378 protein-coding genes, 8 pseudogenes and 2 riboswitches (2 of these 388 cut by a window edge) are annotated in these 461,373 nt (G+C 70.6%); of the genes and pseudogenes, 197 read left to right on the top strand and 189 right to left on the bottom strand.

All coding sequences use genetic code 11. The features are described from left to right. Window positions 1-903, top strand: partial view of an SMP-30/gluconolactonase/LRE family protein gene (locus OG718_RS45570; RefSeq protein WP_443055264.1) — the 3' portion only. Its footprint begins 105 nt before the window's first position; the window shows 903 of its 1,008 coding nt (coding positions 106-1,008); the start codon falls outside the window, past its left edge; it ends in the stop codon at window positions 901-903. Between the two features lie 69 nt (window positions 904-972). On the opposite strand, the gene OG718_RS45565 is transcribed toward OG718_RS45570, so the two are convergent. Next, window positions 973-1,335 (bottom strand): DUF6479 family protein, encoded by a 363-nt coding sequence (locus tag OG718_RS45565; RefSeq protein ID WP_143633247.1) that lies wholly within the window; start codon window positions 1,333-1,335, stop codon window positions 973-975. Between the two features lie 94 nt (window positions 1,336-1,429). On the opposite strand from OG718_RS45565, the gene OG718_RS45560 reads away from it, so the two are divergent. After that, window positions 1,430-2,488: a Ppx/GppA phosphatase family protein gene (locus OG718_RS45560; protein WP_143633246.1), complete on the top strand. Its 1,059-nt coding sequence runs from the start codon at window positions 1,430-1,432 to the stop codon at window positions 2,486-2,488. A 77-nt stretch (window positions 2,489-2,565) separates the two neighbouring features. On the opposite strand, the gene OG718_RS45555 is transcribed toward OG718_RS45560, so the two are convergent. Continuing rightward, a complete protein-coding gene (locus tag OG718_RS45555) occupies window positions 2,566-3,471 on the bottom strand; it encodes an N-acetyltransferase (protein WP_143633244.1) in 906 nt (301 codons plus the stop codon). A gap of 203 nt (window positions 3,472-3,674) precedes the next feature. On the opposite strand from OG718_RS45555, the gene OG718_RS45550 reads away from it, so the two are divergent. Beyond that, entirely contained in the window at window positions 3,675-4,439 is a 765-nt protein-coding gene (locus tag OG718_RS45550) for a VOC family protein (protein ID WP_143633242.1), read from the top strand. Window positions 4,440-4,482: 43 nt separating this feature from the next. On the opposite strand, the gene OG718_RS45545 is transcribed toward OG718_RS45550, so the two are convergent. Then, entirely contained in the window at window positions 4,483-5,046 is a 564-nt protein-coding gene (locus tag OG718_RS45545; protein WP_143633240.1) for a MarR family winged helix-turn-helix transcriptional regulator, read from the bottom strand. Continuing rightward, window positions 5,043-6,695: an FUSC family protein gene (locus OG718_RS45540; RefSeq protein ID WP_186001030.1), complete on the bottom strand. Its 1,653-nt coding sequence runs from the start codon at window positions 6,693-6,695 to the stop codon at window positions 5,043-5,045. The genes OG718_RS45545 and OG718_RS45540 overlap by 4 nt, the downstream gene beginning before the upstream one ends. 216 nt (window positions 6,696-6,911) lie before the next feature. Between OG718_RS45540 and OG718_RS45535 the strand changes: the two genes are divergently transcribed. The 5 genes from OG718_RS45535 to OG718_RS45515 all read left to right on the top strand — a co-directional run bounded on the left by OG718_RS45535 (window position 6,912) and on the right by OG718_RS45515 (window position 10,424). Next, window positions 6,912-7,517, top strand: coding sequence for a DUF5134 domain-containing protein (locus OG718_RS45535; protein ID WP_143633236.1), 606 nt, complete (start codon window positions 6,912-6,914; stop codon window positions 7,515-7,517). 194 nt (window positions 7,518-7,711) lie between these two features. Further along, entirely contained in the window at window positions 7,712-8,644 is a 933-nt protein-coding gene (locus OG718_RS45530) for a M56 family metallopeptidase (protein WP_306941303.1), read from the top strand. 66 nt (window positions 8,645-8,710) lie between these two features. Beyond that, window positions 8,711-9,397 carry a phosphatase PAP2 family protein gene (locus OG718_RS45525; RefSeq protein ID WP_143633230.1) on the top strand — a complete coding sequence of 229 codons (687 nt, stop codon included), beginning with the start codon at window positions 8,711-8,713 and terminating at the stop codon, window positions 9,395-9,397. Between the two features lie 153 nt (window positions 9,398-9,550). Beyond that, window positions 9,551-9,679, top strand: a complete 129-nt coding sequence (locus OG718_RS45520) for a hypothetical protein (protein ID WP_260694885.1) — start codon at window positions 9,551-9,553, stop codon at window positions 9,677-9,679. Between the two features lie 52 nt (window positions 9,680-9,731). Then, window positions 9,732-10,424 carry an HAD family hydrolase gene (locus OG718_RS45515; protein ID WP_328846914.1) on the top strand — a complete coding sequence of 231 codons (693 nt, stop codon included), beginning with the start codon at window positions 9,732-9,734 and terminating at the stop codon, window positions 10,422-10,424. A 26-nt stretch (window positions 10,425-10,450) separates the two neighbouring features. On the opposite strand, the gene OG718_RS45510 is transcribed toward OG718_RS45515, so the two are convergent. After that, window positions 10,451-10,696, bottom strand: a complete 246-nt coding sequence (locus tag OG718_RS45510; protein WP_143633227.1) for a DUF2630 family protein — start codon at window positions 10,694-10,696, stop codon at window positions 10,451-10,453. Between the two features lie 242 nt (window positions 10,697-10,938). Here OG718_RS45510 and OG718_RS45505 point away from each other — a divergent pair, with 242 nt between their 5' ends. Then, complete coding sequence (locus tag OG718_RS45505) at window positions 10,939-11,655, top strand: TetR/AcrR family transcriptional regulator (RefSeq protein WP_306941299.1); 717 nt, start codon at window positions 10,939-10,941, stop codon at window positions 11,653-11,655. Window positions 11,656-11,714: 59 nt separating this feature from the next. Here the strand turns inward: OG718_RS45505 and OG718_RS45500 are convergent, their stop codons facing one another. Then, the gene (locus OG718_RS45500; protein WP_143633223.1) at window positions 11,715-13,217 is read right to left on the bottom strand and encodes an LVIVD repeat-containing protein; all 1,503 of its coding nucleotides are present in this window, start codon (window positions 13,215-13,217) and stop codon (window positions 11,715-11,717) included. A gap of 193 nt (window positions 13,218-13,410) precedes the next feature. Between OG718_RS45500 and OG718_RS45495 the strand changes: the two genes are divergently transcribed. Further along, window positions 13,411-14,064, top strand: coding sequence for a DUF305 domain-containing protein (locus OG718_RS45495; protein ID WP_260694884.1), 654 nt, complete (start codon window positions 13,411-13,413; stop codon window positions 14,062-14,064). A 63-nt stretch (window positions 14,065-14,127) separates the two neighbouring features. Here the strand turns inward: OG718_RS45495 and OG718_RS45490 are convergent, their stop codons facing one another. Beyond that, the gene (locus OG718_RS45490; RefSeq protein WP_143633220.1) at window positions 14,128-14,613 is read right to left on the bottom strand and encodes a DUF6214 family protein; all 486 of its coding nucleotides are present in this window, start codon (window positions 14,611-14,613) and stop codon (window positions 14,128-14,130) included. 225 nt (window positions 14,614-14,838) lie between these two features. On the opposite strand from OG718_RS45490, the gene OG718_RS45485 reads away from it, so the two are divergent. Both OG718_RS45485 and OG718_RS45480 read left to right on the top strand, forming a co-directional pair. Beyond that, window positions 14,839-16,191 carry an FAD-dependent oxidoreductase gene (locus OG718_RS45485; protein ID WP_328846913.1) on the top strand — a complete coding sequence of 451 codons (1,353 nt, stop codon included), beginning with the start codon at window positions 14,839-14,841 and terminating at the stop codon, window positions 16,189-16,191. 161 nt (window positions 16,192-16,352) lie between these two features. Beyond that, window positions 16,353-17,756 carry a nucleobase:cation symporter-2 family protein gene (locus OG718_RS45480; protein ID WP_143633217.1) on the top strand — a complete coding sequence of 468 codons (1,404 nt, stop codon included), beginning with the start codon at window positions 16,353-16,355 and terminating at the stop codon, window positions 17,754-17,756. Here the strand turns inward: OG718_RS45480 and OG718_RS45475 are convergent. Next, window positions 17,676-18,035 (bottom strand): ArsR/SmtB family transcription factor, encoded by a 360-nt coding sequence (locus OG718_RS45475; protein ID WP_143633215.1) that lies wholly within the window; start codon window positions 18,033-18,035, stop codon window positions 17,676-17,678. The genes OG718_RS45480 and OG718_RS45475 overlap by 81 nt on opposite strands. Window positions 18,036-18,185: 150 nt before the next feature. Here OG718_RS45475 and OG718_RS45470 point away from each other — a divergent pair, with 150 nt between their 5' ends. Beyond that, complete coding sequence (locus OG718_RS45470) at window positions 18,186-19,265, top strand: NADH:flavin oxidoreductase/NADH oxidase (RefSeq protein WP_328846912.1); 1,080 nt, start codon at window positions 18,186-18,188, stop codon at window positions 19,263-19,265. Between the two features lie 54 nt (window positions 19,266-19,319). Here OG718_RS45470 and OG718_RS45465 read toward each other — a convergent pair whose 3' ends face one another. From OG718_RS45465 to OG718_RS45455, 3 genes are all read right to left on the bottom strand, one after another. Continuing rightward, entirely contained in the window at window positions 19,320-20,066 is a 747-nt protein-coding gene (locus tag OG718_RS45465) for an SDR family oxidoreductase (protein ID WP_306941293.1), read from the bottom strand. A 106-nt stretch (window positions 20,067-20,172) separates the two neighbouring features. Beyond that, entirely contained in the window at window positions 20,173-21,123 is a 951-nt protein-coding gene (locus OG718_RS45460) for an RNA polymerase sigma-70 factor (protein ID WP_328847944.1), read from the bottom strand. 116 nt (window positions 21,124-21,239) lie between these two features. Then, window positions 21,240-21,812, bottom strand: coding sequence for an Rv1733c family protein (locus OG718_RS45455; protein WP_143633211.1), 573 nt, complete (start codon window positions 21,810-21,812; stop codon window positions 21,240-21,242). 201 nt (window positions 21,813-22,013) lie between these two features. On the opposite strand from OG718_RS45455, the gene OG718_RS45450 reads away from it, so the two are divergent. The 4 genes from OG718_RS45450 to OG718_RS45435 all read left to right on the top strand — a co-directional run bounded on the left by OG718_RS45450 (window position 22,014) and on the right by OG718_RS45435 (window position 25,992). Continuing rightward, window positions 22,014-23,099, top strand: coding sequence for a WD40/YVTN/BNR-like repeat-containing protein (locus tag OG718_RS45450; protein ID WP_186001029.1), 1,086 nt, complete (start codon window positions 22,014-22,016; stop codon window positions 23,097-23,099). Between the two features lie 132 nt (window positions 23,100-23,231). Further along, window positions 23,232-23,909, top strand: coding sequence for a uracil-DNA glycosylase (locus OG718_RS45445; RefSeq protein ID WP_143633207.1), 678 nt, complete (start codon window positions 23,232-23,234; stop codon window positions 23,907-23,909). Continuing rightward, the gene (locus OG718_RS45440; protein ID WP_260694882.1) at window positions 23,906-24,949 is read left to right on the top strand and encodes an N-acetylglucosamine kinase; all 1,044 of its coding nucleotides are present in this window, start codon (window positions 23,906-23,908) and stop codon (window positions 24,947-24,949) included. Before OG718_RS45445 ends, OG718_RS45440 begins: the two co-directional genes overlap by 4 nt. Window positions 24,950-25,068: 119 nt before the next feature. Further along, window positions 25,069-25,992 (top strand): sirohydrochlorin chelatase, encoded by a 924-nt coding sequence (locus OG718_RS45435; RefSeq protein ID WP_306941288.1) that lies wholly within the window; start codon window positions 25,069-25,071, stop codon window positions 25,990-25,992. Window positions 25,993-26,112: 120 nt separating this feature from the next. Here OG718_RS45435 and OG718_RS45430 read toward each other — a convergent pair whose 3' ends face one another. After that, window positions 26,113-27,156, bottom strand: a complete 1,044-nt coding sequence (locus tag OG718_RS45430) for a lactonase family protein (RefSeq protein ID WP_328846911.1) — start codon at window positions 27,154-27,156, stop codon at window positions 26,113-26,115. A gap of 367 nt (window positions 27,157-27,523) precedes the next feature. Continuing rightward, window positions 27,524-29,032, bottom strand: coding sequence for an FUSC family protein (locus OG718_RS45425; protein WP_328847943.1), 1,509 nt, complete (start codon window positions 29,030-29,032; stop codon window positions 27,524-27,526). A 281-nt stretch (window positions 29,033-29,313) separates the two neighbouring features. Here OG718_RS45425 and OG718_RS45420 point away from each other — a divergent pair, with 281 nt between their 5' ends. Together OG718_RS45420 and OG718_RS45415 are read left to right on the top strand one after the other, a co-directional pair. Further along, window positions 29,314-29,790: an Lrp/AsnC family transcriptional regulator gene (locus OG718_RS45420; protein ID WP_306941286.1), complete on the top strand. Its 477-nt coding sequence runs from the start codon at window positions 29,314-29,316 to the stop codon at window positions 29,788-29,790. A gap of 79 nt (window positions 29,791-29,869) precedes the next feature. Then, a complete protein-coding gene (locus OG718_RS45415; RefSeq protein WP_328846910.1) occupies window positions 29,870-30,565 on the top strand; it encodes an HAD family hydrolase in 696 nt (231 codons plus the stop codon). A 225-nt stretch (window positions 30,566-30,790) separates the two neighbouring features. Here OG718_RS45415 and OG718_RS45410 read toward each other — a convergent pair whose 3' ends face one another. The 8 genes from OG718_RS45410 to paaA all read right to left on the bottom strand — a co-directional run bounded on the left by OG718_RS45410 (window position 30,791) and on the right by paaA (window position 37,745). Further along, the gene (locus tag OG718_RS45410) at window positions 30,791-31,360 is read right to left on the bottom strand and encodes a TetR/AcrR family transcriptional regulator (protein WP_328846909.1); all 570 of its coding nucleotides are present in this window, start codon (window positions 31,358-31,360) and stop codon (window positions 30,791-30,793) included. Window positions 31,361-31,430: 70 nt separating this feature from the next. Then, on the bottom strand, window positions 31,431-32,132 hold the full coding sequence (locus tag OG718_RS45405; protein ID WP_307528129.1) for an SDR family oxidoreductase: 702 nt from the start codon (window positions 32,130-32,132) through the stop codon (window positions 31,431-31,433). 196 nt (window positions 32,133-32,328) lie between these two features. Beyond that, window positions 32,329-33,693, bottom strand: coding sequence for an FAD-dependent oxidoreductase (locus OG718_RS45400; RefSeq protein ID WP_143633195.1), 1,365 nt, complete (start codon window positions 33,691-33,693; stop codon window positions 32,329-32,331). Between the two features lie 220 nt (window positions 33,694-33,913). Then, a complete protein-coding gene (gene paaE / locus OG718_RS45395; protein ID WP_328846908.1) occupies window positions 33,914-35,107 on the bottom strand; it encodes a 1,2-phenylacetyl-CoA epoxidase subunit PaaE in 1,194 nt (397 codons plus the stop codon). Beyond that, entirely contained in the window at window positions 35,107-35,622 is a 516-nt protein-coding gene (gene paaD, locus OG718_RS45390) for a 1,2-phenylacetyl-CoA epoxidase subunit PaaD (protein WP_143633190.1), read from the bottom strand. The genes paaE and paaD overlap by 1 nt, the downstream gene beginning before the upstream one ends. Beyond that, on the bottom strand, window positions 35,616-36,443 hold the full coding sequence (gene paaC / locus OG718_RS45385; RefSeq protein WP_143633188.1) for a 1,2-phenylacetyl-CoA epoxidase subunit PaaC: 828 nt from the start codon (window positions 36,441-36,443) through the stop codon (window positions 35,616-35,618). The genes paaD and paaC overlap by 7 nt, the downstream gene beginning before the upstream one ends. 10 nt (window positions 36,444-36,453) lie before the next feature. Next, window positions 36,454-36,774 carry a 1,2-phenylacetyl-CoA epoxidase subunit PaaB gene (paaB, locus tag OG718_RS45380; RefSeq protein ID WP_328846907.1) on the bottom strand — a complete coding sequence of 107 codons (321 nt, stop codon included), beginning with the start codon at window positions 36,772-36,774 and terminating at the stop codon, window positions 36,454-36,456. After that, complete coding sequence (paaA, locus tag OG718_RS45375) at window positions 36,771-37,745, bottom strand: 1,2-phenylacetyl-CoA epoxidase subunit PaaA (protein WP_328846906.1); 975 nt, start codon at window positions 37,743-37,745, stop codon at window positions 36,771-36,773. Before paaA ends, paaB begins: the two co-directional genes overlap by 4 nt. A 193-nt stretch (window positions 37,746-37,938) precedes the next feature. On the opposite strand from paaA, the gene OG718_RS45370 reads away from it, so the two are divergent. The 3 genes from OG718_RS45370 (at window position 37,939) to OG718_RS45360 (ending at window position 41,129) form a co-directional block, all read left to right on the top strand. Beyond that, window positions 37,939-38,610, top strand: a complete 672-nt coding sequence (locus OG718_RS45370; RefSeq protein WP_143633182.1) for a class I SAM-dependent methyltransferase — start codon at window positions 37,939-37,941, stop codon at window positions 38,608-38,610. A 252-nt stretch (window positions 38,611-38,862) separates the two neighbouring features. Next, window positions 38,863-40,497: a SpoIIE family protein phosphatase gene (locus tag OG718_RS45365; RefSeq protein ID WP_328847942.1), complete on the top strand. Its 1,635-nt coding sequence runs from the start codon at window positions 38,863-38,865 to the stop codon at window positions 40,495-40,497. A 71-nt stretch (window positions 40,498-40,568) separates the two neighbouring features. Next, on the top strand, window positions 40,569-41,129 hold the full coding sequence (locus OG718_RS45360; protein ID WP_143633178.1) for a CGNR zinc finger domain-containing protein: 561 nt from the start codon (window positions 40,569-40,571) through the stop codon (window positions 41,127-41,129). A 46-nt stretch (window positions 41,130-41,175) separates the two neighbouring features. Here OG718_RS45360 and OG718_RS45355 read toward each other — a convergent pair whose 3' ends face one another. The 3 genes from OG718_RS45355 to OG718_RS45345 form a co-directional block, all read right to left on the bottom strand. Further along, complete coding sequence (locus OG718_RS45355) at window positions 41,176-41,778, bottom strand: TetR/AcrR family transcriptional regulator (protein WP_328846905.1); 603 nt, start codon at window positions 41,776-41,778, stop codon at window positions 41,176-41,178. A 75-nt stretch (window positions 41,779-41,853) separates the two neighbouring features. Further along, a complete protein-coding gene (locus OG718_RS45350) occupies window positions 41,854-42,480 on the bottom strand; it encodes a GOLPH3/VPS74 family protein (protein ID WP_328846904.1) in 627 nt (208 codons plus the stop codon). Window positions 42,481-42,553: 73 nt separating this feature from the next. After that, on the bottom strand, window positions 42,554-42,730 hold the full coding sequence (locus tag OG718_RS45345) for a hypothetical protein (RefSeq protein WP_306941269.1): 177 nt from the start codon (window positions 42,728-42,730) through the stop codon (window positions 42,554-42,556). A 273-nt stretch (window positions 42,731-43,003) separates the two neighbouring features. Here OG718_RS45345 and OG718_RS45340 point away from each other — a divergent pair, with 273 nt between their 5' ends. From OG718_RS45340 to OG718_RS45330, 3 genes are all read left to right on the top strand, one after another. Then, the gene (locus OG718_RS45340; protein ID WP_143633172.1) at window positions 43,004-43,441 is read left to right on the top strand and encodes a Fur family transcriptional regulator; all 438 of its coding nucleotides are present in this window, start codon (window positions 43,004-43,006) and stop codon (window positions 43,439-43,441) included. Between the two features lie 33 nt (window positions 43,442-43,474). Next, the gene (katG, locus tag OG718_RS45335) at window positions 43,475-45,697 is read left to right on the top strand and encodes a catalase/peroxidase HPI (RefSeq protein WP_328846903.1); all 2,223 of its coding nucleotides are present in this window, start codon (window positions 43,475-43,477) and stop codon (window positions 45,695-45,697) included. A gap of 209 nt (window positions 45,698-45,906) precedes the next feature. Then, the gene (locus tag OG718_RS45330) at window positions 45,907-46,407 is read left to right on the top strand and encodes a hypothetical protein (protein WP_328846902.1); all 501 of its coding nucleotides are present in this window, start codon (window positions 45,907-45,909) and stop codon (window positions 46,405-46,407) included. Between the two features lie 23 nt (window positions 46,408-46,430). Here the strand turns inward: OG718_RS45330 and OG718_RS45325 are convergent, their stop codons facing one another. From OG718_RS45325 to OG718_RS45315, 3 genes are all read right to left on the bottom strand, one after another. Then, entirely contained in the window at window positions 46,431-47,870 is a 1,440-nt protein-coding gene (locus tag OG718_RS45325; RefSeq protein ID WP_328846901.1) for a tetratricopeptide repeat protein, read from the bottom strand. A gap of 82 nt (window positions 47,871-47,952) precedes the next feature. Beyond that, entirely contained in the window at window positions 47,953-48,717 is a 765-nt protein-coding gene (locus tag OG718_RS45320) for a hypothetical protein (protein WP_328846900.1), read from the bottom strand. 303 nt (window positions 48,718-49,020) lie between these two features. Beyond that, window positions 49,021-49,731, bottom strand: coding sequence for a GntR family transcriptional regulator (locus OG718_RS45315; RefSeq protein ID WP_328846899.1), 711 nt, complete (start codon window positions 49,729-49,731; stop codon window positions 49,021-49,023). A gap of 90 nt (window positions 49,732-49,821) precedes the next feature. Between OG718_RS45315 and manD the strand changes: the two genes are divergently transcribed. The 6 genes from manD (at window position 49,822) to OG718_RS45285 (ending at window position 56,866) form a co-directional block, all read left to right on the top strand. Further along, entirely contained in the window at window positions 49,822-51,030 is a 1,209-nt protein-coding gene (gene manD, locus OG718_RS45310; protein WP_143633162.1) for a D-mannonate dehydratase ManD, read from the top strand. Then, the gene (locus OG718_RS45305) at window positions 51,027-52,472 is read left to right on the top strand and encodes a mannitol dehydrogenase family protein (RefSeq protein WP_328846898.1); all 1,446 of its coding nucleotides are present in this window, start codon (window positions 51,027-51,029) and stop codon (window positions 52,470-52,472) included. The genes manD and OG718_RS45305 overlap by 4 nt, the downstream gene beginning before the upstream one ends. A gap of 82 nt (window positions 52,473-52,554) precedes the next feature. Then, window positions 52,555-53,949, top strand: a complete 1,395-nt coding sequence (locus tag OG718_RS45300) for an MFS transporter (RefSeq protein ID WP_143633159.1) — start codon at window positions 52,555-52,557, stop codon at window positions 53,947-53,949. Next, window positions 53,946-54,989 carry an L-idonate 5-dehydrogenase gene (locus tag OG718_RS45295; protein WP_306941263.1) on the top strand — a complete coding sequence of 348 codons (1,044 nt, stop codon included), beginning with the start codon at window positions 53,946-53,948 and terminating at the stop codon, window positions 54,987-54,989. Before OG718_RS45300 ends, OG718_RS45295 begins: the two co-directional genes overlap by 4 nt. Before the next feature lie 152 nt (window positions 54,990-55,141). Continuing rightward, window positions 55,142-56,155, top strand: a complete 1,014-nt coding sequence (locus OG718_RS45290; protein WP_260694880.1) for a sugar kinase — start codon at window positions 55,142-55,144, stop codon at window positions 56,153-56,155. An 87-nt stretch (window positions 56,156-56,242) separates the two neighbouring features. Next, on the top strand, window positions 56,243-56,866 hold the full coding sequence (locus OG718_RS45285; protein ID WP_328846897.1) for a bifunctional 4-hydroxy-2-oxoglutarate aldolase/2-dehydro-3-deoxy-phosphogluconate aldolase: 624 nt from the start codon (window positions 56,243-56,245) through the stop codon (window positions 56,864-56,866). A gap of 15 nt (window positions 56,867-56,881) precedes the next feature. Here OG718_RS45285 and OG718_RS45280 read toward each other — a convergent pair whose 3' ends face one another. Both OG718_RS45280 and OG718_RS45275 read right to left on the bottom strand, forming a co-directional pair. Further along, the gene (locus OG718_RS45280) at window positions 56,882-58,078 is read right to left on the bottom strand and encodes a cytochrome P450 (RefSeq protein WP_143633154.1); all 1,197 of its coding nucleotides are present in this window, start codon (window positions 58,076-58,078) and stop codon (window positions 56,882-56,884) included. A 244-nt stretch (window positions 58,079-58,322) separates the two neighbouring features. Next, window positions 58,323-58,790 carry a peptidoglycan-binding domain-containing protein gene (locus tag OG718_RS45275; RefSeq protein WP_143633152.1) on the bottom strand — a complete coding sequence of 156 codons (468 nt, stop codon included), beginning with the start codon at window positions 58,788-58,790 and terminating at the stop codon, window positions 58,323-58,325. Window positions 58,791-59,125: 335 nt separating this feature from the next. Here OG718_RS45275 and OG718_RS45270 point away from each other — a divergent pair, with 335 nt between their 5' ends. The 3 genes from OG718_RS45270 to OG718_RS45260 are packed head-to-tail and all read left to right on the top strand — an operon-like array spanning window position 59,126 to window position 60,985. After that, window positions 59,126-59,986, top strand: a complete 861-nt coding sequence (locus OG718_RS45270; protein WP_143633151.1) for a peptidoglycan-binding protein — start codon at window positions 59,126-59,128, stop codon at window positions 59,984-59,986. After that, the gene (locus OG718_RS45265; protein ID WP_328846896.1) at window positions 59,983-60,834 is read left to right on the top strand and encodes a helix-turn-helix domain-containing protein; all 852 of its coding nucleotides are present in this window, start codon (window positions 59,983-59,985) and stop codon (window positions 60,832-60,834) included. Before OG718_RS45270 ends, OG718_RS45265 begins: the two co-directional genes overlap by 4 nt. Beyond that, window positions 60,824-60,985: a hypothetical protein gene (locus OG718_RS45260; protein ID WP_328846895.1), complete on the top strand. Its 162-nt coding sequence runs from the start codon at window positions 60,824-60,826 to the stop codon at window positions 60,983-60,985. Before OG718_RS45265 ends, OG718_RS45260 begins: the two co-directional genes overlap by 11 nt. Before the next feature lie 54 nt (window positions 60,986-61,039). On the opposite strand, the gene OG718_RS45255 is transcribed toward OG718_RS45260, so the two are convergent. The 6 genes from OG718_RS45255 to pqqA are packed head-to-tail and all read right to left on the bottom strand — an operon-like array spanning window position 61,040 to window position 65,489. Then, window positions 61,040-62,158 carry a PQQ-dependent sugar dehydrogenase gene (locus OG718_RS45255; RefSeq protein WP_328846894.1) on the bottom strand — a complete coding sequence of 373 codons (1,119 nt, stop codon included), beginning with the start codon at window positions 62,156-62,158 and terminating at the stop codon, window positions 61,040-61,042. Between the two features lie 39 nt (window positions 62,159-62,197). Then, window positions 62,198-63,328, bottom strand: a complete 1,131-nt coding sequence (gene pqqE, locus OG718_RS45250) for a pyrroloquinoline quinone biosynthesis protein PqqE (RefSeq protein ID WP_328846893.1) — start codon at window positions 63,326-63,328, stop codon at window positions 62,198-62,200. Next, entirely contained in the window at window positions 63,325-63,729 is a 405-nt protein-coding gene (gene pqqD, locus OG718_RS54495) for a pyrroloquinoline quinone biosynthesis peptide chaperone PqqD (protein WP_443055263.1), read from the bottom strand. The genes pqqE and pqqD overlap by 4 nt, the downstream gene beginning before the upstream one ends. Next, entirely contained in the window at window positions 63,726-64,460 is a 735-nt protein-coding gene (gene pqqC / locus OG718_RS45240) for a pyrroloquinoline-quinone synthase PqqC (protein WP_143633141.1), read from the bottom strand. The genes pqqD and pqqC overlap by 4 nt, the downstream gene beginning before the upstream one ends. Further along, a complete protein-coding gene (gene pqqB, locus OG718_RS45235) occupies window positions 64,457-65,347 on the bottom strand; it encodes a pyrroloquinoline quinone biosynthesis protein PqqB (protein ID WP_328846892.1) in 891 nt (296 codons plus the stop codon). Before pqqB ends, pqqC begins: the two co-directional genes overlap by 4 nt. Before the next feature lie 10 nt (window positions 65,348-65,357). Then, entirely contained in the window at window positions 65,358-65,489 is a 132-nt protein-coding gene (gene pqqA / locus OG718_RS45230; protein ID WP_186001056.1) for a pyrroloquinoline quinone precursor peptide PqqA, read from the bottom strand. A 368-nt stretch (window positions 65,490-65,857) separates the two neighbouring features. Between pqqA and OG718_RS45225 the strand changes: the two genes are divergently transcribed. After that, window positions 65,858-66,598, top strand: coding sequence for a class I SAM-dependent DNA methyltransferase (locus tag OG718_RS45225; protein WP_328846891.1), 741 nt, complete (start codon window positions 65,858-65,860; stop codon window positions 66,596-66,598). A 330-nt stretch (window positions 66,599-66,928) separates the two neighbouring features. Beyond that, window positions 66,929-67,951: a DNA-directed RNA polymerase subunit alpha gene (locus OG718_RS45220; protein ID WP_200400102.1), complete on the top strand. Its 1,023-nt coding sequence runs from the start codon at window positions 66,929-66,931 to the stop codon at window positions 67,949-67,951. 47 nt (window positions 67,952-67,998) lie between these two features. Here the strand turns inward: OG718_RS45220 and OG718_RS45215 are convergent, their stop codons facing one another. Continuing rightward, window positions 67,999-68,262: a hypothetical protein gene (locus tag OG718_RS45215; RefSeq protein ID WP_328846890.1), complete on the bottom strand. Its 264-nt coding sequence runs from the start codon at window positions 68,260-68,262 to the stop codon at window positions 67,999-68,001. Window positions 68,263-69,147: 885 nt separating this feature from the next. Further along, window positions 69,148-70,149, bottom strand: coding sequence for a hypothetical protein (locus tag OG718_RS45210; RefSeq protein WP_328846889.1), 1,002 nt, complete (start codon window positions 70,147-70,149; stop codon window positions 69,148-69,150). A gap of 477 nt (window positions 70,150-70,626) precedes the next feature. Between OG718_RS45210 and OG718_RS45205 the strand changes: the two genes are divergently transcribed. Continuing rightward, window positions 70,627-73,359, top strand: coding sequence for an NACHT domain-containing protein (locus OG718_RS45205; protein ID WP_328846888.1), 2,733 nt, complete (start codon window positions 70,627-70,629; stop codon window positions 73,357-73,359). A gap of 771 nt (window positions 73,360-74,130) precedes the next feature. On the opposite strand, the gene OG718_RS45200 is transcribed toward OG718_RS45205, so the two are convergent. Further along, window positions 74,131-74,745: a hypothetical protein gene (locus tag OG718_RS45200; RefSeq protein WP_328846887.1), complete on the bottom strand. Its 615-nt coding sequence runs from the start codon at window positions 74,743-74,745 to the stop codon at window positions 74,131-74,133. A gap of 540 nt (window positions 74,746-75,285) precedes the next feature. After that, window positions 75,286-75,477: pseudogene (locus OG718_RS45195) on the bottom strand (hypothetical protein); the annotation flags it as partial. Window positions 75,478-75,786: 309 nt separating this feature from the next. On the opposite strand from OG718_RS45195, the pseudogene OG718_RS45190 reads away from it, so the two are divergent. Continuing rightward, a pseudogene (locus tag OG718_RS45190) lies at window positions 75,787-76,120 on the top strand (oxidoreductase); the annotation flags it as partial. A gap of 234 nt (window positions 76,121-76,354) precedes the next feature. Here the strand turns inward: OG718_RS45190 and OG718_RS45185 are convergent. Both OG718_RS45185 and OG718_RS45180 read right to left on the bottom strand, forming a co-directional pair. After that, window positions 76,355-79,159 (bottom strand): family 78 glycoside hydrolase catalytic domain, encoded by a 2,805-nt coding sequence (locus OG718_RS45185; protein WP_328846886.1) that lies wholly within the window; start codon window positions 79,157-79,159, stop codon window positions 76,355-76,357. A 153-nt stretch (window positions 79,160-79,312) separates the two neighbouring features. Then, window positions 79,313-80,353, bottom strand: a complete 1,041-nt coding sequence (locus OG718_RS45180; RefSeq protein WP_143633131.1) for a LacI family DNA-binding transcriptional regulator — start codon at window positions 80,351-80,353, stop codon at window positions 79,313-79,315. A gap of 333 nt (window positions 80,354-80,686) precedes the next feature. On the opposite strand from OG718_RS45180, the gene OG718_RS45175 reads away from it, so the two are divergent. From OG718_RS45175 to OG718_RS45155, 5 genes are all read left to right on the top strand, one after another. Then, window positions 80,687-82,012, top strand: coding sequence for an ABC transporter substrate-binding protein (locus OG718_RS45175; protein WP_328846885.1), 1,326 nt, complete (start codon window positions 80,687-80,689; stop codon window positions 82,010-82,012). A 66-nt stretch (window positions 82,013-82,078) separates the two neighbouring features. Then, the gene (locus tag OG718_RS45170; protein WP_328846884.1) at window positions 82,079-83,011 is read left to right on the top strand and encodes a carbohydrate ABC transporter permease; all 933 of its coding nucleotides are present in this window, start codon (window positions 82,079-82,081) and stop codon (window positions 83,009-83,011) included. Further along, window positions 83,008-83,835 carry a carbohydrate ABC transporter permease gene (locus tag OG718_RS45165; protein ID WP_328846883.1) on the top strand — a complete coding sequence of 276 codons (828 nt, stop codon included), beginning with the start codon at window positions 83,008-83,010 and terminating at the stop codon, window positions 83,833-83,835. Before OG718_RS45170 ends, OG718_RS45165 begins: the two co-directional genes overlap by 4 nt. A 289-nt stretch (window positions 83,836-84,124) precedes the next feature. Beyond that, window positions 84,125-85,561, top strand: coding sequence for an RICIN domain-containing protein (locus OG718_RS45160; protein WP_328846882.1), 1,437 nt, complete (start codon window positions 84,125-84,127; stop codon window positions 85,559-85,561). A gap of 106 nt (window positions 85,562-85,667) precedes the next feature. Then, on the top strand, window positions 85,668-86,372 hold the full coding sequence (locus OG718_RS45155; RefSeq protein ID WP_143633125.1) for a GntR family transcriptional regulator: 705 nt from the start codon (window positions 85,668-85,670) through the stop codon (window positions 86,370-86,372). Between the two features lie 241 nt (window positions 86,373-86,613). Here the strand turns inward: OG718_RS45155 and OG718_RS45150 are convergent, their stop codons facing one another. The 3 genes from OG718_RS45150 to OG718_RS45140 form a co-directional block, all read right to left on the bottom strand. Continuing rightward, window positions 86,614-87,273: a DsbA family oxidoreductase gene (locus tag OG718_RS45150; RefSeq protein ID WP_223064897.1), complete on the bottom strand. Its 660-nt coding sequence runs from the start codon at window positions 87,271-87,273 to the stop codon at window positions 86,614-86,616. Next, window positions 87,270-87,437 (bottom strand): hypothetical protein, encoded by a 168-nt coding sequence (locus OG718_RS45145; protein WP_328846881.1) that lies wholly within the window; start codon window positions 87,435-87,437, stop codon window positions 87,270-87,272. The genes OG718_RS45150 and OG718_RS45145 overlap by 4 nt, the downstream gene beginning before the upstream one ends. Window positions 87,438-87,635: 198 nt before the next feature. After that, complete coding sequence (locus OG718_RS45140; RefSeq protein ID WP_143633123.1) at window positions 87,636-88,289, bottom strand: FMN-dependent NADH-azoreductase; 654 nt, start codon at window positions 88,287-88,289, stop codon at window positions 87,636-87,638. A 130-nt stretch (window positions 88,290-88,419) separates the two neighbouring features. Here OG718_RS45140 and OG718_RS45135 point away from each other — a divergent pair, with 130 nt between their 5' ends. The 6 genes from OG718_RS45135 (at window position 88,420) to OG718_RS45110 (ending at window position 96,765) form a co-directional block, all read left to right on the top strand. Next, entirely contained in the window at window positions 88,420-88,806 is a 387-nt protein-coding gene (locus OG718_RS45135; protein WP_143633122.1) for a winged helix-turn-helix transcriptional regulator, read from the top strand. Window positions 88,807-88,954: 148 nt separating this feature from the next. Continuing rightward, window positions 88,955-90,490: an FAD-dependent oxidoreductase gene (locus tag OG718_RS45130; protein WP_328846880.1), complete on the top strand. Its 1,536-nt coding sequence runs from the start codon at window positions 88,955-88,957 to the stop codon at window positions 90,488-90,490. Window positions 90,491-90,716: 226 nt separating this feature from the next. Next, the gene (locus OG718_RS45125) at window positions 90,717-92,186 is read left to right on the top strand and encodes an aminotransferase class I/II-fold pyridoxal phosphate-dependent enzyme (protein WP_328846879.1); all 1,470 of its coding nucleotides are present in this window, start codon (window positions 90,717-90,719) and stop codon (window positions 92,184-92,186) included. 422 nt (window positions 92,187-92,608) lie between these two features. Beyond that, window positions 92,609-93,169, top strand: a complete 561-nt coding sequence (locus tag OG718_RS45120; protein ID WP_143633117.1) for a cysteine hydrolase family protein — start codon at window positions 92,609-92,611, stop codon at window positions 93,167-93,169. Window positions 93,170-93,425: 256 nt separating this feature from the next. Further along, window positions 93,426-94,736: an ATP-grasp domain-containing protein gene (locus OG718_RS45115; protein ID WP_328846878.1), complete on the top strand. Its 1,311-nt coding sequence runs from the start codon at window positions 93,426-93,428 to the stop codon at window positions 94,734-94,736. 7 nt (window positions 94,737-94,743) lie between these two features. Continuing rightward, entirely contained in the window at window positions 94,744-96,765 is a 2,022-nt protein-coding gene (locus OG718_RS45110; protein ID WP_143633114.1) for a CocE/NonD family hydrolase, read from the top strand. 62 nt (window positions 96,766-96,827) lie between these two features. Here OG718_RS45110 and OG718_RS45105 read toward each other — a convergent pair whose 3' ends face one another. After that, entirely contained in the window at window positions 96,828-97,247 is a 420-nt protein-coding gene (locus OG718_RS45105; RefSeq protein ID WP_328846877.1) for a CBS domain-containing protein, read from the bottom strand. 153 nt (window positions 97,248-97,400) lie between these two features. Here OG718_RS45105 and OG718_RS45100 point away from each other — a divergent pair, with 153 nt between their 5' ends. Then, window positions 97,401-97,796: a VOC family protein gene (locus OG718_RS45100; RefSeq protein WP_328846876.1), complete on the top strand. Its 396-nt coding sequence runs from the start codon at window positions 97,401-97,403 to the stop codon at window positions 97,794-97,796. Between the two features lie 1,095 nt (window positions 97,797-98,891). On the opposite strand, the pseudogene OG718_RS45095 reads toward OG718_RS45100, so the two are convergent. Further along, a pseudogene (locus OG718_RS45095) lies at window positions 98,892-99,051 on the bottom strand (plasmid stabilization protein); the annotation flags it as partial. Between the two features lie 325 nt (window positions 99,052-99,376). On the opposite strand from OG718_RS45095, the gene OG718_RS45090 reads away from it, so the two are divergent. Further along, on the top strand, window positions 99,377-100,060 hold the full coding sequence (locus OG718_RS45090; RefSeq protein WP_143633108.1) for an MOSC domain-containing protein: 684 nt from the start codon (window positions 99,377-99,379) through the stop codon (window positions 100,058-100,060). A gap of 105 nt (window positions 100,061-100,165) precedes the next feature. On the opposite strand, the gene OG718_RS45085 is transcribed toward OG718_RS45090, so the two are convergent. Then, window positions 100,166-100,588 carry a YjbQ family protein gene (locus OG718_RS45085; protein ID WP_143633106.1) on the bottom strand — a complete coding sequence of 141 codons (423 nt, stop codon included), beginning with the start codon at window positions 100,586-100,588 and terminating at the stop codon, window positions 100,166-100,168. Window positions 100,589-100,845: 257 nt separating this feature from the next. Between OG718_RS45085 and OG718_RS54490 the strand changes: the two genes are divergently transcribed. The 6 genes from OG718_RS54490 (at window position 100,846) to OG718_RS45060 (ending at window position 106,427) form a co-directional block, all read left to right on the top strand. Further along, window positions 100,846-100,929 (top strand): putative leader peptide, encoded by an 84-nt coding sequence (locus tag OG718_RS54490; RefSeq protein ID WP_353963658.1) that lies wholly within the window; start codon window positions 100,846-100,848, stop codon window positions 100,927-100,929. Between the two features lie 170 nt (window positions 100,930-101,099). Beyond that, a complete protein-coding gene (locus OG718_RS45080; protein ID WP_328846875.1) occupies window positions 101,100-102,026 on the top strand; it encodes an ABC transporter permease in 927 nt (308 codons plus the stop codon). Further along, window positions 101,999-102,766 carry an ABC transporter ATP-binding protein gene (locus OG718_RS45075; protein WP_328846874.1) on the top strand — a complete coding sequence of 256 codons (768 nt, stop codon included), beginning with the start codon at window positions 101,999-102,001 and terminating at the stop codon, window positions 102,764-102,766. The genes OG718_RS45080 and OG718_RS45075 overlap by 28 nt, the downstream gene beginning before the upstream one ends. A 195-nt stretch (window positions 102,767-102,961) precedes the next feature. Next, window positions 102,962-103,993, top strand: a complete 1,032-nt coding sequence (locus OG718_RS45070; RefSeq protein WP_143633101.1) for an ABC transporter substrate-binding protein — start codon at window positions 102,962-102,964, stop codon at window positions 103,991-103,993. 4 nt (window positions 103,994-103,997) lie between these two features. Beyond that, window positions 103,998-105,149: an LLM class flavin-dependent oxidoreductase gene (locus OG718_RS45065; RefSeq protein ID WP_143633099.1), complete on the top strand. Its 1,152-nt coding sequence runs from the start codon at window positions 103,998-104,000 to the stop codon at window positions 105,147-105,149. Window positions 105,150-105,296: 147 nt separating this feature from the next. Continuing rightward, window positions 105,297-106,427 (top strand): NAD(P)/FAD-dependent oxidoreductase, encoded by a 1,131-nt coding sequence (locus OG718_RS45060; RefSeq protein WP_260694878.1) that lies wholly within the window; start codon window positions 105,297-105,299, stop codon window positions 106,425-106,427. Window positions 106,428-106,429: 2 nt separating this feature from the next. On the opposite strand, the gene mltG is transcribed toward OG718_RS45060, so the two are convergent. Both mltG and OG718_RS45050 read right to left on the bottom strand, forming a co-directional pair. Then, complete coding sequence (gene mltG / locus OG718_RS45055) at window positions 106,430-107,275, bottom strand: endolytic transglycosylase MltG (protein WP_143633097.1); 846 nt, start codon at window positions 107,273-107,275, stop codon at window positions 106,430-106,432. Window positions 107,276-107,318: 43 nt separating this feature from the next. Further along, entirely contained in the window at window positions 107,319-109,118 is a 1,800-nt protein-coding gene (locus tag OG718_RS45050) for an ABC transporter ATP-binding protein (RefSeq protein ID WP_143633095.1), read from the bottom strand. Between the two features lie 95 nt (window positions 109,119-109,213). On the opposite strand from OG718_RS45050, the gene OG718_RS45045 reads away from it, so the two are divergent. Together OG718_RS45045 and OG718_RS45040 are read left to right on the top strand one after the other, a co-directional pair. Then, entirely contained in the window at window positions 109,214-109,678 is a 465-nt protein-coding gene (locus OG718_RS45045; protein WP_143633093.1) for a MarR family winged helix-turn-helix transcriptional regulator, read from the top strand. 193 nt (window positions 109,679-109,871) lie between these two features. After that, window positions 109,872-111,329 carry a Gfo/Idh/MocA family protein gene (locus tag OG718_RS45040; RefSeq protein ID WP_328846873.1) on the top strand — a complete coding sequence of 486 codons (1,458 nt, stop codon included), beginning with the start codon at window positions 109,872-109,874 and terminating at the stop codon, window positions 111,327-111,329. A 103-nt stretch (window positions 111,330-111,432) separates the two neighbouring features. Here the strand turns inward: OG718_RS45040 and OG718_RS45035 are convergent, their stop codons facing one another. Together OG718_RS45035 and OG718_RS45030 are read right to left on the bottom strand one after the other, a co-directional pair. Continuing rightward, window positions 111,433-112,902, bottom strand: a complete 1,470-nt coding sequence (locus OG718_RS45035) for a cation:dicarboxylate symporter family transporter (RefSeq protein ID WP_328846872.1) — start codon at window positions 112,900-112,902, stop codon at window positions 111,433-111,435. Window positions 112,903-113,044: 142 nt separating this feature from the next. Further along, window positions 113,045-114,667, bottom strand: coding sequence for a peptide-N4-asparagine amidase (locus OG718_RS45030; protein WP_328846871.1), 1,623 nt, complete (start codon window positions 114,665-114,667; stop codon window positions 113,045-113,047). A gap of 119 nt (window positions 114,668-114,786) precedes the next feature. Here OG718_RS45030 and OG718_RS45025 point away from each other — a divergent pair, with 119 nt between their 5' ends. Beyond that, complete coding sequence (locus OG718_RS45025; RefSeq protein WP_328846870.1) at window positions 114,787-116,283, top strand: glycosyltransferase family 39 protein; 1,497 nt, start codon at window positions 114,787-114,789, stop codon at window positions 116,281-116,283. Between the two features lie 66 nt (window positions 116,284-116,349). Here the strand turns inward: OG718_RS45025 and OG718_RS45020 are convergent, their stop codons facing one another. After that, window positions 116,350-117,096 carry a hypothetical protein gene (locus OG718_RS45020; protein WP_186001026.1) on the bottom strand — a complete coding sequence of 249 codons (747 nt, stop codon included), beginning with the start codon at window positions 117,094-117,096 and terminating at the stop codon, window positions 116,350-116,352. 188 nt (window positions 117,097-117,284) lie between these two features. Between OG718_RS45020 and OG718_RS45015 the strand changes: the two genes are divergently transcribed. The 4 genes from OG718_RS45015 to OG718_RS45000 all read left to right on the top strand — a co-directional run bounded on the left by OG718_RS45015 (window position 117,285) and on the right by OG718_RS45000 (window position 122,008). Beyond that, window positions 117,285-119,087, top strand: coding sequence for an ABC transporter transmembrane domain-containing protein (locus OG718_RS45015; RefSeq protein ID WP_143633083.1), 1,803 nt, complete (start codon window positions 117,285-117,287; stop codon window positions 119,085-119,087). Then, a complete protein-coding gene (locus tag OG718_RS45010; protein WP_328846869.1) occupies window positions 119,084-120,874 on the top strand; it encodes an ABC transporter ATP-binding protein in 1,791 nt (596 codons plus the stop codon). Before OG718_RS45015 ends, OG718_RS45010 begins: the two co-directional genes overlap by 4 nt. Window positions 120,875-121,191: 317 nt before the next feature. Beyond that, entirely contained in the window at window positions 121,192-121,662 is a 471-nt protein-coding gene (locus tag OG718_RS45005) for a DUF5709 domain-containing protein (RefSeq protein WP_328846868.1), read from the top strand. Window positions 121,663-121,726: 64 nt separating this feature from the next. Beyond that, window positions 121,727-122,008, top strand: coding sequence for a type B 50S ribosomal protein L31 (locus OG718_RS45000; protein WP_328846867.1), 282 nt, complete (start codon window positions 121,727-121,729; stop codon window positions 122,006-122,008). A gap of 62 nt (window positions 122,009-122,070) precedes the next feature. Here OG718_RS45000 and OG718_RS44995 read toward each other — a convergent pair whose 3' ends face one another. Beyond that, window positions 122,071-122,865: a metal-dependent hydrolase gene (locus OG718_RS44995; protein ID WP_143633076.1), complete on the bottom strand. Its 795-nt coding sequence runs from the start codon at window positions 122,863-122,865 to the stop codon at window positions 122,071-122,073. Between the two features lie 145 nt (window positions 122,866-123,010). Between OG718_RS44995 and OG718_RS44990 the strand changes: the two genes are divergently transcribed. Together OG718_RS44990 and OG718_RS44985 are read left to right on the top strand one after the other, a co-directional pair. Beyond that, the gene (locus OG718_RS44990) at window positions 123,011-125,524 is read left to right on the top strand and encodes a DEAD/DEAH box helicase (protein WP_143633074.1); all 2,514 of its coding nucleotides are present in this window, start codon (window positions 123,011-123,013) and stop codon (window positions 125,522-125,524) included. Window positions 125,525-125,543: 19 nt separating this feature from the next. Next, window positions 125,544-126,416, top strand: a complete 873-nt coding sequence (locus OG718_RS44985; protein ID WP_143633072.1) for an acyl-CoA thioesterase — start codon at window positions 125,544-125,546, stop codon at window positions 126,414-126,416. A gap of 10 nt (window positions 126,417-126,426) precedes the next feature. On the opposite strand, the gene OG718_RS44980 is transcribed toward OG718_RS44985, so the two are convergent. Both OG718_RS44980 and OG718_RS44975 read right to left on the bottom strand, forming a co-directional pair. After that, window positions 126,427-127,563 carry a DUF6397 family protein gene (locus OG718_RS44980; protein ID WP_328846866.1) on the bottom strand — a complete coding sequence of 379 codons (1,137 nt, stop codon included), beginning with the start codon at window positions 127,561-127,563 and terminating at the stop codon, window positions 126,427-126,429. Window positions 127,564-127,687: 124 nt separating this feature from the next. Further along, window positions 127,688-128,101, bottom strand: a complete 414-nt coding sequence (locus OG718_RS44975) for a roadblock/LC7 domain-containing protein (RefSeq protein ID WP_055611773.1) — start codon at window positions 128,099-128,101, stop codon at window positions 127,688-127,690. Between the two features lie 96 nt (window positions 128,102-128,197). Between OG718_RS44975 and OG718_RS44970 the strand changes: the two genes are divergently transcribed. After that, on the top strand, window positions 128,198-128,626 hold the full coding sequence (locus OG718_RS44970; protein WP_143633070.1) for a PPOX class F420-dependent oxidoreductase: 429 nt from the start codon (window positions 128,198-128,200) through the stop codon (window positions 128,624-128,626). Between the two features lie 81 nt (window positions 128,627-128,707). Here the strand turns inward: OG718_RS44970 and OG718_RS44965 are convergent, their stop codons facing one another. From OG718_RS44965 to OG718_RS44945, 5 genes are all read right to left on the bottom strand, one after another. Next, window positions 128,708-129,310: a GTP-binding protein gene (locus OG718_RS44965; protein ID WP_328846865.1), complete on the bottom strand. Its 603-nt coding sequence runs from the start codon at window positions 129,308-129,310 to the stop codon at window positions 128,708-128,710. Between the two features lie 195 nt (window positions 129,311-129,505). Next, the gene (locus OG718_RS44960) at window positions 129,506-129,919 is read right to left on the bottom strand and encodes a DUF742 domain-containing protein (RefSeq protein WP_328847941.1); all 414 of its coding nucleotides are present in this window, start codon (window positions 129,917-129,919) and stop codon (window positions 129,506-129,508) included. A gap of 18 nt (window positions 129,920-129,937) precedes the next feature. Further along, entirely contained in the window at window positions 129,938-130,375 is a 438-nt protein-coding gene (locus OG718_RS44955) for a roadblock/LC7 domain-containing protein (RefSeq protein WP_328846864.1), read from the bottom strand. Further along, window positions 130,372-132,924: a sensor histidine kinase gene (locus OG718_RS44950; RefSeq protein WP_328846863.1), complete on the bottom strand. Its 2,553-nt coding sequence runs from the start codon at window positions 132,922-132,924 to the stop codon at window positions 130,372-130,374. Before OG718_RS44950 ends, OG718_RS44955 begins: the two co-directional genes overlap by 4 nt. A gap of 63 nt (window positions 132,925-132,987) precedes the next feature. Next, a complete protein-coding gene (locus OG718_RS44945) occupies window positions 132,988-133,761 on the bottom strand; it encodes an MHYT domain-containing protein (protein WP_143633063.1) in 774 nt (257 codons plus the stop codon). A 179-nt stretch (window positions 133,762-133,940) separates the two neighbouring features. Between OG718_RS44945 and OG718_RS44940 the strand changes: the two genes are divergently transcribed. Continuing rightward, complete coding sequence (locus tag OG718_RS44940; protein ID WP_143633061.1) at window positions 133,941-134,540, top strand: class I SAM-dependent methyltransferase; 600 nt, start codon at window positions 133,941-133,943, stop codon at window positions 134,538-134,540. Between the two features lie 46 nt (window positions 134,541-134,586). On the opposite strand, the gene OG718_RS44935 is transcribed toward OG718_RS44940, so the two are convergent. Beyond that, the gene (locus OG718_RS44935; protein WP_143633059.1) at window positions 134,587-135,342 is read right to left on the bottom strand and encodes an alpha/beta fold hydrolase; all 756 of its coding nucleotides are present in this window, start codon (window positions 135,340-135,342) and stop codon (window positions 134,587-134,589) included. Between the two features lie 99 nt (window positions 135,343-135,441). Between OG718_RS44935 and OG718_RS44930 the strand changes: the two genes are divergently transcribed. The 3 genes from OG718_RS44930 (at window position 135,442) to OG718_RS44920 (ending at window position 137,462) form a co-directional block, all read left to right on the top strand. Then, window positions 135,442-135,975: a PadR family transcriptional regulator gene (locus OG718_RS44930; RefSeq protein ID WP_143633057.1), complete on the top strand. Its 534-nt coding sequence runs from the start codon at window positions 135,442-135,444 to the stop codon at window positions 135,973-135,975. A 108-nt stretch (window positions 135,976-136,083) separates the two neighbouring features. Then, window positions 136,084-136,401, top strand: a complete 318-nt coding sequence (locus tag OG718_RS44925) for a hypothetical protein (protein WP_260694877.1) — start codon at window positions 136,084-136,086, stop codon at window positions 136,399-136,401. A 194-nt stretch (window positions 136,402-136,595) separates the two neighbouring features. Beyond that, window positions 136,596-137,462, top strand: coding sequence for a hypothetical protein (locus OG718_RS44920; RefSeq protein ID WP_143633054.1), 867 nt, complete (start codon window positions 136,596-136,598; stop codon window positions 137,460-137,462). Window positions 137,463-137,648: 186 nt separating this feature from the next. On the opposite strand, the gene OG718_RS44915 is transcribed toward OG718_RS44920, so the two are convergent. After that, the gene (locus tag OG718_RS44915) at window positions 137,649-137,831 is read right to left on the bottom strand and encodes a hypothetical protein (protein WP_055611783.1); all 183 of its coding nucleotides are present in this window, start codon (window positions 137,829-137,831) and stop codon (window positions 137,649-137,651) included. Between the two features lie 105 nt (window positions 137,832-137,936). Then, window positions 137,937-138,980, bottom strand: a complete 1,044-nt coding sequence (locus tag OG718_RS44910) for an acyl-CoA desaturase (RefSeq protein WP_328846862.1) — start codon at window positions 138,978-138,980, stop codon at window positions 137,937-137,939. Window positions 138,981-139,260: 280 nt separating this feature from the next. Here OG718_RS44910 and OG718_RS44905 point away from each other — a divergent pair, with 280 nt between their 5' ends. The 3 genes from OG718_RS44905 (at window position 139,261) to OG718_RS44895 (ending at window position 144,885) form a co-directional block, all read left to right on the top strand. Beyond that, window positions 139,261-142,116: a DEAD/DEAH box helicase gene (locus OG718_RS44905; RefSeq protein ID WP_328846861.1), complete on the top strand. Its 2,856-nt coding sequence runs from the start codon at window positions 139,261-139,263 to the stop codon at window positions 142,114-142,116. Next, window positions 142,113-143,384: an SWIM zinc finger family protein gene (locus tag OG718_RS44900; RefSeq protein WP_328846860.1), complete on the top strand. Its 1,272-nt coding sequence runs from the start codon at window positions 142,113-142,115 to the stop codon at window positions 143,382-143,384. The genes OG718_RS44905 and OG718_RS44900 overlap by 4 nt, the downstream gene beginning before the upstream one ends. Window positions 143,385-143,544: 160 nt before the next feature. After that, window positions 143,545-144,885 carry an esterase-like activity of phytase family protein gene (locus OG718_RS44895; RefSeq protein ID WP_328846859.1) on the top strand — a complete coding sequence of 447 codons (1,341 nt, stop codon included), beginning with the start codon at window positions 143,545-143,547 and terminating at the stop codon, window positions 144,883-144,885. A gap of 47 nt (window positions 144,886-144,932) precedes the next feature. On the opposite strand, the gene OG718_RS44890 is transcribed toward OG718_RS44895, so the two are convergent. Further along, window positions 144,933-145,547: a hypothetical protein gene (locus OG718_RS44890; RefSeq protein WP_186001641.1), complete on the bottom strand. Its 615-nt coding sequence runs from the start codon at window positions 145,545-145,547 to the stop codon at window positions 144,933-144,935. A gap of 417 nt (window positions 145,548-145,964) precedes the next feature. After that, complete coding sequence (xylA, locus tag OG718_RS44885) at window positions 145,965-147,131, bottom strand: xylose isomerase (RefSeq protein ID WP_143644821.1); 1,167 nt, start codon at window positions 147,129-147,131, stop codon at window positions 145,965-145,967. A gap of 189 nt (window positions 147,132-147,320) precedes the next feature. Between xylA and xylB the strand changes: the two genes are divergently transcribed. From xylB to OG718_RS44850, 7 genes are all read left to right on the top strand, one after another. Continuing rightward, entirely contained in the window at window positions 147,321-148,766 is a 1,446-nt protein-coding gene (xylB, locus tag OG718_RS44880; protein WP_328846858.1) for a xylulokinase, read from the top strand. Between the two features lie 150 nt (window positions 148,767-148,916). Next, a complete protein-coding gene (locus OG718_RS44875) occupies window positions 148,917-150,149 on the top strand; it encodes an ROK family transcriptional regulator (protein ID WP_143644823.1) in 1,233 nt (410 codons plus the stop codon). 385 nt (window positions 150,150-150,534) lie between these two features. Next, window positions 150,535-151,548 carry an acetamidase/formamidase family protein gene (locus OG718_RS44870; RefSeq protein WP_328846857.1) on the top strand — a complete coding sequence of 338 codons (1,014 nt, stop codon included), beginning with the start codon at window positions 150,535-150,537 and terminating at the stop codon, window positions 151,546-151,548. Between the two features lie 138 nt (window positions 151,549-151,686). After that, the gene (locus OG718_RS44865; protein WP_143644825.1) at window positions 151,687-152,298 is read left to right on the top strand and encodes an N-acetylmuramoyl-L-alanine amidase; all 612 of its coding nucleotides are present in this window, start codon (window positions 151,687-151,689) and stop codon (window positions 152,296-152,298) included. A 151-nt stretch (window positions 152,299-152,449) separates the two neighbouring features. Continuing rightward, the gene (locus OG718_RS44860) at window positions 152,450-153,760 is read left to right on the top strand and encodes a GAF domain-containing protein (RefSeq protein WP_328846856.1); all 1,311 of its coding nucleotides are present in this window, start codon (window positions 152,450-152,452) and stop codon (window positions 153,758-153,760) included. A gap of 248 nt (window positions 153,761-154,008) precedes the next feature. Continuing rightward, a complete protein-coding gene (gene exaC, locus OG718_RS44855; protein WP_143644827.1) occupies window positions 154,009-155,532 on the top strand; it encodes an acetaldehyde dehydrogenase ExaC in 1,524 nt (507 codons plus the stop codon). 513 nt (window positions 155,533-156,045) lie between these two features. Further along, complete coding sequence (locus OG718_RS44850; protein WP_143644828.1) at window positions 156,046-156,807, top strand: thioesterase II family protein; 762 nt, start codon at window positions 156,046-156,048, stop codon at window positions 156,805-156,807. Between the two features lie 285 nt (window positions 156,808-157,092). Here the strand turns inward: OG718_RS44850 and OG718_RS44845 are convergent, their stop codons facing one another. Together OG718_RS44845 and OG718_RS44840 are read right to left on the bottom strand one after the other, a co-directional pair. Further along, on the bottom strand, window positions 157,093-157,248 hold the full coding sequence (locus OG718_RS44845; RefSeq protein ID WP_186001642.1) for a hypothetical protein: 156 nt from the start codon (window positions 157,246-157,248) through the stop codon (window positions 157,093-157,095). A 609-nt stretch (window positions 157,249-157,857) separates the two neighbouring features. Further along, window positions 157,858-158,514, bottom strand: coding sequence for a TetR/AcrR family transcriptional regulator (locus OG718_RS44840; protein ID WP_328846855.1), 657 nt, complete (start codon window positions 158,512-158,514; stop codon window positions 157,858-157,860). 101 nt (window positions 158,515-158,615) lie between these two features. Here OG718_RS44840 and OG718_RS44835 point away from each other — a divergent pair, with 101 nt between their 5' ends. Both OG718_RS44835 and OG718_RS44830 read left to right on the top strand, forming a co-directional pair. Continuing rightward, on the top strand, window positions 158,616-160,202 hold the full coding sequence (locus OG718_RS44835; RefSeq protein ID WP_143644830.1) for an MFS transporter: 1,587 nt from the start codon (window positions 158,616-158,618) through the stop codon (window positions 160,200-160,202). Between the two features lie 136 nt (window positions 160,203-160,338). After that, complete coding sequence (locus tag OG718_RS44830; protein ID WP_143644831.1) at window positions 160,339-160,665, top strand: PqqD family peptide modification chaperone; 327 nt, start codon at window positions 160,339-160,341, stop codon at window positions 160,663-160,665. A 395-nt stretch (window positions 160,666-161,060) separates the two neighbouring features. Here OG718_RS44830 and OG718_RS44825 read toward each other — a convergent pair whose 3' ends face one another. From OG718_RS44825 to OG718_RS44775, 11 genes are all read right to left on the bottom strand, one after another. Next, complete coding sequence (locus OG718_RS44825; RefSeq protein WP_328846854.1) at window positions 161,061-178,733, bottom strand: SDR family NAD(P)-dependent oxidoreductase; 17,673 nt, start codon at window positions 178,731-178,733, stop codon at window positions 161,061-161,063. Between the two features lie 121 nt (window positions 178,734-178,854). Next, a complete protein-coding gene (locus tag OG718_RS44820; RefSeq protein ID WP_328846853.1) occupies window positions 178,855-180,099 on the bottom strand; it encodes a type III PLP-dependent enzyme in 1,245 nt (414 codons plus the stop codon). Then, a complete protein-coding gene (locus tag OG718_RS44815; protein WP_328847940.1) occupies window positions 180,096-181,637 on the bottom strand; it encodes an AMP-binding protein in 1,542 nt (513 codons plus the stop codon). The genes OG718_RS44820 and OG718_RS44815 overlap by 4 nt, the downstream gene beginning before the upstream one ends. Before the next feature lie 176 nt (window positions 181,638-181,813). Continuing rightward, window positions 181,814-183,373, bottom strand: a complete 1,560-nt coding sequence (locus OG718_RS44810; RefSeq protein WP_328846852.1) for an AMP-binding protein — start codon at window positions 183,371-183,373, stop codon at window positions 181,814-181,816. Between the two features lie 98 nt (window positions 183,374-183,471). Next, window positions 183,472-183,720, bottom strand: a complete 249-nt coding sequence (locus OG718_RS44805) for a phosphopantetheine-binding protein (RefSeq protein ID WP_200399878.1) — start codon at window positions 183,718-183,720, stop codon at window positions 183,472-183,474. Between the two features lie 48 nt (window positions 183,721-183,768). After that, complete coding sequence (locus tag OG718_RS44800) at window positions 183,769-184,737, bottom strand: ACP S-malonyltransferase (RefSeq protein ID WP_328846851.1); 969 nt, start codon at window positions 184,735-184,737, stop codon at window positions 183,769-183,771. A gap of 7 nt (window positions 184,738-184,744) precedes the next feature. Further along, complete coding sequence (locus tag OG718_RS44795; RefSeq protein ID WP_328846850.1) at window positions 184,745-185,644, bottom strand: proline iminopeptidase-family hydrolase; 900 nt, start codon at window positions 185,642-185,644, stop codon at window positions 184,745-184,747. 74 nt (window positions 185,645-185,718) lie between these two features. Next, complete coding sequence (locus tag OG718_RS44790; RefSeq protein ID WP_328846849.1) at window positions 185,719-187,047, bottom strand: methylaspartate mutase; 1,329 nt, start codon at window positions 187,045-187,047, stop codon at window positions 185,719-185,721. Next, window positions 187,044-187,550, bottom strand: a complete 507-nt coding sequence (locus OG718_RS44785) for a cobalamin B12-binding domain-containing protein (protein ID WP_443055261.1) — start codon at window positions 187,548-187,550, stop codon at window positions 187,044-187,046. The genes OG718_RS44790 and OG718_RS44785 overlap by 4 nt, the downstream gene beginning before the upstream one ends. 213 nt (window positions 187,551-187,763) lie before the next feature. Continuing rightward, complete coding sequence (locus OG718_RS44780; protein WP_328846848.1) at window positions 187,764-188,750, bottom strand: aldo/keto reductase; 987 nt, start codon at window positions 188,748-188,750, stop codon at window positions 187,764-187,766. 79 nt (window positions 188,751-188,829) lie between these two features. Further along, window positions 188,830-190,299 (bottom strand): NDP-hexose 2,3-dehydratase family protein, encoded by a 1,470-nt coding sequence (locus OG718_RS44775; protein WP_328846847.1) that lies wholly within the window; start codon window positions 190,297-190,299, stop codon window positions 188,830-188,832. A 343-nt stretch (window positions 190,300-190,642) separates the two neighbouring features. Between OG718_RS44775 and OG718_RS44770 the strand changes: the two genes are divergently transcribed. Next, window positions 190,643-191,800: an aminotransferase class I/II-fold pyridoxal phosphate-dependent enzyme gene (locus tag OG718_RS44770; RefSeq protein ID WP_328846846.1), complete on the top strand. Its 1,158-nt coding sequence runs from the start codon at window positions 190,643-190,645 to the stop codon at window positions 191,798-191,800. Window positions 191,801-191,803: 3 nt separating this feature from the next. Next, complete coding sequence (locus OG718_RS44765; protein ID WP_328846845.1) at window positions 191,804-192,514, top strand: class I SAM-dependent methyltransferase; 711 nt, start codon at window positions 191,804-191,806, stop codon at window positions 192,512-192,514. Between the two features lie 263 nt (window positions 192,515-192,777). Here the strand turns inward: OG718_RS44765 and OG718_RS44760 are convergent, their stop codons facing one another. The 6 genes from OG718_RS44760 to OG718_RS44735 form a co-directional block, all read right to left on the bottom strand. Further along, the gene (locus OG718_RS44760) at window positions 192,778-204,510 is read right to left on the bottom strand and encodes a type I polyketide synthase (RefSeq protein ID WP_328846844.1); all 11,733 of its coding nucleotides are present in this window, start codon (window positions 204,508-204,510) and stop codon (window positions 192,778-192,780) included. A gap of 194 nt (window positions 204,511-204,704) precedes the next feature. Further along, window positions 204,705-214,775, bottom strand: coding sequence for a type I polyketide synthase (locus OG718_RS44755; protein WP_443055379.1), 10,071 nt, complete (start codon window positions 214,773-214,775; stop codon window positions 204,705-204,707). Between the two features lie 114 nt (window positions 214,776-214,889). Continuing rightward, window positions 214,890-221,600, bottom strand: a complete 6,711-nt coding sequence (locus OG718_RS44750; protein ID WP_328846842.1) for an SDR family NAD(P)-dependent oxidoreductase — start codon at window positions 221,598-221,600, stop codon at window positions 214,890-214,892. Window positions 221,601-221,901: 301 nt separating this feature from the next. Then, the gene (locus OG718_RS44745; RefSeq protein WP_328846841.1) at window positions 221,902-223,161 is read right to left on the bottom strand and encodes an activator-dependent family glycosyltransferase; all 1,260 of its coding nucleotides are present in this window, start codon (window positions 223,159-223,161) and stop codon (window positions 221,902-221,904) included. 63 nt (window positions 223,162-223,224) lie between these two features. Further along, window positions 223,225-224,199: a dTDP-glucose 4,6-dehydratase gene (gene rfbB / locus OG718_RS44740; protein WP_328846840.1), complete on the bottom strand. Its 975-nt coding sequence runs from the start codon at window positions 224,197-224,199 to the stop codon at window positions 223,225-223,227. Continuing rightward, window positions 224,196-225,263 (bottom strand): glucose-1-phosphate thymidylyltransferase, encoded by a 1,068-nt coding sequence (locus OG718_RS44735; protein WP_328846839.1) that lies wholly within the window; start codon window positions 225,261-225,263, stop codon window positions 224,196-224,198. The genes rfbB and OG718_RS44735 overlap by 4 nt, the downstream gene beginning before the upstream one ends. 318 nt (window positions 225,264-225,581) lie before the next feature. On the opposite strand from OG718_RS44735, the gene OG718_RS44730 reads away from it, so the two are divergent. Further along, complete coding sequence (locus tag OG718_RS44730) at window positions 225,582-228,380, top strand: AAA family ATPase (RefSeq protein WP_328846838.1); 2,799 nt, start codon at window positions 225,582-225,584, stop codon at window positions 228,378-228,380. Window positions 228,381-228,553: 173 nt separating this feature from the next. Here OG718_RS44730 and OG718_RS44725 read toward each other — a convergent pair. From OG718_RS44725 to OG718_RS44715, 3 genes and pseudogenes are all read right to left on the bottom strand, one after another. Beyond that, window positions 228,554-228,679 (bottom strand): annotated as a pseudogene (locus OG718_RS44725) (ATP-binding cassette domain-containing protein); the annotation flags it as partial. 59 nt (window positions 228,680-228,738) lie between these two features. After that, window positions 228,739-229,155: a cobalamin B12-binding domain-containing protein gene (locus OG718_RS44720; protein ID WP_143644934.1), complete on the bottom strand. Its 417-nt coding sequence runs from the start codon at window positions 229,153-229,155 to the stop codon at window positions 228,739-228,741. Window positions 229,156-229,193: 38 nt separating this feature from the next. Beyond that, complete coding sequence (locus OG718_RS44715) at window positions 229,194-230,771, bottom strand: acyl-CoA mutase large subunit family protein (protein ID WP_306941206.1); 1,578 nt, start codon at window positions 230,769-230,771, stop codon at window positions 229,194-229,196. Between the two features lie 187 nt (window positions 230,772-230,958). Between OG718_RS44715 and OG718_RS44710 the strand changes: the two genes are divergently transcribed. The 5 genes from OG718_RS44710 (at window position 230,959) to OG718_RS44690 (ending at window position 237,362) form a co-directional block, all read left to right on the top strand. Then, a complete protein-coding gene (locus OG718_RS44710; protein WP_143642919.1) occupies window positions 230,959-231,219 on the top strand; it encodes a DUF5988 family protein in 261 nt (86 codons plus the stop codon). A 690-nt stretch (window positions 231,220-231,909) separates the two neighbouring features. Next, entirely contained in the window at window positions 231,910-234,123 is a 2,214-nt protein-coding gene (locus OG718_RS44705; protein ID WP_443055260.1) for an RICIN domain-containing protein, read from the top strand. An 81-nt stretch (window positions 234,124-234,204) separates the two neighbouring features. Further along, entirely contained in the window at window positions 234,205-235,320 is a 1,116-nt protein-coding gene (locus tag OG718_RS44700; RefSeq protein ID WP_143642920.1) for a chitinase, read from the top strand. A 26-nt stretch (window positions 235,321-235,346) separates the two neighbouring features. Beyond that, window positions 235,347-236,114 carry an NPP1 family protein gene (locus OG718_RS44695; protein WP_143642921.1) on the top strand — a complete coding sequence of 256 codons (768 nt, stop codon included), beginning with the start codon at window positions 235,347-235,349 and terminating at the stop codon, window positions 236,112-236,114. A 171-nt stretch (window positions 236,115-236,285) separates the two neighbouring features. Then, the gene (locus tag OG718_RS44690) at window positions 236,286-237,362 is read left to right on the top strand and encodes an AI-2E family transporter (RefSeq protein WP_443055378.1); all 1,077 of its coding nucleotides are present in this window, start codon (window positions 236,286-236,288) and stop codon (window positions 237,360-237,362) included. Between the two features lie 107 nt (window positions 237,363-237,469). Here OG718_RS44690 and OG718_RS44685 read toward each other — a convergent pair whose 3' ends face one another. Then, the gene (locus OG718_RS44685) at window positions 237,470-238,102 is read right to left on the bottom strand and encodes a maleylpyruvate isomerase family mycothiol-dependent enzyme (RefSeq protein WP_328846836.1); all 633 of its coding nucleotides are present in this window, start codon (window positions 238,100-238,102) and stop codon (window positions 237,470-237,472) included. Window positions 238,103-238,418: 316 nt separating this feature from the next. On the opposite strand from OG718_RS44685, the gene OG718_RS44680 reads away from it, so the two are divergent. From OG718_RS44680 to OG718_RS44660, 5 genes and pseudogenes are all read left to right on the top strand, one after another. Further along, complete coding sequence (locus tag OG718_RS44680) at window positions 238,419-239,972, top strand: ABC transporter substrate-binding protein (protein WP_328846835.1); 1,554 nt, start codon at window positions 238,419-238,421, stop codon at window positions 239,970-239,972. Window positions 239,973-239,987: 15 nt separating this feature from the next. Beyond that, window positions 239,988-240,914 carry an ABC transporter permease gene (locus OG718_RS44675; protein ID WP_143642925.1) on the top strand — a complete coding sequence of 309 codons (927 nt, stop codon included), beginning with the start codon at window positions 239,988-239,990 and terminating at the stop codon, window positions 240,912-240,914. Window positions 240,915-240,928: 14 nt separating this feature from the next. After that, window positions 240,929-241,834: pseudogene (locus tag OG718_RS44670) on the top strand (ABC transporter permease); the annotation flags it as partial. Window positions 241,835-242,155: 321 nt separating this feature from the next. After that, window positions 242,156-243,121, top strand: a complete 966-nt coding sequence (locus OG718_RS44665; protein WP_328847937.1) for an ABC transporter ATP-binding protein — start codon at window positions 242,156-242,158, stop codon at window positions 243,119-243,121. Then, window positions 243,114-244,124: an ABC transporter ATP-binding protein gene (locus OG718_RS44660; protein WP_143642926.1), complete on the top strand. Its 1,011-nt coding sequence runs from the start codon at window positions 243,114-243,116 to the stop codon at window positions 244,122-244,124. The genes OG718_RS44665 and OG718_RS44660 overlap by 8 nt, the downstream gene beginning before the upstream one ends. Window positions 244,125-244,234: 110 nt before the next feature. On the opposite strand, the gene OG718_RS44655 is transcribed toward OG718_RS44660, so the two are convergent. Further along, window positions 244,235-245,008 carry a sugar isomerase domain-containing protein gene (locus OG718_RS44655; RefSeq protein ID WP_143642927.1) on the bottom strand — a complete coding sequence of 258 codons (774 nt, stop codon included), beginning with the start codon at window positions 245,006-245,008 and terminating at the stop codon, window positions 244,235-244,237. 258 nt (window positions 245,009-245,266) lie between these two features. On the opposite strand from OG718_RS44655, the gene OG718_RS44650 reads away from it, so the two are divergent. The 6 genes from OG718_RS44650 to OG718_RS44625 all read left to right on the top strand — a co-directional run bounded on the left by OG718_RS44650 (window position 245,267) and on the right by OG718_RS44625 (window position 254,700). Continuing rightward, window positions 245,267-246,151, top strand: coding sequence for a MurR/RpiR family transcriptional regulator (locus tag OG718_RS44650; RefSeq protein WP_143643045.1), 885 nt, complete (start codon window positions 245,267-245,269; stop codon window positions 246,149-246,151). 140 nt (window positions 246,152-246,291) lie between these two features. After that, window positions 246,292-250,581, top strand: coding sequence for an NEW3 domain-containing protein (locus OG718_RS44645; RefSeq protein ID WP_328846834.1), 4,290 nt, complete (start codon window positions 246,292-246,294; stop codon window positions 250,579-250,581). Continuing rightward, the gene (locus tag OG718_RS44640) at window positions 250,578-251,258 is read left to right on the top strand and encodes a peptidyl-prolyl cis-trans isomerase (protein ID WP_328846833.1); all 681 of its coding nucleotides are present in this window, start codon (window positions 250,578-250,580) and stop codon (window positions 251,256-251,258) included. The genes OG718_RS44645 and OG718_RS44640 overlap by 4 nt, the downstream gene beginning before the upstream one ends. A 150-nt stretch (window positions 251,259-251,408) precedes the next feature. Continuing rightward, complete coding sequence (locus OG718_RS44635; protein ID WP_143642929.1) at window positions 251,409-252,779, top strand: extracellular solute-binding protein; 1,371 nt, start codon at window positions 251,409-251,411, stop codon at window positions 252,777-252,779. Beyond that, the gene (locus OG718_RS44630) at window positions 252,779-253,801 is read left to right on the top strand and encodes a carbohydrate ABC transporter permease (protein ID WP_143643047.1); all 1,023 of its coding nucleotides are present in this window, start codon (window positions 252,779-252,781) and stop codon (window positions 253,799-253,801) included. The genes OG718_RS44635 and OG718_RS44630 overlap by 1 nt, the downstream gene beginning before the upstream one ends. Next, window positions 253,798-254,700: a carbohydrate ABC transporter permease gene (locus OG718_RS44625; RefSeq protein WP_306941194.1), complete on the top strand. Its 903-nt coding sequence runs from the start codon at window positions 253,798-253,800 to the stop codon at window positions 254,698-254,700. Before OG718_RS44630 ends, OG718_RS44625 begins: the two co-directional genes overlap by 4 nt. A gap of 10 nt (window positions 254,701-254,710) precedes the next feature. On the opposite strand, the gene OG718_RS44620 is transcribed toward OG718_RS44625, so the two are convergent. Continuing rightward, entirely contained in the window at window positions 254,711-257,050 is a 2,340-nt protein-coding gene (locus OG718_RS44620; RefSeq protein ID WP_443055258.1) for a glycoside hydrolase family 3 N-terminal domain-containing protein, read from the bottom strand. 51 nt (window positions 257,051-257,101) lie between these two features. Further along, window positions 257,102-258,334, bottom strand: a complete 1,233-nt coding sequence (locus tag OG718_RS44615; RefSeq protein ID WP_328846832.1) for a BadF/BadG/BcrA/BcrD ATPase family protein — start codon at window positions 258,332-258,334, stop codon at window positions 257,102-257,104. An 8-nt stretch (window positions 258,335-258,342) separates the two neighbouring features. Here OG718_RS44615 and OG718_RS44610 point away from each other — a divergent pair. Next, window positions 258,343-259,663, top strand: a pseudogene (locus OG718_RS44610) (glycoside hydrolase 5 family protein). Between the two features lie 101 nt (window positions 259,664-259,764). On the opposite strand, the gene OG718_RS44605 reads toward OG718_RS44610, so the two are convergent. Then, the gene (locus OG718_RS44605; RefSeq protein ID WP_328847935.1) at window positions 259,765-261,255 is read right to left on the bottom strand and encodes a glycoside hydrolase family 3 N-terminal domain-containing protein; all 1,491 of its coding nucleotides are present in this window, start codon (window positions 261,253-261,255) and stop codon (window positions 259,765-259,767) included. Window positions 261,256-261,498: 243 nt separating this feature from the next. Here OG718_RS44605 and OG718_RS44600 point away from each other — a divergent pair, with 243 nt between their 5' ends. Continuing rightward, the gene (locus tag OG718_RS44600) at window positions 261,499-261,855 is read left to right on the top strand and encodes a DUF779 domain-containing protein (protein WP_186001443.1); all 357 of its coding nucleotides are present in this window, start codon (window positions 261,499-261,501) and stop codon (window positions 261,853-261,855) included. Window positions 261,856-261,937: 82 nt separating this feature from the next. Continuing rightward, window positions 261,938-263,182 carry a phosphodiester glycosidase family protein gene (locus OG718_RS44595; RefSeq protein ID WP_328846831.1) on the top strand — a complete coding sequence of 415 codons (1,245 nt, stop codon included), beginning with the start codon at window positions 261,938-261,940 and terminating at the stop codon, window positions 263,180-263,182. Window positions 263,183-263,209: 27 nt separating this feature from the next. On the opposite strand, the gene OG718_RS44590 is transcribed toward OG718_RS44595, so the two are convergent. From OG718_RS44590 to OG718_RS44540, 11 genes are all read right to left on the bottom strand, one after another. Then, the gene (locus tag OG718_RS44590) at window positions 263,210-263,404 is read right to left on the bottom strand and encodes a hypothetical protein (RefSeq protein WP_055611237.1); all 195 of its coding nucleotides are present in this window, start codon (window positions 263,402-263,404) and stop codon (window positions 263,210-263,212) included. Window positions 263,405-263,555: 151 nt separating this feature from the next. After that, window positions 263,556-264,434 (bottom strand): phosphatidylinositol-specific phospholipase C/glycerophosphodiester phosphodiesterase family protein, encoded by an 879-nt coding sequence (locus OG718_RS44585; RefSeq protein ID WP_328846830.1) that lies wholly within the window; start codon window positions 264,432-264,434, stop codon window positions 263,556-263,558. A 134-nt stretch (window positions 264,435-264,568) separates the two neighbouring features. Then, window positions 264,569-265,219, bottom strand: coding sequence for an ABC transporter ATP-binding protein (locus OG718_RS44580; protein WP_143642936.1), 651 nt, complete (start codon window positions 265,217-265,219; stop codon window positions 264,569-264,571). Further along, complete coding sequence (locus OG718_RS44575) at window positions 265,212-266,123, bottom strand: ABC transporter ATP-binding protein (RefSeq protein WP_328847934.1); 912 nt, start codon at window positions 266,121-266,123, stop codon at window positions 265,212-265,214. Before OG718_RS44575 ends, OG718_RS44580 begins: the two co-directional genes overlap by 8 nt. A gap of 59 nt (window positions 266,124-266,182) precedes the next feature. Next, complete coding sequence (locus OG718_RS44570; RefSeq protein WP_328846829.1) at window positions 266,183-267,094, bottom strand: ABC transporter permease; 912 nt, start codon at window positions 267,092-267,094, stop codon at window positions 266,183-266,185. Beyond that, window positions 267,087-268,052 carry an ABC transporter permease gene (locus OG718_RS44565; RefSeq protein ID WP_143643051.1) on the bottom strand — a complete coding sequence of 322 codons (966 nt, stop codon included), beginning with the start codon at window positions 268,050-268,052 and terminating at the stop codon, window positions 267,087-267,089. Before OG718_RS44565 ends, OG718_RS44570 begins: the two co-directional genes overlap by 8 nt. Window positions 268,053-268,072: 20 nt before the next feature. Beyond that, complete coding sequence (locus tag OG718_RS44560; protein ID WP_328846828.1) at window positions 268,073-269,656, bottom strand: ABC transporter substrate-binding protein; 1,584 nt, start codon at window positions 269,654-269,656, stop codon at window positions 268,073-268,075. A 149-nt stretch (window positions 269,657-269,805) separates the two neighbouring features. Then, window positions 269,806-270,906, bottom strand: a complete 1,101-nt coding sequence (locus tag OG718_RS44555; protein ID WP_143642939.1) for an acyl-CoA dehydrogenase family protein — start codon at window positions 270,904-270,906, stop codon at window positions 269,806-269,808. Continuing rightward, the gene (locus OG718_RS44550; protein ID WP_143642940.1) at window positions 270,903-272,105 is read right to left on the bottom strand and encodes an acyl-CoA dehydrogenase family protein; all 1,203 of its coding nucleotides are present in this window, start codon (window positions 272,103-272,105) and stop codon (window positions 270,903-270,905) included. The genes OG718_RS44555 and OG718_RS44550 overlap by 4 nt, the downstream gene beginning before the upstream one ends. Next, a complete protein-coding gene (locus OG718_RS44545; RefSeq protein WP_306941185.1) occupies window positions 272,102-273,079 on the bottom strand; it encodes an NADPH:quinone oxidoreductase family protein in 978 nt (325 codons plus the stop codon). The genes OG718_RS44550 and OG718_RS44545 overlap by 4 nt, the downstream gene beginning before the upstream one ends. A gap of 93 nt (window positions 273,080-273,172) precedes the next feature. Further along, window positions 273,173-273,814 (bottom strand): helix-turn-helix domain-containing protein, encoded by a 642-nt coding sequence (locus OG718_RS44540; protein WP_143642942.1) that lies wholly within the window; start codon window positions 273,812-273,814, stop codon window positions 273,173-273,175. Window positions 273,815-273,891: 77 nt separating this feature from the next. On the opposite strand from OG718_RS44540, the gene OG718_RS44535 reads away from it, so the two are divergent. The 5 genes from OG718_RS44535 (at window position 273,892) to OG718_RS44515 (ending at window position 278,862) form a co-directional block, all read left to right on the top strand. Then, window positions 273,892-274,827 (top strand): NAD(P)/FAD-dependent oxidoreductase, encoded by a 936-nt coding sequence (locus OG718_RS44535; protein ID WP_328846827.1) that lies wholly within the window; start codon window positions 273,892-273,894, stop codon window positions 274,825-274,827. Window positions 274,828-275,007: 180 nt separating this feature from the next. Then, window positions 275,008-276,555 carry an ATP-dependent DNA ligase gene (locus OG718_RS44530; RefSeq protein ID WP_143642944.1) on the top strand — a complete coding sequence of 516 codons (1,548 nt, stop codon included), beginning with the start codon at window positions 275,008-275,010 and terminating at the stop codon, window positions 276,553-276,555. Next, window positions 276,552-277,019, top strand: coding sequence for an NUDIX domain-containing protein (locus tag OG718_RS44525; protein ID WP_328846826.1), 468 nt, complete (start codon window positions 276,552-276,554; stop codon window positions 277,017-277,019). The genes OG718_RS44530 and OG718_RS44525 overlap by 4 nt, the downstream gene beginning before the upstream one ends. Window positions 277,020-277,211: 192 nt before the next feature. Then, window positions 277,212-278,597 (top strand): NADP-dependent succinic semialdehyde dehydrogenase, encoded by a 1,386-nt coding sequence (locus OG718_RS44520; RefSeq protein ID WP_143642946.1) that lies wholly within the window; start codon window positions 277,212-277,214, stop codon window positions 278,595-278,597. A gap of 25 nt (window positions 278,598-278,622) precedes the next feature. Continuing rightward, on the top strand, window positions 278,623-278,862 hold the full coding sequence (locus tag OG718_RS44515; RefSeq protein ID WP_055617065.1) for a DUF6213 family protein: 240 nt from the start codon (window positions 278,623-278,625) through the stop codon (window positions 278,860-278,862). Between the two features lie 104 nt (window positions 278,863-278,966). Here OG718_RS44515 and OG718_RS44510 read toward each other — a convergent pair whose 3' ends face one another. Continuing rightward, on the bottom strand, window positions 278,967-279,656 hold the full coding sequence (locus OG718_RS44510; protein ID WP_328846825.1) for a transcriptional regulator: 690 nt from the start codon (window positions 279,654-279,656) through the stop codon (window positions 278,967-278,969). Window positions 279,657-279,835: 179 nt separating this feature from the next. Here OG718_RS44510 and OG718_RS44505 point away from each other — a divergent pair, with 179 nt between their 5' ends. The 3 genes from OG718_RS44505 to OG718_RS44495 are packed head-to-tail and all read left to right on the top strand — an operon-like array spanning window position 279,836 to window position 282,646. Then, complete coding sequence (locus OG718_RS44505; RefSeq protein ID WP_143642948.1) at window positions 279,836-280,900, top strand: type III polyketide synthase; 1,065 nt, start codon at window positions 279,836-279,838, stop codon at window positions 280,898-280,900. A gap of 7 nt (window positions 280,901-280,907) precedes the next feature. Further along, the gene (locus tag OG718_RS44500) at window positions 280,908-282,116 is read left to right on the top strand and encodes a cytochrome P450 (protein ID WP_306941179.1); all 1,209 of its coding nucleotides are present in this window, start codon (window positions 280,908-280,910) and stop codon (window positions 282,114-282,116) included. An 8-nt stretch (window positions 282,117-282,124) separates the two neighbouring features. Further along, window positions 282,125-282,646: a cupin domain-containing protein gene (locus tag OG718_RS44495; RefSeq protein ID WP_328846824.1), complete on the top strand. Its 522-nt coding sequence runs from the start codon at window positions 282,125-282,127 to the stop codon at window positions 282,644-282,646. 66 nt (window positions 282,647-282,712) lie between these two features. On the opposite strand, the gene OG718_RS44490 is transcribed toward OG718_RS44495, so the two are convergent. Further along, the gene (locus tag OG718_RS44490; RefSeq protein WP_143642951.1) at window positions 282,713-283,942 is read right to left on the bottom strand and encodes an acyl-CoA dehydrogenase family protein; all 1,230 of its coding nucleotides are present in this window, start codon (window positions 283,940-283,942) and stop codon (window positions 282,713-282,715) included. Window positions 283,943-284,111: 169 nt separating this feature from the next. On the opposite strand from OG718_RS44490, the gene OG718_RS44485 reads away from it, so the two are divergent. Beyond that, on the top strand, window positions 284,112-284,756 hold the full coding sequence (locus OG718_RS44485; protein WP_143642952.1) for a TetR family transcriptional regulator: 645 nt from the start codon (window positions 284,112-284,114) through the stop codon (window positions 284,754-284,756). 147 nt (window positions 284,757-284,903) lie between these two features. Here the strand turns inward: OG718_RS44485 and def are convergent, their stop codons facing one another. Beyond that, window positions 284,904-285,443 carry a peptide deformylase gene (def, locus tag OG718_RS44480; protein ID WP_143642953.1) on the bottom strand — a complete coding sequence of 180 codons (540 nt, stop codon included), beginning with the start codon at window positions 285,441-285,443 and terminating at the stop codon, window positions 284,904-284,906. 143 nt (window positions 285,444-285,586) lie between these two features. On the opposite strand from def, the gene OG718_RS44475 reads away from it, so the two are divergent. The 7 genes from OG718_RS44475 to OG718_RS44445 all read left to right on the top strand — a co-directional run bounded on the left by OG718_RS44475 (window position 285,587) and on the right by OG718_RS44445 (window position 293,555). Then, complete coding sequence (locus tag OG718_RS44475; protein WP_055617072.1) at window positions 285,587-286,825, top strand: MurT ligase domain-containing protein; 1,239 nt, start codon at window positions 285,587-285,589, stop codon at window positions 286,823-286,825. 19 nt (window positions 286,826-286,844) lie between these two features. Next, window positions 286,845-287,573: a type 1 glutamine amidotransferase gene (locus OG718_RS44470; RefSeq protein WP_143642955.1), complete on the top strand. Its 729-nt coding sequence runs from the start codon at window positions 286,845-286,847 to the stop codon at window positions 287,571-287,573. A gap of 165 nt (window positions 287,574-287,738) precedes the next feature. Then, window positions 287,739-288,764: a 6-phosphofructokinase gene (locus OG718_RS44465; RefSeq protein ID WP_143642956.1), complete on the top strand. Its 1,026-nt coding sequence runs from the start codon at window positions 287,739-287,741 to the stop codon at window positions 288,762-288,764. Window positions 288,765-288,911: 147 nt separating this feature from the next. Continuing rightward, window positions 288,912-289,862, top strand: coding sequence for a cytochrome c oxidase assembly protein (locus OG718_RS44460; RefSeq protein WP_143642957.1), 951 nt, complete (start codon window positions 288,912-288,914; stop codon window positions 289,860-289,862). A 177-nt stretch (window positions 289,863-290,039) separates the two neighbouring features. Beyond that, window positions 290,040-291,398: a DUF6777 domain-containing protein gene (locus tag OG718_RS44455; protein WP_328846823.1), complete on the top strand. Its 1,359-nt coding sequence runs from the start codon at window positions 290,040-290,042 to the stop codon at window positions 291,396-291,398. Window positions 291,399-291,430: 32 nt separating this feature from the next. Continuing rightward, window positions 291,431-293,383, top strand: coding sequence for a serine/threonine-protein kinase (locus OG718_RS44450; RefSeq protein ID WP_328846822.1), 1,953 nt, complete (start codon window positions 291,431-291,433; stop codon window positions 293,381-293,383). Window positions 293,384-293,396: 13 nt separating this feature from the next. Continuing rightward, window positions 293,397-293,555 (top strand): hypothetical protein, encoded by a 159-nt coding sequence (locus tag OG718_RS44445; protein WP_107102596.1) that lies wholly within the window; start codon window positions 293,397-293,399, stop codon window positions 293,553-293,555. A 54-nt stretch (window positions 293,556-293,609) separates the two neighbouring features. Here the strand turns inward: OG718_RS44445 and OG718_RS44440 are convergent, their stop codons facing one another. From OG718_RS44440 to OG718_RS44425, 4 genes are all read right to left on the bottom strand, one after another. Continuing rightward, complete coding sequence (locus tag OG718_RS44440) at window positions 293,610-294,824, bottom strand: sensor histidine kinase (RefSeq protein WP_143642960.1); 1,215 nt, start codon at window positions 294,822-294,824, stop codon at window positions 293,610-293,612. Then, window positions 294,821-296,548: a sodium/solute symporter gene (locus tag OG718_RS44435; protein ID WP_143642961.1), complete on the bottom strand. Its 1,728-nt coding sequence runs from the start codon at window positions 296,546-296,548 to the stop codon at window positions 294,821-294,823. Before OG718_RS44435 ends, OG718_RS44440 begins: the two co-directional genes overlap by 4 nt. Window positions 296,549-296,653: 105 nt before the next feature. After that, window positions 296,654-297,010: a hypothetical protein gene (locus OG718_RS44430; RefSeq protein WP_143642962.1), complete on the bottom strand. Its 357-nt coding sequence runs from the start codon at window positions 297,008-297,010 to the stop codon at window positions 296,654-296,656. Window positions 297,011-297,020: 10 nt separating this feature from the next. Next, window positions 297,021-297,776, bottom strand: a complete 756-nt coding sequence (locus OG718_RS44425) for a LytR/AlgR family response regulator transcription factor (RefSeq protein ID WP_143642963.1) — start codon at window positions 297,774-297,776, stop codon at window positions 297,021-297,023. A 77-nt stretch (window positions 297,777-297,853) separates the two neighbouring features. On the opposite strand from OG718_RS44425, the gene OG718_RS44420 reads away from it, so the two are divergent. From OG718_RS44420 to rocD, 3 genes are all read left to right on the top strand, one after another. Further along, window positions 297,854-298,348, top strand: a complete 495-nt coding sequence (locus OG718_RS44420; RefSeq protein ID WP_143642964.1) for an Lrp/AsnC family transcriptional regulator — start codon at window positions 297,854-297,856, stop codon at window positions 298,346-298,348. Window positions 298,349-298,538: 190 nt separating this feature from the next. Continuing rightward, window positions 298,539-299,360, top strand: coding sequence for a dimethylargininase (ddaH, locus tag OG718_RS44415; protein WP_328846821.1), 822 nt, complete (start codon window positions 298,539-298,541; stop codon window positions 299,358-299,360). Further along, window positions 299,357-300,589 carry an ornithine--oxo-acid transaminase gene (gene rocD, locus OG718_RS44410; RefSeq protein WP_143642966.1) on the top strand — a complete coding sequence of 411 codons (1,233 nt, stop codon included), beginning with the start codon at window positions 299,357-299,359 and terminating at the stop codon, window positions 300,587-300,589. Before ddaH ends, rocD begins: the two co-directional genes overlap by 4 nt. Before the next feature lie 202 nt (window positions 300,590-300,791). On the opposite strand, the gene OG718_RS44405 is transcribed toward rocD, so the two are convergent. The 4 genes from OG718_RS44405 to OG718_RS44390 are packed head-to-tail and all read right to left on the bottom strand — an operon-like array spanning window position 300,792 to window position 304,628. Further along, complete coding sequence (locus OG718_RS44405) at window positions 300,792-302,099, bottom strand: NAD(P)/FAD-dependent oxidoreductase (RefSeq protein ID WP_260695708.1); 1,308 nt, start codon at window positions 302,097-302,099, stop codon at window positions 300,792-300,794. Then, entirely contained in the window at window positions 302,096-302,947 is an 852-nt protein-coding gene (locus OG718_RS44400) for an amino acid ABC transporter ATP-binding protein (RefSeq protein WP_328846820.1), read from the bottom strand. Before OG718_RS44400 ends, OG718_RS44405 begins: the two co-directional genes overlap by 4 nt. Beyond that, window positions 302,944-303,714, bottom strand: coding sequence for an amino acid ABC transporter permease (locus OG718_RS44395; RefSeq protein WP_143642967.1), 771 nt, complete (start codon window positions 303,712-303,714; stop codon window positions 302,944-302,946). Before OG718_RS44395 ends, OG718_RS44400 begins: the two co-directional genes overlap by 4 nt. A gap of 11 nt (window positions 303,715-303,725) precedes the next feature. Then, window positions 303,726-304,628 (bottom strand): substrate-binding periplasmic protein, encoded by a 903-nt coding sequence (locus tag OG718_RS44390; RefSeq protein ID WP_328846819.1) that lies wholly within the window; start codon window positions 304,626-304,628, stop codon window positions 303,726-303,728. 285 nt (window positions 304,629-304,913) lie between these two features. Here OG718_RS44390 and OG718_RS44385 point away from each other — a divergent pair, with 285 nt between their 5' ends. From OG718_RS44385 to OG718_RS44375, 3 genes are all read left to right on the top strand, one after another. Next, the gene (locus OG718_RS44385; protein ID WP_143642969.1) at window positions 304,914-306,122 is read left to right on the top strand and encodes a CdaR family transcriptional regulator; all 1,209 of its coding nucleotides are present in this window, start codon (window positions 304,914-304,916) and stop codon (window positions 306,120-306,122) included. A 155-nt stretch (window positions 306,123-306,277) separates the two neighbouring features. Further along, window positions 306,278-307,006, top strand: coding sequence for a lysophospholipid acyltransferase family protein (locus OG718_RS44380; RefSeq protein WP_143642970.1), 729 nt, complete (start codon window positions 306,278-306,280; stop codon window positions 307,004-307,006). A 90-nt stretch (window positions 307,007-307,096) separates the two neighbouring features. Further along, a complete protein-coding gene (locus OG718_RS44375) occupies window positions 307,097-308,122 on the top strand; it encodes an NAD-dependent epimerase/dehydratase family protein (RefSeq protein ID WP_328846818.1) in 1,026 nt (341 codons plus the stop codon). A gap of 61 nt (window positions 308,123-308,183) precedes the next feature. On the opposite strand, the gene OG718_RS44370 is transcribed toward OG718_RS44375, so the two are convergent. From OG718_RS44370 to OG718_RS44335, 8 genes are all read right to left on the bottom strand, one after another. After that, a complete protein-coding gene (locus OG718_RS44370; protein WP_328846817.1) occupies window positions 308,184-309,770 on the bottom strand; it encodes an alpha/beta hydrolase in 1,587 nt (528 codons plus the stop codon). A 145-nt stretch (window positions 309,771-309,915) separates the two neighbouring features. Then, complete coding sequence (locus OG718_RS44365; RefSeq protein ID WP_260695721.1) at window positions 309,916-310,686, bottom strand: urease accessory protein UreD; 771 nt, start codon at window positions 310,684-310,686, stop codon at window positions 309,916-309,918. Between the two features lie 17 nt (window positions 310,687-310,703). Continuing rightward, a complete protein-coding gene (ureG, locus tag OG718_RS44360) occupies window positions 310,704-311,387 on the bottom strand; it encodes an urease accessory protein UreG (protein ID WP_328846816.1) in 684 nt (227 codons plus the stop codon). A gap of 181 nt (window positions 311,388-311,568) precedes the next feature. After that, window positions 311,569-312,243, bottom strand: a complete 675-nt coding sequence (locus OG718_RS44355; RefSeq protein ID WP_328846815.1) for an urease accessory protein UreF — start codon at window positions 312,241-312,243, stop codon at window positions 311,569-311,571. A gap of 53 nt (window positions 312,244-312,296) precedes the next feature. Beyond that, window positions 312,297-314,018 carry an urease subunit alpha gene (locus OG718_RS44350; RefSeq protein WP_143642975.1) on the bottom strand — a complete coding sequence of 574 codons (1,722 nt, stop codon included), beginning with the start codon at window positions 314,016-314,018 and terminating at the stop codon, window positions 312,297-312,299. Further along, entirely contained in the window at window positions 314,011-314,322 is a 312-nt protein-coding gene (locus tag OG718_RS44345) for an urease subunit beta (RefSeq protein ID WP_143642976.1), read from the bottom strand. The genes OG718_RS44350 and OG718_RS44345 overlap by 8 nt, the downstream gene beginning before the upstream one ends. 16 nt (window positions 314,323-314,338) lie before the next feature. Then, window positions 314,339-314,641: an urease subunit gamma gene (locus OG718_RS44340; RefSeq protein ID WP_055614092.1), complete on the bottom strand. Its 303-nt coding sequence runs from the start codon at window positions 314,639-314,641 to the stop codon at window positions 314,339-314,341. A gap of 293 nt (window positions 314,642-314,934) precedes the next feature. Continuing rightward, the gene (locus OG718_RS44335; protein WP_143642977.1) at window positions 314,935-315,570 is read right to left on the bottom strand and encodes a TetR/AcrR family transcriptional regulator; all 636 of its coding nucleotides are present in this window, start codon (window positions 315,568-315,570) and stop codon (window positions 314,935-314,937) included. Window positions 315,571-315,698: 128 nt separating this feature from the next. Here OG718_RS44335 and OG718_RS44330 point away from each other — a divergent pair, with 128 nt between their 5' ends. Continuing rightward, a complete protein-coding gene (locus OG718_RS44330) occupies window positions 315,699-316,766 on the top strand; it encodes an ABC transporter permease (protein ID WP_328846814.1) in 1,068 nt (355 codons plus the stop codon). A gap of 187 nt (window positions 316,767-316,953) precedes the next feature. Here OG718_RS44330 and OG718_RS44325 read toward each other — a convergent pair whose 3' ends face one another. Continuing rightward, complete coding sequence (locus OG718_RS44325; RefSeq protein ID WP_055615905.1) at window positions 316,954-317,244, bottom strand: type II toxin-antitoxin system Phd/YefM family antitoxin; 291 nt, start codon at window positions 317,242-317,244, stop codon at window positions 316,954-316,956. Between the two features lie 69 nt (window positions 317,245-317,313). Here OG718_RS44325 and OG718_RS44320 point away from each other — a divergent pair, with 69 nt between their 5' ends. The 4 genes from OG718_RS44320 to OG718_RS44305 all read left to right on the top strand — a co-directional run bounded on the left by OG718_RS44320 (window position 317,314) and on the right by OG718_RS44305 (window position 319,867). Next, complete coding sequence (locus OG718_RS44320; RefSeq protein WP_328846813.1) at window positions 317,314-317,949, top strand: ATP-dependent Clp protease proteolytic subunit; 636 nt, start codon at window positions 317,314-317,316, stop codon at window positions 317,947-317,949. A 7-nt stretch (window positions 317,950-317,956) separates the two neighbouring features. After that, window positions 317,957-318,265 (top strand): hypothetical protein, encoded by a 309-nt coding sequence (locus OG718_RS44315; protein WP_055615901.1) that lies wholly within the window; start codon window positions 317,957-317,959, stop codon window positions 318,263-318,265. Between the two features lie 415 nt (window positions 318,266-318,680). Continuing rightward, window positions 318,681-318,814: riboswitch (cyclic di-AMP (ydaO/yuaA leader) on the top strand. Between the two features lie 3 nt (window positions 318,815-318,817). After that, window positions 318,818-319,291 (top strand): C40 family peptidase, encoded by a 474-nt coding sequence (locus tag OG718_RS44310; protein WP_143643028.1) that lies wholly within the window; start codon window positions 318,818-318,820, stop codon window positions 319,289-319,291. Between the two features lie 90 nt (window positions 319,292-319,381). Continuing rightward, window positions 319,382-319,867 (top strand): DUF6328 family protein, encoded by a 486-nt coding sequence (locus tag OG718_RS44305; RefSeq protein ID WP_328846812.1) that lies wholly within the window; start codon window positions 319,382-319,384, stop codon window positions 319,865-319,867. A 34-nt stretch (window positions 319,868-319,901) separates the two neighbouring features. Here the strand turns inward: OG718_RS44305 and OG718_RS44300 are convergent, their stop codons facing one another. Continuing rightward, window positions 319,902-320,345, bottom strand: a complete 444-nt coding sequence (locus tag OG718_RS44300) for an ATP-binding protein (RefSeq protein WP_143643030.1) — start codon at window positions 320,343-320,345, stop codon at window positions 319,902-319,904. Window positions 320,346-320,608: 263 nt separating this feature from the next. Here OG718_RS44300 and OG718_RS44295 point away from each other — a divergent pair, with 263 nt between their 5' ends. Next, window positions 320,609-321,466: a helix-turn-helix domain-containing protein gene (locus tag OG718_RS44295; protein WP_328846811.1), complete on the top strand. Its 858-nt coding sequence runs from the start codon at window positions 320,609-320,611 to the stop codon at window positions 321,464-321,466. A gap of 9 nt (window positions 321,467-321,475) precedes the next feature. Further along, complete coding sequence (locus OG718_RS44290; protein WP_328846810.1) at window positions 321,476-321,703, top strand: DUF397 domain-containing protein; 228 nt, start codon at window positions 321,476-321,478, stop codon at window positions 321,701-321,703. Here the strand turns inward: OG718_RS44290 and OG718_RS44285 are convergent. After that, window positions 321,684-322,820, bottom strand: coding sequence for an 8-amino-7-oxononanoate synthase (locus OG718_RS44285; RefSeq protein WP_143643033.1), 1,137 nt, complete (start codon window positions 322,818-322,820; stop codon window positions 321,684-321,686). The genes OG718_RS44290 and OG718_RS44285 overlap by 20 nt on opposite strands. A gap of 212 nt (window positions 322,821-323,032) precedes the next feature. Here OG718_RS44285 and bioB point away from each other — a divergent pair, with 212 nt between their 5' ends. The 3 genes from bioB to bioD are packed head-to-tail and all read left to right on the top strand — an operon-like array spanning window position 323,033 to window position 326,268. Next, window positions 323,033-324,268: a biotin synthase BioB gene (gene bioB, locus OG718_RS44280; RefSeq protein WP_143643034.1), complete on the top strand. Its 1,236-nt coding sequence runs from the start codon at window positions 323,033-323,035 to the stop codon at window positions 324,266-324,268. Next, a complete protein-coding gene (locus tag OG718_RS44275) occupies window positions 324,261-325,571 on the top strand; it encodes an adenosylmethionine--8-amino-7-oxononanoate transaminase (protein ID WP_328846809.1) in 1,311 nt (436 codons plus the stop codon). The genes bioB and OG718_RS44275 overlap by 8 nt, the downstream gene beginning before the upstream one ends. Before the next feature lies 1 nt (window position 325,572). Then, complete coding sequence (bioD, locus tag OG718_RS44270; RefSeq protein WP_328846808.1) at window positions 325,573-326,268, top strand: dethiobiotin synthase; 696 nt, start codon at window positions 325,573-325,575, stop codon at window positions 326,266-326,268. 67 nt (window positions 326,269-326,335) lie between these two features. On the opposite strand, the gene OG718_RS44265 is transcribed toward bioD, so the two are convergent. Further along, window positions 326,336-328,552, bottom strand: a complete 2,217-nt coding sequence (locus OG718_RS44265) for a helix-turn-helix transcriptional regulator (protein WP_328846807.1) — start codon at window positions 328,550-328,552, stop codon at window positions 326,336-326,338. 223 nt (window positions 328,553-328,775) lie between these two features. Here OG718_RS44265 and OG718_RS44260 point away from each other — a divergent pair, with 223 nt between their 5' ends. Next, window positions 328,776-329,468, top strand: coding sequence for an esterase/lipase family protein (locus OG718_RS44260; RefSeq protein ID WP_143643038.1), 693 nt, complete (start codon window positions 328,776-328,778; stop codon window positions 329,466-329,468). 150 nt (window positions 329,469-329,618) lie between these two features. After that, complete coding sequence (locus OG718_RS44255) at window positions 329,619-330,320, top strand: class I SAM-dependent methyltransferase (protein WP_143643039.1); 702 nt, start codon at window positions 329,619-329,621, stop codon at window positions 330,318-330,320. A gap of 94 nt (window positions 330,321-330,414) precedes the next feature. Here OG718_RS44255 and OG718_RS44250 read toward each other — a convergent pair whose 3' ends face one another. Together OG718_RS44250 and OG718_RS44245 are read right to left on the bottom strand one after the other, a co-directional pair. After that, window positions 330,415-330,753, bottom strand: a complete 339-nt coding sequence (locus tag OG718_RS44250; RefSeq protein ID WP_055615904.1) for a hypothetical protein — start codon at window positions 330,751-330,753, stop codon at window positions 330,415-330,417. 49 nt (window positions 330,754-330,802) lie between these two features. After that, a complete protein-coding gene (locus OG718_RS44245) occupies window positions 330,803-331,030 on the bottom strand; it encodes a hypothetical protein (protein ID WP_055615889.1) in 228 nt (75 codons plus the stop codon). A 197-nt stretch (window positions 331,031-331,227) separates the two neighbouring features. Here OG718_RS44245 and OG718_RS44240 point away from each other — a divergent pair, with 197 nt between their 5' ends. From OG718_RS44240 to mug, 13 genes are all read left to right on the top strand, one after another. Next, window positions 331,228-332,076, top strand: coding sequence for an ABC transporter ATP-binding protein (locus OG718_RS44240; RefSeq protein ID WP_143643040.1), 849 nt, complete (start codon window positions 331,228-331,230; stop codon window positions 332,074-332,076). A gap of 11 nt (window positions 332,077-332,087) precedes the next feature. After that, window positions 332,088-334,655, top strand: a complete 2,568-nt coding sequence (locus OG718_RS44235; RefSeq protein ID WP_328846806.1) for an ABC transporter permease — start codon at window positions 332,088-332,090, stop codon at window positions 334,653-334,655. A 114-nt stretch (window positions 334,656-334,769) separates the two neighbouring features. Next, window positions 334,770-335,648, top strand: a complete 879-nt coding sequence (locus OG718_RS44230; RefSeq protein ID WP_328846805.1) for an LLM class F420-dependent oxidoreductase — start codon at window positions 334,770-334,772, stop codon at window positions 335,646-335,648. A gap of 165 nt (window positions 335,649-335,813) precedes the next feature. Further along, window positions 335,814-336,677: a DUF4132 domain-containing protein gene (locus OG718_RS44225; protein ID WP_328846804.1), complete on the top strand. Its 864-nt coding sequence runs from the start codon at window positions 335,814-335,816 to the stop codon at window positions 336,675-336,677. A gap of 91 nt (window positions 336,678-336,768) precedes the next feature. After that, the gene (locus OG718_RS44220) at window positions 336,769-341,823 is read left to right on the top strand and encodes a DNA-binding protein (RefSeq protein WP_328846803.1); all 5,055 of its coding nucleotides are present in this window, start codon (window positions 336,769-336,771) and stop codon (window positions 341,821-341,823) included. A 301-nt stretch (window positions 341,824-342,124) separates the two neighbouring features. Continuing rightward, complete coding sequence (locus tag OG718_RS44215; protein WP_328846802.1) at window positions 342,125-344,329, top strand: hypothetical protein; 2,205 nt, start codon at window positions 342,125-342,127, stop codon at window positions 344,327-344,329. 69 nt (window positions 344,330-344,398) lie between these two features. Then, window positions 344,399-344,824 (top strand): GNAT family N-acetyltransferase, encoded by a 426-nt coding sequence (locus OG718_RS44210; protein ID WP_328846801.1) that lies wholly within the window; start codon window positions 344,399-344,401, stop codon window positions 344,822-344,824. A 193-nt stretch (window positions 344,825-345,017) separates the two neighbouring features. Beyond that, window positions 345,018-346,376 carry a hemolysin family protein gene (locus OG718_RS44205; RefSeq protein WP_143644242.1) on the top strand — a complete coding sequence of 453 codons (1,359 nt, stop codon included), beginning with the start codon at window positions 345,018-345,020 and terminating at the stop codon, window positions 346,374-346,376. Then, the gene (locus tag OG718_RS44200; RefSeq protein ID WP_328846800.1) at window positions 346,373-347,395 is read left to right on the top strand and encodes a hemolysin family protein; all 1,023 of its coding nucleotides are present in this window, start codon (window positions 346,373-346,375) and stop codon (window positions 347,393-347,395) included. Before OG718_RS44205 ends, OG718_RS44200 begins: the two co-directional genes overlap by 4 nt. A 150-nt stretch (window positions 347,396-347,545) precedes the next feature. Further along, window positions 347,546-348,328 (top strand): SGNH/GDSL hydrolase family protein, encoded by a 783-nt coding sequence (locus OG718_RS44195; protein ID WP_143644240.1) that lies wholly within the window; start codon window positions 347,546-347,548, stop codon window positions 348,326-348,328. 149 nt (window positions 348,329-348,477) lie between these two features. Beyond that, window positions 348,478-348,819 (top strand): DUF4326 domain-containing protein, encoded by a 342-nt coding sequence (locus OG718_RS44190; RefSeq protein ID WP_143644239.1) that lies wholly within the window; start codon window positions 348,478-348,480, stop codon window positions 348,817-348,819. A gap of 125 nt (window positions 348,820-348,944) precedes the next feature. After that, the gene (purB, locus tag OG718_RS44185; RefSeq protein WP_328846799.1) at window positions 348,945-350,384 is read left to right on the top strand and encodes an adenylosuccinate lyase; all 1,440 of its coding nucleotides are present in this window, start codon (window positions 348,945-348,947) and stop codon (window positions 350,382-350,384) included. Then, window positions 350,381-350,926, top strand: coding sequence for a G/U mismatch-specific DNA glycosylase (gene mug, locus OG718_RS44180; protein ID WP_328847933.1), 546 nt, complete (start codon window positions 350,381-350,383; stop codon window positions 350,924-350,926). The genes purB and mug overlap by 4 nt, the downstream gene beginning before the upstream one ends. A 31-nt stretch (window positions 350,927-350,957) precedes the next feature. On the opposite strand, the gene OG718_RS44175 is transcribed toward mug, so the two are convergent. From OG718_RS44175 to OG718_RS44165, 3 genes are all read right to left on the bottom strand, one after another. Further along, window positions 350,958-351,404 carry a hypothetical protein gene (locus OG718_RS44175; protein ID WP_306941140.1) on the bottom strand — a complete coding sequence of 149 codons (447 nt, stop codon included), beginning with the start codon at window positions 351,402-351,404 and terminating at the stop codon, window positions 350,958-350,960. A 65-nt stretch (window positions 351,405-351,469) separates the two neighbouring features. Next, on the bottom strand, window positions 351,470-352,195 hold the full coding sequence (locus OG718_RS44170) for an ABC transporter permease (protein WP_143644235.1): 726 nt from the start codon (window positions 352,193-352,195) through the stop codon (window positions 351,470-351,472). Window positions 352,196-352,197: 2 nt separating this feature from the next. Then, window positions 352,198-353,136 carry an ABC transporter ATP-binding protein gene (locus OG718_RS44165; RefSeq protein WP_328846798.1) on the bottom strand — a complete coding sequence of 313 codons (939 nt, stop codon included), beginning with the start codon at window positions 353,134-353,136 and terminating at the stop codon, window positions 352,198-352,200. 108 nt (window positions 353,137-353,244) lie between these two features. Here OG718_RS44165 and OG718_RS44160 point away from each other — a divergent pair, with 108 nt between their 5' ends. The 3 genes from OG718_RS44160 (at window position 353,245) to OG718_RS44150 (ending at window position 356,335) form a co-directional block, all read left to right on the top strand. Beyond that, window positions 353,245-354,399 carry a sensor histidine kinase gene (locus tag OG718_RS44160; RefSeq protein ID WP_328846797.1) on the top strand — a complete coding sequence of 385 codons (1,155 nt, stop codon included), beginning with the start codon at window positions 353,245-353,247 and terminating at the stop codon, window positions 354,397-354,399. Window positions 354,400-354,413: 14 nt separating this feature from the next. After that, window positions 354,414-355,076: a response regulator transcription factor gene (locus OG718_RS44155; protein WP_143644232.1), complete on the top strand. Its 663-nt coding sequence runs from the start codon at window positions 354,414-354,416 to the stop codon at window positions 355,074-355,076. Between the two features lie 101 nt (window positions 355,077-355,177). After that, window positions 355,178-356,335: an ROK family transcriptional regulator gene (locus tag OG718_RS44150; protein WP_143644231.1), complete on the top strand. Its 1,158-nt coding sequence runs from the start codon at window positions 355,178-355,180 to the stop codon at window positions 356,333-356,335. A 76-nt stretch (window positions 356,336-356,411) separates the two neighbouring features. Here OG718_RS44150 and OG718_RS44145 read toward each other — a convergent pair whose 3' ends face one another. Together OG718_RS44145 and OG718_RS44140 are read right to left on the bottom strand one after the other, a co-directional pair. Continuing rightward, the gene (locus tag OG718_RS44145) at window positions 356,412-357,173 is read right to left on the bottom strand and encodes a GntR family transcriptional regulator (protein WP_143644246.1); all 762 of its coding nucleotides are present in this window, start codon (window positions 357,171-357,173) and stop codon (window positions 356,412-356,414) included. 243 nt (window positions 357,174-357,416) lie between these two features. Further along, window positions 357,417-358,301, bottom strand: coding sequence for an RNA polymerase sigma-70 factor (locus OG718_RS44140; protein WP_143644230.1), 885 nt, complete (start codon window positions 358,299-358,301; stop codon window positions 357,417-357,419). A gap of 213 nt (window positions 358,302-358,514) precedes the next feature. Between OG718_RS44140 and OG718_RS44135 the strand changes: the two genes are divergently transcribed. Next, window positions 358,515-359,345 (top strand): alpha/beta fold hydrolase, encoded by an 831-nt coding sequence (locus OG718_RS44135; RefSeq protein WP_143644229.1) that lies wholly within the window; start codon window positions 358,515-358,517, stop codon window positions 359,343-359,345. A gap of 96 nt (window positions 359,346-359,441) precedes the next feature. Here the strand turns inward: OG718_RS44135 and OG718_RS44130 are convergent. Further along, a pseudogene (locus tag OG718_RS44130) lies at window positions 359,442-360,230 on the bottom strand (EamA family transporter); the annotation flags it as partial. A 47-nt stretch (window positions 360,231-360,277) separates the two neighbouring features. Between OG718_RS44130 and pdxR the strand changes: the two are divergent. The 5 genes from pdxR to OG718_RS44105 all read left to right on the top strand — a co-directional run bounded on the left by pdxR (window position 360,278) and on the right by OG718_RS44105 (window position 369,402). After that, window positions 360,278-361,723, top strand: coding sequence for a MocR-like pyridoxine biosynthesis transcription factor PdxR (gene pdxR / locus OG718_RS44125; RefSeq protein WP_328846796.1), 1,446 nt, complete (start codon window positions 360,278-360,280; stop codon window positions 361,721-361,723). A 179-nt stretch (window positions 361,724-361,902) separates the two neighbouring features. Continuing rightward, window positions 361,903-363,483 (top strand): alkaline phosphatase D family protein, encoded by a 1,581-nt coding sequence (locus OG718_RS44120; RefSeq protein ID WP_328846795.1) that lies wholly within the window; start codon window positions 361,903-361,905, stop codon window positions 363,481-363,483. Window positions 363,484-363,704: 221 nt separating this feature from the next. Next, window positions 363,705-365,108, top strand: a complete 1,404-nt coding sequence (locus OG718_RS44115) for an SWIM zinc finger family protein (RefSeq protein ID WP_328846794.1) — start codon at window positions 363,705-363,707, stop codon at window positions 365,106-365,108. Beyond that, a complete protein-coding gene (locus OG718_RS44110; protein ID WP_328846793.1) occupies window positions 365,105-367,765 on the top strand; it encodes a DUF7824 domain-containing protein in 2,661 nt (886 codons plus the stop codon). The genes OG718_RS44115 and OG718_RS44110 overlap by 4 nt, the downstream gene beginning before the upstream one ends. Before the next feature lie 200 nt (window positions 367,766-367,965). Next, window positions 367,966-369,402, top strand: coding sequence for a GNAT family N-acetyltransferase (locus OG718_RS44105; RefSeq protein ID WP_328846792.1), 1,437 nt, complete (start codon window positions 367,966-367,968; stop codon window positions 369,400-369,402). A gap of 106 nt (window positions 369,403-369,508) precedes the next feature. Here OG718_RS44105 and OG718_RS44100 read toward each other — a convergent pair whose 3' ends face one another. Beyond that, entirely contained in the window at window positions 369,509-370,786 is a 1,278-nt protein-coding gene (locus OG718_RS44100) for a trans-sulfuration enzyme family protein (protein ID WP_443055256.1), read from the bottom strand. Window positions 370,787-370,846: 60 nt separating this feature from the next. Between OG718_RS44100 and OG718_RS44095 the strand changes: the two genes are divergently transcribed. Further along, a complete protein-coding gene (locus OG718_RS44095; RefSeq protein ID WP_143644223.1) occupies window positions 370,847-371,353 on the top strand; it encodes an Lrp/AsnC family transcriptional regulator in 507 nt (168 codons plus the stop codon). Window positions 371,354-371,426: 73 nt separating this feature from the next. Further along, window positions 371,427-373,118 (top strand): DUF885 domain-containing protein, encoded by a 1,692-nt coding sequence (locus tag OG718_RS44090; protein WP_328846790.1) that lies wholly within the window; start codon window positions 371,427-371,429, stop codon window positions 373,116-373,118. Window positions 373,119-373,246: 128 nt separating this feature from the next. On the opposite strand, the gene OG718_RS44085 is transcribed toward OG718_RS44090, so the two are convergent. From OG718_RS44085 to OG718_RS44075, 3 genes are all read right to left on the bottom strand, one after another. Beyond that, window positions 373,247-374,095: an SDR family oxidoreductase gene (locus OG718_RS44085; RefSeq protein WP_328846789.1), complete on the bottom strand. Its 849-nt coding sequence runs from the start codon at window positions 374,093-374,095 to the stop codon at window positions 373,247-373,249. A gap of 213 nt (window positions 374,096-374,308) precedes the next feature. Continuing rightward, the gene (locus OG718_RS44080) at window positions 374,309-374,824 is read right to left on the bottom strand and encodes an immunity 21 family protein (RefSeq protein WP_143644220.1); all 516 of its coding nucleotides are present in this window, start codon (window positions 374,822-374,824) and stop codon (window positions 374,309-374,311) included. Between the two features lie 110 nt (window positions 374,825-374,934). Then, on the bottom strand, window positions 374,935-375,453 hold the full coding sequence (locus tag OG718_RS44075; RefSeq protein WP_143644219.1) for a rhodanese-like domain-containing protein: 519 nt from the start codon (window positions 375,451-375,453) through the stop codon (window positions 374,935-374,937). Between the two features lie 177 nt (window positions 375,454-375,630). Between OG718_RS44075 and OG718_RS44070 the strand changes: the two genes are divergently transcribed. Further along, window positions 375,631-376,077, top strand: a complete 447-nt coding sequence (locus OG718_RS44070) for an Lrp/AsnC family transcriptional regulator (protein WP_143644218.1) — start codon at window positions 375,631-375,633, stop codon at window positions 376,075-376,077. 48 nt (window positions 376,078-376,125) lie between these two features. On the opposite strand, the gene OG718_RS44065 is transcribed toward OG718_RS44070, so the two are convergent. The 9 genes from OG718_RS44065 to OG718_RS44025 form a co-directional block, all read right to left on the bottom strand. Beyond that, window positions 376,126-379,113: an SMC family ATPase gene (locus OG718_RS44065; RefSeq protein WP_328846788.1), complete on the bottom strand. Its 2,988-nt coding sequence runs from the start codon at window positions 379,111-379,113 to the stop codon at window positions 376,126-376,128. Continuing rightward, window positions 379,110-380,273: an exonuclease SbcCD subunit D gene (locus OG718_RS44060; RefSeq protein ID WP_143644216.1), complete on the bottom strand. Its 1,164-nt coding sequence runs from the start codon at window positions 380,271-380,273 to the stop codon at window positions 379,110-379,112. Before OG718_RS44060 ends, OG718_RS44065 begins: the two co-directional genes overlap by 4 nt. 202 nt (window positions 380,274-380,475) lie before the next feature. Next, window positions 380,476-381,441 (bottom strand): GNAT family N-acetyltransferase, encoded by a 966-nt coding sequence (locus OG718_RS44055; RefSeq protein ID WP_328846787.1) that lies wholly within the window; start codon window positions 381,439-381,441, stop codon window positions 380,476-380,478. A gap of 179 nt (window positions 381,442-381,620) precedes the next feature. Continuing rightward, window positions 381,621-382,247 (bottom strand): YigZ family protein, encoded by a 627-nt coding sequence (locus OG718_RS44050; RefSeq protein WP_143644214.1) that lies wholly within the window; start codon window positions 382,245-382,247, stop codon window positions 381,621-381,623. An 84-nt stretch (window positions 382,248-382,331) separates the two neighbouring features. Continuing rightward, complete coding sequence (locus tag OG718_RS44045) at window positions 382,332-382,889, bottom strand: SixA phosphatase family protein (protein WP_328846786.1); 558 nt, start codon at window positions 382,887-382,889, stop codon at window positions 382,332-382,334. Beyond that, window positions 382,886-383,692: a hypothetical protein gene (locus tag OG718_RS44040; RefSeq protein WP_328846785.1), complete on the bottom strand. Its 807-nt coding sequence runs from the start codon at window positions 383,690-383,692 to the stop codon at window positions 382,886-382,888. The genes OG718_RS44045 and OG718_RS44040 overlap by 4 nt, the downstream gene beginning before the upstream one ends. A gap of 93 nt (window positions 383,693-383,785) precedes the next feature. Then, window positions 383,786-384,676: an ABC transporter ATP-binding protein gene (locus OG718_RS44035; protein WP_328846784.1), complete on the bottom strand. Its 891-nt coding sequence runs from the start codon at window positions 384,674-384,676 to the stop codon at window positions 383,786-383,788. Continuing rightward, the gene (locus tag OG718_RS44030) at window positions 384,676-385,689 is read right to left on the bottom strand and encodes a FecCD family ABC transporter permease (RefSeq protein ID WP_143644210.1); all 1,014 of its coding nucleotides are present in this window, start codon (window positions 385,687-385,689) and stop codon (window positions 384,676-384,678) included. Before OG718_RS44030 ends, OG718_RS44035 begins: the two co-directional genes overlap by 1 nt. Beyond that, entirely contained in the window at window positions 385,686-386,711 is a 1,026-nt protein-coding gene (locus tag OG718_RS44025; RefSeq protein ID WP_328846783.1) for an ABC transporter substrate-binding protein, read from the bottom strand. The genes OG718_RS44030 and OG718_RS44025 overlap by 4 nt, the downstream gene beginning before the upstream one ends. Window positions 386,712-386,778: 67 nt before the next feature. Continuing rightward, window positions 386,779-386,965, bottom strand: a riboswitch (cobalamin riboswitch). 173 nt (window positions 386,966-387,138) lie between these two features. Between OG718_RS44025 and OG718_RS44020 the strand changes: the two genes are divergently transcribed. The 3 genes from OG718_RS44020 to OG718_RS44010 all read left to right on the top strand — a co-directional run bounded on the left by OG718_RS44020 (window position 387,139) and on the right by OG718_RS44010 (window position 391,024). Beyond that, entirely contained in the window at window positions 387,139-389,091 is a 1,953-nt protein-coding gene (locus OG718_RS44020; protein WP_443055254.1) for a TIGR03767 family metallophosphoesterase, read from the top strand. Between the two features lie 138 nt (window positions 389,092-389,229). After that, window positions 389,230-389,637, top strand: coding sequence for a CoA-binding protein (locus tag OG718_RS44015; RefSeq protein WP_143644207.1), 408 nt, complete (start codon window positions 389,230-389,232; stop codon window positions 389,635-389,637). Between the two features lie 250 nt (window positions 389,638-389,887). Further along, window positions 389,888-391,024 (top strand): PQQ-dependent sugar dehydrogenase, encoded by a 1,137-nt coding sequence (locus tag OG718_RS44010; RefSeq protein ID WP_328846782.1) that lies wholly within the window; start codon window positions 389,888-389,890, stop codon window positions 391,022-391,024. A gap of 90 nt (window positions 391,025-391,114) precedes the next feature. On the opposite strand, the gene OG718_RS44005 is transcribed toward OG718_RS44010, so the two are convergent. The 3 genes from OG718_RS44005 to OG718_RS43995 form a co-directional block, all read right to left on the bottom strand. Further along, window positions 391,115-391,996 (bottom strand): MHYT domain-containing protein, encoded by an 882-nt coding sequence (locus tag OG718_RS44005; RefSeq protein ID WP_328846781.1) that lies wholly within the window; start codon window positions 391,994-391,996, stop codon window positions 391,115-391,117. Between the two features lie 235 nt (window positions 391,997-392,231). Beyond that, window positions 392,232-393,029 (bottom strand): VOC family protein, encoded by a 798-nt coding sequence (locus OG718_RS44000; protein WP_328846780.1) that lies wholly within the window; start codon window positions 393,027-393,029, stop codon window positions 392,232-392,234. 177 nt (window positions 393,030-393,206) lie between these two features. Continuing rightward, window positions 393,207-393,566, bottom strand: a complete 360-nt coding sequence (locus OG718_RS43995) for an ArsR/SmtB family transcription factor (protein WP_186001549.1) — start codon at window positions 393,564-393,566, stop codon at window positions 393,207-393,209. Window positions 393,567-393,635: 69 nt separating this feature from the next. Between OG718_RS43995 and OG718_RS43990 the strand changes: the two genes are divergently transcribed. Continuing rightward, window positions 393,636-394,775 (top strand): cation diffusion facilitator family transporter, encoded by a 1,140-nt coding sequence (locus tag OG718_RS43990; RefSeq protein WP_143644203.1) that lies wholly within the window; start codon window positions 393,636-393,638, stop codon window positions 394,773-394,775. 21 nt (window positions 394,776-394,796) lie between these two features. On the opposite strand, the gene OG718_RS43985 is transcribed toward OG718_RS43990, so the two are convergent. Both OG718_RS43985 and OG718_RS43980 read right to left on the bottom strand, forming a co-directional pair. Further along, window positions 394,797-395,354: a YbaK/EbsC family protein gene (locus OG718_RS43985; RefSeq protein ID WP_143644202.1), complete on the bottom strand. Its 558-nt coding sequence runs from the start codon at window positions 395,352-395,354 to the stop codon at window positions 394,797-394,799. 43 nt (window positions 395,355-395,397) lie between these two features. After that, window positions 395,398-395,970: a helix-turn-helix domain-containing protein gene (locus OG718_RS43980; RefSeq protein WP_328846779.1), complete on the bottom strand. Its 573-nt coding sequence runs from the start codon at window positions 395,968-395,970 to the stop codon at window positions 395,398-395,400. 140 nt (window positions 395,971-396,110) lie between these two features. Here OG718_RS43980 and OG718_RS43975 point away from each other — a divergent pair, with 140 nt between their 5' ends. Then, a complete protein-coding gene (locus OG718_RS43975; protein ID WP_143644200.1) occupies window positions 396,111-396,962 on the top strand; it encodes an EamA family transporter in 852 nt (283 codons plus the stop codon). A gap of 39 nt (window positions 396,963-397,001) precedes the next feature. Here the strand turns inward: OG718_RS43975 and OG718_RS43970 are convergent, their stop codons facing one another. After that, window positions 397,002-397,787 (bottom strand): acyltransferase, encoded by a 786-nt coding sequence (locus tag OG718_RS43970; RefSeq protein WP_143644199.1) that lies wholly within the window; start codon window positions 397,785-397,787, stop codon window positions 397,002-397,004. 119 nt (window positions 397,788-397,906) lie between these two features. On the opposite strand from OG718_RS43970, the gene OG718_RS43965 reads away from it, so the two are divergent. Continuing rightward, window positions 397,907-398,437: a gamma carbonic anhydrase family protein gene (locus OG718_RS43965; RefSeq protein WP_143644198.1), complete on the top strand. Its 531-nt coding sequence runs from the start codon at window positions 397,907-397,909 to the stop codon at window positions 398,435-398,437. A gap of 82 nt (window positions 398,438-398,519) precedes the next feature. Here the strand turns inward: OG718_RS43965 and OG718_RS43960 are convergent, their stop codons facing one another. The 9 genes from OG718_RS43960 to iolC all read right to left on the bottom strand — a co-directional run bounded on the left by OG718_RS43960 (window position 398,520) and on the right by iolC (window position 411,651). Continuing rightward, complete coding sequence (locus OG718_RS43960) at window positions 398,520-399,182, bottom strand: DedA family protein (protein WP_143644197.1); 663 nt, start codon at window positions 399,180-399,182, stop codon at window positions 398,520-398,522. A 113-nt stretch (window positions 399,183-399,295) separates the two neighbouring features. Next, window positions 399,296-401,764 (bottom strand): beta-glucosidase family protein, encoded by a 2,469-nt coding sequence (locus OG718_RS43955; RefSeq protein ID WP_328846778.1) that lies wholly within the window; start codon window positions 401,762-401,764, stop codon window positions 399,296-399,298. A gap of 216 nt (window positions 401,765-401,980) precedes the next feature. Further along, window positions 401,981-404,449: a SpoIIE family protein phosphatase gene (locus OG718_RS43950; protein ID WP_328846777.1), complete on the bottom strand. Its 2,469-nt coding sequence runs from the start codon at window positions 404,447-404,449 to the stop codon at window positions 401,981-401,983. Between the two features lie 117 nt (window positions 404,450-404,566). Beyond that, window positions 404,567-405,349 (bottom strand): GntR family transcriptional regulator, encoded by a 783-nt coding sequence (locus tag OG718_RS43945; protein ID WP_143644194.1) that lies wholly within the window; start codon window positions 405,347-405,349, stop codon window positions 404,567-404,569. 122 nt (window positions 405,350-405,471) lie between these two features. Next, a complete protein-coding gene (locus OG718_RS43940; RefSeq protein WP_143644193.1) occupies window positions 405,472-406,968 on the bottom strand; it encodes a CoA-acylating methylmalonate-semialdehyde dehydrogenase in 1,497 nt (498 codons plus the stop codon). Window positions 406,969-406,999: 31 nt separating this feature from the next. Next, window positions 407,000-408,874 carry a 3D-(3,5/4)-trihydroxycyclohexane-1,2-dione acylhydrolase (decyclizing) gene (gene iolD, locus OG718_RS43935; protein ID WP_143644192.1) on the bottom strand — a complete coding sequence of 625 codons (1,875 nt, stop codon included), beginning with the start codon at window positions 408,872-408,874 and terminating at the stop codon, window positions 407,000-407,002. A 7-nt stretch (window positions 408,875-408,881) separates the two neighbouring features. After that, window positions 408,882-409,772: a 5-deoxy-glucuronate isomerase gene (gene iolB, locus OG718_RS43930; protein ID WP_143644191.1), complete on the bottom strand. Its 891-nt coding sequence runs from the start codon at window positions 409,770-409,772 to the stop codon at window positions 408,882-408,884. Window positions 409,773-409,791: 19 nt separating this feature from the next. Beyond that, entirely contained in the window at window positions 409,792-410,670 is an 879-nt protein-coding gene (locus OG718_RS43925) for a Cgl0159 family (beta/alpha)8-fold protein (protein WP_055610801.1), read from the bottom strand. A gap of 30 nt (window positions 410,671-410,700) precedes the next feature. Continuing rightward, window positions 410,701-411,651 (bottom strand): 5-dehydro-2-deoxygluconokinase, encoded by a 951-nt coding sequence (gene iolC, locus OG718_RS43920; RefSeq protein WP_143644190.1) that lies wholly within the window; start codon window positions 411,649-411,651, stop codon window positions 410,701-410,703. Between the two features lie 315 nt (window positions 411,652-411,966). Between iolC and OG718_RS43915 the strand changes: the two genes are divergently transcribed. From OG718_RS43915 to OG718_RS43895, 5 genes are read left to right on the top strand one after another with little or no spacing between them, the layout of a single operon-like run. Next, on the top strand, window positions 411,967-412,983 hold the full coding sequence (locus OG718_RS43915; protein WP_143644189.1) for a sugar ABC transporter substrate-binding protein: 1,017 nt from the start codon (window positions 411,967-411,969) through the stop codon (window positions 412,981-412,983). A 5-nt stretch (window positions 412,984-412,988) separates the two neighbouring features. Beyond that, a complete protein-coding gene (locus tag OG718_RS43910) occupies window positions 412,989-414,062 on the top strand; it encodes an ABC transporter permease (RefSeq protein ID WP_328846776.1) in 1,074 nt (357 codons plus the stop codon). Between the two features lie 5 nt (window positions 414,063-414,067). Beyond that, window positions 414,068-414,985 carry an ATP-binding cassette domain-containing protein gene (locus tag OG718_RS43905; protein ID WP_306941102.1) on the top strand — a complete coding sequence of 306 codons (918 nt, stop codon included), beginning with the start codon at window positions 414,068-414,070 and terminating at the stop codon, window positions 414,983-414,985. Then, window positions 414,985-415,887, top strand: a complete 903-nt coding sequence (locus tag OG718_RS43900) for a sugar phosphate isomerase/epimerase family protein (protein WP_328846775.1) — start codon at window positions 414,985-414,987, stop codon at window positions 415,885-415,887. The genes OG718_RS43905 and OG718_RS43900 overlap by 1 nt, the downstream gene beginning before the upstream one ends. A 17-nt stretch (window positions 415,888-415,904) precedes the next feature. Beyond that, window positions 415,905-416,924, top strand: a complete 1,020-nt coding sequence (locus OG718_RS43895; RefSeq protein WP_143644312.1) for a Gfo/Idh/MocA family protein — start codon at window positions 415,905-415,907, stop codon at window positions 416,922-416,924. A 157-nt stretch (window positions 416,925-417,081) separates the two neighbouring features. On the opposite strand, the gene OG718_RS43890 is transcribed toward OG718_RS43895, so the two are convergent. Further along, window positions 417,082-417,519, bottom strand: a complete 438-nt coding sequence (locus OG718_RS43890; protein ID WP_143644371.1) for a DUF4442 domain-containing protein — start codon at window positions 417,517-417,519, stop codon at window positions 417,082-417,084. A 244-nt stretch (window positions 417,520-417,763) separates the two neighbouring features. Here OG718_RS43890 and OG718_RS43885 point away from each other — a divergent pair, with 244 nt between their 5' ends. Further along, window positions 417,764-418,810 carry a hypothetical protein gene (locus tag OG718_RS43885; RefSeq protein ID WP_143644313.1) on the top strand — a complete coding sequence of 349 codons (1,047 nt, stop codon included), beginning with the start codon at window positions 417,764-417,766 and terminating at the stop codon, window positions 418,808-418,810. 115 nt (window positions 418,811-418,925) lie between these two features. Beyond that, window positions 418,926-420,215, top strand: a complete 1,290-nt coding sequence (locus OG718_RS43880; protein WP_328846774.1) for an MFS transporter — start codon at window positions 418,926-418,928, stop codon at window positions 420,213-420,215. Window positions 420,216-420,302: 87 nt separating this feature from the next. On the opposite strand, the gene OG718_RS43875 is transcribed toward OG718_RS43880, so the two are convergent. The 4 genes from OG718_RS43875 to OG718_RS43860 all read right to left on the bottom strand — a co-directional run bounded on the left by OG718_RS43875 (window position 420,303) and on the right by OG718_RS43860 (window position 424,200). Then, complete coding sequence (locus tag OG718_RS43875) at window positions 420,303-421,148, bottom strand: spermidine synthase (RefSeq protein ID WP_328846773.1); 846 nt, start codon at window positions 421,146-421,148, stop codon at window positions 420,303-420,305. Between the two features lie 85 nt (window positions 421,149-421,233). Then, window positions 421,234-421,794 (bottom strand): DinB family protein, encoded by a 561-nt coding sequence (locus tag OG718_RS43870; RefSeq protein ID WP_328846772.1) that lies wholly within the window; start codon window positions 421,792-421,794, stop codon window positions 421,234-421,236. A 132-nt stretch (window positions 421,795-421,926) separates the two neighbouring features. After that, window positions 421,927-423,099 carry an elongation factor Tu gene (tuf, locus tag OG718_RS43865; protein ID WP_328846771.1) on the bottom strand — a complete coding sequence of 391 codons (1,173 nt, stop codon included), beginning with the start codon at window positions 423,097-423,099 and terminating at the stop codon, window positions 421,927-421,929. Between the two features lie 366 nt (window positions 423,100-423,465). Then, entirely contained in the window at window positions 423,466-424,200 is a 735-nt protein-coding gene (locus tag OG718_RS43860; RefSeq protein ID WP_143644318.1) for a DNA alkylation repair protein, read from the bottom strand. Window positions 424,201-424,249: 49 nt separating this feature from the next. Here OG718_RS43860 and OG718_RS43855 point away from each other — a divergent pair, with 49 nt between their 5' ends. Next, window positions 424,250-425,023 (top strand): TVP38/TMEM64 family protein, encoded by a 774-nt coding sequence (locus tag OG718_RS43855; RefSeq protein WP_143644319.1) that lies wholly within the window; start codon window positions 424,250-424,252, stop codon window positions 425,021-425,023. A gap of 135 nt (window positions 425,024-425,158) precedes the next feature. On the opposite strand, the gene OG718_RS43850 is transcribed toward OG718_RS43855, so the two are convergent. Further along, window positions 425,159-426,328, bottom strand: coding sequence for a thiolase family protein (locus OG718_RS43850; RefSeq protein ID WP_306941093.1), 1,170 nt, complete (start codon window positions 426,326-426,328; stop codon window positions 425,159-425,161). A gap of 106 nt (window positions 426,329-426,434) precedes the next feature. Here OG718_RS43850 and OG718_RS43845 point away from each other — a divergent pair, with 106 nt between their 5' ends. Then, window positions 426,435-426,911, top strand: a complete 477-nt coding sequence (locus OG718_RS43845) for a winged helix-turn-helix transcriptional regulator (protein WP_143644321.1) — start codon at window positions 426,435-426,437, stop codon at window positions 426,909-426,911. Between the two features lie 107 nt (window positions 426,912-427,018). On the opposite strand, the gene OG718_RS43840 is transcribed toward OG718_RS43845, so the two are convergent. The 3 genes from OG718_RS43840 to OG718_RS43830 are packed head-to-tail and all read right to left on the bottom strand — an operon-like array spanning window position 427,019 to window position 429,905. After that, window positions 427,019-427,738 carry a cupin domain-containing protein gene (locus OG718_RS43840; protein WP_143644322.1) on the bottom strand — a complete coding sequence of 240 codons (720 nt, stop codon included), beginning with the start codon at window positions 427,736-427,738 and terminating at the stop codon, window positions 427,019-427,021. Then, entirely contained in the window at window positions 427,735-428,670 is a 936-nt protein-coding gene (locus OG718_RS43835) for a PmoA family protein (protein WP_328846770.1), read from the bottom strand. The genes OG718_RS43840 and OG718_RS43835 overlap by 4 nt, the downstream gene beginning before the upstream one ends. Then, window positions 428,667-429,905, bottom strand: coding sequence for a Gfo/Idh/MocA family protein (locus OG718_RS43830; RefSeq protein ID WP_328846769.1), 1,239 nt, complete (start codon window positions 429,903-429,905; stop codon window positions 428,667-428,669). Before OG718_RS43830 ends, OG718_RS43835 begins: the two co-directional genes overlap by 4 nt. A gap of 310 nt (window positions 429,906-430,215) precedes the next feature. On the opposite strand from OG718_RS43830, the gene OG718_RS43825 reads away from it, so the two are divergent. Beyond that, complete coding sequence (locus OG718_RS43825; RefSeq protein WP_328846768.1) at window positions 430,216-431,091, top strand: undecaprenyl-diphosphate phosphatase; 876 nt, start codon at window positions 430,216-430,218, stop codon at window positions 431,089-431,091. Between the two features lie 308 nt (window positions 431,092-431,399). On the opposite strand, the gene OG718_RS43820 is transcribed toward OG718_RS43825, so the two are convergent. Further along, complete coding sequence (locus OG718_RS43820) at window positions 431,400-431,960, bottom strand: carboxymuconolactone decarboxylase family protein (RefSeq protein WP_328846767.1); 561 nt, start codon at window positions 431,958-431,960, stop codon at window positions 431,400-431,402. Window positions 431,961-432,135: 175 nt separating this feature from the next. Between OG718_RS43820 and OG718_RS43815 the strand changes: the two genes are divergently transcribed. From OG718_RS43815 to lnt, 5 genes are all read left to right on the top strand, one after another. After that, the gene (locus tag OG718_RS43815; protein ID WP_398940233.1) at window positions 432,136-432,474 is read left to right on the top strand and encodes a winged helix-turn-helix transcriptional regulator; all 339 of its coding nucleotides are present in this window, start codon (window positions 432,136-432,138) and stop codon (window positions 432,472-432,474) included. A 127-nt stretch (window positions 432,475-432,601) separates the two neighbouring features. Next, window positions 432,602-432,781 (top strand): hypothetical protein, encoded by a 180-nt coding sequence (locus OG718_RS43810; protein WP_143644327.1) that lies wholly within the window; start codon window positions 432,602-432,604, stop codon window positions 432,779-432,781. Window positions 432,782-433,180: 399 nt separating this feature from the next. Beyond that, window positions 433,181-434,023: a hypothetical protein gene (locus OG718_RS43805; protein WP_328846766.1), complete on the top strand. Its 843-nt coding sequence runs from the start codon at window positions 433,181-433,183 to the stop codon at window positions 434,021-434,023. A 101-nt stretch (window positions 434,024-434,124) separates the two neighbouring features. Beyond that, entirely contained in the window at window positions 434,125-434,610 is a 486-nt protein-coding gene (locus OG718_RS43800) for a nuclear transport factor 2 family protein (RefSeq protein ID WP_143644328.1), read from the top strand. A 196-nt stretch (window positions 434,611-434,806) separates the two neighbouring features. Further along, the gene (lnt, locus tag OG718_RS43795) at window positions 434,807-436,393 is read left to right on the top strand and encodes an apolipoprotein N-acyltransferase (RefSeq protein WP_328846765.1); all 1,587 of its coding nucleotides are present in this window, start codon (window positions 434,807-434,809) and stop codon (window positions 436,391-436,393) included. On the opposite strand, the gene OG718_RS43790 is transcribed toward lnt, so the two are convergent. Next, window positions 436,317-437,222, bottom strand: a complete 906-nt coding sequence (locus OG718_RS43790) for a Gfo/Idh/MocA family protein (protein WP_328846764.1) — start codon at window positions 437,220-437,222, stop codon at window positions 436,317-436,319. The two genes, lnt and OG718_RS43790, sit on opposite strands and share 77 nt — an antisense overlap. A 28-nt stretch (window positions 437,223-437,250) precedes the next feature. Further along, window positions 437,251-438,459 carry an FAD-dependent monooxygenase gene (locus tag OG718_RS43785; protein WP_328846763.1) on the bottom strand — a complete coding sequence of 403 codons (1,209 nt, stop codon included), beginning with the start codon at window positions 438,457-438,459 and terminating at the stop codon, window positions 437,251-437,253. Window positions 438,460-438,606: 147 nt separating this feature from the next. On the opposite strand from OG718_RS43785, the gene OG718_RS43780 reads away from it, so the two are divergent. The 3 genes from OG718_RS43780 (at window position 438,607) to OG718_RS43770 (ending at window position 440,442) form a co-directional block, all read left to right on the top strand. After that, window positions 438,607-439,197 (top strand): TetR/AcrR family transcriptional regulator, encoded by a 591-nt coding sequence (locus tag OG718_RS43780; protein WP_328846762.1) that lies wholly within the window; start codon window positions 438,607-438,609, stop codon window positions 439,195-439,197. Window positions 439,198-439,292: 95 nt separating this feature from the next. Next, a complete protein-coding gene (locus OG718_RS43775; RefSeq protein WP_328846761.1) occupies window positions 439,293-439,805 on the top strand; it encodes a DinB family protein in 513 nt (170 codons plus the stop codon). Between the two features lie 169 nt (window positions 439,806-439,974). Further along, entirely contained in the window at window positions 439,975-440,442 is a 468-nt protein-coding gene (locus tag OG718_RS43770) for a hypothetical protein (RefSeq protein WP_328846760.1), read from the top strand. A gap of 82 nt (window positions 440,443-440,524) precedes the next feature. On the opposite strand, the gene OG718_RS43765 is transcribed toward OG718_RS43770, so the two are convergent. From OG718_RS43765 to OG718_RS43735, 7 genes are all read right to left on the bottom strand, one after another. Continuing rightward, window positions 440,525-441,100, bottom strand: a complete 576-nt coding sequence (locus OG718_RS43765; protein WP_328846759.1) for a hypothetical protein — start codon at window positions 441,098-441,100, stop codon at window positions 440,525-440,527. A gap of 231 nt (window positions 441,101-441,331) precedes the next feature. Then, complete coding sequence (locus OG718_RS43760) at window positions 441,332-442,015, bottom strand: uracil-DNA glycosylase (protein WP_328846758.1); 684 nt, start codon at window positions 442,013-442,015, stop codon at window positions 441,332-441,334. Window positions 442,016-442,155: 140 nt separating this feature from the next. Beyond that, complete coding sequence (locus OG718_RS43755) at window positions 442,156-443,736, bottom strand: ABC transporter substrate-binding protein (RefSeq protein ID WP_328846757.1); 1,581 nt, start codon at window positions 443,734-443,736, stop codon at window positions 442,156-442,158. A 208-nt stretch (window positions 443,737-443,944) separates the two neighbouring features. Continuing rightward, window positions 443,945-444,700: an SDR family oxidoreductase gene (locus tag OG718_RS43750; RefSeq protein WP_328846756.1), complete on the bottom strand. Its 756-nt coding sequence runs from the start codon at window positions 444,698-444,700 to the stop codon at window positions 443,945-443,947. 17 nt (window positions 444,701-444,717) lie between these two features. Then, complete coding sequence (fabG, locus tag OG718_RS43745) at window positions 444,718-445,479, bottom strand: 3-oxoacyl-ACP reductase FabG (protein WP_055618474.1); 762 nt, start codon at window positions 445,477-445,479, stop codon at window positions 444,718-444,720. Window positions 445,480-445,636: 157 nt separating this feature from the next. After that, entirely contained in the window at window positions 445,637-446,029 is a 393-nt protein-coding gene (locus OG718_RS43740) for a DUF3037 domain-containing protein (protein WP_328846755.1), read from the bottom strand. Further along, window positions 446,026-446,793: a HipA family kinase gene (locus tag OG718_RS43735; protein WP_328846754.1), complete on the bottom strand. Its 768-nt coding sequence runs from the start codon at window positions 446,791-446,793 to the stop codon at window positions 446,026-446,028. The genes OG718_RS43740 and OG718_RS43735 overlap by 4 nt, the downstream gene beginning before the upstream one ends. Before the next feature lie 51 nt (window positions 446,794-446,844). Here OG718_RS43735 and OG718_RS43730 point away from each other — a divergent pair, with 51 nt between their 5' ends. Next, window positions 446,845-448,950: a prolyl oligopeptidase family serine peptidase gene (locus tag OG718_RS43730; RefSeq protein ID WP_328846753.1), complete on the top strand. Its 2,106-nt coding sequence runs from the start codon at window positions 446,845-446,847 to the stop codon at window positions 448,948-448,950. Window positions 448,951-449,049: 99 nt separating this feature from the next. After that, window positions 449,050-449,499: a Rieske (2Fe-2S) protein gene (locus OG718_RS43725; RefSeq protein WP_143644342.1), complete on the top strand. Its 450-nt coding sequence runs from the start codon at window positions 449,050-449,052 to the stop codon at window positions 449,497-449,499. Here the strand turns inward: OG718_RS43725 and OG718_RS43720 are convergent. After that, a complete protein-coding gene (locus tag OG718_RS43720) occupies window positions 449,486-450,136 on the bottom strand; it encodes a cysteine hydrolase (RefSeq protein WP_143644343.1) in 651 nt (216 codons plus the stop codon). The genes OG718_RS43725 and OG718_RS43720 overlap by 14 nt on opposite strands. 145 nt (window positions 450,137-450,281) lie before the next feature. Here OG718_RS43720 and OG718_RS43715 point away from each other — a divergent pair, with 145 nt between their 5' ends. Continuing rightward, window positions 450,282-450,749: a pyridoxamine 5'-phosphate oxidase family protein gene (locus tag OG718_RS43715; protein WP_143644344.1), complete on the top strand. Its 468-nt coding sequence runs from the start codon at window positions 450,282-450,284 to the stop codon at window positions 450,747-450,749. Between the two features lie 85 nt (window positions 450,750-450,834). Here OG718_RS43715 and OG718_RS43710 read toward each other — a convergent pair whose 3' ends face one another. Further along, entirely contained in the window at window positions 450,835-451,737 is a 903-nt protein-coding gene (locus OG718_RS43710; RefSeq protein ID WP_143644345.1) for a LysR family transcriptional regulator, read from the bottom strand. Between the two features lie 75 nt (window positions 451,738-451,812). Here OG718_RS43710 and OG718_RS43705 point away from each other — a divergent pair, with 75 nt between their 5' ends. Continuing rightward, window positions 451,813-452,832 (top strand): DMT family transporter, encoded by a 1,020-nt coding sequence (locus tag OG718_RS43705; RefSeq protein WP_143644346.1) that lies wholly within the window; start codon window positions 451,813-451,815, stop codon window positions 452,830-452,832. Between the two features lie 50 nt (window positions 452,833-452,882). Here the strand turns inward: OG718_RS43705 and OG718_RS43700 are convergent, their stop codons facing one another. Next, window positions 452,883-454,214, bottom strand: a complete 1,332-nt coding sequence (locus tag OG718_RS43700) for an aminotransferase class I/II-fold pyridoxal phosphate-dependent enzyme (RefSeq protein WP_328846752.1) — start codon at window positions 454,212-454,214, stop codon at window positions 452,883-452,885. Between the two features lie 90 nt (window positions 454,215-454,304). Here OG718_RS43700 and OG718_RS43695 point away from each other — a divergent pair, with 90 nt between their 5' ends. Together OG718_RS43695 and OG718_RS43690 are read left to right on the top strand one after the other, a co-directional pair. Further along, the gene (locus OG718_RS43695) at window positions 454,305-454,982 is read left to right on the top strand and encodes a pyridoxamine 5'-phosphate oxidase family protein (RefSeq protein ID WP_143644348.1); all 678 of its coding nucleotides are present in this window, start codon (window positions 454,305-454,307) and stop codon (window positions 454,980-454,982) included. After that, entirely contained in the window at window positions 454,982-455,623 is a 642-nt protein-coding gene (locus tag OG718_RS43690; RefSeq protein ID WP_328846751.1) for an FMN-binding negative transcriptional regulator, read from the top strand. The genes OG718_RS43695 and OG718_RS43690 overlap by 1 nt, the downstream gene beginning before the upstream one ends. A 128-nt stretch (window positions 455,624-455,751) precedes the next feature. Here OG718_RS43690 and OG718_RS43685 read toward each other — a convergent pair whose 3' ends face one another. From OG718_RS43685 to OG718_RS43675, 3 genes are all read right to left on the bottom strand, one after another. Beyond that, on the bottom strand, window positions 455,752-456,714 hold the full coding sequence (locus OG718_RS43685) for a DMT family transporter (RefSeq protein ID WP_328846750.1): 963 nt from the start codon (window positions 456,712-456,714) through the stop codon (window positions 455,752-455,754). Between the two features lie 240 nt (window positions 456,715-456,954). After that, complete coding sequence (locus OG718_RS43680) at window positions 456,955-457,965, bottom strand: EamA family transporter (protein WP_328846749.1); 1,011 nt, start codon at window positions 457,963-457,965, stop codon at window positions 456,955-456,957. 90 nt (window positions 457,966-458,055) lie between these two features. Next, window positions 458,056-458,589 (bottom strand): Clp protease N-terminal domain-containing protein, encoded by a 534-nt coding sequence (locus OG718_RS43675; RefSeq protein WP_306941070.1) that lies wholly within the window; start codon window positions 458,587-458,589, stop codon window positions 458,056-458,058. A 196-nt stretch (window positions 458,590-458,785) separates the two neighbouring features. On the opposite strand from OG718_RS43675, the gene OG718_RS43670 reads away from it, so the two are divergent. Both OG718_RS43670 and OG718_RS43665 read left to right on the top strand, forming a co-directional pair. Continuing rightward, on the top strand, window positions 458,786-458,974 hold the full coding sequence (locus OG718_RS43670; protein ID WP_143644353.1) for a hypothetical protein: 189 nt from the start codon (window positions 458,786-458,788) through the stop codon (window positions 458,972-458,974). A 159-nt stretch (window positions 458,975-459,133) separates the two neighbouring features. Then, the gene (locus OG718_RS43665) at window positions 459,134-459,562 is read left to right on the top strand and encodes a type II toxin-antitoxin system Rv0910 family toxin (protein WP_143644354.1); all 429 of its coding nucleotides are present in this window, start codon (window positions 459,134-459,136) and stop codon (window positions 459,560-459,562) included. A gap of 76 nt (window positions 459,563-459,638) precedes the next feature. Here the strand turns inward: OG718_RS43665 and OG718_RS43660 are convergent, their stop codons facing one another. Then, window positions 459,639-460,283: a PadR family transcriptional regulator gene (locus OG718_RS43660; RefSeq protein ID WP_143644355.1), complete on the bottom strand. Its 645-nt coding sequence runs from the start codon at window positions 460,281-460,283 to the stop codon at window positions 459,639-459,641. Window positions 460,284-460,443: 160 nt separating this feature from the next. Between OG718_RS43660 and OG718_RS54485 the strand changes: the two are divergent. Beyond that, a pseudogene (locus OG718_RS54485) lies at window positions 460,444-460,635 on the top strand (DUF4158 domain-containing protein); the annotation flags it as partial. 204 nt (window positions 460,636-460,839) lie between these two features. Here the strand turns inward: OG718_RS54485 and OG718_RS43655 are convergent. Beyond that, window positions 460,840-461,373, bottom strand: partial view of a TetR/AcrR family transcriptional regulator gene (locus tag OG718_RS43655; protein WP_328846747.1) — the 3' portion only. 54 nt of this gene lie beyond the right edge of the window; the window shows 534 of its 588 coding nt (coding positions 55-588); its start codon lies off the right edge, out of view; the stop codon is at window positions 460,840-460,842.

Genomic DNA, 461,373 nt, shown 5'->3' with positions numbered 1-461,373 from the left:
GACCATGAAGGCCGTGTGATCACGGGCGTGGCCGACGGCCGCATTCTCCGCGTCCGGCCGCGCGGCCCCGCCCGTGTGGAGCAGATCGCGCGGACGGGAGGGCGCCCGCTGGGGCTCGAAGTCCTGCCGGACGGGCGGCTGTTGGTCTGCGACGCGGAGCGCGGGCTGCTGCGGGTCACGCCGGAGGCCGGCTCCGGGTCCTCCTCTCCTTCCGCGGGGAGGATCGAGGTTCTGGTCGACCGTGTGGCGGGTGAGCCGTTGCGGTTCTGCAGCAACGCGGTCGCGGCCACGGACGGGACCGTGTACTTCACGGCCTCCAGCAGGCGTTTCGGGCTTCAGGAGTGGCTCGGCGACCTGATGGAGCGGACGGCGACGGGACGGCTCCTGCGGCTCCCGCCCGGCGGTGGCGAGCCCGAGGTCCTGCTGGACGACCTGGACTTCGCGAACGGAGTCGTGCTGGCCGAGGACGAGTCCTGGGTCGCCGTGGCCGAGACCGGTGCGTACCGTCTCACCCGGCTGTGGCTGTCCGGCCCGCGGGCCGGACAGCGCGACACGCTGGTCGAGAACCTCCCCGGTTTCCCGGACAACCTCTCCCGCGGCGCGGACGGCACGGTGTGGATCGCCCTGGCAGGCCCGCGGCAACCGCCCCTGGACTGGCTGCGTCGGGCTCCCGCGAGCGTACGACGGGCGGCGTGGCGAGCGGCCCGGCCCCTGCCGATCCGGCCTCTCCCCGTTGCCCGCGTGCTGGGCATCGGCCCGGGCGGCCGCGTCCGCCACGACCTCAGGCGCCGCAGGGCGGGCTACCGGATGGTGACCAGCGTGTACGAGCACGACGGCATGCTGATCCTGGGCAGCCTGCTGGAGAAGGGGATCGTCGTGTGCGAGCTGCCGGGGCGCGCGTGAACCGCCTGCCGGGGCGGGCCTGAGCCGACTCCATCCGCCCCGGCCAACCCATCGGTCACGCGCGCTCGTTCAGTGGTGGCCGAGCCCGCCGCTGCCGAAGCCGCCGCTGCTGTTGCGGCCCCAGATCGGCCGCTTCTGGTCCTTGGCGCGGCGCGAGGAGACGTTGCCGTGCAGTTCGTGCGGGGTGAGGACCCTGCCGTTGTGCGGCATCTCGTCGGGCTCGCGCATCTCACTGATCTCGTGGACCGCGCCGCCCTCGGGCAGATGGGGGTGGTCCTCGGGGCGTGGCGGACCGGGTTCCCGGGCGCGCACCCGCATCCCCCACCACACCGCGACGACCAGCATCGCCGTGATCAGAAGCCCCACCACGAAGGGTGCCGAACCGGCCACGACTTCGTGGGGGATGGCTATCTCCCTGCCGAAGGTGTCCATAAAGGCCAGAGTACCCCCACAGAACGGCTCAAACAGCGCCTCACCGGTGGTCCAGCGACGGTGTGCCCGGGGCCGCCAAGGGTACGGAGAGGGGATGCGAATGGGTGTACTGGACGTCGGCTCGAACACGGTAAGGCTCGTCATCGCGGAAACGGACGGAGCCGTTCCACTCCCCGTGCACACGGCCAAGCGCCGGCTGAGGCTCTCCGACCATGTCGAGCGGGGCGGTCACCTGCCGAAGGAACAGGTGAACCGGCTGGTGGAGGCGGTGGCGGACGCCCGGTCGGAAGGCAGACGGTGGGGGGTGGCCCAGCCCTTCGCCTTCGCCACGGCGATCGTGCGGGACGCCCCCAACCGCACCGAGATCCTCGGGCGGGTCACCGCGGAGGCGGGGGTGCCACTGCATGTGCTGCCCGGCGAGGTCGAGGCGGAGCTGACCTTCCTGGCGGCACGGCGCTGGATGGGCTGGCGCGCGGGGCCGCTGGCCATGCTGGACATCGGGGGCGGCACGCTGGAGGTGGCCTTCGGCCGGAGCAAGCTGCCGGACTTCGCGATCTCGCTGCCGCTGGGGGCCAGCCGGCTGACCCGCGAGTTCTTCCGTGGCCAGGACCCGCCGTCGCTCCGCCGGGCCAAGCTGCTGCGTCGGCACGTGCGCCACCAGCTGCGTGACGTTGCGGCCCGTATCCGCTGGGAGGCGCCGCGTACGACGGTCGCCACCTCGCGTACGCTCCAGCAGCTGGGCCGGCTGTGCGGCGCGGCCCCGGGCCGGTCGGGGCCCTTCACCCCGCGCGGCATCACCCGTACCGACCTCCGCGTGGCCGTCGAGCGGCTGTCGGTGCTGCCGGCCGCCGATCGCGCCCTCCTGCCCGGCATATCCCCCGCGCGTGCCGGTCAGTCCCTGGCCGGGGCGATCGTCGCGCACACCACGATGAAGCTGATGGGCATCGACGAGATGACCCTCTGCCCCTGGGCGCTGCGCGAAGGGGTCCTGCTGCGCTGTATCGAGGACGGCAACGCCGACTGGTGGGACGGTACGGCCCCCAGCCTCCGCGATCAGGACGCCCCTGCGCGATTGCTCCGCCCGGTCGGCGGTGTGGACCTGGGCGCCACGATGTCCGCCACCTCGTCCTCGGCTCAACTCCCCAACCGATAGGGACAGTTCAACCGAACTCGTCGTGCGGTCGAGCACGGCACCGGCGCCGGCCGGGCGGCGCGGTGGCGCGTGGGGCCCTACGGAAGGTGCTCCCACCCACGATCCGTGCGCGTCAGCTCGCGAAACCCGGCGCCCGTCAGCCGGCTGATCGCTTCCACGGCGCCGGCGGCCTCGTACGCGAAGAGCCGCCGTACTCCCGAGAGCCGCAGCCAGTGGGCGGCCTGGGCGAGGAGCCAGTTCTCCAGGCCGTCCACCGGGTGCTCGACGTGGAGGTTGCCGATGTCGGCGAGGCCGCCGCTGCGCGAGTGCCGTTCGGGGCGGTCCAGGGCGGTGTCGACCTCGATGAAGCCGAGTACGCGCCCGTCGGCGTGTGCCGTGAAGCGGGTGCCGCACTCGCCGAGCGTGCGGTCGACCGAGACTCCGGGCAGGGGTGTGAACGACGGCAGATCGGCCACGTCGGCGATCAGGATGACCTCCGTGTCGCCCGTGTGCCGGAAGCCGGCCCGTTCGTAGGCGGCGCGGATGTGCGGCCAGGGCCGTGGCAGTCCGTAGACGACGGGTGCGGGCAGGGATCCGTCGGCGTATCGGAGTCGGACGTTCCAGCGGGCCAGCTGGGCCAGACAGGCCGCCATCAGCAGATCGGAGGCCTGGTCGGAGTCCGGCCAGAAGGAGGCGGGCGGATGGCAGACGAACCAGTCGATCGCGCCGGCGTCCCGGAAGCTCTCACCGACCTCGGTGTCGGCGCGGTAGCGCAGGAGATGCGCGCCTGCCACCACGTACCGGCGCTGCTCGGCGACGAGCGTGATCCGCTCGGCCACCCACGGGTCGGTGATGAACTCGTCCGGCTGCCGTGTCATACCGCTGAGCACGGTGTTCACGGAGACGGAGACACCGGGGACGACAGCGGCGACATGCGCGTTGACGAGTTCGGTGAGCTGGTCGCGGTCGTCGCGATGGAAGGGACGCACCGTGAGCGCGGGCATGCGGAGACCTCCGGATCGGGTACATGAGGAGGCCGCCATGAGGTGCGGTACGCGGGCGAGAGTACGCCTCACCGGGCGGTCCCGCCATGTGGTTTTCCGTCGGCTCGACGGGGCGGATGGCCGGGACTAGCGTGCCAGGAGGAGCCCGTCGCACTCCTGACGTGCTCACGCCGGAAATTCGGAAGCCGGAAAGAAGGTCGGCCATGAAACTGGACAAGCCGGTGCCCGGCGGGCCCTGCTGGACCGAACTGGGGACCAGTGACCTGGAGGCGGCCAAGCGGTTCTACGCCGATGTCTTCGGCTGGCGCCCGGAGACGGATCCGCGCGCGGAGGCGGGCGGCTACACGCTCGCGCACCTCGGCGACGCGTCGGTGGCCGCCCTGACCCCGCTGTTCCAGGAGTCGCAGCCGGTCGCCTGGAACGTGTCGTTCGCGGTGCCCGACGCGGACGCGACCGTGCGGGCGGTACGGGACGCGGGCGGCGCGGTCGTCATGGAGCCGATGGACGTCTTCGACCTGGGCCGCTTCGCGGTGGTGGCCGACCCGGGAGGAGCGGTCCTCCAGCTCTGGCAGGCGCACTCCTTCTCCGGCGCCGGTCTGTTCAACGCCCCCGGCGCGCTCGGCTGGGTCGAGCTGATGACGCGTACCCCCGACTTGGCCACCGCCTTCTACACGACGGTGTTCGGCTGGACCGTCAACGCCTCGGAGCACTACACGCAGTGGGGCATCGACGGCGCCGACTTCGGCGGCATGGTGGAGATGGGCGACAAGTTCCCGCACGAGGTGCCCTCGCACTGGCTGCCGTACTTCGCCGTCGAGGACGTCGGAGCCACCGCCGAGGCGAGTACGCAGGCGGGCGGTGGCGTCCTCATGGAACCCACGTCGGTCCCGGAGGGGCCTCGCATCGCGGTGCTCCGGGACCCGCAGGGCGCGGTGTTCGGCATCTACAGGGCGGGCGACGAGGGTTAGGGAGCCCTCGTGGTCATGACTTGACGCTGCCGACGGTGAGGTGTCAGCCGCGCGGGGCGCGCAGCCGGCCCTCCAGCTGGACCAGCAACTCGCCCAGCAGCGAGGCGAGTTCCCGCTGCACGGTGCCGTCCACCCCGGAAAGCACCGCGGTCTCGTACGAGAGCTGCTCGGGCAGGATGGAGTCGACCAGGTCGCGTCCGGCGTCGGTGAGGCGCACATGGGCGACGCGTCGGTCGCGGGTGTCGCCCCGGCGCTCGACCAGGCCGCGCTCGGTCAGCTGCTTGAGCCGCTTGGTGACGGCGGCGCCGGAGGAGAAGGTCTCACGGGCCAGCTCACCGGGGGTCAGTTCCAGGCCGGTGCGGCGCAGGGCGCCGAGGAGGTCGAACTCCGGGCGGGTGAGTCCGGCGTGTCGCAGTGGCGCGTCCTCGGCCTGCTGAAGGAGTGCGGCACAGCGGTTGATGCGGCCGATGATCTCCATGGGGCCGGTGTCGAGGTCGGGGTGGACCGTCTGCCACTGCCGTACCACCGCGGCGAGGGTGTCCCCCGCGGCCGCCCCTCTGTGTGCCGCGCCTCCTCCACCCGCCGCCCGCCCGTTCGCTGCCGTCATGCCCGTGTGCCCTCCAGAACGTGCAGTCCCTGCCGTCGTACCGCAGTCGCGAGCGTACGGTGTCCGGTCCGCTCGGCGAGCAGCACCCGCTCCTCCGGCACGGCGCGTTGCCACCACTCGCCCGCGGCCGCGTCGACCGTGGCGCGCAGCTCGACGAGCGCCGCGGCCAGCTGACGACGGGCGGCTTCCAGGGCGCCGGCACCGGGTCGCTCGGCGGCGATCAGTCGCGCGGCGTGTTCACAGGCCCGTTCCACCGTTTCGAGGGCGTTTTCGATGCGGTCTCCGGCACGCCGGTTGGTGACCGCGACCGCCGCGACGAAGCCGACCAGCGCGCCGACGACCGTGTCCACGATCCGGTCCGTCATCAGCTCGCCGGGCCGCTGGAAGCCCGTGAACTCGGTGATCAGCAGCGCCATCGGGGTCACGCAGATGCTGCCGAGCCAGTAGTTGCGGCTGATCAGGGCCTCCGCGCCGAAGTTGAAGGCGAGGCAGCACAGGACGAGGGCGGCGGGGCCGAGGTGGGCGAGCGGGGCGACGGCCGCGAAGAGGAGTACGCCGACGAGGTTGCCGACGACGCGCTGCACTCCGCGGCTCCAGGTCAGCGTGATGTTCGCCTGGTAGAGCGAGGCGGCGGTGACCAGGGCCCAGTACGGGCGGCCGACGCCGAGCGCCAGCGACACATAGCCGGCGAGGGCACAGCCGAGCGCGGTGCGCAGGGCGAGGGGCAGGAGCGGGCCGAGCCGGTCGGCCAACGGGCGCCTGCCCGCGACCCGTTCGGCCTCCACACCGAGGAGTTCGTCGGCCGCCGAGGCCAGGTCCACGCTCGGCGCGGGGCCCGTTCCGCGCAGGTCGCGCGCCCAGGAGCGCAGCCGTCCGGGGTCCGTGTCGGCGGGTGCGGCGAGCGCGATCTCGGCCCGCACGACGAGCCGTTCGAGGGCACGCCGTGGCTCCGAGCGGCCGCCGGTGGCGAGCAGCGACTGCCAGGCGGCGTGCACGGCGGCGGCCCCGGCCGCCCTGGCGCGCTCGTGTCCGGGGGAAGCGGTGGCGGACGTCTCGGCGTACGCGGCGGCGGCATTCAGGGCTCGCGCCGTGGCCCGGCGCTCCGGCCCGTGCGGTCGTACGAGGCGGGGGGCCATGCCGACGAGCCACGCCCAGATGCCTGCCGCGGCGGCGAGGGCGAGATGGCCGGGAACCTGGCCGAGCGTCTGAGGGGTGAAAAGGGAGGCCGAGCTGATGAAGGCGAAGATCACCGGTCCGGGCGGGCCGATGCCCGTCGCGTCGCACAGCGCCTTCTGGGCGGCGGCGAGCAGCGCGCCGACCGCGACGAGGACCACGGCGGAGGACGTGAGCGACGCCGTGACCAGGGCTACCGCGACCGAGGCGAGCATGCCGAGCACGACCCAGGCGAGGGCCCGGGCGCGAGCCGCGTACGGCAGGTTGTGGGCGTAGAGCGCGCAGAGCGACCCGGCCATCGTGTACATCGCGAGGTCCAGCCGACCGAGCGTCAGCAGCGTCAGGTTCGGCACGCCCACCGCGACGACCACGCTCAGCGCGGGCTTGAACCAGATGTCGGAGGGCCGGCCGACGCGCAGGACGCCGGCGAGAGGCAGTCGGCGTGCGGGGGTGGGACTGGGTGCGGCACTGCTCATGGCCATAAGATTAGCAGGTGTTTTACTCGTGAAACATATCGCCCGTGGGTGACGCTGCTCGTGCTGCTCGTGGGAGCTGCCCGCCCACAGAGCCTTCCGCCTGCGGCGCACCCCCGCACGCTCCCCCGTGTACACCCTTGCGCTCGCTTGCGCTCCGCCCGGGCCGGGCATCTCTTCGGGCGGACTGTTCGACACCGTCGAGCGGGGAGGTGCGCGGTGCACGGTCCTGCGTCACCGGGCTGGCTGCTCGTCGCGCTGTGCGCGGCGACCGGGGCCTACTGTCTGCTGCGGATGCGCAGCAGGGTCGAGGAGCAGCGCCGTACCGCGGGCGGTGAGGCGCTGATGGGGTTCGGGATGGCCGCGATGGCCGTGCCGGCGGCCACACTCGCGCCGCCGCGATGGGCCTGGGTCGCCTACGCGGCGGTGTTCGGGGCGGCCGCGCTGCGTGCCCTGTGGGCCGCCCGGAGCAGCGCCCACCATCTGCACCACCTGGTGGGCGCGTTCGCGATGGCCTACATGGCGGCGGTGATGGCGAGCGGGGCGCACGCCGGGGTTCCCGCGCTGACGGGGGTGCTTCTCGCGTACTTCACCGCGTATGTGCTGTGGACCGGCACACGGTTGATGCCGGTCGCCGTCGCCGGACCTGGGGGTGTGCCCGGACCTGGACCTGGGCGCATGCCTGGATCTGGACGTGAGCTCGGGGCTCGGCATGGATCCGGAGGCAGTGTGCGTGCCGCCGGGTGGGGTGATCGGCTGGAGCTGGCGCGGGCGTGCCGTCTCTCGATGGGCATCGGAATGCTGGCCATGCTTCTCACACTCTGAACCGGCACTTCTCACGTTCCGAACCAGCGCTGCTCACGTTCCGGGCCGATGCTTCCCACGTTCCGGGCCGGCGCATGTCACGTTCCGAACAGGGCATCGCCCAGGCCCTGAACCCGCTTTACGAAACCGTGGTGTACGTCACTTGCCGCGACAGCCCGTATCCGTGGGCGGAGCCCCGCTCATAGGCTGCAGCCATGATGGTCCCCGCGGCACTGCTGCTGCTCGGCGCCCTGGCCGCCGTCCTCGCTCCGCGGCTGCTCGCCCGAACGGACTGGCATGACCGTGAACCGGTGGTCGCCCTGTGGGTGTGGCAGTGCGTGGTGATGGCCGTTCTGCTGTGCTGCGCGCTGTCGATGACGCTCAGCGCGGCGGCCGCCTGGCAGGCCGTCCGGGGCCATGTCTTTGCCCCCGCCCCGCATGCCGTCGTGGAGAGCTACGCGCTCGCCGGAGGGCCCTGGGCCGCGGCGACCGCGGTGACACTCGCGCTCGGCGGTGTCTGGAGCGCCACGATGCTGGCCCGCGAGATCACCCGGGCCAGGACCCGGCGCCGTCGAGAGCGGGCCGAACTCCTCGTACGCGCCCCGGTGTTGCCCGGTGAGGAGCCCGGCAGCGATCGTCTGGTCGTCCTTGAGGGCGAGCGCCCCGACGCCTGGTGGCTGCCGGGAGCGGCGCCCCAACTCGTCATCACCACGGCCGCGTTGCGCCGTCTCAAGGGACGGCAGCTGGATGCGGTGCTCGCCCACGAGCAGGGGCACGCGCAGGCCCGGCACGACTGGCTGCTGCACTCCTCGGCCGCGCTGGCCAACGGCTTTCCGCAAGTCCCGGTGTTCGCGGCGTTCCGTGACGAGATGCACAGGCTGGTCGAACTCGCCGCGGACGACATGGCGTCGCGCCGCTTCGGCCGCCTGACGACCGCCCTCGCGCTGGTCGAACTCAACGAGGACCGGGGCGTGTTCGGCCCCTGCCCCACGCCACATGCCCATGTTCCACAGCGCGTCCACCGGCTGCTCACTCCCCCGGACCGCCTTCCGCCCGCCCGTCGGCTGCGGCTCACGGCGGCCGCCGCGCTGGTGCCGGTGATCCCGGTGCTGGTGACCTTCGTGCCCGGTTTGCGGGCGCTCGGTTAGCCGACTCGCAGCGCCCCGGACACCCCGGGTTGGCTTTCGACCCCACCGGTCGGCGAGGATCGGTGTATGCACTCCCCACCCGTCGACTCGCCGCCCCACGCTCCTGGTCCCGGGATCGCCGTACGTGTCGCGGCGGCTGTCGCCCTTCCGTCCGTACTGTTGCTCGTCCTGGTCGCGATGTCCTGGGACCCGCTCATCGCCCTCGACGGCGACATCGCCCGCACCACCCACCGCTGGGCCGTCGACGACCCCGACACCACCCAGACGTTCCGCATCCTCACGGACTGGGTGTGGGACCCCTGGACGATGCGCGCGCTGTGCGCCGTCGCCGTGCTCTGGCTGGTGCTGCACCACTCGGCATGGTGGCTCGCGCTGTGGCTGACCGCCACATGTGTGCTCGGCACACTGCTCCAGCAGGGGCTCAAGGCGGCGGTCGACCGGAAGCGTCCGGTCTGGCCGGACCCCGTGGACTCCGCCCACTTCGCGGCCTATCCGTCCGGCCACGCCATGACGGCCACGGTCGTGTGCGGCCTGCTGCTGTGGCTCATGCACCTGTACGGCGCCGGACGCGTCCTGTGGCGCATCGCGCTCACCCTCTCCGTCGTGTCCGTCCTCGGTGTCGGACTCACCCGTATCTGGCTGGGCGTGCACTGGTCGTCGGACGTGCTCGGCGGCTGGCTGCTGGGCGTGCTGGCGGTGGCGCTCGCGGTGGCGTCGTACACGAGGTTCCGGGGCACCGCCGAGCTGCGCTGACCGCACCGCCGACCCTGTCCGCCGCCTCCACTCGCGGACGAATCTGTTCAGGCCCACCCGCCCCACGACCGTGCACACGATCGAACGCGGCTCCGGGAGACACCCGGCAGAGCCGCGTAAAGGGGGCAACTTGTCCAGCATTTCGTCTCGGTCATGGACACCCCGACGGAGAACGTCATCAACCCGATCGAGATCGCGAACCTCCTCAACGAGCTTGCCGAGTCCCGTGGTTGGCCGCCCGCCACCTTCTACGGCACCCCGGCTCCGGCCCCACTGACCTGAACCACCCCACGGCGGCCGGGCGTTGGACAGAAGCGCCGGTAAAGTCCAGCGCATGGCTGCCGTGTTGTTCGACTTCTCCGGAACCCTCTTCCGAATCGAATCCACCGAGTCCTGGCTGCGGGCGGTCCTGGCCGACGCCGATGCCTCGCTGTCCGAGCCGGAGTTGACCCGGACGGCGAAGGAACTGGAGGCCGTGGGCGCACTCCCGGGCGGGGCCCTCCCCTCGGTACCGGTGCCGGACGGCGTGGCCCCGCAGTGGGGCATCCGCGACCAGAGCTCCGAACTGCACCGGGCGGCGTACACCGGTGTCTCCCGTCAGGTGGCGCTCCCCGATCCGGCGCTGCACGACAGGCTGTACGACCGCCATATGTCTCCGGCCGCCTGGCGCCCGTACCCCGACACCGCCGAGGTGCTGGGCGCGCTGCGCGAGCGCGGGGTCGCCGTCGGCGTGGTCAGCAACATCGGCTGGGACCTGCGGCCGGTGTTCAGGGACCACGGCCTCGACCCGTACATCGGCGCATACGTCCTGTCGTACGAGCACGGCATCCAGAAGCCGGACCCCAGGCTGTTCGCGACCGCCTGCGACGCGCTCGGGGCCGATCCGCGGGACACCCTGATGGTGGGCGACGACCGGCGCGCGGACGGCGGAGCCGCGGCCCTGGGCTGCGGATTGCACTTCGTCGACCACCTGCCGGTCACCGAGCGGCCCGACGGGCTGCGGCCCGTACTGGACCTGGCGGGCTGACCGAAGCCCTGGGCCTGGCGGCCCGGTCAGCTCTGGTAGCCCTCGACCTGCGACGACGGACGGACGTGTGCCTCGTCCGGGTTCTCGCCGAACTCGGACTTCGCGCGCCGCTGGCGCAGCAGGTCCCAGCACTGGTCGAGCTCGCGCTCCAGCTGTCCGAGCCGTTCGTGTTCGGTCGAGCTGTCGATCTGCCCGGACGCGACGGCGTCGCGGAGCCTGCGCTCGTCGTCGACCATCGCCGTGATCCTGGCCAGGATCTGCTCTTGATCCATGTCCCACGCCTCCTCGGCACTCCAGCCCACTGTAAGGAGCGGGCGACGGCTCGGCGACAGCTGCTGGTCAGGCCCGGGCGGCTGTGCGCGTGGCACGGAAGCGGCAATACTTCCCGTCCGCCCGGGACGATCCCCCGCGTCGCCCCGAGCGGACGGCAGTCCGGAGAAGATCCCTGACAGGAGCCGCTCCGGGTGCGCTGAGTATAGTTGGCTGGCAGCCAGTCAACGCAGGAGTACATAGGATGTCCCCTCGCAGCGCCTCGGTCAATGAAGAGTTGCGGCGGCGTTCCCGCGAGAGGCTTCTGCAGGCGGCCCTGGAACTGGTCAGCGAGCGTGGGTACGAGGCCACGACCTTGGGCGACATAGCGGACCGGGCGGGTTCCGCCCGCGGCCTCGTCTCGTACTACTTCCCGGGCAAACGCCAGCTCGTGCAGTCGGCGGTGCACCGGCTGATGCACCGCACGCTGGAGGAGGCGCTGGAGCGCGAGCCGCGTACGGAGGACGGTCGGGAACGCATGGCGCGGGCCATTGACGCCGTCCTGGGCCTGGCCCGCGATCACCCCGTGCTGATGCGCCAGCACATGGCGGGCATCCTGCAGGCGGAGGGATTCGTGCAGTGCGCGGAGCAGCAGCGCCTGGCGGAACTGCTCAGCGACACCATGGCCCGCTACGGCTCACCGGACGCCGCCACCGACTACCCGATGCTGCGCGCGCTCCTGATGGGTTCGGTGTACGCGGCGCTTGTGCCCGGGGTCCCGATGCCGCTGCGGACGCTGCGGGCCGAGCTGTTCCGGCGCTACCGGCTCGACTGGGAGCGGGGTGCCCCGCCGGGCGCCGAGGCACCCGACGGGACCTGCCACGAGGACCTCTCACGGTTCTTCGCTCCCGAGAGCCGCGAGCAGGGCCGTGAGCACGACCGGGAGACGGACGAGGCCGACCGGACCGGCCGGCCGGAGTAGTCCGGCCGACCCAAGCGGTCCGGTCGGCCCAAGCCGTCCGGTCAGTCGGAACAGTCCGGTCAGTCGAAGTAGTCCGGCTGCGTCTGGACGTTCAGCTCACGCAGACGCTCCCACTTCGCCGGGTCCGTACGACGGTCGTTGATCTTCAGAACGTCGAAGCCCTTGGCCATGTCGTTCGAGTAGATGTAGCCGTTGTAGTAGTACGCGGACCAGGAGCCGCCGGTGACCATGCTCGTGGTGCTCAGCGGACCGCGCTCGAAGAAGGCGATCTCCTTGGGCTTCGAGGAGTTGGTGAAGTCCCAGACGGAGATGCCGCCCTGGTACCAGGCCTGGACCATGATGTCCTTGCCCTTGACCGGGATCAGCGAGCCGTTGTGGGCCACGCAGTTCTCGGTGTCCGCCTGGTGGCGCGGGATCTTGAAGTAGCTCTTGAAGACGAGCTTGCGCTTGTCGCCCTTGCCGACGACGTCGTAGATGCCGTCCGCGCCACGGTTCGGACCGGTGGCCGCGTTGCAGGTGGCCGCGCCGCCGCCGCCCAGCTCGTCGGTGAAGACGACCTTGTTGGCCTTCTGGTTGAAGCTCGCCGAGTGCCAGAACGCGAAGTTCACGTTGTCCTGGACCTGGTCGATGATCTTCGGGTTCTCCGGGTCCTTGATGGAGAACAGGATGCCGTCGCCCATGCAGGCGCCCGCCGCGAGGTCCTTGGAGGGCAGCACGGTGATGTCGTGGCAGCCGGTCGTCTTGGAGACACCCGGGTTGGTGGGCCCGCCCGGGTTGCCGCCGCCGTCAGGCCCCGAACCGGGGAACAGGACGGGGAAGTTGACGATCTTGGCCTTCTGCGGGGCCTTGCGCGGCACCTTGATGACCGAGATGCCGTCGTGCGGCGGCTGGCAGTCGGGGAAGGAGGCGCTGGGCGAGTACGAGGAGACGTAGACGTAGACGTTCTTGCGCTCCGGCACCAGCGTGTGGGTGTGCGAACCGCAGGCGGTCTCGACGGCCGCGACGTACTTCGGGTTCCTCTTGTCGCTGATGTCGAAGACCTTCATGCCCTCCCAGGAGGACTTCTCGGTCGCGGGCTGCGTGGTGCTGTTGCAGGAGTTGTCGCTGCGCGAGGAGTCGGTGGAGAGGAAGAGCAGGTCGCCGGAGACGGAGATGTCGTTCTGCGAGCCCGGGCAGAGCACCTGGGAGACCGTCTTCGGGGACTTCGGGTTGCTGATGTCGAAGATGCGGAAGCCGTCGTAGTTGCCGGCGAACGCGTACTTGCCCTGGAAGGCCAGGTCCGAATTGGTGCCCGCCAGCGTGTCCTTGGGGATGTTGGCGAGGTGCTGGATGTTCTCCGAGTGGACTATCTCGTCCTGCCCCGGTATCTCGCCGTTCGCTATCGCGGCCCTGGCTTCGGCCGCGTCGCTCTTGGAAACCTTCTCCGACTTGGCCGGCGAGTCCCCGGGGTCTGGGGTCGCGACCGCCGGACCGGCCGTGAGCAGCGCGGCCAGGAGGCCCGCCGCGGTGGCGGCAACTCCCAGACGTCTGCGCCGCGTTCGGTGATTGTTCAACAGGGTCACTGCGTCCTCCCTTGTAGCCGTTCGCAGTCGAACGGTTCAGGTTCACCCGAAGTATCGTCTTCATCATGCACAGATCAACAGGCGGCAACGCATTCGTAATGAATGTTTTTGATCAATCGCGTTCAGCAGCATGCTAAGACGGTCATCAACACTCACGAGGTGTCTGTTGTCCCGGGTGACTCAGGAGGTCGCTGTGCCCTTTCGCCGTACGTCCCTGTACCGCGTCGCGATCGCGACGTCCGCCGTCCTCGCGCTCGGGGGCTGCACGGGTTCGGACGACGAGACCCCGTCCAAGTCCGCGGCGGGTACGGGCCCTTCGGTCATCGCCCCCGGCAAGCCGGGCGAGGCCGCCCAGACCCTCTCCGCCGAGGACGCCGCGAAGCACCGGGCCGAGGACGACTCCCCCAACACTGCCGACCGTGACTACGCGCGCATGATGATCGAGCATCACGTGCAGGCGCTGGAGATGACGGAACTCGCCGCGAAGCACGCGGAGTCGACCCGGGTGAAGGGGCTGGCCGACCGGATCACGGCCGCGCAGCGACCCGAGATCGACACCATGAAGGCCTGGCTGAAGAAGCACGGCGGTGCCGGGAAGAGCGAGTCCCACGACCACGAGCCGATGCCGGGCATGGCGACCGAGGCTCAGCTGAAGAAGCTGCGGGCGGCACAGGGCAAGGCGTTCGACGGGCTCTTCCTGAAGCTGATGATCACCCATCACGACGGGGCCGTCACCATGGCCACCGACGTGAAGGCCCAGGGCAACAACCTTCAGATCGAGGAGATGGCCGACGACGTGATCGCCCAGCAGACGGCCGAGATCAGCCGGATGCGCGAGATGTCCTGACGGCGCCCGACCCAATCATCGCCCGACCCGCTCAGTGCCCGACCCAGTCATCGCCCGACCCGCTCAGCGGCGGACATGGCGCGGCGTCAGAAGACCCGCGTCCCGCGCTGCGGCGATCAGTCTGAGCGCGCGCCGACGGCTGTGTCCGGTCGCGGACATCACCGCGAGCACCGGGTCCCCGCCCGCTTCCTGAGCCGCCAGATACTCCGCGGCGACGAAGCGCCGGCCCTCGATGCCGCGCGGCCGGGCGGGGCGCGCGTGCCGCTTGTCCGAGGACCCGTCGGCGGGCGCGGCGCCGACCGGTTCCGCCGCGCCGCCGCACGCCTCAAGGAGCGGGCCCTCGATCCAGTCGGGAAGAACCGCCAGGTCGTCGAGCGAGAGCGCCGGCTGGGCCCGTACGTCCTCGATGGAGACACATCCGTCGCACACCACGGCGAGCATGTCGACCTGGGCGCCGTCGTCGAAGGACAGCCTGACGTTGCACCACGTCGTGGCGGTGTCGCGCTCCTGTCGGCGCTCCCGCACCTCCCAGGCGTGCCACACGGACACGACTCCGTCCGGCGCATATCGATCAAAAAGATTAAGAAAGGATGCTTCCAGCACATACTCAACGTAACCGCATGATCACATTCACTGCGAATAGGCACGCATGCGTTCCCGGCAGGGCACCCCGTCGGCGCAGCACCGTGTCCAGCCCCTCCCCGGGCGCGCCGCGCGGTGCGATGCTGGAAGCACCAGCGATCTCCTCGTTCTCCTCGGGGAAGGGGCTCAGCCGTGCTGCAGGTCGCCGTCGTCGGCTCGGGACCGAGTGGGGTGTACACCGCGCAGGGTCTCGTCCAGCAGGGCCAGGTGCCGGAAGTCAGGGTGGACGTCCTTGACCGGCTCCCGTGCCCGTACGGGCTGGTGCGCTACGGCGTGGCACCCGACCACGAGAAGATCAAGTCGCTGCAGAACAATCTGCGTACGGTCCTGGAGCACGAGCGGGTGCGATTCCTCGGCGGGGTCAGGGTCGGCCCGGACGGGCTGCCGGCCGCCCGGCTGCGGGAGCTGTACCACGCGGTCGTGTACTGCGTGGGCGCCGCCACCGACCGGCATCTCGGGGTGCCCGGCGAGGAACTGCCGGGAAGCTGGTCCGCGACCGAGTTCGTGTCCTGGTACAGCGCGCATCCGGACTCCCTGTCAGACGGTTTCGTGGTCGGCGCGCGGGCGGCGGTCGTCATCGGCGTCGGCAACGTGGCGGTGGACGTGACCCGGATACTGGCCCGCGGCGCCGCGGAGCTGAGCCCCACCGACATTCCCCAGGCGGCGCTCGCCGCGCTGGCCGACAGTCGGGTGCGGGAGATCCAGATGGTGGGCCGGCGCGGCCCGTCACAGGCCCGCTTCACCACCAAGGAACTGCGCGAACTGGGCGCCCTGCCCGACACCGAAGTGGTCGTGGATCCCGCCGAGTTGGCGCTCGACCCGGCGTACGCCGACCCCTCCGGGCTGCCCGCCGCGCAGCGCCGCAACGTCGAGGTTCTGCGCGGCTGGGCCGAACAGCCACGCCCTGCCGGCAGCCGACGGATCCGCCTCCGCTTCTTCCTCCGCCCGGTCGAACTGCTCCCGGACGCAGGGCGCGTGGGCGCCGTCCGCTTCGAACGGACGCTCCCGGACGGCCACGGCGGCGTGACGGGCACGGGTGAGTACGAGGACATCGAGGCCCAGTTGGTCCTGCGCTCGGTCGGCTACCGCGGAGTTCCCCTGGAGGGCCTCCCCTTCGACACGGGCCTCGGCACCGTGCCCCACCTCGCGGGCCGCGTGCTCCGCGACGGCTCGGTCTCCCCCGGCGAGTACGTGGCCGGCTGGATCAAACGCGGCCCCACAGGCGTCATCGGCACCAACCGCCCCTGCGCGAAGGAAACGGTGACCTCACTCCTGGAGGACGCGCCCACGCTCGCGCGTCGCGATGTGCTGCCCGACCCGCTGGCCGCGCTGAGGGCGGCGGGCCTGCACCCGGTCGAATGGGAGGGCTGGCAGGCGATAGAACGGGCGGAGGCGGCACTGGGCGCTTCGTTGGGCAGGCACGTGGTCAAACTCCCCGACTGGCAGTCCCTACTGGAAGCAGCCCGCCCAACAGGCGCCCCGTAAGGGGCGCGGGGAACCGCGCGATCAGCCACACACAACCCGCGGGATACCCACACACCTCTCCGGGCATGACACCTGGCGGCAACAGGTCAGAAATCAACAAACTGTTCAACCCGCTTACGGTCTGAGGCAGTCCCCACCTCCCCGCCGCTCCTGGAGTGCCCATGGCAACCCCAACCCCCACCCCCGCACGTCAAGTGCACCCCGTGGACGAGGTCCCACCCGTCCGCCACCTCGCCGCCTTCGGCCTGCAGCACGTCCTCGCGATGTACGCGGGCGCGGTCGCGGTCCCCCTGATCGTCGGCAGCGCGATGAAGCTGTCGCCGGCGGACATGGCGTACCTGATCACGGCCGACCTGCTGCTGTGCGGCATCGCGACGCTCATCCAGTGCGTCGGGTTCTGGCGGTTCGGCGTGCGGCTGCCGATCATGCAGGGGTGCACCTTCGCGGCCGTGTCGCCGATGGTGCTGATCGGTACGGGCGGCGGCGGACTGCCCGCGATCTACGGGTCGGTGATCGTCGCCGGGCTGGCGATCATCCTGCTGGCGCCGGTCTTCGGGAAGCTGCTGCGGTTCTTCCCGCCGCTCGTCACGGGCACGGTGATCCTGATCATCGGGCTCTCGCTGCTGCCGGTGGCCGGCAACTGGGCGGCCGGCGGGGTGGGTTCACCGGACTTCGGCGAGCCGAAGAACCTCGCGCTCGCGGCCTTCGTCCTGGCGGTCGTGCTCGCCGTGCAGCGGTTCGCGCCGGTCTTCCTGAGCAGGATCGCGGTGCTGCTCGGCATCGCGGTGGGGCTCGCGGTCGCCGTGCCGTTCGGCTTCACGGACTTCGACGGGGTCGGGAACGCGGACTGGCTCGGCATCAGTACGCCGTTCCACTTCGGCGCCCCCACGTTCGAGGCGTCGGCGATCGCGTCGATGCTGGTAGTGGCGCTGGTGACGATGACGGAGACGACCGGTGACTTCATCGCGGTCGGCGAGATGACCGACCGGAAGATCGAGCCCCGTTCGCTCGCCGACGGCCTGCGCGCGGACGGCCTGTCCACTGTCCTCGGCGGTGTCTTCAACACGTTCCCGTACACGGCGTACGCGCAGAACGTCGGTCTCGTCGGCATGACCAGGGTCCGCAGCCGCTGGGTGGTCGCCACCGCGGGCGGCATCCTCGTCCTGCTCGGCCTGCTGCCCAAGCTGGGCGCGGTGGTCGCGGCCATACCGGCTCCGGTGCTCGGCGGCGCGGGTCTGGTCATGTTCGGCACGGTCGCCGCGAGCGGGCTGCGGACGCTGGCTCAGGTCGACTTCAAGGGCAACAACAACCTGACGGTGGTGGCCGTTTCGGTCGCCGTGGGCATGCTGCCGGTCGGTGTGCCGACGGTGTACGCGAAGTTTCCCGACTGGTTCCAGACGGTGATGAACAGCGGTATCAGCGCGGGCTGTCTCACCGCGATCGTGCTGAACCTGCTCTTCAACCACCTTCCCTCGAAGGGCGGTTCAGCTGCCCCCGAGGCGGACGGCCTGACGAGCGGCGGCGGCGAGGACACTGTCGAGAAGCCCCGGGAAGAGGTCGTCTAGGTCGTCGCGCCGCAGCCCGTTCATCTTGGCGGTGCCCCGGTAGATCTGCCGGATCACGCCCGCCTCGCGGAGTACCCGGAAGTGGTGCGTGGTCGTGGACTTGGTGACGGGCAGGTCGAAGTGCGAACAGGAGAGCTCGTCGCCGTCGGCGGCGAGCTCTCGCACGACCAGCAGCCGCATCGGATCGGAGAGCGCGTGCAGCACGGCCTCCAGTCGGATCTCCGCGCGCTCGGGGTGCGGGAGGTCGCGGCTGCTGCTGGCGGGGGCGGCGGTCGTCACGGCGGCTCCAGTCCGTCGGGGCCGGAGATCTGAGGTCCGAGGTCTCCGGAGAACCTCATTGTACGAGAGGTATCGTAGTTTGACATCCGCCGTACTACGATGCCTATCGTACGAGTCGTAACCCGGCCCCGTCACGAATTGGAGTCCGCCGTGAGCGCGCTCTTCGAGCCCTACACCCTGCGCGACCTGACCGTCCCGAACCGGGTCTGGATGCCGCCGATGTGCCAGTACTCGGCCTCGCCGGAGGGCCCCGGGACGGGCGCCCCCAACGACTGGCACTTCGCGCACTACGCGGCTCGCGCCGCCGGCGGGACCGGCCTGATCATCGTCGAGGCCACCGCGGTCAGCCCCGAGGGCCGGATCTCCCCGTACGACCTGGGCATCTGGAACGAGACCCAGGTCGAGGCGTTCCGCCGGATCACGCGCTTCCTGGTGTCCCAGGGCACGGTTCCCGCGATCCAGCTCGGGCACGGCGGCCGCAAGGCCTCGACCGACCGCCCCTGGAAGGGCGGCGCGCCCGTCGGCCCCGACGCCCACGGCTGGCAGCCGCTCGGACCGAGCCCGGTCGCCTTCGACGAGAACCACCCCGTGCCGACCGAGCTGACCGTGGACGGGATCAAGGAGATCGTCGGCCAGTTCGCCGACGCCGCGCGGCGGTCGCTGGACGCCGGCTTCGAGATCGCCGAGATCCACGGCGCGCACGGCTACCTGATCGGCGAGTTCCTCTCCCCGCACTCCAACCGGCGCACGGACGCGTACGGCGGCTCGTACGAGAACCGCGTGCGCTTCGCCCTCGAGGTCGTGGACGCCGTGCGCGAGGTGTGGCCCGGCGACAAGCCGCTGTTCTTCCGGATCTCGGCCACCGACTGGCTGGAGCAGGACGGCTGGACGGCCGACGACACGGTCCCCTTCGCCGCCGAACTGTCCGCCCACGGCGTGGACCTGCTCGACGTCTCCACGGGCGGCAACGCGTCCGGCGTACGCATACCCGTCGGGCCGGGCTACCAGGTGCCCTTCGCCGCGCGCGTCAAGAACGAGACGTCGATGGCCGTCGCCGCCGTCGGTCTCATCACCGATGTCGAGCAGGCCGAGAAGATCGTCGCCAACGGTGAGGCGGACGCCGTTCTCCTCGGCCGGGAACTGCTGCGCAGCCCCTCGTGGGCCCGGCACGCGGCCCGCGAACTCGGGGGCGACGTGCACGTGCCGGACCAGTACCACCGTTCCGCCTGACGGGACCCGCCCCTGACGCGACCTGCTTTTGGCGCTACCCGCCTCTGACTCGGCCTACTTCTGGCGGTCGAGCCAGTCCGTGAAGGTGGTCCCGGCGACGTGGGCGTCGGGGCCGGGCAGCAGCTCGCGCCCCTGGGGGTGCGCGCCGAAGTAGCCGACGGACTCGTCTGTGACGACCACGCGCGGGTCCTTCTCGGCCGCCAGGCCCGTGCGGACGAACTCGTCGAGGTGGAGCTCCTCGGGGCCCGCCACCTCTGTCGTGCCGTTCAGCGGAGCCGCCTCGGCGGCGAGGGCGACCGCCGCGACCACGTCGTCGGAGGCGAGCGGCTGGAGGAGCGAGGAGGGCAGCCGGACCGTGTCGCCCTCGGTGGATCCGGCCGCGATGCCCTTCACGAACTCGAAGAACTGTGTGGCACGGACGATGGTGTACGGGATCCCTGAGCCCTTGATCAGCTCCTCCTGGGCGACCTTGGCACGCAGGTAGCCCGAGTCGGGCAGCTGTTCGCTCCCCACGACCGACAGCGCGACGTGGTGTCCCACACCCGCGGCGGCCTCGGCCGCGACGAGGTTGCCCGTGGACGTACGGAAGAACTCCAGCACCGCGCTGTCCTCGAAGGAGGGCGAGTTGGACACGTCGACGACGACCGAGGCGCCCTTCAGCGCGTCGTCCAGGCCCTCGCCCGTGATGCTGTTGACGCCGGTGTTCGGGGAGGCGGGCAGGGCCTCGTGGCCGTCCGCCCTGAGCCTTTCCACCAGCTTCGACCCGATGAGCCCAGTGCCGCCGATGACTACGATCTTCATGGTGCAACCCTTCCGGATTCGTCCGACGGAATCGGACCTGCTGACCATGTAGACCGGACAGGGTCCGGGTTTGTGACAGCCCGGCTCCTCTCCTCGCGCCCGCCTTCTACGGAGTGCCGCGAGGACCCGAAAGCGACTGGACGTACGGGTCGAGCTTGGCGGGGTTCATCACCCACATGATCCGCTCGATGCCCTGCGCGGAGGCGTCGACGGCCAGCAGGGCGACGGCTCGGCCCTCGTGGGAGACGAGCACGGCCGGGCGGCCGTTCGCCTCGACCCACTCGACCTCTGCACCGGGCCAGAACCTCGGCGCGAAGGCCGCCAGGTACTTGGCGACGCGGGCACTGCCGAGCACCGGGATCCTCGACGCGCCACGCACTCCCCCACCGTCCGAGTAGCTGACGACGTCCTCGGCGAGCAGCTCCTCGAGTGCCGCGAGGTCACCCGTCTGCGCCGCGGCCAGGAAGACCTCCAGCAGCCGCCGGTGCTCGACCGCGTCCACCGGCTCCCGCCGCTCGGCGGCCAGGCGTCTGCGCGCCCGGCTGACCAGCTGACGGGTGTTGGCCTGTCCCGTTTCGAGGATGGCCGCGATCTGCTCGTACGGGTAGTCGAACGCTTCACGGAGGACGTAGGCCGCCCGTTCCGTCGGCGTCAGCTTCTCCAGGAGGAGGAGCACCGCGAGCTCCACCGCCTCGCCCCGTTCCGCCCCCGTCTGCGGGTCGAGGCTCGTGTCCACCGGTTCGGGAAGCCACGGGCCTACGTACGTCTCGCGACGCACGCGTGCGGACTGTGCGACGTTGATCGCCAGGCGGGTCGTCACGGTGGCGAGATAGGCGGGCGGGTCCAGGACGACCGTGCGGTCCGTCGACTGCCAGCGCAGCCAGGCCTCCTGGACCACGTCCTCGGCCTCCGCCGCGCTGCCGAGCATGCGGTAGGCGATACCGAAGAGCTGCCGCCGCACTCCGACGAAGACCGTCGCGGCCTCGTCCAACGCGCCCTTCCCGGGATGCTCCGAACGCGTCGCCGCCGCCGCTCTCTCCGGATGGTCCGAGTGCATCGCCGCTGCCGCCTCCGCCTCCGTGAGCCACTCCGTGAACGTGCGGATTCTTTCACGGGGCACATGACCTGACCGCAGGAGGCCGCGGTGGGTTCACACCGCCGCGGTCCGCCCCCTCAGCCGGTCTTCCACCCCCACTGGGGACCGACCCGCTCCCACTCCGTGTCCCACTGGTCCATCCGCCGGCGCTCCAGGCGTCCGCGGACCAGCCGCCCGCCGGCGAAGGGCACGGCCGAGGCGGTCACTCCGATCAGAATGCCGATCATCGCCGCCCGCAGACCTGCCTGGGCCTCCGTCGCGGGCCTGGTGACGAGGAGGCCGTCGGGGTCGGTCCACACGGTGACCGAGGTGCCGGCCGTGCTGCCGGGGTCGACCCGGGTCTGGCCCTCGTGGGCCGAGCCGTCGGGCGCGGTCCAGCGGACCTTCGCCCACACCCGTTCCGCACCGGCCGCCCTGGTGCCGGGTGCCCGCTCGGTGAGGAGTGCGGGTACGGGCCGCCACTCGACTCGCTCCCTGTCGAGGGTGCGCTCGACCGACTGCGCGGCCGCCAGACCCGCGACCATCCCGGCGAGCAGGACGAGCAGCCAGGTGGCGAGCACGGTCCAGGCCTCCAGCCGGTCGCTGCGGCGCCGCAGCGGATTGGGCCACCAACGCCACAGCAACGCCCTCGGACCTCGTAACGCCGCCATCGCGGGCCCTCCTCATCACCAGCAGACCGACGCCCTCCCATACGAACGCCGCCGCCCTGTTGCTCAGGAGACGTATCCCACATCGACGCCACCACCGAAAAAACGTTCTGACCTGCGCATATGCCGCGCCCAGGGGTGACTGTCAGTGCCGGGGTGCAAACTGGCCGATACCTGAGACAACGACGTCCGGAGGTGGCCGGCATGGCCGAGGTACTGCTCACGGTAGGCACACGCAAGGGACTGTTCGTCGGACGGCGACGCGGTGGCGTCTGGGAGTTCGACGACAGTCCGTATTTCAACGCTCAGGCGGTCTATTCGGTCGCGATCGACACCCGTGGTGACGTGCCGCGGCTCCTCGCCGGCGGCGACAGCGCGCACTGGGGCCCGTCCGTGTTCCACTCCGACGACCTGGGCCGCACGTGGACCGAGCCGGCCAGGGCCGCCGTCAAGTTCCCCCAGGACACGGGCGCTTCGCTGGAGCGCGTGTGGCAGCTGCACCCGGCGGCGGCCGAGCCCGACGTGGTGTACGCGGGCACGGAACCGGCTGCGCTGTACCGCTCGACGGACCGCGGCGAGTCCTTCGAGCTCGTCCGTCCCCTCTGGGAGCACCCCACCCGCTCGAAGTGGGTGCCCGGCGGCGGCGGAGAGGGCCTGCACACCGTCCTCACCGACGCACGCGATCCGCTCGCGGTGACGGTCGCCGTCTCCACGGCCGGCGTCTTCCGCACGAAGGACGGCGGAGAGAGCTGGGAGCCGTCCAACTCCGGTGTCTCCGCGGTGTTCCTGCCGGATCCGAATCCGGAGTTCGGCCAGTGCGTGCACAAGATCGCACAGGACCCGGCGACACCGGACCGTCTGTATCTGCAGAACCACTGGGGTGTCTACCGCAGCGACGACGCCGGGGCGCACTGGACGGACATCGGCGAGGGTCTGCCGTCCACGTTCGGCTTCGCCGCGGCCACCCATCCGCGTCGCGGTGACACCGCCTACGTGTTTCCCATCAACGCCGACGCGGACCGCGTCCCCGCGGACCACCGATGTCGCGTCTTCCGCACGGCCGACGCGGGCAAGACCTGGGAGCCCCTTTCGGCGGGGCTGCCGCAGGAGGACCACTACGGCACGGTGCTGCGCGACGCCATGTGCACGGACGACGCGGACCCGGCGGGCGTGTACTTCGGCAATCGCAATGGCGAGGTGTTCGCGTCGGCGGACGACGGCGACAGCTGGCAGCAGCTGGCGTCCCATCTGCCGGACGTCCTCTGCGTACGGGCCGCGGTGATCGATTGAGCCCCCGGACCGAGCCGGGCCGCGCCACCGCCCTGGGCCCCAACACCCGCCGCTGTCACCGCACATACCACCCCGGGCCGTGCGGTGACCACCGGTTGATCGACCATGCGCGTACGGCAGTAGGGTGACGCCGTGGCACCACGACCGTTGCATGAAATCGTCGAACAGGGCTGGGCGAAAGCCCTCGAACCCGTGGCCGGGCGGATCACCGAGATGGGGGACTTCCTGCGCGCGGAGATCGCCGCGGGGCGCACCTATCTACCGGCGGGCCCGAACGTGCTCCGCGCCTTCCAGCAACCCTTCGACGACGTCCGGGTCCTCATCGTCGGCCAGGACCCCTATCCGACCCCGGGACACGCGGTGGGGCTGTCGTTCTCGGTCGCGCCCGAGGTGCGTCCGCTGCCCGGCAGCCTCATCAACATCTACCGGGAGCTGACCACCGACCTGGGCCTGCCCCCGCCGACGAACGGCGACCTGACCCCCTGGACCCAGCAGGGCGTGCTGTTGCTCAACAAAGCGCTGACCACGGCCCCGCGCAAGCCTGCCGCGCACCGCGGCAAGGGCTGGGAAGAGGTCACCGAGCAGGCGATACGGGCGCTGGCCGCGCGGGGACGTCCGCTGGTGTCGATCCTGTGGGGGCGCGACGCCCGCAATCTCCGGCCGCTGCTGGGCGATCTGCCGTCGGTGGAGTCCTCGCATCCGTCACCGATGTCGGCGGACCGTGGCTTCTTCGGTTCGCGTCCGTTCAGCCGGGCCAACGACCTGCTGACCCGCCAGGGCGGCGAACCCGTGGACTGGCGGCTGCCGTGATCCGTCCCGGCGAGACGTCGGGGGTGCCGAAGGCGACGGGCGTGCTGGGTGTGGATTCCGGGGGTTCGGGGCTGCGTGTCGTCCTGGCCGTCGACGGCGGCCGGGTCACGGCTCCGCTGACCTCCAGGGAGCCGGTGCGCACCGGCCCTCGCGGCATCGACGCCTGGCATCTTCTCGAACAACTGGTGCCGATGGCCCGGCGGTTGACGGCCGGGACCGGGGTCGAAGGGCTCCGGGCGATCGCGATCGGCGCCGCCGGTCTCACCACCCTGGGCGATTCGCTGCGCGCCGATCTGCCGTCGGCGCTGGAGCGCGAACTCGGCGTACGGAGGCTCGCGCTGGTCGCCGACGCCGTCACGGCGTACACGGGTGCGCTGGGCCAGCGGGTGGGCGCGGTCGTCGCCGCCGGTACGGGGATGATCGCGATCGGCACAGACCTGAAGAGCTGGCGCAGAGCGGACGGCTGGGGCCATCTCCTCGGCGACTGCGGCAGCGGCGCGTGGATCGGGCGAGCCGGACTCGAAGCGGCGCTGCGCGCCGACGACGGGCGGCCCGGCGGCTCGGCCGCGTTGCTCGCACGCGCCGAGGAGCTGTTCGGCTCGGCCTCGGCGGTGCCGGGACAGCTCTACCCGCGCTCGGACCGCCCCGCCGTGCTGGCGTCCTTCGCACCCGAGGTGGCCGCCTGCGCCGGCGACGACCCGGTGGCGGCGGACATCCTGGCCGCCGCGGCCCGGCACATCGCCGACTCGGCGGCCGCGGTGTGCCCGGACGAGGCTCCGGGAGAAGTCCACGTCGCCCTCACGGGTGGTCTCTTCAAGATGGGCGACCCCCTCCTCGTACCGTTGCGGGCCGCCCTGGCGGAGCTGCTGCCGTACGCCCGGCAGGTCCCGGCGGCGGGCGACCCGCTCGACGGTGCCGTACGCATCGCCGTCGACGTGGCCGACGACCGGCTGACGCTGCCGCGCGACGAGAGCATGCTGTACGTCGTGACGGACGCCGCGGAGCGCCCGGGCTCCCGCCCGCCGACGCACTCCCCTTGATCCGTGGACAGCCAGTGAGATCAATCCGTACGTAACTCATCAGACAAAACCGGACGGATACCGCTCACCTGCACCCTCCCCGAACAGGGGAGCCCAGGAAACCAGTAACATTCGGCGCCATGAGCTCCCCCACTGGGCCCGCGTCCGGCCTGCCAGTACGAATGCCGCGACCCCGCCAGCCCGGCCGGCACCGCCGACCGGAACCGTTGGCGGCTCCCGAGGGCGCGCCCGCGCTCGTCCTCGCGGTGCCGGGCATGCCCAGCGCCGCCACCCGCAGCCTCGCCGAGGAGGTCGTGAGCATCGCGCGCTCCGAGCTTCCCGGCCTCGACGGCCGGATCGGGTACCTCGACGGGGACGACTCGGAGTTCCCCACGCTCCAGTCCGTACTCGCGCACGCCTCCGAGGAGCGCATCGCGCGCTTCGAGCAGGCCCGCGCCGCCGGTGTGGACGCGGTGGAGCCCGACGGCCCCGTCGCCGTGGTCGTGCCGCTGCTCGCGGGCCCGGACGGCGCGCTGCTGCGCCGGGTCCGCCAGGCCGTCATGGACAGCCGCGTGGCGGCCGAGCTGACCGATGTGCTCGGCCCGCACCCGCTGCTCGCCGAGGGGCTGCACGTGCGGCTGTCCGAGGCGGGTCTGGCCCGCGCCGACCGCGCCCGGCTGTTCACCGTGGCGACGGCCGCGGACGGCATCATCCTGGCGTCCGTGGGCGGCGACGAGGCCGTGCAGGCGGCCGGGATCACCGGCATGCTGCTCGCCGCGCGGCTCGCGGTGCCCGTGATGGCCGCGGCGCTCGACGAGGACGGCGCGATCGCGGCCACCGCCGAGCAGCTGCGCTCCTCGGGCTCGCAGCAGCTGGCGCTCGCCCCGTACCTGATCGGTCCCGAGCTCGACGCGGGTCTGCTCGACGCCGCCGCGAAGGAGGCGGGCTGCTCCGCCGCCGAGGCGCTGGGCCCGTACCCGGCGATCGGCAAGCTGGCGCTCGCGAAGTACACCTCGGCGCTGGGCATCGCGCCTCCGCAGCCGCAGGGCGCGCCGGTCCGCTGACGCGGACGGCAGTCGCACACGCACAAACCCCGAAGGGCCCGCTCCGCTGTCCGGAGCCGGGCCCTTCGGGGTTTCGGCGCTCTTCCCGCAGATGTACCGGCGGCGTCCCCCGCCGGCGTCCTAGTCGAGCACCACGCAGGACGCCGCGGGTGCCTTCACCGAGCCGCCCCGCTTCGGCACGCCCGTGGCCGGGTCCACCTCGAACCACGTGACGTTTCCCGAGCGCTCGTTCGCCACGTACAGGAAGCGTCCGGTCGGATCGAGGGCGAGGGCCCGCGGCCAGGTGCCCCCACAGGGCACCGTGGTGACCAGCCGGGGCCCTTCCCCGGGCGCGCCGGGCACGAGCACGGAGAGGACGTCCTGGCCTCGCGTGGCGGTCCACAGGAAGCGCCCGTCGGGCGAGACGACGATGCCGGACGGGTAGGCGTCCCCGTCGGGGAGGTCCGGCAGCACGGACGTCTCACCGACCGGCCGGAGCGTTCCCTCGACGGCGTCCCAGTGACAGGCCGTGACGGTCGGCGCGAGCTCGTTGAGGACGTACGCGCGCTCGCCGTCCGGGTGGAACGCCAGGTGACGGGGCCCCGATCCGGGCCGCAGCGCGAACTCCCGGCGCAGTGTGAGCGCCCCGTCCCGCAGCGCGCACACGCGTACCGAGTCGGTTCCGAGGTCGACGCTCACGGCCCACCGGCGGCTCGGGTCGGGCTGCACGTGGTGGGCGTGCGGGCCCTGCTGGCGCTGCCCGTGCGGACCTGAACCCTTGTGCAGCAGCACACCGGAGGCGGTGGCGAGGCTCCCGTCGTGGCGGATCGGCACGGCGCTGACGCTGCCGGAGCCGTAGTTGGCCGTCAGGACGTGTCCGTCGAAGAGGCTCAGGTGGGTGGGGCCGCTGCCACCGACCGGCACCAGCGGGCCGGCCAGGGACGGCTCGTCGCCCTTCAGCCGGTAGGCGGCGATCGCGCCGTCGGCCGTCTCGCTCACCGCGTAGAGCATGTCCCCGCCGGGCGACAGGGCGAGATACGAGGGGTCGGCGACGCTGTTCACGGCGCCCAGCAGTGTCAGTGCGCCGCTCTCGTCGTCCACCGCCGCGGTGAGGACGCCGAGGCCCCCTGCCGCCGTGAAGGAGCCGATGTAGGCCCGTCGCCGCCGTCCGTCGCCGTCTGCCACTGCAGTCCCCTCTCGGTGCCACGCCGTTCGGGGCGACGGTAGCAGCCAATGGCCTAGACCAGATGCGATGGCTCGGCCGTCACCCCGTCCGGTCCCGTCCCGGCAGGGGACACGCCTCCTCGCACTCCCGTCGCCGGTGAGGCGTTGACTCCCGCCGGTGAGGCGTTGGCCGGTTCCATGCGGGGCATTCCGCATGGCGCGCCCTCAGGCGGCCGCGCCCGCGGACCGCTCCCGCGCGGTCCGCGGACTCTGTGCGGCTGATGGCCGCGGGATTACCCGTCCGACGGTCTGATCCACCCTCTGCATGGCCGGTGAAACCGCCTCATTCATGGGCAATGTGTCCAACTGCCGTGCGCGTGGAGGGGGTTCAGGCGCTCGCGGCCGACGAGGCGCGCAGGGGCGTGGCCAGCGCGGCGAGCGCTCGCTCCAGGCCATGGAGGTGGGCCAGTGCCTGCTCGGCGCCGGGGTGGTGGCCCCGGGCCGCGGAGTGGTGGCCCAGGGCTCCCTCGGCCGTCGTCACGGCGCGTTCCGGTACCGCGCCGACCAGGACCTCCACCGCCGCCTCGACGCGCCCGCAGGCAGCCGTCAGGCGTGCGTCGTACGAGGCGTCCGGGTCGGCGGCGACGGCCGCGAGACCACGTGTCTCCCGGGCGCAGTCGTCGAGGAGGGCGAGCACCTGACGGGCCCGGGTCTTGCGGGCCCGCATCGGGTTGAGTGGGTGCACGAGCGGTGCGAGGGCGAACCGGACCCGGCCGAGCATCGCCTCCAGTTCCGCCGCCCGCGGCGCGGGGTCGGCGTCGCGGTCACCCGCGAGGCGTCGGGCCGCCGCCGCGGTGCACTCGTGCACGGCGCGTACGGCCTGGCCCACCCAGCGGTCGGTGACCGCGTGCGTGGTGACGGGCAGGATCAGCGCGACGGCGAGCGCGGCACCGAGCGCGCCGGCTGCGGTCTCCGCGAGACGCAGCCCCAGCAGGCCGGGGTGCAGCACGCCCAGCAGCCCGTAGAGCAGGCCGGCCATGACGGTGACGAAGAACATCATCCAGCTGTACGAGAGAGCCGCGGTGTAGAAGATCCCCCAGACGCAGACCGCCACGATCGCCGCGGTGGGCGCGGGGGCGCCGTCCAGCGGCACGGCGATCAGCAGTCCGGCCACGATGCCGGTGACCGTGCCGACGACGCGCCGGAAGCCGCGTACGAGGGTCTCGCCACGCGAGGACGTGTTGACGAAGATCCACCAGGCGGTACCGACGGCCCAGTACCAGCGCTCGTGGGAGAGGACCTGGCCCGCGGCGATCGCGAACGCGCAGGCGGCCGTCGCCTGGAAGGCCTGCCGGGTGGTCGGGCGGGAGAGCCCGCGGCCGGCCGGCGCGGCGGGCGTGACCGGCGGCGGAGTGCGCCGCTCGATGCACCACACGCCGAAACGCACCACCGAGGACGCCGCCAGCGCCATCGCCATCGCGGCGTACAGCTGCGGGAGTTGGCCGGGTACGGCGTGCAGGAACTGCGTGATGAAGAAGGTCATGAACGCGAAGATGCCGAGCGCGTGGCCGCGCAGTCCCCAGCGGCGGGCGTACACACCGCAGAAGATCACGGCGAGCCAGATCGCGTCGCGCACGGTCGGCACCGAGTGCAGTGTGGCCGCGAGGGCGAGCACGGGAAAGCCGACGACGGGCAGCAGGGCGGTGGTGACCGCCTGGCCGCGCACGGTCGGGTCGCCGACCGTGAACAGCGCGAGGAGCGCGGCGAGACCGCCCGTGATCGAGGCGGGCAGCGAGAGTCCGGCCAGCTCCGACGCGGCCACCGCGAGACCGATGCCGAGCACCGCCCGCAGCGAGATCCACAGCCGTGCCAGGCCCGGATCCGGAGCCATGAACATCTTCTTCACCGTCGGCAGCCCGCCCCCACTTCGCGTCGACCCCACCGTCAGGACGTGCCTTGTTCAGGACGTGCCCTCAGAGCATGGCAATGGCGCCGCGGGTCCGGAGCCAGCTTCCTTGCCGGTCCGGCGCTTCGCGGCGCCATGAATGACGCGAGTCCGCGCCATGAATACCCCCAAGGTAAGCAGGGCGGGGGCAGTGGCTCAACCGGCTCGCGATCGACTGGGCCATTGGTACAGTCGGGAACGATCAGTCAAGACCGCAGGGAGACCAACGGACCATGGCCGTGGACGAGCTCGACACCCGCATCCTGCGGCTGCTCATGGAGCAGCCGCGCACCAGCGTGCGCGAGTACGCGCGCACCCTCGGCATCGCCCGCGGCACCCTGCAGGCACGGCTCGACCGGCTGGAGCGGGACGGCGTCATCACCGGTACGGGTCCCTCGCTCTCCCCCGCCGCGCTCGGGCACCCGGTGCTCGCGTTCGTGCACATCGAGGTCACCCAGGGGCATCTCGACGATGTGGGGGACGCGTTGGCGGCCGTGCCGGAGATCATCGAGGCGTTCTCGATCACCGGCGGCGGGGATCTGCTGACGCGGGTCGTCGCGCGGGACAACGGACACCTGGAGGACGTGATCCAGGCGTTGATCAGCCTGCCGGGCGTCGTCCGCACCCGGACCGAGGTGGCGCTGCGCGAGCGGGTGCCGCAGCGGATGCTGCCGTTGGTGGAGTCGATCGGACGTACGGCCCGGGGTTGACCGGGCGTACGGCCGGGGTTGACCAGGCGTACGGCCCGAGGTTGATCGTCGGTATTCGGGACCCGGCATCCTGGATCCCATGAGCAATCTCGGCAGCCTTTCGGTCATCTTCGATCTCGACGGAACACTCGTGGACAGCGAGCCGAACTACTACGAGGCGGGACGGCAGACGCTCGCCGGGCAGGGCGTCACGGACTTCACCTGGACGGACCACGAGCGGTACGTCGGTATCAGCACGCAGGAGACGATCGCGCTCTGGAAGGAGCGGTACGCCCTGGAGTCCCCGCTCGACGTACTGCTCGCGGACAAGAACCGGCGCTATCTGGAGCTGGCCCGCGCGTCCACCCCGGTCTACCCGGAGATGCGGAAGTTCTTGGAGCTGCTGGCCGGGGACGGTGTGCCGATGGCCGTGGCCTCGGGTTCCTCTCGCGAGGCCATCGAGGCGATCCTGGCGGGCACGGGGCTGTCCGCGTATCTGCGGACGGTCGTCTCGGCGGAGGAGGTCGCCTCCGGCAAGCCCGCTCCCGATGTCTTCCTGGAGGCGGCGCGGCGGCTCGGCGCGGTTCCTGGGGACTGCGTGGTCCTCGAAGATGCCGCACCTGGGGCCGCCGCGGCGCACGCGGCCGGGATGCGGTGCATCGCGGTCCCGTACGTCGCGGGGCAGGCCGATGATCCGGCGTTCGCCACGGTGGGGTTGCTTCTGCGGGGCGGGCAGGCCGAGTTCACGGCTCGGGCCGCGCACGAGTGGCTCCGCCGGTGGGGCGGGGAGGTGTAGGTGAGTTGTCGGCTGCGGGTCGGCTGGGGCTGGTCGCGCCGTTCCCCGCGCCCCTGAAGGGCTGGGGCCCAGGGAAGTCTTGCGGCTGCGGGTTGTTCGTGGCTGGGCGCGCCGTTCCTCGCGCCCCTGAGGGGCCTGGGGCCTGGGGCCTGGGGGAAAGCTTGCCGCTGCCGGTTGATTGTGGCTGGGCGCGCCGTTCCCAGCGTCCCTGAGGGGCGCGGGGCTCTATGCGACGCCTGCCGCGTCTAGCAGGGCCGTTGCCGTTGTTGTGGTCAGGCCGTCCAGGGTTTCTGCCTTTGCGCCGGCGCGGGCGCTTGCTCCGTCGAAGACGAGGGTGAGCTGGCGGGCGAGGAGCTGGGGGTCGCGGGCGCCGCCGCGCTCGGCCTCGACCCGGAAGGCCTCGGTCAGGGAGCCCTTGACCCGCAGTGCGACGACGCTCGCCGGATGCTCGGGGTTCTTGAGTTCGACCATGGCGGACAGGTACGGGCAGCCTCGGTAGTCGTCCTTCGTCGAGGCCTGCTCCAGCAACTCGAAGATGTGCAGGATCCGGGCACGAGGCGGCCGGCTGTCCTCGGCGCCGATGTCCAGCAGCCGCGCATACTCCGGCGCACGCCGCTCCAGGCTCGCCGCGAGCACCTCGTCCTTGCCGGCGTAGAGCTGGTACATCGAGCGCTTGGACACCCCTGCGGCCCGGCACAGCGCCTCGACTCCGATGGAGACGCCGTCGCGGTAGAAGAGCTCCATGGCCGCGTCGAGCAGCCGGTCCCTCGTGGATGTCTTGTCCGTACTGGCCATGAGCGGAGAGTACCTCCGTCCGGGAGTGCCCCAAAACCGATCGGTCTACCTGTGACGCGACCCCTGAGGACTAAGCGACGAGCTGCGGATACAGCACCGACAGATCCGCGGACAGCCCGGACTTCACCTGACGGGACAGGTCGTCGGCCAGCACCTCGAACGCCCCGCTCTCGATGCCGTCGAGCGCCTGCGAGGCCACATCCTCGGGCGAGGCCTTGGGGGCGTCGATCTTCGCCGTCATGTCCGTGTCGACGTATCCGACGTGGAGCCCGGTGACGCCGATCCCGCGCGGCTTGAGGTCGAGCCGCAGGGAGTTGGTCTGGGACCAGACCGCGGCCTTGGACGCGCTGTACGAACCGGCGAGGCCGATCCACGACAGCACGGAGTGGACGTTCAGGATGTGGCCGCCGCCGTTGCGCTCGATGACCGGGACGAACGCCCGCGCGGTGAGCAGCGGTCCGTAGAAGTTCGTCTCGAAGTCCCGGCGCACGTCCTCGACCGGCGCCTCCAGGAAGGACGCGTTGACGGAGACCCCGGCGTTGTTGATCAGGATGGTGACGTCGCCGGCCTGCTCGGCCGCCGCCGCGACGGACGCGGGGTCGGTGACCTCCAGCGCCAGCGGGACCGCCCGGGGATGCGTGACCGTCCGGGGATCGCGGGCCGTGGCGTACACCTTCTTCGCGCCCCGCTCGAAAAGCCCTTCCACCAGCGCCTTGCCGATCCCCCTGCTGCCGCCGGTCACCAGGACGACGGAACCCTCGATCGCAGTCATGTCACTCTCCGAACTCAACACACGAACACATGGAAACCGATCGGTTTCCCTTCATTGGGAACAGTAAACCGATCGGTTTCACAAAGCAAGGCGGCCGACCCCCGCGCGAACGCGAGGGGCCCCGTCGCAGTGACGGGGCCCCACATTGGCCGTTGAACCGGTGCCGGTCGGCTGAACCGGTGGCGGTCGGTCGGTGTTACGCGCCGCTCGCCCTGAGCATCTCCTCGCGCTCGACGAGCTTCACGCGCTCGCGGCCCTGGGGCTCACCCAGCGCCTTCTCCGCGGCGTCCAGGCGGTACCAGCCGTCCCACGTGGTGAAGCGGACGTCCCGCTCGGCGAGGAACGCGTCCACGGCCTCCGGACCGGGCGAAACAGGCGTGTGCAAACGGCCGTTGGCGTGGTCGTCCAGCAGGCTGGCGACCGTCTCGTTGGCGTCACCCTTGGTGTGGCCGATCAGACCGACGGGCCCGCGCCTGATCCAGCCGGTGACGTACGCCGACTGCAGGTGCTCGCCGGTCTCCTCCATCACACGGCCGGCCTTGTCCGGGACGGTGCCCGTCTCGACGTCCCAGGGCAGCTTCGGCAGCTTGTCGGAGAGGTAACCGACGGCCCGGTACACCGCGCCGAGGTCCCAGTCCTTGAACTCGCCGGTGCCCTTGACGTTGCCGGTGCCGTCGAGAGCGGTGCGCTCGGTACGCAGGCCGACGACCTTGCCGTCCTCGCCGAGGATCTCGGTCGGCGACTCGAAGAAGTGCAGGAACAGCTTGTGCGGCCGGTCGCCGACGTCGCGGATGGCCCAGTTCTCCAGGGTCTTGGCGACCATGTCGGCCTGCTTGTTGCCCCGCCGGGTGGCGATCGAGCCGTCGTCGTAGTCGATGTCCTCGGGGTCGACGATGACCTCGATGTTCGGGGAGTGGTCCAGCTCCCGCAGCTCCATCGGGCTGAACTTCGCCTGCGCCGGGCCACGGCGGCCGAAAACGTGGACCTCAAGGGCCTTGTTGGCCTTGATGCCGTCGTACACGTTCGCCGGGATCTCGGTCGGCAGCAGTTCGTCGGCGGTCTTGGCGAGGATGCGCGCCACGTCGAGCGCGACGTTGCCGACACCGAGGACGGCGACCTTCTCCGCCTCGAGCGGCCAGGTCCGCGGCACGTCCGGGTGCCCGTCGTACCAGGAGACGAAGTCCGCCGCGCCGTACGAGCCGTCGAGGTCGATGCCGGCTATGTCGAGGGCCCGGTCGGCCGTGGCGCCCGTGGAGAAGATCACCGCGTCGTAGAAGGCACGCAGGTCGTCCAGGTTGATGTCGCCCGGGTAGTCGACGTTGCCGAAAAGGCGGATCTGCGGCTTGTCGAGCACCTGGTGCAGGGCGTTGATGATGCCCTTGATGCGCGGGTGGTCGGGGGCGACGCCGTAGCGGATCAGGCCGAACGGGGCCGGCATCCGCTCGAAGAGGTCGATGGACACGCCGGGCTCGACGGCCACTGCGGACTTCAACAGCGCGTCGGCGGCGTAGATCCCGGCGGGGCCGGCTCCGACTATGGCTACCCGCAGGGGGCGAGACATGTTCAGGTTCCCTTCGAGCGATGATCGATCAGGAGTACTCACCCGGAGCCTAAACTAAGGCATGCCTAAGTCAGTAGTCGGGCCCGATCTATGACCCCATAAGGCCGCTTTATGGGGTGGGCGCGCATGAAGGGGCAGGGGTCGACTCCCGTGCCGGTTCCGGCGACTCCCGTGACTGGTCAGTCGATTCCCGTGCCTGGTCAGTCGGCTCCGTGCCGGCTCAGCTGTCGTAGTCGACGGTCAGTGTCTCCGAGACCGGATACGACTGGCACGTGAGGACGTACCCCGCGTCGACCTCGGAGGTTTCGAGGGCGAAGTTGCGACGCATGTCGGCCTTGCCGTCGGTGACCAGCGCCCGGCAGGTGCCGCAGACACCGCCCTTGCAGGCGAACGGCAGGTCGGGGCGGGTCTTCTGGGCGCCGTCGAGAATGCTCCGGTCCCGGGCGAGAGCGGCGGTGGTGGAGCGTCCGTCGAGGGTGATGGTCACCTGACTGACGGCCCCCTCGGTTGCGGCCTCCTCGTGGCGCACCTCCCGTACGGGCTCCTCGTCGGCGTAGAACAGCTCCTGATGGACGCGGTCGGCCGGCACTCCGAGACCGGTGAGTACCGCCTGGGCGTCGCGGACCATGCCGTGCGGGCCGCACAGCCACCAGTGGTCGGCCCCCTTCACGTCGACCAGGGCGCCGACGAGCGCCGAGAGCCGCTCGGCGTCGAGGCGGCCGGAGAGCACCTCGGCCTCCCGGGGCTCGCGCGACAGCACATGGGCGAGCTGGAAACGGGCCGGGTACAGGTCCTTCAGGTCCGCCAGCTCGTCGGCGAACATCACGGTGCCGGTGCGTCGGTTGCCGTAGAAGAGGGTGACCGTGGAGGGGGGGGCCGCGGCCAGGACGGACTCCGCGATGGACACCATGGGCGTGATACCGGAGCCCGCAGCGATCAGCACGTGATGGCCGTGCACGGTGAGGTCGGGCGTGAAGAAACCGGTGGGGGCCATCACCTCGACGGTGTCACCGGGGCGTACGTCCTGTACGAGCCATGCCGAGAACAGCCCGCCCGGCACCACCCGCACCCCGATGCGCGGCACCGAACCGGCCGGAGAGCAGATCGAGTACGAGCGCCGCTCGTCCCGTCCGTCGATCTCGCGCCGCAGCGTGAGCGACTGTCCGGGCGCGAAGGCGAACTCCTCGGCCAGCTCCTCCGGGATCTCGAAGCTGACGGCCGCCGCGTCCTCGCACAGCGGCTGTACGGAGGCGATGCGCAGGGCGTGGAAGACCGGACGGCGGGTGCGTACGCGCGGACGCGCCGCCGGGCCGGACGCGGGACCGGCAACGGCAGCGGCAGCAGGGCTTGAGGCGGCGGTCGGCGCCGCCGGATCCTTCAGGCCTCCCATCGGCTCTTCCGTCAGGCCTTCCATCAGATCTCCTTGACGTACTCGAACGGCTCGCGGCAGGCGAGGCAGCGCCACAGCGCCTTGCAGGACGTGGCGGCGAAACGGGAGGTCTCCTCGGTGTCCGCCGAACCGCAGCGGGGGCACTCCACCGTGCGCCGGACGGGCGACAGCACGAGCGGAACGGGGCCGGCGGCGCGGCGGGGTGCGGCGCCGGGCGGCGCGATGCCGTGCTCGGCGAGCTTGCGACGGCCCTCCGGGGTGATCCAGTCACTCGTCCACGGCGGGTCGAGGACCGTACGGATCTCGACACGCGCATAGCCCGCACGACGCAGCCGTGCCGCCACGTCCGCGCGCATCTCGGCCATCGCCGGGCAGCCGGAGTAGGTCGGCGTCAGACTCGCGACCACCGTCCCGTCGCCGGTCATCCCGACACCGCGCAGGACGCCGAGGTCGGCGAGGGTCAGCATGGGCAGTTCGGGATCCGGCACCTGCTCGGCGATGTGCCGGGCGTGCCGCACGTCCGTCAGTACGGTCACCATGTCGCCTCCGGGTGTGCACGGGCCACGCTCTGCAACTCGGCCAGCAGCGGCGCGAGATGCTCGGTGTGCTCCCCGCCGCGACCGGCGCCGGGCAGCGGCCGGTACACGGGCATGGGCAGCCCGGCCGCCTCGGTGACCTGCCGCAGCACGGCGACCACCTCGTCCCGCACGTCGTACGCCGTGAACAACTCGCCGAAATACGGGGCGACCTGCTCCATGGCCCTGCGCGTCCGGCGGCACGACTCGTCCGTGCCGTCACCGAGACGCACCGCCCACTCGGCCGCGTACTGCCGGTGGTACGTCAGCTCCTTGACGCCCTTGGCGGCGATGGCCGCGAGGACGGGGTCGGGGTGCGACGAGAGCTGCTCGAAGTGCGCGAGGCGCCAGCTGGACAGGACCAGCAGCCGCACGATCGAGAACGCGAAGTCCCCGCCCGGGAGTTCGGCCAGGCGCACGTTCCTGAAGTCCTCCGCGTCCCGGAAGTAGGCGTACGCGTCCTCGTCGCGCCCGGTGCCGTCGACCTGCCCGGCGCGTGCGTACAGCAGACGGGCCTGGCCGAGGAGGTCGAGGCCGATGTTGGCCAGCGCGACCTCTTCCTCCAGCTCCGGGGCGCGGGTGGTCCACTCGGCCAGCCGCTGCGCTGAGACCAGCGCGTCGTCGGCGAGTGCCACGCAGTCCGCGGCCAGCCGGCCGACGTCGACGCCCTCGGGCACGGTGGTGTCCACGCCGTGCAGCGGGTCCTCGAAGCCGGTGCCGTAGGCCCAGCGGGCGTCGTCCTCGTGTCCCTCGGCGAGGGTCATGTAGACGTGGTCGTCACTCATGCCCTGCTCCTCAGATGTGCGGGACGTCGTCGGGGATGTCGTAGAACGTCGGGTGGCGGTAGACCTTGTCGGCGCTCGGCGCGAAGAAGGGGTCCTTCTCGTCGCGCGTGGACGCCGCGATGTGCTCCGAGCGCACCACCCAGATCGAGACGCCCTCGTTGCGCCGGGTGTACAGGTCACGGGCGTGGGTGAGCGCCATGGCGTCGTCCGCTGCGTGCAGCGAGCCCACATGGACGTGGTTCAGCCCGCGCTTGCCGCGCACGAACACCTCGTACAGCGGCCAGTCGCCCTTGCCGGTGCCCTGGGTGGAGCCCGGGGTGCTGTCGCTCATGCCGTCGCTCCTTCACGCGCGCGTGCCGCCTGCTTGGCCGCGTGTGCCGTGGCCGCCTCCCGCACCCAGGCGCCCTCCTCATGGGCGCTGCGGCGGCGCTCAACCCGCTCGGCGTTGCACGGCCCGCCGCCGGAGATCACCCGCTTCAGCTCCTCCCAGTCGGGGGTGCCGAAGTCGTGGCTGCCGCTCTCCTCGTTCCAGCGCAGCTCCGGGTCCGGCAGCGTGACGCCGAGCTTCTCGGCCTGCGGGACGGTCATGTCGACGAACCGCTGACGCAGCACGTCGTTGCTGTGCCGCTTGATCTTCCAGGCCATCGACGCCGCCGAGTTGGGCGAGTCGCCGTCGGGCGGGCCGAACATCATCAGCGACGGCCACCACCAGCGGTTCACCGAGTCCTGGACCATGGCCCGCTGGGCCTCGGTGCCGCGCATCATCGTCATCAACAGCTCGTAGCCCTGCCGCTGATGGAAGGACTCCTCCTTGCAGATCCGCACCATCGCGCGCGCATAGGGCCCGTACGAACTCCTGCACAGCGGAACCTGGTTGCAGATCGCGGCGCCGTCCACGAACCAGCCGATGACGCCGACGTCGGCGAAGGTCGGCGTGGGGTAGTTGAAGATCGACGAGTACTTCTGGCGCCCTTCGATGAGCCGCTCGGTCAGGTCCGCGCGGTCGGCGCCCAGGGTCTCCGCCGCCGAGTACAGGTACAGCCCGTGGCCGGCCTCGTCCTGAACCTTGGCGAACAGGATGGCCTTGCGGCGCAGCGAGGGCGCACGCGTGATCCACTCGCCCTCCGGCTGCATGCCGATGATCTCCGAGTGCGCGTGCTGCGCGATCTGCCGCACCAGCGTCTTGCGGTAGCCGTCCGGCATCCAGTCGCGCGGCTCGACCCGCTGGTCCCGCGCGATCGTCGTGTCGAACTGCTGCTGCAACTCCTGGAGCGGCGCCTCGGCGGAGTGTGTCGTGGTCATCGATACCAGCTTCCCAACCGACCATTCGTTCGGTATTCAGTGTGACGTGTTTCTGCCGACCGGGCAAGACCCGGGCACAATCAGGGGCGGCGCGGCTCCGGGCCCGTGAACGACCGGGTTCACCCACGACCGCCGATCATGTGATTGTGGAATAATTCAACATGAGCTACGAAAGGTTACTTTCGTGACCAAGATGAGCAATGGTGCTGACTACGAGAGCATTCGGTTTGACCGCAGCGGTCAGGCCGAAGCCTTTGACGCCATCGGCGACCGCTATGACGAGGCCTTCCCGCACAAGGAGGGCCAGCTTTCCGCCGGAACTTGGCTGATCGACTCGCTGCCGGCGGGTTCGCGTGTGCTCGACCTCGGCTGCGGCACCGGAGTGCCGACCACGCGCCAGATGACGGACGCCGGCTTCGAGGTGGTGGGCGTCGACCTGTCGCGCAGGATGGTGCAGCTGGCCCGGGAGTACGTGCCCGCGGCGACGTTCCACCAGCTGGACATCGCCGACCTGCGCCCCGGCGGCCCGCAGGACCTCGGCCGTTTCGACGCCGTCGCGGCCTTCTTCTCCTTTCTGATGCTGCCCCGCGTGGAGATACCCCTCGCGCTGCAGACGGTCCGCCACCTGCTGGTTCCCGGTGGCCTGTTCGTCCTCTCGATGGTGGAGGCCGACGTGGACAACTACGCGATCCCGTTCCTCGGAAACACGATCCGGGTTTCCGGATACGTGCTGGAGGACCTGCACAAGGTCATCGAGACCGGCGGCTTCGAGATCGTCAAGGAGGCCGCCTACACCTATGCCCCGGCGGTCGCCGACGTCCCGCCCGAGGAGCAGGTCTTCCTCTGCTGCCGACGGCTCGACTGAACAGGCACGACCCTTCACCGCGGACCGCGGCCCACCGACGGGACGAAACGCGTGACGGAGCACCCCACCCCCGAGGGCCCACGGGTCACCCGGACCCCCCAGCCGCCCCCTCCGCACGGTCGCCGTGCCGGGGGCAGGGGCTCCGAGGCCCCGGGGCCGGACAACTCCCCCGACCCGGGCCCCGGCAGGGAAGGAGCACAGACCGACCGGCTTCAGTACCTGGACGTGGCGACCCGGCGGATCGCCCGCGGGATGGATCTCGACGAGACGCTCCGCGAACTGCGCCGGGCGGCCGTCCCCGCCTTCGCGGACGCGATCATCGTCCATCTGCACGATCCGCTCCCCGTCGGGGAGGAGAAGTCGGCCGCGCCCGTCGTCCTGCAGCTGCACAGCGTCAGCAGGAAGCCGGAAGCACCCGCCGCCTCCCGGTCGCCCCTGCTCAAGTCCCGTCCCCTGCACTCGGACGTCGCCGAGCACGTACGGCCGGCCGTCACCGGCCGGCTCTCGAAGCTGCTGCTGGCCGGACGGCCCGCCTTCGGTGACGCGCCGGGGATCGCGCCCGCGGTGGCCGAACTGCTCGGGCCCCTGGCCGGCGCGCCGGAGGCGATTCCGCCGGGACGCAGGCTGATCATCGCCCCGATGCACGGCCGCCGGCACGTCATGGGAACGGTGGTCCTCCTGCGCCGGCCCGACCGGTCCCCCTTCACCCGTGACGACCTGCTCGTCGCCTCACAGCTCGCGACGCACACCGCCATCGGCGTACAGAAAGCGGTGATGTACGGACACGAAGCCTCCGTGGCGGACACGTTGCAGCACACCATGCTCCCGTCGTCGCTGCCCGAGCCCACCGGGATCCGGCTGGCCAGTCGCTATCTGCCCGCCTCGAAGACCGCCCAGGTCGGGGGCGACTGGTACGACGCGATCCCGCTGCCCGGCAACCGCGTCGCACTGATCGTCGGTGACGTCATGGGGCATTCCATGACCTCCGCCGCGATCATGGGCCAGCTGCGCACCATCGTGCAGACCCTCGCCGGGCTCGACCTGCCTCCGGACGAGGTCCTGCACCACCTCGACGAGCAGGCCCAGCGCCTCGGCAGCGACCACATCGCGACCTGCCTCTACGCGATCTACGACCCGATCTCGCACCGGCTGCTCATGGCGAACGCCGGCCACCCGCCCGCGGTGCTCCTGCACCCGGACGGCCACGGCGAGGTGCTGCGCGTCCCACCGGCCGCCCCCATCGGCGTCGGCGGCGTCGACTTCGAGTCCGTGGAGATGCACGCGCCCACCGGAGCGACCCTTCTGCTCTACACCGACGGTCTCGTCGAATCGCGCGACACCGACGTGGGAACAGGCGTCGAGGCCCTGCGCACCAGCCTCCGGGCCATGGCGAGCGGACGCGCCGCCCCCTCACTCGAACCGCTGTGCGACCACATCCTCGGCACCATGGTCCCGGGCTCCCGGGACGACGACATCGCGCTGCTCACCGCCCGGTTCGAGGGCTTCCCTCCGGACAGCGTGGGGTACTGGCACCTGGACCCCCACCCGCTGACCGCCGGACAGGCACGTCGCCTGACCCGCAGGGCACTTCGCCGCTGGGACCTGGAATCCATGCTCGACTCGACGGAACTCATGGTCAGCGAGGTCGTGACGAACGCCGTCCGCTTCGCCTCACGGCCCATCGCGTTGCGGCTGCTGCGCACCGACGTCCTCCGCTGCGAGGTGACCGACGACTCGTCCCAGGTGCCCAGGATGCGACAGGCCCAGCCGGGCGACGAGGGCGGCCGAGGCCTCTTCCTCGTCGACCAGCTCGCGCAACGCTGGGGAGCGACGAGGCTCAGCACGGGCAAGGTCGTCTGGTTCGAGCAGCAGATCCCCAAGAAGTAGCCGCCGAGCTATCACCAGTCCGGCAGGTGACGAATCTTGCGTGCCCCCGTGTCACCCGTCAGAATGGTGACGTGAATCTGGATCATGCCTTCTTCTGCGGGAACCCCGCGCTCGACTTCGCGGCCACGCTCCGCGCCCGCCGCACGCTCCGGTTCGAGACGCTCGTGTCGCCGGACCGACTCGACGCCTGGTACGTCGAGTCCGGAGTCGTCGACGCCGTGTCGCCCAGCCGGGAGGCCGACGTCGAGCAGGCGATCGCCGTACGGGAGGCCGTCTACGGCCTGATCACCGCCCGGCGGCTCGGTGAGGCCTACGACGAAGAGGCGCTCGCCGCGGTGAACGGCGCGGCCCGCAAGCCCTCCGCGACGCCTCAGCTCACCGCGACGGGGCGATGGACGGCCGCGACGCCCGAAGAGGCACTGGCCACCGTGGCACGCCACGCCGTCGAAGTCCTCAGCGGACCCGACGTTCCGCTGCTGAAGGAATGCGGCAATCCCGAATGCACGCGCGTCTACATCGACCGGTCGCGCGGGACGCGTCGGCAGTGGTGCGGCATGGAGTCGTGCGGAAACAAGGTGAAGGCCGCGGCCTACCGCGCCCGCAAGAAGCAGGCCCGGACCGCAGTTCGGTGACGCACTGAGTTCTCGAGGTTCTCGGGCCGCGGGAAGCACCCTCGTCCTACGCCGGCAGCCTGGCTCCGAGGATGGCGAGGCAGTTCCTCCACAGGACGTCGAGGCGCTGGGGGTCGTTGTAGAGCTTGGCGAAGAGCACCTGACCTTCGAGTTGGGCGACGACGGACCGGGCGGCCTCACTGGAGTCACCGACGGCGATCTCACCCCGCTCCGCGGCCTCGGCGACGATCTCCTCGACCATGTCGACCTGCGCGTCGAAGATTCCTTGCAGGCGCGAACGGACGGCCTCGGTCTGGTTGCTCAGCTCCAGGGTCAGGTTCCCGAACAGACACCCTGAGACGGTGCCGCAGCTCTGCTGTCCGGCACGCTGGCCCGCCTCGGTCTCCTCGAACAGCTGCCGCAGCCGCTGGAGCGGTTCACCGCCGCCGCGCAGGACGCGGCTCCAGTCGCCGCGCTGGGTCTCCCAGTGCTCGTCGAGAACAGCCAGGGCGAGCGCCTCCTTCGTCTCGAAGAAGTAGTAGAAGCTGCCCTTCGGCACGCCCGCGACCTTGCAGATCTCGGCGGTGCCGAGGGCCGAGTAGCCCCGCTGCCCGATGAGCGACTGCGCGGCGGTGAGGATCTTCTCCCTGGCGTTGCTGGTCCGTCCCATACGACCAATATACGACCGATCGACTATTTACCCTGCGGACCGGTCCCCCATGGGCACTCTCGGCCCGGGCTCGCGTCACAGGCCGCGCCAGACGTTGTCGAAGGCCGCGTCCTCTATGGATCGGCGCTGCCGAACGGCTTCCAGTTCCATCACCGCGTCGTTGACGGCGGCCAGTACCGTCGCCACCGCGTCGTCGGCGATGTCCGGCGTGTCCGGGGAGCCCTCGGCGGCCTCGTCGAAGGGCTCGCCGTACAGCCCGGCTGCCGTCGCGAGAGCGACCAGGACGGGCTCGTGCGACTCCCAGCGGTCGACGGCCCCGCGGCGGGCGGGGGAATCGACGAGCGCCACGTCACCGGCCCGGAAGGACACCAGCCGACGGCGTTGCCGGGTGAGCTGGCCTTCGGTCTCGAAGGCGGTCAGATAGGCCGAGGACAGGTCACGGCCTCGGCGCCACAGCCACTCCTCCACCGACTCGTACGGCTCTTGGCGGACGAGCGACGACGCGGCCGCACGCAGCAGGGGGTCGTCGGGGGAGGGCGGGTCGCCGGGCACGACACGATCGCCGTCCAAGGCGACGGCCCGGACACCGAGGAGGTCGATGACCTCGGCCCCGGCGAGCGCGAGGGACAGGCTGCCCCGGTCCGCAGGGCGGCCGGATTCCCCATCCATGGCGACGATCAACAGGTCCCGCGGTGTGGTCATGATCCGCTTCCCCTCGGAGGTATGAGCAAGCGTACGTCGCAGACGTCGAAGCCGGCCGCGCGGTCTGCCGGACTCACAGGCACGTACGGACGAGCCACTCGTCGGAGTTGTACGCGTCCCTCGCCGGGTCGGGCACGGTCGCCGGCTTCTCTTCGACCATGTCCGCCAAGCTGATGCGCTCCGGCAACGTGCCGAATCGCGTACGGCGTGCGGCCTGGGCGACGTCCGGAGCGTTCTCCTGATGCACCATCTCGTCCTCCTGGGTTCGATCCGGGTTCGATCGCGGCGAAGAGGGCGTCACCCGGCTCGCTCGCCTCACCTGCCAAACACGTGATGATGATCGCAGCAGCTTTCGTCACCTGTCAAGGTGGTGACGGTACCGACGATCCCCACCAGAAAGCCCCACAGCGGCCGCAAGCGGCACCCCGGCCACCGACGGCAACGATCTGTTCGGCAGGTCTTACCAAACTTGGAACCTTCGCTTTCTTGAACTGTTCGTGTTTAGGGGGCTAGGTTTGGCGCCATGACCACACCCCGTACTCCGACCACCGCCGAGGAGCTGCGCGGTGTCGGCCTGCGGGTGACGGCTGCCCGCGTCGCACTCCTCGAGACCGTCCGCAGCGGCGACCACCTCGGAGTCGAGGCGATCGCCTCCGGGGTGCGCGACCGCGTGGGCCACATCTCCCTCCAAGCCGTGTACGAGGCCCTCCACGCACTCACCGCGGCGGGACTCATACGCCGCCTCGAACCGCCCGGCAGCCCGGCCCGGTTCGAGGGACGTGTCGGAGACAACCACCACCACCTCGTGTGCCGGACGTGCGGCGTCGTCGCCGACGTCGACTGCGCGGTCGGCCACGCCCCCTGCCTGACCGCGTCCGACGACCGCGGCTTCGCGATCGACGAGGCCGAGGTCATCTACTGGGGCCTGTGCCCCGCCTGTTCCACCAGCAGCAGTTCCTGAGCACCGTGATCCACCCAGTTCGGAAGGACTCTCATGACTGAGAACCATGACGCGATCGTCACTGACCCGAAGCCCGCGGAGGCGGGAGGCTGCCCGGTCGCACACGACCGTGCGCCGCACCCGACGCAGGGCGGCGGCAACCGCCAGTGGTGGCCGGAGCGGCTCAACCTGAAGATCCTTGCCAAGAACCCCGCCGTGGCCAACCCCCTCGGTGAGGACTTCGACTACGCCGAGGCGTTCAAGAACCTCGACCTTGCGGCCGTTAAACAGGACATCGCCGAGGTACTGACCACCTCGCAGGACTGGTGGCCGGCCGACTTCGGCAACTACGGCCCGTTCATGATCCGTATGGCGTGGCACAGCGCGGGCACCTACCGCATCAGCGACGGCCGCGGCGGCGCCGGTGCCGGTCAGCAGCGCTTCGCTCCCCTGAACAGCTGGCCGGACAACGGCAACCTGGACAAGGCCCGCCGTCTGCTGTGGCCGGTGAAGAAGAAGTACGGCCAGAGCCTTTCCTGGGCCGACCTGATGATCCTCACCGGCAACGTCGCCCTGGAGCAGATGGGCTTCGAGACCTTCGGCTTCGCCGGCGGCCGTGCGGACGTCTGGGAGTCCGAGGAGGACGTGTACTGGGGTCCCGAGACCACCTGGCTCGACGACCAGCGCTACACCGGCGACCGCGAGCTGGAGAGCCCGCTCGGCGCCGTCCAGATGGGCCTCATCTACGTCAACCCCGAGGGCCCCAACGGCAACCCGGACCCGATCGCCGCGGCCCGCGACATCCGTGAGACCTTCCGCCGGATGGCGATGAACGACGAGGAGACGGTCGCCCTGATCGCGGGCGGTCACACCTTCGGCAAGACCCACGGCGCGGGCCCGGCGGAGAGCGTCGGCGACGACCCCGAGGCCGCCCCGATCGAGGCGCAGGGCTTCGGCTGGAAGAACTCCTTCGGCACCGGCAAGGGCGCGGACGCCATCACGTCCGGCCTGGAGGTCACCTGGACCACCACGCCCACCCAGTGGAGCAACGGCTTCTTCGACAACCTCTTCGGCTACGAGTGGGAGCTCACCCAGAGCCCCGCCGGCGCCAACCAGTGGAAGCCGAAGGACGGCGCGGGCGAGGGCACCGTCCCGGCCGCCCACGACGCCTCGAAGAAGATCGCCCCCTCGATGCTCACGACGGACCTGTCGCTGCGCTTCGACCCGATCTACGAGCCCATCTCCCGCCGCTTCCACGAGAACCCCGCGGAGTTCGCGGACGCCTTCGCCCGCGCCTGGTACAAGCTGACCCACCGTGACATGGGCCCGAAGTCGCTCTACCTCGGCCCGGAGGTCCCGCAGGAGACCCTGCTGTGGCAGGACCCGCTGCCCGAGGCGGAGGGCGAGGCCATCGCCGCCGAGGACGTCACCGCCCTCAAGGCGAAGATCCTCGGCTCGGACCTGACCGTCTCGCAGCTGGTCTCCGCCGCCTGGGCCTCGGCCTCGACGTTCCGCGGCAGCGACAAGCGCGGCGGCGCCAACGGCGCGCGCGTCCGTCTGGAGCCGCAGCGCGACTGGGAGGCCAACGACCCCGGCCAGCTGGCCCAGGTGCTGCGTGTCCTCGAGGGCATCCAGGCGGAGTTCAACTCCGGCGCCAAGAAGGTCTCCCTGGCCGACCTGATCGTGCTCGGCGGCAGCGCGGCCGTCGAGAAGGCCGCCAAGGACGCCGGTCACGACGTCACGGTGCCCTTCACCCCGGGCCGTGTCGACGCGACGGAGGAGCACACCGACGCGGAGTCCTTCGCCGCCCTCGAGCCGACCGCCGACGGGTTCCGCAACTACCTCGGCAAGGGCAACCGCCTGCCGGCCGAGTACCTGCTGCTCGACCGTGCGAACCTGCTGACCCTCAGCGGCCCCGAGCTGACGGTCCTCGTCGGTGGCCTGCGCGTCCTGGGCGCCAACCACCAGCAGTCGTCGCTCGGTGTCCTCACCGCGACCCCCGGCAAGCTGACGAACGACTTCTACGTCAACCTGCTCGACCTGGGCACGACGTGGACGGCGACGTCCGAGGACGCGACCACCTTCGAGGCCCGCGACGACGCCACGGGCGACGTCAAGTGGACCGGCACCCGTGCCGACCTCGTCTTCGGCTCGAACTCCGAGCTGCGCGCGCTCGCCGAGGTCTACGCGGCCGACGACGCGAAGGAGAAGTTCGTGAACGACTTCGTCGCGGCGTGGACCAAGGTCATGGAGCTCGACCGGTTCGACCTCGTCTGATCAGTTCCTCGTGACGTCCGGGCCGGCCTGCACAGGCCGGCCCGGACGTTTTCGTTCCGGGACTTCTCCGCCGGCTCCGGGACCCCTCCCGAGGCGCGTCCGTATAAGTAGCAGAGGGATGCCCCCCTCGTCCGGAGCCCGGAGTACGGAGATCGCGGCTCAACGGCGGTGGTGGGCGCACGAGTTGATACGCGTTGAAAGGTGAACGGATGAACACGGGCAGCGGCCGGGTCGGCGTCGCGGTGGTGCTGACCCTGATGGTGGTTCTCGCGGGCTGCGGAGGGGGTGGAGGCGGCGGCCGGGACGACGACTCCGGGGAGGGGGCGGAGTCGTCTTCCACGCGTACGCCGTCGGAATCGGTGCGGCCGTCCTCGCCGTCGGTGTCGCCGTCCACTCCCCCGTCCCCGAGTGGACCGGCCACGTCGGACGCCCCCGGTGGCGGCACCGATGCCGACGCCTGCTTCGACGGACGGTGCGAGATCACCGTGTCGAAGCCCATGACCATCAAGGTCGACAGCCGGTTCGGCGTCAGCAACCTCCGGGTCACGAAGGTCACGGAGGATGCCGTGATGCTCCAGTCCTCCGGCTCCGGCGTGTTCCTGAGCACGTCGGTCGGCGAGGGCGGCACCGGTGGACTGAACAGCCTCGGCTTCCGCGTGAAGTCCCTGAAGGGTGGCAAAGCGGTGCTGGAGTTCTTCCCCAAGAGCTGATTCCCGGCCGGACGTGTCGCCGCTCAGCGGACGACCAGCGGCCGGAACGCGGAGCGCACGTCGGACTTGGACTCGCTGACGTACCTGGTCGACGGCGGGCCCGAGTCGGAGTCGCCGGAGGAGAAGTACGAGATGAGTGCGGGGCAACTCGACCCGCTGATCTGGATCTTGCGCTTGGTGACGAGTTTGCCGGTGCGGACCTCGTAGACCTTCACCGGAATCGCGATCTTGTGGAAGGTCACGTACGTGGTGGACCCGGAGGCCTTGCCTTGGTACGGGCAGGTCTGGACGGATGTGCCGAAGGTGTCCTCGCCCATGCAGACCACCAGGACGGCGTCGGCCGCGTCGGCGGCCTTCCAGGAGCCGGGGAGTTTGCCGGAGTAGTCGTCGCCGTACGTACTGCCGGTGTAGAACAGCGCGCGGTTGGTGCCCTTGCCCATGGGCTTGGCACCGCTGTACTTCGCGGGGTTGGAGCAGTACTCGGGCTGGGAGCCGGTGCCCGGTGCGAGCAGGCTGCGGAGGTTGGCCAACTCGATGCTCTGGGTGGCCTTCCGGGCTCCCTTCCTGGCCTTGTCCGCCAGGTCGTCGCCGGGGTAGCGGTCCAGCAGCCGCTCGTAGTGCGCCAGGGCGTCCTGCCAACTGCTGTCGGTCATCAGCTCGTCACCGCAGCCGACGAGCGCGGCGGGGGCGGTCCGCTTGGCCGTGGCGGCGGACCGGTCCAGTACGTCGTGGCTGCGCTTCCGGTCACGGAGCCATTCGGTGACGGTGACGGTGGTGCAGGGCTCCTTGGCGGGCAGGCTGCCGAGGAATCCGGTCAGGGTCGTCTCGACCGTCTTCTCGTTGCCGGGTTCGGCGAGGACGGAGGCGAGTGTCTCGAAGCCCTCGTCCAGGGCATCGGTGTTCCCGGTCAACGCCGTGTTCAGTTCGGTCCGGGCCGACCGCAGCCGGTCGCATGCCTCTACGGTCTCGTCGCCGCGGGCGGTCAGCGGGGCGTCGGCGACGCGATGCCCGAACCACACCCTGTCCTGGGCGCTCAACACCCCGGCGCAGTCGCCGCTTTCGCGGGCCTCGGTGACGCTCTCCTCGATCCTGGACGCGTCGAAGCGCAGCAGCGCCACGGCCAGCAGCACCGACAGCGTGATGCAGAGTGCGACCACTCGCTGACCGCGCAGCGCGACCCCGCTGCCGCCTCTGCGCGCCAGGAACCACCCGTGGGCGACGACCGCGACCCACCACACGAGCACGGCGATCTCGTACGCCGGCCGGGCGGTCGAGACGAGCCGGGAGACGAGCACGACGGTGACGACCACGGCTGCGACGGCGAGCATGCGGCGGCGCAGCATCAGGTAACCGACGCCGAGAAGGGAGGCGTTGCCGAGGGCGACGGCCAGCGGGTCGTGCACCCGGTCCTCGGGCGGCGTGGGCTCCGGCAGTTCGGGCAGGGCATGCGTCGGTTCGTTCATCCTGGTCTCCCCCGGTCGCAGAACGAGTCTCGATGTCGCATGGTGCGGCCCCGCCCCCGGGACCCCTCCCGGGGCTGCGCCCTCAGCGCATGAGCGCGCCGCGCAGTGTGAGGCCGTAGTTGGTGCGAAGGCGGCGCAGTTCCCAGAGGCCCACCGCGGTGACGGACAGCGGCGCGCCGAGCGTGACAACGATCCCGACGGGCCCCGGCAGGGTGTCGTAGGCCCCTGTGAACATGTCCACCAATGCCATCTCCCACACGAGCGTGATGGCCAGCAGCGGCGGCACCGTCTCATGGATGTCCGCGGTGCGGAAGACATGGACGAGGGACATACCGATGCCGTAGAAGACGAACGGCAGGACCCAGACGATCGTGAGCAGAATGCCGACCACCGTGACCACCGTCATCACGGGATTGGTGGCGAACCGCCCGCTGACGAAACCCGTGAGCACGCCCGCGGGGAACACGAACATGGCGCCCATGACGGCCAGGATCGAACCGAAGGGCTTCGCGGTGCGGCGCAGCAGCTCCTGACGGGCCGGTGGCCGGGCCACGGCGATCAGCACCCCGACGGCCACCGGGAAGGTCGCCGCGAGCACAAGGACGTTGATCCAGGCCTGGTTGCCGCGGTCGCTCGCGATGTCCCCCGCGGACGCGGCGAGTTTGTAGGAGATCGTCACCCACACGACGGCACACAGGCCGACGATGGTGCGGATCTTCTGGATGCGGGCGACCACCTCGTCGTCGACCCGGCCCGGCCGCGACGGCGTGAAGACCTTGCGCCCGACCGCGATGGGACCCGCCGTGCGCCACAGCCGCCCGAGCGGTCCCACGCGGCGCTGAGGCAACGGTCCCGGGTACGGCGGACCGGGTTGCGGAGGGTAAGGGTGCGGACCGTTGGGATACGGAGCATTGGGGTACGGGGCGTTGGGCGGGTAACCGCCGGGCGGCGGTGGGGTGTTGTACGGGTATGGACCCTGGGGCTGCGGAGGCAAGTTGCCACCGTTCGGGTCGTACGGCGGCGGCCCCTGCGGGTTCCAGGCGTTCATCTCTGCGGCTCCCCCGATTCGCGGCTGAAGTGACGGACGCGTCGCCGCAGTGTATTGGTTGCAGACGGGAAGCCTTTTCCGAGGCCGGGGCGAGCGGCGGGGTCACTCCCAGACGACGACGTTGCGTCGCACGGGCACTGTCGAGGCGTCGGTGGCGAACAGTTCGGGCGAGTGCGCGCGGATGCGTTCGATGTCGCTGAAGACGGCGCGCAGGTGCGTGCGCATGGCCGTGCGGGCGAGCGGGACGTTCCCGCCGACGATCGCCTCGAAGATCTCGTGGTGCTGGGCGGCGAAGACGGCCGGGGACACGTTCTCGTGCAGGCCGAGGCGCCTGGCCCGGTCCAGGTGCCCCTTGGCCGCGGCGACGGTCGTCCACACGTTGCCGTGACCGCTCAGGCGCATCAGGCCCTGGTGGAACGCCTCGTCCAGATCGAAGAACTCCTCCAGGTCGAGGTCCGCGCGCCGCTGGCGGTTCAGGTTGCCCCGCAGTTCCTCGACGACCACCGGGTCGAGCCGCTCGGGAAGACCGTCGAGCGATGCGAGCTCCACCGCCTCCCGGAGGAACTGCGCGTCGGCGACCTGCGCCGGGTCCACCCGTGACACGAACGACCCGATCTTCGGGAAGACCTGCACCAGGCCCTCCTGGGCCAGCAGGATCAGGCTCTCCCGCACAGGAGTGCGACTGACGCCCAGTGACGCGGCGAGTTCGTTCTCCGAGAGGGCCGCGCCCGGGGGAAGTTCGAGGGTCAGGACCAACTGACGCAATTTCAGATAGATATCGCGCCGACTCGTCCGCCCGTTCGTTTGAGCCATGTGCACATCGTACGTAGGACGGCGATACAAGTATTGCCATGCTGCGCGACAGATGCTTGTATACAAGTACTTCGCGACCAAGGAGTACCTGTGAGCAAGATCGAACGCGTCGAGGTGTTCGTCGCCTCCCCCGGCCGGACCTTCGTCACGCTGCGTATCACCACCACGGACGGGGTGACCGGGCTCGGTGACGCCACGCTCAACGGTCGTGAGCTGTCCGTGGCGAGCTATCTGCGCGATCACGTGGTTCCGCTGCTGATCGGCAAGGACCCCGCCCGTATCGAGGACATGTGGCAGTACCTCTACAAGGGTGCCTACTGGCGACGCGGGCCGGTCACGATGACCGCGATCGCCGCGGTCGACACCGCCCTGTGGGACATCAAGGGCAAGACGGCCGGGCTGCCCGTCTACCAGCTCCTCGGCGGCCGGTCGCGCGACGGCGTGCTGGTCTACTCGCACGCCAGCGGCACCGACACCCCCTCGCTGCTGGACGACGTCGAGCGCTATCTGGAGCTGGGCTACAAGGCCGTACGGGCGCAGGCCGCCGTGCCCGAGGTCGGCGGCACGTACGGGGTGCGCAAGGGCAAGGTCTACGAGCCGGCCGCGACCGAGCTGCCCGACGAGCAGCCCTGGGACACCGAGGCCTATCTCGGCTTCGCACCCACCTATCTGGAGGCGGTTCGGGAGCGCTTCGGCTTCGGCTTCCACCTGCTGCACGACGTGCACCACCGGCTGACGCCGATCGAGGCGGCCCGGTTCGGCAAGAGCGTCGAGGGCTGCCGGCTGTTCTGGATGGAGGACCCGACCCCGGCCGAGAACCAGGAGGCGTTCCGGCTCATCCGGCAGCACACCACGACGCCGATCGCGGTCGGCGAGGTGATGAACTCGATCTGGGACGTCCAGCACCTGATCACCGAGCAGCTCATCGACTACGTACGCACCACCGTCGTCCACGCGGGCGGGATCACCCATCTGCGGCGGATCTTCGACCTCGCCGCCCTCTACCAGGTGCGGACCGGATCCCACGGGGCGACCGACCTATCCCCCGTCAGCATGGCGGCCGCCGTGCACGTCGACATCACCGTGCCGAACTTCGGCATCCAGGAGCACATGGGCCACCCCGACGAGACCGCCGAGGTGTTCCGGACCGGGGTGACGTTCGCCGACGGCATGCTGTATCCCTCCGAGGAGCCGGGCCTCGGCGTCGAGTACGACGAGAAGGCCGCCGAGCGCTTCCCCTACCAGCGGCGCTACCTCCCGGTCGCCCGCCGCCTCGACGGGTCGGTGCACGACTGGTGAGCGCCGACGACCTCTTGAACCGTGAGGCCCTCCTCCGGCTCCCACCCGAACTGCGGCCCGCCGTCGATCCGGCCGAACTGCGCACCCGTGTCGTCCACTTCGGGCTCGGCGCCTTCCACCGGGCGCACCAGGCCGTGTTCACCGAGCAGGCCGCCGCCCTCTCGGGCGAGCCCTGGGGCATCACCGCGGTCGCGCCCCGGTCGGCCGCGACCGTACGTGCCCTGCGGGACCAGGACTGTCTGTACTCGCTCACCGAACGCCGTCCGGACGGTCACCGCACGCGCGTCGTGGGCTCGGTCGTCGGTGCGCTGACGATGGGTCCCGATGCCAAGACCGTCGAGGCGCTGATCACCGATCCCGAGGTGACGGTGGTGACGCTGACCGTCACGGAGAAGGGCTATCACCGTTCCCCGTCGACGGGCGGCCTCGACACCGCGGCCGGACCGGTCGCCGCCGACCTCGCGGCTGCCGCCGACGGGCCCGTCACCACGGTGGTCGGGCGGCTGGCCGCCGGGCTGGCCGCCCGGATGCGGGCGGGCGCGCCCCCGATCAATGTCGTGTCCTGCGACAACATGGCGGACAACGGCACGGCGCTGAGCCGTGTGGTCCACGACTACATCCGTGCGTCGGCCTGGCCGGACCGTGCGGAGATCCTGGACCGGATGGCCGAGGCCGTCGCCTTCCCCGCGACGGTCGTGGACCGGATCGTGCCCGCCACGAGCGAGGCCGACCGGACGGCGGCCGAGGCGGCGCTCGGGGTACGCGATGCCCTCCCCGTGACGGGCGAGCCGTACCGGCAGTGGGTGCTGGAGGACTCCTTCACCGCGCCCCGGCCGCCCTGGGAGCTCGACGGCGCCCTGTTCGTCCCGGACGTCGCGCCCTACCAGCGCACCAAGCTGCGGCTGCTCAACGGCTCCCACTCCGCCCTGGCCTACCTCGGCACCGCCGCGGGGCTCACCACGATCGCCGAGACCATGGCGGCGGACTGGGGCGAGCGCCTCGTACGGGCGCTGTGCGCGGAGGTCGCCCCCACACTCCCGGCCGACGGCCCCGATCCGGTCGCGTACGCCGACGATCTCGTCGTACGTTTCCGCAATCCCGCCATGCGTCACCTGCTGCGGCAGATCGGCTCCGACGGATCGGTGAAGATCACGGAGCGCTGGCTGCCTGCCCTGCGCGAACTGCGTACCCGCGGCGCGAGCACCCCCGTCCTCGAACTCGCCCTCGCCGGCTGGGCGGACAGCACCCGCCGGGCCGACGCACCAAGCGATCCCGCCGCCGAGGCGCTCACCGCCTGCTGGGGGCCCGCGGCCCGCCCCGCCGAGACCGTACGCGCACTGCTGCGCGTGCTCGGCGCGGCCGACCTGGCGGACGACGACGTGCTCGTCGCCGCCGTCGCGGACCGGCTCCCCGCACTGCGTGCCGGACGCGTCGAGATCTGATCCCCTCGGTCGCCCGCGTCCGAGCCACCCCTGATCCCCCGCATCTGAGCCTCACTTCAGTCCCCGAACAACGGAGTTCACGATGAAGGACAGCGTCATAGCCGCTCAGCAGACGCCATCCGCCCAGCGCAGCACACGAGATCTGACCCGGGCCGCCGTCTCGGGCTGGCTCGGCACGGCCATGGAGTTCATGGACTTCCAGCTCTACTCGCTGGCCGCCGCGATCGTCTTCAACAAGATCTTCTTCCCGGACGTCAGCCCGGCCATCGGACTGATCGCCGCGATGGCCACCTACGGCGTCGGGTACGTCGCCAGGCTCGCCGGTGCCGTCTACTTCGGGCGGATGGGCGACCGGATCGGCCGCAAGAAGGTCCTGTTCCTCACGATCCTGCTGATGGGCGCCTCAACCACCCTGATCGGCACCCTGCCCACATACGCCACGATCGGCATTCTCGCGCCGATCCTGCTCGTCGTGCTGCGCCTGGTGCAGGGCTTCGGCGCGGGTGCCGAGATCGCCGGGGCGACCGTGATGCTGGCCGAGTACGCGCCCGTGAAGAAGCGCGGGCTGATCTCCTCGCTGGTGTCGCTCGGCACGAACTCCGGGACGCTCGCCGCCTCCGGCCTGTGGGCCATACTGCTCGCCGTACTCAGCGAGGACCAACTGCTGTCCTGGGGCTGGAGGTTGCCCTTCCTGCTGAGCTTCGGGCTGATGATCTTCGCGGTCTGGATCCGCCGCAGTCTCAAGGAGAGCCCGGTCTTCGAGGAGCGTCCCGACGTGGTGGACGGCGTGGCGCTGGCCCGTGACGAGGTCGAGTCCGCGATCGCCAAGGCCGACGAGCACGAGGGCAGCGTCCTGGCGGCGGGTATCCGGCAGCGCAAGGGCAAGGCGTTCTTCCTCGCGCTGGGGCTGCGGTTCGGCCAGGCGGGCAACTCCGGTCTGATGCAGACGTTCCTGGTCGGCTACATCGCCACCAACCTGGCGGTCGGCCGGTCCGTACCGACCGACGCGATCGTGTACGGGTCGCTGGTCGGCTTCGCCACCGTGCCGGTGGTCGGCCTGCTGGGCGACCGCTTCGGGCGCCGCGTGATCTATCTGGCGCTCTCGATGCTGACCGTCGTCCTCGCCTTCCCGGTGATGCTCCTGATCACCTCGGGCTCGACCCCGGGCGTGATGCTCGGCATGGTCCTCGGTCTGAACGTCGGCGTCCTCGGTCTGTTCTCGCTGGAGAGCGTCACGATGGCCGAACTCTTCGGCTCCCGCACCCGGTTCACCCAGCTCGCGCTCGCCAAGGAGATCGGCGGCATCCTCGCCACGGCGATCGGCCCGGTCCTCGCGGCCACGCTCACCGCCGTCACCGGCAGTTGGTGGCCCATCGCGGCGATGCTCGTCGTCTACTCGCTCATCACCTTCGTCAGCGCGTTCCTCGCGCCCGAGACACGCGGACGCGATCTGGTCCGGCTGGAGGACGCCGTATGAGGGCGGTTGTGGTGCACGGTCCCGGCGACGTACGCGTCGACGAGCGGACCCGGCCGGTGCCGGGCGCGGGCGAGGTGCTGCTGGCCCTGGAGTGGGGCGGCATCTGCGGATCCGACATCGCGTACTGGAAGAAGGGCGCGTCCGGCACCGCCGCGCTCGCGCACCCGCTGGTGCTCGGGCACGAGTTCGCGGGCCGGGTCGCCGCCCTCGGCAACGGAGTCACCGGGCTCCGCGAGGGCCAGCCGGTCACCGTGCACCCGGCCCAACTGGTCGGCGACGGCGTCCTTCCCGAGCGGATCGCCGGACGGACCAACCTCTACCCGCGCGTCCGCTACTTCGGCTCGGCGGCCTTCGACCCGCACACCGACGGCGGGTTCAGCGAGTACCGGACGGTCCCCGCGACCCAGATCCGGCCGCTGCCGGACGGCGTCGGCACCGAACAGGGCGCTCTCGCCGAGCCGTTGGCCGTCGCCCTGCACGCCGTCGGGCGGGCCCCCGAACTGCGTGGCCGTACGGTCCTGGTCAACGGCTGTGGCCCGATCGGCTCCCTGGTCGTCGCCGCCGCGCGGTACCGCGGAGCGGGCCGGGTCGTCGCCGCCGATCTGGCGTCGTCCTCCCTCGCCGTCGCCCGCGCCATGGGCGCCGACGAGACGTGCGACCTCTCCGCCGGCGAAGGGCTGCCCGAGGACGTGGACGTGGTCTTCGAGGCGTCCGGCGCCCCGGCCGCGCTCGGCCCTGTGCTGCGGGCCACGGCCCGGGGAGGCACCCTCGTCCAGGTGGGCAACCTGCCCGGTACGGCCGTGGCCGCCGCGCTCGGCGATCTGGTGACCCGCGAGATCACCTGGATCGGCTCGTACCGGTTCGTCGAGGAGATCGACGAGGCGCTGATCGCGCTCCGGGACGGCCTGGACGTGACCCCCCTGATCACCCACCGTTTCCCGCTTGAACGGGCCGAGGAGGCGCTCGCCGTGGCCGCCGACCCGGGGAGCGGGAGCAGCAAGGTGATGCTGCGACTTGCCACCGAGGGCACCGTGTTGTGACGCACGGCGGGTCCTCGTGCGGCACGCCCGCATGGGCCTGGCCGTCGCACCTGGCGCCTTCAGGCCGCTCCTTCGCACGATGCCGCCCCGGTGCACCCCCGCCCGTCCCGCCTTCGAGTCCGTATTCCCGTCCCGTCCGCCAGGAGAATCCCGTGCCTCTGCCGTCCCCTCCCCACGCCGCCGACAGCCAGGAGCCGGTGGCCGACGTCGTGTGCGTCGGCGAGACGATGGCCGTGCTCAGCCCGCCGGACGCCCGCCCGCTCGCCGAACAGCCCGTGCTCAGCATGGCCATCGGCGGTGCCGAGTCCAACGTCGCCTGCGGAGTGGCCGGTCTCGGGCACCGCGCCGCCTGGCTGAGCCGGCTCGGTGACGATCCGTTCGCCCGTCGCATCCTGGCCGAACTCACCGCGCGGGGCGTGGACGTGAGCGCCGTCGAGACCGATCCGGAGCGGCCGACCGGCGTCTACTTCAAGGACCCGGGTCCGGACCGCACCCGTACGCACTACTACCGCGGCGGATCGGCCGCGTCCCGGATGGGGCCGGAGCTGGCCCGGCGGCCCGTACTCCGCCGGGCCCGCGTCGTGCACCTGTCGGGCGTGGCCGCGGCCGTCTCCGACAGCTGCGCCCGCCTGCTGGAGGCGCTGCTCCTCGGCCGGGAGGGCCGCGCCCCGCGTGGTCCGGTCGTCTCCTTCGACGTGAACCACCGTCCCGCGCTCTGGCGCGGGCGCGGTACGGACGCCGCGCGGAGTCTGCTGGCGCTCGCCCGCGCCGCGGACATCGTGTTCGTGGGACGGGACGAGGCCGAGGAGCTGTGGGGCACCGCCCGTCCGGACGACATCGCGGCCCTGCTCGCTCCCGCGCCCGTCGTGGTCGTCAAGGACGCCGAACACGGAGCGACCTCGTACGCCGACGGGGTGCGGACGTTCGTGCCCTCGCTGCCCACCAAGGTGGTCGAACCGGTCGGCGCGGGCGACGCGTTCGCGGCCGGCTACCTGGCCGGCGTCCTGGAGGACCGCGACGAACGCTCACGGCTGCGGCTCGGCCATCTGGCGGCCGCCGCGGCGCTGCGGACGAGGGACGACGTTCCCGTCATGCCGCCCCGCACGGAGACCGACCGGTGCCTCGCCCTGGACGACGACGCCTGGGCCGCCACGGCACCCCGCTGAGGGAACCGCCTGTTGAGGAAAACCGCCGCGCAACAGTCCGAGTCCGGCGGTACCGAATCGGGCCCGACCGAAGGAGAACTCCCGCCCATGACCGCAGACTTCCTCTCCCAGCTGTCGAAGGACCGCGTGATCGCCGTCGTCCGCGCACCCGAGATACCCGACGCGGCGGCGTTGTGCGCGGCCCTGCGCGCCGGCGGCATCCGCTGGATCGAGTTCACCCGCACCACGCCCGGACTCGCCGCGCACCTGCGACGTGCGGTGGCCGACGACGGGGACGGCATCGGCGCGGGCACGGTGATGACCGGCGAACAGGCCGAGGAACTGATCGACGCGGGGGCCCGGTACCTCGTCACGCCCGGCTGCCGCCCGGGGGTGGCCAAGGCGGCGTCGGCGGCCGGGGGGCCGGTCGTCCTCGGCGCCCTCTCCCCGACGGAGGTCGGCCTGGCGCTCGATCTCGGCGCCGACGCGGTGAAGATCTTCCCCGCGCGTGCCTTCGGCCCCGGCTACCTCCGGGATCTGGCCGGACCGTTCCCGGACGTACCGCTGGTGGCGTCGGGCGGTGTCAACGAGGACAACGCGGCCGCTTTCCTCGCCGCCGGGGCGCGTGCTGTGTGCGCCGGCTCGAACGTCGTACCGCCCTCCCTGGTGGCCGCCGGGGACTGGCCGGAGATCACCCGACGGGCCCGCGCCTTCACGGACTCCTGTCGATGACGGCCGGGGGCAGTGTCAGGCGGCGCTGTCCCTGTCCCACAGCACGTGCAGCGTGAGCGGCTTGCGGAAGACCAGACCGTACGGAGCGGTGGGGTGCTCCGGGTCGAGGCGCAGGGCGGGGAGGCGTTCGAGCAGATGCTGGAGCGCGATCCGGGTCTCCAGGCGGGCGAGGTGTGCGGCGAGGCAGTAGTGCGGGCCGTGGGCGAAGGCCAGTTGGAGGCGTGCGTTCTCGCGGCGGACGTCGAAGCGGTCGGGGTCGGGGAAGACGGCCGGGTCGCGGTTGGCGCCCGTCAGGGAGACGGTCACCAGGTCGCCCTTGCGTATCGCGGCCGGGCCGAGCACGGTGTCACAGGTGGCGTAGCGGTCCACGACCGCCGCCCCGGGTTCCAGGCGCAGCGATTCCTCGATCGCGCCGTCCAGGAGATCGAAGTCGGCCCGGACCAGGGCAAGTTGGTCCGGGTGGTGCAGCAGGTGCAGCAGCGCGTTGGTGATCATCCCCTCGGTGGTCTCGATGCCTCCGAACATCAGGACCGCGGCGTTGGAGGCCACTTCGGGCACCGCCAGCCGCCCGGCGGCGGAGACGAGGAGCGAGGACGTACTCCGATCCGCGACGGTGGCTTCCACGGCGGCCCGCAGCTGCGCGTACGCCGCGGCGCCGGCGGGCGCCGCGTCATGTCCGGCGGTGATGTCGGAGACCGACCGCACGATGGCGTCGTACCAGGAGAGCACCGTGTCCGCGTCGGTGCCCGCCAGCCCGAGTGCCTCGGTCACGACGGCGACCGCGAGCGGGCCTGCGAAGGCGCGCCGCAGGTCCACGGCACCGGTCGGTTCCAGGGCGGTGAGTTCCAGGGCGGTGATGAGCCGCTCGGTCTCCCGCTCGATGAACGAGGCGAAGCCGTCACGGACCTCCCGCGGGCGGAAGGGCTGGTTGAAGGGCTCGCGGTGGCGGGCGTGCTCGGCGCCGTCCAGCGACAGCATGCTCGGTCCGACGACCTGTGCGGTGGAGAACCGGGGGTCGTCGACGGTGAAGGTCGCCGCGTCCCGCATCACGCTCAGCGCGAGGTCGCGCCGGGTCACCAGCCATCCGTCCAGTTCGGGAAGCCACGAAACGGGCTCCCGCGCACGCAGCTGCGCCAGTCGCGGGTGCGGATCCCGGGCGAGTTCGGCGAGCGTGGTCGCGGCCCCGAGCGGGAAGGAGTCGACGACGCTCATCGCGGACTCCGGCCGAGTGCAGAGAAACCGATCATAGCCAAGGCTAACCGCTGAGTGTGGGGCCGGGATCGGCCACCGCACACCGTTCGGGAGGTCGGACGCGGTAGCGGTCAGACGTACTGACAACGAGAAGCGGCCTGTCCCCTCCCCCGTGAGAGGACAGACCGCGGTCTTCACCTCAAAGCGCGACGATCCGACTCTGCGTCAGCTTCGGCGTCAGCACTTCGGTGTCAGCACTTCGGTGTCAGCAGGGGAAGAAGACGCTGTTGTCGTTGGCGAGCCGCTTGAACGCGGCCTTGGTCCCCGATCCTGCGATCCCGTCGATGGCGCCCGTGTAGCCCCAGTTGAAGGCCAGCTTGCGCTGCAGCGCCTTGATCGTGTTGGGGCCGACGATGCCGTCGATGGCACCGGTGTAGCCCCAGTACTCCTTGAGCCAGCGCTGGTACGCCTTCCAGCTGTTGGTGCCGAGCAGTCCGTCGATGGCGCCGGTGTAGCTCGCCGGAGCGTTCCTCAGGAAGCACTGCATGTTCTTGGCCTGCTGGGTGCTCAGGCCGAGGTTGTTCGTCGCGAGGATGGTCACGTCCTGGGCGCTCACCGCCGGCTTCGCGGCCGGTGCGGAGTCCGCGAAGGCGGCGCCCGAGCCCGCCAGGCCCCCCGCGGCGATCCCGACGGCGGCGGTGACACTGACGATCGTCCTCGTCAGAGCTCGCATACTTTCCCCTCCGATGCTTCGGTTCCCTCTGTGCCCTCTGCGGGCGGGGCCGACCGTGTGGTCGGCTCGGCAATCAGACTGTGTGGTGGGCCGTGTGCGGCGCCACGACTGCCGGGAAAGTGACGTCATCGCGGGACGCCCCACCCGCTGACCTGCTAGGACCTCACTCGTTGGGACGATCCCGCGGGACGGTTCCGGCCGAGCCGCCGCGGCGGACGATGGCCGATTCGGTACGGAGGCGGAACCGGTGTATGGGGCACATCGTGAAAGCTGATGCAGAATGCGCGGGAAATTCGGACCGCTGACCATGGTCCGCGAACGCGAGTGGGGGGAACATGTCGCGTTGGAAAGCTCTGCCCGGTGAACTGGATCCGCGTGTACGGCAGTTGGTGGTGCGCCTACGCCGGCTCAAGGACCACAGCGGACTGAGCCTGCGGCAGCTGTCGGCGAAGACGGGGTACAGCGCGTCGTCGTGGGAGCGGTACCTGGGCGGGCGGTCGCTGCCGCCCCGGGAGGCCGTCGAGGCGATGGCCCGGATCGGCGGTGACGATCCGACCCGGCTGCTCGCGTTGCACGAGGTCGCCGCCGAGGCCTGGGGAGAGGGACGCTCGGGCACGCCGGCACCGGAAGCGCGGGAAGCATCCGAAGCAACTGGGGCGGCTCACACGGTCGAAGCCTCTGAATCACTTCAGGCAGCCGGGGCCGACGACACCGGGCCGTACAGTCTGTCGGCCCCGAACGAGGAGACGCGGCAAGGGCGTTCGCTGCGCGTCGCGCTGGTGGCGGGGTCCGTGGCGCTGGTGCTGGCCGTCTCCTCGGCGGTCCTGCTGGCCGTACGGCTCTCGGACGGCGACGGCAGAGCGTCGGCAACCCCTCTCGCCTCGGCCACCGCGTCCGCCTCACCGTCACCGTCTCCGTCGGGGCCGCGTACGTACGCCTGTGAGGTGGAGCGGATCGACGGCCGCTGGTACGCGGGCAACAGCCGTACCCGGGACGCCGTCCTGGCGGAGGGGCTCGCCGGTCCGGAGGTGGCCGAGGCGCAGTGTCTGCTGCGCAGGGCGGGCCTCGCACCGGGGGTCGTCGACGGGATCTTCGGTCCGCACACCAAGAGCGCGGTCGAGCAGTTGCAGAAGCGGGCGGGCCTCGTCGTGGACGGCATCATCGGCCGGCACACCTGGGGAGCGCTACGGCGATGACGCGCACGACGCCGTCGCCGGAACGTGCACGACTGGCGGCCGCGCTGCGGGACCTGCGGGCACGTACGGGCCTGAGCATGGTGGGCCTGGCGGAACGGACCGCGTTCAGCAAGTCGTCCTGGGAGCGCTATCTCAACGGCAAGAGTGTGCCGCCGCGCGACGCGGTGCGGGAACTGTGCCGGCTCGCCTCAGAACCGGAGGGGCGGTGTCTGGCGCTGTGGGAGATCGCGGAGTCGCAGTGGAGCGGACGCGCGGCACCGGCCCTGCGTACGGATACGCCCGCACAGGCACCGTCGGCGGCACCGGGACCGATCCCGCCCGAGGCGTCCGCTCCGGCTGCACGGGATGACACGCACGCCGGGCGCAGGGGTGCGGCCGTGGCGGTGCTCGCTTCGGTGTGTGCCGTGGTCGTCGGCGGTGTGGCGATGACTCTCTTCCTCGTCCTGGGCCAGGACGCGCCACGCTCGTCCCCTTCCGCTTCCCCGTCCGCCACCGGGCCCCGTTGCCGGGGAGCGGCGTGCGAGGGCAGGAACCCGATGGACATGAAGTGCGGGATCGGGCCGCAGACCCTCGCCTCGCACCGCACCGCCTCGGGAGCCATGCTGGAACTGCGCCACAGCGAGACGTGCGGGACCAGTTGGGCCCGGATGTGGGACACGCGGATCGGCGACCGGCTGGAGGTGACGGCGGACGGCCGCCCACGTTCCGCCGAGGTCGAGGACGAAGCCGACGCGGAAGCGTACGTCTACACCCCGATGACCACCACCGGCTCCGGCACGGTCGTACGAGCCTGCTTCCGCCGGGCGTCGGACGGCAAGGAGGAGTGCTTCGAGAGCCGTGTTCGCTGAGCAGTCGGTCCTGCGCCACGCGAGCCCACCGGAATCGCACGCGCGGGCACCCACACGTCAGGAGCGGCACCCCGAGCGGTCGGAACAGAACATCGCCGCCGCCCGAGGCCGGGCCGTCTCCTACGCCACACGGGCCGGACCGACCCGCTGAGCCGTCATCTCTCCGGACGGAACTCGGTGGTCGGCCCAGGGGCCACCCGGGCGGTCAGCCCAGGGTCACCCGCAGGACGCGGTCCGCGCCGTCCGGCTCGCCTCCGTTGGCGTCGGCGTTGGTGGTCGCCAGCCACAACTGTTCACTGCCGGGGACCTTGACCACCGTACGGAGCCGGCCGTACGTACCGACGTAGTACGCCGTCGCCGTGCCCACGTTCTCGGTGTCGCCCTCGATGGGGATGCGCCAGAGGCGCTCGCCGCGCAGAGCGGCCATGTAGACGACGTTGTCGGCGATGGCGATGGCGCTGGGCGAGGCCTCACCGGTGGTCCAGGTCTTCTTCGGGTTGGTCATCCCGGCGGTCGAGCAGGTGCCCTCGCAGGTGGGCCAGCCGTAGTTGGCGCCGGGCTTGATCAGATTCAGTTCGTCGAACCGGGAGTTGCCGAACTCGGCCTCCCACAGCCGCCCGTTGCGGTCGAAGGCGAGCCCCTGCGGATTGCGGTGGCCGAGACTGTAGACGTAGTTGCCGAAGGGATTGCCGGGGGCCGGCTGCCCGGAGGTGGTCAGGCGCAGGATCTTGCCGTTGAGGGAGTTCCGGTCCTGGGCGAGAGCCGTGTTCTGGGCGTCGCCGGTCGTGGCGTACAGATAGCCGTCCGGGCCGAAGGCAAGCCGTCCGCCGTTGTGGTACCGGGCCTTGCTGATGCCCTGGAGGATCACCGTGTAGCCGGTGAGCGAGGTGCCGTTGTACGTCATGCGGGCGATGCGGTTGCCTTCGGCGGCGGTGTGCATGAAGTACACGTAGCGGTTGGTGGCCCAGCCGGGGTCGACGGCCACGCCCATGAGGCCGCCCTCGCCGTTGGTGGTCTGGCTGTTGGGCACGGTTCCGACCTGGGTCTTCGTGCCGTCGGGGGTGACCTTCCAGACCCGGAAGTCGTCGCGCTCGGTGACCAGGGAGTGGGAGCCGTCGGGCAGCCAGCCGACGCCCCAGGGGACGGTCAGCCCGGTGGTGATGGGGGTGACGGAGGTCGGTACGCCGGCGGCAGCCGCCGGGGCGCTGGTGTCGGCCTGGGCGGTTCCGAGTCCGGTGACTCCCGTGAGCAACAGCCCGGTCAGGGAGAAGGCCACGCCCGTGGTCAGCGCTCTACGGGACGTGCGTTTGCTGGTCGTTCGCATCGGTCCTCCAAGTGGGGGTTGGAAGGGATCTGGTGTGGGTCACACCCTCCGAGGGCCCTGCGGGGCGCCTCGCGGTGGATGGGAGCGGGGGACCGTCGGCAGGTCGGTCCGCGAGACGGGAGCATCGACGAGCGTCCGTACCAGACCGTGGTCGGGGGACAGTCGGCACACGGGATCGGTGCGGGAGGCGTCACCCGTGAGCGCGTACGCCTGGCAGCGGCAGCCGCCGAGATCGGTGTCCCGCTCGGGGCAGGAGCGGCAGGGTGCGGCCATCCAGTCGGTGCCGCGGTAGCGGTGGAACGCCGGTGATTGGCGCCAACTCCACTCCAGGGAACGGTCTTTGATGTTCGGGGCGTCGAGCCCCGGCAGTGTGGCGGCGGCCGGGCAGGGCAGCACTGTGCCGTCGGGGGCCACGGTCAGTGAGACGGCACCCCAACCGCCCATGCAGGGCTTGGCGATCCCGTCGACGTAGTCGGGCACCACCCACACCACGTCAACCCGTCCGGCCAGTTGCTCTCGCCGGGCCTCGACGACGGCCCGTGCCCGGTCGATCTGCTCCCGCCCGGGCAGCAGCCGGTCCCGGTTGACCAACGCCCAGCCGTAGAACTGGGTGTTCGCCAGCTCGATCCGTTCGGCGCCCCAGTCCACTGCCAGGTCGAAGAGGGCGTCGATCGCGTCCAGGTTGTCCCGGTGGAGCACGACGTTCAGGCCCAACGGCAGTCCGGCCTCCCGGACCAGGGCCGCCGCCTTCTGCTTGGCGGCGAAGGAGCGGGTCCCGGCGATCCGGTCGGAGGCGGCGGATTCGGCGTGCTGCACGGAGAGTTGGACGCTGCGCAGCCCGCGGTCCGTGAGGGCGGCCAGCCGCTCCCGGGTCAGGCCCACGCCACTGGTGACCAACTGGGTGTAGATGCCCGCCGCGTCGGCCGCCTCGACGATCTCGGGCAGGTCGCGCCGCAGCAGCGGTTCACCGCCGGAGAGGTGCGTGTGGACGACGCCCAGCTCACCGGCCTGGCGCATGACGTCGACCCACTCGTCGGTACGGAGTTCGGCGGATCTGCGGACCAGTTCCAAGGGGTTGGAGCAGTAGGCGCAGTGCAGCGGGCAGCCGTGCGTGAGTTCCGCGAGCAGCGCCCAGGGAGGGGCGATGGGCGCGGCGGGCGTCTCGGTCATCGGATCCAGCCCTCCTCGCGCATCCGCCCCAGGAACTCCGGAACCTCCGTGGCGACGGACGCGCCGGGAAAGCGCTCGGCCAACTCGGCGACGATCGCCGCGACTTCGCGTCGGCCGTCGCAGAGCCTCAGAACGGCGCCCGCGCTGCCCCGCAGCACGACCACACGTTCCGGCATGAGCAACAGGTCGGTGCCGCGCACCCGGTCGTGCCGGAGCATGACGGACCGGCTCAGCACCGGGCTCCATCCCTCGGCGCCCGCAACGGTGACTTCGCCCACGCCGACGAGCTCGTTCTCGCCCGCACCCGCACCCGCACCCGCGTGCCCGCCCGCGCCATCGCCCTCGTCCTCGCTCTCGGCCGGGGCGCGGGCGCCGGGAGGCGCCTCCCGCACGGGTTTCATGGCCGCTCCCCCGCCCCGTCCACGGCATCGAGCAGCGACCACAGCACCTCGCACTTGAAGCCGAGCGCGGCGACGGCCCGTTCCTGCTCCTCGCGGGTGAGCGCCCACCGTTCGACCAGTGCGAGCGCCTCTGCGCTGTCCCGGCTGCCCTGTTCGACGCGGGTACGGAAGTAGGCGAGCCCCTCGGCCTCGATCCACGGGTAGTGGTGTTCGAAGGCGGCGATGCGGGTGCGCATCAGTCCGGGAGCGGACAACTCGGTGAGAGAGGCGGCGACGGCCTCCAGCGGTGACCTGAGCCGGCAGAAGTTGACGTATCCGTCGACGGCCAACCGCACCCCGGGCAGTACGTCCTCGGCCGACCACAGCCGTTCCCGGTCGAGCCCGGCCGCCTCGCCGAGCCGCAGCCAGCGCTCGATGCCGCCTTCCCCCTCCCGTACGCCGTCGTGGTCGACGATCCTGCGCAGCCACATGCGGCGCAGTGCCGGGTCCTCGAACTTGGCGAGGATCAGGGCGTCCTTGACGGGGATGTGCCGCTGGTAGTGGAAGCGGTTGGCGATCCAGCGGCGCAGCTCGACCGGGGTCAGTGCGCCTTCGTGCATCCGTACGTTGAAGGCGTGGCGGTCGTGGTACCGGGTGGTGGCGATGTCGCGCAGCCGCTCTTCGAACTCCGGGCGGCTCCAGGGGTCCTGCCGTTCCTGGGCGGTCGTGTCCCGTACAGGTGTTGTCGTCACAGCTCGATGACCATTCCGTCGGCGGCGACCTCTAGACCCCGGTCGGCCAGCTGTTTGTACCGGTCGTCGTCCGGGTCGGTCAGGGGGTTGGTGTTGTTGAGATGCGTGTACAGACAGCGGGCGCGCAGCCCGCTCATCCGGTGGGCGGTGCCGGCTGCCCCGTCGATCGGCAGATGTCCCATGCCGCTCGCGGTCCTGCTGGAGATCCCGGTGCGGACGGGCTCGTCCTCGTCCCAGAAGGTGCCGTCGACGATGACGCAGTCGGCGGCCTCGGCGGCCTCCTCCAGGGCGTGGGGCCAGGCGGCGAGCGCGGGGCCGTAGACGAGGGACTTCCCCGTGGCCGGTTCGCGGAGCACCAGGGCGACCACCCAGCGCGGGTCGTCGTCGCCCGTTCCCGCCGCGTACCGGGGGCGTTTGGCGGCGACGGGCACGGCGACGGCCTCCAGTTCCGGACCGAGTGGCAGCGCAGTCGTGCCCAACTCCCGCCAGAGCAGCTCTGTGTACGGTCCGAGCACGGCTCCGAGGCGCGGGCCGGCGAGCAGGGCCTCGCGCACCGGTGCGGTGGCGACCAGTTCCACGCCGTCCGCCTCGCGCAGCCGCGCGACGCCGAGGGTGTGGTCGAGTTCGGCGTCGGTGAGGACGACACCCGCGACCGGCGTCTGCCGGGCGCCGGGACCGGGGTGCAGGGCGGGGGTGTCCTCGATCTGGTCCCCGATGTCGGGGGTGGCGTTGACGATGTACCAGCGACCGGCGTCCGCCCGCACGGCGAGGGACGCGTGGCGGCGGCGCCGCTCCGGATGGGCGCGTGCCCCGGCGCAGCCGGGACACGCGCAGTTCCACTGGGGCAGTCCGCCGCCCGCCGCGGTGCCGAGCACCTGCAGCAGCACAGCGGCGGGATTACCGCGTGACCAGTGCGTACGCCGTCACTTCGAGCGCGGTGTCGACGACCTCGTACTCGGGCGACTGCCAGCCGGTCCCACCGGTGACGGTGGGACCCGACCGGTCCTGCGTCTCCTGTGTCCGGCGGATCTCCTGAGGCTCCCGGATCTCCTGCATGTCTGTTCCTGCCTTCCTGCGTGGGGGTTCAGGATCGAACAGATCATCACTGGTGTACCTGGACAGACTGGACACGGCGTTCATAAGAGTGCTTCGCGTTCAGTCCTCTGCTCCAGCATCACCATCTGACGGAACACGGTCAATCACTCGAACCGAATCAGATCCGATCCGACTCGATCCAATCCAACCCGGTCCAATTCGATCCGTGACGGGTGACGCGCGTCGACGCCGTCGCCGAGCGAACAGTCGGGCATCGCACCGCCCGGCCCGTCGCACGGCGGAAGGAACCGGACGGAAAATGCGTCGACATCACCTCGCCGTGCCCGGCAAGGTGACTGCTCGTGACGAGCAGTGAGCTGTGGACCCGTGCGACCGCCGACCGCTACGACGCCGAGGAGAGCGAGAATTCCTCGGCTGCCGATCTGGAGCCGACCCTCGCCTTCCTCGCCGACCTCGCCGGAGACGGCCGGGCACTGGAGTTCGCGATCGGAACGGGACGGGTGGGCGTCCCGCTCCGGGAACGCGGCGTGCCGGTAACGGGCATCGAGCTGTCCGAACACATGGCGGCGGTCCTGCGGCGCAAGATCGACGAGGAGACGCTCCCGGTCACCATCGGGGACATGGCCACGACCGTCGTCCCCGGCAGTTTCACGCTGGTCTACCTCGTCTACAACACCATCACGAACCTGCTCACGCAGGACGAGCAGGTCGAGTGCTTCCGCAACGCCGCGCGCCATCTGACGCCCGGCGGCCGATTCGTCATCGAGCTGGGCGTGCCGCCGCTGAGGTTCCTGCCGCCGGGACAGCTGGCGGTGCCGTTCGACGTGTCCGAGCGGCACATCGGCTTCGACACCTTCGACCTGGTCCAGCAGCTCCTCGTCTCGCACCACTTCACCCGCGAGGGCGACGACGGCCGCTACCGCCGCGACACTTCACGGCACCGGTACGCATGGCCTGCGGAGCTGGACCTGATGGCCCGGCTCGCGGGGCTCGAACCGGAACGGCGCGTCGCGGACTGGTCCGGGGCACCGTTCACCGAGGACTCCGCGAAGCACATCTCGGTATGGCGCAAACCGAACTGAGACGGTGGTGTGGCCGCACCGGGGCTGCCCGAGAAACAGCCGAACCTGACGGTCGGCACCTTCCCGGTTCGCCGCAGGTTCGAGTCCACGGCCCGAAAGGGTGCGTTTCCCATTCACGAAAGGGGTGCGTTTCCCACCGAAAACCGACTGCCGTACGAGACGGCCGGAGCCGAGTCCTTCCTGGTGGCGGAAGGAAGGCCCGAAGTATCCTCGTCGGGTCGGAGACGGCGGTTCGGCCTCCCCTGAGACCGGATAGCCCGGAACGCCCGTACCCTTCGAGGTGTCTACGGCGTCACATAGCGGGCGCCAAACCACTGGAGGCAACACCTCGTGCTCATTGCTCAGCGTCCGTCCCTGACCGAAGAGGTCGTCGACGAGTTCCGCTCCCGGTTCGTGATCGAGCCGCTGGAGCCGGGCTTCGGCTACACCCTCGGCAACTCGCTCCGTCGTACCCTCCTCTCGTCGATCCCCGGCGCTGCTGTCACCAGCCTCCGCATCGACGGTGTCCTGCACGAGTTCACCACCGTGCCGGGCGTCAAGGAGGACGTCACCGACCTGATCCTCAACATCAAGCAGCTCGTCGTCTCCTCGGAGCACGACGAGCCGGTCGTGATGTACCTGCGCAAGCAGGGCCCGGGTCTGGTCACCGCCGCCGACATCGCGCCCCCGGCCGGTGTCGAGGTCCACAACCCCGATCTCGTCCTCGCCACGCTCAACGGCAAGGGCAAGCTGGAGATGGAGCTGACCGTCGAGCGCGGTCGCGGCTACGTCTCCGCCGTCCAGAACAAGCAGGTCGGTCAGGAGATCGGGCGCATCCCGGTCGACTCGATCTACTCGCCGGTCCTCAAGGTCACGTACAAGGTCGAGGCGACGCGTGTCGAGCAGCGCACCGACTTCGACAAGCTGATCGTCGACGTCGAGACCAAGCAGGCCATGCTTCCGCGTGACGCCATGGCCTCCGCCGGCAAGACCCTGGTCGAGCTGTTCGGGCTCGCCCGTGAGCTCAACATCGACGCCGAGGGCATCGACATGGGTCCGTCCCCGACGGATGCCGCGCTCGCCGCCGACCTGGTTCTGCCGATCGAGGAGCTCGACCTCACGGTCCGCTCCTACAACTGCCTCAAGCGCGAGGGCGTCCACTCCGTGGGCGAGCTCGTCGCCCGCTCCGAGGCCGACCTCCTGGACATCCGAAACTTCGGTGCGAAGTCCATCGACGAGGTCAAGGCGAAGCTCGCCGGCATGGGCCTGGGCCTCAAGGACAGCCCGCCCGGATTCGACCCCACGGCCGCCGCCGACGCCTTTGGCGCCGACGACGACGCGGACGCGGGCTTCGTGGAGACCGAGCAGTACTGACACGCGAGGAGGGCGTCCGCTCAGGCGGACGCCCTCTGCCTGCTTGCTCAGGATGAGCCGACCGGCACCTCGCCCGTTTTGTCCGTGACGCCAACTTCCATCAGCGCTGCGTCGGTTGTTCCGCGGTGGACGAGGCCGGACGAGTCGAAGCCCCAGGCATAGCCCTTCGGGGCGCCCTTGAACGCAAGACCGACGTCCTCCCGCCCCGCCGCATCCCGAACGTGGCCCACGACGCGCCCGCCCGGCACCTTGCCCATGGCACGGTAGAGCCCGGCACTGAGATCGGGCAGCGGCGTGACCTCGGCGACCATGGACGGCTCCGAGGTCCTCGACGACCACTTCCGTGGGGCGGCTCGCTGCCACGCTCTCGGCGTCGCCGGAGAGCTTCTTCAGCAGCGCGTCGGGATGAGTGGCTGCCGGAAGCCCAGGCATGCAGTGCCGCTCATGGTCATCGCGTCCTTGTGGGACGAGTCGGGTTCGCCGGTCGAGGACAGCCCGAGACTTCCTGAGAGCGTCCCGCTTGCCGTCCACCGACTTTCCACTGGTCTCGCCGGATTGTGCCCTCGTACGCCACCAGGGCGGGCGTGAAGAGCCCCTTGGCGTCATTCGGAGGCGTCGCTGGCCAGCCCAACTCGTCCGACGACCCCTGCAACCTGGTGTAGATGAACTGGCCGTCACGTACCGCGACCGCCGGGCAGCCGACCGCCGCCGGGGCGATCCGGTCCAGCAACTGCGTTGCTTTCCGCCGCCAGCGACACGATGTCATCGGCCATAACCTGCCGGTCATCCACACGGCATGCCGGTGAACCACCGAAGCGTGTTCGTCAAAGAGTTGCCTAACGCATCCGGATCCCCGGCTCGCACCCGGGCCCGCAGTGAAATCTCCACACTCCTCTCTGCCCTCTACGAGGACCGCGCTTCGGTAAGCCACGTCACACCATGACCGGAGCAACCTCACACAGCACCGGACCGCCACAACCACACCGACCATTCGCGGGTGAAGAGCCTGGGGCCTTGCCGGGCAGATTTCGCCACGCCACTGAGCGGTCAACTCCGGAGGCGCCCTGACCGGTCCATTGCCGGGATCGAGTTCCGGGCGCCTGCCCGGCTTGCGGCATAGAAGCCGGGACATCCCCCGTGAGGTTGTCCGTTTCGGCCCGTCTCGCTCGCAGCCCGGCCCCTCGTCGAGGGCCCGTTCAGGATTCGTAGCCCTTGGTTACCACAAACGCCGTCCCCACGAGCGCTGCTCCCACGCGCGTATCGGCCCATTCGGCGAGCACTTTCGGCTGCTCGCCGACGAAGCGCAGCAGGCCTGTGATGTCGTCGGTGTCCGGTGAAGTGGGGAGCACACAGCGGATCACGGTGCTGCCCGTTGCACTGCTGTGTTCCCCGTATTCCTCCTCGGGATCGTCCGGCTCCCAGCGCCCGACCTCGATCTCCCAGGAACCATCCGCATCGTCGTCGCCGGGTACCGGCGCTTGCACCGTCACGAAGAAACCGTCCGAGTCGTAGGGCTCCGCGAAGATCTGGCTACAGGGGTCGTCCAGTGAAGCCCACATGCCGGCGCACCGAGAATGAGCGGTGACCAGCACCCGCAGGTTGGCGACAGCCTGCTCGCGCTCTTCCGCAGTGATCCCGGCCTCCCGGCGGTCCAGTTGCTCGCGCGTCTCGTGGTTCAGCGTGTCCATTCCATCGTCGTGCTTCACGAAGGCATGGCCGAACTCCCAGTGGCGCGAGTTGTCCGTCTCAGGCCCTGAGTTCTGCCCCGAGAACTCGGCGACTGCGGTACGCAACCCGCCTTCCTCCACCTTCAGTTCGGCACGGATCGCGATCTTGATCGTGTCGGGCACGGCAATAAGGGCATCCTCCAGATCAGCCAGCGCCTGGTGAAGTCGCAGACAGACGTACTCGTACCAGAGACTGTGCGCGCCGCTCACAAGACCGGCACGGGCAGCCGGATCCGTCAGCGCCGCCAGGTGCTCGCTCGGGTAGTAGCCCGAACGACGTTCCCGACGGTCGTGGACACTGACCGGGACTGTGGCAAGGGCAGAGATCCGGTTGAGAGCGTCGACGATCGGAGCCGCGAGTCGGGAGTCGCCGAGACTCGTCACAGTTGACGACACGACGCCGTCCAACCCCTGGTAACTCGCGAGAATCTGTGTCTTCCCGCGGTTGGCGTGCTGGGAGTAGATGGTCAAGGGAATGCCTTTCGCCCACCCGGGAGACGACTGCCGGATGGATGGATGCGGAGGAGAGCGAAAGGAGGTGGTGGCGAGGGCGCTTTCCGACGCTCCATACCTCGATGTGACCGGCGGTGGCCCAGGCGCTGTCCCGGGCTCCTTGCCTGCCCGCACTGTAGACGGACGTTTTGCGTGCCACAAGCGATGCCGCCCCTGTCCGGCCGCCAGCGGCATCAGCGTGCAACGTCGACGGCCCCCGCGCACTCTCGGCCGCGCGTGCGCGCAGCCCCCTCACGGAGGATGGGCGCTCGGGACCGGACCGCATGGCCCAACCGAGCGTGCGGCATGGCTTCGCCGGACATGGCCTGCTCGTCTCGTGTACGAAACACACCCATGGTCACGAAACTGCTGAGACTCACAACCTCGGACAGTCGTCACCGGCAAGCTCTCTTCCCGTCGCCGGAGAGGCTATCTAATGACACTCGCTGTCTCCGATTGATCGTTTCACTGTCTTTCGATGCAAGGTATTTGGTTGAACAGCCATGGTGGGCCCAGGAGTTCTATGCTGAGGTCGACATGGAACCCGTGAGCATTGGGGCCCGGCTCGCCTCGAGCGTCGTCGTCCCGTTGGTGAAGAAACTGTTTGTGACGGACGGACCGGGTGCAGGCTTCGTCGACCGACCGGTGCGCATCTCCAAGATGGTGTCTTTCCATGGCGAGAAACGGACTCTCTCGGACAACGAACTCCGCAAGATCGCAGAGGAGTTGGTCGAGCGCGCGGCCCAGTCCACTGGCATGTCGGAGCGCCTGCCGGGCTTCGAGTATCGCGCAGTGGTGAACGCGGTCACGCACTCACTGAGTTCTCTGGGCCATGTCGACATGGACGACGTCCAAGCCGTCCAACTCGGATACCTGGAACTGTCTCGGCACCTTCGATCGGGCAATCAAGCGGCCACACTTGGACTTTCGAGTGATGCAGTTCTCCTGCATGCAAACGTGGTGGATACGGCCTGCCTGCACATCCTGCACTTCTTCACCACAAGGTCCACCTTCGTGCCCCGCACGCTCGTCGAGCAGAGTCGCCGGATCAAAGAACTGTCCTCGAAGATCGATATTTTGATCCTGCGAACGCCTTCCCCGGCAGACGGTGGTTTCGAAGAACGATATGCGCGCTATATCTCAAGGAAACACGGCAAGCTGACCATCTTCGGCCTTGATCTGCCGGGATCATCGGGCTCATGGCCTCTCGATGCGGCCTATCTGAGCCTTGAGGCCACAGGGACCACGGGCGACGACATTCCGCTGGTACTGCCTGCTGAGCAGGTCTTGGCTGGGCGTGACCGGGTGTTGTTGCGAGGCGTGGCGGGTTCCGGCAAGACCACACTCGTACAGTGGTTGGCGGTGAGCGCAGCCCGGAACGACCTCGACGAACGACTCCTCCACCTCCACGGCTTGGTGCCATTCGTTCTGCCGATGCGATCCCTGACCCGGGCCGGGGCAAGGCTGCCCACCCCGGACGAATTCCTTTCGGCGGTGGGCTGCCCCATCGCCCATGCCCAGCCCACGGGCTGGTACGACCGTGTGCTGACCGCGGGGCGTGGGCTGATGCTGGTCGACGGGATTGACGAGATGCCCGAGGGCGAACGCGAGGAAGCCCGCAACTGGCTGCGGGACCTCATCGGTTCCTACCCGAAGAACCGTTGGCTCGTCACTTCCCGGCCCTCGGCTGTCCGAGAACATTGGCTAGGGAGCGAGAAGTTCACGGAATTGGACCTGGCTCCTATGAACCGTGATGACGTCGCCGCGTTCATCAGGCGCTGGCACAAAGCGGCCGGCAGCGCAGACGCCTACGGCAAAGAACTGCTCTACGCCGTACGGGCCAAGCAGGAGCTCGCTCGACTCGCCACCAATCCACTCATGTGCGCACTGATCTGCGCACTGCATCGTGACCGGAGGGGCTACCTGCCCGACGGACGCAAGGAGCTCTACGACGCGGCACTGTCCATGCTGTTGTCCCGGAGAGATCGCGAACGCGGCATCTACAAGACTGGCGACATGCGTATCGGCGAAACCCACCAGGTGCAGCTCATCCAGAAACTGGCGTACTGGCTGATCCGCAACGGCCGCTCCGAGATGGACGCAAAGGATGTCCTGGACTTGCTGTCGCAAGCGTTGACAGCGATGCCACGCGTCGCTGAACAGGGCACAGTGAAGCAGATCTACCGGCACGTCCTCGTGCGAAGCGGGTTGCTGATCGAGCCAGTCGAAGGCACCATGCAGTTCATTCACAGAACCTTTCAGGACTACCTCGGCGCCAGGGCCGCCGTAGAGAGCCTCGATTTCGACTTCCTTGGCGGAAACGCCCACCTTGACCAGTGGGAGGACGTCATCCGCATGGCCGTGGCCCACGCTCGTCCGGCAGAACGAACTCGTCTGCTCACCGGGCTGATCGAACGCGGTGACACATCGCAGGACACGCGCCACAGACTCCATCTGTTGGCTGCGGCATGCTTGGACGACGCAACCGAACTCGATCCCGCCGTGCGAGCCGAGGTCCAGCAGCGTGCGGAAAAGCTCATTCCGCCCCGCTCGGTCGCGCAGGCCCGCGCCCTCGCAGAAGTCGGCCCAGTTGTCTTAGAACTGCTTCAGGGTCCGGAAGACCTCACCCCCGACGAGGCCTACTTCACCGTCCTCACTGCCGTCCGTATCGGTACCGACGCCGCGATCCCGGTGTTGACCCGTTTCCGTACCATGGAGGACCTGCGGGTACGCACCGAACTGGCCCTCACCTGGAGCCGGTTCGACACCGACCGCTACGCAGAAGAAATCATCGCGCACTTGCATGAGGATGACCTCTATTTCGTAGTTTCAAGCAGCCGGGAATTGCGGGCCCTGCGCCTCTTCGGAGGAAGATCCTTGTTGAAAATCGCTTCTCCTCTCAGCCCTGAAGAAATCAAAGAGTTCTGCGAAGCAGACCTTCTCTCAGGGCTATGTGTCGCGGCAGATCTACGCTGCTCCTGGGAGTGGCTTGCCGCGTTCCCTCATCTGACCCACCTGACATTGGAAATCCCCCATCCCAACATCGACGTGAGTTCATTGCGGAATGTGCGCTCCCTCCGCGCGCTTAGGCTGCCCCCTACAGCAAGAGTCGTCGGGGCAGACCAGTTGTCCCCGAATCTGGAGATCACCCGCACAGACTCAAGGAACCAGATTGGCCATCCCATATGACGCACTCGGAGCGTGCGACTGTCCTCCGTTGGTCAAACAGAACGTGACCCGCAAGAGGTTGAAGCCTCCATTGGCTAACGTTGCTGTGGGCCATCGACAGGAGACCGGCCTCGTCGCTAAGTTACGCGTGCATCACACCAAAACCCTACGGGACCAACGTCCCGTCCAGGCCTGCAACCCGGTTCTGATGAAGAGATTCCGTAGCACTTGCGATCAGCTTGGTTGCGTTACGCATTAGGCTACGCCGATCAGGCGTAGTCGACTCCGGTGAGTCCGTGGGCCATCAAGTCGATCACCGCAAGGTGGATCATGGATTCCGAGTGGTGTGGATGGTCCCGTAGTCGGGAGCCGAAAATCCGCCCGATGGTTCACGTCGTTGGGATGATGGTGAATCCCTTGCTCCGCAGACTCTCGGACCACGTGGACGTCGATGCCCAGGCGGGTGCCGTGGCCGATGACGTTGGTGCGGTAGCCGGCGTCCGCCCACGCCTTGATCACCCGGGGCGTGAGCCGCTGCACTTCTCATAGTCGTCGCGGGAGCGCAGCAACTGGTTGACATACTCGGGCCACCGTCGCCGCCCACTGACCCTGGCTGGTCATTGCCGCCGACATCCCGACTCCGCATCGGCCGGGCGATCGGCATGAGGAACAGCATTTCGCAGGCCGGCACGCTGTCGAGAAACAGTGCAATCCGAGCCTCGCGCAGGCATTACGAACAGCGATGCTGTGTAAATGCCGATTATAGCGCGTACAGGAGGGCTGCCGATGGCGTTAGGCATCACCGGAGGCACGTTCAAACGATTGATGCAAGAGAAAGATGGCTAACACCCCGATGATCCACATCGCGACAAATCCAAAAATTAAGATCCACTCAGGATGTATCGTCCACCACTTGTACGCTGCGGATAGCGTTGCAGCGGCAAGCGCCAATAAAGCTACTCCCTCGAAAGCCAAACGTGTTGGTTGGAACACCGTCCAGCCCGTGACGCGGAATCGGCGGCGATCCCTGACATCAGAGAAACTTTCCTTCTTCCAGCGGTCCCATTTAAGCCCATCTAGCAAACGCGCGGAAAGCGATTCGCGAATGTATCGATGGATGAGTTTGATGTGAAAATCATGGAGGATATACCGGCTGCCGAGCATGTAGGACGACATCGGAATCAACAGGAGCAGGACGAGATTGGATGCCCTGGAGATAGCCAGACCTGAGATCGCTCCCGCGGACGTGACCTGTAGTGCGAAAACGTTCCATTGAACATTTGCTCGCCGTTCCACCTCCGCACGTAGTGCGGAGTATTCGGCCAACGCGATCTGACTCTCGACCTCTAAACCTGCACGCGATGAGTATCGCCCCTCGGGCCCGAGATTGTCGGGAGATTGCATCATCGATCGATTCTGCGCCTAGGAGTGCGAAGATCGCTACTCTGTCGACCAGTCGATCTGGCGGCAACACGTACAGACGGAGGATCACTTACAGCCAAACCTCGACTGGCTGCCGCTCCGGACGTACCGATGCGCATGTTGCTTGCAGCCCTGTCGGAGGGCACCGCCGGAACTCCATCTTCCTTGCTTCGCATCCCCAACACCGCGCTGCTTGGCGCGGCCGGACATCACACCTGCAGTCGCCCCGCCCCTCAGCCGACGAACGACAACCGAACCCGGCGGTCAGTATTGTCCCGGTTGGTGTCCGCCAAACTCCGTTAAGGCAACCCCCGTTTGACTCGCATCCCTCGTGTCTGGTGGTCCTCCCCCAAGGCTCCAAGCGCCCTGACAGGTCGCCAGCTCGTAGGGAACCTCCAAAGCGAAAGAGAGTGAGTGAGTTGTCGGGACAGACGCCCTCCGACTGAGCATTGGATCTGCTGATTGGTCTTTGATCCCGGCTCAGGTTCCGCGCCAGTTCAAGGTGGATTCACCGGTGAGGCGGCGGGCCATCCGCTCCGCGGCTGCCTCCATGGCAGCCGGGGCCTTCAGCCAGCGCTCGCCAGCGTCCAGGTGCCGGCGGTCGATCGGCTGCACCAGTCGCGCCGCATTGAGGACGTCGGCGAGCCGGTGCTGGGCGGGGTCGGAGTACCGGACCACATTGGTCAGCACCGCCTCCGCCCCCGGCTGATCAGGTAGACCCCGTCGGCTGTTGTGACGCCTACCGACGGTTGGTCATCTCGACCCGTAGTTGGCAATTGCCCCATTTCGACCTCCTGCGACAGGCCCAAGCGTCTGCCGGAGGCACGCACGACCGGGCCGACCCGCGAGGCCGACTGCCATCGGCGGATGCCGGTGCCGATCCCTTCGGCAGGACTGGGGCGCCGCCCTCGGTTTCGAGCCGTCGAGCTGTAGTCCGCGTGGGCACCCGACCCGCGTCACACGACTGTCTCCGACGGACACTTCATGGCGGAGGAGGCTCCCGACGAAGTGGTCAAGGCCGTAGGGCCACTGCCAATGTCCTGGGCCTCGGCCGGCTTCACCAACATGCAGGCGACCGCCACGATCATCGCGCGCCTGACGGGCAGCGAGGTTCCGACCACCGGGCCGAAGTACTACGGCAACCACGTCAGCCTCGGGCGGCGGGACGCGATCTTCCAGATGGTGGACAGGGACGTCCGGTCGAAAGTCCTGGTATCTGGGCGGCAAGGCCGCCGCGCGTCTCAAGGCGAACGCGTTCAAGGAAGCCGGGTGGGGCATCGCCCACACGACCTTCGGCATGCCCAAGCGCAGGCGCCGCCTGGCCACCGCGCCCGACCGGGCCTGTACAAGGGACGCCGCACAAGTTGTTCCACTTGGACAGTGCAGCCATCGATCGGTTCGAGGCCAGCCGACCGGCTGGCCTCGCTCGCATACCGTCTGCTCGGCTCGGCGCAGGCGCGCTACGGACGAACGGCCAGCGTCTGGTTGCCCCAGCCGCCCCTGGAGGGCGACCCGACCGTCGGCAGAAAGCATTCACCAAGCGCTGCAGTACCGCGACGGTATCGGGCTGTTCAGGCATCAGACATCGTGAGCGTCAGGCCTGTGCGCTACCGCCCAGCAGTGCCTCCAGATCGGCGGCCGCGCCGGCGCCACCGTCTTCGAAGAGGACCTTGTTCAGGAGCGAGGGCAGCCTGTCGGCCGGTTCGTTCAGGAACGGCTCCAGTCGCCGGGCCAGCTGCGCGGGGTCCCTGCCCAGACCGTGCCGGGCCAGGACACCGACCGTGCGGCCCCAGAGGTCGGGGTCGTCCATCAGATCCCTCACGGTGACCACCTCCGCCGACGCGGCCAGGCACGGGTCGTCGGTCGTCCAGGTGTGCCTGCCGTGGGCCACGACCAGTGGTGGACGCCCCTCCACGGGCAGGTGAACCGTGGCGCGTGTCCCCACGGGCACGGTCACTTCCAGGTGGAAACGCCCGTCGTCGCGCCGCCAGCTCACCGACGCCTCGCCATAGGGAGTCAGATGCCGGGCGGAGGCATGGGTGAGCGCCCGGTCCGGCAGCGGACGGACGGTGATCTCCCGGTAGCCGGGGGCCGCGGGAGCCAGTCCCGCCACCGTACGGTGCATCCAGTCGGCGACCGCGCCGAGCGCGTAGTGGTTGAAGGACGTCATCTGGCCGGGGTTGACCGTGCCGTCGGGCAGCATGCTGTCCCAGCGTTCCCAGACGGTGGTGGCACCCATCGTCACGGGATACAGCCAGGAGGGGCAGCCCTTCTCCAGCAGCAGCCGGTGAGCGAGGTCGGGCCGGCCCGCGGAGGTGAGGGCGTCGGTCATCAGCGGGGTGCCGACGAATCCGGTGGCGATCCGGAAGCCTCCCGTACGGACGACGTCGGCGAGCCTGCGTCCGGCGGCCTCGCGCTGCCGCGGGGTGGGCAGCAGGTTCCATTGGAGGGCCATGGCGTAGGCGGTCGGCGAATCGCCCAGAACCCGGCCTGCCTGGGTGACGAACGCGCGGACGAACGCGTCCCGGGTCCGGTCGGCGAGTGCACGGTAGTCCTCGGCCTCCTCGGAGCGGCCCAATGCATCGGCGGTACGGGCGACGACGTCAGCGCACCGGGCCAGACACGCGGTGGCGACGACGTCCGCGGGAGTGCGGGCGGCGAAGGGGTCGTCCGGCGGCGCGGCCGGGTCGAGCCAGTCACCGAACTGGAAGCCTCCCGCCCACACGCCGTCCGTGGTGAGCGAGGCGGCCTTGTCGACCCATGCCCGCGCACTGGCGAACTGCCGCCGCAGGACACCGAGGTCGCCGTACCGCTCGTACAGCACCCAGGGCACCACCGGGGCCGCATCGCCCCAGGTCGCAGCGGTGGGCGTCTCGGTGTCCAGGACATCCGGGACGACCCACGGCACCGCGCCGTCGGAATGCTGGTCGGCCGCGAGGTCGGCGAGCCACGAAGCGAGGAAGCCCGCAGTGTCGAACAGGAAGGAGGCGGTTGGCGAGAAGACCTGGATGTCGCCGGTCCAGCCGAGCCGTTCGTCGCGCTGCGGGCAGTCCGTGGGGACGTCCAGGAAGTTGCCCAGCGTGCCGCGCACGACGTTCTCGTGGAACTGCTCGAGATCCGGGTCGGAGCAGGAGAACCAGCCGGTGCGGCGCAGGTCGCTGCCGACGACGACGGCGTGCAGGTCCTCCGCGGTCAGGTCGGACAGGCCGGTGATCTCGGCGTAACGGAACCCGTGGAAGGTGAGGGAGGGTTCCAGGACGGTCTCGGTGGCGTCCGCCAGCAGGTAGGTGTCGGTGGCGTCGGCCGTGCGCAGCGGCCGTGTGCACAGCTCCTCGTCCTCCAGGACCTCCGCGTGCCGGACCATCACCTCTCGACCCGCCGCGGTGTCTCGCGCTCTCAGCCGTACCCAGCCGACGACGTTCTGCCCGAAGTCGACGAGCGTACGGCCGGACGGCGACTGCCAGACCTTCAGGGCGGGCAGCACTTCGATGACGCGCACGGGCGGGCCGTCCGGGGCGACGAGTCGTGCCAGGTCCGCCTCCTCGTCGGACAGTATCTCCACCGCGCCGGCCGCTTCGCCGGGCGTGAACCGCAGATCGGTGCGCTGGCCCTGGTAGAGGTCGTCCGCGACGATCCCGGTGTCCCGGGCCCGCCACCCTTCGTGGGTGCCGAAGACCTCCACCGACCCGTCGGCGTAGCTGACTTCGAGCTGTGCGAGCAGGGCCAGCCGGTCGCCGTACAGAGCGCGGGCGCCCCACCAGCCGAGGTGGCCGCGGTACCAGCCGTTGCCGAGCTGGACCGAGAGGGTGTTCTCGCCCTCGCGCAGCAGCGCGGTGACGTCGTGGGTCTGGTAGCGCAGCCGGTGGCGGTAGCTGGTCCAGCCGGGGGCGAGGACTTCGTCGCCGATCCGGGCGCCGTTCAGGGAGGCGGTGTAGACACCGTGGGCGGTCGCGTAGAGGCGGGCACGGACCACGCCGGGGCGCAGCGCGACCGTCCGGAGGAGCTCCGGGGCGGGCGAGTCCAGGGCGCCATGGTCGCGGGGGGTGATGAACCGCGCGATCCAGTCGTCCGGGTGAAGGAGCCCGGTCTCCACGGTGGCCGGCACGCTCCAGTCACTCCACCGCTCTCCGTTCGCCACCCGTATCCGGACGGTCGCCCGGGCCCGGGAGGGCAGCGGCTCGAACGGCCAGGGCACCAGGACCTGTTCGGCCGCCTCGACCCGAACGGCGATGGCTCCGTCCAGCTCCACCTCGTATGCCGTCTGCTGCCACGCCGGGTCCTCCGTGCGCACCTGCCACGAGAGGCGGGGTGCCGAGGTTCCGACACCGAGCGCCTCGTCCCGGTGCTCAAAGCGAATCGCGACGACGGTGGTGTCGGATTCCGGGCGCTCCAGGCTCATACCGGCTCCTCAAAGTTCCGTGCAACGTTCTACGTTCTGAAACGACTCAACAGTGAGTCGTCGACGTCGGCACGTCAAGAGGCGCGATAGCGGAAGAAGGAGCGGGTGCGCTTCCGCCCGGCCGGGGCGCGGTCTCTCCGGGGTGCGCGCCGATCAGGCGCGCGGCGGCGCGGTGCTGCCACGCACCACGAGATGTGGCGTCGAGGCCATGACCACGGCACGATCACGGCGGCTCTCGATCCGCTCCACCAGCAGCCGCGCCGCGGTCTCACCCATCAGGGCACCCGCCTGGTCGACACTGGTCAGGCTCACCGGGACAAGGGCGGCCACGGAGGTGTTGTTGTATCCGGCGAGCGACAGGTCCTCGGGGATACGCAGGCCGAGTTCGGCGGCGGCACGGAAGACTCCGGTCGCGGCGACGTCCGCGCCGGCGAAGATCGCGCTGGGCGGCCGCTGGGACGTGAGCAGTTCCATGGCACCGCGGTAGCCGCCCTCGTCCGAGTACCCGGAGTTCATCACCCGGGCCAGATCGGCCAGTCCGTGCCGGGCCATCGCCTCGCGGTAGGCGGCGCGGACGTGGTGTTCGGGCCGCTGCTGCCACTGGCTGCCACGGACCGTCGGGTGCGAGATATGGGCGATGTCCCGGTGCCCGAGGCCGACCAGGTGGTCCACGGCCAGATCGACGCCGACCCCGTCCTGGTTGACCACGCAGTCGTACACCGGCGAGGGGTCGTGATGACCGAGCACCACCGTCGGCACGTCGGCCGCGATGCGCACCACCTCGGCCCGGGGAACGGCGGGTGCGACGAGGATCAGGCCGTCCATCTGCCGATCGACCATGGCGTGGATCAGCTTCGTCTGGTCCTCCTTTTCCGAGTCACCGCCGGAGCCGATGAACAGCGCGTACTCGGTGTTCCGCAGCCTGGCGTTCACCCCGTCCAGGAGGTCGGCGTAGAAGGCGTTGCGGATACCCGCGAGCAGGACGCCGATCGTGTAGGTGCGGCCCCTCATGCCGCGGGCGGCCGCGTGCGGGCGATAGCCCAGCTCGGCCATGGCGCTCTGCACCCGCTCGCGCATCGCGGGGCTCACCCCGTACGCGTTGCGCAGCACCTTCGACACGGCGGAAGTGGACACGCCCGCGCTGTGCGCGACGTCGGTGATCGTGACTCTCTTCGAGCCGCCTGCCGATCGCATTGGGGGTCCGCACCTCCGTTGTCATGCGCCGCTTGCCCCGGCGCGTTTCCGGAACGTTACTCGCAGATGGCTTGACGGCTCCGGCCCGTTCGCTTCAATCTTTGGGACATCCCTTTGTAGAACGTTACACGAAGACGTGCACGGCTGACCCATCGGCTGGGCCGCATCACAGCGGGCCGCCAGGCCCTCACCGATCGGCCGTTCCGAAACGGATCGGACCCGACCACCCCGCCACCCCGCCCCGCTCCACCAGACACCCCTCACGTCGGCCGAAGTCGGCAGCGAAGCACCGATTGAAACGATTCACACCCTGCTCGTACGAAGGAACTTCCCATGAGCTCAAGCACTCTCGCCAAGAGAAAGGCTGCCATCGCCGCGGCCGCCGTTCTGCCGCTCGTGCTCAGCGCCTGCAGCGCGGGCTCTCTCGGCTCGTCCAGCGGGGACGGAGGTTCGACGACGATCAAGCTTCTCGTCGACAACGCGCCCGACAACCTCGAGCCCGCAAAGCAGTTGGTCAAGGACTTCGAGGCCAAGAACCCGAAGATCAACATCAGCGTCGAGACGCGTCCCGCCGGAACTGAGGGCGACAACCTCATCAAGACGCGGCTGCAGACCGGCAGCATGAACGATGTCTTCGTCTACAACTCGGGTTCGCTGTTCCAGCAGATCGACCCGGCGAAGAACCTCGCGCCGCTCACCGGGGACTCGTACGTCGAGAACCTCGACAAGTCGTTCGTGCCCCAGGTCACGGCCGGCAACGAGACCTACGGGGTCCCGTTCGGTTCGGCTCTGGGCGGTGGCGTCCTCTACAACAAGAAGGTCTACGCGAAGCTCGGCCTCACGGTGCCGAAGACGTGGGCGGACTTCGTCGACAACAGCAAGAAGATCAAGGCCGCCGGCATCGCCCCGGTCATCCAGACCTACCAGGACACCTGGACCTCTCAGCTGCTCGTCCTGGGCGACTTCCACAACGTGGCCGCGGCAGAACCGGACTTCGCGGAGAACTTCACCAGGAACAAGGCCAAGTTCGCCACCGACGCCAACGCGGTGAAGGGCTTCACGCACCTGGAACAGATCCACGACCTGAAACTGCAGAACTCCGACTTCGCGTCCTCGACCCTCGTCGAGGGCCTGAAGATGCTGGCCACCGGGAAAGGCGCCCAGTACCCGATGCTCTCCACCGTCATCGGGGCGATCAGGACGAGCAACCCGGACCAACTGAACGACATCGGTTTCTTCGCCCTGCCCGGAGACGACGCCTCCGCCAACGGACTCACCGCGTGGTTCCCGAACGCCCTGTACGTCCCCAAGAGCACCACCGGGGACAAACTGGCCGCGGTCAAGAAGTTCCTCGCGTTCGCCGCGAGCCCGGCGGGCTGCGTCTCCCAGGGGAAGGCGTCGACTCCGACCGGCCCGTACCTGGTCAAGGGCTGCGCCCTGCCGGACGACGTCCCGACGATCACCAAGGACGTCGCGGCGTACTTCACGGACAACGCCCAGAGCCCGGCCCTGGAGTTCCTGTCTCCGGTGAAGGGCCCGAGCCTCGAGCAGATCTCCGTCCAGGTCGGCTCGGGCATCACCGGCGCGAGGACCGGAGCACAGCAGTACGACAAGGACGTCAAGAAGCAGGCGCAGCAGCTCGGGCTGTCGGGCTGGTAGGACACCGAACGCAGCGCTTCCCGACCCCGGGAGGGGTCTCGGGAGAATTCCGAGAGAGGTCGATCGATGACCACCGTTGCACCACCCACGCCACCGGCGGCCAAGTCGCCGCCCCCGGTGGTCAGGCCGCGCAGGTCCCCCAAGATGCGCAGCGCCTATCCCACGTGGTTCTACCTGCCCGCCGCGGTGATCTACGGGACGCTGTTCCTCGTCCCGACCTTCGCGTCGTTCTATTTCAGCCTGACCCGGTGGACGATCTTCAAGTCGACCTTCATCGGTCCGGAGAACTACACCGAGTTCTTCCAGGAGCCCGCCCTCGTCAAGGGCTTCGTCAACACGTTCCTCTACGCGGTCGTCACCTCGGGGCTCAAGGTCGTCCTCGGGCTCCTCCTCGGGATCCTGCTGACCAGTCAGGTCCGTGCTCGCGGCTATCTGCGTTCTGTCGTGTTCTTCCCGGTGCTGGTCAGCACAGTGGGCATCGGGATCACGTTCACCGCCTTCATGGACCCATCCGACGGCGTGATCAACAAGGCCCTCTCGACAGTCGGCGTCGCCGGTCCGGGCTGGCTCACGGATCCGTCGCTCGCACTGTTCTCGGTGGCCCTCGTCGACGTCTGGAAGGGCGTCGGTCTGGCGACCGTCATCTACATCGCCGGCATCGTGTCCATCCCGCAGGAGTACTACGAGGCGGCGAGGATCGACGGTGCCGGTCCGTTCCAGCTCTTCCGCAACGTCATCCTGCCGCTGAGCTGGCCGGCGACGTCGACGGTCATCGTCCTGTCGCTCATCGGGGGTCTGCGGTCCTTCGACCTCATCTGGGCGATGACGCGCGGTGGACCGGGCTTCAGCTCCGACGTGGTCGCCTCCGTCATCTACAAGCAGTACCAGGCGGGCTTCTACGGCCTGTCGACCGCCGGAAACGTGATCCTGTTCCTGGTCGTGACGGCGGTCGTCGTCCCGTTGGCCCGGTTCCTCGCCCGCAAGGAGGTCGAGCGATGAAGAACTCCAGTCGTACCTGGCTCGGCGTCCTGTCGGTCGCCGTCAGCATCGTCGTCTTCGTGGTCCCGTTCACCTTCATCGTGCTCACGGCGGTGAAGGATCCGCAGCAGGCCTCGCAGCTCGACTTCTCCTGGCCGCGCCACTTCCGACTCGTGGACAATTTCGTCCAGGTGCTCGAGGCACGCGACTACATCCTCGTCATCGCGTTCATCAACAGCGCCGTCCTGACCGTCGCCAGCGTGACGGTCATGGTCGTCCTCGGTGCGATGGTCGCCTTCGTGCTGCAGCGGCGGGGCACCCGCTGGACGGGGCTGATCAACTTCTTGGTCCTGTCCGGGCTGATCATCCCGCCGGCGGTCGTGCCGACGATCTGGGTACTGCAGAAGGCCGGCCTGTTCGGCACGCTCTCCGGGCTGATCCTCGTGGAGATCGCCTTCGGACTCTCCTTCTCCGTCCTGCTGTTCCGCGCGTTCATCGCCACCATCCCGCGCGAACTCGACGAGGCCGCGATCATCGATGGTGCGTCACCGTTGCGGCTCTTCTTCCGAGTGATCTTCCCGATGCTCCGCTCGGTGATCGTGACGGTGATCGTCGTGCAGTCGGTGGCGGTCTTCAACGACTTCACGAATCCGCTCTACTTCCTCCCGGGCGAGCAGAACGCCACCGTCCAGCTGACGCTTTTCAACTTCCAGAGCCAGTACAACACCAGCTACAACCTGCTCTTCATGGACATCCTCCTCATCACCGTGCCGCCGCTGATCATGTACCTCTTCTTCAACCGGCAGATCGTCGCAGGCATGACCGCGGGAGCGGTCAAGGGGTGAGTCGGGGCCGTGGCCCCGAGACAAGGTGGCCCGAAGCCGAACGACGTCCAGGACATCCGCCGACCGCGCTCATCGCCGGAGCAGGGTGCGTCGAGGAGACAGCCGACGCCCCGTCCGAAAACGGCTGCCTTCCCGCTGAACCCACCGCTGAGCCCGCATGCGGACAACCCGCATGCGGACAAGGGGCCGCGCCCGGTGGCGCACCATCGCACGCCCACAGCCGAAGAGAGGCCGCCCAGGCCGCCGACACCCGCATCTCACCGACACAACCGACACAAAGGAGTTTCGCGTGACCAGCCCTCGCATCCAAGCCCCACTCGACGCGACGCAAAGACGGCAGGGTCGCAGTCGCCCCGCCCTCGGCGCGCTCCTGGTCGCGTTCCTGACCGTTCTCGGCATGGTCACCGCCGGCCCGGCGCAGGCACTCAGTGGCGACATCCGTATGCACGACCCGTCTGTCATCAAAGTGGGCAGCTGTTACTACGGGTTCTCCACCGGCTTCGAGAACGACCCACTCAATCCGAGCGGTTCCATCACCGAACGCAAGACGTGCGACAGCACCGCGGCGACGGGCTGGACCAAGCTCGGCAACGTCTGGGAGTCCACCCCGTCCTGGATCACCGACAAGCTCGGCTCGACCCCGCCGAACATCTGGGCCCCCGACATCAAGTACTTCAACGGCAAGTACCACCTGTACTACGCCGGTTCGCGCTGGGGCACCGCCTACGCCGTCATGGGCCTCGCCACCGCCACGAACATCGAGGGTCCCTGGACCGACCAGGGCATGGTCACGGACGTCAACTACCCGATCGACCCGAACATCGACTGGGGACCCGACGGCCGGCTGTACATCTCCTGGGGCTCCTGGACCGGCTCCGGCACCTACATGCACGTCGTGAACCAGTCCACGGGCAAGCTGTCCACCACCGACAACAACCTCTGGCACATCGCCATCGACATCGAGAACCCGACGATCGTCCTCAACGGCGGCTACTACTACCTCTTCGGGTCGAAGGGAACCTGCTGCAGCGGGGTCAACAGCACCTACTACACGGTGGTCGGGCGCTCCACCGGCATCACCGGCCCCTACCTCGACCAGAACGGCGTGGACATGGCCTCCGGCGGGGGGACCACCGTGCTTGCCGGCGCCTACCCGAAGGTGGCTGCCGGCGGAGCGGACGCCTACGACGACGGCACGTCCAAGTTCCTGGCCTACCACTACTACGACGGGAACAACTCCGGGCGTGAGAGCCTCGACATCCGCCAGATCGGCTTCTCCAACGGATGGCCCGTCATCGCCGCCCCTCTGGGTTCCGCGAACAACCACCTCCTGAACCGCAACAGCTCCAAGTGCGCGGACGTCTGGAACGCGAGCACCACCAACGGCGCAAGCGTGAACTCCGGCAACTGCAACTCCGGAACCAACCAGCAGTGGGAGACATCCCCCGTCGGGTCCAACTACCGGCTGGTCAACGTCAACAGCGGCAAGTGCCTGGAAATCCCCGGTGGCTCCACATCCGACGGCGCGACGGCGGATCAGTGGACCTGTGACGGTGGCACGCATCAGCTCTGGCGGAAGACGGCAGTGATCGGCGGCTATGTCACCTTCACCAACGTCAACAGCGGGCTGTGCCTTCAGGTCGCCGGAGGGTCCACCGCCAACGGAGCGTCCCTGAACCAGTCGGGCTGCAACGCCGGCACGAACCAGCAGTGGCTCGTCGTCTGACATTCCGGGGAGTGGCCGAGCACGGGCACGCCGCTGCCACCACTCATCGACCGCTGGATCACCAGGCAAACAATCGATTATTTACCAGATCGTCTATGGTGAGGGCATGACTGAGACGGCCCACGCCTCGGCCTCGCCGGGCAAGCAGATGCTCTCCGAGCGGGTCTACGCGCAGCTGCGGGATGCGATCATGCGCGGGGACTACGCCCCTGGTGATGCCCTCAAACCGCAGGACCTCGCCAGGGAGCAGGGAGTGAGCCTGGCCGTCGTGCGGGAGGCGCTCGTGCGGGTGGTCGGCGAGGGTCTCGCCGACCGGCTGCCCAACCGCGGCTTTGCCGTCCCGGCCTTCTCCGACCGGCGCTGGCAGGAGCTCACGGAGGCCCGCCGGACCATCGAACCGGTCGTGCTGCGCATGTCCGTCGAGCGCGGCGACGTCGACTGGGAATCCCGCGTACGAGCCGCCCACCACCGTCTGACCCGCACCCCCGCGTACGTTCCCGAGGAGGGCGAGTACTACAGCGCCGCATGGGCGGAAGCTCACCGGGTCTTCCACCGCACCCTGCTGGAAGGCTGCGGCAACCCCGTCCTGCTGGAGACCTTCGACCGGATGTGGACCGCGGGCGAGCTGGCACGCCGCTGGTCGGCGCAGCGCAACCCCGACCGCGACGGCGCCGGTGAACACCGTCGGCTGGAGGAGGCGGCGCTGGCCCGCGACGCCGACACCGCGGCCGAGGTCCTGACCCGACACCTCACCCGGCCCGCGACAGGCCAGGCCGGCCGCACCCACCACGAACACGCGCAGAGAGACTGACACGCCTCGCCCACCCAGCCGGACGACCGCACCTGATCACCCACACTCAAGCTGTGGGCGTCGCCCACCCAGGTGGTGACCGGTTCGGCCCTGGCCTGCAGAGGATCTCTGGCCGGTGGGCACCGCGTGAAGGTCGAAGGCGCGCCCTCGGCACTGCCGCCGAAGCGCTCCAGGACGGTTTCGCGGTTCTGGAGGGTCTGCAACACAGCGCTCGTGCGGCGCGCGTTGTGGGTGGTACGGCTCAGCGGCCTGCGGGAGCGGGGTCCGCGTGAGCGGTGCGCAGGGCGGAGAGGAAGGTGTCGACCGGCTGGGCACCGGAGAGACCGTAGGCCCGGTTGATGACGAAGAACGGCACGCCGGAGGCGCCGATGCGCCGCGCCTCGCGGATGTCCTCCTGCACCGCGTCCGCGTACGCGTCGCCGTTCAGCATCCGCCGGATCTCGTCCTCGGGAACACCCACCTCGGCGCCGAGCCGCACCAGTGTGTCGGGGTCGTCGACGATCTCGCCCTCGCCCAGGTGGGCGCGCAGCAGCCGGTCGTGCATCTGGTCGCCCAGCCCGTGGGCGGCGGCCAGGTGGCTCAGGCGGTGGGCGTCGAGCGTGTTGACCGAGACGGCCCGCTCCAGGTCGTATTTCAGGCCCTCGGCGGCGGCGAGTTCGGTGACCTGCCCGGTCATCGCGCGCACCTGGGCGAGAGGGACTCCCACCTTCTTCGCCAGCGCCTCGAAGACCGGTTGGCGGTGGCCCTCGGCGTGGGAGGGGTCGAGCTGGAAGCTGTGCCAGTGCACCTCGACCTCATCGGCGTGCTCGAACCGGCTCAGCGCCGTCTCCAGGCGTCGCTTGCCGATGTAGCACCACGGGCACACGACGTCGGACCAGATGTCGATGCGCAGCGGGCTCACAGGACACACACCCCGTCCGTGCAGACGGGCGCGCTGTCCGAGCCGAGGTCGGCGAGGAGGGGGGCGGCGTCCGCCCCCGGACGGTCCTCGACCATCATGTCCGGTCCGGTCGGGGCAGGCTCCACGGTCGGTGCCGTGCCGGCGTGGAGAGAGAAGTCAGACATGATCATTCCAATCGTTGCATCACGGTGCGTCACCGCCCACGGCCGGCACACGTGCGCGTCGTCTGCACCGCAGGCCGCCCCGGCGGGCTGCTCCGCGGCGGTGATTTCGACGTTGATCTCACGCCCCGGCCAGGGCCTTCCGCGCGCCTCGCGGGATGCGCCCGGTCCCGCGGACGGCCGGGCCGGGCGCCATGGACATCAGGCGGCGGCGTTCCGCGCGGCGGACTTGCCCTTGCTGACCGCGTCCTCGTGGGCCTTGGCCTTGGAAGCCTCGGCGAGCGGGATCAGCTCGGCCATGGCCGGGGTGGAGTGCGCCAGGGTGAGCTCGGGGACGATGAAGTCGACCTCCAGGCCGAGCATGTCTCCGAGGATCGCCTGCAGGTAGTTCTGCACGTACTCGTAGCCCTCGCGCGGGGTCCCGGGAGCGTAGGAGCCGCCGCGGCTGGCCACGACGTACGCGGGGATGCCCTTGGTCGGGGAGTTCTCGACGGCCGCGTTGCGGCCCACGAGGATCACCTGGTCGAGCCACGCCTTCAGCGTGGAGGGGACCGCGAAGTTGTACATCGGGGCGCCGATCAGAACGGCGTCCGCGTTCTCCAGTTCCTCGATCAGCTTGAGCCGCTCCGCGAAGGCCGCCGCCTGCTCCGGTGTGCGGTCGGCGGGGGCGGCGTAGCCGGCGGAGGTGGCGAGGGCGTCCAGGTGCGGCACCGGGTCGGCGTCGAGGTCCCGGTAGATCACGATGCCGTCGGGGTGCTGCTCCTCCCACGCCTTGCGGAAGTCGGCCGTGACCGAACGGGAGGAGGAAGCAGAGCCGGACCACAGGGACGAGTCCAGGTGCAGCAGCGTTGCCATGAGGGGTCTCCAAGGGACGAATGCGAAGCGAGCGACACCTAAAAGTGTGCCGCGATTCCGTACGTACCTATTGATAGCACAGGTACTTACTTTTCTTCACCCACAAGGTTGCCTGCAGTAGGCTGGCGGCATGAGGGAATCGGTCTCAGAGCCCTGCAAGACGGTCGACGGCACCATCACGCGCGTCTTCGGGCTGCTCGGCAAGCGCTGGACCGGCCCGATCGTGTCCGTGCTGATGGAGCGCCCCGTGGGGTTCGCCGACCTGCGCCGCGCCATCCCCGGCATCAGCGAGCGCATGCTCTCGGACCGCCTGACCGAGCTGGGCGCGGCGGCACTCGTCGTGCGCGAGGTGGACGAGGGGCCTCCACTGCGGGTCTCGTACCGGCTCACGGAGGCCGGTGCGGCACTCGAACCCGCGTTGAAGGAACTCGCCGCCTGGGCGGAGAAGCATCTCCCGGCAGCAGACCGCGAGCTGGAGCCGTGCACCGCTTCGGCCGCTGCCGCACGCGCGAAGTAGAGAGGCAGCCTCCCCGCGAAGGAAGCTCTCACCGCCGTCGCCACGGAGCTCGGGCCGATCCACTGCGCCTCCTGAACCGCGAGGAAGCGGTGCTGCGGTTGCCGGCGTCGCTTCGCGTATTCCACGGCCGCGGGGGAACTCGGCGGCCATGAACACCGAGGCAGGAATCAGGGGATCGTACTGGCTGGAGACGGCACCGCCCGGCGAGCCCGCTCCCCCGCCGGCCCATGACCTCGCCGTCGATGTCGCGGTGGTCGGCGGCGGCATCGCGGGACTCAGTGCGGCCTGGGAGCTGGCCGGGCAGGGACGCGAGGTGGCCGTACTGGAGGCCGGACGACTCGCTGCCGGGGTCACCGGTCACACGACGGCCAAGCTGACCGCCCTGCACACGCTGGTCTACGACCGTCTCCGCCGCACCCGTGGCCCCGAGGGCGCACGGCTGTACGCGCGCTCGCAGTCCGCCGCGATCAGCCACGCCGCTGAGATCGTCGAGGAGCTGGACATCGACTGCGAGTGGGAGGAGGCCTCGGCCTTCACCTATGCCGAGGACCCCCGGGGCGTGGCGGAGCTGCGGGCGGAGGCGGAGGCGGCATGTGAGGCGGGGCTGCCGGCCGACTTCGTCACGGAGACCGATCTGCCCTTCCCGGTGGCCGGCGCGGTGCGGGTGACGGGGCAGGCTCAGTTCCATCCCCGGAAGTACCTGCTGGCGCTCGCGGACGACCTGCGCCGGCGCGGCGGTGCCGTGTACGAGGACACACGGGTCGTGGGCCTCAGCGAGGGCGAACCCTGCGTGCTGTCGACCGAGGCCGGGGTGTCGATCCGCGCCGCCGAGGTCGTGATCGCCACGCACTACCCGGTGTTCGACCGGGCCCTGCTCTTCACCAGGCTGTCCCCGAGGCGGGAACTGGTGGTGGCCGGTACCGTCGACGCGGCTCTGGCCCCTCACGGCATGTACATCACGCCCGAGCAGGCCACGCGGTCGGTCCGCAGCGCACCGTACGGCGACGGCAAGCGCCTGCTGATCGTCACCGGGGAGCACTTCACGCCCGGTGCCCCCGGTGCCGCCGACGTCGAGGAGCGCTTCGCCCGGCTGTCCGCCTGGGCCCAGGACCACTTCCCGGGTCTCACGCTCACGCACCGCTGGGCCACGCAGGACAATGACTCCACCGACTCCGTGCCTCTCGTCGGACCGCTCCACACCGGCAGCCGTCACACCTACGTGGCGACCGGGTTCGGCGGCTGGGGGCTGAGCGGCGGCATCATGGCGGGCGGCCTGATCGGGGACCTCGTCCGCGGACGCGAGTGCGAGTGGAGCGGCCTCTACGATCCGCGCCGCCTGTCCTCCGTGATCCGCGAGGGCGGATCCTTCCTGAAGCAACAGGCGCACGCGGCCCAGCACTTCGTCGGTGACCGGTTGCCAAAGCTGTCGGGCCCGGCACCGGAGGACATCCCTCGCGGCGATGGAGCCGTGGTACGGACGGGCGGCCGGCAGTGCGCCGTCCACCGCGACGAGACCGGCCAGGTCCACGCGGTCTCGGCCCGGTGCACCCACCTGGGTTGCATCGTGGCCTTCAACCGTGCGGAGCAGGCATGGGAATGCCCGTGTCACGGCTCCCGCTTCGCCCCGGACGGCCAGATCCTCCAGGGGCCTGCCGTAAGGCCGTTGGAGAAGCGCGACATCTGAACAGCAAGTCCTGAAGGTGGCCGGGACCGGTTGGTCGAAGGCCCGTCACCGCCGTGGCAAGGGCGTACGTATCCGCGTCCGCGCCGTCAGCAGCGGTCTCCCGGTTACGGCGCACGTTGGCACGGAGTGGAACGTCGCCCGGGGCGAAGACTGACCGGCGACCGGTCGTGGCGGTGCCGGCGTCCCTGGCCTGCATGATCACCACGCTGCGGGGGACTCGGCCGCCATGGGTGTGAACCAGGCCGAGGCCCCGATTCTCGAAGCGCTCGCCCGATACGCGGACGCGGACGAACTGGGGTTCACTCCCCCGGGCCATAAACAGGCACGGGGCGCGGACCCCCGTGCCCGCGAGGTCCTGGGTGACGCCGTCTTCTACGGCGACGTCCTGGCCAACGGCGGTCTCGACGACCGGCTCACCAGGGGCGATGTCCTGGGGCGGGCCGAGAACCTCATGGCCGAGGCGGTGCACGCGGACCACACGTTCTTCTCGACGTGCGGCAGTTCCCTGTCGGTGAAGGCCGCCATGCTGGCGGTCACCTCCCCCGGCCACCGGCTCCTCGTCGGACGCGACGCCCACAAATCGGTGGTGGCCGGGCTCATCCTGTCCGGTGTCGAGCCCGTCTGGGTGGAGCCCCAGTGGGACACCTCCCGTCACCTCGCCCATCCCCCCTCGGCGGCGGCCTACGCCCAGGCGTTCGCGGAGCATCCGGACGCCGACGGTGCCCTGGTCACCAGCCCCACCCCGTACGGCGCCGCCGCCGACCTCGAAAGCATCGCCGACGTCTGTCACCGGCTCGGTAAGCCGCTCGTCGTGGACGAGGCGTGGGGAGCCCATCTCCCCTTCCACGACGACCTGCCGTCGTGGGCCATGGACGCGGGTGCCGACATCTGTGTGACCAGCATCCACAAAATGGGCAGCGGCCTGGAACAGGGCTCGGTGTTCCACCTCCAGGGCGACCTCATCGATCCCGCCGAACTCGCCTCGCGGGCCGACCTCCTCGGTACGACCAGTCCGAACGTCCTGCTCTACGCCGGCATCGACGCCTGGCGGCGGCAGATGGTCCAGCACGGTCACGAACTCCTCGGCCAGGCACTGGAGTTGGCGGCACGCACCCGCACGGCCATCGAAGCGATCGGTGGCTTCCATGTCAACGACGCGAAGGACTTCTGCGGCCCTGGGCTCGCCCACGACTTCGACCCGCTCCCCGTCGTCATGGACATCGGCGAACTGGGCACCGGCGGCTACCGCGCCGCCGACTGGCTGCGAACCCACCATCACGTCGACGCCCACCTCTTCGACCACCGCCGTATCAGTACACAGCTCACCCACGCCGACGACGAGCAGACCACCGCGCGTCTCCTCGCGGCCCTGCGAGACCTGGCCGACCACACCACCGAACTACGGGACGCCCCCCAGGTCGCCGTCCCGTCCCCCACCGGTCTACGGATGGACCAGGCCCGCCCGCCCCGGGACGCCTACTTCGCGCGACACACGAAGGTCCCCACGGCCGAAGCGGTCGGCAGGATCGCCGCCGAGATGATCACCCCCTACCCGCCGGGCATCCCCGTGGCCCTGCCCGGCGAACGCCTCACCGAGCCCGTACTGAGGTACCTGGTCACAGGAGTCGAGGCCGGAATGTTCCTGCCGGACGCGGCCGACCAGCGGCTGAAGACCGTACGGGTCGTCGAGGACTGACACGCACCCCGCACCCGGAGCCGCACAGTGCCGTACGCGTCGGCCTCCGACGATTCCCTCTGGGCAGGCAGCAGACGCCAGTCCTGAGGTTCCGCCCCGCCGTGCAGGGTCGATCGGTCCTGGTCGGGACAGACGCACGAGGACGTCCTGTCCGGGACAACGCACTCCGCACGATCCGCTTCCCAGTACCCATCCCACTCCCCAGACACCCCTCACGCCCCTCACGCCCCTCACGCCCCTGTTAGGCACCTCGGCACACGGGGTACTCGACAAGGCGCTCGGAGATCCGCGGTGGCGGAGGAACCGAGCCGGTGTACGGCGGCTTCAAGGTGTGGTGGGGCACCGACCGAACCAGATCGGCGAGGACCCTGACAGCCGCGCCTGAGAGCACTGCCGACAGCACTGAACAGGCGGTGGAAGCCGTGGACCAGCCCGCAGGCACGGCGGGAATCGCTCTCGTCGTGATCGACATGATCAACACATACGACCACGAGGACGCGGAGCTGCTCGTGCCGTCCGTCCGTCATATGGTGCCCATCCTGGCGGAGCTGATCGACCGAGCCCGCGAAGCGGACGTGCCGGTGATCTACGCGAACGACAACTTCGGACTGTGGCGCTCCCACCACGGAGAACTCGTGAACGACGCGCTGACCCGACCGCACGCGGACCTGATCGAGCCGATCAAGCCCGACGGCGAGTCGCTCTTCGTGGTGAAGGCCCGCCATTCCGCCTTCTACGAGACGCCCCTGTCCTACCTGCTGTGGCGCCTGGGCGTCGGACATGTGGTGCTGAGCGGCCAGGTCACCGAGCAGTGCGTCCTCTACTCCGCTCTCGACGCGCACATCCGCCACCTGGACGTCACGGTGCCCAGGGACGCCGTCGCCTCCATCCACCCCCACCTGGAGTCCGCCGCCCTGGAAATGATGCAGCGCAATATGGGCGCCCGGATCACCACGGCGAAGGAGATCGACTTCGCACGGTAGCCGGGCGCGGAGACGCCCCGTACGACCGAACACCGCGTCTCGGTCAACGGCGCGGGACAGCGGTCTCCTCCGCACGGGCCGCGCCCCCGGTGTCCGGCGTCACTCGGGTACTGCCTGCGCGCACCTCCGCCCCGGGACCGCTGCCCTCACGTTCTGCCTCCTGCGCGGACTGATGACGCCGTTGGGGCTGTCTCCGTATGCCGGATCGTCTCGCGGGTACCCGCCGGTTCCGTACACCCGACCCCTGGAGCCGTCAGTGAGTCCACGCCCCCGCAACGTATTCGTCGTCGGTCTCGACGAGGCCAATCTGCGGACCCTGCGGGCCGTTCCCCGCGCCGAAGAGCTGTGCTTCCACCGCCTCCTGACCATCCAGGAGCTCCAGCACGGTGAGGTGGCCGTACCGGACCTGCTCGACCGGGCCCGGAGCGTGCTGGACGGCTTCGACGGACCGGTCGACGCGATCGTCGGCTACTGGGATTTCCCGGTGAGCACGCTCGTCGCGCTGCTCGGCAAGGAATACGGGACACGCGCCACCAGTCTGGAAGCGGTGGTCAAGTGCGAACACAAGTACTGGAGCCGTCTCGTGCAGCAGGAGGTCGCCAAGGAGCATCCGCGCTTCGGCAGGGTGGATCTCGACACGGCCGACCCGCGGCCGCCGCAGGGTGTGCGGTTCCCGATGTGGCTCAAGCCGGCACTGTCGTACTCCTCCGAACTCGCCTACGGGGTGGGCGACATGGAGGAATTCCGCACGGCCGTGGAACACATCGCCCAGGGCATCCATCGCGTCGGCCGCCCCTTCGAGTACATCCTGGACCAGCTCGACCTGCCGAAGGAGATGGCCGGGGTCGGCGGCCGGGTCTGCCTCGCGGAGGAGACGCTCAACGGCGTCCAGGTCGCGGTCGAGGGGTACGAGCACGACGGCGAGATCACCGTGTACGGCGTACTCGACTCGATCAACTACCCGGATTCCACCAGCTTCCTGCGCCACCAGTACCCCTCGGCCCTGCCCGATCCGGTGCAGCAGCGCCTGCACGAGGTGTCGAAACGGGTCATGCGACGCATCGGCTGGCGGCAGGCAACCTTCAGCATCGAGTTCTTCTACGATCCGGCCACGGACGGGATCTCGATACTGGAGATCAACCCCCGCCACTCCCAGGCGCACGCGGAACTCTTCGCCTACGTCGACGGCGTGCCCAACCATCACTGCATGCTCGCCCTCGCCCTGGGCGCGGATCCGGCCATGCCGTTCCGGCAGGGTCCGTACGCCCTGGCCGCCAAGTGGTACTACCGCTGGTTCGCCGACGGGGTCGTACGCGAGGTGCCGCCGCCCGAAGAACTGGCACGCATCGAGAAGGAGATACCCGGCGTCCGCATCGACATCGTGCCCGACCAGGGGCAACGACTGTCGGACGTCGACCAGCAGGACAGCTACAGCTACGAGGTGGCGCACATCTTCACCGGCGGTGCCCACGAGCGCGAGCTGCGCGAGAAGTACGACCGCTGTGTCGCCGCACTCCAACTCGCCTTCGGCTACACGAGTGACCACAAGACCGACCGCACGACCTGAGAGACGTATGCGATACATCGAGAACCTCCCGCACACCACCAGGCAAGAGGACCACGTCAGGATCCCGATGCCGGACGGCGTCCACCTCTCGGCACGCGTCTGGCGCCCGGTGTCCTCGGACGACTCCCCCGTACCGGCGATCCTGGAGTACATCCCGTACCGCAAGGGTGATCTGAGTTCGGTCCGGGACTCGATCCACCACCCCTACATCGCCGGGCACGGCTACGCGTGTGTCCGCGTCGACCTGCGCGGTACCGGTGACTCCGAGGGCGTACTCACCGACGAGTACCTGGAAGTCGAGCAGAGCGACGCGGAGGCGGTGCTCGACTGGCTGGCCACGCAGCCCTGGTGTGACGGCACGACCGGGATGATGGGCATTTCCTGGGGCGCGTTCGCGGCGCTGCAGGTGGCCGCTCGGCGCCCAGCGAGTCTGCGGGCCATCGTCATCTCCTCGTTCACCGACGACCGCTACTCCGACGACATGCACTACATGGGCGGCGCGATGCTGTCCGACAACCTCGCCGAAGCGGGCACCATGTTCGCCTACGCGACGTGCCCGCCGGACCCGTCCGCAGTCGGCGGGCGCTGGCGCGAGATGTGGCACGAGCGTCTGGATGCCGCACAGCCGTGGGTCCTGAACTGGCTGCGGCACCAGCGCCGCGACAGCTACTGGCGGCACGCGTCGGTGTGCGAGGACTACGCCGCCGTACGCTGCCCCGTCCTCGCCTCCAGCGGCTGGGCCGACGGATACTCCAACGCGGTGACCCGTCTGCTCGCCCACCTGGACGTGCCGCGCAAGGGACTGATCGGCCCCTGGTCCCACAAGTACCCGCACCTGGGCGAGCCCGGACCCGCCATCGGCTACCTCCAGGAAGTGGTGCGCTGGTGGGACCACTGGCTGAAGGAGGCGGACAACGGGGCGATGGACGGTCCCATGCTCCGGGCGTGGATGCAGGACAGTGTTCCGCCGTCCACCTCGTACGAGGATCGCCCCGGCCGGTGGGTCGGCGAACCCACCTGGCCCTCGCGGCACGTTCACGACACCGCGTACGCGCTGCGCTCCCGCCACCTCACCGCCGAGGACGAGGCCCCCGACGACGGGGGGAGCCAGACGCTGCGGTCCCCGCTGTCCGTGGGCCAGTTCGCCGGAAAATGGGCCTCCTACAACGCCCCGCCGGACCTGCCCTACGACCAGCGCGAGGAGGACGGTGGCTCCCTGGTCTACGAGACCGAGCCTTTGACGGACAGGCTGGAGATCCTCGGGGCGCCGCGCGTCGAACTCGAGGTGAGCGCGGACCAGCCTGTGGCCATGGTGGCCGCCCGGCTGTCGGACGTGGCCCCGGACGGCAGCGCCACCCGGGTCACCTACGGCGTCCTCAACCTCACCCGCCGGGACAGCATGGACGAACCGGCCCCCCTGGAACCGGGCCGACGCCACCGGGCCACACTCCACCTGAACGGCGTGGCGCAGGCATTCCCGCCCGGCCACCGGGTACGGCTTTCCCTCTCCACGTCGTACTGGCCGTTGGCCTGGCCACCGCCACGGCCCACGCTCCTCACGGTGCACGAGCAGCCGTGTCGACTCGTCCTGCCGGTCCGCCCGGCCGACGAACCGGACACGTCGGCCCCCTTCGACGCACCCGAGGGCACGGCCCCCATCACGACGACCCGGGTGACGCCGCCCGAGCAGCGCTGGGAGGTCAGCCGCGACCTGGTCGACTACGGCGCGGCGTTGAACATCGTCAAGGACCGCGGCACGGTCCACTTCGACGCGATGGACCTGGACGTCGGCTGCCGTGTCCACGAGCGGTACACCTCGGTCGCCGACGACTTCACCTCACCGGCCGGTGACGTGACGTGGACCATGAGTTTCCGGCGCAAGGACTGGGACGTACGGGTCCGCACGAGCACGACGTTGACCTGTGACGCCGAGGCGTTCCACGTCAACGCCACGCTGGACGCCTACGAGCACGGTCAACGCATCGCATCGCGCACCTGGAACGAGTCGGTCCCCAGGGACGCGCTGTAGCCCGTGCGCGGACAGGCCGTTTCGAGGGAGAGCGGCACCGAGGCCGGTTCGCGCACGGCCGGCTACTGGTTGGACTTCGCCACACTGATGTCTCCGAGCGCCGATTCCGGATCCCTTTCCATGGCCAGGTCGCCGAGGGCGACGACCCCCACGGGCCGTCCACCGTCGACGACAGGAATCCGGCGTACGGAGTGCTCGCGCATCAGCTCCACCGCACGGTCCAGGTCCTCCTCGGAACCCACCGTGACCAAGTCGCTGCTGCACACGCCCGACACGGTCGTCTGCTCCGGGTCGCCGCCCTCCGCGATCGCTCGTACGACCAGGTCACGGTCAGTGACCAGTCCGCGCAGCTGACCACCGTCCATCACCAGAACGTCCCCGATGTTCTGGTCGCGCATCAGCCGGGCGACCGCCGTCACCGAACTCTGGGGTTCGACCGTCACCGGTGCGCTGGTCATGATGTCGCGTACTTGCTGGGCCATGAGGAGTTCTCTTCCTTGAGCCCGGCGATGCCTGCCACCGCCGGATGGCCCCGGGTACCCGAGGAGCATGGCCCTGCACGTCGCCGCACCATCGGGGGAGGCCGACATCTGGGTGGAAGGTCTCTCAGCAACGAACCAGGGCAACAGCATCACATGAAGCCCCAATCGCGTTTCACGTTGTCCGCGACCACTGTTGACGCACCGAACGCCCATGAGCTCGCGCGGTTCTACCAGGGCCTGCTCGGGTGGCCGACAAGGAAGGAGGAACCGGACTGGGTGGAGATCGCACCGCCCGACGGAAGTGCCGGGCTGTCGTTCCAGACAGAGCCGCACTTCACGCGCCCGCAGTGGCCGTCGACCCCGTCCGAGCAGCAGATGATGATGCATCTGGACATCGAAGTTGACGATCTGCCATCGGCCGTCGAAACCGCCCTTGGCCTGGGGGCGACGCTGGCGGACTTCCAGCCTCAGGACGACGTGCGCGTCCTGTACGACCCGGCCGGCCACCCCTTCTGCCTCTGGATACGCATCGACTCGTCCGGCGCCTAGCACCTTGGGACACCCGGCGAGTCGGAGCACCGGATCGACGAGCTACTGATCCGACCGGACGGCCCCGGCCCACAGCGCGAGGTGTCGAAGGGCGAGGCCCGGGATCAGTTGGCAGTACGTCTGACGGACACCGAGGCGCGTCACCGTGGCCGCCTCCTTTTCGGCGTGCACTCCCTGCGCCCCGCCCGGTTCATACGCCGTCGAAGTTCGCCCCGGTCGTCAGCGAGGAGGCCGATGACGGGACCGTCCAGGGGCCAACTGTCGCCGACCTGGAGGAGTTGGAGGAGGCGGACCTTGGGCCGGCCGCAGCCAGGGGCGCGGTGGCCTCGGGTGACGGCAGGCCAAGACCCGTGACGACCTGCTCGCGCAGCTCAGGTTGGCAGGGGCCATCCGAGGAGGAGGTCGGGCCTGCGTTTCTTCTTCGCCGCCGCGGCCGTTAGGAGACCTCTGAGGCGAGGCGCCTGAAACGGCCTACCGAATGGGCAGCCGCCGGGAACGCCGACCGGCGCGAAACAAGGATCACGTCACGGGCGACGGATGTCGTTGCCCGGGCGCTGTCCGTGTGTCGTCCCGGACCACTCGCGCAGTGCGAGCCGAACCTCGTGTGTGACCGGCGGATTCAGTCCTCACCCCGGATGATGTGGCTCTCCGGGTCGGTGGTCTCCGGAACACCGCCACTGTCGCCTTGGGGAAGCCGAGCACAGGGAAGCGTGACCGCGCCGTCCCCGGTCCCAGTGTCCTCGTGCGTCAACTCGAAGTCTGTGCTGGTGCCGGGCTCCATGGTGAGGCACCTCCTACGTCTTCCGCTCCTGTCCCCCCGAGTACCCAACCGGCCTTGGCGAAACGTGGGTTGAGGCGGCCCGCCGAGTTCCGGCTCGACGACGGTCAGGCCGGCAACTCCCGGGGGCGGGGAAGGCCACGGACCAGGGTCCCACCGGGTCCGCGGCCTTCGTCCCACGGCCGCTCAGCCACACCCCGAGTCTCCCTGCGGTCTCCGTTCAAACACTGGCGCTTGCAGCCGAGTCGGACTTCTGCGTGCGGCTCCGGAGATCGGTAGAGCTGTGGCCACGTGCGCGGATGGGCCGGCGTACCCGTTCAGCACCCCAGCTTCTGCTGCAGTTCCGCCTTCTTCATGGAGGAGCGGCACTTGATGTTGCGGCGCTTGGCCTCTCCGTACAACTGGTCTCATGTGGTGGTCGCATGTGGGGCCTTCCGCACCGGTGTGCGAACGCCGGCCGCCCCGCTTCGACGACGATTCGATCTGCGTCTCGGGCACGCGCCCCACGCCCATACGCGTCCAGCCTCCGGGCGGTAGAAACGGGCCGGCACCAAGGACGGTTCCAACATGGTCGGCGAGCTGCTGTGGTCCTGATGTTGTTCAGCGGCCCCACCATGTTGGCTTCAGTCGCCCCGAGTTCGTGAGGTACCACAGCAAGTCGCCGCGATGGGGCCGCTGGTGGACGTCACAGCCACGCGACGGTGGAAGGACGGCATGACCTTCAGTACGGTGATCGTCACTGTGCTCGCCTGGGCAGCCGTCGACCACGGTCGCCGGACCGCTGGGATGAAGGGGGCGATGGATGCGGGTCGACCAACTGTGGCGGTATCCAGTGAAGTCGGTGGGTGGTGAGCGACTGACCGCGGCCACGGTCAGTGTGCTCGGGATCGAGGGTGACCGGGGCATCGCCATCCGCGACGAGCGGGAAGAGGTCACCTGGGCCGGTGCTGTTCCGGCGCTCATGCGATTGCGGGCGGTCACCCTCGGGCCGGGTGTGGCCGAGCTGGTCCTGCCGGACGGCCGGCGGTTTCGCTCCGATGCGCCTGACGCTGCCAGTCGGCTCAGTGCGGCTGTACAGGCCAAGGTCGCGCTGGTCGAGCACCAGCCGCACCGGCCCGACGCCGCGCTCCATGTACTGACAACGACGGCGCTGCGCAGCCTCGGCTCGACGCTGCCGGACAGTGTGATGGACGCCAGCCGGTTCCGGCCCAACCTGGTGCTCGACGATGTGCCCGGCGACCACGCGACCGGGTATCCCGAGCACGATTGGATCGGCCGCCGGATGGCCATCGGCACGCTGCGGTTGCGCTTCACCGAGGGGTGCGACCGCTGCGTGATGATCACCAAGGAGACGCCGACTGTCCCGCACGACCGCGCCGTGCTGCGCTGGGTCGCCCGCGAGCTCGGCAACACCCTCGGCGTGTACGCGGCGGTCGAGAAACCCGGCCAGGTCCGTATCGGGGACAAGGCCCGCTGGCTCGACTGAATGTCATCGACTGTGAACGTCGCTGTCCAGCGCTGCCAAGTGTCTCTACTGCCTGCCCGTTTGGCGCGGCCGGACATCACACCCACCGTCCTCACGCGTCGCCCCTCAACCGAGGAACGACAGTCGGACCCGCCGATCTGGATTGTCCCGGTTCGTGTCGACCAGGCACACCGACTGCCACGTCCCCAGTTCCAGCCTGCCCCCCAGGACCGGCAGCGTGGCATGTGGGGGCACGATCGCCGGGAGGACGTGGTCGCGGCCGTGGCCGGGGCTGCCGTGGCGGTGCTGCCAGCGGTCGTCCGCGGGGAGGAGGGCGTGGAGCGCGGCGAGCAGGTCGTCGTCGCTGCCGGCACCCGTTTCGATGAGGGCGACGCCGGCTGTTGCGTGAGGCACGAAAACGTTGAGCAGGCCGTCGCGATCGCCCGCGACCTCGCGGAGAAAGGCCTCGCATTCACCGGTGAGGTCGACGACCCTCTCACTGGATCCGGAGGCGATGTTCAGTACACGGCTGGTGAAGGCATCGGACATGGACCAATCCTCGCCGATCCCCCGGATTTCGCACCAGCTGTCGGATTCACGCCCATCGCGGGTTCCGCGGGCCCGGTCGTACCCCGACAGGCCGATCGCTCCCCCTGCCTCCCAGCGGTCCAGGCAATATCCCGCCCAGCAGTCGCGGACGCTCCCCCGCCCCCACCAGGACCTCACCCGCTCGACCCGTGATACCCGAGGTCCACTCCGCGAGACGCCATTGACCGTACGCGGCCCAGCTGGCTACTTTCAGCCGCATGTTGCGTTCAGTCATGCTCACCACGCGCGGTCACATCGACCTGCTGCGGGTGGCCTCCGCCGCGTGTCGCCGCGGACACTGACGCCCTTTCACCTGCTTCACCTCTTCTGCGCCTCAGCGCACCCCTGCGTCCGCACATCCGTCTGATCTGAGCCGGATGCCGATGCCGGGACGCTGACGCGCGCCCGCCCTCCGCGCACCCCGCATCTCTCCTGCGCGCGCCCACCGTCGCTCTCCTGCCGTGGAGCCCTCATGAGCATCAGCCATGCCCCGCCGGACTCTCATGGACCAGATATTTCGGGAATATCAGAGTTCGCCGACCCCAAGTCCACCGACGCCGAGTCCGCTGACATCAAGTCCGCCGAGCACGCCCTGCCCGAACTCGAACCCATCGTCCCCGCCTCTACCCGCCGCACCCGCGTCCCCCGCTGGCTGCGCCGCACCTCCGGCCCCGTACTGCTGCTCGCCCTGTGGCAAGTCCTCAGCGGTACGGGCGTGTTGACGGCGGACGTCCTGGCCTCGCCCGGCACCATCGCCCAGGTGGCCGGCGATCTGGTCTCCGACGGATCGCTGACGAACGCGATGGGTGTCTCGCTCCAGCGCGTCGCCGTGGGGCTCCTGCTCGGCACCGTCGTCGGCACCGGACTCGCCCTGGTCTCGGGCCTGTTCAGGATCGGCGAGGACCTCGTCGACGCGAGCGTCCAGATGCTGCGGACCGTGCCGTTCGTCGGTCTGATCCCGCTGTTCATCATCTGGTTCGGGATCGGCGAGGCCCCCAAGGTCGCGATCATCACGCTGGGCGTGTCCTTCCCGCTCTACCTCAACGTGTACGCGGGTATCCGCGGCGTCGACTCCCAGCTGATCGAGGCCGGTGAGTCCCTCGGCCTGTCCCGCTGGGGACTTGTACGGCATGTCGTGCTGCCGGGCGCCCTCCCCGGCGCCATGACCGGTCTGCGCTACTCGCTGGGCATCGCCTGGCTTGCACTCGTCTTCGCCGAGCAGATCAACGCGGACTCCGGCATCGGCTTCCTGATGGTCCAGGCGCGCGACTTCCTGCGTACCGACGTGATCGTGGTCTGCCTGATCGTCTACGCCTTCCTCGGCCTGCTCGCCGACTTCATCGTCCGCTCCCTCGAAAGGCTGCTGCTGCAATGGCGACCGACGTTCACCGGCCGGTGACCACCGAGAAGGTCACGACCGCTCCCGCCCCCTCCTCGGTGGTACGCGTCGACGGCCTGACCCGCTCCTTCGACGGCCGCGCCGTCATCGACAACCTCCAACTCGACGTGAAGCCGGGCGAGTTCGTGGCCCTCCTCGGTCGCAGCGGCTGCGGCAAGTCCACCCTCCTGCGCATCCTCGCCGGGCTCGACCGCGACATCGAGGGCACCGTCCTCGTACCGCGCCGCAAGGCCGTCGCCTTCCAGGCACCCCGGCTGATGCCATGGAAGAAGGTGTGGCGCAACGTCCTGCTCGGGCTGCCCGGCAAGCCCGAACGCGCCGTCGCCGAGCAGGCGTTGACCGAGGTGGGCCTCACCGACCGCGCCGACGCCTGGCCCAAGACGCTGTCCGGCGGAGAGGCCCAACGCGCCTCGCTGGCCCGCGCGTTGGTGCGCGAACCCGATCTGCTGCTGCTCGACGAGCCGTTCGGCGCGCTGGACGCGCTGACCCGGATCAAGGCGCAGCGGCTCGTCGGCGAGCTGTGGCAACGCCGGGGCTGCGCCGTGCTCCTGGTCACGCACGACGTCGAGGAGGCGGTGCTGCTGGCCGACCGCGTCCTCGTGATGGACGACGGCGTGATCGCGTACGAGACCAAGGTCGAACTGGACCGTCCGCGGGACATCACCGACCCGCGGTTCGCCGAGCTGCGCGCCGGGCTGCTGGAACGGCTGGGTGTCGACACCGCCGCCGAGGCCGCCTGAACTCCCTCTGAAGACAGCTCGGTTACGCCACCACGCGCGTCCGAACCGCCCGGTCGAGCAACCACCCGCACCCCAACCGCCCGTCTGCCCGGCCACGCACACCCGAACCCATCGCCTTCACCCCTTCACCTTCACCTTCACCTTCACCTTCACCTTCACCTTCACCTTCACCTGAACCAACCGAACGGAATCCTCATGCGACGACACCTCGTCCCCGCCGCTCTGCTCCTCCCCCTGGCCCTGCTGGCCGCGGCCTGCGGCGGGAACTCGTCGGCCAGCACCTCGACGGGCGACGGAACCGACGGAAAGGGCTCGCTCACCCTCAACGTCGGTGACCAGAAGGGTGGTTCGGAGGCGGTGCTGCGGGCCGCCGGAGAACTCAAGAACCTCAACTACAAGATCAAGTGGTCGACGTTCACATCCGGCCCGCCCCTCCTGGAGGCGGTGAACGCCAAGGCCGTCGACATCGGCGGCGTCGGCAACACCCCACCGGTCTTCGCGGCCGGCGCCAACTCCAAGATCACCGCCGTCGCGGCCTACCGGGGCAGGTCCAAGGGGGACACGATCCTCGTGCCCAAGGACTCGAAGCTGAAGAAGACCGAGGAGCTGAAGGGCAAGTCGGTCGCGGTGGCTCAGGGTTCGTCCGCGCACTACCAACTGGTCGCCTCGCTCAAGGCGGCCGGGCTGACGCTGGGCGACGTCAAGGTGAAGTACCTCCAGCCCGCCGACGCACTGGCCGCGTTCACCTCCGGCAAGGTCGACGCTTGGGCGGTCTGGGACCCGTACACCTCCCAGGTGCTGCAGGCCAAGCAGGGCAAGGTCCTGACGGACGGCGACGACGTGGTCAACGGGCTCACCTTCCAGGTGGCGGCGCCCGGAGCGCTCAAGGACAAGAAGAAGGCCGCGGCGATCTCCGACTATCTGGAGCGGCTGCGGCGCGCGCAGGACTGGGTCTACGAGCACCCGGAGGACTGGGCCGAGGTCTGGGCGAAGGACACCGGGCTGCCCTACGAGGTGGCGCTGGCCTCGGTGAAGCGGACCAACGCGACCAGGGTCCCGGTGGCCATCGACAAGCCGCTCATCGCCTCCGAGCAGGAGATCGCGGACACGTTCACCGGCCTGAAGCTCATCCCCCGCAAGGTCGACTTCGGAGACTTCGTGGACACCCGCTTCAACGGCGACCTGCCGCCGTCCACCACCACTCCCCGCCCCTCGAAGGAGTCGTGACGTCATGACCGTACATCTGCACTGGTTCCTGCCGACGGGCGGCGACGGCCGCACCTTGGTGGACCGGCACGCCTACGCGGCCAACCCCGTCGACCGCGCCCGGCCGGTCAGTGGGGTGCGTGCGCCCGACATCGAGTATCTGGCCCAGATCGCCAAGGCGGCCGAGCAGTTGGGCTTCGAGGCGGTGCTCACGCCGACCGGTACGTGGTGCGAGGACGCCTGGCTGACGACGGTGGCGCTGGCCCAGCACACCGAGCGGCTGAAGTTCCTGGTCGCTTTCCGGCCCGGCGTCATCTCGCCGACGCTCGCCGCCCAGATGGCGGCCACGTACCAGCGCATCACCCGTGGCCGGCTTCTGCTGAACGTCGTCACCGGCGGCGACTCCACCGAGCAGCGCCGCTTCGGCGACCAACTCGGCCACGACCAGCGGTACGCGCGTACGGACGAGTTCCTGTCCGTCGTACGAGGGGTGTGGCGCGGGCAGCCGTACGACTTCGACGGGGCCCACTACCAGGTCGAGGGCGGGCTGACCGCGCTGCCGCCGGACCCGCTGCCGGAGATCTTCTTCGGCGGTTCCTCGGCGGCCGCGGGGCCGGTCGCGGCGCGGCACGCTGATGTGTATCTGACCTGGGGCGAACCCCCGGAGCAGGTCAAGGAGAAGATCGACTGGATCCGCTCGCTCGCCGAGCGCGAGGGGCGTACGGTCCGCTTCGGCATCCGGCTGCACACCATCTCGCGGGACTCGTCGGCCGAGGCGTGGAGGACGGCGGGTCGCCTGCTCGACGACCTCGATCCGGAGTCCATCGCGGCCGCGCAGGCGGCGCTCGGCCGCAGCGAGTCCGTCGGCCAGCAGCGCATGCTCGCGCTGCACGGCGGTTCCTCCGACCGGCTGGAGATCTCCCCGAATCTGTGGGCGGGCGTGGGTCTCGTGAGGGGAGGCGCCGGCACCGCGCTGGTCGGCAGCCATGCCGAGGTCGCCGACCGGATCGAGGAGTACCACGCGCTGGGCATCGAGCACTTCGTGCTGTCCGGGTATCCGCATCTGGAGGAGGCGTACTGGTTCGGGGAGGGGGTGATTCCCGAGCTGGCCGTGCGGGGGCTGCTGTCGCGTGTTCCGGCGTCGGGGGCGCCGATCCTGGTCGCCAGTGGTCGCTGAGTGCGCCGCCGAAGCGCTCCGCCGGGAGTGCCGTTCGATCTGCGGGCCGTCTTTTGTCTGCGGGCCGCAGATGGCCGGTCACGCAGTTCCCCACGCCCCTTACTGGGCTCGGGGAAGATCCGCGCCACCCGTGGAGTTAGTAGAAGCGTGAACAACACCGGAGCGCAGGCGGGGGCAGTGCGGGAAGTCGATGTCGTCGTGATCGGCGCTGGACAGGCCGGACTGTCCAGCGCCTATCACCTGCGGCGCACGGGCTTCGAGCCGGAGCGGGACTTCGTGGTCCTGGACCACGCGCCGCGGGCGGGCGGGGCGTGGCAGTTCCGGTGGCCGTCCCTCACGTACGGCAAGGTGCACGGAATGCACGCGCTGCCGGGCATGGAGCTGACGGACGCGGACCCGGCGCGGCCGTCCTCCCAGGTCGTCGCGGAGTACTTCGACACCTACGAGCGCACCTTCGATCTGCGGGTGCGGCGGCCGGTCGACGTGAAGGCCGTGCGCGAGGGTGAGGCGGGCCGGCTGCTCGTCGAGACCTCCGACGGTACGTGGTCGACGCGGGCCCTGATCAATGCGACGGGCACCTGGGACCGCCCGTTCTGGCCGCGCTACCCGGGGCAGGAGACCTTCCGGGGGCGGCAGTTGCACACGGCCCAGTACCCGGGGCCCGAGGAGTTCGCCGGACAGCGGGTCGTCGTGGTGGGCGGGGGCGCGTCCGGTACGCAGCATCTGCTGGAGATCGCGCCGTACGCGGCCGGAACCACCTGGGTGACACGGCGGCCGCCGGTGTTCCGTGAGGGTCCGTTCACCGAGGACGTGGGCCGGGAAGCGGTCGCGCTCGTGGAGGAACGCGTCCGCCAGGGGCTGCCGCCGAAGAGTGTCGTGTCGGTGACCGGGCTGCCGCTCAACGACGCGATCCGGCAGGGCATCGAGGACGGCGTCCTGGACCGGCAGCCGATGTTCGACCGGATCACTCCGGACGGCGTGGAGTGGGACGACGGGCGTCGCGTGGCCGCCGACGTCATTCTGTGGGCGACCGGTTTCCGTGCCGCGATCGACCATCTGACGCCGCTGCGGCTGCGCGAGTCCGGCGGCGGCATCCGTGTCGAGGGGACCCGCGCGGTCGCCGATCCGCGGATCCATCTGGTCGGGTACGGGCCGTCGGCCAGCACGATCGGAGCCAACCGCGCCGGGCGCTCGGCGGTACGGGACATCAGGCGGCTGCTGGCGGTCGCCCCGAACGCCGCCCCGATGAGTGCGCCGAAGGGTATGCCGGTTGGATGAGCTCAGCCGGACTTCGGCGCCGCGCGCTTGCTGGTGCGGTTGAACTCCGCGACGTTCCTCCGGTGCTCCTCGTAGTCGGCGGTGAAACGTGTGTCGCCGGGCTTGACGGTGACGAAGTAGAGCCAGTCGCCCTGTGGCGGAGCGACCGCGGCGCGCATCGCCTCCTCGCCGGGGTTGGCGATGGGCGACGGCGGCAGCCCCATCCGCACGTACGTGTTGTACGGGCTGTCGAGCCGCGTGTCGTTCTCGCTGGTGCGGAGGGTGTTGCGGTTCAGCGCGTAGTTGATGGTGGAGTCCATCTGCAGGGGCATGCCCCGGTCGAGCCGGTTGTAGACCACGCGGGCCACCTTGCCCATGTCCTTCTTGGTGGCCGCCTCGGCCTGGACGATGCTCGCGACGGTGACGGTCTGGTAGACGTTCATCGCGTTCCGCTCGGCCCCGGCCGTGACCGTACCTCCGCCGAACCTCTTGTTCGCCGTGTCGACCATGTACGACAGCAGGGACACCGGAGTCGACTTCTTGTCGATGGGATACGTGGCCGGGAACAGATACCCCTCGGGGTTGCCGCTCGCGTCGTTCGGAAGCTTGAGGTTCGCCTTCTCCAGGGACTTCTTCGTGGTGCCCCCGGGCAGGGCGAGGACCTTGTCGACGGCCTCGTAGACCTGGCCGGAGCGCCAGCCCTCCGGGACCACCAGGGCGAGGGGCTCCTTCTTCTCGTCCGTGCTCAGCAGCGGCACCGCCACGGCGGTGGCCGCCACGACGGCGCCGGTCACGATGAGGGCGGTCCGGCCCCGGCTCGTCAGTCGAATCGTTCTCCGTGGCCGACTGGGCGGCGAGTAGATCTGCATGCGGGCACGGTAACCCGCATATCGCCATAAACTCGACATATATTCATCTTGTTGGCTCCAGTTGGGCGTCTCTGCGGACCAGTGCGGCGTAGCGGCCCTCGCGCTCCAACAGCTCCTCGTGCGTGCCCCGTTCCGCCGGACGCCCACCGTCGAGAACCACGATCTGGTCGGCGCCCCGAATGGTGGACAGCCGGTGCGCGATGGTGAGGGTGGTCCGGTTGGCCGACAGGGCGTCGATGGCCTCCTGCACGGCGAGCTCGGTGCGGGTGTCCAGGGCGCTGGTCGCCTCGTCGAGGATCAGGACCGGCGGGTCCCGCAGGATGGTGCGGGCGATGGCCAGGCGCTGCTTCTCACCGCCGGAGAACCGGTGTCCGCGCTCCCCCACCACCGTGTCGTACCCGTCGGGCAGCGAGGCGATGTGGTCGTGGATCTGCGCGGCCTTCGCGGCCGCGTACAGCTGCTCGTCGGTGGCGTCCGGCTTGGCGAACCGCAGGTTCTCGGCGACCGTGGCGTGGAAGAGGTACGTCTCCTGGGAGACGACGCCGATCCCGCGGGCGAGGGTGTCGAAGTCCAGGTCGCGCACGTCCACCCCGTCGAGCGTGACGCGGCCGCCCGTGACGTCGTACAGACGCGGCACCAGATAGCTGAGCGTGGACTTGCCCGCACCGGTCGCGCCGACGACGGCGAGGCTGCCGCCGGCGGGCACGGTGATGTCGATGCCGTCGAGGATGGGGCCGCTCTTGTCGTCGTAGCGGAACTCCACGTCCTCGAAGCGCACCTCTCCCTTGACCTGGTCGAGGTGGATCGGGTCCTCGGGCTCGGTGATGTCGATGGGCAGGTCGAGGTACTCGAAGATGCGCTGGAACAGGGCGAGCGAGGTCTGGATCTGGACGCCGGTGGAGAGCAGGCTCACGGTCGGCCGGAAGAGGCCCTGCTGCAGCGAGACGAAGGCGACGAGCGTGCCGATGGAGATGGCGGGCCCGCCGAACTGGAGGGCTATCCCCGCGGTCCAGTAGATGACGGCCGGCATCGCGGCCATGACGATCCCGATGACGGCCATCCGCCAGCGGCCCGCCATGTTCGACCGGACCTCCAGGTCGACGAGGCCCTCGGACTCGTCGGCGAAGGAGCGGGTGAGCGAGTCCGAGCGGCCCATCGTGCGGCCGAGCAGGATGCCGCTGACGGAGAGCGACTCGGTGACGGTCGCGGCCATGGCGGCCATCTGCTTCTGGCGCTCGGTGGTGATCTTCTTGCGTTCGTTGCCGACTCGGCGGCTGATCCACACGAACACCGGCAGCAGGAGCAGCGAGACGACGGTCAGCCGCCAGTCCAGGGCGACCATCGCGACGATCGTGGCGATGACGCTGGTGAGGTTGGAGACGAGCGAGGTGGCGGTCGAGGTGACCGTGGCCTGCATGCCGCCGATGTCGTTCGCGATGCGCGACTGGACCTCGCCGGTGCGGGTCCTGGTGAAGAAGGCGAGCGACATGCGCTGCAGCCGGCCGTAGACGGCGGTGCGCAGGTCGTGCATGACGCGCTGGCCGACCGTCGTGGAGATGAGGGTCTGCAGGACTCCGAAGACACCGCCGAGGACGGCACTGAGGATCATGCCGAGCGCGAGCAGGCTCAGCAGGCCTGTGCGGCCCTGCGGAATCGCGGTGTCGAGGATCTCCTTGAGCAGGAAGGGCGTGGCGACCGAGACCAGGGACGCGGCGCCCACGAGGAGGCCTACGACGGCCAGTCGGCCGCGGTAGGGACGGAAGAGCTTGAGAATGCGGCGCACCTGCCGGGGCTGTCCGTCCTCGACAGGTGGCGGTGTCCAGTTGATGTCGTCGCGGGGCATGGGCTCCTACGGAGGGTGAGAGAACGATGACTGACGGAGCATAGCTCATTGTTACCTATACTCACAATGAACAAGGTCCTGATATTGTTCCCGTCATGGACACCCCCGACGCCGACGGCCTGCTCGCCGAGCAGCTGCTGCGGTTGACCCGCCGTGTGCACCGCATCCAGAAGCGTCAGTTGGAGAAGCGCGGGCTCGGTATCACCCCTGCCCAGTCCCGGCTCCTGCGCACCCTCGCGCACTACGGCTCACCGCCGCGCATGGCCGACCTGGCCGAGCGGCTGGAGGTGGTGCCCCGGGCCGTGACGACGCTGGTCGACGGTCTGGAGGCGAGCGGCAAGGTGCGTCGCGTACCGGACCCCACCAACCGCCGGGTGATCCGCATCGAGCTGACGGACGACGGCCGCGGGGCTCTGCGCGAGCTGCGCGCCGCGCGGCGGACCGCGGCGGAGGACATCCTGGCGCCGCTGTCGGACGACCAGCGCAAGGTGCTCGGGGGGCTGCTGGACACGCTGGTGGACGGAATGGGCGCGGTGGAGGCGCCGAAGCGCGACTGCTGACGGGGGCGGCGCCGATGGGGGGCGGCCGACAGGAGTGAGGGGCTCGCGCCGCCCACTCACCCACGCGCACGGAAGTCCAAAGACCGAGCCCGGAAGTCCAACTCCCTGGCCACTTCGGCCCCTTGCGACCCGGTCGGCCCCCTAGGAGGGTGACAGCGCGCCGAAACCCGCGCTCATCCACCGAGGAGGTCCGATGCACGACGAGCACGCGACACCGGAACCCGACGAGAACCCCGAGGGCCACTCCCGACGCTCGGTCCTGCGCACGGCCGGAGCCGCCGGAGCGGGTCTGGGGATCGGCGCGCTCGCGGGTGGGGGCACGGCTCACGCGGCCGAGCCCGGGACGGCGGCGGAGACCGCACCCGGGGCAGCGGCGGAAGCCGAACCCGCCGTTCCCGCCGCGAAGGGCAGAACCATGATCGGCGTGCCCTTCGACGGGCGCGGCACGGTACGGGTGGGGATCATCGGGCTCGGCAACCGCGGCAACGGCATGATCGACCTGTTCCTCGCCCTCGACGGAGTCCGCGTCGTCGCACTGTGCGACCCGGTCAAGGACAAGATCGCGAGCGCCGCTTCCAAGGTGGTGGCCGCGGGCCAGCCCGCCCCGGCGACGTACACGAAGGGCGATCACGACTTCGTCGGTCTGTGCGAGCGCGGCGACCTCGACTTCGTGTACGTGGCGACGCCCTGGGACTGGCACTTCGAGATGGCGAAGACGGCGATGCTCAGCGGCAAGCACGTCGGCGTGGAGTGTCCGGTCGCCATGCGGCTCGACCAGCTCTGGGAACTGGTCGACCTCTCCGAGCGCACCCGCAGACACTGCATGCAGCTGGAGAACTGCTGCTACGGCAGGAACGAGATGCGGGTCCTGCGCATGGCACACGCCGGGAAGTTCGGCCGGCTGCTGCACGGCGCGGGCGCCTACAACCACGATCTGCGCGGCCTGATGTTCGACCCGGACTACTACGAGGGCCCGTGGCGGCGACTCTGGCACACCCGGCTGCGCGGCGACCTCTACCCGAACCACGGTTTCGGGCCCGTCGCCAACTACATGGACGTCAACCGCGGTGACCGCGTCACCCACGTCTCCAGCTTCGGCACGCCCTCGCTCGGACTCGCCGAGTACCGCGCGGCGAACATGCCGCCGGGCGACCCGAGCTGGAAGGAGACGTACATCGAGAGCGACCGGACCATCAGCCTCGTACAGACCGCCAAGGGACGGGTGATCCGGCTCGAACACGATGTGTCGACGCCACACCCCTACTCGCGGATCAACAGTCTCGGCGGCACGAAGGGTGTCTTCGAGGACTACCCGGAGCGGATCTACATAGAGCCGGACCACACAGATGACGCCTGGGGTGACTTCGGGGAGTACGCCGACTGGGATCACTGGCTGTGGAAGGAGCACTCCAACCCGCCCGGCGGACACGGCGGGATGGACTACATCATGCTGTTCCGGCTGATGCAGTGCATGCGGCTCGGGCTCGTACCGGACTTCGACGTGTACGACGCCGCCACCTGGACCGCGCCGGTGCCGCTGAGCCATGCCTCGATCAAGGCGCACGGGGCACCGCAGGCGATCCCCGACTTCACGCGCGGGCTGTGGAAGAAGGAGCGGTCGGGGGTGGACTCGCAGAAGCCGCAGGGGTGACCGGGCGGAAGTGACCCCCGGGGGCGCGTCCTTCGGGGGTGGAGCCTTCGGATGGTGGGAGGCGTGGGGCCCGGCGTCGAGCGGATGCGCCGGGCCCCGGCTCTCAACTCGCTTCGCCCGCGGGCTCCTTGGCCAAGGAGGCCTTGACCTCGGCGGGTTCCTCCGCCGAGTCAGTGGGCGCCTCGCCCTTGTCCGGAGTGTCCGCCGGCGTGGTCCGAGCGGTCTGCGCGGGCGCTTCCGCCTTCGGGTCGCTGCCGCCGGGCGTCACGTCCTCCTCCACGAACGCGATCTCGCCGTCGAGCATCTTCTTCGCCCGGTCCGTGTCCAGGGCTCCCTCCCAGCGGGAGACAGCGAAGACGGCGACACAGTTGCCGAGCAGGTTGGTGACGACGCGCATCGAGTCCATGATGCGGTCGACGCCGAGCAGCAGGGCCACGGCCCCGGCGGGGATGGCGCCGAGCGAGGAGGCGGTCGCCGACAGGGCGAGGAAGGCCGAGCCCGGGATGCCGGCCATGCCCTTGCTGGTCAGCATGAGCACCAGGATCACGGTGACCTGCTGGCCCAGGCTGAGATCGACGCCCACGGCCTGCGCGATGAACAGGGTGCCGATGGAGAGGTAGATCGAGGCTCCGTCGAGGTTGAAGGAGTACCCCGTCGGCAGCACCAGACCCACCGCGTCGTCACGGGCTCCCGCCTGGCGCAGCTTCTGCATCATGCGGGGCATGACCGTCTCGCTGGACGCGGTGCCGAGCGCGAGCAGCAACTCCGCACGCGTGTAACGGACGAACTTCCACAGGCTCAGCCCGGTGACCAGCTTCAACGCGACGGCGAGCAGCACGAGGAAGAGCACCGCCACGGCGTAGCAGAGAACGATGAGCTTGCCGTACGTCTCCATGACCCCGAGGCCGTACTCCCCCACCAGGTGGACCATGGCGCCGAAGACGGCGAGGGGGGCGAGCTTCATGACGAAGCCGACGATCGCGAAGATGATCTCCTGGACCTGCTCGATGGCGGGCAGGATCGCGGGCACCTTGGTGTTGCCGAGGTGGAGCAGCGCGGCGCCCGTCAGGCAGGCCAGCACAAGGACCTGCAGCAGTGAGTTCTCGGCGAAGGCGCCGACCGCGCTCTGCGGCAACGCGTCCAGGATGAACTCCGTGGTCGTCGGCAACGCACCGCCGGCGGTCTTGTCGTCGACCGCCGAGGCGTCGAGCTTCGACGGGTCGACGTTCATGCCCGAGCCGGGGGCGAAGACGTTGGCGGCGATCAGGCCGATGAGCAGCGCGGCGGTGGAGGCGATCTCGAACCAGATCAGGGCCTTGAGCCCGATCCGCCCGAAGGCCTTCAGGTTGCCGGCCTTGGCGATGCCGACGACGACCACACAGAACACGAGCGGCGAGATCACCGTCTTGATGAGACGCACGAAACCGTCGCCGAGCGGCTGGAAGGTCGTGGCCGTGTCCGGCCACAACCTTCCGACGACGATTCCGAGTACGAGCGCGCAGGCTACCTGCGCGAACAGTGAGGTACGCAGTATGCGTGCGACGCGTCGCGGGGACGGTACAGACGGCGGCACGGGCACTCCTCCAGGGGGACTTCTGGGATGCGGAAAGCGGATTCCGCGGTGATCACTATCGGGGGAGTTTGCTACCGCCGGAGACCTCGATGTGACAGGCATGTAAATCATCGAGGATGTGGCACGTCCCACACCGGCCCGTTCAGCAGTCCGCGCGGTCCTCGGTGAGCGTCCCCTGCACGGTCACCAGCGTCCGGTCGTGACAACCGCCCGACCCGTACAGCCGGAAGCGCTCACGGGTCGTGCCGACCGCGTGCCGTTGATCGCGCGGCACGTTCGCCGTATACGTGGCGTCGCCCACGTAGCTGTCGTCGAGCCGGGACCACGCCGTACGCCGACCGCCGCGTGTCTCCTCGACCGCGGCATGGTCCCCCAGCGAGAGCACGGTCCGCAGCCGGTCGCCCGCGCCGAGCGTGGTGGTGCCGTCCATGGTGTAGATCCGGTGCGTCCGGGTCGACTTGGCGGCCCCGCGCCCGTCCACGGTGACCGTCTCGTCGTCGGTCCAGGTTCCCTTCAGCGCGTCGGTGTTCTCGCCGTCGGTCCAGCGGTGCACGGAGGTGTTGGCCAGTCGGCGGTCGACGGTGGTTCTCACGCGGCCGTGCGAGGTGTCGACGTACCCGGCCACGGTCAGCCGGTGCCCGGCCTCGGTGTCGAGACGGTGCTCCGAACCCGGCGTGTACGTCGAGGAGTTGTCGAGGTCTCCCGCCCTGTGCGCGGTGAGTTTTCCGGTGACGTGCTTGCTCTTCGCGTCCTGCCAGACGAGGACGTTCACCGGGGCGCTCCAGCCGCTCTGGCCTTCGGGAACGCCCACTACGGAGACGTCGATCCGGTGCGGACGGCCGTCGTTGAGCAGCCCGGCGAACGGCGTCAGGTCGTACTCGACGGGCTTGATGTCGAAGGCGCGCGGGCCGGGAATCACGTACCAGAGGAACGGGTTGGACCAGCCTCCGGTCCATACGGTCGGGAACGGCGCCGCGATGCCCGCGAGTCGGCCGTCGACCTTGATCTGCACCTCTCGGTAGGGGCCGTCGCCCGCCTTGCAGGAGTACGGCGCGGCGTCGGGCACCGTCAGATACCAGTACTCCTCGCAGCCGCCGCCCGACCCTGTGGCGTATACCTCGGCGACGATGCGTTCACTGTTGCGGGGCGTGGTGAGGGCGCCGTCCTGGAGGGTGAGTACGCGGTCGGGGGCCTTCTTCGCGGCGGGCTCGCCCTCGTGGAGAGCGGCGGCCGGCTCGCCCGCGTAGAAGGTGAGCGTGACCTTGACGTCGATGATGCCCGTGTAGGTGTCGTCCACGACGTTCCCGATGAGCATCTCGACGTTCTGGTTCTGCCGGAACGTGTCGCTGTAGCGCGTGACGTCCTTCTCCACCGACCACTCGATACCGTCGGGCGAGGGCTGCGGAGTGGACGTACGGAAGACCTCCACTCCGCCGATGTGCAGATGGCCGAGCCGGTCGAACTGCCGCCCCTTGACCTTCCCTTCGAGGCGCAGGACGACCTTGCTCCAGCGGTCGCCGCAGCCGCGCGGGGGCACGTATGCGCCCTTGTAGGGCGTGAAGTCCTTGAACTGGGCCTCGGCTACGGTGACGTCGCAGGACTTGGTGTCCGGTCGGGTGACCGGCGGCGCGGCGGTGACCGGGTCGTGCCAGTCGGTGCCGAACTCGGCAGGCGCGTCGGCCGATTGCGCGGGGACCGCCCCGAGGAGGGTGCTCGCCACGAGGGTCACCCCGGCGAGCATGGACATGATGATCCGTCTTCTCATGGGCGGTGTTCTACGGGGAGTTGGCCCGGGCCGCAATGCGTCCTCGGGCCATGACGGGCCCCCTCGACCGGATCTGCCCTCCTCAGTACGGTGGTGCGACCGGTTGGCGGGGGGACGCAATGGATCGGGAACGGGACAACGCGCCGCGCGAGTTGTCCCGTTTCGCCCTCGGCCCCGTGGCGGGTCTGGCGGCCGTCCTCGCCGCCGTACTGACCGCGCTGTCCGGCCGATACGGGTATCACCGCGACGAGTTGTACTTCCTCGCGGCGGGCGATCGTCCGGCCTGGGGGTACGTCGACCAGCCGCCGCTTACGCCGTTCCTGGCGCGGGCGGCCACCGCGCTGTTCGGGGACTCAACCGTCGCGTTGCGGGTCCCGGCGACTCTCGCCTTCGTGGCCGCCGTCTTCGTGGTCGCCCTCGTCGCACGGGAGTTGGGCGGTGACCGCAGGACACAGGTGGTCGCGGCGGGGCTCGCGGGCGTGTCCGCGCAACCGTTGGCCGTCGGGCACATGGTGTCGACCGCCGGTTTCGACCTGCTGGCCTGGCTGCTGATCTGCTGGCTGGTACTGCGCCTGCTGCGCACCGGCGACGGGCGCTGGTGGCTTGCGATCGGCCTGTGCGTCGGAGTCGGTCTGCTGAACAAGTACCTCGTGGCGCTGCTGGTCGTCGCGCTGCTCGCGGGTGTACTCGCCGTGGGGCCGCGGCGGGTGCTGCGCAGCCCGTGGCTGCTCGCCGGCGCGGCCGCGGCCCTAGCGGTGGCGGCGCCCAATCTGTGGTGGCAGGCGGATCGCAACTGGCCTCAGCTGACGGTCGCGGAGGGGATCGGCACGGACGACGGGACCGAGAACCGGATCCTGTTCGTGCCCGAGCAACTCATCTATCTGTCCCCGCTGTTCGTGCCGGTGTGGATCGCGGGCTGGCTGCGGCTCCTGCACGATCCGCCCATGCGGTGGGCTCGTCCGACGGCGGTCGCGTACCCCCTGCTGTGCGTGCTGGTCATGGCACTGGGCGGCAAGGGCTACTACGTCGTTCCCCTGCTGATCGTGCTCCTCGTGGCGGGCTGCGAACCGGCTCTGGCCTGGACGCGGCGGCATGGCCGTACGTGGCCCGTGGCGGCCGTGCTCGTGACCGTCGCGGTCAACGCGATGGTCACCCTGCCCGTGCTGCCGCCGAGTTCGCTCGCCGTGCCGATGGCACTCAACAAGGAGCAGGGGGAACAGGTGGGCTGGCCCGCACTCGCCGACGCGACCGCGAAGGGCTGGTCCGTGATTCCGGCCGGCGAGCGGGCGCGTGCCGTGCTCTTCACGCAGAACTACGGCGAGGCGGGCGCCCTGGACCGCTACGGCCCCGAGCGCGGGCTGCCCAGGTCCTACTCCGGCCATATGAGCTACGCCGACTGGGGCCCTCCGCCGGACTCGGCCGACGGACCGGTGCTCGTCGTGCGGCAGGAGGACGCGGAAGGCATCGAGCGGTACTTCACCGACTGCCGTCGAGTGGCGCGCGTGGACAACGGGCACGGGGTGGAGAACGAGGAGCAGGGCGCGGCCGTGGTGCTGTGCGCGGGGACGACTCAGCCGTGGTCGCGGCTGTGGCCGTCCCTTCGCCACTACTACTGAGGCACTCAGTTGCCACTGAGGGCACGCAGTGGCAACTGAGGGCACGCAGTGGCCGGTGACAGGCGGTCAGGCGGCCTTGAGGTTGGCCTTGTCGCCCATCACCACGACCGGTTTCCGGTCCGGGTCGAGGGTGCGCAACAGGTACTCCATGCCGGACTTGGGCAGACTCACGCAGGCCGACGTACCGCTGCCGTGGTCCATGTGGAGCCAGATGCTGCCGCCTTTGGACTGGCCCTGGGGGCGGGTCGGATCGTTCGGCGAGGTGCCCTTGACGCGGTTGTAGTCGATGGCGATGACGTAGTCGAAGTCGTTCCAGTGCGACTTGGCCCAGTAGTGCGGGGCCTGGAAACCCGCCGACTCGGTGTACGGGAGCTTGGCTCCGGGATCGGCGAGCACTCCGCCCGCGTCGCTGAGCGTGAAGACCCCGACGGGGCTGCGCTTGTCGTTCTCCCGGTGGTCGGTCGTCCAGCCCTTCTTGCCGTTGTGGCCCTTCCAGCTCCGGGTCTTGTCCCAGGTGGAGCCGGACTTGGTGTAGAGGACGATCGTGGAGTCCGCCGAGTTCTCGCCCTCTCCGTAGACGGCCACGACCTGGCGGGAGCCCTCGGGAATCTGCTTCTGCAGCTTGTCGCCGACGTCAGGGATGGTCTTGAGATCGACGGTGCGCGCCCGCTCGGACCCGGTCCCGTTGTCAGCCTGCCCGTCGCTCTTCTTTCCGCTCCCGCCGTCCGAACCGCCGCAGGCCGCCAGGGACATCAGAAGGGCACCGGACACCGCGGCCGCGGCCGTCGTGCGCATCGCACCGCCTATTCGCATCGGTCCATCGTCGCACCACGATCCGGACGATTGCGTCCGGCCCCTCGGCTTCCGGGCGATATGCGGGCGGTCCGGGCCGAATCTTTGCCTCGCGGCGGAAAACCGTTTGCCTGCGGACACTCTGTGACGCGAACCTTTCACGGTTTGTTGCCTCCCCCCACTCCGTTCTACGAGCCCCCTGGGACGTCATGCAGATTCAAGACCTTCCGTATCCCGACCCGGGTGTGCCGGACGCACGCTCGGGGCCCCGGTTCCTGGTGTGGCTCGGCCGGAATCAGCTCGGCGGACAGGCGAAGGCACTGGCCTGGGGTCTGCTGCACTTCCTGTCCGTGTCCGGACTGCCCTTCTGTGTGGGCTTCGCCGTGCAGGCCGTCGTGGACCGCTCCGGTGCGCGGCTCGGCATGGCGGGCGGGCTGATCGCGCTGTGCGGGGTCGGAATCGCGCTGGGCGACACCATGCTCCACCGGGCCGCGGTCACCAACTGGATCACCGCGGCCGCACGCGTCCAGCAGCTCCTGGCGCGCAGGACCGCCCTGCTGGGCTCCGCCTTGACGCGGCGCGTGGCGGCCGGCGAGATCGTCGCGGTCTCGACCGGTGACGTGGAGAAGATCGGCTGGTTCGTGGAGGCCGTGTCGCGGTTCACCGCGGCCGCGGTCACGATCGTGCTCGTCTGTGTCGCCCTGGTCGTCTACCAGCCGGCGCTCGGCGTCGTGGTCGCCGTGGGTGTGCCCGTCCTGGCGCTCGCGGTGCTGCCCCTGCTGCCCCGGGCGACCCGGCGTGCCGACTTCCAGCGCGAGAAGGCGGGACACGCCACCGAGCTCGCCTCGGACACCGTCGCGGGACTGCGCGTGCTGCGCGGCATCGGCGGCGAGGAGCTGTTCCTCGACCGCTACCGCCGCGCCTCGCAGGAGGTCCGGCACGCGGCCGTGCGCAGCGCCCGTATGTGGGCACTGATCTCCGCGATCCAGGTACTGCTGCCCGGGCTGCTGCTGATCGTCGTCGTCTGGCACGGCGTGAACCTGGCCCGCGACGGCCGGATCACCGTCGGCGAACTGGTCACCGTGTACAGCGCCGTCATGCTCCTCACCTATCCGCTCCGTCACTTCGAGGAGATCGCGATGGCCTACTCCTTCTCCCGGCCGTCCGCGAAACGCGCCGCCCGGGTGCTGTCGCTGGAGCGGGCGACGGACGGCGAGGGCTCGCGCGAGGCCGTCGTACCTGCCGGTGATCTGTACGACCCGGCGACCGGGCTGCTCGCACCCGCCGGACGGCTCACCGCCGTGGTGTGCGGTGACCCGGACGCCGCGGGCGTGCTGGCCGAGCGGCTCGGTGGTCACGCGGCGGACTCCTCGGAGCTGCCGTCGGCGCTGGTCGGCGGCGTACCGCTGGACGAGCTGCCGCTCGACTCCGCCCGCAGCGCCGTCCTCGTCCAGGACAAGGACCCGGTGCTGCTCTCCGGCACGCTGCGCGAACTGCTCGACGTGCCCGCCTCCGGGGACGTCAGTTCCGAGGAGGCACTGGCCGCCGCGCAGTGCGGCGACGTCCTGGACGCGCTCGCCCAGGGGTCTCTGGACGCCGCCGATCCGATGGACGCCCGGATCACCGAACGCGGCCGCTCCCTGTCGGGCGGCCAGCGCCAGCGTCTCGCGCTGGCCCGGTCGCTGATCACGGACCCGGAGGTGCTCGTCCTGGACGAACCGACGTCCGCGGTCGACTCGCACACCGAGGCGCGCATCGCCGACGGCGTCCGGTCCCTGCGCCAGGGCCGTACGACGGTGGTGTTCACCTCGTCGCCGCTGCTCCTCGACCACGCGGACCGGGTCGTGCTCGTCCACGAGGGCGAGGTCGCGGCGGTCGGCGTGCACCGCGAGTTGCTGCACAGCGAGCCCCGGTACCGGGCCGTGGTGACCCGTGAGACCGACGACGAGGCCACCGCACACGAACTGGGCAGCCGCCTGCAAGAACTGGAAGAAATCGAGGAGACCGCATGATCGGCGTGGCGCCACCGGCCTACGACCCGGCCGCCCCGACGACCGCAGAGACCCTGCCCGTCGGCGCCCCCGCGACCGTACGCGCCTACGTGACCGAACTGTTCCAACGGCACCGCCGTGCCTTCCTGCTGCTCATCACCGTCAACACGGTCGCCGTCATCGCCTCGATGGTGGGCCCCTACCTGCTGGGTTCGCTCGTCCAGCGCGTCGCCGACGGAACCGCCGCGGCACGCGAACTGCACATGGAGCGCACCGCCGCGCTGTTCGTCCTCGCCCTCGTCGTCCAGGCCGTGTTCGTACGTCAGGTGCGGCTGCGGGGCGCGATGCTCGGCGAGCGGATGCTGGCCGACCTGCGCGAGGACTTCCTCGTACGGTCGGTGAGGCTGCCGCCGGGTGTCCTGGAGCGGGCCGGAACGGGGGATCTGCTGTCCCGGATCACCACGGACATCGACCGGCTGGCCAACGCCATGCGCGAGGCCGTGCCGCAGCTGGCCATCGGTGTGGTGTGGGTGGCGCTGCTGCTCGGCGGGCTCGCCGTGACCGCGCCGCCGCTCGCGCCCGCCGTGCTGGTCGCCGTCCCGATCCTGGTGGTCGGCTGCCGCTGGTACTTCAAGCGCGCTCCGTCCGGCTACCGCTCCGAGGCCGCCGGTTACGCCGCCGTGGCCGCCGTGCTCTCGGAGACCGTGGACGCGGGCCGCACCATCGAGGCGCATCGCCTGAGCGAGCGCCGCATCGGACTGTCGGACCGGCGGGTCCAGGAGTGGACCGCCTGGGAGCGGTACACCCTGTGGCTGCGCTCGGTGCTCTTCCCGGTCATCAACCTCACCCACGTCACGGTCCTCGGCTCGGTCCTGATGATCGGCGGGTACTTCGTCCTCCAGGGCTGGATCGGGGTGGGGCAGCTGACGACGGGCGCCCTGATCGCGCAGATGCTCGTCGATCCGGTGGGCCTGATCCTGCGCTGGTACGACGAGCTCCAGGTGGCCCAGGTCTCGCTGGCCCGGCTGGTCGGCGTCCGCGACATCGAGCCGGACGCCGGTGACGCGTCCCTGGCCCCCGACGGACGGGACGTGCACGCCGACCGGGTGCACTTCGGCTACCGCGAGGGCGTCGACGTGCTGCGCAAGGTCACCCTGGAGGTCGCGCCCGGCACCCGGCTGGCCCTGGTCGGTCCGTCCGGCGCGGGCAAGTCCACGCTGGGCAGGCTGCTCGCCGGAATCTACGCACCCCGTACCGGCCGGATCACGCTGGGCGGCGCCGAGCTGTCCCGGATGTCCGCCGAACGGGTCCGCTCCCATGTGGCGCTGGTCAACCAGGAACACCACGTGTTCGTGGGCGCCCTGCGCGACAACCTGCTCCTCGCCCGCACGGAAGCCGACGACGCCGAGCTGTGGGCCGCCCTCGGCGCGGTCGACGCCGACGGCTGGGCGCGGGCGCTGGACGACGGTCTGGACACCGAGGTCGGCTCGGGCGGGCTGGCCCTCACTCCGGCCCAGGCGCAGCAGATCGCGCTCGCCCGGCTGGTGCTCGCCGATCCGCACACGCTGGTCCTGGACGAGGCCACCTCGCTCCTCGACCCGCGCGCGGCCCGGCATCTGGAGCGCTCCCTGGCCCGGGTCCTGGACGGCCGCACCGTGGTCGCCATCGCGCATCGGCTGCACACCGCCCACGACGCGGACGTCATCGCGGTCGTCGAGAACGGCCGCATCAGCGAGCTGGGCAGTCATGATCAACTGGTCGCCGCAGACGGCGCGTACGCGGCACTGTGGCGGTCCTGGCACGGGTGAGCGGGCAATGCCCCCGGTCGGCCTCTGTGCGGGCCGACCGGGGCCGGTCCGGGGTCCACTCATGAGCGGGGCGGGGTCACGCAGCGGCGTGCTCCCCGCCCCGGCCCGTTCCCACCGCTGGTGACAGCCGCCGGGCCCCGTGCCGTTGCGCGGTGTCGAAGAGGGGTGGAAGGGTGGATGTCGGCACCGGCTCGGGGAACGCCCGGGAACCGCCTGGTTCCGTGCGTTCCGTACAGGCGAGGCCTGGGCCGAGCGGCCCGCGCACCCGCCACCGAACACGGTGACAGCAGGCCGGCCCGCACCACCTGGAGGTACCCGTGGACAGCGCCGACGGTTGGGGAGACGACGTCTACCAGCCCGACGGATCCGAGGTTCAGGACGACGCGGGGCTGCTCGACGCCGAGGACACCCTGGAATCCGACGGCGTGAACGATCCTCTGGACCGGGGCTGGTCACCGCCGGAGCGACCGTGGGCGGTGGAGCGCAACGACGTGACCGCTGCCGAGCGCCATCGCGGCGAGACCCTGGACGAGCGCCTCCTGGAAGAGGTCCCGGAGCTCGCGGCACCGGACGGTGACGGCATCGGAGACTGCCCGGACTCGGACGGGGAGCCCTTGGACAACGAGGTGGGCGACCTCCGCTCCGGCCGTCTCGTGGCGCCGAACGAAGGAGCGCACGAGGATGGCGAGAGCGGTCTGATCGCCACCGACGTGGGCATCGACGGCGCCGCTGCCTCGGCGGAAGAGGCCGCCATGCACATCGTCGACGAGGACTCCCCGTACGGCTGACGGGGCTGCTCCCGTCGTCTCCGCCGACCTGTCCGCGCACCCCCTCCCCAGGCAAGGAGCAGTCATGCAGCAGGACAAGCAGCCCGACTACCACCCCGTGGTCTTCCGTGACCGCGCCGCCGGATACGCCTTCCTCACCCGGTCCACCGCGACCAGCGACCGGACGATCGACTGGGACGACGGCGAGACGTACCCCGTCGTGGACGTGGAGATCTCCTCCGAGAGCCACCCCTTCTACACGGGCAAGGCCCGGACCGTGGACACGGAGGGCCGGGTCGCCCAATTCGAGAAGCGGTACGGGAGCGGAAACCAGGGGCAGGCGCCGAGCGGGGGCGACGCGGCCTGATCGTGCCCGGGGGCTGGTGTCAGGCCGTCGGGGGACGGCGCTCGCCCAGCGGTCGCGGTCGTTCAGATGAAGTTGAGAGCGGCCGCGCAGCCCACTCCGCCGAGCAACATGAACGCCGGCATCAGGACCTTCAGCTCGACCCAGCTGCCCGCCCGGAACCGCAGCGCCTTGGGCGGTCCGATCGGGTACCAGCGCTTGCGGCCGACCGGGATCGGCCACAGGATCGGGCAGCCCGACACCGTCAACGCGTCCCCGATGTCGTGCACCAGCGCGCCGAGCAGGATCGGCAGTCCGAGCCACAGGTACTCCTGGCCCGGCGCCGTGAACAGCCAGTCGGCGCCGTTGCCGGGCTTGTCCAGTACTCCCGCGAGGATCCAGGCACTCGTCGCGGCCAGCAGCCACACGAGGATGTCGGCGCTGGAGCCGCGCGTCGCCCGCCAGAGCAGCCCCTCGATCGCGAGCACTATGTGCACGAAGAGGAGCGCCAGGACCCCCCAGCGGCCTCCCGTGATCGCGATGGCCGAGGCTCCCGCACCGATCAGCACCGCCCACAGCCAGGTGTGCGTCAGAGTGCGGTGCCCGCCGGAGCGACGCGGGTCGCCCGCCTTCTTCGTCCCCTTGTAGACGGCGTAGGAAAGCTTGTCGACGATCTCGCACAGCCCTCGCGAGACGGGTCCGAAGGCCCGCGAGATGGTCGCCGCCTTGTGGTCCAGATCCGGGGCGAGTGCCGCGCCCGCGCAGATCAGCGCGCCGACCAGGAGGACCGGCCAGGGCATCGTGTGTCCCGTGGCGGCCGCCGCGGCTCCGACGCCCAGCCAGGCCGCCGCTCCCGACAGTGAGTGTGCTGGTCCCATCATCGCCGTACCCCGCCCCATTCCACTTGTACTGACAGCCAGTTGCCCAGGCGCGCTGACGCTCCGTCGGCGCCACAGCGTAGCGTTCGTGATCTTCCGCCCCACAGCCGATTCCCCCCTCAAGGGCGTTCACAGGCAAGATGGGGGCGTGACCCTTATCGATCAGCTGCCGAAGACCGCAGATCCCGACGCCCTCTACGAAGCCTTCGAGTCGTGGGCCGGGGAACGCGGTCTCACGCTCTACCCCCACCAGGAGGAGGCGCTGATCGAGGTGGTTTCGGGCGCGAACGTGATCGTTTCGACGCCCACCGGTTCCGGCAAGAGCATGATCGCCGCGGGTGCGCATTTCGCGGCGCTCGCCCGGGACGAGGTCACCTTCTACACGGCGCCGATCAAGGCTCTCGTCTCGGAGAAGTTCTTCGAACTGTGCAAGATGTTCGGCACCGAGAACGTCGGCATGCTGACCGGCGACGCGTCCGTGAACTCCGACGCGCCGGTCATCTGCTGCACCGCCGAGGTCCTGGCATCCATCGCGCTGCGCGACGGCAAGCGGGCCGATGTCGGCCAGGTCGTGATGGACGAGTTCCACTTCTACGCCGAGGGCGACCGCGGCTGGGCCTGGCAGATCCCGATCCTCGAACTGCCGCAGGCCCAGTTCATCCTGATGTCGGCGACGCTCGGCGACGTCTCGATGTTCGAGGAGGACCTGACCCGGCGCACCGGGCGTCCCACCGCGGTCGTCCGCTCGGCGACCCGGCCCGTGCCCCTCTCCTACGAGTACAAACTGACGCCGCTCACGGAGACGCTCACCGAGCTTCTGGAGACCAAGCAGGCGCCCGTCTACATCGTGCACTTCACGCAGGCCCAGGCCGTGGAGCGGGCGCAGGCGCTGATGAGCATCAACATGTGCACGCGTGAGGAGAAGGACCAGATCGCCGAGCTGATCGGCAACTTCCGCTTCACCACCAAGTTCGGCCGCAATCTCTCCCGCTACGTACGGCACGGCATCGGTGTGCACCACGCCGGCATGCTGCCCAAGTACCGGCGTCTGGTGGAGAAGCTGGCGCAGGCCGGTCTGCTGAAGGTCATCTGCGGCACGGACACCCTCGGTGTCGGCGTCAACGTCCCCATCCGCACCGTGCTGTTCACGGCTCTGACGAAGTACGACGGCACCCGGGTGCGGACGCTGCGCGCACGGGAGTTCCACCAGATCGCGGGCCGTGCCGGACGGGCGGGCTTCGACACGGCGGGCTTCGTCGTGGCGCAGGCTCCCGAGCATGTCGTGGAGAACGAGAAGGCCCTCGCCAAGGCGGGCGACGACCCGAAGAAGCGTCGCAAGGTGGTGCGCAAGAAGGCGCCTGAAGGCTTCGTCGCCTGGACGGAGAACACGTTCGCGAAACTGATCTCGTCCGACCCGGAGCCGCTGACCTCCCGCTTCCGGGTCACGCACACGATGCTTCTCTCGGTGATCGCCCGGCCCGGCAACGCCTTCGCCGCGATGCGGCATCTGCTGGAGGACAACCACGAGCCGCGCAAGCAGCAACTGCGGCACATCCGGCGGGCGATCGCCATCTACCGCTCGCTCCTCGACGGCGGCGTCGTGGAGAAGCTCGACGAGCCGGACGCCGAGGGGCGCATCGTGCGGCTCACCGTCGACCTGCAGCAGGACTTCGCCCTCAACCAGCCGCTGTCGACCTTCGCGCTGGCCTCGTTCGAGCTCCTGGATCCCGAGTCGCCTTCGTACGCCCTGGACATGGTGTCCGTCGTGGAGTCCACGCTGGACGATCCTCGGCAGATCCTCGCCGCCCAGCAGAACAAGGCCCGCGGCGAGGCCGTCGCGGCGATGAAGGCGGACGGCGTCGAGTACGAGGACCGCATGGAGCGGCTCCAGGACGTGTCGTACCCCAAGCCGCTGGAAGAGCTGCTCTTCCACGCGTACGACACCTACCGCAAGAGCCATCCGTGGGTGGGCGACCATCCCCTCTCCCCGAAGTCCGTCATCCGTGACATGTACGAACGGGCCATGTCCTTCACGGAGTTCGTGTCCTACTACGAGCTTGCCCGCACCGAGGGCATCGTCCTCCGTTACCTGGCAAGTGCCTACAAGGCCCTCGACCACACCGTCCCCGACGACCTGAAGTCGGACGACCTGGAGGACCTGATCGCCTGGCTCGGCGAGATGGTGCGTCAGGTCGACTCCAGTCTCCTCGACGAGTGGGAGCAACTCGCCAACCCGGAGGTGATGACGGCCGAGGAGGCCCAGGAGAGGGCCGACCAGGTCAAACCGGTCACCGCCAATGCTCGCGCCTTCCGGGTGCTCGTCCGCAACGCCATGTTCCGCCGCGTCGAGCTCGCCGCCCTCGACCATGTCGGGGAACTCGGCGAGATGGACGGCGAGTCCGGCTGGGACGCCGACGCCTGGGGCGAGGCGATGGACAAGTACTGGGACGAGTACGACGACCTCGGTACCGGCCCCGACGCGCGCGGGCCCAAGTTGCTGCTCATCGAGGAGGAGCCGCAGAACGGACTGTGGCGCGTTCGCCAGGCCTTCGCCGACCCGAACGGCGATCACGACTGGGGCATCAGCGCGGAGATCGACCTCGCGGCCTCGGACGCCGAGGGCCGTGCCATCGTCAAGGTCACCGACGTCGGCCAGTTGTGAGCACAGGAGAACGCGACACATGACGAATCCAGCGGAGCGACTCGTCGACCTGCTCGACCTGGAGCAGATCGAGGTCAACATCTTCCGTGGGCGCAGCCCGCAGGAGTCCCTGCAGCGGGTCTTCGGCGGGCAGGTGGCGGGCCAGGCCCTGGTCGCCGCCGGCCGCACCACGGACGGCGAACGCCCCGTGCACTCGCTGCACGCGTACTTCCTGCGCCCGGGCCGGCCGGGCGTGCCGATCGTGTACCAGGTCGAACGGGTCCGCGACGGCCGGTCGTTCACCACGCGTCGCGTCACCGCCGTGCAGCAGGGCCGCACGATCTTCAATCTGACCGCCTCCTTTCACAAGCCTGAGGAAGGGAGCTTCGAGCACCAGCTGCCGCCGGCGCGTGAGGTCCCGGATCCCGAGTCGCTCCCGACCGTCACTCAGGAGATCAAGGAGCATCTGGGTGCGCTCCCCGAGACGTTGGAGCGCATGGCCAGGCGCCAGCCCTTCGACATCCGCTACGCGGACCGGCTGCGCTGGACGCCCGAGGAGATCGAGCACGCCGAACCGCGCAGTGCCGTGTGGATGCGTGCCGTCGGTCCTCTGGGCGACGACCCTCTGGTCCACACCTGCGCGCTCACCTACGCGAGCGACATGACGCTTCTGGACGCCGTCCGTATCCCGGTGGAACCCCTCTGGGGCCAGCGCGGTTTCGACATGGCGTCCCTGGATCACGCGATGTGGTTCCATCGGCCGTTCCGTGCCGACGAGTGGTTCCTGTACGACCAGGAGTCGCCGATCGCGACGGGTGGCCGAGGGCTGGCCCGGGGCCGGATCTACGACCTGGAGGGACGTCTGCTCGTCTCTGTCGTCCAGGAGGGACTGTTCCGCAAGCTGGAGGGCTGACGCCGACGGGTCAGGGGTTTCTGCGGCGCAGCCAGCCGAAGAGGCGTCGAGGGCATTCCGGTTCGTCGATCGTCCGTCGTGCCTCGGCCTGTTGCCGCACTCCTGTCGACTGCCGTCCGTCGGCCGACCGGAGCGCGTCGCGCGGCCGGAGCCCATCGCTCGCCCAGAGCGCCACGGACGCCTGCTGCGCGTCGCCGGAATGCCGCCTCTCCTCGATCGACTGCCGCTGCTCCTCGATCAGCTGTGTTCGTTCCCGACTCACAGCCGGAGCGGTCCGGGGGGTCGGTGTCGGTCGTGGCGCCCGACGGTGTGCCCGCGCCTCCTGCAGGGTGTTGGCCAAGTCGGACCGGAGCCAGCTGATCTCGTCCGGGTCCTCTGCCGTCATGATCCGTGCGGCGACGTGGGCGGCGGGCGAGTCGGGAGCGCCGTGTGTGGTCCGTTCCGGATCGAAGCGGCTCATGTAGGCGCGTTCGTACGGATCGGCGACGATCTCCGCGACCTGCGCGGGATCGAGCAGTGAGGCCACAGCCGCGGCACGGGCCCACGGGTCCTCGGTCTGCCGCAGCAGAAAGCCCACATGGCGCCCTCGCCAGTTCCGGGCCCTGAGGTCCAGGCCCGCGTCCAGTTGGTCGCGCAGCCCTTCGGGAGTACGCCCGTTCAACAGCGGAGCGTTCTCCTCGGCCTCGGCGAACTGCCGCAGTTCCTCCGCCAGATACAGCCAGACGACGGCCCTGTAGCGGTTCAGATAGAACTTGACGGGCACCACGAAGCCCAGGCGCGCGAACCTCGTGAACCGGGCTGCCGTCACGTCCATGAGAGCCGCGCCCTCCGACGTACCGACCGCCTTGACGCGTTCCTTCAACCCGTCCGGGAACCCGTCCTCGGACATCACCCGGTCGATCTCCGCGCGGGCGACGCGACGGCCTCCGCCGCCTTCGTCCGGGACGGTTCGGATGCGACCGAGTCGTACGGCGAGGTCGAACTCGCCTCGTTTGAGCCCCAGCTCTCGTGCCGCGCGGCTCTGTGCGAGGGTCTGCCGGGCCGACGTGGCGACGGCCGGATTCGCGCCGACGGCAGTGGCGTTCAGAAGAGCGGCAGCGGTGTTCGCGCTGGGCGTGACGGACTGCGTGATGGTGTTGCCGGACATGATGGTTCTCCCCCGTAGCAGCGGTGTGCACTTGCGTGCGGTTGCTTCGAGAAAAACCGTAGCCGGTTCGCCGCGCCTCCCGCCGAGCCTGTGGATAACTCCGGCGACAGAGAGTCTGTGCAGGTCAGAGGTCTATCGAGGACGAGTGTTCCGGCTGGCGGGCATCGACGTGGAGGTGTTCGCCGACGCGGTTGACGAGCAGCGTCATCTCGTACGCGACCTGGCCGATGTCGGCCTCCGCCGCGCTGAGCACGCACAGACAGCTGCCTGTGCCGGCCGCCGTGACGAAGAGCACGGCGTCGTCGAACTCGATCATCGTCTGGCGTACCCGGCCCGCGCCGAAGTGCCGGCCCGACCCCTTGGCCAGGCTGTGCAGGCCCGAGGAGACGGCGGCGAGATGCTCGGCGTCCTCCCGCCTGAGCCCCGTGCTCGCCCCGGTCACCAGGCCGTCGTTCGACAGCACCAGCGCGTGTCGTACGTGCTCCACACGCTGGGTCAGGTCGTCCAGCAGCCAGCCAAGTCCTTGGTTTTCCGCCATGATCCGTCTCCCCGTGGATATGTGGCTCCCCCTGGCCGGAGGATCTGATCAACCAGCCTTCCCCACCACCGCCGTCCGGGCAAGGAGGATAGGGGCATGGCACACAAGATGACCGATGAGGAATGGCGGGCCTTCGTCTCGAACGGCACCCGCACGGGCAAGTTGTCGACCGTCCGGGCCGATGGGAGCCCTCATGTGGCACCGATCTGGTTCCTGCTCGACGGGGACGACCTGGTATTCAACACGTCGAAGACCACTGTCAAGGGACGGAATCTGGCCCGCGACGGCCGCGTCGCCCTGTGTGTGGACGACGACCGGCCGCCGTACGCGTACGTCATCCTGCAGGGGCGCGCCCGGATCTCGGAGGACCTCGACGAACTCCGACTGTGGGCGGGGAGGATCGGAGGCCGTTACATGGGCGAGGAGCGGGCCGAGGAGTTCGGCGCCCGCAACGGCGTGCCCGGCGAACTCCTCGTACGCGTGAGGATCGAGAAGGTCCTCGCGGAAGGCGGCCTCGCGAACTGAGCGGGCCTGCGCGGCGGGTGAGCGAGGGACCCATGTCAGCCCACTGAAGCCCTTCGTGTCGGCCGGGCGAAGTTCCTCGCGTCAGCCGACCGAGTCGAGCAGCCGGGCGGTGTGCATCCGCCCGGCGTACTCGACGAGACGTATCAGCACCTCCTTCCCCGAGTCGCGGTCACGGGCGTCGCAGAGCACCACGGGCGTTCCCTTGTCGAGGTCGAGGGCGCGTGACACTTCGTGCGCGCCGTACGTCCGCGAGCCCGTGAAGCAGTTGACGGCGACCACGAAGGGGATGTGCCGGTGCTCGAAGTAGTCCACCGCGGGGAAGCAGTCCTCCAGCCGCCGGGTGTCGGCGAGGACGACGGCTCCGAGGGCCCCTTGCGACAGTTCGTCCCACAGGAACCAGAACCGGTCCTGGCCCGGCGTGCCGAAGAGGTAGAGCGACAGGCCCGACCTGATGGTGATGCGGCCGAAGTCCATGGCGACGGTCGTCGTGACCTTCTGGTCCACCCCGTCGGTGTCGTCCACCGACTGGCCCGCCTCGCTCAGCAGTTCCTCGGTACGCAGCGGCCTGATCTCACTGACCGCGCCCACCAGGGTGGTCTTGCCCACGCCGAATCCGCCGGCGACAAGAACCTTCAACGCCAGGGCTGTCTCACCGCTCGTGGCGTCGGAGTGTTCGGAGACCATCGATCACTTCTCTCGGGAGTGCCGACCACGGCCGACATCAGTACGTGTGTGCGGATTCGGCATCATGGCAACTACGACTCCGCTTCGCGGCGTTTGACAGCAAATTGACCGTTCTGGCGGTCTCGTGCTCCTTCGGTACCGCGATGAGCGCGGAACGAGGTGCGGGACGGTTCGACAGGGGGTGTGATCCGTCATCTACAGGGCCCTCAGTCCTTCGATGACCTCGCGCAGGATGCGCTCGTCCGGCAGTTGCGCGGGCGGCACCGGGCGGCAGACCTTGACGCAGCCGAGTTCCAGGAGGTCGCCGAGGAACACGCGCACCACGCCCACGGGGAGGTCGGCGTCCGCGGCCAGTTCGGCGACCGACTGGGTCTCGATCCGGCAGAGTTCGATGAGGGCTCTGTGTTCCGGCCCGAGTCCGGTGTCGTCGCGGAGGTCGGGTGCCCCCGAGTCGAGCGAGACGAGCGCGATCAGGTCGAAGCGCACCCCGGTCGGGCCGGACTTGGTGCGTCCGCCCGTCATCGCGTAGGGGCGGACGAGCGGCCCGGCCTCGTTGTCGTACCACTGGCTGCCCGGTTGTTCAGGAGGATCTGTCCGGTCCTCGGCCATGTGCGCCGGCATCGTCGGTCACCCGGCCGCGGGCGGCTGAGCGGCGGCGCGGGGTGCCGAGTAGAGGTGCTCCCCCACCCGTTTGACCAGGAGCGCCATCTCATAGGCGACCAGGCCGATGTCGGCCGTCACGGCACTGAGGACGGCCAGGCAGGAGCCTTCTCCGGCGGCCACCACGAACAGGAAGCCGTCGTCCATCTCCACCATGGTCTGGCGTACGCCACCGGCGCCGAAGTGACGGCCGGCCCCCTTGGCCAGGCTGTGGAAGCCGGATGCGATCGCGGCGAGATGCTCCGCGTCGTCGCGCCTGAGGTCGCTGGACGCGCCGACCGCGAGTCCGTCGTTGGACAGCACGACGGAATGCCGCACTTCGGCGACGCGCAGCGCCAAGTCGTCCAGCAGCCAGTCGAGTTCGCCGGACCGTTGGGCGGTCCCCATGCCCGGTTCCTGGATCATGCGGGGTCTCCTTCGCTGCTGTCGCTGCCCGCTACGGGGTCGGGGGTGACGCCGAGACCGGGTGCACGGCCGCCGCCGCGGGTCCACCCCGCGCGGTAGGCCGCCATGCGGTCCCGTACCGCCTCGGGGGTGCGCTCGTCGTCCTTCCGAGGCGCGGCTTCCGCCGGCTCGTCGGGTCGTCCCTTGCGCAGTTGCGGGGCGAGGCTGGCTTGTCGTACGCGCCGTGGGAGTTCGTCGGATTCCACGGTGTCGTCCTCGGGTCGGTGCAGGCGCAGGGTGGTGACGCCGGGCGGCGGATGACCTTCGCGCTTGCCTTCGGACGAGGCTTCCGCCCCGATCGGTATGGGAGGCACGAGCGCGGGCCGCTCGTTCAGTGCCTCTACGGAGAGAGCCTCTACGGAGTCGCGTTTCGGGTCGGGGCCGGGCACACGCGCGTACGCGCGCTCCGCGGCCTTCTCCGGGTCCGCCCGGCGGCCACCGGAACGTTCCTCCGCGGCGGCCTGCAGCAGTGGCGTGGGCAGCAGGACGACCGCGGTGGTGCCTCCGTAGGGCGAGGTCCGCAGGTGAACCTTGATGCCATGACGGGCCGCGAGCCTGCTGACCACGAAGAGGCCGAGCCGGTCGCTGTCGAAGAGGTCGAGTGCCTCTGACTGCTCGATGCGGCGGTTGGCCTCGGCGAGTGTCTCCTTGCCCATGCCGAGCCCTCGGTCCTCGACCTCCACGGCGTAGCCGTTGCCGACCGGCTCTCCGGTGACGCGCACCCGGGTGTGGGGTGGTGAGAACTGGGCGGCGTTCTCGACGATTTCGGCCAGCAGGTGCGTGAGGTCCGCCACCGCGGCTCCGACGACCGCGGTCTCCGGGAGTTGTCGTACCTCCACGCGCGCGTAGTCCTCGACTTCGGAGACGGCGGCACGGACCACGTTCGTCAGGGAGACCGGCATGCGCCAGGCACGGCCGGGAGCGGCGCCGGAGAGGATGATCAGGCTCTCCGCGTGGCGGCGCATGCGGGTGGTGAGGTGGTCGAGCCGGAAGAGGTCGCTCAGTTCGTTCGGGTCGTCGGAGCGACGCTCCATGGTGTCCAGCAGGCTCAGTTGGCGGTGGACGAGAACCTGGCTGCGGCGGGCGAGGTTGACGAAGACTCCGGAGATGCCGCTGGCGAGCTCGGCACGCTCGACCGCGGCATGCAGGGCGGCACGGTGCACGGTGGTCAGGGCTTCCGCGACCTGTCCCGCTTCGTCCTCCGCGGGCGGTCCCGGCGGGGCCTCGGCACGGACGTCGATCTCCTCGCCCGCGCGCAGTTTCCGCATGGCGTGCGGAAGTTTGCGCCGGGCGATCTCCAGGGCGGTGTTGCGCAGGCTCACCAACTCGATGACGAGGCCGCGTCCGATGCGTACGGAGATGACGAGGGACGCGGCCACGGCGACGAGTCCCAGCAGAACCGCGGCACCGGCCGGGGCGAGCAGACCGCGCCGGAGCGGGTCGGCCCGGTCCGCGACACCACTGCCGGCGTCCGCCTCGATCGTTCGCATGTCGTCCCGCACGCGCGCGTGCGCCGCGTTCCAGGTCTCCTCGGGTGCGGCGCCGAGCGCCCTGCCGCCCGGACCGGCCGCGAGCACGTCGTTCTCGACGGCGTGTACGTCGGCGTACGCGCTGCCCTCCACCAGTCCCTGCCAGGCGACTCGTTCGGAGCCGCGGAAATCGGGGACGGCCGACTCTGTGAGCAGCCTGCGTGTGTCGACCGCGCCGGTGAACATCCGGAGTCGCTGCCCGTCGAGGGTTCCGGCGAGCCGGGCACCCACGAGGACCGCGTCCTCTTGCGCGAGGGCCTCACCGGCCCGTGAGAATTCGAGCAGCACGCGCGCGTCGGAGCCGATTTCCGCGTCCTGGATGCCGGTGAGCGCGCCGCCCACCGAGAAGGCCGTCGCAATGGTCTTGGTGTACCGCTCGTGCGTCTCGTGCCAGCCGGCCCTCCGGTCGAGCACGGCGGTCCGCAGGGAGCGGAGCTGTTCGGCTCCGGTGACGAAGGTTTCGAGGCGTCCGGCCACTCCGGAGGGCAGTTCCTCGCTGTCGGCGACAGTGCTGTCGTCCCCGAGCCGGAGTTTCGCCACGGCCCGGTCGGTGCGTGCCGTCAGCTTCTTGAGGTCGCCCGCCCGGTCGGCGGCGGGTTTGGTCGCGTAGCCGACGGCCGCCGCGCGTTCTTCCTGGAGCGCGGCGACGGCCGCGGCGACCGGCGCACGCACCTGGGCGTCCACGCGCTGCAACTGCCGCAGCCTGGAGACGTCCTGCGCGGTCGTGACGGTGGCGTACGCCCAGAGGGCGAGCAGGGAGACGACGGGCACCATCAGCAGGCAGACGATCTTCGCCCGCACGGTCCGGGGACGCAGGCTCCAGCCTCCCTCGCGCGTGGGTGCGTCACTGGGCTCCATGTCGGCGGATTCCTCCGGGCCGGAGCCCTCGTCGGCCGGCGGTCCGGCGTGCGCGCGGCGGCCCCGCACCGGGTTCGGTGGTGTCTGGGAGCCGTCTGTCGGGGTCCTACGGGGTGTACGCATGGCCTCCTCGCTCGGAGTGGTTCGGGGGGACGCGCCCGCCGGGTCGCCGGTCCGGGCCCTCCGCTAGCGGGCGGCGCTCTCGACGGGCCGCTGGGCCGAGGCGGAGGCCTCGCGCTCCCCCGCCGTCGGGGAGAGCGCGACGAACGCCGATGTCAGGAAGAGATAGGACCCGAGGCCGACGGCGAGGGGGAAGATGAACTGCATCGCCGTGGCCCCGGGCAGGACGTCGCCGGAGGGCGAGACCCGCACGCCGACGGCGATCATCCCGGTGTAGTGCATGCTGCTCACCGCCCCGCCCATGACGAGGGAGGCGACGGCGACGGCGATCGGCGACTTGATGTTCAGCGCCGCCCACAGGGCCGCGGTCGCCGCGACGACGGCGATCAGGACCGAGATCCCGACGAGCACCGGGTCGTAGGTGACGTCGCCGTGCAGCCGCAGTGCGGCCATGCCCAGGTAGTGCATGCTCGCCACACCGAGCCCGGTGGTGAGCCCGCCGAGCACCAGCGCACGGCCGCGGTCGCGGCCGTATCCGACGGCGAACACGCCCGCGCCGACGACGACCACGGCGACGAGCAGGCTGAGCATGGTCAGTGGCACGTCGTAGCGGATGTCGGTGCCGCTGACGCTGAAGCCGAGCATCGCGACGAAGTGCATCGTCCAGATGCCCGTGCCGATGGCGGAGGCCGCGGTGAGCAGCCAGTTGCGGCGCGACCGCCCCGAGGCACCGAGCGCGCGGACCGTGCAGCGCAGTCCGAGGGCGGCGCCTATGCAGGCCATCACGTACGACAGCACGGGGGTCAGCCAGCCGAAGGTGGCGTGGTCCAGGTGTCCCATGGCTCCGGGACGCTAGTCCCGCTCGGAGCGCACGAAGGGGGCGCGTTTCGAAAGGTGGTGGAATATGGCGCAGCAGTGCACCGGAACGATCGCGTCACGCTCGAACATGCGCGCCGCGCTGTGGTCCGTGTCGGCGTTCGATCGCATCGCTCACCCGTCGGTGCGGGATCATGCGGTGCATGAGCGACGACCACACGCATGTCCAGGAGTTCTTCGGGGCCCGCGCGGCCGACTGGGACACCCGGTTCCCCGACGACGGTCCGGTGTACGCGGCGGCCGTCACCGAACTCGGGCTGCGGGAGGGCGACCGGGTGCTCGACGCGGGCTGCGGTACGGGTCGTGCCCTGCCGCCCCTGAGGGACGCCGTGGGGCCCTCAGGAACGGTCCTCGGCGCGGACGTCACCCCGGCCATGCTGGAGGCCGCGGTACGGGCGGGCCGTGACCGGGACGGGCAGTTGCTACTCGCCGACGTGGCGGGGCTGCCGCTGCGCTCGGAGTCGCTCGACGCCGTGTTCGCGGCCGGCCTCGTCGCCCACCTTCCGAACCCCTCGGAGAATCTGCGGGAGTTGGCGCGGGTCGTCAGGCCCGCCGGAACGCTGGCGCTCTTCCACCCGATCGGCCGGGCGGCCCTCGCGGCGCGCCAGGGCCGACAGATCACACAGGACGACCTGCGGGCGGAGTCCAACCTCCGCCTGCTCCTGTCCGGCTCCGGCTGGCGTCTGACCTCGTACGTGGACGAGGACTCCCGGTTCCTCGCGCTGGCCGTACGCCTCCCCTGAGGCTGCGTATGAGGACGTTACTGCAGCTTGGGGCGTCCCGTCGGCCTCAGGCCGTCCCGGCAATCTCGGCGGCGAAGGCGGCCGGTTCGTCGAACATGATGTTGTGCCCCGCGCCGGGCACCGTCACCACCCGCACCCCGGCCTCCTCCAGGGCTTCCCTGCCCTTGAGTTCGCCGCTGAGGGCGCCCTGCAGATAGACCCGCTCGATCGCCAGGCCTTCGAGCATGCTGCGCATCGTCGGGTTCGATCCGCGGAAGAGTCCGGTCGCGGTGCGGTGGAGGGCACGCGGGTCCGCGAGCCGCATGGTCGCCGCCCACTGCGGGCCGACCTTCTCCAGCACGCGCGCGTGTCCGCTGCTCACGTACTCGTCCTCTTCGTAGGAGGCGATTCCGGTGCTGCCCGCGGTGACGGGAGGGCTCGGATCGAGGTTGGCCTCGGTGAGGACCAGTCGTGAGACGAGATCGGGCCGCCGATGGGCGAGCACGATGGCGACGGAGCCGCCCATGCTGTGCGCGATCAGTTCCGCGCCGGTGGCGCCTGCCGCGTCCAGCGCCGCCGCCAGCGCGTTCGCGTGGTCGTCCAGGGTGTAGCCGAAGTGCTCGGGCCTGTCGCTGATGCCGTGTCCTGGCAGGTCGACGAACAGGGAGTGGCGACCGGCCAGTTCGGGCCGCGCCGCGATGTGCGCGTGGTAGACGGTCGATGCGGCCCCCAGGCCGTGCACGTACACCCGCGCGGGATCGTCACCCGCGACCTCCGTCCAGCGGACGCAGTTCCCCTTGCCGTCGAACTCGGCCTGCTTCATCGCCACTCCCCTGCTCTGTCGCGTGCTTCTCCGGGAGGATACATCGGACCCGATGTATCACTGATCCGATGTACCACGAGGGTGAGGCAGAATACGGGCATGCTGGAACTCGCCATCCTCGGCTTCCTGTACGACACCCCGCTGCACGGTTATGAGCTGCGCAAGCGCATCACCGCGCTCGCGGGCCATGTGCGGCCCGTGGCCGAGAGCACTCTGTATCCGGCGATCAAAAGACTGGAGACGGCCGGTCTGCTGGCTCGCGCGACGGAGCCGGGCGCGGTGGCCGCCCCGCGTCACGTCCTGACACTCACCGAGGACGGCAGACGCGAACTGCGCCGCAGACTGGCGGAACCCGTGCAGCGCGACATCACCGACGAGAACCGCTGGTTCACGGTGCTCGCCTTCCTCCGGCACCTCGACGACGCCACGGCCCAGGCCGCCGTTCTACGACGACGGCTCGCCTTCCTCGATGAACCGGCGAGCTTCTTCTACGAAGGTGATCGACCGCTGCGGGCCGAGGAGTTGGACGATCCCTTCCGGCGCGGGATCCTCACCATCGCGCGCGCCACGAGCCGGGCCGAACTGGCATGGCTGCGGTCCATGATCGACTCACTCGACCCGGGTGGACGGTGACCGCTCCACAACCCTGTCCCTCTTCTGAAGTCGAAGCTTCAACTCTACGTTGAGTAGCAGCACATGAGCGATCGGCTACGGCAACCGCACAGGGGGAAGGTGGCCCGCATGTCCGGCACACTGGCCAGACTCTGGAAGTTCGTTTCACGCCCGCGACCGATCGAGTCCTCGGAGCATCCGCCCGGGGCGAAGCGCCGGCCGGAAAAGCGCACCCACAACCTGTTCGAGGCCGCCGCGGCGTATGTGTCGGCGTGCGCCGAGGACGACCAGGACGGGATCGACGAGGCCGCGACCTGGGTGTCGCCGGAGGCGCTCTCGTTCGGGGTCAATGAGCTGGCGTGCCGGGCTGTCATCGCGCTCGCACGGGAGCGCGACGAGTCGCCCACGGCGGTGGCCCGGACGCTGCTCGGCCTTCCTGCCGCCTGACGCCGGCGAGCAGCAGGTCGATACCAAGGCGGGTCCGTGCAGGGGCGGACGCGGGACGGGCGGGGCGGCGATCAGTGGTCGTTTCGCCCCCGTCCAGGGGGACAAGCGCAGCTCCGTACGCATTCGGGACCCGTGACAAGCGCCGCGGGGGCGCATTAGGGTGCGCCGACGGACATAGCGATGGGGAGGCAGGGATGGCCGGGACGGACGATGAGGCCGTCGCCTCCGGGGACGACGACGCACTGTATGTGCTGACGGCGGTGCTCTTGACGCCTGCGCAGTTCCCCAGCGTGCTGGGCGACGACTACCCGGAAGCGTGCGCGGCGCTCGCTCTCGCACCGCTCGCCGACGGGTACGGCCTGGTGCTCGGCCAGGACGGGGACGGGTCGCGGTGGACGGTTGTCATCGACGACGTCTCATTGGTGGCTGTCGCCATCGCGTCCTGGGACTGCGGCATGGAGTACGACCTGTCGCCGGACGAACGCTCGATGGTCGCGGCGCTGCCCGGGTGGCCGCTCGCCGTTGCCGTGGCGGCGCCCGGCGTGCCCGCCCCGCACGATCCGCCGCCCGACATCGCGGAACAGGCACCCCTGTCCCCGCCGGACACATCCACGTGGGGCCCGGCGCAGCGACGCCTGGGCGCCGACGAGATCGCCCTCCAGTGGGCGGCGTGGCGTGAGCAGATCGACGACGAGGAGTTCGCCGGTCAGAACGGCGAGGCGCCGCCGGAGCAGGACCCGCAGGACGACGAGTCCGGCAAGGGCGGAGAGGCCGGCGACAGCGGGAGCACACCCCTCACCGGCGTCCAGCGCGTCCTCGCGGAGGCTCGCTCGTATGTGGACTCGGCACCTCCCCTCGGCCGAGTGCGGTCGTCCTTCGCCTCGGGTGACGCGAGGATGCTTCGGGCCGACGGGCCGGGCTGGTCGATGGTGGCGAGGACCGACGACATCGCCTTCGTGCTCCTCGACGAGAAGCCCGGAGAGGTTCTGCCGGTCGGCCGCGGGCCTGAACTGCCCGGGCTGCTGGAAGCACTGGACAAGATCGCCGTACGTCCCAGCTGAGCCCGGTGGATCGGTCCGGAGCGGCCGTGGTCGGTCCTGTCGCGCTAGCGGTCGGTGCTCGACGCGCTCACGGCGTGGGTGGAGCGGGGCGCGCGCCGCCCGCGGGCCGTACCGTCGGCAGGCCCGTGAGCGGCGACATGGTCAACTCCTGCGCTCTGGAAGGGAATCGACCGGATCGGCCCCGCCTCAGCGGCCCAGCTCCTTGCGGGACACACGGCGCAACCTGCGCCGCTGCGAGGGGTCCAGCGTCAGATACGCTGCCGTCGGAACTCCCAGGACGATCAGGAGGGCAGCCCACCAGGGCAGCCAGATGAGCAGGAGAAGCCCGACCGCCACACCCCCTACGGCGATCTTCGCGTTCTTCGACATGTGCGTAGCCTCCTTCGCGGCCACTGCCGCTCTCTGTCTTGAGAACGGGCCCGTGTTCCCTGCAGTTCCAGGCCGCGACCCTGATACAACCCTGAGTCGCGTCCCCTACTCGACCCTGAGCGGCTCGCCGACCTCGTACATGTGCCGCAGGGCCTGCCGGTAGGAGTCCACGAGTCCCGTCTCCGCGTAAGGGATACCCAACTCTCGGCAGTGTGCGCGCACCAGGGGCTGGACGAGCTTCAGATGAGGGCGGGGCATGCTGGGAAACAGGTGATGTTCGATCTGATAGTTGAGGCCGCCCAGGAACCAGTCGGTCACGGCGCCCCTTCGGATGTTGCGCGACGTGAGCACCTGACGACGCAGATGCCCCCATCCCTCGCCATCGGGGTCGGGCATCTCCATGCCCTTGTGGTTCGGCGCGAAGGCCAGGCCCAGGTGCAGCCCGAAGAGCGCCTGGTGAAGCGCGGCGAAGGCGAGAGCCGTGCCGAGGGACATCGAGCCGAGCAGCAGCATCACGTACCCGGCGACGTGCGCCACCAGCAGGAAGCCCTCGGCCAGGCGTTCCCGCGGAGGCTGTCGACGCAGGTCCTGGAAGCCGTGGATCTTCAGGGCGATGCCTTCGAGGAGGGTGAGCGGGAAGAAGAGCCAGGCCTGGTTGCGGGTGAGCCAGCGCCGGAAGCCGCTGCGGTCGGCGGCTTGTCCGCTGGTGAAGACCAGGACGTCGGCCACGACGTCTGGATCCTTGTGGATGTGGTTGGGGTTGGCGTGGTGACGGTTGTGCTTGTCGTTCCACCATCCGTAGCTCATCCCGAGCAGCAGATTGCCGTGGACGAGCCCGATGAGACGGTTCATCGAGCGGCTGGCCGCGATCTGGGAGTGCCCCGCGTCGTGGCCTATGAAGGCCGTGCGGGCGGACATCACCGCGAGCAGCGGGGCAAGGAGCAGCACCCACCAGGAGTGGCCGATCAGGACGACGCCCGCGACGACGCCGGTCAGGGCCAGCGCGTTGACGGCGATGGCCAGTGCGTACCAGCCCTGCCTGCGGTCGAGAAGGCCCTGGCCCTTGACGGTGCGCAAGAGCGGTGTGAACTCGCTTCCGGCGGGGACCCTGGGAGGGCGTTCCGCAACGGCTGTGACGTTTTCGGGCATGGCGGGACTCCGGTCTCTGGAGGCTGGAAGAAGCGGGCTGCGGCAGGCCGGCCGCGGGGAACGCCGACCTCAGGAAACCTACGGATCGGCGACCCTGGGCGACCATGGCGCCACCCCCCGTGTCCGGGCGGGGACAGCCTCGGCCGCCGGGTGGACCTGGCAACACCCCCAGGAGAGAGTGGCCCGTGTCACACCAATCGATGACCACCGAGCGTTACTCGTGCTGTATCCTCGGCGACCTTGACCACAGGTAGTCAAATTTGAGGAACGCGTCATCGCTGTGCAGAGGATTCCTGCGGCAACTCCCTCCGAGATCTCCGAACTGGCCCGCTGCTGTGCCGTGTTCATGCCTGCCGATCCGGCCCGTACCGGCACCGTCGCCTTCTGGATGCCCGACGGCGAAGACCCTCCCGCGGTCGATTCCGGCGCTGTCGAGGAGCTGACGGTCGCTCTGCCCGGCGAGGAGGGTGTCGAGCTGGTGACCGTGCCGGCCGTCGTGCTGCCGGTGCGGGCCGCTCTGCCGGTGCTCACGCGCGCGCGTGCCGTGGCGCACGCCCACAGGGCGACCACCTTCTGGGGTGCCGCGGCCGTGCTCGCGCTCCAACTCGCCGCGCGCGGGCTGCTGCTGCCCGGTCTGAGCACAGGCGACCACGACGCATGGCGTGCCGGCCCCTTGGGCGCTGCGGACCTGGGGCGGATCCGCGAACTGGCCGCCGCGATGCCGCCGCACGCACACGCGGTACCGGTCGACGAGGCGGAGCCGCTACGGCTCCCCGATCCCGAATTGCTGCTGCGTGCCTTCCTCGACGCGGTCGCCGACACGCTGCCCCGCTCCCCCGCCGCGACGCTCGCGGCGGGCGGCCCCGCCTTCGCCGCTCCCGAACCGCAGCACGTGCCCGAGCAGCGTGCGTGGGCCGCCGACGTGGCCGCGGGACACGACGCCGGCGTACGGATCTCGCTGCGCGTCGAGGTGCCGGGCCTCGCGTCGGCCGTGTCCGACGAGACCCGGCTGCCGTTCCGTGCGGTGCCGCAGTTGCACAGCGTGAGCGATCCGGCCCTGCTGGCGGACGCGTCCGAGGTCTGGGGCGGCACGAGCCCGGCCTTCGGTCCGCGCGCGCGGATGGATGCCCTGCTCGCCTTGCGTCGCGCCGCACGGGCCTGGCCCCCGCTCGCTCCTCTGCTGTCGGCGACCGTGCCGGACTCGATCGAACTCGCCGACGAGGAAGTCACGGAGCTCCTCGGTGAGGGTGCCCGATCGCTCGCGGCCGCGGGTGTGGAGGTGCACTGGCCCAGGGAACTGGCGCACAAACTGACGGCCCGCGCGGTCATCGGTCCACCGAACGAGGAACAGGGCCCCGACAGACTGTCGTCGGACACGCCGTCGTTCCTGTCGGCCGACGCGCTGCTGGCCTTCGACTGGTCGTTCGCCCTGGGCGACCAGCACCTGACACGTCAGGAGCTGGACCAACTCGCCGAGGCGAACCGCCCCATGGTGCGGCTGCGTGACCAGTGGGTGCTCGTCGACCCCCAGGAGGTCCGTCGCGCCCGCGCCCAGCAGGATCACAAGGTGACGCCCATCGACGCGCTGAGCGCCGTTCTGACGGGTTCCACGGAGGTTGGCGGCCGGAGAGTCGACGTACAGCCCACGGGGTGGCTGACGACGCTGCGGGACCGTCTGGCGGACCCGGAGGGACAGGAGTCGGTCGGGCAGCCCGCCGCACTGGCCGCGACCCTGCGCGACTACCAGCTGCGGGGGCTCAACTGGCTGGCGCGCATGACCTCGTTGGGTCTTGGCGGCTGTCTCGCGGACGACATGGGCCTGGGCAAGACGATCACGCTGATCGCCCTCCATCTGCACCGGCAGACCGACGAGTCCGCCGCGGGGCCCACGCTCGTCGTCTGTCCGACGTCCCTGATGGGCAACTGGCAGCGCGAGATCGAGCGGTTCGCCCCGGGCACTCCGGTGCGCCGCTTCCACGGTGGGCGACGGAGCCTCGAAGGGCTGGCCGCCGGCGAGTTCGTACTCACCACGTACGGCACGATGCGGCTCGACGCGCCACGGCTGGCCGAGGCTTCCTGGGGCATGGTCGTCGCCGACGAGGCGCAGCACGTGAAGAACCCGTACTCGGACACGGCCAAGCGGCTACGGACGATCGGTGCACGCGCGCGCGTGGCGCTCACCGGAACTCCCGTGGAGAACAACCTCTCCGAGCTGTGGGCGATTCTCGACTGGACGACACCGGGCCTGCTGGGCAGGCTCGGCACCTTCCGCAACCGGTACGCCAAGGCGGTCGAGGGCGGGCAGGATCCAGGAGCGGCGGACCGGCTCGCCCAGCTCGTGCGGCCGTTCCTCCTGCGCCGCCGCAAGTCCGACCCGGGCATCGCGCCCGAACTGCCGCCGAAGACCGAGACCGACCGGGCCGTGTCGCTCACCAAGGAGCAGGCGGGTCTGTACGAGGCAGTGGTCCGCGAGACCCTCGCCGAGATCTCGGGCGCCGACAGCATGGCGCGACGCGGACTGATCGTGAAGCTGCTCACCGGCCTGAAGCAGATCTGCAACCACCCGGCGCAGTTCCTCAAGGAGGACAGGCCGAAGATCCCCGGGCGCTCCGGAAAGCTGGAGCTGCTGGACGAGTTGCTCGACACGATCCTCTCCGAGGGGGCATGCGTTCTGGTCTTCACGCAGTACGTGCGGATGGCGCGCCTCATCGAGCGGCACCTGAGCGCACGCGGCGTCACCTCGCAGTTCCTGCACGGGGGTACGTCGGTGCCCGAGCGCGAGGCCATGGTGCAGCGATTCCAGGACGGTGAAGTGCCCGTCTTCCTGTTGTCGTTGAAGGCTGCGGGCACGGGCCTGAACCTGACACAGGCAGAACATGTCGTGCACTACGACCGCTGGTGGAACCCGGCCGTCGAAGCCCAGGCCACCGACCGGGCGTACCGCATCGGACAGACCCGGCCGGTGCAGGTGCACCGGCTGATCGCCGAGGGGACGATCGAGGACCGCATCGCGGACATGCTGGTGCGCAAGCGGGAGTTGGCGGACTCGGTGCTCGGGTCCGGGGAGTCGGCCCTCACCGAGCTGACCGACTCCGAACTGGCCGACCTGGTGGAACTGCGAGGAGGCACCCGATGAGTGACCCGTACGGCAGCATCCCGGAGCGCACCTTCGCCGCCCTGCCGCCCGCGGGCGGGCGGGGCTTCGCGCAGACCTGGTGGGGGCAGGCCTGGCTGAAGGCCCTGGAGGACGCGGCGCTGGACTCCGAGCAGGTGAAGACGGGCCGCCGGCTGGCCCGGGCGGGGACCGTGGGCGCCGTGTCGGTCCGCCCGGGGCGCATCACCGCGGTGGTCATGGACCGCGACCGCACCTCCCACCGCGCCGACGTCCTGTTGCAGGAACTGTCCGAGGAGCAGTGGGACCGCTTCCTGGACATGGCCGTCGAGCGGGCCGGGCACATCGCGGCACTGCTGGACCGCGAGATGCCGCCGCATCTCGTCGAGGACGCGGCGGCCGCCGGCGTCGAACTCCTTCCGGGGCTGGGCGATCTCGAGGCGCAGTGCGACTGCGGCGCGTGGGACCACTGCGGTCACACGGCGGCGCTGTGCTACCAGGTGGCGCGGCTGCTGGATCAGGACCCGTTCGTGCTGCTTCTCCTGCGCGGTCGCGGAGAGCGCGAACTGCTGGACGAGCTGCAGGTTCGCAGCGTCCCCCGGACCGAGACCGAGGCTCCCGGACAGGAGCAGGCGTACGAGGGCGTGGACGCCGCCGAGGCGTACGCGGACGGGGACATCCTGCCCCCGCTGCCCGACACGCCTCCCGTGCCCGTTGAGCCGGGGCTGCCGCCCTCCCTGGACACGGAGACCGGCCCACCGTCCGGAGTCGATCCGGCCGCGCTGGAGTTCCTGGCTGCGCAGGCCGCCCGCGAGGCGCACCGTCTGCTCGGCGAAGCCCTCATGGCCGGCCACGAACAGCGCTCCATACACGCCGGGTTGACGCTCGCGCAGGACGCCGTGCGGCTGGCCTCGGGTGTTCCCGGGACTTCGGTGACCGACCGGCTCGCGGAGGGGTCGGGCCGAAACCGCGAGGGGCTGGCCCTGGCCGTCCGCGCCTGGGAACACGGGCGCACGGCCGCGCTCGAAGTCCTGGAGGAAGACCGACCAGTGGAGGCGGAAACCCTCGCACGCGCGCGTGCCGCCCTGGAGTCGGCCTGGGAGGAGGACCAGCGGCCGCCTCTGCGCGCGTCCCGCAACCGCTGGACCGTCGTCGGCGGTCGGACACAGTTGCGTCTGGGGACGGACGGCCGCTGGTGGCCCTATCGCAAGGAACGGGGGCGCTGGGCTCCCGCCGGCCCCGCCACTCAGGATCCGGCGACCGCGCTCGCTCTGGCGGAGGGGCAGGAGTGACGCCTGTCTGAAGAGCACCCAGGGCACTTGGCGCACGCAGGCACCGGCACCGTCCACCGGATGAGTGGTGGACGCCCGGTGTTCACCCTCCAGCCGTACGGCGTTCGGGGCGGGGGCGAACTCTGGCCGCTGTCACCGAATTCGTGCCCCAGGAGGCCCCATGTCCCCGTACGCCGCAGGCCGGCGCAGCGTCCACCGTTCCGTCGCCGCGGGCGTGCCGCTCGCCCTGCTGGCCGCTCTCGCGGTGGCGGGCACCGCGGTCGGTGCGCCCTCCGGGGAGGCGCGTGTCACGGGCTCCGCGACACTCGGCGACATTCCGCTCGGCACGTTCAGCAACACGCTGTTGCCGGGCACGGTGGGCGACGACCGGGGCGTGGATCTCGGCGGCATCGGCAGCGACATCTACCCCGCGGGCCGCAAGGGCGAGTTCTGGACGGTCACCGACCGCGGCCCCAACGGCCAGATAAAGGTGGCCGGCGAGAAGCGCCGCACCTTCCCCGTGCCCGGCTTCGATCCGGCGATCGTGCGGATCCGGGTGTCCGGTGACACCGTGAAGGTGCTGGACGCGATCCCGGTCACCACCTCCTCGGGGAAGCCCGTCACGGGCCTGTCCAACCAGAAGGGACGCGACGAGGCGCCGTACTCCTACGACGCGAAGGCACCGCTCTCGTACAACCCGAACGGGCTGGACACCGAGGGGATCGTGCGGGCCGAGGACGGCAGCTTCTGGCTCGTGGACGAGTACGGGCCCTCGCTGATCCACGTCTCCGCGCGCGGGAAGGTGCTCACCCGGTACGTGCCCAAGGGGCTGGGCCTGACCGGTGCGGACTATCGGGTGGTTGAGGCGCTGCCCGCCGTCCTGCTGCACCGGAAGGTCAACCGCGGCTTCGAAGGGCTCGCCCAACTGCCGGGCGGGGACCTGGTGATGGCCGTGCAGAGTCCGCTGTCGCTGCCGGACACGGATGCGGGCGAGGCGTCGCTGACGACACGTCTGCTGCGCTTCTCGCCGAAGAAGCGGGCTGTCACCGCCGAGTACGCGTACCGGTTCGACCCGGTGAACGTGGTCGACCCGAGCGAGGACGACACCTCCGAGCTGAAGATCTCCTCCGTGGTGGCCGTCGGCCGCGACCGGTTGCTCGTCGAGGAACGCACCGACAAGGCCGCCCGGCTGCAGGTCGTGAAACTGACCCGGGGTGCGGACATCCTCGGGGACAAGTGGGACGACGGCACGACGGCACCCTCCCTGGAGCAGCTCGACGACCCCGCGGCCTCCGGCGTTCCGGTGCTGCGCAAGCGTCTTGTCGTCGACCTCGCCTCGGTGAAGGGGGTGCCCGGGAAGATCGAGGGCGTCGCGCGCGTGGATCACGACACGCTGGCACTGATCAATGACAACGACTTCGGAATGACGGACGGGCCGGAGGCTTTCGACGCCCGGGGACGGCTGGTGGACAGCGGCATCGAGACCACCGTGACGTACGTACGGCTGCCGCGCGGGATCTGAGTTCCCGCCTCAGCCGGGCGTTTTCACACCTCTCACGCGCGCGTGGCTCATGTCAGCGGTTTGGTGAGCTTGCGTTTTCCGGCGCCGACGTCCGCGGCCAGGCTGCAGGCGACCTTGTCTATGCCGAGCTTGAACCCGGTGGGGTCGGGATACTGCACCAGGGTGCCCCGCACGGTGCCGGCGGGCTGCTTGGCCGCCTTGGTGTCCAGGGGTTTCGCGCAGAGAGCCGATGCCGCCTTCTTGAGGGCGGCATCGGTCGTGTACGTGCCTTCCAGTTCGGCCACCTTCACGACCTCGGCGTCGTGCGCCGCGCTGCACGAACGCTTCGCGGCCTGGCCGGGCTTGGTGTCGTCGATGTTGAAGCAGTCACCGGTCCGCAGCATGTAGTACGGCACGTCGTCGCCCCCGAGGGACGGGAGCAGCGAGTCCAGGTCGGTCGGGACGCCGCTGGGCAGACCGGACGGCACATCGGTTGGCAGGGAGGGCAGTTCGGTGGGCAGCTCCGAAGGGATGCTCAGCGAAGGCGTCGGCAGTCCCCCGGCGGTGGAGTCGCTCTCCGAGGGTGACTTCTTGTCGGACGAACCGTCACCGCTGGTGGCCACCAGAGCGACCGCGGAGCCGGCACCGAGGACCACGATCACGGCCAGCACGAGGAACAGCACCCGGCGGCGTCGTCCAGGGCCGCCCGGTGGCCCGGGAGGCGGCGACGGCGGTGGCGGCTGCCAGCCTCCGCCGCCCCCCTCCCACGGCGGATCGTTGCCTCCGGGCGGAGGGCCGTAACCCTCTGGAGGAGGTCCGAAGCCTTCGGGCAGCGGGCCGAATCCACCGCCGCCCGGAGGAGGCGTGTTGTCCGGCGGCCGAGGAGGCTGGGGCGGTAAGGGCGGCGTGGCCATACCGTCAAGAGTCGCCTCGAACCGGTCACGACGCGACCCCTGCGCGGAACTTGATACGGACTCATGGCGTGGATCGCATGATTCCGGAGGATTCCACGCAGGAGTCCTCGGGCCGTGCCCCGGCTGGGTTCCGACCGATCGGAGCCGAACGGAAGCCGAATCGAACCGTACGGAAGCCGTACGGAATCAGCCCCGGGCGCCCAGCAGGTGGTCCATGGCCAGCTGGTCCAGGTGCTCGAACGCCATCCCGCGCGCGGCGGCCGTCTCTGCGTCGAAGTCCTCGAAGGCCGCGCGGTCCGCGAGCAGCGCCTGGAGGCCGTCGGCGGCGGTGGGCTGCGCCAGTTCGTCCAGACGCGAGGCGCGCAGGGCCTCCTGGACCTCGGGATCGGCCCGGAAGGCGGCCGTCCGCTCTTGCAGGATCAGGTAGTTGCGCATGCAGCCGGCGGCCGACGCCCACACGCCGTCGAAGTCCTCGGTCCTCGGCGGCTTGAAGTCGAAGTGCCTCGGACCCGCGTAACCGGCCGACTCCAGGAGGTCGACGAGCCAGAACGCGGACCGCAGGTCGCCCGCTCCGAAGCGCAGGTCCTGGTCGTACTTGATGCCGGACTGGCCGTTCAGGTCGATGTGGAAGAGCTTGCCCGCCCACAGGGCCTGCGCGATGCCGTGCGTGAAGTTCAGCCCGGCCATCTGCTCGTGGCCCACCTCCGGGTTGACGCCGTACATCTCGGGCCGCTCCAGGCGCTCGATGAACGCCAGGGCGTGGCCGACAGTCGGCAGGAGGATGTCGCCGCGGGGCTCGTTCGGCTTCGGCTCGATCGCGAAGCGCAGGTCGTAGCCCTGGGAGATCACGTACTCGCCGAGGAGGTCGAAGGCCTCCTTCATGCGGTCGAGCGCGACCCGCACATCCTTGGCGGCGCCGGACTCTGCGCCCTCACGGCCGCCCCAGGCGACGTAGATCTGCGCTCCCAGCTCCACTGCCAGGTCGATGTTACGGATCGTCTTGCGCAGGGCGTAGCGGCGTACGTCCCGGTCGTTGGCAGTGAAGGCGCCGTCCTTGAAGACGGGGTGCGTGAACAGGTTCGTGGTGGCCATCGGCACGGTCATACCGGTCGTGTCGAGAGCCTGCCGGAAGCGCTTGATGTGCGACTCGCGCTCAGTGTCCGAGGACCCGAAGGGAATCAGGTCGTCGTCGTGGAAGGTCACTCCGTAGGCGCCGAGCTCCGCCAGGCGCTGCACCGACTCGACCGGGTCCAGGGCGGCCCGGGTGGCGTCGCCGAACGGGTCCCTTCCCTGCCAGCCGACGGTCCACAAGCCGAAGGTGAACCTGTCCTCGGGGGTGGGCTGGTAGTTCATGCCGCGGCTCCTTGCTTGCTCCGACTATTTCGTCATGGCACTTAACAAATTAGTATGCGGAGGCATCTCTGGGAAGAGACAAGATGTCCTCGAACGGGGACGAGGAGTGGAATCCGTGCCGCGTGGGCCCGGCTACACCCCGAAAACACCAGGTCAGATCCCGCGGAGCCGCGGAAGAGGGAGAGCTCGATGTCAGCAGCCGAGGGTCCGCTCGTCGTCGGCGTGGACACGTCCACCCAGTCCACCAAGGCCCTGGTCGTGGACGCGGCCACCGGCGAGGTCGTGGCGAGCGGCCAGGCGCCGCACACCGTCTCCTCCGGAGCGGGTCGCGAGAGCGATCCACGGCAGTGGTGGGACGCGCTGTGCGAGGCACTGCACCAGTGCGGGGACGCGGCACGCGAGGCCGCCGCGGTGTCCGTGGGAGGCCAGCAGCACGGTCTCGTCACGCTCGACACCCAGGGCGACCCGGTGCGTCCGGCCCTGCTGTGGAACGACGTGCGCTCGGCGCCGCAGGCGCGCCGGCTCGTGGAGGAGCTGGGCGGCCCGAAGGCCTGGGCCGAGCGCACCGGCAGTGTGCCGGGCCCGTCCTTCACGGTCACCAAGTGGGCGTGGCTCGCCGAGCACGAGCCCGACTCCGTACGCGCCACCGCCGCCGTGCGACTCCCCCACGACTACCTCACCGAGCGCCTCACGGGGCTGGGCACCACCGACCGCGGCGACGCCTCCGGTACGGGCTGGTGGGCGTCAGGCACTGAGGCGTACGACGATGAGGTCCTCCGCCATGTGGGGCTCGACCCCGCCATGCTGCCCCGCGTGGTCCGGCCCGGGGAGGTCGCCGGAACCGTGCGCGCCAGCGGTGACCTGCCGTTCTCCAAGGGCACGCTGGTCGCGCCCGGCACCGGTGACAACGCCGCCGCGGCACTCGGGCTCGGACTGCGACCGGGTACTGCGGTGCTCAGCCTCGGCACGTCCGGCACCGTGTACGCGGTCTCCACACGCCGCCCCGCAGACCCGACCGGCACCGTGGCGGGTTTCGCCGACGCGCGCGGCGACTGGCTGCCGCTGGCCTGCACCCTCAACTGCACGCTCGCCGTGGACCGCGTCGCCGCTCTGCTGGGCATCGACCGCGAGGCCGTCGAGCCTGGCACGAGCGTGACGCTGCTCCCCTACCTGGACGGCGAGCGCACTCCTGACCTGCCGCACGCCTCGGGCCTGCTGCACGGGCTGCGGCACGACACGACACGCGGACAGCTGCTCCAGGCCGCGTACGACGGGGCGGTCCACTCGCTGCTCGGCGCGCTCGACCTGGTGCTCGACGAGGACGCGGACCGTTCGGCGCCGCTGCTGCTCATCGGCGGAGGCGCGCGTGGCACGGCATGGCAGGAGACCGTACGACGGCTGTCGGGGCGGCCCGTCCAGGTGCCCGAGGCCAAGGAGCTGGTGGCGCTCGGTGCCGCCGCACAGGCAGCGGGCCTGCTGACCGGCGAGGATCCGGCGGCGGTCGCCCGGCGCTGGGACACGGCTCGCGGGCCGGTGCTGGACGCCGTGGAGCGCGACGAGGCGGCGCTGGCACGGATCGCCGGGGTACTCTCCGACGCGGCCCCACTGCTGGAGCGGGAGGCTGATCAGCGCTGATGCCGCGCCTGGGAGGCGGGACCGATCGACGCCGACGGCTCCCCTTCCGGGGGCGTCGGCACGCACGGACAGATCGACAGGCACGGGCAGATGGGCAGGCACGGACAGAACAGCCATGAAGCGACCGGCCGGACGAGGACTGACGGAAGCATGACCGCACCGCTGCACGAGGCCCATCCCAGCAGTCCCGGCCGTCGGCTGCCCGATACGCAACAGGGCATGCGGCGCCGCAACCTCTCGCGGGTGCTGCACACCGTGAACGCCGAGGGGCCGCTGTCCCGTGCCGCCGTCGCCTCACGCATCGGGCTCACTCGCGCTGCCGTCTCCACGCTCGTGGACGAGCTGATCCGCTCAGGGCTCCTCGATGAGCTGGGTCCCGAGCGGCCCGGGCGGGTGGGGCGACCCGGCTCCGCGCTCGCACTCAGCGGGCGCGGTCCGGCGGGTATCGGTGCGGAGGTGGGCGTCGACCATCTCGCCGTGTGCGCTGTCGATCTGCGCGGTGAGGTCCGGGCCCGGGCGGTACGGCACGGCACCAACCGCGGCAGGTCGCCCGAACCGGTGCTGCGGGAACTGACCCGGCTGATACGGCAGGTCGTCACCGAGGCGGCCAAGGAAGGCCTGCGGCCCGCTGGACTCGCCGTCGCCGTGCCCGGCCTGGTGGCACGCGACGCCCGGACCGTGGTGCGCGCCCCCAACCTCGACTGGCACGACACGGACCTCGGCGCTCTGCTCCCGGACGACGTCCCGCTGACCGTGGACAACGAGGCGAACTTCGGCGGACTGGCCGAACTCTGGCTCAACGAGACCGCGCCGCGCGACTTCGTGCACGTCTCCGCCGAGATCGGCATCGGCGGGGCGGTCGTCGTGGACGGGCGGCTGCTGCGCGGGAAACATGGCTTCGCGGGCGAGTTGGGGCATGTCCCGGTACGTCCCGAGGGGCCCGCGTGTGCGTGCGGCGGGCGCGGCTGTCTGGAGCAGTACGCCGGCGAGGAGGCCGTCCTGCGCGCCGCCGGCCTGGAACCGGGCGAGGACCGTGTCGGTCTGCTGGCCGAGCGTGCGGCGCAGGGCGACAAGAACGTGCGCAGAGCCTTGCGCGACGCCGGGACCGCGCTGGGCATCGCGCTGACCGGCGCCGTCAATCTGCTCGACCCCGAAGCCGTCGTGCTGGGCGGGGCGCTGTCCGGGCTCGCGCCCTGGCTGCTGCCGTCGCTGGAGCGGGAGTTGGCCCGCAGGACTGCCGGTCCCGCCTGCGCGGTGTCCGTCTCCCGGCTCGGCCCCGAGGGCCCGCTGTTGGGTGCCGCGCACTCCGTCGTGCGCGCCGTGATGGACGATCCGGCGGCGGTGGGTGGCGGCGGAGCGGCGCTGAGTGGCAGCGGGGCGTAGGGCACGCTGAAGACGTCCTGGATCTCCTGGGCCTCCTGGACGACCCGGGCTCATGAGGTTCTCGGTCTGGTCCTCAGCTCCGTCACAGCGCTCTCTTCGCAGCGTCCCGGCGCCTCAATCCCCCTTGTGGGTGGCGGAGTTATCCACAGTCACAGCGTTGTCCACGGACCTGAGAGCGTTCTTCCTCCTCAACCGACGAGAGCCGTACCGTGATTCACGCGAGACGCCACCGTCGGACGAACCGGGCGGAGGCGTGTCCGGGCTGACGGCGCCGGTGTCGTACGTGGATTCGGTAGCCGCTGCCTGGATGATGGCCGCAGTGGTGGTGCTCGTGGTGCCGCTGCGACGTCGTCCGCCACCCTTCGGCAGAACGGAGCTGTGCACCATGAGCGACCCGCGGATCCTGACCGTGCGTCCCGAACCCGGCGAGTACGCCTGGACGTTCGGCGGTGCGCCGCCCGTGGCGCGTATCGCGCCGGGCACCGTCCTCGACCTCTATACGGAGGACTGCTTCGCCGGTCGGGTTCGGTCGGAGAAGGATCTGGTGTCCGAGGTGTGCGAATTCCCGTTCCTCAATCCGCAGACGGGTCCGTTCCATGTGGAGGGCGCGGAGCCGGGCGACACGGTCGCCGTGCACTTCGTGTCGATCGAGCCGGCGCGGGACTGGGCCGCCTCGACGACGGTCCCGCTGTTCGGGGCGCTCACGTCCACGCACACCACGGCGACTCTGCAGCCGCCCCTGCCCGAGACCGTGTGGATCTGGCAGCTCGACCGGGCGCGCCGCACCGCACTGTTCAGCGCCCGCGACAGCGACATCCGGATCGAGCTGCCCATGGACCCGATGCACGGCACCGTCGGTGTGGCGCCCGCCAACCTTGAGGTGCGCTCCGCCTTGGTTCCGGACGCGCACGGCGGAAACATGGACACACCCGAAATGCGGGCCGGTGTCACCTGCTATCTCGGAGTGAACGTCGAAGGGGCGCTGCTCAGCCTCGGTGACGGGCATGCGCGGCAGGGTGAGGGCGAGACCTGTGGGGTGGCCGTCGAGTGCGCGATGAACACCGTGGTGATCGTCGAGTTGCTCAAGGGGGTCGCCACCCCGTGGCCCCGCATCGAGTCGGACACCCACATCATCTCGACCGGTTCGGCACGCCCCTTGGAGGACGCGTTCCGCATATCGCAGCTCGACCTGGTGCAGTGGCTGGTGCGGGACTACGGCTTCAGCGAGCTGGACGCCTACCAGTTCGCGACCCAGACCGTCGAGTCGCCGCTGGCCAATGTCTGCGACACCAACTACACATGCGTCGCCAAGCTCCGCAAGGAATGGCTGCCCGAGCGGGAGACCCACCGGGGCCTGCACGCCCGGCTGCGCGAAGCTGCCGTCGCGCTGGCACGTTGATTCGTCCCACCGCCGCCGCCACCCCGTACCGCCGCCACCGTTTCCACTGCCACCACCGCGACTTGGCACAGGCGCCCGCATGATTCCCAGCACCCGCACCGCTCCCCCACCACTTCCGTTCTCACCGAGAGGCACCCCATGGACCGAGCCAAATTCCTGCCCACGGCCCTTCCCAGTCGGCGGCGCCTGCTGCAGAGTGCGGCCCTCGCCACGCTCTCCACGGCGTTACTGCCCACCACCCGGGCAGGTGCGAAGCCCCAGGGGATCGACTACCCGCCCTCCGAGTGGTCGCCGGCGAGCGCGTCCAACTACACGGTCGCCAACCGCCCGACGACCCATCCGGTCGACTTCGTGATCATCCACGTGACGCAGGCGACCTACACGAACACTCTGGCCATCTTCCAGAACCCGAAGAAGAAGGTGTCCGCGCACTACGTCGTCCGGTCGTCCGACGGTCACGTCGCACAGATGGTGCGCGAGCGCGACGTCGCCTGGCACGCGGGCAACTGGGACTACAACACCCGCAGCATCGGCATCGAGCACGAGGGCTGGGTGGACAAGCCCGCGTACTTCACCAACGCGATGTACGAGGAGTCGGCGAAACTCACGGCGGCGATCTGCACCAAGTACCGGATCCCCAAGGACCGTTCGCACATTCTCGCGCACTACGAGGTGCCCGGCAGCGATCACACCGATCCCGGCCCGCACTGGGACTGGACGCGCTACATGAGACTGGTCAACTTCGCCTGACCAGCGGCCCGTCGGAAGAACGTCGAGGGAAAGGCGAAAGAGAGCCGAAGGAAGGTTGAAAGTGGGGAGCATCGGTAGCCACCACGAGTTGTGGTGGGGGCGGGGCCCGGAGTGGTCGCGGCACTTGTCCGCATCCGCCACCGGAGTGACGATGTCCCCAGCCGCACAGCCTTCCGGGGAGGCCGAGTTGACCGATCCATGGGTGGCCCTGGAACCGGGTGCCGATCCCGTCGATCGGGTGCGCGTACTGCGACGCGCCCACGAGACGTTCACGGAGGCCGGCACGGTCCCGCGGCCGGTGCGGTCCGTGGTGGCCGACTCGTGGCGGCGTTCGGCACGGGCCGGGGTGGGGCCGGACGGCTCCGCGTGTGTGGAGCTCACCGACGGTGACCTCGGGTCGTATCGGGCGGAGCACCCACTGGCGCGGGTGATGCCACTGTTCCGTGAACTCATGGGGACGTTCGCTGCGGACGGCGAACACCTCCTCGCGGTGTGCGACGCGCAGGGCAGGCTGCTGTGGGTCGAGGGCCATCCCGGGACACGGCAGAAGGCGGACGGGATGAACTTCGTGCCGGGTGCGCGGTGGGCGGAGTCTGCGGTGGGCACGAACGCTCCGGGTACAGCGGTCGCGCTGGACCGGCCGGTGCAGGTGTTCGCGGCCGAGCACTTCATCCGGAGCGTCCAGCCGTGGACGTGCGCGGCGGCTCCGGTGCACGATCCGCGTACCGGGCGGCTGCTCGGAGCCGTGGACATCACCGGCGGGGACGGGCTGGCGCATCCGCACAGTCTGGGTTTCGTGCAAGCCGTGGCCCGCGCCGCGGAGTCCCAACTGGCGCTGCTCACTCCGGCCCCGGCCACGGCCGACGTGCTCGAACTGACCGCTCTGGGCCGGGACGAGGCACTGCTCGTCGCGGGTGGCAGCAAGGTGCGTCTGAGCCGCAGGCACAGCGAGATCCTGGTGCTGCTGTCCCGGCACCCCGAGGGACTGACCGGCGACGAGTTGCTGTGTGCGCTGTACGAGGACGAGTCGGTGACGCCGGTGACGTTGCGCGCGGAGCTGGCACGCCTGCGCCGTCTCCTCGGGGCGGGGGCGCTGGGTTCGCGGCCGTATCGGCTCACGGTTCCGGTCGAGTCCGATGTCGAGGTGGTGGAGCGCAAGCTCGGCGTCGGCGCGGTCATGGCGGCGGTGGCGGCGTACACCGGGCCCTTGCTGCCCGGTTCGCAGGCTCCGGCGGTGGTGCGACTGCGGCGCCGGCTCGCCGACGGGCTGCGTGCGGCGCTCGTCTCCGGCCGCGACCCCGATCTGCTGGCGGACTGGGCGCACGCGCCGTGGGGCGAGGACGACCTCGACGCATGGCGGGCGCTCGCCGCGATACGGCCGACGCCTCCGGTACGGGCACGCCTGGAGGAGCTGGAGGCCGAGCAGTCCGCGTCCGCGAGCCGTGACCGGGCTCCGCGCTGAGGGCCACGCGCTCACAGTCGCGAGGCGCGCTCACGCCGACGGCAACAGTAAGGCGCTCGCCGCCGCCTAGCCCCACCCCCATGTCCGTACGCCCACGCCGTCACCGCGCTCCGCACCCCGCACCCCGCAGCCCGCTCCCCGACCTCGCTGCCAGGGCGGCGGCGCAACGTACCTGCAACCCCTCCGCACCTACCCTCGCGCCGAGAGCCGTCCAACGGCGGGCGGTCCTTTCACGGGAGGCAGAGCACATGACCCGTTACGCGGCGCCCGGCACCGAGGGCGCGATCGTCTCCTACCAGGCGCGGTACGACCACTTCATCGGCGGCGAGTACGTGCCGCCGGCCCGCGGGCAGTACTTCGAGAACCCGAGTCCGGTGAACGGGCAGCCGTTCACGGAGATCGCGCGGGGCACGGCGGAGGACGTGGACCGTGCGCTCGACGCGGCGCACGCGGCCGCTCCCGCCTGGGGCCGGATGTCGGTGACCGCACGTGCCGACATCCTCCTCAAGGTCGCCGACCGGATGGAGGCGAACCTGGAGAAGCTCGCGGTCGCGGAGAGCTGGGAGAACGGCAAGCCGATCCGCGAGACCCTGGCCGCCGACATACCCCTCGCCATCGACCACTTCCGGTACTTCGCGGGGGCGATCCGCGCGCAGGAGGGTTCGCTCGGCGAGGTCGACGACGACACCGTGGCGTACCACTTCCACGAGCCGCTGGGCGTCGTGGCGCAGATCATCCCGTGGAACTTCCCGATCCTGATGGCGGTGTGGAAGCTGGCCCCGGCGCTCGCCGCCGGCAACGCGGTCGTCATCAAGCCCGCCGAGCAGACCCCGGCATCGATCCACTACTGGATGAGCCTGGTCTCGGATCTGCTGCCGCCGGGCGTGGTGAACATCGTCAACGGCTTCGGGGTCGAGGCGGGCAAGCCCCTCGCGTCCAGCCCGCGCGTGGCGAAGGTCGCCTTCACCGGCGAGACCACGACGGGGCGGCTGATCATGCAGTACGCCTCCGAGAACATCAAGCCGGTCACTCTCGAACTCGGCGGCAAGTCGCCGAACATCTTCTTCGACGACGTGTGGGCGCGGGACGACGACTTCCGGGACAAGGCCCTCGAAGGCTTCACGATGTTCGCGCTGAACCAGGGCGAAGTGTGCACCTGCCCGTCCCGGGCGCTCATCCAGCAGGGCCACTACAGCGAGTTCCTCGACGCGGCGGTCGCCCGTACCGAGCTGATCAAGCCCGGCCATCCGCTCGACACCGAGACGATGATCGGCGCCCAGGCCTCCAACGACCAGCTGGAGAAGATCCTTTCCTATCTGGACATCGGCCAGCAGGAAGGTGCCAAGGTTCTGACGGGCGGTCACCGTATCGACTACGACGGGGAGTTGGCGGGCGGCTACTACGTCCAGCCGACGATCTTCCAGGGCGACAACCGGATGCGGATCTTCCAGGAGGAGATCTTCGGCCCGGTCGTGTCGGTCACGTCGTTCGCGGACTTCGACGACGCCATCAAGATCGCCAACGACACGCTGTACGGGCTCGGGGCCGGTGTGTGGACACGGGACATCAACACGGCGTACCGCGCGGGCCGTTCGATCCAGGCGGGCCGGGTGTGGACCAACTGCTACCACGCGTATCCGGCGCACGCGGCGTTCGGCGGCTACAAGCAGTCCGGTATCGGCCGTGAGAACCACAAGATGATGCTGGAGCACTACCAGCAGACGAAGAACCTCCTCGTGTCGTACTCGGCGAAGAAGCTGGGCTTCTTCTAGGCACAGGAAAAAGGGCGCCTGACCAGGGAAGGTTCCTGTCGGGCGCCCTTCGTGACGAACAGTTGAGCAGTGAAGTGAAGCGAACAGCAGCACAAGGACGACAAGCGAGAAGTCGTTCTTGTACGCGGAGCCGGCAGCGGTGGAGCCCAGCACGATGGCGGCTCGGCAGTCGACGCCTCCGCGGGTCTGCCGTCGGACACACCGGCCGTCCCCGCCCCGGAGGTTAGGGGTGACAGGGAGCAAACGTAGGGGGTGTACGTGCTGGCGGGCCAGGGGCGTCGCGGCGTCCAATGGGTGGGCAAGGCCGACTCGCCGCTCGCGCTGCCTCAACGGCGCGGCAGGCAAGCGGGAGTCCGCGGTCTCGCGGGAGGGCTCCGCGGGATCCCGCGCCGACGTCCCGGGGCGAGGACGGTGGGAGCCGACCCGCGCCGGGACGCCGTGGCGGTCGCACCAACCCGCCCGGCCGGCCGAACGGCCCCACAACCGTCTGGAACCGAAAGGACACACCTCAGCATGGCGACGAACTCCGAGAGGTGGATCAGGCGTTACCACCCCGCGCCGGACGCCTCGACGCGCCTGGTCTGCTTCCCGCACGCCGGTGGCTCCGCGACCTTCTACCACCCCGTCTCACGCGCCCTGTCGCCCGAGATCGACGTGGTGGCGGTGCAGTATCCGGGCCGTCAGGAACGCCGTACGGAGCCCTTGGTGGACAGTGTCGAGAAGCTGGCCGACCTCATCGTCCCGGAGCTCGAACCCTGGCTCGACCGACCGTTGACCTTCTTCGGGCACAGCATGGGCGCGTCGCTGGCCTACGAGGTGGCCCTGCGGCTGGAGGCCAGGGGCACGACGCTGCTCGGTCTCTTCGCCTCCGGGCGCCGGGCGCCGTCACGGTGGCGGGACGAGCGTGTGCACCAGTCCGACGACGAGGGGCTGCTCACGGAACTGCGCAGCCTCAGCGGCACGGACCCGGCGGTCCTCGGGGACGAGGAGGTGCTGCGGATGATCCTCCCCGCGGTGCGCAGCGACTACCGCGCCGCCGAGACCTACCGCCCGCAGACGGGCCCACGGGTGGGCTGCCCCGTGGTCGTCCTGACCGGGAACGACGACCCGAAGGTCAACGAGGACGAGGCCCGCTCATGGGCCGAACACACGACTGAGGACACCACCTTCCGCTTCTTCGACGGCGGCCACTTCTACCTCAACTCGCATGCCTCGCAGGTACTTCGGGAGATCCGGCAGTTCGTCGCGGAGCGCGGCGCCATGGCCGCGAAGTGACCCGAGGAAGCCTGCCGGCCGTAGGCGACCTGCACGTCGCGCATCCGGAGGACCGGAAGATCGGGGACGGTCTGCCTCCCCGTTCGGACTCGTTCCGCACGCCGGACGCCGCCGGCAAGGAGGCGGCGCCGGCGTACGAGCCTGGCACCACGGGGTCCGGTTCGAGGAAGTGTCGGTGGGCTGTCCCCAGGGAGTGGCGGCGTCACGGTCTTCCCGAGAACCTGCCGCGCCGCGTCATGCCGGAGATGCGGCGGCCCTGACCGAACCGGTCGGTGACCGGCTCGGTCAGGCGATGATCTGCAACAGCCCCGCGGCGCGCAGCTCTTCGATCCAGAGGCTGAAATCGGACTGCATGTACTCGGGGTTGAGGTCCCAGTGTTTCGCCAGCAGCGCGGCTGCGGCGTCGGGCCGGCCTCCCTGTTGAAGCAGGGCGATCCACATGGCGGTGCTGATGGCACTGCACAAGAAGCGCGAACCGGACGCAGGGCACGTGAGTTCAAGCCGTCCGTCCTCCAGAACGGCAACGTCCACCCCTGGCCGAGCCCGCACGCGCACGGTAGGCCTCCGTCTCGTTGAGTTACCCCGCCGGCGCTTCCGCTGAAGACCGCCGCTCGTCACTACATGCCCAAAGGACACTACCCAATGGCATGTTGGGAAAAGCCTTCCCACCATTACCCTTGCCGTTTCTTGTCAATCTCTATGTAATCTCTTGAACAAACGGCATTGCGGTACGGACGGCGATCATCACCGGAATTTTGATACGGCCGACCAACTGCCCTGCGGCGGCTCCGCGACAGCCGATCCGGCCAGATCGCACATTACGGCGAAAATGGCAAGAAAAACGGGACGGAATTTGTGCGGCCGGTCCGGAGAACACGGGCGTGGTGTTATCGGCTCTCCGGACCGACAGGGCAGACGCCGAACCGTTTCGGGGGAAAACAGTCCCACGCCATTCGGAATCCCCGCGGCAGTGTGGTGGTGACGGGGAATCAGAACGCCCAGGACAACGATAAGACAGACGCCCGGTCGACCAGTACCCCTATTCAGCCCCTAGGCCTCGTTCACAACCGGATCGCCCGACCCCGGATCGTCGTCTCCTGCAACCGTCACACCCGTAACGTCGGGGGTGAAATCACCCAGCCCCTGCGATACGGCACGCAGGGCGTCCACCATGTCCTGGCCCGTCGGGGCGCGTTCACTATCGAGAAGCCACTGAAGACTCAGCCCCGCGAGCATCGCGAGATGCAAGGAGCCGACGGCACGGGCGACACGATTGTCCTCACGGGCGTCGCCAGGCGCGATGAACTCGGCCATCGCACCACGGGCGCGCTCGTAGTCGTCAGCCAGCTGCTTCCGCAATTCCGGAGCATGCTCGGCCTGGGCAAATGCCTCGATACTGGCGACGAGCAACGGGCGGTGCAACTGGAAAGATTTCGTCACCCGTGTCCACATGGCCACGAGTTGCTCCTCACCACTCTCACCGGAGCCACCCTGCCCGGGCATCGCCCGTTCAAGTTCCTCGCCCCACTCCTCGAACGCCTCCATCACTGCAGCATTCAGCAGCGCCTCCTTCGACCCGAAGTGATAGCCGATCGAGGCAAGGTTCGTTCCCGACGCGGCGACGATGTCGCGGGCCGTGGTGCGCGCATAACCGCGCTCATAGAGGCAGCGCTTGGCGCCTGCCAACAACTGCTCGCGGTGTCCCATGCGGGCAATCCTACGAGACATTGGCATGTTCGTGCGCCCCTGGAAACCAAAATCGGCGAGCCAGCTATACATCCGTCCTACACATCCGTATAGTACCGCTCATGGCTACCAATCCGTCACTGAAGGCGACCGGACGGGAGTGGGCCAGCCTTGCCGTGCTGACCCTTCCGGTACTTCTCATCTCCATGGACATGACCGTCCTCTACTTCGCTCTGCCCTTCCTGAGCGCCGACTTGGAACCGAGCAGTACCCAACTGCTCTGGATCATGGACATCTACTCGTTCCTGCTGGCCGGCCTGCTCATCACGATGGGCACGCTCGGTGACCGCATCGGTCGCCGGAAGCTGCTCATGCTGGGTGCCGCCGCGTTCGGCGCCGCCTCGGCCGCCGCGGCGATGGCCAACAGCGCCGAAATGCTGATCCTGGCACGGGCGTTACTGGGCATCGGAGGCGCAACCCTGATGCCCTCGACCCTCTCCCTGATCCGCAACATGTTCCGCGACGACCACCAGCGCCGTACCGCCATCTCCGTGTGGACCGCCGCCCTGGCCGGCGGCGCGGCCCTCGGCCCCCTGCTCGGCGGCGCGCTGCTCGAAAACTTCTGGTGGGGCTCCGCGTTCCTGGTCAACGTGCCCGTCATGGTCCTGCTGCTCATCCTCGGTCCGGTGATGCTGCCGGAGTTCCGCGACCCCAACCCCGGTAAGTTCGACCTGATGAGCACCGGACTCAGCCTCGCCGCCGTACTGCCCGTCATCTACGGCATGAAGAAGATCGCCGAGGACGGTGTGGCGGTCATCCCGCTGGCGACGATCGGCGTCGGCCTGCTGGTGGGCATCGTGTTCGTACTGCGCCAACGCAAGCTGACCCACCCCCTGCTCGACGTGTCGCTGTTCCGCAACCGCGCCTTCAGCACCTCGGTGGGCACCAACGTCCTGGCGATGTTCGCCATGGTCGGCTTCGGCCTGTTCACCTCCCAGTACCTGCAGTTGGTATACGGCCTACGACCGTGGACCGCCGGTCTGTGGACCCTGCCGGCGGCCGGCGCGACGATGGTCAGCGCGACCCTCGCGGCCGTTCTCGTGCAGAGCATCCGACCGGCGTACGTCATCTCCGCGGGCCTGCTGCTCGCAGCGGCCGGGTTCGGGGTCATGGCCCAGGTCCAGGCCGATTCCGAACTCGCTCTGGTCATCACGGGCGCCACAATGATGGCGGCCGGTGTGGGTGTCGTACTGACCCTTGCCGCCGACCTGATCATCGCCGCCGCGCCACCGGAACGGGCCGGCTCGGCCTCCGGACTGTCCGAGACCTGTGCCGAGTTCGGCGGCGCTCTCGGTATCGCGATCCTCGGCAGTATCGGTGCCGCCGTGTACCGCCAGTCCATGGACACCGACATGCCCTCAGGGATCCCCGGGGCCGCGAGTGAGGTCGCGCACGAGACGCTGGGCGGTGCCGTACAGGTCGCCGGACAGTTGCCGGAAGATCTCGCCGAGCTCCTGCTGACGTCGAGCCGGGAGGCGTTCACCGAAGGCATGCAGCTCGCCTCCTACACAGCGGCCGCCGTGATGTTCGTCGCTGCGGTGCTGGCCGGTCTGATGCTGCGCCACCTGCGGATCAGCCCCTCGGCCGGGGACCCGCACGCAGCCGCCCCGAACTCGAAGGACAACGACGCCCAGCTCTACACCCGCTGAGCGGAGCGCTGACGGCCGTTCGACCGCCCGGTGCCGCTCGTGCACCCACTCCTCCGCGCAGGCCGATCACGGTCGGCCTGCGCGGGGGAGTGGACGAGCGGTGCCTTGAGGTGACCGCCGCCAGGACGTAGGGGCTGTGGGGACGATCTCCATCACGATGAGCGGGCAGGTGCGCCCGCTGAGGGAGGAACGTCTGCGAGTGTTAGTCGAACCGGAAACCGTGGCGCTGGTGCGCGAGGACGGGACCCTGCAACTGGAGTCCCCACGCACGGGCAGTACCTACCTCTGCGGGCCGATGGGCACCGCCATATGGATCGCCCTGCAGCAGCATGCGGGGCACGTCGAGCCGGCGGTCGAGGTACTTGCCGTGCGATGGAACCGCAACCCCCGATGGCTCAGAGCCGATTTCGACACCTTCATCGGCGAGTTGAGAGACGCCGATCTCGTCAGCGTCGTGGAGTGAGAGCCAACCGCATGACCAGCCATAGCCGCCACACGAGCGTACGAGAGCGGGACGCAGAAACAGCTTGAAGAACCGCACGCATATAGAACCCGGAGAGACGCCGTACGAAAGTACAAGAACCGGTCGCAGAACCAGTTTAGAGAACCGCGGCACCAAAGCGCCAGAGCCCGACGAACAAGTGGTCGACCACGCCATGACCGGACCGGCCGGGTCAGTTGGGGGCGGGTCAGTTGAGGACCGGTCAGTTGAGGACCGGTCGGTCGGCGAGAGATCTGTCGGTGCGGGACATGTCGGTGACAGGCCCGTCGGTGACGGACCTGCGACACGGTGGCGCAAGGTTGTGGTGGGCCCACTGCCGGTGGGCCCACCACAACTCTCATGCACGGTCGGATCGGTCAGTCCGCTGACAGTTCGCCGTCGAGGATGTCGAACAGCTCGTCGGCCGTAACGGCCTCGAGGTCGGCTTCGTCCTCCTGATCTGGCCGGCCCGCACCGACCTCCACCAGCTTCGCCGCCAGCGCCCTCAACCGATCCGCCGCAGGCGCCAGTCCGGCGTCCCCGGACGAGACCGCCGCCGCGACAGCGGCTTCCAGTCGGCCGATCTCACGCATGAGGTCGGCCGTAGCGTCCTCGTCCGTGATGGAGAGGTGCTCCTTGAAGTAACCCGCCACCGCCGCGGGCGTCGGATAGTCGAACACGAGCGTCGTCGGCGGCCGCAGGCCCGTCGCGGCGCCCAGCCGGTTGCGTATCTGCACCGCACCCAGCGAGTCCACGCCCAACTCCTGGAACCCGCGCTCCGGTTCGATCGCATCAGGACTGGCGTATCCCAGCACCGCGGCGACCTGCCCGCGCACCAGGTCCAGCAGGAAGCGGTCCCGGTCGGCGGGAGCAAGCTCCGCGAGGCGCCGCGTGAGCACCGTCCGGTCGTTCTCGGCGCTTCCCGCGGCGGCGGTCCGCCGAGCGGTGGCCCCGACCAGCTTGCGGACGATGGCCGGCACCTGGTCCTGGGGCCTCGACCGCAGCGCGGCGAGATCCAGGTGCACGGGCAGCACGACAGGCTCGTCCTGCGCGGCCGCCGTGTCGAAGAGCGCGAGCCCCTCCGCCGTGGCGAGCGGCCGGACACCGGAGCGCCCGATCCGGTCCAGGTCCGTGCCGTCCAACGAGCCGACCATGCCGGTGCGTTCGCTCCACAGGCCCCACGCCAGTGACAGTGCCGGCAGGTTCTGCCCTCGCCGGTGCTGGGCCAGTGCGTCCAGGAAGACGTTGGCCGCCGCGTAGTTGGCCTGTCCTGCTCCGTCCAGTGTGCCCGCCGCGGATGAGAAGAGGACGAAGGCGTCCAGTTCCCGTTCCGCCGTGAGCTGGTGCAGGTACCAGGCCGCATCGGTCTTGGGTCGCATGACCGCGTCCAGACGGTCGGGGCTCATCGTCTCGACCACGCCGTCGTCGAGCACACCGGCGGCGTGCACGACCGCGGTGAGCGGCGCGTCTTCAGCCACACCCGCGAGTAGGTCCCGCAGTGCCGACCGGTCGGACACGTCGCACGCGACGACATCGACCCTGGCACCCAACTCCCCCAGTTCCGCGACCAGTTCGGCGGCACCCGGTGTGTCGAGGCCCCGTCGGCTGGTCAGCAGCAGGCGCCGAGCGCCGTGCTCGGTGACCAGGTGCCGGGCGAAGACGGCACCGAGGCCTCCGGTACCACCGGTGACGAGTACGGTGCCGGTCACCGCCTTGCCGAACTCCTGGCCGCCGGTCTCGTCGGACGCCTCGGCCGTCGGGGCGTGGGCGGGGACGAGACGAGGGCTGAGCAACTCTGCTGCCCGGAGGGCAAGTTGCGACTCACCGGAGGCGAGTGCGGCGAGGACCCGGTCCATCGGCTCGGACGTGGCGTCGGCGGAACCCATAGGGTCGGTGGCCGGGTCGAGGTCGAGGAGCGCGAACCGGTCGGGATGCTCCGACTGCGCGGCACGCACCAGACCCCACAGCGCCGAGGACGCCAGACCGGGCACCGCGTCCCCGGCCTGGACGCCGAGAGCGCCCCGGGTCACCCACACCAGGCGGGACGCGGCCCACCGGTCGTCGGACAACCACTGCTGTACGAGCGCGAGGGCCTGGGCAGTGACACTCCGCACGGTGGTCGGCATGGCTGCCTTCGCCGTCGCGTCTGCATCTGCGTCTCCGTCTGCATCTGCATCCGCATCCGCGTCCGCGCCCAGTGAGAGGGCGGTCGCCCATGCGTCCACGTCCACGAACACCCACTCCGGCACCCGGCCGGTGGCGTCCGTGTCGATCGCCGCCAGGTCCGACAGCACCGGGGTGTCCGTACCGAACACCGCATGCAGGTCGGAGCCTGTGCCGAGTACCGCACAACTCGGCAGCTCCGACAGCGGGGAGAACGCCGTGGGGGTCCAGTCGACCCTGAACAACGACTCCGTCCGTGTACTGGTGCCTCCGGCGGCGTTGAGCTGTTCCGGGCTGATGTCGCGGGTGACGAGTGAGTCGACCCGGGCCACCGGCAGTCCTGCCGCGTCGGCCAGCTCCACGCCGAAACCGTCCTCGCCCACCGGCCACAGCCGGACCCGCAACGACGACGCACCCGACGCGTACAACGACACACCCGACCAGGCAAACGGCAGACGCACGCCGCCGACGGAACCGGCTTCGGAGTCGATCGCGGTGTCGGGGTCAGAGGTGAAGGAGCCGAAGCCTGCCGCCTGGAGCGCCGCGTCCAGCAACGCCGGGTGCAGCCCGAAACCGTCCACCACCGTGCCCTCCGGGAGAGCAACCTCGGCGAACACCTCCTCACCGTTGCGCCAGACCCCGTTCAACCCCTGGAAGACCGGACCGTACTCATAACCCTCCACCGCCAAGTCCTCATACACGCCCACCAGATCGATCCGCTCGGCACCCGGCGGGGGCCATGCCGCCGACAGGACGGACCCACCGCTCTGCTGCAGTTGTTGCTGGGATCCGGTGTCAGGGATGAGGGAGCCGGTGGCGTGGCACACCCACTCCCCCTCCACCCCATCACCCGAGCCCGAGTAGACGCCCACCGTGCGGCGTCCGCCGTCCTCGACAGCACCCACCACCACCTGCACCTGCACCGAACCGCGCGCCGGCACCACCAGCGGAGCCGCCAGCATCAACTCCTCAACCCGGCCACAACCCACCTCGTCACCGGCCCGCACCACCAACTCGACGAACCCTGCACCCGGCAACAACACCACACCCGACACCGCATGATCAGCCAGCCACGGATGCGTCGACACACCCACCCGGCCCGTGAACAACACCCCACCACCGCCGGCCACACCTACACCGGCACCCAGCAGCGCATGCTCCACCGCCACCTGACCCAGGCCCGCCACATCCCCCGCCACCGCCGTCGCATCCAGCCACAACCGCTCCCGCTGGAAGGCGTAGGTGGGCAGTTCCACCCGAGGATGGGGACCACCCAGGAGGATCTTCCAGTCCGGGTCGGCAGCACCGCGGACGAACAGACCCGCCAGTGAACGCAGGAACTGATCCCAGCCACCCTCACCACGACGCAACGTCCCCACCGCGACAACAGCACCGTTCCCGGTGTCGCCGCCGGGCTCCATGCCCGTCGCCTCCATCGTCTCTTCGATGCCCATCACCAGCACCGGGTGCGCACTCACCTCGACAAACGCACCAAAACCTTCTTGAGCAAGGCGGCGGGTAGCATCGGCGAACCGCACCGGCCGGCGCAGGTTCTCCACCCAATAGCCGGCACCCAAACCGCCGCCCTCGTCCCCGACCCACTCACCGGTCATCGTCGACAACATCGGCACCCCACCAGACAACGGGCTGAGCGGTGCCAGATCCGCCAGAATCCGGCCGCGGACCTCCTCCACCTGCTCCGAATGCGACGCATAGTCCACCGGCACCCACTTCACCCACACACCCCGCGCCGACCACACCTCCACACAGGCTTCGAGACCTTCACGAGTGCCCGAAAGGACAACAGAGCGCGGGCCGTTCACTGCGGCGATACCGACACCTTCGACGTCCTGCAGCCAGGAAGCGACGTCATCGGCCGGGGCCTGGACCGCGAGCATCCCGCCACCACCCGCCAACACCTCGCCGATCGCCCTCGACCGCAACGCCACCACCCGCGCACCGTCCGACAACGACAGCCAGCCACCCACCACCGCAGCCGCGATCTCACCCTGCGAATGACCCACCACCGCATCCGGCTCGACACCGACCGAACGCCACACCGCAGCCAGGGAGACCATCACCGCCCACAACACCGGCTGCACCACATCGACACGCTCCAGCGACGCGGCACCCTCCACACCCCGCACCACATCCAGCAGAGACCAGTCAACGAACGACTCCAACGCCGCCGCACACTCCCCCAACCGCGACCCGAACACCGGCGACGACTCAAGAAGAGCCTCCGCCATCCCCACCCACTGCGACCCCTGCCCCGGAAACACGAACACCCGACGACCCGACACATCCGCCACACCGGACACCAACCCAGGCACGGCCCCACCGTCAGCCGACTGACCGGCCGCCAGCCCACGCACCCCAGCCAACAACCCATCCAGATCCTGACCCACCACAACCGCCCGATGCCCGAACACCGAACGACCACTCACCAACGACCAACCCACACCAGCAACCGAAACCTCACCAGCACCCGACACAGCCTCGACCAGCCGCCCCGCCTGACCCGCCAAAGCCACACCCGACTTACCCGACACCACCCACGGCACCGGCACAGTCGACACCACACCCGGCTCAGCACCAGTCTCAACACGGGACTCCAGGACGGCCTCCTCGGCCGGCGCCTGCTCCACGATCACATGCGCATTCGTCCCACTGATCCCAAACGACGACACACCCGCCCGCCGCGGGTGACCGGCCTCCGGCCACTCCCGCGCCTCGCTCAACAACTCCACCGCACCTTCGGACCAGTCCACATGCGGCGAAGGCTCACCGACGTGCAGCGTCTTGGGCAGCACACCCGCCCGCATCGCCATCACCATCTTGATCACACCCGCCACACCCGCAGCCGCCTGCGTATGACCCACGTTCGACTTGATCGAACCGAGCCACAACGGCCGATCGCCGTCCCGCTCCTGGCCATACGTCGACAGCAGCGCCTGCGCCTCGATCGGGTCACCCAACGTCGTACCCGTACCGTGCGCCTCGACGGCGTCGACCTCCGAGGCCGAGAGTCCGGCGCTCGCCAGTGCCTGACGGATCACCCGCTGCTGCGAGGGACCGTTCGGCGCCGTCAGACCATTGCTCGCACCGTCCTGGTTGACGGCGGAGCCCCGCACCACGGCCAACACGCGGTGACCGTTGCGCCGCGCGTCCGACAACCGCTCCAAGAGCAGCACCCCCGCACCCTCGCCCCAGCCCGTGCCATCCGCGTCGGCGGAGAACGCCTTGCAGCGGCCGTTTGCCGCGAGGCCGCGCTGGAGGCTGAAGTCGATGAACGTCTCGGGAGTGGACATGACGGTCACACCACCCGCGAGTGCCATCGTGCACTCACCCTGACGCAGGGCCTGGATCGCCCAGTGGAGAGCGACGAGCGAGGAGGAGCAGGCCGTGTCGACCGTGACGGCCGGGCCCTCGAAACCGAACGTGTAAGAGACACGGCCCGAGGCAATGCTGCCCGCGCTGCCGTTGCCGAGGTAGCCCTCGACCTCCTCCGACGGCTGAGTCACGCGGGACCCGTAGTCGTGGTACATGATCCCGGCGAAGACGCCGGTCTGGGTGCCGCGCAGGGTGGTCGGGTCGATGCCCGCCCGCTCGATCGCCTCCCACGACGTCTCCAGCAGCAACCGCTGCTGCGGGTCCATCGCCAAAGCCTCACGCGGCGAGATCCCGAAGAATCCGGGATCGAACTCCGCCGCGTCGTGCAGGAAGCCACCCTCACGTGTGTACGTCCTGCCGGAGACACCAGGCAGCGGGTCGTAGATGTCGTCGACGTTCCAGCCGCGGTCCTCAGGGAAGAGGCTGACCGCGTCCGTACCGTTGGACACGAGCCGCCACAGGTCCTCGGGCGTGGTGACGTCGCCGGGGTAACGGCAGCCCATGCCGACGATGGCGATGGGCTCGTCGTCGGTCGCGGTGGTCGCCATCGGCGTCGCGGCCGCGTCGACCTCTCCGAGTGTCTTTTCCCGGATGAGATCCGCGAGGGCTTGGGGGGTGGGGTAGTCGAAGATCAACGTGGCCGGCAACCGCAGCCCCGTCTCCCCGTTCAACCGATTCCGCAACTCCACCGCCGACAACGAGTCGAAGCCGATATCACTGAACGCCCGCCCCGGCTCGATCGCACCCGCACCCTCATGCCCCAGCACCGCCGCCACATGCGACCGCACCAACTCCAACAACACCCGCTCACGCTCATCAACACCCAACACCGCCAGCCGCCCCGCCAACGGCACCACACCACCACCCGCCACAGCAGCACCCACCGCACGCCGCACCGGCCCACCCACCACCGAACGGAACACCGCAGGCACACCATCCACCCGCGACCGCAACACCCCCACATCCAAACGCACCGGCACCACCACCGGCACATCCACACCCAACGCCGCATCGAACAACGCCAGACCCTGCCCCACCGACAGACCCAGCACCCCCGACCGACTCATCCGCGCAACATCACCCTCCCCCAGCACCGCACCCATACCAGCGCCCTCCCACAACCCCCACACCAAAGAGGAAGCGGGCAGACCGACGGCCCTCCGATGCACGGCGAGAGCATCGAGGAACACGTTCGCCGCGGCGTAATTGCCCTGTCCCGCACCGTCCACGACACCGGCGACGGACGAGAACATCACGAAGGCGGAAAGGTCCAACTCCCGTGTCAGCTCATGCAGATACCAGGCAGCATCCGCCTTCGGACCCAGCACACCATCCAACCGCTCCGCCGTCAGCGACCCCAGCACACCGTCATCCACCACACCGGCCGCATGCACCACCGCCGACAACTCCGCACCCAGACCGTCCACCACAGCAGCCAACCCAGCACGATCACTCACATCACACGCCACCACATCCACCCGAGCACCCAAACCAGCCAACTCGGCAACCAGCTCAACCGCACCCGGCGCGTCCTCACCCCGCCGGGACAACAGCACCAGACGCTCCACGCCATGCGACACCACCAAATGCCGCGCCACCACCGCACCCAGACCACCCGTACCACCCGTCACCAACACCACACCACCGCCCCACGACGGCACCCCACCACCCGCACTCACCCGCGCCAGACGAGGAACGAAGATCTCGCCCTCGCGCAGGGCGATCTCGGCCTCCTGCAGCTCGGGCAGATGACGCAAGGCTTCTGCCGACAGGACGGATCCGTCGGTGTCGACCAGCAGGAAGCGGCCGGGAGCCTCGGCCTGCGCGGAACGGAGCAGGCCCCGTACGGGCGCCAGGTCGAGGGCCGTGAGCACCTCGGTATCGGACACGGACACGGCGCCGCGGGTCAGCACGACGAGCCGTGCGCCATCGAACCTGGGGTCCTCGTTCCAGGCCTGCACGGTCGCCAGAGCCTCGTGGAGGGTGCCCCGCACCGCCTCCGGCACGCTGCTCCCGTCGAGCCTGCTGCGGCACGGGAGGACGACCATGTCCGGGACTCCGGCCCCAGCGTCCACGGCAGCGCCGAGATCGGCGAACGTGGCGTAGGTCGGCGTTCCCGCAAAGCCCGCGAGGTCCGCCGTCTCCGGAGTCGGCTCACCGAGCAGGGCCCATCCGACGTTCTCCGCGGTGGTGTGGGGCGCCGGTTTCACGGACGTCCACTCCAGCTGGAAGAGGGACTGGTGGCGAGAGGACGCGGCACTGTTCAGCTGGTCCGCCGAGACCGGCCGGGTGCTGATCGACTGGACGGTGGCGACGGGCCGGCCGACGCCGTCGGCCATGTCGAGTGCGTACTCGTCCTTCCCTGTACGGGAGATGCGTACCCGAAGAGCCGTCGCACCGGAGGCGTACAACGACACGCCTGTCCACGCGAACGGCAGTTGTGTCCCACTGTCCGTGCCATCCGGATCGTGGTCGTCCAGATAGTCGGTCGCGTGCAGTGCGGCGTCCAGAAGCGCCGGGTGCAGCCCGAACCGCTGCGCGTCGGCCTCGCTTTCCGGCAGGGCGACCTCCGCGAACACCTCGTCGGCACGGCGCCACACGGAGCGCAGCCCCTGGAACACCGGCCCGTAGCCGTATCCCTGGCCAGCCAGCACGTCGTACACATTGCTCACGTCTACAACCTGTGCACCGGCAGGCGGCCAGACCTCAAGTCCGACGCCGTCCGTAGCGCCACCAGCAGTGACGAAGCCGGTGGCGTGTCGGGTCCAGGGCGTCTCGTCGGTGTCCTCGAGCCGCGAGTACACCTCCACCAGACGCTCCCCCGCCCCGTTCGCCGCCTCCACCACAACCTGCACCTGAACACCACCACGCTCAGGCACCACCAGCGGCGCCTCCAGCGTCAACTCCTCCAGCCGTCCGCAACCCACCTCATCACCAGCACGCACCGCCAACTCGACGAACGCCGTGCCCGGCAACACCACCACACCGGCGACAGTGTGATCGGCCAGCCACGGATGCGACCTCAAAGACAACCGCCCCGTCAGCACCGACCCGTCGCCGCCCGCCAGCCCGACCACCGCACCCACCAGGGGATGATCAGCAGCCCACTGGCCAAGCCCCACCGCATCAGTCACCTTCTGGCCGCCCTCAAGCCAGAACCGACGCCGCTGGAACGCATACGTGGGCAACTCCACCCGGCGTCCACCCGACGTCAACGGCTCCCAACCCACCTCAACGCCACGGACATTGAGCCGCGCCAGACCCGTCAGGAACTCCCGCACCTCGTCCCGGTCCCGACGCATCACCGGCACGCACACCACATCCGAGTCCTCCGGCAGCGACTCACGAGCCATCGCACTGAGCACACCGTCCGGGCCCAACTCGACGAACGACGACACACCCGCAGCAACCAGCGCCTCGACGCCGGAGCCGAAGCGCACCGCCTCGCGGACATGCCGAACCCAGTACTCCGGCGCGCAGAGTTCCTGCGCCGACGCGATGCCACCGGTCACGTTCGACACCACCCCGAGAACCGGAGCGTTGAACGTCAACCCCTCCACCACCGCAGCAAAACCATCAAGCATCGGCTCCATCAACGGCGAATGGAAAGCATGACTGACATCCAGTCGCTTGGTCTTCACCCCACGCGCCCGCAACACCTCCACCACCGGCAGCACCGCGGCCTCACTGCCCGAAACGACCACCGCACGCGGCCCGTTCACCGCAGCAACACCCGCGTCCTGCACCCCCTCCAGCAGTTCACGCACCTCTGCCTCGGCGGCCTGGACCGCCACCATCACCCCACCCGCAGGCAACCCATCCATCAACCGCCCACGAGCCGCCACCAACACCGCCGCATCCTCCAGGGACAACACCCCAGCCACATGCGCAGCCGCGATCTCCCCCACCGAATGCCCCGCCACAAAATCCGGCCGCACACCGAACGACTCCACCAACCGGAACAACGCCACCTCAACCGCAAACAACGCCGCCTGCGCATACACCGTCCGCGTCAACAAAGCTGCCGCAGCGCTCTCCGGCTCCGCGAACAACACCTCCCGCAACGGACGTCCCAGACCCTCCAGCCCGACATCCAGCAGGTCACACGTCCGCCCCAACGACTCCGCAAACACCGGAAACGCAGAAGCCAACTCCCGCCCCATCCCCACCCGCTGAGCACCCTGACCCGTAAACAGAAACGCCAGCCGACCCTCCACCACACGACCCGACACCACCCCAGGCACCTCAGCGCCGGCCGCCAACACCTCCAGCGACCGCAACAACTCCTCACGCGAGGAACCCAGCACCACACCCCGATGCTCCAACCCCGCCCGCGACACACCCAACGAGAAGGCCACATCGGCGATCGACGCATCCGCGCCCCGCTGCTGCGCCAACAACACACCCGCCTGCGCCCGCAACGCCTCCACAGACTTGCCCGACACCACCCACGGCACCGGGAGCCCAGCCACGCCCGACCCAACACGAGGCTCCGCAACAGCCTCCGCCGCAGACTCCTCCACCGGCGCCTGCTCCACGATCACATGCGCATTCGTACCGCTCACACCGAACGACGACACACCCGCCCGCCGCGGACGACCCACCTCCGGCCACTCCCGCGCCTCCGTCAACAACTCCACCGCACCCGCAGACCAGTCCACATGACTCGACGGCTCCGCAACATGCAGGGTCCGGGGCAGGATGCCGGCCCGCATCGCCATGACCATCTTGATCACGCCCGCGACACCGGAGGCGGCCTGCGTGTGGCCCACGTTCGACTTGACCGAGCCCAGCCAGAGCGGACGGTCCTCCTCGCGCTCCTGGCCGTACGTCGACAACAGTGCGTGGGCCTCGATCGGGTCGCCAAGGGTCGTGCCCGTACCGTGGGCCTCGACGGCGTCGACCTCCGAGGCCGAGAGTCCGGCACTGGCCAGCGCCTGACGGATCACCCGCTGCTGCGAGGGACCGTTCGGAGCCGTCAGACCATTGCTCGCACCGTCCTGGTTCAGCGCCGAACCACGGATGACGGCCAGCACCTGGTGACCGTTGCGCCGCGCGTCCGACAGCCGCTCAAGGACGAGGACACCCACACCCTCGCCCCAGGCCGTGCCGTCCGCGTCGGCGGAGAACGCCTTGCAGCGCCCGTTTGCCGCGAGGCCGCGCTGGAGGCTGAAGTCGATGAACGTCTCGGGGGTGGACATGACGGTCACACCACTGGCGAGCGCGAGTGAGCACTCCCCCTGGCGCAAGGCATGGGCGGCCCAGTGGAGGGCGACCAGCGAGGAGGAGCAGGCGGTGTCGATCGTGACGGCCGGGCCCTCCAGACCCATGGTGTACGCGACTCGGCCGGAGACCACGCTGCCGAGGGTGCCGTTGGCGATGTAGCCCTCGACGTCCTCGGAGAGGCGGGCGCTTCCTGTGCCGTAGTCGGTCTGCATGACACCCGCGAAGACGCCGGTCTGGGTGCCGCGCAGGGTGGTCGGGTCGATGCCCGCCCGCTCGATCGCCTCCCACGACGTCTCCAGCAGCAACCGCTGCTGCGGGTCCATCGCCAAAGCCTCACGCGGCGAGATCCCGAAGAACCCCGGGTCGAACTCCGCCGCGTCGTGCAGGAAGCCACCCTCACGTGTGTACGTCCTGCCGGAGACACCAGGCAGCGGGTCGTAGATGTCGTCGATGTCCCACGCCCGGTTGTCGGGGAAGGGCGTGATGGCATCGGTGCCCTCGGACACGAGCCGCCACAGGTCGTCGGGGCTGCGGACGTCGCCGGGGTAGCGGCAGCCCATGCCGACGATCACCACGGGGTCGTCGTCGGTCCCGGCAACGGCGGGCGCCTCGGCCAGCGGCGGCGCGACGTCCGTGGTGGCTTCCTCGCCGAGCAGGGAGACGATCACGTATTCGGCGAGGGCTTGGGGGGTGGGGTAGTCGAAGATCAACGTGGCCGGCAACCGCAGCCCCGTCTCCCCGTTCAACCGATTCCGCAGCTCCACCGCCGACAACGAGTCGAAGCCGATATCACTGAACGCCCGCCCCGGCTCGATCGCACCCGCACCCTCATGTCCCAGCACCGCCGCCACATGCGACCGCACCAACTCCAACAACACCCGCTCACGCTCATCAACACCCAACACCGCCAGCCGCCCCGCCAACGGCACCACACCACCACCCGCCACAGCAGCACCCACCGCACGCCGCACCGGCCCACCCACCACCGAACGGAACACCGCAGGCACACCATCCACCCGCGACCGCAACACCCCCACATCCAAACGCACCGGCACCACCACCGGCACATCCACACCCAACGCCGCATCGAACAACGCCAGACCCTGCCCCACCGACAGACCCAGCACCCCCGACCGACTCATCCGCGCAACATCACCCTCCCCCAGCACCGCACCCATACCAGCGCCCTCCCACAACCCCCACACCAAAGAGGAAGCGGGCAGACCGACGGCCCTCCGATGCACGGCGAGAGCATCGAGGAACACGTTCGCCGCGGCGTAATTGCCCTGTCCCGCACCGTCCACGACACCGGCGACGGACGAGAACATCACGAAGGCGGAAAGGTCCAACTCCCGTGTCAGCTCATGCAGATACCAGGCAGCATCCGCCTTCGGACCCAGCACACCGTCCAACCGCTCCGCCGTCAGCGACCCCAGCACACCGTCATCCACCACACCGGCCGCATGCACCACCGCCGACAACTCCGCACCCAGACCGTCCACCACAGCAGCCAACCCAGCACGATCACTCACATCACACGCCACCACATCCACCCGAGCACCCAAACCAGCCAACTCGGCAACCAGCTCAACCGCACCCGGCGCACCCTCACCCCGCCGCGACAACAACACCAGACGCTCCACACCATGCGACACCACCAAATGCCGCGCCACCACCGCACCCAGACCACCCGTACCACCCGTCACCAACACCACACCACCGACACCCTCCTGCGCACGCCACAGCGGGGCGGGCATGGTGAGGGCGACCTTGCCGATGTGGCGGGCCTGTGCCATGTGGCGGAAGGCGTCGGGAGCCTGCGTGACGTCCCACGTGCGTACGGGCAGGGGCTTCAGCGCTCCGCTGTCGAAGAGGGCGAGCAACTCCCGCAGAATCGCCTGGAGTCGGTCGAGGTCCGCCTCGAAGAGGTCGAAGGCGCGGTAGCGCACGCCGGGGTACTGCTCGGCCACCTGCTCGGGGTCGCGGACATCGGTCTTGCCCATCTCGGCGAAGCGTCCGCCGTGCGGCATGAGGCGGAGGGACGCGTCGATGAACTCGCCGGTGAGGGAGTCCAGGACCACGTCGACGCCACGGCCGCCGGTGCTGTCGAGGAACTTCCGCTCGAACCCGGTGTCCCGGGAGGACGCGATGTTGTCGTCGTCCAGTCCGGCGGAACGCAGTGCGTCCCACTTGGCCGGGCTGGCCGTGCCGTACACCTCTGCCCCGAGGTGGCGGGCGAGTTGCACGGCCGCCATGCCTACGCCGCCGGCCGCGGCGTGGACGAGGACCGACTCTCCGGAGCGCACGTCCGCGAGGTCCACCAGGCCGTAGTACGCGGTGGAGAAGACGAGCGGGACGGTGGCGGCCTGCGCGTAGGACCAGCCGCGCGGCATCGGGACGAGCGTGCGGTGGTCGGTGACGGCGTGCGGGCCGAAGGCCGTGTCGAAGAGGCCCATGACGCGGTCGCCGGGCGCGAATCCGGTGACTCCGGGGCCGACCTCCTCCACGATGCCGGCCGCTTCGCCGCCGATGTCCGCCTTGGTCGGGTACATGCCGAGGGCGACGAGGACGTCACGGAAGTTGACACCCGCGGCTCGGACGGAGATACGTACCTGTCCCTCGGCCAGCGGCCGCCGGTCGGCGTCGCTGGGGATGAGGGCGAGGTTGTCCAGGGTTCCCTGGGTCAGCACGTCCAGGCGCCAGCTCGCGGCGTCCGAGGGCGGTACGAGCCCGGTGTCCGTGGCAGCCCGGACCAGGCGGGGGGCGTACAGGTTGCCCTTGCGCAGGGCGAGTTCGGGCTCGTCCACGGAGGTCACGAGGGCCAGGGCTGTGCGCGACGGCTCGGTGTCGTCGATGTCGACGAGGCGGATGCGGTCGGGGTTCTCGGCCTGTGCGGAGCGGAGCAGGCCCCAGACGGGAGCCAGGGCCAGGTCGGGACCGCCCGAGTCCGGGTCGACGGACACGGCCCCGCGTGTGACGACGACGAGCCGGGTGGCGGTGAGGCGTTCGTCGGCGAGCCAGGTCTGGACGAGCCGCAGCGCGGCGTCGGCCGCGGCACGGACGGCCGTGGGCACGTCGGTGTCCAGGTCGGCCGGCGACGGCAGGTTGGCGGCGACGAAGTCGGGGGCGGCGGCCCCTGCGTCGAGGGCGGCACCGAGTTCGTCCAGGTCGTCGTGAGCGGCGCAGCGTATGCCGACGCCGACGAGTGCGGCCGCCAGACCGGGCTCGTCGGGGCCGATGAGGGTCCAGACGCCGTCGGACGGGGTCGGCTCGGCCGTGACCGGGGTCCAGTCCACCCGGAACATCGAGTCGGGACCGCTCTGGGCGCCACGCAGTTGTTCCGCGGTGACCGGGCGCAGGACGAGGGACCGCACGGTCGCGACGGGCTGCCCTGCGGTGTCGGCGAGGTCCAGCGCGTAGCCGTCGTGCCCGGCCGCCGTGATCCGCACCCGCAGCGCGGACGCACCGGTGGCGTGGAGCGTCACTCCGGTCCACGCGAACGGCAGGCGTGTCTCCGCGGCGGCGTCGGGACCTTGCGGGTCCAGGTAGTCGGTCGCGTGCAGTGCGGCGTCCAGCAGCGCCGGGTGCAGCCCGAACCGCTGCGCGTCCGCCTGCGCGCCCTCGGGGATGGTGACCTCCGCGAACACCTCGTCCGCGCGGCGCCACACGGAGCGCAGCCCCTGGAACGCCGGCCCGTAGCCGTATCCCTGACCAGCCATGGTTTCGTACACGTCGCTCACGTCGACGGCCACGGCGCCGGCGGGCGGCCATGACTCCAGGCTCACGCCGTCGGTGCCGACCCCGCCCGCGACGAAGCCGGTGGCGTGCCGGGTCCAGGCCTCCTCCACGCCCTCGTCCTCGGCACGGGAGTACACGCTCACCGGGCGAACACCTGACTCCTCAAGTGCCCCGACCACGATCTGTACCTGTATGGCTCCGCGCTCGGGCACCACCAGCGGCGCCTCCAGCGTCAACTCCTCCAGCCGTCCGCAGCCGACCTGGTCACCGGCGCGTACCGCCAGCTCGACGAAGGCCGTGCCCGGCAGCAGCACCACACCGGCGACGGCGTGGTCGGCCAGCCACGGGTGCGACTTCAGGGACAGCCGCCCGGTCAGCACCGACCCGTCGCCGCCGGCCAGCCCGACCACCGCACCCACCAGGGGATGGTCGGCGGCCGACTGCCCGAGACCCGCCGCATCAGTCACCTTCTGGCCGGCCTCAAGCCAGAACCAGCGTCGCTGGAAGGCGTACGTGGGCAGCTCCACCTGGCGTCCACCCGCCGTCAACGGCTCCCAACTCACACCGATCCCGCGGACGGTGAGCCGGGCGAGTCCGGTCAGGAACTCTCGTACCTCGTCGCGGTCCCGCCGCATCACCGGTACGCACGCCACATCCGAGTCCTCGGGCAGCGACTCACGAGCCATTCCGCTGAGCACACCATCGGGGCCCAACTCGACGAACGACGACACACCCGCGGCAACCAAGGCCTCCACACCGGAACCGAAGCGCACCGCCTCGCGGACATGCCGCACCCAGTACTCCGGCGTGCAGAGTTCCTGCGCCGAAGCCACCGCGCCCGTCACGTTCGAGACCACGGCGATCCGCGGCGCCTCGTAGTCCAGGACCTCGGCGACCCGACGGAACTCCGTGAGCATGGGCTCCATCAGGGGCGAGTGGAAGGCGTGGCTGACCTGGAGCTGCTTGGTCTTCACCCCACGCGCCCGCAACACCTCCACCACCGGCAGCACCGCGGCCTCACTGCCCGAAACGACCACCGCACGCGGCCCGTTCACCGCAGCAACACCCGCGTCCTGCACCCCCTCCAGCAGTTCACGCACCTCTGCCTCGGCGGCCTGCACCGCCACCATCACCCCACCCGCAGGCAACCCATCCATCAACCTGCCACGAGCCGCCACCAACACCGCCGCATCCTCCAGGGACAACACCCCAGCCACATGCGCAGCCGCGATCTCCCCCACCGAATGCCCCGCCACGAAGTCCGGCCGCACACCGAACGACTCCACCAACCGGAACAACGCCACCTCAACCGCAAACAACGCCGCCTGCGCATACACCGTCCGCGTCAACAAACCTGCGGCAGCACTGTCCGGCTCCGCGAACAACACCTCCCGCAACGGACGTCCCAGACCCTCCAGGCCGACGTCCAACAGGTCACACGTCCGCCCCAACGACTCCGCAAACACCGGAAACGCAGAAGCCAACTCCCGGCCCATCCCCACCCGCTGAGCACCCTGACCCGTAAACAGAAACGCCAGCCGACCCTCCACCACACGACCCGACACCACCCCAGGCGCCTCAGCGCCGGCCGCCAACACCTCCAGCGACCGCAGCAGTTCCTCGCGCGAGGAACCCAGCACCACACCCCGATGGTCCAGCCCGGCCCTCGACGCACTCAGCGAGAAGGCCACATCGGCGATCGACGCATCCGCGTCCCGCTGCTGCGCCGACAGCCGCTCCGCCTGGGCTCGCAGCGCCTCCTCCGACCTGGCCGACACCACCCACGGCACCGGGAGCCCCGCGGGGGCCGTCGCCGGTTCCGGGACGGGGGTGGGGGCGGGCGGCTCTTCGATGATGACGTGGGCGTTGGTTCCGCTGATGCCGAAGGCGGAGATGCCGGCCCGGCGCGGGCGGTCGGGGCTGTCCCAGTCGCGGGTCTCGGTGAGGAGTTCGACCCCACCCGTGGACCAGTCGACGTGCGGCGTGGGGGCGTCGATGTGGAGGCTGCGGGGCAGCTTTCCGTACCGCATGCCCATGAGCATCTTGATGAGGCTGGCGGCTCCGCCGGCGGCCTGGGTGTGGCCGAGGTTGGACTTGATGGAGCCGAGCCAGAGGGGGCGGTCCTCCTCGCGGTCCTGGCCGTAGGTGGCGAGGATGGCCTGTGCCTCGATGGGGTCGCCGAGCTTCGTGCCTGTGCCGTGGGCCTCCATGGCGTCGACGTCCGCGGGGGTGAGGCCGGCGTTGGCGAGGGCCTGGAGGATGAGGCGCTGCTGGGACGGGCCGTTGGGGGCGGTGAGGCCGTTGCTCGCGCCGTCCTGGTTGATGGAGGAGCCCTTGACGATGCCGAGGACGGGGTGGCCGTTGCGGCGGGCGTCGGAGAGGCGCTCGACGACGAAGATGCCGACGCCCTCGGAGAAGCCGGTGCCGTCCGCGGCGGCGGCGAAGGGCTTGCAGCGGCCGTCGGCGGCGAGGCCGCGCTGACGGCTGAAGGCGGCGAACATGCCGGGGTTGCCCATGACGGTCACACCGCCGGCCAGCGCGAGGGAGCACTCGCCCTGGCGCAGGGAGTGGGCGGCCAGGTGCAGGGCGACGAGCGAGCCGGAGCAGGCCGTGTCGATGGTGACCGCGGGGCCTTCCAGGCCGAGGCTGTAGGCGACGCGGCCGGAGGCGACGCTGGGGGCGTTGCCGGTCATGAGGTAGCCGTCCAGGCCTTCGGGGGCCTCGTGGACGCGGGTGCCGTACTCGTGGACCTCGGCGCCGATGAAGACGCCTGCCTTGCTGCCCTGGAGGGAGCCGGGGTCGATGCCGGCGCGTTCGAAGGCCTCCCACGCGGTCTCCAGGACGAGGCGCTGCTGCGGGTCCATGGCGAGGGCCTCGCGCGGCGAGATCCCGAAGAAGTCCGCATCGAAACCGCCGGCTTCCGCGAGGAAGCCGCCCTCGCGGACGTAGCTCTTGCCCGGCTTGCCCGGGTCGGGGTCGTAGATGCCCTCGACGTCCCAGCCGCGGTTGGCGGGGAACTCCGTGAGCACCTCGCCCTCGTCCATGACGAGCTGCCAGAGGTCCTCGGCGGAGTTGATGTCGCCGGGGAAGCGGCAGCCGATGCCGACGATGGCGATCGGCTCGTCGTCCGCGGCCGTGCCGGCGGCGACGGGCATGTGGGTCTCCTGGCCGAGGCCGAAGGCGATGCGCCGGATCTGCTCGGCGACGAGAGCCGGGGTGGGGAAGTCGAAGGCGATCGTCACCGGGAGTTCCAGGCCGCTCTCGTCGGCCAGCCGGGCGTGCAGGTCCACGGCGGCGAGGGAGTCGAAACCGAGTTCCAGGAAGGGCCGTTGCACGTCGATCGTGTCGGGGGTGAGCGGTGCGACGGCCCGGAGGGCGGCCACGGTGTGCCGGTGCACGAGGTCGAGGACGGCCTGCTGCTGTTCGGCGGGCGACAGGTCCTCCAGCTGCCGCGCCAGCGCCGATCGCGGGTCCGCGGACTCATCCGAAACAGGGGCGGTTTCAGGAACGATGTACTCGGACTCGCTCATTCGCTTACTCCTCGCTAGGGCGGGCGACGACACAGGTGAAGAAGGGGCGCAGGGAAAAGTGCGGGAACGCCCGCATCGGGCGTTCCCGGGGTGGTGCGGGTGGTGCCGCGAGGCAGTGCGGCTACGCGGGGGTGGCGGGTGTGCGGTGGTGCTCCAGGCGGGACGCGGAGACGACCCGGCCGTCCTGGACGACCACTTCGACCGGTGCGGGTCTGCCGAGGAACATCAGGAGGCTCGCGGTGACTCCGTAGGCGCCGGCGTTCGGAACGGTGACGAGGTCGCCGGGTTCGAGCCGTGGGAGGGGGATCTCCCGGCCGAGGAGGTCGCCGGGGGTGCACAGGGGTCCTGCGAGGCTGGCGACATCGTCGAGTTCGACGGCGTCGGCGGCGCCGGTGCTCTCGGGCTCCACGGCCACCGGCAGCAGCCGGCCGAGGCCGGACATCCCGCCGAAGGTGTTGATCCCGGCGTCGAGGACGACGAACTTCCGGCCGCGGCTGACCTTGGTGTTGACGACCCGGCTCAGCAGCGCTCCGCTGCCGCTGACCTGGTAGCGGCCGGTCTCGACGGCGATCTGCGGAGCTCCTTCCCGCCAGCGCGGGAGGTGGGCGTCGAGAGCGGCCGTGAGTGCCGCGCGCAGCTGCCGGTAGACGGGGCGGTCGCCGGGGGCCCCGTAGGGGTGGGCGAACCCTCCCCCTATGTCGAGGAGTTCCAGCGGGATGCCGTGGTCCGCGGCCAGGCGAGCCGCGGTCTCGATGGTGTGCTGGAACTCCCCGATCAGGCTGTCCTCGTCGCGGGCGTTGCTGAGGGGGAAGAAGTGCATGCCGACGACTCGGGTGCCGGGTACGGCCAGGAGGTCCGGGGCGGCGTCGGCGAGGGTTTCGCTGTCGATGCCGAACTGGGAGGGGGTGCCGGTCATCCGGATGCTGGTGGTGGCGCTGGCGGTGGCGCTGTTGATGCGCAGCAGGCACCGGGCGACGGTGTCGTGGCGCAGGGCGGCGGCACCGATGTGCTGGAGGTCGGTGAAGGACTCGACGGAGAAGGTGCGTACGCCCTTGCCTATCGCCTCGTCGAGTTCGGTGTCCGTCTTGCCGGGGCCGGTGTAGAGACAGTCGGCGGCGCGGTAGCCCGCGGTGAGGGCGGCGGCGAGTTCGCCGACGGAGCTGATCTCGGCGCGGCACTCCGGGCCGTTGTCGTCGCGCAGGGCGCCGGCGACCTGGGGGTGCGGGTTCGCCTTGAGGGCGTAGTAGACCTCGACCTCGTCGGGCAGGGCGGTACGCAGGTCGCGGCGGGCCTCGGTGACGCGGTCCAGGTCGTAGACGTAGAGCGGGGTGCCGTACTGTTCGGCGAGTTCCTCGTGGCGGGTCACCGGTCGCCCCCGTCGATGAGTCGTGCCAGTTGTTTGCGTTCGGACTTGCCGTTCAGGGTGAGCGGGAAGTCGTTGACGATGCGGCAGATCGCGGGGACCTTCGCGGCTTCGAGGCGTTCGGCGAGCCTGCGCAGCACGTCGTGCGGTGCGAGGTCGGACGCGACGACGAGGACCAGGTCGCGGGTGTCGGTGGGCGGCAGGGCGACAGCGGCGGTCACGCCGGGGATGTCGAGGGCCGCCGCTTCGATCTCGACGGTGCTCATGCGGGTGCCCTTGCGCTTGAACATGTCGTCGCGCCGGCCGGCGAAGTAGAGGAAGCCGTCCTCGTCGAGGTGTCCGTAGTCTCCGGTGTGCAGCCGCATGACGCCGGTGCGTTCGTCTCGTCGGTAGGCGCGGGCGGTGAGTTCGGGGGCGCGCCAGTAGCCGGCCATGACGTGGGGTCCGGTGACGGTGATCTCGCCGGGTTCGCCGGGCGGCAGGGGCAGGCCGTCCTCGTCGAGGATCTCCACGGTGGTGCCCGGCAGGGGCAGGCCGACGGAGTCGGGCCGTTCGTGTTCCAGGTCCGGCGGCATGATCGAGATGCGCTTGCACTCGGTCTGGCCGTACATGCGGACTACCTGGACGCCGGGGAACGCCTCGCGAAGTTTGTCGATGGTGGCCTGGGGCAGGGCGGCGGCGCTGTTGGTGAACATGCGCACGGTGGGAGCGCCTTCGGGGTCGCGTCGCGCCAGGGTGGTCAGCATGCTCGCGAGGGACGGCACGATCGGCATCATCGTGGCGCCGGTCTCACGCATCGACTTGAGCAGGGCGATGTCCGGTTCGCTCCCGGCGAGGACGAGCTTGGCGCCGGTGAGGGTGGAGATGAGGACCTTGTAGAGGCCGAAGTCCCAGGAGACGGACATACGGCAGAACACCACGTCGTCGCGGTGGTAGCCGAGGACGGCGTTGATGGAGGACGCCGCGAAGGCGATCTGCTGGTGGGGGCAGGCGACGGCCTTGGGGGCAGCTGTGCTGCCGGAGGTGTAGATGAGGACGGCCAGGTCCTCGGGCGAGACCTCGACGGGCTCGGTGCCGGCCTTCTCGGCGCGCAGCCGCTCCACGTCGGGCCACAGGGTGTCGAGCGCGAACACGGGCAGGTCGGTGAGGTCGTGCAGCCGGGCGGCGGCGGTCTCGTCCTCGGCGATGACGAGCCGGGGGTCGGCGTCGGCGATGACGGATCTGAGGTGGAAGGGCTTCATGCCCGGGTTGAGCGGCACGAAGACGACGCCGCGTCGGCAGGCCCCGAAGAACACGGCGACCGTCTGCCGGACGTTCGGCAGCTGGACGACGATGCGCTCACCGCGGGCGATGCCCTTTTCGTCGAGCCATGCGCTGAACGCCTGGCTGTGGGCCAGCAGTTCCTCGTAGGTCCACGAACCGAACGCGTCCTCCACGGCCTGGGAATTCGGCCACGCTTTTCCGGAGTCTTCCAGAAATTGATGTACGAGCCCGCCGTGACGGAGATCGAGTTCGGCATTGTCGGACATCACATGGGTCATGCTGCTCAATGCCGGTCTCCTGTCCGGTAAATGCACGTGAGGGTCTGATCAAGGCACACGGCGAACTCCCCCGAATACGTCTTTGATGGCGAGGCTAGCCCGGTGCGGGCCGGACGACATACCCCTAGCGGCCCCTAAGGGCCCCTATCGGGTTTGGTGGTCCGGCAGGCGTTCTTTCACGTTCCGGCGAGGATTTCGTCGGCCCGTGCGGTAAGGGCCCGCCGGTCGGTCTTGCGGTTGGAATTCAGCGGCAGTTCCGCGATGTGGTGGTAATGCCGTGGTACGACGCCGTCCGGCAGGGTGGCGCGGAGCAGCGTGGCGAAGCGGGCCGGCGGTACGGGTGCGGCGGCGGTGTAGAAGACGACGAGTTCCGTGCCCGCTCCGGTGGTCGCGCCGACGGTGACTGCCTCGTCGACGCCTTCGCACGCCTGGAGCGCGTGGTCGACCTCGGCCAGTTCGACGCGCCAGCCCTGGACCTGGACCTGGGCGTCCATCCGGCCGAGGTAGACCAGGTCGCCGCCGGGTGCCAGCCGGACCCGGTCCCCGGTGCGGTACCAGCGGCGTCCGTCGTGGTCGAGGAATCTGCCGTGGTCGTCGGAGGGGTCGAGGTAACGGCCGGCCATCTGGGGCCCGGTGATGCACAGTTCGCCGGTGTCGGGATGAGGCCGGCCGTCCGTGTCGAGGAGGACGTGGTCGAGGCCCTTGTGGAGGGGGCCGATCGGGACGACGCCGTTGGCGCCGACGACCGGGGAGACCTCCGGTGACCACCGGTGGGCGGTGACGGTCACGGTCAGTTCGGTGGGTCCGTAGAGGTTCTCCACGAAGGACGCGGGGGCCGCGCGCTGCCAGTCGTCGGTGTCCGCGCACTTGAGTGCCTCGCCCGCGAACAGGCTCCAGCGCAGGGTGGGCAGGGAGCCGGGGCGCAGGCCGCCCAGACGGCGGACGAGCGCGATGCTGCTGGGGGTGGAGAACCAGACGGTGATGCCCTGTTCGGTGAGGTGGGCCGGCAGGTCCCGGTAGGCCTGCGGCGGGATGTGGGCGATGCTCGCGCCCGCGCCCCAGGCACAGAACATGTCGAACAGGGAGCAGTCGAAGTTGAGGTCGAAGGTCTGGGTGAAGACGTCCTCGGCGGTGAAGTCGTAACGGGTGTCGAGCACTTGGAAGTAGTGGGCGAAGTTCCCGTGGCTGAGCGGCACGCCCTTGGGCCGCCCGGTGGAGCCGGAGGTGAACAGCACATAGGCCGTGTCGTCGGGGGCCACGGGCCTGGGCGCCGACAGGGCGTGGCGCTCGTCCACCACCACGGGGCGGCCCGGCGTGTGCTCCTGTGCCGGGTTGTCGTCGGCGGCCAGGACGACGGTGTCCGGCCGGTCGGCGAGCAGTTCGGGGAGCAGACGCCGGCCTTGGGCGTCCGCGATGACGGCGGTGACCTCGGCGGCCCGCATCATCTCGGCGGTGCGGGCGACGGGGAAGTCGGGCCGCAGCGGCACCACGGCCGCGCCCGCGCACAGGGCGGTCAGGATGCCCTGGTAGACGGGGATCCCCTTGGCTGCCAGCACTCCGATCGCCGTGGGCGCTCCGGCCGTGGTGTGCAGCAGGGATCCGGCCTGGCGCAGGGCGGTGCGGTGGGCCTCGGCGTAGGTCACCGCCTGCCCGCCGGACCGCACGGCGGGCCGTTCGGGTGCGCGGGCGAGTCCGCGCAGGAAGCGTGCATACAGTGCGTGGTCGGCGGCGTCCATGGTTCCTCCGTGGGGCCGGGCGGCGGTCGTGCCTACGGGCCGGGGTCTTCGCTCCGGGACCGGGCGGGGCGTCCTGGGGGCTCGGCCGTGGCGGATGGTCAGGGGCGCGGTTCGGCCAGGGCCGACAGCGTCTTCCACAGCACGCCGGGGGTTTCGAAGGTCTCCTTGGTCAGGGCCTCGTCCTGGAAGTGGACGCCGTAGGTGTTCTCCAGTTCGGCGAGGAGTTCGACGGTGCCGAGGGAGTCCAGGCCGACGTCGCGCAGGCTGACGTCGTGCTCCAGCGGCTGGTCGGCGGAGAGGAACGGCAGATAGCGGCGGAGCAGGCTCTCGAAACGGTCGTCCCACATGGGAGCTCCTTTCGGCCCCGGTCGACGGGGCACGCGGTCTTGGGGTGCCTACGCGGCGGTAGTGCTGCGCGGGCGGGGCTGGAGGGCGAGGCGCGGTGTCGCGGCGACGACCTCGAAGGCACGGGTCGTGGTCCCGACGCGTCCGAAGAGGCTGTCGGGTCCCGCGACGCAGACGCGGGTGACGCCCTGGCCCTGGAGGGAGGCGATGACGTCGGGCCAGCGCAGGGGGCGTACGAAGCTCTCCAGGAGCATCGTGCGCACCTCTTCGCCGGTGGTCAGCAGCGCCCCGTCCTGGTCGGCGACGACGGGGAGTGCCGGGTCGTGGAAGGTGAGGCCGCCGACGACCTCCTCCTCCGCCTTGCGGCGCAGGCCGCCGAAGGCGGCGGCGTGCATGGGCGGCCGCATGGCGTAGAGCGGCATGGCGCCGGCCGACCGTAGGCGGCCCTCCAGCCAGGCGCTGTTGCGCTCGTGGAGGGTGAGCATGAAGAAGTCGTGGTCGATGTGGCAGGAGATCTCGTGCCATTCGCCGCGCTCGTCGAGTTCGGCGAGGATCTCGTCGAGCCGCTCCCGGGGCGCGCGGACGAACGAGTGGGTCACGACACCGGTGTGCTCGGTGCGGAAGTACTCGTCCATGCAGCGGGCGAGCCCGGCCGTCATGCGCACCGCGTCGGCGAAGGCGAGCGCGCCGCTGTAGGCGGCGACGGACTTCTCGCCGAAGCTGGCCCCGGTGCAGATCCGGGGGCTGACGCCGAGGCTCTGCTCGGCCCAGCGGGCGAGGGCCACGCAGTTCACCAGGAAGGCGATCTGGGCGTACTCGGAGTAGTCGCCCTCGGTTTCGCGGAAGCGGTCCACGAGCGAGTAGCCGAGTGTGTCGTCCGCCTCCGCAAGCAGTTCGCGGACCTGTCGGTTGGTCACCAGGAACCTGCCCACCTCGGCGAACGACGCGGGCCCCATCCCGGGGAAGACCATGGCCGTCGCGCCGCCGTCCGCGCCCGGTTCATGCTGTGTCGTGTCCATGGTGGTCTCACACCAGACTTTCGAGATAGGAGAGCATGACCTGCTGGAACCGCTCTGGCTCCTCCAGGTGCGGTACGTGGCTGGAGTTCTCCAGCACCTCCTGCCGCACGTCCGGCACGAGGTCGAGGAACGGCTGCACGGTGGCCTGGGTCGCCTCGTCGTGCCGGCCGGTCAGGACGAGCGTGGGCACGGCGATGTCGGGCAGGCAGAACTCCACGGACCAGTCGCGCAGTGTCCCGATCACGTGGAACTCGTTGGGGCCGTTCATCGTGAAGTAGACGGTGGGGTCGTTGTAGATCTCCATGAAGGTGGCGCCGAAGTCCCGCGGCCATGGCACGATCCGGCAGACGTGCCGGTCGTAGAAGGCGCGCATGGCGTGGAAGTACGGCTCGCTGTCGGTGGTGCCCGCCTCTTCGTGCTCGACCAGCACCTTCTGGACGTCGGCCGGGAGCAGTTCGCGCAGGCGCTTCATCTCCTGGAGCCAGATCTTCATGGAGGCGGGCGCGTTGGCGACGACCAGACCGCGCAGTCCGGCGGGTCGGCGGGCGGCGTGCACCGAGCCGAGCATGCCGCCCCAGGACTGGCCGTAGAGGATGTAGTCGTCGGCGATGCCGAGCTTGTCGAGGAGGTTGTCCAACTCGTCCTCGAACAGCTTGACGGTCCAGAAGTCCGCGCCGCGGTCGGGCAGATGGGTGGAGCCGCCGTTGCCGATCTGGTCGTAGTGGACGACGGGCCAGCCGGCGTCGGTGAGGGACGTCATGGCCAGCAGGTAGTCGTGCGTGCTGCCGGGACCGCCGTGGAGCAGCACCACCGGTGGTTTGCCTGAATGCAGGTCACCCGTCACGCGATACCAGGTCCGGTACTGACCGAATGGCACGGTCCCCTTGGCACTCGGGGGTTTGGACATTCACACCACCTCACAGTTCGACTCGTCGGTCACGCTAGATGAGCGGCACAGCGGAGCAGACCCCTATCCGGCCCCTAGGCACCCCTAGGCCCGGACAGCGGGGCCGGGCCTGCGGATTCGGGAAATGCGAGGGCGTCGTACGTCCGCTGTACGTAGGAAAGTGCGGTGAGAAGTTCGGAGGAGGAAACCGCGCGAACGGCGCCCGTTTTCACGGTGTTTCCCAGCGGCAGCATTCCGGTGTCCGCCCACTGCAGGCGACCGGTGTCGTCTATGTAACTCCGGCTGCGCCCCATGTTGTCGGGATGGAGGCAATAGGGAATGTCGAGGTATCCCCGCTTGAAGGCACGGAACAGGGCGCTGCCGACGTCCGGCCCGCAGTTCATGACCGCCTCGACGAGGGCACGGGCCTCCGCGTGCGTGACGGAGTCGGCGAAGTGGTCCTCGGGGTCGGTGGGCAGCGCGCCGGCCGCGAGTAGTTCGGCGGCCGGGCGGGGCGCCACCCGGGCGACGGCGGCCGCGTGTTCGAGGGCGGCCACGTTGTCGGCGACGGTGGGGATGTGGTGCGCCTCGGCCGCCGTCTTGACGATCAGCCGCTCGGCCCCGGTGGCGACGGCCAGTTCGGCGGCACGCCCGAGCAGCGCGTGGGCGCCCTCCGGAGTGGTCGGGTACACGCCCATGTACGCGTAGATGACGATGTGGCAGTCGGCGTCGGGCAGCAGCTCGGTGTGCAGGCGGCGCAGGGCACGTACCGCTTCCCGGTCCTGTTCGGGGTGGGTCTGCTGGGCGTAGCTGAGGGAGATGCTGCGGATGCCGTGCTGCCGGAAGAAGAGCGCCTCGAGCACGCTGATCGCGACGAGCTGGCTGGGCGGGCACAGCTGCCCGAGCATGCAGCCGCCGAAGGTCTCGAGGTGTGGTTCGCGTCCCAGTTCCCGCAGCCCGGCGAACTGGTCGCAGCAGCGGGCCCAGTTGCTCACCGACTGGTCGAGCGGGATGCGCCCGTACGGCAGGCAGTAGGAGACCGGCCCGCCCTCGGTGGCGTCCAGGCCCACCCGGGTCAGCGCGCCGAAGATGTGCAGGGGCGTCGCCGATCCGTGGCGTACCTGGACGGGGAAGTCGTCACCGACGATCCCGGCCAGGACCTGACGCGTCGTCGACTCCTCGTGGGTGACGATGGGATAGCCGTTGAGGGCGATGCCGGACTGCAGCGCCTTCGCGGCGGCGTCGAGGTCGCCTACGCGCGTATAACTGTCCAGGGTGAGCGTGCCTACCGTGGTGGCGTCCGCCGCCCGGGTGGCGGCCAGTCCCGCGCGCATCGCGTCGGGGGCGCCCATGCCCATACGGGGCTGCACGACCAGTTCGCCCCGCTCGTGGGCGGAACGTACGAAGGCGCCGAATCCCGTCAAGACGCGACCCGTTGAGGAAGCGCCTTTATGTAGTGCGCGAAGGAGGACACCGCCTCCGCGTCGTCGGGGAACACCGCGTCGAAGCCTGCCCAGGCCAGTTCCGCCGCCTGCTGCGACTGGCCCGATCCGGCGACGCCGAGCTTGCCGCCGATGACGACGGGGATGCCGTCGAGTTCCTCGCAGGCGCGCAGTTCGCGGATGACGCGCATCCCGTCCTGATAGCCGTGGCCGTTGACGGTACTGATGACGACGAGCCCGGGGCGCCGGTCGCGGCACTCCGCGACGAGCAGGTCGTCGGGCACGCACGGCCCGAGGTTGACGACCTCGTGGCCCAGCTCCTCGATCAGAAGCTGCAGGAAGACCAGGTTCCAGGTGTGCGAGTCGGACGCGACGCTGCTGATCAGCACGGGCCGTGCGCCACCGCTCGGGAGGTGCGGCAGGGGGTCCCGCGGCCGGTGGGTGGGAGCGGCGGTGGACATCTGGCGGACGTGTGAGGGATACATGTGGGGCGTGCTCCGTGTGAAGGGGGACGGGAGGGTGGGGGGCACTGCGGTGGGCGTCGTGGCCGGTCCGCGGCGGTGCGGGACGGCTCGCGGCGGGGGCGGGCAAGGGTGCGGGTGATCGCGGTTCGGGGGCGGTCGGGACCGGCCGCCGGCGGGCGGCCCCGGAGACGGCCGCTGCCCACTGCCGGGCGGGGCGACCGGTGCCGTCGTGAGTCAGTCGAGCCAGGCCGCGGGTGCCGGGCGGCCGTTGCCGATCGGCGGGAACAACTCGTCGAGCCGGTCGAGGACTTCATCGGGAAGCCGCAGGTCCAGGGTGTCCAGCGCACCGGCCAGGTGGGCGGTGGTGCGCGGGCCGATGACCGCCGCCGTGAGCCCGGGGCGGGACAGCAGCCAGGCCAGCGCGACCTGGGCCGGGTCGAGGACGATCTCCGCGCACAGCTTCTCGTAGTGCGAGATGGCGTCGCGCCGGGTCTCCAGGGCGAGGGCGGCGCGGCCCTGCGCGGTCTTCACCGCCGTCCCGTCGTCCAGTTTGCGCAGGGCGCCCCCGAGCAGTCCGCCGTGCAGCGGCGACCAGGCGAGGACTCCGATGCCGTGGGCCTGGGCGGCGGGCACGACCTCGGTCTCCACGAAACGGGTCGCGAGGTTGTAGACGCACTGCTCGGAGACGATGCCGAGGAAGTTGCGGCGGGCCGCCGCGGCCTGGGCGTCGGCGAGGTGCCAGCCGGCGAAGTTGGACGATCCGACGTAGCGGATCTTGCCCTGGTGCACGAGGGTCTCCATGGCCTGCCACACCTCCTCCCAGGAGGTCGACGGGTCGACGTTGTGCATCTGGTAGACGTCGATCCAGTCGGTACGCAGCCGCCGCAGCGAGTCCTCGCAGGAGGCGATGATGTGACGCGCCGACAGCCCCCGGTCGTTGGGCAGGTCGCTCATCGGGTTGCAGACCTTGGTGCCGAGGACCACGCGCTCGCGCCGCCCGCCGCCCTGCGCGAACCACTCGCCGATGATCTCCTCGGTCAGCCCCTTGTGGACCTGCCAGCCGTACTGGTTGGCGGTGTCGAAGAAGTTGATGCCCTGCTCCAGAGCCTCGTCCATGAGGGCGAACGCCTCGTCGCGCGTGGTGCGGACGCCGAGGTTGAGCGTGCCCAGGCACAGCGGGCTCACGTTCAGTGCCGTACGTCCGAGCTTCCGGTAGAGCATCGTCACCCTTTCAGGGACCAGGGAGAGGGAGGAGGGAGGTGGTGCGGCGGGGAGGCGCCACGGCGGAGATCACGGCGGGTCAGAGGTCCCGCGGTGCGCCGGAGAGACTGTGCAGACAGGCGATGAGGCTGCGGGCCTGGACGTTGACGTAGTGGCTGTGCCGGAGCAGGCCGACCATCTGGTGGAGCGCCATCCAGCGGAAGTCCGGGGCCAGTTCGGGGGTGACCTCGATGTCGGACTCGACCACGAGATAGCGGTTCTGGGCGTGGTAGAAGCGGCCGCCCTCCTCGGACAGGATCGTCTCGAAGAGCACCTGCTCGGGGCGGGCGGACAGCACGTGGTTCAGGAAGGCCGGCCGGGCCGCCGGGGGCAGGCCCTCGTAGTTAGTCGGGGTGCACATGACGGTGGGCGAGAGCTCCACGACGTCCAGATAGCCGGGCTCGACGCGGGCATGCGCCAGGACGTGCAGGACACCCTCGATCCGCTTGACGAGGAAGGCCACGATGCCGACTCCGGCGGGCGCGATCATCGGCTGGGTCCACTCGCGCACCTCCCGGTCGCCGTCGGTCTCGATGTGCACGCCCATGACGTCGAAGAACCGGCCGGTGTCGTGGGAGATCGCGTACTGGCCGCGCTTCCAGTTCCCCACCTCGCGCAGCGGGACGAGCCGGGTGCGCACCTCGTGCCGGGTCCGCGCGTCGGTGATCCAGCTGAGGATGTCGCCGGTGCTGTGCAGACTGCCCTGGTCCTCGCTGCACGACCGCAGGATGGGCAGCCGCAGTTCGCTGCCCGGTCCGGGCAGTTGCTCCGCGAGCTGGGACCCGGAGAACGGCAGACAGGACAGCACGGTCCGGGTGTCCATGTTGATCAGGTCGTCGATCGCGAGCAGCCGGTGCAGCTGACCGATGGTGAGCCACATGAACGCCTCGTGCGGCGCGGTGTCCTCGTCGGTCTCCACGACCATGTTCCGGTTGCGCTTCTGGAAGAACCACGAGCCCTGCTCGGACTGCAGCGCGTCCGTCATCACGCTGTGCTGCGAGGTGTCCTGGAAGTACGACAGATACGGCACGGCGTTGCCCTGGTGCACCCGCGTGTAGTTGCTCCGGGTGGCCTGGACCGTCGGGGAGAGCTGAAGGCCGTTGCGGTTGCCCGGCTCCATCTTGGCCTGCATCAGACAGTGCAGGACTCCGTTGAATTCCTTGACCAGAATTCCGAGAATTCCGATCTCCGGCTGGTTGATGATGGGCTGCGACCACGCGGGGATCGGCGCCCCCGGCAGTTCGACGGAAAGCCCCTGCACACTGAAGAACTTCCCGCTGTGGTGCCTGATGTCCTGGGTGTCGGGGTCGGTGCTCCAGCCGGCCAGCTCATCGAGGGGCATCTTGTGGACACGGGCCACTTTTCTGCCGCGCTCGGCGAACCAGGCGTGGAATTCGGCAAGGCTGTGGAGCGCACCCTTGTCGACGATACTCACCGATTTGGCGATACGGACCGCGAGCGGCACGCCGCCGGAGCGGGTGGGCAGGGGCGTCGACAATGTCTCGGCCACGGAGGTCTCCTTATGGGCGGCGGCCATGCGGAACTCATCGAGGGTTCATCGATCTCGTCGGAACTCGTCGGGCGGTCCGTGGAACTCGTCGGGGATTTCCACGGAGCTCGCCGGAGAAGACTTCGATCGAGTTCGACTGGATCTTCGCGCTCACTGGTGCTGCCTTGGCGCTGTGTCACTCTCACCGGCAGGCTGCATCCGACGCTAGCTCCGGCGAGGCGGCCAGACCAGCAGGACTGGGGCCCCTTAGGGGGGTGGTTAGGGGCTTGCGGGGTCGGCCGTCGCCGCGGGTGAACGGCCGCAGGGGTTGAGGCTAGGGGCCGGTTGAAGGAACGATGAACAGGTGAATGATTCCCCTGTGTTCCGCGAGCCCCTGCACGTCGGTCGCCCCAATATGGGCAGTCGCGCGCGCCTGACGGAGAGACTGGACGGAGCGCTCGACCGGCTCTATCTCACCAATGGCCCACTGGTCCGTGAATTCGAGGAGAGACTCGCCGAGATCGCAGGAGTCGATCACTGTGTCGCCGTGTGCAATGCCACGGTCGGTCTTCAGGTGGCGGCCAGGGCCGCGGGAATCCGGGGCGGCGACGAGATCATCGTGCCCGCTTTCACCTGGGTGGCGACGGCGGCGGCGCTGGACTGGACAGGAATTGTTCCTGTTTTCTGTGATGCCGACGAAAAGACGGGAAACCTCGACCCGTCCGAGGTCGAGGCGCTGATCGGTCCACGCACCCGCGGAATCATGGGAGTCCATGTCTTCGGTTATCCGTGTGCGATGGACGAACTCACCGATATCGCCGACCGGCACGGTCTGCCGCTGCTGTTCGACGCGGCCCACGCGATCGGCTGCACCTACAAGGGCCGGCCCGTCGGTAGTTTCGGTGCGGCTGAGGTGTTCAGCTTCCACGCCACGAAGTTCGTCAACAGCTTCGAGGGCGGCGCCATCGTCACCCGGGACGCCGAGTTCGCCGAACGCTGCCGCGAGTTGCGCAACTTCGGCATCACCGCGGGCGGTGAGATCAGGTCCGGCGGCACGAACGCCAAGATGAACGAGGCGGCGGCCGCGATGGGGCTGACCTCCCTGGAGGTCATGGACGAGCTGATGGACATCAACACCCTCAACCACCGCCGCTACGAGAAGGGGCTCGAAGGGCTGGCGGGCGTATGGGTGCGGGGCCAGGCCGAGGGCGAGCGTGCCAACCACCAGTATCTGGTGATCGAGATCGACGCCGCGGCCGCCGGCATCCACCGCGACGAGGTGCACACGGCGCTCGGCGCCCAGAACGTACTGTCCCGCCGCTACTTCCACCCCAGCTGCCATCAGGTGGAGCCCTATCGGAGTGATCCCGCCCGGCACGCCCCGCGGCCCCTGCCGCGCGCGGAGGCACTGGCCGAGCGGGTACTCGCCCTCCCGACGGGCAGCGCCGTCGGGCCGTCGGAGATCGACAAGGTCTGCGACATCGTCCGGCGCTGTGTCAGCGCCCGAACCCCGGCCAGGTGACCCATGTACGAAGAGGACTTCGCCCACGTCTACGACGACATCTACCGACGGCACAAGAACTACGCCGGTGAGGCCGACCGCATCCGCGAACTGGCCCTCGAATACCGTCCGGAGGCATCCAGCCTGCTGGACGTCGGCTGCGGCACGGGCGAGCATCTGGCCCATCTGCGGAGGCACTTCGACGTGGCCGGCGTGGATCTCGCCTCGTCCATGATCCGCATCGCCTCCGCCAAGCTTCCCGGAGTGCCCCTGCTCCAGGACGACATGCGCACCTTCGGCCTCGACCGGACCTTCGACGTGGTCTGTTCGATGTACAGCTCGGTGGGCTATCTGGCGTCGGCGGACGATCTGTTCACCGCCGTCAAGAACATGGCGCACCATCTGCGTCCGGGCGGTGTGCTGATCGTCGAACCCTGGATCCTGCGGGAGGACTGGAACGGCGGCGACCTCGTGGAGGCCGGCTTCGAGAACGAGGGCGGCAAGGTCGTCCGGATGGGGCGCTGGACCACCAGGGACGGACGCAGCCACGTCGAGATGCACTATCTCGTCGCCACGGGATCCGATCCGGTACGGCACTTCGTGGACGAGCAGGAGCTGTCGCTGTTCTCCCGCGAGGAGTACGAGTCGGCGTTCCGGTCGGCGGGGTGTGCGGTGGAGTACCGGCCCGACGGCTACGCGGACCGCGGGATCTTCGTCGGGGTGCGGCAGGCCTAGCGGACCGCCTGTGGCGGGTGTACGACGCCGGTGCCGTCCCGTCCGGGGCGGTGCGGCGGGAGGACGGCTCCGGGCCGGTCTCCCGCCGCACCGCCCCGGACGCGTGTGAGGGACCGACGGAAACGGCGAGGTGCGGTGAGGTGGTACGGCCCGCTCTGTGGCGATCGGACGCGCGGCTGAGGGCCGCCCCCGGGGCGGGGGGCGGCCCTCAGCCGCTCAGGCCCGTGGCTGCGCTCAGTCGCGCGGGCGGCCGGGCCCAGGCGTCACAGCCGGTCCGTGAGCCATTCCTCCACAGCCGCGGCCGTCAGGTCCGCCCGGCTCTCGACGATCCCGAAGTGGTCACCGGGCACTTCGAGGACGGTGTCCGCCGTGTCCCAGGAGGCACGCCAGTCGTCCGGGCCCGCGCCCCCGTCCGCGTCACCCGCGGTCAGTGACTTCTCGGGCCGGACGAACAGCACCGGCGCCGCGATGTCCACCGGCTTGACCTCTCCGACGAGCCGGGCATAGCGGCCCATGGCCGACAGCCGCGCACTGTTGAAGCGGCCGAAGACCTCTTCGCGTGCGAACAGCCCCTCCACCATGCTGATCCAGAAGTCGCCGTCGAGGTCCGCCCCGCCGTCGGCGCGGTAGCTGTCGAGGAGCACCACGGCGGCCGGCGGGCGGCCGGCGGACTCCAGCCAGGACGCGACGCCGTGGGCGAAGATGCCGCCTGCCGAGTAGCCGAGCAGGACGAACGGGTCGTCGCCCGCCGCCTCCTGGACACTGCGGCCGAAGACCTCCACGACGGCGTCCGCTGTCTCCGGGAGCCCTTCCTGTGCCGCGAACCCGGGCATGGGCAGCGCGGACACCTCCCGTACTCCGCGGAAGTGCGACGCCAGCCGGGCGTACTGGTGCACCCCGCCCATCGCCATCGGCGAGGCGAAGCAGAACAGCCGCGGCAGGCGTGGTCCTTGGGCCAGCCGTACCGGCACGGGCAGGTCGTCGCCGAATTCCGCGGCGCTGCGGAAGCCGGGGCGTAGTTCGGCCACGGCACGCAGCAGCCCGACGCCCTTCGTCACCTGTCCGGCCCTCACCGCACTCCGGAACAACGCACTGAGGGTGTCCGCCGTGTCGTCCTCCGCCGGCCGTCGGACCGCCCCACCGTCATCGGCGTCGGCCGTGGTGGCCGCGGTGTCCGTCGCGGCGAGCGCGCCGGCGAGTTCGTCGGCCAGATGCCGGGCGAGGTCCGCGGGCGTGGCGTGGTCGAACACCGCGGTGGCCGCGAGCCGCAGACCGGTGGCCTCGTGCAGTTGGTTGCGCAGTTCCATCGCGGTGAGCGAGTCGAAGCCGGACTCCAGGAAGCCGAGACCGGGGTCGACGTCCTGCGGACCTCGGTGTCCCAGCACCACGGCCGTGCTGGACCGCACCAGCTGGACGAGGTGCTCGTACCGCTCCTCCGGCCGCGCCGCGCCGAGCCGCCGCCGGAGTTCGGCGGGGCCCTCGTGCCGGGCCGCCGTGGCCGCTCCCTTGCGGCGCGCGGCCACCAGGGACCTCAGGATGTGCGGTACGTCGTCCTGGGGCCGCAGATCCAGCAGGACCGGCAGCACGGCGGAATGCGTACCGGCGCAGGCGTCGTCGAAGAGGGCCAGTCCCTGTTCGGTGGTGAACGTGCCGACACCGCCGCGTGCGATACGTGCGCGGTCGCTGCCGCTCAGGCGGCCGCCCATACCGCGGGTCGTGTCGCCGCTGCCAGTACCCTCCGTGTTCTCCGCGGCGCCGCCGCCCGTGTTCCGCGCTGTACCACTGCCCGTCGCCTCGGTCGTGGTGCCGTCCGCCTCCCACAGGCCCCAGCCGAGGGACAGGCCGGGCAGCCCCTGGCTCCGGCGCCGGGCGGCCATCGCGTCGAGGTAGGCGTTGGCCGCCGCGTAGTTGGCCTGCCCGGGGCTGCCGAGCGTGCCGGCCGCGGAGGAGAACAGTACGAAGGCGGAGAGGTCCGCGTCCCTCGTCAGCTCGTCGAGGTGCCGGGCCGCGTCCGCCTTCGGCCGCAGTACGGCGTCGAGCCGTTCCGGTGTGAGTGCGTCGATCAGCCCGTCGTCGAGCACGCCAGCGGCGTGGACGACCGCGCCGAGGGGACGGTCCGCCGGGATCGCCGCGAGGAGAGCCGCCAGGTCGTCCCTGTCGGCCACGTCGCAGGCGGCCACCTCCGCCCGGGCGCCGAGGGAGGCGAGTTCGGTCACCAGCTCGGCGGTGTGCGGGGCACGAGTCCCCTGGCGTCCCACCAGCAGCAGCTGCCGTACGCCGTACTCGCGGACCAGGTGCCGGGCGAGACGGGAACCCAGCGCACCGGTACCGCCGGTGACGAGAACGGTCCTCTCCGGGTGGAAGACGGCGGCGGCCGACTGCCGTTCGGCGTCAGGACCGGCATCGGGACCGGCTTCGGAACCGGCTCCGGGATCGGCTCCGGGATCGGCATCGAATCCAGCCGTGGGACTTGGCTCGGGGCTTGTGTCGAGCACCCGCACGAGACGCGCGGCGTGGACGATGCCCTCCCGCAGGGCGATCTGCGGCTCCTCACTCGCCAGGGCTCCGGGGAGGACCTGGGCGGATGCCGCGGAACCGTCCGAGTCCAGGAGGACGAAGCGGCCCGGGTGCTCCGACTGAGCAGACCGTACGAGTCCCCAGGCGGCGGCCGCGTCCACGTCGATCGCGTCATCGACGGAGACGGCGGTCGCACCGCGTGTCATCAGCACGAGGGTGGCTTCGGCGCAGCGCTCGTCACCCAGCCAGGTCTGCACGGCGTGCAGCGCTTGGTGAGCGGCGGAGCGAGGGGTGGCGCTGCCGCTATCAACAGCGCCGGCGATGGCGGCATCGGTGAGTGACAGGAGCACGACGTCCGGAGTGTCGGTTCCGGACTCGGTGTCGTCTCCGGATGCGGCCAGCGCCGCGGTGAGCGCGTCGAGGTCGTCGTACCGGGCGAGGGGAAGCGATCCCCCCGTAGGAAGGCCGACGGACGACAGCGCTGTCGGGCCGTACGGGTCCGGCCCGACCAGGGCCCACTCCCCCGTGCTCTGCTGAACGGCGGGCTGATGAGCCACCCAGTCCAGGCGGAACATCGATGCGGGACGGTCCGTGCGCGCCTGCGCGAGCTGTTCGGCGGTGATCCCGCGGAGCACCAGCTCACGTACGGTCGCAACGGGCGCGCCCACCGCGTCGGCGATCCGCAGACGGTACGTGTCGCCGCCTGTACGGGCCAGGGAGAGCCGCAGTTTGGTGGCTCCCGACCGGTACAGCGTGACTCCCGCCCAGGCGAACGGCAGTCGGGCCACGGTCCCGTCCTCGTCGCGGCCCTCGTGCGCGGTCGCGAGACCGACGGCGTGCAGGGCCGCGTCGAGGAGCGCCGGGTGCAGACCGAAGCGGCCGGCGTCCTTCGCCGTGTCCTCGGGCAGCTCCACCTCGGCATCGACCCCGTCCTCGGTACGCCAGGCGGCCTTGAGCCCCTGGAAGACCGGTCCGTAGACCAACCCGCCCGGCTGCGCGGCGAGTTCGGAGTAGAAGTCCCCGATCTCGACCGGGTCGGCGGTGGGGGGCCATGCCGTGAGTTCGAACTCGGGCGGCAGCGCGTCGGCCGCCAGTGCACCGGTGGCGTGTCGGGTCCAGGGCGTCTCGTCGGTGTCCTCGAGCCGCGAGTACACGGCGACCAGACGCTCCCCCGCCCCGTTCGCCGCCTCCACCACAACCTGCACCTGAACACCACCACGCTCAGGCACCACCAACGGCGCCTCCAGCGTCAACTCCTCCAACCGCCCGCAACCCACCTCATCACCAGCACGCACCGCCAACTCGACGAACGCCGTGCCCGGCAACACCACCACACCGGCGACAGTGTGATCGGCCAGCCACGGATGCGACCTCAGGGACAGCCGCCCGGTCAGCACCGACCCGTCGCCCCCGGCCAGCCCGACCACCGCACCCACCAACGGATGGTCGGCGGCCGACTGCCCAAGCCCCGCCGCATCAGTCACCTTCTGGCCGCCCTCAAGCCAGAACCGACGCCGCTGGAAGGCGTACGTGGGCAGCTCCACCCGGCGTCCACCCGCCGTCAACGGCTCCCAACCCACCGCAACGCCACGGACATTGAGCCGCGCCAGACCCGTCAGGAACTCCCGCACCTCGTCCCGGTCCCGACGCATCACCGGCACGCACACCACATCCGAGTCCTCCGGCAGCGACTCACGAGCCATCCCGCTCAGCACACCATCGGGACCCAGCTCCATGAACGACGACACACCCGCAGCAACCAAAGCCTCGACGCCGGCACCGAAGCGCACCGCCTCCCGGACATGCCTAACCCAGTACTCCGGCCTGCAGAGTTCCCGCGCCGACGCGATACCACCGGTCACGTTCGACACCACCCCGACAACCGGAGCATGGAACGTCAACCCCTCCACCACCGCAGCAAAACCATCAAGCATCGGCTCCATCAACGGCGAATGGAAAGCATGACTGACATCCAGTCGCTTGGTCTTCACCCCACGCTCCCGCAACACCTCCACCACCGGCAGCACCGCGGTTTCCGTGCCCGAAACGACCACCGCACGCGGCCCATTCACCGCCGCGACACCCGCCCCCTCAACACCCTCCAGCAGCTCGCGCACGTCCGCCTCGGTGGCCTGGACCGCCACCATCACCCCACCCGCAGGCAACCCATCCATCAACCGCCCACGAGCCGCCACCAACACCGCCGCATCCTCCAGGGACAACACCCCAGCCACATGCGCAGCCGCGATCTCCCCCACCGAATGCCCCGCCACAAAATCCGGCCGCACACCGAACGACTCCACCAACCGGAACAACGCCACCTCAACCGCAAACAACGCCGCCTGCGCATACACCGTCCGCGTCAACAAAGCCGCAGCAGCACTCTCCGGCTCCGCGAACAACACCTCCCGCAACGGACATCCCAGACCCTCCAGCCCGACATCCAACAAGTCACACGTCCGCCCCAACGACTCCGCAAACACCGGAAACGAAGCCGCCAACTCCCGCCCCATCCCCACCCGCTGAGCACCCTGACCCGTAAACAAGAAGGCCAACTTGCCCGACGCAGAGGCAGTTCCCTGCACCAGGCCGGCTGTGAGACGGCCTTCGGCGAGTGCTTCGAGTGCGGCGAGAAGGTCCTGGCGTTCGGAGGCGACGACGGCAGCCCGGTGGTTGAACAGGGTGCGGGTGGTCAGGAGAGCCCGTGCGATGTCGCGGGGAGCGGGATCGTCGGCCTGGCCGACGTGGGCGAGGAGGCGTCGGGCCTGGTCCCGTACGGCGTCCTCGGTGCGCCCCGACACGATCCACGGCACGGGGACGTCCATCGTCCGGACCGTCTCCGGCGACTCGGGCGTGCCCGCCGCGCCGACGGGCGATTCGTCCTGCGGTGCCTGCTCCACGATGACGTGGGCGTTCGTCCCGCTCACACCGAAGGAGGAGACACCGGCCCGGCGCGGCCGACCGGTCTGCGGCCACTCCCGCGCCTCGCTCAGCAGCTCGACCGCCCCGGCGGACCAGTCCACGTGCGGCGAAGGCGCACTGACATGCAGAGTCTTGGGCAGGACGCCCGCCCTCATCGCCATCACCATCTTGATCACACCGGCCACACCCGCGGCCGCCTGCGTGTGACCGAAGTTGGACTTCGAGGACCCGAGCCACAGCGGCTGGTCCTCCTCCCGCCCCTGTCCGTAGGTCGCGAGCACCGCCTGCGCCTCGATCGGGTCACCCAGCGTCGTACCCGTACCGTGCGCCTCGACGGCGTCGACCTCCGAGGCGGAGAGTCCGGCGCTGGCCAGCGCCTGACGGATCACCCGCTGCTGCGAGGGACCGTTCGGAGCCGTCAGACCATTACTCGCACCGTCCTGGTTCAACGCCGAACCACGCACCACGGCCAGCACCTGGTGACCGTTGCGCCGCGCGTCCGACAACCGCTCAAGGACGAGGACACCCACACCCTCGGACCAGCCCGTGCCGTCCGCGTCGGCGGAGAACGCCTTGCAGCGCCCGTCCACGGCCAGACCGCGCTGACGACTGAAGTCGATGAAGGTGTCCGGACCGGCCATGACGGTCACGCCACCGGCGATGGCCATCGAGCACTCGCCCTGGCGCAGCGCGTGGGCGGCGGAGTGGAGGGCGACGAGGGAGGAGGAGCAGGCGGTGTCGATCGTGACGGCCGGGCCCTCCAGACCGAGCGTGTAGGCGACACGGCCGGAGACGACACTGCCGGAGATGCCGGTGCCCAGGTAGCCCTCGGCGCCTTCGGGGATGTCGACGATGCGGGTGCCGTAGTCGTGGTACATGACGCCGGCGAAGACGCCGGTCTGGCTGCCCTTGAGGTCGGCGGGGACGATGCCCGCCTGCTCGAACGCCTCCCAGGCCGTCTCCAGCAGCAGCCGCTGCTGCGGATCCATGACGATGGCCTCGCGGGGCGAGATCCCGAAGAACTCCGCGTCGAAGTCACCCGCGTCGTGGAGGAATCCGCCCTCGCGGGTGTAGCTCGTGCCCGTGTGGCCGGGATCCGGGTGGTAGATCGCGTCCAGGTCCCATCCACGGTCGGTCGGGAACTCCGAGATCGCGTCCCGGCCCTCGGCGACCAGCCGCCACAAGTCCTCCGGGGAACGGACTCCACCGGGGTAGCGGCAGCCCATGCCGACGATGACGATCGGGTCGTCGTCCAAGCGGTCGGGTGCGAACACCGGCCGCGTGGGTTCCGTTTCGACGGCTCGGCCCGAGACCTCGGCGAGGAGGAAGTCCGCCAGGGCGTCGGTGGACGGATAGTCGAAGACGAGCGTCGCCGGCAACCGCACCCCCGCCTCCGCACTTAGGCTGTTGCGCAGTTCCACGGCCGTCAGCGAATCGAAGCCCAGATCCTGGAACGCGCGCCCCGGGTCGACCAGTTCCGCCGACGCGTACCCCAGCACCTGCGCCACCTGCGCCCGCACCACACCGAGCATCAGCGCCCGACGCTCGTCCCCCGCCAGTCCCACCAACCGATCGGCAAGGCCGCCGCCGGATCCGGTCGTCCGCCCCTCCGCCGTACGGCGTCGAGGTGTGCGGACCAAGTCGCGGAAGACCGGGGGCAGTTCGTCGGTGTGCGCGCCCAGAGCCGCGATGTCCAGGTGGACGGGAGCGAGAGCCGCCTTGTCCGTCGCCAACGCGGCGTCGAACAGCGCCAGTCCGTTCTCCACCGACAGAGGAAGCACTCCACCGCGGGCCATACGGTTGCGGTCCGTGTCGCCGAGAGACTCCGTCATCCCCCCGCGCCCGGTCTCTTCCCAGAGTCCCCAGGCCAGCGAGGCAGCGGGCAGTCCCAACCCCCGCCGATACTCCGCCAACCCATCCAGATACGCATTCGCCGCCGCGTAATTCGCCTGCCCCGCACCACCCACCGTCCCCGACAACGACGAGAACATCACGAACGCCGAGAGATCCAACTCCCGCGTCAGCTCATGCAGATACCAGGCCGCATCCGCCTTCGGACCCAGCACACCATCCAACCGCTCCGCCGTCAGCGACCCCAGCACACCGTCATCCACCACACCCGCCGCATGCACCACCGCCGACAACTCCGCACCCAGACCGTCCACCACAGCAGCCAACCCAGCACGATCACTCACATCACACGCCACCACATCCACCCGAGCACCCAAACCAGCCAACTCGGCAACCAGCTCAACCGCACCCGGCGCACCCTCACCCCGCCGCGACAACAACACCAGACGCTCCACACCATGCGACACCACCAAATGCCGCGCCACCACCGCACCCAGACCACCCGTACCACCCGTCACCAACACCACACCACCGCCCCACGACGGCACCCCACCACCCGCACTCACCCGCGCCAGACGAGGAACGAAGACCTCCCCCTCACGGAAAGCAACCTGCTCCTCCCCCGACGCCAAAGCAGCCCGCACACCCGCCTCAACATCCCCCTCCACACCCACATCCACCAACACAAACCGACCCGGATGCTCCGCCTGCGCCGACCGCACCAACCCCCACACCGCAGCCGACACCACATCCACCACACCACCCACACCCACAGACACCGCCCCCCGCGTCACCACCACACGAGAACCAGCACCCCCCACACCCGACACACACCCCTGCAACCAGGCCAGCACACGCTCCAGCTCCGCGCCCGCCAAACCCAACCGCTCACCCTCCAGCACCAGCACACCCGGCGCCTCACCACTCACACCAGTTCCCTCACCACCCACGCTGGCCGCAGCACCGGCACCGGCACCGGTCACAGCACCGGCAAGCGGCGGCCACACCACCTCGAACAACCCACCACCCGCCACCACCGGCACCCCACCAGCAGCCCCCACCCGACCCGACGAAATCGCCCGCAACACCAACGACTCCACCACCGCCACCGGCACACCCACACCATCAGCAACCCACAACGACACCCGATCCCGCGCCACATGCCGCACACACACCCGCAACACCGACGCACCCACCGCAAACAACGACACCCCCGACCACGAGAACGGGAGTCGGGCCACGGTGCCGTCCTGTTCCTCGTCCTCGTATGAGGGCGAGAAGCCGAGGGCGTGCAGGGCGGCGTCGAGAAGTGCGGGATGCAGGCCGAAACGGGCCGCATCCCCTGCCGCTTTCGCGGGCAGTTCGATCTCCGCGTAGACCTCGTCGCCCTTGCGCCATGCGGCGGTCAAACCCTGGAACAGAGGGCCGTAGACCAGGCCAGAGTCCGGTCGCTCGTACATGCCCTCGACGTCGAGTGCCTCCGCTCCGGCGGGCGGCCACTGCGCCAGCTCGAAGCCGGCGGACGCTTCCGAAGGACTCAGCAGACCACTGGCATGCCGCGTCCACGGCACACCCTCGTCCGCATCCTCCACCCGCGAGTACACGGCGACCGGCCGTTCCCCGGTCCCGTTCGCCGCCTCGACAACGACCTGCACCTGTACACCGCCACGCTCGGGCACCACGAGCGGGACTTCCTGGGTCAGTTCCTCGATACGTCCGCAGCCGACCTCGTCGCCCGCCCGCACCAGCAACTCGACGAAGCCGGTCCCCGGGAACACCACCACGCCGGCGACGGTGTGATCGGCCAGCCACGGATGCGACTTCAAGGACAACCGCCCCGTCAGGACGACGCCCTCACCGCCCGCCAGCCCGACCACCGCACCCACGAGCGGGTGATCCGCAGCCGACTGACCAAGCCCGGCCGCATCGGTCACCGACCAGCCACCCTCCAGCCAGTAGCGCTCACGCTGGAAGGCATACGTGGGCAACTCCACCCGACGCCCACCCGCCGTCAACGGCTCCCAACCCACCGCAACGCCACGGACATTGAGCCGCGCCAGACCCGTCAGGAACTCCCGCACCTCGTCCCGGTCCCGACGCATCACCGGCACGCACACCACGTCCGAGTCCTCGGGCAGCGACTCACGAGCCATCGCACTGAGCACACCGTCCGGGCCCAACTCCATGAACGACGACACACCCGCAGCAACCAAAGCCTCGACGCCGGCACCGAAGCGCACCGCCTCGCGGACATGCCGAACCCAGTACTCCGGCGCGCAGAGTTCCCGCGCCGACGCGATACCACCGGTCACGTTCGACACCACCCCGACAACCGGAGCGTTGAACGTCAACCCCTCCACCACCGCAGCAAAACCATCAAGCATCGGCTCCATCAACGGCGAATGGAAAGCATGACTGACCTGGAGCCGCTTGGTCTTCACCCCACGCTCCTGCAACACCTCCACCACCGGGGCGATCGCGGCCTCGCTGCCCGAAACGACCACCGCACGCGGCCCGTTCACCGCAGCAACACCCGCGTCCTGCACCCCCTCCAGCAGTTCACGCACCTCTGCCTCGGCGGCCTGCACCGCCACCATCACCCCACCCGCAGGCAACCCATCCATCAACCGCCCACGAGCCGCCACCAACACCGCCGCATCCTCCAGGGACAACACCCCAGCCACATGCGCAGCCGCGATCTCCCCCACCGAATGCCCCGCCACAAAATCCGGCCGCACACCGAACGACTCCACCAACCGGAACAACGCCACCTCAACCGCAAACAACGCCGCCTGCGCATACACCGTCCGCGTCAACAAAGCCGCAGCAGCACTCTCCGGCTCCGCGAACAACACCTCCCGCAACGGACATCCCAGACCCTCCAGGCCGACGTCCAGCAGGTCACACGTCCGCCCCAACGACTCCGCAAACACCGGAAACGCAGAAGCCAACTCCCGCCCCATCCCCACCCGCTGAGCACCCTGACCCGTAAACAGAAACGCCAGCCGACCCTCCACCACACGACCCGACACCACCCCAGGCACCTCAGCGCCAGCCGCCAACACCTCCAGCAACCGCAACAACTCCTCACGCGAAGCCCCCAGCACCACACCCCGATGCTCCAACCCCGCCCGCGACACACCCAACGAGAAGGCCACATCCACGGGAGTGGATCCCGATGACATCTGCTGATCCAGCAACCGTGTCGCCTGTGCGCGCAGCGCCACCGCCGACCTGGCCGACACCACCCACGGCACCGGGAGCCCCGCCACGCCCGACCCAACACGAGGCTCCGCAACAGCCTCCGCCGCAGACTCCTCCACCGGCGCCTGCTCCACGATCACATGCGCATTCGTACCGCTCACACCGAACGACGACACACCCGCCCGCCGCGGACGACCCACCTCCGGCCACCCCCGCGCCTCCGTCAACAACTCCACCGCACCCGCAGACCAGTCCACATGACTCGACGGCTCCGCGACGTGCAGGGTCTTCGGGAGCACCCCGTTCCTGATTGCCATGATCATCTTGATGATGCCGCTGACGCCGGCAGCCGCCTGGGTGTGCCCGATGTTCGACTTGATCGAGCCCAGCCAGAGCGGACGGTTCTCCTCGCGGTCCTGGCCGTAGGTGGCGAGCAGCGCCTGCGCCTCGATCGGGTCACCCAGCGTCGTACCCGTACCATGCGCCTCGACCGCATCCACCTCGGCCGCCGTCAGACCCGCATTCGCCAACGCCTGACGAATCACCCGCTGCTGCGACGGACCATTCGGAGCCGTCAGACCATTACTCGCACCATCCTGGTTCAACGCCGAACCACGAATGACGGCCAACACCTCGTGACCGTTACGCCGCGCGTCCGACAACCGCTCAAGCAGGAGCAGGCCCGCACCCTCGCCCCAGCCGGTGCCGTCGGTGTCGTCGGAGAAGGCCTTGCACCGACCGTCCGACGCCAGGCCGCTCTGCCGGCTGAACGCGATGAACGGCCCTGGCGTCGACATGATCGTCACCCCGCCCGCGAAGGCCATCGCGCACTCCTTCTGCCGGAGTGCCTGACAGGCGAGATGCAGGGCCACGAGCGAGGAGGAGCACGCGGTGTCAACGGACACCGACGGCCCTTCCAGGCCGAGTACGTACGAGACGCGGCCGGAGACGACGGCGGCCACGCTGCCGGTGGACAGGTACGCCTCCGAGTCCTGCGGCGAACGGTCCATGAGGTCGGCGTAGTCCTGGCCGTTGGTCCCCGCGAAGACGCCGACGGACGCGCCGCGCAGGCTGTGCGGATCGATGCCGGCCCGCTCGCTGGTCTCCCAGGCCAGCTCCAGCAGGAGCCGCTGCTGCGGGTCCATGGCGAGGGCCTCGCGCGGCGAGATCCCGAAGAAGTCGGCGTCGAACTCGGCCGCGTCGTGGACGAACCCGCCGCGTGCCACGTAGGTGCTCCCGACGGCGTCCGTGTCGCCGCCGAGGAGCGTGTCGAAGTCCCAGCCCCGGTCGTCCGGGAACTCGGTGACCGCGTCACCGCCTTCGGCGACGAGCCGCCACAGGTCCTCGGGTGTCCGCACGTCACCGGGATAACGGCAGCCCATGGCGACGACCGCAATCGGCTCATGCTCCTCCGACTCGGCCTCGCGCAGCCGCTGCCGGGTCGCGTGCAGATCGGCCGTGACCCGCTTGAGGTAGTCCAGGAGCTTCTGGTCGTTCGACATCTGGTGCCACACCAATCTCGGTACGAGGAACGTCCGGAGGTCAGGGATGCGAGGACACGGGGAGCCTCGGGCGCCCCGAGGCGGCCAGGAACATCAGGGGCCGAGGCGGTCCGTTGATCGAGGGCGCCGCCGGCACCCGAGGACACCGTGGCCTGCGAGCGCCCCGGTGTCCTGTGGGGCTCTTGATCGCTGGGTCAGCCCAGCCCGAGGTCCTTGTCGATGAAGTCGAAGATGTCGTCGGCGGTGGCCGCTTCGAGCTTGTCCGCGAGGTCCTCGGTCTCCGGGACACCCACTCCGACGATCTCGTTCAGCTTGGTCACCAGCCCCTGGAGCCGGGAGGTGAGACGCATCCGCTCGATGTCCGCCGACGGGAGCGACGTCACCGAGGCTTCCAGCCGGTCGAGTTCGGCCAGCAGCGGCACCGCGCCGGCCACTCCCTCGTCCTGGAACAGCTCCGATTTCATATGGGCCGCCAGGGCGAGCGGGGTGGCGTAGTCGAAGACCGCCGTGGCGGGCAGTCGCAGCCCGGATGCGGCGTTGAGCCGGTTGCGCAGTTCGACGGCGGTCACGGAGTCGAAGCCGAGGTCCTTGAAGGAAAAGTCCGGCTCCACGTCGTAGCCGTCTGTGTACCCGAGCACGGCGGCCACCTGCGTGCGTACGACGTCGAGAAGCGCGTGTTCGCGTTCCGCGGGAGAGAGCCCCGCGAGAAGTCCGGCGATGGTCTTCTGCCCTGTTGTGTCCTCATCCGGTGCGGCCGTCTCGGTGCCCTCGGACAGTGCGGCGCGCACCTCCGCGAGACCGTCGAGGAGGGGCCGCGCCCTGGAGATGGTGAAGACCGGAGCGAAGCGCTGCCAGTCGATGTCCGCGGCGATGAGGTGCCCGGTTCCGTGGTCGAGCACCTGCCGCAGGACGTCGAGGGCCAGGCGCGGTTCCATCGCCCGGACACCGATGCGGCGCAGCTGCGCGTCGGTGTCGGCGTCCGCGCCGTCACCGCCCCACAGGCCCCAGGCGATGGACGTGCCGGGGAGTCCACGGGAGCGCCTGTTGTGAGCGAGGGCGTCCAGGAAGGCGTTGGCTCCGCCGTACGCGGCCTGGTTGGCGTTGCCCCAGACGGCCGAGCCGGAGGAGAAGGTGACGAACACCTCCAGGTCCCGGTCCACGAGCAGTTCGTCCAGGTGCATGGCCCCGCCGATCTTGGCGCGGGTCATCCGGGAGAAATCGTCGAGCGTGATCGCCGAGAGTTGCTGCTCCCCGTCCGGGACGGCTCCGGCCAGGTGGAAGACGCCGGTGAGCGGTCCGGCTTCGGGCAGCGCCGCGATGAGTTCGCGTACGGCTTCACGGTCGGCGATGTCGCAGGCCGCGAACGTGACCTTCGCGCCGAGCAGGGCGAGTTCGGCTTCCAGGGCGGCCGCGCCGCGGGCCTCGGCTCCGCTGCGGCTGGTGAGCACGAGGTGCTCGACGCCGTCGCGAGCGAGCCGGAGCGCCACATTCGCGCCGATCCCGCCGGTGCCGCCGGTGACCAGGACGGTGCCGTGGGGCTGCCACGGCCTCGCCGGAGGCGTCGCGGTCTCATCGAGGCGTGCCCGGACCATACGGCGGGCGAAGAGACCGGCCGTACGGATCGCGATCTGGTCCTCCGGCTCGTCCGAGGCCAGTACGGCGCACAGCAGGTCCGCGGTGCGCGTGTCGATCTCCGACGGCAGGTCCAGCAGCCCGCCCCAGGTCTCGGGGTGGTCGAGCGCCAACGACGCCCCCACGCCCCACACGATCGCCTGCGCCGGGTTACCGACCTCCGAGGAGTCAATGGCGGCGACGGCCTGCGAAGTGACGCACCACAGACGGGAGTTCGCCCCCAAGGCGTCCAGCGCCCGTACGAGTGCGATGGTCGCCGCGATGCCCTCGGTCAGCTCCGGATGGCCGGGGTGGAGGCGGTCGTCGAGGGCCAGCAGGGAGAGGACACCGATCGGCTGCCCGCCTTCCGGCGTGTCACCCCTCAGCTGCTCCGTCAGAGCATCGGAGTCGTCGCCGGACACCTCGATGACGCGCAGGTCGGCGCCGTTGCGGCGCAGGCCGTCCAGCAACGCGTTCACGGCAGGGGTGTCGCGGTGCGTGATGGGGACTGCGACCGTCCAGACGCCGGTGACCACGGTCGTGGCCGGTGCCGGCACCGGCTTCCACTCCTCGCGATAGCGCCACCCGTCGACGAGCGACTCCTCCCGCCTGCGCGCCCGCCAGGAGGTGAGAGCGGGCAGTACGCCCCGGAGAGCATCGGTCTCCACCTGCAGGCTGTCGGCGAGCGAGGCCATGTCCTCGCTCTCCACCGCCGCCCAGAACGCCTCGTCCACCGGATCGGTGGCCTGCACCACCGGGTCCTTCTTCACACTCTCGATCCAGAAACGCCGACGCTGGAAGGCGTAGGTGGGCAGTTCCACCCGAGGGTGAGGACCACCCAGGAGGACCTTCCAGTCCGGCTCGGCAGCACCACGCACGAACAGACCCGCCAGTGAACGCAGGAACTGATCCCAGCCACCCTCACCACGACGCAACGTCCCCACCGCGACCACCGGAGCAGCATCCTCCGGACCACCATCCGTGCGGGCCGCGTCAATCGTCTCCTCGATGCCCATCACCAGCACCGGGTGCGCACTCACCTCGACAAACGCACCAAAACCCTCCGCCGTCAAACGACGGGTAGCAGCCGCGAACCGCACCGGCCGGCGCAGGTTCTCCACCCAATAGCCGGCACCCAAACCGCCGCCCTCGTCCCCGACCCACTCACCGGTCATCGTCGACAACATCGGCACCCCACCAGACAACGGGCTGAGCGGTGCCAGATCCGCCAGAATCCGGCCGCGGACCTCCTCCACCTGCTCCGAATGCGACGCATAGTCCACCGGCACCCACTTCACCCACACACCCCGCGCCGACCACACCTCCACACACGCTTCGAGACCTTCACGAGTGCCCGAAAGCACCACCGACCGGGGCCCGTTCACCGCGGCAATACCGACACCCTCAACGTCCTCCAGCCAGGAGGCAACGTCATCGGCCGGGGCCTGGACCGCGAGCATCCCACCACCACCCGCCAGGACTTCACCGATCGCCTTCGACCGCAACGCCACCACCCGCGCACCATCCGACAGAGACAGCCAGCCACCCACCACCGCAGCCGCAATCTCACCCTGCGAATGACCCACCACCGCATCCGGCTCGACTCCCACCGAACGCCACACCGCAGCCAGGGAAACCATCACCGCCCACAACACCGGCTGCACCACATCGACACGCTCCAAAGACGCGGCACCCTCCACACCCCGCACCACATCCAGCAGAGACCAGTCCACGAACGACTCCAACGCCGCCGCACACTCCCCCAACCGCGACGCAAACACCGGCGAGGATGCAAGGAGACCCTCCGCCATCCCCACCCACTGCGACCCCTGCCCCGGGAAGACGAACACCCGACGACCCGACACATCCGCCACACCGGACACCAACCCAGGCACAGTGTCACCGGCAGCCGACCGACCGGCCGCCAGCCCACGCACCCCAGCCAACAACCCATCCAGATCCTGACCCACCACAACCGCCCGATGCCCGAACACCGAACGACCACTCACCAACGACCAACCCACACCAGCAACCGACCGATCAACACCGGAGACCGCCGCCGCCAGCCGCTCCCCCTGACCCGCCAAAGCCACCGCCGACTTACCCGACACCACCCACGGCACCGGCACAGTCGACACCACACCCGGCTCAGCACCAGTCTCAACACGGGACTCCAGGACGGCCTCCTCGGCCGGCGCCTGCTCGACGATCACATGCGCATTCGTCCCACTGATCCCAAACGACGACACACCCGCCCGCCGCGGGTGACCGGCCTCCGGCCACTCCCGCGCCTCACTCAACAACTCCACCGCACCCGCAGACCAGTCCACATGCGGCGAAGGCTCGTCAGCATGCAACGTCTTGGGCAGCACACCCGCCCGCATCGCCATCACCATCTTGATCACACCCGCCACACCCGCAGCCGCCTTGGTGTGCCCGATGTTGGACTTGGAGGACCCGAGCCACAGCGGCTGGTCCTCGTCCCGCCCCTGGCCGTAGGTGGCGAGCAGCGCCTGCGCCTCGATCGGGTCACCCAGCGTCGTACCCGTACCGTGCGCCTCGACCGTGTCCACCTCGGCAGGTGTCAGACCCGCATTCGCCAGCGCCTGACGGATCACCCGCTGCTGCGAGGGACCGTTCGGAGCCGTCAGACCATTGCTCGCACCGTCCTGGTTCAGCGCCGAACCACGGATGACGGCCAGCACCTGATGACCGTTGCGCCGCGCGTCCGACAACCGCTCCAGCACCAGAACGCCCACGCCCTCGCCCCAGCCGGTGCCGTCGGCATCCGCCGAGAACGCCTTGCAGCGCCCGTTCGGGGACAGGGCACGCTGGCGGCTGAACTCGATGAACGACTCGGGGGTCGCCATGACGGCCACACCGCCGGCGACGGCCATCGAGCACTCGCCCTGGCGCAGGGACTGCGCGGCGAGATGGATGGCCACGAGAGAAGAGGAGCAGGCGGTATCGATCGAGACCGCGGGGCCTTCGAGACCGAGGGTGTAGGCGACACGGCCCGTGACGATGCTGCCGGACCCGATGTTGCCCGCGTAGTCGTGGTACATGACGCCGGCGAAGACGCCGGTCTGGCTGCCCTTGAGGTCGGCGGGGACGATGCCCGCCTGCTCGAACGCCTCCCAGGCCGTCTCCAGCAGCAGCCGCTGCTGGGGATCGGTCTCGGTGGCCTCGCGGGGCGAGATCCCGAAGAACGCGGCGTCGAAGTCACCCGCGTCGTGGATGAATCCGCCCTCGCGGGTGTAGCTCGTGCCCGCGTTGGTCGGGTCGGGGTGGTAGATCGCGTCCAGGTCCCATCCACGGTCGGTCGGGAACTCCGAGATCGCGTCCCGGCCTTCGGCCATGAGCTGCCAGAGGTCCTCCGGTGACGCGACTCCTCCGGGGTAGCGGCAGCCCATGCCGACGATGACGATCGGGTCGTCGTCGGTGGCACTTCCCAGCGCGGGGAGAGCCGCGGCGGCAGCGGGTATCTCGCCCGAGACTTCGGCGAGGAGGAAGTCCGCCAGGATGTCGGAGGACGGATAGTCGAAGACGAGCGTCGCCGGCAACCGCACCCCGGCCACGGCACTGAGACCGTTGCGCAGTTCCACGGCCGTCAGCGAATCGAAGCCCAAATCCTGGAACGCGCGCCCCGGCTCGACCAGCTCCGCCGACACGTACCCCAACACCTGCGCCACCTGCGCCCGCACCACACCGAGCACCAGCGCCCGACGCTCCTCCGCCGACAGCCCCACCAACCGATCCGCCAGGGCGTTCTCCGTGGCAGCGGCGATGTCCTGGGACGTGACCGCCGCCGAGCGACGGGCGCGCGGGCCGGTCAGGTCACGGAAGAGCGGTGAGAGGGCGTCGCCCTGCTTGCGCAGAGCGGGGATGTCGAACCGGGCGGGGACGACCGTCGACCGGCCGGACGCGACAGCGGCGTCGAACAGCGCCAGCCCGTCCTCGACGGAGAGGGTACGGATGCCCGTACGGTCCATCCTCTCCAGGTCGGCGGCGGTGAGCCGACTGCCCATTCCCGTCGACTCTTCCCAGAGTCCCCAGGCCAGCGAGGCAGCGGGCAGTCCCAACCCCCGCCGATACTCCGCCAACCCATCCAGATACGCATTCGCCGCCGCGTAATTCGCCTGCCCCGCACCACCCACCGTCCCCGACAACGACGAGAACAGCACAAAGGCGGAAAGATCCAACTCCCGCGTCAGCTCATGCAAATGCCACGCCGCATCCGCCTTCGGACCCAGCACACCATCCAACCGCTCCGCCGTCAGCGACCCCAGCACACCGTCATCCACCACACCGGCCGCATGCACCACCGCCGACAACTCCGCACCCAGACCACCCACCACAGCAGCCAACCCAGCACGATCACTCACATCACACGCCACCACATCCACCCGAGCACCCAAACCAGCCAGCTCAGACACAAGCTCAACCGCACCCGGCGCGTCCTCACCCCGCCGCGACAACAACACCAGACGCTCCACACCATGCGACACCACCAAATGCCGCGCCACCACCGCACCCAAACCACCCGTACCACCCGTCACCAACACCACACCACCGCCCCACGACGGCACCCCACCACCCGCACTCACCCGCGCCAGACGAGGAACGAAGACCTCCCCCTCACGGAAAGCAACCTGCTCCTCCCCCGACGCCAAAGCAGCCCGCACACCCGCCTCAACATCCCCCTCCACACCCACATCCACCAACACAAACCGACCCGGATGCTCCGCCTGCGCCGACCGCACCAACCCCCACACCGCAGCCGACACCACATCCACCACACCACCCACACCCACAGACACCGCCCCCCGCGTCACCACCACACGAGAACCAGCACCCCCCACACCCGACACACACCCCTGAAGCTCCTCCAGCACCCGGCCCACCACCGAACGCACAGAGCCACCCACACCGCAATCCAGCACCGCCACGTCCGACACCGGGTCCCCACCACCGGTCACAACACCGGCAAGCGGCGACCACACCACCTCGAACAACCCACCACCCGCCACCACCGGCACCCCACCAGCAGCCCCCACCCGACCCGACGAAATCGCCCGCAACACCAACGACTCCACCACCGCCACCGGCACACCCACACCATCAGCAACCCACAACGACACCCGATCCCGCGCCACATGCCGCACACACACCCGCAACACCGACGCACCCACCGCAAACAACGACACCCCCGACCACGAGAACGGGACGTACGCCGTGGCCTGCATCTCGGGAGAGTCGTTGAGGCCGCTCGCCTGAAGCGCGGCATCCAGCGCTGCCGGGTGCAGGCCGTACTGCTCCGCCTCGGCAACGGCGTGCTCGGGCAGCCGAATCTCGGCGTAGATGTCATCGCCCTTGATCCAGCCGGCCTTGAGGCCCTGGAACCGCTCGCCGTAGACGAGGCCGGCATCCGACAGTCGCTGGTAGAGGTTGTCGACGTCGAGTGCCTCCGCTCCGGCGGGCGGCCACTGCGCCAGCTCGAAGCCGGCGGACGCTTCAGAAGGACTCAGCAGACCACTGGCATGCCGCGTCCACGGCACACCCTCATCCGCATCCTCCACCCGCGAGTACACGGCGACGCCACGAAGACCGGACTCCTCCGGAGCTCCCACAACGACCTGGAGTTGGAGGGCACCGTGCTCGGGCACGACGAGAGGGGTCTCCTGCGTCAGCTCCTCGATACGACCGCAGCCGACCTCGTCGCCCGCCCGCACCAGCAACTCGACGAAGCCGGTCCCCGGGAACACCACCGACGATCCCACTCGGTGTTCGCCCAGCCACGGGTGCGACCGCAACGACCAACGGCCCGTGAAGACCACGCCGTCGACATCGGCCCGCCGCATGATCGCGCCGAGCAACGGGTGTTGCGAAGGCGCCAGTCCAGCAGTCGTCACATCACCGACTGCCGAGGGAACCTCCAGCCAGTAGCGCTCACGCTGAAAGGCATACGTGGGCAGTTCCACCCGGCGTCCGCCCGACGTCAACGGCTCCCAACCCACCGCAACGCCACGGACATTGAGCCGCGCCAGACCCGTCAGGAACTCCCGCACCTCGTCCCGGTCCCGACGCATCACCGGCACGCACACCACATCCGAGTCCTCCGGCAGCGACTCACGAGCCATCCCGCTCAGCACACCATCGGGACCCAGCTCCATGAACGACGACACACCCGCAGCAACCAAAGCCTCGACGCCGGCACCGAAGCGCACCGCCTCGCGGACATGCCGAACCCAGTACTCCGGCGCGCAGAGTTCCCGCGCCGACGCGATACCACCGGTCACGTTCGACACCACCCCGACAACCGGAGCATGGAACGTCAACCCCTCCACCACCGCAGCAAAACCATCAAGCATCGGCTCCATCAACGGCGAATGGAAAGCATGACTGACCTGGAGCTGCTTGGTCTTCACCCCACGCTCCCGCAACACCTCCACCACCGGCAGCACCGCGGCCTCACTGCCGGACAGAACCACCGCACGCGGCCCGTTCACCGCAGCAACACCCGCGTCCTGCACCCCCTCCAGCAGTTCACGCACCTCTGCCTCGGCGGCCTGCACCGCCACCATCACCCCACCCGCAGGCAACCCATCCATCAACCTGCCACGAGCCGCCACCAACACCGCCGCATCCTCCAGGGACAACACCCCAGCCACATGCGCAGCCGCGATCTCCCCCACCGAATGCCCCGCCACAAAATCCGGCCGCACACCGAACGACTCCACCAACCGGAACAACGCCACCTCAACCGCAAACAACGCCGCCTGCGCATACACCGTCCGCGTCAACAAAGCTGCGGCAGCACTGTCCGGCTCCGCGAACAACACCTCCCGCAACGGACGCTCCAGACCCTCCAGGCCGACGTCCAACAGGTCACACGTCCGCCCCAACGACTCCGCAAACACCGGAAACGCAGAAGCCAACTCCCGGCCCATCCCCACCCGCTGAGCACCCTGACCCGTAAACAGGAAAGCCAGCCGACCCTCCACCACACGACCCGACACCACCCCAGGCGCCTCAGCGCCGGCCGCCAACACCTCCAGCGACCGCAGCAGTTCCTCGCGCGAGGAACCCAGCACCACACCCCGATGCTCCAACCCCGCCCGCGACACACCCAACGAGAAGGCCACATCGGCGATCGACGCATCCGCGCCCCGCTGCTGCGCCAACAACACACCCGCCTGCGCCCGCAACGCCTCCACAGACCTGCCCGACACCACCCACGGCACCAGCACGCCCACCGGTGCGTCCGCCGTCTCCGGCTCGGACGCCTCGGGCTCCGGAGCGGGGGCCTCCTCAAGGATCACGTGGGCGTTGGTTCCGCTGAATCCGAAGGAGGAGACGCCGGCCCGGCGCGGCCGACCGTTCTGCGGCCACTCCCGCGCCTCGCCGAGCAGTTCGATCGCCCCGGCGGACCAGTCCACGTGCGGCGAAGGCTCACCGACGTGCAGCGTCTTGGGCAGAAGGCCCGCCCGCAAGGCCAACACCATCTTGATCACACCGGCCACACCCGCGGCCGCCTGCGTATGACCGAGGTTCGACTTGGACGAGCCGAGCCACAGCGGCTGGCCCTCGTCCCGCCCCTGGCCGTAGGTGGCGAGCAGCGCCTGCGCCTCGATCGGGTCACCCAGCGTCGTACCCGTACCATGCGCCTCGACCGCATCCACCTCGGCCGCCGTCAGACCCGCATTCGCCAACGCCTGACGAATCACCCGCTGCTGCGACGGACCATTCGGAGCCGTCAGACCATTACTCGCACCATCCTGGTTCAACGCCGAACCACGAATGACGGCCAACACCTCGTGACCATTACGCCGCGCGTCCGACAACCGCTCAAGGACGAGGACACCCACACCCTCGGACCAACCGGTTCCGTTCGCGTCTGCCGAGAACGCCTTGCAGCGTCCGTCCGGGGAGAGAGCGCGCTGGCGGCTGAATTCGACGAAGCGTTCGGGGGTCGCCATGACGGTGACGCCGCCGGCCAGGGCGAGGGTGCATTCCTGCTGGCGGAGGGCGTGGGCGGCGGAGTGGAGCGCGACCAGGGAGGAGGAGCAGGCGGTGTCGATCGAAACCGCGGGGCCCTCCAGACCGAGTACGTAGGAGATGCGCCCGGACACGATGCTGGAGTGGGTGCCGGTGCTGAGGTGGCCCTCGGCCCCGTCGACCGCGGCACCCTTCTGGATGCCGTAGTCGGAGGACATCACGCCGACGAAGACACCTGTCCTGCTGCCCTTGAGCCGGAGCGGGTCGAGTCCGCTCCCTTCCAGGGCCTCCCAGGACGCCTCCAGCAGGAGCCGCTGCTGCGGATCCATGGCGACCGCCTCGCGCGGCGAAATCCCGAACAGTCCGGCGTCGAACCGCTCGGCGCCGTCGATGAAACCGCCCTCACGCGTATAGCTGGTACCCGCGTGGTCGGGGTCAGGGTGGTAAAGGCCCTCGATGTCCCAGCCGCGCCCCTCGGGGAACCCGCCTATCGCGTCACGGCCCGAGCGGAACAACTCCCACAGCTGGTCGGGGGTTTCGACACCGCCGGGGAAGCGGCAGCTCATACCCACGATCGCGATCGGTTCGTTCGCCCTGCCCTCGACCTCGCGCAGGCGCTCGGTGGTCTCGTGCAGATCGGTGGTGACGCGCTTCAGGTATTCGCGGAGCTTGGCTTCGTTGGCCATGAGTAGTTCACCCGTCCAGGTATGCGAGCGTCCAGAGATGCGAGAACGCGGGAGCGTCGGTGGGTCGGCGGGGAGCGGGAGGGATCAGGACTTCCCGAAGGTGCTGTCGATGAAGTCGAAGATCTCGTCGTCGCTGGCGGAGTCCAGTTCCACCGCGGCCGCGCCGTGATCCGGTGCGCGCTGGGCGCTGTTCCAAGCGGTCAGAATGCCGTTGAGGCGTGCGGTGACGGCCGAGTGGAGGTCGGCGTCCAGGTCGGCCGTGGTGGCGGACTCCCCCATCACCGTTTCGATGTGGGCGAGTTGCTCCAACAGTCGGCTGCCGAGCGGTTCCTCGGTGGGCAGGCCCGGTGCGAGTTCCGTCAGCAGGTACTGGGCGAGCGCCGTGGGTGTCGGGTAGTCGAAGACCAGGGTGGCGGGCAACCGCAGCCCGGTCGCGGTGTTGAGCCTGTTGCGCAGTTCGACGGCGGTGAGCGAGTCGAAGCCGATCTCCTTGAAGGCCCGGGCCGGTTCGACGGCGTCGGGGCCGGCGTGTCCGAGGACGGCTGCGACCCGTTCGCGTACGAGTTCCAGGACGGTCTCGTTGCGTTCGGCCGGCGAGAGGCTCGCGAGCCGTGTCTCCAGGTCCGTGCCTTGGCTGACCGTGTCGTCGGAGGCGACCCGGCGGGCGACGGGCGTGCGCGCGATCCCGCGGAACAGGTGCGGTACGGGCGACGCGTCCGCGGCGAGTGCTGCCGTGTCCAGGCGCATCGGGATCAGCAGGGCCTCGTCGAAGCCGTGTGCGTGATCGAGGAGGGCCAGGCCCTCGGCGGCGGCGAAGCCCCGGACGCCGGCATCGGCCAGCCGTGCGAGGTCCGCGTCGCCCAGGTGGCCGGTCATCTCGCTCCGGTCCTCCCAAAGTCCCCAGGCGAGCGACTGTCCGGGCAGACCCGCGGCCCTCCGCCGCTGCGCCAGGGCGTCGAGGAAGACGTTCGCGGCCGCGTAGTTGGCCTGGCCCGCGTCGCCGGACACACCGGCGGCCGAGGAGTACAGCACAAAGGCCGCGAGGTCGAGATCCCGGGTCAGCTCGTGCAAATTCCACGCGGCGTCCACCTTGGGCCGCATGACGGCGTCGACCCGCTCGGGCGTCATGGCCTCGACCACACCGTCGTCCAGCACACCTGCCGTGTGGAAGACACCGGTCAGCGGGGCTTCCGCGGGAACGGTCGCGAGCAGCGCCTCCAGTGCCGCCCGGTCGGAGGTGTCGCAGGCGACGATGCGTACGTCGGCCCCCAGCGCGGCGAGTTCCTCCCGCTGTGCCTCGGCGCCCGGTGCGTCCTCGCCCCGTCGACTGACCAACAGCAGATTGCGTACGCCGTGTTCGGTGACCAGGTGGCGGGCCAGGAGGCTGCCCAGGACGCCGGTGCCGCCGGTGACGAGGGCGGTGCCGCCCGGATTCAGCCGCTGCGGAACGGTCAGGGCGATCTTGCCGGTGTGCCGGGCCTGCGACATGTGGCGCAGCGCGGCGGACGCCCGGCGGACGTCCCAGGTGGTGACCGGCAGCGGCTGGAGCACTCCCTTGTCGAAGAGGGCGAGCAGTTCGGAGAGGATCTCCTGGATACGCTCGGGAATGGCCCCGGGATCGCCGACACCGGTGAAGACGGTCAGGTCGTACGCCTGGTACTTGACACCGGGGTGGGCGGCCGCGACCTCTTCGGCCTCCCGGATGTCGGTCTTGCCCATCTCCAGGAAGTGACCGCCGCGTGTCAGGAGCCGCAGTGAGGCATCGACGTATTCGTGCGCCAGGGAGTTGAGGACGACATCGACGCCCCCGCCGCTCAGGAAGTGGTCCGCGAAGTCCAGCGACCTGCTGGACGCCATGTGCCGCTCGTCGAATCCCATCGCGCGGAGCGTGGCCCACTTGCCCGGGCTTGCCGTGCCGTACACCTCGGCGCCGAGGTGCCGGGCGAGCTGGACCGCGGCCATGCCGACACCGCCGGTGGCGGCATGCACCAGGACACGGTCGCCGGGCTTGACCGAGGCCAGGTCGACCAAACCGTAGTACGCGGTGAGGTACACCAGCGGGACGGTCGCGGCCTCTGCGTACGTCCAGGCGTCGGGGATACGCGCCACCATGCGCCGGTCCGCGACTGCGACCGGGCCGAAGGGGCCGTCGAAGACGCCCATGACGCGGTCGCCCACGGCCACGCCGGTCACCCCGGGGCCGATGTGCGTCACGACGCCCGCGGCCTCGCCGCCGAGTTGGGTTCCGCGGGCCGAGACCATGCCGAGTGCCATCAGGACATCGCGGAAGTTCACTCCGGCCGCGTGAACGGCTATCCGCACCTCTCCCTCTCCGAGCGCCTCCGCCGCGTCAGGGGCCGGAACGACGGTGAGCGCGTCGAGGTTGCCGCCGGGGTCCTTGGCGAGGCGCCAGGGAGCGTCGCCGGCGGGAGCCGTCAGTGCGTCACCGCTCCGGGCAGGAGCGAGGCGGGCGGCGAGCAACTCGCCCTCACGTACGGCGAGTTGGGGCTCACCGGAGGCCAGCACCGCGAGGATCCCGTCCACCGGTGTGTGCGGAGCATCCGCCGAACCGCCGGGGCCCACAAGGTCGGTGGCCGGGTCGAGGTCGAGGAGCGCGAACCGGTCGGGATGCTCCGACTGGGCCGCGCGCACCAGACCCCACACTCCCGAGAGGGCCAGCCCCGGTACCGGCTCGTGGGCATGTACGCCGACAGCGCCGCGCGTCACCCACACCAGGCGGGACGCGGCCCACCGGTCGTCGGACAGCCACTCCTGCGCGAGCGCGAGCGCCCGTCCGGTGACGCTTCGCACCACGTCCGGAACATCGGAACCGGACTCCGTCGAGGACGCGGCCGCCCAGGCGTCCACGTCCACCAGCACCCACTCCGGGACCTCACCACCGGCGTTCGCCAGCACCTTGATCTCTGCCAGATCCGCCATGGTGTCGGCGGCCCCGGCCAAGGTGCTGCCCTCGCCGAGGACCACCCACTCCGGTCGCGGCCCCCCGAAGGGCGCCGAGGCGACGGGAGTCCAGGACAACCGCCACAACGCGCCATCGGTCACGTCGCGTCCGCCCGCAGCCGTGTTGAGCTGCTCGGCACTGATCTCACGGGTGACGAGTGAGTCGACCCGGGCCACCGGCAGTCCTGCCGCGTCGGCCAGCTCCACGCCGAAACCGTCCTCGCCCACCGGCCACAGCCGGACCCGCAACGACGACGCACCCGACGCGTACAACGACACACCCGACCAGGCAAACGGCAGACGCACGCCCCCGCCCTCACCGGTGTCCGGCTCGGGAATGAAGGAGCCGAAGCTTGCCGCCTGGAGCGCCGCGTCCAACAGCGCCGGGTGCAGCCCGAAACCGTCCACCACCGTGCCCTCCGGGAGAGCAACCTCGGCGAACACCTCCTCACCGTTGCGCCAGACCCCGTTCAACCCCTGGAAGACCGGACCGTACTCATAACCCTCCACCGCCAAGTCCTCATACACGCCCACCAGATCGATCCGCTCGGCACCCGGCGGAGGCCATGCCGCCGACAGGACAGACCCGCCACCCGACTGCGGGGCGGTGTCGGGGGTCAGGGAGCCGGTGGCGTGGCACACCCACTCCCCCTCCACCCCATCACCCGAGCCCGAGTAGACGCCCACCGTGCGGCGTCCGCCGTCCTCGACAGCACCCACCACCACCTGCACCTGCACCGAACCGCGCGCCGGCACCACCAGCGGAGCCGCCAGCATCAACTCCTCAACCCGGCCACAACCCACCTCGTCACCGGCCCGCACCACCAACTCGACGAACCCTGCACCCGGCAACAACACCACACCCGACACCGCATGATCAGCCAGCCACGGATGCGTCGACACACCCACCCGGCCCGTGAACAACACCCCACCAGCTCCGGCGATACCCACACCGGCGCCCAACAGTTCATGCTCGACCCTGACTTGGCCCAGGCCCGCCACATCCCCCGACACCGCCGTCGCATCCAGCCACAACCGCTCCCGCTGGAAGGCATAAGTCGGCAACTCCACCCGAGGATGGGGACCACCCAGGAGGACCTTCCAGTCCGGCTCGGCAGCACCGCGGACGAACAGACCCGCCAGTGAACGCAGGAACTGATCCCAGCCACCCTCACCACGACGCAACGTCCCCACCGCGACCACCGGAGCAGCATCCTCCGGACCACCATCCGTGCGGGCCGCGTCAATCGTCTCCTCAATGCCCATCACCAGCACCGGGTGCGCACTCACCTCCACGAACGCACCGAAACCCTCCGCCGTCAAACGACGGGTAGCATCCGCGAACCGCACCGGCCGGCGCAGGTTCTCCACCCAATAGCCGGCACCCAAACCGCCGCCCTCGTCCCCGACCCACTCACCGGTCATCGTCGACAACATCGGCACCCCACCAGACAACGGGCTGAGCGGTGCCAGATCCGCCAGAATCCGGCCGCGGACCTCCTCCACCTGCTCCGAATGCGACGCATAGTCCACCGGCACCCACTTCACCCACACACCCCGCGCCGACCACACCTCCACACACGCTTCCAGACCCTCACGAGTACCCGAAAGCACCACCGACCGGGGCCCGTTCACTGCGGCAATACCGACACCTTCGACGTCCTCCAGCCACGTCTCCACCTCGTCGGCCGGGGCCTGGACCGCGAGCATCCCACCACCGCCCGCCAGGACTTCACCGATCGCCTTCGACCGCAACGCCACCACCCGCGCACCATCCGACAACGACAGCCAGCCACCCACCACCGCAGCCGCAATCTCACCCTGCGAATGACCCACGACGGCGTCCGGCTCGATTCCCACCGAACGCCACACCGCAGCCAGGGAAACCATCACCGCCCACAACACCGGCTGCACCACATCGACACGCTCCAAAGACGCGGCACCCTCAACACCCCGCACCACATCCAGCAGAGACCAGTCCACGAACGGCTCCAACGCCGCCGCACACTCCCCCAACCGCGACCCGAACACCGGCGACGACTCAAGAAGAGCCTCCGCCATCCCCACCCACTGCGACCCCTGCCCCGGAAACACGAACACCCGACGACCCGACACGTCCGCCACACCGGACACCAGCCCAGACACAGTGTCACCGTCAGCCGACCGACCGGCCGCCAGCCCACGCACCCCAGCCAACAACCCATCCAGATCCTGACCCACCACAACCGCCCGATGCCCGAACACCGAACGACCACTCACCAACGACCAACCCACACCAGCAACCGACCGATCAACACCGGAGACCGCCGCCGCCAGCCGCTCCCCCTGACCCGCCAAAGCCACCGCCGACTTACCCGACACCACCCACGGCACCGGCAACCCAGCCACACCCGACTCGACACCAGGCACACCAGCAGACTCGACAACGCCGTCCGCCGCAGATTCGTCCACCGGCGCCTGCTCGACGATCACATGCGCATTCGTCCCACTGATCCCAAACGACGACACACCCGCCCGACGCGGGTGACCCACCTCCGGCCACTCCCGCGCCTCACTCAACAACTCCACCGCACCCGCAGACCAGTCCACATGCGGCGAAGGCTCGTCAGCATGCAGCGTCTTGGGCAGCACACCCGCCCGCATCGCCATCACCATCTTGATCACACCCGCCACACCCGCAGCCGCCTGCGTATGACCCACGTTCGACTTGACCGACCCCAGCCACAACGGCCGGTCCCCGTCCCGCTCCTGGCCATACGTCGACAGCAGCGCCTGCGCCTCGATCGGGTCACCCAGCGTCGTACCCGTACCATGACCCTCGACCGCGTCCACCTCGGCCGCCGTCAGACCCGCGCTCGCCAGCGCCTGACGGATCACCCGCTGCTGCGACGGACCGTTCGGCGCCGTCAGACCGCTGCTCGCACCGTCCTGGTTGACGGCGGAACCCCGCACGACCCCCAGCACCTGATGACCGTTGCGCCGCGCGTCCGACAACCGCTCCAAGAGCAGCACCCCCGCACCCTCGCCCCAGCCCGTGCCATCCGCATCGGCGGAGAACGCCTTGCAACGGCCGTCGGCGGACAGGCCGCGCTGGCGGCTGAAGTCGACGAAGACGTCCGGGGTCGACATGACCGACGCGCCGCCGGCCAGCGCGAGCGTGGACTCGCCCTTGCGCAGCGACTGCGCGGCGAGATGAATGGCCACCAAGGAAGAGGAGCAGGCCGTGTCGACCGTGACGGCCGGGCCCTCGAAACCGAACGTGTAAGAGACACGGCCCGAGGCAATGCTGCCCGCGCTGCCGTTGCCGAGGTAGCCCTCGATGTCGTCCGGGGCGGACTGCACCCGTGAGCCGTAGTCGAAGTACATGAGGCCGGTGAAGACGCCGGTCTGGGTGCCGCGCAGGGTGGTCGGGTCGATGCCCGCCCGCTCGATCGCCTCCCACGACGTCTCCAACAGCAACCGCTGCTGCGGGTCCATCGCCAAAGCCTCACGCGGCGAGATCCCGAAGAACCCCGGGTCGAACTCCGCCGCGTCGTGCAGGAAGGCGCCCACCTTGGTGTAACTCGTGCCGAGGTGCTCGGAGTCTGGGTGGTAGAGGCTGTCGACGTCCCAGCCTCGGTCCTCGGGGAAGGGGGTCAGGGCCTCCTCGCCGTTCGCGACGAGGGTCCACAGCTGCTCCGGCGTCCGGATCCCACGGGGGTAGCGGCAGCCGATGCCGACGATGGCAATGGGCTCCTGGTCCCGCTCCTCCAATTCGCGCAGGCGGCGCCGCACTTCCCGTAGGTCCGTGGTAGCCCGCTTGAGGTAATCGAGAAGCTTCTTTTCGTTCTCCACACCATCACCTCGTAAAGCAGGGTCGGTCAGGGGTCGGTTGATAAACACCTGTCGGACACTTCCTGAACCCGGCCTCAATAAGCCGTGGGGGCACGACAGACTGAACCCGCAGATATCGGCGGAGGACCTCGGCGGAATCTGCGGTTTCGTTTTCGGATCGCAAAATATGTCATGGCATATCGAGGGGCAGTCCGAACGCTCCACACGCTACGGGGGCAGGGGTAGGGGCCGCCTACCCCTAACCCCCCTTAGACGCCGCCCAACGGCGCCGCGCGAACCTCTCGGTGCCGGTGGGCCGGGTCTACGGCGTCCGGTCGCGCTCGGCGACCCGCTCCAGTTCGGCGACCGTCGCGTTGGGGCTGGGCAGGGCGGCGTACTCCTTCTGGATCTCGTCGGCGGCAGCCTGGAACGAGGGGTCCGAGAGGAGCCTCCGCAGTTGCTCGCGGAGCCTCTCCGGAGTCAGGTCGGGGACCTCGGTGACGAGTGCCGCGCCGCGCTCGGCGAGCCGCTGTGCGATGTCTCGTTCGTCCCAGAGCCAGTTGGGGACGATCAGCTGGGGAACGCCGTGCATCACCGCGTTGGTGCGAGTGCCTCCGCCGCCGTGGTGGACGAGGGCCGAGCAGGTCGGCAGGAGTGCGTGCAACGGGACGAAGTCCACGGGACGGACGTTGTCGGGGAGTTCACCGATCTCGGCGAGCTGCTCCTCGCTGAACGTGGCCACGACCTCCGCATCGATATCGGCGACGGCGCGGACGAAGTCGCCGAGGGAGACGTTCTCGTCGGCGATCTCACGCAGCGTCAGCCCCAGGGTGAGGCAGATCCGGGGCCGGTCGGCCGGCTTCCGCAGCCAGTCGGGAACGACGGCGGGCCCGTTGAAGGGGATGTGCCGCATGGAGATCGTGGGCAGCTCGGTGGGGAAGCCCATCCACGGCGGCGCCACGGCGAGGGTCGCCCGTCCTGTACTGAGTGTCTCGTCGAAGGCGACGCCGTAGGGGGCCCCTTTGGCTCCGAGCCAGTCGGCGACCGGGTCGTGCCGGTCCTCCGGGGACTGCTCCGCGGCCAGTTGGTGGAAGATGCCGCGCATCCGGCCCCAGTGGTCGAGGCCGAAGAGCATACGGACGTGCGGGACACCGACTGCTTCGGCGGCGATCGGGCCGGCGTAGGTGAGGGCGTCCCAGATGACGAGGTCGGGCTGCCACTGGCGGGCGTGCTCGACGAGCTCGTCGGTCATGGCGCGGTCGGCCATGTAGTCGTAGAGCTGGGTGTGTTGGGCGAAGGTGTCGTGGACGTAGTCCCAGGTGAGCTTCTCGGGGCGGGTCTCGTTGAGGGTGAGGGCGCCGCCGTTGGCCATCTCCTCGCGGGGGGTGGACCGGGCCAGTTCCATGATGTTGAGGTCGTTGCCCACCGGTACCGCGGTGAGGCCGCAGTCGCTGATGGCCTGGGCGTTGTCGGGCTGGCTGGCGATGCGGACCTCGTGTCCGGCCGTGGTGAGGGCCCAGGCCAGGGGGACCATGTTGAAAAGGTGGGAGCTGTTGGCGAACACCGTCATGAGGACGCGCATGGGGTTCCTTCACCGAAGAGGGGTGCGGATGGAGCCCAGGAAGGGCGGATGTAGGGGGGTCGGTCAGGCAGGGGTGCGGGTGCGGTACTTCGTCGGTTCCCACCACACGCGGTTGTCGCGATACCAGTCGACGGTCTCCGCGAGTCCCTTGCGGAAGTCGTGGGAGGGGGCGTACCCGAGGGTGGCGATCTTGGACCAGTCGACGGAGTAGCGCAGGTCGTGGCCCTTGCGGTCGGTGACGTACTCGACGCTGTCCCAGTCGGTGCCGCAGGCTTCCAGGAGCAGCGCGGTGAGTTCGCGGTTGCTCATCTCGGTTCCGCCGCCGATGTTGTAGACCTCGCCGGCGCTGCCGCGGTTGCGGACGCATTCGATGGCCGCGCAGTGGTCCTCGACGTGCAGCCAGTCGCGGACGTTGCGGCCGTCTCCGTAGAGGGGTACGCGGCCGCCGTCGAGGAGGTTGGTGACGAAGAGGGGGATGACCTTCTCGGGATGCTGGTAGGGGCCATAGTTGTTGGAGCACCGGGTGACCCTGACGTCGAGTCCGTGGGTGCGGTGGCAGGCGAGGGCGAGCAGGTCGCTGGAGGCCTTGGACGCCGAGTAGGGGGAGTTGGGGCGCAGCGGGTCGGACTCCGGCCAGGATCCTTCGTCGATGGATCCGTACACCTCGTCCGTCGACACGTGGACGAAGCGGTCGGTGTCGTGGCGCAGCGCGGCATCCAACAGGGTGTGTGTCCCCAGCACGTTGGTGCGGACGAACTCCGCCGAGCCGGCGATGGACCGGTCCACGTGGCTCTCGGCGGCGAAGTGCACGATCTGGTCGGCGTCCGCGACGAGCCGGTCCACCAGTGCGGTGTCGCAGATGTCTCCCTCGACGAGGTCGAGGGCGGGGTGGGCGAGGTCGAGGTTGGCCCGGTTGCCCGCGTAGGTGAGCCGGTCCAGGACGGTGATGTGCAGGTCGGTTCGGTCGGCGAGCAGTCGGCGGACGTAGGTGGAGCCGATGAAGCCCGCGGCACCTGTGACGAGCAGCCTGGTGGTCATGAGCTGATCTGGAAGGTGCTGTGGTCGCCGAGGACCAGCCGGTGGGCGTTGGGGACGCGGGGCACGGAACTGCCGTGCACATGGCGGCCGATGAGTGACGCCTCGATCCGGCGGATGCCGGTGACGGACGAGTCCCGCATCATGATCGAGAACTCCAGTTCGCTGTCGAGGACGCGGCAGTTCTCGGCCACGGAGGTGAAGGGGCCGATGTAGGAGTCGTGGATCTCGGTGCCGGCTCCGATGCGTACGGGGCCGACGATGCGCGATCCCCTGACCCGGGCACCGCTCTCCACCACGACGCGTCCGATGATCTGCGAGGCGTCGTCGACCTCACCTTCGATGGACGACTCGATGCTTTCCAGGATGATGCGGTTCACCTCCAGGATGTCGGTGACGTTCCCGGTGTCCTTCCAGTAGCCGCTGATGATCTGGGAGCGGACGTCGGCTCCGCTGTCGATGAGGTACTGGATGGAGTCGGTGATCTCCAACTCGCCTCGCCAGGAGGGCTTGACGGCCTGGACGGCTTCGTGGACGAGCGGGGTGAAGAAGTAGACGCCGGCCAGCGCCAGGTCGCTGCGCGGGTGTTCGGGCTTCTCCTCCAGGCCGACGACGCGTCCCTGTTCGTCCAGGACCGCGACGCCGAACGCCCGCGGGTCGGGGACCCGCGTCAACAGGATCTGCGCGTCGGGTCGTTCGTCGCGGAACCGGTCGACGAGGTCCTCGATGCCGTCGATGATGAAGTTGTCCCCGAGGTACATGACGAAGTCGTCGTCGCCCAGGTAGTCCCGGGAGATACGTACCGCGTGGGCGAGGCCCAGCGGCTGGGCCTGGGCGATGTAGGTGACGTCGAGCCCGAAGGACGAGCCGTCGCCGACGGCGTCCTGGATCTCCTCGGCGGTGTGGCCGACGACGATGCCGACATCGGTGATGCCCGCCGCGGCGATCGACTCCAGTACGTAGAACAGGATGGGCTTGTTGGCGACGGGCACCAACTGCTTTGCTGACGTGTGTGTGATCGGGCGGAGCCGTGTACCGGATCCGCCGGACAGAACGAGCGCTTTCACCCAACTCCCTAGGTCCGAGCCGGTGGAGAGTCATCGCAGGGGGGCGGGACGGGCCCGTCGAGGGTCGCGTCGCCGCCTCGATATTCCGTGGTCCGGCGACGAAATCTTTACGCGAAGCCCCTGGACCGGATAACCCCTAACTCCCGTCGGCAGGCCCCTATCGTCGTTCGGACAGCCATCTCGAAAGGAGATCAACAGCGCGCCGAGTCGGCCGGGCCAGTCTAAAACGGAGGTAAAGCAAAACCCTCACGTGTGAACGCTCATGCGATATATTCATACGTACGTACGCGACATCTAACGGGGGAGAGGGTTGCGACCATGCTGTTCGTGGAGCGCGACGAGGAACTGCACACCCTGCACAGACTGTTGGGTGATGCTGCGGCGGGGCACGGCAGAGCGGTCCTGATCAGCGGGGCGATCACCTCGGGCAAGACGGCGCTGCTGGAGGCACTGTCACATCAGGCCCAGCACTCCGGCGCCCTGCATCTCGCGGCCACCGGCTCAAAAGCGGAACGCGCGCTTCAATTGGGTGTGATGGACCAGCTGTTCCACAGCGGCTCACTGCCGCCGGAGATGGCGGCGCGCGCCACCGAGCTCGTCACCGTGGAGGCCCTGCCACCGGGCGAGAGCGGACTGGAGTCGCGCACACTGCGCCAGCCGGAGGCCCATCGCGTCCACCAGATCTGTGCGCTGCTCCAGGAACTCTCCGAGGAACAGCCGATCCTGCTGACCGTTGACGACACCCACTACATGGACGGCACCTCCTGGCAGGTTCTCCTCTATCTCCAACGCCGAATACGATCGGCCCGTATCCTGCTCGTCCTGACGACTCATCAGCGGCAGGGTCACGGCCACTCCCCCTGGCACTTCGAGTTCACCCGGTACCCCCACCAGCGCCTCCGGCTCCGGATGCTCAGCGAGCGGGGCGTGGCGGATCTCGCGGACCGGCACCTCCCTCCCGCCGACGCGGACCAGTTGGCCACCAGTCTGTACCAGTTCAGCGGCGGCAACCCGATGCTCGTCAGGGCCCTGCTGGAGGACAGCGCGGCATGGCTCTCCGCGGAGGGTGGGCGGGGGCCCACGGCGACGGAGACCACGGCGTTCGGCCAGGCCGTCGTCGAGTGCATGCACCGCTGCGAGGCTCCGCTGCGCGGTGTCGCCCACGCCCTCGCCGTACTCGGCGACTCGGCCTCCGAGGACCGGCTGAGCCGGCTCTCCGGCCTGACCCCCACCGCCGTGTCGCAGGCACTCGTGGCCCTGAACGCGGCGGGGATCGTCGACCAGGGCTTCCGGCACCCCGCGTCTGCCGCGGCCATCCTGGAGAGTCTCGACGCCGGCACCCGCACGTCGCTGCACCTGCGGACCGCCGAACTGTTAAGGGAGGACGGCGCCTTGGCCTGGCAGGTCGCGGTCCATCTCGTCGAGGCGCAGTCGGTCGGCGGCGACTGGGCCATGGACACACTGCTGGAGGCGGCCCGCCAGGCCCTGTCCACGGACCGCCAGGATCTGGCGATGCAGTGTCTGGCACTCGCGCTCAAGGGGTGCCCGGACGAGGAGTCGCGCACCACGGTGCACCAGGCGCTGAACCACACCGAGTGGCGTATGAATCCCGCGGCGTCCTCCCGGCATCTGCCACCTCTCTACCAGGCCGTCCGCGAGGGCCGGCTGAAGGGGAAAGAAGCGGTGTCCGTCGTACAGCACATGCTGTGGACCGGCGGCCCTCAGGCACAGAGCGCTTTCGAAGAGGTATCGGCCCAGCTCACGTCCCCCTCGGACGCCCCGGCGCTGGCCCAACTGCAGCTCACCCACCAGTGGTTGTACGGGCTGCGCCATCCGAGGGCGGGCAGCGCCGGGACGGATCGCGAGGTGCCGCCCCTGCACGAGCTGCGCACCGCCGGAGGCAGTCTCTGGTCGCGTGCGGCGGCCGTACTGTCGGCGTCGATGCGGTCCGAGGCCGAGCGCGTGGTGGACGAGAGCGAACGACTGCTGCGCAGCTGCCAGGTCGGGGACGAGACTCTGGAGGTGATCGCCTCCTCGGTGGCGACCCTCACCATGGCGGGGCGCCTCGACCGCGCCGCGGGCTGGTGCGACGCCCTGATCCAGGAGACCCAGCGTTCCAACGCCCGCACGTGGGAGGCGCTGTTCACCGCATTGCGAGCGGACATCTCGCTCCGGCAGGGCGACGTCTCGGCCGCCGCCGCGCGAGCCGGGCACGCCCTGACACTGGTTCCGGCCGAGGGCTGGGGTGTCGTCGTGGGACTGCCGCTGTCGGTGCGGCTCGCCGCCCACGCCGCGATGGGCGACCTGGCCGCGGGGGCGGAGACCGCCCAGATCAACGTGCCGCCGGAGATGTACGACACGGTGTTCGGCCCACGCTACCTCCTGGCCCGCGGGCAGTTCGGGCTGACCGCGGACCGCGTCCTGGCAGCCGTCAGCGACCTCCAGCAGTGCGGTGCCATGCTGCGCGAGCGGAATCTGGACCACCCCTCCCTGGTGCCGTGGCGCACCGAGCTTGCCCGGGCCAACCTCGTCATGGGCTGGGAGCAGACGGCCCGGCAACTGCTCCTCGACCAGGAGGAACTACCCGGCGGGAAGAGCCCCCGGGCCCGTGGGGGCGCACTGCGGGTGCTCGCCTCGGCCAGCCCACTCAAACAGCGTCCCGCACTGCTGCGCCGGGCGGTGGACGCCCTGCAGAACTCGGGCGACCGGCTGGAACTCGCCCACGCCCTCGCAGACCTCAGCCAGGCCCACCACACCCTGGGAGAGTTCCGGCGCGCCCGGATCATGGCCCGCCGGGCGACGCAGGAGGCGAAGGCGAGCGGCGCGGAGGAGTACCTGCGGCCCGCGCAGTCCGGCTCGGCGGACGGTGAGCCGACCGAATCCGCCGGCGGTAGCTCGGCGGCCCCGGCTCTCAGCGACGCCGAACGGCGCGTGGCAACGTTGGCAGCGCTGGGGCACACCAACCGGGAAATCGGGCGACAGCTGTACATAACGGTCAGTACGGTCGAGCAGCACCTGACCCGGGTGTACCGAAAGCTCAACGTCAGCGGCCGCTCGGACCTCCCGGCAGGCCTGTCGCTCCAGCAGCTCCCCGGCACGACCGCCCAGGCCCGCTGACCCGCGCTCTTCGACCTCGCGAGCGAACCGCGCCGCCAGCAGGTGGGCGCGGGTGCCTCACCCCGAGACACCCGCGCCTCCCGGCAGTCAGTCCGCCCGAGCCCTGACGAACCGTGCCCTCCGGGCCGGCCCGGTCACGTTCTGGTCTGCGCGGTCAGGTCCGGGCCGGCTCGGTCGACGCCGCCGATGCGTACGGAGCCCTCGTCGGCGTCGTACAGCAGTGACAGCGGTGACAGCAGTGACGCGACGGTGGACTTGCCCGCGCCGGACGAGCCGACGAGGGCGACCGTCCGGCCGGGGCCGGGCGAGCGCGGAGACAAAGTCAGGGCGCCTCAACAGGCTGCCGACGGGGGGCGCTTCAAGCGTGCGCGCCGTGCTCCGGGCGCATCTTCGTGGTCACCCACTCCACGACCTCCTGCGTGGAGGTGCCCGGTGTGAACAGGGCGGCGACTCCTCGTTCCAGCAGGGCCTTGATGTCGACGTCGGGAATGATGCCGCCGCCGAAGACCACGATGTCCAGCGCCTCCGCCTGACGGAGCAGGTCGACGACCTCTGTGAACAGGGTCATGTGAGCGCCCGACAACACGGAGAGTCCGATGCCGTCGGCGTCCTCCTGGATGGCCGTGGTCACGATCTGCGCGGGTGTCTGGTGAAGTCCGGTGTAGATGGCCTCGACCCCGGCATCGCGCAGGGCACGCGCGATGACCTTGGCGCCGCGGTCGTGGCCGTCGAGTCCCGGCTTCGCCACGACGACGCGGAGGGGTTCGTTCGGCACAGGTGAGTCTCCTTGTCTCGCCACTGGCGTCCGGGGGTTCACGACGCGTCCGCGGGGATGTACGTCCCCCACACCTCGCGCAGGGCGTTGCACACCTCGCCGACCGTCGCCCGGGCCCGCAGCGCGTCCTTCATCGGATACAGGACGTTGTCCTGGCCCTCGGCGGCCTTCTTCAGGGCGGCCAGGGCCGCGTCCACCGCCGGCTGATCACGCTCGGCACGCAGCCTGGCCAGCCGTTCGGCCTGCTGGGCCTCGATCGCCGGATCCACCCGCAACGGCTCGTACGGCTCCTCGACGTCGAGCTGGTACCGGTTGACACCGACCACGACCCGCTCACCCGAATCGGTCTCCTGGGCGATCCGATACGCGTTGCGCTCGATCTCCCCCTTCTGGAAACCCTGCTCGATGGCCTCGACCGCACCCCCCAGCTCCTCGACCCGGCCCATCAGGTCGAGCGCGGCCGCCTCGACGTCGTCGGTCATCCTCTCGATCACATACGAGCCCGCGAACGGATCGACCGTCGCGGTCACGTCCGTCTCATGGGCGAGGACCTGCTGAGTGCGCAACGCCAGACGCGCGCTCTTGTCCGTCGGCAGCGCGATCGCCTCATCGAAGGAGTTCGTGTGCAGCGACTGGGTACCGCCCAAAACCGCGGCCAGACCCTGCACCGCCACCCTCACCAGGTTCACCTCCGGCTGCTGCGCCGTCAGCTGCACCCCGGCCGTCTGCGTATGGAAGCGCAGCATCAGCGACTTGGGACTCTGCGCCCCGAACTCCTCACGCATCACCCGCGCCCAGATCCGGCGCGCCGCCCGGAACTTGGCGACCTCCTCCAGCAGCGTCGTACGGGCCACGAAGAAGAACGACAGCCGGGGCGCGAAATCGTCCACGTCCATCCCGGCCGCCACCGCCGTACGCACGTACTCGATACCGTCGGCCAGAGTGAACGCGACCTCCTGCACGGGCGAGGCACCCGCCTCCGCCATGTGGTAACCGGAGATCGAGATGGTGTTCCACCGCGGGATCTCGGCCCGGCAGTACCGGAAGATGTCCGCGATCAGCCGCAACGACGGCTTCGGCGGGAAAATGTACGTACCGCGCGCGATGTACTCCTTCAGCACATCGTTCTGGACCGTGCCGGTCAGCCGGCCGGCCGGCACACCCTGCTCCTCACCGACCAGCTGGTACATCAACAAAAGCAGCGCGGCGGGCGCGTTGATCGTCATCGACGTCGACACCCGGTCCAGCGCAATCCCGTCGAACAGCACCCGCATGTCCTCGACCGAGTCGACCGCCACCCCCACCTTGCCGACCTCACCCGACGCGATCGGGGCATCCGAGTCATGGCCCATCTGCGTGGGCAGGTCGAAAGCCACCGACAGACCCGCCGTGCCGTGCGCGATCAGCTGCCGGTAACGGGCATTGGACTCGACGGCCGTACCGAACCCGGCGTACTGCCGCATGGTCCACGGCCGACCGGTGTACATCGACGGATAGACACCCCGCGTGAAGGGATACCCACCCGGTTCGCCCAGCCTCTCCCCCGGATCCCAGCCCTCCAGGGCATCCGGCCCGTACACCGGCTCGATGGGCAGCCCGGACTCCGACTCACGCACGACTGTCCTCCTTCACGTCTGCCACATGGCCTCGACGATAGGTATCGGGTTTCTCCCGCGCGTACCCCTAGACCCCCCTCAAGCGCCGCGGGCGGATCTGGCCCAACAGGCTGATCTATAGGGGAACTTCAGGGGTGTCCGAGGGAGGCGGCCCGACGAAGAATCGTTGCGAGACGAGAGGATGCCCATGCGTAGAGTCGCCCACGATTCCTCCGCCATCGCGATGAGCTCCGTACAGCTGGAAGGCGGTCCCAACGAGCTGTCCGGGACGGTCGAGCTCGCCGAACTGGACGAGGTGAACATCTCCGAGGAGAAGATCAAGATCCGTTACGGCAACGGATACGAGCACTACGAGACCGTCCGCCCGGCGCCGCCGAGGACCAGCGGCGGTGAAGAATCCGAGCCCATGACCTTCCGGTGGGTCGGCCGTACCAAGATCGCCGAGTAGGCAGAACTCCGGGAACGTGTCCCGGACCCGCAGCACCGTGTTCCGTCACCCCCTACGGTGGACACAGCGCTGCGGGTCCGGGACACGTTCGTTTGTCGGCAATGCCGACGACTCCGCGGCTTCTACGACGTGGCAACCGTCCCCGACCGCGCTCCATAGGCGCGCGCGGAACTGCGCGGCCAGCCACGATGGCGCCGCAGACGGTCGACGGCACATCCACGTCACATCACGGCACTTCGAGCGGAGCGCTGAGCGGACTTCGCCGGCCGGCATCTCGGCGGTGTCGGTCGACCGGCGGAACAACAGCCGGGCCAGGATCGCCGTCAGCCACCAGTACTTGGCCAGGGACGGCGAGAACTGGATTGCGGGAGCACCGGCGCAGAACCAACGGCGGGCATGCGCACCCCCCGCAGGCGAACGAAGCCTGGCCGGAAGCTGCAACTCACTTCCTTCACAGCTTACTTCATGTATTGACGAAAGCGGTCCAGACCTTTAGGTTCACGGCTCAGCATCGCACCGTGTGACGCATCCACCGTTCATGAGGTGAACGCTGCCTCGGTTGTTCCTGCTCTGGTATGGGCCAGTCCGACTGGGACTGCACCCGCGTCTTCGCCGCGTACACCGGCTGATCCAGCCTCACCCCCCACCCCACCCCCCACCATTCGCCGACCCCCTCGGCAAGGAGAATCCGTGTCCTCCCACTTCCCCGCCGCGCTCGAACGCCGCCTCAGATCCGCTGCCGCCGCGCTGGTCACCGCAGCCGTCGCTTCCCTGCTCACCTCCGCGCCTGCGCCCGCGAGCGCGGCGGCGAGCGCGGCCGCCGCACTGCCCACCGGCTTCGCCACCGTCATGAACGCCGCGAGCGGCAGATGCCTGGACGCCAGGTCCGCCGCCACCGCCAACGGCACCGTCGTGCAGCAGTACGCGTGCAACAGTTCGACGGCCCAGCGGTGGAGCTTCACCGCCACGAGCGACGGCTACGTCCGTGTCAACAACGGCAACAACACCGGTCAGGTCGTTGACGTCGCCGACACGTCCACGGCCGACAACGCGCCCGTCCATCTGTGGGCCTACGGCGGCGGCACCAACCAGCAGTGGCTGCCGGTCGACGAGGGCGGCGGCGCCTACCACTTCGTGAACCGCAACAGCGGCAAGTGCCTGGACGACCCCGGCGCCTCGACCGCGGACAGCGTGCAGTTCGTGCAGTACACCTGCAACGGCAGCGCCGCCCAGCGCTTCCAGGTGGTCCCCGTGACCCAGTCCGGCACGAATCCGGACCTCGGCCCGAACGTCGCCGTCTTCGACCCGTCGATGTCGTCCTCGACGATCCAGACCAGGCTGAACTCGATCTTCCAGCAGCAGGAGACGAACCAGTTCGGCGCCCAGCGCCACGCCGTCCTGTTCAAGCCGGGCTCCTACAACGCCGACGTCAACGTCGGCTTCTACACCCAGGTCGCGGGTCTGGGTCTGACCCCGGACGCGGTCACGATCAACGGCGCGGTGCATGCCGAGGCCGACTGGTTCCAGGGCAACGCGACGCAGAACTTCTGGCGCGGCGCCGAGAACCTGTCGGTCAACCCGACCGGCGGCACCGACCGTTGGGCGGTCTCGCAGGCCGCCTCGTACCGCCGGATGCACCTGCGCGGCAACGTCGCCCTCGACGACAACGGCTGGTCCAGCGGCGGTCTGCTCGCCGACACCAAGATCGACGGGCAGGTCAACTCCGGCAGCCAGCAGCAGTGGCTCACCCGCAACTCCCAGCTCGGCGGCTGGACCGGCTCCAACTGGAACATGGTCTTCGTCGGCAGCCAGGGCGTCCCGGCCACCAGCTTCCCCAGCCCGCCGTACACCACGGTCGCGCAGACCCCGGTCAGCCGGGAGAAGCCGTCCCTGTACATCGACGGCAACGGCGCCTACCAGGTCTTCGTACCGTCCGTGCGGTCCAACTCCACCGGCACCAGCTGGGCGAACGGATCCCCGTCCGGCAGCTCGCTGTCTCTTGACACCTTCTACGTCGTGAAGCCGGGTGCGACCGCCGCGGACATCAACGCGGCGCTGGCGGCGGGCAAGAACCTCCTGGTCACCCCGGGTGTCTACCACCTCAACCAGACACTCCAGGTGAACCGCGCCAACACCGTCGTCCTCGGTCTGGGCCTCGCCACGTTCATCCCGGACAACGGCATCACCGCGATGAAGGTGGCCGACGTCGACGGCGTGAAGGTCGCGGGCGTCCTCTTCGACGCGGGCACCACCAACTCGCCCACCCTGATGGAGGTCGGCCCGACGGGCTCGTCCGCCTCGCACGCCGCGAACCCGACGTCCCTGCACGACGTGTACTTCCGCGTCGGCGGCGCCGCCGTCGGCAGGGCGACCACGAGCCTGGTGATCAACAGCGACAACGTCATCGCCGACCACACCTGGATCTGGCGCGCCGACCACGGCAGCGGCGTCGGCTGGAACACCAACACCGGGGACACCGGCCTGATCGTCAACGGTGACAACGTCACCGCGTACGGCCTGTTCGTCGAGCACTACCAGAAGTACCAGACCATCTGGAACGGCAACGGCGGGCGGACGTACTTCTACCAGAACGAGATGCCGTACGACCCGCCGAACCAGTCGGCCTGGATGAACGGCTCCACGCAGGGCTACGCCGCCTACAAGGTCGCCGACTCCGTCACCAGCCACCAGGCCTACGGACTCGGCAGCTACTGCTACTTCAACGTGAACCCGGGCGTGGCCGCCGAACGGGCCATCGAGGCACCGAACAACCCCAATGTGCGCTTCACCAGCATGGTGACCGTCTCTCTCGGCGGCGTGGGCACCATCCGGCACGTCGCCAACGGCACGGGCGGCCCGTCCAACTCCACGACCAACGTGGCCAATCTGACCAGCTACCCCTGAGCACACCAGCTCCGACGACGGCCGTCCCCGCGCTCAGGGGACGGCCGTTCCACCCCCTACACCCAAGGAGCGTCCTCAACCATGCACAGACCCCGTTTCCTCAGCAGGTTCGCGGTCCTCGCCGCGCTGTCCGCGGTCCTCACCGCCCTGCTCACCGTGACGCCCGCCCAGGCCGCCGACGGCTCGATCACCGGGCTCGCCGGCAAGTGCGTCGACGTCGCGGGTGCCAACAACGCCAACGGCACGGCCGTACAGCTCTACGACTGCAACGGGACAGGCGCCCAGATCTGGTCCAACCCGGGTGACGGCACCCTGCGTGCGCTCGGCAAGTGTCTGGACGTCGTCGACCGCGGCACCGCGGACGGCGCGGCGGTCCAGCTGTGGGACTGCTCCGGCGGCACCAACCAGCAGTGGGTGGTCAGCGGCGCGAACGACATCGTCAACCCGGCCGCGAACAAGTGCCTGGACGTCACCGGCAACAACAGCGCCAACGGTACGCGGCTGCAGATCTGGACCTGCTCGGGCGGCGCGAACCAGAAGTGGAGCGCGCCCGCGAGCGGTGGCGGGGGCACCCCGTCCGGATTCGTCGTCACCGAGGGCCAGTTCAACCAGATGTTCCCGAGCCGGAACTCCTTCTACACGTACAGCGGCCTGACCGCCGCGCTGAGTGCCTACCCCGGCTTCGCGAAGACCGGCAGCGACACGGTGAAGAAGCAGGAGGCCGCGGCCTTCCTCGCCAACGTCAACCACGAGACCGGCGGTCTCGTCCACATCGTCGAGCAGAACACCGCCAACTACCCCCACTACTGCGACTGGGGCCAGCCGTACGGCTGCCCGGCCGGCCAGGCCGCGTACTACGGCCGCGGACCGATCCAGCTCAGCTGGAACTTCAACTACAAGGCCGCGGGCGACGCGCTGGGCATCGACCTCCTGGGCAACCCCTGGCTCGTGCAGAACGACGCCGCCGTGGCCTGGAAGACCGGCCTCTGGTACTGGAACACCCAGAACGGCCCCGGCACCATGACCCCGCACAACGCCATGGTCAACCAGGCCGGCTTCGGCCAGACGATCCGCTCCATCAACGGCTCCCTGGAGTGCGACGGCAAGAACCCTGCGCAGGTGCAGAGCCGCGTGGACGCCTACAACCGCTTCACCTCGATCCTCGGCGTCTCGCCGGGCAGCAACCTGTACTGCTGACGCCGGCTGCTCAACAAGGAGCCCCCATGCGCAAGTTGAGATCCCTCGCCAAGGTTCTCCTCGGCACGCTCGGCGCGATGACGCTCGTCGTCGCGATCCCGGCGACCGCCCACGCGAACGTCCTGACCCTGCTGCCGCAGAACGCGAACGGCCTGGAGCAGACCTACTCCCCCGCCTACGACTACGACCGTGACGGCTGCTACGCCACCGCCGCCATCGGCGCCGACGGCACCATCAACCCCGGCCTGAAACTGGGCGGCGACGTCAACGGCAAGTGCCACGACCCCGCCCAGCTGAACAACGCCAACACCTACTCGCGCGAGAAGTGCAACAACGGCTGGTGCGCGGTCATGTACGCCAGCTACTTCGAGAAGGATCAGGTGACCCTGGGCCCGGCGGCCATCGGTCACACCCACGACTGGGAACACGTCATCGTGTGGATCAACAACAACGAGGTCCAGTACGTGTCGGTGTCCCAGCACAACACCTACCAGACGCTCGCACGGTCGCAGATCCGCTTCGACGGCACCCACCCGAAGATCGTCTACCACAAGGACGGCGTCTCGAGTCACTGCTTCCGCTTCGCCAACAGCAACGACGAGCCGGCGGAGAACGCCACGGGCAACTGGTTCTATCCGCGGCTCGTCGGCTGGGAGGGTTACCCGGCCGGTTACCGCTCCAAGCTCAGCGGTGCCGACTTCGGCTCGGCCACCTTCAAGATCGACGACGGCGACTTCCAGTGGGCGCTCGATTACACGAGCCCGGCGGGAATCCCCTTCGACCCGTACGCCTGACGCCCGGCCCTCCGAGGTCGGCAAACGGTCCGTCGACAGGCCCCCGCAGGCTCTCGCCTGCGGGGGCCCTCCATTGCGGCGAAGTACGGGTACCTCACCGATCGGTGGGTTCCACGGCCCAGGTCTTCCGGCCGGCAGCTGTGCCAATAGGGTTCCACCGTGACCGCCACCCTGAGTTCCACCAAGGCCCGCGCCGCGCTCCGCACATCGGCGCGTTTTTCCGCGGAGTTGCTGCTGATATTCGCGATGCTCGCAGTGACTCTGTGGCTTCTCGGCCGGATGTGGTCGGTGGTGTGGCCGCTCGTCGTCGGCCTGCTGCTGACCACACTGACCTGGCCCCTGGCCCGTTTCCTGCGCCGTCACGGATGGAAGCCCGCTCTCGCCGCGTCCGTCGTGACCGTGCTGTTCCTCCTCGTCGCGCTCGGCGTCGTGGCACTGATCGCCGTACCGGTGGCCTCCCAGTCCGGTGAGCTGACCGACGGCGTCGTCGATGGCATCCAGAAGCTGCGCGAGTGGGCCTCGGGGCCACCGTTGAACGTCGGCGACGACGAGATCACCAAGGCCATGGACAGCGCGGTCGCCCGCGCCCAGGACGGCCTCGGCAGCATGGTCACCACCGTGATCACGGGAGTGAGCACCATCGTCAACGGCGTGGTCACCGCCGTGCTGGCGCTCTTCCTGATGTTCTTCTTCCTCAAGGACGGCCCGCGCTTCCTGCCGTGGCTCGCCCGTCAGCTGCCCGGCCGGCTCGCCACCGACATCCCCACCGTTGCCTCGCGCGGCTGGACCACCCTGGGCGCCTTCGTACGGTCCCAGGCCGCCGTCGGCCTGCTCGACGCCGTTCTGATCGGCGTGGGCCTGTGGGTCGTGGGGGTGCCGCTGGTGCTCCCGTTGGCGGTGCTGACCTTCGTCTCCGCGTTCGTGCCGATCATCGGCGCCCTGTTCGCCGGTTTCGTCGCGGTCCTCATCGCACTGGTCTCCAACGGCCTGACGGACGCACTGATCGTGCTGGCCATCATCATCGTGGTGCAGCAACTCGAGGGGAACGTGTTCCAGCCCATGATCCAAAGCCGTGGGCTCGGCCTCCACGCGGCCGTGATCCTGCTGGCGGTGACACTGGGCGGCAGTCTGGCCGGCATCGTGGGCAGCCTGCTCGCCGTACCGATCGCCGCACTCGTCTCGGTGGTCTGGAACTACGTGCGCGAACAGCTCAGCGAGCCGCCGCAGGAGCCAGTGACCGAAGGATGATCCGGCGGTCAGGGCAACGGCCGTAACCGGCCGCGCGAACGCTACGGCCGGGACGCCCGAAACAGCCTCAACTCCGCCGAACTGCGCAGCCCTCTCCGCTACAACGGCTACAACACGGTCCCGAGCCGTTCCGCGCCCGGTCCGGTGACGCCCGGCAGTCCGGCGGCCCGGCCCGTTGCCAGGAGGAGGAGGTCGCCTGCCGGGCCCCGGGCCTCGTCCTGGCCGTCTCCCCTCGACCAGTCCACATCAGTGGCCACGAGCCGTACGCCCCGCAGGCGCTTGCGGGCGCCGTAGAAGGGGCTGGACACGGCGTGTTCCAGCGCCGCGATCGTCTGCTGTTCAGGAGTGGGGCGTACGCGCCCCAGAGGACGCGCGATGTCCTGGCCGTGGACCAGCACGTCGACCAGCGGATCCAACGGCGCGGACAGGGGCGCGCGGCGAGTCGAGGCCGCCGTCTCGCGGAACTGCGCGATGAGCTCCGCGGGACCGAAGGCGGCTGCCCGCTTCCGCGCCGCGTCGAACTCCATCCGCTCCCAGTCGCCGCGCGCCCGGACCATCCCTCTGACCATGCCGGGCAGTGTCGTGCGCGTCGACAGGGTCAGGTGAGCCACCACGTCGCGCACGGTCCAGCCGGTGCAGAGTGATGGCACTTCCCAGTCGGCGCCTTCCAGATCGTCGAGAAAGTCGGCGAGGCCCAGCCGTTCGGCCTTCGTCCACGAAAGAACCCGTTCACGGTCCATGGCCGGCTCTCCTCACAGTGGGACACGAGTGATGTCGCCGGTTATGACTGGACACCTCGGCCGAACTGATCGGCCCTGCCGCGTGACCTGGCGCACACATTCTCGCCCTCATCCGCACCCACCTACAGTCGTTCACATATGAAGACACCCCGCGTGAACCACCCCGCGGATATCAAGGGCTTGCTGCACACCCCTTGACGCCTTCGGCGCCACCCACTCAATAATGAGCGTCCACATATCTAAACCGTGTTTTTCCTTGTGGACAAAGTTCGTGGTCGTAGAACAGCGCGGAGGAACAGTGACTGACCCAGGCTCAGTGCGCACTCGTTCGATCACCCGGATCCGCCGGGGGCGAACGGCGGGCGCGTTCGCGTCCGTTGTCGTACTGCTCGCCGCCTCGGGATGCTCGGTGGCCGGCGGCGACCCCATCGGGGAAGGTCCCGGCACCCTGCGTGTCGTACTGCCCGAGGAGCCGCCGACCCTTGAGCCCTGCGATGCCTCGCTCACCGCGACGGGCCGGGTGACGCGCGCCAACATCACGGAGGCGCTCACCGAGCGGGACCCGTCCACCGGGCGCCTGGAACAGGCGCTGGCCACCAAGTGGACACGAAACTCGCCCACTTCATGGACCTTCACCCTGCGCGAGGGGGTCAGGTTCCATGACGATTCGCCGTTCACGGCCGAGGCCGCCGCGTTCTCCATCAAGCGTGCCACCGACTCGGACATCGACTGCAACGTAGACGGATACATCTTCACCGAAAGCAAGATCACCGCAAAGGCGGTCGACGACACCACACTTGAGGTCACCACGGCCGAGCCGGATCCGATCCTCCCGCTGCGCCTGTCCTTCGTCGAGATCGTGCCGCCGAGCACGGACCCCGATTCCAGGGTGCGTGAGCCGGTCGGCACCGGTCCGTACCGGATCGACGAATGGAGCCAGGGCCGCTTCCTCCGCCTGAAGCGCTTCTCCGGCTACTGGGGCGAGACCCCCGACTACGCCGCTGCCAAGTACGTCTGGCGCGCGGAGGGCAGCGTACGGGCGGCCATGGTCACCAACAACGAGGCGGATGTGGCGATCGGGCTCGCCCCCGAGGACGGGGCGGGCGACCGCGCGGTCGAGTTCACCACCAACGAGGTCTCGTACCTGCGGATGGATGCCACCAAGGCGCCTCTCGACGACGTCCGGATCCGACGGGCCATCAACTACGCCGTCGACAGGGAAGGTCTGGTCACCGCGGTCTTCTCGGGGCGGCCGAGCGGCCAGCTCGTGTCGAAGGGCGTCACCGGATACAACCCGCGCGTCAAGCCGTGGCCGTACGACCCGAAGCGCGCCAAGCGGCTGGTGGCCGAGGCACGCGCCGACGGAGTGCCGACCGACACCACCATCACGATCATCGGCCGCACCGGCATCTACCCGAAGGCCGCCGAGGCGATGGAGGTCGTGCAGGACGGCCTGCTCAAGGCCGGACTGAAGGTCAAGATCAAAATGCTGGACGTCAACGCCTGGCTGGAGTACCTGCTGCGCCCCTTCCCCAAGGGAATCGGCCCCACCCTCCTCCAGGCACAGCACGGCAACCAGGCGGGAGACGCCGCGTTCACGATGGGACAGATCTACGGCAGCAAGGGCGCCCAGAGCAGCTACGGCACCCCCGAACTCGACGCGCTGACGAAGCAGGCGCAGCTCGCGTCGGGCGACAAGCGGCAGAAGGCCTTCGCGGACGCGTTCGCCCACCAGAACGACGAGGTCGTACGGGACGCCGTGATGGCCAACATGACCGGCATCCTCGCCCTCTCCTCGAACGTCCGCTACCGGCCGGACTCGGCGACCAACGACGAAATGCGGCTCTCCGACATGCGCCGCGCGGACTGAGGAAGGAGCGGACCGATGTTCACGATGCTGCGTCGCCGCGCGGTCTCCAGTGTCATTCCCTTGCTGGTCGTGGTCCTGGGAGTGTTCTTCCTGGCCCGGCTCACCGGAGACCCCGCCAATCTGTACCTCCCGCTCAGCGCGACCCCGGAGATGAGGGCCGAGTTCTCCGCCCGCAACGGCTTCGACCAGCCGCTGATCAACCAGTTCGGCGACTATCTGGTCCAGGTCGCGCACCTCGACTTCGGTGAGTCGCTGCGCACCGCCCAGTCGGCGAGCGGGGCGGTCCTGCGGGCCTTCCCCGCCACCCTCCAGCTGGCCGGGTGGACGATGCTGCTCGCCATCGTGGGTGCCGTGGTGATCGGCAGCCTGGCGGCCTACCGGCCCAACTCGGCGACCGACCGGATCGCGAGCTTCCTGTCCTCGACGGCCGCGAGCGTCCCCGACTTCTGGTTCGCCATCATGGGCGTACTGGTCTTCGCGGTGACACTGGGCTGGCTGCCCACCTCCGGTACGAGCGGCGCGGCGGCCTGGGTCCTGCCCGTTGCCACACTGCTCATCCGCCCGTTCGGCGTGCTGGTCCAGGTGGTGCGTGGCGCCATGGTCTCCGCGCTCTCCGCCCCGTACGTCAAAGTGGCGCGCAGCAAGGGCGCCAACGAAGTGCGGGTGGTCTTCGGGCACGCCCTGCGCAACGCGGCCGCACCCGCGCTCACCGTCGCCGGCGACCTCGCCGTCGGCCTGGTCAACGGCGCTGTCGTCGTCGAAACCATCTTCGGCTGGCCCGGCATCGGCAAGCTCATGATCGACTCGGTTCTTCAGCGCGACTTCGCGGTGTTGCAGGCCGCTGTCCTGCTCACCGCCCTGGTGATCTTCGCGCTCAACATCCTCGTGGACATCTGCCACGCGATTCTCGACCCGCGTGTCCGGCAGCGGGCGGCGGCGTGAGTCAAGGAAGTGACATGCTCCAGAAGAACAACGGCCACAGCGACGGCGCCGGGAGCGGCGACGTCCCGAAGGACGCGGACGACGGCAGCGGCACGAGTCCTGGAACCGGCCAGGTGACGGCTCGGCGCAAGTGGCTCGCCCTGCTCCTCCAGGACCGGTTCGCCTGCGCGGCGGTTCTGATCCTGCTCGGCGTCGCGCTGTGCGCGGTACTGGGTCCGCTGCTCATCGGGGACCTGGCGACACGTCAGAACCTGCGTGATCCCGGGAGGGAGCCCTTCAGTCTCGACCACGGCTGGGCGTTCTTCCTCGGGAGCGACTCGCTGGGCCGGCCGGTCGCCGCGCGGCTGATAGCCGCGGCCGGGACCACCCTGTCCGTGGCCGTGCCCGCCGTGCTGTGTTCGCTCGTCGTCGGCTCGGTCTGGGGCATGTGGGCGGGCTTCCACGGCGGTTGGCGCGAGAACGTGTCCCTGCGGATCGCCGACGTGATCCTCAGCTTCCCGTCTCTTCTGCTGGCCGTGGTCGTGCTGTACGTGTTCTCGCCGAGCGCCTCCGGCATCGTGCTGGTTCTCGCCGTCGCCCGGATCCCCGTGTACCTGCGCACCGCGCGGGCCGAGTCCGCGGAACTGCGCAGTCGGCTGTTCATGGACGCCGCCCGCACCTTCGGCACCAGCAGCTGGGCGAGCATCCGACGCCATGTCGCTCCCACGGTGCTGCCCACCCTGCTCACCGTCGCCGCGCTCGACTTCTGCTTCGTGATGCTGACCGAGTCGTCGCTGAGCTTCCTCGGCATCGGCATCCAACCGCCGGACGTGAGCTGGGGCCTGATGGTGGCTCAGGGGCGCCAGGAGCTGCAGAGCTCGTGGTGGATCGCGGTCTTCCCCGGACTCGCCATCGTCGTCACCACCGTCTCGGCAACGGTCCTCGCCGCCTGGGCCCGCCTCGCGACCGACCCGGGCCAGCGCTGGCGTCACGGCCTGCGCCGCGGCGGCCGCGGTCGGCTCCGCCGGCCGGGGACCGGAGTGACGGGGGCCGGAGTGACGGGGACCGGAGTGACGGGGACCGGAGTGACGGGGGCCGGTCGGGGTTCGGCGCCCGAGAGGACCGAGACGGCCGCGGCGGCACCCGAACCAGAAGCCGCACCGCACCGCCCAGCCGTACCCGACGCAGAAGCCGTGCCCACCCCGGCGACCCCGGGAGCCAAACTCACCCCCGGCGACCCTGCCTCAACCAGCGCCGACACCCTGGCCGTCAACAACCTGTCCGTCGACATCCGTACCGCCGCAGGTCCCGTCCCCGTCGTACGCGGCGTCAGTTTCGCCGTGCGTTCGGGCGAGACGCTGGCTCTGCTGGGCGAGTCCGGGTGCGGCAAGAGCATGACGGCGCACGCGGTCGCCGGGCTGCTCGATCCGGCGGCCGAAGTCGTCGGCGGGCAGGCCCTGTTGGAGGGCGAGGACCTGATGGGGCTCGGCGCACGGGCCCGGCGTCGGCTTGCCGGACCGGGCCTCGCCATCGTCTTCCAGGACGCGCTCAGCGCGCTCAACCCCGTCCAGACGGTGGGGGCACAGCTCGCGGAGCCGTTCCGTATCCACGAGAGGATGTCCCGGCGCGCGGCGCGGGCGAAGGCCGTCGAGTTGATGGAACACGTCGGCATCCCGGAGGCCCGCTCGCGGGCGAGCGCCTACCCGCACCAGTTCTCCGGAGGCATGCGCCAGCGGCTGCTGATCGCGATGGCGGTCGCGCTGCGGCCGAAGGTACTGCTCGCCGACGAGCCCACCACGGCTCTCGACGTCACCGTGCAGGCCCAGATCATGGACCTGCTGCGCGAACTGCGGAGCGAGCAGCGGATGGCTCTGGTGCTCATCACCCACGACCTCGGCCTGGTCGCCGAGCACGCGGACCGGGTCGCGGTCATGTACGCCGGTACGGTCGTGGAGACCGGCCCGGTGGCCGAGGTGTTCGGCAAGCCCAACCACCCGTACACGCGGGGCCTGTTGGAGTCGGTACCGGCCGAGCAGCACAAGGGCAACCGGCTGAACTCCATCCCCGGCAGCCCGCCCGACCCCCGCTCCGTGCCCTCCGGCTGCGCCTTCCGTATGCGGTGTCCGATGGCCCGCGACGTGTGCGCCACGCAACTGCCGGTGCTGGCCGCGACCGGAGCCGACCGTGCAGCCGCCTGCCACTTCGGGAAGGAACTGGCCGATGCCTGAGCCCGGGACGACACTGCTCGAGGCCACCGGCCTGACGAAGAGCTTCGCGGTTCCGCGTACCGCGAAGGGCAGCACCAGGCTGCGCGCGCTCGAAGGGGTCGATCTCCGCCTGGAGCGCGGGGAGACGCTCGGCCTGGTCGGCGAGTCCGGATGCGGCAAGACCACGCTGGCCAGGGTGCTGCTGATGCTGGAGCGGCCCGACGCGGGCACCGTACGGTTCGACGGAGTGGACCCGTTCTCGTTGTCGGGGTCGAAGCTGCTCGCGTGGCGCCGCAAGGTGCAGATGGTCTTCCAGGACCCGTTCGGCTCGCTCAACCCCCGGCTGTGCGCGGCGGATCTGATCAGCGAGCCGTGGCTCACCCACCGCGATCTCGTGCCCGCCTCGAAGCGCGCGGCGCGCGTGGGTGAGCTGCTGGAGATGGTCGGGCTGCGCGCGTCCGACGCGCGTCGCCACCCGCAGGAGTTCTCCGGGGGCCAGCGGCAGCGGATCGGGATCGCCCGTGCCCTGGCGCTCGAGCCCGATGTCATCGTGTGCGACGAACCCGTCTCCGCGCTCGACCTGTCGGTGCAGGCGCAGGTGCTCAACCTGCTGGGTGATCTGCGGGACGAGCTGGGGCTGTCGTACGTGTTCATCTCGCACGACCTGTCCGTGGTGCGGCATGTCGCCGACCGGGTCGCCGTGATGTACCTCGGCAGGATGGTGGAGACGGGGCCGGCGGAGGAGTTGTTCGAGCAGCCGCGGCACCCTTATACGGCGGCACTTCTGTCGGCGGCCCCGTCCCTGGCGACCGGTGGCGGGGCGAAGAGGGAGCGCATCCTGCTCACCGGCGAGATCCCCTCACCGGCCGACCCGCCGTCCGGCTGCAGGTTCAGGACCCGCTGCTGGCGGGCGGAGGACATCTGCGCCGAGACCGTCCCCACACCGATGCCCGAGGCTGCCCACCACAGGGCGGCCTGCCACTTCCCCCTGGAGGTGGCGACCTCGGCAGCAGGGACCTCCTGAGGTCGGCCTCTCCCCGAGGAGCGCGGTGCGGCAGCGCCCCTCGGAGGCGCGGGGAACTGCGCGACCAGCCCCCACCGCCCGCAGGTGCACAGCCCCACCAAGCGGAGCGTCTAGCTCGCCGTTCGCCGAATCCGCCCCGCATACCGCCGCTCCAGGTCGAGGTTCCCCTCGAATCCGCCGGGCACGTTGGCGGACACGTAGACCGGCGGTCGCACGCCCTCGGCGAGCAGCAGCGAGGCCGCTTCGGCGACGGTCATCTGGACGAGCATCACGCCGGTCAGGGTGGAGAGGGCGCAGACGGAGCCGCCACCGGGGAGTTCGAGGAGGGCGTCCCCCCGTGGCGCGGCGTTGTCCAGGACGACGTCGGCGATGTCGGCGAGCTTCCGGCCGCTGGGGTGGGAGGCGGGCACGGCCCGGGTGTGGCTCAGCGAGGTGATGGCCAGGACGCGGTGACCGCGCTCCTTGGCCCGCAGGGCCATCTCCACGATCACGCTGTTGACGCCCGAGTTGGAGATGATGACGAACAGGTCCTCGGGCCGGGCCTCGGCGAGGTCGTAGATCCGCTCGGCGACGCCGGGCTTGCGCTCCAGGAGCGGGTCGTCGAGGACGCTCGGGTCGTCGCCGCCGTACAGCACCAGGTCGGCGATGCTCAGCCGGTTCGTGGGCACGAGCCCCCCGGCACGTCCGGCGAGTTCCAGGACGAGGGCCTGGGAGTGCCCGGTGCCGAACGCGTGGATCACGCCGTCGGTCCGCACACAGTGAGCGATCAGCTCGGCGGCGCGCCGCACTTCACCCTCGGCGGACTCGGCGGACGCTGCGATGCGGTTCAGGGCATCCAGGCCTTCACGCGCAAACCCGCTGGCGTTCACAGAGTCGACGGACACGCGGCACTCCCCACCGGTGGATGAAACCACCATCCCTTACGAGCTTACTTGAATGAATAAACCATAGGTCACGAGCGGCGGGCAACGTCCCCTCCACCCGCGCCGTCACCGCGACCCGGGCCGGACCAGGGCCGGAGGCACCTCCGGTCCTGAGATTCAATCTGCGAGATGGTGGGTGGCTGATACATTCTCAGCTGCACAGCAGGCACCACCGAGGAGATCGGGTACCCCATGGAACGGACCGGCGCCGGCAACGGAATGCCCCCGACGGACGTCACCTCACTGATCCGCACCGAGCTGCCCCGGCTGGCCGGCTCTCTCCGGAAGGTGGGCGAGCTGATCCTGGCGGATCCCGCGGCGGTCACCCACTCCTCCGCCGCCGAGCTGGGCCGCCGTACGGGCACGTCACAGGCCACGGTGACCCGGTTCTGCCGTGCCATCGGCCTCGACTCGTACCAGCACCTGCTGATCGAGCTGGCCCAGGAGCGCGGTCGCGGCGAGGTGTCCGACTGGGGCAGCGCGGAGATCGGCCCCGAGATCTCCCCGGACGACGATCTCGAACGCGTTGTCACCGTCGTCGGCAGCGCCGATCTGCGCGCGGTCCAGCAGACGATCGACCGGATGGACCTTGACGCGCTGGAGCGCGCGGCCCAGGCCGTCGCCCGCGCCCGCCGCATCGACGTCTACGGCGTCGGCGGCAGCGGCGCCGTCGCCCAGGAGACCGAGACCCGCCTCTTCCGTATCGGCTGCTCGGTGCGGGGCTGGAACGAGGTGCACGGGGCTGCCACCTCCGCCGCACTGCTCACCCCGGCGGACGTCGCCATCGCCATCTCGCACTCCGGGGCGACCCGCGAGACCATCGAGCCCTTCGAGCTCGCCAAGGAGCGCGGCGCGACCACCGTGGCGCTCACCTCCGACCCGCGCTCGCCGCTGGCCCGGGCCGCCGACATCCGGCTGATCTCCGCCACCTCGGAAACCAGCTTCCGCACCGGGAGCATCGGCGGCCGGCACTCCGTACTCGTCCTCATCGACTGCCTCTACGTCCGGGTCGCCCAGCTCTCCTACCAGCGCGCGAGCGCCTCACTGGCGCTGACCGACCACATCACCCCGCAGCACACGGTGAAGAACCGCCGTACCCGGTGATCCCCACCCGCGGTGTTCCGACCGACGGTGCCCCGACCGAAGGTGTATGGATGAACCACCGAGAATACCTTCCAATGGTTGTTTGAACCATCCTCTCGGTGCCACGATGGTGCTCCGCCGAGCATCCTCGTAGGAGCCCCATGCGCGTCACCTCTGTCGAGTCGACCGAGCTCTTCGTCGGAACCACCGAGCAGCCGCGCCAGATCGTGGCCGTCGAGCTGAGCCACACCCCCGGCCGGGCCGTCCGTCTCACCGTCGAGGGCTCCGGTATCGCCGGGGAGGCCCTCGTCACGGTGGCCGACGACGGCACCGCACGCGCCGAGATACCCGTGCGCACCGGCCTAGCTCCGGGCGAGCGCCGCGACGTCTCGGTGACCGCGACCGACGTGATCGCCACCGACGAGGCCCAAGTGGCCGTGCACCCCGCCGAGTTCACGGCGGCGGAGCCGGGCTGGACGATGTTCATGGTCAGCCACTTCCACTACGACCCCGTCTGGTGGAACACCCAGGGCGCGTACACCGAGACCTGGGACGTCGCCGACGACCCGGCCACCTCCGGCCTGCCGGCCCGCACCTTCGACTCCCGTGGCCAGTCCGGCATGAGTCTCGTACGGGCCCACTGCGACCTGGCGCGCCGCGACCCGGCGTACACCTTCGTGCTGGCGGAGGTCGACTACCTCAAGCCGTACTGGGACGCCTTTCCGGAGGAGCGCGCCTTCCTGCGGGAGCTGCTGCGGACAGGCCGGGTCGAGATCATGGGCGGCACCTACAACGAGCCCAACACCAACCTCACCGGCGCCGAGGCCACCATCCGCAACGCCGTCTACGGGGACGGCTTCCAGCGTGGCGTCATGGGCGCCTCGCCGGAGACGGCCTGGCAGCTGGACGCCTTCGGCCACGATCCGCAGTTCCCCGGGCTGATGGCCGACGCGGGGCTGTCCTCCAGCTCGTGGGCGCGCGGCCCCTTCCACCAGTGGGGTCCCACCCTCTCCGTCTTCGGCGAGGAGCCCCGGGATCCGAACCGGATGCAGTTCCCCGCCGAGTTCTCCTGGATCGCTCCGTCGGGGCGCGGGCTGCTGACCGCGTACATGGTCAACCACTACGGCGCGGGCTGGGCCATCGACAACGCGCCGACGCTGCCCGAGGCCCAGGCGGCGGCGCTCAAGCTCTTCAAGGGGCTCAAGCAGGTCGCGCTCACCCGCAACGTGCTGCTCCCGGTAGGCGGGGACTACGCGCCGCCGTGCCGCTGGGTCATGGACATCCACCGGGACTGGAACGCCCGGTACGTCTGGCCGCGCTTCGTCAGCGCCGTGCCGCGCGACTTCTTCGCCGCGGTGCGGGCCGAGCTGAACGCCGAGGGGCGCACGGCGTCACCGCAGACCCGGGACATGAACCCCGTCTACACCGGCAAGGACGTCTCCTACATCGACACCAAACAGGCCCAGCGGTACGGGGAGACGCTGCTCGCCGACGCCGAGGCATGGGCGACACTCGCCTCGCTCGTCACCGGGCACCCCTATCCGGACGCCGCCCTCGACAAGGCGTGGCGGCAGCTGATCTACGGCGCCCATCACGACGCCATCACCGGCTCGGAGTCCGACCAGGTCTACATCGACCTGCTCACCGGCTGGCGGGAACTGGCGGACCTCGCCGAGGCCGTGCACGCCGACGCGACCGACGCCCTCGCCCGGCACGTGGCCCCGCTGCCGGGCGGCGGCCCCGACCTGGTGGTGTTCAACTCCGCGACCTGGCTGCGGCAGGACGTACTGACCGTCGACGACCCCGGACTCGTACCGCTCGACGACACGGGTCTCCCGCTGCCCGCCGTGCGGGAGAACGGCGAGCTGCGGGTGATCGTGCCGGAGGTGCCCGGCATGGGGCTCAAGGCACTTCCGCTCGCACGGGGCACCGTCTCCGAGTGGGTGCCGGGGGAAGGCACCACGATCCGCAACGAGTTCTACGAGCTGACCGTGGACCCGGGACGCGGCGGCGGGGTGAGCCGGCTGCGCGCGCTCGTGGAGGGCGGACGGGACCTGTTGCGTGCCGGCGACATCGGCAACGAGCTGGTCGTGCAGGAGGAGTATCCGCGGCACCCCCGCTTCGGTGAGGGGCCCTGGCATCTCACCCCGACCGGCACCACGGCCGCCCGCAGCCGCGACGTGACCGCCGCCGTGCGGGTCGAGCACTCCCCCGCAGGTTCCCGCATCACCGTCACCGCCGACCTCGGCCTCTTCCGCTACACACAGCGGCTGTGTCTGTGGAAGGGGGTCGCGCGCCTCGACGTGACCACCACCGTCGACGGGTACGACGGCGCCGACCGGCTGATCCGGGTCCGCTGGCCCTCCGACGTGCGGGGCGGGCTGCCAGTGCACGAGGTGGCCGACGCCGTCATCGGGCGCGGGTTCGGCTTCGTGGAGGTCGACAGCGAGCGGTTCCCCTGGACGCTGGACAACCCGGCCAACACCTGGTTCGGCCTCGGTTCCACGGCCCGTGCCGAGATCCGCGACGACACGGGCGCGCTCCTCGGCCACCGCTCCATCGGCGTGGCCGAGCTCGTCTACTCCTCCTGGGACGAGGCAGGCGAACTCGGTACCCCGCTCGCGGCGGCCCTGGTCCGCGCGGGCGTCACCGCGACCTCCACAATCGCCGACGGACCGCGCTACGGCGACCTGGAGATCGACTCCAACCTGCCCGACATCCGCATCGCCGTCGGCGGCCCCGAACGCAACACGGTCGTCGCGGAAGCACTCGGCTGGGACCCGGCCGCCGGACGCGAACTGCGCCGGCAACTGGCCGCGCACGGCGTGGCGGCCGTCTGGGTCGCGCCGCGCGCGAGCCTGCGCGAGGAGTGGGTCCCCGGAGCCGACCTGCGCGACCTCGAACGGCTGCCGCTGCTCGTCGTGGCGGGCGCCCGCCCGGAGGACGACGCCAAGGCGGTCGACGCACTGGTCGCCGACCTGGACGACGCGGTCCTGCGGGCCACGGCGGCGGGCGGCGGTGAAGCCCTGCCACCGGGCGACGCCTGGGACGGCCGCAGTTTCGCCGTCCTCAACCGCGGCACACCCGGCTGCGTGGTCACCTCCTCGGGCGACCTCTACATGTCGCTGATGCGCTCCTGCACGGGCTGGCCCTCGGGCATCTGGATCGACCCGCCCCGCCGAACCGCCCCCGACGGCTCGGCCTTCCAGCTCCAGCGGTGGTCGCACACCTTCGAGTACGCCGTGGTGGGCGGCGAGGGCGACTGGCGGAAACTGGGACTTCCACGCACCGGCCACGACTACAACCACCCGCTCACGGCACGGCTGCGCGACGGCGACGCGGCGGACGCACCGCCGCAGGCCCCCGTCCTGCCGAGGAGAGCGAAGCTGCTGGGACTGGAGCCCGAGGGCGAGGTCCTGCTCGACGCGCTCAAGCCGGTCGGCTCGCCGCTGGCGCGCGGCAGCGTGGCCCCGGCGGACCCGGGCCGCGGAGTCGTCGTACGGATGCACGAGGTGTCCGGCCGTCCGGTCCGGGCCCAGGTGCGCGGCCCGCTGGCGTGGACGGCCGGAACCCACGCCGACGTCCTGGAGAACCCCGGGGCACCGCTGGCCCCTGACCAGGACGGAGTGCTGGACATCGGCCTGACCGGGTTCGAGGTCGCGACGGTCCTGGCGGCTCCCGAGGACGGACGGACTCCGCACGGCCCCGGCATCGCCGCGCACGAGCCCGCGCAACCCGTCCACACCCGGTACTGGCTGCACAACTCCGGCCCCGCCCCGCGCGGCAACATGCCCGTCGCGGTGTACGTATCACCGACCGCGCTCACCGTCTCCGGGAGCCCCGTGACCGCGACGGTCCGCGTCAGCTCGGAACTCACCGACGCCCCGGTGTCGGGCACGGTCGCCCTGCGCGTACCGCCCGGCTGGTCCGCCGAACCCGCCGAACTGCCGTACGCGCTCGGCCCCGGCGGATTCAGCCTCTCCGAGGTCACCGTCACCCCCGCCCCCGACGCCACACCCGGCCGCCACTGGCTCGGCGCCCGGCTGTCGTACGGCGGCCAGACGTACGAGGACGTCGTGGCCCTCGACGTGCCGGGCACCGTCCCGGAGGGCGAGCCGGACGGCCGCAGGGGCCCGACTCTCGTGTCCAGCCTGGGAGTTGAGCGGATCAGTGTGCGCTCGGGCGAGCTCGGCCGTGTTCCGGTGACCGTGCGCAACACAACCCGCGGTCCGGTCGATGGCACCCTCTGGGCGGTGTCGTCGTGGGGCACCTGGCCGGGGGTGGGTCCGGGCTGCCAGGGCTTCACCGTGCCCGCCGGGGAGCGGCTGGAGTGCGTGATCGAGGTGGACGGCCGTGCGGTGCCACCGGGTTCGTACTGGCTGATGGCGAAGATCGCCTGGCACGGCAGCGTCGCCTACACCGAGGCCGTACCACTGGAGGTGCTGCCATGAGCGGACACGCACACACCCGTCCGGCCGACGGCCCCGCGCACACCCACCTGCCCGACGGTGTGGCCGCGTTCGTGCACGGCGACGCCCTCGCCGCGGCGCACGTGGACGCGCTGTTGAGGGTCGTACCGCCGCGCGATCCCGTGACCCGCCCCGACGCGTCGGCGCGCGCCGAACGGCAGCGGCGGCGCTGGGCGACCCAGGTGGTCGTCGTGGACGAACTGGCCCGCCGGACCTGCGCCGAGCGCGGACTGAGGCCTCCCGAAGAGGTCCGGCCGGCCCAGGTGCTCGCCGTGGCCGAGGCGGACGTCGCGGATCTCGGCAGCATCGTCGCCGCGGTGCTCGCCCACTCCCCGGCAGCCCGCGTCCTGCTCGCCGCGCTGGAGAGCGAGCAGGACGTGCCGGAGCCGGCGGTACGGGACTACTACGACCGCAACCCGGACCGCTTCCTCACCCCGGACGCCCTGCGGCGCGGGGTCGACCCCTTCGGCGGGGCGGAAACCTCGGACCGCCTGCCGTACGAGGGCGTACGTGAGGGCGTCGCCCACGAGTTGCGCCGGTCCGCCGGCCGACGGGCCTTCTTCGCCTGGCTCGACCGGGCTCGCGCCGGGGTGGTGTACGCCGCCGGGCACGAGCACCCCGGCGATCCGTCGCACCCCGACCACGAGCACCGGCACTGACCGCACGCCGACCGCGTACCGACCGCGTCCGGAACCTAAAAGCAACACAGCACCCATTGACCTCCGATGAATTCTGGTCCACCTTTTCATCAATCGGAGTCGAAGTTGGTGAATTGAACCAGCAGCAGACTGGGTCTCAGGAGGGCAGCAATGCACGCAAGAAGACTGACCGGATCCCTGGCCTGTCTCGTCGTACTGACGTTGACGGCCGCAGGCTGCGGCCTCTCCGGCGGCTCCGACGACGGTGACGCCACCGCGGGCGGTTGCAAGGTCGACAAGGGAAACGTCGGGTCGGGCAAGCTCACCGGTGACGTCAAGGGAAAGATCACTTTCCAGACGACCAACCTGAAGAAGGACTTCGGGGGCTTCTTCAACGGGGTGATCAAGGACTTCGAGAAGGCGAACCCGGGCACCTCGGTCAAGTGGATCGACGACCCCGGCGACAGCACGTTCACCCAGCGCACCGTCGCCGACGCCCAGGGCTGCACGATGCCGGACGTGATCAACATCGACGCCCCCACCGCGACCGCCCTCACCAAGGCCGGATACCTGCTCGACGTGGGCGTCAAGGACCCTGACGCCGCCAAGCCCTTCGTCCCGGCGTTCTGGAAGTCCAGCACCTACAAGGACGCCTCGGGGACGGCGGCGCACACCGTGCTGCCCTGGTACACCGGCGGCGTCCTCCTCACGTACAACACCGACATGCTGAAGAAGGCCGGGATCGATCCGGCGAAGCCGCCGAAGACCATGTTCGGGCTGTTCGCCGACTACGAGAAGATCGCCAAGTCGGCCAAGGGCAAGTACTTCGCGACGATGGCCAACCCGATCTGGCGGATCCCGGCCGACTGGGACCAGATGGACATCAGGACGCTGTCCGCCGACGGCAAGTCCGCCGTCTTCGCCGACGATCCGAGGACCGCCCAGTGGGTGGCCTGGATGGCGAAGCTGTACAAGGGAGGCGCCATGCCGAAGGACTCGCTGTCCTCCAGCAACGACCCCTCCACGCCGTACAGCCAGGGCCAGGTCGCGTACGGTTCGACGAACCCGAGCTTCGTCCGTTTCGTGAAGCAGAACAGCCCGTCGGTGTACGCCAAGACCGGCGTCGGCCAGCAGCCCTTCGACGCGCTCGGCCACACCACGGCCGCCCCTCAGTACATCTCGGTCGCCGCGACCAGCAAGCACGCCCCCACCGCGCTCGCGTTCGCCAAGTTCCTCACCAACGCCGAGAACCAGACGGCCTGGTGCAAGGACCCGAACGTCGTGATCTTCCCGACGACCACGACCTCGCTGGACGACCCGTTCTTCCAGAACGCGACCGGCAGCGACCCCTTCTCCCAGGCCCGCAAGCTCGTCGCCGAGCAGCTCAAGACCACCACCGCCTACCAGACCAACATCTCGCCGGCCGTGCAGAAGGCCATCGTGTCCCAGGTGCAGCTGGCCATGCAGGGCAAGAAGAGCCCCGAGCAGGCCGTGAAGGACGCCCAGGAGAAGGCCAACGACCTGCTGAAGCAGGCAGGCTGATCGTGGCGACGCAGACCGCGAAGCCGGTGTCCGCGCCCGGTGCGGAGCACACAGCCTCCGTGCCGGGCGCGGCCCCGTCCCGCATACGCCGGCTGAGCCGGGCGGTGCTGCCCGGCCCCGCTCCCGGCGCCAACGGCGCTGCGCTGTACCGACGTTGGTGGCTGCCCTGGCTGTGGACCGCCCCCGCGATCGTCTGCGCGGTGGTCTTCGGCGTGTTCCCGTTCCTCAACACGCTCCTGCTGTCGTTCACCGACGCCAAGCCGCTCGGCGGTGCCGCGAGCTTCGTCGGGCTGGACAACTACACCCGGATGCTGGACGACTCGGACTTCTGGCTGGCGACCCGCAACAGCATCCTGTACGCGCTGATCGTCGTACCGCTGATGGTGCTGCTGCCGCTGCTGCTGGCCATCCTGGTGGAGAAGAACCTGCCCGGCATCGGCTTCTTCCGCTCCGCCTTCTACACCCCGGTGCTCGCCTCCAGCGTGGTCGTGGGTCTGAGCTGGCAGTGGCTGCTGGCCGACGACGGGCTGATCAACACCTGGCTGGAGAAGGCCCATCTGATCAGGGACGCCATCCCGTTCCTGTCCGACTCGTGGCTGATCCTGTTCTCCGCGATGGGCCTGACCCTGTGGAAGGGGCTCGGCTGGTACATGATCTTCTACCTGGCCGCGCTGGGGAACGTGCCCAAGGAACTGCACGAGGCGGCGTCCATGGACGGCGCCGGTGCGGCCCGCCGCTTCTGGCACATCACCGTGCCGGGCGTGCGGCAGGCCATGATGCTGGTCGGCACCCTCACCGGCATCGGCTCACTGCGGGTGTTCACCGAGCTGTACATGCTCGGCGGTCCCACCGGTGGCCCCGGTGGCGCGGACCGGACCCTGCCCTTCTACATCAAGGACGTCGGCCTCGACCCGATCACCGGCAACGCCGGCTACGGCTCGGCGGTCAGTGTGGCGCTGTTCCTGCTGACGCTGGGGCTGACCCTGCTGGCGCAGCGGCTGACCAGGGAGGACGAGTCATGACGACCGCGACCGAAACCTCGGCCGCGACCGAGACCGCACCGCGCAGGAGACTGCTTCCGCGCTGGCGGGACTACGGCCGTCCCCGCGAACTGGTCGTCCGCTACCTGCTGTTGTTCTTCGTGCTCGGCATCACCGTCGGACCGTTGGTCTGGCAGCTGCTGGCCTCGCTGAAGAGCACCAGCGAGGACGTCTTCGGCGCGAACGCCTCACTGTTTCCGCACGAGCCGACCCTGCGGGCCTACCGGGCGGTCTTCGACCAGGTGCCGGTGGCCACGTACATCAGGAACAGCATGTTCGTGGTCGTCCTGTCGGTCGGCAGCCAACTGCTGTTCTCCACCACGGCCGGCTACATGCTCTCCAAGCCCAACTGGAAGGGCCGCAAAGCCGTTTGGGTCGTGCTGATCGCCTCGATGATGTTCCCCTTCGAGTCGATCATGGTGTCGCTGTTCCTGAGCATCCGCGACCTGGGCCTGGTCGACAACCTGGTGGGCGTGTGGCTGCCCGGGTTCGTCGGTGCGATCAACGTCCTGCTGATGCGCGCCGCGTTCATGGCGGTGCCGCGCGAGATCGAGGACTCGGCGATGCTCGACGGCGCCGGCGAGTGGCAGCGCTTCCGGTATCTGTATCTGCCGTCCGCGTGGGGCGCGATCCTGGTGGTCACCATCAACACCTTCATCAGCGCCTGGGACGACTTCCTCTGGCCGCTGATCGTGCTGCGCTCGGAGGAACACATGACGCTGACGCTGGGTCTCTCGCGGCTGCAGAGCTCGTCGTTCGGCTATGACCAGCGGGTGGTGATGGCCGGTTCGGTGATCTCCGTCATCCCGGTGCTGGTGCTGTTCGTGATCACCCAGCGGTGGTTCTACAAGGGGGTTTCGTCGGGGGCAGTGAAGCTCTGACGGGCCGTCGTCAATCCCCGATACGCAGCACTGCCGGTACGGCGTTCAGTGCGGCCCGCGCCGACTCCGCGACGCGGATCTCCACGGTGCCTGGCAGTACGGCCGTCTCCAAGTCGGCGCCGACCTGCGCGAGTTGGTCGGCGCCGAGCGGGATGACGACCGTGCGCGTCTCACCGGGAGCGAGCTCGACACCTCTGAAGGCACGCAGTTCGAGCATGCGTGGCCACACGGGCGTGACCAGCCGGCGGATGTAGAGCTGGACGACGGTACGCCCGGCACGTTCCCCCGTGTTGGTGACGTCGACCGCGACGGTGCGCCCGGACAGGCGCGGCGGCCCGTAGTCGAAGCTCGTGTACGACAGCCCGTGCCCGAAGGAGTAGAGCGGCTCGGCACTTTCGTCGACGTAGGCCCCGTACTCGGTGTCCTTGTGGTTGTAGTACACGGGAAGTTGGGCGGCCGACCGGGGGACGGAGACGGGGAGGCGGCCGAGAGGTTCGGCGAGGCCCAGCAGTACCTCGGCGATCGCGTCGCCGCCCCACGGGCCCGGGTACCAGGCGGTGAGCAGCGCGGCCGCGCGCTCCGCCGCCTCCGGGACGGCATGCGGGCGGCCCTGCACCAGGACCACGACCGTGGGGGTACCGGTCGCCACGACGGCGTCCAGCAGGGCGTGTTGGGCCCTGCCGAGCCGCAGCCCGGCGAGGTCGACGCCCTCTCCGCAGGTCATCTCGGACACGGCGCCGAGGGCCGCGCCGTTGGCGGCGAAGTCGGTCTCGGGCGTACGTGCGCTGCTGCCGCCCAGCACGAGCACGGCAAGGTCGGAGACGCCGGCCTGGGCGATGGCCTCGGGGATGCCCGAGAGGTCGTCGCCGGTGAGCGCGCAGCCGCGGGCGTGCCGCACGTCCACGCCGGGCGGGGCGAGCCGCCGCAGCCCGTCGAGGAGACTGGCTCCGGTGCCGGGGAGCTGCGGAGCCGTGTAGTCGCCCAGTTGATGCGCGGTGGTGGCTGCGTGCGGGCCGAGGACCGCGATGCGGGACACCGTCGGGCGGACGGGCAGGACGCCCCCGTCGTCGTGGAGGAGGGTGACCGCGCCTCGGGCCAGGGCGGTGCTCAGTTCCCGGCCGCGGTCCGGGGAGGGAGCGGTCAACCGGTCGGCGGCACAAGGCCGTTCGAAGAGTCCTAGGCGGAACTTCAGACGCAGCACCCGGGCGACGGCCGCGTCGAGCACGTCCTCCTGGGCGAGTCCACGCTCGACGGCCTCTTCCAGGTGCGTGAAGCCGTCGTCCCACAGGCTGAGGTCGACGCCCGAGTTCAGTGCCAGGGCGCCGGCGGAGACCGTGTCGCCGGTGATCCGGGCCAGCCGGTCGACGGCCAGGCCGTCCGCCATGACCAGCCCCTCGAAGCCCCAGCGGCGGCGCAGCAGCCCGTCGAGGAGGGCACGGTTCCCGGCGCAGGGGGCGCCGTCGACCTCGTTGTAGGCGGCCATGACGGCGGCGGCCCCCGCCCGGACCCCGGCCAGGGCGGCGGGGAGGTGGATCTCGTGGAGTTCCCGTGGGCCGAGTTCGGACTCCGCGGAGTTGCGGCCGCCGACGGTGGCGCCCTGTCCGGCGAAGTGCTTGAGCACCACGGCGGCCTTGTCCTCGGCGAACTGCCCGTCCGCGCAACCGGGTTGCCCCTGCATGCCGCGCACCAGCGCCTCGGTGAGGCGGGCGGCCAGATACGGGTCCTCGCCGAAGCACTCCTCGGTACGGCCCCAGCGGGGGTCGCGCGCGAGGTCGAGGGCGGATACGAGGGCGACATGGCCGCCACGGGCCCGCAGTTCCGCCGCGGCATGGGCGGCGGCCTGCTCGTACAGCTCGGGGTCCCAGGTGGCTCCGACGGCGAGGTTGACCGGCAGGACCGTGCCGTCCAGGGCCATGAGGCCGTGCGGGACCTCCTCGACGAGGAGCGCCGGAATGCCGAGGCGGCTGCGTTCCATGACGTGGCGCTGCACCAGGTCGGCGAGCGTGGCGCCGTCGGCCGCGCCCACGCCGGTGGAGTGGTCCACGCCCGACCAGGCGTCTGCGCGCAGGAGTCCGTAGAGGGCGCCGAGGCCGGCGAAGCGCTCGGTCTCGGCGTACAGCGCCTCGGTGAGTTCGAAGCCGTCCGGTGTGCGGCGGTAGGCGTCCCAGCCGTACATCCGCTGGTTGAGCTGGCCGGCCTTCTCCCGCAGGGTCATGCGGGCGAGCAGATCGGCGACCCGGGCGTCGACGGCGGCGTCCGGGTCCAGATAGAGGGGGCTCTGCATGTCGTGGCCCCGGGATACCTCGGGTGTCTGCTCGGGCCGGGCGGCCGCGTGTTCCGGAGTCGGCATGCGACCGGTCCTTCCGTGCTGTTCTCGCGTGGAGCTTCGGGGGGGTACCGGTCAGGTGGCCGGAGTGGAGGGTGTCGAGCGGCCGTGTCCGAGCCGGGCGAGAGCCACGGCGCCTCGGCAGCCGTCCGCCACCCAGTCCAGCGTCAGGCCGAGACCCTTGAGGCGCTCGCTCAGAAGAGCTGTCAGGGGTCCTTCGGGGCCGAGCAGCCCGCCGGTGGCGACGATCCGCTCCCCCTGGCGGGGTTCCAGCGCGCGGAGGGGCTCCAGCAGGTGGTCCGCCGCCTCGTCGAGGATCGCCCGCGCGACGGCGTCCTCGTGCCGGGCCGCCTCGGCGACCAGCGGGGCCAGCCGGGCGAGGTGGATCGGGGGCTCGGCCATGACCGCGGGCAGCAGGTGCATGCGGTAGGCCGCGCGCCGCTCACGCGACCACTCCGGTTCGGCCGGGTGCCGCTCGCGGGCGAAGGTGCGCTCGCGGGCCGGGGTGGGAGTGGTGGCGGAGGCGTCAGCGCCGACCGATCCGCCTGCACTGGCCGGATGGCCCGCGCTGTCCGGGCCGACCTCGCCATCCGGGCGGCCCGGGCCGCCCGGGCTGTTCGTGTCCCCGGGCCGCCGCCCCTCGGCGTACGGCAGCGCCTCGGCCGGCAACCCCAGCGCCCGGCCGACCGCGTCGGCCAGCGTCGTGGGACCGCCGCGTCCGTCCGCCATGCGCAGGGCCGCCCGTACCGCGCTGCGGCCGATCCAGAAGCCGCCGCCGTCGTCCCCGAGCAGCCAGCCGTCACCGCCGACGGTCACCTCGCAGCGGCGGTCCCTGATGCGCATCGCGACCACGCCGGTGCCGGCCACCAGGGCCAGCCCGTCGGCCGGGGTGCCGCGTGCGGAGGCGAAGGCCGCCTCGATGTCGCTGCTGACGCCGACCGAATCCGCCTCGATGCCCAGGCGTCGCAGCGCGGCGGTGAGCGCGGCCAGGGCATTGAGGCGGCCGGGCTCGTCCGGGGCGGTCTCCGCCGCGCCCGCGAAACCGCCGGCCACGGCGACGACCCGGGCGCGGTCCGGCTCCGGCACCGCCTGGGCAATGGCCTCGGCCAGGTGGTCGGTGAGCAGCGGCACCGGGACGGTGAGGGCGTTCCCGGGGCCTGCGGAGCCCTGCCCGAGCACGCGGCCGTCCACGGCGGACGCCAGGACTGCGCGAGTACGGGTGCCGCCGGCGTCCAGGCCCACCACGAGATCCCGATTCCGCGGCCGATCACGCACCCGACCTGAATCCTGGTTCAAATCATTGTTCATTGGCGACCATGGTGGTTGATACATTCGCCGAGAACAAGCCCCGGCCGCGCGTCGGCACAGGTTTCCGAGGAGGACCCCATCAGCACTCCCCCCGTATCCAGCGCGCCCGCGCCCCGCTTCGGTGTGAACTACACGCCCCGCCGCGGCTGGTTCCACTCCTGGCACGACTTCGATCCGGCCCACGCCCGTGAGGACCTCGCCCAGATAGCCGGGCTCGGCCTGGACCACATCCGCGTCTTCCACCTCTGGCCGCTCCTGCAGCCCAACCGCACACTGATCCGAACCGCGGCCGTCGACCAGCTGGTCCAACTCGTCGACCTGGCGGCCGAGGCCGGTCTCGACGTCCTCGTGGACGGAGTGCAGGGCCATCTGTCGAGCTTCGACTTCTATCCGGAGTGGACCCGCAGCTGGCACCACCGCAACGTCTTCACGGACCCCGAGGCCATCGAGGCCCAGGCGGAGCTGCTGCGTGTCCTCGGCCGCGCGCTCGCCGGCCGGCCCAACCTCATCGGTCTCCAGCTCGGCAACGAGCTCAACAACCTGGTCGAGCACAATCCGGTGACCGTCGAGGAGGTGGACCACTACCTCGACACGCTCCTCGCCGCCGCCAGGGAAGGTCTGTCCGCGGCTCCGCCCGGCCGTCTCGTCACGCACTCCGCGTACGACGCGGCCTGGTACGGCGACGACCACCCGTTCACCCCGGAGGCCTCGGCTCGCAAGGGCGATCTGACCACCGTCCACCCGTGGGTCTTCTCGGGCGACTGCGCACGCCGTTACGGCCCCCTCTCACCGCAGGTGCTGCACCTCGCCGAATACGGCGTGGAACTCGCCAAGGCCTACGCCGAGGACGTGACGCGGCCGGTCTGGGCGCAGGAGACCGGCGCGCCCGAGCCGCACATCCCGGCGGCCGACGCCCCCGAGTTCGCGCGGGCCACCGTGCTGAACGCCTCGGAGTGCTCGGGGCTGTGGGGCGTGACCTGGTGGTGCTCCCACGACGTGGACCGCTCCCTGGCCGACTACCCGGAGCTGGAGTACACCCTGGGCCTCTTCGACTCCTCCGGCCGCGCCAAGCCGATCGCCACCGCGTTCGCCGACGCCGCCGCCGAGGTGCGCGCCAAGCCCCGGCCCGCACAGCCGCGGGACCTGGCCCTGGTCCTGGACTGCACGCCCGCCACCCGGTCCGTCTCGGGTCCGGGCGGCGCGTACTTCGAGGCGTGGATGTGGCTGCGGAGCCAGGGCGTCCGCCCGACGGTGGTCCTGGCCTCACACGCGGACGACGCCGAGTACCTCGCGGCCCGCGGAATCACGGATCTCGTACGGAATCCGTGACCGCGCCGGCCGCCGAAGTGGTGAATGTGACGGGACACGGATGCCGGTCGAGGCCATGGTGACGGAAGCCGGCCGAGGCGGCGGAGCGTGCCGGTGAGCGGCTACTCGCCCGCCAGCGCCTCCGCCAGGGCCCGCAGGTTGGCCCGGCCCCGTCCGTACGAGCACAGGTAGTCCCCGCCCTCGGGGAGCCCGGTGGAGACGCGGACGGCGTCCGGCCGTCGGGCCAGCAGGGAGTCGCGGAGGCGGGCCTGCCAGGGGTGCAGCCCGGCGTCGTGGGTGGCAACGATCAGCGGGGAGCCCTCGGACCATCGCAGGATCCCGGTGACGAGGGCGCCCGGGTCGGCCGGCTCCCCGGTGACCGCGGTTCCCGAGGCCGTGGGGTCGACGGCGCGCAGCTCGGTCAGCAGGTCCTCGCCGCCCCAGTTGAGCGCGGGGTGCGGCGACGGGAACAGGTCGACGACATGGGCACCCGACACGGGGGGCCGGGCGGGCCGGCCGCGTACGGCCCGGCGGGCCGCCTCCGCTCCGGCCTCCGCGTCCCATGCGGCGACCGTGCCCGGAGCGGCCGGTGTCGCGTACCGCTCGGCGAGGCGGCGGACCCGTCCGGCGGCTTCCCACACGCGCTCGTCGGGCAGCGCTCCGGTGCGCAGCGCGTCCAGGACCGCGTCACGGCAGGCCAGCGTGGTCTCCAGTTCCGGTACGGCGACGATGACCTGGTCGGCTCCCGCGGCGAGGGCGATCCGGGCCCCGGCGGCCTCTCCGTAGCGGTCGGCGATCGCCTTCATCTCCAGCGCGTCGCTGACCAGCACCCCGTCGAAGCCGATCTCGTCGCGGAGCAGATCGCGCAGGACGCGGCGGCTCAGCGTGGCCGGGCGGTTCGGGTCGAGCGCCGGGAACACGACATGGGCGCTCATGAGCATCGGAACGCCCGCGGCGACGGCCGCGCGGAACGCTTCGAGGTCGGGGAGCAGTTCGTCGTACGGCCGCGGGTCGACGGCGGTGTCGTGGTGGCTGTCGGTCACGGTGCCGCCGTGGCCGGGGAAGTGCTTGGCGCAGGAGGCGACGCCGCGGGCCTCGGTGGCGGTGATCCACGCCCGCAGGTGTCGGCCCACGAGCTCGGGATCGGCACCGAAGGAGCGGGTGCGCACGATCGGGTTGTCCGGGTGGTGCTGGAGGTCGGCGACCGGCGCGTAGGAGGCGGTGATGCCGAGGGTGGCGAGGTGTCCGGCCAGCGCGTCGGCGCAGCGGGCGGTCAGGTCCGTGTCGTCGACGACACCGAGCGCGAAGTTGCCGGGAACGTCGGGCGCGCCCGCGCCCACCAGGTGGCCGATGCCGCCGCCCTCGTTGTCGATGCCGACGATCAGGTCGGGGCGTATGGCCCGCAGTTCGTCGGTGAGCCGGCGCACCTGTTCGGCGTCGCGCACGTTGCGGGTGAAGAGGATGACTCCGCCGAGACCCCGGTCGACGAGCCGTTTCAGCGTGGCGGGGACGCTCGCGGTCCCGTCGAAACCGGCGACGAGGCAGCGGTGGGCGGCCTCGTCCAGGTCGACGGGCAGCCCGGGACCGTCGAACGCGGCGGGCAGGGGATGGATCACGTCGACTGTCCTCCGGTCGGATGACGGATCGGATGATGTGAGCCACCAAAACATAACCCGAAGGTGAATCAATCAACCAGCCCCGTTGACGCAACGTATCCACCGCACCACGCAGGGCGGTGGTCCGGAACGATCTCCTTACGCGGGCCTGACGCCCGTCCGTCGCCCTCGGTAGGGTCCGCGACAGCGGTCAGGACCTGGTCCGGTACGCCTCGAAGCGATGAGGAGTGATGCACGGTGATCCCATCCGCCCCGCGCGTGGAGCTGACGCCCGCCGCCGCCGAGCTGCTGCGCCGACTGCGGGCCGCCCACGGTCCGCTGATGTTCCATCAGTCCGGCGGCTGCTGCGACGGCAGCGCGCCCATGTGCTACCCGGAGGGCGAGTTCCGGACGGGTGATTCCGATGTGCTGCTCGCCTCGCTGGCCGTCGAGGGCGTCGACGAGCCGGTGACGTTCTGGATGTCGCGGAGCCAGTACGAGGTGTGGAGTCACACCCGGCTGATCGTCGACGTGGTGGAGGGGAGGGGCAGCGGTTTCTCGCTGGAGGCACCCGAAGGGGTGCGTTTCCTGACCCGTTCGCGCCTCGTCGGCACGTAGTCGTCGTCACGCCACCTGCTCTGTGGTGAACTCCCTTGTGTCCTGGGCCATTTGAGGAGACAGCGGAGAGAGCAGGGGCAGCGTGAGACGACGCACCGGACGACTCAGAACCGCACTGACGGTTGTAGCGGCATGGAGCGCACTGGCCGGTGCCGCCCTGGCAGGGGCGGCACCGGCCAGTGGCGCACCGGACGGCGGCCCGCCGGGTTTCCAGCGGCTCGCACCCGGCGTGCGCTACACCGAGTTCGACATTCCGGCCGCCAAGGGCGTGGCGCACGCACATGTGCTCAGCGTCGATCTCCGCAATCCGCGGGTGAGTGTCGACCTGCTCCACCCCGGCGCGGTGGCCGCGCGGGCCCCCGTGTCACGGCTGACCGACGCACAGGGGGCCGTCGCGGGCGTCAACGGCGACTTCTTCAACATCACCGAGACCCAGCATCCGGGGGTCGAGGCGACCGGCGCGCCCGTCGGTCCTGCGATCGCGGGCGGGCGCACACTCAAGGCGGCGGTCCCGGACGGCCAGCGCTTCGGCCCGGCCCTGCCGCCCGGCACGAGCACCCGGGACGTACTCGGCGTGGGCACGGACCATCGGGCCCGCCTCGACAGCCTGGCCCTCGACGGGTCGGTCGCCACCACCGAGACACGGCTTCCGCTCGGCGGTCTCAACCAGTACGCGCTGCCGGTCGGTTCCGTCGGCGCGTTCACCTCGGACTGGGGCAGCCCCTCTCGGGTGCGGGCCACCTGCGGGACCGACACCGACCGGGCCGCGCCCTGCAGCACGGACACCTATGAGGTGATCGTCCAGGACGGCCGGGTCGTGTCATCGGCCGACACACCCGGCAACGGACCCATCGCTTCCGGCACCACCGTCCTGGTCGGCCGGGAGGCGGGCGCCCAGCAGCTGCGGAAGCTGTCGCTCGGTGAGCGGGTCGTGGTGCGGCACCGGCTGGTGGCGGCCGCGTCGAGGATCCCGTACCGGTTCGTGATCGGCGGCTATCCGGTCCTCAGGGGCGGCCGACCGCTCGCGGGTCTCGACACCACGACCGCTGCCGTACGGACCGCCGCGGGCATCTCGGACGGCGGCCGCCGGCTCCTGCTGCTCGCACTGGACGGGGCACCCGAGTTCCGCACCGGACTCACCATCGCGGAAGTCGCCGGCACCATGCGGCAGTTGGGTTCCGTGGACGCCTTCAGCCTCGACGGCGGCGGCTCCAGCACACTGGCCGCCCGGGAGCCGGGCTCGACGACGGCGACCGTGCGCAACCATCCCAGCGGCGGGGCGGAGAGGCCGGTGCCCAACGGGATCGGGGTGTTCTCACGGTCCTGATCCGGGCGCCGCACCTCTGCCGCGGGCTCACGGCCTGAGGCTGCTGACGACGTCGGCGGTCGCCGTGAGCCCGTTGTGGATGGTCGGCGCCATGCTCGTGCTCGCGAGATAGAAGCCGAGCAGCACGCAGACCACGGCGTGCGAGAGCTTCAGCGCGCCGTTGCGGAGGAAGACCACCGCAAGGATCAAGAGCAACAGGACCACAGAGATGGAAATGGCCATCGTCAACCTCCTCCGCCACGTCCACACCGCGGCTTTCGGCCGCAAGTGTGGCGTAGCGGGGGGTTCGTACGGGCGGCTGACGTGTCCGCCGAACGTGTGTTGACTGCGTGTGAAAGCGCTGGGCTACGCCCGTCGGTTGGTGATCGATGGACTACGCCCGCTCGTGGACCTGCTTGTGGGCGTCCAGGAACGCTTCGAGGCCCGCGAGGTCGTCGGTGTTGAGGTGGTCGGCGTCGGCGGCGAGGAGTTCGCCCCAGACCGCGTCACGGGCGGGACCCGCCAGATCCGGGGTGGCCCAGAAGCGGACCTTCTGCCGTCGGGAGTGCGCCGCCGCGATGATGCCGCGCAGCTTCTGGCGCTCCACCTCGGGGAACGCTCCGACGCCCTGCCAGGTGAAGTTGAGCGTCCAGTTGTCGCTGATCAGCGGGATGAAGGAGGCCGGGGCCGGGACGGGGGCCAGCAGGTCGAGGAGGCGGCCGTCGTAGAAGGCCCGCCGCACGCTCTGGGCCTCCATCGGGACACGGGCCGCGCGGTCGCCGGAGATCACGGCCGTCACCGCTCCGGGGAAGACCCGGCCGTGGGCGTACGTCGTGAACAGGTGCCGGTAGCGGCGCAGTTGGCGGTCGAGCTCCAGGTACGTGGACGCGCCCTCGGTCTTGATGTCGATGAGCAGCTGGAGCGGCTTGCGCTGCCCCCGGTACACCGAGCCGCGGTTGGCTTTCACACGGGCGGCGAGGGGGGCGAGGTAGAGGGATTCCAGCGTCCGGGTCGGGTCGAGTTCGACCGGGTCGTGGGCGACCAGCAGTTGCTTCCCGACGAGGAAGATGTCCGACTCGACGCTCCCGAAGCGGTGGCCGAGCGCGTCGAGGAGGGGACGGGGGTGGAGGTAGTCGTTGTGCGCGTGGGCGCGCCAGAGCGGGCGCGGACGGTGCCCGCCCTCGGTCGCCTGCGCGTACGCGGGCACGGCGACGCTGCCCGCCACTGCGGCGGCGAGGGTGGTGAGGGCTCTGCGACGGGTGGTGAGGGCCATGTCTGCCTCCCTGAGAGTGCCGTATGGGCCTCAGCGAGTATCGGTCCTCACGGGGTTCAAGGAGCAGGGCCGTGCGGGGAGTTGGCCGGACTGCCGCTGTGCGTTCACTTCGCCCGACCGCCTCCGGCGGACGTTCACACCGAGGTCAGCTCGGCCCAGCCGACCGTCCGGTCGCACCACCGCTCCAGCAGCACCCGGTCGTGCCCGACGGCCAGCAGTCCGGCCCCGCTCTCCCGCCGGTAGGTCTCCACGACGCCGACCAACGCGGCCGTGGTCGAGGCGTCGAGCATCGCCGTCATCTCGTCGCAGACGAGCCAGCGCGGCCGCAGCGCGAGCGCCCGCGCGAGACAGGCCCGCTGCAGCTGCCCATCGCTGACCTCGTGCGGCCGGCGGGCCAGCAGGTCCGCTCCGAGCCCCACGGTTTCGGCCAACTCCCGTACGCCGTCCGCTGCTTGCCCGGTGGCCCGGAACGGCTCGGCGATCAGGTCCGCGAGCCGCAGTCGCGGGTCCGCCGAGAGGCGTGGCTGCTGGAAGACGACCCCGAAGGCGGTGCGCTGGGCGCGCGGAGCGCGATGACGCCAGCCGCGGGCGGGCTCGCCGTCCATGACGACCTCGCCGGAGTCGGGCCGGTGCAGCAGGGCGGCGACCCGGGCCAGCGTGGACTTGCCGCAGCCGCTGGGGCCCTGGAGCCCAACGGCCTCCCCGGCGCTCACGGTCAGTGAGACCTCGCGGACGACGGGGGCGCGCCGGTCGTACCCGGCCGTGACGGACCGCAGCTCAAGCACGCGCCACCTCCGCGTGATCCAGCCGGCCCACGTGGTGGCAGGCCACACCCGCCTCGAACTCCGGCAGGACACGGCACGCCTCGCTCACCCGTCCGCACCGCGCGGCGAAAGCACACCCCTCCGGGAGCGCGCCGAGTTCCGGCGGCATGCCCGGGATCGGCGTGAACTCCCGCTCGGGGAGGGCGTTCAGCAGACCGCGTGCGTACGGATGCCGCGGCCCCGGCGCGCCGAAGAACTCGGCCGCGTCGGCGATCTCCACCACGCGCCCCGCGTACATCACGGCGACCCGGTCGGCGATCCGCTCGGCCGCCGCCAGGTCGTGGGTGATCAGCAGCAGGGCGCGGTGGTCCCCTGTGTGACGGCGGAGTTCGTCGACGGTGCGCTCGACGAGGTCGCGGTCGAGCCCGGTGGTCGGCTCGTCGGCGAGCAGCAGGGGCGCGTCACCGACGAGGGCGAGTGCGGTGGCGGCCCGTTGGGCGAGCCCGCCGGACAACTCGTGCGGGTAGCGGTCGAGATGGTCCACGGGGAACGCGGCCCGCTCCGCGGCCGCGGCCACCGCGCCCTCCCCCGGAGTCCCCGTCAACTCCCGTACAGCCTCGGCAAGTTGGGACCGTACCGTCCGCACCGGCGTGAGGTGCGCCGCGGGACTCTGCGGTACGAGTCCGACGCGCCGCCCGCGGACCTCTCGGGCGAGCACCCGCTCGTCCGCGGCCAGCAGGTCGAGGCCGTCGCCGCCGAGCAGGGCCGAACCCGCCACCGAGGCGTTGCCCGGCAGCAGGCCCAGCAGCGCGGAGGCGAGCACCGACTTTCCGCAGCCGCTCTCGCCGACGAGGGCCAGGCACTCCCCCGCCGCGAGGTCGAAGGAGACGTCCGTGACGGCCCGTACGTAGGCCCGGTCGCGCATCCGGAATCGTACGGAGAGCCCCTGTACCGACAGGACGTTCGCGCCATCGGCTTCCGGTGTCACAGCATCAGCTCCGATCGGCTTCGTGGGTTGAGCCGTTCGCGCCAGGCGCCCGCGAGCCCCGCGATGGCGAGGGTGGCGGCGACGGCGCACAGCCCGGGGAAGAGGGTGGGCCACCAGTCCCCGGCGAGCAGCGAGCCGCGCGCGCTCTGCACCAGCGTGCCGAGGCTGGCCTGATGGGTGGGCAGCCCCAACCCGAGGAAGGACAGGGCGGATTCGTGCCAGACGGCGTGCGGCACCATGAGGACGGCGGCGAGTCCGGCCTGGGGCAGCACACCGGGCAGCAGGTGCCGCACCGCCACCCGGTAGCGCGAGGCGCCGCCCGAGATCGCGGCGTCGACGTACGGGCGGGAGCGCAGGGAGAGGATCTCCGCGCGGACGATCCGGGCCGTCGACAGCCAGTGGGTGAGTGCCACCGAGACGACGACCGGCCACACACCGGGCCGGAACATGGCGACGATGAAGATGCCGAGGAGCAGGTGCGGCACGGACGCGAACACGTCCACGAGTCGCATCAGCAGCCGGTCGGCCCATCCTCCGAACGCGCCCGCGACCGCGCCGACGACAGTGCCGACCACGGTGGACACGACGGCCGCCACCACGCCGACCAGCAGCGAGACCCGCAGTCCGTAGACACAGCGCAGCAGCAGGTCCCGTCCCACGTCGTCGGTGCCGAACGGGTGGGCCAGGGAGGGTGGTTGGAGCTTGGCGGCCAGGTCCACGGCCTGCTGGTCGAGCTGGACGAGGGGCGGCACGAGGAGCACGGCCAGCACGATCACGGCCACGACGGCGGCTGAGCCGCGCACCCGCCACACGCGCGTGGAACGCCGTACGACCGCGCGCGTGCGCCACACCTCAGCCGTCTCGCCGACCTCGGTCACCCCAGTAGCCCTCGTCGTCGTCTCAGCCATCGAAGCCCACCCTCGGGTCCGCGAGCCCGTACAGCAGGTCCGCGAGGAGGTTCCCCACCAGTACGGCGATCGTGGCGAGCACGGTCAGTGCGGCGAGCAGCGGGAAGTCGACGGAGGTGGCCGCCTCGACGGTCGCCGCGGCGATGCCGGGCCAGCTGAAGACGGTCTCCACGAGCAGCGCCCCGGTGATGAGTTCGGGCACGCGTGAGCCGACGAGCGTGAGCACCGGCAGCATCCCCGAGCGCAGGGCGTGCCCCAACAGGACGGTGCGCTCGGCGAGTCCACGCGCACGCGCGCCACGTACGGGGTCCTCCTGGAGTGCGTCGCCGACCCCCTGTCGGACGTACAGCACGAACCACGGCAGCTGGGAGAGGGCCAACACGCTTGCGGGCAGCACGAGATGGCGTGCGACCTGCCCGGCCGTGACGACCGTGCTGCCGGTGTCCGTCAGACCGCCCGCGGGCAGCACACCCAGTTTCAGGGCGAAGAACCACATCACGAGCAGGCCCAGCCAGAACGGCGGCGCGGCCTCCAGGGTGTACGCGAGCGAGGTGACGGCCCTGTCGGTCCAGCCGCCCGGCCGGCGCGCGGCGAGGACGCCGAGAACGCCGCCCAGCAGGACGGCCACGAGGAAGGCTGCGGAGGCGAGCAGCACGGACCAGCCGACGCGTTCGGCGATCACGTCGGCGACCGGCTGGCGCAGGGCGCTGGAGTCGCCGAGGTCGCCCTGCACGGCGGACGTCAGCCAGTTCCACCATCGAGTGACGAGCGGCTCGTCGGCACCGAGGTTCGCGCGCAACTGGTCCAGGGTCTCCTGCGAGGCGCTGAGTCCGGCCGTGCCCGCGTAGGCCTTGACGGGGTCGAACGGGGAGGCCGCGGCGATCGCGAAGACCCCGAACGTGACGATCCCGAGGACAGGGACTGCGAACAGGGCCCGCCGTCCCGCCAGCCGCGCCATGGGCCCCCACGGCGGACGGCTCACGGCCGCCAGTCCTCGACGTTCCACCACGGGCCCGCCGCCAGACCGTGGTCGTGCGGTTCGACCTGCGTGGACAGTTCGCCGAAGCGGTCGTCGACCACGTAGAGGTGGTCGATGTGGGTCAGGAAGGTGTAGCCGGGGTTCTTCACCAGCTCGCGCTGCACGGTGTCGTAGGCGGCCTTGCGCTGGGCCGGGTCGTCGCTCTCGCGGCCGTTCTTCAGCGCGCGGTCGACGGTGGCGTTGTCGTACCGGCCCATGTTGTTGAAGCCGTCGCCCGCGAGGTCCGACCTGAGGAGCGGGTACTGGTCGAAGTCGGGGTCGGCAGGTGAGCCGCCGCCCGCGAGCACCGCGTCCTTGGGCATGCGCGGCTCGATGACCTCCCAGGTGCCCGCCTGCACCTCGACCTCGACGCCGATCTTCTTGGCGTCGGAGGCGTAGGCGAGGGCGTGGTCCTGACGGAGCTTGTCGCCCGAGACGTACCAGAGCGGGAAGCTGGCGCGGACGCCGTCCTTGACGCGGATGCCGTCCTTGCCCGGCTTCCAGCCGGCCGCGTCGAGGATCGTCCGCGCCTTCTTCGGGTCGTACGTCCGCTCGGTGCCCTCGGTGAACCATTCGCTGTCGGTCGGGACGGGCCCGTGGGCCACCTTGCCGGCGCCTTCGAGGATGCCGTCGACCATGGCCTTGCGGTCCACGGCGATGTCGAGGGCGCGGCGCACGGCGGTGTTCCCGGTGACCTTGTTGCCGGTCGGCAGGGTGACCGTGCGGTAGTCGAAGCTCTTGGCCGCGTACGTCTTCTGCCCCGACCCCTGGAAGGCCTTGGCGAGGTTCGGCGGCAGGATCGCGCCGTCGAGGTCGCCGGAGCGCAGCCGGGTGGCGCGTACGTCGTCGTCCTTGATGATCGCCATGGTGAAGCGCTCGATCTTCGGAAGTCCGCCCCAGTAGCCGGAGTTGGCCTCCAGGACGAGCTGCTCGCCCTTGGACCACTTGGCCAGCCTGTAGGGTCCGGTGCCGACGGGCTTCGTCCCGAACGACCCGGTGTTGACGTCCTGGCCGCCGGCCAGGTGCTCGGGTGCGATGGGCAGCACCGTGCGCTCCGCGAAGGGCGCGTAGGGGTACTTGAGCCGGAAGACGACCGTGTCGGCGCCCTTCGCCTCGACGCTCTCGATCGCGTCGAGTTCGCCCTTGGAGGGGTTGTTGGTCTTCTCGTCGAGGATGGTCTCGTAGGTGAAGACGACGTCGTCTGCGGTGAACGGCTCGCCGTCGCTGAACTTCACGCCCTTGCGCAGCGCGTACGTGTACGTGCGGCCGTCGTCGCTCACCCGGGGCAGCGCGGCGGCGAGTGCGGGCTTCAGCTTCAGGTCGGCGTCGTGGGTGAGCAGGCCGTCGAAGATCTTGGAGTTGCCGTCCTTGCCGAAGCCGAGGAGCGGGCTGAGGGTCTCGGGTTCGTAGGCGATGCCGACGACGGCCGAAGTCGCCGCACCCCCGCTCTCCCCTTCGCCGGGCGCCGAACACGCGGAGGCGACGGTCGCCAGAGCGGCGGCCGTCGCCAGGGTGCCCATGCCTCGTATCGATCGGGCCCTCATGCCGCCCCCACCCCTAATGAACATCAACAGTTATTGCGAACAGTTCGCAATTATGCATGATGAGGGAGTTGGGTAAAGCGAAGGCCCGCTCCTGTCCGGGGGGGTCGGAGCGGGCCTTCGTGCCGTGGGCGGGCGTGAATCAGGGGAGATCAGGGGGCCTGGAGGTCCACCAGACCCGCCAGCGCCTCGCGGTGGGCACCCGCCGTTCCGTACGCGATCGAATCGGCCTTGGCGCGCTTCAGGTACAGGTGGACCGGGTGCTCCCAGGTCATGCCGATACCGCCGTGCAGCTGGACCGCCTCCTCGGCGGCGTGCACCGCGACGGGTGAGGCGTAGGCCTGGGCGACGGCGACCGCCACATCGGCGTCCGGACTCCCGGCGGCCAGCGCGTCGGCTGCGTTGCGGGCCGCGGCGCGAGTGCCCACGACCTCCTGCCACAGTGCGGCGAGCCGGTGCTTGAGCGCCTGGAAGCCACCGACCGGGCGGTTGAACTGCTTGCGCTCCTTCAGATAGCGGACCGTCTCCGTCAAGCACCAGTCCGCGAGGCCGAGTTGCTCGGAGACGAGCAGCCCGGCTCCGGCGCGCAGGGCACGCCGTACGGCCGGTGCGGCGTCCGGGGTGAGGAGGCGCGCCGGGGCCCCGTCGAGGGTGACCGTGGCGACCGGCCGGGTCAGGTCGAGGGAGACCTGCGGGGTGACCGTGACGCCGTCGGCACCGGCGTCCACGGCGTACAGACCGCCGTCCTCCGCAGGCACGAGCAGGACGTCCGCGGCGACCGCGTCCGCGATGCCGGTCAACTCCCCGTGCAGAGCGCCGCCTTCGTGGCGTACGGACTTGTAGGGCGCCCCTGGCCCGGCGGGCAGCGCCACCGCGAGCGCGCCGATCGTACGGCCGGACGCGAGAGCGGTGAGCAGCTCGACGGCCTCGTCGGACCCGCACGCGAGCAGCGCCTCGGTCGCGACCACGGCACTCGTCAGATACGGGACGGGGGCGACCGCGCGGCCCAACTCCTCCACGACGACGGCGACTTCGCGGTGCGTGGCACCCTGGCCGCCCTGCGCCTCGGGGACGAGGAGGCCCGCGAGGCCCATGCCGTCCGAGAGGGCCTTCCACAACTCGGGATCGTGCGGGCGGTCCGACTCCGTGCGGGCGATGACGCCCGGCGCGTCGCAGTGATCCGTGAGGAGGTCGCGGACGGCGGCGCGCAGCGCCTCTTCCTCTTCCGAGTACAGCAGATCGGGGGCGCTCATCGGGCGAGGTCCTTCCAGGCGACGTCCTTGTCGGTGCGCGGCTCGGAGGGCAGGCCCAGCACGCGTTCGGCGACGATGTTGAGCAGGACCTCGCTGGTCCCGCCCTCGATGCTGTTGCCCTTGGAGCGGAGGTAGCGGTACCCGGCGTCACGGCCGGTGAAGTCGACGAGTTCGGGACGGCGCATCGTCCAGTCCTCGTACAACAGGCCCTCCTCGCCGAGGAGTTCGACCTCCAGGCCGCTGATCTCCTGGTTGAGGCGGGCGAACGCGAGCTTCATGCCGGAGCCCTCGGGGCCCGGCTGGCCCGCGACGAGCTGCTGGCGCAGGCGTTCGCCGGTGAGCCGCGCGACCTCGGCCTCGACCCACAGAGTGAGCAGCCGCTGGTGCAGGTCGTGGGTGCGCAGGTCGGGGCGCTCGCGCCAGGTCTTGGAGACCGGGCCGATCATGCCGCCCTCGCGCGGGATGCGCATGCCGCCGATGGAGACGCGCTCGTTCATGAGCGTGGTCTGTGCGACCCGCCAGCCGTCGCCGACCTCGCCGAGGCGGTGCGCGTCGGGGATGCGGACGTCGGTGAGGAACACCTCGTTGAACTCGGCCTCGCCGGTGATCTGGCGCAGCGGCCGCACCTCGACACCGGGATCGGTCATGTCGCAGATGAAGTAGGTGATGCCGCGGTGCTTGGGCGCGTCCGGGTCGGTGCGGGCGATGAGGATGGCCCAGCGGGCGAGGTGGGCGCTGGACGTCCACACCTTCTGCCCGTTGACCACCCAGTCGTCGCCGTCACGCACCGCACGGGTACCGAGCGCCGCCAGGTCGGAGCCCGCGCCCGGCTCGCTGAACAGCTGGCACCAGACCTCCTCGCCGACCCAGAGGGGCCTGAGGAAGCGGCTCTTCTGCTCCTCGGTGCCGAAGCCGAGGATCGTCGGCGCGGCCATGCCGAGGCCGATGCCGATGCGCCGCGGGTCGTTGTCGGGCGCGCCCGCGGCCTCCAACTCGGCGTCCACGACGCCCTGGAGGGAACGCGGGGCACCGAGTCCGCCGAGGCCCTTCGGGTAGTGCACCCAGGCGAGTCCCGCGTCGAACCGCGCCTTGAGGAAGTCGAGGCGGTCGGTCGTCGCCGGCGGCTGCGCGGCCAGCAACTCCTGGGTGCGGCGGCGCAGTTCGGTGGAGTCGGGTGTCGTGCTCGCGGCGTCGGTCATCCGGCCGCTCCGCTCTCAAGAGCGGGCACCACGGCGACACGGCCGGTGGTGACGCCGTCGGCGACCCGCTGCACCGCGGCGGCGGCCCCGCTCAGCGGCACCCGCTCGCTGACGAGCGGCTTGATCCCGCCCCTGGCGGCCAGCTCGGTCAGCTCCTCGTGGCAGCGCAGGACCAGCTTCGGGTCCTTGGTGTTGTAGAGGCCCCAGTGCAGGCCCAGGATCGAGTAGTTCTTCACCAGCGCGTGGTTGAGGCCCGGGCTCGGGATGCTGCCGCTCGCGAAGCCCACGACCACGATGCGGCCCTCGAAGGCCACGACCTTGGTGGACTGCGTGTAGGCGTCGCCACCGACGGGGTCGTAGATCACGTCGGCGCCCCGGCCTCCGGTGGCCTCCTTCACCGCGGCGACGACGTCCTCGGCACGCCGGTCCACGACGATGTCACAACCCAGCTCACGGGCGACGGCCGCCTTGTCCGCACCGCCCACGACGCCGATGACCTTGGCGCCCGCGGCCTTCCCGAGCTGCACGGCCGCGCTGCCGACCCCTCCGGCGGCAGCGTGGACGAGCAGCGTCTCGCCGGCCTCCAGGCGAGCCCGCCGGTGCAGCCCGAACCAGCCGGTCTGGTAGCCGATGTGCAGCGCGGCGGCCTCGGCATCGTCCAGCGCGGCGGGGGCGGGCAGGACAGCGGCGGCGTCCGCGACGGCGTACTCGGCGAAGCCGCCGTACGGCAGCGCCGGGTTGGCGATGACGCGCCGACCGTCCTCGGTCTCGCCGCAGATCTCCACGCCCGGCGTGAACGGCAGGGGCGGCCTGACCTGGTACTGCCCGCGGCACATCAGGGCGTCCGGGAAGTTGATGTTCGCGGCGCGCACCTTGAGCAGGACCTGGCCGTCACCGGGCGTGGGCCGCTCCACGTCCTCAAGCCGCATCACCTCGCTCGGCTCGCCGATCTCGTGCACTTGCCATGCCTGCATGCCGGGCCTCCACGGGACTGCTTCATCTGACCGGGGTCGATTGCATACTAAGCGGTCGCTTGCCCCTCTGGGAACACTCCGCGTAGGCCGTTGTCAGTCGGCTTCGCCACGCTTCTTCGGGCGCGCCCGCACATGCATCCGCTCCCCCTGCCGCCCGAAGAGGCTCAGGAACTCCACCGGCCCCTCCCCCGTCGACCCGAACCAGTGGGGCACACGCGTGTCGAACTCGGCGGCCTCCCCCGCGCCGAGTACGACGTCGTGCTCGCCGAGCACCAGGCGCAGCCGCCCGGACAGCACGTACAGCCACTCGTAGCCCTCGTGCGTCCGCGGTTCCGGCTCCAGTTTCCGCTGCGGTTCGAGCACCTTGTAGGCCTGGAGGCCGCCTGGCTGGCGGGTGAGCGGCCAGTGGGTGCGGCCGTAATGGACGATGGGCTTCGGCGCCCGGATACGGGGGTCACCGACCTGCGGGGCCCCGACCAGTTCGTCGAGGGGCACCTGGTGGGCACGGGCGATGGGCAGCAGGAGCTCCAGGCTGGGTTTGCGCAGCCCGGACTCCAGGCGGGACAGGGTGCTCACGGAGATTCCGGTGGCGGAGGACAGCCCCGCGAGGGTGGCGCCCCGCTCCTTGCGAATGCGGCGCAGCCGCGGTCCGACTTCCGCGAGGACGTCGTCGGTGCCGGTGCCGGCGTCCGCGCCGGTCTCCTCGTGGCTCTGGTGCTCGTCGTGCTCACTCATCCCCTCATTGCAGTTTCGGCAAAGATGTTTGTCAATACGGCAGGAGCTGCGCGACCTTCTCAGTGGAGGTGGTCACCATGACCGAGAGGTACGAAGTGGTCGTCGTCGGAGGCGGCGCGGCCGGACTGTCCGCCGCGCTCGTCCTGGGACGCGCACGGCGGAGTGTGCTCGTGATCGACACGGGCGAGCCGCGCAACGCGCCCGCCGCGCACATGCAGGGCTATCTGTCGCGGGACGGCATGTCGCCGGCGGAGTTCCTCGCCGTGGGACGCGAGGAGATCGCGCGCTACGGCGTCGGACTCGTCCGGGACCGGGCGGTGGACGTGGCCAAGGACGCGGACGGGGAGTTCGACGTGACGCTCGAAGGCGGGCGCACGGTGCACGGGCGCAGGCTGGTCGTCGCCACCGGCCTCGCGGACGAACTGCCGAAGGTGCCGGGTGTCGCCGAGCGCTTCGGGCGGGACGTACTGCACTGCCCCTACTGCCACGGCTGGGAGGTACGGGACCAGGCCTTCGGCGTGCTCGCCACGACACCGATGGGCGTCCACCAGGCGCTGATGGTCTCCCAGTGGTCGAAGGACGTGACCCTCTTCCTGCACACGGTCGCCGAGGACGAACTCGCGGACGAGGATCTGCGCAGGCTCGCCGCGGCGGGAGTCGACGTGGTGCCCGGCGAGGTCGCCGGGCTGGCCGTCGACGACGACCGGCTCACCGGGATCCGGCTGGCGGACGGCACGACGCACGAGCGCTCGGTCCTGTTCGTCGCACCCCGGGCCGTCCCGCGCACCGGCCTCCTGGAGCGGCTCGGCGCCGAGCTGCAGGAGACACCGTTCGGCACGTACGCCGTGGTCGACGCGACGGGTCTGACCAGCGTGCCCGGCGTCTGGGCGGCGGGCAACGCGATCGGTTTCGGCGAGCAGGTGGTGAACGCGGCGAGCGGCGGCTACCGGGCGGGAGCCACGATCAACGGCGAACTGCTCTTCACGGACCTCGACGCGGCCGTGCGGACGTAGCCCGAAGCGGGCCGCAGTACACCGCAGCACCCCGAAGCCGACCCCCCGGACGCGGGCCGTGCGGGCGCCGGCCGAAGACGCGGCCGGGCAGGCGCGAACCGAAGGAGCAGCCGTGCGGGCGCCGGCCGAAGACTCCGCCGTGCGGGTGTGGATCGGGCGCCTCCGTTGCACCATGGCTGCATGCTGCTGCACCGGCTCGCCCGTGTGTCCCAGGAGGTCGCCGCCACCTCGGCGCGGTCCCGGAAGACGGCTCTGCTCGCGGAGCTGTTCCGGGACGCCGAGGCGGACGACGTGCCGATCGTCATCCCGTATCTGGCGGGCCGACTCCCCCAGGGGCGGCTCGGCATCGGCTGGAAGATTCTCAGCACGCCCGTCCCGCCCGCCGCGGAGCCCACGCTGACCGTGCAAGAGGTGGACGCCCGCCTCACGGCTCTCGGCAAGGTCTCCGGCGCCGGCTCCCAGGCGGAACGGGCGCGGCTGGTCGGCGAGTTGATGGGTGCGTCGACCGAGCCCGAGCAGCGGTTCCTGCTCGGGCTGATCGGCGGTGAGGTGCGCCAGGGAGCCCTGGACGCCGTCGCCGTGGAGGGCCTAGCCCAGGCGACGGGCGCGCCCTCCGCCGACGTACGGCGTGCGGTGATGCTGGCGGGTTCGCTCCAGACCGTGGCCGAGCGGCTGCTCGCCGACGGACCGGAGGTGCTCGCCGAGTTCCGGCTCACAGTCGGCCGCCCCGTCCAGCCGATGCTCGCGCACAGCGCCCCGTCGGTCACCGAGGCGATCGACAAGCTCGGCGCCTGCGCGGTCGAGGAGAAGCTGGACGGCATCCGCGTCCAGGTCCACCGCGACGGCGACGACGTACGCCTCTACACCCGCACCCTGGACGACATCACGGACCGGCTGCCCGAACTCACCTCCGCGGCACGGGAGCTGAAGGGCGAGCACTTCATCCTCGACGGCGAGGTCATCGCGTTCGACGAGGGCGGGCGGCCGCGGTCGTTCCAGGACATCGCGGGCCGCGTGGGCTCCCGCGTGGACGTCGCCACGGCCGCCGAGGCCGTCCCCGTCTCCCCCGTCTTCTTCGACGCGCTCTCCGTCGACGGCCGCGACCTGCTCGACCTGCCGTTCGCCGACCGCCACGCCGAACTGGCCCGTCTGGTCCCCGAGCCCATGCGTGTACGCCGCACCCTCGTGGCCGACCCGGCGGATGCGCGGGCGCGGGCCGACGCCGAACAGTTCCTCGCCGACACGCTGAAGCGCGGCCACGAGGGTGTCGTACTCAAGGGCCTCGACGCCCCCTACAGCGCGGGCCGCCGCGGAGCCTCCTGGCTGAAGGTCAAGCCCGTACACACCCTGGACCTGGTCGTACTGGCCGCCGAGTGGGGCCACGGGCGACGCACCGGCAAGCTCTCCAACCTGCATCTGGGCGCCCGCAATCCGGACGGCTCCTTCGCCATGCTGGGCAAGACCTTCAAAGGGCTGACGGACGTGATGCTGGCCTGGCAGACCGAACGGCTCCAGGAACTCGCCGTCGAGGACAACGGCTGGGTCGTGACCGTCCGTCCCGAACTCGTCGTCGAGATCGCGTACGACGGTCTGCAGCGCTCCACGCGCTATCCGGCGGGTGTCACCCTCCGCTTCGCCCGGGTCGTGCGCTACCGCGAGGACAAGACCCCGGCACAGGCCGACACCGTGGAGACCCTGCTCGCCGCCCACCCGGAGGTCACCCCGTGACCGTCACCAAACGCAGTGCCGGCCTGCTCCTGTTCCGCCACACCGACCAAGGCATCGAGGTACTCCTGGGCCACATGGGCGGCCCGTTCTTCGCCCGTCGCGACGCCGGCGCCTGGACCGTGCCAAAGGGCGAGTACGAGCCGGACGAACCGGCCTGGGACGCGGCACGCCGAGAGTTCCAGGAGGAACTGGGACTCCCGCCTCCCGACGGCGACCCCATCCCGCTCGGCGAGGTCACCCAGACCAACCGCAAGGTCGTCACGGTCTGGGCGATCGAGGCGGACCTGGACGTCACGGCGGTAGTCCCCGGCACGTTCACGATGGAGTGGCCACGGGGCTCCGGCCAGGTCCAGGAGTTCCCTGAACTGGACAGAGCGGAATGGCTGGACCTGGACCGGGCACGGACCCTGCTGGTCAAGGCCCAGACAACGTTCCTGGACCGCCTCGCAAAACAGACGAGCTGAGGAGACGCGCCCCTTCTTTTGGGGGCGCGGGGAACTGCGCGACCAGCCACGGCGGACCCCCACGTCGAATACCGCCCCCGGGACGCCACACATGCCGGGCCCCCGCACGGGTACGCGGCCCCCGTCCGCGTTGCGCCCCGTCCCGCGGAGCGGGATTGTCGAAGTCACAGCCCGTACCAGGAGGTCAAAGCCATGCCCATCGCAACGGTGAACCCGGCGAACGGCGAAACGCTCAAGACCTATGACGCCCTGAGCGCCGAGGAGATCGAAAACCGCCTCGCAACCGCAGAGGCGGCGTTCCACACCCACCGCTCAACCTCATTCGCCGAGCGGGCACAGCTACTGCACCGAGCCGCCGACCTCCTGGAAGGCGACGCGCAGGACATCGCCCGCGTGATGACGACGGAGATGGGCAAGCCGGTCAAGCAGGCCCGCGCGGAGGCCACCAAATGCGCGAAGGCGATGCGCTGGTACGCCGACCACGCCGAGGAACTCCTCGCCGACGAGGAGGGCGACCCGTCCGACGCACAGGACTCCGGCGCCTCCCGCGTCCTCGTGCGCTACCGCCCGCTCGGCCCCGTCCTGGCGGTCATGCCGTGGAACTTCCCGCTCTGGCAGGTGATCCGCTTCGCCGCGCCCGCGCTGATGGCGGGCAACGTCGGCCTGCTCAAGCACGCCTCGAACGTCCCGCAGACCGCCCTCTACCTGGAGGACCTGTTCCGCCGGGCGGGCTACCCGGAGGGCTGTTTCCAGACACTGCTCATCGGCTCGGGCGCGGTCGAGGACATCCTGCGCGACCCGCGGGTCAAGGCGGCCACCCTGACCGGCAGCGAACCGGCGGGCCGCGCGGTCGCGTCGGTCGCCGGGGACGAGGTCAAGAAGACGGTCCTGGAGCTCGGCGGCAGCGACCCGTACGTGGTGATGCCGTCGGCGGACATCGACCGGGCGGCGCAGGTCGCCGTGACGGCCCGGGTGCAGAACAACGGACAGTCGTGCATCGCCGCCAAGCGGTTCATCGTGCACACGGACGTCTTCGACGCCTTCGCCGAGCGCTTCACGGCGGGCATGAAGGCCCTGACGGTGGGCGACCCCCTGGACGAGAACACGGACGTCGGCCCGCTCTCCACCGAACAGGGCCGCGGCGACCTGGAGGAACTGGTCGACGACGCCGTCGAGAGCGGCGCGAGCGTCCTGTGCGGCGGCGAGCGCCCCGACGGGTCCGGCTGGTACTACCCGCCGACCGTTCTCGCCGACATCACCCCCGAGATGCGCATCCACCTGGAGGAGGCCTTCGGACCGGTGGCGACGCTCTACCGAGCCGCCGATCTCGACGAGGCCGTGGCGATCGCCAACGACACGCCGTTCGGGTTGAGTTCCAATGTCTGGACCCGCGACGAGGCCGAGGTCGACCGTTTCGTACGTGATCTGGAGGCGGGCGGCGTGTACGTCAACGGGATGACGGCGTCACACCCGGCGTTCCCGTTCGGCGGGGTGAAGCGGTCGGGTTACGGGCGTGAGCTGTCGGGACACGGAATCCGAGAGTTCTGCAACATCACCACCGTATGGCACGGAGCGTGAGCGTTCCGGAGCTACGATCCCCTCTGTGAACCGCGAAGTGACCCTGCCTCTGATCGTCGACGACCGCGGTACCTTGCAGGTTTCCGCGGCCGACGTGAGCAAGCTCCTGCGAACGATGGGTGGTCGGTGGCTGCATCTGGTGGAGGCGGGGCAGGACGGGCTCGACGAGGACACCGTCGCCGCGCTCACCATCGAGCTTGCGAAGCTTGCCGACCGGATTGACGTGGCATGCATTGCGCACAGCAGTGGGAGTGCGTCCGGCTAGGAGTTCGCGGGGCGCTCTGATCACTGCGGGTTCGTTCTGGCTGGTCGCGCCCACGCGGCGGAGCCGCACATCGATACAGCCCCGCGCCCCTTGAGGGGCGCTCCTCAGTGAACCCTTTGATCCAGTTCCCAGAGTGCGTGCCAGAACCTCGTCTCGTAGGTCTGCAGCAGTCGGCCGTAGTGGTGGACCTCGTTCTCGTCCAGTCCTCCCGCGTCGAGCCCTGCCTGCACGGCCGCCGAGGCCCTCTGCTCCAGCTCGGGTGCGGGCTCGGCGAAGAAGTCGAAGAAGCCGCAGGGCTCGTCGTCGAAGCCGTACTGGCGGCGCAGGGACTCGGCGATCGTGGCGCAATAGCCGCCCCAGGCCGCGAAGTTGGCGCTGAGGGCGAGGACCACCTCGGCGGGTGAGCCGTTGAGTGCCAGCCAGGCGACGTACGCGGGGTAGGCCTGGCAGTCGGCGAGGGGCTCGTACGCCGCCTCCCCTGCCGCGTCCACGCCGCAGGCCGCCGCGTACGCCCCGAGCCGGTCCTGGGCCAGGGTCTCGCCCTCGGCGAGCATGCCGAAGAAGGCCGCGCACTCGGGCCCGGCGGCCGACCCCTCCGCGGCCGACCGTTCGGCCAGGTGGAGGAACGCGCGGCGGTCCGCGGCGATGACAAGGCGCTGTTCGAGGGCCAGGGCCGCGAGTGTGTCGCGGCGAGCCGCGCCCCGGCCGATCAGCGGGAGGAGGCGGTTGGCGTGAGGGTCCGGGGCGAGCTTTCCGGTGGTGCTCTCCAGCAGTTCCCTGGCCGTCCGCGTCATCACGCACTCCTTCGGTTCGGCTGACTCGCTGACCCTTCGACCAGGGTGCCACGCCCACCCGGGGGTCCCCGATCTGGAGTAGTCCGGCGCGATATCCCGGCCCGGTCGGGTGATCGTGGTGGAACCACCCTTCCGCCGAGGAGAGGGAGTTCCCGGCGGGCGAGAGAAGGCGCAGGCACATGGCGACTTTGTGCAGACCCGCGGTGTCCGTTCCGGAATACGTGATCACGATGGAGGAGACGCTGGAGCTGGCGCGCTCCCGCCACCCCGATCACCCCCAGTTGCCGCTCGCGCTCCGGCTGATCGAGAACACCGGCGTACGCACCCGGCACATCGTGCGGCCCATCGAGGAGACCCTGAAGCACCCGGGCTTCGAGGAGCGCAACAAGGCCTACGAGGCCGAGGCGAAGGCCCGGGTGCCCGCGGTCGTACAGCGGGCGCTCGACGAGGCGGGGGTCCTGGCCGCCGACATAGACGTGATCGTCTACGTCTCGTGCACGGGCTTCATGATGCCCTCGCTGACGGCCTGGCTGATCAACTCGATGGAGTTCTCCAGCGACACGCGCCAGCTGCCGATAGCGCAGCTCGGTTGTGCCGCCGGGGGCGCGGCGATCAACCGGGCGCACGACTTCTGCACGGCCTATCCCGAGGCCAACGCCCTCATCGTGGCCTGCGAGTTCTGCTCGCTGTGCTACCAGCCGACCGACCTGGGTGTCGGCTCGCTGCTGTGCAACGGCCTCTTCGGGGACGGGATAGCCGCGGCCGTGGTCCGCGGACGCGGCGGCGAGGGCATCCGCCTGGAGCGCAACGGCTCGTACCTGATCCCCAAGACCGAGGACTGGATCATGTACGACGTCCGGGCCACGGGCTTCCACTTCCTGCTGGACAAGCGGGTGCCGACCACGATGGAGCCGCTCGCCCCCGCTCTGCAGGACCTGGCGGGCCTGCACGGCTGGGACGCCTCCGACCTGGACTTCTACATCATCCACGCCGGGGGTCCGCGGATCCTCGACGACCTCAGCAAGTTCCTCCAAGTGGCGCCGGAGGCCTTCCGGTTCAGCCGGGCGACGCTCACCGAGTACGGGAACATCGCCAGCGCCGTCGTCCTGGACGCGCTGCGCCGGCTGTTCGACGAGGGCGGCTCCCACCACAAGGCACGCGGACTGCTCGCCGGCTTCGGGCCGGGGATCACGGCCGAGATGGCGCTGGGCCGCTGGCACCGATCAGACGAAGAAACGGCATGACATGACCATGAGCGAAGAGACGACGGCGGCACCCCCGGTACGGCACTGGCCGGCCCTGGACCTGACGGGGGTCGACTTCGACCCCGTCCTGTCCGAGCTGATGCGCGAGGGGCCCATCAACCGGATCCAGCTGCCCAACGGCGAGGGCTGGGCCTGGCTGGTCACGCGCTACGAGGACGTACGGCTGGTCACGAACGACCCCCGGTTCAGCCGCGCGGAGGTGATCGGCCGCGAAGTCACCCGGCTGGCACCGCACTTCATCCCGCAGGCGAGCGCGATGAACTTCGTCGACAAGCCCGACCACTCCCGGCTGCGCAGAGCGGTGAACACCGCGTTCACCACGCGCGGCATCGAGCGGCTGCGCGCCAACGCGCAGAAGACGCTCGAGGGGATGGTGGACGAGATGCTGCGGGACGGACCGCCCGCCGACCTCATCGACCGTGTCCTGGCCCCGTTCCCGATCACCGTCATCTGCGAGCTCATGGGCGTCCCGGCCACCGACCGGCACACGCTCCACACGTGGACGCAGGCGATCCTCTCCTCCTCCCAGGGGGCGAAGGTCAGCGAGCAGGCCAAGCGGGACATGGAGGCGTACTTCGCCAAGCTGATCGCCGAGCGGCGCGGCGCCACCGGTGAGGACGTGACCTCGCTGCTGGGCGCGGCGGTGGGCCGGGGCGACATCACCGAGGAGGAGGCGATGGCGCTCGCGGGCCCGATCCAGATCGGCGGCGAGGCCGTGACGAACAACACGGGCCAGATGCTCTACGTCCTCCTCACCCGGCCCGCCCTGTTCGACCGGCTGCGCGACGAACCGGAGCTGCGCCCGCAGGCCCTCGACGAACTGCTGCGGTACATCCCGCACCGCAACGCCGTCGGCCTGTCCCGCATCGCCACGGAGGACGTGGTACTCAGAGGCGTACGGATCAGCAAGGGCGACCCGATCTATGTCTCGTACCTGGCCGCCAACCGTGACCCGGAGGTCTTCCCGGACCCCGACCGGATCGACTTCGAGCGCGGCTCCAACCCGCACCTGGCGTTCGGGCACGGCCCGCACTACTGCGTGGGCGGCATGCTGGCGCGCATGGAACAGGAGCTGATCGTGAACACGCTCCTCGACCGGATCCCGACGCTGCGTCTGTCGGTCTCGGAGGACGAGGTGCCGTGGCGGCGCGGCGCGCTGATCCGCGGGCCCGAGGCCCTGCCCGTCACCTGGTGACCGCGCTCATGCCGCCGCCCGAAGGCCTGCTGGTCCCCCCCGGTCAGGGTCGTACGGTCCGTACCCCGGCCCAGCACGTGACCTTCAAGGTGACCGGCACGCACTCCCGGACGGCTTCCAGCTTCGAGGTGGTCGTCCCGCCGGGCTTCGACGTCGGCGCGCACGTCCACTCGCGCAGCGAGGAGCTGTTCTACGTGCTCGAGGGCGAGCTGGACGTGCTCGCCTTCGAGCCCCTCGTCCGCACGCCCGACAACTGGCAGCGCTGGCAGTCGGGTTCGGGCAACCAGGTGGTACGGGCGACACCGGGCACGGTGATCGTCGTACCGCCCGGTTGCCCGCACGCGTTCGCCAATCCCACGGGAAATCCGGCCAAGATGTTCTTCCAGGCGTCCCCGCCACCGGATCACGAGCGGTACTTCGAGGAGCTGCTGAAGATCTTGGACGCGGGCGGGCCGCCGGACCACGAGGCAATCGAGGAGCTGCGTTCGAGGTACGACATCGAGCAGCTCACACCTTTGAAACACCGCTGAGCAGGGGCGCCCCATCAGAGGCGCGGAGAACTGCGCGACCAGCCACGACGCGCCCGCAGCCGCCCGCTACCGAATCGGCATCCCCGACAGAGTCCGAGCAATCACCAACCGCTGGATCTCGCTCGTGCCCTCGAAGATCGTGTAAATGGCCGCATCGCGGTGCATCCGCTCGACCGGGTACTCCCGGGTGTAGCCGTTGCCGCCCAGGATCTGGATCGCCTGCCCGGTGACCTTCTTCGCCGTCTCGCTGGCGAACAGCTTCGACATCGAGCCCTCGGCCGAGGTGAACTGCTTCCCGTTCACGGCCATCCAGGACGCCCGCCACACGAGCAGCCGCGCCGCGTCGATGGACGTACGCATATCGGCCAGCTGGAAGGCCACACCCTGGTTGTCGATGATCGGGCGGCCGAACTGCGAACGCGTCTTGGCGTAGTCGAGGGCGACCTCGTAAGCGGCCCGGGCGGTGCCGACCGCCATGGCACCGACGGCCGGGCGGGACGCCTCGAACGTGGCCATCGCCGCGTTCTTCAGCCGCTCGCCGCCGCCGGCCTTGGCCCGCTCACGGGCGCGGGCGAGGCGCTCGTCGAGCTTCTCCTTGCCGCCGAGCAGGCAGGAACCGGGAACGCGCACGTCCTCCAGGACGACCTCGGCGGTGTGCGAGGCGCGGATGCCGTGCTTCTTGAACTTCTGGCCCTGCGACAGACCGGGCGTGTTCGGCGGAATGATGAACGAGGCGTGGCCCTTGGAGCCCAGCTCGGAGTCGATCACCGCGACCACGACATGGACGTTGGCGATACCGCCGTTGGTCGCCCAGGTCTTCGTACCGTTGAGAACCCACTCGTCCTTGGCCTCGTCGTACACGGCACGCGTACGCATCGAGGCGACATCGGACCCGGCGTCGGGCTCGGAGGAGCAGAAGGCGGCGACCTTGACATCGTTGGCATCGCCGTACATCTGGGGGATCCAGGTACCGATCTGCTCCTCGGTGCCGTTGGCGAGGACACCCACGGCGGCGAGGCCGGTGCCGACGATCGACAGGGCTATGCCCGCGTCGCCCCAGAACAGCTCCTCCATCGCCATGGGTATGCCGAGGCCGGTGGGGTCGAAGTACTGCTGGGCGTAGAAGTCCAGGGAGTAGATGCCGACCTTCGCGGCCTCCTGGATGACCGGCCAGGGAGTCTCCTCGCGCTCGTCCCACTCGGCGGCCGCGGGGCGGATGACGTCAGCGGCGAACCCGTGGATCCAGTCCCGGACCTCCTTCTGTTCGTCGTTGAGCTCCATGGTGAACTCGGCCATGTCCCCTCCAGCGCTGCACTCACGTGTTACTTGCGGTAACGGTAGCTTGTTACCGGCGGGTAGGAAATGTCAACTCCCCGTTCCCGCTCGGCAGCCCGTTCGAGGCAGAATCCTGTGCGGGTGTTACGTTGCGCAGGCGTCACCGAATAAGCACGGGTGGGGAGAGCACATGGACACCACGCAGCGGACCGATCAGCAGAGGTCCGCCGACCGCCGACGGCGCGAGCTGCTGGAGGCCGCCGACCGGGTGGTGCTCCGCGACGGCCCCAGTGCGTCGATGAACGCCATCGCGGCGGAGGCGGGCATCACCAAGCCGATTCTGTACCGCCACTTCGGCGACAAGAGTGGACTGTACGCGGCTCTCGCCAAGCGGCACACGGACGCCCTCCTCGGAGCGCTGCGCGCGGCCCTGGACGCACCGGCCGAGCGCCGGGAACGCGTGGAGGCCACGCTCGACACGTACCTCGCGGCGATCGAGGCACGCCCGCAGGTGTACCGCTTCCTGATGCATCCGTCGGAGGGCGGCCCGCAGAGCGACCAGGGCTTCGACGCCGGGCAGCATTCCGCTCCCCTGCTGCGCCGCATGGGCGAGGAGCTCGCCGAGGTCATCGAGGAGCGCGTCGACCTCGGCCCGGACAGCCAGCAGCTCGCCCGCGTCTGGGGCCACGGCATCGTCGGCATGATGCACGCCGCAGGCGACTGGTGGCTCGGCGAACGCCCCTGCGCCCGCGCGGAGTTGGTCCGAGCCCTGGCCGACCTCCTGTGGGGCCGCCTGGCAGCGGCGGGCGACAAGCTGGGCGGCCCGGCGTTCTAGCGTTCCGCTGAATGTGCGGTTCGTTCTGGATGTGCGGTTCGTTTACCGCGGGCCGGTGGGGGCCGATCGCGCAGTTCCCCGCGCCCCTTGAGGGGCGCGGGGAACTGCGCGACAAGCCACGACGCACTCGCAGTCGCCTGCCGACCCTCAACGCCCCCAAGAGGCCCGCCCCGCCTGCCACATCACCCTCCGGCGACGCCACCCACGAACCCGATCCACATACAGCCCACCGTCAAGGTGATCGCACTCGTGCTGAAGGCACCGGGCGAACCACCCGGTGCCATGAATCCGCACGGGTTCACCATCCACGGTGACCCCCTCCACCACGGCGTGGTCGTACCGCTCGGTCCCCGCCTCCAGCCCCGGCAGAGACAGACACCCCTCGGGCCCCCGCAGCACCAGCCCGTCCGCCTCGACGAGCCGTGGGTTCACCACATGCCCCACATGCCGCCGCTCCTCGTCATCAGGGCAGTCGTATACGAAGACCCGCAACGATTCTCCGACCTGATTCGCGGCAAGACCGACACCCTGCGCCGCGTACATCGTCGAGAACATGTTCTCGACGAGCCGCGCCAGTTGGGGCCCGAACTCCGTGACTTCTTCACACCGTGTGTGCAACACGGGGTCGCCGAGCAAAGACAGAGGAAGGACGCGCCCTCGGGCGCCCGGGATCGAGCCGTGTCGCATGGCGGCAAGGGTACGGTCCTCAATGTCGCGCGGGTGCCGCGGTGGTGCCGCGATTCGGGCCGGTGAGTGGATCTCGATAGGCTGAGGGCCACACGTTGCCGGGAGCAGTGCGCGGCGCCGTACGCAAGGAGGATCGGGAACTGATGGCAGGCAACTCGGACCCGCTGTCGCCGCGGGCCAAGCTGGCCGTGACGGCGGGCAAGGCGGTCGCAGCGGCATCACGCGCCGCGGGCCGTGGCAGCGGATCGGTGATCGGCGGCCGGGTGGCGCTCAAACTCGACCCCGACCTGCTGGCCAGTCTGGCCCAGCACCTGGACGTCATCCTGGTGTCGGCCACCAACGGGAAGACCACCACGACGCGTCTGATCGCGGAGGCGCTGCGCGCGGCGGGCCCCGTCGTCTCGAACGCGCTGGGGGCGAACATGCCCGCCGGCATCACGTCCGCGCTGGCCGGCGGCTCGGAATCGCGGTACGCGGTCATCGAGGTGGACGAGAAGTACCTCTCCGGTGTGGCGCGGGACACGGATCCCAAGTGCATCGCCCTGCTCAACCTCTCCCGCGACCAGCTCGACCGCGCGGCCGAGACCCGCATGATGGCCGAGCACTGGCGTGAGGGCCTGGCGGGCTCGAAGGCCGTCGTCGTGGCCAACGCGGACGACCCGCTGGTCGTATGGGCCGCGTCCTCCTCGCCGAACGTGGTGTGGGTGGCCGCCGGTCAGATGTGGAAGGACGACGCCTGGTCCTGCCCGTCCTGTGGCGGTGTGATGCAGCGCCCCGGTGACGACTGGTTCTGCGGCGACTGCGGTTTCCGCCGTCCCACGCCGAGTTGGGCGCTCTCCGGCGACCACGTCCTCGACCCGCACGGTTCCGCCTGGCCGATCCACCTCCAGCTGCCGGGACGCGCCAACAAGGCGAACGCCGCGTCGTCGGCCGCCGTCGCCGCCGTCTTCGGCGTGCCTCCGCAGGTCGCCCTGGAACGCATGTACCAGGTGCAGGCGGTGGCAGGCCGCTACGACGTCGTCCAGTTCATGCAGCGCGACCTTCGCCTGCTGCTCGCCAAGAACCCGGCGGGCTGGCTGGAGACGTTCTCCCTGATCGACCCGCCGCCGACGCCGGTGATCCTTTCGGTGAACGCGCGCGGCGCCGACGGCACCGACACCTCCTGGCTGTGGGACGTCGACTACACGCAGCTGACCGGCCACCCGATCTTCGTGCTCGGCGACCGGAAGCTGGACCTGGCCGTCCGCCTCGAGGTTGCGGGCCAGCAGTTCCAGGTCTGCGAGAACCTCGACCAGGCCGTGCAGATGGCACCGCCCGGACGCATCGAGGTCGTCGCGAACTACACCGCCTTCCAGGACCTGCGGCGTCGTGTCGGCAACTGAACCCCGGAGGACCAAGAGAATGAGTGACAACAGCCTGCGGCTGGTGTGGATCTACCCGGACCTGCTGAGCACGTACGGCGACCAGGGCAACGCCCTCGTCGTCGAGCGCCGGGCCCGGCAGCGCGGTCTGGACGTGGCCCGTCTCGACGTACGCAGCGACCAGGCGATCCCCACCTCCGGTGACATCTACCTCATCGGCGGCGGCGAGGACCGGCCGCAGCGGCTCGCGGCCGAGCGGCTGCGCCGCGACGGCGGTCTGCACCGCGCGGTCGGCAACGGCGCGATCGTCTTCTCGGTCTGCGCCGGCTACCAGATCCTCGGCCACGAGTTCATCAACGACCTCGGTCAGCGCGAGTCGGGTCTCGGCCTGCTCGACGTGGTCTCCACGCGCGGCGAGGGCGAGCGGTGCGTCGGTGACGTGCTGGGCGACATCGACGCGCGTCTGGGTCTGCCTCCGCTCACCGGCTTCGAGAACCACCAGGGCATCACGCACCTCGGCCCCACGGCCCGCCCGTTCGCGAACGTGCGGCTCGGCAAGGGCAACGGCACGGGCGACGGCACGGAGGGCGCGTACAACGACACGGTCTTCGGCACGTACATGCACGGGCCCGTGCTCGCCCGCAACCCGCTGATCGCGGACCTGCTGCTGAAGCTGGCCCTCGACGTCAACGCGCTGCCGCCGATCGACGACCGCTGGTACGAGGCGCTGCGCTCGGAGCGCATCGCGGCTGCTCAGCAGCCCGCCTGACCTCCCGGCCGCAGCCCGTCTGGCAGGACGTCCGCTCACCTGTGCGGGGACGTCCAGCAGGCGGACGCACGATGCGGACCCGCCCCCTGCCGCCGGTAGGGTGGCGGCGTCCCGCCGGACAGCGTGGTCCGGTTCCCGGCCCACGTTGAGAAGGTATTTCGGGCTATGCGCATTGGTGTCCTCACGTCCGGCGGCGACTGCCCCGGCCTGAACGCCGTCATCCGGTCCGTCGTACACCGTGCCGTCGTCGACCACGGCGACGAGGTCATCGGCTTCCGTGACGGCTGGAAAGGCCTCCTGGAGTGCGACTACCTCAAGCTCGACCTCGACGCGGTGAGCGGCATCCTGGCTCGCGGCGGCACCATGCTCGGTTCCTCCCGTGTCCAGCCGGCGCATCTGCGTGACGGTGTGGAGCGGGCCAGGGGGCATGTCGAGGAGCTCGGGCTCGACGCGATCATCCCGATCGGCGGCGAGGGCACGCTCAAGGCGGCCCGTCTCCTGTCGGACGGCGGCCTGCCGATCGTCGGCGTGCCGAAGACCATCGACAACGACATCGCGGTCACGGACGTCACCTTCGGCTTCGACACGGCCGTCGGTGTCGCGACCGAGGCGCTGGACCGGCTGAAGACCACCGCCGAGTCCCACCAGCGCGTCCTGATCGTCGAGGTCATGGGCCGCCACACCGGCTGGATCGCCCTGCACTCCGGCATGGCCGCGGGTGCCCACGCGATCGTCGTGCCGGAACGGCCCTTCGACATCGAGGAGTTGGCCCAGAAGGTCGGCGAGCGGTTCTCGGCCGGGAAGAGGTTCGCGATCGTCGTGGCCGCGGAGGGTGCGAAGCCTCGCGAGGGCACGATGAGTTACGACGAGGGCCGCAAGGACGTCTACGGCCACGAGCGCTTCGCGGGCATCGCCCGGCAGCTCTCCATCGAGCTGGAGGAGCGCCTCGGCAAGGAGGCCCGTCCGGTGATCCTCGGGCACGTTCAGCGCGGGGGTACGCCCACCGCGTACGACCGGGTGCTCGCGACCCGGTTCGGGTGGCATGCGGTGGAGGCCGTGCACCGGGGGGAGTTCGGGAAGATGACGGCTCTCCGGGGGACCGACATCGTGATGGTGTCGCTGGCGGAGGCCGTGGAGACGCTGAAGACCGTCCCGGACGAGCGGTACGCCGAGGCGGAGTGCGTTCTGTAGGTGGTTGGGCGGCTGCGGGTTCGTCGTGGCTTGTCGCGCAGTTCCCCGCGCCCCTGAAGGAGTGCCCCCGGTCGCCAACGCGGCCGGGGGCAGTTCTAGTCTGGGTGCGGACAGACAGTGCAACCAGTACGAAACAGGAGCCGGCGGATGGATCACAGCGGGCCCGGCATGATGATGGATCTGCCGCCGTTCACGCTGGGGCGGGGACTTCAGTGGTCACCGGACCCGTTCTTCCTCGTGGCCTGCCTGCTGGGGCTCGCGCTGTACGGGTGGGGTGTGGTGCGGCTGGTCCGGCGTGGTGACGCCTGGCCGGTCGGGCGGACCGTGTCGTTCGTCGTCGGCGTCCTGAGCGTCATGCTCGTGCTGTGCACCGGGCTCAACGACTACGGCATGGTCATGTTCAGCGTGCACATGGTGCAGCACATGGTGATCAGCATGCTGTCGCCGATCCTCATCCTGCTCGGCGCGCCCATCACGCTCGCCCTGCGCGCGCTGCCGACGGCCGGCCGCGACCGCAAGGGGCCGCGCGAAGTGCTCCTGATGTTTCTGCACAGCCGGTTCATGAAGGTCGTCACGCATCCGGCGTTCACGATCCCGCTGTTCATCGCGAGCCTGTACGCGCTGTACTTCACCCCGATCTTCGACTTCCTGATGGACTCCAAGACCGGCCACGTCGCGATGATGTGCCACTTCCTCGCCGTCGGTCTGGTGTTCTTCTGGCCGATCATGGGCGTCGACCCCGGCCCGCACCGGCCCGGCTATCTGATGCGGATGCTGGAGCTGTTCGCGGGCATGCCGTTCCACGCGTTCTTCGGTATCGCGCTGATGATGGCGTCCGAGCCGATGGTCGAGACGTACAAGAACCCGCCCGCCTCGCTCGGCATCGACGCGCTCGCCGACCAGACCGCGGCGGGTGGTATCGCCTGGGCGTTCAGCGAGATCCCGTCCGTGCTCGTGCTCCTCGCGCTGCTCTTCCAGTGGCACCGCTCCGAGGAGCGGCAGGCGCGGCGCGCGGACCGGGCCGCCGACCGTGACGGCGACAAGGAACTCGAGGCGTACAACGCCTATCTGGCCTCACTCAACGCACGCGGTCACTGAGCCCCTTTTCCCCTTTCGGTCACTCCGTACACACTAAGAATTCCCCTTGACTGAAAGGCTTTTCCATTCAGTAGCATGATGCGTGACGCCCTGCTTCCGCTCTGCAGGGTTACGGGGGATCCGCTGGGGGGAGCGGTCATGACAATTCACGCATGCTTGCTGAGGACTGGAAAAACCGTGGTCCGAAGGCTTGCCGTACTGCTCGCCGCTGCGGTGATCCTCAGCGGATGCACGGAACAACGCCTGTTCGCGGTGAAGGCCGTCGCCGCCGGAGTGCCGTCACTCGCACCTTTTTTCGAAGAGGACGGCTCGCTCGGCACCGACGAGACGAAGCTCAGGCCGGAGCAACCGCACAGCGGCCTGCAGCAGGGCAACACCCCTGGTCTGTACGGGGGTACGCAGAAGTCCAAGGTCTGTGACGTCGACCGTCTCAAGGATTTCCTCACCGATCCCAGGAACCGTCAAAAGGCCCGGGAATGGGCCCGCATCGTGGGCATTACGCCTGATCGGATCGAGGGGTACATCGACGGCCTCACACCCGTTCTGCTGCGTCACGACACTCTCGTGAAGAACCACGACTACAAAAAGGGCAAGGCTGTCGCCTTCGACTCATTGCTGGAGGCGGGGATCGCGGTATTGGTGAACGACCAGGGACTTCCCGCCGTGAAGTGCTCGTGCGGAAATCCGTTGCAGTCCTTCGACAAGGATCCCGAGAAGATCTCGGTCACGTTCGAGGACGGCAACAAAAAGTGGGACGGCTACGAGAAGTCCGACGTGGTGACCATCAAGCCCGCGCCCCGGCCGCTGGAGCGGATCGCCCTGGTCGACGTGGACGACCCGGACCGGGGCATCAACCGCCCCGTCGGCAGCTCGGGCGAGAAGGACAGGGCGTTCGACGCGACGAAGCAGCACGCGGTGCCGCGCGTGACGGGGATGACCTTCGACCAGGCCAGTCAGCGGCTGTCCGAGCTCGGGCTGGCGGCGACGTTCTCGGACGGACTCCCTTCGGGGGACGCGGCGGTGACGGGCTCCGATCCGGGGCCGGGGACCGAGTTGCGGTTCGGGGAGGCGGTGGCCCTGAGCGTCGCCGACGACGGCGAGGAACCGGGTACGCCTCCGAAGTCGGACACGTCCGACGGGCCGAGCACGGACGGCCCGACATCGGACGACCCGACATCGGGTGGGCCGAGCACCGAGGAACCGACCACGGACGGGCCGACCACTGACGGCCCGACGTCGGGCGAACCCACCACGGACGACCCGGACACGGGCGGCCCGACGTCGAGCGAACCCACCACCGACCGGCCCACCACCGGCGAACCCACGTCGAGCGAACCCACGACGGCCGTCCCGACCACCCCCACCGCGTCGAGCGCGCCGCCCACCGTCGAGCCGACCTCCACCGACCCCACGTCCGCGGGGCCCACGTCCGCCGAACCCACGCGGAGCGAGCCGGCGACCAGTGAACCCGCGTCGAGCGAACCCGGCTCGTCCAGTGCGCCGGCTCCGGGCGAGCCCGCTGTCGGTCCGGCGTGAGCCCCCCAGAGCCGAACCCCGGGAGTGACCGGATGGCATCAGGATCACCGCAGTCGGGAGTCGGCCGGGTCATCGCCGGCCGGTACCTTCTGCTGAACCGGCTGGGCAGCGGCGGCATGGGACATGTCTGGCTCGCCCACGACCAGCGACTGGCGTGCGAGGTCGCGCTCAAGGAGATCGTGTTCCGCAGCCCGGGCGAGGACGGCGACCGCTCGGCCAGGGTCGCCCGGGCCCGTGCCGAGGCCCGGCACGCCGCGGGGCTGCGCGGCCACCCGCATGTGGTGACCGTGCACGACGTCCTGGAGCACGAGGGCCTGCCCTGGATCGTCATGGAGTACGTGCCGGGCGCGCTCGACCTGCACGCCCTGGTCACCCAGCGCGGGCCGCTGGCTCCCGCCGAGTGCGCCCGCGTCGGACTCGCCGTGCTCGACGCGCTGACCGCCGGGCACGAGCGGGGCGTCATGCACCGTGACGTGAAGCCCGCCAACATCCTGCTGGCCCCGGACCGCGCCGGGTCGCCGTACGCCCGGGTCCTGCTCACGGACTACGGCATCTCCGTGCAGCCCGACGGCGGCGAGACGCGGTACACGCAGACCTCGGTACTGGTGGGCACCGCCGGTTACCTGGCGCCCGAGCGGGCCCAGGGCGGGCCGCCCACCGCGGCGGCCGACCTGTTCTCGCTGGGCTGCACGCTCTACTACGCCGTCGAGGGCTACGGCCCCTTCGACCGCGACTCGGGGCTCGCGGCGCTCACCGCCGTCGTGCTGGAGGAGCCTCGTCCGACGCTGCGCGCGGGCGCGCTGGAATCGCTCCTGGCCGCCATGCTCACCAAGAACCCCGTCCACCGGATCACCGCGGAGGAGGCCGAGGGCGCACTGTCCGCGATCCTGACGCCGCAGTCGCATCCCCGGACCCAGATCGACCCCGGCTCGGAGCCGCCCTGGGCGAAGGGGCCCACCCATACGGCCGCACCCCGTGTCCCGGAGGCGCCCAGGGCGTCACAGAGCCACGCGAACGGCTCACAGTGGTACGCGCCGTCGGCCGCGCAGGAGTCCTCGGTGGCGCCCGGGCAGGGGAACCCCGCCACCTGGCCGCCGCCCGGCCAGGGGCACTCCCCGTGGCCTACGGGGCAGGGATTCGGGCCTCCCCCCGCCACCACCAGCAGGCGCCGCCCGCGCCACCGCGTCCTGAAGGCCGTACTGGCGACCGCGCTGGGGCTGGCCCTGGCGGGCGGCGGAACCTGGTACGCGATGGCGTACCTGCCGGGCAAGGGCGCCGGGAAACCGTACGGAGAGGTCGTCGGGCTCGCCGACCCGCTCAAGGACGGGGACTGCGTGGACGCCGAATGGCCCGGCACGCCCTTCTCGGGCGAGCCCGCGCTCAAGGTCGTGGGCTGCGACAGCGGGAACACCGAGGGGCAGGTCCTGGCGGTGTTCGAGACCGGCTCCGCCGAGGAGGCCCGTACGGGAGGGGCCGTCCAGTGCGAGCAGCGCACCGGGGAGACCCGTAGGAAGCTGGCGGACATCCGCTCCTTTGCCGCTGTCCCGACGACCGACGGCTTCGATGCCGCCGGCCGTCGCGTCGCCTGTCTGCTGCTGGATGCACGCGGCTATCCCGTGTACGGCCCGCTCGGGGACCATCGCAAACCGGGCACGCTCTTCAAGGACACGGCCACCATGCAGAAACGGGACTGCCTCGACAAGGTTTCCGGCAACCGCGCCAAGCTGGTCTCCTGCGACGGCCCCCATGAGCAGCAGGTGCTCGACTTCTTCCGCATGCCTCCGGGTACCAGGCTCGACGACGCACACGACAAAGCGCCCGAAACCTGCCAGAAAGAGATCCCGCCGCAGGACTACGGCTACGACCCCAGCGTCTACGAGGCCGCTGCCTGGGTGGGTAACAGCGGGTGGAACTCGGGAACGCGTTTCGTAGTGTGCACTGCAATTCGCCAAGACCGGGGCACCATGGAGAGGGACGAACCATGAGGAGGGTGTTGCGATGCCCGGTTCTACGAAGACCATGGGAGTGCTCACCGTAGGCGGACTGGTAGTGGTCACGGCCTACACGGTGGCGCTCGGGAGCAGCGGCTGGCTGTGGTTCGGCTGGGTCGTGCTCGGTCTGATCACGCTGGCCATGGTGGTGTCGCGCCCCACCTGACGCACTCTGCGCCTCGTCCCCCGGGCAGCTTCGGCAGTTCTGTGCCCGGGGGACTCATTCGCGGGGCAGGTGTCCCGCCGAGTGCACGCCCGGCTGGTATTTTGGCAGCCGGGCGGTGATTTTCATGCCCGCTCCGAGTGCGGTCTCGATGACGAGGCCGTAGTCGTCGCCGTACACCTGCCGCAGCCGGTCGTCGACGTTCGACAGGCCGATGCCGCCCGAGGGACTGACCTCGCCGGACAGGATGCGGCGCAGGCGGTCGGGGTCCATGCCGGGTCCGTCGTCCTCGATGACGACGAGTGCCTCGGCGCCCGCGTCCTGCGCGGTGATGGTGATGCGGCTCTTGTCGACCTTCCCGGTGCCGCCTTCGAGGCCGTGCTTCACGGCGTTCTCGACGAGCGGCTGGAGGCAGAGGAAGGGCAGGGTGACCGGGAGTACCTCGGGGGCGATCTGCAGGGTGACCGAGAGCCGCTCGCCGAAGCGGGCCCTGACCAGCGCCAAGTAGTGGTCGATGGCGTGCAGTTCGTCGGCGAGCGTGGTGAAGTCGCCGTGTCTGCGGAACGAGTAGCGGGTGAAGTCGGCGAATTCCAGGAGGAGTTCGCGGGCCCGCTCGGGGTCCGTGCGGACGAACGAGGCGATCACCGCGAGCGAGTTGAAGATGAAGTGCGGGGATATCTGGGCCCGCAACGCCTTGATCTCGGCCTCGATCAGGCGGGTGCGGGACTGGTCGAGGTCGGCGAGTTCCAGCTGGACCGAGACCCAGCGGGCCACCTCGCCGGTGGCCCGGACGAGCACGGCCGACTCGCGGGGCGCGCAGGCGACCAGCGCCCCGTGCACCCGGTCGTCGACGGTGAGCGGGGCGACGACGGCCCAGCGCAGCGGGCAGTACGGCTCGTCGCAGTCGAGGCGGAAGGCCTCGCCGCGGCCTGTCTCCAGGGGGCCGCCGAGCCGCTCCATGATCTGGTCCCGGTGGTGTTCGCCGACGCCCTCCCAGGCGAGGACCGTGTCCTGGTCGGTGAGGCAGAGCGCGTCGGTGCCGAGCAGGGTGCGCAGCCGTCGCGCCGACTTGCGGGCCGTCTCCCCGGTCAGTCCGGCCCGCAGCGGCGGGGCGGCGAGCGACGCGGTGTGCAGGGTCTCGAAGGTGGCGTGCTCGACGGGGGTGCCGAGGCCGCCGAGGCTCGACGGGCGGGAGGTGCGCCGGCCGAGCCAGAACCCGGCGGCCAGCAGCGGGAGTACGGCCACGCACAGCCCGGCCAGGAAACCGTTCATGCCTTGACCTCCGTGCGTACCTGTCCCCCGGCGAGTTCCTCCGGCAGATGGAAGCGGGCGAGGATCGCGGCCGTTCCGACCGGCACCCGCCCGGGTGTCGCGAGGGACACCAGCATCATCGTGAGGAAGCCCAGGGGCACCGACCAGAGTGCGGGCCAGGCGAGAAGCGCGTGCAGCGAGCCCGTGCCCGGGAAGCCCGCCATGGTGGCGGCGACCGCGAGCAGCGCCGAGCCGCCGCCGACGATCATCCCGGCCGCGGCGCCGGGCGGGGTGAGCCGGTGCCACCAGATGCCGAGGACGAGCAACGGGCAGAAGGACGAGGCGGACACCGCGAAGGCGAGCCCCACTGCGTCCGCGACCGGCAGTCCGCCGACGATCGAGCTGGCCGCGAGCGGCACGATCATCGCGAGGACCGTGCCGAGCCGGAAGTGCCGTACGCCGCGCGAGGGCAGCACGTCCTGGGTGAGCACGCCCGCCACCGCCATGGTCAGGCCCGACGCCGTGGACAGGAACGCGGCGAAGGCGCCGCCCGCCACCAGCGCACCCAGCAGGTCCCCGCCGAGCCCGCCGATCACCCGGTCGGGCAGCAGCAGTACGGCGGCGTCCGCGTCCCCTGTGAGGGTCAGCTCGGGCGCGTACAGGCGTCCCAGCGCTCCGTAGACCGGCGGCAGCAGATAGAAGGCGCCGATCAGGCCGAGCACGGCGACGGTGGTGCGGCGGGCGGCGACGCCGTGGGGGCTGGTGTAGAAGCGGACGACGACGTGCGGCAGTCCCATGGTGCCGAGGAAGGTGGCGAGGATCAGTCCGTACGTGGCGTACAGAGGGCGTTCCTCGCGGCCGGCTGCGAGGGAGGTGGACATGCCGCCGTTGCTGCCGCGGTCCGCGACGGGGACCGGGTCGCCCTTGGTGAAGGTCAGCCGGGTGCCCTGTTCGATGCGGTGGACGCCGGCCGGGAGCCGGACCCGTTCGTCCTCGTAGCGCTCGCCGTCGACCGTGCCCGTCGCGGTGACGCTCAGTGGTTCGCCGAGTTTGAGGTCGAGTCCGGCGTCGATGCGGACGACCCGGTGCTCGCGGAACGTGGCCGGTTCGTCGAAGGGCCGGTCCGGGGCTCCGTCGCCCTGCCAGGCGAGGACGAGGAAGAGCGCGGGGACGAGCAGCGCGGTGAGCTTGAGCCAGTACTGGAAGGCCTGCACGAAGGTGATGCTGCGCATGCCGCCCGCGGCGACGGTGGCGACCACGACGACGGCGACGATGATGCCGCCGAGCGGCTTGGACGCTCCGGTCAGGACGTTCAACGTCAGCCCCGCGCCCTGGAGCTGGGGCAGGAGGTAGAGCCAGCCGACGCCGACGACGAAGGCTCCGGCCAGTCGCCGTACGGCCTGTGAGGCGAGCCGTGCCTCGGCGAAGTCGGGCAGGGTGTAGGCCCCGGAGCGGCGCAGCGGGGCCGCGACGAAGAGCAGCAGGACGAGATAGCCGGCGGTGTAGCCGACCGGGTACCAGAGCATGTCGGGGCCCTGGACGAGGACGAGGCCCGCGATGCCGAGGAAGGAGGCGGCGGAGAGGTACTCGCCGCTGATGGCGGCCGCGTTCAGCCGGGGGCCGACCGTGCGCGAGGCCACGTAGAAGTCCGAGGTGGTGCGGGAGATGCGCAGGCCGAAGGCGCCGACGAAGACGGTCGCGACGACCACGAGCGCGACCGCGGGGACGGCGTAGTTCTCGTTCACGGGCTGCTCTCGCTCACGGGCTGTTCTCGCTCACGCGGTGCTCTCGTCCTGGGCTCAGCGGTTCTCGGGCTCGGTCTCCGTCACGGTCTCGGTCTCGGTCGTGGGCTAGCGGTCCTCGACGAGGCGGACGAAGTCCTTCTCGTTGCGGTCGGCGCGGCGCACGTACCAGCGGGCGAGCAGCACCAGCGGCGGATAGACGCAGAAGCCGAGCACGATCCATTCCAGGCTCGAACTGTCGCCCATCGAGGCGAACACCAGCGGCAGCGGGCCCACGAGGAGGACGAGCACGGCGAACACGGTGAGCGCGGCGCGCAGCTGGGAGCGCATCAGCGAGCGGACGTAGGTGTGCCCGAGCGTGGTCTGCTCGTCGATCTCGGTGCGCGGCCGGGAGCGGCTCAGCGGGCGCGTACGGCGCGGCGGGCCGGTGACGACGACACGGCGGTCGGTGGGTTCCTGGGGCACCTGGGTCTCCTCAGCTCGCGGTCCGGCGCATCAGCAGGTCGCGCAGTTCGCGTGCGTGACGGCGGCTGACCTGCAGTTCGACCGATTCGACCAGGACGCTCACGGTACCCGCGTCCAGGCGGAGTTCGCTGATGTGGCCGAGGGAGACGAGATGGCGGCGGTGGATGCGGACGAAGCCGCGGGAGCGCCAGCGTTCCTCGAGGGTGGAGAGCGGGATGCGGACGAGATGGCTGCCCTGGGCGGTGTGCAGCCGCGCGTAGTCCCCCTGGGCCTCGACGTGGGTGATGTCCTCCACGGCGACGAAGCGGGTGACTCCCCCGAGCTCGACGGATATGTGGTCCGGGTCGGGTTCGTGCACGGGTATCAGCGGGGCCGCGTCCATCTGCTCGACGGCCCGGCGGACGGCCTCGGCCAGCCGCTCCCTGCGCACGGGCTTCAGGACGTAGTCGACGGCCTTGAGGTCGAAGGCCTGCACGGCGAAGCCCTCGTGCGCGGTGACGAAGACGACGAGCGGTGGTTTGGCGAACCCGGCGAGCAGCCGTGCCATGTCGAGCCCGTCGAGGCCCGGCATGTGGATGTCGAGGAAGACGACGTCGATGCCCTCGTCGCCGTCGGGGCCGCTCTCCAGGGCGCGGTTGATCCGGCGCAGGGCCGCCGTGGCATCGCTCGCGCCCTCGACGCTGCTCACCCGTGGATCGGCGTCCAGCAGATAGAGCAGCTCTTCGAGGGAGGGCGGTTCGTCGTCGACGGCGAGGGCGCGCAGCATGAACCCGGAGTGTAGGAGCAATTCGCACGCCTGCACATGCGGCGGGCCAGGTCGTCGCCGCTGGATACAGTGCCCGCATGACACCCACGTCCGCCCCCTTCGACGATCTCGACCGCAAGATCGTGACGGCTCTGATGGCGAACGCCCGCACGAGCTTCGCCGAGATCGGCGCGGCGGTCGGTCTTTCCGCCACCGCGGTCAAGCGCCGGGTCGACCGGATGCGCGAGACCGGCGTGATCACCGGGTTCTCGGCGACGGTGGAGCCGGCCGCGCTGGGCTGGCGTACGGAGGCGTACGTGGAGGTGTACTGCGAGGGCGCCGCCCCGCCGCGGCGGCTCGCGGAGGTGATGCGCAACCATCCCGAGATCACCGCCGCCATGACGGTGACCGGCGGCGCGGACGCGCTGCTGCATGTGCGGGCCCGGGACGTGGAGCACTTCGAGGAGGTGCTGGAGCGGATCCGGGTGGAGCCGTTCATCCGCAAGACGATCAGCTACATGGTGCTGTCCCATCTGCTGCCGGAGAGCCCGGAGGCGGGGGCGAGCCAGCCCGCCCCGGAACCGGGGGCGTGAGCGTTTCCCGACCCGGACAGCGGGAGTGAGTCCCCTCCGGACCACCCACGCAGCAATCGTGCGTCGACCGGCCCGAACACGCAGCATCCCTGCGGTGGCGCGCAATCCCCGATTCTTGTCGAGACCGGCCTCCGCTTCCTACCGTTGAGGTATCCCACCCAACACCGCAGGAAAGCGGAGGAACCCCTCTGTGCCCATGAGCCGTGTGCCGCGATCGAGGCGCTTCCTTGTCTGCGAACCCAGACACTTCGCCGTGCAGTACGCCATCAATCCCTGGATGCATGAGGACACACAGGTCGACGTCGATCTGGCCCGAGGACAGTGGGCGGAGCTGATCCGCGCCTACCGCGCCCACGGTCACACCGTCGACAGTGTGGAACCGGTCGCCGGTCTGCCGGACATGGTCTTCGCCGCGAACTCGGCGCTGGTCGTGGCCGGGCGGGTCTTCGGCTCGCTCTTCCACGCGCCGCAGCGCCGCCCGGAGTCGACCGCGTACGAGACGTGGTTCAAGAACGCGGGCTTCGACGTCTACCGCCCCGAGACGGTGTGCGAGGGCGAGGGCGACCTGGTCTTCACCGGCCGCCATCTCCTGGCCGGCACCGGATTCCGTACGGAACGGGCCGCCCACCACGAGGTGCAGGAGTTCTTCGGCGTCCCGACGGTCAGCCTCACGTTGGTGGACCCGCGCTTCTACCACCTCGACACCGCGCTGTTCGTGCTCGACGACGGCCCCGAGGCGAACATCGCGTACTACCCGGAGGCCTTCTCCCCCGGCAGCCGTGAGGTGCTCCGCCTGCTGTTCCCGGACGCGGTGATCGCCACGCACGAGGACGCGATGGTGTTCGGGCTGAACTCCGTCTCGGACGGACGTCATGTCTTCATCGCGCCGCGCGCCGAGGCGCTCGCGGGCGAGCTCGCCCGCCACGGCTATGTTCCCGTCCCCGTCGACCTGTCCGAGTTCCAGAAGGCCGGCGGCGGCATCAAGTGCTGCACCCAGGAGATCCGCTCATGACCGTCGCTCCCAGCCGTTCCGTGCGTTCGTCCGCCGAGCTGATCCGCGCCGAGGAGCCCGTCCTCGCGCACAACTACCACCCGCTGCCCGTGGTCGTCGCGCGCGCCGAGGGCGCCTGGGTGGAGGACGTCGAGGGCCGCCGCTACCTCGACATGCTGGCCGGCTACTCGGCCCTCAACTTCGGGCACCGCCACCCGGCGCTGATCGAGGCGGCACACCGGCAGCTCGACCAGCTGACGCTCACCTCGCGTGCCTTCCACAACGACCGGCTGGCCCGGTTCGCCGAGTCCCTGGCCGAGTTGACGGGCCTGGACATGGTGCTGCCGATGAACACGGGCGCCGAGGCCGTGGAGAGCGCCATCAAGGTGGCCCGCAAGTGGGCGTACGAGGTGAAGGGTGTGGCGCCGGACCAGGCGACCATCGTCGTGGCCGCGGACAACTTCCACGGCCGTACGACGACCATCGTCAGCTTCTCCACCGACGAGACGGCCCGCGCGGGTTTCGGTCCCTTCACGCCGGGCTTCCGCGTGGTCCCGTACAACGACCTCGCCGCGCTCGAAGCGGCGGTCGACGAGACGACCGCGGCCGTCCTGATCGAGCCGATCCAGGGCGAGGCGGGTGTCGTCATCCCCGACGACGGCTATCTCCGCGGCGTCCGCGAACTGACCCGGCGCACCGGATGCCTGTTCATCGCGGACGAGATCCAGTCGGGCCTCGGCCGTACGGGACGCACGCTGGCCGTCGAGCACGAGGACGTCGTCCCGGACATGCTGCTGCTCGGCAAGGCGCTCGGCGGCGGCATCGTCCCGGTCTCCGCGGTGGTGGCCCGACGCGACGTGCTCCAGGTGCTGCGCCCCGGCGAACACGGATCGACGTTCGGCGGCAACCCCCTGGCCGCGGCGGTCGGCTCGGCCGTCGTGGAACTGCTGGAGACCGGCGAATACCAGCGCAGGGCCGCGGAGTTGGGCGTTGTACTGCGCGGTGGTCTGACGTCCCTCGTCGGCAAGGGCGTCCAGGGCTTCCGGTCACGCGGCCTGTGGGCGGGCGTCGACGTCGACCCCGCCATCGGCACCGGCCGCGAGATCAGCGAACGCCTCATGCGAGAGGGAGTCCTCGTGAAGGACACCCACGGCTCGACAATCCGCCTCGCTCCCCCACTGACCATCACGGGAGAGGAACTCCGGACAGCCCTGGGCTCCCTGGAAAAGGTCCTGACGGAAGGGGCCTGACGGCTCGGGGGCGCCCCTCCACGTACTCGGCGGGGGGCGCCCCTTTTAGGGGCGCGGGGAACTGCGCGACCGGCCCCCCACCGGCCCGCGGCCAACAAACCGGCCGGTGTGGGGCGGAGCCCAAAAAGGGGCTCCGCGGGCCGGCACGGCACCCCGCGCCGACCCGCGGCCTAGGCAACCACCCGGTCCGAGGTACGGCGGCTCAGGGGAGGAGCCGATCGAACCGGAACGGCGCGAGGGCTTCGGGCCTCCGCCCCGAGCGGATGTACTCGGCGAGCCGGTGCCCCGTGACCGGCCCGAGCGTGACCCCGAGCATCCCGTGCCCGGTGGCCGCGAAGGCGTTCTCGTGGCCCGGCACACGGTCGATCACCGGAAGCCCGTCGGGAAGGAAGGGCCGCCCGCCGACCCAGGGATCCCGGATCAGGCTGACCAGATCGTCCGGATCGTCGAACCAGCGCCCGAGATAGTGGCGGCTCGCGAGGGCGACAGCCACAATGCGACGCCAGTCGAGGCGGTTGTTGTTCCCGCTCAACTCCATCGTGCCGCCGATCCGCGTGGTCCCGCCGATCGGCGAGGCGACAGCCCTGCGCTCGCCGAAGTACAGCGTGTGCCGGGGCGCCGGATCCAGGTCCACGGAGAAGCTGTAGCCCTTGCCCGCCTGGAGGGGCAGCGGACTGCCCAGGTCACGCAGCAGACCCGGCGAACGCATCCCGGCCGCCACCACGACGGCCGAGCAGGGGATCTCGCCCTGTGCGGTGCGCAGGGCGGTGACCCGCCCGCCCGAGGACCGGAACCCGGTCGCCTCCGCGTTCTCATGGACCTTCACGCCCAGGGTCGCCAACGCCTCCCCCAGCGCACGGGCGAACGCCTCCGGGTCGACCACTCCCTCACCCTCGACGAGGTAGGCCGCCCGCACCCGGGACGACAGCGCGTCGTCCAGCAGCCGCGCCTCACGACCCGTGGTCACGTCGTCGGGCATCGGATAGCGGCCGTCGGCCATCTCCCGCTGGACCGCGAGATGGTGCCGTGCCTCGGTCGGTGACAGGAACGCGTGGACCATGCCGGGCCGGGTCAGCGTCGTGTCGACGCCGGCCTCGCGCAGGCCGTCGAAGAGGTCGAACGTGTCCTGGTTCAGCTCGGCGATCGCCGCGTAGCCGCGCCGGAAGGCGGCCGGTGTGCTGCTGCGCCAGAACCGCCACAGCCACCGCACGAACGCCGGGTCCGGCAGCGGCCGCAGATAGAGCGGCGAGTCCGGCCGGCCCAGCGAACGCAACGCGTAGCGCACGACCCCCGGGGCGGGCACCGGCGTCGAATGGCTGAGGCAGACCCATCCGGCGTTGCCCCGGGACACCCCGGAGCCGAGGCCGCGCCGCTCGACGACCTCCACGGGGACACCGGACACGGCCAGGTAGTACGCCGTGCACAGCCCGACGACGCCGCCTCCGACGACCACGACGGGGTGGTCGCCGACCGGTCCCGTCGTACCGGCCGCGGTGGACGCACCGGTCATGACGCGGTTCCGTACGAGGCGAGGAACTCCCGGGTACGGGCCTGGGCGGGGCTGTCGAGGACGTCCTCGGGCCTGCCCTCCTCCACGATCCGGCCGCCGTCGACGAAGACGACGTGGTCGGCCACCTCGCGGGCGAAGGGCAGTTCGTGGGTGACCAGCAGCATGGTCATCCCGTCCGCGGCGAGTTCGCGCATCACGCTCAGGACCTCCCGGGTGGCCTCCGGGTCCAGGGAGGACGTGGGTTCGTCGAAGAGGAGCACCTCGGGCTTGAGCGCGAGGGCCCGGGCGATGGCGACGCGCTGCTGCTCGCCGCCGGAGAGCTGGTCGGGGTGGGCGAGGGCACGGTGGGCGACCTTGACGCGACGCAGCAGGGCGACGGCCCGTTCCAGCGCCTCCTGTTCGGGGATGCCCGCCTTGCGCTGGGCGAGGACGACGTTCTCGACGGCCGTGAGGTGCGGGAACAGATGGAACCGCTGGAAGACCATGCCGACGGTGCGGCGCAGCCGGGCCAGGTCGCGGCAGACCGTACGGCCGCCCTGGTGCACGACCTCTCCGGCGACCTCGACCGTGCCCCTGTCCGGCCGTTCGAGGAGGTTGACGCAGCGCATCAGGGTCGTCTTGCCGCCGCCGCTCTGGCCGATGACGCTCACGATGCGGCCGCGGCCGACCTCCAGGTGGACGTCGTCGAGCACGAGGCGGCCGTCGAAGGACTTGCTCAGCCCGTCGATCCGTACGACCGCCTCGGGAGGCGGGGACGCCGACGCGGTCTCGGTGGCCTTGGTGGTCTTCGTGGTCTCGTTGGTCTTCGTGGTCTCGTTGGTCTTCGTGGTGGTGACGGGCTCGGTCATACCGTCGCCTCCTTCCGGTCGGCGTCCACGACGAGGTCGCTCGCGAGCAGGGTGCGGGCCGCCCGCATCCGGCGCCGGCGCCACGGGGACAGCGGGACGCCCGCCCGTACCTTCCGCTCCAGCAGCAGGAGGAGCTGGGAGAGCGGGTAGCAGAGGGCGAAGTAGATGGCCGAGATGACCAGGTAGACCTCCAGTGCCCGGAAGGTGGCCGACGTGATGAGCCGTCCCTCGGACATCAGCTCGGCGGCGGACACGGTGACGAGCAGCGAGGTGGACTTCAGCAGGTCGACCAGCATGGTGTTGGTGCCGGGCAGCGCCTGCCTCAGTGCCTGTGGCAGGACGATGTGGCTGAAGATGCCGGTCCTGCCGAGGCCGAGCGCCTCGCCCGCCTCGGTCTGTCCGGCGTGTACGCCGCTGATCGCGGAGCGGAAGATCTCGGACAGGTAGGCGGCGTAGAAGACGACGAGGCTCACACAGCCGGCCGTGAACACGTCCAGCCGCAGCCCGGCCGAGGCCAGGCCGAAGTAGGTCAGGAAGATGATGGCCAGCAGCGGGACGTTCTTGAAGACCTCGGTGTAGACGGCGGCGACGGCCCGGGCGGGCCACGCCTTGCTCAGCCGCAGCAGTGCCACGGCCAGGCCGAGGAGCACCGCCCCGACGAAGCTCACCGCCGTGTAGGAGACGGTGCGCCAGAGCGCGTCGAGGAGGTCGGGCCGGTATTCGGACCAGGGGACCTGGAAGAGGCCGGAGGCGATGTCGGTCGTCACTGTTCATCCCCTCACTGCGCGATGGACGGGGGCGTCCAGTCCTGGGGCCGGTCCACTCCCCGGCGCGCGGTGGCGACGTCGGCGGAGGGCTTGAGGAACTGCTCGGGGTCGCCGCCGTACTTCTTGACGAGCCTCTCCAGCTCACCGTTCTCGTACATGGCGTCGATCTGCGCGGAGATGGCCTTCTCCAGCTTGGTGGCCTTCTTGGGCAGGTAGAAGCCGGTCTGGTACGGCTGGAAGTACTCGTAGGCCGGCTTCGCCTTGACCTGTGCGGCGGTCGGCGGCGTCATGTACTGGGTGTCGATCTTCAGGTCCGGGCGTTCCTTCTGTGCCGCGATGATGATCAGTGGGTCGAGGAAGCCGACGTCCACACGGCCCGCGCCGAGGTCGTCGAACACGCCGTTGGCGTCGGGGTAGGCGTGCAGCTTGGCGTCGGGTACGGCCTGGATGGACTTGACCCAGACGTACCCCTCGACCGTGCCGAGCTGCAGACCCTTCAGGTCGTCGACCGTCTTGTACGTCTTGCCGGACCGTACGGCCATCGCCGGCGGCGAGTAGTAGGGCGGGTCGGTGAACAGGCCCTGTTTCTGCCGGTCGGCGGACCAGGCGACACCGCCGATGGTGATGTCCACCCGGCGGGACTGCACCCCGGCGAGCATGCCCGCGAAGTCCGTCACCTGGGGCTTGACCTCAAGGCCGAGCTTCTTGGCCGCGTGGGCGAGGATGTCGCCGTCCAGGCCGACGATCCTGTCGCCCTGGACGCTGGTGTAGGGCGCGTACGGCTGGACGGCCACCTTGATCACGCCTGGCGTGATGGTGCCGAGGGCGGCGGTCTTCGCGGACACGTTCTTCGGTTCGTCGTCGCCGTCCGAACCACAGCCGGCGACCGCCGGTATCAGGAGGATCGCTGACAAAACAGCGACAAGTGAGCGCACACGGATCATCGGCTTGGGCCTTCCGTAACGGCACGGGTATCGGCACTGAAGGGGCCCGCCGTTCACCGCGCTGTGCCCCCGGCGGGGATGTGATGGGCTCATACGCTAGGGACAGGCCGGTCGTGCGTCACCGTTCACTTCGTACGAACTTGGGGCCGAAATCTCGCGGTCTGCTGTACGGTGCGTCCACTTCGACACCTCGGATCCATCGTCGATCCACCCCTGGTCCGTCCCCGGTCCGTCCCCACGACGGAAGGAACGCTCGTGCTGAGTCCGTCGCTCGCCCAGGAGATCGCCGGGGACACCTCCGCGGTCATCGGCTTCAACGTGCTGATCACCGACGCGGACGGGATGGTCATCGGCAGCGGTGACACCCACCGGGTCGGCACGTTCCACGAGGCGTCCGTCGAGGTGATCCGTACACAGGAACCGGCCACGCACAACGCGTCGCAGGCACATCGGCTCCAGGGTGTGCGCCCGGGAGTCACGCTGCCGCTGGTCACCGACGGACAGGCGGTGGGGACGGTCGGGATCACCGGTACGCCCGCCCAGGTGCGCCGCTTCGGCCTGCTGGTGAAACGGCAGACGGAGATCCTGCTCCGGGAGTCGGTGATGCTCCGCTCCCGGCTGCTCGCCGAGCGGGCGGCCGAGAAGCTGCTCACCGACATCGCCTCGTACGACCCGCAGGTGGTGGAGGGCGACTTCCTCGTCTTCCGGGCCGCCGAGCTGGGCTTCGACCTGCGGCTGCGGCGGGTCGCGGTGGCCTTCGAGGTGACCGTGCCGGACACGGGCGGCCGTCGGCACGGCACACCGACCCGGGACATGGCGCTGGTCCGCTCGGAACTGCTCCGCACGGTCCGTGAGGTGTTCGCCGACCCGCAGGACATCATCGCCACGACGGCTCCCGGCTGGATCGGCGTACTGCACCGGCTCCAGCCCGACCAGCCGGAGGCCGCACTGTCCGTCGACTGCCGGCGCGTCACCGACCTCATCGCCGCTCAGGGCGGCCTCATGGCCCGCGCGGGAATCGGCGAACCGGCCGCCTCGGTCGGCGCCCTGCACGACTCGTACCAGGACGCGTGCGACGCGCTGCGGCTCGGCGCCCGGCTGGCCGGCCGTGTCCCCGTCCACCTGATCACCGATCTGCGGGTCCACCAGGTTCTGGCCGCCGTCGGCCAGCCCGCGCGCAACCGCCTGCTCGACCTGACCGCCACGGACCTGCGCGCCCAGCCGGACTGGCCGGTGCTCCGCGACACGATCACCGCGTGGTGCGAGAACGGCTTCAACCTCGTAAAGGCGTCCGAGGCCCTGCACGTCCACCGCAACACCGTGGTCTACCGCATGAACAAGATCGAGCAGATCACCGGCCGGCCCCTGCGGGAGCACCGGACCACCATGGCCCTGTATCTCGCCTGCCTGGCCGACCAGTTGGGCAGCGGCGACACGTCAAGATCGAGCCAGGTACTGCCCTGACGGCTGGTCCGGAAGAGGGCGACGGGGCAGCATGAGTGCGTTCGGGGACGGTTACGGAGATCCGCCCCTGCACATACACTGGCGTCCCGCAGCACACCTGTTGACCAGCCAGAACGCGGCGGTTGAGCCGATCCTGTGAAGTGAGGAGCGACCCCTTGTTCTATTACGTTCTCAAGTACGTGATTCTGGGACCGCTGTTGCGGCTGGTCTTCCGCCCTCGGATCGAAGGTCTGGAGCACGTACCGGCGACGGGTGCGGCCATCGTCGCGGGCAATCACCTGTCGTTCTCGGACCACTTCCTGATGCCCGCGATCCTCAAGCGGCGCATCACGTTCCTCGCCAAGGCCGAGTACTTCACGGGCCCGGGCGTCAGAGGCCGGCTGACGGCGTTCTTCTTCCGCAGCGCCGGGCAGATCCCGGTGGACCGCTCCGGCAAGGACGCGGGGCAGGCGGCCATCCGCGAGGGTCTCGGCGTGCTCAGCAAGGACGAGCTGCTCGGCATCTACCCGGAGGGCACCCGCTCGCACGACGGCCGCCTCTACAAGGGCAAGGTCGGCGTCGCGGTGATGGCGCTCAGAGCCGGGGTCCCGGTCATCCCGTGCGCGATGATCGGCACCTTCGAGGCCCAGCCCCCCGGCCGGAAGATCCCCAAGATCCACCCCGTGTCGATCCGCTTCGGCGAACCCCTCGAATTCTCCCGCTACGCCGGCATGGAGAACGAGAAGGCGATCCTGCGCGCCATCACCGACGAGATCATGTACGCGATCCTCACCCTCTCCGAGCAGGAGTACGTCGACCGGTACGCGGCCGTCGTCAAGGCGGAGGAGGCCGCCGAGAAGGCGGCGCTGGCGAAACGCAAGTTCCCGCGTATGCCACTGAGGTGACCGTCCCCGGACCGACGTCCGCCGAGCGGAACCGGTCTGCCCACAGCTAATGCACTGGGATCCCGGCGGCGGGAGTCCTACGGTCGCCCCATGGGACGAGCTGTGGTGATCGGAGCGACGGGACAGATCGGGCGGGTGGCCGTGAAGGCGCTGGCCACGGACGGCTGGGAGGTGACGGCCGTCTCGCGGGGCGGCGGACGGGACGGGTCCTGGCCCGACGGGGTACGGACGGCACGGGCGGACCGCGCGGACGACTCCGCGCTGGCCGCCGCGGTCGGCGACGGCTGCGACGTACTGGTGGACATGGTGGCCTACGGGCCGGAGCACGCACGGCAGTTGACGCATCTGGCCGGCCGCGTCGGATCGGCCGTGGTGGTCTCAAGCCTGTCGGTCTACGAGGACGACAAGGGCCGCAACTTCGATACGCAGGAGCAGCCCGACGGGTTCCCGGAGTATCCGGTGCCCCTGTCGGAGGAGCAGCGGACCATCGCGCCCGCCGAAACCTCCTACAGCACTCGCAAGGCCGGTCTGGAGCGTGAACTCCTCGCCGCGGCCGATGAGTTGCCGACCACGCTGCTGCGCGCGGGCGCGATCCACGGGCCGTACTGCCGTACCCCGCGCGAGCTGTACTTCGTCAAGCGCAACCTGGACGGCCGGCGGCGACGCGTACTCGCGTACGGCGGGGAGAGCCGGTTCCATCCGGCGAGCGTCCACAACATCGCCGAACTGGTCCGCCTGGCCGCGCGGAAGCCCGGCGCCCGGGCACTGAACGCCGTCGATCCCGACGCGCCCACGGTGGCGGAGATCGCCGTGGCCATCGACGCGGTGATGGGTGTCGAGACCGAGAGCGTCCTGGTCGACGGGCCCGCGCCCGCCGAGACCGTCGGCGGCACTCCGTGGTCCGTGCCGCACCCGGTGGTCTGCGACATGGCGGCCGCCGAACGGGAGTTGGGATACAGGGCCGTGGCACGGTACGCGGAGACGCTGCCGGACACGGTCGCCTGGATCGAGCGGCAACTGGCAGGCCGGGACTGGCGGGAGGCGTACCCGAAGATGTTCCAGGCCTACGGCGACCTCTTCGACTACGCGGCGGAGGACGCCTGGTTGCGGGCATGAACGAGGGGCGGCCGGAATCCCGGCCGCCCCTCGTCCGCGTACTGCTACGTGACTCCTGCTGCTACGGCTTGGGCGTGGCGTGCGGGGTGCACGTCACGTCGGCCGAGTCGACCTTGCCGGTGAGGAGGTAGGTGTCCACCCGCTCGTTGATGCAGGGGTTGGTCAGACCGGTCACACCGTGCGAGCCCGCGTCCTTCTCGGTGATCAGGCGGGAGCCCTTGAACCGCTTGTGCAGCTCGACGCCACCCTCGTACGGAGTGGCGGCGTCACGTGTGGCCTGCACGATCAGGACGGGCGGCAGACCCTTGCCGGACTTCACGTTGACCGGGGTCTGCTGCTTGGCGGGCCAGGTCGCGCACGGCAGGTTCAGCCAGGCGTTGGCCCACGTCATGAACGGGTAGTTCTTGTGCAGCTCGGTGTTGTCGCGGTCCCACTTCTTCCAGCTGGTGGGCCACTTGGCGTCGGTGCACTCGACGGCCGTGTAGACGGCGTTGCCGTTCTCCGAGGCGATGTTGCCCGCGGTGTCCGACGGGTCGGGGGCCGCGGCGTCGACGAGTGCCTGGGTGTCACCGGCGACGTACTTGCTGAACACGGTCGCGACCGGCACCCACGACGAGTCGTAGTACGGGGCGCTCTGGAAGAAGCCGATGAGCTCGGCCGGGCCGACGACCCCGCCGATGGGGTTCTTCTTGGCTGTGGCACGCAGCTTCAGCCACTGCTCCTGGACCTTGGCCCGGGTGTCGCCGAGGTGGAAGGCCGCGTCGTTCTTGGCGACCCAGTCCTGCCAGTCCTTCCAGCGCATCTCGAAGGCGACGTCCTGGTCGAGGTTGGCCTCGTACCAGATCTTCTCGCGCGACGGGTTGACGACACTGTCCGCGATCATGCGGCGGACGTGGGTCGGGTACATCGTGCCGTACACGGCGGCGATGTACGTGCCGTACGAGACGCCCAGGAAGTTGAGCTTCTTCTCGCCGAGCGCGGCCCGGATGACATCCAGGTCACGGACGGTGTTGGGGGTCGTCATGTGCGGCAGCATCTCGCCGCTGCGCTCGGCGCAGCCGGCCGCGTACTCGGCGGCGAGCTTGCGCTGGGCGCGCTTGTCGGCCTCGGAGTCCGGCACCGGGTCCATCTTCGGCGCCTTGACGAACTCCTGCGGGTCGGCGCAGGAGATGGGCGCCGAGTGGCCGACGCCGCGCGGATCGAAGCCCACGAAGTCGTACGCCTTCGACGCCTTCACCCACAGCGGGTTCTTGGTGGTGACCCGGAGCGGGAAGCGCAGTCCGGAGCCGCCGGGGCCGCCCGGGTTGTAGACGAGTGCGCCCTGGCGCTCCGCCTTCGTACCCGTGTTGCCGATGCGGTCCACGGCGAGCTTGATCTTCTTGCCGTTGGGCTTCGCGTAGTTGAGCGGCACCGTGACCCAGCCGCACTGGACGGGCTTCGCGATTCCCCAGTCGGCCGGACAGTCCGTCCAGTCGATACCTGCCTTGGCCGCGCGAGCGGCGGCGATCGCGGCGCCGCGCGTCTGGCTGTCCTGGCCGTGGCGGCTTTCCGCGCTGGCCGTCGGGGCCGCGACGGCGCCGGCTATCAGCGTCGCTGTGACGAGCGCTCCGGCCGAGCCGAACGCCGTCGCCCTTCTCAAACCCCTCAAGTGAGTCCTCCCCCTACTGTCTACTGTCGTTGTGGTCAGTAGGGGGATCCTTCCGGCTGTGAGGTCCCTGAGAACAGGGGTGAAGTGGCTTCTTTGCCAATCCGATAACCGGAACATCGCTGCCCGTTGAGCGGTGCGGTTTGTTTCAGGCGAGTGCGCCGAGCGCCTCGTCGAGGATGCGCCGCAGGCGCAGCGCGTCGGGCGCGAGCGCGGTCACGAGAGCTCCGGGACCGGCGAGCGGGGTGATTGCGGCGTACTCCCCCAGCAACCGCACCTCGACCGGCCGCTGCCCGAACTCCGGTCGTACGACGATGAGTTGCCCGAGCGCGCGATGCCCGGCGAGCACGGCGGGACCGTCCCACCCGCCCGGCGCCCCGGGTCCGCAGGAGAGCTCCTGGTCGAGGAGCGGACGCCCGTCGAGCCGCACGGTGAGCCGACTGGCAAGCCGCCCGGGCTCCTCGTTGGCCCGCCCGAGCACCTGCTCCTCGCGCAGCACCAGCCGCGCACCGGCGGCAAGGTCCACACACGTGGCCACGCACAGCTCACTACCACCGGCGGAGATCAACTGCTCGGGCAGCCAGCGCAGTTCACCACCTTCGGCCACCGTGAGCCGTACGTCGTAGCGTGCCTCGCCCTTGGCCTGCCCCGGCAGCGCGATGGTGGCGGCGGCCGACCCGACGTGCAGCCGCGCACCGTCACCGACCTCCGCCTCGACGGTGAAGTGGTCACCGCCCAGGGGCCCGCTCATCGCCCCGACCAGCATGACCCGCGCCTCGGAACCACTGGCCCGCGTACGCCGCAGGGCGAGCGGCCCCTGCCCCTCAAGCGTGGGCAGCGCGGTACCGCCCCGCCCGTCGGCCCGCGCCCCGATCCGCGCGAGGGCACGCACTCCGGACGCCCCGGACACCGCGGACATCCCGGCCTCTCCGGCCGTCATGCCGTCCACGCGGCGAGCTGCCCCCGCACCCATGCGGCGACGTCCTTCACCCCGTCCTCGGCCCGCAACGACTGGAACACCACCGGCAGTTCGGCCCGCTGCGCCTTGGCGTCGGCGGCCATCCGCCCGAGGTCGGAACCGACGTACGGAGCGAGATCGGTCTTGTTGACGACGAGCAGGTCGGCGGTGGTGACCCCGGGCCCACCCTTACGCGGAATGTCGTCCCCACCCGCGACATCGATCACGAAGATCTGAGCGTCGACAAGCCCTTTGCTGAAGGTGGCGGTGAGGTTGTCACCCCCCGACTCGACAAGAACGAGGTCCAGGGGCCCGACCTCATCCTCCAGGTCCTCGACGGCTTCGAGATTCGCGGAGATGTCGTCACGGATCGCCGTGTGCGGACAGGCCCCGGTCTCCACGGCGGTGATCCGCTCGGGCGGCAACACGGCCTCCCGCAACAGGAACTCGGCGTCCTCGCGCGTATAGATGTCATTGGTGACAACGGCCAACGACAACTCATCCCGCAGAACCCGACAGAGCGCCGCCACAGTCGCGGTCTTCCCGGACCCGACGGGCCCCCCGAGCCCGATCCGCAACGCTCGCCGCCGCCCGTCGGGCCGGTGGGCGTCGGCGCTTACGGCCGGAGGGCCGTCATGGGTGTGAAGGTGATCGAGGTGCATGGTGGCGGCTCCCTTTCTCTGCCTGGCGGAACTCTTCTTGGCGGAACTCTCCAAGCCCGCCCGACCCCACCCAGCCCGTCCGGCGTTTGAGGACGAGGCCGTTCAGGCCGATGAGCGGGGTCTGGGGGCGCAGCCCCCAGGGGACGGGAACGGGTAGGGGCGGCGGGGGCGAAAGAACCCCCTACGAGGCAAACAGCCGCACAGCCCAAGCAGCATGCACCTCCGCACTGATCTCCAACACTGGCGCGGAAGCCGCAGGCAACACCCCGACCCCACTCTCCAACGCACTCCGCGCCGCCAAACCCGCCTCCCGCGCAACCACATCGAGTTCAGGAGCCAACCGAGCCAACACCCCGGTCGCATCGAACGGATCAAGACTCAGCAACCGCACCGTCGCACTCGCCGGCCCACTGACACTCTCGTACACAGCGCAGTACGCGGCATCCTCCGCGCCGAGCCCCGCGGCCCGGGCAGCCAGCCCGAGAACGACCGGCTGATGGGCCCCCTTGGGGAACTCCCGTGCCAGCGCGTCGAGTTCGGCGGAGGGCCACGTCGCCCGAGCGGCCCGCATCAACTGCCGCCCGAGCTTCCGGGCGGCGACCCGCAGGGCGAGGGACGGCGTACGTGCGTCCGCGGCACTGTCCAGTTCCACCGGATCGAGCCCGAGGGCGGCGGCCGCGGCGAGCGAGGCCGACACCAGCCCCGCCGTGTGCAGCCGCCCTCGGCAGAACTCCTCCAGACTCCCCGCCCCGGTGATCCGCCCGGCCTTGACCGCCGCCTCGGCGCCACCGGAGTGGGCATGCCCTCCGGCGGGAAACCGACCGTCGGCCAGTACAAGCAACGCAGCACGCGACATGACGAGCCTCAGAACACAGAATCGGAGTCAGAAGTCAGCACAGGAAGCACCGGTCAGAACAGGAAGTACCTCTGAGCCATGGGCAGTTCGGCAGCCGGTGTGGCCTCCACCAGCTCCCCGTCGATCGTGACGGCGAAGCTGTCGGGATCGACCTGCACCCGCGGCCGCGCGTCGTTCTCCCGCATGTCCGCCTTGGTCACCCCACGGGTCGACTCGATCGACACGAACCGCTTGCCGAGCCCCAGCCGCTCCGGCAGCCCGTCCTCGATCGCGATCGGCGCAACGAAGTTGAAGGAGTTGGAGGCGGGCGCCCGCCCGATCGCCCCGAACATCGGCCGGGGAAGAATCGGCTGCGGTGTGGGAATGGACGCGTTGGCGTCGCCCATCTGCGCGTACGCGATCTGCCCGCCCTTGACGACGAGATGCGGCTTGACGCCGAAGAACGCGGGCTCCCACAGCACGAGGTCGGCGAGCTTCCCGGTCTCGACGGAGCCGACCTCGCGGGCGAGCCCCTGGGCGAGGGCCGGGTTGATCGTGTACTTGGCGACATAGCGACGTACACGACGGTTGTCCGCGCGCCCGTCCCCGGGCAGCGCGCCGCGCCGCCGCTTCATGACGTGGGCCGTCTGCCAGGTCCGCATGATGACCTCCCCCACGCGTCCCATGGCCTGCGCGTCGGAGGAGATGATCGAGATCGCGCCGAGGTCGTGCAGGATGTCCTCGGCCCCGATGGTGGTGGGCCGGATCCGGGACTCGGCGAAGGCGAGGTCCTCGGGCACGGCCGCGTTGAGGTGGTGGCAGACCATCAGCATGTCGAGGTGTTCCTCGGCGGTGTTGACGGTGTAGGGCCGGGTCGGGTTGGTCGAGCTGGGCAGCACGTGCGCCTCGGAGACCACGCTCATGATGTCCGGCGCGTGCCCGCCGCCGGCGCCCTCCGTGTGGTACGCGTGGATGGTGCGCCCCGCGATCGCGGCGAGCGTGTCGGCCACGAACCCGGCCTCGTTGAGGGTGTCCGTGTGGATGGCGATCTGCGCGCCGGTCCGGTCCGCCACCGTGAGCGCCGCGTCGATGACGGCGGGCGTGGAGCCCCAGTCCTCGTGCAGCTTGAGTCCGAGCGCCCCGCCGCGCAGCTGGGAGAGCATCGCCTCCTGGGAGACGGTGTTGCCCTTGCCGAGGAGCCCGAAGTTGAGCGGGTACTCCTCCATCGCCTCCAGCATCCGGGCCAGGTGCCAGGGACCGGGCGTGACGGTGGTCGCCTTGGAGCCCTCGGCCGGACCGGTGCCGCCGCCGATGAGAGTCGTGATCCCGGAGGCGAGCGCCTCGTCGGCGATCTGCGGACAGATCAGATGCACATGGGCGTCGATGGCCCCCGCGGTCAGGATCCGCCCGTTCCCCGCGATGATCTCGGTCTCCGGGCCGATCACCAGGTCCGGGTGCACCCCGTCCATGGTGTCCGGGTTGCCCGCCTTGCCGATGCCGGTGATCCGGCCGTCGCGGATGCCCACGTCGGCCTTGATGATCCCCCAGTGGTCGATGATCACCGCACCCGTGATGACGGTGTCCGGGGTGCCGTCTGCGCGCGTAGCACGCGACTGGCCCATCGACTCGCGGATGACCTTGCCACCGCCGAACACGGCCTCGTCACCGGCACGTCCGGGGCCGCCGGAACGATCCTCCTCGATCTCGATCAGCAGATCGGTGTCGGCGAGCCGGATGCGGTCGCCGGTGGTGGGGCCGAACAGGTCGGCGTACGCGGCACGCGAGATCTCAGGCATCGAGGGCACCTCCGGTCTCGCCGCGCAGGCCGGGCACGACACGGGCGCCGGTGAGCGGAACGAGTTCGACGTCGACGGGGATCCCGGGCTCGAAGCGCACGGCGGTGCCGGCGGCGACGTTGAGCCGCTTGCCGCGCGCGGCGGCGCGGTCGAAGTCCAGTCCGGGGTTGGCCTCGGCGAAGTGGTAGTGGGAGCCGACCTGCACGGGCCGGTCGGCGGCGTTGAGGACGGTGAGCCGGGTGACCTCAAGGCCTTCGTTGAAGGCGACGGGTCCGTCGGCGAACAGGATCTCTCCGGGAATCATGGCGGCCGCTCCCCCGTCAGACGATCGGGTCGTGGACGGTGACGAGCTTGGTGCCGTCCGGGAAGGTGGCCTCCACCTGGACGTCGTGGATCATCTCGGGGATGCCCTCCATGACGTCCTCGCGGGTGAGGATCTTGCGCCCGGAGGCCATCAGCTCGGCAACGGTACGGCCGTCCCGGGCCCCTTCGAGGATGTGCGAGGTGATCAGGGCGACGGCCTCGGGGTGGTTCAGCTTCAGCCCCCGGGCACGGCGCTTCTCGGCCACATCGGCGGCCACATGAATGAGCAGCCTCTCCTGCTCGTGCGGCGTCAGTTGCACGGCGTCCACCTCACAGTCCTCGCTCCGGACCGTGCGGGGTCCGGTTGCCGCAGCCACCACGAAGGATTCGGATGCAGTACGCGACTGCGGTACGCGGCCGGAATGCGCGACTCTGCGCGTCCCGGGCTGCGAAAACCCCTGGTGACGTGGTGGTGCAGGCTAGTTGCGCGGCATTTCAGGGACGTTAACCGCCGCGCGGGAGTTCGCACGAGGATTCACGAGGATCACGAAGGACGAGCCGACCGGCCGACCTGATCGTCGGCCTGCGCTCCGCACCCCGACCGAGAGCCACGTCAGCGTGGCTGCTCCATGCTCATCAGCGCCCGCAGACCGTCCTGGATCACCTCTACGGGCGCCGAGCCGAAGAGCGCCTGCTGGGCGGCGAACCCCTGCGCGGTGGCGATCATGGTCCTGGCGACGTGGTCGGCGGGAATGTCCGCCCGCATCACCCCGGCCTCCTGGTAGCCCTCGACTACCTTCACCCAGGCCTCGCGCACGGTGCCGAAGCCCTCGCGCAGCACCCGCGACAGCTCGCCGTCACGGAGTGTCTCCGTCCAGACCTGGATCATCAGCCGGGGGAAGGAGGCATCCCCGTCCCACGCCAGCCCGTGCTTCGCCTCGCCGCCCCCGAGGCCGAGCACCTGGGTCATGACCTGGCCCACGAGTACGTCGGGCGGCGGGGGCGGAGTCTGCCGGGCGGCCTCTTCGAAGGCCTCGCGAATACCTCCGAGGACCTCGGTGACGATGGCCGCGATCAGCTCGTCCTTGCCGCTGAAGTAGCGGTAGACCGCGCCCGCCGAGAGGTCCACCTCCTTCAGCACGTCCTGCATCGACGTGGCATGGAACCCGTTGCGGGCGAAGCTGCGGGCCGCGCCGTCGAGGATCTGGCGGCGACGGGCGTCGAGGTGTTCCTGGGATACGCGGGCCATGACCGAAAACTAAAACGAACATTCCTTCTTGACAAGTGCGGGCCCTCGCAGGACAGTGACGGAACAAGTAAAACGAACGATCCTTCTTTTTAGCGTGCCGCCTCCGATCCGAATCAAGGGAAGAGACCATGTCCGCGACATCCGCTACGCACACCGGGACCGCGTCACCACACTCGCCCCAGTCGTCACAGGCGCCGCAGCAGCCGGTCACGTCGTCGCACGGGCGCCATGTCGTCGCCGTCGTCGTACTGGTGCCCGTGCTGGTGGCCCTCGCCCTGTGGGCCTTCGCCTGGCCCGCGGCCCGCACCGCGCCGCGCGATCTGCCACTCGGCGTGGCGGGCCCCGCGACTGCGGTCGCCCAGGTCGAGAAGCAGCTCGGAGAACACGAGGGCGCCTTCGAGATCCACCACTACGCCGACGAGGCCGCCGCCCGGGACGCCATCGAGGACCGGACCGTATACGGCGCGGTCGTCGTCACCGCGCAGGGGCCGAAGCTGCTGACCGCCTCGGCCGCGAGCCCGCTGGTGGCCCAGTTGCTCCAGCAGTCGGTGACCCAGCAGGCGGGCGGCGCCCAGGTGCGTACCGTCGACGTCGTACCGGCCGCCGAGAACGACCCGCGCGGCTCGGCCCTGACGTCGAGCGTGCTGCCGCTGACGCTGGCGGGCATCGCCGCGGGAGCCGTCGTGACCCTGCTCGGGCTGCGCGGGCGGCGCGCGATCGCCGCTCTGGTCGGTGCGTCCGCGCTCGTCGGCCTGGTGGCGGCCGCGCTCGCCGGCAGCTGGCTCGGCGCGCTCACCGGGAACTGGTGGGCCCAGGCGGGCGCTCTGGGCCTGGCCACGCTGGCGGTCGGCGCAGCGGTCGCGGGCCTTGCGGCCCTGCTGGGCACGCCCGGCATCGGCCTGGGCGCGTTCGTCGTGATGATGCTCGGCAACCCGTTCTCGGGCGCCGCCACGGCACCCGAGATGCTGCCCGACCCGGTCGGGACGATCGGCCAGTGGCTCCCACCTGGCGCCGGCGCCTCCCTGCTCCGCTCGATCTCGTTCTTCGACGGAGCCGCCGCATCCGGCCCGGCCCTCACCCTGACCTGGTGGGCCGCACTGGGACTCGGCGCAGTCCTCCTCGGCAGCGCGCTCAAGCGCCGCAAGGAGAACACCGGGTCGGCAGCCGCAGAACGCGAGCCCGCACCGACGAACTGACCCCCACAGAACCGACCGTGCACCCCTGAAGTAGCGGACAGGGGTGCACGGTCATACGCGTTTCAGGAGCTCACATGCCTATGTACCGCCCGACCCTCACCCACCCAGGGGCGCGGGGAACTGCGCGACAAGCCCCCACCCCGCCCGCACCCGGCACACAAGGGCAACCACCCACCCCACAAGCCGCCTAAGACGCCCCCGGCCCCCGATGCTCCGCGGCAATCCCGAACCGCTGGCGTTCGCGAGGAGCGGAACCCACCTCACGAACACTCGACACCGCACTGATCACCGGCTCCTCCACCCCCGCCTCGATCGCCGCGTCGAGTTTCTCGAGTCGCTCCAGGTCAGCCGCGGACACGAGAGCGACAAGCGGCTTCCCGTGCCGCGTCACGACGACGCGCTCACCGCCGTACACCACCCGGTTGATCAGGTCGGCGAGCTCAGCCCTGGCTTGCGTCACCGGAATCTCGTAGGCCATGCTCCCCATCATAACGTCATGTACGTCCTGTACATTTTTTACAGGACCTCTCCCGGAGGAGCGTGTGTCATGACCCGACCGTCCGCCCGCTATGTCCTGCCCGAGTTCACCGAGCGCACCAGCTCGGGGAGCCGGACCATGGACCCGTACTCGAAGCTGCTGGAAGAGCGGATCGTGTTCCTCGGGACGCCGATCGACGACGTCTCGGCGAACGACGTGATGGCGCAGTTCATGCACCTCGAGTACCAGGCACCCGACAGGGACATCTCGCTCTACATCAACTCCCCCGGCGGCTCGTTCAGTGCGATGACGGCCGTCTACGACACGATGCAGTTCGTCAGCTGCGAGGTGGAGACCATCTGCCTGGGGCAGGCGGCGTCGGCCGCGGCGGTGCTGCTGGCGGCCGGCACACCGGGCAAGCGGCACGCGCTGCCGGGCGCCCGCGTGCTGATCCACCAGCCGTCGTTCTCCGAGCCCGTCCAGGGACAGGCGTCCGACCTGGCCATTCAGGCCGACGAGTTGATGCGTACCCGTGGGCAGCTGGAGGAGATGCTCGCCCGGCACACGGGTCAGAGCCGGGAGCGGATCGGCGCGGACATCGAGCGGGACAAGATCCTGGACGCGCAGGCGGCGCTGGAGTACGGACTGATCGACCGGATCGTCTCGAGCCGGAAGTCCACCCAGAGCGCACGCGGCGCGAGGTGAGCGGCCGATGCTCCCACCCGAGTTGCCGCCGCTGCCGGCCCTGACCCGCGCGGAGGCCGAGCTGATCGACCGTTACCTCGAAGTGGTCGACCTGCTCGGCCGGATCAACCCGGCCCATTCCGGGGACACTTACCGGGGGCTGCGCGCGGCCCAGGCCCTGGTGGGCAGGGCCACCGCGCTGCGTGACGCGCTGGCCCTGATGCACCAGCGCGGCGAGCACGAGGTGCACGCGCCGACCCTGGCGCGGGCGCTGCGCGTACTCGACGGTGAGCGCCGAGCGGGCCGGATCGCGCTACCGCCGCGCTCCGACAGCTGACGTACCGCCACGGACCCGGCGTCACGCAGGCATCTGACGAGACGTCCGGGTCAGGGTTCAAACGGACCGAAAGGCGTACCACCGAACAGCGTAGTCAGAGCTGCTTTTACAGGCCCGTGGGAGTTGCGCAACCCGCGTAGCCTCCGTACGGAATCAGACGTTCCGGTGCTGGTACGAGGGTCGTCGACCCCCTCGAGCCCTCCCGTGGGAAAGGCTGTCCACCCGAACGGGTGAGTGGTGAGTAAGCCCACAAATCGCCGATTCCGCTCGGCTTTTGGGACATCCGTGCGTCAAGATCCCTTCCGACGACAAGCCCCCGCCACAAGCGGCGGGGCGATCCGGGCGGACGCCGAGTCCTGCCGCCGCCCGGATGACCGGTCGACAGAAGTGGATCGGCAGGAGTGGAGGACCCAGGCACGACGGGTCGCCGGAACGGTCACGCCATGACCGGGCCGAGCAGCCCTTGGGGTGAAGCCGCGTCAGCGGCCGGGCAACTTCGCCAGCCCGAATCCGACAGGTCATCCTTCACAGGCGGCTGACGAAGGGTTGCGCATGACTGCGCTCAATCGTGTCCCGTCGCTGTTCAGCAGGGCCGGTACCGCATCGGCTCTCACCATCGCCGCTGTCGGCGGCGGCATCGTGGCCCCCGGATTCACGTCCGGCGCTGAAGCGGCCACACCCGCGACGAAGGCACTCCAGGTGGCGGCCTCCAAGAAGGGCTCCCCGTACAAGTACGGAGCCGTGGGGCCCAAGCGCTTCGACTGCTCCGGCCTCACGCTCTACTCGTTCAAGAAGGCGGGCAAGTCCCTGCCGCGTACGGCCGCCGCGCAGTACAACAAGACGAACCATGTCTCCGCTTCGAACCGCAAGCAGGGAGACCTGGTCTTCTTCCACTCGGGCCGGAACGTCTACCACGTCGGCATCTACGCCGGGAAGGGACGGATCTGGCACTCCCCGAAGACCGGGGAAGTGGTGAAGCTCCAGAAGATCTGGACGAAGAGCGTCTGGTACGGCCGGGTCAGGTGACCCGCCCGGGAGGTGGCCGCGGTGATCGCCGCGGCCCCCTCCCGGGGCCCGGAGCGTGATATTCGCGGCTGAGTGGTTACTCCTTCACCTATGGGCGACCTTCATCACCACGAGGAGCGCAACGAGACCCGGCTCGAGCGCGCCGACCGCAACTTCAACGAACTGCTCCAGGAACTGCGGGTCACGCAGACCGGGGTGCAGATCCTCTTCGCATTCCTGCTCACCCTCGCGTTCACCCCGCGCTTCCCCTCCCTGGACTCGTTCCAGCGCGCCACGTACGTCGTCACGCTGCTGCTCTCGGTGCTGGCCGCCGCGCTCTTCACGGCCCCGGCCGCGCTCCATCGCCGGCTCTTCCAGCAGGGCGCCAAGCCGCAGGTCGTGAACGCCTCCTCGCACCTGGCCCAGATCGGACTCGGCGTGCTCGCGTTCGCCCTCTCCGGTTCGGTCCTGCTCGTCGTGGACGTGGCGACGAACCGGGCGGGCGGTATCGCGGCCGGTGCGACCACGCTGGTCGTCTGCGCGGGGCTGTGGGCGCTCCTCCCCCACCTGATGCAGAGCTCCGCCGGCGAGGACTAGCGGGCGCCTTCACGCCACCAGTGGGGCACGGCACTCAGTCGGCTCTCGCGGGCTGTACCGGTGCCGTCCAGGGCAGCATGATCGAGACCGTCTTGCCGCCCTCTCTGGTGGGCCGGACCGTCAGCTTGCCGCCGCACTCGACCGTCAGCCAGCGGACGATCACCATGCCGCGGCCGTTGTCCTGCTGGACGGCCGCGGGCAGACGTTTCGGGAAGCGCGGGTGGCTGTCGGTCACGCCGATGCGCAGTTGTTCGTCGCGGTCGAGTTCGATGTCCACCGTGAAGGTGGGCGACTGCCCGAACGTGTGCTGTACGGCGTTGGTCGCGAGCTCCGAGACGATGAGCCGGACCGTGTCGGCCGCCTCCGTGTCGGATGGAAGTCCCCATTCGGCCAGCACGTCGGTGACGTACGTGCGGGCGGCGTAGACCGAGGCGGGATCGCTCGGCAGAGTGACGGATGCTTCCTGGTGGTCTGCCATGGCGAGGTCGTCCCTTTCCCACGGGACCGGAGTCCGACACGAAGCGGATGACTTCGAGTACGGTCCCGGACTGGTGCTTGCGCCAGAGTGCCACTACCTCGGCGTTCACGGTGCCGATCCACCGAGATATGCATATATCTGTCGCTCGAAGCGGTGAACTCTGCGACGGCCGACCGTATTTGGGCGGGCGGCCGGTTCGTCCTCTACGGTCGGCGTGACGCCGGACGATATAGCGCCGGCGCGACGGTCGGAAGGAGACGGCCATGCAGTACGGTCCCGCTGTGCGCCGCCGGAAACTCGGTGCCGAACTGCGTGCCCTGCGTGCCCGTGCGGGCCTCAAGAGCGGCGAGGCCGCCCGGCTCGTCGGCTGGCACCAGTCGAAGGTGAGCCGGATCGAGACCGGCCGCAGCGGAGTCAAGCCCGCGGACGTGGAGCGGCTCCTCGACGCCTACGAGGTCCGGGACGCGGAACTGCGCGAGTTGCTCGTGGTGCTGGCGGGCTCCGACGACAACGGCCGGCACCACTGGTGGCACGCCTACCGGGGTCTTCTGTCGTCCGCCTACAGCGACTTCATCAGCCTGGAGTCGCAGGCCAGCGTGATGCGTACGCTGGAGAACTCCGTCGTGCCCGGGCTGCTGCAGACGCCGGAGTACGCCCGCGAGGTGACCCGGGCGGCCATGGGCGGGGCGCCGGACGGCGAGGTCGACGCGCTGGTGGAGGTGCGCCTCGCCCGTCAGGACGTACTGCGTTCGAATCCACCGCTCCGACTGAGTGCGGTACTCGACGAGGCGGCCCTACGACGAACGGTCGGCGGACCGGAGGTCATGGCACGGCAGTTGGACCACCTCAGAGAGGCCGCGCAACTCCCTCACGTGCGGATTCAGGTGCTGCCGTTCGGAGTTGGAGCTCATGTCGGCGCCACAGGGCCCTTTGTTATTTTTTCGTTTCCGAGCACATCTGATCTGGATGTGGTTGTTCTAGACCACTTGACGAGTAGCCTCTATCTCGAACGGAAAGAAGACCTCCAGGCCTACAGCGAGGCCTTCGACTCCCTTCAGGTCCACGCCCTTTCGCCCGAGGAAACGTTGGATTTCATCGCCGGTGCAGCTCACGGCGCATAAGGAGGCACCATGCCCGCCCCCCTGCCTCGGTCCCTACCTTCGAGCACCCGTCTGCACGGTGTGCGGTGGCAGCGCAGCAGCCGCAGCACGGGAATGAACAACTGCGTCGAGACGGCCCGTCCGGGATCCGGACCATGGGCCGGACTGCTCGCGGTGCGCGACTCGAAGAACACGTCGGGACCCGCCCTGCTCTTCGCCCCCGCCGCCTGGGAGGGATTTATCGCCGCGCTTCGATGATCAGGCGTACGGCACGGTCGAGTTGCCCGTCGGTGAGGTCCGCGCGGGCGGTGAGCCGCAGCCGTGAGATGCCGTCGGGCACCGACGGGGGACGGAAGCAGCCGACGGCGAGACCGGCCTCGCGGCAGTCCGCGGCCCAGCGCACGGCCCGCTCCGGGGAGGGTGCGCGCACGGAGACGACGGCGGCGTCCGGTCGTACGGCTTCGAGACCCTCGGCCGTCAGCCGTTCGTGCAGGGTGGTCGCCACGGCACGCGCGCGCGTGGCCCGTTCCGGTTCCCTGCGCAGCAGACGCAGGGCCGCGAGGGCCGCGCCCGCCGCCGCGGGGGCCAGACCGGTGTCGAAGATGAAGGTGCGGGCCGCGTTGACCAGATGGTCGATGACGTGGGCCGGTCCGAGAACGGCGCCGCCCTGGCTGCCGAGCGACTTCGACAGCGTGACGGTGGTGACCACGTCCGGCGCGCCCGCAAGACCGGCCGCGTGCGGCGCGCCCCGGCCGCCGTCGCCGAGTACGCCGAGACCGTGCGCGTCGTCCACGAGCAGCGCGGCGCCTGACTCCCGGCAGGCGGCTGCGAGTCCGGTGAGCGGGGCCGCGTCGCCGTCGACCGAGAAGACCGTGTCGGAGACGACGACGGCAACTCCGGCATGCGTGGCCAGCGCCTTGCGCACGGCGTCGGGGTCGGCGTGCGCGACGACCTGGGTGGTGCCGCGCGCGAGACGGCAGCCGTCGATCAGCGAGGCGTGATTGCCCGCGTCGGAGACGACGAGAGAGCCGTGCGGGGCCAGCGCGGTGACGGCGGCGAGGTTGGCCGCGTACCCCGAGGAGAAGACCAGCGCGGACTCGAACCCGCAGAATTCGGCCAGCTCGCGTTCGAGTTCCGCGTGCAGTTCCGTGGAGCCGGAGACGAGCCGGGAGCCGGTCGCCCCGGCGCCCCACGCCCGCGCGGCGCTCGCGGCCGCCCCGGTGACCTCGGGGTGCCTCGCCAGGCCCAGATAGTCGTTGCCCGCGAGATCGAGGAGCGGCGACTCGGCGGGGCGGGGGCGCAGGGTGCGGACGAGTCCGGCCCGGCGGCGCGCCCGCGCCTGCTCGTCGATCCACTCGAAAGGCGATCCCGACATATGTCCTCCGGGCCATGAGGTGAGGGTGTTCCATGGGGCGCCGACACATGACATTTCGCCTGGGCCGTCCCCACCTGCCTTTTGTAGGCAGCGCACAGACCCTAGCCGGACCACCAGCCGCCCATGATGTGGCAATACCCACACGTCGAACGGCCTCCGTTGTCCGGTCCCTCCTTGGCCCGGCGCGGTCGGATAGGCCAGGATCGGACCTCATGGACCTGCTGAACACGCTGGTGGACAAGGGGCTTCGGCGCGAGCTGCCGACCCGTGAAGAGGCGCTGGCCGTACTGGCGACCTCCGACGACGAACTCCTCGATGTGGTGGCCGCGGCCGGCAAGGTACGCCGGCAGTGGTTCGGCCGACGGGTGAAACTCAACTACCTGGTCAACCTGAAGTCGGGCCTGTGCCCGGAGGACTGCTCGTACTGCTCGCAGCGGCTCGGCTCCAAGGCCGGGATCCTGAAGTACACGTGGCTGAAACCCGACCAGGCCTCCGAGGCCGCGGCCGCCGGGCTCGCGGGCGGCGCCAAGCGGGTCTGCCTGGTGGCGAGCGGACGCGGTCCCACCGACCGTGACGTGGACCGTGTCTCGGACACCATCAAGGCGATCAAGGACCAGAACGAGGGCGTCGAGGTGTGCGCCTGCCTCGGGCTGCTCTCCGACGGCCAGGCCGAGCGGCTGCGCGAGGCGGGCGCGGACGCCTACAACCACAACCTGAACACGTCCGAGTCGACGTACGGGGACATCACCACCACCCACACGTACGCCGACCGCGTCGACACGGTCCAGAAGGCGCACGCCGCGGGCCTGTCCGCCTGCTCGGGGCTGATCGCGGGCATGGGCGAGAGCGACGAGGACCTCGTCGACGTCGTCTACTCGCTGCGCGCGCTCGACCCGGACTCGGTGCCGGTCAACTTCCTGATCCCGGTCGAGGGCACCCCCCTCGCCAAGGAGTGGAACCTCACGCCGCAGCGCTGTCTGCGGATCCTCGCGATGGTCCGGTTCGTCTGCCCGGACGTCGAGGTGCGGATCGCGGGCGGCCGCGAGGTCCATCTGCGCACGATGCAGCCCCTCGCCCTGAACCTGGCGAACTCGATCTTCCTCGGCGACTATCTGACCACCGAGGGCCAGGCCGGCAAGGCCGACCTGGAGATGATCGCGGACGCCGGGTTCGAGGTGGAGGGCACGGGCCAGGTGACACTTCCGGAGCACCGGGTCACCGCGGGCGGCGGCTGCGGTTCCCACGCCGAGGCCGGGTGCGGCTCGCACGCGGACGCCGGATGCGGCTCCCACGAGGGCGGCGGCTGCGGCCCCTGCGGCTCGGCCGCCGATGAGCAGGCCCCCGCGGCCGCGCGGGTCCCCGAGACGGCCCGGGCCTCCGAGGCCCGTACGGACCTCGTCGCGGTACGCCGCCGCGGCGCCGGAACGGACCTCGCGCCCAATGCCTGACCTGCACGTGTCCAACCTCTCCGGATCCGGCCTCTCCGTGCCCGAGCTCCTGGAGCTCGACCGGCGGCACGTCTGGCATCCGTACGGGCCGATGCCCGGCCGGCAGCAACCGCTCGTCGTGGAGTCGGCGAGCGGGGTGCGGTTGCGGCTGGCCGGGACGGACACCGAGCTGATCGACGGCATGTCGTCCTGGTGGTCGGCGATCCACGGTTACAACCACCCCGCGCTCAACGAGGCGGCCCGCGACCAGCTCGGGCGGATGAGCCACGTGATGTTCGGCGGGCTCACGCACGAGCCCGCCGTGCGGCTGGCGAAGCGTCTTGTCGACATGTCGCCCGAAGGGCTTGAGCATGTCTTCCTGGCCGATTCCGGCTCGGTGTCCGTCGAGGTAGCGGTCAAGATGTGCCTCCAGCACTGGCGTTCCCTCGGACGCCCGGGCAAGCAGCGCCTGCTGACCTGGCGCGGCGGCTACCACGGCGACACCTGGCAGCCCATGTCCGTGTGCGATCCCGAGGGCGGGATGCACGAGCTGTGGCAGGGCGTGCTCCAGCGCCAGGTGTTCGCGGACCCGCCGCCGGCCGCGTACGAGGAGTCGTACGCGGACCATCTGCGTGAGCTGATCGAGCGGCACGCGGACGAGCTGGCCGCGGTGATCGTGGAGCCGGTGGTGCAGGGCGCGGGCGGGATGCGGTTCCACTCCCCCGCGTATCTGCGCGTGCTGCGCGAGGCGTGCGACGCGCACGACGTGCTGCTCGTGTTCGACGAGATCGCGACGGGCTTCGGACGTACGGGCGCCATGTTCGCGGCGGAACACGCGGCGGTGACGCCGGACGTGATGTGCGTCGGCAAGGCGCTGACCGGCGGCTATCTGACGATGGCGGCCACACTCTGCACCGCGCGGGTCGCCGACGGGATCTCGCGGGGCGAGGTGCCGGTGCTCGCCCACGGCCCGACCTTCATGGGCAACCCGCTCGCCGCCGCCGTGGCCTGCGCCTCGATCGACCTGCTCCTCGGCCAGGACTGGCAGACCGAGGTCAAGCGCATCGAGACCGGGCTGCGGGAGGGGCTGGCTCCGGCGGCGGAGCTGCCGGGGGTCCGGGACGTACGTGTGCTCGGTGCCATCGGGGTCGTGCAGCTCGACCACGAGATCGACATGGCGGCGGCGACCCGGGCCGCGGTCCGCGAAGGTGTGTGGCTGCGCCCGTTCCGGGACCTCGTGTACACGATGCCGCCGTACGTCACCGGTGACGCGGATCTGGCGCGGATCACGGCCGCGGTGTGCGCGGCGGCTCGGGAGGGCTGACATGTCTTCGGTACTGGTGATCACTGGGACGGGCACGGAGGTCGGCAAGACCGTGGCGACCGCGGCCGTCGCGGCGGCGGCTCTCGCGGCCGGGCGGTCCGTGGCCGTGCTCAAGCCAGCGCAGACCGGTGTGCTGCCGGGCGAGCGCGGGGACGCCGACGAGGTGGCCCGGCTCGCGGGCGCGGTGACGTCCCTCGAACTCGCCCGCTATCCCGAGCCGTTGGCCCCCGCCACTGCGGCCCGGCGCTCCGGTCTCGCACCGGTGCGGCCGGCCGAAGTGGCGGAGGCGGCGGGCAAGTTGGCCGCCGGGCACGACCTCGTGCTGGTCGAGGGGGCGGGCGGCCTGCTCGTACGGTTCGACGACGAGGGCGGCACGCTCGCGGACGCGGCGCGACTGCTGGAGGCGCCCGTCCTGGTGGTCGCCTCCGCCGGACTCGGCACGCTCAACACGACGGAGCTGACGGCCCGCGAACTACGCGCTCGGCGGCTCGACCTGCTGGGTGTGGTGCTGGGCAGCTGGCCGAACGAGCCGGACCTCGCATCACGCTGCAACCTCGCGGACCTGCCGGTGGTGGCCGAGGCGCCTCTGCTGGGCGCGCTCCCCGAGGGCTGCAGTGGGCTCCCGGTCGCCGACTTCCGTGCCAAGGCGGGCAGTTGGCTGGCGCCCCGGCTGGGTGGAACGTGGGCCGCCCCGTAAGCGGCGCGGGGAACTGCGCGACCAGCCACAACCGGCCCACAGACACACAACAGCACTCCGGCGGCGCTCACTCCTCCGACGCCAACAACCTCACCAACTCGATCCGCGACCGAATACCGAGCCGGTTGAACACCCCCCGCAGGTGATGATCGATGGTGCGCGGACTGAGCAGCAGACGGGACGCGATCTCACGATTGGTCGCCCCCTCGGCCGCCATCCGGGCCACCGTCAACTGCTGAGCGGTGAGCAGACCGGCCAAGTCACGCGGGCTACCCGGTGGTTGGGCCGGTTCGCCCAGAGCGCGGAGTTCCCCCCGGGCCTGCGCTGCACAGTGCGGCGCCCCGAAGTGCTCGAACGCTTCGAGCGCGCTGTGCAGCCGGTCACGCGCCTCCGTACGGTTGCGCAGGCGTCGTAGGGCGCCGCCGAACAGCAGCTCCGTACGGGCGCGTTCGAAGTCGCGGGTGCCGCCGGCGTGCAGGTCGAGGGCGGTCCGGTAGTGCTCGACGGCCTCGGGGCCGGTGGACAGCAGGGCCCGGCAGCGGGCGCTGAGGGCAAGGTCGTCGGGGCTGCGGACTGCGCTCGCCCAGCGGTCGTAGTCGGCGTGGGCGGCCCGCGCGACCCGGGTGTCACCGGTTCGGACGGCGGCTTCCACGTAGTGCGGGGTGGCGAGATGGCGTACGGCCCGGTGCCCGTGCCCTGGGCCGAATCCGGCGAGGGCGCGCAGCCGGGACGCGGACGCCGCGTAGCGGCCGGTGCTGAGGTCGAGGAAGGCGAGCGCCCACAGGGCGAGGGCGGCTGCGAGGCCGAGGCCGCGTTCCAGGGCGTAGGTACGGGCCGCCTCGGCGCGGGCCCGGCAGACGTCCTCGTCGCCCGTGACGGCGGCGAACATTGCGAGCGCGGCCTGGAGATGGCAGGCCCCGTTGTCCTGCCCGGTGGCGTACGCCTGGCGCAGGGCGTCCAGGGTGGCGGCGCCCGCGGCCCGTGGGCGGCCCGTCCAGAACTCGGCGTACGCCCGGAACTCCATGGCCTGCGGGACGGTCATGGACTCGCCCCTGGCCCGGGCGGAAGCGGCGGCGCGTACGGCCGCGGAAGCGGCGAGGGTGTGGTCGCCGAGGAGCAGGGCGGCGATGGCGGAGTGGATCAGCGAGGTGGGGTCGCCGCCGGGTCCGCAGCGCCCGGCGGCCGCCTTCAGGAGGTCGCGGGCGTCCTCGTACCGCCCTTCGAACGCGGCGGCCAGTCCCCCGAGCGTGCCGGGTGACACGATCCCGTACCGGTCGGCGACGGCCGCGGCCTCCAGGCATCGGCGCAGGTCACCGGTGTAGACGGCGGCTTCGGTGGCACGTGCCACCAGGTGCGCTGCAACGTCGGGGGCGGCCGGAGCGGCAGGGCGTACGCCTCGGACCGCGCCCGCGCCCTCGATCAGCGCACCGCCGACCGCGCGGTCGCCGTCGGTGCCTCTGCCCTGCTCACCGCCTAGCGCCCGCTCCCCCGACTCCATGCCGCGTACCGCCTCCGCGAGCAGTGCGTCGAACGACTCCGTGGCGTTCCCCGCGCGTAGAGCGAGCACTCCGCTCAGCCCGTCGACATCGCCGTGAGTGGCGAGGCGGCGGGCCCGGTCGGCGTCGCCCGAGCGCCAGGCGTCGGCGGCGGCCCGGGCCAGCAGGCGGGGGCGTTCCCGTGGGTCGGGGGTCAGCGCGGCGGCCCGTTCGAGGAGAGCGCAGGCCAGCGCGTGTTCGCCCGCGGCACGGGCCTCGTGCGCCGATGCGCGCAGCTCACCCGCGAGCCGTCGGCTGGGCCCGAGCGTGGCGGAGGCGCGGTGCCAGGAGCGGCGGGGCGCCTCGCCCTCGCCGCGCAGGACGCGGGCGAGCAGCCGATGGGTCTCGCGCCGGTCCAGTGCCGACGCGGTCTCGTACGCGGCGATACGGATCCAGGGGTCCCGGAAAACGACTCCGGCGGACGTCTGATGCGCGACTCCGACCGCCTCGGCGTCGTCGAGGGGCCCGGTGTCCAGCCGGGCCGCGGTCACCGCGCGCTGGAAGGCGTGCGTGGCGAGGGGGTATTGGTCGGCGGCGGCGATCAGCAGGAGCCGCCGGGTGTCCGGTGGGAGGGTCCTGATCTCGCGCCGCTGGGACCGCAGCAGACCGGGGGCCACGGCGACGGGCTCGGCCGGAAGCGGCTCCAGACCGGCCAGTTGGTGCTCGCCGAGGACGGCGGCGAGTTCCGTGGCCGCGCGCGGATCGCCGTGCACGGCACGCAGCACCCGGACCCGGACGCCTTCGGACATCGGGGTTCGCGGGTGCGTTCGCGGTGCGCCGCCCGGTTGTTCCGGGGCGTTCATCAGGGGCGGTGGCGAATGCTGCGGGAGAGGCGGGGGGTTCACCGAGGTCACCACACCTCTCACGTTACTGGCGAGTTAAGTGGTGCGTAAAGACCGGCGATTTCACCGATGCGGCGCGCGTAGACCCGACCTGACACTCCTGACGAACCCACCCGCATCAGGAGGCACCATGACCCGCCGCACACGCACTGCCGGCACGGTCTTCGCAGCGGTCCTCGCGTCGCTGCTTCTGTCCCTGCCCGCGTCCCCCGCACATGCCGCCGCCCGCGCCACCCCCCACAATCCAATCGTCTTCGTGCACGGTCTGAGCAGTTCGTCGAGCAGCTGGGACGACTGGACCGCCGACTTCAAGGCCGACGGCTACGCCGGCTCCGAGCTGTTCGCCTGGTCCTACGACTGGGGCAAGTCGAACGTCACGACCGCCCAGCAGCTGTCCACCAAGATCCAGAGCGTGCTCTCCCAGACCGGCGCGTCCAAGGTCGACCTGGTCGTGCACTCGATGGGCGCGCTGAACTCCCGCTACTACCTCAAGAACCTCGGCGGGACCGCGTACGTCGACGACTTCGTCTCCACGGCCGGGACGAACCACGGGACCACGACCGCCGGATGGTGCAGCTGGATCTACACGTCCTGCGCGGAGATGTACACCGGCAGTTCGTTCCTGACCTCGCTCAACTCCGGCGACGAGACACCGGGCAGCGTCTCCTACGCCAGTTACTGGTCGAACTGCGACGATGCCCTGACCCCCGACACCACGGCGATCCTCAGCGGTGCCACGAACGTCGAGGTCGGGTGCGTCTCGCACACCGACATGAACAACGACCACGGCGTCTACGAGCAGGTGCGCGACTTCATCGCCTGACCCGCCCCTCGCGGCCCGCCCTGTTGTCCCCGCACTGCCGGGGCCACAGGGCGACGCCGTGCCCGGCGAACAGAACGACCCGCGAACGGGTGAGCGAGCCCGTCCCGGGGGACAATCGCGGTAGGTCCCGACCTTCAGGGGAGGTCCCTCATGCGACCGCGCCGCTCCAGCACCGCCAGGACTGGTCAGCCGGCCCCTGCCCAGGTTCACCACCCGCTGTTCGCCCGCTTCTACGCCAGGTGCAGCGTGGCGGCGGAACCGGCCATCGGCGTCCACCGCGATGAACTGCTCGCCGGGCTCTCCGGCCGGGTCATCGAGATCGGCGCGGGCAACGGACTGAACTTCGCCCACTATCCGAGCACGGTCTCGGAGGTCGTCGCCATCGAACCGGAGCGCCGTCTGCGGCAATTGGCGGTGACCGCGGCCCTGCGCTCCGACGTGCCCGTCGACGTGGTCCCGGGAGTCGCGGAGGCGCTCCCGGTCAAGAGCGAGGCCTTCGACGCGGCCGTGGTGTCCCTGGTCCTGTGCAGCGTACGAGACCTGCCGCGGGCCCTCGCCGAGATCCGCCGCGTTCTGCGTCCGGGCGGTGAGCTGCGGTTCTTCGAGCACGGCAGGGGCGGCGGCCGCGCGATGAACGCCGGTCAGCGCGCCCTGGACCGCACGGTGTGGCCGCTGCTCTTCGGCGGCTGCCATGTGAGCCGTGACCCCGTCGGCGCGATCAGGGACGCGGGGTACGAACTGGGCCCGTACCGTCGGCTGCTGGTGCCCGAGAAGGGGCCGCGGATGCCGAGTTCGTACTGCGTGCTGGGGACCGCGCGCCGGCCCACGGCCGAGAGCCCGCCCGATTCCTGAGGTCGCGAGCATGCCCGGCCCCTGAGGCCGGGACCGCCCGGCCTCAGGAAGGCCGCACCGGGATTCCGGGTTCCTGCTCAGGAGCCCGAGGCGGTCATAGACTCCACTGGCGCAGTTCGCGTGCGATGTCGTCCACCGTGGCCTCGCCGGTCTTGACCAGGCGGGCCAGTTCACGGACCTGCTCGGGCGAGGTGACGACCTTCAGGCCGCTGGCGACGAGGTAGGCGTAGGCGACGGCCATGGCGAACATCGCGTTGGAGCGTTCGAGTGCCGGGACGTGCAGCAGGAGCTGGAGCAGCGCGGCGGCGCGGGTGTGCGGGGTGTCGTAGACAGGGACGCCGAATATCTCGGCCTCGTGGCGGCTGACGGCGGCCACGAGGGCGCCGAAGTCGGTGACCTGGGGGTCGCCAGGCGTCTTGTGCTCGGCGACCATGAGGAGCCAGGCGAGGTCGACTCTGATGTTCAGGGGTTCGTTCAAGGGCTCAGCGACGGCCTTCTCGCTCCGCGCCGAACTCCTCGACGAAGACGGACTCGTACTGCTTCATGAAATCGGCGGCGGCCTCGACGAAGGTGTGGCCGGCTTCTCCGGTGTCCTGTCTGACCAGTTCCTCGATGTAGCGGTTGACGCTCATCCCGCGGGCCAGGGCGCGTTCGCGCGCGGCGCGGGCGGTGCCCTCGTCCACGCGCACGTTCAGCTGGGTCTTAGCCATACCTCGAAGCTAGCGCCGATGTGCTAGCACAGGCAAGAGGGCCCGAATCACCCCCTCCCCTAAGGGTGCCCCTTACATGGATCCCAGGGTCACCGACCTGCGGCGGAGAACGACCGACACCTCGGGGGGATACCAAGTGTGCCGCGCATCACACTAGGCTCGCCCGCGGACACCGGAGTCCCACCTAGGAGGCGGCCTTGTCCACAGCAGCTGCGGAGCACGCCCTCGGGCGCACGGACGCCGAGGGGATCGCGGCCCGCGCCCGTGGCCTCACGAAGGCATACGGATCGGGTGAGACGACCGTGCTCGCCCTCGACTCGGTCGACGTGGACATCGCGCGCGGACGCTTCACCGCGGTCATGGGCCCCTCGGGCTCCGGGAAGTCCACACTGATGCACTGCCTGGCGGGTCTTGACACCGTTTCGGCCGGACAGGTGTGGCTCGGAGACACCGAGATCACCGGGTTGAAGGAGCGCGAGCTGACCCAGCTGCGCCGCGACCGGATCGGATTCATGTTCCAGTCGTTCAACCTGATCCCGACCCTGAACGCGGCGGAGAACATCACGCTGCCCATGGACATCGCGGGCAAGAAGGCCGACGAGAAGTGGCTGAACCAGGTCATCGACCAGCTCGGCCTGCGTGACCGGCTCAAGCACCGGCCCGCGCAGCTCTCCGGCGGACAGCAGCAGCGCGTCGCCTGCGCCCGCGCCCTCGCCTCGCGCCCCGAGCTGATCTTCGCGGACGAGCCGACGGGCAACCTCGACTCGCGGGCCGGGCTCGAAGTGCTCGGCTTCCTGCGGGACGCGGTCGACGAGCTGGGCCAGACCGTCGTCATGGTCACGCACGATCCGGGCGCCGCCGCCCACGCCGACCTGGTGCTCTTCCTCGGGGACGGACGGATCGTGGACGAGATGGCACGGCCCACGGCGGAGGCGGTGCTGGAACGCATGAAGAGGTTCGACACGATTCGCGGGACGATCGAGGGCGACGGCGCCACCGACCAGGGGATCGCTCCCGACCAGGGCATCGCCCTCGACAAGGACTGAGGCAGGCTGTCGTGCTGAAGGCGACACTCCGGAGTTTCCTCGCGCACAAGGGCCGGCTGCTGCTCTCGGCGCTGGCCGTCGTCCTGTCCGTGGCGTTCGTCGCGGGCAGCCTGATCTTCTCGGACACGGTCACCCGCACCTTCGACCGGCTGTTCGCGTCCACATCGGCCGACGTGACCGTGACACCGAAGGAGGATCTCAACTCGCAGATCCCCTCCGGGGCGATCGCGACCGTGCCCACGAGCCTCGTGGACCGCATCGGCAAGGTCGACGGGGTCACTCTCGCGCGTCCGGACGTGTCCGTCGAGAACATCACCGTCGTCGACAGCGACAACAAGTCGGTAGGACCGACCACAGGCGCGCCCACCATCGCGGCCGACTGGTACGTCACCGAGCGCAGCCCCGTGGAGCTGACCTCGGGGCGCGCCCCGCACGGCGCCGACGAGGCGCTCCTCGACGCGGACACCGCCGACAAGAAGAACGTCGGCATCGGTGACACCCTCACCGTCATCGCGCAGCCCGGGTCGTTCAAGGTGGAGATCGTCGGCATCGCGACCTTCAAGACCACCAACCCGGGTGCCGCGCTGGTCTTCCTCGACCCGGCGGTCGCGCCGGCCGAACTGCTCGGCCGGACGGGCGTCGCCACCAGCATCCAGGTGGACGCGGCGGAGGGCGTGAGCGACGCGCAGCTCAAGCAGCGCATCGCCGCCGAGATCGGCTCGGGCACCTACGAGTTGGAGACCGCCGACGAGCAGGCGGAGACGGCCGCCTCCCAACTGGGCGGATTCCTCGACGTGATCAAGTACGTGATGCTCGGCTTCGCCGGCATCGCGGTCCTGGTCGGGGTGTTCCTGATCGTCAACACCTTCTCCATGCTGATCGCCCAACGCACGCGTGAGCTGGGCCTGTTGCGCGCGCTCGGCGCCGACCGGCGGCAGGTGCGCCGGTCCGTGCTCCTGGAGGCGACGCTGCTGGGCCTGGTCGGCTCGACGCTCGGTCTGGCCGCGGGCATCGGGCTCGCGATCGGGCTGATCGAGCTCATGGGCCTGTTCGGCATGAACCTGAAGACCGCCGAGATGGTCATCGGATGGCCGACACCCGTCGCGGCGTACGTCGTCGGAGTGGGCGTCACCTTCGTCGCGGCGTATCTGCCGGCCCGCCGCGCGGCCGGTGTGTCGCCGATGGCCGCGCTGGCGGACGCCGAAATCGCCGGTGTGGGACGGCCGTTGCGGGTGCGTGCCGCGGTGGGTCTGATCGTCGGCGCGCTGGGCGCCGCCGCACTGGTTGGCTGCGTGACGGCCACGGAGACCGGGTCCGCCGCCTCCCTGCTGGGTCTCGGTGTCGTCCTCACCCTCATCGCGACGGTCATCGCCGGGCCGTTGCTCGTCCGGCCGGTGATCCGCGTCCTCGGCGGTTTCTTCCCCGCCGTGTTCGGCTCGATCGGCCGGATGAGCCAGCGCAACGCGCTGCGCAACCCGCGCCGCACAGGCGCCACCGCGGCCGCCCTGATGGTGGGCCTCGCCCTGGTCGGCGGAATGTCCGTGGCGAGCGCGTCCATGTCCAAGTCCTTCGACGACCAGATCGACAAGACGCTGGGCGCCGACTTCGTGGTGCAGAACGCCAACTTCCTGCCGTTCCCGCAGGAGATCACCGAGAAGGTGGAGGACACGGAGGGCGCGGGACTCGTCGTACGGCAGCGGTTCACGCCGCTTGCCGTCCGGCTGCCCGACGGCAAGCGCGTCGAGACGACCGCGGCGGGCTACGAGTCGCAGCTCGACGAGGTCGCCCGCATCACGTACGCCGAGGGCGACACGGCCGCCGCGCTCGCGGACGGGAGCATCGGCATGGACGCGGGCTTCGCCAAGGACCACGACGTACGCCTCGGCAGCACGATCCCCGTCGAGTTCCCCGGTGGTCGGAAGACCGAACTGAAGGTGGGGGCGCTGACCGACCAGGACGCCGCCGAGGGCTTCGGCACGCAGGGCGGACTGTTCGTCGGCTTCGGGACGATCGAGAAGTACGTGCCCGGCGGGCAGGACTCCGCGCTGTACGTGAACGCGGCCTCCGGCACCTCCGCCGACACCCTGCGCTCGAACCTCGACAAGACGCTGGACCCGTATCCGCAGGTGCAGGTGCGTGACCTGGCCGACTACAAGAAGCTGATCCACGATCAGATCGCCGTGCTGCTCTACCTGGTGTACGCGCTGCTCGGCCTCGCGATCGTCATCGCGGTGCTCGGTGTGGTCAACACCCTCGCCCTGTCGGTCGTGGAGCGCACCCGGGAGATCGGGCTGCTTCGTGCGATCGGGCTCGCCCGGCGGCAGTTGCGGCGGATGATCCGGCTGGAGTCGGTGGTGATCGCCGTGTTCGGCGCGGTCCTCGGGCTCGCGCTCGGACTCGTGTGGGGCGTGTGCGTGCAGCAGGTTCTCGCTCTGCAGGGGATGAAGGCGCTCGCGATCCCGTGGACGACTCTCGTCGCGGTCGTGGTGGGGTCGGCCGTCGTGGGCATCGTCGCGGCGCTGCTGCCGGCGTTGCGTGCATCGCGCATGAACGTGCTGGCGGCCATCGCGCACGAGTGATTGACTCGCGGGGCGCGCTCCACGTACACGCCGAGCTCCACGTACAACGTGAGCTCCACGTACCGGGCGCGACGTGATCGGCGTACTCAAGTCCCTTACCGGTGAGGAGAGTTCATGGCCCGCCCGTTCCGTTTCGGCGTCAATCTGATGAGCCTTGCACCCGCCGACGAATGGCGCTCGAAGTGCCGTCGGGCCGAGGAACTCGGCTACGACGTGATCCTGGCCCCCGACCACCTCGGCATGCCCGCCCCCTTTCCGGCTCTGGTCGCCGCGGCCGAGGCGACCGAGCGGCCGCGCGTGGGCACGTTCGTGCTCAACGCCGGGTTCTGGAACCCGGCACTGCTGGCCCGCGAGGTGGCCACGACGGACGCGCTGACGGGCGGCCGCCTGGAACTGGGGCTCGGCACCGGTTACGTACAGGCGGAGCACGAGACGGCGGGCCTCCCTTGGGGTTCACCGGGTGAGCGCGTGGACCATCTCCGGCGTACGGTCGAGGAGTTGGAGCGGCTTCTCGACTCGGAGGACCATCAGCCACATCCCGTGCAGAAGCGCGTGCCGTTGCTGATCGGCGCCAACGGCGACCGGATGCTGCGGCTGACCGCCGAGCACGCGGACATCGCGGCGTTCACCGGAGCGCGCACCCGGGACGGCGGTGCGCTGGAGCCGATCGCGGCGGAGGAACTCGACGAACGGGTCGCCCTGTACCGGACGTTGGCCGCCGGACGCGCCGAGCCCGCCGAGCTGAACCTGCTGATCCAGATCGTCACCGTCACCGACGACCCCGGTGCCGCGATCCAGCCGTGGCTGTCCCACATCCCCCACCTGACCGAGCAGCAGGTCCTGGAACTGCCGATTGTCCTCGTGGGGACCCTGGACGACATCGTCGAGCGGGTGCGGGCGCAGCGGGACCGGTCCGGGTTCTCGTATCTGACGGTTCTGGAGCCGAACATGGAGGCGTTCGCCCCGGTGATCGCGCGGCTGCGCGAGGCATAGACCGACAGAACTCGACAGGACCCGACAGTTCAGGACTGCTCGATCGCCGGAAACTGTCAGTGGGTGCCTCTACTCTTTCGCGGACAGTCACAGCGGGGTGGGTCGTTTCGGGCCGCCGGTCGCGCTGTGCCGGTTTCCGAACGGTGAAAGAGGCAGAGAAGACCAATGGGCTGGCTTGCGGTGGACGACACCTATGAGATCGCTCTGGTGGAGGGGCAGGTGGTGGCCCGGTCCGCGTCGGAGGCATCCCCGGCAGGGCGGTTGAGAGCGCTGCCGGGGGAGTTACGTGACCGTCCCGAAGTGGTCGAGTTGCAGCGGTTCGCCGAGTGGCTGGAGCGGCACGCGGTGGAGTGTGCGGCGCAGGTCGACACCTGGATGGTGTCCTCGCTGCCGGTGCCGGCCGGCCTGTTGGCGCGGGTGTGGCCCGATGAGGCGTGGCGGTCGGCACTGCGTGATGTGGTCGTGGTCGGCGAGGGCCCCGGTGAGGTCGGTTTTCTGCGGGACGCGGACGATTCGGGTGAGCTGCGGGTGGTGGACCTGGACGGTGAGACCGTCCGCCTTTGCGCCCGCTCGGTGACCATGCCCCACCCGGTTCTGCTTCCGGAGCTGGAGGAACTGCGGGTGTTCGCGGCGGAGTTGGGTGTGGTCCAGGGTGTCGAGCAGATCCACCGTGCCACCTGGCGCAGGCCGGGTGACATCGACGCTGACGCCGAGAGGGTCAGTGAGTTCTCCGGTGCCGAGTACGGCTCGTGGTTCCATCTCTCCGCCCGTGCCGCCTCGCTCGGCTACAAGGTCGCCGACGGCTGTGTCACCGGCCGGATCCGGGACGGCGGGCGGATCTTCACCGCGTCGGTCGGCATCGGCAATCCGTACTACGACGAAGGGGGCCGGACCGGCGATCTGAGCTGGTGCCATGGGCGGGACCGGTTGCGGCTGTCCGAGGTCGGCCCGGTGGCCTGGTCGGAGGGTATGCGCATGGCCGCGGCCCTGCACGCCGGCCGCACCGTGGCCGCGGACCACACCGCGTGAACGGCACAACGGGACGGTCAGAGACCGACCGGCGCGCACGGACGAGCAGGGCCCAGGGGACCGGCCGCACGGCCGCGAAAGGCACGGAATCATGAACGACACGGTGGCCAACGGCGCGGTGGCCCGGGGCGATGCGACGGCGGTGGCCGAGGCTGAGGAACTGCTGCGAGCCGGTGCGGTACTGCCCCCGGGAACGACCGGGGGCGGTGATCGGGCGGTGCCCGTGTTCACGCAGGCCTACCGGCATCCGGGCCTGGACGGCCGGATCGTCGTACGGCTGGTCGCCGCCGAGCAGGGAGGCGGGTTAGGCACCGGTTTCCTCGGCCTGGAACCCCAGGGCGGGCCGGTGGAGGTCGGTCTGGGGCAGCCGCGGGCGCTGGGCTTCCCGGAGTGGGTGCTGGTTCATCATCCCTCGGACGGCCACCTGGCCATGTCCCTGGTCGAGGAGATGAACAAGGTGGCGCGGACGGCGAAATCCCGGCCGAAGAAGGCGCGGGCCGCCTACGAGTCGATCGGCGAGCGGCTGGCGGGTTCCGTGCCGCATTTCCTGCCGGCCTTCTACGAGCAGGCGGGCCGGGTGTTCCTGGCCGCCGACGAGAGGGCCTACGCGTCCCAGATGTTCGTCAACGCGCGCAAGGCCGAGACGGCGCACGCGCTGCCGTTCGACGAGGCACGCATGGACGCCGTCTTCCTCGAGTTCGCCCTGGCCCAGGCCGTGCCGACGAAGGTACTTTCCAGCTACGCCAAGGGACTGTCCTCCCGGGTACCGGCCGCCACGGCGTTCCGGCACGTACGCGACCTCTTTATACGCCTGGCCGCCAACGGGCTGGCTCCGTCGAGTCCGGGCGCGGGTGATCTGCGCAGACTGGCGAAGGCGGCCGCGGGCAGGAACGCGCTCGCGCAGGAGATCGCCTATCTGCGCGAGATGCTGACCCAGCCCGGTACCGTCAAGGCACCGCCCACCTGGTGGAAGACCCACCGGCCGGCCCTGCTGGAACTCACCCGGCAGGAACCCGCCTTCCTCGCCACCCTGCTGGCACTGATGCCCTCGGGATGGGAACGGGAAGAACTGCCCCAGTGGCTCGACCTGTTGGAGAAGTCCGGTGCCACCGCCGGCCTCTGCGACACCACCCTGCCCGCCGAAGTGCGTCCCGCCGACGGCACGGCAGGCTGGACCCGCAGATTCCTGGAGCTGTGGCGGGCCGACTACTACCTCGCTCCGGCAGAGCTCTATCCGCTCGTCGACCGCATGGCCGGCACTCTGCGCACCGAACTGGAGGCCTCCGGCGGCCTGTTGACGCCCCCTGTCGGCGATGTGAACCTCCTCGACCAGCTGCTGGCCCTGGGCATACCGGTGGCGGAGCCCGAGGAGCGTCATCGCCTCAACCTGGTGTCGTGGGCTGCCTGTGAACACCGGCGCGATCTCGTCGCCCTCGAAGCCGACGCCCGCTTCCATGCGGCGTTCCGCAATGGCTGCCCCCAGGAGGAAGGACGGGATGGCATGCCGACCGTCGTCACCTTGGCCGGGTCCCCCGGTGGACGGCCGATGCTCGCCGAATGGGTGGGCGAGGTCAGCCGGAGGTACGTCACGGCGGAGCTGCCCGCGTTCGACGGCTACCGCGGCGTTCTCCAGACGCTGAACTGGCTGCCGGGAGAAGTACTCGCGGTTGCCGAGACGGCGGTTCGAGAGGCGTTGAGCACCGGAGTCGCCCCGGTGCTCGCCCGCGCCCTGCGGTCCGGACTCCTCGACGAACTGGGCTGGCCCGCCTGGGAAGAGGCGCTCGAAGGACACGAATCCGGGGATCTGCAGCGGGAGGTCCTCGTCGCCGACGCCTGGCCGCACCTCATCGTCCTGGCCGGCAAGCACCTCCGGGTGATCGGTGCGGAGGGCACGGCGCTCGCGCACGAGCTGTGCGTCCCCGACCAGGCGACGCGCTACCGCAGAGATGTCGACTACCACTACGTGGACGGCGAGTTGTTCGTCTGGTGGCGTCCGGTCGATGCGAACGGCAGGCAGGGCTACTGGCACCACGCCCCCTCGCAGTGGGTGACGGTCGAGGGGTCCGGCTACTCCCGCACCACCAACGTGGACGGGAGCGACGGGCTGAACGGAAACCTGGCCCCCGTCTCGCTCCCGCTTCCCGGTGGCGGCCGGACCACCGGTCACGGGGTACTGCGCCGCGGGGACACGGTCGTTCCACATGCTCGGCAGGTGATCAGCGACGGCACGTCGTACTGGGTGTGGGCCCAGTTGGGCGCCGACTACAAGAACAGGACGTGGCACGCGTACGACCCGGTGAGCGACACCCAGGGCGAACCCGAACAGCCGGACTGGTTCGACGAGGGCGTGCGCACCGCCCCGGAGGGAAGCACCTTCGAGGCGGGCTGGCTGCTGCCCGCCCCCTCGGTCGCGCCGGGTCCGATGTGTTCCCCGGTGGACGGGCTGCTCGGCTGGCGGGTGGTGACACTGCCCGACGGCTCGCGGCGGGGCGAGGACCTGGCCGGGCGCTCGGTCGTCGTACCGCCCGGCAGAGGCCGCAGCCGCAGCCCGCGATGGGTGGTGGACTTCCCCGGCGCCGACCGGCCGCTGGCGGTGATCCAGGAGTACGACGGGATCAGGCTGGTCGACGGGAACGGCACGGTGATGGCCGAGATCCCGCGGAACCACACCGCCGGAACCTTCACCGCGGGAACGCGGCTCCTGCCGCCCCTGCGCTTCTGGCACCTGCTCCAACCCCGCGACCCACAGGGCTCCGCCGCACTCCGCGAGGTCGACGAGGACACCGCGGCAGCACTTCTGGCGGCCCCCCTGACGGAGCGGCCCGAGGACACCGCGGGCCAGGACGGTCCGGTGAGGGAGCAGGCCGGCGCTGACGGCCGGGACCCACTGCCCGGACTGATCCGCACCCTGCTGCCGCAGGTCGGCCACGAGGCGCTGCTCGCAGGCATCACCTCGGTGGTGCGGTACGCCGCCGACAAGCAGCACATCCTGGACGCGGCACGCACCCGGCTCGACACGGTGCTCACGGGCGGCGCCCGGAAGGAGCAACGGCCCGAGCTCAGCGACGGCGCGCTCACCGCGGCGCTGCAAGGACTCGGCCTCAACGGTCGCCGGTACCTGGTGCAGGGCAGTGCGTACTACTACCACAGGGGGTCCAGCAAGATCGTCCAGCTGCTGCGGCTGCTCGGGAAGGCGCGGCGGGGCCTCAACGAACCGGCCCCGGCGGGCAGTCCGCACCCCGCCCTGCCCGAGCAGAGTGCCTTGAGCGACATGGACTGGCTGGCCCTGCCCACGCTGCCGTCCCTGTTGGCTCTGCGGTCAGGCTCGACGGCCACCACCGAGGATCACAGGCACGTGCTGGAGACGCTCCTCGCCGAACTGGACGCCCAGGAACTCGCGGTGCTGGACCCCGGCCACTGGCGCCTTGCCCGGCTGCGTCTGGACCGGAGTCTGTTCCAGGGGCCCGGCTCCCTGAGCAGCAATGTGACGACGGTGCTGCAGTTGGACGACGGCGCGTTCCTCGTCTTCCTCAACGAATGGAGCCGAAGCGACGCCGACGGCCAGGTGTTCAGGGCGGTCTTCCACGATCCGGCCGGCCGGTTCGAGGCGCCCGCTCCGTACACGCTGTTGTCCGCCGAGCCCTTCGCCCCGGAGCCGGCCCGTGCGCCCGGCTGGTTCACGGCCTTCCGGTCCGAGCTCGCCGAGCGCGGTCCGGCGCCCTGGTACCCGGCGGCCGCCGAGGAGTTCGCCCGGCTCACCGGAATCTCCCCGACCATGGCCCGGCTGACGATCGCCGGCGTGCCTCTGACCGACGACGCGAAGAGGCCCGTGCCCGCCGAGACGCTCAAGGCGATCGGGGTGAAGTCGGCCGACGTCGCCGTGGCCAGAGATGCCGTGGGATGCCGGGACGCCGACGTCTGGCAGGCCGTCATGGCGGCGCTGCTGCCCGCCGAGCCGTCCGGGCTGTGGACGGACGGCCCGGACGTGGCCGCCGCGGCGGAGGTCTTCAACCGGCGGGTTGGCCGGCGGGCGCCCCTCTCCGAGGAGGTGCTCCACGACGCGGTCCGCACCGTGGAGACCGCGCGGTGGTGGAAACCGTCCGACGCCCTGCGCGGGTTCCTCGACGGGGCGTCCGAACCGCAGTTGAACCACGACCTGACCTGGACGACCAGAGGCCACTACCTGAGCTCCGTCGAGAACACGCCCGGCTTCGGCACAGGCACCCTCAACGGTTCGGTGGCCCTGGCCGCCTGGCTCGCCCACCGTCTCCCGTCCGGCGACCCGATCCGCGCTCTCCTCCCGGAGGTGCTGACCGCGGTACGCGCCCGGCTGGCCCACCCGGGCCTGCTGATCAACCTCGGCAGGCGGATCGAACTGGAGGCCTTCCGCCGGGGCGCCGGGAACCCCATGGAGACCGGTGACGGCTTCGTCCGCCACGGCGCGGTCGTGCTGAGCACCACGGTCCCCGACCCCGTCGCCGCCGTCCGCCCCGCGCTGCTGGACGCCGCCGGGAACGACCCCCACCTGGCGGCGGTGGTCCCCGGTGAACGGCCGACCGCCGAGGACATCAGCCTCCGGCTGGTCCACGACCGGCGGTTCGCGGAGCTGCTCGCCGATCCCGGGGAACCGGTGGCGGGCGAACGCGACGCGGACGGTCTGTGGTGGCCGCAGGATCCCACCCGGTCCGTGCCCGACCTCGTCGGTGAGGTGGCCAAGCGGTACGGCATCGGCGAGGACGCCGCCGTCATCTATCTGATGCTGCTCGCCATGCCGGATCCCACGGACCACCACACCGCCCGCTGGACCGGCTGGACGAAACAGCGCGGTGGCACGGCCCGGCTCCGTGCCGCCCGCGCCGAACTCGCCGCCACCGACCTCGTACTCGAAGGCAGCCGCACCCGAGCGGGACGCTCACTGTTCCTGCCCGGCGGCTGGACCCAGCTGGCGAAGCCGTACGTTCCGCTGGAGCGGTGGAAGGTGCCGATGTACGACCTGCTCCACGGCGAGGAGACCGTCCTGGGCGTCGTCGTGCCCACCGGCCCCGTCGCCGATCTCTACCGGACGGCCTGGCGACGGGTGCTGGACGGGGACGAGCCCCGCCTGGAGGAACTCGAGGTGCCACGGCCGCGAAAGCGTAGCCGCTGATCCCTGGTACGGAGGCGAGGGACGGGCCGGGGGCGAGGGAGCGCGGGGCAGGGGCGGTCGTGGCACGGCGCACGACCGCCTCCGTCGGCCGGGTACGGCTCGGCCGGAAACGGCTCCCTGCCGGGTCTCCAGCCGGGTACGGCTCCGGTCGCTTCGCCCGTAGGACCGTGCACCCGTACGCCGTTCGGTTGCCCGGCCGCTCACGACGACGGTCCGCGCCGTACTCACCGCCCCGCACCCCGTCCTTCGGTCCTCTCTCGCTCGCTCGTCAGGTGGACGAGCGCTTTCATGGAGCACCTCGATGACCCGTTCCGGCATGACCACCCAACTCCCTCCGGTCGCACCGGAAGTGTTCGCCGTCGCGGTGGAGAGTCTCACCACCCGCCTCCGCGGCAGACTGGACGCGGCCGTCGAGGCGTTGGCGGCCGCGCCCGTCACCGTCGAGGGCGGGACGTTCCGCGTCCGCTGCGGCGAGGATGCCCTGGTGACCCTGGCGCCGGACCAGTCCGGCGCGGTCACCGACACCGAACAGGCCCGGTGCACCTGCCTGTTGGCACCGCGGTGCCTGCATCGGACGGCAGTGCTGGGTGCCTGCCCGGTCGCGGTCACGGAACCCGCGCGGCCCGTGGTCATCGCCCCGTCCGTACTCGCCGGGCCCGGCACAGCCGCTGAACCCGCCGGTGTCGGCCCGCTCGCCGGACCGGACCGTACCGCTGGACCGGCCCGTACCACTGGACCGGCCTGTATCGCCGGCCCGGACGATCCCACCGACGGGAACCGCCCCACCGCGCAGCCCATTCCCACCGAGCGAGTAAGCCCTTCCGCGCAGGCCGGCCCCACAGAGCGCGTCCGCCCCGCCGAGCCGAACCGCCTCGCGGGCCCCGGCCCCGAGCCCGACCGCGCCCCGACCGCCGCCCCCACGGGGCCCGCAGCCGCCCAGATCCGTGCCGCCGCCGACCTCTGGACGGCGGCCGCAGCCGTGCTCTCGGCCGGAACGGCCGGTACGGGAGCGGTCCTTCAGGCCGAGTTGCTCCGCGCCGCCCACACGGCACGCCTCACGGGCCTCCACCGCGCGGAGGCCGCGGCCCTGAGCGTGGTGCGCTGTCTGCGCACGGCGCGCGACCCGTACAGCCCCGGCAGACTCGCCGAGTTGGTGACCGCCCTGCGTGAACTCCTCCTCGTCGTGCACCTGTTGAAGGCCGGCGATCCCGAGCCCGCGTTGATCGGCGCCGTCCGCCGCAACCACCGCCCCGACGGGTCCCTGCGGCTCTACGGCGTCTGCCGCGAACCCGTGATCGGCGCCGACGACCTCGGCGGGGTGGTCACACATCTCCTCGACGACGACGGCCGCTGGTACACGCTCCGCGACGTCCAGCCCGGCGGCGCGGCGCGGGCACGACGGGCCGGTACCGCCCTCGTCGCCATCCGGAGCTTCCTGAGCGACCACTTCCGGGTGTCCCGCGGCGGCCTGATCATCTCGGGAGCGACCGTCTCCCCGGAGGGGCGCCTGATTGCGGAAAGAGGTGTCCGTGCCACCTTCGCCGCCGGACGGCCCTGGACCGAGGCCGCGCCGGCGACGGTGTTCGCCCGCCCGCTCGCCGAGTCAGCCGCCGTGCGGTTCCCGGCATCGCTCATTGGTGCTCCCGAAGGGGCCGGTGACCACGAAGGGACCGGTGACCCCGAAGACGCCGGGTACGCCCGTCCCCTGATCGGGTGTGATGTGGAGATCGCCGCGACCGACGGCGAGGATCTGCTGGTCCGTGAACTGCCCTGTGGCGGAGACGAGTTTGCGAGCAGCCGGCCCGTCCCCGGTCCGCCGGTCCGGCTGGCCCCCGCCCAGGGCCATCCCGCTCTCGCCCACACCGCCAATTTCCGGCAGCTGGGCGCTCGTCCCGGGCTGCGGATCCGGGTCCTCGGCCGCCTCGACCCCGACCGGGTCACGACTCTCCGTGCGCTCGCAGTCGGCCCCGCACCCGGCACCGGGGCGACCCTGCGCCTCCCGGACGACTGGCAGGGCCGCGCCGATCTCGGCTACGACCTGCTGCAAAGCGATCACTTCCCGCCGGACATCCCTCCGTCCCCGCCCACCCCCTCCTCCTACGCCTCCCGCGCCATCCCGTCCGCCGACTCGCCACTCTGGCGCGTCCGGCGTCTGGTCGAACTGGCCGTCACGGGAGGACGCCGTATCGCCGCCGAATCCACGCGCGGCAACGATCACCACGGCCATGCGGCCGTGCTGCGCCGCAGCGGGCTCGTCACCGGCTCGGACCTGATCACCGCGCTCGGCACGGTGGCCGGGCACCGCTCCCTCGACGTCTTCGGACGCCACAGCGGAGCCGACCCGGACCGGTACGCGACTCAGTGGCTCGCCACAACCGTCTATCTGGCCGCTGCCGAAGCGGACCTGAGGCACGGGACATGGCCCGGGCACGAGCACAGCGGCACCGGCACCGGCACCGGCACCCGTACCGACACCGACACCGACACCGACACCAGCGATTCATGATCCGTGGACTTGATCACTCGGTTCGGAATCCGTTCGCCAGACAGGTCGCCGCTCTGCTTGGCTCGCCCCATGAGTGATCTTCATATCCGCTTCGCCACCCTCGCCGACATCGACACCGTGTTGCGTTTCTGGCGCGAGGCCGCGGAAGGAACCAGCATCAGCGACGACCATGCCGGGGTGGCCGCCCTCGTCACACGAGACCCCGAAGCCCTGCTCCTCGCGGAGCGCGACGGCGCTCTGGCGGGAACCGTCATAGCCGGCTTCGACGGATGGCGATGCTCCGCCTACCGGCTGGCCGTACACCCGGACCACCGCCGGCAGGGCATCGCGAGCGCTCTGCTGGAAGCGGCCGAACAACGCTTCGCCGCCCTGGGCGGGCGCCGCGTCGACGCCATGGTCCTGGAGGACAACGAACAGGCACACCACACCTGGGCGGCCACTGGCTACCATCGCGAGGACCACTGGCGACGCTGGGTCAAGCCGCTGGCCGACTGACCGAAGCGCGGGACGTGCTTGATCCTCTGTCTGCAGGGGACCCGGTCGTTCCCCCAGCAAAGTCGTCTCCCTAGGAAAGGTGTGAGCCTCCGCCCATGGGCGAGCCTCCCGGTACCCGACGGCACGGCGTCCTCTCCTGCCGTCATCGCGCGATTCCCCCGCCCGTGGCCGATCATGGGACGGAGGTGACCCGATGACCGAACTGCTCCTCCTCGCCGTGGCGGTGCTGCTCTCGCTCGCCTGCGGCGCCTTCGTCGCGGCTGAGTTCTCACTGACCACGGTCGAGCGCAGTGAACTGGAGCGGGCCGTCGAGCGCGGCGAGGTCGGCGCGGCGGGCGCCCTCAAGGCCGTACGGAACCTCACCTTCCAGCTCTCCGGTGCCCAGCTCGGCATCACGGTCACGAACCTGGTCGTCGGCATGCTGGCCGAGCCGTCCGTCGCCAAGCTCATCGCGGGTCCCCTGGAGGCCGCAGGTGTCCCGGAGTCCGCGTCCTCGTCCGTGGCCCTGATCATCGGTACGGCCCTGTCGACGGTCTTCCTGATGGTGGTCGGCGAGCTGGTGCCCAAGAACTGGGCGATCTCCTCGCCGCTCGCCGTGGCCAAGCGGGTGGCGACACCCCAACGCTGGTTCAGCTCGCTGTTCCGGCCGTTCATCACCCATCTCAACAACACGGCCAACCGTGTCGTACGCCTCTTCGGCATCGAGCCCGCCGAGGAGCTGGCCTCCGCGCGCGGCCCGCAGGAACTGGTCGCGCTGGCCCGGCACTCCGCGAAGCAGGGTGCTCTGGAGCCGGACACCGCCGAGCTGTTCGTGCGCACGCTGAACCTCGCGGACCTCACCGCGGAGAACGTGATGACGCCGCGCGTCCAGGTCATCGCCCTCGACGTCCAGGCGACCTGCGAGGACGTGGCGAACGCGACCCGGGCGACCGGGCTGTCCCGCTTTCCCGTCTACCGCGGCAACCTCGACTCGGTCGTCGGTGTCGCGCACATCAAGGACTGCGTCGCCGTGCCGGCCGACCACCGGGCTCGTACGCGCGTGTCGCAGTTGATGCGCGAGCCCCTGCTCGTACCGGAGTCGCTCACCGTCGACCGGCTCCTGGACCGGCTGTCCGGCAGGCGCACGATGGCCGTCGTCATCGACGAGTACGGCGGCACGGCCGGGGTCGCGACCCTGGAGGACATCGTCGAGGAGGTCGTCGGAGAGGTGCGGGACGAGCACGACCCCCACGAGACGCCCGATCTGGCCCCGGCCGGCACGGACGACGAGGGCCGCACGCTGTACTCCGCCGACGGCTCCGTACGCATCGACCGGCTGGCCCGGGTCGGACTGCGCGCGCCGGAAGGGCCGTACGAGACGCTCGCGGGCCTGATCGCGACCGAGCTGGGGCGCATCCCCGCCGAGGGCGACACGGTCGAGGTCGCCGGTTGGCGGCTGGACGTGGGGGACGCGTCGGGGCGGCGGGCCGCGCGGGTGCTGATGCACGCGCCGCGCGCCGTGGACGTCCCAACCGAACGGCCCGGGAAATCTCGTGAAGGGGGCGAACGATGACCGCCGTACAGCTGCTCATCGGTCTGTTGACCCTCGTCGTGAACGCCTTCTTCGTGGGGGCCGAGTTCGCGCTGATCTCCGTTCGCCGCAGTCAGATCGAGCAGTCCATGGAAGGCGGCGCGGACGGCGACCGGCGGGCGCGCAGCGTGCTGTGGGGGCTTGAGCACGTGTCCGCGCTGATGGCGGCGGCGCAGCTCGGCATCACGCTGTGCACGCTGGTCCTGGGTGTGGTCGCGGAGCCGGCCATCGCGCATCTGCTGGAGCCGGTGTTCCACGCGGTGGGGTTGTCGAAGGGCACCGGGCACGCGATCTCGTTCGTGATCGCGCTCTCCCTGGCCACGTATCTGCACATGCTCCTCGGTGAGATGGTGCCGAAGAACATCGCACTCGCCGAGCCGGTACGGACGGCGCTGCTGCTCGGTCCGCCGCTGGTCGGGCTGTCGCGGGCGCTGCGGCCGGTGATCTTCACGATCAACGCGTTCGCGAACGGGCTGCTGAATCTGATGCGGGTCGAGGTGCGGGACGAGGTGTCCGCGACGTTCTCGGACACGGAACTGGCGCGGCTGGTCAAGGACTCCAGCGAGGCCGGGCTGATCGACGACCGCGCGCAGGAGAGGCTGCACGACGCCCTGGAACTGGGGCGCCGTCCCGTGCGGGACGTGGTGCTCCCGCTGGAAAGCGTCGTGTACGCGCGCGTGGGTGTCACGGCCGAGCAGTTGGAGGCGCTGTCCGCCGAGTCCGGCTTCTCTCGCTTCCCCGTGGTGGACGAGGGGCGCCGCATCGTCGGCTACCTGCACGTCAAGGACGCGCTGGAGGCGATGCCGCGCGACCTGCCGTTCCGGGTCCAGGACATGCGGCCCATCGCGCGCGTCCGGGAGAGCACACCGCTCGACGACGTACTGACGGCGATGCGGCGCAGCCGTACGCACCTGGCCGCGGTCCTGGGTGCGGACGGGCGACTGGCCGGACTGGTGACGATGGAGGACGTGCTGAGGGAGTTGTTCGGGCAGCCGGTGTGATGCGGGCGGGCGACGCGCGGGGCTGACTCGTGTGGCGCCGGACGGTGTACGGGCGGCCGGTATGGGGCGCCCCGCGGTGGAGATCGCGCTGCGGGCGTGCGCCGGGCGGCAGACCGGCGGGTATGTGCACGGGTTATCATCTCTTCCGCCATGCAGACGAATGCCACTTACACCAGTTTTGTCGCGCTCGGCGACTCCTTCACCGAGGGCATGTCGGACCGCCTCCCCGACGGCTCGTACCGGGGCTGGGCCGACCTCCTCGCGGCCCGGATGGCCGCTCGGACTCCCGGATTCCGGTACGCCAACCTCGCGGTACGAGGCAAGCTCATCGGACAGATCGTCGCCGAGCAGGTCGACGTCGCCGCGGCCATGCAGCCCGACGTGATCACACTCGTGGGCGGGCTCAACGACACCCTGCGGCCCAAGTGCGACATGGGGCAGGTCCGCGGACTCCTGGAGGAGGCCGTCGAGCGTCTCGCCCCGGCCTGCAAACAGCTCGTGCTGATGCGCAGCCCCGGCCGCCAGGGCCCGGTCCTGGCACGGTTCCGTCCGCGCATGGAGGAACTCTTCGCCTGCGTGGACGACCTCGCTTCCCGGCACGGCGCGCTCGTGGTCGACCTCTACGGCGCACCGTCGTTGGGCGACCCCCGTATGTGGGACGTCGACCGGCTGCACCTGACGGGCGAGGGACACCGCCGGGTCGCCGAGGCGGTGTGGCAGACACTCGGGTACGACGCGGAGGACGCCGACTGGCGCACGCCCATGCCGCCGTCCCCGCCGCCCGGCTGGGGCGCCCGCCGCACCGCCGACGCGCGCTTCGCCCGGCAGTACCTGCTGCCGTGGATCGGCCGCCGTCTCACCGGCCGCTCGTCGGGCGACGGCCGCCCGGCCAAGCGACCGGACCTGCTGCCGTACGAGACGCCGGGGGCGTAAGCCCTGACAAGGGCCCGGGGCGCAGGGTGTGGGGGACACCGAGCGCTTCGCGGCGTTCGGCGGGCCGCCGACCGGTGGCGTGTGCGGCCCGCGCGGCGCATGATCGGGCTCGCCGCCCCACGAGCCGCGCCAAGGGAACGGAGTCCGCCGTGACCACCACCGTCATCAACCTCAAGGGCCGCATCCACGACTTCGGCCCGCGCCTGGAGGACGCACCGGCGGACCTCGTGTACGTCGGCCGCCGCTGGACCATGGGGCACTGGGACCTTCCCCAGCACCCGCTGTACAACCCGTTCGCCTACGACACCGCCACCAAGAAGCGCGACGGCACCCGCACGGAGGTGATGGCCAAGTACCGGGCACACCTTCTCGAACGCCCCGATCTGCTCGCCCTCGTGCCGGAGCTGCGCGGCAGGACGCTGGCCTGCTGGTGTGCGCCGGAGCTGTGCCACGGCGACATCCTGGCGGAGCTGGCCGACGCGGGATCGTAGACGGCCGGGGCGGAATCCGTGGATCACCGCGGGGCCGTCTCCCGACCCCGCGCCGCGCTCTCGTAGCTTCCGACAAACGGGCCCGTGGCGCTGGCCTGCAGGAACCGCCAGTAGAATCCGTACACGTGACTGCGCCCGCAAAGCCCCGTATCCCGAACGTCCTCGCCGGCCGCTATGCCTCGGCCGAGCTCGCCACCCTGTGGTCCCCCGAGCAGAAGGTGAGGCTGGAGCGTCAGCTCTGGCTCGCTGTGCTGCGGGCCCAGAAGGACCTCGGGATCGAGGTGCCGGAGGCCGCCCTCGCCGACTACGAGCGGGTTCTCGACCAGGTCGACCTGGCCTCGATCGCCGAGCGCGAGAAGGTCACGCGGCACGACGTGAAGGCGCGGATCGAGGAGTTCAACGACCTCGCCGGGCACGAGCACGTGCACAAGGGCATGACGTCCCGGGACCTCACCGAGAACGTCGAGCAGCTGCAGATCCGGCTCTCCCTGGAGCTGATGCGCGACCGTACGGTCGCCGTCCTGGCGCGCCTGGGCAAGCTCGCGGGCGAGTACGGCGAGCTGGTCGTGGCGGGTCGCTCGCACAACGTGGCGGCGCAGGCGACGACACTCGGCAAGCGTTTCGCGACCGCAGCCGACGAGCTGCTCGTCGCGTACGGCCGGGTCGAGGAGCTGCTCGCCCGCTACCCGCTGCGCGGCATCAAGGGCCCGGTGGGCACGGCCCAGGACATGCTCGACCTGCTGGGAGGGGACGCGGCCAAGCTCGCGGACCTGGAGCAGCGGATCGCCCGGCACCTGGGCTTCTCGCAGGCGTTCACGTCCGTCGGCCAGGTCTACCCGCGCTCGCTCGACTACGAGGTCGTGACGGCGCTGGTGCAGCTGGCCGCGGCGCCCTCGTCCACCGCGAAGACGATCCGGCTGATGGCCGGGCACGAGCTGGTCACCGAGGGCTTCAAGCCCGGTCAGGTCGGCTCCTCCGCGATGCCGCACAAGATGAACACCCGCTCCTGCGAGCGCGTCAACGGCCTGATGGTCATCCTGCGCGGCTACGCCTCGATGACGGGCGAGCTGGCGGGCGACCAGTGGAACGAGGGCGATGTGTCCTGCTCGGTGGTGCGCCGGGTCGCGCTGCCGGACGCGTTCTTCGCGCTGGACGGTCTGCTGGAGACGTTCCTGACCGTGCTCGACGAGTTCGGCGCGTTCCCGGCCGTCGTCGCGCGTGAGCTGGACCGCTACCTGCCCTTCCTCGCGACGACCAAGGTCCTGATGGGCGCGGTGCGCGCGGGTGTCGGCCGTGAGGTCGCACACGAGGCAATCAAGGAGAACGCCGTCGCCTCCGCCCTCGCCATGCGTGAGCAGGGTGCCGAGCGCAACGAACTGCTCGACAAGCTCGCCGCGGACGAGCGCATCCCGCTGGACCGCGCCGGGCTCGACGCGCTGATGGCCGACAAGCTGTCCTTCACGGGTGCCGCCGCCGACCAGGTGACCGCCGTCGTCGCCAGGATCGAGGAGATCGTGAAGCAGCACCCGGAGGCCGCGGGCTACACGCCGGGGGCGATCCTCTGACACGGTTCACCCCCGCCGAGCTGGAGGCCGCCCGCGACCGGCTCGTGCCGGATGTCGTCGCGGACGGTCTCCAGGTGCTGTTCTGCGGTATCAACCCCGGACTCATGACGGCTGCGACGGGCAACCATTTCGCACGTCCCGGCAACCGATTCTGGCCGGTGCTGCATCTGTCCGGCTTCACGCCCCGGCTGCTGAAGCCGTCGGAGCAGGGCGAGTTGCTCTCGTACGGGCTCGGCATCACCAATGTGGTGGCGCGGGCTTCCGCCCGGGCGGACGAGCTGAGCGCGGACGAGTACCGAGAGGGCGGGCGGCTGCTCGCCGCCAGGGTGGAGCGGCTGCGGCCGCGGTGGCTCGCCGTGGTGGGCGTGACCGCCTACCGGGCGGCCTTCGACGACCGCAAGGCCAAGATCGGGCCGCAGGAGCGGACGTTCGGCTCGACTCGTGTGTGGGTGCTGCCCAACCCCAGTGGTCTGAACGCGCACTGGACGGCGGCGACGATGGCGGAGGAGTTCGGCCGGTTGCGGGCGGCCGCGCAAGCGTGACGGGTCTCGGCAGGGCCGACTCGGGGACCCGTCACGGCGGGGCCAACTCCGTGACCAGCGCAAAGAGTTGGAACTCCAGCCCCTCCTTCGGCTCCGAAACCCCCACGGCGACCCAGCGCCCGGTGCCGTCGGCCTCCCACAGGTCCACGTATCTCACGTAGGCGCTGAGGTAGGCCCACGGCTTCGGTATCTGCTCTTCCGGGTCCTCGGAGCGCAGGAAGACGCCGTCCAGGCTCGTGGGGTGCGCCTGTCCCCAACGCTCGTTCAGCCGCTGTGAGACGCCCTCTCTGTAGGCGGTGAACTGGTGCGCGATCTCCGTCCGCTCCCCCTGGTCACCCGTCCCTAAGCCGTGCGTCGTCTCCAGCACCACCAGGTGGTAGCCGGGTCCCCCCGCGCCGATGTCCGACCAGCCGTGCGCCGCGGGGAAGTCGCGGACGCACAGCTCGTCGATCGTGGCGAGGTGTCGGTCAGTGGTCATGAAGTCCAGTAAAGCGGTCACCACTGACATTTGGCGGCCCGTCAGGTGACATCGAGCTCTCGGGTTCACGCGTCCCGACGGCGAACGCTCCAGGCTCCGGCCAGGAGCGCAACCCCCGCCCACACCGCCGTCACCGCGAGCCCGGTCCACGGCCCGAGCGCGCCGCCCCATGTCTCGTGCAGTGCCACCTGCCCCGCCTTGTCGGGCAGGAAGTCGGCGGCGCTCCCCGACACGTCCCCGACCACGAAGGAGACGATCAGGAGGAAGGGGATGAGGATGCTCAGTGTGGCGACGCCGCTGCGCAGCAGCATGGCCAGCCCGGCCGCGAAGAGGGCCATCAGCGCCAGGTAGATCCCGCAGCCCACGACTCCCCGCAGCCCCTCGCCCCAGCTCATCCCGCTTGCCCGGTCGCCGAGGACGGCCTTGCCCACGGCCAGGCTCACACATCCGGTGAGGAGGCCGACGGCCAGGACGGGCACGCCGATGGCCGTCGCCTTCGCCGCGAACCACCGTCCGCGGTGGGGTACGGCGGACAGCGAGACCCGCAGGGCACCTCCCTGGAACTCGGACGAGACGGCCTGCGCGCCGAACGTGATCGCGGCGATCTGCCCGAAGCTGACGCCGAAGAACGCCGAGAACAAGGGGTCGAAGTCCGCGTCCGCGGAGTTGTCGAGGCCGGCGAGTGCGGAGAACGCCGCGGTGACGAGGACGACTGCACCCAGTCCCGCGACGAGCGACCGCAGGGTGCGGATCTTGAGCCACTCCGAGTGGAGTACGGGTGCGAACAGCACGGTCAGGCCTCCAGCGGCTGCGTCGGGGACTGGGCGGCGAACTCGGCCTCCGTGGCCGTCAGATCGAGGTAGGCCTGTTCCAGCGTGCCCTCCTCCGCCGCGAGTTCGAGAATGGGCACGCCCGCTGCGGATGTGAGGCGGCCGATGTCGTCCACGCGCGCGTGGCGCACGATCCACCGTTCCCCCTCCCCCTCCCCCTCCACAGCGGCGTACCCGTGCCGGGCGAGCAGGTCCCGGAGTGCCGCACCGTCCGTGGTGCGGACACGCACACGCGGCTCCACGCGCGCGTGGATGAACTCCCGCATCGGTGTGTCGGCGAGCAGCCGGCCCCGCCCCAGGACCACGAGGTGGTCGGCGAAGGAGGCGGTCTCGTTCATCAGGTGGCTGGAGACGAGCACGGTGCGGCCCTCACGGGCGAGTCGCCGCATCAACTCCCGGATCCAGATGATGCCTTCGGGGTCGAGTCCGTTCGACGGCTCGTCGAGCAGGACCACCGGCGGGTCGCCGAGCAGCGCGGCAGCGATGCCCAGGCGCTGACGCATTCCCAGGGAGTACGTCCTGACACGGCGGCGGGCGACCGAGGCGAGCCCCGCCTCCTCCAGTACCTCGTCCACGCGTCGTTCCGGGAGACGGTTGCTCGCGGCGAGCACGCGCAGATGGTCCCGTGCGGTGCGCGATCCGTGCGCGGCCTGCGCGTCGAGCAGGGCGCCGACGTGCCGCAGCGGCTCGTCGAGCGTCGCATACGCCCGGCCGCCCAGGGTGGCGGTGCCGGACGTGGGCCGGTCCAGGCCGAGCACGAGCCGCATGGTGGTGGACTTCCCGGCGCCGTTGGGACCGAGGAATCCGGTGACGCGGCCCGGCACGACGCTGAAGGTCAGCCGGTCCACGGCCCGCGTGGCGCCGTACTCCTTGGTGAGGTCTTGGACGTCGATGCTGGTCATGCTCCAAGGCTCCCTGCCGGGAGGGGCCTTGGGCCTCCCCCTCCCGGGGAGAGCGTCTCCCCCGCTCGGGGGAGGCTCGTTGCCAGTGGCGGCTGTCACGATGACTCAATGGCCCGCCTGCTGCGCCCGCTGATCCGCGGGACGACGTACACCCGCTTGCTACACCTGTGGATACCGATGCTGCTGGTGAGCCTGTGGATGTACATCTTCCCAGGACAGCCGTGGGGGGCGGCGTTGCCACTGATCCCGCTGGGGCTGATCCCGGCCGTGCGTCTGGGCGAGGGCGTGCAGGCACAGGTACTGCTGACGCCAGGTGAGAAGGAGTCAGGCTTCTCCGTACAGCCGTCGGCCACCTGGCGGGACCGGTTTCGCACCGTGCTGTGGCTCGAAGCACGCATGGCGCTGGGCGCGTCGGCCCTGTTCAGCACCGCCTGGTTGCCGATCCTCACCTACGACCTGACCGCGGCCGCTCTCGGGCACGCGGTGACGGACGGCCCGTTCCTGAGCATCTCGCGGCCGCACTGGGCGTACGGCCTCCTGGCGCCGCTCCCCCTCATCGCGATGTACGCCTCGGTGGTCGGTCTCGGCGAGCTGGTCACGGCCGTCGCACGCCGACTCCTCGGCCCGTCGGCGGCCGAGCGGGTCGCCGCCCTGGAGGAGCGCACCGAGCGGCTCCTGGAGCGCACGCGTATCGCCCGCGAACTGCACGACTCGATCGGGCACGCGCTCACGGTTGCCGTGGTGCAGGCGGGCGCCGCGCGGGCCGCGGGCGACCCCGGCTTCACCGACCGGGCCCTGGCCGCGATCGAGGACACGGGCCGGGCCGCGCTGGAGGACCTGGAGCGGGTGCTCGGCGTGCTGCGGGAGTCGGAGCGTCCCGCGAGCAGCCGGCCGACGCTGGTGGAGGCCGACCGCCTCCTGGAGTCGGCGCGCACCTCGGGGGCGAAGGTCGACGCCGAGGTGACGGGCCCCGTGGAGACGGTGCCCGGCCCGGTCTCGCGCGAGGGCTACCGCATCCTCCAGGAATCGCTCACCAATGTGCTGCGGCACGCGGGGTCCGTGCCCGTCCGGGTCCGTATCGCCGTCGACGGCGGGGCACTCTCCCTGGAGGTGCGCAATCCACTGACGGTGGACATACCGGGACCCGGCCGGGGCAGCGGATTGCGGGGCATACGGGAGCGGGCCGCGCTGCTGGGCGGCAGCGCGCGGACCGGCCCGCACGAAGGTGACTGGCAGGTGCACGCCGAGCTGCCGCTGCGCTGACCTACGCTGGCCGGGTGCCGGTCACCGTTCTGCTTGTCGACGACGAACCCCTCGTACGCGCGGGTCTACGCGCCGTTCTGGAGGCGCAGCCCGACATCGAGGTCGTCGGGGAGGCGGCCGACGGTGCAGCAGTCATCCCGCTGGTCCGGCAGTTGCGGCCCGATGTCGTCGCGATGGACGTCCGTATGCCGCTCCTGGACGGCATCGAGGCCACGCGCGCGGTGCTGCGGACGGTCGACAACCCGCCGAAGATCCTCGTGGTGACGACCTTCGAGAACGACGAGTACGTGTACGAGGCGCTGCGCGCGGGTGCCGACGGTTTCCTGCTCAAGCGGGCGCGGCCGGCCGAGATCGTGAACGCGGTGCGGCTGGTCGCCGAGGGCGAGTCGCTGCTGTTCCCGGCTTCGGTACGGCAGTTGGCCGCCGAGTACGGGGTCGGCGGCGGGAATCCCGCGGCCCGGGCCGCGCTGGACCGGGCGGCCCTGACCGAGCGCGAGGCGGAGGTTCTCCGGCTGATGACCCGGGGTCTGTCGAACGCGGAGATCGCCACGCGGTTGATCGTGGGTACCGAGACGGTGAAGTCCCACGTCAGCTCCGTACTGGCGAAGCTGGGGGCGCGGGACCGTACGCAGGCGGTGATCGCGGCGTACGAGTCGGGGTTCGTGGCGCCCGGCTGAACCAGGCCGGGGCAAGGAGGGGGTCCCCGGCACTCGCCGGAGGCCGTCGCGCCGAGTACGATCCGCCCAACCAACACGCGCACTAGCTGGGAGGACGGACGTTGGGGCGGTTGACCGGCGGGGATCCCTCTCTGCTGCGGAGGATCAACTCCGCGGTGGTGCTGCACGCGCTGCGCGCCACGGAGTTCGCGACGCTCACCGAGATCACCCGGGTGACCGGGCTGTCCCGGCCCACGGTCGAGGGTGTCGTCGAGGGGCTCATCGAGGGCGGGCTCGTCGTCGAGACGGCGGCCGAGGAGGGCGCCGCCCGGCGCCAGGGCCGTCCCGCGCGCCGGTTCCGTTTCCGGGCGGAGGCGGGCCATCTGCTGGGCCTGGAGATCGGCCCGCACCGCGTGGCCGCGCTCCTCTCGGACCTGGACGGCCGGATCCTCGGCTCGCTCGCCAAGGACGTGTACGAGACCGCGTCGGCGGACGAGCGGCTCGAACGGCTGCGTACGGCGGTCGCGGAGCTGCTGCGCCGTGCCGGGGTCGCGCGGGGGTCCCTGCGCGCCGTCGGCGTGGCCACGCCCGGCATCGTGGAGGCCGACGGCACCGTACGGCTCGGTACGGCGCTGCCGGAGTGGACGGGGCTTCCCCTGGGCGAGCGGCTGCGCCGTTCCTTCAAGTGTCCGGTGCTGGTCGAGAACGACGCCAACGCGGCGGCGGTCGCCGAGCACTGGAAGGGCGCGGGTACCGAGTCCGACGACATGGTGTTCGTGCTGGCCGGACTCAGCCCGGGCGCCGGATCGCTGATCGGCGGGCGGCTGCACCGCGGCTACGGGGGCGCGGCCGGCGAGATCGGCGCGCTCCACCTGCTGGGCCGTGAGGTCACTCCGGAGACGCTGCTGTCCACGACGGACGAGCCGCTGCATCCCCTCGACGAGCAGGCGGTCGCGGAGGTGTTCACCCACGCGCGTGAGGGCGACGAACGGGCCCTGGCGGCCGTCGACCGCTTCATCCAGCGTCTGGTCCACGACGTGGCCGCGCTCGTCCTGGCAGTCGATCCCGAGCTCGTGGTGATCGGCGGCTGGGCGGCGGGCATCGACGGCGTACTGGAGCCGCTGCGCAAGGAGCTGGCCCGCTACTGTCTGCGACCGCCCCGTGTGACGCTGTCGCTCCTGGGCGAGGCCGCAGTGGCCACGGGCGCGCTTCGGCTGGCCCTCGACCATGTGGAGGAGCAGCTCTTCGCTGTGGAGGGCACCGTGACGGCACGCCGCTGAACGACTGCCCGGCGCGGAAACCGAAACGCGTCGCGGCCCGGAGTCCCGGGGCGCGACGCGTACGAGCGACGGGTCGTCAGGAGGCGCGGCGCTCCGGGTCGTGGTGGATCTCCACACCGCCGGAGTCGCCGAACGTCAGCCGGCAGGTGTCGGCACGGTACGTGGCGACGGAGACCGCCGCCGTGCCTCCCTCGGCGACGAAGCGGGTCGTGACGACGAGGACGGGCGCGCCGGGGAGCCGGTCGAGTTCCTTGGCGTCGTCCGCTCGGGCCGAGCCCAGCTCCACGGAGCGGTCCTGGCTCTCCAGGCCGAGGCGCTGGAGTTCGCGCAGCACGGCACGCGCGCGTGCGGCTCCCGAGGGCGCGTCGATGCCTGACAGGTCGGGCACCGACGAGGCCGGGATGTAGAGCAGTTCGGCGGCGACCGGCTGACCGTGCGTCATCCGGGAGCGGCGCACGACGTGCACCTGCTCGTCGGGTTCGGTCTCCAGGGCCCGGGCCACCGCCGAGGGCGGGACCCCCAGCGTGCAGTCCGCGAGCTGCCAGGCGTCGCCGACCGCGCCCGGCCACGTGTGCTGCTCGGATCCGACGGCCACGCCCATGCGCGGCGGTGCCACGGTCGTGCCGACGCCGCGGCGGCGCTGGAGCCGGCCTTCCAGTTCGAGCTGCTCCAGGGCCTGGCGGAGCGTGGCCCTCGCGACGCCGAACCGGGCTGCGAGATCGCGCTCGTTGGGCAGGATCTCGCCCACCGAGAACTCGGAGTCAAGTGCTTCGCTGAGCACGGTCTTGAGGTGCCAGTACTTGGGCTCCGGCACCGTATCCAACTGCGTGGTCCCCACCGTGTCCTCCGCAATCGCCGTGTCCCGGCGGCTTTTAACGCCCTTGTTTATTAAAGGTTCCTGCACTATCCCTGCGACCATATGGCGGGCCCCACCCTTGGTCAAGACCAATCCTCGATCCGTTACAGCTCGCACAGGTGTGTTTGCACAGAGCGTTCATGCGGCGTTCGCGATGCGCCGTATTCGTGACACAACGGCAAAGCCCCCGTCTCGAGGACGAGGGCTCGGGCCGTGCGGAGCGTGTCAGTCGACGGCGAGCGACAGCAGCTTCTCAGGGTTGCGGATGATGTAGACGCACTGGATCCGGCCGTTCACGACGTCCAGTTGGAAGACGCTGTCGGGCTTGCCGCCGGACAGCACCAGGAGCGCCGGTCCCCCGTTGACCTCCAGGAAGCGGAACGATGCGTCCGCAACGCCCTTCCGCGTGACCCCGGCGATGAAACGGCCCACCTTGTCGGCCGATTCCAGGACCCGCAGCGGTGCCTGGGCCAGTCCGCCGCTGTCGCCCACCAGGCGTACGTCGGGGGCCAGCAGAGACATCAACCCGTCGAAATCGCCCTCCGTCGCGGCGGCGAGAAACCGTTCGGTGAGATCGCGCTGCTCGGTGGGGTCGACCTCGTAGCGCGGCCGCTTCTCCTCGACGTGCCGGCGGGCCCGCCCGGCGAGCTGCCGCACCGCGGACTCGCTGCGGTCGAGCGTGACCGCGATGTCCGCGTACGGGTAGCCGAAGGCCTCCCGGAGCACGAACACCGCGCGTTCCAGCGGCGACAGGGACTCCAGGACGACGAGAACGGCCAGGGAGACGGAGTCGGCGAGCACCGCCCGCTCCGCCGTGTCGGGGACGGTGGCCCCGAAGTCGGTGACGTACGGCTCGGGCAACCAGGGCCCCACGTAGGCCTCTTTGCGGGACTGGGCGATCCGCAGCCGGTCGATTGCGAGCCGTGTCGTGACGCGCACCAGGTATCCGCGCGGTTCCCGTACGTCGGAGCGGTCGGCGGCCGTCCAGCGCAGCCATGCCTCCTGGACCACGTCCTCGGCGTCGGCCACCCGGCCGAGCATGCGGTAGGCGACGCCCGTCAGGACGGGCCGATGTTCTTCGAAGACCTCGGTCACGGTGTCGATAGCCACGGCACCATCCCAACCCGAGGCGTCGGGTCGTGTCCAGGCGAAAACAGGTGGTCCCGACCACTGCGGACCGGCACGCGACACCGATCGGGAGCTGCACGGAAGGCGCTCGGGCCGTACGCCCGGGCGGTTGACGGCACCCGGGGGCTACCCGCGGGTAGCAATTGCTGACAAGCTGTCTAGGAGTCAGCCGGTCATCAGACGAGGAGCAGCTCCATGTCCGCCACGGTCTCCTTCAGCGTCCCCTCTCCGCACGGCCCGCGGACCGTGACCCTCGCGTACGCACGCGTGGGCAGCGGCGAACCGCTCCTGCTGCTGCACGGGATAGGCCACCACCGGCAGGCCTGGGACCCGGTCGTCGACATCCTGGCGGCCGAGCGCGACGTGATCGCGGTGGATCTGCCCGGCTTCGGCGAGTCACCCGCGCTGCCGGACGGGCTCGCCCACGATCTGCCGACGATGAACGCCGCGCTCAGCGGGCTCTGCGAGGCGCTGGAGCTCGATCGGCCGCACGTGGCGGGCAACTCCCTGGGCGGGCTGCTCGCCCTGGAGCTGGGCCGCGAGAAGCTCGTACGGTCCGTCACGGCGCTGTCGCCCGCCGGGTTCTGGTCTCCCGTCGAGCGGCGGTACGCGTTCGGTCTGCTGCAAGCGATGCGGGCGGCCGCGCGGAGCATGCCGCTGCCGATGGTCGAGCGCCTGTCCCGGTCCGCAGCCGGACGCACCGTGCTGACCAGCAGCATCTACGCGCGCCCGGGCCGCCGTTCACCCGAGGCGGTCGTCGCCGAGACCCTCGCGCTGGCGGGCGCCCAGGGATTCGCCGAGACGCTCAGGGCCGGTGGCTCGGTGCAGTTCTCCGACGACGTCCCCGGACTTCCCGTCACCGTCGCGTGGGGCACCCGGGACCGGATCCTGGTGCGCCGCCAGGGGATCCGTGCCAAGCAGATCATTCCGCGGGCCCGGCTGGTGCGGCTGCCCGGCTGCGGGCACGTCCCGATGAACGACGATCCGGCGCTGGTCGCCCGGGTCGTCCTGGACGGCAGCCGCTGACCTGCCTCGCGTCCGCCGCCTCAACGCGCCTGATCCCAGGGCGACTCCGGCACCGACCAGGGCGCTGCCGACGGCCTGGGGCGCCCCGTAGGAGCCCGTTCCGACGAGCGGGGCCGTGCAGGCCGCCGCGACGGGGATGAGCCCGGAGAAGAGCGTGGCGCGCTCCGCGCCGATGCGCTGCATGCCCATGTACCAGCAGACGAAGCCGATGACCGTGACGATCGCCGCCTGCCACAGCAGGGCGGCGGTCTCGGTGGTGTCGGGTGTCCGCAGCCAGGCGCGGCCGTCGACGATCACCCCGGCCACCGCCGACTCCACGGCCGCGAGTCCGCACACGGTGGCGGACAGCAGCCGCGGCCCGAGCGGTCGCAGCACGGGTACGGCGAGCACCGCGAAGCCGACCTCTCCGACGAGCGCGCACAAGGAGAAGGCGATTCCGGCCCCGTCGGCGCGTCCCCACCCCTGGACGGCGAAGGCACCGCAGGCCACGAGCAACGCTCCGTACAGGACGATCCGTTGGGGCCGGCGGCCCTCCAGGAGAGGCACGAGAACGGCCACAACCACCGGAGCGCAGCCTACGAAGACACCCGGTACCGCGGGTTCCGCGGTGCGTTCGGCCGCGATCACGGCGAGGTTGAACCCGACCATGCCGACGGCCGCGAGCAGCGCGAGCCGTGTCCACTGGGCCGGCGTCAGGGTGCGCAGGGGTGCCGCGCCGCCCCGTCCGACCAGGGGCAGGAGCAGCAGACAGGCGAGGCCGTAGCGGACGAACTGGCCGCCCGCGTACGGGTAGTGGCCCAGGACGCTGTTGGCGGTGAAGGAGCCTCCGACGAGGACGCAGGCGAGGGCGGCGAGCAGGGCCCCGCGGGTGGTGGTGGCGTTCATGCAGGTGACGCTACGAAGGGCGGAGGCCCGGTTTAAGGTCCACTTCCATGACGTCATCGGGGACCAATCCGGATACGCCCGGAGCGGCGGGGTGGGCCGCCGCGTGGGAGCTGCTCCTGCCGGCCGCTTCGGCACCGGCACGCGCGCGTGGCCGTTCGCTGCAGGCCGCGCTGCGCGAGGCGGTCCGTTCGGGGCGGCTGACGCCCGGCACCCGGCTGCCGTCGAGCCGTGAACTCGCCGCCGATCTCCGGGTGTCCCGGGGCCTGGTCACCGAGGCGTACGAGCAACTGACCGCGGAGGGGTATCTGCGCAGTGACCGGGGTGCCGGGACATGGGTCGGCGGGGCCGTCCGAGCCGCCCTCCCCCGTGCGCGGGACCTCGCTCCCCGCTCCCCCGGTGCCCGCGCCGACTTCCTGCCCGGAACACCCGACCTGTCGCTCTTCCCGCGCGCCGCCTGGTCGGCCGCGCAGCGCGGGGTGCTCGCCGAACTGCCGCACCACGCACTGGGATACCCGGACCCGCGCGGGCTGCCCCGGCTGCGTACGGCTCTCGCGGAGCTGCTGGCCCGTCGCCGGGGTGTGGTCGCGGATCCGGAGCGGGTGATGGTCGTCTCCGGCGTGGCGCAGGCGATGACACTGCTCGGATTCGTGCTCCACGCGCGCGGATTGCGCACCGTCGGTGTGGAGGATCCCGCGAGCCCGGAGCACGGCACCCTGTACGCGTCGGCGAGCATCGGCACCGTACCGCTGCCCCTGGACGACGAAGGGCTGGCCACCGCACCGCTCCGGGCGTCCGGCGTACGGGCGGTGGTGACGACGCCCGCGCACCAGTTCCCGTCGGGGATCGCGTACTCCGCGCGACGCCGTACCGAACTCCTCGACTGGGCCCGCGACGTGGACGGGCTCGTAGTCGAGGACGACTACGACGGGGACTTCCGGTACGACCGGGCACCGGTGGGGGCCCTTCAGGGACTCGATCCGGAGCACGTCGCGTACACGGGGTCGGTCAGCAAGTCCCTGGCACCGGGGCTGCGGCTCGGCTGGCTCCTGGTGCCGGCGGCACTGGCCGATGAGGTCGTCGAGCGCAAGCGCACGATGGACCTCGGCCATCCCGTCGTCGACCAGGCCCTGCTCGCCCGCTTCGTGGAGCGGGGCGACTACGACCGCCAACTCCGCCGCTGCCAGCGCGCGTACAAGGAGCGCCGCGACACGCTCGTCGCGGCCCTGGAGGACCACTTTCCCGGCGCGGAGATCTCCGGCATCGCCGCCGGCCTCCATGTCATCGCCACACTGCCCGGCCGCTACGGGCCGCAGGACCGCTTCCTGGACTCCATGACCGCGGCCCATGTCGCCGTCCGCCCCCTCACGGACTACACACGCGCCCCGACGGAGGACGACGTGGTGCGCCTGGTACTCGGATACGCCCACGTCTCTCCGACACGCATCCGAGAGGGCGTGCGCCTGATGTCGGCGGCGGTGAACCCGTCCCCGTAAGGGGCGCGGGGAACTGCGCGACCAGCCCCCACAACCCGCAGGTCGTCCTCCGCCCCGCACCACCCGGCTCAACCCAGCGGAGCGGATCGCGTTTGTTCACTTGTGGTTTGTGTGCGCGCTGCGGCACACCAGTAAGTCTGGCCCTGCACACTGGTCGGACCCGTCCCAGGAGGCGTCCCATGTCACACCGCCCGCCGAACCCGTTCCCCGGCCGCCGCAGTGTCCTGCGCGGCTCGCTCGCCGCGTCGGCGGCACTCGCCCTGCCCTCTTCCGTCGGCACGGCCCCCGCGTTCTCCCTGTCCGGTCGGCCGAAGGCGCAATGGGGTGTGCAGGCCGGAGACGTGACCACGGACTCCGGCCTCGTATGGGTGCGCTCCGACCGTCCCGCGCGCATGATCGTGGAGACCTCCGCGACCGAGTCGTTCCGCAGGGCGAAACGGTGGCACGGCCCTCTCCTGGGCGCCGGCACGGACTTCACGGGTACGGTCCCGCTGCGCGGTCTGCCGGCGGGCGAGCAGATCCACTACCGGGTGACGCTGGCCGACCCGGACGACTACCGCCGCACCGGTGAGCCCGTGCCGGGCACCTTCCGGACCGCCCCGGCCAAGCGGCGCCAGGACGTCCGGTTCCTCTGGTCGGGCGACATCGTGGGCCAGGGCTGGGGCATCAACCCGGACATCGGCGGCCTCTACGCGTACGAGGAGATGCGCCGCCTGAACCCGGACTTCTTCCTGTGCAGCGGCGACACGATCTACGCGGACGGTCCCCTGTCGGCGTCGGTGACGCTCCCGGACGGCCGTGTCTGGCGCAACGTCACCACCGAGGAGAAGTCCAAGGTCGCGGAGACCCTGGCCGAGTACCGGGGCAACTTCCGCTACTCGCTGCTCGACGAGAACGTCCGCCGGTTCAACGCTCAGGTGCCGACGATCACCCAGTGGGACGACCACGAGGTCGTCAACAACTGGTACCCGGGCGAGATCCTCACCGACGCCCGCTACACGGTGAAGGACGTCGACACACTGGCGTCCCGCGCCCGCAAGGCGTTCAGCGAGTACTTCCCGATCTCCACGCTCCCGTCCACGGGCAAGGACGGCCGGGTGCACCGCGTCGTGCGTCACGGTCCGCTGCTGGACGTGTTCGTGCTCGACATGCGTACGTACCGCAACGCCAACTCGCCGGGCCGGCAGACCGACGACACCAACGGCATCCTGGGCGCGGAGCAGTTGGTCTGGCTGAAGCGGGAGCTGGCGCGGTCGCGCGCCGTGTGGAAGGTGATCGCCTCGGACATGCCGCTCGGTCTGGTCGTGCCGGACGGCACGACGGACATCGAGGCCGTCGCGCAGGGCGACCCGGGCGCCCCGCTCGGCCGCGAGCTCCAGATCGCGGAGCTGCTGCGGTTCGTCAAGCACCGCCGGATCACCGGCACGGTGTGGCTGACGGCGGACGTGCACTACACCTCGGCGCAGCACTACGACCCGTCGCGTGCGGCCTTCAAGGACTTCGCGCCGTTCTGGGAGTTCGTCTCCGGTCCGCTCGCCGCGGGCGGTTTCCAGGCGAACGCGCTGGACGGCACGTTCGGTCCTGACCGGGTCTTCGTCAAGGCACCCGACAGGGCGAACGTCTCGCCCATGGAATCGCCCCAGTACTTCGGCGAGGTCGACATCGACGGCGGCAGCGGCGAACTGACGGTCCGTCTGCGGGCCACCGGCGGGGCGGTGCTGTTCACGAAGGTGCTTCAGCCGGGGCGCGTGGGCCAGTAGTTCGCACGCCCGGGCCGACGAGCCCGCGTACGAGCACGTCGGCGAGTTCGAGTGCGAGCGGGCGGCGAGTTCGCGTCTGCGCGGCCTCGTCAGGTCCCGTACCCTCGAACCTCGTGCCGCGTACCGGAGTCATCCCCCGGTGCGCGGCACGGTCGTTGGCCCAGTTCTTGAGTCTTCGCAGGTCAGGGCCGATTGTCAGTGGTCGCCTCTACGGTTTTTCCATGACGCGATCTTTGCAGGCCGTGGCCTACACCCGACCCTCCGCGCTGGAATCCGCACCGGGCGGACGACGCCTGGGACTTGAGACCTCGCGGGGTGCGACGCCCCGGGGTGTCGAGGACCATCCGCGCTTCTTCGCGGGCTTCCTGACGTCGCCTCAGGTGGCCTCGGCGGGTCTGCTCGCGGTGGCCGACGTGGCGGGTGCGCGGTACTACCAGCGGCAGCTGAGGGCTTCGCTGGACCCGGTGGTCACGGGCAACGGCGACCGGCTCCGCTTCGAGTCCTTCTCCGGGTGCGGTGGGGTGTACGCGCGTCTGGACGTGCTGGACACGGGCCTGGACGGCGGGGAGGTGGGCCACGGCACGACGAACGTCGACGTCAACAACCCACTGCGGGAAGCCCTGTCGAGGATCGGCTCGGACGATCCGCTGCATCTGCGGGTCGGCCCGGACGAGATGGCCGTGACCACGCTCGACGGCCCGGTCGTGGAGAAGAAGGTGCCGCTGCCCGACCGGTGGCTGCGGGGGTTCGCCGAGGCCCAGGTGATAGCGGCCGGCTTCGACCTGCGGGCCGAACTGCCCGCGGCGGAGGCTGTGCGGTTTCTGCGGTCCCTGCCCCGTTCCACGGCGCGTGGCGCCTCCCGGAGTGCGGGCTGGGTCGTGCCGGCCGGGCGGGGTCTGCGGCCCACGACCAGGCCGGTGCCCGGAGCCGTGTGCCTGCCGGGTCCGGAGCGGCTGGCCGCCCTCCAGAGGGTGCTCCGCCACGCGACGGCACTGCGGGTGTACGGTCCTTCGCTCGCCGGGGACACCGTGGCGGCCAGTGCCTGGGAGGTCGTGCTGCCCGGGATGCGGCTTACGCTGACGCTGTCCCCTGAGGCTTCGCGGGGGTTCTCCGGTGAGGGCGGCGTCCTGGACGCGCTGGCCACCGACGAGGCCGCCGAGGACGCGGAGCTGATCTCGGTGCTCCTCGCCTGGGAGCCCCGGATCGACATCGGGGACCTGTCCACCGCCTCGGGCCTGCCGGCCGAGCGTGTACGGGCCGCCCTGGTCCGTCTGGGCACCTCGGGGCGCGTGGGGTACGACGCGGCGGAAGCGGCCTACTTCCACCGCGAACTGCCCTACGACGCCGAGCGCGTGGAGCGGCACAACCCACGCCTGCGGGCGGCCCGGGCGCTCGTCTCGGAGGGCGCGGTGGTCCTGGACGGCACGCTCGGCACGGTGACCGCACAGGACGGCCACGTACACCGGGTGCGCGACGACGCGGGAGCGCTGAGCTGCAGTTGCCTGTGGTGGGCCAAGTACCGGGGAGGGCGCGGACCGTGCAAGCACGCCCTGGCCGTGCGGATGGCCCGCCGGGGAGCGGTGGCCGGACAGACAGAGGTTCTGATCGACGGGGGTGCGCGATGAGCGGTGCGGTGTCGGCGAGCGCAGCGTTGCTGAAGGCTGTGCGAGCGGGGCGGATGGGCGAGGCCGCGGGGCTGCTGGACGGAATGACGGATACCGAGAGACGGGCCTGTCTGCCCGCGTTGAAGGACCTCCGCAAGGAGCTGCGGGCCGCGCCCTGGGACGCCGCGTCCCGGAAGGCGTATCCCGCGCTGCACGCGGCCGGGGCCGCCTGCCACACCGGAGCGGCTGGGACGGCGACCTGGCTCACAGCCGCCGATCTGCGCTGGTCCCAGGCCTCGCCCGGTGTGCTGCTCCATGTGCTGGGCGACCGGGAGCGCGACTGGCTGGGCGACGTGGCGCACCGGCTCGCGGAGCGCCCGCCGCTCGCCCAGGTGCCGTACGAGCTGATGTCGGGCCTGGTACGGCTCTCCGGTTGCCCGGTGCCGACCACCGAGACCTACGTGGTGGGCTGGATCGAGCAGGTCGGCAGCCTGTGGCAGCGCGGTGACACCATCCTTCAGCGGCTTCGCCAGGACCCGTACACGGCGGAGCTCGTCGCCGCCGTCTTCGGGATCCCGGACATCGGCAGCCGCCTGGACTGGCTGTTCGGTGACGGACCGGACAGCTGGTTCAACGCGCTCGCGCAGCTCACCCACGAAGGCGCCCTCGACCGGAAGGCCACGGTCGACGCCTGCGTGGCCCGCCTGCTGCGCGGCGGTGTGCCGACCGACGGCCGGGTGTTCCTGCGGCTGCTGACGGCGCTGGAGCTCACCCGGGACGAGGAGCGGGAGCGGGCCGCCGACTGGCTGGCGCTCGCCTCGGACGCGGTGCCCACGGTGGCGTCGCACGCCCAGTCGGTGCTCGGATCCCTCGCGCTGGACGGCGAGTTGACGCCCCGGCAGCTCGCGGAGATGTCCGGCGGTGTTCTCTTCCGCACGGAGAAGAAGCTGGTCCGGGCTCAGCTCGTACTGCTCGGGAAGGCCCTCCGGCGCGACCCGTCGAGCGCGGCCGAGCTGCTCCCGGCGGTGGCCCAGGCCTTCGGGCACGAGGACACGGACGTGCAGGAGCGCGCGCTGAAGCTGGTCGAGCGTCACCTCACCGCGGCATCCCCGGAGGTGCGGGGCGAAGTGGCCTACGCGGCCGGGGAGTTGAGCCCGGGGCTGCGAGTGCGCGCCACGGAAACGCTGGGCCTGGACGAGGCCGACCGGATGCCGGAGCCCCATGTGGAGCTGCTTCCGCCCGCACCGGAGCCGACACGGGTCCCGCCCGCCCCGGACTCGGCGGTCGAGCTGGCGGAGGAGGTCGGCGCCCTGCTGGCGTCCGGGGGTGACGTGGCGGCGTTCGAGCGCGCCCTGGACGGCCTGGTGCGGCATGCGTACCGGGACCGGGACGCGCTGGCCGAAGCCCTGAGGCCGGTGGTCGCGAGACGCTGGTGGGTCGACGCCGACCCGCAGTACACCTCGGTGGAGAAGTACTTCCGCGCGGACCCGCACGGTCTGGAGGTCGTGCTCGCGGCCCTGCTGGGCCAGGTGAGTACGGCCACACTGCACAGGGCCGTCGAGCACGGGCCGATGGCGGACCCCTGTGTGCACAGCGCCATGGCCGCCGCCTTCAACGCCCGTCTGTGGGAGGCGGCCCACCGGTTGCGCACCGATCCGCCGCCGTTCCTGCTGGCCACACCCACCTGGGGGTCGGGCCTGCTGGAGCCGGACGAGTTGGTGGCCCGCCTCGACGAGTACCGACGGCTGGGCGCCCGGCCCGGGGCGGCCGACTTCACACAGGCGCTGCTCAGGGTGCGGCGCGACGACGGCGTGGCGGCCGCTGCCGCCGCCGAACAGGCAGCGGCGCTCGGCACGGCGGAGGGCAACCGGCTGGCGCTTTGGCTCGCCACCGACGGCCCGTCCCTGCCCCGGAGCAGCCGGCGGACATCGGGGGTCCGCATCCTGCTCGAACTCGGCGAACTCGACGGGTTGCCAGGAGAGTTCCCTTCGGCGTTCCGACGGCTCGGCCGGCCCGTGGGTCGCTTCGAGGCGCGCGCGTACTGCGCCCACTACTGGGACCGGACCGAGCGACACCACTGGCTGGCCGTGGTGCCGGGGCGGCGGGAGCTGGTGGCCGCCCGACTGCTGCGCGAACTCTCCTCGGTCGCGGTGGAGGGCACCCGTGGCGATGCCTCCATACTGCCGCTGCTCGCCGAGGCGCCGGGCGAGGCGGGCGAGGCCGTGCATCTCGGTGTGGCGTACGGGCTCGGCGCGCGTCACCCGGAGGACCGGCTCAGCGCGGTGGACGCGCTGCTGGTGCTGGCCGCGCGGGGGCAGTTGGACACCGAGGGACTCGGCGCGGATCTGGGCCAGCTGATGCGCCGCGGGGCGGTGAAGCCGCTGCGGCTCGCCGAGTCCGTACGGACCGCGGCGACGACCGGCGCGTACGCCACCGTCTGGGAGATACTCCGCGCCGCGCTGCCCGTGCTGCTCGCGGATCTCGCGACGGACGGCGCCGCCGCGTCCGCCCGCGGGTTCGGGGAGTTGCTGGCCGTCGCCGCCGAGTGCGCCGAACGGACGGGAGCGCGCGGCTGCATGGCGCATCTCGCACAGGCGGCGGACCGGCGCGGTTCGTCCCGGCTCGTCACCCAGGCCCGTCGGCTGCGTGCCACCCTGGATCACGGGGTGGCAGCCTGACCGTCGGCGGGCGCTGACGCCTGGGACGTCGGCCGGCGCCTACGCGTGGGTGACCTGGCCGTTCGGCTGAGCTCTCGACTCACCGTCAATGGGTCGTAAAAAATGCAACAAAGAGGGCAGAACCACACTTAACCGATCAGTCACAAAGCGTTCGTGATCACGCAACACACATCCTTCACAGTGACTGTATGACTCAAGACATGTCTCAAGTGACTCGTGCGAAAAACGGCCGGCCGGTCCGCCACTGGCGCCGGGATCTCGTCGAACTGGCCGCGCTGTTCACGGCGGTTGCGGTCGCCGACGCCGTGGCGAACCTCATCGGGCACGGCCCCGACGCCCCCACCCTCCTGCTGGTCTCGGCGGTCGTGCTCGTCGCCACGGCCGGATTCCGCACATGGTGGTCACGCCGCCACGGCCATGCCCCTCCGACAGGCGATACCGACTCCCGGCCGACCGCCGGCGTGCGGCGGGCCGGGGCGTCCGAAGCGGACGCGACCGCACCCGAGGCCATCGCCGGGGAGACCGTGCTGTGGCGGATGCGGACCACCGTTCGGGACGAGCCGGGATCGCTGGCGGCCCTGTGCGCGGCGCTGGCGGGGCAGCGGGTCGACATCCTGAGCCTCCAGACGCATCCGCTGACCGAAGGCACCGTGGACGAGTTCCTGCTGCGTGTTCCCGCACAGGTCTCGGCCTCCGACGTCACCCGGGCGGTGTCGCAGGCAGGCGGCGCCGGCACCTGGATCGAGCGGGCCGACGCCCATGACCTGGTGGACGCGCCCACCCGGGTACTGGGCCTGGCCACGCGCACGGCCCTGGACGCGGCCGAACTACCATTGGCGCTGCGGCAGTTGCTGGGGCGGTGCACGATCCGGTCGCTGCCCGCCGGGTCGGTGCGCGGTGATCGCGCGGACGAAGCGGCGCCCGTCGAGGGGGCACTTGAGGACACCGTGATGCGGCTGCGTGCCCCGGAAGGCGGAGTGATCACTGTGGAGCGGCCGTATCTGCCGTTCACACCCACCGAGTTCGCGCGGGCCCGGGCGCTGGTCGAGCTGGACGCCCGGCTCGGTCCGCGTGTCCCCCACGGCAAGGACGTCCTGACACTGCCGCAGGGCAACGACATCACCGTGCGCCGCGCCGACGCCGGTGACGTGGACGCCGCGAAGGCCATGCACGATCGGTGCTCGCCGCGCACGCTGAGCATGCGTTATCACGGGCCGATCGGCGACGCCGACAAGTACCTCAACCACCTGCTCAGTCCCCGTTTCGGGCGCACCCTCGCCGTGCAGACCGCGTCGGGGCGCATCGTCGGGCTCGGGCATCTCCTGTGGGACGGCGACGAGACGGAGATCGCGCTGCTCGTCGAGGACGACTGGCAGCGGCGGGGTATCGGCAGCGAACTGCTCGGCCGACTGGTGACGATGGCCGTCGAGGCCGGCTGCGAGAGCGTGTACGCAGTCACGCAGTCGTCCAACACCGGCATGGTCGCCGCGATGCGCGGCCTCGACCTCCCCCTCGACTACCAGATCGAGGAAGGCACGCTCGTCATCACTGCCCGCCTCGACACGACGCCGGTGAGTTCGGGACTGCCGTACGACGAGGTCCAGCAGCACCAGCCGGAGCACTCCGTGCGGGACTGACGAAGAGGCGAAGGATCTCTTCGTCGGTCCCCCGATCTCTTTCGTCCCGCGACGGTGGCAGGCCCGGCGAACGTCGCCGGGCCTGCCACCGTTCCAAGCGGAAGCCTCAGCCGCGGCCCAACGCCGCGTCCAGATCGCGCCAGAGATCCTCCACGTCCTCCAGCCCCACCGAAAGCCGCAGCAGCCGGTCGCTCACCCCGCTGTGGCGCCGGTCCTCCGCGTCCACGACGCGGTGACTGATCGAGGCCGGATGCTGGATCAGGGTGTCGACACTGCCGAGGCTCACCGCCGGGGTGATGAGGCGGACGGCGGCTATCACCTCGTGCGGATCGCCGTGGATCTCGAAGGCGATCATGGCGCCACCGAGCCTCGGATAGTGGACCCGGGCGACACGCGGGTCCGAGGCAAGGCGCCGGGCCAGTTCGGCGGCGTTCGAGGAGGCGGCGCGCACCCGTACGGGCAGCGTCGACAGCCCGCGCAGCAGCAGATAGCCGGCGAGCGGATGCAGCACACCCCCGGTGGCGAAGCGGACCTGCCGCAGCCGCCCGGCGAACTCCTCGTCGCAGGCCACCACCCCCGCCATCACGTCACCGTGTCCGCCCAGGTACTTGGTGGCGCTATGCAGCACGAGCCGCGCGCCCTGTTCGGCGGGGCGTTGCAGCACCGGTGTGGCGAAGGTGTTGTCGGCGAGCAGCGGGACGCTTCCGCAGGCGTGGGCGATCGCCCGCAGATCGAGTTCGGCGAGCGTCGGGTTGGCGGGCGACTCGACCAGTACGAGACCGGTGTCGGGCCGCAGGGCGTCCGCGATGCCCGCCGGGTCGACCCAGGTCACCTCGGACCCGAGCAGCCCGGCCGTCAGAAGGTGGTCGCTGCATCCGTACAGGGGGCGAACGGCCACGACATGGCGCAGGCCCATGGCGTTCCGTACGAGCAGCACGGCGCTCAGCGCGGCCATGCCGCTCGCGAACGCGACGGCGCTCTCGGTGCCCTCCAGACGGGCGAGGGCGGTCTCGAAGCGGGCGACGGTCGGGTTGCCGAGGCGGCCGTAGACCGGCGGGCCCTCCGGCTCGGCCCCGTCCGTGGCGAAGGCGTCGATACGGGCCGCCTCGCCACGGCTGTCGTACGAGGGATAGGTCGTGGACAGATCGATCGGCACGGCGTGCAGCCCCTGCCGGGCGAGATCGTCCCGCCCGGCGTGCACGGCCTCGGTGGCCAGCGCGCGCAGGCCTTCGGTGGCAGGGCCCCTCACGCCGCTCCGCCTCGCCGCGAACGCCACCTCCCTGGCCACCGGCCCCTTCCTGTCCGTGTTCTCCCCGGCCGTCGCCCGGCCCGCTCCCTCTACGTCGTCACACGTGTCGCGTACATCAACGCTGCCGAAGTCCATGGAGAGCAGCCTGAACACAGGACGGGTGATTGACGCAGTCGTCCGTGTTACGTTCGGGCCATGGCCGAATCCGTCGTACTGGACCCGGTGGATCTTCATCTTCTGCGGTTGCTGCAGAACGACGCCCGGACCACCTACCGCGACCTCGCCGCACAGGTGGGTGTCGCGCCCTCGACGTGTCTGGACCGGGTGACCCGTCTGCGCCGGGCCGGCATCATCCTGGGGCATCAGCTGCGGCTCGATCCGGCCAAGCTGGGGCGCGGCCTGGAGGCGTTGCTGTCCGTACAGGTCAGGCCGCACCGGCGGGAGTTGGTCGGCCCGTTCGTGGAGCGGATCAGGGCGCTGCCCGAGTCCCGGACCGTGTTCCACCTCACCGGGCCCGACGACTATCTCGTCCATGTCGCCGTCGCGGACATGGCGGATCTGCAGCGGCTGGTCCTCGACGGCTTCACCGCACACCGCGAGGTGGCCCGCGTCGAGACCCGGCTGATCTTCCAGCAGTGGGACTGCGGGCCCCTGCTGCCCCCCGAGTCTGCGGGGATCACGCCCACGGCGAAATCGGGCTGACATCGGGCCGACGCGGCACAAGGCCCGGTAAACCGGGCTGACGCACCGGCCGTCCCCGTATGAGGATGGCCGCATGTCACAGACGAAGAACCCGCTGCCCCGCGAGGTCGCCGACGCCTACGTCGACGAGCTCATCGCCCTAGACCCGGTCACCGGAACGTATCTCGGCGTGAAGGAGAGTTCGGGCTCGTTGCCCGACACCTCGCCCGCCGGCCAGGACGCGCTCGCGGCACTCGCGCGGGCCACACTGGCGCGGCTCGACGAGGCGGAGCGGCAGCCCGGCGCGGACAGTGACATCGAGCGCCGCTGCGCACGCCTGCTCCGCGAGCGGCTCACCGCCGAACTCGGCGTGCACGAGGCCGAGGAGGGCCTGCGGGCCGTCGGCAACATGAGCACGGCCGCGCACGCGGTGCGCGAGGTGTTCACGGTGACGCCCACGGACACGGACGAGGACTGGGCCGCCGTCGCCCGGCGGCTGCGTGCCGTGCCGACCGCCCTCGACGGCTACCGCGAGTCCCTCTCCCTCGGCCTGGAGCGCAAGCTGTACGCGGGCCCGCGCCCCACCGCGACGTTCATCGAGCAGCTCACGGAGTGGTCTTACACCGACGGTTCGGGCCGCGGCTGGTTCGAGGACTTCGCCTCGGCCGGCCCGGAGACCCTGCGCGCGGAACTCGACGCGGCCGCCGGAGCGGCGACCGCCGCCGTCGTCGCCCTGCGCGACTGGATGCGCGACGTCTACGCGCCCGCGATCGAGGGCGCGCCGAACACCGTGGGCCGCGAGCGGTACGCGCGCTGGTCGCGCTACTTCAACGGCACTGATCTCGATCTGGACGAGGCGTACGCGTACGGCTGGGCCGAGTACCACCGGCTCCTCGCCGAGATGAAGAAGGAGGCCGAGAAGGTCCTGCCCGGCGCCGCGACCCCGTGGGTGGCGCTCGCGCACCTGGACGAGCACGGCAGGCACATCGAGGGCGTCGACGAGGTCCGCGAGTGGCTGCAGAGCCTGATGGACCAGGCGATCGAGGAACTGGACGGCACACACTTCGAACTCGCCGAGCGGGTACGGAAGGTGGAGTCCCGCATCGCCCCGCCGGGCAGCGCCGCGGCCCCGTACTACACGGCACCGTCGGAGGACTTCTCGCGTCCCGGCCGTACGTGGCTGCCGACGATGGGACAGACCCGCTTCCCGGTGTACGACCTGGTGTCGACCTGGTACCACGAGGGCGTCCCGGGCCATCACCTCCAGCTCGCGCAGTGGGCGCACGTCGCGGGCGACCTGTCCCGCTACCAGGCCACCGTGGGCGGGGTCAGCGCGAACGCCGAGGGCTGGGCGCTCTACGCGGAGCGGCTGATGGACGAACTCGGCTACCTCAAGGACGCGGAGGAACGCCTCGGCTACCTGGACGCCCAGATGATGCGTGCGGCCCGCGTCATCGTCGACATCGGCATGCACCTGGAACTGGAGATCCCGGCGGAATCGCCCTTCCACCCGGGCGAGCGCTGGACTCCCGAGCTGGCGCAGGAGTTCTTCGGCGCGCACAGCAGCCGTCCGGCGGACTTCGTGGAGAGCGAGCTGACCCGCTACCTCTCCATCCCCGGCCAGGCCATCGGCTACAAGCTCGGCGAGCGCGCCTGGCTGCTGGGCCGTGAGAACGCGCGGAAGCGCCACGGCGACGCGTTCGACGCGAAGGCCTGGCACATGGCTGCCCTGTCCCAGGGTTCACTGGGCCTGGACGACCTGGTGGACGAGCTGTCCCAGCTCTGACGGGGACGGCGGCCGGGCTCAGCGCAACGCAGTTGAACTCGTTGCAAAGAGCCCGGCCGCCGGACCGCATGTCGACGGTTCTCACATCCACGAACCGCATGCCGACGAACTACATCTCCACGAACCCCTCAGCGCCGGAACCCGCCCTCCGAGTCGATCACCTGCCCGGTGACCCACTCGGCCTCGTCCGTCGAGAGCCAGGCGATGAGCCGCGCGGGGTCGTCCGGCTTTCCCCAGCGCCCGGCAGGGAACATCGCGGCCACGGTCTCGTACGCGTCTCCCGTCATGTAGTCCGTGTCGACGGGGCCGGGGTTGACGGTGTTCACGGTTACGGCGTGCTCGGCGAGCGTGGTCGCCAGCGAGCGGGTGACCGAGGCGAGGGCGCCCTTCTGCAGGGCATAGGCGATCTCGTCAGGCATGCCGCCCGCGATGTCCTGACCCGACGTCATCATCACCACGCGCCCACCCGCCGTACGCGGTGGCAGAGCGGCGCGCAGCCGGGCGTAGGCCTGGACGAGGAGGATCACGGAACGGGTGTCGACGGCCCAGTGCGAGTCGAGCATCGGGGCGTCGATCGTGTCGAGCGGGCCGTCCGAGCCGCTGAGCGCGTGGTTGGCGACGAGGATGTCGATCCGTCCGCCGAGCGCGTCGGCCGCTGTGGCGATCAGTTCGGCCGGGGCCGCCGGGTCGGAGAGATCGCCCGGCCCTTCGACGACCCGCGCCTCGGGGTCGGCGAGCGCCTCGCGGATCCCGGCGGCCACGTCCTCGGGGCGGTCCGCACCCCAGGGCATGTCGGCGTCGTGCGGTACGTGGTGATGCGCGTACACACTCGCGCCGTACGCGGCCAGCCGTCGGGCCACGGCATGGCCGATCCCGCCGCGTCGGCTGGCCCCGGTGACAAGGGCGGTGCGCCCACGCAGCGGGAGAGGGTCGCGGCGCAGGGCTTCGGGTGTGGGAGAAGGGAGTTGGGGTGGCATGGCGGACCATGATGGGCGGCGCCGATGCGCGCCGCATGTCATTTTTCGCAGCGGGCGGCGCGATCCGGCTCACGCAGGCTGGACGATTCGGCTCGCGTAAGCGGCTGCGAGCGGGCTGCCAGGCAGGGAGCCCGGACACCACGCCCGCCTTCGCCCGCCCCTCGACCGGCGCAGGTCGCAGGCCCGCCCTCAATCACTGGGCGAGGCCATGCGTCACTGCCCGAGCGGCCTCAGTTGCACGAGCCCGATCCACGTCTCGGGCCCCGGCTCCGCATGCGCCGCCCGCACCGCGTACCGCCCCGGCGCGAGCTCGATCCGCAGATGGCCCGTCTTCGTCGACTCCTCACCCGGCCACGCCGCGTCGAACAGCACCACGGGCCCGGGGATCTCCCACCGCACCTCCCGTTCCCACGCCGCGCCCGCGAGGGCGGCCGGAACCCCGGCCAGCAGCTCCCGCTCGGACTCCCCGGCACACCACCGTACGAAGGTGCCGTGCTCCGGCAGATACGCCGTCGCGGCCGGATCGTCGCCGAGGACGAGGGCGGTGGTGTTGCCGACGGGCAGCAGGCCGACGAAGCCCTCCACCTCGCACGCTCTGTCGTAGTCGGAGGCGAGCTCGTCGCCGTCGGCCCCCGTCCAGAACGGCAGCACCACTTCCGGTATCGCTATGAGCGGTCCACCGCCCGACTCCACCCACTCGACCGAACTGGGACCCGCGTAACTCGCCATGCCCAGAAGTTACATGGCGCGGCGACCCAGAATTGACGATTCCTTTGCACTCCGGGCGAGGTGATACACGACTGAGTCCGAACGACATCTCGACAGCGGCGGTAGGGCGGTCAGCAGCCGCAGTCCTCCGCGCCGGCCGGGGCGGTCAACGGGTCGGCGGTGCGCCGCTCGTGGCCCTCCCAGGTCTCGAACTCGAAGCCCTCGCGCACCCAGTACTCGAAGCCGCCGAGCATCTCCTTGACCTGGAAGCCGAGTTCGGCGAGAGCGAGGGCGGCACGGGTCGCGCCGTTGCAGCCCGGACCCCAGCAGTACGTGACCACCGGCACGGCCCTGTCGAGGAGTTGCTCCGCCTGCTCGGGGACGAGCGCGGTGGGCAGGTGGATGGCGCCGGGCACATGCCCCTGGTCCCAGGACTCCGTGGAACGGGAGTCGAGTACGACGAAGCCGGGGTCGCCGTCGGCCGCCAGCGCGGCGGCGACGTCGGACACGTCGGCGTGGAAGGCGAGGCTCGCACCGAAGTAGGCGGCAGCCGCGGCGGGCGACGCGGGGGCGACTCGCAGAACGGGGTTCGCGGCGGCGTTCCCGGCGGTGGCGCTGGTGCCGCCTGTGGTGGTGCTGGTCGCGGTCATGGTCCGGCCTTCCCTTCCGGTCCCGCCGACGCCGTCGTACGACGGCCAGGTGCCTTCTCCGCACCGTCTGCACGGAACTCCATGGCCAGAAATCTACGGCCGGAGGTCCGCTTCCTGAAGGAGCGATCCACGGCCTCACACTTGATCCGCCGGGGATTCCCCTGCTATTTCTCGACCATGACCGCGTATTCCCCGGACGCCACCGACTGGCGCATTCTCGAAGTCCTCCAGCGCGAGGGCCGGGCCAGTTTCGCCGAGCTGGCCCGCGCCGTCTCGATGTCCGCGAGCGCGGTAACCGAGCGCGTGCGCCGCCTGGAGGAGGCGGGCGTCATCCAGGGCTACGCGGCGGTCGTGGACCCGGAGAGCCTGGGTCTGCCGATCCTGGCCTTCGTGCGGCTACGCTATCCGAACGGCAACTACAAGCCGTTCCACGACCTCGTCGCCGCGACCCCCGAGATCCTGGAGGCGCACCACGTCACGGGCGACGACTGCTTCGTCATCAAGGTCGCGACCCGCTCGATGAGCCATCTGGAAGAGGTCTCGGGCAAGATCGGCACACTCGGCTCGGTGACGACGAGCGTCGTGTACTCGTCTCCCCTGCCGCGACGCCCCGTCGGCCGCTGAGAGCGACGACCACGCAACCCGCAAACCCACAGCCACGCGAGCGGGCGGTCAGCCGCCCCCCTGCCGGACAACAGACCCCGACCGCCCCTTCACCACCTCGAGTTGCGCATGGATCCGGCGTCGCAGATCGGCGACGTGGCTGACGATGCCGACGCTGCGGTCCCGCTCGCGCAGTGAGTCGAGGACGTCGAGGACCTCGTCGAGGGTCTGGTCGTCGAGGCTGCCGAAGCCCTCGTCGATGAAGAGGGTGTCGAGGCGTACGCCCCCGGCCTCGTCGGTGACCACGTCGGCGAGGCCCAGCGCGAGGGCGAGGGAGGCGAAGAACGTCTCGCCGCCTGAGAGGGTCGCCGTGTCGCGCTCGCGGCCGGTCCACGCGTCGACGACGTGCAGGCCGAGGCCGCTGCGGCCCCGACCGGCCCGGTCGTCGGAGTGGACGAGGGTGTAGCGCCCCGAGGACATGCGTTGGAGGCGCATCGTCGCGGCGGCCGCGACCTGCTCCAGCCGGGCGGCGAGGACGTAGGACTCCAGGCGCATCTTGCGTTCGTTGTCCGCGGAGGTGCCGGCCGTGAGCGTGGCGAGGCGGGCGACACGGTCGTACTCCTCGCGCAGCGGCCCCAGTCGGCGCACAGAACCGCCCGCCCGATGGGTCAGCCTGTCGAGTTCCGTGCAGCGCCGGCCGGCCGCGTCATGGGCGGAGGCAGCCTCGCGCACCCGTCGGCCGGCGGTGGAGGCCGCCAGCTCGGCCGCCTGGAGATCGGCGGGCGGCTGCCCGGCGGCGGCCACCGTCTCGGCCTCGGCGAGCACCGCGCGGACTGCCGCCTCTTCCTGCTGCCAGGCGTCGAGCCGGTGCTGGAGGTCGCGATGGGCCGCGTCGTCGAGGAGGGCGGCCGCGGCGGCCTGCGGTGTGTCGAACCCGGCGCGGAAGGCCGCGTCGGCGAGTCGCGCGTCGGCGTCCTTCAGTCGCTGGGCGGTGTCCGCGGCGACACGTGCGGCGTCCGCGGCCTCGGTGAGCAGCGCGACCTGCCGCTCCAACTGCGCGGACCGCGCGGCGACGCTGCCCGCCGAGCCCCGGGCCTGCGTCAACTCCCCTTCCAGGGAGGCTCGTTCGCGATCGAGCGCGTCCCGAAGCGAGGCACGGGACGCGACCCGGCGAGCGGCCTCCTGCTGGGCGGCGAGTCGCCGTTCGCGCTCGCGCTCGGCCTGTTCCAGGGCTTCACGGGCCGCGTGCAGCCCGGAAGCGGCGCCGTGCGCCTCGGCGTGTCGTCGCTCCAACTCCTCGGCCAGTTCGGCGAGTTGCCCGGTGGGCAGGTCCCCCGCCTCGGCCGTCGCGGCGGCCAGCGCCTCGCGGACGACGCCGAGCCGCCGCTCCTCCTCGGTGCGCTGTTCATCGGCCCGCTGGTACGCGGCCAGCGCGGTCTCCTCGGCCTGCTGGTCGACGTGTCCGTCGACCTTCCGGGCGGGAGCCGGGTGTTCGGTGGCGCCACAGACAGCGCACGCTTCGCCGTCCACCAGGCCCGCGGCGAGCTCCGCGGCGATGCCCTTCAGGCGCTGTTCCTTGAGGTCCAGCCAGTGGGATCGTGCTTCCGTGGCGCGCTCGCGGGCGGCGAGCACGCGCGCGTGGGCCTCGTCCGTGTCCCCGGCGAGCTGGTCGCGCATCCGGGCGGCCGCGAGGCGCGCCTGCGCCGGCTCGCGCTGGACGGCGAGCTGTTCGGCACGGGTGGCGGCCTCCTGCGCCGACTCGATGCGCGTCTGCAGGTCCGCCCGGTTCGCGTCCCACACGGCGAGCCAGGTCTCGGCCTCGTGCAGCACGTCCTCGTCGGCGCGCTCCTGCCGGTCCAACCCTTCGCGTTCGTCGGTGAGTTCGGCGATCCGGTGCTCGGCGCGGCGGGCCGACTCCAGCCCGCCGAGCTCCTCGGCGGCCTTTCGCGCCGCGGCCGCGAGGCCCGTCGCCCCCGCGTCGGCGAAGGTCTCCGGCAGAAGGGCACGCGCGCTCGTCTCGGTATCGGCCGCCCGCCGGTGCTCGGTCTCCGTCGCGTCCCGCAGCCCGAGCGCGGGCGCCACCGCCTCCGCCTTGCGGGCCCGCTCCATGCGCACCCGGGCGTCCCGGTGGGCCCCGGACCGCTCCTCCAGCCGGACGGCCCGCTCCCGCGCCTCGGCGAACCGGCGCTGGAGCCGCGCCACTTCCCGTACGTCCTCCAGTACGTGATGCGCGGCGGCCTGGGCCGACTCGGCGGCCGCCTGTGCGCAGTGGGCGACCGTGAACCACTCGCGGGCCGTGCTTCTGGCGATCGCCGCCCACTCCAGTACGGACTCGGCGAGCCCCGGGTCTCCTGGCGACAGGTCGGGCAGCGGCAGCTCCACGATGTTCCCGGCCGCCTGCTGCATACGGTGGCCTTCGGCCAGCAACTCCGCGTCCCCCGCGCGGACTTGGGTCTCGGCGGCGCGTCGGAGCTCGGCCAGTCGCTGTTCGACGGCGGCGAAGCGGCGGGTGTCGAAGAGCCGGCCGAGGAGCTTGCCGCGGGCCTCGGCGTCGGCCCGCAGGAAGCGCGCGAAGTCGCCCTGGGGCAGCAGCACGACCTGGCAGAACTGCTCGCGGCTCATGCCGAGCAGCTGGGTGATCTCCTCGCCGATCTCCTGGTGGGAGCGGCTGAGATCCTTCCAGGAACCCGCCGACGCGTCGTACTCGCGCAGCCAGCTCTGTGCCTTCTCGGTCGTCGTACCGGCGCCGCGCTTCTTGGGGCGCTCCCAGGGCGGCTGCCGGGTGAGCTCCAACCGGCGTCCGGCCACGGTGAGTTCGAGGGTCACCTCGGTGCGGGTGGCGGCCAGGGCGTGGTCGCTGCGCAGGGAACCGCCCTGGCGGGCGCCCGGCACGGACCCGTACAGCGCGAAGCAGACGGCGTCCAGGACGGACGTCTTGCCCGCGCCCGTCGGCCCGTGCAGCAGGAAGACCCCGGCGGCCGACAGGTCGTCGAAGTCGACCTCCTGGGCGCCGCCGAACGGCCCGAAGGCGGTGATGTGCAGCCGGTGCAGCCTCATCGGGCGACCTCACGGACCGTGTCGTCGGCGCGGACGGTGTCGAACACGTCCTGGAGCACGGCCTGTTCGCGCGCGTCGGGTCCGGCGCCCCGCACATGGGCCACGAAGTCCTCCGCGATCTCCTGGTCGCTGCGGCCGGCCAGCCGCCGGGCGTACGAGACGTCGGGGTCGTCCGGCGCCCGCTCGGGTTCGAAGACGAGGCTGAGCGTGTGCGGGAAGCGCTCCGAGAGCCGGGCCATGGGGTCGGCGGGGCGCACCGGGTCGGTGAGGGTGGCCTCGACCCACGCCTCCTCGTGCGGAGCGAGGTCCGGGTCGACGAGCAGGTCCTCCAGGTACCCCCGGATACGGGCGAGGGTGCGCGGCACCGGGCAGTCCAGGCGCTCGGCCCCGACCGAGCCGTCGGCTCCCAGGTCGACGAGCCACATGGTCTTGCGGTGGTCGGTCTCCGAGAAGGAGTACGGGAGCGGCGATCCCGAGTAGCGCACGCGCTCGGTGATGGTCTGGCTGCCGTGCAGATGCCCGAGCGCGGCGTAGTCGACCCCGTCGAAGACTCCGGCGGGGACGGCGGCGACTCCGCCGACGGTGATGTCCCGCTCGCTGTCGCTGGCCTCGCCGCCGGTGACGAAGGCATGGGCGAGGACGACGGAGCGGGTGCCACGTGCGCGCGTGGCGAGGTCGGCGCGGACCCGGTCCATGGCGGCGGCGAGCACGGCCTCGTGGCCCGCCTTCTCCACGCCGAACTGGTCCTTCACCAGCGCCGGTTCCAGATACGGCAGTCCGTAGAAGGCCACATCACCGGACTCGTCCTCCAGGACCACGGGTGTGCCGCACGCCGAGGGGTCGGTCCGCAGATGGATGCCCGCGCGGTCGATGAGCCCGGCGCCGACCCCGAGGCGACGTGCCGAGTCGTGGTTCCCGGAGATCATCACCGTGGGCACGCCGAGGTCCGCCAGCCGGTGCAGGGCCTCGTCGAAGAGCTCGACCGCGGCCAGCGGGGGCACCGCCCTGTCGTACACGTCTCCCGACACGACGACCGCGTCCACGTCGCGCTCGCGCACGGTCGTGACGAGGTGGCCGATGAACTCGGCCTGGGCACCGAGCATGTTCACCCGGTGGAACGCCCGGCCCAGATGCCAGTCGGAAGTGTGCAGAATTCTCAAGACGCCGCTCCGACCCGCATGCTTCCCCCTACTTCGCCCCTGGACTCGCCACCGAACCGGCACGGTCCTCGCTCTCAGCACCGACCACGCTAACGCCTGTGAGTACCTGAGCCATCACGGACCTCAGTCTGCCACCGGCATCCGGGGTCGGACGGCCGTCGACGTCTGCCGTGATCCGGAGGGTTGCGTGGCCGAGCCACCGCTACAGGGGCCGTACGTACCCGATCCAGGTGTGCCGGGTGCGGAAACCGCTCCGCTCGTACAGGCCCAGGGCGCCGGTGGCGTTGGCGCTGTCCACATTGAGGCCGGCCCTGCGACAGCCCTGCTCCTGAACGGCCCGCAGACAGGTGGTGAGCAGCGCGGTGGCCACGCCGGTGCCGCGCCAGGCCGGCCGAGTGCCGAGCCTGTCGATCCAGCATTCGCGGATACCGGTCATCGCGGTCTCGGCGTCGTACTCGTGGCTGAGGAGGTAGCCGGCGACCTCGCCCCCGTCCAGCGCCAGGAACGACGCGTCGGGCCGGAACGACCGGGCGCCGGTGCTCTGGTGACGCCACCGGTCCGGGGTGCTCGGGGTGTGACCCCAGTGGTCGAGGAACGCTTCGTTGTGCGCCGACCGGGTCGCGTCGTCGTACGCCGCGGTGAAGGGCACGACGCGCAGCCCGCCCGTCGGGGTCGTCGCCGGGATCGACTCGCCGTCCAGCGGCCGGCGCATGTCGAAGAACCAGCGCCGCGCCTCGAACCCGGCTTGCTGGTACAGGACGCGTTTGGCGGTGTTCGGTGCGTGGAGCTGGATGTGCGCCTCGCCCGGGAGGTCCGGAAACCGCTCGCGATGCCGCTCCGTCGCCCGGGTCACCAGCCACTTCACCAGGTCGGTGCCCACGCCTCGGCCGCGCGTGTCGGGTCGCACCGCCCCCTCGACGTACACCCGGTGCACATCGGTCGCGTCGGGCAACGCCATCGCCTTGGCGTACCCGATCAGCTCGCCACCGGACCAGACACCCACGGAATCGCGGGCCAGTTCCACGTGCGGGTTACCCAGTTCCTCGGCGAGGTCCTCGGCATCGTAGTGCTCGTCGGTACCGTCGGCCGCCTCCACCGCGGCGAACAACTCGGCCAGGGCCGGGGCGTCGTCCAGCACAAGTGGCCGCCAGGCCGGCGTCGCGTTCATGGAACGGCACGATAGGCGTCACCGGGGCCGCACACACCTCAATTTCGAGGCCTGCCGTACGGGTCCGGCAGACCGCGGAAGGGGCCCGGCTCTCGTGCCGGACCTGGAGCATGGACATCGCCGTCTCGTGCCGGATGACGTCGGCGGGCGGACAGGCGGGCGGCAGCTGTGCGCCGGCCCTATCCGTCCCCGTACGCCTCTCCGCCAAGTTCGAAGCCGGCGGTCCCCGCCGTGACGTCGGCCAGCCATCCGCGGAAGGCCTCGACATCGGCGTCCGGCAGCCCGATCTCGATGGTGACGGCCTCTCCGTAGCGCACGTCGCGCACCTCGCGTCCGGTCGACCGCAGGTCGTTCTCCACCTTGCCCGCGCGCTGGTGGTCGACCGTCACCGTGGCCAGACGAAAGCGTTTACGCGTGATCGTGCCGAGGGTGTCCAGGGCCTCGCCCACCGCGCCGCCGTAGGCCCGGATGAGTCCGCCCGCGCCGAGCTTGACGCCTCCGTAGTAGCGGGTGACGACCGCGACGACGTACCGCATGTCGCGCCGAAGCAGCATCTGGAGCATCGGGACGCCCGCCGTGCCGCCCGGTTCCCCGTCGTCGCTCGCCTTCTGGACGGAGGCGTCGGCGCCGATGACGTACGCGAAGCAGTTGTGCGTCGCGTCGGCGTGCTCCTTGCGGACGGCGGCGAGGAAGGCCTGGGCCTCCTGTTCGGTGGCCGCCGGCGCCAGTGCGCAGAGGAAGCGGGAGCGGTTGATCTCGGTCTCGTGCACGCCTGCGCGGGCCACCGTGCGGTACTCGTCCTGCATCGGGCCAGCGTATGCGCTGCACGCGGGCGGGGGTCGCCTCCCCTACCGCCCCGACCCCTGCTCCCGGCTCCCCCGGCCCTGCCCCTACCTCTGGCCCTGCCCCGGCTTCTGTCCGCGCGGCACGATCATGTCGGTGAGCAGTGCCGTGCCGGGGCCGAGGGAGCCCCAGTCGTCGCCGTGCCGGACGAGGACCGCAATCGCCGACGTGGGGAACTTCGTCGGTACGTCGTCCATCGCGTCGTCGACGCTGTCGCCGGCCAGGGTGAGCACCAGCTCCTCCAGACCTGGGTTGTGCCCGACCAGCAGCAACGTCTTGGTGTGTGCGGACACTTCGCGCACCGCTTCGAGCAGCTCGGGAACGTCGGCCCCGTACAACCGCGGATCGTGGCGTACGGGAGGCGGCGTGCCCCACTGTCCGGCCGTCAGCTCCCAGGTCTGCCGGGCGCGTACGGCGGTGGAGCAGAGCGCCAGGTCGGGCAGGCAGTCGATGTCGGCCAGCGCGCGTCCGGCGGCCGGGGCGTCGCGGCGCCCGCGCGGGGCGAGCGGCCGCTCGTGGTCGGGGACGCCGTCCGGCCAGGCCGACTTGGCGTGCCGCAGCACGACCAGGCGGCGCAGCGGGCCCGCTCCGGCGCGCGCGATCACGACGGGGTCTCGCGGCCGATGTCACGGGTGAGTTCGAGCCCGAGGAGCCGGTCCGCGTAGGCGTACGTCTCGAAGCGGGCGCCGTCCGGGACCGTCCCCGACGTCTCCACCTTGCGCAGCACAGCGAGTACGGCGGGCACGTCCAGGTCGTCCTCCCAGGCGGCGCGCAGCTGTTGGCGTACCGGGTCGGGGATGGGGCCGGACGGTCGGGTCGCCCAGGTGGCGACGGCGCCTCGCCAGCGCCGCAGGGTGTCCTCGGCGTCCGCGAGGGCTGCCTCGTCGAGCCGGAGGGGTTCGCGGCGGGGGCACGCGAGCAGGGCGAGGCGGAGGGCCGAGGCGCGCTCGTCGTCGTCAGCCACTCCACTCTCGGCGTCGGCCGGGGCGACCTCGACCTGCAGACCGCTCGCCGCCTCGCCTTTCCCGGCCACGTCGTTCACGGCCATGTCGAGCCCGGCCTCGTCGGTGCCGGACGCACCGTCCGCCGTCCCGGTTTCCGTGGCGCGCACACGCAGTACCTGGGCCTCGCCGAGGCCTGATCCGCTGTCGCGCTCGTCCTCGAAGGGCCGGATGCCGAGCGCCGCGGCGCGGGCGCGGAGTTCCGCACGCCCTTCCGTGCCGGTCAGTACGGTCCAGACGGGCGTCCCGCTGATCTCCAGGGCGCGTACGAGGACGTCGGCCACCAGGAGCACGCGCAGGCCCGTGGTGTCGGGGCGCGGCACATGGGCCTCGACGCGGGTCAGGCCCCGGCGGGCGGGGGTCGCGTCGGTGGGCTCGCCGGTTCGGGCGTCGGTGATACGCAGCACGGGGTGAGCGTAGGCGCGTACGGGGCCCTGCGCAGGGAGGCGGACGTCATTTCCGGACACGTGTTCGCGAATCACCGGTGCGGCCAGCACGATTCACCGGTGCGCCGGAGAACCCACGGTCCCCAGGAAGCGCACGTGCGGCCGGTCGTCGGGGCCGTCCCGTGTGACGGAGGCCCGGACCCCGTACACCTCGGCGATGAGGTCTTCCGTGAGGATGTCGCCCGGACTGCCGCAGGCCACTACGTGCCCCTCGCGCAGGACGACGAGCTGGTCGCAGTACATCGCCGCGAGGTTGAGGTCGTGCAGTGCGACGACGCTGGTGACCGGGAGTGAGGTGACGAGGTTCAGCAGGTCGAGCTGATGCTGGATGTCCAGGTGGTTGGTCGGCTCGTCCAGGAGCAGTTCGCGGGGTTCCTGGGCCAGTGCGCGGGCGATCTGCACGCGCTGACGCTCGCCGCCGGAGAGGGTGTGCCAGGACTGACGGGCGAGTCCGGTGAGGCCGGTGCGGTCCAGCGCTTCGCGTACGGCCTGCTCGTCCGCCTCGGACGCGGGGGTCCAGGCGCGGCGATGAGGTGTACGGCCGAGCCGTACGACGTCCAGGACGCTCAACTCGACCTGGGTGTCCGTCTGTTGCTCGACCACGGCGACACGGCGGGCGATGTCGCGGCGACCCAGTTCGGCGAGAGGGCTGCCGTCGAGAGTGACGACACCGGAGGCCGGAGCGAGGACGCCGGCAAGCAGGCGCAAGAGGGTGGACTTGCCGGAGCCGTTCGGGCCGAGAAGTCCGACGGTGGTGCCGGGGGCCGGGGTGATGCTGACGCCGTCGAGGATGACACGGCCGTCGGCGGTGCGCGTCACTCGGTGGGCGCGGAGGCCCTCCCCCGGTGTCGACCGTGCGTCCTCGGATCCCGGCGCCGCGTGTGCGTCCTCGGTTCCCGGTGTCACCCGCGTGTGCTCGGTGTTCTTGATGTCCTCCGCCGTCATCACGCCCTCCGCGTCCGGTACAGCACGAGCACGAACACCGGTACGCCGATCAGCGAGGTCACCACGCCCACCGGCACCTCCTGGGGATCCAGGACGGTGCGGGCCAGGGTGTCCACCCACACCAGGAACACCGCTCCGGCGAGGGCGGTGACGGGCAGCAGCCTGGCGTGCCCGGACCCCACCAACGCCCTTGCGGCATGCGGCAGTACTAGGCCGACGAAGCCGATCGCGCCCGCCGAGCTGACGAGTGCGGCGGTCAGCAACGCCGTGGCACACAGCAGCACCAGTCGCGTACGGGCCACGGAGACCCCGAGCGTCGCGGCGGCGTCCTGGCCGAAGGCGAACGCGTCGAGCGTCCGCGCGTACCCGAGGCACACCAGCAGGGTCACCGCGAGCACCGCGAAGCACACCCAGACATCGGTCCAGCCGACCCCGCTCAGCGAACCGAGCAGCCAGAACAGCACCCCGCGGGTGGTCTCGGCGTCGGCGGCGGTCATCACGACGAAGGAGGTGAGCGCGGAGAAGAGCTGCATGGCGGCGACCCCGCTCAGCACCACACGGTCCGTCGCCCCGCCCAGCGTGTGGCTGAGCAGCAGCACGAGCCCGAACGACAGCACCGCGCCGAGGAACGCGCCCGCGGAGACGGAGACCAGCCCTCCGCCGATACCGAGGACGACCACGATCACGGCGCCTGTCGAGGCGCCCGAGGACACCCCGAGGACGAACGGGTCGGCGAGCGGGTTGCGCAGCAGGGACTGCATCACCGCACCGCACACGGCGAGTCCGGCCCCGCACACGGCCGCCAGGAGCGTGCGCGGCAGCCGCAGCTCCCAGACGATCCCGTCCCGGATCGGGGTCAACTCCGAGCTGCCCCAGCCGAGATGGGACGCGACCACGGACCAGACGTCGCCGACCCGGATGTCCGCGGGACCGATGGTGATCGCGAAGGCGACGGACACGAGGAGCAGGGCGACGCCCGCGGCGATGAGCAGTCCCAGACGCGGCCGTGTCACCCGGCGAGCCCGAACTCCCGCAGGGCGGAGGCGACTTGCTCGACGCCCTCGACCGTGCGGATGGTCGGGTTCATCGCCTGCCCGCTGAGCAGGACGTACCGCTTCTTCTTGACGGCGGTCATGTTCCTGGTGACCGGGTCGGACTCCAGGAACTCGATCTTCTTCTTCGCGGACTCGGCGGTCTGCGACTTGCGCGTCAGATCGCCGATGACGAGCACGTCGGGGTCGCGGTCGGCGACGGTCTCCCAGTTGATCTGGGGCCACTCCTCGTGCGTGTCGTCGAAGACGTTCTTCGCGCCGAGGGTCCGGGTGATGACGCCGGGCGCACCACAACAGCCCGCCATGTAGGGCGAGTCGGAGTTGGCGAACCAGTACAGGAGGGTGACGTCGGAGGCGTCGATCCCCGAAGTGGCCTTCTTCATCCGCTGTTTGAGATCGGCGACGAGTTGCTCGCCCCGCTTCTCGACGCCGAACACCTCGGCCAGGTCGCGCACTTCGCCGTAGATGGCGTCGATGCCGAGGGCCTTCTTCCGCGCGCCGTCGCCGCCCGAGGCGTTGTCCTTGCCGACGCAGTCGGAGGGCGAGACGTAAGCGGGCACACCGAGCTTCTCGAACTGCTCCCGGGTGGCCACGCCGCCCTTGCCGAGTGTCGACACGAACGAGGCGGCGACGAAGTCGGGATCGGCGTCCAGGACCCGTTCGAAGGAGGGATTGTTGTCGGCGATCCGCTCCACCTTCGCGTTCGCCTTCGCCAGGCCCTTCATCACCGGGTCGGTCCAGGTGGCGGTACCCGCCATACGGTCCGCGAGGCCGAGCGAGAGCATGATCTCGGTGGTGCCCTGGTTCAGGGAGACCGCCCGCTCGGGCGGGGACTCGACGCGTACGGTCTGTCCGCAGTTGTCGAGAGTGACGGCGGCCTTGGAGTCCGTGTCGGAGGACGAGTCCCCCGAACCGCAGCCGGTCAGCAGGAGAGCTCCGGACAGGACGAGGGCAGCGGGGCGGGCAAGACGTGCGACAGGCACGGGAGTTCCTCAGGCGTCGAGGGCTCGAACGCGGAGCCCGGTCGTACGGTGCTCCCCCGTCGGCACGTGACCGCGGAGGCCGCCAGCAGGTCTTCGGACTCGGGGTCACCCGGACGAGGCGCCTTCCCGGACCGTCGTTCCGATCCAGTGGCCGATGCCACGCCCGTCACCCTCACCGCTGCGCGTCAGCTCCGGATTCCCACCGGATTCCCTGACCCACGTACATGGGTTCGACTGGCCTCGGCAAGCTATCACGGCGGATGTCGCGGACCGGCGGGCGGACCTGCAGTGCGGCGCCCCATCGGCCGCTCCACCTGTTCCGGCGGTGTTCACGGCCACGCCACACCCCGGCTCACACCCCCGCCCCTGCGGCCTGAATGAGTGGTTCCGCTAGTTGAGTCTCTCGGAGGCACCGGAGGGCCGCCCCATGACCGGGACCGAAACAGCGGGGACCGCATCCACTCCCCCGCCCTCGCCCACACCCGCTTCCCCATCCCTGCCCCCGTCCCCATCGCCGTCTCCGTCTCCGTCTCCGTCTCCGTCCGCATCCTCGATCAACCGTCGTCGCTTTCTACTCGCGTCCGGTGCCGTCGCCGCGGGAGCGACCGGAGGAGCGGCTGCCGTCTTCCCACGGCAGCGCCCGGCCCCCTCCGCGCAGGCCGCCGCGGCGAGTGCCGCCCCGCAGCCGCCCCTCGCCACCCGAGCTGCCCGACGGCCGGCGCGACGCGCGGCCCCGTACGCGGCGACCACCCTGGAGACGACGGCCCGCCTCGGCGGCCGCGCGCACACCGGCGCCTACCGACGGCTGGTCTCTGGCCCCGGATGGCCCGTGGTCGTACGCGGGGATCTCGCGCCTGCCGCCACCGGCCGCCAGGACCGGCGCACACCGCTCGCGTGCTTCGTGCAGTTCACCGACCTGCACCTCACGGACGTACAGAACCCGCTGCGCACCGAGTTCCTGCGGTCGCGCAAGCCCTCCGCGTGGCGGGCCCAGGAGGCGCTGACGGTGGCGGGGGCGGTGGCGCTCGTGGAGCAGGTGAACGCGCTCGGCGAGGGGCCGCACACCGGCCTCGCGCCCGGGTTCGTGATGACGACGGGCGACAACGTCGACAACAACTCCGCGATCGAACTGGAGTGGTTCCTCACGCTGATGAGCGGCGGCAGGATCACTCCGAACACCGGGGACCCGTCGGTCTACGAAGGCGTCCAGAGCTCCGGCCTGCCCCTCTACTGGCACCCGGACGACGCGGCCCTGCGCGACCTGGACAAGCGGCGCGGGCTGCCCCGCATACCCGGCTTCCTCGATGCCGCGATACGGCCCGTGACCAGCCCGGGGCTCGACATCCCGTGGTACTCCACGGTCGGCAACCACGACGACATACCCGGCGGCTGTCTGTCACCCGCGCTGGGCGACGTCGCCGTCGGCTCCCGCAAGCTGCTGTCCGTCCCGGCCACGGACGCGGCCGCCTACGCGAAGGCGCTGCAGACCGGCGACGACCCCAAGAGCGAGGTGCTCTCGGCGATCCTGAAGCGGCACGCCTCCTCGGCGCGGACGGTGACGTCCGACGAACGGCGCCGGCTGTGCACCCCGCACGACTACCTGGCCGCGCATCTCGACCCCGCCCACGCCGGGGCGGGCCCGGTCGGCCACGGCTACACGGAGAACAACCTGGACGGCGACCGGATGTACTACACGTTCCGGGTGGCCGAGAACGTCATCGGCATCAGCATCGACACGACGTACCGCAGCGGCCACTACGAGGGCTCGCTGGGCACCGATCAGCTCCGCTGGCTGGAACGGACGCTGGCCGCGCACAGCTCCCGGTCCTACGACGCCGACGGCCGCCTCGTACGCAACGCCGGGGCCGACGACGCCCATGTCCTGGTCTTCAGCCACCACCACAGTCCGAGCATGACCCGCCGCCCCGACGCAGCCCGCACCGAGGAGCCGCGGCACGACGGTGCGGAGGTCCTCGCCCTGCTCCACCGGTTCCCGAACGTGGTGGCCTGGATCAACGGCCACAGCCATGTCAACCGGATCACGCCCCACGCGCACCCCACGCCCGCCCGGTCCTTCTGGGAGATCAACACCGCCTCCCACCTGGACTATCCGCACCACGCCCGCGTGATCGAGCTGGCCGACAACGGGGACGGCACGGTGTCCCTGTTCACCACCCTCGTCGAGTCCGCCGCCCCGCACCGCACCGACCCGGACCTCGCCGACCTGTCCGCGGTGGGCCTCGCCTCCCTGTACCGGGAGCTGTCGTACAACGCCCCCGACCTGGCCACGGGCATGGCGGCCGGCGTCCACGAGGGCTGGGCCGGCGGTCCCGGCGACCGCAACGCGGAACTGCTGGTGGCCGCCTCCGCGTCGCGCTGAGGCCGTCGCACCGAGGCCACCGCCCCGGCCCGAGCCCGGTGGCAGCCTCGGCGCGAGACCGGTGGCGGGGGAATCACCGCGCCGCGCTCGCTGTTGTCGCGCGCAGCAGCCCTCGTACGCATCCCAAGGAGGCCGACCGTGTACGGCGACCCGGCAACGATCCGCAAGATCCTCAGCGAGTCCGGCGACACCTGGGCGATCGTCGGCCTGTCGTCGAACGATCGGCGCGCCGCCTACGGAGTGGCGGACGTCCTCCAGCGCTACGGCAAGCGCATAGTCCCGGTCCACCCGAAGGCGGAGACGGTCCACGGCGAGAAGGGGTACGCCTCACTGAAGGACATCCCCTTCGACGTCGATGTCGTGGACGTGTTCGTCAACAGCGACCTCGCCGGCCCGGTGGCCGACGAGGCGGTCGCCATCGGCGCCAAGGCCGTCTGGTTCCAGCTCGGCGTCATCGACGAGGCCGCATACGACCGCACCCGCGCGGCCGGCCTCGACATGGTCATGGACCGCTGCCCGGCGATCGAGATCCCACGCCTGGGCTGACGACGGCACGGCCGACGCGACGCACCGGTGGGTGCGGGATGTGAACCCACAGATGTGAACCCACAGCGGAACAGGGGCAGTTGGGCCGGTTATTGGTCTAGGCCAAACCACCCTGCCCCAGTATCCTCATCCGTGGCCAGCGGCACACAATCCCCCCACCCAGGTTGCGTGCTGGCTCGGGCGACACCCACACAACCCTGCCCCAGGCAGCCGGGTGACTTCCCCACTCCCCGCCTCATGGAGGGTCACGGTGAAAGTTCACACCCGAAGCACGGCGTTCATCGGCACCATCTGCCTCGTCGCATCCCTCGCGTTGACCACGGCCTCCGCCGACGAGCCCGCCGCCCCGCGTCAGGCGGCGAAGGTCGCGCTCAAGGAAGTGGCCACAGCCCAGAACCCGATCGCCGGCACCGCCGGGCCCGGTGGCACGGTCTGGATAGCCGAACGCGCAGGCACGGTACGTGTCCTGGACGACAAGGGGCTCGGCGAGCCCGTCCTCGACATATCCGGCGAGACCACCACCGACGGCGAACGCGGCCTGCTGGGCATCGCGTTCGACAAGAGGTTCGCGCACTTCTACATCTCGTTCACGAACCTCGAAGGCACCAGCACCGTGGACGAGTTCGCCGTGCGGCACGGCAAGATCCGGCCGAACACCCGGCGCACCGTCATCACCCAGACGCAGCCCTACCCGAACCACAACGGCGGTGACATCGGGTTCGGCCCCGACGGCTACCTCTACATCGCGCTCGGCGACGGCGGCTCGGGCGGAGACCCGCACGGCAACGGACAGAACCTCGACACGCTGCTCGGCAAGATGCTGCGGATCGACCCGAGGGGCGGCACGCCGTACGCGATCCCGCGGGACAACCCCTTCGTGAACGATCCGAACGCGAAGGACGAGATCTGGGCGTACGGGCTGCGCAACCCGTGGCGGTTCTCCTTCGACGCTCGCACCGGCGACCTGCTGATCGGCGACGTCGGCCAGAGCGACTGGGAGGAGATCGACTGGGCCCCTGCGAAGAGCAGGGGCGGCGAGAACTACGGCTGGTCCCGGATGGAGGGCACCCATCCGTTCCGGGGCGGAACGGAACCCGCGAACCACGTGCCGCCGGTCCACGAGTACGACCGCACCGGGCTGGGCTGCTCGGTGACCGGCGGATACGTCTACCGCGGCAAGGCGATCCCGGACCTCAAGGGGCAGTACGTGTTCAGCGACTACTGCGACGGCACCCTGCGCACTCTGCGGATGAAGAACGGGAAGGTGACCGGCGAGAGCGACCTCGGAGTCAACGGCGGCGAGGTCATCTCGTTCGTGCAGGACGGCGACGGCGAACTGTACGTGCTCGCCATCGGCGGCAGCGTCTCCCGCATCGACCCGGCGTGACCACCACTCACTGAGGCGGGCCGGCGCGGAAGCAGCAGTCACTGCCCGGCGGTCGAGAACCCTCGCCCGGGCCGCGGAGCCGGCGCACGCTCACCAGTTGCGCGGCGCCGGTGTCCCGTGCCCATACGCGCGCCGACCTGTCTCGGAGGGTGCCTCGAACAGGGAGCCGGGCTCTTCGGCCCAGCTCGCCTGGGGCGTGGGCGCACGCCGGCCGGCGACGGGTCGCCTCCAGTCGCCGTCCCCGAGGACCAGCATCGGGTCGAACATCACCACGACCCCCGCGAGCAGCAGGAAGAGGGCGGGGCCGAGGAGCATGGGGAGCAGGAGCGAGTAGGCGGAGCCGCCGTCGCCGGGTGAGCCGGTCGCGTCGTGGAGGTGCACGCTGACGGCCGCCATGCCCGTGTAGTGCATGCCGGAGACTGCGACGCCCATGACGAGGCTGGCACCCAGACTGGTCATGAAGCCGCGGATCGCGACCGCGGCCCAGAGCGCGGCGGTCGCGGCGACGATGGCGATCACGACGGAGAGGGCCACCGTGCGGACGTCGTACTGCAGGCTGCCGTTCACACGGATGGCAGCCATGCCTATGTAGTGCATGGCCGCGACCCCGATGCCCGTGAAGGTGCCCGCCATGAGGAGGGTCGCCGTATTCGCGCCGCGGTAGCCGACGGCGAAGACGCCCAGGCCGACGACGACAATCGCCACGGCGAGGCTGAGAATCGTCAGGCCGACGTCATAGCGAATACGGCTTTCCTCGACCTGGAATCCGATCATGGCGATGAAATGCATCGTCCATATTCCGCATCCGATCGATGCGGCTCCCAGCGCCAGCCAGCCCGGCTTCCACGACTGGTCGTTGCGCAGTGACCGGGTGATGCAACGCAGCCCCAGGGCCGCTCCCAGGCACGCCATGACGTAGGCCGCCAGGGGCGTGACCATCCCATAGCTGAATCCGTCGACAGTTCCTTGCATATGCCAACATCCCCCCGAAACACAAGTGTTGCGGGGGACAGGTCTACGCGTGGTGACACGGCGGAAGCAAGCGGTTTCGATCGATTCACGAATAACTCCGTGCCGCGTTCATCAATTCCGGCCACTGATGGGCTTTTTTCAGCCGGAGGCATTCATTCTGGTGGCGAGATCCCATCGTTCCGGCGGTCCGTCCAGTGCTCCGGTCGCGCGGTCCCGCCAGTCGGGCCTCGCGGCCTCAGCGCTCCTTCCGCGACGCCACCGTGAACTGCGCGCCGTCGGGGTCCCGCAGCACCGCCCCCTGCGAGGACGCACCCTCCTGGACCGTGCCTCCGTTGGCCAGCGCCGCACTCACGCACGCGTCGACGTCGTCGACCGCGAAGTGGACCTGCCAGTGCGGCCGGACCGTGGGATCGGGGGCCGCCTCCACCGCACCGGAGTGGATACGGGCCACCACGTCGCCGTCGCTGCGCAGCACGACCTCGTCGCCGTCGTAGTGGACCTCGATGCAGCCGGGCTCCGAGGTCGCCCACTCCAGGACCTCCCCGTAGAACATGGCGGCGTCGAAGGCGTTGCGCGTGTGCAGTCGCAGAAAGGCCGGGGCCGCCCGGCGCCAGGTCTCCCAGCCGGCGACGAGCTGGCCCTCCCAGATACCGAAGACGGCTCCGTCGCGGTCGGCCAGCAGGGCGGCACGGCCCGGCGGGAAGCCGATGGGCCCGACCGCCGTGGTGCCGCCGCGCTCCTGCCCCCGGGCGACGGCCTCGTCCGCGCTGTCCACGGCGAAGTACGGGGTCCAGGCGACGGCCATCTGCCACGTGGAGGCAACGGCGGCGATGCCCGCCACGGGCACCCCTTCCGCGTACGCGATCCGGAACCGGTCCATCAGCCTGGCCTCCCGGAAGCGCCAGCCGAGCACCGCCCGGTAGAAGTCCTCCGCGGCCTGCTGGTCGCGCGCCGTCAGGCTGACCCAGCACGGGGCACCGACCACCGCATGGCTGGAGATGACGTCGCTTCGGAGTGTTGCGTCGCGGTTCATGGCAGTACCGTCCTGAATCGGGCTGACCGGCGTGCGCGGACGTCCGACAACGTCGGAAGCACCCTCGGGGCCGTGGTTCCGTCACCTCCAGCATCACCCGCATCGGCGTCCCGCGCCCGGAGGCGGTTTCCGGCTCACGCCCCGAGTACCCGAGGGTCCCTGCCGAAACAGGCCGCCTCAGTCGTGCGCCGGCCGGTCGCTCAGCCGGTGGTCGGCCAGGTTCAGCGCCTCGTCCACGACCCGGCGCAGATGGCCGTCGCGCAGGGAGTAGATCACCCGGCGGCCCGACTTACGTGTGTTGACGAGACCCGCGAGCCGCAGCCGAGCCAGATGCTGGCTCACGGCCGGACGGGCCGCGCCGCAGCGTTCCGTGAGCGTCGTGACGTCGGCCTCCTCCTCGGCCAGGGCATGCAGCAGGACGAGCCTGGTGCGGTCCCCCAGGAGGGCGAGAACCTCCGCGGCGAGGGCGAACTGCTCCTCGCCCGGCGTGCGCGGATGCTCATCGTTCGCAGGTGACAGGTGCATGCGTGCGCTCATACGCACATAATGGCTCCGTGGACGTCACCGAGTCCACCGAGCACACCGGAAACCGGAAAGGGGATCCATGTGAGCGCCGGGCACCACGGGCACAGCGACCAGGGCGAGCACGGGCACGGGCATCACCATCACGGGCACCGGCAGGACCGCGACGGCCCCGACCACGAGCACGGCGACGGCCTCCCGCCCCGCGCCCGCCACGGCCTCCGTCACGATCTCCGTCACCGTCTCGCCCACCGCATCGCCCACCTCCTCAAGCCCCACTCCCACGCGACCACCGACAAGGTCGACCCGGCCCTCGAATCCTCTGCCCGAGGCATCCGCACCCTCTGGATCTCGCTGGCCGTCCTCGGCGTGACCGCGGTGGCCCAGGCGGCTGTCGTCGCGGTCTCCGGTTCGGTCGCGCTGCTCGGCGACACCGTGCACAACGCGGCGGACGCGCTCACCGCCGTACCGCTCGGCATCGCCTTCGTGCTGGGCAGGAGGGCGGCGACGCGCCGGTTCACGTACGGCTACGGCCGGGCGGAGGACCTGGCGGGACTCGCGATCGTGCTGACCATCGCCGCGTCCGCGGTCTTCGCCGGCTGGACGGCCATCGACCGGCTGTTCTCGCCGCGACTGGTCGAGCACATCCCGATCGTGGCCGCCGCGGCCGTCATCGGCTTCGCGGGCAACGAGTGGGTGGCCCGCTACCGCATCCGTGTCGGCCGCGAGATCGGCTCGGCCGCGCTCGTCGCGGACGGGCTGCACGCGCGCACCGACGGATTCACCTCGCTCGCCGTGCTCCTCGGCGCGGGCGGCGCGGCGGTCGGCTGGCAACTCGCCGACCCGGTGGTCGGGTTGGCGATCACGGTCGCCCTGCTGCTGGTGCTGCGCGACGCCGCACGCGAGGTCTTCCGCCGGGTCATGGACGCGATCGACCCGGAGCTGGTCGACACGGCCGAGCGGGCGCTGAACCAGGTGCCGGGCGTGCAGGCGGTGGGTGAGCTGCGACTGCGCTGGATCGGCCACCGGCTGCGCGCCGAGGTGGCGGTGGTCGTCGACGGCGAGGCGAGCGTGCGGCAGGCCCACGGCATCGCGGTCGAGGCCGAGCACGCTCTGCTGCACGCCGTCCCGGGGCTCACCGCGGCCCTGGTCCACGCGGACCCGTCACCCGCGCCGGGCGAGAAGGACCCCCACCTCGCCCTGGCCCACCACACGACCGCCTGACGGAAACGGAAACGGAAACGGTCAGGCGACCCCGAGTCCCTCCAGCACCACGGCGTTCGGCAGCTCCGCGAACGCCTTGCCCGGAACGAGCAGCTTCCCCCGCCGGCGACCGCTGCCGACCAGCACGTACGGGAGGTCGACCACCGCCGAGTCCACCAGCACCGGCCAGTCCGCGGGGAGTCCGATCGGCGTGATGCCGCCGTACTCCATGCCGGTCTCGCCGGTCGCCGTGTCCATGGAGGCGAACGACGCCTTGCGCGCGCCGAGTTGGCGGCGCACGGCGCCGTTCACGTCGACGCGGGTGGTCGAGAGCACGACGCACGCGGCGAGCGTGCTCTCCCCGCCCCGCTTGCCCGCGACGACCACGCAGTTGGCCGACCGGTCGAGGAGGTCCTTGCCGTAGTGCTCGACGAAGGTGGCGGTGTCGGCCCACTCCGGCTCGGTGTCGACGTACACGATCTGGTCGGCGGGGACGCTGCCGCGCCACTGGCGTACGGCGTCGGCGACCGGGCCGGTCAGTGTGTCGAGGCAGTCGGGAGCGGGGGTGGCGTCGTCGAACTGTCCGATGGGTGCGCGCATGACGGCACGCTAACAGCCGTGCGCACAGCGCCGGACGAGGGTCTCAGTGCACGCCCGGGACCGACACGGCCATGACCATCTCCAGCGGGTCGTCGCCCGAATTGGCGTACGTGTGGGGGGTGTTGGCCTCGAAGGAGACGCTCGCGCCCGCGGGAACGCGGTACTCCGCGCCGTCGACGGTGAGCGTCAGTTCGCCCTTCGTGACGTGGAGGAGTTCGACCGTGCCCGCGGGGTGCGGGTCGGAGGGGCTGCCCTCGCCCGGCATCAGCAGCCAGTCCCACATCTCCAGCGGGCCGGGCGCCTCGGTGCCCGCGAGGAGCCGGTTGTAGCTGCCCGCGTCGGTGTGCCAGAGCCGCACGGCCTGGTCGGCCGGGACGATGCGGACCTTCGGGCCCTGCTCGTAGTCGAGCAGCGTGGTGATGCTGATGCCGAGCGCGTCACCGATCTTGACGACGGTGCCCAGGCTCGGGTTGGTCCGGGCCTGCTCGATCTGGATGAGCATGCCGCGGCTGACCCCGGCACGGGCGGCGAGCGTGTCCAGGGTGAAGCCGCGCTCGGTGCGCCAGCGCTTGACGTTGCGCGCCAGGGACTGGGTCAGGAGGTCGAGGTCCGACACTTTCCGTCCAATGTTCTCGTGGTTCCCATGAGGCTCGGCTCCCATGAGGTTCGTTCAATATTCTGGATGACAGAGTTCAATGAACTGAACTACGGTGTGGTGCACCGAATCGTTCATCGAACTGTACTGCGAGGCATCCGATGACAGCACTCTTCGCCCTGGCCACAAGCCTCCTGTGGGGGCTGGCCGACTTCGGCGGAGGGCTGCTGGCACGACGCATCCCCGCGCTGACGGTCGTGGTCGTCTCGCAGTCGATCGCCACCGTCGTGCTCGGCGCGATCGTCCTTGCGACCGGCGCCTGGAGCGAGGCGGGTCCGCAGTTGTGGTTCGCGGTGGCGGCGGGACTCGTCGGGCCTGTCGGGATGCTGGCCTTCTACAAGGCGCTCGCCCTCGGCCCGATGGGCGTCGTCTCGCCGCTCGCCTCGCTCAGCATCGCCGTCCCCGTGGCGGTGGGCCTCGTCCTCGGTGAGCGCCCGGGCCTGGTGCAGTTCGCGGGAATCGCGGTCGCCGTCGTGGGGGTCGTCCTCGCGGGCGGACCGCACTTCAGGGGCGCCCCCGTGCAGCGGCAGGCCGTGCTGCTCACCCTGGTCGCGGCGTTCGGCTTCGGTGCGGTGATGGCCCTGATCGCCGAGGCGTCGTCCACCCTCACCGGCCTCTTCCTCGCCCTGTTCGTACAGCGCGTCACGAACGTCGTCACGGGCGGCACGGCCCTGTACGCCGCCGTCCGGCGCGGCAGCGTGGCTCCCCCGAAGATCGCGTGGGAGTCCCTCCCGGCCCTGGCGTTCGTCGGCCTCGCGGACGTGGCCGCCAACGGCACGTACTCACTGGCCGCCCAGCGCGGCCCGGTCACCGTGGCCGCCGTCCTCGCCTCGCTCTGCCCGGTGGTCACGGCCCTCGCCGCGCGCGGCTTCCTCAGCGAGCGGCTGCGCCGGATCCAGGCGGCGGGCGCGGGCCTGGCGCTCGTGGGCACGGTGCTGCTCGCCACGGGCTGAGCCGCCACCGGGCCTCGGTCCCGAAGGGTCCACGGCCGGTCAGGACTCGGCTCGTACGTCCTCGTGGGCGTCCTCGACCGCCCGCAACCCGGCGATGCTCTCCGCGTCCAGCTCCGCCAGCGCGAGCAGCTGCTCCGGTGTGACCCCGTCGGGAATCGGCACCGGCGCGGGCGTGCGCAGTGGCGGCTGCCAGCCGTCACTGGTGGTCCATCGGCGTACGACCCGGGCCGGCGCCCCGGCCACCACCGCGTGGTCGGGCACGACTCCGCGCACGACCGCGCCCGCCGCCACCACGACGTTCCGCCCGATCCGCGCCCCCGGCAGGATCACCGCGCCCGTGCCGATCCAGCAGCCCGGACCGATCTCCACGGGCTCCATCCGCGGCCACTGCTTGCCGATGGGCTCGTGCGGGTCGTCGTAGGAGTGGTTGGTGGACGTGACGTACACGTACGGCCCGAAGTAGCAGTCGCTGCCGATCGTGACCGTCGTGTCGGCGATGACGTGGCTGCCGCGGCCGAGCACGACGCCGTCCCCGATGCGGAGGATGGGGTCCGGGCCGAGGTCGAGGTCGGGCATCAGCCCGGCGGTCAGAGTGACCTGTTCGGCGATGATGCAGTGGTCGCCGAGATGGATCCACGGCTCACCGAAGACGGTGCCCTGCGGGAAGGCGAGCCTGGTACCTGTTCCCATCGCTCCGAAGTGCAGTCGCCCGGGCCGCTCGGCGGTCACAGCGCCCGTTCGTTGCACCCAGGACCAGCCCGCGTGGACGGCGCGCTGGACGAGTCGGCGCCGCCGGGATGAGAACGTGTTCTTGCGCTTGGGCACCCGCTCACCGTACTCAGCGTGACGTCCGGCCAAGAGCTCGGGCGCCTGTGATCTTCGCCCCACCGTGGCATGGCCGTATCCCTTACGGTGCCGGTACCAACGAGAACGAGGAGGCGGCGATGACGCACGAGGCGCTGATCGCGGGCGTGGGCGGCAAGGATCCGAAGGTGGATCAGGAGGCGTTCGTCGCCCCGATGTCCGTGGTGCTCGGCGAGGTGACTCTGCATCCGGGCGCGAGCGTCTGGTACGGGGCGGTGCTGCGGGCCGAGTGCGGGCCCATTGTCATCGGCGCGGACAGCAACGTGCAGGACAACTGCACGCTCCATGTCGACCCCGGGTTCCCCGTCACCGTCGGGGAGCGGGTGTCCATCGGGCACAACGCCGTGGTGCATGGTGCGACGGTCGAGGACGACTGTCTGGTGGGGATGGGGGCGACGATCCTGAACGGGGCGGTGATCGGGGCGGGATCGCTGGTCGCGGCGCAGGCGCTCGTCCCGCAGGGGATGCGGGTGCCGCCCGGGTCGCTTGTCGCCGGTGTGCCCGCCAAGGTGAAGCGGGAGCTCACGGAGGAGGAGCGGGAGGGGGTTTCGCTGAACGGGACGTTGTACGTGGCGCTGGCTCGGGAGCACCGGGCTGCACACGGGGGCTGAGGTTCGTCGGGGGCTGCGGGCCGTTCGTGGCTGGTCGCGCAGTTCCCCGCGCCCCTAAAGGGGCTACGCCCCTTTAGGGCGCCTAGTCGGTCGCCGGGATCGGCTCCCGCTCTGCCGTCGACCGCTCGGCCTCGCGCTCCGCCGAGACCTTCTTCGCCTTGCGCTTGAGGACCAGCATCGAGGTGAGGCCGATCAGGAGGGCCAGGACGAGGCCGAGCCAGGAGAAGCGCTTGAGCCAGGACTCGGCGACGATGCCGACGTAGTAGATGACGGCGGTGGTGCCGCCGGCCCAGAGGATGCCGCCGAGGACGTTGGCGGTCAGGAACTTCCAGTACGGCATGCGCAGCACACCCGCGAGCGGGCCCGCGAAGATCCGCAGCAGGGCGACGAAGCGGCCGAAGAACACGGCCCACATGCCCCACTTCTCGAAGGACTTCTCGGCGGTGGCGATATGGCCCTCGCTGAAGTGCCTGGGGAACTTCGCGCCCAGCCAGGCCAGCAGTGGCCGCCCGCCCTTGCGGCCGATGGCGTAGCCGATGGAGTCCCCGATGATCGCGCCGGCGACGGCGCAGGCGCCGAGGACGACGGGGTTGATGTCACCGTGCTGGGAGGCCAGCAGCGCCGCGGACACGAGGATGATCTCGCCCGGCAGTGGAATGCCCAGGCTCTCCAGGCCGATGACCAGGCCCACCAGCGCGTAGATGCTGACCGCAGGCACGGTCTCTAGCCACTCCTGGACGTGCAACGCCGGTTCCTCCCGATTCACCGCGGACCGGGCCTGGCCCGGCGTGCGCTCGGCCGCGAGCGCACGCCGGGCAGCCTACCCGGTCACTTGGACCGCACGGAGTCCCGTCGGCCTCACACCTGCACCCTCCCGCTGAGCCGCAGTTCACCCGCCGAGGCCCCCACCCACACGGTCCGCCGCCCGGTCCCGAGCACCCAGCCGTGCCGCTCGGCGTTCCACGAGGAGAGCGTGCGCTCGTCGACGCGCACGGTGACCCGGCGCGACTCCCCCGCCTTCAGCGCGAGCCGCTGATATCCGCCCAACACCCTTTCGGCCCGGTCGATCTGGAGGTCCGGCGAGGGGCCCACATAGACCTGCGGGATGTCCACCCCGTCCCGCCGTCCCGTGTTCCGCACGGTGAACACCACCTCAAGACCGTCCCCGGTCCGCTCCACCCCCAGGTCCTCGTACGCGAAGGAGGTGTACGAGAGTCCGTGCCCGAACGGGAACAGCGGCCGCACGTCCTCGGCGTCGTACCAGCGGTGGCCGACGTGGACGCCCTCCGAGTACTCCTCGACGCCGTTCACGCCCGGGTAGCGGCGCACGTCGCCCGCGACCGGGTGGTGGTCGTCGTCCACCGGGAAGGTCTGGGTGAGCCGTCCGCCGGGGTCGCAGTCGCCGAACAGGACGGCGGCGGTGGCGGCCGCGCCCTCCTGGCCCGGGTAGTACATCTGCAGCACGGCGGCGGTCCGCTCCAGCCACGGCATCGACGTCGAGGAGGAGGTGTTGAGGACGACGGTCGTACGGGGGTTCACCGCCGTCACCGCCTCGATCAGCTCGGTCTGGTGGCCGGGGAGCGCGAGGGTCGTGCGGTCCTGGTTCTCGGTGGCGTCCTCGTACGCGAAGAGCACGACGCTCTCCGCGGCCCGGGCCGCCTTCACCGCCTCGGCAACGTCCTGGGTGCGGGTCGCACCGGTGACGTGCCGCAGCCGGAACGTCTGCCCCTGGGCGCCGCCCTTCGCGGTGATCTCGATCCGGTGCTCCCCGGCGGCGAGATCGAGCGTCCTGCGGCGCACCGCGAGCCCGTCGGGCGCGGCCGACACCAGACCGCCCGTGAAGTGCTCCGCGAGCCCGGTGGCGACCGGGAAGAGGTCGACCCCGTCGAGGAGCACCTTGGGCCGCGTTCCGGAGTAGTGGATGACGAAGGTCCACTCGTCGTCGTCCTCGACGGTGAGCGTTCCCTCGTACGTCCAGGTCTTCCCGGCGGCGACCCGCTGGCCCTCCGGGTCGATGCCCTGCGTGAGCGCGTCCTCGGGCAGGGGTTTGCCGAACAGGTCCTCGCCGAGCGCGTAGGACACCTGGGCGCCTTGTCCCGCGCGGGACTTGATGGCGTCCAGAGGGCTGTCGGCGTGGTCGGGGACGACGTGGGCGCTGCCGCCGCCGCTGACGAAGGGCAGCGAGCCGGTGGGGCCGACGACCGCGATGCCGCGGGCGGCCTCGCCGGTCAGGGGCAGCATGCCGTTCCTGTTGTGCAGGAGGGTGGCGCCCGCCTTGGCGACCTCCAGGGCGACCGCCGCGCCCGCCGACGGGTTGCGTGCCGGGCGGGGCGGGGCGCTGCCGTCGAGCATCCCGAAGTCGTCCATGGTGGTGAGGATGCGGCGTACCGCCCGGTCGACGTACTCCTCGGAGACGCTCCCGTTCTGGACGGCCGTCTTGAGCGCGGCCCCGAAGTACTTGCCGTTCGGCATCTCCATGTCGAGGCCCGCGGTGAGCGAGGCGACCGTGCTGTGGGCCGCGTGCCAGTCGGTCATCACCCAGCCCTCGAAGCCCCAGCGGTCGCGGAGGATGCCGGTGAGGAGTTCCTTGCTCTCGCAGGCGTAGGTGCCGTTGACCTTGTTGTAGGCGCCCATGACCGCGCGGGCGCCGGCGCCGACGGCGGCCTCGAAGGCGCGCAGCTCGACCTCGTTGAGGGTCTGCTCGTCGACCCGTACGTCGATGGAGTCGCGGTCCTTCTCCTGGTTGTTCATCGCGTAGTGCTTGACGGTCGCGATGAGGCCCTCGCCCTGGATGCCCTTGATCTCCTCGGCCACGAGGTCGGCGGAGAGCAGCGGGTCCTCGCTGAACGTCTCGAAGTTGCGGCCCGCGTACGGGGTGCGGATGAGGTTGACCATCGGGGAGAGCAGCACGTCCTGGCCGAGCGCGCGGCCCTCGCGGCCGATGACCTGGCCGTAGCGGCGGGCGAGGCCGGGGTCGAAGGCGGCGGCGAGCAGGACGGGCGCGGGCAGGGCGGTGGCGTGCTGCTTGACGCGGACTCCGGCGGGGCCGTCGGCGAGGCGCAGCGGCGGGATGCCGAGCCGTTCCACGCCGGGCACGTAGCCGGCCTGGCCGAGCGCCTTGGGGTCGGTGGCGCCGTGCAGCAGGGAGAGCTTCTCGTCCAGGGTGAGCTTGGTGAGCAGTCCCTCGACGCGGGGGCCCGCGGCCGGTTGTCGCCGGGCGGCGGCCGCGTGCGCGAGGGACGGGGGTCCCGCGGTCGCGGCCAGGGCGACGGCGGTCGCGCCGCTCAGCAGGCGCAGGACGGACCGCCGGGACACGGTGTCGGACATGAGGCGTCACTCCTCGTTGGGTGCGGGCACGAGGAGGTGAACCGCGGGGGCGCGCGGGCGGCCGGTCCGGGGTAGACCTCCGGACGCACTATGCGACAAAAGTGACTTAATACACCGTTAGGCACAACGAGCACGACGGAAACGTGTCGCGCCGTCGCATCTTGAGAGGGAGTCGCGCCTCGCCGCCGCGCCGACCCGCCCAAACCCCCGGCCCGCTCAGATCTCCGGGCCCGTGAGCGACTGCTCGGTCCAGATGATCTTGCCGTCCTGGGTGTAGCGGGTGCCCCAGCGCTGGGTGAACTGGGAGACCAGGAACAGACCGCGGCCGCCCTCATCTGTCGTCTTCGGGTGACGCAGGTGCGGGGCGGTGGGACTGGCGTCCCAGACCTCGCAGACCAGGGCCCGCGACATGATCAGCCGCAGCCTTATCGGCCCGGAGGCGTGCCGGATGGCGTTGGTGACCAGTTCACTGACGACGAGTTCGGTGGTGAAGGTCAGCTCGTCCAGACCCCACTCGCACAGCTGCCGTGACGTCCGCTTGCGCACGTCGGCGACGGCCGCCGGGTCGTTGGACAGCTCCCAGGACACCGTCCGTTCCGCGTCCAGGCGGCGGGCACGGGCCATCAGCAGCACCACGTCGTCCGGCGGACGGGCCGGGACCAGCGCCTCCACCACGGCCTGGCAGCGGTCGTCGAGGCTGGGCGCCCGCCGTTCGAGCACACGGCGCAGCCGCTCCCGGTCGGCGGCGGCGTCCCGCTGCGGCGCGGGCCCTTCGGCGGCGAGCAGGCCGTCGGTGCACAAGGCGAGCACACTGCCCTCCGCGAGCGCCAGTTCGACCGACTCGAAGGGCGGGCCGCTCACACCGAGCGCGGGCCCCGGCGGCAGCTCGGGGAAGTCGACCGTGCCGTCCGGGGCGACGATCGCGGGCAGCCCGTGGCCCGCGGCGGCCATGGAACACCGGCCGCCGACCGGGTCGTACACCGCGTACAGGCAGCTGGCGCCCTTGGCCCGTACGCCGTCGGCGCGCGGGGACGCCGCGGAGTCGTCCTCGTATCCGGCCCGGTCGACCAGGTCGTCGAGGTGGGCGAGCACCTCCTCGGGCGGCAGGTCCAGATCGGCGAGGGTCTGTACGGCGGCTCTCAGCCGGCCCATGGCCGCGGCGGCCTCGATGCCGTGGCCGACGACATCGCCCACCACCAGGGCGACCCGCGCGCCCGACAGCGGGATGACGTCGAACCAGTCCCCGCCGAGACCGGTCAGCTCGTCGGCCGGCCGGTAGCAGGCGGCGACCTCCATCGCGTCCTGCTCGGGGAGCCGGTGCGGCAGCAGATGGCGCTGCAGTACGAGGGCCGCGTCGCGCTCCCGGGTGTAGCGGCGGGCGTTGTCGAGGCACAGGGCCGCGCGGCCGACGAACTCCTCGGCCAGGCCCAGGTCGTCCTGGTCGAAGGGGTCCTGCCGGTGCCGCCGGAAGAACGTGGTGATCCCGAGCATGGTGCCGCGGGCCCGCACCGGCACGATCATCGCGGTGTGCAGTCCGAGGTCGAGGAAGGTGGCGGCCCGGTCACCGGCGATGCCCGTGGCCCACTCCGGGGCCAGCGGGTCGAGCCGCTCCTCGATCCAGGACGTGCCGCCGGTCAGCGCGCGGATCGGGGGTGCTCCGGCCACGTAGGCGGCCACCTCGCCGATCTCGACCACGGCCTCGGGGACGCCCTCGTTCACCGACTGGTGGCCGGCCCGCCGCAGCGGCACCTCGTCCGTCCCGCTCAGCGGCCCGGAGACGGGCTCGCCCCCTTCGAGGACGGTCTCCAGCAGATCCACGGTGACGAAGTCGGCGAGTCCCGGCACCGCCACGTCGGCCAGCTCCTGGGCGGTGCGCATGACGTCCAGGGTGCGGCCGAGGCGCTTGCCGGCCCGGTCCAGGAGGGTGAGGCGTTCGCGGGCCCGGTAGCGCTCGGTGACGTCCACGACGGTGTAGTACACGCCGATGGGGTTGCCGTGGTCGTCGTCGAGCCGGGTGAACGACATCGCGTGGGCCGTGTCCCGGTGCGGCGCCGAGCGGACCGTACCGACGTGTTCGTAGCCGACGACGGCCTCGCCGGTCTCCAGGACCTGGCGCATCACGGCCTCCAGGGCCTGGGCGTCCAGGCCCGGCTGGATGTCCGCGAGCCGTTTTCCGATCCGCCGGTGCGCGGGTCCGCCGCCGAACTGCTCCAGGGCCGCGTTCGACCACACGTACCGCAGGTCCGCGTCGACGATGGCTATGCCGATGGGTGAGTGCGAGGCCATCCGCTCCAGCACCGTGCGGCTCATGTCCCAGCCCGCGGCGCCGGTCGAGTCGGCGGCCAGGACCACCCAGCGCGGCGGGCCCTCCGCGGCCTCCACGGCCGGGACGACCCGCACCGTCGTGACGACGGGGTGCCCGTCCCGGTGGCGCACGGCGAGGAGCCCGGTCCAGCCGCCGTTGCGGCCGCAGCGGCGGGTCAGGTCGGGCAGGCGTGCGGCGTCCTCGGGCATCAGCAGCTCGGCCGCGAGCCGGCCGACGACCTCGGCCCGGCGATAGCCGAACAGCCGCTCGGCGTCGCCGGTCCAGCCGGCCACCGCCATGCGCGCGTCGAGCAGCACCACCGCGGCGTCCGCCATGTCGAACCGCCGCCGCGCCACGCCGCTCTCCTCGCTCGTCGCCACTCTGGCCCCCTCCGTCCCGGGGAGTGGTCCGTCCCGTACGCCACGCTCCGTGCACCCGCGCCATACGGGCCCAACGTACCGCCGCGGCCGCCTTCCGACCCCGGCAGCCGCACCCGTTCAGGGGCGTACGAGCAGCTGGAAGTCGAACGTGTAGCGCGCGGCGCGGTAGACGTGGGTCCCGTACTCTACGGCCCGCCCGGTGTCGTCGTAGGCCGTGCGGCACATGGTGAGCAGCGCGGCCCCCTCCGGCTCGTCGAGCAGGGTCCCCTCGTCGGCGGTGGCGCAGCGGGCGCCCACGGTCTGGTGGGCGCTGTGCAGGGTGATTCCGGCGGCCCGCATCATCCGGTAGAGGCCGGTCTCCTCAAGCCGTTCGGTGTCCAGGTCGAGGAGCGTGGCGGGCAGGTAGTTGGACAGGTGGGCCACGGGTTCGCCGTGGGTGGAGCGCAGCCTTTCGAGCACGATGACGTCCCGGCCCTCGGGGATGCCGAGGGCCGCGGCGACCTCCGGCGAGGCCGACTCGATCTCGTTGCGCAGCACCCGGGTGGCGGGGCTCTGCCCGGCGGCCGCCAGGTCGTCGTAGAGGCTGCTCAGTTCCAGCGAGCGCCTGACCTGGCTGTGCACCACCTGGGTGCCGATGCCCCGGCGGCGCACCAGCAGGCCCTTGTCCACCAGGGACTGGATGGCCTGGCGGACGGTCGGCCGGGACAGGCCGAGCCGGGCTGCGATGTCCACCTCGTTGCCCAGCAGGTTGCCCGGGGCGAGCGCCCCGTGCTCGATCGCGGACTCCAGTTGCTGGGCGAGCTGGTAGTAGAGCGGGATCGGGCTGCCCCGGTCCAGGGCGACCTCCAGGCTGTCGAACGCTGCGACGTTCCCCGGACGTGCGGTTTCGGTCTCTGCCACGGAGCCCCTCCCTTCACATGTCCGTCGGTACGTGGCTCTCGGTCTGGTCGTGCCGGTACCCCGGACGGCTTCGGTGAGGCCGTACCCGGGTCGGGCACGGCCTCCTTCGGGTGTGGCTTCCGTCAGGAGTTGCTGGGGAAGCCGAGGTTGATACCGCCGCCGTCGGCCGGATCGGGCCAGCGGGTGGTGATGACCTTGCCCTGGGTGTAGAAGGCGATGCCGTCGTTGCCGTAGATGTGGTGGTCCCCGAACAGGGAGTCCTTCCAGCCGCCGAACGAGTGGTAGCCGACGGGGACGGGGATCGGCACGTTGACGCCGACCATGCCGGCCTGGACCTCCAGCTGGAAGCGGCGGGCCGCGCCGCCGTCCCGGGTGAAGATCGCGGTGCCGTTGCCCCAGCGGGAGCTGTTGATCAGCGCGATGGCCTCGTCGTACGTCTCGGCGCGCACCACGCAGAGCACCGGACCGAAGATCTCGTCCTTGTACGCGTCCGCGGTGACCGGCACCCTGTCGAGGAGCGAGACGCCGATGAAGAAGCCGTCCTCGTGGCCCGGGACGGTGAAGCCGGTGCCGTCCACGACGACCTCGGCGCCCTGGGCGGCCGCGCCGGTCACGTACGAGGCGACCTTGTCGCGGTGCTCGCGGGTGATGAGCGGACCCATCTCGCTGGCCGCGTCGCTGCCGGGGCCGATCTTCAGGCCCTTGGCACGTTCGGCGATCTTGTCGACCAGCTCGTCGCCGGTGTCGCCGACCGCGACGACGACGGACACGGCCATGCAGCGCTCGCCGGCCGAGCCGTACGCGGCGTTGATGGCCTGGTCGGCGGCGAAGTCCAGGTCGGCGTCCGGGAGAACCAGCATGTGGTTCTTGGCGCCACCGAGGGCCTGTACGCGCTTGCCGTGCTCGATGCCCTTGAGCTGGATGTACTTGGCGATGGGCGTGGAGCCGACGAAGGAGACGGCCGTGATGTCGGGGTGCTCCAAGAGCCGGTCCACGGCGACCTTGTCGCCCTGCACGACGTTGAGCACGCCGTCGGGGAGGCCCGCCTCGGAGGCGAGTTCGGCCAGCCGGTAGGAGGCGGAAGGATCCTTCTCGCTCGGCTTCAGCACGAAGGTGTTGCCGCACGCGATGGCCAGCGGGAACATCCACATCGGCACCATGGCCGGGAAGTTGAACGGCGTGATGCCCGCGACGACACCGAGCGGCTGGCGGATCGCGGCCACGTCGACCCGGGTGGAGACCTGCGTGGACAGCTCGCCCTTCACCAACTGCGGTACGGAACAGGCGAGTTCGACGATCTCCATGCCCCGGGCGACCTCGCCGAGCGCGTCCGAGTGCACCTTGCCGTGCTCGGCGGTGATCAGCTCGGCGATCTCGTCGCGGTGCGCGTCGAGCAGCTCGCGGTACTTGAAGAGGACGGTCGTGCGCTTGGCCAGCGAGGCGGTCCCCCAGCTCTCGAAGGCGGCCTTCGCGGAGGCGACGGCGGCGTCCACCTCGTCCACGGAAGCGAACGGCACCTGCTTCTCCTGGGCGCCCGTGGCGGGGTTGTAGACGGGGCCGAAGCGGCCGGAGGCACCCTCGACGGGCTTCCCCCCGATCCAGTGGTTCATGTTCTTCATGGTGTGGATCCTTTTCGTGAGCTGAGGGAAGTCAGAGATGGCGGCGACGGTCGACGACGCGCTCGTCGTACCGCTCGCGGGCGCGGGAGGCGGCGTCGCGGGAGGCGACCTCGGCGACCGGCACGTCCCACCAGGCCTCGGCGGCGGGAGCGGTGGGCGTCGGGTCGGTCTCGACGTACACGCACGTCGGCCGGTCCGAGGCGCGGGCCGTGGCCAGGGCGTCGCGCAGTTCGCCGACGGTCTTGGCGCGCAGGACGTCCATGCCGAGGCTGGCGGCGTTGGCGGCCAGGTCCACGGGCAGCGGAGCGCCTGTGAAGGTGCCGTCGGCAGCCCGGTAGCGGTAGGCGGTGCCGAAGCGCTCGCCGCCCGTCTCCTCGGAGAGCCCGCCGATGGACGCGTACCCGTGGTTCTGGATCAGCACCAGGTTGACGGGCAGGCCCTCCTGGACGGCGGTGACGATCTCCGTGGGCATCATCAGGTACGTGCCGTCGCCCACCAGTGACCAGACGGCGGTGCCGGGGGCGGCCTGCTGGACGCCGATGCCCGCCGGGATCTCGTAGCCCATGCAGGAGTAGCCGTACTCCAGGTGGTACTGGCGCGGGCTGCGCGCACGCCACAGCTTGTGCAGGTCGCCGGGGAGCGAGCCGGCCGCGTTGATGACGACGTCGTCGTCTCCGACCACGGCGTCCAGGGCGCCCAGCACCTGGGTCTGGGTGGGCACCGCGTGTTCGTCGTCCGCCCGGTAGACGGCGTCCACGACCACCTCCCAGCGCTCCTTGCCCGCGCGGTACTCGGCCTCGTACGCCTCGTCCACGCGGTGGCCGGACAGCGCCCCGGTGAGGGCCTCCAGACCGGCGCGGGCGTCGGCGACCAGGGTCCGGGCGCTCAGCTTGTGCGCGTCGAAGGCGGCCACGTTGAGGTTCACGAACCGCACGCCCGGCTCCTGGAAGAGCGTGGCGGAGGCGGTGGTGAAGTCGGTGTAGCGGGTTCCTACGCCGATGACCAGGTCCGCGGTTCGGGCCAGTTCGTCGGCGACGGCGGTGCCGGTGTGGCCGACGCCCCCGAGGTCCGCCGGGTGGTCGTACCGCAGGGAGCCCTTGCCGGCCTGGGTGGACGCGACCGGGATGCCGGTGGCCTCCACGAACGCCTTGAGGGCCGGCTCGGCCTCGCTGTGGTGGATGCCGCCGCCCGCGACGATCAGGGGGCGCCGGGCGCCGCGTACGGCTTCCACCGCGGCCGCGAGTTCGGCCGGTTCGGGCGCCGGGCGGCGTACGTGCCAGATCCGGTCGGCGAAGAACTCCTCGGGCCAGTCGTACGCCTCGGCCTGTACGTCCTGCGGCAGGGCGAGGGTGACGGCGCCGGTCTCGACCGGGTCTGCGAGCACGCGCATCGCGTTCAGGGCGGAGGGGATCAGCGCCTCGGGGCGGGTGATCCGGTCGAAGTACCGGGAGACCGGACGCAGCGTGTCGTTGACCGACAGGTCCGCCTCGACGGGGTGCTCCAGCTGCTGGAGCAGCGGGTCGGCGGCGCGCGTCGCGAAGTAGTCGCCGGGCAGGAGCAGCACCGGGAGGCGGTTGACCGTGGCCAGGGCGGCGCCGGTGACCAGGTTGGTCGCGCCGGGTCCGATGGAGGTCGTGACCGCCTGCGCGGAGAGCCGGTTCAGCTGGCGGGCGTGGCCGACGGCGGCGTGCACCATGGCCTGTTCGTTGCGGCCCTGGTGGAACGGCATGGTGTCCTCGCCGGCCTCCAGGAGCGCCTGGCCGATCCCGGCAACGTTGCCATGGCCGAAGATCCCCCAGGTACCGGCGATCAGCCGGTGCCGTACGCCGTCGCGTTCGGTGTACTGCGCGGCCAGGAAACGCACCAGAGCCTGGGCGACGGTCAGGCGAAGGGTGGAGCGGCTCATCGGTTCCTCACTGGGGGGCGGTGGGTCGGGTCAGCCGGGGGTCGACGGGCTGGCTCGGCCAGGTGTCGCGGATCCAGGCGTGGTCGGGGTGGTCGCAGATCAGCCAGGCCCGGTCGGCGCCGGGACCCGCCATGACGTTGAGGTAGTACATGTCGTGTCCGGGCGCGGCGATGGAGGGGCCGTGCCAGCCGTCCGGGATCAGGACGACGTCGCCGCCGCGCACCTCGGCGAGCACGTCGGTGCCGCTTCCGTGGCCGGACGGCGAGACCCGCTGGTAGCCGAGGCCGGGCGTGCCCTCGTGGTCGGCGATCTCGAAGTAGTAGATCTCCTCCAGCTCCGACTCCTCGCCGGGCCGGTTCTCGTCGTGCTTGTGCGGCGGGTACGAGGACCAGTTGCCGCCCGGGGTGATCACCTCGACCGCGATGAGCTTGTCGCACTCGAAGACCCCGGCCGCGCCGAAGTTGTGGACCCTGCGCGAGCAGTTGCCGGTGCCGCGCAGCTCGACCGGGACGGACTCGGCGGGCCCGTGGCGGGCCGGCAGGCGCCGGGAACAGCGGGCCCCGGTGAGCGCGAAGCGCCCGCCGTCGGCCGAGGTGAGCGTCGCGGTCGCGTCGCGCGGAACGTAGACGAAGTCGCTGACGCCGCTGAACACGCTCGCGCGGCCGCGCAGTTCGAACTCGTCGCGGCCGAAGTCGTCGCCGACCGTGACGGTGCAGCCGCCGCCGAGCGAGGTCACGATCCACTCGCTGTCCCCGGCGGTGAACAAGTGCGTGCCGCCGGGCGCCAGTTCGAGGACGCGGAGGCTGGAGTGGTCCCAGCCGGCGCTCTCCGGGGTGACGTCCACGGCGTACGGGCCGCTCGCGGCCTTGCCCGCGGGCAGGTGGTGTGCGCTGGTCATGAAAAGTGGGTCCTTCCGGTCAGAGCAGGCCGACCGCGGTGTCCACCGCGGTCTCCACACTGCCCTCGGCGGGATAGAGCAGGGACCGGCCGACGACCAGGCCCTGGACGGTGGGCAGTCGCAGGGCCTTGCGCCATCTCTCGTACGCGCCCTCCTGGTCCCTGCCGACCTCGCCGCCGAGCAGGACGGCGGGCAGGGTCGAGGTCTCCAGTACGGCGGCCATGTCGTCCGGGTCGCTGGTGACGGGCAGTTTCAGCCAGGTGTACGCGGAGGTGCCGCCGAGCCCGGAGGCGATGGCGATGGAGCGGGTGACGGCCTCGGCGGTGAGGTCGTTGCGGACCGTTCCCTCGACGCGGCGGGAGATGAACGGCTCGACGAACACGGGAAGCCGGTGCGCGGCCATGTCGTCGATCGCGCGGGCGGTCGACTCCAGGGTGGTCAGCGAGCCGGGGTCGTCGTAGTCGATGCGCAGCAGCAGCTTGCCCGCGTCGAAGTTCAGCCGGGCCATGTCCTCGGCGCGGTGCCCGGTGAACCGGTCGTCCATCTCGAAGACGGCACCGGCCAGGCCGCCGCGGTTCATGGAGCCCATGACGACCTTGTTCTCCAGCGCGCCGAGCAGGAGCAGGTCGTCCAGGATGTCGGCGGTGGCGAGCACCCCGTCCACGCCCGGCCGCGACAGCGCGATGCACAGGCGCTCCAGCAGGTCGGCGCGGTTGGCCATCGCCAGCCTGCGATCGCCGACTCCGAGCGCGCCGCGTGCCGGATGGTCGGCCGCCACGATCATGAGGCGGCCGCTGTCGCCGACGAGGGGACGCCGGGTCCGGCGGGCGGCCGCTTCGGCCACCGCCTCCGGGTGCCGGGCGCGCACCCTGACGAGGTCGGGGATGGTGATGCTCAAGGGTTTGGCTCCGTTCAGGGGGTGGCGGCGTCAGCCGCGGGAGGCGACGAGATCCTCGACCTCGGCGGCGGTCGGCATCGCGGAGGAGCAGGCGAGGCGGGAGGCGACCAGGGCTCCGGCCGCGTTGGCGTACCGCATCGTCTTCTCCAGCTCCCAGCCGGCCAGCAGCCCGTGGCAGAGCGAGCCGCCGAACGCGTCGCCCGCGCCGAGGCCGTTGACCACCTCGACCGGCACGGGCGGCACTTCCGCGGTGGTGCCGTCGCGGTGGACGGCGAGGACGCCCTTGGGGCCCTGCTTGACGACGGCCAGTTCCACGCCCGCTTCGAGGAGTGCCTCGGCGCAGGCGCGCGGCTCGCGGACGCCGGTGGCGACCTCGCACTCCTCGAGGTTCCCGACGGCGACCGTGACATGCCGCAGGGCTTCGGCGTAGTACGGGCGGGCCTCGGCCGGGTTCTTCCAGAACATGGGGCGCCAGTCGAGGTCGAAGACGGTGGTGCCGGCCTTGTCGCGCGCCTTGAGGGCCGCGAGTGTGGCGGAACGGCTGGGTTCCTCGCTCAGACCTGTGCCGGTGATCCAGAAGATCTTCGCGGCCCGGACGGCGAAGAAGTCCAGCTCGTCGGTGCGGATCTCCAGGTCGGGCGCCTTGGGCTGCCGGTAGAAGTACAGCGGGAAGTTGTCGGGCGGGAAGATCTCACAGAACGTGACCGGCGTCGGGTACGCCTCGACAGGGGTGACCCACCGGTCGTCGACCCCGAACTCCTTGAGAGCCTGGTGCAGATAGGCTCCGAAGGGATCATCGCCGGTTCGGGTGACGATCGCCGTGGAACGGCCGAGACGGGCCGCGGCGACCGCCACGTTGGCCGCCGAGCCACCGAGGAATTTACCGAAGGTTTCGACCCGCGCGAGCGGCACTCCGGTCTGCAGAGGGTAGAGATCGACCCCGATGCGACCCATGGTGATCAGGTCGAAGGACTCGGTCATACGCGTCGCTCCTCGTGCTGGCTGCGGGCTCCCGGGGGTGCGGGATGCAGGGGACCGGTGTGTCCTAGGTGTAAGACCGAGGCCGAGCCATGTCAAGACTTTGTACTTACATTCTCACGTGATCGTGAAATGATGTCTTAACAAAGTATTGACAGGGGGGTCTGTCAGGGACTTACATCCCCTCCCAACAGCACAGCCGAGTTTGTCGGTACGTGGCCCTGCGGTCTCCTTCCGTACGGGCCGAAGGACCGGGCACCCCGCCCGGACCGCTGCCCCTGCTCCCTTTCCCCTGTCGCACAGTGAGGTGCCGGAAAGATGGACCGCACGTCTCGCCCCCGTTCCCGCAGATTCGCCCTCGTCGCCGCGGCCGCCGCGGCGGCCCTGATAGTCACCGGCTGTTCCAGCGACTCCGGCGGCAAGAAGGCCGAGGAGGACACGGGCAACTCGTCTGCCGGCAAGGCCGACACCCCCCGTATGAAGGTCGCGATGATCACCCACGCGGCCCCCGGCGACACCTTCTGGGACCTCATCCGCAAGGGTGCGGAGGCCGCCGCGGCCAAGGACAACGTCGAGTTGGTCTACTCCAACAACCCGGACTCGGCCAAGCAGGCCAACCTTGTCCAGAACGCGATCGACCAGAAGGTCGACGGCATCGCGGTCACCCTGGCCAAGCCCGACGCCATGAAGTCCGTCGTTGCCAAGGCGGAGAAGGCCGGCATCCCGGTCGTCGGCCTCAACGGAGGCATCGACGACTGGAAGGAGCAGGGCCTGCTGGAGTACTTCGGCCAGGACGAGTCCGTTGCCGGTGAGGCCTTCGGCGAGAAGCTCAACGAACTCGGCGCCAAGAACAACATCTGCGTCATCCAGGAGCAGGGCCACGTCGCTCTCGAGGCTCGCTGCGCGGGCGTCAAGAAGACGTTCAAGGGCAAGACCACGAACCTCTACGTGAACGGCACGAACATGCCGTCCGTGAAGTCGACGATCACCGCCAAGCTCAAGCAGGACAGCTCGGTCGACTACGTGGTCACGCTCGGCGCCCCGTTCGCGCTGACCGCCGTCCAGTCCGTGAGTGACGCGGGCAGCAAGGCGAAGGTCGCGACCTTCGACCTGAACAAGGAGATGGTCAGCGCCATCGAGGACGGTGACGTCGAGTTCGCCGTCGACCAGCAGCCGTACCTGCAGGGCTACCTCTCGGTGGACGCCCTGTGGCTGTACAAGACCAACGGCAACTTCAGTGGCGGTGGCCAGGAGCCGGTGCTCACCGGCCCGGCGTTCGTCGACAAGTCCAACGTCGAAACCATCGCGAAGTTCGCCGCGAAGGGCACTCGGTGATCCCCATGTCCCAGGCAACGGCACCGGCGACGAGTCCCTCGTCGCCGGCTCCGCCGGCCGCCCCCAAGGACGGCCGGACCTCGGAACGGTCCCTGGCCCGCCGACTGGCGGCCCGTCCCGAGATCGGCGCGCTCATCGCGGCGATCGCCGTGTACGTCTTCTTCTTCGCGGTCGCCTCCCCCTTCCGCGAGGCCAGTTCCCTGGCCAACGTGCTCTACGAGTCCTCCGTCATGGGCATCATGGCCCTCCCGGTGGCACTCCTCATGATCGGCGGAGAGTTCGACCTGTCCGCCGGCGTCGCGGTCACCACCTCCGCACTCACCGCCAGCATGTGGAGCTTCCAGCTCTCCATGAACGTATGGACCGGCGTCATCGTGGCCCTCGTCGTCGCCCTGGCGATCGGCGCGTTCAACGGCTACATGCTCGTACGTACCGGGCTGCCGTCGTTCCTGATCACGCTGGGTTCGTTTCTGATCCTGCAGGGCGCCAACCTCGCCATCACGAAGATCTTCACCGGGAACGTCGCCACCGACTCGATCAGTGACATGGACGGGTTCGACCAGGCCAAGAAGGTCTTCGCCTCCGAGATCAGCATCGGCGGCGTCGACGTCAAGATCACCGTCTTCTACTGGCTGGTCTTCGCCGCCGCCGCGACCTGGCTGCTGCTGCGCACCAAGTTCGGCAACTGGATCTTCGCCACCGGCGGCAACAAGGAATCCGCCCGCGCGGTCGGCGTCCCCGTCACCTTCACCAAGATCGCCCTGTTCATGGGCGTCGGCGCCGGCGCCTGGTTCGTCGGCATGCACATCCTGTTCTCGTTCAACACCGTCCAGTCCGGCGAGGGCGTCGGCAACGAATTCCTCTACATCATCGCCGCGGTCATCGGCGGCTGCCTCCTCACCGGCGGCTACGGCTCCGCCATCGGCCCCGTCATCGGCGCCTTCATCTTCGGCATGGTCTCCCAGGGCATCGTCTACGCCAACTGGAACCCCGACTGGTTCAAGGCCTTCCTCGGCGTCATGCTCCTGCTCGCCGCCCTCGTCAATCTGTGGGTCCGCCGCCAGGCCACCCGGAGGTAAAGCCCATGACCGACCACACCACCTCCCCCAACGGCGCCACGGTCAAGGACAAGCCCGACACCGCCGCCGAGCCGATCGTCGAGCTGAAGGGCGCGGGCAAGGCCTACGGCAACGTCCGCGCCCTGCACACCGTCGACCTGGCGGTATACCCCAGCCAGGTCACCTGCGTGCTGGGCGACAACGGCGCCGGCAAGTCCACCCTCATCAAAATCATCTCCGGACTGCACCAGCACACCGAGGGCGAATTCCTCATCGACGGCACACCGGTGCACCTCAGCACCCCGCGTGAAGCCCTCGACAAGGGCATCGCCACCGTCTACCAGGACCTCGCCACCGTGCCGCTGATGCCGGTGTGGCGGAACTTCTTCCTCGGCTCCGAGATGACCAAAGGCCCCTGGCCCGTCCGCCGCCTGGACATCGCGAAGATGAAAGCAACCGCCGACCAGGAACTGCGCAACATGGGCATCATCCTCGACGACCTCGACCAGCCCATCGGCACCCTCTCCGGCGGCCAGCGCCAGTCCGTGGCCATCGCCCGCGCCGTCTACTTCGGCGCCCGCGTCCTCATCCTCGACGAACCCACCGCAGCCCTCGGCGTCAAACAGTCCGGCGTCGTCCTGAAGTACATCGCCGCCGCCCGCGACCGCGGCCTGGGCGTCATCTTCATCACCCACAACCCCCACCACGCCTACATGGTCGGCGACCACTTCAGCGTCCTGCGCCTGGGCACCATGGAACTCTCCGCCGCCCGCGCCGACGTCAGCCTCGAAGAACTCACCAACCACATGGCCGGCGGCGCCGAACTCGCCGCACTCAAACACGAACTGGCCCAGGTCCGCGGCGTCGACGTCGAAGAACTCCCCGAAGCCGAAGACCTCAAGGCACCCACCACCGCCTCCTCCTCGGAAGGAAAGGCCTCCTGATGGCCAACGCGCTCGACCGCATCCGCGTCGGCTCCGCGCCGGACTCGTGGGGCGTCTGGTTCCCCGACGACCCCCAGCAGGTGCCCTGGGAACGCTTCCTGGACGAGGTCTCCGAGGCCGGTTACTCCTGGATCGAGCTCGGCCCGTACGGCTATCTGCCGACCGACCCGGCCAAGCTCACCGACGAGGTGAACAAGCGGGATCTCAAGGTGTCGGCCGGTACGGTCTTCACCGCGCTGCACCGCGGCCCCGACGTCTGGGACGCCACCTGGGAGCACGTCAGCCAGGTCGCCGAGCTGACCCGGGCGATGGGCGCCAAGCACCTGGTGGTCATTCCGTCCTTCTGGCGGGACGACAAGACCGCCGCGCTGATCGAGCCGCCGGAGCTGACGGTCCGCCAGTGGTCCCACCTCGCCAAGGGCATGGAGCGTCTCGGCCACGAGGTGAAGGAGCGCTTCGGTCTCGACATCGTCGTGCACCCGCACGCCGACACGCACATCGACACCGAGGAGCACGTCGAGCGCTTCCTCGACTCGACGGACTCCGGCCTGGTCAGCCTCTGCCTGGACACCGGGCACTACGCCTACTGCGGCGGCGACAACGTCAAGCTGATCGAGACGTACGGCGAGCGCATCGGGTATCTGCACCTCAAGCAGGTCGACCCGGAGATCCTCGCCGACGTCGTCAAGAACGAGGTCCCGTTCGGCCCCGCCGTCCAGCGCGGTGTGATGTGCGAGCCCCCGGCCGGCGTGCCCGCCCTGGAGCCGGTGCTGGACGCCGCGCAGCGCCTCGGTGTCGACCTGTTCGCCATCGTCGAGCAGGACATGTACCCCTGTCCGCCGGACAAGCCCCTGCCCATCGCGGTGCGCACCCGCCAGTTCCTGCGCTCCTGCGGCGCCTGAGAAGGGATCTACCGACCATGGCTCAGCGCGGAACGCTCGGCGTGGCCGTCATCGGCACCGGAAAGATGGGGGCCGATCATGTGCGCCGTCTCGCCGAAGTGACCAACGGGGCACGCGTCGCCGCGGTCGTGGACGTCGACGCGGAACGGGTCAAGCGGATCGCCGACGGTATCGAGGGCTGCACGGCCCACACCGACGCGGCCGCCGCGATGGCCGCGGACGGTGTCGACGCCGTACTGATCGCCTCCCCCGGCCCCGCCCACGAGGCGGCGCTGCTCACCGCCTTCGAGCACGACCTGCCCGTCCTGTGCGAGAAGCCGCTCACCCCGGGCTCGGCCTCGGCGCTGAGGGTCCTGGAGGCCGAGCAGAAGGTCGGGCACCGCCTGGTGCAGGTGGGCTTCATGCGCCGGTACGACACCGAGTACGCGAAGCTCAAGGCGCTGCTGAACACCGGGCAGCTGGGCCGGCCAATGATGCTGCACAACCGGCACCGCAACGTCGCGACCCCGCCGGGCTTCACCAGCGAGATGCTCATCAACGACTCCGTCGTGCACGAGATGGACATCACTCGCTGGCTGCTCGGCCAGGAGATCACCGCGGTCACCGTGCTGAAGCCGACACCGTCGGGCAACGCCCCGGAGGGCCTGCAGGATCCGCAGTTCGTCCTGTTCGAGACCGACGGCGGCGCGGTCGTGGACGTCGAGATCAACGTCAACTGCGGCTTCGGGTACCAGGTGCAGGCCGAGGTGGTCTGCGAACGCGGCACGGCCCGCATCGGTGACGGCCACGCCCTGGTCACCAACCAGGCGGGCCGTTGGGGCGGAACCATCGCCCAGGACTTCGTGGAGCGCTTCGAGGACGCGTACGACCGCCAGGTGCAGGCCTGGGTCGACGCCACCCGCCGCGGCGAGGTCACCGGGCCCAGCGCCTGGGACGGCTATGCCACGGCCGCGGTCTGCGAGGCGGGCGTCCGTGCCCAGACCGAGGGCGGCCGGATCGAGGTCGAACTCGTCGAGCGCCCGGCCTTCTACAGCTGACCAAGCCGGAAAAACTCCCGGAGGGTGGCCCCGCACGACGGGTCCACCCTCCCGGCGGTCACAAGCGAGACAGCTCGTACGCCCCAGCCCAGCCCCCGTACGCACGCGTGCGGATCCGGGGCCCTCAACGGCCGACGGTGACGCCCCGGGCAGTTCCTCAGCCGTTGGGCCGCAGGGTCCAGATGACCGTCATCTCGCCGGTCACGGCACCGTCCTCGCGCTGGATGGCGACGGCCACGGGGAACTCCGGCCGCTCCCCCGCGTCGAGTTCGGCGACGACGTCCTCGACGGAGCGCCCCAGCGTGGCGGTGGCGGTCACCGGTCCCCTGGCCAGCTTCTTGAACGCGATCTCGGCGGTCACGGGCAGCGGCACGGCCCGCGCGAGCTGGTCCCCGAACGCGGCCAGCACGACCGCGCCGCTCGCCGACTCCCCCAGCGTGAACATCGCCCCGGCATGCGGCCCGCCCACGTGGTTGTGGTACTCGCTCTGGTCGGGCAGCGCGAGGACGGCCTTCTCCGGAGTGGTCTCGAGGTACTCCAGCTTCAGGGTCCGCACCATCGGAACCGTGGCGGCGAGCATCTCGCCGATCGACATCTGGTCTGCGCTCATGGCGGGCATGTTACCCGCGAGTAGCCAGCCGTGACCAGTGGCGAAAAGTGATCGCCGGGAACACCCCGGAACTCGCCCACAGGGCGCGAACATTCGCGTTCGAGAATTCCGGCGGGGCTTCGTTCGTACGGTACGTCTCCATAAGGACCCATCTGGGCCCTGATCCGGTACGTCCCTGACGAAGGGCGGTGACCCAACCGTGTCCGGGACGGCACTAGGGTTACTGCCCATGTGGCCAGGAAACCAGCCGCCCGGGGGCGAGCAGAACCCGCAGGACCAGAACCAGAACCCGTACCAGCAGCCGGGGTACCAGCAGCCGAATCCGTATCAGCAACCCGGATTCCAGCAGACCGGACCCCAGACGCCGAACCCGTACACGCAGCCGGGGCAGCCCGGTTGGAGTGCGCCCGGTGTGCCGCAGACTCCGCAGCCGCCGCAGGGCGGCGGTGACGGGAACGGGAACAGGACGAAGCTCGTCGCGATCGTGGCGGCCACGGCCGTCGTCATCGCGGCCGGCGTCACGGGCTTCCTGGTCCTGGGCGGCGACAAGGACGACGAGGCCGACGGCGGCAAGGACGGCAAGACGAAGCAGTCACCGTCTGCGAGCGCGTCGAAGGACCCGAGCGCCTCCCCGTCCACCGGCGAGGACAACCCGCGCGGCACCGACGGCGAGAAGGCGACCATCGCGGGCTGGAAGGTCGTCATCAACCCCCGCTTCGGCACGATGTTCGACGTCCCCGCCGACTGGGAGATCGAGAGCACCGACACCAGCGTGGGCTTCGAGTGGGAGGAGAAGGGCAAGACCGACCGCACCACGGTCACCGCCCCCGCCTACCTCAAGTCCAAGTGGTGCACCACGGACAGCGACAAGGACGGCCGCGACGAGGACACCGCGCTGGCCACCGCCGGAACGCGCGGCGAGAACGGCGCCAAGGACTCGGCCGAGGCTGCCGAGACCCGTGTCCCGTGGTGGATCTTCGGCGGCTACACGCAGCCGGACAAGAAGAGCGTGAAGTGGGACCCGGCGAAGTCGTACACCACGAAGTCGGGCCTCAAGGGCAGCATCGCCACCGCGTACTCGAAGAACACGCCGCAGAACGGCAAGTGCGACAGCGAGGGCAAGGCCATCACCTTCGCGTTCAAGAACAGCGCGGGCGACTTCGTCACCTGGAACCTGTACGGCGCCAAGGGCGTCGGTGACGAGATCCCCGAGGCGACCGTCCAGAAGATCCTGAGCACCGTGCGCCTGACCAAGGACGCGCCCACGGACACGTGACGTCCGACGCGCCGTAGCCGGAGCGGACCGACCGGGCTGAGCAGGCCGAGCAGGCGGGCGGAAGAGGCCGAGAAGTCGTTTGGCAAGCCGGTCCCGCGGCGGAGATAGTCGCCGGGTGAGCCCCGTCGGAGACTCCCCCGCCCGCCTGCGCCGCCCTTCGTGGGCGGGCCGCAACTACGCCCTGCTGACCGCCGCCGCGGTGGTGACGAACCTTGGCAGTCAAGGAGCGTTGATCGCGGCGGCGTTCGCCGTCCTGGACGAGGGCGGCGACGGCGGCGACGTGGGTCTGGTGGCAGCGGCCCGCACCCTCCCGCTGGTGCTCTTCCTGCTGATCGGCGGCGCGGTCGCGGACCGGCTCCCCCGGCACCGCGTGATGGTCGCGGCCAACACGCTCAACTGCCTCTCCCAGGCGGCCTTCGCGGCACTCGTCATCGCGGGCGAACCCCAGCTCTGGCAGATGATGCTGCTGACCGCGCTCGGCGGCACGGGCCACGCGTTCTTCAGCCCGGCCGCCGAGGGCATGCTGCTCTCCTCCGTCAGCGGCCGGCAGGCCGGCCGCGCCTTCGCGCTGTTCCGCCTCGCGATGCACGGCGCGGGCCTCGGCGGGGCCGCGCTGGGCGGTGCCATGGTCGCCGTGGTCGGCCCCGGCTGGGTGCTCGCCGTGGACGCGCTGGCGTTCGCGGTCGCGGGCGCCCTGCGCGCCTTCCTCGACGTGAGCCACATCCCGTCCCGCGGCCCCGGCGGCGGAATGCTCACCGACCTCCGCGACGGCTGGCGGGAGGTCATCGGCAGGCCCTGGCTGTGGTCGATCGTCGCCCAGTTCTCCGTCGTGGTGGCCGTCGTCGGCGCGGCCGAGGCGGTGTACGGCCCCCTCGTCGCCCGGGACAGCCTCGGCGGCGCGGCACCGTGGGGCCTGGCCCTCGCCGCGTTCGGCGCGGGCACCGTCGGCGGCGCCCTCCTGATGATGCGCTGGAAGCCACGCAGACTCCTCCTCGCCGGCACCCTCTGTGTCTTCCCCCTCGCCCTCCCGTCGGCCGCACTCGCCGTACCGTTCCCGGTCGGCCCCCTGTGCGCCGTGATGTTCGTGACCGGCGCGGCGATCGAGGTCTTCGGCGTCTCGTGGATGACCGCGCTCCACCAGGAGATCCCCGAGGACAAGTTCTCCCGCGTCTCGGCGTACGACTGGTTCGGCTCGATCGCCATGGTGCCGCTCGCCACGGCGCTCGCGGGCCCGGCGGAGTCCGCATTCGGGCGTTCGGCGTCCCTCTGGGGCTGCGCGGTCCTGGTCGTCGTGGTGACGGCGGCGGTGCTGTGCGTTCCCGACGTACGGAATCTGACGCGTCGTACGAAGGAAGTGGCCCAGGGAGTACCGGCGAAGAGCGAGCCGGCGCACTCCGACGGCTGATCCTGAGCCGACCGCCGACCGCCGACCGCCGACCGCCGCGAGACGCACGACGCACGTATCGGATCGGTCCTCGGGCGGTTTCGGTTCTCAGCCGATGCTGAACGACCCGTCGGGCGGCTCCGGCGACGGCACCGCGTCCTCGTCCCGTACGGGCCGCGCGTCGCCCACGAAGACCCGCAGTGTGTCCCCGTACTCGACCCGGGCCGGAAAGGCGTCGGCGGCCGTGCGGCGGGTGAGGGCGGGGGTGTCGAGCGGGCGGTGCGAGGCGACGAGGACCGCGTTGCCGAAGCGGCGGCCACGCAGCACGCCCGGCTCGGCGATCAGCGCCAACTCGTCGAAGACCGTGGAGAACGTGGCGAGTTGGGAGCGCAGAAAGGCGAAGGGCGTGGCGTCGGCGAGATTGGCCAGGTACACGCCGTCGGCACGCAGGACCCGTTCGGCCTCGCGGGCGTACGCCACCGAGGTCAGGTGCGCGGGGACCCGCGAACCGCCGAAGACGTCGGCGATCAGGACGTCGGCGGAGTCGGCGGGGGCTGATTCGAGCCAGGTCCGGGCGTCCGCGCCGTGCACGGTGATGCCCGCGTCGTCGGGGACGGGCAGATGCTCGACGACGAGGTCCAGCAGCCCGCTGTCGGCCTCGACCACGTGCTGCCGGGACCCCGGCCGGGTCGCCGCGAGGTACCGGGGAAGGGTGAGCGCGCCCCCGCCGAGGTGCAGTACGTCCAGCGCCCGCCCCGGTTCCGGGAGGGTGTCCAGGACGTGCCCCAGCCGTCGCGCGTACTCGAACTCCAGGTGCGTCGGCGCGTCGAGATCCACGTACGACTGCGGTGCTCCGTCGACGGTCAGGAGCCAGGCCCGCTTCCGGTCGACGTCCGGCATCAGCTTGGCGGTCCCGTGATCCACGGCTCGCGTCACGGGTATCGGCTCGTCCACGGGTCCATTGTGCCCGTACGGGCACGACGGGGCCGGGCTCCGGCAAGATCCCCGCCCGGCGCCACCTCGCCCCGCGTCACTCGCCTCACACGCCGATCGCTCCGTCGATGCGCTCGCGGAGCAGGTCGGCGTGGCCGTTGTGGCGGGCGTACTCCTCGATCATGTGGATGAGGACCCAGCGCAGCGACACCGGCCCGCGCCAGGGGTCCTCGCCCGCCAGGTCGAGGCCGGACGCGTCGGCGACGAAGCCGTCGGAGAAGGCCACTTCGGCGCGCCAAGCCCGCCAGGCCTCGGCGATCACGGCGGGGTCGGCGGACGCGCCGTCGAAGTCGTCGTCCGGGCACGCCTCCGAGGAGAACAGCGCGGGCGCGTCCTGCCGGGCCAGTGCCCGCCGGAACCAGCGGCGCTCCATGTCGGCGAGATGCCGGACGAGACCGAGCAGCGAGAGGGTGGAGGGCTCCACGGACCGCCGGGCCAACTCACCTGTCAGACCTGCGCACTTCATCTCCAGTGTCGCCCGCTGGGCGCCCAGGATGTCGACGAGGAGCGTGCGTTCGTCGGCGGTGGCGGAGGTGCTGAATCGACGGTCGTCGTCCTCGGCGGCGGCGAAAATCTCGGCTCTTCGGCGGGGCTGCTGGGTCGTCATGGTCCCCATCCTCGGCCGAGGCCCGGCACGGGCGCACGCGCGTTTCGGTGACGCGCGCGTGCCTGCGGACACGCGAGTGCCCGCCTCCCGTACGGAACGAGAGGCGGGCACTCACGCCGGTCGCGCCGGAGATCAGCCGACGACCGCGGTCACCGTCCCCGCGCCGACCGTGCGGCCGCCCTCGCGGATCGCGAAGCCGAGTCCCGGCTCCAGCGGCACGTCACGCCCCAGCTCGACCGTCATGGTGACGGTGTCGCCGGGCCGCGCGACCGCCCGCTCGCCGAGGTCGACATCGCCGACGACGTCCGCGGTGCGGATGTAGAACTGCGGCCGGTATCCGGTGGACACCGGTGTCGTACGACCGCCCTCGCGCGCCGACAGGACGTACACCTGCGCCGAGAAGCGACGACTCGGTACGACGCTGTCGGGCGCCGCGACGATGTGCCCGCGGCGAACCGCGTCACGGGGGACGCCGCGCAGCAGCAACGCCACGTTGTCGCCGGCCTGCGCCTCGTCCATGGGCTTGCCGAAGGTCTCCAGGCCGGTGACCACCGTGTCCACGGCGGCGCCGAGCACTTCGACACGGTCGCCCACGCGGACGGTGCCGCGCTCGACGGCTCCCGTGACGACCGTGCCCCGGCCGGTGATGGTGAGCACGTTCTCCACCGGCAACAGGAACGGAGCGTCCAAGTACCGCTCGGGCATGGGCACATACGTGTCCACGGCGTCGAGCAGCGCGCCGATCGCCTCGGTCCACCGGGGGTCGCCCTCCAGCGCCCTGAGTCCGGAGACGCGTACGACCGGTACGGAGTCGCCCCCGTAGCCGTGCGCGGAGAGCAACTCGCGCACCTCCAGCTCCACGAGGTCGGTGAGCTCCTCGTCCCCCGCGTCGGCCTTGTTGAGCGCGACCACGATGTGGTTCACACCCACCTGCCGGGCGAGCAGCACGTGTTCGGCGGTCTGCGGCATGATCCCGTCGAGCGCGGAGACGACGAGGATCGCCCCGTCGAGCTGCGCGGCCCCGGTGACCATGTTCTTGACGTAGTCGGCGTGGCCCGGCATGTCCACGTGCGCGTAGTGCCGGGTGTCGGTCTCGTACTCGACGTGCGCGATGTTGATGGTGATGCCCCGCGCGGCCTCCTCCGGAGCGCGGTCGATCCGGTCGAAGGGAACGAACGTGCCGGAGCCGCGCTCGGCGAGGACCTTGGTGATGGCGGCGGTCAGGGTGGTCTTGCCGTGGTCGACATGACCCATGGTGCCGATGTTCAGATGCGGTTTGGTGCGCACGTAAGCCGTCTTGGGCATGGCAGTACCTCGAAGCCTCTTCGGTGTCAGCTGAGCTGAGTGATGGCCCCGGCGTCAGAGCGGCCGGGACAGGGACCCCAAGGACTTGCCGACCCTCCCCCTGCGGGGTCCGCCGGACGATCCGGGAAGGGTCAGCTTCGGGCGCCGTCTGCGGCGGCCAAGGTGATCAGGACGGCAGCCTTCGGCGCATCCGCGACTGCGGATGCTGCGAGGTGGAAGGCGTACCGGAACATGAGGAGATCATCGCCGACGCGGATGGCCTCGTCGAATGGTTTTTCGCGGCCACGAGACGCGGAGAGTCGGGTGTTTCCGCTGGTGTGGGAGGTGCCGATGTTCTGGTGTGTGGGCTGCGGTTGTTCCGGTGGGTCAGGGGCCGACGTTCTTGAGCGCCTCGCGCACGGACAGCGGGGAGAGCCGGTCCCGCTCGCCGGCTACGAAGTCCCGTACCGCCCGCGGGTCCGTCTTGGCGTACTCGCGCAGACACCAGCCGATCGCTTTGCGGATGAAGAAGTCCGGGTGCCCGGACTGACGGACGCAGTACCCGAAGAGGCGTTCGGTGTCGGTGGCGTCCTTGTAGCGGAGCTGGTGGAGGAGGGCGGTCCGGGCGACCCACAGATCGTCGTCCTCGATCCACCTGTCCATGTCGGTCCTCAGCTTCGGGTCGGCCTCCACGAGGCCTCCGACCACATGGGCGGCGAGTGCGTCGACGGTGTCCCACCAAGGGACCGTGGAGACGAGATGGCGTGCCACGGGCAGGAAGCCGGACGAGAGACGCCTCACATGCCGGCGCAGATAGTCGACGGCGAAGTACTGGTACTCGCGCTCCGGCAGCCGCCAGCAGCGCAGCGCCACGGCCGTGCAGTCGGCCTCGTCCGGACGGGGTGTTCCGTCGAGGGCGGTGCGGGAGAGCGCGCGGCGATCGGGCGTGGTCAGGCCCAGGAAAGGGGCGATGTCCTTCATGTACGCGCGCATCTCCCCGGCCCGCCGCGGATCGGCCGCCGCGGCGTACGTGGCGGTGAGCCGCTCCAGCACGGTGTCCGCGAGGGCGCTGCGCGGCAGCTCCAAGTGGCCATCTGACGTTCCGGAAGCTGTGACGCCCATGAGACGAACCATACGGCGATCACACACACTGGTCAGTTAGTGTCACCGGATGCTCGATGCCACCACCCGCTCTGGGGGCACCGCCACAGCCGCTCCCCCGGTCCCCGCGACGGAACTCGTCCTCACCGAGTTCGCCACCGCGCCGAGAGGTTTCACCGCCCGCTGCACGAGAGCACTGCTCTCTCCGTGGTCCCGGCTCTCCCTGCTGGTGTTGCTGCTGGTGTCGGCGGCCGCGACGGTGCTGCTGTTCGAGCCACAGAAGCTGCTGGCCGACGGCTGGCCGCCACAGCTGAACGGTGCGGCCGCGGCCGTGGTCTTCGCGGTGGCGTACGGGCTGTGCACGGTCGCGTTCGTGCCCCGGCCGCTCCTCAATCTGGCCGCGGGCGCCCTGTTCGGCTCGCAGCTCGGGCTCGGGGCCTCGCTCGGGGGTACGGTGCTGGGGGCCGGGATCGCCTTCGGGCTCGGCCGGATACTCGGGCAGGACGCGCTGCGACCACTGCTCCGGGGCCGCTGGCTGACGGCGGCGGACGGTCAGCTCAGCCGCCACGGATTCCGCTCGATGATGGCCGCGCGGCTCTTCCCCGGAGTGCCGTTCTGGGCCGCGAACTACTGCGCGTCCGTCTCCCGCATGGGCTGGTTCCCGTTCCTCCTCGCCACGGGCCTCGGCTCGATCCCCAACACCGCCGCGTACGTCGTCGCCGGCGCCCGCGCCTCGGCACCGACGTCCCCCGCCTTCCTGATCGCCATGGCCTTCATCGCGCTGCCCGCCCTCGCGGGAGCGATCGTCGCCTGGCGCAAGCGCCACCACTTCCGGGACCGCTGAGTCGGATCCCTCGGGCTCCTCGGGGTCTGCCCGGGGGACGCCCGCAACCGTGTGGCCGGACCCGGGCAGGCACCGTCGCCCGGCGCGGGACAGCAGCCGCCCGTGGTGGGCCGACACCGCGCCCGCAGGCGCTGACTACAGCCCCTCCAGCACCATCGCGTTGGCCAGGCCGCCCGCCTCGCACATCGTCTGGAGGGCGTAGCGGGCGCCGCGTGCCCGCATCGCGTGGACCAGCGTGGTCGTGAGCCGCGCGCCGCTCGCGCCGAGCGGGTGGCCGATGGCGATCGCGCCGCCGTGGACGTTGACCTTGGAGAGGTCTGCGCCCGTCTCCTGCCGCCAGGCGAGGACGACGCTGGAGAAGGCCTCGTTGACCTCGAAGAGGTCGATGTCGTCGAGGGTGAGCGATGCCTTGCGGAGCACCTTCTCCGTGGCGGGAACGACACCGGTGAGCATCAGCAGCGGGTCGGATCCGGTGACGGCGAAGCTGTGCAGCCGCGCAAGGGGCCGCAGACCCAGCCGGGCCGCGGTCTCGCTGGACGTGATGAGCACGGCGGAGGCTCCGTCGTTGACGGGGCTGGCGTTGCCCGCGGTGACGTTCCAGTCGATCTGCGGGAAGCGTTCGCCGAAGGCCGGGTCGTAGTAGGCGGGCTTCAGACCGGCCAGGACCTCCGTGCTGCTGCCGGGCCGGACGCACTCGTCCCCGGTCACACCGTCGAGAGGCGCGACCTCGTCGGCGAACAGCCCGTTCTCCCACGCCGCCGCGGCCTTCCTGTGCGACTCCACCGCGAAGGCGTCCATCTGCTCGCGCGAGATCGACCACTTCGCCGCGATCAGCTCGGCACTGATCCCCTGCGGAATCAACCCTTCCGGGTAGCGCTCGGCGACTCCGGGCCCGAAGGGATCCTTCCCCTCCGGCACGTTCGACCACATCGGCACGCGGCTCATGGACTCCACCCCGCACGCCACGACCAGGTCGTACGCCCCCGAGATGACGCCCTGCGCCGCGAAGTGCACCGCCTGCTGGGAGGACCCGCACTGGCGGTCCACCGTCGTCGCGGGCACCGACTCGGGGAAGCCCGCCGAGAGGACCGCGTACCGCGTGGTGTTCATGGCCTGTTCGCCGACCTGGTCGACGGTCCCGCCGATCACGTCGTCGATCAGCGCGGGATCGACGCCGGAGCGCTCGACGAGCGTACGGAGGGTGTGGGCGAGCAGTTCCACGGGATGGATGTGGGCGAGCGACCCGTTCGGCCTGCCCTTCCCGATCGGGGTGCGTACGGCTTCGACGATGACTGCGTCACGCATGGTCCGGCCCCTCGAAGTCAAAGGGTTTGCTTTCCAAACCCACTATGTGACTCCACGGTAACCCAGTGGGTTGGAAGAACCAACCCACCCCCATAGACTGGATCGCATGAAGGACGCCCGCCCCTGCTCGATCGCCGACACCCTCGTGCTCGTCGGCGAGAAGTACTCCCTGCTCGTCCTGCGCGAGGTGACCCTGGGCGCCACGCGGTTCGACCAGCTGGTCCGCAACATCGGCGCCCCGCGCGACGTGCTGACGAGCCGCCTGAAGCGGCTGGTGGACGCCGGTGTGCTGGAGAAGGTCGCCTACAGCGAGAAGCCGCCGCGCTTCGAGTACCGGCCCACGCGGGCCGGTCTGGAGCTGGAGCCCGTGCTCCTCACGCTCATGGCGTGGGGCGACCGCCATCTCAACGCCGGCGACCGCCCCATGGTGCTCGAACACGTCGGCGGTCCCGGACACGCGGGCGGCCACGAACTGGTCCCGGTCGTCACCTGCGCCGAGTGCGGCGAGGCGGTCCGGCACGACGACCTGACGGCCCACCCGCAGGCCCCGGGGTGGACGGCGACGGGGCCCGCGGCGGCGTAGTCCGAACGCCGCCGCTCACGTTCCCCGCCGGGACCGGGAGCATGCCCACGGCGGAACCGGAAGCATGCCCCGCCCGAGCCGGAAGCACGTCCCCGCCGGAGCCGGTGCTACGCCCCCCGGTACACGTCGAGTCGTCCGCACATCCCGAACTTCCCGTACGCGGACGGCTGTTCGGCCCGCACGACGGCGTCGGCGAGGTGGGACACGTCCCCCCGCTCCAGCCGGTCGAGCTGTTCCCCGGTCGCCGCGGCCGCCGCCTCGGCACCCCGCCGCCACCGCTCACGCCACTCGGCGAGCCGGGGGCGTACGAGCTCGGCGGCGGCCCGCTGGAACGCGGCGAGCGGCTCGGGTCCGTCCGCCTCGCGCAGCGCCCGGTAGCCCTCCAGGGCGAGGTCGCGCCGGGCGCGGGCGAACCGCTCCTTCTCCTCCTCGGGCGCGTCCGCCGGGATGACGGTCGCGGCGGCGTACGTCTCCGGGTCGGTCAGGTACTTCGGCGGCAGGGTGAGTACCGCGTCCCCGGCCTCCGGAAGCCCGCTGTTCTGCATGAGGACGGTGATGCGCAGATCGTCCTCGTTGACCAGCCGGTGGATCGTGCCGGGCGTGAACCAGGCGACCGTGCCGGGCGCGAGCGGTGTGACCTCGTACCCGGAGGTCGTCAGGGTCTGCACCGCGCCGCGCCCGCCGGTGACGACGTACGCCTCCGAACAGGTCAGGTGCAGATGAGGAGTTCCGCCGCACACCCCGTCGTCGGCGGGCCAGTCGTAGACCGACAGATGCGAGACGGCGACGCCTCCGGGGAGACCGGCGAAGCCCTCGGCCGCGCTCACCACGGGTGCACCGCCAGGTACTTGGCGATCTCCTCGCGCTCCCAGGCACCGTCGGCGACGACGACGCGGTAACGGCGGGTGAGGGCCTCGCCGGGTGCGAGCTCCAGCTCGTCGAAGAAGGCGAAGGAGGGGGCGACGGCCGCGAACGGCTCGTTGCGGACGAACCAGTGGGCCGGGTGTGCGCCGCCCTCGCCCGTGTGGTCGTTCTCGGGGGCGTGCGCGAAGACGAGCGTCGCGTACCCGTCGGCGACGTCGTGCTCCGCCGAGTACGCGAGCCAGGGCGCCTGCTCGCCCATCAGGTCGGGGCCCTCACCGTCGGGCCCGATGATCCGGCCGTCCCGGAAACCGCGGGGGCCGCGCCAGAACAGGCCCGTGTAGCCGGCCATCTCCCGCCCGGCCGTCGTGGGGCTGCCGAACCGCAGGGGTTCGTCACGGCGGTTGGTGACGGAGGTCGTCCAGGTCAGCGCCCAGGAACCGGACACCGGGTCCACGTCGTGCACCTCGACGCGGCGCTCCTCCTCCGCCCACAGCGAGCCGTCGAACGGATGCCAGGTGAGCCGCTCGGCGATGACCAAGCGGTCGCTGTCGGCGCGCACCTCGTCGAACGCGACGTGCGTCATCGAACCGACACGCTCAGGGAGTTCGAGATACCCCTCTCCGTGAACGTATGTGTTGCCGCCCCACAGGTTCGCCCCCGACAGATGCGAGGCGGTCATCTGCAGACCCTTGTGCCAGCGGTGGTCGTTGGGCCGGTAGTCCGTGACAACGTTGCCCGCGAGCGTCCTGAGCGGGTGCAGATACGGCTTCGGGGCCTCCCAGGCCGCCTCGGGGCCGTACACGTAGCTCAACAGGTCGACACCGGTGGTGGGTTCGGTGATCGTGATGCGGTCGCCGTGGGCGTGGACGATGCGCAGGCCGTCCTGTGCGGTCATGCCGATGCCTCCTCGTGCTTCGTGGGTGCCCAGCCGGGCGCGCCGCCGTGCAGGGCGGTGTAGTAGGGGTCGCCGGGCCCGATCTCGCCGGCGCGGACGGTGACGTCCGTGAACGCCGACTTGTAGAGCGCGGTGATCAGCTCCAGGCTGGTGCGTCCGTCGGCCCCGCTGCTGCGCGGCCGCTCGCCCGCGCGCATGCTCGCGACCAGGTCACGCAGCTGGGCCAGGTGCGAGCTCGGCACGTCGGCGCCGAAGTCCTGCCAGGCCGCCACGTCCTCCGCGGGTGCGTCCGGTGCCGGGGTGATGCGCCAGTTCTCGTTGCTGTGCCCGTAGAGATGGGTGAGTTCGACCGTCGCCCGCTCGCAGTCGATGCGGATCCGGCTGACCTCGTCCGGGCTGAGCACGCTGTTGACCGCGGTCGCGAGCGCGCCGCTCTCGAAGCGTACGAGCGCGGTCGAGACGTCCTCCGTCTGTACGTCGTGCACCAGACGCCCGGCCATGGCCCGCACCTCGCTCCACGGCCCGAGCAGGTCGAGCAGCAGGTCCATCTGGTGGATGCCGTGTCCCATGGCGGGCCCGCCGCCCTCGGTCTCCCACTTCCCGCGCCAGGGCACGGCGTAGTAGGCGGCGTTGCGGTACCAGGTGGTCTGGCAGTGCGCCACGAGGGGCCGCCCCATGGCCCCGTCGGCGATCAGACGCCGTACGTGCCGGGCGCCCGAGCCGAACCGGTGCTGGAAGACGATGGAGGCGTACGGACCGCCCTCGACCCCCTCCTCCGTCTCCACGGCGTCGAAGTCGGCGAGGGTCGGCACGGGCGGCTTCTCGCACCACACCCAGGCGCCGGCGCGCAGGGCGGCGACGGACTGGTCGCGGTGGAGGGTCGGCGGGGTGCAGATGGACACGAGGTCCGGGCGCTGTTCCGCCAGCATCCGGTCGAGATCGGTGTAGCCGTGCGGGACACCGCCGTCCGCGCAGAAGCGCTTCACCGCGTCGGCGTCGATGTCGACCGCGGCGACGATCTCCACCTCGCCTTCGGCGGCCAGTGTGGCGAGTGCGGGCAGATGGCTGCCGGAAGCGATGGCTCCGGTGCCGATGACGGCGGCCTTGATCCGGCGGCCGTCGAGCGGAACCGCCGGCCGGCTCTCGCGCTCGGCGCTCTCGTACTGGTTGCTCGCGTGCTCGATGTCCTCGTGCTCGGTCGTCTTGCTGGTGGTGGCGTCGCGTGAGGTACGCATGGACGTGATCAGCACTCCATCGGACGTGACAGCGGTTCTGGCGGACGCCTGCCCTCCTCGGTGGCCACGAGATGGCCGCCGAGGGCAGCAAGCGCTTTCACTCCTCGCGGAAACGTAAGCGGCGGCATCGCGGCGGGTCAACACCCTGGTCACCGTGGCGGGGTCTGTGACGGGGAGGCCCTGTCGTCACACCTTCCCCAAGGGGCGCTACGCTGCCCCGGGCGCGCCTGATCACCGCAGAGGACAACACGGCACGTCCGTCCGGCCATTCGCTCCGCTCCCGCCCTCAGCACTTGGATCACGTAACTTCATGTCTTGGTTTGAATCCCTCATCCTCGGACTCGTCCAGGGGCTGACCGAGTTCCTTCCCGTCTCCTCCAGTGCGCACCTGCGGCTGACCGCTGCGTTCGCGGGCTGGGAGGACCCGGGAGCGGCCTTCACCGCGATCACCCAGATCGGTACGGAGACGGCGGTACTGATCTATTTCCGCAAGGACATCGCGCGGATCATCTCGGCGTGGTTCCGCTCGCTCACGAACAAGGCGATGCGGAGTGATCACGACGCGCAGATGGGCTGGCTCGTCATCATCGGCTCGATTCCGATCGGTGTGCTGGGCGTCACCCTCAAGGACCAGATCGAGGGGCCGTTCCGCGATCTGCGCATCACGGCGACGACGTTGATCGTGATGGGCATCATCCTCGGCGTCGCCGACCGCCTCGCGGCGCGCGACGAGACGGGCGGAAAGCACCGGGCCGCGAAGGAGCGCAAGTCGCTCCAGGACCTGAGCGTGAAGGACGGCCTGATCTACGGCATCTGCCAGGCGATGGCCCTCGTCCCCGGCGTCTCCCGCTCCGGCGCCACCATCAGCGGCGGCCTCCTCATGGGCTACACGCGCGAGGCCGCGGCCCGCTACTCGTTCCTGCTCGCCATCCCCGCGGTCCTCGCGTCCGGCGCCTTCGAGCTCAAGGACGCGAGCGAGGGCGGCCATGTCTCGTGGGGCCCCACGGTCTTCGCGACGATCATCGCTTTCCTGGTGGGTTACGCCGTTATCGCCTGGTTCATGAAGTTCATCACGACCAAGAGCTTCATGCCGTTCGTCTACTACCGCATCCTGCTCGGCATCCTGATCATCGTGCTGGTCAGCATGGGCGCGCTGAGCCCGCACGCGGCCGAGTCGGCGGGCTGACGGCCGCCGCATCCGCGGGCACCCGAACCTCCCGCAGGCACTCCCGAACATGACGAAGCCGCCCGCCTGATTTCCCCCGTGGCGGGCGGCCCGTGCTCGGTGTCCAGAGGTCGGACTCGGCGGCGGCGACGTAAGTGTCCTCGGCCGCTGGACGACACCGGCTCGCGCCGGCGACGGGATTCGAACCCGCGTCTCTCTCTTGACAGGAGAAGTAGCCGCAGCCTTCGCACCTGGACGTGAACCACCGTAGCGGGGCGGGCTCTTGGGGGCACTCGATTATCCGCGGGGTTCCGCGGCCCCGGCCCGGCTCACCCCTCCGGGAACGCCCGCGCCCATGGCTCCTGTTCGATCTCCAGCCCGTTGGCCACGTACGCGATGGTGCGGTACCAGCCCGCCAGGACGAGGAACTCCAGGGCTTCGAGTTCGTCGAGATGGGCGCGGAGGGCGGTCCAGCCGTCGTCCGACAGACGGGCCGTGTCATGGAGTTCGTCCACGGCCCGGAGCAGGGCTCCCTGGCGTGGTGTCCAGGCCGGATCGGCCGGGGTCCCGGTCACCGTCAGGGGAATCCGCTCCGGATCCAGACCGGAGGCTTCGGCGTACGCGGCCATGTGGACGCCCCACTCGTACGCGCAGCCGCAGCGGGCCGCGACCCTGGCGATGACCAACTCGCGGTCGGTGTCGGAGAGCCGGCCGTGGACGAGCAGGCCCGCGCCGAGGGTCCGCATACGGGAGGCGAGGTCGGGGTGGCGTTGCAGGATCTTGAAGAGCATCAGGGGTTCGTGGGTGACGCCGGGCGGCATCCAGCGGCGCAACTCGCGTTCGGACTCGGGGTCGTAGGGCGGCGTGACGCCCTCGATGCGTTGCTTCATGCCTGCCGACTCTTGCGCTTCTGAAATCGAAGCGCAAGGGTGGGAACGCAAAGGAACGCGCCGGCAGTTGTCGGTTCGGTGAGGAACGGTCGCCGGTTCGCCGAGGCGCGCCCTGACACTGCGAGCGCGCCAAGGGCCACGGGTCGTGGCGAGGCAACCGACGGGGAGGGAGGGCATCTTGGGCACGGCACCCCGTCCCGGTCGGCCCGTGCGCGGTTCGGCCACCGGCCGTCCCGTCATGGCCGCGATGGACCTCCTGGGCCGCCGCTGGACGCTCCGCGTGATCTGGGAACTCCACCTGAGCGGAGCGCCTATCGGTTTCCGCGACCTCCAGCGCCGCTGCGACGCCATGTCGTCCAGCGTCCTGTCCGCCCGCCTCACCGACCTCCGCGAGGCGGGTGTCGCGGCGCCCACGGACGAGACGACCTGGCGCCTCACACCCCTCGGCGAGGATCTGGTGACGGCGATGGGACCCCTGCTCGACTGGTCCCGCACCTGGGCCGAGCAGCGGTGACACGGAGCGAGGGCCGGCTCTCTTCCCAACCCGTCGACCCTCAAACGTTTTTGGCGTGACCAACCACATACTGCATGGGTAGCCGTTTGGTAGCGCACTGTCAGTCCTTGGCCCTACGCTTGTGCGCATGTCCCCCAATTCCGTGAGCCCTGGTTCCGCGCGGTCTGCTGCCGCGCTGAATGAGCAGATCCGCGCGTTATGGATACGCGCCGGCGGTTCTCTGTCGGCCCAGGAGAGGGCCGAGTACGAACTGCTGGTCGTGCAGTGGGCCGCGGCGATACGCGATGAGGTCATCAAGGCGGCGTGAGGTCCGGAGTGTGAGGCTCCGGGGCGGGTGAACCCCGGACGCGTCGACTTCCGGCGGATCACCGCCGGGCGTGCGGGCGACGGACGGACTCCGGCGGTACGGACGCCGGACAGACGGACTCAGGCGGTACGGACTCCGACAGGGCGCCCCGCCCCGACTGCCGCCGTCAGGCCCGTCGTCAGGGTCGGCCGCCGACCACCGGTCGCCCGCCCAGGACCACCTGCTCCCGCCAACAGCAAGGGTTCCCCCTGCCTCGCATCCATCGCCCGCCAACGGCCGGTTGCAACCCGGCCCTGGCACCCTCCCGACCAACGACCTTGACCGGCCTGAGCGTTGGGCGACGACAAGACTCGTCAGGCTTTCCCTGACAAGGACAGAATGTCGGGATATCTTCGCGGCATGACCGACACCGCGGACGCCTCCTCCGCTCCGGCCCCGGACGAGCTGCACAGGCTGTCTCCCCGCGACGAGTCCCGCGTCGCCCTCGCCCTGACGCTCCGCCAACTGGCCGACGCCACCCTCGACGCCGTGCCGGTCGAGCCCGACCCCGCCCCCGGAGACCTGCTCCGCGTGGCGCTCGAGCTGCAGCGCCGCGCGGAGGACGTCGTACGGGAGGCGGTCGTCGCCGAGCGCGAGCGCGGCACGACGTGGAACCAGATCGGCGACGCAGCCGGCATCACCCGACAGTCCGCCCATGAGAAGTGGTACGGCGACGTCCACGCCTGGGCGGCCACCGGGCGCAGCGCCCTGCCGCCCCACCTGAAGACGCTCGAAGTGACGGCGGAGGCGGATGTCCGGTACGCCGTGCTGCGCCCGGACCGGCCGCACGCGATCACCTCGGGCCTGGACGCTGTCCGCTTCCCCGGCTCGCACGCCTACGAGGCCAGCCTGCGCACCCGGGGCTCCGCACTGCACACCCGCCGCACGGACCTGGACACGCAGGCCCAGCGGCTGAACGACGAGTACGGCACGCTGCACGCCCAGGGGCCCGCGGCGCCCTCGACCGTCGTGGGCGACACCTTCGTGATGCTCGCCACCCACCGCGGGCACGCGGACGCCGTGCGCGCCAACCGCCTCGCCATCGCGACGGTGCACGACGAGATCGCCGCCGTGTACGACCAACTCGTCACCGCCGAGCCCTCCTTGGCGGAGGAACACCGCATCCAGGCCGACTGGCACCGCGACGCGTCGGAGCAGACCCGCGACCATGCCGATCTTCTCAGCGCCGGAGAGAGCCGCTGATCGTCGACGGGAACCGGATCCGTACGTCCATACGGCGCACGACCGGTGAATATCACTGCACGCCCCTTGGCGCCGACCTCCCCGTGGCCAACACTGAGCCGATGACGCAGCGCGTGGAACTGGCTACGGTAATGGACCGGCTCGCGGTCGACGGACTGGTCACCGAGTACGCGGTGGCGGTCGACGACGGGGACTGGGAGGCGTACCGCGGACTGTTCGCGCCGGACGGGCGGGCGGACTACCGGTCGGCGGGCGGTATCGAGGGGGACGCGGGGCAGATCGCCGGATGGCTCGCGCAGACCATGGAGCTGTTCCCGATGCGGCAGCATCTGATCGTGAACCGGCGGGTACGGTTCGGGGCGCTGGAGCAGGACACGGGCGACACGGCCCGGATCCAGGCGGACTACGTCAATCCGATGCGGTTCGCGGGAGGCGACGGCGGATCGACGGAACCCGACTTCGTGTGCGGCGGCCGGTACGACTTCGGGCTGGTGCGGACGTACAACGGCTGGCGGCTGCGTGAGGTGGTCGTCCACGAGAAGTGGCGCCGGGTCACGCAGGCGCAGCAGGAACCCGCCGCCCACTGAGCCCACGGGAGCGCACGGCCGGCCCGTTCGCGTGCGGGTCCTCCCCGGCGAAGGCCCCGCTCCGGCCCATGCCCACCCCGGCGGATAGCCTGCCTCGGCGCGTGCCCACCTGTGCGGATGCCCCCTTACGGAGATCGTCCCGGTGCGCGCACACTGGAGTCACGCACCGTGCTTCGGGGGTCGAGGGAGGCGCTGCATGAAGCTGTCCGCCGCTGACTGGCGCCGACGCCTCGACTCCCCCTGGTGGCGGGGCATCGCGGCCGTGCTCGCCGGCGCCCTGCCGATGCTCAGCTTCCCGGCGCCGTCCCTGTGGTGGTTCGCGTATGTCGCGCTGGTGCCGTGGATCCTGCTCGTCCGCTCGGCTCCGACGGCCCGGCGGGCGGCGTACGACGGCTGGCTCGGCGGGCTCGGTTTCATGCTGGCCGTGCACCACTGGCTGCTGCCGAGCCTGCATGTCTTCACGCTCGTGATAGCGGCGCTGCTCGGCGCGCTCTGGGCACCGTGGGGCTGGCTGACACGCAGATTCCTGGCCGGTGTTCCCTCGGCGGGCCAGATCGCCTCCGCCCTGTTCGTGCTGCCCTCCGCCTGGCTGATGGTCGAACTCGTGCGCTCCTGGGAGGGGTTGGGCGGCCCCTGGGGTCTGCTCGGATCGAGCCAGTGGGATGTGGAGCCCGCGCTGCGGCTGGCCTCGGTGGGCGGGGTGTGGCTGCTGAGCTTCCTGCTCGTCGCCGTGAACGTCGCGGTCGCCGTCCTCGTCGCCGTACGGCAGTCCCGTGTCCCCGCACTCGCCGGGCTGGTCGCCACGGCCGCGGCCACCTCGGCGGCCTGGGTGTGGTCCCCACGGCCGGACGTCGACGGCCGGGTCCGGATCGCCGTCGTGCAGCCCGGCGTGATCGACGGAGTCGGCGGCGCGGAGAAGCGGTTCGCGCGCGAGGAGGCGCTCACCCGGCAGCTGGCCGGGCAGGACGTGGATCTCGTGGTGTGGGGCGAGAGCAGTGTCGGCTTCGACCTCGCCGACCGGCCCGACCTCGCGGACCGGCTCGCCGCGCTCTCCCGCGAGGTGGACGCGGATATCCTGGTCAACGTGGACGCGCGCCGCTCCGACCGGCCCGGCATATACAAGAGCTCGGTGCTCGTTGGGCCCGAGGGGCCGACCGGCGACCGCTACGACAAGATGCGCCTCGTGCCCTTCGGCGAGTACGTTCCGGCCCGTTCCCTCCTCGGCTGGGCCACGTCCGTGGGCAAGGCGGCGGGCGAGGACCGTATGCGCGGCGGCGAGCAGGTCGTGATGAACGTCGGGGACGGACTGCGGATCGGCCCGATGGTCTGTTTCGAGTCGGCGTTCCCCGACATGAGCCGTCATCTCGCGCGGGACGGCGCCGAGTTGCTGCTCGCGCAGTCGGCGACCTCGTCGTTCCAGCAGAGCTGGGCGCCCGAGCAGCACGCGTCGCTGGCGGCGCTGCGGGCCGCCGAGACGGGCCGGCCGATGGTGCACGCGACGCTCACCGGCGTCTCCGCGGTCTACGGCCCGAGCGGTGAGCGCGTCGGCTCCTGGCTCGGCACCGATGCCAGCGCCTCGGAGGTGTACGACGTGCCGCTGGCACACGGTGTCACCCCGTACGCGCGGTTCGGCGAGTGGCCGGTGTACGCGGCGCTGCTGATCCTGGCCGTCCTGGGCGCCACGGACGGTGCCCGGTCGTTGCGGGTCAGGCGGGCCGGTCCGTCACCGCGCGTACCACCCGCTCGCACAGCTCATGGGTCGCCAGCGCGTCCCGGGCGCTGAGCACCTTGCCCGCGCGCACCGCGTCGAGGAACGCGAGCACGGCCTGCTCGATGCCGCGCTGCCGGGCCACCGGCACCCAGTCGCCGCGCCGGCGTATCGTCGGCTGGCCCTTGTGGTCGATGACCTCGGCGAGGTTGACGACCTGACGCTTGGTGTCCTGCCCGGAGACTTCGAGGATCTCCTCGTTCGAGCCGCTCAGCCGGTTCATCACGCCGAGCGCGGTGAACCCCTCCCCGGCGAGCTGGAGCACGACGTGGTGCAGCAGTCCGCCCTCGACCCGGGCCCGCACGGTCACGTCGTCGACCGGTCCCGGCGCCAGGAACCGCAGGGTGTCCACGACGTGGATGAAGTCGTCGAGGATCATCGTGCGGGGCTGTTCCGGCAGGCCGATGCGGTTCTTCTGCATCAGGATCAGCTCGCGCGGGTGGTCGGCGCACTGCGCGTACCCGGGTGCGTAGCGCCGGTTGAAGCCGACGGCCAGGCTGGTGTTCCGCTCCTCCGCGAGCTTCACCAGGCGTTCGGAGTCGGCGAGTTCGTACGCGATCGGCTTGTCGACATATGTGGCGACGCCCGCTTCGAGGAGACGGGTCACGATCTCGAGGTGCGCGTGTGTGGGCGCGTGCACGAACGCCGCGTCGAGGTCCTGCGCGAGCAGCTCGGAGAGGTCGGTGTGACGCTGCCCGGCCGGCAGGTTGAGGCTGTCGGCGACCCTGGTGAGGGTGGCGGGCGTCCGCGTGTGCAGATGCAGTTCGAGCCCCGGCCGGGTGGTGAGCACCGGCAGATAGGCCTTCTGCGCGATGTCTCCGAGTCCGATGCAGCCGACCTTCACAGGGGTCTCCTCCGCGGAACCGACTTGTCTAGGGCGTGCTCACCCGTGTCTCCTCGGAAGCATACGGCGCCTGCGGCGGCCGCCAGTCGGCGATTCCGTCGAAACTCCGCAGGAAGAGGCCGGGTCCGGCCTTCGACACCGCGGCGACCGCGGCATTGCGCAGGACCATGCCGGGACGGCTGCGCATCATGTTGAGACGGGCGACCTGGACCGCCTTGCGGGCGATGGCGGTCGTACGCGGTTTGCGTGCCGCCGTGTACGCGGCGAGGCCCGCGTCGAGCGGGGCCGTACGCGGACCGGCGTGATGTGCGAGCACGATCGCGTCCTCGATGGCCTGGTTGCCGCCCTGTCCCAGGGTCGGCGGCATGGCGTGCGCCGCGTCGCCGATCAGCGCGACCCGGCCGGCGTGGAAGGCGGGCAGGGGCTCGGCGATGTGGTGGACGTCGTGGCGCAGGACGTCCTCGGGGCGCGCGGCGTCGATGACGGCGGGGATCGGGTCGTGCCAGTCGCCGAAGAGCCGGACGAGTTCGGCCCGTTCGTCGTCGGTCGCCCGGCCTCCGCCGGGAACGCGGGCCGCGGCGTACGCGTACACCCTGCCGTCCTTGAGCGGATGCGTGCCCCAGATACGGCCCCGGCCCCACGTCTCGTGCGAGGCGAAGTCCGCTCCGGGCACCGGGATCACGACCCGCCAGGTGGTGAACCCGGAGTAGACCGGGCCCGGGTGGTCCGGGAACAGCTCCAGGCGAACGGCGGAGCGGATGCCGTCGGCGCCGACGACCAGTTCGGCCTCCAGCTCGCCGTCGGGGGTGCTGACACGGGCGGGGCGGTCGTCGTCACCGGGATCCGCCAGGGCCGCCTCGGCCGTGGTGCGCACGGTGCCCTCGGGGAGCTGTGCGGCCAGGCTCTTGATGAGTGTGGCCCGGTGCAGCAGGACCAGCGGGCCGCCGAAGCGTTCGGCCAGGGCGGCGGTGCTGGTCCGCGAGAGCCAGCGGCCGCCCGGGGTCCGCAGTCCTCCGTCGCCCTGCCAGGCGGCGAGGTCACGGATCTCGTCGCCGAGACCGATGACGTCGAGGGCGCGCAGGGAGTTGGGCGCGAGGGAGATGCCGGCGCCGACGGGTTCCAGCGAACCGGCCCGCTCCAGGACGGTGACCCGCCAGCCGCGCCGGTGCAGCGCCACCGCCGCGGTGAGACCCCCGATGCCGCCGCCCACGACGACGGCGCGCGGTGACTGTGCCATGGCTCCTCCAACGATCCCGACGATTCGGCCGGTCCGGCGACTCCGCCGAATCCGGCGACTCTGACGTCCCCCTCCGGTCACTACACCTGTAGTAACCGGACCACTCGACCGTACTACAGATGTAGTTGCGAGGGTAGGTTGGCTGTCATGCCCGTACGCAGCACCGGCGCGGCCCGCGCCGATCTCATCGCCGACACCGCCCTCGACCTGCTCGCCGAGCGCGGCATGCGCGGTCTCACCCACCGCGCCGTCGACGCGGCGGCCGGACTTCCACCGGGGTCCACGTCCAATCTCGCCCGGACCAGGCTCGCCCTGCTGGAGGCGGCGGTGCGGCGGCTCGCGGAGCGCGAGGCGCGGGTGCTCGGCCTGGAAGAGATGCCGGATCCGCGGGGCGGGCTCGACTCCCTGGCGGAAGGAATGGCTCTGGCGGTGCATCGCTCACTCACCGGAAACCGCGAACTGCTGATCGCCCGCTACGAGTTGGCGCTGGAGGCGACACGTCGGCCGGAGCTGCGGGAGTTCTTCGACGCCACCGGGCGGCAGTTCCGGGACGCGCTCACCGGGATGCTGACGGCGGCGGGTTCACGGGATCCGGCACGGCATGTGCTGTCGCTGGTGGCCTGGGCGGACGGCCTGATGTTCTCGTGCGCGGCGGGTTCGTACCACGCGGACGTGCCGTCCCTCGGCGAGGTCCGGGCCGGGCTGCGCGAGGTCCTGGAGGGCATGCTGCGGAGCTGACCCCTCGCAGCAGGCGGCACGGCCCGCAAGCGGCAGCAGGCGGCACGGCCCCGAAAGGATTGGGCCGCCGCTCGGCCCTCCGCGATGATGCGGGCATGACCATTGAACGCAACGAACCCGCGATCGACGCCGGCGAACGAGCCATGCTGGAGGGCTGGCTCGACTACCACCGCGAAACCCTCGCGTGGAAGTGCCAGGACCTGGACGACGCCCAGCTCAGGACCGCCTCGGTGCCGCCGTCCGAACTCTCCCTGCTCGGGCTCGTCCGGCACATGGCGGAGGTCGAGCGCAGTTGGTTCCGCAAGGTGCTCGCGGGCGACGACCCCGGGCCGATCTACTACAGCGACGAGGACCGCGACGGCGAGTTCCACCTCACCGAGGAGGACACCTGGGAGGAGGCGTACGGCACCTGGCAGCGGGAGATCGGGGTCGCCCGGCAGAACGCGGCCCGCTTCACGCTCGACGACCTGTCCGAAGGCAGAAGCAGGTACTCCGACAAGCCCTTCAACCTGCGGTGGATATACACCCACATGATCGAGGAGTACGCGCGCCACAACGGTCACGCCGACCTTGTCCGCGAGCGGATCGACGGGGTCACGGGCGACTGAGGCGCACACGGGTCGGCGGGGTGCCGGGCGACCGGGGCGCACATGGGTCGACGGGGCCGTTGGCCATCGGGCCCGGCCACCGGGGCTCGGGCGCCGACCGTTCACCCATGCGGGGCATCCTCCGCTTGTCAGCTCCCCAAATGGGGGCGGACACAGCAGAGTTGCGCGGGTGCATCGAACCGCGACCACCGCAACGCTCCTGGTCACCGTGGCTGTCTCGGCCGTCTCCGGCTGTGTGACCGTCCAGCGACCGCTCGCTCCGGGCGCCCCGTCCGGACCTGCCCCGGCCTCGGAACCCCGCCCGGACGGCAGGGCCGAGCCCCAGATCGTGCAGGCGCCGGCCCGGGAGGCCCTGGAGATGATCGGCCCGTCCCGGCGCCCGTCGGCACCCGCGTCCACACCCCGCCGTACGGCACCTTCGGCACCCGCCGCGGCCCCGGCGGCTCCTCCCCGTCGCGCCCCGGCCGATCCACCGCGGCACCCGGAGCAGCAGCGGCCCGAGCACCCCGCGGTCCCCCGTCAGCCCAGGGCCACGGCTCCGGTGGGCACGGATGTGTGCGCCTTGGGCCGGCAGTACGGCGGCTGGAACCCGGACAGCCCGCAGGCGACCATCTGTAAGGACGTGTACGGACGTTGACCGACGGGACGCCGGTCAACGGGGGTGGCGTACAGGCCGGGACCAGGGCGACGTACAAGCCCGGAAAACCACGCCACGGCTTCTAGGGCCGCTGCCGCGGCGGCCCCAGCGTCTCGCCTCCCGGCCCTCTCCCCTGCCCCGGAGTCTGGCCCGGCGTCGGTTCGGGCGCCCCTCCCGACGACCCCTCCTCGTCGAGTCTCAGCTCCAAGCGGCCGATGCCCGCCCGCACACCGTCCCCGTACGCGTCGTCGCCGAGGACGCCCACGGTGTCGCGGGCCCGGCGCAGATGGCTGCGGGCGGCCTCGGCGCGGCCCAGGTTCGCGTAGTCGACGGCGAGGCTCAGATGCAGGGAGGGATAGAAGGCTCGCACCGCGAGCGACTGCGGGTGCTCCGTGATCCGCCCGTCCGTCAGTGCGTCCGCCGCCGACAAGGCCCGCAGGTCCCAGACGAGTTCGTCCGAGGGGTCGTCCTGGGCGTCGGCCATGTAGTGCGCGAGCGTGCAGCGGTGCAGCACGTCGCCGTCCTCGCCGATCTCGGCCCACAGGTCCAGGAAGCGGCCCCGGGCCTCCTCGCGGTCACCGCCGTGGAGGAGCATGGCGACCTGCCCGATCCTGGTCATCATCGCGTCCGCCGCCGCCTGCTCCTGTTGCTCCGCCACCGGATCGTCCTCCACGCTCGTCCGCCGGCCGCAGCGCCCGCGCCGGTCGTTCCGTCACCTCTCCCGACGCTAACGGCAGACACTGACAATCGAGCTCAGGCAGCCCCGGGGGCCCCGCGCGCCACTGGGCCAGGACGGTGACGGACGGTCCACCGACCCGCCGAACCTCGTGACGGCGGGTCGTGACGGCAGCTCGTGGCGCGTGTCGCGGTGACGCGGTGACGTGTGATGTCAGCCCAGGTCGGGGATCCGCCAGTCGATCGGCTCGTGGCCCTGCTTGGCGACGGCCTCGTTGATCTGCGTAAACGGGTGCGAGCCGAAGAACTTCTTCGCGGACAGCGGCGAGGGGTGCGCGCCCTTCACCACGATGTGCCGCTCCTCGTCGATGAGCGGGAGCTTCTTCTGCGCGTAGTTGCCCCACAGGACGAAGACCGCCGGGTCGGGCCGGTCTGCCACGGCCCGGATCACCGCGTCCGTGAACTTCTCCCAGCCCTTCCCCTTGTGCGAGTTGGCCTCACCGGAGCGGACCGTCAGCACCGCGTTGAGCAGCAGGACACCCTGCTCGGCCCACGGCATCAGATAGCCGTTGTCGGGGATCGGCGTGCCCAGCTCCGCCTGCATCTCCTTGTAGATGTTGCGCAGCGAGGGCGGGGTCTTCACACCCGGACGGACCGAGAAGCACAGGCCGTGGCCCTGGCCCTCGCCGTGGTACGGGTCCTGGCCGAGGACGAGCACCTTCACGCTCTCGTACGGCGTCGCGTCGAGTGCGGCGAAGACCTCCTCGCGCGGAGGGTAGACGGGACCCTTCTCGCGCTCCTCCTCGACGAACTCGGTGAGCTCCTTGAAGTAGGGCTTCTGGAGCTCTTCGCCCAGGACGCCGCGCCAGGACTCGGGCAGCATGGCGGTGTCGGTCACGTCAACTTCCTCCGGTGTGCGCTCACTTCACGGCCGCGGAGCACGCGGCCATGGGCGGCCGCGCGAGGCGCGGCCACCGTCAGAGCACAGAACCTACAGGCGCCCACCGACAATCGGGCCCGAGTGCCCAAGTGCCCGGCCTACCAGCTGGTCTTCCAGTACAGCTCCCACATCGCCATCATCGTCGCCGGGTCGATGGCGTTCTCGGCGCCGCCGATCTCCTCGTTCGCGGCGACGTGCTGCTTGCCCTGCCACAGCGGCAGCAGACGGGCGTCGTCCAGCAGGATCTGCTGGGCCTTCTCGAACTCCGGGGCCACCGCCCCGCGGTCGCTCTCCCGGCGCGAGTCGGGTATCAGCTTGCCGGTGATCTCAGGGGTGTCGTACGGCGTGCCGAGCGCGTTCTGCTCGCCCACGAAGGGCGCGATGAAGTTGTCGGCGTCCGGGAAGTCGGGGAACCAGCCGCGCCCGAAGACCGGGTACTCGCCCTTCTGGTAACCGCCGACGTACGTCTTCCAGGGGCGGCTCTTGAGCGTGACCTTGAACAGGTCGGATTCCTCCAGCTGCCGCTTGAGCTCCTCGAAGGCCGGCTTGGTCTGGGAGCCGTAGCGGTCGGTCGTGTACCAGAGGGTGAGCGGGACGGGCTCGGTGATGCCGTCCTCCGCCAGGATCTGCTTGGCCTTGGCGGAGCTGGGGTTCCCGAAGTCGTCGAAGAAGCCCGTGGTGTGGCCGACCAGGCCCTTGGGGATCATCGAGTACAGCGGCTCGACGGTGTCCTTGTAGATGTTGTGGGCGAGCGCGGGCCGGTCGACGATCTGGGCGATCGCCTTGCGGACGGAGACCTTCTTGGCCCACGGGTCCTTGGGGTTGAACACCAGGTAGCTGATCTCGGTGGTGGGGTTCTCGACGAGCTGGAGACCCTCGTCCCCGCTGTTGTCCTGGATGTCCACGATGTCCGAGGCGCGCAGACCGCGGTAGACGACGTCGATCTGCTTGTCCCTGAGAGCGTCGGCCATCGCGGCCGACTCCTGGAAGTAGCGGATGGTGACGGCGTTGTTCTTCCGGTCCGCGATGCCCTTGTAGTTGCCGTTCTTGACGAGCTCGGCCTGCTTGCCCTCTTCGTAGGACTCCAGGCTGTACGGCCCCGAGCCGGTGACCTTGCCGTCCTTGCGGAGCGCGTTCGCGGGATAGTCCTCGGGGTCCACGATCGACATGGCGGGCGTGGAGAGCACGAAGGGGAACGTCGCGTCGGGCTGGTTCAGGTGGAAGACGACCTCCTGGTCGCCCTTCGCCTCGACCCGGGAGAGGCTGTTCAGCAGACCGGCGGGGCCGCCGTTGACGTTGATCTTCTTGATCCGGTCGATGGAGTGCTTGACGGCCTTCGCGTCAAGCGTGTTGCCGTTGGAGAACTTCAGCCCCTCGCGCAGCTTGCAGCTGTACACGGTGCTCGCACCGTCGGTGAACTGGCAGCTCTCGGCGGCGTCGGGTTCGGGCTCGGACGCGCCGGTGGGGAAGTTCAGGAGGGTCTGGTGGACGTTGCGGAACAGCTCCCACGAGTTGTCCCAGGAGGCCGCCGGATCCAGTGTGCTGGGCTCACTGGTCGTCCCCACGAGGATCGACTTCCCCTCGTCGGAAGAGTCCGAGGAGAAGATTCCGCATCCGGCGACCAGGGATATGGACGTGATCGCCCCCATCTGACGCAGGTATCTGTCCCGCTTGAACACGCGCACACTCCTCGATCGGCCATACCACAAGGGTGGGCGCACGATACCGCAGCGCCCGGCCGCATGGGCCTTCACACTGGCAAGGCCCTTGATCAGCAGAAATGGCGGAACGTGCCGGAACGGTGTCCTTCCTGGTGGCGCCCCTCGCAGGTGGACGCCCGGGCGATTTTCGGCCAAGCCGCCCGGGCGTCCATGATGCGGTCCGTTGTCAGACTCCCGCGTTGAGGAACTTCCCGCCGTCGACCACCAGCGTCTGCCCGGTGATCCAGTCCGACTGTTCCGAGGTCAGGAACGCGGCGGTGCCGCCGATGTCCGACGGTACGCCGAGCCGGCCGAGGGGGTAGCCCGCGGCCGCCTCCCCCTCGCGGCCCTCGTACAGGGCCTTGGCGAACTGCGTCTTGACGACGGCGGGCGCGATGGAGTTGACCCGCACCTTGGGCGCGAACTCGTGGGCCAGCTGAAGGGTCAGGTTGATCATCGCGGCCTTGCTGATGCCGTACGCCCCGATGAACGGCGAGGCCTGGACGCCCGCGAGCGAGGAGATGTTGACGATCGCGCCGCCGTTCTCGCTCTGCCACGCCTTCCACGTCCGCTGGGCGAAGCCGAGCGCGGAGACGACGTTGGTCTCGAACACCTTGCGTGCCACGTTGAGGTCGAGGTCGGCGATCGGCCCGAACACCGGGTTCGTACCCGCGTTGTTGATCAGGAAGTCGACGCGGCCGAACGCCTCCATGGTGCGCTCGACGGCGATGGCCTGGTGGGCCTCGTCGTGGGCCTTGCCCGCGACGCCGATCACGCGGTCGGCGCCGAGCGTCTCGACGGCTTCCTTGAGCGCGTCCTCGTTGCGGCCGGTGATGCACACCCGGTCGCCGCGGGCGAGCAGCGCCTCTGCGACGCCGTAGCCGATGCCGCGGCTCGCGCCGGTGATGAGGGCTACCTTGCCCGAGAGTTCCACAGTGCTCATGTCCCTGTCCCCCGGCCCTAGTTGAGCGGTCCGCCGGCCACGTACAGCACCTGGCCGGAGACGAAGCCGGCCGCGTCGCCCGTGAAGAAGGCGATCGCGTTGGCGATGTCGTCCGGGTTGCCGACGCGCTGGACCGGGATCTGGGTGGCGGCCGCGGCCTGGAACTCCTCGAAGCCCATGCCGACCCGCTCGGCGGTGGCGGCGGTCATGTCGGTGACGATGAAGCCGGGCGCGACGGCGTTCGCGGTGACGCCGAACTTGCCGAGCTCGAAGGCGAGCGTCTTGGTGAAGCCCTGGAGACCGGCCTTGGCGGCGGAGTAGTTGACCTGGCCGCGGTTGCCGAGGGCCGAGGAGGAGGAGAGGTTGACGACACGGCCGAACTTGGCGTCCACCATGTACTTCTGGACGGCCCGCGTCATCAGGAAGGAGCCGCGCAGGTGCACGTTCAGGACCGTGTCCCAGTCCGACACGCTCATCTTGAACAGCAGGTTGTCACGGAGCACGCCCGCGTTGTTCACCAGGATCGTCGGCGCCCCGAGCTCCTCGGCGACCCGCGCCACGGCGGCCTCGACCTGCGCCTCGTCGGAGACGTCGGCGCCCACCGCGATCGCCCTGCCGCCGGCGGCGGTGATCTTCTCCACGGTGTCCTTGCACGCGGCCTCGTCGAGGTCGATCACCGCGACGGCGCGGCCCTCGGCGGCCAGTCGTACGGCGGTCGCGGCGCCGATGCCGCGCGCGGCACCGGTGACTACGGCGACGCGCTGCTCTGAGGTGGACATTGCTGGTTCTCCTCGCCCTTGGGAAGCCCTTGAAAGACCAAACCTGCGGCTCTCACGGTACGCCCCTCTGGTGAGCGACCGCTTAGTACCTTCAGCAGACGTGACGCTAGAAGCCTTGGCACCCAGTGTCAACGGCCTGCTCGGCCGGTGTGATCCATTACCTGACCAGCAGGTCGAGCAGCCGCACCGCCTCGGCGGCGGGATCAGCCGTGAGGCCGGTGTGCACGGGCCCCGGCTGGACGACCGTGGAGCGGGGCGCGATCAGCCAGCGGAAGCGCCGGCCGGCGTCGTCGCGCGCGGCCTGACCCGCCGCGGCCCCCCCGGCGCAGACGCCCTCGACGGCGCGCAGAGCGGCCCGGACCCCTGCCGCGTCCGCCTCGGGGTCGAGGACCCGCAGCTTGGTCTCGTCGAGATGGGTGTGGGCGGCCACGAAGGACTTCGCGCGGCAGTACACGAGCACGCCCGCGTTGAAGTACTCCCCCCGCTCGACGCGCGGCACGACCCGCAGCAGCGCGTACTCGTAGACATCACGGCCGTCGCGCTCGCTCACTTCGTGCCCTCCTGGCTCGTGCGGACGCGCTCGTGAACGGTGGCGGCGCGGGCGAGGAGCGGCTCCGCGTACGCGCGCCTGAGCGCGTCCGTGGACTCGAACCCCGGCTCGTCCCGCAGCCACTCCTCCGGGATCGCCGCCGTCACCTCCGCGAGCAGTTCCTCGGTGACACGCGGCGCCAACTCCGCGGCGGCGGAGGCGATGTCGGGGCCGAACGGCGCGAGTGCGTGGTCGGAGGCGTCGTACGGCTTGGCCGCGGAGGCCTTCGCGCCGGGCCAGTTGTGGTGCCAGATCATGGTGGCGCCGTGGTCGATGAGCCACAGATCGCCGTGCAGGACCAGCATGTTAGGGTTCCGCCACGATCGGTCGACATTGTTGACCAGCGCGTCGAACCAGACGATCCTCCCGGCTTCTTCCGGGCTCACCTGGTGCGCGAGGGCGTCGAAGCCGATCGCCCGGGAGAGGAAGTCCATCCCGAGATTCAGCCCGCCGCTCGACTTGAGCAACTCCTGCACTTCCTGGTCCGGTTCACCGAGTCCTATGACCGGATCGAGCCCGATCGTGACCAGGCCGGGTACGCGCAGGCCCAGGCGACGGGCGAGTTCACCGCATACGACCTCCGCGACGAGGGTTTTCCGTCCCTGTCCGGCGCCGGTGAACTTCATGACGTACGTTCCGAGATCGTCCGCCTCGACGAGCCCCGGCAGCGAGCCGCCCTCACGCAACGGCGTGACATAGCGGGTCGCGCTGACTTCCTTGAGCATCGCCCCAGGTTACTGGGGCGTTCCCCGTCCACTCGCACGAAGGGATCACCTGTGACCGCAGAAGACCTGCCCCTGCAGTACGCCCGCACGAAACGCTTCTCCCTCGGCGTGCCGCGCGGCTTCACCGTCTCGCCGGACGGCGACCGCGTCCTCTTCCTGCGCACCACGAGCGGCCGCTCCACGACGAGCCTGCTCTGGCTCTACGAGAACGGCGAGGAGCGGCTGCTCGCCGACCCGCTGACGCTCGGCGACGACGGGGAGGTCCCGGAGGCCGAGCGGATCCGCCGCGAGCGGGCCCGCGAGACGAGCGCGGGGATCGTCTCGTACGCCACCGACGCGGCCGTCCGCCTGGTCGTGTTCGCACTCTCGGGCGCCCTGTGGGTCCTACGCACGGACGAGGGCGTCCCGCGCCGGATCCCCACGGCGGGCCCGGTCGTCGCCCCACGCCCGAGCCCCGACGGCTCCCGCATCGCGTACGTGAGTGACGGCGCCCTCCGCGTCGTACGCGTCGACGGCACGGCCGACCGCGCGCTGGCCAGGCCTGAGGGCCCGGAGGTGACGTACGGGCTCTCCGACCACGTCTCGGCCGAGTCGCTGGACCGTACCCGGTCGTTCTGGTGGTCTCCGGAGGGGGACGCGCTGCTGGTGGTACGCGTCGACAACTCACCTGTCCAGCAGTGGTACATCAGCGATTCCGCCGAGCCCTCGCGTCCGCCGCGCGCGATCCGGTACCCGGCCGCGGGCACCGCCAACGCCGAGCTGTCGCTGCACATGGTGCGGCTCGACGGCGACCGTGTCGACATACGGCTCCCCAAGGAGGCCTCCGGTCCGCATCCGGCCGGCGAGTGGACCGACCCGGCCTTCGAGTACGTCGTGCACGCGACGTGGGACGACACCGAACCCTCCGCCGTCGTGCAGACCAGGGACCAGCGCTCGGCGTATCTGCTCCGGATAGATCCCTGGACGGGTACGACGACGACGCTCCATCACCTCCGGGACGCCGCCTGGCTGGAGTTCGTACCGGGAACGCCGGCTGCCACCGCCACCGCCGGCCTGGTCGTCACCACGCAGGAGGGCTCGCGCGGACTGCTGATGACCGGGACCGGGGTGCGCACTCCGGAGGGCATGTACGTCCACGAACTGCTCGCCGTGGTGGGCGACCGGCTCTGCTTCACGGCGTCCGAGGAGCCGACCGAGGTGCACGTCTGGTCGTACGACCCGGACAAGGGCTTCGAGCGGCTCACCGAAGAGCCGGGCGTGCACCGCGCCGTCTTCGGGGGCGACACCGTCGTCCTGGACAGCACCACCCTCGACGGGCAGACGGTGACGGTGTTGCGGGACGGCGAACCGTCCGGGCGGATCCGGGTGCTGGCCGAGCGGCCCGTGACCGAGCCGCGCCCCCGCTTCCTGACCCTCGGCGAGCGGGAGCTGCGGGCGGCGCTGTACCTGCCGACGTCGTACGAACCGGGGGCGGGCCGTCTGCCCGTGATCGTGCACTCGTACTCGGGGCCCGGCGCGCAGAAGGTCGTGAAGGCCGCCGCCTGGCACCACGCCGTGAACCAGTGGTTCGCCGACCAGGGTTTCGCGGTGCTGTGCGTCGACGGACGGGGGACGCCGGGGCGCGACCGGGCCTGGGAGACTGCCATCCACGGGGATCAGCTCATGCCCGTGATCGAGGACCAGGCGGACGCCGTACGCGCGGCCGCGGAGCTCTTCCCCGAACTGGACTCGGGACGCGTGGCCATCCGGGGCTGGTCCTTCGGCGGCTATCTCGCGGCGGGGGCCGTACTGCACCGGCCCGACGTGTTCCACGCGGCGGTCGCGGGCGCGGCCCCGACCGATCTGCGGCTGTACGACACGCACTGGAAGGAGCGGTTCATGGGCCACCCGGACGTCCAGCCGGGGAACTACGAACGCTGCTCCCTGGTGGCGCACGCCCACAAGCTCACGCGCCCCTTGATGCTCGTCCATGGGATGGCCGACGACAATGTGGCGCCCGCACACATGCTGCGGTTCTCGGCGGCGCTGCTCGCCGCGGGCCGGCCGCACACCGTGCTCCCGCTGCCAGGAGCCACGCACTTGGTGACACAGGAGAGCGTGATAGACACCCTGCTCAGGCTGGATCTCGATTTCATCAAGAAGTCGCTCAATTCCTGAACCGCCTGAACTGCTCGGGGGACGCACCCGTACCCCCTGTTGGATCAACACACAACTTCACAAACGCGCATCTGCACATCTGTGGAAGGGACCGCCACTATGTCCAGCGAATCGCTCAAGCCTGCGCCGGCGCTCTGTCGTCGCACCCTCCTGGCGGCGCTAGGCGGGGCCGGTATCGCCGCCACGCTGACCGCCTGCGGAGGCTCCGACGACAGCTCGTCCGGCTCCTCCGACGCTTCCGAGTCGTCGGGCTCCGGCGGGGGCGCGGCGCTGGCCAAGACCACCGACATCCCGGAGGGCGGCGGCAAGGTGTTCGCCGATCAGGGTGTGGTCGTCACACAGCCGACGGCCGGTGAGTTCAAGGCCTACTCGACGGTGTGCCCGCACCAGAAGCAGCAGATCAACAGCGTCGCCGACGGCACCATCACCTGCCCCGCCCACGGCAGCCAGTTCAACGCCACGGACGGCAGCGTCAAGAAGGGGCCCGCGACCAGCGGCCTCACCGCCGCCAAGATCACCGTCAGCGGGGACTCGATCACGCTCGGCTGACCCGGCGGGGTCGCTTGAGACAGGCCAGTACCTCGTCCGTGGTGGCGACTGTGGCCACCAGCGCGAGCGTGTTGCGGATCATCGCGGGGGTGTAGTCGGAAGGCACCCCCGCGATGGCGTCCCCGGGCACGACGACGGTGTAGCCGCGGTTCACCGCGTCGAACACGGCGTTGGGCACGGCCACGTTGGCGGAGACTCCGGTCACGATCAGCGTGCGGCAGCCGAGGTTGCGCAGCAGCGCGTCGACGTCGGTACCGGCGAGGGGCGACAGACCGTGCAGCCGGCGTACGACGAGGTCCTCCTCGGCCACCTCGATGGGCGGCGCGACACGTACCGCGGCGGTCCCCGACAGCTGCCGCACCGGCAGACGTTCGGCCGCGCGGAACAACCGGGCGTTGTGGTTGGCCCCCCGGCCGTCGGGACGGCGCTCGGCGACAGCGTGCATGACCTGTACGCCGCTCTCGTGGGCCGCCGTGACGAGACGGGCGACCCGGGTGAGCGCGCCCGAGGAGCGGGCCTCCTTGGCGAGTTCGGGCAGCGCGCTGTCCGGGCCGACGACACCCTGCTGGCACTCGACGGTGAGCAGGACCGTGGTGGCGGGGTCGAGGAGTTCGCTGAGCTGCTCGAACGACGGCATGGGCTCCCCCTGTCGCGGGCGGTCCCGGACCCTGCGCGGCCCGGTCGACCTGGTCTGCGGTGGCGCGCGAGCGTAGCCACCATTGCGTACGGACGGAAGACACCTCATGCTTTTCTGACGTCACGTCAGAAATGAGGGGAACCGTATGGCCGTCACTCAGCGCCGGGGCCGAAGGATCATGATGACACCCGACGAGCTGGACGAGTTCCTGACCACTCAGCGCACCTGCCGGCTGGCGACCGTGTCGGCCGACGGCGCGCCGCACGTCAGCACGCTCTGGTTCGCCTGGGACGGCAAGTCCCTCTGGCTGTACTCGATCACACGCAGCAAGCGCTGGGCCGACCTGCGCCGCGACCCCCGTGTCGCCGTGGTCGTCGACGCGGGCGAGGAGTACGACGACCTGCGGGGCGTCGAACTCTCAGGCACCGTCGAGTTCATCGGCGAGGCACCGCGCACGGGCGAGCCGTACCCCGAACTCGACTCCGTGGAGCGGCTGTTCGCCCGCAAGAACTTCGGCCTGCCCGAGATGCCCCACGACGGCAGACACGCCTGGATGCGCCTGACCCCAAAAGCAACAGCCTCATGGGACTTCCGCAAACTCGCTGCACTCTGAGGCGAGGGGGGCGGCCTGCGCCCCGTTAGGGGTGCGGGGAACTGCGCGACAAGCCCCCACCGGACCCGCACCCGAACAACGGCCCCTAAGAAACCCGCACCCCCGCGGAGCGCAACGCATCCACGGCCGCCCGAATCGCAGGCCGCCGATCCGCATCCGCCCGCCACACGGCATACACATGCCGAGTGACACGCGGCCGCACCGGCACGGTCCGCACACCGGCCGGAACGGGATCCCGCCCGAGGCGGGGCGCCACGCACACGCCGAGCCCCGCCGCGACCATCGCGAGCTGCGTGTGATGCTCCTCGGCCCGGTGAGCGATGACCGGCTCGATCCCCTTGCCGCGCAACGTGAAGAGCAGCCACTCGTGACAGAACTCCCCCTCGTCCCAGGCGATCCACTCGTCGTCGACGAAGTCCTCGAGGTCCACCTCGGAACGCTCGGCGAGACGATGCCCCAGGGGCAGCGCCAGATCGGTGGGATCGTCGAGAAGCGAGGCCTTGACCAAACCGTCCGGCAGCGGCAGCGGCTTGTTGTACCAGTCGAGGACCACCGCCACATCGAGATCGCCGCGCGTCACCCAGGCGACCCCGATCTCCGGCTCCAGCTCACGCGAGCGAACCCGCAGCCCGGGATGCTCCGCCCGCAGCGCGGCAAGCGCCGTGGGGAACAGCCCGCGCGCCGCCGTGGGGAACGCCGAGAGCCTCAACTCCCCCATCACCTGGCCGCGCTGCGCCTCCAGATCGGACTGGGCGAGCTCGACCTGGGACAGGATGCGCGCGGCATGGTCGGCGAGCAGCCGCCCCGCGTCGGTGAGCCGCACCCCCCGCCCGTTCTTGGCGAGCAGTCGCTGCCCCACCTCCCGCTCCAGCTTGGACATCTGCTGGGACACGGCAGATGTCGTCACATGCAGCCCTTCGGCGGCGCCGCTGACCGAGCCGTGCCGGGCCAGGGCGTCGAGGGTACGCAGGCGCTCCAGGTTCAACATGTAAGCAATACTACGAGGTATCGCGATGAAAATCTCGCTTGTGCTACGAGATCACGATCCTCCATCGTGGTCTTCATGAGCGCCGCGACCGAGCCCCGTACGCCTTCAGCCCCTCCTGCCCTCTCGGCTTCCTCCTCCCCCTCCACCCCTCCGGCCGCCGGCCCTCAGGCCTCGCTCCACACCACCCCTCCTCGCCCCCGCCGAGCCCTCGACTGGCGCCTCCGCTTCGCCGTTCTGTCTCTGATCTGGGGCTTCAGCTTCCTCCTCATCAAGGTCGGCACGAATGGCTACGCCCCCTTCCAAGTGACGTTCGGCCGCCTGCTGTTCGGCACGTTGGTGCTCGCGGTCGCAATCGCCTGGAAGCGGGACCGGCTACCACGCGGAGCGCGCACCTGGGGGCACTTGGCAGTCTCGGCCCTGCTCCTCAACGCCCTGCCGTTCTCCCTGTTCGCGTATTCCGAGCTGACGATTCCGTCCACGCTGGCGGGGATCTGCAACGCGACCTCACCCTTGTGGGGCATGGCCCTCTCGCTGGTCGCCCTCTCCGAGGACCGGCCCACCCGCCGCCGGGTCGCGGGCCTCGGCATCGGTTTCCTCGGCGTACTGACGGTGCTCGGTGCCTGGCAGGGGTTCAACGGCCTGGACGCCGCGGGCACCACGATGGCCCTGCTGGCGTCGCTCAGTTACCCGATCGGCTGGATCTACATCCGCCGCACGCTGGCCGGCTCCAGCCACTCCAACCTCTCGCTGACCGGCGCCCAACTCCTGCTCGCGACGGCCCAACTGGCAGTCGTCACCCCGCTGTTCACTTCACTGCCGACCCACTTCCCGCTCATACCCCTGCTCGCGATCATCGCGCTGGGCACGCTCGGTACGGGTCTCGCCCTTCTCATCCAGTACGGCCTGGTCGCCGAGGTCGGCCCGACGACGGCCCAGATGGTCACGTACTTCATCCCGGTCATCGCCACCGCCGCGGGCGTCGCGATCCTCGGCGAGTCGCTGGCCTGGTCGACACCGGTGGGCGCGGTCATCGTGCTGGCGGGCGCGGCACTCACCCAGTCCAGGCCCACCAGGCCCGCCGGACCCAAGTCCTGAGCCCACCGCGTGACCGCGCAACTGCGCGGCCGGGTCACCCCGTTCCGATCTCAGACGTAGCGACGCTCGGGTGCCGACCCGACCGCGGCGGCGACCGCGTCCGCCACCACCCCGACCTCGTCCGGCGTGAGGGTCGAGACGGTGATCCGCAGCCCTGGCGGCGCGTTCATCCGGAAGCGGGCCCCCGGCGCGACGGCCCAGCCCGCGTGCAGCAGCCGCGCGACGGCCCCGGTCTCGTCCGGCACGGGCACCCACACGTTCATCCCGCTGCGTCCGTACGCCTCGACGCCCCGCTCCGCGAGCGCGCCGATCAACGCGTCCCGCCGCCGCCCGTACGCCGCCGCCACGGCCCGCGCGTCCACCGCACCGTCGGCCCACAGCCCCGCAACCGCCCGTTGCAGCAACCGGCTCACCCATCCCGGCCCCAACCGCTGCCGCCCCTGGACACGGTCCATGGTGACGGGGTCGCCGGTGAGCACGGCAAGCCGCAGATCGGGCCCGTACGCCTTGGCGACCGAGCGCATGAACGCCCAGTGCCGGGTCACACCGGCCAGCGGATGCAGGGGCAGGTCGACGATGCGATGCCCGTGGTCGTCCTCGACGAGCAGGGTCTCCGGGTACTCGGCCAGCACGGAACGCAGGGCACGCGCGCGCGTGGCGCTCACCGCGGCCCCGGTCGGGTTCTGCGCGCGGTCGGTGACGATCAGGGCCCGCGCCCCACCCTTCAGCGCCGCTCGCACGTCGTCGGGCAGCGGCCCCTCCTCGTCGACACCGACCGGAACCGCCCGCAGCCCGAGCGCCGGGATCAGATCGAGCACACTGCGCCAGCCCGGATCCTCGTGGGCGACGGCGTCACCGGGCCTGAGGTGCACGGCCAGCACGCGCTCGATGGCGTCGAGCGAGCCCGAGGTGACTACGACCGGCCCGTCCGGCACTCCGTCCGCGTCCAGGTCCGCACGTGCGAGGCGCGCCAACTCCGGCTCCACGGCGGCCTCTCCGTAGAGCACCGGCTCCCGGTCCGCGTGGGCCGCGGCCGCCGCGAAGGCGTCGGCGAGCGTGGGCAGCAGGGCCGGATCCGGATTGCCGTCGGACAGATTCCGTACCCCGGGCGGCACGTCCAGGCGGGAGATCTCCCGAGCGGTCGTCACCGGCTTGGACCGCACGCGACTGCCGCGGCGGCCCGCCGTCTCGATCACCCCGCGCTCACGCAGGGTGCGATAGGCGGCCGCGACGGTATTGGGATTCACCCCGAGCCGGCCCGCCAACTCCCGCATCGGCGGCAGCAGTTGACCGGGCTCAAGCTGCCCCGAACCCACCGCACGCTCGACGCTGGCCGCAATCTCAGCTGCGCGTCCACCTTCGATCCGATACTCTTCTAGCACAAAGCAAAGTATGCACTAGTGCAATACGCCACGCAAGGCGAGCACGGCGTACGTGCGAGAACAGACGACGACGCAGACCTGGAGAGCACCATGACGGAGACGGCCGCCCCGCACCCCGCCACCTACACCCCGACCGACCGCACCGTCCCCACCCGCTCCAGGGAGCGCGCCGCGTACGACCACGAGATGGTGCACTCGATCCTCGACGAGGGGTACGTCTGCCATCTGGGCTTCGTCCGCGACGGGGCACCCGTCGTGCTGCCCACGCTGTACGGGCGGGTCGGTGAGCGCCTCTATGTGCACGGTTCGACGGGTTCGCGCCCGCTGCGGATGGCGGGGCAGGCCGACCCGGGTCTGCCGGTGTGCGTCACCGTCACGCATGTCGACGGGCTCGTGCTGGCCCGCTCGGCCTTCCACCACTCGATGAACTACCGCTCCGTGGTGGTGCACGGCGTCGCCCACCAGGTGACGGACCCCGACGAGAAGCGGGAGGCCCTGGACGCGCTGGTGGACCACGTGGTGCCGGGCCGCTCCTACGACTCCCGGCCCGCCAACGCCAAGGAGCTGGCCGCCACCGCCGTGCTCCGCCTGGACCTCGCCGAGGTCTCGGCCAAGCTGCGCACCGGCGGTCCGAACGACGAGCCCGAGGACCTCGGCCTGCCGCACTGGACCGGAGTGCTCCCGCTCCGCAAGGGATACGGCGCCCCGGTCCCCGCCGCCGACCTGGCCCCCGGGATCGAGGTCCCCGACTACCTGGCGGTCCTCTGATGCTCATACACCCCTGGGACGCGCCCCACGACGACGCCGAGTGGCAACAGTGGCTGGCCGCCCACGACTTCGGCCAGCTCTCCGTGAACGGCCTGCCCGGCGAACCGCCGCACGTCCAGCCGATGCACTTCCTCCACGAGGCCGAGCCCGGACCGTACGGACTGGTCCTCGCCCACCTGGCCCGCCCGAACCCGGTGTGGCCGGCGCTCGAGGCGAACCCGGTCGTGACCCTGAGCGTGGTCGACGACTACGTGTACGTGCCCGGCCCCTGGCAGGCTCCGCCGGACTCCCCGCCCGAGCACGGCACTCCGACGAGCTTCTACGCGGCGGTCCAACTCCGGTGCACCGCCCATGTGGTGGACGACCCGGAGGAGAAGGCCGAGCTCATCAACCGCCAGCTGGGCCACTTCCAGCCCGAGGGCGGTTCGGCCCGTGCGACGGTCGGCGAGGCCCCGTTCGGCCGTCTCCTCTCCGGGATCCGCGGCCTGCGGCTCGAAGTGACGAACGTACGGGCGAAGTTCAAGTACGCGAATCACCGGCCGGAGGAAATCCAGAACCGTGTTGTGGCCGAACTGACCACAAGAGGTGGTCCGGGTGACACGGCGGCGCGGGAACACCTGCTGCGGCGACGCAGCGGGTGACGCCGAGGTGGCGTCGGCCCCCTCACAGGTGACCGGCCGGGTGGGCCCCACGGGGTGGGGCCCACCCGGCCGGTACCGACCCTTGCCCCGGACCGGCCCCGGACCGGCAGACCGGTGCCGGCGGGTGCTCAGAGCAGTGCCGGCTCCTCCTCGGGAGCACGCCTCGCGGTCCCCGCACCCCGCGCTTCCGCGAGCGCGAGCCCGGCCACCGACCCGAGCATCAACAGCGTGCCCGCCACCGTGGCCGCGGTGAGCCGTTCGCCGAGCAGTCCGACGGCCAGGACCGCCGCGCTCACCGGTTCGAGCAGCATGATCACGGAGACGGTGGCCGAGCGGACGACGGCCGCGCCCGCGAAGTACAGGGCGTAGGCGAGGGCCGTCGGAACCGCGGCGATGAACACCACCAGCACGATGACCCGGGCGGGTTCGGCGGTGTGCGGAACCAGCCCCTCCACGAGCCCGAACGGCAGCAGGCACAGAGTCGTGACGGCGAACGCCCCCACGGTGGTCGAGGACACGTCGGTGCCGCCGTCGCGCCCCCACCAGCGGGTCAGCAGCGTCATCACCGAGTACCCGGCGGCGGACACGACCGCGAGAGCGACGCCCGACGGCCGGACCGACGCATCACCGCTGCCCAGCACGAGCACCGCGAGCCCGGCGAGCGCCCCGGCGACGGCGGCGTATCCGGCGCGCCCCAGCCGTTCACCCATGGTCAGTCGCGCTCCCAGCGCGATGAGCACGGGACCGGCGCCGAGGGTGACGACGGTGGCCACGGCGAGTCCGGTGGCCTCGACGGCGGCGAAGTACGCGGTCTGGAAGACCGCGAGCCCCACGCCCGTGGCGCCGGTCCGCAGCAGCCTCGTACGAAGGAGGGGGCGTGCGGTGGGGCGTGGTCGGCGCCGGAGCGACCGGACGGCGAGCAGCAGGGCGAGGCCGCCGGCGCAGCGCCAGAAGGACAGGGCGACGGGGCCCATGTCGCTGGCGCGGTAGACGAGTGAGGCGACCGCGCCAGCGGTGCCCCAGGCGGCGCCGGCGACGGTCAGATAGAGGAGGCCTCGCCCGATGGGCAGGCCGGAAACAGCATGCGACACGTGTTCTCTCCGCAGATCCGCAGAAGTTCGGGAAAGGACCACGTCGCGCGCCGTACGAGTGGCACGTCAGCCACAAGCGGCCACGTCGGTGACGTCGCCGCTTCGGCGCGGATGGTCCTCGGACTTCATCCGCGGGCAGCACCGTTCCGCCCGGCCGGTGGCCGGGCGGTGATTCCGGAGGGCCCGCCTCAGGCGGCCGGAGGCGGAAGAACGAGTGCGTCCGAATGCATGATCGGGAGCCTAGACGGCGGTGCCTCGCGCCGACAACTCCCTTTCGGCGTCGCCCGTGCCGCCTGCCACCGGTGTCTGCGAGGCCTTGGCGGGCGCGGACGACTGGGCGATGAAGGCGCCGCACAGGACGACCGCGCCACCGATGATCTGCGGCGCCGACAGGTGCTGACCCAGCAGGACCCAGGCGAGCACGGTCGCGATGACCGCCTCGAGGCAGGCCACGACGCCTGCCACCTGCGGGGAGAGCCTGCGCACGGACCTGACGCCCGTCACGTAGGCGACGACGGTCGCGATCAGCACGATCCAGCCCAGCAGCAGGGAGGCCGCGACCGCCGTGCCGTCCATGTCCGCGGTGCCCCCGAGCACCGCCCAGTCCATGCCCCACGGCCGCGCCACGACCGTCAGGACGAGCGCGCCGACCAGCAGTCCGTACGCGATGACGCCGAGCGGATCCGGAGCCTGTTCGCCCGCGTCGCCGCCCTGGTCGGACAGGACGAAGTAGCCGACCTGGCAGCAGGCGGCGCCGAGCGCGAGCAGCAGCCCGAGGACGTCGAAGCTCAGCCCCGACCACACCTCGACGACACAGGCGAGACCGCCGACGGCGAGGACGACGCCCAGGGCCGCGGCACGGGTCACCGGCCGCCGTTGCACGAACCGCACCCAGCCGAGGACCAGTGCGGGCGCGAGGTACTCGACGAGCAGCGCGACGCCGACGGGTATGCGCGAGATCGAGGCGAAGTAGAAGGCCTGGACACCGGCCACGGCGAGCAGTCCGAATCCGGCGAGCAGCGCGGGTCGCCTGCGCACCAGCCCCCGGTGGCGCACGGCCAGCGGAAGCATCACCAGTGCGGCGCCCGCGACCCGCAACCACACCACGTCCAGCGGGTCGAGCCCCACCTCGATCAACGGCTTGGCCGCGACACCGGATCCCCCGAAGGCGACCGCGGACGCGAGCGCGAGGCCGAGCCCGAAGCCCCTCCCGCGGTTGCCCTGACTGCTCTCAGACGTATGCACCGGCACATGATGACAGGCGACGACATGAGCGTCACCCCCAATGACACCTGTCTCACCGAATGGACCGGCGACACCCCCGCACGCCCCGGTTCCGGCTCAGGCCTCGATGCCCCGGCCCGCCGCGGTGTCGATCCGCGCGAGCAGCACCGGTACGTCGACCCCCGCGCGTCCCAGTACCTCCACCGCCCGCGACTCGGGTTCGGCGACGATCGCCGCGAGCAGGTCGACCGCGCCCGCGCGTTCGTCGCCCCGCCGCAGGGCCCGCTCGCCGGCGACCTCCAGGGCGCCCGCCGCCACCGGAGACCACCCGTCCTCGGTCACCACGGGTATGGCACCGGAGTCCTCGACGGAGCTCTGCCAGCGGAGCCCGTAGCCGATGCTGCGCTGCACGAGGTAGCCGAGCAGCCGGGCGACCTGAGGGCCGCTCTCGAAGAGCTCGCGCACCTCGGGGTCGGACTCCAGGAGCGTGTGCAGCAGATGGGCCGTGTCGATCTGCCGGTCCCCGTCCCGCAGCGCTCGTCTGCGCGCACCGATGACCACCGCCGCCAGCTCCGCGCTGAGCCGGGCCTCGATGTCCACGCGGGCCGGGTCGTGCCCGGCGGCCTGCTGGTGGGAAGTACGGGATTGCACATCCCTTACCCCATCAGCCTCTTCGGATCGAGTCATCCTCGCGGGGAAGCATTTTCGCGTCCGACACAGGGTGGGCATCACTGTCCGGCTCCTCCTCCTTACGGATGACATCACGCCGTTTCCCCCGACAGGCGCGCGCCGCCTTGCCCTGCGCCCCTCGCGCAACCGCATCGCACCGGCGCTCGTCCAACGCAGCATGGAGAGCAGGTGCTGGCTGGTGGTCCTGCCGGCCATCGACGGCAGGCAGTACGTGTACCGGGTCTACGCCCCCGACGACGCGCTGCCGGCCGACCTGTTCTGGGAAGCCTGGCACTGCCACGACGAAGGGCCGTACCCGCGCGCCCGGGACCTGTTCGACGCGGCGGAGATACGTCGGGTCGGCTGAACACCCACCGGGAGCCCCGCTCTCTCCCGTCGCCGCACTTCCCCACCTCCACACTTCCTGACGGTTCATCAGTATTGAATGTTCAGGGCCCTGCGGCTACGTTCCGCGACACCGTAGCCAGCTGCGCCCGGCGCAGCACCCGAGACGAGGGGTGGTCGCATGGCCGAAGTCAGCGCGGAAGCACGGATAGAGGCGCCCGCCGAGAAGGTCTGGGCGCAGCTCACGGACTTCTCCTCGTACGGCGAGTGGAACTCCACCCACACCAGCTTCCCGAAGGGCGGTCCCGAGTCCCTCGAAGTCGGCGGCACCTTCGAGGAGAACATGAAGCTGATGGGCTTCCCCGCCGAGGTCGACTGGACCATCGAGGAGCTGGAGGAGGCCCGCCTGCTCGCGATCCGCGGCAAGGGCCCGATGGCCGTGACGGTTGCCACGCGCTACACGCTGACCCCCGACGGCGAGGCCACGACCGTCCGTATCGACGGCGAGTTCACGGGCGCCGCCGTCTCGTTGATGGCGGGCAAGCTGAAGGACTCGGCGACGGCGGCCCTGCACGAGTCCCTGCGCAAACTGGGCGGTCTGGTGGCCTAGAGCCGGCCCGGAACAGAACTCATCACACGCTCAAGGGGGGTACTTCGAAGTCGAAGTACCCCCCATTGACGGACCATCAGTCCTCGTCGGCGAGGATCAGGTACAGCTTCTTGCGCGCGTCGTTGATGACGGTCAGCGCCTTCTCGCGCTGCTCCTTGCTGCCGGTCTTCCAGACCTGCCCGAACGCCTCCATCAGACCGAAGCCGGCCTGCCGGATGTCGCTCAGTGCCTCCCAGTCGACCCCGCGCCCGGCGTCCTCCCAGGGTGCGTCGGGACCCTCGTCGGCCGCGACACGGCCGTCGTCGGTGAGCGAGAACAGCTTCTTGCCACCCTCGCTCGCACTGCTGATCAGCCCCTCGTCCTCCAGAAGCTGGAGGGTGGGGTACACCGAACCGGGGCTGGGCTTCCACGCCCCGCCGCTGCGCTCGGCGATCTCCTGGATCATCTCGTAGCCGTGCATCGGCCGGTCCTTGAGAAGGGCCAGGATCGACGCGCGTACGTCGCCGCGCCGTGCCCTGCCGCGCGGTCCGCCCCGGCCTCCGCGCCCGCCCCAGGGGCCCGGGCCGAAGCCGGGACCACCGAAACCGGGCCCGAAGGGACCGAAGGCGGAACGCCGGCCTTCGAAGCCACCCCGACCGGGGTGTCCAGGGCCGCCGTGTCCGCGGCCACGCCCTTCACCGGGGCCGAACCCCGGTCCGTATTCCTCTCCGTGGGAACGCATCGCAATCACTCCATTCCATCGTTGATCTGTCGCGATGCGTCAACGATATATCGGAATAGTTCGTCAGGCAAGACCCATCGACGAAGGAGGGCTGACCTGTGCCAGTGATCAGTGATCGACTGCCAGGGAAGGTTGCTCAAAGCCGCTCCCGGAGGTCGGGCGCTCGGAGTTGATCCGCCACTTCACGTTGGCCGGGCCGGACGAGGCGTTCCTGCCTACGTTCCGGACCGGTCGTAACGGGCTCGGCACGGCGGTGCAGTTATGCACCCTGTCCTGGTTGAGGTTCGTGCCGGACGGGGTGACCGGCGCGCCGTCGCCTGCGGTGGGCCGGCTGTCGCAGCGGCCTCGCTGAGTTCCTGTTCGCGCGGGCAATGGAGCACGACTCCCCGGAGCCGTTGTTCCGGCCGGCCTGCGAACACTTGCCGGCAACGCCGCCATCGGCGCACTCCGCATCACCGGCGCCAACCGCCACTACGCCCGCGACAGCACCCGACCACTGGCACTATTCGGCATCACCAAACGACTTCGCTGGGGCTCTGGGTGTCCATCGCACTGCTCAAGGCAGTGGATGTGGTCTCCCGGGGATACGGGCGGCGGCCGCGGCGACGGTTGCCAGGTCTTCGCTCGAGAAGCCGGCGCGGCTCAGCACCGCCAGGGACTTGTTCGTCGCCAGCGTGCACAACGCCAGCTCTGCCGCCTCGCGCTCATCGGCCCCCGCCGCCATCAACGCCTGCTCCAGCATCGCTCGCAAACCGTCGATCATGGCGCGGACCATCGCCCGACCCTCCGCGTCGAGGGCCGGGAACTGCGTTGCCGACACCGTGAGCAGGCAGCCGTCCGGGACCGTCGGGTCGGCGATGCGGTTCAGGGTGACCTGCAGGTAGGCGGCCACAACGGCGCTCGGGTTCGGGTGAGGGCCGGAAAGTGCCTGGTCGTACAGCGGGTGGTAGGTCTGCGCGTACCGTTGGAGGCTTTTCCGGAAGAGGGTGCTCTTGTCGCCGAAGGTGCCGTAGAGCGAGCTCCGGCCCAGGCCCGTGCCCTCGGTCAGGCGGTCGAACGAGGCTTCCGAATAGCCCCAGCGCCAGAAGAC

The organism is Streptomyces sp. NBC_00258 (genome assembly GCF_036182465.1).
Lineage (GTDB): Bacteria > Actinomycetota > Actinomycetes > Streptomycetales > Streptomycetaceae > Streptomyces.
This window is presented reverse-complemented; position numbering and strand designations above follow the sequence as displayed.

What these genes read in the sequence shown, in the direction of transcription:
- OG718_RS44745 (WP_328846841.1), bottom strand. Translation starts at nt 223,161, where the DNA reads ATGCGCGTCCTCATGACGGTGTTCGCCAACAGCTCCCACCTTTTCAAC.
- OG718_RS44465 (WP_143642956.1), top strand. Translation starts at nt 287,739, where the DNA reads ATGCGCATTGGTGTCCTCACGTCCGGCGGCGACTGCCCCGGCCTGAAC.
- OG718_RS44405 (WP_260695708.1), bottom strand. Translation starts at nt 302,099, where the DNA reads ATGACCGGTGCGTCCACCGCGGCCGGTACGACGGGACCGGTCGGCGAC.
- OG718_RS44160 (WP_328846797.1), top strand. Translation starts at nt 353,245, where the DNA reads ATGGCCCGCCTGCTGCGCCCGCTGATCCGCGGGACGACGTACACCCGC.
- lnt (WP_328846765.1), top strand. Translation starts at nt 434,807, where the DNA reads ATGAAGCTGTCCGCCGCTGACTGGCGCCGACGCCTCGACTCCCCCTGG.
- OG718_RS43965 (WP_143644198.1), top strand. Translation starts at nt 397,907, where the DNA reads ATGACGCACGAGGCGCTGATCGCGGGCGTGGGCGGCAAGGATCCGAAG.
- OG718_RS44940 (WP_143633061.1), top strand. Translation starts at nt 133,941, where the DNA reads ATGAGCGACGACCACACGCATGTCCAGGAGTTCTTCGGGGCCCGCGCG.
- OG718_RS43750 (WP_328846756.1), bottom strand. Translation starts at nt 444,700, where the DNA reads ATGAGCACTGTGGAACTCTCGGGCAAGGTAGCCCTCATCACCGGCGCG.
- OG718_RS44935 (WP_143633059.1), bottom strand. Translation starts at nt 135,342, where the DNA reads ATGAAGCAGGCCGAGTTCGACGGCAAGGGGAACTGCGTCCGCTGGACG.
- bioB (WP_143643034.1), top strand. Translation starts at nt 323,033, where the DNA reads ATGGACCTGCTGAACACGCTGGTGGACAAGGGGCTTCGGCGCGAGCTG.
- OG718_RS43890 (WP_143644371.1), bottom strand. Translation starts at nt 417,519, where the DNA reads ATGTCGATCGGCGAGATGCTCGCCGCCACGGTTCCGATGGTGCGGACC.
- OG718_RS44075 (WP_143644219.1), bottom strand. Translation starts at nt 375,453, where the DNA reads ATGACCGCGACCAGCACCACCACAGGCGGCACCAGCGCCACCGCCGGG.
- OG718_RS44135 (WP_143644229.1), top strand. Translation starts at nt 358,515, where the DNA reads ATGTCCGCCACGGTCTCCTTCAGCGTCCCCTCTCCGCACGGCCCGCGG.
- OG718_RS43825 (WP_328846768.1), top strand. Translation starts at nt 430,216, where the DNA reads ATGTCTTGGTTTGAATCCCTCATCCTCGGACTCGTCCAGGGGCTGACC.
- OG718_RS44330 (WP_328846814.1), top strand. Translation starts at nt 315,699, where the DNA reads ATGTCCGCGACATCCGCTACGCACACCGGGACCGCGTCACCACACTCG.
- OG718_RS43735 (WP_328846754.1), bottom strand. Translation starts at nt 446,793, where the DNA reads ATGCTCAAGGAAGTCAGCGCGACCCGCTATGTCACGCCGTTGCGTGAG.
- OG718_RS43690 (WP_328846751.1), top strand. Translation starts at nt 454,982, where the DNA reads ATGCTCATACACCCCTGGGACGCGCCCCACGACGACGCCGAGTGGCAA.
- OG718_RS44500 (WP_306941179.1), top strand. Translation starts at nt 280,908, where the DNA reads ATGAGCGAAGAGACGACGGCGGCACCCCCGGTACGGCACTGGCCGGCC.
- OG718_RS44800 (WP_328846851.1), bottom strand. Translation starts at nt 184,737, where the DNA reads ATGGACACGACACAGCATGAACCGGGCGCGGACGGCGGCGCGACGGCC.
- OG718_RS44365 (WP_260695721.1), bottom strand. Translation starts at nt 310,686, where the DNA reads ATGTCCGCGGTGTCCGGGGCGTCCGGAGTGCGTGCCCTCGCGCGGATC.
- OG718_RS44100 (WP_443055256.1), bottom strand. Translation starts at nt 370,786, where the DNA reads ATGGACTTCGGCAGCGTTGATGTACGCGACACGTGTGACGACGTAGAG.
- OG718_RS45045 (WP_143633093.1), top strand. Translation starts at nt 109,214, where the DNA reads ATGGACACCCCCGACGCCGACGGCCTGCTCGCCGAGCAGCTGCTGCGG.
- OG718_RS44925 (WP_260694877.1), top strand. Translation starts at nt 136,084, where the DNA reads ATGTCCGGCACACTGGCCAGACTCTGGAAGTTCGTTTCACGCCCGCGA.
- OG718_RS45000 (WP_328846867.1), top strand. Translation starts at nt 121,727, where the DNA reads ATGCAGCAGGACAAGCAGCCCGACTACCACCCCGTGGTCTTCCGTGAC.
- OG718_RS43660 (WP_143644355.1), bottom strand. Translation starts at nt 460,283, where the DNA reads ATGCGTTCCCACGGAGAGGAATACGGACCGGGGTTCGGCCCCGGTGAA.
- OG718_RS45200 (WP_328846887.1), bottom strand. Translation starts at nt 74,745, where the DNA reads ATGATGCAATCTCCCGACAATCTCGGGCCCGAGGGGCGATACTCATCG.
- OG718_RS45285 (WP_328846897.1), top strand. Translation starts at nt 56,243, where the DNA reads ATGACCGCAGACTTCCTCTCCCAGCTGTCGAAGGACCGCGTGATCGCC.
- OG718_RS44635 (WP_143642929.1), top strand. Translation starts at nt 251,409, where the DNA reads ATGCACGCAAGAAGACTGACCGGATCCCTGGCCTGTCTCGTCGTACTG.
- OG718_RS44640 (WP_328846833.1), top strand. Translation starts at nt 250,578, where the DNA reads ATGAGCGGACACGCACACACCCGTCCGGCCGACGGCCCCGCGCACACC.
- OG718_RS44760 (WP_328846844.1), bottom strand. Translation starts at nt 204,510, where the DNA reads ATGTCGAACGACCAGAAGCTCCTGGACTACCTCAAGCGGGTCACGGCC.
- OG718_RS43900 (WP_328846775.1), top strand. Translation starts at nt 414,985, where the DNA reads ATGGCCAACGCGCTCGACCGCATCCGCGTCGGCTCCGCGCCGGACTCG.
- OG718_RS44590 (WP_055611237.1), bottom strand. Translation starts at nt 263,404, where the DNA reads ATGGCCATTTCCATCTCTGTGGTCCTGTTGCTCTTGATCCTTGCGGTG.
- OG718_RS45370 (WP_143633182.1), top strand. Translation starts at nt 37,939, where the DNA reads ATGAGCAATGGTGCTGACTACGAGAGCATTCGGTTTGACCGCAGCGGT.
- OG718_RS45065 (WP_143633099.1), top strand. Translation starts at nt 103,998, where the DNA reads ATGACCGTACATCTGCACTGGTTCCTGCCGACGGGCGGCGACGGCCGC.
- OG718_RS44565 (WP_143643051.1), bottom strand. Translation starts at nt 268,052, where the DNA reads ATGGCGCGGCTGGCGGGACGGCGGGCCCTGTTCGCAGTCCCTGTCCTC.
- rocD (WP_143642966.1), top strand. Translation starts at nt 299,357, where the DNA reads ATGACCGTCGCTCCCAGCCGTTCCGTGCGTTCGTCCGCCGAGCTGATC.
- OG718_RS44965 (WP_328846865.1), bottom strand. Translation starts at nt 129,310, where the DNA reads ATGGTCTCCGAACACTCCGACGCCACGAGCGGTGAGACAGCCCTGGCG.
- OG718_RS44305 (WP_328846812.1), top strand. Translation starts at nt 319,382, where the DNA reads ATGGGCGACCTTCATCACCACGAGGAGCGCAACGAGACCCGGCTCGAG.
- OG718_RS44355 (WP_328846815.1), bottom strand. Translation starts at nt 312,243, where the DNA reads ATGTCGCGTGCTGCGTTGCTTGTACTGGCCGACGGTCGGTTTCCCGCC.
- OG718_RS44915 (WP_055611783.1), bottom strand. Translation starts at nt 137,831, where the DNA reads ATGTCGAAGAACGCGAAGATCGCCGTAGGGGGTGTGGCGGTCGGGCTT.
- OG718_RS44675 (WP_143642925.1), top strand. Translation starts at nt 239,988, where the DNA reads ATGTTCACGATGCTGCGTCGCCGCGCGGTCTCCAGTGTCATTCCCTTG.
- OG718_RS44035 (WP_328846784.1), bottom strand. Translation starts at nt 384,676, where the DNA reads ATGACGGCGGAGGACATCAAGAACACCGAGCACACGCGGGTGACACCG.
- fabG (WP_055618474.1), bottom strand. Translation starts at nt 445,479, where the DNA reads ATGTCCACCTCAGAGCAGCGCGTCGCCGTAGTCACCGGTGCCGCGCGC.
- OG718_RS45405 (WP_307528129.1), bottom strand. Translation starts at nt 32,132, where the DNA reads ATGACTGCGATCGAGGGTTCCGTCGTCCTGGTGACCGGCGGCAGCAGG.
- OG718_RS44975 (WP_055611773.1), bottom strand. Translation starts at nt 128,101, where the DNA reads ATGGCGGAAAACCAAGGACTTGGCTGGCTGCTGGACGACCTGACCCAG.
- OG718_RS44005 (WP_328846781.1), bottom strand. Translation starts at nt 391,996, where the DNA reads ATGCAAGGAACTGTCGACGGATTCAGCTATGGGATGGTCACGCCCCTG.
- OG718_RS45010 (WP_328846869.1), top strand. Translation starts at nt 119,084, where the DNA reads ATGATCGGCGTGGCGCCACCGGCCTACGACCCGGCCGCCCCGACGACC.
- paaA (WP_328846906.1), bottom strand. Translation starts at nt 37,745, where the DNA reads ATGACCACGACACACTCCGCCGAGGCGCCGCTCCAGGAGTTGCAGCAG.
- OG718_RS43870 (WP_328846772.1), bottom strand. Translation starts at nt 421,794, where the DNA reads ATGACGACCCAGCAGCCCCGCCGAAGAGCCGAGATTTTCGCCGCCGCC.
- OG718_RS44660 (WP_143642926.1), top strand. Translation starts at nt 243,114, where the DNA reads ATGCCTGAGCCCGGGACGACACTGCTCGAGGCCACCGGCCTGACGAAG.
- OG718_RS45015 (WP_143633083.1), top strand. Translation starts at nt 117,285, where the DNA reads ATGCAGATTCAAGACCTTCCGTATCCCGACCCGGGTGTGCCGGACGCA.
- OG718_RS45465 (WP_306941293.1), bottom strand. Translation starts at nt 20,066, where the DNA reads ATGAAGATCGTAGTCATCGGCGGCACTGGGCTCATCGGGTCGAAGCTG.
- OG718_RS43975 (WP_143644200.1), top strand. Translation starts at nt 396,111, where the DNA reads ATGACAGCACTCTTCGCCCTGGCCACAAGCCTCCTGTGGGGGCTGGCC.
- rfbB (WP_328846840.1), bottom strand. Translation starts at nt 224,199, where the DNA reads ATGACCACCAGGCTGCTCGTCACAGGTGCCGCGGGCTTCATCGGCTCC.
- OG718_RS45540 (WP_186001030.1), bottom strand. Translation starts at nt 6,695, where the DNA reads ATGAGCAGTGCCGCACCCAGTCCCACCCCCGCACGCCGACTGCCTCTC.
- OG718_RS45105 (WP_328846877.1), bottom strand. Translation starts at nt 97,247, where the DNA reads ATGGCCCAGCAAGTACGCGACATCATGACCAGCGCACCGGTGACGGTC.
- iolD (WP_143644192.1), bottom strand. Translation starts at nt 408,874, where the DNA reads ATGAGCCGCTCCACCCTTCGCCTGACCGTCGCCCAGGCTCTGGTGCGT.
- OG718_RS44895 (WP_328846859.1), top strand. Translation starts at nt 143,545, where the DNA reads ATGTCCCCGTACGCCGCAGGCCGGCGCAGCGTCCACCGTTCCGTCGCC.
- OG718_RS44445 (WP_107102596.1), top strand. Translation starts at nt 293,397, where the DNA reads ATGCCCGGTTCTACGAAGACCATGGGAGTGCTCACCGTAGGCGGACTG.
- paaD (WP_143633190.1), bottom strand. Translation starts at nt 35,622, where the DNA reads ATGGTGACCGTACTGACGGACGTGCGGCACGCCCGGCACATCGCCGAG.
- OG718_RS44785 (WP_443055261.1), bottom strand. Translation starts at nt 187,550, where the DNA reads ATGTATCCCTCACACGTCCGCCAGATGTCCACCGCCGCTCCCACCCAC.
- OG718_RS43820 (WP_328846767.1), bottom strand. Translation starts at nt 431,960, where the DNA reads ATGAAGCAACGCATCGAGGGCGTCACGCCGCCCTACGACCCCGAGTCC.
- tuf (WP_328846771.1), bottom strand. Translation starts at nt 423,099, where the DNA reads ATGCCCAAGACGGCTTACGTGCGCACCAAACCGCATCTGAACATCGGC.
- OG718_RS43940 (WP_143644193.1), bottom strand. Translation starts at nt 406,968, where the DNA reads ATGAAGAACATGAACCACTGGATCGGGGGGAAGCCCGTCGAGGGTGCC.
- pqqD (WP_443055263.1), bottom strand. Translation starts at nt 63,729, where the DNA reads ATGAAACCCGTGCGGGAGGCGCCTCCCGGCGCCCGCGCCCCGGCCGAG.
- OG718_RS44260 (WP_143643038.1), top strand. Translation starts at nt 328,776, where the DNA reads ATGACCCGCCGCACACGCACTGCCGGCACGGTCTTCGCAGCGGTCCTC.
- OG718_RS44510 (WP_328846825.1), bottom strand. Translation starts at nt 279,656, where the DNA reads ATGACGCGGACGGCCAGGGAACTGCTGGAGAGCACCACCGGAAAGCTC.
- OG718_RS45555 (WP_143633244.1), bottom strand. Translation starts at nt 3,471, where the DNA reads ATGCCCGCGCTCACGGTGCGTCCCTTCCATCGCGACGACCGCGACCAG.
- OG718_RS45145 (WP_328846881.1), bottom strand. Translation starts at nt 87,437, where the DNA reads ATGTCTGACTTCTCTCTCCACGCCGGCACGGCACCGACCGTGGAGCCT.
- OG718_RS45110 (WP_143633114.1), top strand. Translation starts at nt 94,744, where the DNA reads ATGCGATACATCGAGAACCTCCCGCACACCACCAGGCAAGAGGACCAC.
- OG718_RS45460 (WP_328847944.1), bottom strand. Translation starts at nt 21,123, where the DNA reads ATGCACTCGGACCATCCGGAGAGAGCGGCGGCGGCGACGCGTTCGGAG.
- OG718_RS45275 (WP_143633152.1), bottom strand. Translation starts at nt 58,790, where the DNA reads ATGCGAGCTCTGACGAGGACGATCGTCAGTGTCACCGCCGCCGTCGGG.
- OG718_RS44215 (WP_328846802.1), top strand. Translation starts at nt 342,125, where the DNA reads ATGACCCGTTCCGGCATGACCACCCAACTCCCTCCGGTCGCACCGGAA.
- OG718_RS44230 (WP_328846805.1), top strand. Translation starts at nt 334,770, where the DNA reads ATGGCCCGCCCGTTCCGTTTCGGCGTCAATCTGATGAGCCTTGCACCC.
- OG718_RS44900 (WP_328846860.1), top strand. Translation starts at nt 142,113, where the DNA reads ATGAGTGACCCGTACGGCAGCATCCCGGAGCGCACCTTCGCCGCCCTG.
- OG718_RS44495 (WP_328846824.1), top strand. Translation starts at nt 282,125, where the DNA reads ATGCCGCCGCCCGAAGGCCTGCTGGTCCCCCCCGGTCAGGGTCGTACG.
- OG718_RS45400 (WP_143633195.1), bottom strand. Translation starts at nt 33,693, where the DNA reads ATGTCTCGCCCCCTGCGGGTAGCCATAGTCGGAGCCGGCCCCGCCGGG.
- OG718_RS45355 (WP_328846905.1), bottom strand. Translation starts at nt 41,778, where the DNA reads ATGGGACGGACCAGCAACGCCAGGGAGAAGATCCTCACCGCCGCGCAG.
- OG718_RS45175 (WP_328846885.1), top strand. Translation starts at nt 80,687, where the DNA reads ATGAGCTCAAGCACTCTCGCCAAGAGAAAGGCTGCCATCGCCGCGGCC.
- OG718_RS45255 (WP_328846894.1), bottom strand. Translation starts at nt 62,158, where the DNA reads ATGCGAACGACCAGCAAACGCACGTCCCGTAGAGCGCTGACCACGGGC.
- OG718_RS44225 (WP_328846804.1), top strand. Translation starts at nt 335,814, where the DNA reads ATGGGCTGGCTTGCGGTGGACGACACCTATGAGATCGCTCTGGTGGAG.
- OG718_RS43955 (WP_328846778.1), bottom strand. Translation starts at nt 401,764, where the DNA reads ATGTCCGACACCGTGTCCCGGCGGTCCGTCCTGCGCCTGCTGAGCGGC.
- OG718_RS44320 (WP_328846813.1), top strand. Translation starts at nt 317,314, where the DNA reads ATGACCCGACCGTCCGCCCGCTATGTCCTGCCCGAGTTCACCGAGCGC.
- OG718_RS44460 (WP_143642957.1), top strand. Translation starts at nt 288,912, where the DNA reads ATGGATCACAGCGGGCCCGGCATGATGATGGATCTGCCGCCGTTCACG.
- OG718_RS45140 (WP_143633123.1), bottom strand. Translation starts at nt 88,289, where the DNA reads ATGGCAACGCTGCTGCACCTGGACTCGTCCCTGTGGTCCGGCTCTGCT.
- OG718_RS44950 (WP_328846863.1), bottom strand. Translation starts at nt 132,924, where the DNA reads ATGCGTACACCCCGTAGGACCCCGACAGACGGCTCCCAGACACCACCG.
- OG718_RS44450 (WP_328846822.1), top strand. Translation starts at nt 291,431, where the DNA reads ATGGCATCAGGATCACCGCAGTCGGGAGTCGGCCGGGTCATCGCCGGC.
- OG718_RS45020 (WP_186001026.1), bottom strand. Translation starts at nt 117,096, where the DNA reads ATGCGAATAGGCGGTGCGATGCGCACGACGGCCGCGGCCGCGGTGTCC.
- OG718_RS45155 (WP_143633125.1), top strand. Translation starts at nt 85,668, where the DNA reads ATGACTGAGACGGCCCACGCCTCGGCCTCGCCGGGCAAGCAGATGCTC.
- OG718_RS45510 (WP_143633227.1), bottom strand. Translation starts at nt 10,696, where the DNA reads ATGGATCAAGAGCAGATCCTGGCCAGGATCACGGCGATGGTCGACGAC.
- OG718_RS43800 (WP_143644328.1), top strand. Translation starts at nt 434,125, where the DNA reads ATGACGCAGCGCGTGGAACTGGCTACGGTAATGGACCGGCTCGCGGTC.
- OG718_RS44985 (WP_143633072.1), top strand. Translation starts at nt 125,544, where the DNA reads ATGACGAATCCAGCGGAGCGACTCGTCGACCTGCTCGACCTGGAGCAG.
- OG718_RS44250 (WP_055615904.1), bottom strand. Translation starts at nt 330,753, where the DNA reads ATGGTCGCCGAGCACAAGACGCCTGGCGACCCCCAGGTCACCGACTTC.
- OG718_RS44425 (WP_143642963.1), bottom strand. Translation starts at nt 297,776, where the DNA reads ATGCTGCGCGCCCTCGCCGTCGACGACGAACCGCCCTCCCTCGAAGAG.
- OG718_RS45425 (WP_328847943.1), bottom strand. Translation starts at nt 29,032, where the DNA reads ATGTTCATGGCTCCGGATCCGGGCCTGGCACGGCTGTGGATCTCGCTG.
- OG718_RS44520 (WP_143642946.1), top strand. Translation starts at nt 277,212, where the DNA reads ATGCCCATCGCAACGGTGAACCCGGCGAACGGCGAAACGCTCAAGACC.
- OG718_RS45505 (WP_306941299.1), top strand. Translation starts at nt 10,939, where the DNA reads ATGTCCCCTCGCAGCGCCTCGGTCAATGAAGAGTTGCGGCGGCGTTCC.
- OG718_RS43805 (WP_328846766.1), top strand. Translation starts at nt 433,181, where the DNA reads ATGACCGACACCGCGGACGCCTCCTCCGCTCCGGCCCCGGACGAGCTG.
- OG718_RS45025 (WP_328846870.1), top strand. Translation starts at nt 114,787, where the DNA reads ATGGATCGGGAACGGGACAACGCGCCGCGCGAGTTGTCCCGTTTCGCC.
- pqqE (WP_328846893.1), bottom strand. Translation starts at nt 63,328, where the DNA reads ATGACCGAGACGCCCGCCGCGCCCATCGCCCCTCCCTGGGCGCTGCTC.
- OG718_RS45050 (WP_143633095.1), bottom strand. Translation starts at nt 109,118, where the DNA reads ATGCCCCGCGACGACATCAACTGGACACCGCCACCTGTCGAGGACGGA.
- OG718_RS45130 (WP_328846880.1), top strand. Translation starts at nt 88,955, where the DNA reads ATGAACACCGAGGCAGGAATCAGGGGATCGTACTGGCTGGAGACGGCA.
- OG718_RS45135 (WP_143633122.1), top strand. Translation starts at nt 88,420, where the DNA reads ATGAGGGAATCGGTCTCAGAGCCCTGCAAGACGGTCGACGGCACCATC.
- OG718_RS45420 (WP_306941286.1), top strand. Translation starts at nt 29,314, where the DNA reads ATGGCCGTGGACGAGCTCGACACCCGCATCCTGCGGCTGCTCATGGAG.
- OG718_RS44980 (WP_328846866.1), bottom strand. Translation starts at nt 127,563, where the DNA reads ATGTCCGGCAACACCATCACGCAGTCCGTCACGCCCAGCGCGAACACC.
- OG718_RS44120 (WP_328846795.1), top strand. Translation starts at nt 361,903, where the DNA reads ATGTCACACCGCCCGCCGAACCCGTTCCCCGGCCGCCGCAGTGTCCTG.
- paaC (WP_143633188.1), bottom strand. Translation starts at nt 36,443, where the DNA reads ATGAGTGACGACCACGTCTACATGACCCTCGCCGAGGGACACGAGGAC.
- OG718_RS44165 (WP_328846798.1), bottom strand. Translation starts at nt 353,136, where the DNA reads ATGACCAGCATCGACGTCCAAGACCTCACCAAGGAGTACGGCGCCACG.
- OG718_RS44505 (WP_143642948.1), top strand. Translation starts at nt 279,836, where the DNA reads ATGGCGACTTTGTGCAGACCCGCGGTGTCCGTTCCGGAATACGTGATC.
- OG718_RS45410 (WP_328846909.1), bottom strand. Translation starts at nt 31,360, where the DNA reads ATGGCCAGTACGGACAAGACATCCACGAGGGACCGGCTGCTCGACGCG.
- OG718_RS44995 (WP_143633076.1), bottom strand. Translation starts at nt 122,865, where the DNA reads ATGATGGGACCAGCACACTCACTGTCGGGAGCGGCGGCCTGGCTGGGC.
- OG718_RS44710 (WP_143642919.1), top strand. Translation starts at nt 230,959, where the DNA reads ATGCGTAGAGTCGCCCACGATTCCTCCGCCATCGCGATGAGCTCCGTA.
- OG718_RS44080 (WP_143644220.1), bottom strand. Translation starts at nt 374,824, where the DNA reads ATGGCGAGTTACGCGGGTCCCAGTTCGGTCGAGTGGGTGGAGTCGGGC.
- OG718_RS45100 (WP_328846876.1), top strand. Translation starts at nt 97,401, where the DNA reads ATGAAGCCCCAATCGCGTTTCACGTTGTCCGCGACCACTGTTGACGCA.
- OG718_RS44930 (WP_143633057.1), top strand. Translation starts at nt 135,442, where the DNA reads ATGCTGGAACTCGCCATCCTCGGCTTCCTGTACGACACCCCGCTGCAC.
- OG718_RS44020 (WP_443055254.1), top strand. Translation starts at nt 387,139, where the DNA reads ATGACCGGGACCGAAACAGCGGGGACCGCATCCACTCCCCCGCCCTCG.
- OG718_RS44765 (WP_328846845.1), top strand. Translation starts at nt 191,804, where the DNA reads ATGTACGAAGAGGACTTCGCCCACGTCTACGACGACATCTACCGACGG.
- OG718_RS45215 (WP_328846890.1), bottom strand. Translation starts at nt 68,262, where the DNA reads ATGGTCGCCGAGGTCACGCCGCTGCCCGATCTCAGTGCCGGGCTCTAC.
- pdxR (WP_328846796.1), top strand. Translation starts at nt 360,278, where the DNA reads ATGACGTCATCGGGGACCAATCCGGATACGCCCGGAGCGGCGGGGTGG.
- OG718_RS43810 (WP_143644327.1), top strand. Translation starts at nt 432,602, where the DNA reads ATGTCCCCCAATTCCGTGAGCCCTGGTTCCGCGCGGTCTGCTGCCGCG.
- OG718_RS45075 (WP_328846874.1), top strand. Translation starts at nt 101,999, where the DNA reads ATGGCGACCGACGTTCACCGGCCGGTGACCACCGAGAAGGTCACGACC.
- OG718_RS43670 (WP_143644353.1), top strand. Translation starts at nt 458,786, where the DNA reads ATGGAGAGCAGGTGCTGGCTGGTGGTCCTGCCGGCCATCGACGGCAGG.
- OG718_RS45030 (WP_328846871.1), bottom strand. Translation starts at nt 114,667, where the DNA reads ATGAGAAGACGGATCATCATGTCCATGCTCGCCGGGGTGACCCTCGTG.
- OG718_RS44840 (WP_328846855.1), bottom strand. Translation starts at nt 158,514, where the DNA reads ATGGGACACCGCGAGCAGTTGTTGGCAGGCGCCAAGCGCTGCCTCTAT.
- paaE (WP_328846908.1), bottom strand. Translation starts at nt 35,107, where the DNA reads ATGGAAGGCCTGACGGAAGAGCCGATGGGAGGCCTGAAGGATCCGGCG.
- OG718_RS44350 (WP_143642975.1), bottom strand. Translation starts at nt 314,018, where the DNA reads ATGCCTGAGATCTCGCGTGCCGCGTACGCCGACCTGTTCGGCCCCACC.
- OG718_RS43775 (WP_328846761.1), top strand. Translation starts at nt 439,293, where the DNA reads ATGACCATTGAACGCAACGAACCCGCGATCGACGCCGGCGAACGAGCC.
- OG718_RS45520 (WP_260694885.1), top strand. Translation starts at nt 9,551, where the DNA reads ATGGACACCCCGACGGAGAACGTCATCAACCCGATCGAGATCGCGAAC.
- mltG (WP_143633097.1), bottom strand. Translation starts at nt 107,275, where the DNA reads ATGCAGATCTACTCGCCGCCCAGTCGGCCACGGAGAACGATTCGACTG.
- OG718_RS44300 (WP_143643030.1), bottom strand. Translation starts at nt 320,345, where the DNA reads ATGGCAGACCACCAGGAAGCATCCGTCACTCTGCCGAGCGATCCCGCC.
- OG718_RS45345 (WP_306941269.1), bottom strand. Translation starts at nt 42,730, where the DNA reads ATGGTGCATCAGGAGAACGCTCCGGACGTCGCCCAGGCCGCACGCCGT.
- OG718_RS44055 (WP_328846787.1), bottom strand. Translation starts at nt 381,441, where the DNA reads ATGAACGCGACGCCGGCCTGGCGGCCACTTGTGCTGGACGACGCCCCG.
- OG718_RS43860 (WP_143644318.1), bottom strand. Translation starts at nt 424,200, where the DNA reads ATGGGCGTCACAGCTTCCGGAACGTCAGATGGCCACTTGGAGCTGCCG.
- OG718_RS44650 (WP_143643045.1), top strand. Translation starts at nt 245,267, where the DNA reads ATGCCCCCGACGGACGTCACCTCACTGATCCGCACCGAGCTGCCCCGG.
- OG718_RS44095 (WP_143644223.1), top strand. Translation starts at nt 370,847, where the DNA reads ATGGCCGAATCCGTCGTACTGGACCCGGTGGATCTTCATCTTCTGCGG.
- OG718_RS45525 (WP_143633230.1), top strand. Translation starts at nt 8,711, where the DNA reads ATGCACTCCCCACCCGTCGACTCGCCGCCCCACGCTCCTGGTCCCGGG.
- OG718_RS44275 (WP_328846809.1), top strand. Translation starts at nt 324,261, where the DNA reads ATGCCTGACCTGCACGTGTCCAACCTCTCCGGATCCGGCCTCTCCGTG.
- OG718_RS43855 (WP_143644319.1), top strand. Translation starts at nt 424,250, where the DNA reads ATGCTCGATGCCACCACCCGCTCTGGGGGCACCGCCACAGCCGCTCCC.
- OG718_RS45085 (WP_143633106.1), bottom strand. Translation starts at nt 100,588, where the DNA reads ATGTCCGATGCCTTCACCAGCCGTGTACTGAACATCGCCTCCGGATCC.
- OG718_RS44920 (WP_143633054.1), top strand. Translation starts at nt 136,596, where the DNA reads ATGGCCGGGACGGACGATGAGGCCGTCGCCTCCGGGGACGACGACGCA.
- OG718_RS45295 (WP_306941263.1), top strand. Translation starts at nt 53,946, where the DNA reads ATGAGGGCGGTTGTGGTGCACGGTCCCGGCGACGTACGCGTCGACGAG.
- OG718_RS45560 (WP_143633246.1), top strand. Translation starts at nt 1,430, where the DNA reads ATGCGAATGGGTGTACTGGACGTCGGCTCGAACACGGTAAGGCTCGTC.
- OG718_RS45280 (WP_143633154.1), bottom strand. Translation starts at nt 58,078, where the DNA reads ATGAGCGTCGTCGACTCCTTCCCGCTCGGGGCCGCGACCACGCTCGCC.
- OG718_RS44645 (WP_328846834.1), top strand. Translation starts at nt 246,292, where the DNA reads ATGCGCGTCACCTCTGTCGAGTCGACCGAGCTCTTCGTCGGAACCACC.
- OG718_RS44440 (WP_143642960.1), bottom strand. Translation starts at nt 294,824, where the DNA reads ATGAACGGTTTCCTGGCCGGGCTGTGCGTGGCCGTACTCCCGCTGCTG.
- OG718_RS44805 (WP_200399878.1), bottom strand. Translation starts at nt 183,720, where the DNA reads ATGTGGGACGACCGTTTCGAGAGCCTGCTCCGCCGCTATCTGCCGTTC.
- exaC (WP_143644827.1), top strand. Translation starts at nt 154,009, where the DNA reads ATGACCCGTTACGCGGCGCCCGGCACCGAGGGCGCGATCGTCTCCTAC.
- OG718_RS44860 (WP_328846856.1), top strand. Translation starts at nt 152,450, where the DNA reads ATGTCCCCAGCCGCACAGCCTTCCGGGGAGGCCGAGTTGACCGATCCA.
- OG718_RS44535 (WP_328846827.1), top strand. Translation starts at nt 273,892, where the DNA reads ATGACCGAGAGGTACGAAGTGGTCGTCGTCGGAGGCGGCGCGGCCGGA.
- OG718_RS44310 (WP_143643028.1), top strand. Translation starts at nt 318,818, where the DNA reads ATGACTGCGCTCAATCGTGTCCCGTCGCTGTTCAGCAGGGCCGGTACC.
- OG718_RS43915 (WP_143644189.1), top strand. Translation starts at nt 411,967, where the DNA reads ATGGACCGCACGTCTCGCCCCCGTTCCCGCAGATTCGCCCTCGTCGCC.
- OG718_RS54490 (WP_353963658.1), top strand. Translation starts at nt 100,846, where the DNA reads ATGTTGCGTTCAGTCATGCTCACCACGCGCGGTCACATCGACCTGCTG.
- OG718_RS43695 (WP_143644348.1), top strand. Translation starts at nt 454,305, where the DNA reads ATGACGGAGACGGCCGCCCCGCACCCCGCCACCTACACCCCGACCGAC.
- OG718_RS45170 (WP_328846884.1), top strand. Translation starts at nt 82,079, where the DNA reads ATGACCACCGTTGCACCACCCACGCCACCGGCGGCCAAGTCGCCGCCC.
- OG718_RS44555 (WP_143642939.1), bottom strand. Translation starts at nt 270,906, where the DNA reads ATGAGCGCCCCCGATCTGCTGTACTCGGAAGAGGAAGAGGCGCTGCGC.
- OG718_RS44870 (WP_328846857.1), top strand. Translation starts at nt 150,535, where the DNA reads ATGAGCGACCCGCGGATCCTGACCGTGCGTCCCGAACCCGGCGAGTAC.
- OG718_RS44625 (WP_306941194.1), top strand. Translation starts at nt 253,798, where the DNA reads ATGACGACCGCGACCGAAACCTCGGCCGCGACCGAGACCGCACCGCGC.
- OG718_RS44945 (WP_143633063.1), bottom strand. Translation starts at nt 133,761, where the DNA reads ATGGGACACCTGGACCACGCCACCTTCGGCTGGCTGACCCCCGTGCTG.
- OG718_RS44540 (WP_143642942.1), bottom strand. Translation starts at nt 273,814, where the DNA reads ATGAGTGAGCACGACGAGCACCAGAGCCACGAGGAGACCGGCGCGGAC.
- OG718_RS43835 (WP_328846770.1), bottom strand. Translation starts at nt 428,670, where the DNA reads ATGACCGCACAGGACGGCCTGCGCATCGTCCACGCCCACGGCGACCGC.
- OG718_RS44530 (WP_143642944.1), top strand. Translation starts at nt 275,008, where the DNA reads ATGCTGCTGCACCGGCTCGCCCGTGTGTCCCAGGAGGTCGCCGCCACC.
- katG (WP_328846903.1), top strand. Translation starts at nt 43,475, where the DNA reads ATGACTGAGAACCATGACGCGATCGTCACTGACCCGAAGCCCGCGGAG.
- OG718_RS43780 (WP_328846762.1), top strand. Translation starts at nt 438,607, where the DNA reads ATGCCCGTACGCAGCACCGGCGCGGCCCGCGCCGATCTCATCGCCGAC.
- OG718_RS45080 (WP_328846875.1), top strand. Translation starts at nt 101,100, where the DNA reads ATGAGCATCAGCCATGCCCCGCCGGACTCTCATGGACCAGATATTTCG.
- OG718_RS44400 (WP_328846820.1), bottom strand. Translation starts at nt 302,947, where the DNA reads ATGACCGAGCCCGTCACCACCACGAAGACCAACGAGACCACGAAGACC.
- OG718_RS44470 (WP_143642955.1), top strand. Translation starts at nt 286,845, where the DNA reads ATGAGTGACAACAGCCTGCGGCTGGTGTGGATCTACCCGGACCTGCTG.
- OG718_RS44290 (WP_328846810.1), top strand. Translation starts at nt 321,476, where the DNA reads ATGCCCGCCCCCCTGCCTCGGTCCCTACCTTCGAGCACCCGTCTGCAC.
- OG718_RS44490 (WP_143642951.1), bottom strand. Translation starts at nt 283,942, where the DNA reads ATGGCCGAGTTCACCATGGAGCTCAACGACGAACAGAAGGAGGTCCGG.
- OG718_RS45565 (WP_143633247.1), bottom strand. Translation starts at nt 1,335, where the DNA reads ATGGACACCTTCGGCAGGGAGATAGCCATCCCCCACGAAGTCGTGGCC.
- OG718_RS43905 (WP_306941102.1), top strand. Translation starts at nt 414,068, where the DNA reads ATGACCGACCACACCACCTCCCCCAACGGCGCCACGGTCAAGGACAAG.
- OG718_RS44200 (WP_328846800.1), top strand. Translation starts at nt 346,373, where the DNA reads ATGACCGCCGTACAGCTGCTCATCGGTCTGTTGACCCTCGTCGTGAAC.
- OG718_RS45330 (WP_328846902.1), top strand. Translation starts at nt 45,907, where the DNA reads ATGAACACGGGCAGCGGCCGGGTCGGCGTCGCGGTGGTGCTGACCCTG.
- OG718_RS44685 (WP_328846836.1), bottom strand. Translation starts at nt 238,102, where the DNA reads ATGGACCGTGAACGGGTTCTTTCGTGGACGAAGGCCGAACGGCTGGGC.
- OG718_RS44795 (WP_328846850.1), bottom strand. Translation starts at nt 185,644, where the DNA reads ATGTCCAAACCCCCGAGTGCCAAGGGGACCGTGCCATTCGGTCAGTAC.
- paaB (WP_328846907.1), bottom strand. Translation starts at nt 36,774, where the DNA reads ATGAGCGACAGCACCCCGGGCTCCACCCAGGGCACCGGCAAGGGCGAC.
- OG718_RS44570 (WP_328846829.1), bottom strand. Translation starts at nt 267,094, where the DNA reads ATGGCTGAGACGACGACGAGGGCTACTGGGGTGACCGAGGTCGGCGAG.
- iolC (WP_143644190.1), bottom strand. Translation starts at nt 411,651, where the DNA reads ATGACCGAGTCCTTCGACCTGATCACCATGGGTCGCATCGGGGTCGAT.
- OG718_RS44315 (WP_055615901.1), top strand. Translation starts at nt 317,957, where the DNA reads ATGCTCCCACCCGAGTTGCCGCCGCTGCCGGCCCTGACCCGCGCGGAG.
- OG718_RS44345 (WP_143642976.1), bottom strand. Translation starts at nt 314,322, where the DNA reads ATGATTCCCGGAGAGATCCTGTTCGCCGACGGACCCGTCGCCTTCAAC.
- xylB (WP_328846858.1), top strand. Translation starts at nt 147,321, where the DNA reads ATGTCAGCAGCCGAGGGTCCGCTCGTCGTCGGCGTGGACACGTCCACC.
- OG718_RS44910 (WP_328846862.1), bottom strand. Translation starts at nt 138,980, where the DNA reads ATGCCCGAAAACGTCACAGCCGTTGCGGAACGCCCTCCCAGGGTCCCC.
- OG718_RS45480 (WP_143633217.1), top strand. Translation starts at nt 16,353, where the DNA reads ATGGCAACCCCAACCCCCACCCCCGCACGTCAAGTGCACCCCGTGGAC.
- OG718_RS45090 (WP_143633108.1), top strand. Translation starts at nt 99,377, where the DNA reads ATGCGGGTCGACCAACTGTGGCGGTATCCAGTGAAGTCGGTGGGTGGT.
- OG718_RS44875 (WP_143644823.1), top strand. Translation starts at nt 148,917, where the DNA reads ATGACCGCACCGCTGCACGAGGCCCATCCCAGCAGTCCCGGCCGTCGG.
- OG718_RS43830 (WP_328846769.1), bottom strand. Translation starts at nt 429,905, where the DNA reads ATGCGTACCTCACGCGACGCCACCACCAGCAAGACGACCGAGCACGAG.
- OG718_RS44845 (WP_186001642.1), bottom strand. Translation starts at nt 157,248, where the DNA reads ATGTGGATCGCCCTGCTTCAACAGGGAGGCCGGCCCGACGCCGCAGCC.
- OG718_RS44575 (WP_328847934.1), bottom strand. Translation starts at nt 266,123, where the DNA reads ATGCGCGACCGGGCCTACGTACGGGCCGTCACGGACGTCTCCTTCGAC.
- OG718_RS45185 (WP_328846886.1), bottom strand. Translation starts at nt 79,159, where the DNA reads ATGAGCCTGGAGCGCCCGGAATCCGACACCACCGTCGTCGCGATTCGC.
- OG718_RS44815 (WP_328847940.1), bottom strand. Translation starts at nt 181,637, where the DNA reads ATGACCCATGTGATGTCCGACAATGCCGAACTCGATCTCCGTCACGGC.
- OG718_RS44545 (WP_306941185.1), bottom strand. Translation starts at nt 273,079, where the DNA reads ATGCAGGCATGGCAAGTGCACGAGATCGGCGAGCCGAGCGAGGTGATG.
- OG718_RS44960 (WP_328847941.1), bottom strand. Translation starts at nt 129,919, where the DNA reads ATGGCCGAGGACCGGACAGATCCTCCTGAACAACCGGGCAGCCAGTGG.
- OG718_RS44175 (WP_306941140.1), bottom strand. Translation starts at nt 351,404, where the DNA reads ATGACCACTGACCGACACCTCGCCACGATCGACGAGCTGTGCGTCCGC.
- OG718_RS44485 (WP_143642952.1), top strand. Translation starts at nt 284,112, where the DNA reads ATGGACACCACGCAGCGGACCGATCAGCAGAGGTCCGCCGACCGCCGA.
- OG718_RS44205 (WP_143644242.1), top strand. Translation starts at nt 345,018, where the DNA reads ATGACCGAACTGCTCCTCCTCGCCGTGGCGGTGCTGCTCTCGCTCGCC.
- OG718_RS45350 (WP_328846904.1), bottom strand. Translation starts at nt 42,480, where the DNA reads ATGACCACACCGCGGGACCTGTTGATCGTCGCCATGGATGGGGAATCC.
- OG718_RS44970 (WP_143633070.1), top strand. Translation starts at nt 128,198, where the DNA reads ATGGCACACAAGATGACCGATGAGGAATGGCGGGCCTTCGTCTCGAAC.
- OG718_RS44825 (WP_328846854.1), bottom strand. Translation starts at nt 178,733, where the DNA reads ATGAGCGAGTCCGAGTACATCGTTCCTGAAACCGCCCCTGTTTCGGAT.
- OG718_RS44700 (WP_143642920.1), top strand. Translation starts at nt 234,205, where the DNA reads ATGCACAGACCCCGTTTCCTCAGCAGGTTCGCGGTCCTCGCCGCGCTG.
- OG718_RS45340 (WP_143633172.1), top strand. Translation starts at nt 43,004, where the DNA reads ATGACCACACCCCGTACTCCGACCACCGCCGAGGAGCTGCGCGGTGTC.
- OG718_RS44295 (WP_328846811.1), top strand. Translation starts at nt 320,609, where the DNA reads ATGCAGTACGGTCCCGCTGTGCGCCGCCGGAAACTCGGTGCCGAACTG.
- OG718_RS44085 (WP_328846789.1), bottom strand. Translation starts at nt 374,095, where the DNA reads ATGCCACCCCAACTCCCTTCTCCCACACCCGAAGCCCTGCGCCGCGAC.
- OG718_RS44090 (WP_328846790.1), top strand. Translation starts at nt 371,427, where the DNA reads ATGTCACAGACGAAGAACCCGCTGCCCCGCGAGGTCGCCGACGCCTAC.
- OG718_RS44065 (WP_328846788.1), bottom strand. Translation starts at nt 379,113, where the DNA reads ATGAGGCTGCACCGGCTGCACATCACCGCCTTCGGGCCGTTCGGCGGC.
- OG718_RS44695 (WP_143642921.1), top strand. Translation starts at nt 235,347, where the DNA reads ATGCGCAAGTTGAGATCCCTCGCCAAGGTTCTCCTCGGCACGCTCGGC.
- OG718_RS44560 (WP_328846828.1), bottom strand. Translation starts at nt 269,656, where the DNA reads ATGAGGGCCCGATCGATACGAGGCATGGGCACCCTGGCGACGGCCGCC.
- OG718_RS44245 (WP_055615889.1), bottom strand. Translation starts at nt 331,030, where the DNA reads ATGGCTAAGACCCAGCTGAACGTGCGCGTGGACGAGGGCACCGCCCGC.
- OG718_RS44285 (WP_143643033.1), bottom strand. Translation starts at nt 322,820, where the DNA reads ATGTCGGGATCGCCTTTCGAGTGGATCGACGAGCAGGCGCGGGCGCGC.
- OG718_RS45040 (WP_328846873.1), top strand. Translation starts at nt 109,872, where the DNA reads ATGCACGACGAGCACGCGACACCGGAACCCGACGAGAACCCCGAGGGC.
- OG718_RS44780 (WP_328846848.1), bottom strand. Translation starts at nt 188,750, where the DNA reads ATGCTCTACCGGAAGCTCGGACGTACGGCACTGAACGTGAGCCCGCTG.
- OG718_RS45435 (WP_306941288.1), top strand. Translation starts at nt 25,069, where the DNA reads ATGAGCTCCCCCACTGGGCCCGCGTCCGGCCTGCCAGTACGAATGCCG.
- bioD (WP_328846808.1), top strand. Translation starts at nt 325,573, where the DNA reads ATGTCTTCGGTACTGGTGATCACTGGGACGGGCACGGAGGTCGGCAAG.
- OG718_RS44110 (WP_328846793.1), top strand. Translation starts at nt 365,105, where the DNA reads ATGAGCGGTGCGGTGTCGGCGAGCGCAGCGTTGCTGAAGGCTGTGCGA.
- OG718_RS45545 (WP_143633240.1), bottom strand. Translation starts at nt 5,046, where the DNA reads ATGACGGCAGCGAACGGGCGGGCGGCGGGTGGAGGAGGCGCGGCACAC.
- OG718_RS45325 (WP_328846901.1), bottom strand. Translation starts at nt 47,870, where the DNA reads ATGAACGAACCGACGCATGCCCTGCCCGAACTGCCGGAGCCCACGCCG.
- OG718_RS44810 (WP_328846852.1), bottom strand. Translation starts at nt 183,373, where the DNA reads ATGGACGCCGCCGACCACGCACTGTATGCACGCTTCCTGCGCGGACTC.
- OG718_RS45270 (WP_143633151.1), top strand. Translation starts at nt 59,126, where the DNA reads ATGTCGCGTTGGAAAGCTCTGCCCGGTGAACTGGATCCGCGTGTACGG.
- OG718_RS43705 (WP_143644346.1), top strand. Translation starts at nt 451,813, where the DNA reads ATGAGCGCCGCGACCGAGCCCCGTACGCCTTCAGCCCCTCCTGCCCTC.
- OG718_RS43985 (WP_143644202.1), bottom strand. Translation starts at nt 395,354, where the DNA reads ATGCGCGCACCCATCGGACAGTTCGACGACGCCACCCCCGCTCCCGAC.
- OG718_RS44955 (WP_328846864.1), bottom strand. Translation starts at nt 130,375, where the DNA reads ATGATCCAGGAACCGGGCATGGGGACCGCCCAACGGTCCGGCGAACTC.
- OG718_RS45125 (WP_328846879.1), top strand. Translation starts at nt 90,717, where the DNA reads ATGGGTGTGAACCAGGCCGAGGCCCCGATTCTCGAAGCGCTCGCCCGA.
- OG718_RS43895 (WP_143644312.1), top strand. Translation starts at nt 415,905, where the DNA reads ATGGCTCAGCGCGGAACGCTCGGCGTGGCCGTCATCGGCACCGGAAAG.
- OG718_RS44325 (WP_055615905.1), bottom strand. Translation starts at nt 317,244, where the DNA reads ATGGCCTACGAGATTCCGGTGACGCAAGCCAGGGCTGAGCTCGCCGAC.
- xylA (WP_143644821.1), bottom strand. Translation starts at nt 147,131, where the DNA reads ATGAACTACCAGCCCACCCCCGAGGACAGGTTCACCTTCGGCTTGTGG.
- OG718_RS45550 (WP_143633242.1), top strand. Translation starts at nt 3,675, where the DNA reads ATGAAACTGGACAAGCCGGTGCCCGGCGGGCCCTGCTGGACCGAACTG.
- OG718_RS44070 (WP_143644218.1), top strand. Translation starts at nt 375,631, where the DNA reads ATGACCGCGTATTCCCCGGACGCCACCGACTGGCGCATTCTCGAAGTC.
- OG718_RS44220 (WP_328846803.1), top strand. Translation starts at nt 336,769, where the DNA reads ATGAACGACACGGTGGCCAACGGCGCGGTGGCCCGGGGCGATGCGACG.
- OG718_RS44835 (WP_143644830.1), top strand. Translation starts at nt 158,616, where the DNA reads ATGGCTACCAATCCGTCACTGAAGGCGACCGGACGGGAGTGGGCCAGC.
- OG718_RS45515 (WP_328846914.1), top strand. Translation starts at nt 9,732, where the DNA reads ATGGCTGCCGTGTTGTTCGACTTCTCCGGAACCCTCTTCCGAATCGAA.
- OG718_RS43995 (WP_186001549.1), bottom strand. Translation starts at nt 393,566, where the DNA reads ATGAGCGCACGCATGCACCTGTCACCTGCGAACGATGAGCATCCGCGC.
- OG718_RS44475 (WP_055617072.1), top strand. Translation starts at nt 285,587, where the DNA reads ATGGCAGGCAACTCGGACCCGCTGTCGCCGCGGGCCAAGCTGGCCGTG.
- OG718_RS44115 (WP_328846794.1), top strand. Translation starts at nt 363,705, where the DNA reads ATGACGCGATCTTTGCAGGCCGTGGCCTACACCCGACCCTCCGCGCTG.
- OG718_RS45415 (WP_328846910.1), top strand. Translation starts at nt 29,870, where the DNA reads ATGAGCAATCTCGGCAGCCTTTCGGTCATCTTCGATCTCGACGGAACA.
- OG718_RS45180 (WP_143633131.1), bottom strand. Translation starts at nt 80,353, where the DNA reads ATGCGATCGGCAGGCGGCTCGAAGAGAGTCACGATCACCGACGTCGCG.
- OG718_RS45455 (WP_143633211.1), bottom strand. Translation starts at nt 21,812, where the DNA reads ATGGCGGCGTTACGAGGTCCGAGGGCGTTGCTGTGGCGTTGGTGGCCC.
- OG718_RS44335 (WP_143642977.1), bottom strand. Translation starts at nt 315,570, where the DNA reads ATGGCCCGCGTATCCCAGGAACACCTCGACGCCCGTCGCCGCCAGATC.
- OG718_RS44550 (WP_143642940.1), bottom strand. Translation starts at nt 272,105, where the DNA reads ATGACCGACGCCGCGAGCACGACACCCGACTCCACCGAACTGCGCCGC.
- OG718_RS43725 (WP_143644342.1), top strand. Translation starts at nt 449,050, where the DNA reads ATGTCCAGCGAATCGCTCAAGCCTGCGCCGGCGCTCTGTCGTCGCACC.
- OG718_RS44585 (WP_328846830.1), bottom strand. Translation starts at nt 264,434, where the DNA reads ATGGCCCTCACCACCCGTCGCAGAGCCCTCACCACCCTCGCCGCCGCA.
- OG718_RS44000 (WP_328846780.1), bottom strand. Translation starts at nt 393,029, where the DNA reads ATGAACCGCGACGCAACACTCCGAAGCGACGTCATCTCCAGCCATGCG.
- OG718_RS43720 (WP_143644343.1), bottom strand. Translation starts at nt 450,136, where the DNA reads ATGCCGTCGTTCGAGCAGCTCAGCGAACTCCTCGACCCCGCCACCACG.
- OG718_RS45165 (WP_328846883.1), top strand. Translation starts at nt 83,008, where the DNA reads ATGAAGAACTCCAGTCGTACCTGGCTCGGCGTCCTGTCGGTCGCCGTC.
- ureG (WP_328846816.1), bottom strand. Translation starts at nt 311,387, where the DNA reads ATGCACCTCGATCACCTTCACACCCATGACGGCCCTCCGGCCGTAAGC.
- OG718_RS43785 (WP_328846763.1), bottom strand. Translation starts at nt 438,459, where the DNA reads ATGGCACAGTCACCGCGCGCCGTCGTCGTGGGCGGCGGCATCGGGGGT.
- OG718_RS44615 (WP_328846832.1), bottom strand. Translation starts at nt 258,334, where the DNA reads ATGAACAATGATTTGAACCAGGATTCAGGTCGGGTGCGTGATCGGCCG.
- OG718_RS45070 (WP_143633101.1), top strand. Translation starts at nt 102,962, where the DNA reads ATGCGACGACACCTCGTCCCCGCCGCTCTGCTCCTCCCCCTGGCCCTG.
- OG718_RS45300 (WP_143633159.1), top strand. Translation starts at nt 52,555, where the DNA reads ATGAAGGACAGCGTCATAGCCGCTCAGCAGACGCCATCCGCCCAGCGC.
- OG718_RS44255 (WP_143643039.1), top strand. Translation starts at nt 329,619, where the DNA reads ATGCGACCGCGCCGCTCCAGCACCGCCAGGACTGGTCAGCCGGCCCCT.
- OG718_RS43710 (WP_143644345.1), bottom strand. Translation starts at nt 451,737, where the DNA reads ATGTTGAACCTGGAGCGCCTGCGTACCCTCGACGCCCTGGCCCGGCAC.
- OG718_RS44105 (WP_328846792.1), top strand. Translation starts at nt 367,966, where the DNA reads ATGTCTCAAGTGACTCGTGCGAAAAACGGCCGGCCGGTCCGCCACTGG.
- OG718_RS44420 (WP_143642964.1), top strand. Translation starts at nt 297,854, where the DNA reads ATGACACCCACGTCCGCCCCCTTCGACGATCTCGACCGCAAGATCGTG.
- OG718_RS43910 (WP_328846776.1), top strand. Translation starts at nt 412,989, where the DNA reads ATGTCCCAGGCAACGGCACCGGCGACGAGTCCCTCGTCGCCGGCTCCG.
- OG718_RS44050 (WP_143644214.1), bottom strand. Translation starts at nt 382,247, where the DNA reads ATGCAGGACGAGTACCGCACGGTGGCCCGCGCAGGCGTGCACGAGACC.
- OG718_RS44850 (WP_143644828.1), top strand. Translation starts at nt 156,046, where the DNA reads ATGGCGACGAACTCCGAGAGGTGGATCAGGCGTTACCACCCCGCGCCG.
- OG718_RS45315 (WP_328846899.1), bottom strand. Translation starts at nt 49,731, where the DNA reads ATGGCTCAAACGAACGGGCGGACGAGTCGGCGCGATATCTATCTGAAA.
- OG718_RS43850 (WP_306941093.1), bottom strand. Translation starts at nt 426,328, where the DNA reads ATGCGTGACGCAGTCATCGTCGAAGCCGTACGCACCCCGATCGGGAAG.
- OG718_RS44195 (WP_143644240.1), top strand. Translation starts at nt 347,546, where the DNA reads ATGCAGACGAATGCCACTTACACCAGTTTTGTCGCGCTCGGCGACTCC.
- OG718_RS45530 (WP_306941303.1), top strand. Translation starts at nt 7,712, where the DNA reads ATGATGGTCCCCGCGGCACTGCTGCTGCTCGGCGCCCTGGCCGCCGTC.
- OG718_RS44265 (WP_328846807.1), bottom strand. Translation starts at nt 328,552, where the DNA reads ATGTCCGAAGGCGTCCGGGTCCGGGTGCTGCGTGCCGTGCACGGCGAT.
- iolB (WP_143644191.1), bottom strand. Translation starts at nt 409,772, where the DNA reads ATGACCAGCGCACACCACCTGCCCGCGGGCAAGGCCGCGAGCGGCCCG.
- OG718_RS44865 (WP_143644825.1), top strand. Translation starts at nt 151,687, where the DNA reads ATGGACCGAGCCAAATTCCTGCCCACGGCCCTTCCCAGTCGGCGGCGC.
- OG718_RS43665 (WP_143644354.1), top strand. Translation starts at nt 459,134, where the DNA reads ATGGCCGAAGTCAGCGCGGAAGCACGGATAGAGGCGCCCGCCGAGAAG.
- OG718_RS43715 (WP_143644344.1), top strand. Translation starts at nt 450,282, where the DNA reads ATGGCCGTCACTCAGCGCCGGGGCCGAAGGATCATGATGACACCCGAC.
- OG718_RS44730 (WP_328846838.1), top strand. Translation starts at nt 225,582, where the DNA reads ATGCTGTTCGTGGAGCGCGACGAGGAACTGCACACCCTGCACAGACTG.
- OG718_RS43845 (WP_143644321.1), top strand. Translation starts at nt 426,435, where the DNA reads ATGAAGGACGCCCGCCCCTGCTCGATCGCCGACACCCTCGTGCTCGTC.
- OG718_RS44210 (WP_328846801.1), top strand. Translation starts at nt 344,399, where the DNA reads ATGAGTGATCTTCATATCCGCTTCGCCACCCTCGCCGACATCGACACC.
- OG718_RS44620 (WP_443055258.1), bottom strand. Translation starts at nt 257,050, where the DNA reads ATGCCGACTCCGGAACACGCGGCCGCCCGGCCCGAGCAGACACCCGAG.
- OG718_RS45365 (WP_328847942.1), top strand. Translation starts at nt 38,863, where the DNA reads ATGGATCTCGACGAGACGCTCCGCGAACTGCGCCGGGCGGCCGTCCCC.
- OG718_RS45450 (WP_186001029.1), top strand. Translation starts at nt 22,014, where the DNA reads ATGGCCGAGGTACTGCTCACGGTAGGCACACGCAAGGGACTGTTCGTC.
- OG718_RS45265 (WP_328846896.1), top strand. Translation starts at nt 59,983, where the DNA reads ATGACGCGCACGACGCCGTCGCCGGAACGTGCACGACTGGCGGCCGCG.
- OG718_RS44375 (WP_328846818.1), top strand. Translation starts at nt 307,097, where the DNA reads ATGGGACGAGCTGTGGTGATCGGAGCGACGGGACAGATCGGGCGGGTG.
- OG718_RS43885 (WP_143644313.1), top strand. Translation starts at nt 417,764, where the DNA reads ATGTGGCCAGGAAACCAGCCGCCCGGGGGCGAGCAGAACCCGCAGGAC.
- def (WP_143642953.1), bottom strand. Translation starts at nt 285,443, where the DNA reads ATGCGACACGGCTCGATCCCGGGCGCCCGAGGGCGCGTCCTTCCTCTG.